The sequence below is a fragment of the Limibacter armeniacum genome, from assembly GCF_036880985.1.
Classification (GTDB): domain Bacteria; phylum Bacteroidota; class Bacteroidia; order Cytophagales; family Flammeovirgaceae; genus Limibacter; species Limibacter armeniacum.
The window spans coordinates 576714-1038086 of sequence record NZ_JBAJNO010000009.1 but is presented as its reverse complement, the minus strand read 5'-3'; the positions used below and the strand labels follow the sequence as shown (position 1 = coordinate 1038086).

The 461373-nt window shown below is 40.6% G+C and carries 368 protein-coding genes, 22 tRNA genes, 1 pseudogene and 1 riboswitch (2 of these 392 running past the window's edge); of the genes and pseudogenes, 231 read left to right on the top strand and 160 right to left on the bottom strand.

The genetic code is table 11. The annotated features are described in order from the left end of the window. Together ggt and V6R21_RS21975 are read left to right on the top strand one after the other, a co-directional pair. A protein-coding gene (gene ggt, locus V6R21_RS21980) for a gamma-glutamyltransferase (RefSeq protein WP_334245693.1) crosses the window boundary here: on the top strand, positions 1-1190 show its 3' portion. 520 nt of this gene lie to the left of the window's left edge; 1190 of the gene's 1710 nt are visible here — the last part of the coding sequence; its start codon lies beyond the left edge, outside the window; the stop codon is at positions 1188-1190. Positions 1191-1592: 402 nt separating this feature from the next. After that, positions 1593-1982, top strand: coding sequence for a VOC family protein (locus V6R21_RS21975; RefSeq protein ID WP_334245692.1), 390 nt, complete (start codon positions 1593-1595; stop codon positions 1980-1982). A 248-nt stretch (positions 1983-2230) separates the two neighbouring features. On the opposite strand, the gene V6R21_RS21970 is transcribed toward V6R21_RS21975, so the two are convergent. The 3 genes from V6R21_RS21970 to V6R21_RS21960 all read right to left on the bottom strand — a co-directional run bounded on the left by V6R21_RS21970 (position 2231) and on the right by V6R21_RS21960 (position 6766). Then, positions 2231-4915, bottom strand: coding sequence for a T9SS type A sorting domain-containing protein (locus tag V6R21_RS21970; RefSeq protein WP_334245691.1), 2685 nt, complete (start codon positions 4913-4915; stop codon positions 2231-2233). 294 nt (positions 4916-5209) lie between these two features. Then, positions 5210-5734 carry a helix-turn-helix domain-containing protein gene (locus tag V6R21_RS32430; protein WP_408613045.1) on the bottom strand — a complete coding sequence of 175 codons (525 nt, stop codon included), beginning with the start codon at positions 5732-5734 and terminating at the stop codon, positions 5210-5212. A 519-nt stretch (positions 5735-6253) separates the two neighbouring features. Continuing rightward, the gene (locus tag V6R21_RS21960) at positions 6254-6766 is read right to left on the bottom strand and encodes a hypothetical protein (protein ID WP_334245690.1); all 513 of its coding nucleotides are present in this window, start codon (positions 6764-6766) and stop codon (positions 6254-6256) included. A 465-nt stretch (positions 6767-7231) separates the two neighbouring features. Between V6R21_RS21960 and V6R21_RS21955 the strand changes: the two genes are divergently transcribed. Continuing rightward, positions 7232-8239 (top strand): alcohol dehydrogenase, encoded by a 1008-nt coding sequence (locus V6R21_RS21955; RefSeq protein WP_334245689.1) that lies wholly within the window; start codon positions 7232-7234, stop codon positions 8237-8239. Positions 8240-8287: 48 nt separating this feature from the next. Here V6R21_RS21955 and V6R21_RS21950 read toward each other — a convergent pair whose 3' ends face one another. Further along, the gene (locus tag V6R21_RS21950) at positions 8288-8854 is read right to left on the bottom strand and encodes a pentapeptide repeat-containing protein (RefSeq protein WP_334245688.1); all 567 of its coding nucleotides are present in this window, start codon (positions 8852-8854) and stop codon (positions 8288-8290) included. Positions 8855-9020: 166 nt separating this feature from the next. On the opposite strand from V6R21_RS21950, the gene V6R21_RS21945 reads away from it, so the two are divergent. Both V6R21_RS21945 and V6R21_RS21940 read left to right on the top strand, forming a co-directional pair. Next, positions 9021-9737: a Dph6-related ATP pyrophosphatase gene (locus V6R21_RS21945; RefSeq protein WP_334245687.1), complete on the top strand. Its 717-nt coding sequence runs from the start codon at positions 9021-9023 to the stop codon at positions 9735-9737. 84 nt (positions 9738-9821) lie between these two features. Continuing rightward, a complete protein-coding gene (locus V6R21_RS21940; RefSeq protein ID WP_334245686.1) occupies positions 9822-10655 on the top strand; it encodes an aldo/keto reductase in 834 nt (277 codons plus the stop codon). A gap of 115 nt (positions 10656-10770) precedes the next feature. Here the strand turns inward: V6R21_RS21940 and mltG are convergent, their stop codons facing one another. From mltG to rsmH, 4 genes are all read right to left on the bottom strand, one after another. Continuing rightward, positions 10771-11808 carry an endolytic transglycosylase MltG gene (gene mltG / locus V6R21_RS21935; RefSeq protein ID WP_334245685.1) on the bottom strand — a complete coding sequence of 346 codons (1038 nt, stop codon included), beginning with the start codon at positions 11806-11808 and terminating at the stop codon, positions 10771-10773. A 199-nt stretch (positions 11809-12007) separates the two neighbouring features. After that, complete coding sequence (locus tag V6R21_RS21930; protein ID WP_334245684.1) at positions 12008-14113, bottom strand: penicillin-binding protein; 2106 nt, start codon at positions 14111-14113, stop codon at positions 12008-12010. A gap of 57 nt (positions 14114-14170) precedes the next feature. Beyond that, complete coding sequence (locus tag V6R21_RS21925) at positions 14171-14542, bottom strand: FtsL-like putative cell division protein (protein WP_334245683.1); 372 nt, start codon at positions 14540-14542, stop codon at positions 14171-14173. An 89-nt stretch (positions 14543-14631) separates the two neighbouring features. Next, the gene (gene rsmH / locus V6R21_RS21920; protein ID WP_334245682.1) at positions 14632-15531 is read right to left on the bottom strand and encodes a 16S rRNA (cytosine(1402)-N(4))-methyltransferase RsmH; all 900 of its coding nucleotides are present in this window, start codon (positions 15529-15531) and stop codon (positions 14632-14634) included. Positions 15532-16187: 656 nt separating this feature from the next. Here rsmH and V6R21_RS21915 point away from each other — a divergent pair. The 5 genes from V6R21_RS21915 to V6R21_RS21895 all read left to right on the top strand — a co-directional run bounded on the left by V6R21_RS21915 (position 16188) and on the right by V6R21_RS21895 (position 21774). Continuing rightward, the gene (locus V6R21_RS21915; protein ID WP_334245681.1) at positions 16188-16883 is read left to right on the top strand and encodes a succinate dehydrogenase cytochrome b subunit; all 696 of its coding nucleotides are present in this window, start codon (positions 16188-16190) and stop codon (positions 16881-16883) included. A 51-nt stretch (positions 16884-16934) separates the two neighbouring features. Next, entirely contained in the window at positions 16935-18866 is a 1932-nt protein-coding gene (locus V6R21_RS21910) for a fumarate reductase/succinate dehydrogenase flavoprotein subunit (RefSeq protein WP_334245680.1), read from the top strand. Positions 18867-18898: 32 nt separating this feature from the next. Continuing rightward, positions 18899-19651, top strand: a complete 753-nt coding sequence (locus V6R21_RS21905) for a succinate dehydrogenase/fumarate reductase iron-sulfur subunit (RefSeq protein WP_334247593.1) — start codon at positions 18899-18901, stop codon at positions 19649-19651. A gap of 312 nt (positions 19652-19963) precedes the next feature. Then, entirely contained in the window at positions 19964-20722 is a 759-nt protein-coding gene (locus V6R21_RS21900; protein ID WP_334245679.1) for a metallophosphoesterase, read from the top strand. Positions 20723-20991: 269 nt separating this feature from the next. Then, positions 20992-21774 carry an EI24 domain-containing protein gene (locus tag V6R21_RS21895; RefSeq protein ID WP_334245678.1) on the top strand — a complete coding sequence of 261 codons (783 nt, stop codon included), beginning with the start codon at positions 20992-20994 and terminating at the stop codon, positions 21772-21774. A 79-nt stretch (positions 21775-21853) separates the two neighbouring features. Here the strand turns inward: V6R21_RS21895 and V6R21_RS21890 are convergent, their stop codons facing one another. The 3 genes from V6R21_RS21890 to V6R21_RS21880 all read right to left on the bottom strand — a co-directional run bounded on the left by V6R21_RS21890 (position 21854) and on the right by V6R21_RS21880 (position 25215). Further along, a complete protein-coding gene (locus tag V6R21_RS21890) occupies positions 21854-22480 on the bottom strand; it encodes an NAD(P)H-dependent oxidoreductase (RefSeq protein WP_334245677.1) in 627 nt (208 codons plus the stop codon). Positions 22481-23070: 590 nt separating this feature from the next. Continuing rightward, the gene (locus V6R21_RS21885) at positions 23071-23628 is read right to left on the bottom strand and encodes a hypothetical protein (protein WP_334245676.1); all 558 of its coding nucleotides are present in this window, start codon (positions 23626-23628) and stop codon (positions 23071-23073) included. A gap of 72 nt (positions 23629-23700) precedes the next feature. Continuing rightward, positions 23701-25215, bottom strand: a complete 1515-nt coding sequence (locus V6R21_RS21880) for a S8 family serine peptidase (RefSeq protein ID WP_334245675.1) — start codon at positions 25213-25215, stop codon at positions 23701-23703. A 313-nt stretch (positions 25216-25528) separates the two neighbouring features. Here V6R21_RS21880 and V6R21_RS21875 point away from each other — a divergent pair, with 313 nt between their 5' ends. Next, positions 25529-26821 carry an aminopeptidase P N-terminal domain-containing protein gene (locus tag V6R21_RS21875; RefSeq protein ID WP_334245674.1) on the top strand — a complete coding sequence of 431 codons (1293 nt, stop codon included), beginning with the start codon at positions 25529-25531 and terminating at the stop codon, positions 26819-26821. A gap of 158 nt (positions 26822-26979) precedes the next feature. Continuing rightward, positions 26980-27228 carry a hypothetical protein gene (locus V6R21_RS21870; RefSeq protein WP_334245673.1) on the top strand — a complete coding sequence of 83 codons (249 nt, stop codon included), beginning with the start codon at positions 26980-26982 and terminating at the stop codon, positions 27226-27228. Positions 27229-27751: 523 nt separating this feature from the next. Here the strand turns inward: V6R21_RS21870 and V6R21_RS21865 are convergent. Then, positions 27752-32503, bottom strand: coding sequence for a leucine-rich repeat domain-containing protein (locus V6R21_RS21865; protein ID WP_334245672.1), 4752 nt, complete (start codon positions 32501-32503; stop codon positions 27752-27754). Positions 32504-33012: 509 nt separating this feature from the next. Here V6R21_RS21865 and V6R21_RS21860 point away from each other — a divergent pair. Further along, positions 33013-33252, top strand: a complete 240-nt coding sequence (locus V6R21_RS21860; RefSeq protein ID WP_334245671.1) for a helix-turn-helix domain-containing protein — start codon at positions 33013-33015, stop codon at positions 33250-33252. Positions 33253-33390: 138 nt separating this feature from the next. On the opposite strand, the gene V6R21_RS32425 is transcribed toward V6R21_RS21860, so the two are convergent. From V6R21_RS32425 to V6R21_RS21850, 3 genes are all read right to left on the bottom strand, one after another. Next, entirely contained in the window at positions 33391-33552 is a 162-nt protein-coding gene (locus tag V6R21_RS32425) for a DCC1-like thiol-disulfide oxidoreductase family protein (protein ID WP_408613140.1), read from the bottom strand. A 25-nt stretch (positions 33553-33577) separates the two neighbouring features. Continuing rightward, positions 33578-36157 (bottom strand): carboxypeptidase-like regulatory domain-containing protein, encoded by a 2580-nt coding sequence (locus V6R21_RS21855; RefSeq protein ID WP_334245670.1) that lies wholly within the window; start codon positions 36155-36157, stop codon positions 33578-33580. 339 nt (positions 36158-36496) lie between these two features. Then, entirely contained in the window at positions 36497-37300 is an 804-nt protein-coding gene (locus tag V6R21_RS21850) for a GLPGLI family protein (RefSeq protein WP_334245669.1), read from the bottom strand. A gap of 751 nt (positions 37301-38051) precedes the next feature. On the opposite strand from V6R21_RS21850, the gene V6R21_RS21845 reads away from it, so the two are divergent. After that, the gene (locus V6R21_RS21845) at positions 38052-38180 is read left to right on the top strand and encodes a hypothetical protein (protein WP_334245668.1); all 129 of its coding nucleotides are present in this window, start codon (positions 38052-38054) and stop codon (positions 38178-38180) included. Positions 38181-38489: 309 nt separating this feature from the next. Here the strand turns inward: V6R21_RS21845 and V6R21_RS32420 are convergent, their stop codons facing one another. Continuing rightward, positions 38490-38552, bottom strand: a complete 63-nt coding sequence (locus V6R21_RS32420; protein WP_408613139.1) for a hypothetical protein — start codon at positions 38550-38552, stop codon at positions 38490-38492. A 420-nt stretch (positions 38553-38972) separates the two neighbouring features. On the opposite strand from V6R21_RS32420, the gene V6R21_RS21840 reads away from it, so the two are divergent. Beyond that, on the top strand, positions 38973-39593 hold the full coding sequence (locus V6R21_RS21840; protein WP_334245667.1) for a helix-turn-helix domain-containing protein: 621 nt from the start codon (positions 38973-38975) through the stop codon (positions 39591-39593). A gap of 609 nt (positions 39594-40202) precedes the next feature. Here the strand turns inward: V6R21_RS21840 and V6R21_RS21835 are convergent. After that, on the bottom strand, positions 40203-41459 hold the full coding sequence (locus V6R21_RS21835; protein WP_334245666.1) for a replication-associated recombination protein A: 1257 nt from the start codon (positions 41457-41459) through the stop codon (positions 40203-40205). Between the two features lie 367 nt (positions 41460-41826). Between V6R21_RS21835 and V6R21_RS21830 the strand changes: the two genes are divergently transcribed. Then, positions 41827-42291 (top strand): hypothetical protein, encoded by a 465-nt coding sequence (locus tag V6R21_RS21830; RefSeq protein ID WP_334245665.1) that lies wholly within the window; start codon positions 41827-41829, stop codon positions 42289-42291. Between the two features lie 66 nt (positions 42292-42357). Next, positions 42358-43017, top strand: coding sequence for an SDR family NAD(P)-dependent oxidoreductase (locus V6R21_RS21825; protein WP_334245664.1), 660 nt, complete (start codon positions 42358-42360; stop codon positions 43015-43017). An 85-nt stretch (positions 43018-43102) separates the two neighbouring features. Here the strand turns inward: V6R21_RS21825 and V6R21_RS21820 are convergent, their stop codons facing one another. From V6R21_RS21820 to V6R21_RS21805, 4 genes are all read right to left on the bottom strand, one after another. Beyond that, on the bottom strand, positions 43103-44488 hold the full coding sequence (locus V6R21_RS21820) for a SpoVR family protein (protein ID WP_334245663.1): 1386 nt from the start codon (positions 44486-44488) through the stop codon (positions 43103-43105). A gap of 47 nt (positions 44489-44535) precedes the next feature. Beyond that, positions 44536-45699: a YeaH/YhbH family protein gene (locus V6R21_RS21815; RefSeq protein WP_334245662.1), complete on the bottom strand. Its 1164-nt coding sequence runs from the start codon at positions 45697-45699 to the stop codon at positions 44536-44538. 88 nt (positions 45700-45787) lie between these two features. Next, positions 45788-47716 carry a hypothetical protein gene (locus V6R21_RS21810; RefSeq protein WP_334245661.1) on the bottom strand — a complete coding sequence of 643 codons (1929 nt, stop codon included), beginning with the start codon at positions 47714-47716 and terminating at the stop codon, positions 45788-45790. 717 nt (positions 47717-48433) lie between these two features. Beyond that, positions 48434-49465: a LacI family DNA-binding transcriptional regulator gene (locus tag V6R21_RS21805; protein ID WP_334245660.1), complete on the bottom strand. Its 1032-nt coding sequence runs from the start codon at positions 49463-49465 to the stop codon at positions 48434-48436. Positions 49466-50097: 632 nt separating this feature from the next. On the opposite strand from V6R21_RS21805, the gene V6R21_RS21800 reads away from it, so the two are divergent. The 6 genes from V6R21_RS21800 (at position 50098) to V6R21_RS21775 (ending at position 61667) form a co-directional block, all read left to right on the top strand. Next, positions 50098-53181 carry a SusC/RagA family TonB-linked outer membrane protein gene (locus V6R21_RS21800; protein WP_334245659.1) on the top strand — a complete coding sequence of 1028 codons (3084 nt, stop codon included), beginning with the start codon at positions 50098-50100 and terminating at the stop codon, positions 53179-53181. Positions 53182-53211: 30 nt separating this feature from the next. Then, positions 53212-54615: a RagB/SusD family nutrient uptake outer membrane protein gene (locus tag V6R21_RS21795; protein ID WP_334245658.1), complete on the top strand. Its 1404-nt coding sequence runs from the start codon at positions 53212-53214 to the stop codon at positions 54613-54615. 29 nt (positions 54616-54644) lie between these two features. Then, complete coding sequence (locus V6R21_RS21790) at positions 54645-55136, top strand: DUF5004 domain-containing protein (RefSeq protein WP_334245657.1); 492 nt, start codon at positions 54645-54647, stop codon at positions 55134-55136. A gap of 65 nt (positions 55137-55201) precedes the next feature. Then, positions 55202-56380, top strand: coding sequence for a hypothetical protein (locus V6R21_RS21785; RefSeq protein ID WP_334245656.1), 1179 nt, complete (start codon positions 55202-55204; stop codon positions 56378-56380). 57 nt (positions 56381-56437) lie between these two features. Then, positions 56438-58039 carry a SusF/SusE family outer membrane protein gene (locus V6R21_RS21780; RefSeq protein WP_334245655.1) on the top strand — a complete coding sequence of 534 codons (1602 nt, stop codon included), beginning with the start codon at positions 56438-56440 and terminating at the stop codon, positions 58037-58039. 103 nt (positions 58040-58142) lie between these two features. Continuing rightward, positions 58143-61667, top strand: coding sequence for a DUF4961 domain-containing protein (locus tag V6R21_RS21775; RefSeq protein WP_334245654.1), 3525 nt, complete (start codon positions 58143-58145; stop codon positions 61665-61667). A gap of 81 nt (positions 61668-61748) precedes the next feature. On the opposite strand, the gene V6R21_RS21770 is transcribed toward V6R21_RS21775, so the two are convergent. Next, positions 61749-63101 (bottom strand): RagB/SusD family nutrient uptake outer membrane protein, encoded by a 1353-nt coding sequence (locus V6R21_RS21770; RefSeq protein ID WP_334245653.1) that lies wholly within the window; start codon positions 63099-63101, stop codon positions 61749-61751. 37 nt (positions 63102-63138) lie between these two features. Continuing rightward, positions 63139-66138 carry a SusC/RagA family TonB-linked outer membrane protein gene (locus V6R21_RS21765; RefSeq protein ID WP_334245652.1) on the bottom strand — a complete coding sequence of 1000 codons (3000 nt, stop codon included), beginning with the start codon at positions 66136-66138 and terminating at the stop codon, positions 63139-63141. Positions 66139-67028: 890 nt separating this feature from the next. Between V6R21_RS21765 and V6R21_RS21760 the strand changes: the two genes are divergently transcribed. The 6 genes from V6R21_RS21760 (at position 67029) to V6R21_RS21735 (ending at position 82068) form a co-directional block, all read left to right on the top strand. Then, positions 67029-70700, top strand: a complete 3672-nt coding sequence (locus V6R21_RS21760) for a DUF4961 domain-containing protein (protein ID WP_334245651.1) — start codon at positions 67029-67031, stop codon at positions 70698-70700. 449 nt (positions 70701-71149) lie between these two features. Next, positions 71150-74182 carry a SusC/RagA family TonB-linked outer membrane protein gene (locus tag V6R21_RS21755; RefSeq protein WP_334245650.1) on the top strand — a complete coding sequence of 1011 codons (3033 nt, stop codon included), beginning with the start codon at positions 71150-71152 and terminating at the stop codon, positions 74180-74182. 11 nt (positions 74183-74193) lie between these two features. Further along, positions 74194-75822 carry a RagB/SusD family nutrient uptake outer membrane protein gene (locus tag V6R21_RS21750; protein WP_334245649.1) on the top strand — a complete coding sequence of 543 codons (1629 nt, stop codon included), beginning with the start codon at positions 74194-74196 and terminating at the stop codon, positions 75820-75822. 86 nt (positions 75823-75908) lie between these two features. Beyond that, positions 75909-76934, top strand: a complete 1026-nt coding sequence (locus V6R21_RS21745; RefSeq protein WP_334245648.1) for a SusE domain-containing protein — start codon at positions 75909-75911, stop codon at positions 76932-76934. 207 nt (positions 76935-77141) lie between these two features. Beyond that, complete coding sequence (locus V6R21_RS21740) at positions 77142-79817, top strand: alpha-L-rhamnosidase-related protein (protein ID WP_334245647.1); 2676 nt, start codon at positions 77142-77144, stop codon at positions 79815-79817. Positions 79818-80019: 202 nt separating this feature from the next. Continuing rightward, a complete protein-coding gene (locus tag V6R21_RS21735) occupies positions 80020-82068 on the top strand; it encodes a M13 family metallopeptidase (RefSeq protein WP_334245646.1) in 2049 nt (682 codons plus the stop codon). 114 nt (positions 82069-82182) lie between these two features. On the opposite strand, the gene V6R21_RS21730 is transcribed toward V6R21_RS21735, so the two are convergent. Then, positions 82183-82599 carry a hypothetical protein gene (locus V6R21_RS21730; protein WP_334245645.1) on the bottom strand — a complete coding sequence of 139 codons (417 nt, stop codon included), beginning with the start codon at positions 82597-82599 and terminating at the stop codon, positions 82183-82185. Between the two features lie 418 nt (positions 82600-83017). On the opposite strand from V6R21_RS21730, the gene V6R21_RS21725 reads away from it, so the two are divergent. Both V6R21_RS21725 and V6R21_RS21720 read left to right on the top strand, forming a co-directional pair. Beyond that, positions 83018-84157 (top strand): THUMP domain-containing class I SAM-dependent RNA methyltransferase, encoded by a 1140-nt coding sequence (locus V6R21_RS21725; RefSeq protein WP_334245644.1) that lies wholly within the window; start codon positions 83018-83020, stop codon positions 84155-84157. A gap of 100 nt (positions 84158-84257) precedes the next feature. Beyond that, positions 84258-84779 (top strand): NUDIX hydrolase, encoded by a 522-nt coding sequence (locus V6R21_RS21720; RefSeq protein ID WP_334245643.1) that lies wholly within the window; start codon positions 84258-84260, stop codon positions 84777-84779. A 65-nt stretch (positions 84780-84844) separates the two neighbouring features. Here the strand turns inward: V6R21_RS21720 and V6R21_RS21715 are convergent, their stop codons facing one another. The 3 genes from V6R21_RS21715 to V6R21_RS21705 all read right to left on the bottom strand — a co-directional run bounded on the left by V6R21_RS21715 (position 84845) and on the right by V6R21_RS21705 (position 88249). Further along, positions 84845-85354, bottom strand: a complete 510-nt coding sequence (locus V6R21_RS21715; RefSeq protein WP_334245642.1) for an inorganic diphosphatase — start codon at positions 85352-85354, stop codon at positions 84845-84847. 428 nt (positions 85355-85782) lie between these two features. Beyond that, positions 85783-86874: an ABC transporter permease gene (locus V6R21_RS21710; protein ID WP_334247592.1), complete on the bottom strand. Its 1092-nt coding sequence runs from the start codon at positions 86872-86874 to the stop codon at positions 85783-85785. A 271-nt stretch (positions 86875-87145) separates the two neighbouring features. After that, a complete protein-coding gene (locus V6R21_RS21705; RefSeq protein WP_334245641.1) occupies positions 87146-88249 on the bottom strand; it encodes a DUF3616 domain-containing protein in 1104 nt (367 codons plus the stop codon). 216 nt (positions 88250-88465) lie between these two features. Here V6R21_RS21705 and V6R21_RS21700 point away from each other — a divergent pair, with 216 nt between their 5' ends. Both V6R21_RS21700 and V6R21_RS21695 read left to right on the top strand, forming a co-directional pair. Next, positions 88466-88891 (top strand): Holliday junction resolvase-like protein, encoded by a 426-nt coding sequence (locus V6R21_RS21700; RefSeq protein ID WP_334245640.1) that lies wholly within the window; start codon positions 88466-88468, stop codon positions 88889-88891. 8 nt (positions 88892-88899) lie between these two features. After that, positions 88900-89292: a hypothetical protein gene (locus V6R21_RS21695; RefSeq protein WP_334245639.1), complete on the top strand. Its 393-nt coding sequence runs from the start codon at positions 88900-88902 to the stop codon at positions 89290-89292. 28 nt (positions 89293-89320) lie between these two features. Here the strand turns inward: V6R21_RS21695 and V6R21_RS21690 are convergent, their stop codons facing one another. The 3 genes from V6R21_RS21690 to nadA form a co-directional block, all read right to left on the bottom strand. Beyond that, positions 89321-90649, bottom strand: a complete 1329-nt coding sequence (locus V6R21_RS21690; RefSeq protein ID WP_334245638.1) for a 1-acyl-sn-glycerol-3-phosphate acyltransferase — start codon at positions 90647-90649, stop codon at positions 89321-89323. A 222-nt stretch (positions 90650-90871) separates the two neighbouring features. Then, positions 90872-92455, bottom strand: coding sequence for an L-aspartate oxidase (nadB, locus tag V6R21_RS21685; RefSeq protein WP_334245637.1), 1584 nt, complete (start codon positions 92453-92455; stop codon positions 90872-90874). A gap of 83 nt (positions 92456-92538) precedes the next feature. Beyond that, a complete protein-coding gene (gene nadA, locus V6R21_RS21680) occupies positions 92539-93528 on the bottom strand; it encodes a quinolinate synthase NadA (RefSeq protein ID WP_334245636.1) in 990 nt (329 codons plus the stop codon). A 278-nt stretch (positions 93529-93806) separates the two neighbouring features. On the opposite strand from nadA, the gene V6R21_RS21675 reads away from it, so the two are divergent. Continuing rightward, positions 93807-94808 carry a glycosyltransferase family 2 protein gene (locus tag V6R21_RS21675; RefSeq protein WP_334245635.1) on the top strand — a complete coding sequence of 334 codons (1002 nt, stop codon included), beginning with the start codon at positions 93807-93809 and terminating at the stop codon, positions 94806-94808. Between the two features lie 53 nt (positions 94809-94861). Further along, complete coding sequence (locus tag V6R21_RS21670) at positions 94862-95362, top strand: hypothetical protein (RefSeq protein ID WP_334245634.1); 501 nt, start codon at positions 94862-94864, stop codon at positions 95360-95362. 392 nt (positions 95363-95754) lie between these two features. Here the strand turns inward: V6R21_RS21670 and V6R21_RS21665 are convergent, their stop codons facing one another. Further along, positions 95755-95952, bottom strand: a complete 198-nt coding sequence (locus V6R21_RS21665; RefSeq protein WP_334245633.1) for a cold-shock protein — start codon at positions 95950-95952, stop codon at positions 95755-95757. Positions 95953-96645: 693 nt separating this feature from the next. Between V6R21_RS21665 and V6R21_RS21660 the strand changes: the two genes are divergently transcribed. The 5 genes from V6R21_RS21660 (at position 96646) to V6R21_RS21640 (ending at position 102289) form a co-directional block, all read left to right on the top strand. Then, entirely contained in the window at positions 96646-97911 is a 1266-nt protein-coding gene (locus V6R21_RS21660; protein ID WP_334245632.1) for a serine hydrolase domain-containing protein, read from the top strand. A 117-nt stretch (positions 97912-98028) separates the two neighbouring features. Then, entirely contained in the window at positions 98029-99042 is a 1014-nt protein-coding gene (locus V6R21_RS21655; RefSeq protein ID WP_334245631.1) for a dipeptide epimerase, read from the top strand. Between the two features lie 61 nt (positions 99043-99103). Then, positions 99104-100291 carry a C40 family peptidase gene (locus V6R21_RS21650; protein ID WP_334245630.1) on the top strand — a complete coding sequence of 396 codons (1188 nt, stop codon included), beginning with the start codon at positions 99104-99106 and terminating at the stop codon, positions 100289-100291. 158 nt (positions 100292-100449) lie between these two features. Then, positions 100450-101316, top strand: coding sequence for an oxygenase MpaB family protein (locus V6R21_RS21645; protein WP_334245629.1), 867 nt, complete (start codon positions 100450-100452; stop codon positions 101314-101316). 151 nt (positions 101317-101467) lie between these two features. Beyond that, complete coding sequence (locus V6R21_RS21640; RefSeq protein WP_334245628.1) at positions 101468-102289, top strand: mechanosensitive ion channel family protein; 822 nt, start codon at positions 101468-101470, stop codon at positions 102287-102289. A gap of 476 nt (positions 102290-102765) precedes the next feature. On the opposite strand, the gene V6R21_RS21635 is transcribed toward V6R21_RS21640, so the two are convergent. Together V6R21_RS21635 and V6R21_RS21630 are read right to left on the bottom strand one after the other, a co-directional pair. Then, positions 102766-103518 (bottom strand): ABC transporter ATP-binding protein, encoded by a 753-nt coding sequence (locus V6R21_RS21635; RefSeq protein ID WP_334245627.1) that lies wholly within the window; start codon positions 103516-103518, stop codon positions 102766-102768. 19 nt (positions 103519-103537) lie between these two features. Beyond that, complete coding sequence (locus V6R21_RS21630; protein WP_334245626.1) at positions 103538-104266, bottom strand: MlaE family ABC transporter permease; 729 nt, start codon at positions 104264-104266, stop codon at positions 103538-103540. A gap of 153 nt (positions 104267-104419) precedes the next feature. On the opposite strand from V6R21_RS21630, the gene V6R21_RS21625 reads away from it, so the two are divergent. Further along, positions 104420-105115, top strand: coding sequence for an SDR family oxidoreductase (locus V6R21_RS21625; protein ID WP_334245625.1), 696 nt, complete (start codon positions 104420-104422; stop codon positions 105113-105115). Between the two features lie 57 nt (positions 105116-105172). Here V6R21_RS21625 and thiC read toward each other — a convergent pair whose 3' ends face one another. Next, positions 105173-107038: a phosphomethylpyrimidine synthase ThiC gene (gene thiC / locus V6R21_RS21620; protein ID WP_334245624.1), complete on the bottom strand. Its 1866-nt coding sequence runs from the start codon at positions 107036-107038 to the stop codon at positions 105173-105175. Between the two features lie 158 nt (positions 107039-107196). Continuing rightward, positions 107197-107302, bottom strand: a riboswitch (TPP riboswitch). 417 nt (positions 107303-107719) lie between these two features. Between thiC and V6R21_RS21615 the strand changes: the two genes are divergently transcribed. Next, positions 107720-109351, top strand: a complete 1632-nt coding sequence (locus tag V6R21_RS21615; RefSeq protein WP_334245623.1) for a CAP domain-containing protein — start codon at positions 107720-107722, stop codon at positions 109349-109351. Between the two features lie 133 nt (positions 109352-109484). Then, a complete protein-coding gene (locus V6R21_RS21610) occupies positions 109485-109832 on the top strand; it encodes a hypothetical protein (protein WP_334245622.1) in 348 nt (115 codons plus the stop codon). Between the two features lie 97 nt (positions 109833-109929). On the opposite strand, the gene V6R21_RS21605 is transcribed toward V6R21_RS21610, so the two are convergent. Next, positions 109930-110367: a PaaI family thioesterase gene (locus V6R21_RS21605; RefSeq protein ID WP_334245621.1), complete on the bottom strand. Its 438-nt coding sequence runs from the start codon at positions 110365-110367 to the stop codon at positions 109930-109932. Positions 110368-110496: 129 nt separating this feature from the next. Here V6R21_RS21605 and V6R21_RS21600 point away from each other — a divergent pair, with 129 nt between their 5' ends. The 5 genes from V6R21_RS21600 to V6R21_RS21580 all read left to right on the top strand — a co-directional run bounded on the left by V6R21_RS21600 (position 110497) and on the right by V6R21_RS21580 (position 117258). Beyond that, a complete protein-coding gene (locus tag V6R21_RS21600; RefSeq protein WP_334245620.1) occupies positions 110497-111261 on the top strand; it encodes a sterol desaturase family protein in 765 nt (254 codons plus the stop codon). 94 nt (positions 111262-111355) lie between these two features. Continuing rightward, a complete protein-coding gene (locus V6R21_RS21595) occupies positions 111356-111778 on the top strand; it encodes a hypothetical protein (RefSeq protein WP_334245619.1) in 423 nt (140 codons plus the stop codon). A 127-nt stretch (positions 111779-111905) separates the two neighbouring features. Continuing rightward, a complete protein-coding gene (recD2, locus tag V6R21_RS21590) occupies positions 111906-114425 on the top strand; it encodes an SF1B family DNA helicase RecD2 (RefSeq protein ID WP_334245618.1) in 2520 nt (839 codons plus the stop codon). A gap of 420 nt (positions 114426-114845) precedes the next feature. Then, positions 114846-116054, top strand: a complete 1209-nt coding sequence (locus V6R21_RS21585; protein ID WP_334245617.1) for an alpha/beta hydrolase family protein — start codon at positions 114846-114848, stop codon at positions 116052-116054. A gap of 832 nt (positions 116055-116886) precedes the next feature. Continuing rightward, complete coding sequence (locus V6R21_RS21580) at positions 116887-117258, top strand: hypothetical protein (RefSeq protein WP_334245616.1); 372 nt, start codon at positions 116887-116889, stop codon at positions 117256-117258. A gap of 183 nt (positions 117259-117441) precedes the next feature. On the opposite strand, the gene purB is transcribed toward V6R21_RS21580, so the two are convergent. Continuing rightward, positions 117442-118785 (bottom strand): adenylosuccinate lyase, encoded by a 1344-nt coding sequence (gene purB / locus V6R21_RS21575; RefSeq protein ID WP_334245615.1) that lies wholly within the window; start codon positions 118783-118785, stop codon positions 117442-117444. Positions 118786-118918: 133 nt separating this feature from the next. Next, on the bottom strand, positions 118919-120013 hold the full coding sequence (locus tag V6R21_RS21570) for a leucine-rich repeat domain-containing protein (protein WP_334245614.1): 1095 nt from the start codon (positions 120011-120013) through the stop codon (positions 118919-118921). A 568-nt stretch (positions 120014-120581) separates the two neighbouring features. On the opposite strand from V6R21_RS21570, the gene sufC reads away from it, so the two are divergent. Beyond that, a complete protein-coding gene (gene sufC / locus V6R21_RS21565; protein WP_334245613.1) occupies positions 120582-121346 on the top strand; it encodes a Fe-S cluster assembly ATPase SufC in 765 nt (254 codons plus the stop codon). Between the two features lie 76 nt (positions 121347-121422). Further along, complete coding sequence (sufD, locus tag V6R21_RS21560) at positions 121423-122736, top strand: Fe-S cluster assembly protein SufD (RefSeq protein WP_334245612.1); 1314 nt, start codon at positions 121423-121425, stop codon at positions 122734-122736. Between the two features lie 39 nt (positions 122737-122775). On the opposite strand, the gene idi is transcribed toward sufD, so the two are convergent. Beyond that, positions 122776-123315 carry an isopentenyl-diphosphate Delta-isomerase gene (gene idi / locus V6R21_RS21555; RefSeq protein WP_334245611.1) on the bottom strand — a complete coding sequence of 180 codons (540 nt, stop codon included), beginning with the start codon at positions 123313-123315 and terminating at the stop codon, positions 122776-122778. 122 nt (positions 123316-123437) lie between these two features. Between idi and V6R21_RS21550 the strand changes: the two genes are divergently transcribed. From V6R21_RS21550 to V6R21_RS21510, 9 genes are all read left to right on the top strand, one after another. Further along, positions 123438-123692, top strand: a complete 255-nt coding sequence (locus V6R21_RS21550) for an autorepressor SdpR family transcription factor (protein WP_334245610.1) — start codon at positions 123438-123440, stop codon at positions 123690-123692. A 34-nt stretch (positions 123693-123726) separates the two neighbouring features. Further along, positions 123727-124374 carry an SdpI family protein gene (locus V6R21_RS21545; protein ID WP_334245609.1) on the top strand — a complete coding sequence of 216 codons (648 nt, stop codon included), beginning with the start codon at positions 123727-123729 and terminating at the stop codon, positions 124372-124374. Between the two features lie 102 nt (positions 124375-124476). Further along, positions 124477-125055 (top strand): TetR/AcrR family transcriptional regulator, encoded by a 579-nt coding sequence (locus V6R21_RS21540; protein WP_334245608.1) that lies wholly within the window; start codon positions 124477-124479, stop codon positions 125053-125055. 31 nt (positions 125056-125086) lie between these two features. Then, positions 125087-125833, top strand: coding sequence for an outer membrane lipoprotein-sorting protein (locus V6R21_RS21535; protein WP_334245607.1), 747 nt, complete (start codon positions 125087-125089; stop codon positions 125831-125833). 10 nt (positions 125834-125843) lie between these two features. Next, positions 125844-127067: an ABC transporter permease gene (locus V6R21_RS21530; RefSeq protein ID WP_334245606.1), complete on the top strand. Its 1224-nt coding sequence runs from the start codon at positions 125844-125846 to the stop codon at positions 127065-127067. A gap of 15 nt (positions 127068-127082) precedes the next feature. Continuing rightward, entirely contained in the window at positions 127083-128312 is a 1230-nt protein-coding gene (locus V6R21_RS21525) for an ABC transporter permease (protein WP_334245605.1), read from the top strand. A gap of 98 nt (positions 128313-128410) precedes the next feature. After that, the gene (locus tag V6R21_RS21520; protein WP_334245604.1) at positions 128411-129100 is read left to right on the top strand and encodes an ABC transporter ATP-binding protein; all 690 of its coding nucleotides are present in this window, start codon (positions 128411-128413) and stop codon (positions 129098-129100) included. Positions 129101-129158: 58 nt separating this feature from the next. Further along, positions 129159-130322: a hypothetical protein gene (locus tag V6R21_RS21515; protein ID WP_334245603.1), complete on the top strand. Its 1164-nt coding sequence runs from the start codon at positions 129159-129161 to the stop codon at positions 130320-130322. Between the two features lie 433 nt (positions 130323-130755). Beyond that, positions 130756-132633: a sensor histidine kinase gene (locus tag V6R21_RS21510; RefSeq protein WP_334245602.1), complete on the top strand. Its 1878-nt coding sequence runs from the start codon at positions 130756-130758 to the stop codon at positions 132631-132633. Between the two features lie 48 nt (positions 132634-132681). Here the strand turns inward: V6R21_RS21510 and V6R21_RS21505 are convergent, their stop codons facing one another. From V6R21_RS21505 to apaG, 6 genes are all read right to left on the bottom strand, one after another. Beyond that, a complete protein-coding gene (locus V6R21_RS21505) occupies positions 132682-133365 on the bottom strand; it encodes a metal-dependent hydrolase (protein WP_334245601.1) in 684 nt (227 codons plus the stop codon). A gap of 35 nt (positions 133366-133400) precedes the next feature. After that, the gene (locus tag V6R21_RS21500) at positions 133401-135362 is read right to left on the bottom strand and encodes a tetratricopeptide repeat-containing sensor histidine kinase (RefSeq protein WP_334245600.1); all 1962 of its coding nucleotides are present in this window, start codon (positions 135360-135362) and stop codon (positions 133401-133403) included. 72 nt (positions 135363-135434) lie between these two features. Further along, the gene (locus tag V6R21_RS21495; protein WP_334245599.1) at positions 135435-136619 is read right to left on the bottom strand and encodes a class 1 isoprenoid biosynthesis enzyme; all 1185 of its coding nucleotides are present in this window, start codon (positions 136617-136619) and stop codon (positions 135435-135437) included. Between the two features lie 201 nt (positions 136620-136820). Continuing rightward, positions 136821-137477 (bottom strand): response regulator transcription factor, encoded by a 657-nt coding sequence (locus V6R21_RS21490; protein ID WP_334245598.1) that lies wholly within the window; start codon positions 137475-137477, stop codon positions 136821-136823. Beyond that, positions 137464-138531, bottom strand: coding sequence for a sensor histidine kinase (locus V6R21_RS21485; protein WP_334245597.1), 1068 nt, complete (start codon positions 138529-138531; stop codon positions 137464-137466). The genes V6R21_RS21490 and V6R21_RS21485 overlap by 14 nt, the downstream gene beginning before the upstream one ends. 438 nt (positions 138532-138969) lie before the next feature. Further along, complete coding sequence (gene apaG, locus V6R21_RS21480; RefSeq protein ID WP_334245596.1) at positions 138970-139356, bottom strand: Co2+/Mg2+ efflux protein ApaG; 387 nt, start codon at positions 139354-139356, stop codon at positions 138970-138972. 282 nt (positions 139357-139638) lie between these two features. Between apaG and V6R21_RS21475 the strand changes: the two genes are divergently transcribed. The 8 genes from V6R21_RS21475 to V6R21_RS21440 all read left to right on the top strand — a co-directional run bounded on the left by V6R21_RS21475 (position 139639) and on the right by V6R21_RS21440 (position 150647). Then, a complete protein-coding gene (locus V6R21_RS21475) occupies positions 139639-140133 on the top strand; it encodes a MarR family winged helix-turn-helix transcriptional regulator (protein ID WP_334245595.1) in 495 nt (164 codons plus the stop codon). Between the two features lie 62 nt (positions 140134-140195). Then, the gene (hutH, locus tag V6R21_RS21470) at positions 140196-141764 is read left to right on the top strand and encodes a histidine ammonia-lyase (RefSeq protein ID WP_334245594.1); all 1569 of its coding nucleotides are present in this window, start codon (positions 140196-140198) and stop codon (positions 141762-141764) included. Beyond that, positions 141730-143412, top strand: a complete 1683-nt coding sequence (gene hutU / locus V6R21_RS21465; protein WP_334245593.1) for a urocanate hydratase — start codon at positions 141730-141732, stop codon at positions 143410-143412. Before hutH ends, hutU begins: the two co-directional genes overlap by 35 nt. A gap of 77 nt (positions 143413-143489) precedes the next feature. Then, positions 143490-144713, top strand: a complete 1224-nt coding sequence (gene hutI / locus V6R21_RS21460; RefSeq protein ID WP_334245592.1) for an imidazolonepropionase — start codon at positions 143490-143492, stop codon at positions 144711-144713. A gap of 656 nt (positions 144714-145369) precedes the next feature. Beyond that, positions 145370-146515 (top strand): hypothetical protein, encoded by a 1146-nt coding sequence (locus V6R21_RS21455; RefSeq protein WP_334245591.1) that lies wholly within the window; start codon positions 145370-145372, stop codon positions 146513-146515. A 526-nt stretch (positions 146516-147041) separates the two neighbouring features. Then, positions 147042-148064, top strand: coding sequence for an RluA family pseudouridine synthase (locus V6R21_RS21450; RefSeq protein ID WP_334247591.1), 1023 nt, complete (start codon positions 147042-147044; stop codon positions 148062-148064). A gap of 392 nt (positions 148065-148456) precedes the next feature. After that, a complete protein-coding gene (eno, locus tag V6R21_RS21445) occupies positions 148457-149761 on the top strand; it encodes a phosphopyruvate hydratase (RefSeq protein ID WP_334245590.1) in 1305 nt (434 codons plus the stop codon). 301 nt (positions 149762-150062) lie between these two features. Then, positions 150063-150647 (top strand): TetR/AcrR family transcriptional regulator, encoded by a 585-nt coding sequence (locus V6R21_RS21440; RefSeq protein ID WP_334245589.1) that lies wholly within the window; start codon positions 150063-150065, stop codon positions 150645-150647. Positions 150648-150734: 87 nt separating this feature from the next. Here the strand turns inward: V6R21_RS21440 and V6R21_RS21435 are convergent, their stop codons facing one another. The 4 genes from V6R21_RS21435 to V6R21_RS21420 are packed head-to-tail and all read right to left on the bottom strand — an operon-like array spanning position 150735 to position 156285. Further along, positions 150735-151955 carry a hypothetical protein gene (locus tag V6R21_RS21435; RefSeq protein ID WP_334245588.1) on the bottom strand — a complete coding sequence of 407 codons (1221 nt, stop codon included), beginning with the start codon at positions 151953-151955 and terminating at the stop codon, positions 150735-150737. 39 nt (positions 151956-151994) lie between these two features. Further along, positions 151995-152909 (bottom strand): porin family protein, encoded by a 915-nt coding sequence (locus V6R21_RS21430; RefSeq protein WP_334245587.1) that lies wholly within the window; start codon positions 152907-152909, stop codon positions 151995-151997. 37 nt (positions 152910-152946) lie between these two features. After that, positions 152947-154602: a DUF1501 domain-containing protein gene (locus V6R21_RS21425; RefSeq protein WP_334245586.1), complete on the bottom strand. Its 1656-nt coding sequence runs from the start codon at positions 154600-154602 to the stop codon at positions 152947-152949. A 48-nt stretch (positions 154603-154650) separates the two neighbouring features. After that, the gene (locus V6R21_RS21420; RefSeq protein WP_334245585.1) at positions 154651-156285 is read right to left on the bottom strand and encodes a DUF1800 domain-containing protein; all 1635 of its coding nucleotides are present in this window, start codon (positions 156283-156285) and stop codon (positions 154651-154653) included. 395 nt (positions 156286-156680) lie between these two features. On the opposite strand from V6R21_RS21420, the gene V6R21_RS21415 reads away from it, so the two are divergent. The 14 genes from V6R21_RS21415 (at position 156681) to V6R21_RS21350 (ending at position 179269) form a co-directional block, all read left to right on the top strand. Next, on the top strand, positions 156681-158156 hold the full coding sequence (locus V6R21_RS21415; RefSeq protein WP_334245584.1) for a TolC family protein: 1476 nt from the start codon (positions 156681-156683) through the stop codon (positions 158154-158156). A 50-nt stretch (positions 158157-158206) separates the two neighbouring features. Beyond that, positions 158207-159166, top strand: coding sequence for an HlyD family secretion protein (locus tag V6R21_RS21410; protein WP_334245583.1), 960 nt, complete (start codon positions 158207-158209; stop codon positions 159164-159166). A 35-nt stretch (positions 159167-159201) separates the two neighbouring features. Beyond that, entirely contained in the window at positions 159202-160398 is a 1197-nt protein-coding gene (locus tag V6R21_RS21405; protein WP_334245582.1) for an ABC transporter permease, read from the top strand. Positions 160399-160950: 552 nt separating this feature from the next. Then, complete coding sequence (locus V6R21_RS21400) at positions 160951-162489, top strand: hypothetical protein (protein WP_334245581.1); 1539 nt, start codon at positions 160951-160953, stop codon at positions 162487-162489. 459 nt (positions 162490-162948) lie between these two features. Further along, on the top strand, positions 162949-166395 hold the full coding sequence (locus tag V6R21_RS21395; protein WP_334245580.1) for a hypothetical protein: 3447 nt from the start codon (positions 162949-162951) through the stop codon (positions 166393-166395). A 181-nt stretch (positions 166396-166576) separates the two neighbouring features. Beyond that, a complete protein-coding gene (locus V6R21_RS21390) occupies positions 166577-166990 on the top strand; it encodes a hypothetical protein (protein ID WP_334245579.1) in 414 nt (137 codons plus the stop codon). 295 nt (positions 166991-167285) lie between these two features. After that, positions 167286-167726 carry a hypothetical protein gene (locus V6R21_RS21385; RefSeq protein WP_334245578.1) on the top strand — a complete coding sequence of 147 codons (441 nt, stop codon included), beginning with the start codon at positions 167286-167288 and terminating at the stop codon, positions 167724-167726. Between the two features lie 147 nt (positions 167727-167873). Beyond that, on the top strand, positions 167874-168269 hold the full coding sequence (locus V6R21_RS21380) for a hypothetical protein (protein WP_334245577.1): 396 nt from the start codon (positions 167874-167876) through the stop codon (positions 168267-168269). Positions 168270-168396: 127 nt separating this feature from the next. Further along, positions 168397-170952, top strand: coding sequence for a DUF4132 domain-containing protein (locus tag V6R21_RS21375; protein WP_334245576.1), 2556 nt, complete (start codon positions 168397-168399; stop codon positions 170950-170952). Positions 170953-171177: 225 nt separating this feature from the next. Next, complete coding sequence (locus V6R21_RS21370; protein WP_334245575.1) at positions 171178-171570, top strand: hypothetical protein; 393 nt, start codon at positions 171178-171180, stop codon at positions 171568-171570. A gap of 38 nt (positions 171571-171608) precedes the next feature. Continuing rightward, on the top strand, positions 171609-174218 hold the full coding sequence (locus V6R21_RS21365; protein ID WP_334245574.1) for a DUF4132 domain-containing protein: 2610 nt from the start codon (positions 171609-171611) through the stop codon (positions 174216-174218). Positions 174219-174566: 348 nt separating this feature from the next. Next, entirely contained in the window at positions 174567-177173 is a 2607-nt protein-coding gene (locus V6R21_RS21360) for a DUF4132 domain-containing protein (protein WP_334245573.1), read from the top strand. Between the two features lie 146 nt (positions 177174-177319). Then, the gene (locus V6R21_RS21355) at positions 177320-177874 is read left to right on the top strand and encodes an SLATT domain-containing protein (protein WP_334245571.1); all 555 of its coding nucleotides are present in this window, start codon (positions 177320-177322) and stop codon (positions 177872-177874) included. A gap of 411 nt (positions 177875-178285) precedes the next feature. Continuing rightward, complete coding sequence (locus tag V6R21_RS21350; RefSeq protein ID WP_334245570.1) at positions 178286-179269, top strand: TIGR02452 family protein; 984 nt, start codon at positions 178286-178288, stop codon at positions 179267-179269. On the opposite strand, the gene V6R21_RS21345 is transcribed toward V6R21_RS21350, so the two are convergent. Continuing rightward, positions 179266-180528: a Y-family DNA polymerase gene (locus V6R21_RS21345; protein ID WP_334245569.1), complete on the bottom strand. Its 1263-nt coding sequence runs from the start codon at positions 180526-180528 to the stop codon at positions 179266-179268. The two genes, V6R21_RS21350 and V6R21_RS21345, sit on opposite strands and share 4 nt — an antisense overlap. A gap of 696 nt (positions 180529-181224) precedes the next feature. Here V6R21_RS21345 and V6R21_RS21340 point away from each other — a divergent pair. Then, positions 181225-182031 (top strand): acyl-[acyl-carrier-protein] thioesterase, encoded by an 807-nt coding sequence (locus V6R21_RS21340; protein ID WP_334245568.1) that lies wholly within the window; start codon positions 181225-181227, stop codon positions 182029-182031. A gap of 78 nt (positions 182032-182109) precedes the next feature. Here V6R21_RS21340 and V6R21_RS21335 read toward each other — a convergent pair whose 3' ends face one another. The 4 genes from V6R21_RS21335 to V6R21_RS21320 all read right to left on the bottom strand — a co-directional run bounded on the left by V6R21_RS21335 (position 182110) and on the right by V6R21_RS21320 (position 186329). Next, positions 182110-182613, bottom strand: a complete 504-nt coding sequence (locus tag V6R21_RS21335; protein WP_334245567.1) for a hypothetical protein — start codon at positions 182611-182613, stop codon at positions 182110-182112. A gap of 167 nt (positions 182614-182780) precedes the next feature. Further along, positions 182781-184205: a DUF4919 domain-containing protein gene (locus V6R21_RS21330; RefSeq protein ID WP_334245566.1), complete on the bottom strand. Its 1425-nt coding sequence runs from the start codon at positions 184203-184205 to the stop codon at positions 182781-182783. Between the two features lie 230 nt (positions 184206-184435). Then, on the bottom strand, positions 184436-185164 hold the full coding sequence (locus tag V6R21_RS21325; RefSeq protein WP_334245565.1) for a YqjF family protein: 729 nt from the start codon (positions 185162-185164) through the stop codon (positions 184436-184438). 46 nt (positions 185165-185210) lie between these two features. Beyond that, positions 185211-186329 carry a TRAP transporter substrate-binding protein gene (locus tag V6R21_RS21320; protein ID WP_334245564.1) on the bottom strand — a complete coding sequence of 373 codons (1119 nt, stop codon included), beginning with the start codon at positions 186327-186329 and terminating at the stop codon, positions 185211-185213. A gap of 96 nt (positions 186330-186425) precedes the next feature. Between V6R21_RS21320 and hemW the strand changes: the two genes are divergently transcribed. Then, complete coding sequence (gene hemW / locus V6R21_RS21315; RefSeq protein WP_334245563.1) at positions 186426-187550, top strand: radical SAM family heme chaperone HemW; 1125 nt, start codon at positions 186426-186428, stop codon at positions 187548-187550. 77 nt (positions 187551-187627) lie between these two features. Here the strand turns inward: hemW and V6R21_RS21310 are convergent, their stop codons facing one another. From V6R21_RS21310 to V6R21_RS21300, 3 genes are all read right to left on the bottom strand, one after another. Further along, positions 187628-188125 (bottom strand): gliding motility lipoprotein GldH, encoded by a 498-nt coding sequence (locus V6R21_RS21310; RefSeq protein WP_334245562.1) that lies wholly within the window; start codon positions 188123-188125, stop codon positions 187628-187630. A gap of 67 nt (positions 188126-188192) precedes the next feature. After that, entirely contained in the window at positions 188193-189587 is a 1395-nt protein-coding gene (locus V6R21_RS21305; RefSeq protein ID WP_334245561.1) for a PSP1 domain-containing protein, read from the bottom strand. Positions 189588-189907: 320 nt separating this feature from the next. Continuing rightward, the gene (locus V6R21_RS21300; RefSeq protein WP_334245560.1) at positions 189908-190219 is read right to left on the bottom strand and encodes a DnaJ family domain-containing protein; all 312 of its coding nucleotides are present in this window, start codon (positions 190217-190219) and stop codon (positions 189908-189910) included. A gap of 231 nt (positions 190220-190450) precedes the next feature. Here V6R21_RS21300 and V6R21_RS21295 point away from each other — a divergent pair, with 231 nt between their 5' ends. The 3 genes from V6R21_RS21295 (at position 190451) to V6R21_RS21285 (ending at position 196605) form a co-directional block, all read left to right on the top strand. Next, the gene (locus tag V6R21_RS21295) at positions 190451-190723 is read left to right on the top strand and encodes a hypothetical protein (protein WP_334245559.1); all 273 of its coding nucleotides are present in this window, start codon (positions 190451-190453) and stop codon (positions 190721-190723) included. 287 nt (positions 190724-191010) lie between these two features. Continuing rightward, on the top strand, positions 191011-195279 hold the full coding sequence (locus V6R21_RS21290; RefSeq protein WP_334245558.1) for a CHAT domain-containing tetratricopeptide repeat protein: 4269 nt from the start codon (positions 191011-191013) through the stop codon (positions 195277-195279). Positions 195280-195474: 195 nt separating this feature from the next. Beyond that, complete coding sequence (locus tag V6R21_RS21285; protein ID WP_334245557.1) at positions 195475-196605, top strand: lysylphosphatidylglycerol synthase transmembrane domain-containing protein; 1131 nt, start codon at positions 195475-195477, stop codon at positions 196603-196605. A gap of 86 nt (positions 196606-196691) precedes the next feature. Here V6R21_RS21285 and V6R21_RS21280 read toward each other — a convergent pair whose 3' ends face one another. Then, a complete protein-coding gene (locus V6R21_RS21280; protein ID WP_334245556.1) occupies positions 196692-198212 on the bottom strand; it encodes an NFACT RNA binding domain-containing protein in 1521 nt (506 codons plus the stop codon). A 181-nt stretch (positions 198213-198393) separates the two neighbouring features. Further along, entirely contained in the window at positions 198394-199374 is a 981-nt protein-coding gene (locus V6R21_RS21275) for a zinc dependent phospholipase C family protein (RefSeq protein WP_334245555.1), read from the bottom strand. A gap of 306 nt (positions 199375-199680) precedes the next feature. On the opposite strand from V6R21_RS21275, the gene V6R21_RS21270 reads away from it, so the two are divergent. The 8 genes from V6R21_RS21270 (at position 199681) to lysS (ending at position 209478) form a co-directional block, all read left to right on the top strand. Next, positions 199681-200196, top strand: coding sequence for an RNA polymerase sigma factor (locus tag V6R21_RS21270; protein ID WP_334245554.1), 516 nt, complete (start codon positions 199681-199683; stop codon positions 200194-200196). Positions 200197-200383: 187 nt separating this feature from the next. Next, the gene (locus V6R21_RS21265) at positions 200384-201868 is read left to right on the top strand and encodes a phytoene desaturase family protein (RefSeq protein WP_334245553.1); all 1485 of its coding nucleotides are present in this window, start codon (positions 200384-200386) and stop codon (positions 201866-201868) included. Between the two features lie 44 nt (positions 201869-201912). Next, complete coding sequence (locus V6R21_RS21260; RefSeq protein WP_334245552.1) at positions 201913-202749, top strand: phytoene/squalene synthase family protein; 837 nt, start codon at positions 201913-201915, stop codon at positions 202747-202749. A gap of 86 nt (positions 202750-202835) precedes the next feature. Beyond that, positions 202836-204083: a 3-deoxy-D-manno-octulosonic acid transferase gene (locus tag V6R21_RS21255; RefSeq protein ID WP_334245551.1), complete on the top strand. Its 1248-nt coding sequence runs from the start codon at positions 202836-202838 to the stop codon at positions 204081-204083. A 184-nt stretch (positions 204084-204267) separates the two neighbouring features. After that, on the top strand, positions 204268-205215 hold the full coding sequence (gene rsgA, locus V6R21_RS21250) for a ribosome small subunit-dependent GTPase A (protein WP_334245550.1): 948 nt from the start codon (positions 204268-204270) through the stop codon (positions 205213-205215). 341 nt (positions 205216-205556) lie between these two features. Then, positions 205557-205844, top strand: coding sequence for a KTSC domain-containing protein (locus V6R21_RS21245; RefSeq protein WP_334245549.1), 288 nt, complete (start codon positions 205557-205559; stop codon positions 205842-205844). Between the two features lie 154 nt (positions 205845-205998). Then, positions 205999-207336 (top strand): dihydroorotase, encoded by a 1338-nt coding sequence (locus V6R21_RS21240; protein ID WP_334245548.1) that lies wholly within the window; start codon positions 205999-206001, stop codon positions 207334-207336. Positions 207337-207714: 378 nt separating this feature from the next. Then, positions 207715-209478, top strand: coding sequence for a lysine--tRNA ligase (gene lysS, locus V6R21_RS21235; RefSeq protein ID WP_334245547.1), 1764 nt, complete (start codon positions 207715-207717; stop codon positions 209476-209478). Between the two features lie 71 nt (positions 209479-209549). On the opposite strand, the gene V6R21_RS21230 is transcribed toward lysS, so the two are convergent. Beyond that, a complete protein-coding gene (locus V6R21_RS21230) occupies positions 209550-212798 on the bottom strand; it encodes a ligand-binding sensor domain-containing protein (protein WP_334245546.1) in 3249 nt (1082 codons plus the stop codon). 411 nt (positions 212799-213209) lie between these two features. On the opposite strand from V6R21_RS21230, the gene V6R21_RS21225 reads away from it, so the two are divergent. From V6R21_RS21225 to V6R21_RS21215, 3 genes are all read left to right on the top strand, one after another. Further along, complete coding sequence (locus V6R21_RS21225) at positions 213210-213782, top strand: plasmid pRiA4b ORF-3 family protein (RefSeq protein ID WP_334245545.1); 573 nt, start codon at positions 213210-213212, stop codon at positions 213780-213782. Between the two features lie 114 nt (positions 213783-213896). Further along, positions 213897-214616: an SDR family oxidoreductase gene (locus V6R21_RS21220; RefSeq protein WP_334245544.1), complete on the top strand. Its 720-nt coding sequence runs from the start codon at positions 213897-213899 to the stop codon at positions 214614-214616. Between the two features lie 149 nt (positions 214617-214765). Continuing rightward, a complete protein-coding gene (locus V6R21_RS21215) occupies positions 214766-215926 on the top strand; it encodes a cation:proton antiporter (RefSeq protein WP_334245543.1) in 1161 nt (386 codons plus the stop codon). A gap of 88 nt (positions 215927-216014) precedes the next feature. Here V6R21_RS21215 and V6R21_RS21210 read toward each other — a convergent pair whose 3' ends face one another. The 4 genes from V6R21_RS21210 to V6R21_RS21195 form a co-directional block, all read right to left on the bottom strand. Beyond that, entirely contained in the window at positions 216015-216605 is a 591-nt protein-coding gene (locus V6R21_RS21210; protein WP_334245542.1) for a DUF2179 domain-containing protein, read from the bottom strand. 172 nt (positions 216606-216777) lie between these two features. Beyond that, positions 216778-217668 carry a Ppx/GppA phosphatase family protein gene (locus V6R21_RS21205; RefSeq protein ID WP_334245541.1) on the bottom strand — a complete coding sequence of 297 codons (891 nt, stop codon included), beginning with the start codon at positions 217666-217668 and terminating at the stop codon, positions 216778-216780. 133 nt (positions 217669-217801) lie between these two features. Further along, positions 217802-218710: an alpha/beta fold hydrolase gene (locus V6R21_RS21200; protein WP_334245540.1), complete on the bottom strand. Its 909-nt coding sequence runs from the start codon at positions 218708-218710 to the stop codon at positions 217802-217804. Between the two features lie 335 nt (positions 218711-219045). Then, positions 219046-220089, bottom strand: a complete 1044-nt coding sequence (locus V6R21_RS21195) for an aldose epimerase family protein (protein ID WP_334245539.1) — start codon at positions 220087-220089, stop codon at positions 219046-219048. Between the two features lie 646 nt (positions 220090-220735). On the opposite strand from V6R21_RS21195, the gene V6R21_RS21190 reads away from it, so the two are divergent. After that, the gene (locus V6R21_RS21190) at positions 220736-221449 is read left to right on the top strand and encodes a SanA/YdcF family protein (protein ID WP_334245538.1); all 714 of its coding nucleotides are present in this window, start codon (positions 220736-220738) and stop codon (positions 221447-221449) included. Between the two features lie 51 nt (positions 221450-221500). Here V6R21_RS21190 and V6R21_RS21185 read toward each other — a convergent pair whose 3' ends face one another. The 3 genes from V6R21_RS21185 to V6R21_RS21175 all read right to left on the bottom strand — a co-directional run bounded on the left by V6R21_RS21185 (position 221501) and on the right by V6R21_RS21175 (position 224261). Then, complete coding sequence (locus V6R21_RS21185; protein ID WP_334245537.1) at positions 221501-222115, bottom strand: hypothetical protein; 615 nt, start codon at positions 222113-222115, stop codon at positions 221501-221503. Between the two features lie 168 nt (positions 222116-222283). Next, the gene (gene groL, locus V6R21_RS21180) at positions 222284-223915 is read right to left on the bottom strand and encodes a chaperonin GroEL (protein WP_334245536.1); all 1632 of its coding nucleotides are present in this window, start codon (positions 223913-223915) and stop codon (positions 222284-222286) included. 67 nt (positions 223916-223982) lie between these two features. Then, positions 223983-224261, bottom strand: coding sequence for a co-chaperone GroES (locus V6R21_RS21175; RefSeq protein WP_334245535.1), 279 nt, complete (start codon positions 224259-224261; stop codon positions 223983-223985). Between the two features lie 452 nt (positions 224262-224713). Between V6R21_RS21175 and V6R21_RS21170 the strand changes: the two genes are divergently transcribed. Continuing rightward, on the top strand, positions 224714-225052 hold the full coding sequence (locus V6R21_RS21170) for a hypothetical protein (protein WP_334245534.1): 339 nt from the start codon (positions 224714-224716) through the stop codon (positions 225050-225052). Between the two features lie 59 nt (positions 225053-225111). Here the strand turns inward: V6R21_RS21170 and V6R21_RS21165 are convergent, their stop codons facing one another. Next, positions 225112-227328, bottom strand: a complete 2217-nt coding sequence (locus tag V6R21_RS21165; protein WP_334245533.1) for a sodium-translocating pyrophosphatase — start codon at positions 227326-227328, stop codon at positions 225112-225114. Between the two features lie 431 nt (positions 227329-227759). Here V6R21_RS21165 and V6R21_RS21160 point away from each other — a divergent pair, with 431 nt between their 5' ends. Then, positions 227760-228956: a hypothetical protein gene (locus tag V6R21_RS21160; RefSeq protein ID WP_334245532.1), complete on the top strand. Its 1197-nt coding sequence runs from the start codon at positions 227760-227762 to the stop codon at positions 228954-228956. A 116-nt stretch (positions 228957-229072) separates the two neighbouring features. After that, the gene (locus V6R21_RS21155; protein ID WP_334245531.1) at positions 229073-229195 is read left to right on the top strand and encodes a 30S ribosomal protein THX; all 123 of its coding nucleotides are present in this window, start codon (positions 229073-229075) and stop codon (positions 229193-229195) included. Positions 229196-229239: 44 nt separating this feature from the next. Here V6R21_RS21155 and meaB read toward each other — a convergent pair whose 3' ends face one another. From meaB to V6R21_RS21140, 3 genes are all read right to left on the bottom strand, one after another. Beyond that, positions 229240-230238 (bottom strand): methylmalonyl Co-A mutase-associated GTPase MeaB, encoded by a 999-nt coding sequence (gene meaB / locus V6R21_RS21150; protein ID WP_334245530.1) that lies wholly within the window; start codon positions 230236-230238, stop codon positions 229240-229242. A gap of 113 nt (positions 230239-230351) precedes the next feature. Further along, positions 230352-231413, bottom strand: coding sequence for a bestrophin family protein (locus V6R21_RS21145; protein WP_334245529.1), 1062 nt, complete (start codon positions 231411-231413; stop codon positions 230352-230354). Positions 231414-231416: 3 nt separating this feature from the next. After that, positions 231417-232001 (bottom strand): NAD(P)H-dependent oxidoreductase, encoded by a 585-nt coding sequence (locus V6R21_RS21140; RefSeq protein WP_334245528.1) that lies wholly within the window; start codon positions 231999-232001, stop codon positions 231417-231419. Between the two features lie 138 nt (positions 232002-232139). Here V6R21_RS21140 and V6R21_RS21135 point away from each other — a divergent pair, with 138 nt between their 5' ends. The 5 genes from V6R21_RS21135 to scpA all read left to right on the top strand — a co-directional run bounded on the left by V6R21_RS21135 (position 232140) and on the right by scpA (position 238111). After that, positions 232140-232988: a LysR family transcriptional regulator gene (locus V6R21_RS21135; RefSeq protein ID WP_334245527.1), complete on the top strand. Its 849-nt coding sequence runs from the start codon at positions 232140-232142 to the stop codon at positions 232986-232988. A gap of 12 nt (positions 232989-233000) precedes the next feature. After that, positions 233001-233423 carry a GNAT family N-acetyltransferase gene (locus V6R21_RS21130; RefSeq protein ID WP_334245526.1) on the top strand — a complete coding sequence of 141 codons (423 nt, stop codon included), beginning with the start codon at positions 233001-233003 and terminating at the stop codon, positions 233421-233423. 185 nt (positions 233424-233608) lie between these two features. Continuing rightward, positions 233609-233911, top strand: coding sequence for a VOC family protein (locus tag V6R21_RS21125; RefSeq protein WP_334245525.1), 303 nt, complete (start codon positions 233609-233611; stop codon positions 233909-233911). Between the two features lie 207 nt (positions 233912-234118). Continuing rightward, on the top strand, positions 234119-235951 hold the full coding sequence (locus V6R21_RS21120) for a methylmalonyl-CoA mutase family protein (RefSeq protein WP_334245524.1): 1833 nt from the start codon (positions 234119-234121) through the stop codon (positions 235949-235951). 18 nt (positions 235952-235969) lie between these two features. Then, positions 235970-238111 (top strand): methylmalonyl-CoA mutase, encoded by a 2142-nt coding sequence (scpA, locus tag V6R21_RS21115; protein ID WP_334245523.1) that lies wholly within the window; start codon positions 235970-235972, stop codon positions 238109-238111. A gap of 582 nt (positions 238112-238693) precedes the next feature. Here scpA and V6R21_RS21110 read toward each other — a convergent pair. Continuing rightward, on the bottom strand, positions 238694-239389 hold the full coding sequence (locus tag V6R21_RS21110) for a dehydroquinate synthase/iron-containing alcohol dehydrogenase family protein (RefSeq protein ID WP_334245522.1): 696 nt from the start codon (positions 239387-239389) through the stop codon (positions 238694-238696). Between the two features lie 232 nt (positions 239390-239621). On the opposite strand from V6R21_RS21110, the gene V6R21_RS21105 reads away from it, so the two are divergent. Continuing rightward, positions 239622-240227, top strand: a complete 606-nt coding sequence (locus tag V6R21_RS21105; RefSeq protein ID WP_334245521.1) for a DUF4126 domain-containing protein — start codon at positions 239622-239624, stop codon at positions 240225-240227. A gap of 49 nt (positions 240228-240276) precedes the next feature. On the opposite strand, the gene V6R21_RS21100 is transcribed toward V6R21_RS21105, so the two are convergent. After that, entirely contained in the window at positions 240277-242652 is a 2376-nt protein-coding gene (locus V6R21_RS21100; protein ID WP_334245520.1) for a hypothetical protein, read from the bottom strand. A 229-nt stretch (positions 242653-242881) separates the two neighbouring features. Here V6R21_RS21100 and V6R21_RS21095 point away from each other — a divergent pair, with 229 nt between their 5' ends. From V6R21_RS21095 to V6R21_RS21070, 6 genes are all read left to right on the top strand, one after another. Next, positions 242882-243283, top strand: coding sequence for a hypothetical protein (locus tag V6R21_RS21095; RefSeq protein WP_334245519.1), 402 nt, complete (start codon positions 242882-242884; stop codon positions 243281-243283). Between the two features lie 449 nt (positions 243284-243732). Beyond that, positions 243733-245139, top strand: coding sequence for a T9SS type A sorting domain-containing protein (locus V6R21_RS21090; RefSeq protein ID WP_334245518.1), 1407 nt, complete (start codon positions 243733-243735; stop codon positions 245137-245139). Positions 245140-245660: 521 nt separating this feature from the next. Then, positions 245661-246809, top strand: coding sequence for a CapA family protein (locus tag V6R21_RS21085; RefSeq protein WP_334245517.1), 1149 nt, complete (start codon positions 245661-245663; stop codon positions 246807-246809). A 56-nt stretch (positions 246810-246865) separates the two neighbouring features. Next, positions 246866-248401, top strand: a complete 1536-nt coding sequence (locus tag V6R21_RS21080; protein WP_334245516.1) for a sodium-dependent transporter — start codon at positions 246866-246868, stop codon at positions 248399-248401. 52 nt (positions 248402-248453) lie between these two features. After that, a complete protein-coding gene (gene ispE / locus V6R21_RS21075) occupies positions 248454-249260 on the top strand; it encodes a 4-(cytidine 5'-diphospho)-2-C-methyl-D-erythritol kinase (RefSeq protein WP_334245515.1) in 807 nt (268 codons plus the stop codon). 205 nt (positions 249261-249465) lie between these two features. Next, positions 249466-250344 (top strand): prohibitin family protein, encoded by an 879-nt coding sequence (locus V6R21_RS21070; RefSeq protein WP_334245514.1) that lies wholly within the window; start codon positions 249466-249468, stop codon positions 250342-250344. A gap of 61 nt (positions 250345-250405) precedes the next feature. On the opposite strand, the gene V6R21_RS21065 is transcribed toward V6R21_RS21070, so the two are convergent. Beyond that, entirely contained in the window at positions 250406-250858 is a 453-nt protein-coding gene (locus V6R21_RS21065) for a hypothetical protein (RefSeq protein WP_334245513.1), read from the bottom strand. A 353-nt stretch (positions 250859-251211) separates the two neighbouring features. Here V6R21_RS21065 and V6R21_RS21060 point away from each other — a divergent pair. The 10 genes from V6R21_RS21060 to V6R21_RS21015 all read left to right on the top strand — a co-directional run bounded on the left by V6R21_RS21060 (position 251212) and on the right by V6R21_RS21015 (position 252315). Next, a tRNA-Asp gene (locus V6R21_RS21060) sits at positions 251212-251288 on the top strand. A gap of 36 nt (positions 251289-251324) precedes the next feature. Beyond that, positions 251325-251401 (top strand) — tRNA-Asp (locus tag V6R21_RS21055). Between the two features lie 38 nt (positions 251402-251439). Next, positions 251440-251516: transfer RNA gene (locus V6R21_RS21050), tRNA-Asp, on the top strand. Between the two features lie 38 nt (positions 251517-251554). After that, positions 251555-251631 (top strand) — tRNA-Asp (locus V6R21_RS21045). Positions 251632-251669: 38 nt separating this feature from the next. Further along, positions 251670-251746: transfer RNA gene (locus V6R21_RS21040), tRNA-Asp, on the top strand. A 36-nt stretch (positions 251747-251782) separates the two neighbouring features. Continuing rightward, a tRNA-Asp gene (locus V6R21_RS21035) sits at positions 251783-251859 on the top strand. A gap of 38 nt (positions 251860-251897) precedes the next feature. Next, positions 251898-251974: transfer RNA gene (locus tag V6R21_RS21030), tRNA-Asp, on the top strand. 36 nt (positions 251975-252010) lie between these two features. Beyond that, positions 252011-252087: transfer RNA gene (locus V6R21_RS21025), tRNA-Asp, on the top strand. A 38-nt stretch (positions 252088-252125) separates the two neighbouring features. Then, positions 252126-252202, top strand: a tRNA-Asp gene (locus V6R21_RS21020). A gap of 36 nt (positions 252203-252238) precedes the next feature. Further along, a tRNA-Asp gene (locus V6R21_RS21015) sits at positions 252239-252315 on the top strand. Between the two features lie 94 nt (positions 252316-252409). On the opposite strand, the gene V6R21_RS21010 is transcribed toward V6R21_RS21015, so the two are convergent. Together V6R21_RS21010 and V6R21_RS21005 are read right to left on the bottom strand one after the other, a co-directional pair. After that, entirely contained in the window at positions 252410-252667 is a 258-nt protein-coding gene (locus V6R21_RS21010; protein WP_334245512.1) for a hypothetical protein, read from the bottom strand. A gap of 431 nt (positions 252668-253098) precedes the next feature. After that, positions 253099-253479 (bottom strand): DUF1987 domain-containing protein, encoded by a 381-nt coding sequence (locus V6R21_RS21005; RefSeq protein WP_334245511.1) that lies wholly within the window; start codon positions 253477-253479, stop codon positions 253099-253101. 206 nt (positions 253480-253685) lie between these two features. Here V6R21_RS21005 and V6R21_RS21000 point away from each other — a divergent pair, with 206 nt between their 5' ends. After that, positions 253686-254537 (top strand): mechanosensitive ion channel family protein, encoded by an 852-nt coding sequence (locus V6R21_RS21000; protein ID WP_334245510.1) that lies wholly within the window; start codon positions 253686-253688, stop codon positions 254535-254537. A 43-nt stretch (positions 254538-254580) separates the two neighbouring features. Here V6R21_RS21000 and V6R21_RS20995 read toward each other — a convergent pair whose 3' ends face one another. Together V6R21_RS20995 and V6R21_RS20990 are read right to left on the bottom strand one after the other, a co-directional pair. Next, positions 254581-255420: an alpha/beta hydrolase gene (locus V6R21_RS20995; protein ID WP_334245509.1), complete on the bottom strand. Its 840-nt coding sequence runs from the start codon at positions 255418-255420 to the stop codon at positions 254581-254583. A gap of 103 nt (positions 255421-255523) precedes the next feature. Next, positions 255524-255847, bottom strand: coding sequence for a DUF3467 domain-containing protein (locus V6R21_RS20990; RefSeq protein WP_334245508.1), 324 nt, complete (start codon positions 255845-255847; stop codon positions 255524-255526). Between the two features lie 397 nt (positions 255848-256244). Between V6R21_RS20990 and V6R21_RS20985 the strand changes: the two genes are divergently transcribed. Continuing rightward, on the top strand, positions 256245-258980 hold the full coding sequence (locus tag V6R21_RS20985; protein WP_334245507.1) for a family 14 glycosylhydrolase: 2736 nt from the start codon (positions 256245-256247) through the stop codon (positions 258978-258980). Positions 258981-259093: 113 nt separating this feature from the next. On the opposite strand, the gene V6R21_RS20980 is transcribed toward V6R21_RS20985, so the two are convergent. The 5 genes from V6R21_RS20980 to V6R21_RS20960 all read right to left on the bottom strand — a co-directional run bounded on the left by V6R21_RS20980 (position 259094) and on the right by V6R21_RS20960 (position 259689). Next, a tRNA-Pro gene (locus V6R21_RS20980) sits at positions 259094-259168 on the bottom strand. Positions 259169-259200: 32 nt separating this feature from the next. After that, positions 259201-259274: transfer RNA gene (locus V6R21_RS20975), tRNA-Arg, on the bottom strand. Positions 259275-259345: 71 nt separating this feature from the next. After that, positions 259346-259420, bottom strand: a tRNA-Pro gene (locus tag V6R21_RS20970). Between the two features lie 36 nt (positions 259421-259456). Next, positions 259457-259530: transfer RNA gene (locus V6R21_RS20965), tRNA-Arg, on the bottom strand. Between the two features lie 84 nt (positions 259531-259614). Continuing rightward, a tRNA-Pro gene (locus V6R21_RS20960) sits at positions 259615-259689 on the bottom strand. A 394-nt stretch (positions 259690-260083) separates the two neighbouring features. Between V6R21_RS20960 and V6R21_RS20955 the strand changes: the two genes are divergently transcribed. Both V6R21_RS20955 and V6R21_RS20950 read left to right on the top strand, forming a co-directional pair. After that, complete coding sequence (locus V6R21_RS20955; RefSeq protein ID WP_334245506.1) at positions 260084-262699, top strand: DNA gyrase/topoisomerase IV subunit A; 2616 nt, start codon at positions 260084-260086, stop codon at positions 262697-262699. 74 nt (positions 262700-262773) lie between these two features. Then, positions 262774-263784, top strand: a complete 1011-nt coding sequence (locus tag V6R21_RS20950; RefSeq protein ID WP_334245505.1) for a hypothetical protein — start codon at positions 262774-262776, stop codon at positions 263782-263784. A 10-nt stretch (positions 263785-263794) separates the two neighbouring features. Here the strand turns inward: V6R21_RS20950 and V6R21_RS20945 are convergent, their stop codons facing one another. Together V6R21_RS20945 and V6R21_RS20940 are read right to left on the bottom strand one after the other, a co-directional pair. Beyond that, a complete protein-coding gene (locus V6R21_RS20945; RefSeq protein WP_334245504.1) occupies positions 263795-264982 on the bottom strand; it encodes a BamA/TamA family outer membrane protein in 1188 nt (395 codons plus the stop codon). A gap of 63 nt (positions 264983-265045) precedes the next feature. Next, on the bottom strand, positions 265046-265951 hold the full coding sequence (locus V6R21_RS20940; RefSeq protein WP_334245503.1) for an ROK family protein: 906 nt from the start codon (positions 265949-265951) through the stop codon (positions 265046-265048). Between the two features lie 238 nt (positions 265952-266189). Between V6R21_RS20940 and V6R21_RS20935 the strand changes: the two genes are divergently transcribed. Next, positions 266190-267275 (top strand): DnaJ domain-containing protein, encoded by a 1086-nt coding sequence (locus V6R21_RS20935; RefSeq protein ID WP_334245502.1) that lies wholly within the window; start codon positions 266190-266192, stop codon positions 267273-267275. A gap of 71 nt (positions 267276-267346) precedes the next feature. Here V6R21_RS20935 and V6R21_RS20930 read toward each other — a convergent pair whose 3' ends face one another. After that, the gene (locus tag V6R21_RS20930) at positions 267347-269536 is read right to left on the bottom strand and encodes a glutamine synthetase III family protein (RefSeq protein ID WP_334245501.1); all 2190 of its coding nucleotides are present in this window, start codon (positions 269534-269536) and stop codon (positions 267347-267349) included. 564 nt (positions 269537-270100) lie between these two features. On the opposite strand from V6R21_RS20930, the gene V6R21_RS20925 reads away from it, so the two are divergent. After that, positions 270101-273253 carry a hypothetical protein gene (locus V6R21_RS20925; RefSeq protein WP_334245500.1) on the top strand — a complete coding sequence of 1051 codons (3153 nt, stop codon included), beginning with the start codon at positions 270101-270103 and terminating at the stop codon, positions 273251-273253. A 134-nt stretch (positions 273254-273387) separates the two neighbouring features. Here the strand turns inward: V6R21_RS20925 and V6R21_RS20920 are convergent. From V6R21_RS20920 to V6R21_RS20895, 6 genes are all read right to left on the bottom strand, one after another. After that, positions 273388-273461, bottom strand: a tRNA-Met gene (locus tag V6R21_RS20920). A 36-nt stretch (positions 273462-273497) separates the two neighbouring features. Further along, a tRNA-Met gene (locus tag V6R21_RS20915) sits at positions 273498-273571 on the bottom strand. A gap of 38 nt (positions 273572-273609) precedes the next feature. Further along, a tRNA-Met gene (locus V6R21_RS20910) sits at positions 273610-273683 on the bottom strand. 38 nt (positions 273684-273721) lie between these two features. Continuing rightward, positions 273722-273795, bottom strand: a tRNA-Met gene (locus V6R21_RS20905). A 50-nt stretch (positions 273796-273845) separates the two neighbouring features. Continuing rightward, positions 273846-273919 (bottom strand) — tRNA-Met (locus V6R21_RS20900). A 43-nt stretch (positions 273920-273962) separates the two neighbouring features. Continuing rightward, positions 273963-274036, bottom strand: a tRNA-Met gene (locus V6R21_RS20895). A gap of 366 nt (positions 274037-274402) precedes the next feature. Here V6R21_RS20895 and V6R21_RS20890 point away from each other — a divergent pair. After that, a complete protein-coding gene (locus tag V6R21_RS20890; RefSeq protein ID WP_334245499.1) occupies positions 274403-274798 on the top strand; it encodes an START-like domain-containing protein in 396 nt (131 codons plus the stop codon). Between the two features lie 276 nt (positions 274799-275074). Continuing rightward, positions 275075-276424, top strand: coding sequence for a magnesium transporter (gene mgtE / locus V6R21_RS20885; RefSeq protein ID WP_334245498.1), 1350 nt, complete (start codon positions 275075-275077; stop codon positions 276422-276424). Here the strand turns inward: mgtE and V6R21_RS20880 are convergent. The 4 genes from V6R21_RS20880 to tsaD all read right to left on the bottom strand — a co-directional run bounded on the left by V6R21_RS20880 (position 276360) and on the right by tsaD (position 280666). Further along, positions 276360-277535: an NAD(P)/FAD-dependent oxidoreductase gene (locus tag V6R21_RS20880; protein ID WP_334245497.1), complete on the bottom strand. Its 1176-nt coding sequence runs from the start codon at positions 277533-277535 to the stop codon at positions 276360-276362. The two genes, mgtE and V6R21_RS20880, sit on opposite strands and share 65 nt — an antisense overlap. Before the next feature lie 16 nt (positions 277536-277551). Further along, a complete protein-coding gene (gene lgt / locus V6R21_RS20875; protein ID WP_334245496.1) occupies positions 277552-278367 on the bottom strand; it encodes a prolipoprotein diacylglyceryl transferase in 816 nt (271 codons plus the stop codon). 450 nt (positions 278368-278817) lie between these two features. Further along, a complete protein-coding gene (locus V6R21_RS20870; RefSeq protein WP_334245495.1) occupies positions 278818-279381 on the bottom strand; it encodes a hypothetical protein in 564 nt (187 codons plus the stop codon). A gap of 265 nt (positions 279382-279646) precedes the next feature. Beyond that, positions 279647-280666 carry a tRNA (adenosine(37)-N6)-threonylcarbamoyltransferase complex transferase subunit TsaD gene (gene tsaD, locus V6R21_RS20865; protein ID WP_334245494.1) on the bottom strand — a complete coding sequence of 340 codons (1020 nt, stop codon included), beginning with the start codon at positions 280664-280666 and terminating at the stop codon, positions 279647-279649. Between the two features lie 282 nt (positions 280667-280948). On the opposite strand from tsaD, the gene V6R21_RS20860 reads away from it, so the two are divergent. Both V6R21_RS20860 and hemF read left to right on the top strand, forming a co-directional pair. After that, positions 280949-285673, top strand: coding sequence for a translocation/assembly module TamB domain-containing protein (locus tag V6R21_RS20860; protein WP_334245493.1), 4725 nt, complete (start codon positions 280949-280951; stop codon positions 285671-285673). 35 nt (positions 285674-285708) lie between these two features. Next, positions 285709-286614, top strand: coding sequence for an oxygen-dependent coproporphyrinogen oxidase (gene hemF / locus V6R21_RS20855; protein WP_334245492.1), 906 nt, complete (start codon positions 285709-285711; stop codon positions 286612-286614). An 84-nt stretch (positions 286615-286698) separates the two neighbouring features. Here the strand turns inward: hemF and V6R21_RS20850 are convergent, their stop codons facing one another. The 6 genes from V6R21_RS20850 to V6R21_RS20825 form a co-directional block, all read right to left on the bottom strand. Next, a complete protein-coding gene (locus V6R21_RS20850) occupies positions 286699-289074 on the bottom strand; it encodes an amylo-alpha-1,6-glucosidase (protein WP_334245491.1) in 2376 nt (791 codons plus the stop codon). Positions 289075-289277: 203 nt separating this feature from the next. Further along, positions 289278-290210 (bottom strand): 5-oxoprolinase subunit C family protein, encoded by a 933-nt coding sequence (locus V6R21_RS20845; protein WP_334245490.1) that lies wholly within the window; start codon positions 290208-290210, stop codon positions 289278-289280. A 71-nt stretch (positions 290211-290281) separates the two neighbouring features. After that, a complete protein-coding gene (pxpB, locus tag V6R21_RS20840) occupies positions 290282-290977 on the bottom strand; it encodes a 5-oxoprolinase subunit PxpB (protein WP_334245489.1) in 696 nt (231 codons plus the stop codon). Then, positions 290974-291705, bottom strand: a complete 732-nt coding sequence (locus V6R21_RS20835) for a 5-oxoprolinase subunit PxpA (protein WP_334245488.1) — start codon at positions 291703-291705, stop codon at positions 290974-290976. The genes pxpB and V6R21_RS20835 overlap by 4 nt, the downstream gene beginning before the upstream one ends. Positions 291706-291881: 176 nt before the next feature. Continuing rightward, the gene (locus V6R21_RS20830) at positions 291882-293258 is read right to left on the bottom strand and encodes a peptide MFS transporter (protein ID WP_334245487.1); all 1377 of its coding nucleotides are present in this window, start codon (positions 293256-293258) and stop codon (positions 291882-291884) included. A 318-nt stretch (positions 293259-293576) separates the two neighbouring features. Beyond that, entirely contained in the window at positions 293577-295058 is a 1482-nt protein-coding gene (locus tag V6R21_RS20825; protein ID WP_334245486.1) for a peptide MFS transporter, read from the bottom strand. 439 nt (positions 295059-295497) lie between these two features. On the opposite strand from V6R21_RS20825, the gene floA reads away from it, so the two are divergent. After that, on the top strand, positions 295498-296508 hold the full coding sequence (gene floA / locus V6R21_RS20820; protein WP_334245485.1) for a flotillin-like protein FloA: 1011 nt from the start codon (positions 295498-295500) through the stop codon (positions 296506-296508). A 91-nt stretch (positions 296509-296599) separates the two neighbouring features. Here the strand turns inward: floA and V6R21_RS20815 are convergent, their stop codons facing one another. Next, positions 296600-297805, bottom strand: a complete 1206-nt coding sequence (locus V6R21_RS20815) for a glycoside hydrolase family 3 N-terminal domain-containing protein (RefSeq protein ID WP_334245484.1) — start codon at positions 297803-297805, stop codon at positions 296600-296602. A 96-nt stretch (positions 297806-297901) separates the two neighbouring features. Beyond that, positions 297902-298963, bottom strand: a complete 1062-nt coding sequence (hisC, locus tag V6R21_RS20810) for a histidinol-phosphate transaminase (protein WP_334245483.1) — start codon at positions 298961-298963, stop codon at positions 297902-297904. 250 nt (positions 298964-299213) lie between these two features. Between hisC and V6R21_RS20805 the strand changes: the two genes are divergently transcribed. After that, on the top strand, positions 299214-302138 hold the full coding sequence (locus tag V6R21_RS20805) for a PAS domain-containing sensor histidine kinase (RefSeq protein ID WP_334245482.1): 2925 nt from the start codon (positions 299214-299216) through the stop codon (positions 302136-302138). Here the strand turns inward: V6R21_RS20805 and V6R21_RS20800 are convergent. The 3 genes from V6R21_RS20800 to V6R21_RS20790 are packed head-to-tail and all read right to left on the bottom strand — an operon-like array spanning position 302135 to position 305580. Next, positions 302135-303337 carry a sodium ion-translocating decarboxylase subunit beta gene (locus tag V6R21_RS20800; RefSeq protein ID WP_334245481.1) on the bottom strand — a complete coding sequence of 401 codons (1203 nt, stop codon included), beginning with the start codon at positions 303335-303337 and terminating at the stop codon, positions 302135-302137. The genes V6R21_RS20805 and V6R21_RS20800 overlap by 4 nt on opposite strands. A gap of 44 nt (positions 303338-303381) precedes the next feature. Continuing rightward, entirely contained in the window at positions 303382-305265 is a 1884-nt protein-coding gene (locus tag V6R21_RS20795; RefSeq protein WP_334245480.1) for a biotin/lipoyl-containing protein, read from the bottom strand. Positions 305266-305304: 39 nt separating this feature from the next. After that, positions 305305-305580 (bottom strand): OadG family protein, encoded by a 276-nt coding sequence (locus V6R21_RS20790; RefSeq protein WP_334245479.1) that lies wholly within the window; start codon positions 305578-305580, stop codon positions 305305-305307. A 163-nt stretch (positions 305581-305743) separates the two neighbouring features. Here V6R21_RS20790 and V6R21_RS20785 point away from each other — a divergent pair, with 163 nt between their 5' ends. Further along, on the top strand, positions 305744-306484 hold the full coding sequence (locus V6R21_RS20785) for an SDR family oxidoreductase (protein WP_334245478.1): 741 nt from the start codon (positions 305744-305746) through the stop codon (positions 306482-306484). 23 nt (positions 306485-306507) lie between these two features. Further along, the gene (locus V6R21_RS20780; protein ID WP_334245477.1) at positions 306508-306867 is read left to right on the top strand and encodes an ester cyclase; all 360 of its coding nucleotides are present in this window, start codon (positions 306508-306510) and stop codon (positions 306865-306867) included. Positions 306868-306922: 55 nt separating this feature from the next. Here the strand turns inward: V6R21_RS20780 and V6R21_RS20775 are convergent, their stop codons facing one another. The 4 genes from V6R21_RS20775 to V6R21_RS20760 all read right to left on the bottom strand — a co-directional run bounded on the left by V6R21_RS20775 (position 306923) and on the right by V6R21_RS20760 (position 311998). Beyond that, positions 306923-307633 carry a DUF1707 SHOCT-like domain-containing protein gene (locus V6R21_RS20775; protein WP_334245476.1) on the bottom strand — a complete coding sequence of 237 codons (711 nt, stop codon included), beginning with the start codon at positions 307631-307633 and terminating at the stop codon, positions 306923-306925. A 235-nt stretch (positions 307634-307868) separates the two neighbouring features. Then, positions 307869-308858 carry a DUF4249 domain-containing protein gene (locus V6R21_RS20770; protein ID WP_334245475.1) on the bottom strand — a complete coding sequence of 330 codons (990 nt, stop codon included), beginning with the start codon at positions 308856-308858 and terminating at the stop codon, positions 307869-307871. A 60-nt stretch (positions 308859-308918) separates the two neighbouring features. Continuing rightward, positions 308919-311324 (bottom strand): TonB-dependent receptor, encoded by a 2406-nt coding sequence (locus V6R21_RS20765; protein ID WP_334245474.1) that lies wholly within the window; start codon positions 311322-311324, stop codon positions 308919-308921. 212 nt (positions 311325-311536) lie between these two features. Beyond that, positions 311537-311998 (bottom strand): nucleoside deaminase, encoded by a 462-nt coding sequence (locus tag V6R21_RS20760; protein ID WP_334245473.1) that lies wholly within the window; start codon positions 311996-311998, stop codon positions 311537-311539. 185 nt (positions 311999-312183) lie between these two features. Between V6R21_RS20760 and V6R21_RS20755 the strand changes: the two genes are divergently transcribed. After that, positions 312184-312654, top strand: a complete 471-nt coding sequence (locus V6R21_RS20755; protein WP_334245472.1) for a hypothetical protein — start codon at positions 312184-312186, stop codon at positions 312652-312654. A 94-nt stretch (positions 312655-312748) separates the two neighbouring features. After that, complete coding sequence (locus tag V6R21_RS20750; RefSeq protein ID WP_334245471.1) at positions 312749-313504, top strand: TerC family protein; 756 nt, start codon at positions 312749-312751, stop codon at positions 313502-313504. A 422-nt stretch (positions 313505-313926) separates the two neighbouring features. Here V6R21_RS20750 and gyrB read toward each other — a convergent pair whose 3' ends face one another. Both gyrB and V6R21_RS20740 read right to left on the bottom strand, forming a co-directional pair. Beyond that, entirely contained in the window at positions 313927-315873 is a 1947-nt protein-coding gene (gene gyrB / locus V6R21_RS20745) for a DNA topoisomerase (ATP-hydrolyzing) subunit B (protein WP_334245470.1), read from the bottom strand. A 305-nt stretch (positions 315874-316178) separates the two neighbouring features. Continuing rightward, positions 316179-317456, bottom strand: coding sequence for a tetratricopeptide repeat protein (locus V6R21_RS20740; protein WP_334245469.1), 1278 nt, complete (start codon positions 317454-317456; stop codon positions 316179-316181). 557 nt (positions 317457-318013) lie between these two features. On the opposite strand from V6R21_RS20740, the gene V6R21_RS20735 reads away from it, so the two are divergent. Then, positions 318014-318307 carry a hypothetical protein gene (locus V6R21_RS20735; RefSeq protein ID WP_334245468.1) on the top strand — a complete coding sequence of 98 codons (294 nt, stop codon included), beginning with the start codon at positions 318014-318016 and terminating at the stop codon, positions 318305-318307. Between the two features lie 201 nt (positions 318308-318508). Beyond that, the gene (locus tag V6R21_RS20730) at positions 318509-319042 is read left to right on the top strand and encodes a hypothetical protein (protein ID WP_334245467.1); all 534 of its coding nucleotides are present in this window, start codon (positions 318509-318511) and stop codon (positions 319040-319042) included. Positions 319043-319089: 47 nt separating this feature from the next. Here the strand turns inward: V6R21_RS20730 and V6R21_RS20725 are convergent, their stop codons facing one another. Next, the gene (locus V6R21_RS20725) at positions 319090-319608 is read right to left on the bottom strand and encodes an FKBP-type peptidyl-prolyl cis-trans isomerase (protein ID WP_334245466.1); all 519 of its coding nucleotides are present in this window, start codon (positions 319606-319608) and stop codon (positions 319090-319092) included. A 125-nt stretch (positions 319609-319733) separates the two neighbouring features. Then, positions 319734-321185, bottom strand: coding sequence for a Fe-S cluster assembly protein SufB (gene sufB / locus V6R21_RS20720; RefSeq protein ID WP_334245465.1), 1452 nt, complete (start codon positions 321183-321185; stop codon positions 319734-319736). Between the two features lie 704 nt (positions 321186-321889). Between sufB and rocF the strand changes: the two genes are divergently transcribed. From rocF to V6R21_RS20670, 10 genes are all read left to right on the top strand, one after another. Beyond that, positions 321890-322864 (top strand): arginase, encoded by a 975-nt coding sequence (gene rocF / locus V6R21_RS20715; RefSeq protein ID WP_334245464.1) that lies wholly within the window; start codon positions 321890-321892, stop codon positions 322862-322864. A 380-nt stretch (positions 322865-323244) separates the two neighbouring features. Then, positions 323245-323925 (top strand): PAQR family membrane homeostasis protein TrhA, encoded by a 681-nt coding sequence (gene trhA / locus V6R21_RS20710; RefSeq protein ID WP_334245463.1) that lies wholly within the window; start codon positions 323245-323247, stop codon positions 323923-323925. Positions 323926-324193: 268 nt separating this feature from the next. Beyond that, the gene (locus V6R21_RS20705) at positions 324194-325462 is read left to right on the top strand and encodes a DUF819 family protein (RefSeq protein ID WP_334245462.1); all 1269 of its coding nucleotides are present in this window, start codon (positions 324194-324196) and stop codon (positions 325460-325462) included. A 690-nt stretch (positions 325463-326152) separates the two neighbouring features. Continuing rightward, positions 326153-327046, top strand: a complete 894-nt coding sequence (gene ilvE, locus V6R21_RS20700; RefSeq protein ID WP_334245461.1) for a branched-chain-amino-acid transaminase — start codon at positions 326153-326155, stop codon at positions 327044-327046. Between the two features lie 92 nt (positions 327047-327138). Beyond that, entirely contained in the window at positions 327139-328818 is a 1680-nt protein-coding gene (gene ilvD / locus V6R21_RS20695) for a dihydroxy-acid dehydratase (protein WP_334245460.1), read from the top strand. 46 nt (positions 328819-328864) lie between these two features. Further along, positions 328865-330601: a biosynthetic-type acetolactate synthase large subunit gene (gene ilvB, locus V6R21_RS20690; RefSeq protein ID WP_334247590.1), complete on the top strand. Its 1737-nt coding sequence runs from the start codon at positions 328865-328867 to the stop codon at positions 330599-330601. Positions 330602-330652: 51 nt separating this feature from the next. Then, positions 330653-331186 carry an acetolactate synthase small subunit gene (gene ilvN, locus V6R21_RS20685; RefSeq protein ID WP_334245459.1) on the top strand — a complete coding sequence of 178 codons (534 nt, stop codon included), beginning with the start codon at positions 330653-330655 and terminating at the stop codon, positions 331184-331186. 109 nt (positions 331187-331295) lie between these two features. Then, positions 331296-332342, top strand: a complete 1047-nt coding sequence (ilvC, locus tag V6R21_RS20680) for a ketol-acid reductoisomerase (protein WP_334245458.1) — start codon at positions 331296-331298, stop codon at positions 332340-332342. 189 nt (positions 332343-332531) lie between these two features. Then, on the top strand, positions 332532-333806 hold the full coding sequence (gene ilvA, locus V6R21_RS20675) for a threonine ammonia-lyase IlvA (protein ID WP_334245457.1): 1275 nt from the start codon (positions 332532-332534) through the stop codon (positions 333804-333806). A gap of 54 nt (positions 333807-333860) precedes the next feature. Next, a complete protein-coding gene (locus V6R21_RS20670) occupies positions 333861-334370 on the top strand; it encodes a hypothetical protein (RefSeq protein ID WP_334245456.1) in 510 nt (169 codons plus the stop codon). 75 nt (positions 334371-334445) lie between these two features. Here V6R21_RS20670 and V6R21_RS20665 read toward each other — a convergent pair whose 3' ends face one another. The 6 genes from V6R21_RS20665 to V6R21_RS20640 form a co-directional block, all read right to left on the bottom strand. After that, complete coding sequence (locus V6R21_RS20665; RefSeq protein ID WP_334245455.1) at positions 334446-335090, bottom strand: carbonic anhydrase; 645 nt, start codon at positions 335088-335090, stop codon at positions 334446-334448. A gap of 143 nt (positions 335091-335233) precedes the next feature. Then, positions 335234-336886 carry a SulP family inorganic anion transporter gene (locus V6R21_RS20660; RefSeq protein WP_334245454.1) on the bottom strand — a complete coding sequence of 551 codons (1653 nt, stop codon included), beginning with the start codon at positions 336884-336886 and terminating at the stop codon, positions 335234-335236. Positions 336887-337074: 188 nt separating this feature from the next. Continuing rightward, positions 337075-337338, bottom strand: a complete 264-nt coding sequence (locus tag V6R21_RS20655) for a hypothetical protein (RefSeq protein ID WP_334245453.1) — start codon at positions 337336-337338, stop codon at positions 337075-337077. A gap of 392 nt (positions 337339-337730) precedes the next feature. Further along, positions 337731-339314: a polyamine aminopropyltransferase gene (locus tag V6R21_RS20650; RefSeq protein ID WP_334245452.1), complete on the bottom strand. Its 1584-nt coding sequence runs from the start codon at positions 339312-339314 to the stop codon at positions 337731-337733. Between the two features lie 51 nt (positions 339315-339365). Next, the gene (locus tag V6R21_RS20645) at positions 339366-339881 is read right to left on the bottom strand and encodes a DUF2480 family protein (RefSeq protein ID WP_408613039.1); all 516 of its coding nucleotides are present in this window, start codon (positions 339879-339881) and stop codon (positions 339366-339368) included. Between the two features lie 165 nt (positions 339882-340046). Continuing rightward, the gene (locus V6R21_RS20640) at positions 340047-340916 is read right to left on the bottom strand and encodes a hypothetical protein (RefSeq protein WP_334245451.1); all 870 of its coding nucleotides are present in this window, start codon (positions 340914-340916) and stop codon (positions 340047-340049) included. A 455-nt stretch (positions 340917-341371) separates the two neighbouring features. Here V6R21_RS20640 and V6R21_RS20635 point away from each other — a divergent pair, with 455 nt between their 5' ends. The 4 genes from V6R21_RS20635 to V6R21_RS20620 are packed head-to-tail and all read left to right on the top strand — an operon-like array spanning position 341372 to position 343559. Next, the gene (locus V6R21_RS20635; protein WP_334245450.1) at positions 341372-342046 is read left to right on the top strand and encodes a heme exporter protein CcmB; all 675 of its coding nucleotides are present in this window, start codon (positions 341372-341374) and stop codon (positions 342044-342046) included. A 38-nt stretch (positions 342047-342084) separates the two neighbouring features. After that, a complete protein-coding gene (locus tag V6R21_RS20630) occupies positions 342085-342774 on the top strand; it encodes a cytochrome c biogenesis protein (RefSeq protein ID WP_334245449.1) in 690 nt (229 codons plus the stop codon). A 57-nt stretch (positions 342775-342831) separates the two neighbouring features. Continuing rightward, entirely contained in the window at positions 342832-343092 is a 261-nt protein-coding gene (locus tag V6R21_RS20625; protein ID WP_334245448.1) for a CcmD family protein, read from the top strand. Between the two features lie 50 nt (positions 343093-343142). Continuing rightward, positions 343143-343559: a cytochrome c maturation protein CcmE domain-containing protein gene (locus V6R21_RS20620; RefSeq protein WP_334245447.1), complete on the top strand. Its 417-nt coding sequence runs from the start codon at positions 343143-343145 to the stop codon at positions 343557-343559. Between the two features lie 54 nt (positions 343560-343613). On the opposite strand, the gene V6R21_RS20615 is transcribed toward V6R21_RS20620, so the two are convergent. From V6R21_RS20615 to V6R21_RS20585, 7 genes are all read right to left on the bottom strand, one after another. Then, positions 343614-344222, bottom strand: a complete 609-nt coding sequence (locus tag V6R21_RS20615) for a hypothetical protein (RefSeq protein ID WP_334245446.1) — start codon at positions 344220-344222, stop codon at positions 343614-343616. A gap of 58 nt (positions 344223-344280) precedes the next feature. Further along, complete coding sequence (locus V6R21_RS20610) at positions 344281-345246, bottom strand: Smr/MutS family protein (RefSeq protein WP_334245445.1); 966 nt, start codon at positions 345244-345246, stop codon at positions 344281-344283. Between the two features lie 37 nt (positions 345247-345283). After that, the gene (locus V6R21_RS20605; RefSeq protein ID WP_334245444.1) at positions 345284-345988 is read right to left on the bottom strand and encodes a hypothetical protein; all 705 of its coding nucleotides are present in this window, start codon (positions 345986-345988) and stop codon (positions 345284-345286) included. Positions 345989-346044: 56 nt separating this feature from the next. Further along, a complete protein-coding gene (locus tag V6R21_RS20600; RefSeq protein ID WP_334245443.1) occupies positions 346045-346644 on the bottom strand; it encodes a ribonuclease HII in 600 nt (199 codons plus the stop codon). Between the two features lie 179 nt (positions 346645-346823). Then, a complete protein-coding gene (locus V6R21_RS20595; protein ID WP_334245442.1) occupies positions 346824-347321 on the bottom strand; it encodes an acetyl-CoA carboxylase biotin carboxyl carrier protein subunit in 498 nt (165 codons plus the stop codon). A 57-nt stretch (positions 347322-347378) separates the two neighbouring features. Beyond that, positions 347379-348476, bottom strand: coding sequence for a LysM peptidoglycan-binding domain-containing protein (locus V6R21_RS20590; protein WP_334245441.1), 1098 nt, complete (start codon positions 348474-348476; stop codon positions 347379-347381). Between the two features lie 111 nt (positions 348477-348587). After that, a complete protein-coding gene (locus V6R21_RS20585; RefSeq protein WP_334245440.1) occupies positions 348588-349367 on the bottom strand; it encodes a DUF4905 domain-containing protein in 780 nt (259 codons plus the stop codon). A gap of 372 nt (positions 349368-349739) precedes the next feature. Here V6R21_RS20585 and V6R21_RS20580 point away from each other — a divergent pair, with 372 nt between their 5' ends. The 3 genes from V6R21_RS20580 to V6R21_RS20570 all read left to right on the top strand — a co-directional run bounded on the left by V6R21_RS20580 (position 349740) and on the right by V6R21_RS20570 (position 352920). Further along, a complete protein-coding gene (locus V6R21_RS20580; RefSeq protein ID WP_334245439.1) occupies positions 349740-350099 on the top strand; it encodes a CoA-binding protein in 360 nt (119 codons plus the stop codon). A 23-nt stretch (positions 350100-350122) separates the two neighbouring features. Next, on the top strand, positions 350123-351025 hold the full coding sequence (locus V6R21_RS20575; RefSeq protein ID WP_334245438.1) for a histone deacetylase family protein: 903 nt from the start codon (positions 350123-350125) through the stop codon (positions 351023-351025). A 200-nt stretch (positions 351026-351225) separates the two neighbouring features. Then, entirely contained in the window at positions 351226-352920 is a 1695-nt protein-coding gene (locus V6R21_RS20570; protein ID WP_334245437.1) for a Na/Pi cotransporter family protein, read from the top strand. A gap of 341 nt (positions 352921-353261) precedes the next feature. Here the strand turns inward: V6R21_RS20570 and V6R21_RS20565 are convergent, their stop codons facing one another. Continuing rightward, positions 353262-354398 carry a hypothetical protein gene (locus tag V6R21_RS20565; RefSeq protein WP_334245436.1) on the bottom strand — a complete coding sequence of 379 codons (1137 nt, stop codon included), beginning with the start codon at positions 354396-354398 and terminating at the stop codon, positions 353262-353264. 455 nt (positions 354399-354853) lie between these two features. Here V6R21_RS20565 and V6R21_RS20560 point away from each other — a divergent pair, with 455 nt between their 5' ends. Next, complete coding sequence (locus V6R21_RS20560) at positions 354854-355807, top strand: acetyl-CoA carboxylase carboxyltransferase subunit alpha (RefSeq protein ID WP_334245435.1); 954 nt, start codon at positions 354854-354856, stop codon at positions 355805-355807. 60 nt (positions 355808-355867) lie between these two features. Here the strand turns inward: V6R21_RS20560 and V6R21_RS20555 are convergent, their stop codons facing one another. Continuing rightward, positions 355868-356494, bottom strand: coding sequence for an AlbA family DNA-binding domain-containing protein (locus tag V6R21_RS20555; protein ID WP_334245434.1), 627 nt, complete (start codon positions 356492-356494; stop codon positions 355868-355870). A gap of 460 nt (positions 356495-356954) precedes the next feature. On the opposite strand from V6R21_RS20555, the gene V6R21_RS20550 reads away from it, so the two are divergent. From V6R21_RS20550 to V6R21_RS20535, 4 genes are all read left to right on the top strand, one after another. Then, positions 356955-359192 (top strand): S46 family peptidase, encoded by a 2238-nt coding sequence (locus V6R21_RS20550; protein ID WP_334245433.1) that lies wholly within the window; start codon positions 356955-356957, stop codon positions 359190-359192. Positions 359193-359483: 291 nt separating this feature from the next. Next, a complete protein-coding gene (locus tag V6R21_RS20545) occupies positions 359484-360083 on the top strand; it encodes a hypothetical protein (protein ID WP_334245432.1) in 600 nt (199 codons plus the stop codon). 193 nt (positions 360084-360276) lie between these two features. Continuing rightward, positions 360277-360969 carry a hypothetical protein gene (locus V6R21_RS20540; protein WP_334245431.1) on the top strand — a complete coding sequence of 231 codons (693 nt, stop codon included), beginning with the start codon at positions 360277-360279 and terminating at the stop codon, positions 360967-360969. A 134-nt stretch (positions 360970-361103) separates the two neighbouring features. Next, positions 361104-364661 carry a caspase family protein gene (locus tag V6R21_RS20535; protein ID WP_334245430.1) on the top strand — a complete coding sequence of 1186 codons (3558 nt, stop codon included), beginning with the start codon at positions 361104-361106 and terminating at the stop codon, positions 364659-364661. 88 nt (positions 364662-364749) lie between these two features. On the opposite strand, the gene carB is transcribed toward V6R21_RS20535, so the two are convergent. Further along, positions 364750-367566 (bottom strand): carbamoyl-phosphate synthase large subunit, encoded by a 2817-nt coding sequence (gene carB, locus V6R21_RS20530; RefSeq protein WP_334245429.1) that lies wholly within the window; start codon positions 367564-367566, stop codon positions 364750-364752. Positions 367567-367861: 295 nt separating this feature from the next. After that, the gene (locus V6R21_RS20525; protein WP_334245428.1) at positions 367862-369610 is read right to left on the bottom strand and encodes an alanine/glycine:cation symporter family protein; all 1749 of its coding nucleotides are present in this window, start codon (positions 369608-369610) and stop codon (positions 367862-367864) included. A gap of 483 nt (positions 369611-370093) precedes the next feature. Here V6R21_RS20525 and V6R21_RS20520 point away from each other — a divergent pair, with 483 nt between their 5' ends. From V6R21_RS20520 to V6R21_RS20510, 3 genes are all read left to right on the top strand, one after another. Further along, the gene (locus V6R21_RS20520) at positions 370094-371590 is read left to right on the top strand and encodes a PP2C family protein-serine/threonine phosphatase (RefSeq protein WP_334245427.1); all 1497 of its coding nucleotides are present in this window, start codon (positions 370094-370096) and stop codon (positions 371588-371590) included. A gap of 42 nt (positions 371591-371632) precedes the next feature. Next, entirely contained in the window at positions 371633-373420 is a 1788-nt protein-coding gene (locus tag V6R21_RS20515) for a 4Fe-4S binding protein (RefSeq protein WP_334245426.1), read from the top strand. A gap of 137 nt (positions 373421-373557) precedes the next feature. After that, positions 373558-374073, top strand: coding sequence for a hypothetical protein (locus V6R21_RS20510; RefSeq protein ID WP_334245425.1), 516 nt, complete (start codon positions 373558-373560; stop codon positions 374071-374073). Between the two features lie 29 nt (positions 374074-374102). Here the strand turns inward: V6R21_RS20510 and V6R21_RS20505 are convergent, their stop codons facing one another. Further along, complete coding sequence (locus V6R21_RS20505; protein WP_334245424.1) at positions 374103-374570, bottom strand: GNAT family N-acetyltransferase; 468 nt, start codon at positions 374568-374570, stop codon at positions 374103-374105. Between the two features lie 220 nt (positions 374571-374790). Between V6R21_RS20505 and V6R21_RS20500 the strand changes: the two genes are divergently transcribed. Next, a complete protein-coding gene (locus tag V6R21_RS20500; RefSeq protein WP_334245423.1) occupies positions 374791-378636 on the top strand; it encodes a T9SS type A sorting domain-containing protein in 3846 nt (1281 codons plus the stop codon). Positions 378637-378698: 62 nt separating this feature from the next. Here the strand turns inward: V6R21_RS20500 and V6R21_RS20495 are convergent, their stop codons facing one another. Both V6R21_RS20495 and V6R21_RS20490 read right to left on the bottom strand, forming a co-directional pair. Further along, positions 378699-381128: an ABC transporter permease gene (locus V6R21_RS20495; RefSeq protein ID WP_334245422.1), complete on the bottom strand. Its 2430-nt coding sequence runs from the start codon at positions 381126-381128 to the stop codon at positions 378699-378701. Positions 381129-381158: 30 nt separating this feature from the next. Next, positions 381159-381848, bottom strand: a complete 690-nt coding sequence (locus V6R21_RS20490) for an ABC transporter ATP-binding protein (RefSeq protein ID WP_334245421.1) — start codon at positions 381846-381848, stop codon at positions 381159-381161. A 445-nt stretch (positions 381849-382293) separates the two neighbouring features. On the opposite strand from V6R21_RS20490, the gene V6R21_RS20485 reads away from it, so the two are divergent. Further along, positions 382294-383253 carry an NAD-dependent epimerase/dehydratase family protein gene (locus tag V6R21_RS20485; RefSeq protein ID WP_334245420.1) on the top strand — a complete coding sequence of 320 codons (960 nt, stop codon included), beginning with the start codon at positions 382294-382296 and terminating at the stop codon, positions 383251-383253. A 474-nt stretch (positions 383254-383727) separates the two neighbouring features. Here the strand turns inward: V6R21_RS20485 and V6R21_RS20480 are convergent, their stop codons facing one another. Next, entirely contained in the window at positions 383728-385152 is a 1425-nt protein-coding gene (locus tag V6R21_RS20480) for a PP2C family protein-serine/threonine phosphatase (protein ID WP_334245419.1), read from the bottom strand. Between the two features lie 516 nt (positions 385153-385668). Between V6R21_RS20480 and V6R21_RS20475 the strand changes: the two are divergent. Further along, positions 385669-386699 (top strand): annotated as a pseudogene (locus tag V6R21_RS20475) (aldo/keto reductase). Positions 386700-386850: 151 nt separating this feature from the next. Here V6R21_RS20475 and V6R21_RS20465 read toward each other — a convergent pair. Next, on the bottom strand, positions 386851-387471 hold the full coding sequence (locus tag V6R21_RS20465) for a M15 family metallopeptidase (protein ID WP_334245416.1): 621 nt from the start codon (positions 387469-387471) through the stop codon (positions 386851-386853). 69 nt (positions 387472-387540) lie between these two features. Beyond that, on the bottom strand, positions 387541-390021 hold the full coding sequence (locus V6R21_RS20460) for an AsmA-like C-terminal region-containing protein (RefSeq protein ID WP_334245415.1): 2481 nt from the start codon (positions 390019-390021) through the stop codon (positions 387541-387543). A 281-nt stretch (positions 390022-390302) separates the two neighbouring features. On the opposite strand from V6R21_RS20460, the gene V6R21_RS20455 reads away from it, so the two are divergent. The 5 genes from V6R21_RS20455 to V6R21_RS20435 all read left to right on the top strand — a co-directional run bounded on the left by V6R21_RS20455 (position 390303) and on the right by V6R21_RS20435 (position 396342). Beyond that, positions 390303-391346, top strand: a complete 1044-nt coding sequence (locus V6R21_RS20455; RefSeq protein WP_334245414.1) for a site-specific integrase — start codon at positions 390303-390305, stop codon at positions 391344-391346. Between the two features lie 170 nt (positions 391347-391516). After that, positions 391517-392629 carry a hypothetical protein gene (locus tag V6R21_RS20450; protein ID WP_334245413.1) on the top strand — a complete coding sequence of 371 codons (1113 nt, stop codon included), beginning with the start codon at positions 391517-391519 and terminating at the stop codon, positions 392627-392629. Positions 392630-393101: 472 nt separating this feature from the next. Then, positions 393102-394892 (top strand): hypothetical protein, encoded by a 1791-nt coding sequence (locus V6R21_RS20445; RefSeq protein ID WP_334245412.1) that lies wholly within the window; start codon positions 393102-393104, stop codon positions 394890-394892. Positions 394893-394894: 2 nt separating this feature from the next. After that, the gene (locus tag V6R21_RS20440; protein WP_334245411.1) at positions 394895-395269 is read left to right on the top strand and encodes a hypothetical protein; all 375 of its coding nucleotides are present in this window, start codon (positions 394895-394897) and stop codon (positions 395267-395269) included. Continuing rightward, entirely contained in the window at positions 395266-396342 is a 1077-nt protein-coding gene (locus tag V6R21_RS20435) for a hypothetical protein (RefSeq protein ID WP_334245410.1), read from the top strand. The genes V6R21_RS20440 and V6R21_RS20435 overlap by 4 nt, the downstream gene beginning before the upstream one ends. 599 nt (positions 396343-396941) lie before the next feature. Here V6R21_RS20435 and V6R21_RS20430 read toward each other — a convergent pair. The 3 genes from V6R21_RS20430 to V6R21_RS20420 all read right to left on the bottom strand — a co-directional run bounded on the left by V6R21_RS20430 (position 396942) and on the right by V6R21_RS20420 (position 399648). Beyond that, on the bottom strand, positions 396942-398201 hold the full coding sequence (locus V6R21_RS20430; protein WP_334245409.1) for a hypothetical protein: 1260 nt from the start codon (positions 398199-398201) through the stop codon (positions 396942-396944). Further along, the gene (locus V6R21_RS20425; protein ID WP_334245408.1) at positions 398194-398637 is read right to left on the bottom strand and encodes a hypothetical protein; all 444 of its coding nucleotides are present in this window, start codon (positions 398635-398637) and stop codon (positions 398194-398196) included. Before V6R21_RS20425 ends, V6R21_RS20430 begins: the two co-directional genes overlap by 8 nt. A gap of 321 nt (positions 398638-398958) precedes the next feature. After that, positions 398959-399648, bottom strand: coding sequence for a hypothetical protein (locus V6R21_RS20420; protein WP_334245407.1), 690 nt, complete (start codon positions 399646-399648; stop codon positions 398959-398961). 121 nt (positions 399649-399769) lie between these two features. Here V6R21_RS20420 and V6R21_RS20415 point away from each other — a divergent pair, with 121 nt between their 5' ends. The 15 genes from V6R21_RS20415 to V6R21_RS20345 all read left to right on the top strand — a co-directional run bounded on the left by V6R21_RS20415 (position 399770) and on the right by V6R21_RS20345 (position 409802). Then, a complete protein-coding gene (locus tag V6R21_RS20415) occupies positions 399770-399973 on the top strand; it encodes a hypothetical protein (protein ID WP_334245406.1) in 204 nt (67 codons plus the stop codon). After that, positions 399970-400230, top strand: coding sequence for a helix-turn-helix domain-containing protein (locus tag V6R21_RS20410; RefSeq protein WP_334245405.1), 261 nt, complete (start codon positions 399970-399972; stop codon positions 400228-400230). The genes V6R21_RS20415 and V6R21_RS20410 overlap by 4 nt, the downstream gene beginning before the upstream one ends. A gap of 19 nt (positions 400231-400249) precedes the next feature. Continuing rightward, the gene (locus tag V6R21_RS20405; RefSeq protein ID WP_334245404.1) at positions 400250-400525 is read left to right on the top strand and encodes a hypothetical protein; all 276 of its coding nucleotides are present in this window, start codon (positions 400250-400252) and stop codon (positions 400523-400525) included. Between the two features lie 25 nt (positions 400526-400550). Then, the gene (locus V6R21_RS20400; protein WP_334245403.1) at positions 400551-401207 is read left to right on the top strand and encodes a hypothetical protein; all 657 of its coding nucleotides are present in this window, start codon (positions 400551-400553) and stop codon (positions 401205-401207) included. Next, complete coding sequence (locus tag V6R21_RS20395; protein ID WP_334245402.1) at positions 401204-402139, top strand: PD-(D/E)XK nuclease-like domain-containing protein; 936 nt, start codon at positions 401204-401206, stop codon at positions 402137-402139. Before V6R21_RS20400 ends, V6R21_RS20395 begins: the two co-directional genes overlap by 4 nt. Positions 402140-402171: 32 nt before the next feature. Beyond that, positions 402172-402612, top strand: coding sequence for a hypothetical protein (locus tag V6R21_RS20390; RefSeq protein WP_334245401.1), 441 nt, complete (start codon positions 402172-402174; stop codon positions 402610-402612). Between the two features lie 3 nt (positions 402613-402615). Further along, the gene (locus V6R21_RS20385; protein WP_334245400.1) at positions 402616-403332 is read left to right on the top strand and encodes a hypothetical protein; all 717 of its coding nucleotides are present in this window, start codon (positions 402616-402618) and stop codon (positions 403330-403332) included. 39 nt (positions 403333-403371) lie between these two features. Then, the gene (locus tag V6R21_RS20380; RefSeq protein ID WP_334245399.1) at positions 403372-403605 is read left to right on the top strand and encodes a hypothetical protein; all 234 of its coding nucleotides are present in this window, start codon (positions 403372-403374) and stop codon (positions 403603-403605) included. Between the two features lie 74 nt (positions 403606-403679). Continuing rightward, a complete protein-coding gene (locus V6R21_RS20375) occupies positions 403680-404621 on the top strand; it encodes a helix-turn-helix domain-containing protein (protein ID WP_334245398.1) in 942 nt (313 codons plus the stop codon). Then, the gene (locus tag V6R21_RS20370; protein ID WP_334245397.1) at positions 404614-405198 is read left to right on the top strand and encodes a P-loop NTPase family protein; all 585 of its coding nucleotides are present in this window, start codon (positions 404614-404616) and stop codon (positions 405196-405198) included. The genes V6R21_RS20375 and V6R21_RS20370 overlap by 8 nt, the downstream gene beginning before the upstream one ends. A 12-nt stretch (positions 405199-405210) precedes the next feature. Then, positions 405211-405477 carry a hypothetical protein gene (locus tag V6R21_RS20365; protein ID WP_334245396.1) on the top strand — a complete coding sequence of 89 codons (267 nt, stop codon included), beginning with the start codon at positions 405211-405213 and terminating at the stop codon, positions 405475-405477. Between the two features lie 19 nt (positions 405478-405496). Then, positions 405497-406243 (top strand): antA/AntB antirepressor family protein, encoded by a 747-nt coding sequence (locus tag V6R21_RS20360; RefSeq protein WP_334245395.1) that lies wholly within the window; start codon positions 405497-405499, stop codon positions 406241-406243. A gap of 2 nt (positions 406244-406245) precedes the next feature. Beyond that, positions 406246-406458, top strand: a complete 213-nt coding sequence (locus V6R21_RS20355; RefSeq protein WP_334245394.1) for a hypothetical protein — start codon at positions 406246-406248, stop codon at positions 406456-406458. Further along, the gene (locus V6R21_RS20350) at positions 406451-406675 is read left to right on the top strand and encodes a hypothetical protein (RefSeq protein WP_334245393.1); all 225 of its coding nucleotides are present in this window, start codon (positions 406451-406453) and stop codon (positions 406673-406675) included. The genes V6R21_RS20355 and V6R21_RS20350 overlap by 8 nt, the downstream gene beginning before the upstream one ends. Positions 406676-407036: 361 nt before the next feature. Further along, positions 407037-409802, top strand: a complete 2766-nt coding sequence (locus V6R21_RS20345; RefSeq protein ID WP_334245392.1) for an ATP-binding protein — start codon at positions 407037-407039, stop codon at positions 409800-409802. A gap of 99 nt (positions 409803-409901) precedes the next feature. Here V6R21_RS20345 and V6R21_RS20340 read toward each other — a convergent pair whose 3' ends face one another. The 3 genes from V6R21_RS20340 to V6R21_RS20330 all read right to left on the bottom strand — a co-directional run bounded on the left by V6R21_RS20340 (position 409902) and on the right by V6R21_RS20330 (position 410988). Further along, positions 409902-410138 carry a hypothetical protein gene (locus V6R21_RS20340; RefSeq protein ID WP_334245391.1) on the bottom strand — a complete coding sequence of 79 codons (237 nt, stop codon included), beginning with the start codon at positions 410136-410138 and terminating at the stop codon, positions 409902-409904. 18 nt (positions 410139-410156) lie between these two features. Continuing rightward, entirely contained in the window at positions 410157-410564 is a 408-nt protein-coding gene (locus V6R21_RS20335) for a DUF5675 family protein (RefSeq protein ID WP_334245390.1), read from the bottom strand. Positions 410565-410742: 178 nt separating this feature from the next. Further along, a complete protein-coding gene (locus V6R21_RS20330) occupies positions 410743-410988 on the bottom strand; it encodes a hypothetical protein (protein ID WP_334243786.1) in 246 nt (81 codons plus the stop codon). 65 nt (positions 410989-411053) lie between these two features. Here V6R21_RS20330 and V6R21_RS20325 point away from each other — a divergent pair, with 65 nt between their 5' ends. Continuing rightward, positions 411054-411293, top strand: a complete 240-nt coding sequence (locus V6R21_RS20325; RefSeq protein WP_334245389.1) for a hypothetical protein — start codon at positions 411054-411056, stop codon at positions 411291-411293. Here the strand turns inward: V6R21_RS20325 and V6R21_RS20320 are convergent. The 7 genes from V6R21_RS20320 to V6R21_RS20290 are packed head-to-tail and all read right to left on the bottom strand — an operon-like array spanning position 411275 to position 417458. Further along, positions 411275-411712 (bottom strand): hypothetical protein, encoded by a 438-nt coding sequence (locus tag V6R21_RS20320; RefSeq protein ID WP_334245388.1) that lies wholly within the window; start codon positions 411710-411712, stop codon positions 411275-411277. The two genes, V6R21_RS20325 and V6R21_RS20320, sit on opposite strands and share 19 nt — an antisense overlap. Then, positions 411709-412269 carry a phage virion morphogenesis protein gene (locus tag V6R21_RS20315; RefSeq protein ID WP_334245387.1) on the bottom strand — a complete coding sequence of 187 codons (561 nt, stop codon included), beginning with the start codon at positions 412267-412269 and terminating at the stop codon, positions 411709-411711. Before V6R21_RS20315 ends, V6R21_RS20320 begins: the two co-directional genes overlap by 4 nt. Continuing rightward, the gene (locus V6R21_RS20310) at positions 412266-412445 is read right to left on the bottom strand and encodes a hypothetical protein (RefSeq protein ID WP_334243790.1); all 180 of its coding nucleotides are present in this window, start codon (positions 412443-412445) and stop codon (positions 412266-412268) included. The genes V6R21_RS20315 and V6R21_RS20310 overlap by 4 nt, the downstream gene beginning before the upstream one ends. After that, entirely contained in the window at positions 412430-415114 is a 2685-nt protein-coding gene (locus V6R21_RS20305; RefSeq protein WP_334245386.1) for a phage portal protein family protein, read from the bottom strand. The genes V6R21_RS20310 and V6R21_RS20305 overlap by 16 nt, the downstream gene beginning before the upstream one ends. After that, positions 415114-415527 (bottom strand): phage protein Gp36 family protein, encoded by a 414-nt coding sequence (locus V6R21_RS20300; RefSeq protein ID WP_334245385.1) that lies wholly within the window; start codon positions 415525-415527, stop codon positions 415114-415116. The genes V6R21_RS20305 and V6R21_RS20300 overlap by 1 nt, the downstream gene beginning before the upstream one ends. Next, a complete protein-coding gene (locus tag V6R21_RS20295; RefSeq protein WP_334245384.1) occupies positions 415528-416952 on the bottom strand; it encodes a phage terminase large subunit in 1425 nt (474 codons plus the stop codon). Continuing rightward, entirely contained in the window at positions 416949-417458 is a 510-nt protein-coding gene (locus V6R21_RS20290; RefSeq protein ID WP_334245383.1) for a terminase small subunit, read from the bottom strand. Before V6R21_RS20290 ends, V6R21_RS20295 begins: the two co-directional genes overlap by 4 nt. Before the next feature lie 191 nt (positions 417459-417649). On the opposite strand from V6R21_RS20290, the gene V6R21_RS20285 reads away from it, so the two are divergent. From V6R21_RS20285 to V6R21_RS20095, 39 genes are all read left to right on the top strand, one after another. Further along, a complete protein-coding gene (locus V6R21_RS20285; protein WP_334245382.1) occupies positions 417650-418570 on the top strand; it encodes an HK97 family phage prohead protease in 921 nt (306 codons plus the stop codon). 91 nt (positions 418571-418661) lie between these two features. Then, positions 418662-419546: a hypothetical protein gene (locus tag V6R21_RS20280; protein ID WP_334245381.1), complete on the top strand. Its 885-nt coding sequence runs from the start codon at positions 418662-418664 to the stop codon at positions 419544-419546. 78 nt (positions 419547-419624) lie between these two features. Continuing rightward, positions 419625-419894, top strand: a complete 270-nt coding sequence (locus V6R21_RS20275; RefSeq protein WP_334245380.1) for a hypothetical protein — start codon at positions 419625-419627, stop codon at positions 419892-419894. Beyond that, positions 419894-420469 carry a hypothetical protein gene (locus tag V6R21_RS20270; protein ID WP_334245379.1) on the top strand — a complete coding sequence of 192 codons (576 nt, stop codon included), beginning with the start codon at positions 419894-419896 and terminating at the stop codon, positions 420467-420469. The genes V6R21_RS20275 and V6R21_RS20270 overlap by 1 nt, the downstream gene beginning before the upstream one ends. A gap of 111 nt (positions 420470-420580) precedes the next feature. Next, positions 420581-423235, top strand: coding sequence for a phage tail tape measure protein (locus tag V6R21_RS20265; protein WP_334245378.1), 2655 nt, complete (start codon positions 420581-420583; stop codon positions 423233-423235). After that, complete coding sequence (locus V6R21_RS20260) at positions 423169-425145, top strand: hypothetical protein (RefSeq protein ID WP_334245377.1); 1977 nt, start codon at positions 423169-423171, stop codon at positions 425143-425145. Before V6R21_RS20265 ends, V6R21_RS20260 begins: the two co-directional genes overlap by 67 nt. Further along, the gene (locus tag V6R21_RS20255; RefSeq protein ID WP_334245376.1) at positions 425142-425936 is read left to right on the top strand and encodes a hypothetical protein; all 795 of its coding nucleotides are present in this window, start codon (positions 425142-425144) and stop codon (positions 425934-425936) included. Before V6R21_RS20260 ends, V6R21_RS20255 begins: the two co-directional genes overlap by 4 nt. Positions 425937-425954: 18 nt before the next feature. Further along, positions 425955-426803 carry a fibronectin type III domain-containing protein gene (locus V6R21_RS20250; protein ID WP_334245375.1) on the top strand — a complete coding sequence of 283 codons (849 nt, stop codon included), beginning with the start codon at positions 425955-425957 and terminating at the stop codon, positions 426801-426803. 79 nt (positions 426804-426882) lie between these two features. Beyond that, the gene (locus V6R21_RS20245) at positions 426883-429897 is read left to right on the top strand and encodes a hypothetical protein (protein ID WP_334245374.1); all 3015 of its coding nucleotides are present in this window, start codon (positions 426883-426885) and stop codon (positions 429895-429897) included. Between the two features lie 445 nt (positions 429898-430342). Beyond that, positions 430343-430416 (top strand) — tRNA-Ile (locus V6R21_RS20240). Positions 430417-430614: 198 nt separating this feature from the next. After that, entirely contained in the window at positions 430615-431814 is a 1200-nt protein-coding gene (locus V6R21_RS20235) for a site-specific integrase (RefSeq protein WP_334245373.1), read from the top strand. Positions 431815-432136: 322 nt separating this feature from the next. After that, positions 432137-432709, top strand: a complete 573-nt coding sequence (locus tag V6R21_RS20230) for a hypothetical protein (RefSeq protein ID WP_334245372.1) — start codon at positions 432137-432139, stop codon at positions 432707-432709. Positions 432710-432893: 184 nt separating this feature from the next. Next, entirely contained in the window at positions 432894-433316 is a 423-nt protein-coding gene (locus tag V6R21_RS20225; RefSeq protein WP_334245371.1) for a hypothetical protein, read from the top strand. Beyond that, on the top strand, positions 433313-433558 hold the full coding sequence (locus tag V6R21_RS20220; protein WP_334245370.1) for a hypothetical protein: 246 nt from the start codon (positions 433313-433315) through the stop codon (positions 433556-433558). The genes V6R21_RS20225 and V6R21_RS20220 overlap by 4 nt, the downstream gene beginning before the upstream one ends. 22 nt (positions 433559-433580) lie before the next feature. Beyond that, positions 433581-434078, top strand: a complete 498-nt coding sequence (locus V6R21_RS20215) for a hypothetical protein (protein WP_334245369.1) — start codon at positions 433581-433583, stop codon at positions 434076-434078. A gap of 105 nt (positions 434079-434183) precedes the next feature. After that, positions 434184-434582: a hypothetical protein gene (locus tag V6R21_RS20210; protein WP_334245368.1), complete on the top strand. Its 399-nt coding sequence runs from the start codon at positions 434184-434186 to the stop codon at positions 434580-434582. Positions 434583-434585: 3 nt separating this feature from the next. Then, on the top strand, positions 434586-434825 hold the full coding sequence (locus V6R21_RS20205) for a hypothetical protein (RefSeq protein ID WP_334245367.1): 240 nt from the start codon (positions 434586-434588) through the stop codon (positions 434823-434825). Beyond that, the gene (locus V6R21_RS20200) at positions 434806-435372 is read left to right on the top strand and encodes a hypothetical protein (protein ID WP_334245366.1); all 567 of its coding nucleotides are present in this window, start codon (positions 434806-434808) and stop codon (positions 435370-435372) included. The genes V6R21_RS20205 and V6R21_RS20200 overlap by 20 nt, the downstream gene beginning before the upstream one ends. Before the next feature lie 107 nt (positions 435373-435479). After that, entirely contained in the window at positions 435480-435908 is a 429-nt protein-coding gene (locus tag V6R21_RS20195) for a P27 family phage terminase small subunit (RefSeq protein WP_334245365.1), read from the top strand. Next, complete coding sequence (locus tag V6R21_RS20190) at positions 435883-437565, top strand: terminase TerL endonuclease subunit (RefSeq protein WP_334245364.1); 1683 nt, start codon at positions 435883-435885, stop codon at positions 437563-437565. The genes V6R21_RS20195 and V6R21_RS20190 overlap by 26 nt, the downstream gene beginning before the upstream one ends. Continuing rightward, positions 437562-437990 (top strand): phage portal protein, encoded by a 429-nt coding sequence (locus tag V6R21_RS20185; RefSeq protein WP_334245363.1) that lies wholly within the window; start codon positions 437562-437564, stop codon positions 437988-437990. The genes V6R21_RS20190 and V6R21_RS20185 overlap by 4 nt, the downstream gene beginning before the upstream one ends. Then, positions 437968-438777, top strand: coding sequence for a phage portal protein (locus V6R21_RS20180; RefSeq protein WP_334245362.1), 810 nt, complete (start codon positions 437968-437970; stop codon positions 438775-438777). The genes V6R21_RS20185 and V6R21_RS20180 overlap by 23 nt, the downstream gene beginning before the upstream one ends. Beyond that, on the top strand, positions 438767-439390 hold the full coding sequence (locus V6R21_RS20175; RefSeq protein WP_334245361.1) for an HK97 family phage prohead protease: 624 nt from the start codon (positions 438767-438769) through the stop codon (positions 439388-439390). The genes V6R21_RS20180 and V6R21_RS20175 overlap by 11 nt, the downstream gene beginning before the upstream one ends. A 6-nt stretch (positions 439391-439396) precedes the next feature. Further along, positions 439397-440647 carry a phage major capsid protein gene (locus V6R21_RS20170; protein WP_334245360.1) on the top strand — a complete coding sequence of 417 codons (1251 nt, stop codon included), beginning with the start codon at positions 439397-439399 and terminating at the stop codon, positions 440645-440647. A gap of 71 nt (positions 440648-440718) precedes the next feature. After that, entirely contained in the window at positions 440719-441051 is a 333-nt protein-coding gene (locus V6R21_RS20165) for a head-tail connector protein (protein ID WP_334245359.1), read from the top strand. A gap of 1 nt (position 441052) precedes the next feature. Further along, complete coding sequence (locus V6R21_RS20160; protein ID WP_334245358.1) at positions 441053-441361, top strand: phage head completion protein; 309 nt, start codon at positions 441053-441055, stop codon at positions 441359-441361. A gap of 1 nt (position 441362) precedes the next feature. After that, positions 441363-441866, top strand: coding sequence for a hypothetical protein (locus V6R21_RS20155; protein ID WP_334245357.1), 504 nt, complete (start codon positions 441363-441365; stop codon positions 441864-441866). Then, the gene (locus tag V6R21_RS20150; RefSeq protein WP_334245356.1) at positions 441863-442273 is read left to right on the top strand and encodes a hypothetical protein; all 411 of its coding nucleotides are present in this window, start codon (positions 441863-441865) and stop codon (positions 442271-442273) included. The genes V6R21_RS20155 and V6R21_RS20150 overlap by 4 nt, the downstream gene beginning before the upstream one ends. A 2-nt stretch (positions 442274-442275) precedes the next feature. Further along, on the top strand, positions 442276-442767 hold the full coding sequence (locus tag V6R21_RS20145; RefSeq protein WP_334245355.1) for a hypothetical protein: 492 nt from the start codon (positions 442276-442278) through the stop codon (positions 442765-442767). A 4-nt stretch (positions 442768-442771) separates the two neighbouring features. Further along, complete coding sequence (locus V6R21_RS20140; protein WP_334245354.1) at positions 442772-443170, top strand: hypothetical protein; 399 nt, start codon at positions 442772-442774, stop codon at positions 443168-443170. A gap of 59 nt (positions 443171-443229) precedes the next feature. Continuing rightward, a complete protein-coding gene (locus V6R21_RS20135; RefSeq protein ID WP_334245353.1) occupies positions 443230-443517 on the top strand; it encodes a hypothetical protein in 288 nt (95 codons plus the stop codon). Beyond that, positions 443501-445984 (top strand): phage tail tape measure protein, encoded by a 2484-nt coding sequence (locus tag V6R21_RS20130; protein WP_334245352.1) that lies wholly within the window; start codon positions 443501-443503, stop codon positions 445982-445984. The genes V6R21_RS20135 and V6R21_RS20130 overlap by 17 nt, the downstream gene beginning before the upstream one ends. A 1-nt stretch (position 445985) precedes the next feature. Next, positions 445986-448025, top strand: a complete 2040-nt coding sequence (locus tag V6R21_RS20125; RefSeq protein ID WP_334245351.1) for a hypothetical protein — start codon at positions 445986-445988, stop codon at positions 448023-448025. After that, positions 448022-451642 carry a hypothetical protein gene (locus tag V6R21_RS20120; RefSeq protein WP_334245350.1) on the top strand — a complete coding sequence of 1207 codons (3621 nt, stop codon included), beginning with the start codon at positions 448022-448024 and terminating at the stop codon, positions 451640-451642. Before V6R21_RS20125 ends, V6R21_RS20120 begins: the two co-directional genes overlap by 4 nt. Positions 451643-451656: 14 nt before the next feature. Continuing rightward, a complete protein-coding gene (locus V6R21_RS20115) occupies positions 451657-452001 on the top strand; it encodes a hypothetical protein (RefSeq protein ID WP_334245349.1) in 345 nt (114 codons plus the stop codon). Positions 452002-452004: 3 nt separating this feature from the next. After that, positions 452005-452550, top strand: a complete 546-nt coding sequence (locus tag V6R21_RS20110; protein ID WP_334245348.1) for a hypothetical protein — start codon at positions 452005-452007, stop codon at positions 452548-452550. After that, complete coding sequence (locus V6R21_RS20105; RefSeq protein WP_334245347.1) at positions 452513-453016, top strand: hypothetical protein; 504 nt, start codon at positions 452513-452515, stop codon at positions 453014-453016. The genes V6R21_RS20110 and V6R21_RS20105 overlap by 38 nt, the downstream gene beginning before the upstream one ends. Then, the gene (locus tag V6R21_RS20100; protein ID WP_334245346.1) at positions 453013-453396 is read left to right on the top strand and encodes a hypothetical protein; all 384 of its coding nucleotides are present in this window, start codon (positions 453013-453015) and stop codon (positions 453394-453396) included. The genes V6R21_RS20105 and V6R21_RS20100 overlap by 4 nt, the downstream gene beginning before the upstream one ends. Then, positions 453378-453863 (top strand): CHAP domain-containing protein, encoded by a 486-nt coding sequence (locus tag V6R21_RS20095; protein ID WP_334245345.1) that lies wholly within the window; start codon positions 453378-453380, stop codon positions 453861-453863. Before V6R21_RS20100 ends, V6R21_RS20095 begins: the two co-directional genes overlap by 19 nt. Before the next feature lie 39 nt (positions 453864-453902). On the opposite strand, the gene V6R21_RS20090 is transcribed toward V6R21_RS20095, so the two are convergent. The 6 genes from V6R21_RS20090 to V6R21_RS20065 form a co-directional block, all read right to left on the bottom strand. Next, entirely contained in the window at positions 453903-454568 is a 666-nt protein-coding gene (locus tag V6R21_RS20090; protein ID WP_334245344.1) for an HIRAN domain-containing protein, read from the bottom strand. After that, positions 454565-455599 (bottom strand): HipA domain-containing protein, encoded by a 1035-nt coding sequence (locus V6R21_RS20085; protein ID WP_334245343.1) that lies wholly within the window; start codon positions 455597-455599, stop codon positions 454565-454567. Before V6R21_RS20085 ends, V6R21_RS20090 begins: the two co-directional genes overlap by 4 nt. Before the next feature lie 32 nt (positions 455600-455631). Further along, complete coding sequence (locus V6R21_RS20080) at positions 455632-455829, bottom strand: helix-turn-helix domain-containing protein (protein ID WP_334245342.1); 198 nt, start codon at positions 455827-455829, stop codon at positions 455632-455634. Positions 455830-455910: 81 nt separating this feature from the next. Further along, positions 455911-456417 (bottom strand): hypothetical protein, encoded by a 507-nt coding sequence (locus V6R21_RS20075; RefSeq protein ID WP_334245341.1) that lies wholly within the window; start codon positions 456415-456417, stop codon positions 455911-455913. 37 nt (positions 456418-456454) lie between these two features. Then, complete coding sequence (locus V6R21_RS20070) at positions 456455-456898, bottom strand: JAB domain-containing protein (RefSeq protein WP_334245340.1); 444 nt, start codon at positions 456896-456898, stop codon at positions 456455-456457. A 177-nt stretch (positions 456899-457075) separates the two neighbouring features. Next, a complete protein-coding gene (locus tag V6R21_RS20065; RefSeq protein WP_334245339.1) occupies positions 457076-457405 on the bottom strand; it encodes a hypothetical protein in 330 nt (109 codons plus the stop codon). A gap of 222 nt (positions 457406-457627) precedes the next feature. Here V6R21_RS20065 and V6R21_RS20060 point away from each other — a divergent pair, with 222 nt between their 5' ends. Together V6R21_RS20060 and V6R21_RS20055 are read left to right on the top strand one after the other, a co-directional pair. Next, positions 457628-458950, top strand: coding sequence for an ApeA N-terminal domain 1-containing protein (locus V6R21_RS20060; RefSeq protein ID WP_334245338.1), 1323 nt, complete (start codon positions 457628-457630; stop codon positions 458948-458950). Beyond that, entirely contained in the window at positions 458947-459744 is a 798-nt protein-coding gene (locus V6R21_RS20055; RefSeq protein ID WP_334245337.1) for a hypothetical protein, read from the top strand. Before V6R21_RS20060 ends, V6R21_RS20055 begins: the two co-directional genes overlap by 4 nt. Positions 459745-459781: 37 nt before the next feature. On the opposite strand, the gene V6R21_RS20050 is transcribed toward V6R21_RS20055, so the two are convergent. The 4 genes from V6R21_RS20050 to V6R21_RS20035 form a co-directional block, all read right to left on the bottom strand. Continuing rightward, the gene (locus V6R21_RS20050; protein WP_334245336.1) at positions 459782-460060 is read right to left on the bottom strand and encodes a hypothetical protein; all 279 of its coding nucleotides are present in this window, start codon (positions 460058-460060) and stop codon (positions 459782-459784) included. Between the two features lie 48 nt (positions 460061-460108). Continuing rightward, the gene (locus V6R21_RS20045; RefSeq protein ID WP_334245335.1) at positions 460109-460564 is read right to left on the bottom strand and encodes a hypothetical protein; all 456 of its coding nucleotides are present in this window, start codon (positions 460562-460564) and stop codon (positions 460109-460111) included. 21 nt (positions 460565-460585) lie between these two features. Further along, complete coding sequence (locus V6R21_RS20040) at positions 460586-461038, bottom strand: single-stranded DNA-binding protein (RefSeq protein ID WP_334245334.1); 453 nt, start codon at positions 461036-461038, stop codon at positions 460586-460588. Between the two features lie 100 nt (positions 461039-461138). After that, positions 461139-461373, bottom strand: partial view of a coiled-coil domain-containing protein gene (locus tag V6R21_RS20035; protein WP_334245333.1) — the end only. Its footprint extends 467 nt past the window's final position; the window shows 235 of its 702 coding nt (coding positions 468-702); its start codon lies beyond the right edge, outside the window; the stop codon is at positions 461139-461141.

Sequence of the window (461373 nt, the reverse complement as noted above, 5' to 3'; positions counted from 1 at the left end):
CTGAAACGGAGGCAAGCAGGCTGAACAAGTACCAGGAAGACTTCGATAAACAGAATACAGTGGCGCATGCCTTTACCAATCAGGAATGGCAAAAAGGAGACAGGCTAGTACAGAAAGAATTGGCAGCGACACTGAAACTGATTCGTGATCAGGGAAGGGATGGTTTTTATAAGGGCCTGACAGCTGATAAGATTGTAGCAGAGATGCAACGTGGTAACGGGATTATTACCAAAGAGGACTTGGCTTCCTATCAGGCACAATGGCGTACACCAGTCACTACAGATTATAAGCAGTATAAAATCATTTCGATGGCACCACCTTCAAGTGGAGGTGTCGTCCTGAGCCAGATGCTGAAAATGGTGGAGCCTTTCCCGTTGGCAGACTATGGATTACATACAGTTGAGTCGGTACATCTAATGGCGGAAGCAAGCAAGCGTGCTTATGCGGACAGAGCCAAGTATTTGGGTGACGCAGATTTTTTCCCTGTTCCGCAAGACTCCATTATGCAGGATGATTATTTGGCAGTTAAAATGGCAAGCTTCCATCCAGACAAAGCAACGCCTAGCGAAGAGATAGATGCAGAGAAGGTAGAATTGGTGAAGGAAAGTTTTGAGACAACCCACACCTCAGTGGTAGATGCAGCAGGGAATGCCGTATCAGTAACCACAACCCTCAATTCAAACTTTGGTAATAAAGTAGTAGTAGGAAATGCAGGCTTCTTCCTGAACAACGAGATGGATGACTTCAGTGCCAAACCGGGTGTGCCCAATCAGTTTGGGTTGGTAGGGGCAGAAGCAAATGCCATCCATCCTCAAAAGAGGATGCTCAGCTCTATGACTCCAACGATTATCGAAAAGGAAGGTAAGCTGTTTATGGTGATCGGGGCACCGGGAGGTTCTACCATTATCACAGCAGTCTATCAGGTATTTTTGAATGTAGCCGAATTTGGTTTACCTGTAGCGGAAGCCGTAAATGTAGGGCGCTTCCACCATCAGTGGTTGCCAGATGCCATAATGGTAGAGAAGGGAACTTTAGGTGAGCAGACTCTCGACTCCCTGAAAGCAATGGGACATACAATAACGGAGGTTGACCGGATGGCGGTAATTAAAGCCATTCAGGTTTTGGCAGATGGAAAACTCTCAGGAGCTGCTGACCCTCGTAATCCTGATGATGATGCAAGAGGATATTGATTTTGTTGAGTCTATCGTTTGGGGCAGTAAATGTTATCACAATCAATATTTACCGTATTTATAAACACTATTTTTTTCCCTGAGCGGAGTTGATGTTAATTAAGCAGATGTGTCATTGAAATCGGAAGTTTTAAACGCTACAACGGTTTATAGGTTCAACTCCTTTGGAGTTGGATAAATGGAATTACTTATACCGTAGGCTTTTGCCTACGGCTACTATTATTGAATCCCTTTGGGATTTTTTCTCTTACAGTAAACCCTGTTACCGAAGGAAACAAACCATATTAGCTCCGGATGGTAATCAGGATTTTACAGCATTCATTATATCATAATCCTGAAAGGGTTAGAATAGAGAATCTCTATTCCAATTCTTGCTTAAAGAATCTATAAATCGAATCAGTAATGAAAATAGAGCACTTAGCCATTTGGGTAAAAGATTTGGAGGGATGTCGAGCATTTTATGAGAAATATTTCGGAGCCAAGGCAGGGGAATTGTATGTCAACCCTAAAAAACAGTTCAAGTCCTACTTCCTTTCTTTTGAAGAAGGTGCCCGACTGGAGTTAATGGCAAAGCCGGACATTCCTGCTAACCTAAACGATGCTTTGGCTGAATATATAGGCATTATTCATTTTGCTATTTCAGTTGGGAGCAAGGAAAAAGTAGATCGGCTGACAGCACAACTGGAGTCGGATGGCTATCAGGTAGTAGGCGCACCGCGTACTACTGGAGATGGCTATTACGAAAGTGTGGTACTTGATCCTGAGCAGAACAGAATTGAGATTACAATATAAACTGTCAAAAAAAGCTAAAAGAAAAACCTTTTAATATGGAAGGAGTTTATATGAATGTCAACATTCCCGACTTAGTGTGATGAAATAACCGGCTTTTAAGTGCTTCAAGCCCTGTTACCAAGAGATTGGAACAGGGCTTTTTTTTATGCTTTAATTTAGAGTCAGGTTTTCAATGACCTATTGAAGTTTAGTGTCGTTTGTTTAGGTCTCCGAATATCAGTGGGTTGTAACACCCTGTGATTTGTATATTATTCAGCAATCCACTTGATAAAGTGAGCACCTTCTGCTGTCCAGATCTTGATCAAGTAGATACCTACAGGAAGTTGCTTTCGGCTCACAGGTATCCGATGTGTTCCTGATACAAAGAACTGACTATTGGTCTGTACCACTTTTGCCTGACTGGAGATTACCTGCCAAGATAGCTGTGTGCCTTTGGATAAGCTGACTTGCAAAGTAACACTCCCTTTGGAAGGATTTGGGTAAAGGAGCGGTTGCAGGAAATCCAGTTCGTCAAGCCCTCCAGTTACATAGTCGACAATAATGGTATTGCTAAAAGGACTCTCATTGCCCGATGCATCAACCGCTGTCACAGCAAAGTTGATATACCCCTTTATATTATTGGAATAGGAAAAGCTAGTGGAATTGTACTCACCTGCCAAGGTATAGTCTTGTGCTACAGCATTAGCAATAGGGGAGTAATACAGGCGGTAGGCAACCACTTCATCGTCACAGCCTTGAGCAATTTCAGTATTGGCAATAAAAGAAATAATATCCCCATCCCGAGTGGACTCAATCACAGGAGGGCAGGGAGGTACCGCTTCCAGTATGGTGTCGGCTATCACCAACGAGTGGTTGGGAAGCATAATAGGCTGTTGATTATAATTGCCCTGTATAGATAAGTAATAATTATATACCTGACCTTCTGCCAATGGCTGGTTGAGTGCACTGCCATTATCGAAGTAATGGTTGGAGATACTTCCTTTTACACTATCCATCAGGACAAAGCCATTATCCACTCCTTGCTGTTGTCGGTATATATAATGTGTCAGTGTGGTATCAGTAATGCTCCAAGGTACATCCATTTCCCAAAGCAGCTCAATGCCATCTTGAGCTGGAACGGACTTCAGATTTACCTGTGAGGCGGTAGGGGTGGTCAAAGCCAAGGTGCCATTGGCATATACCTCAACCCAGTAATGGGATAGCTGTTCTTCCGTATTGGATTGGTCTACAAATAGTGTGTCGTTTTCCTGTAGGTTGCTGGCAATTGCTGTCGGGTTTTGCTTGCCATTTAAACCTTCTCCACGGTATAAAGTATAGGTAATAGGTTTAGCCAAACTTCCATCATTTGTTTTTGTCCAAGTTACTTGCACCTTTCCATTTTCAGAAGCAGGCTCTAAGGTACTAACCTGTTGAATAATAGTATGGGGAGGAACAAAAGCAGAGGCAGGTTCAGAAGCGACACTGATTCCCCCTTTGGGTTTTTTAAAGGTGGCATAAATCCGGTAGCTGTACTCTGCGCTTTTGTAAGTAGTTAGGTCTGTATAAGTGGCTTGATTGGCATTGACCTCTGCTATCTTCTCGTAACCGCTACTCTCTGGAATCCCACCCTTGCATTGGTGATCAAATTGTACAGCGCCTTTTCTGCGGTAGATATGAATTTTATCAGCATTGGTTAAGTCATAGGCATTCCAATCGAGTTGAACGCTACCTGTAACCTGATCCGTCTTGGCTGTAAGTGCTTCAGGTGCTGGAGCCAGTACTTTTACTCGCCATGATTTTGTGCTTCCTAACTGCAATTGCCAGTTTTGTTCAAAATTGTTAAGGTAAGGATAGTCGAGTACCTGAAATGAAAATTGGTATGGTTGAGACCGGATATTCTCAATGTTTATCTGTGCATTGAAAATAGCGTTTTGTTGATGATAAACAGTAGTTTGTTGAACTTCCATTGTCGCTCCTCCAACAATTGGGTTAGCAACTAATGAGACATCAACAGCATCCAAAGAAGGGGTAAACGTACTAGAACAGTCTTGATTATTGTCTTTGCCTACTATCAACCCTTCCAATATTTGTCCTGCAACAATGCAAGTGTCATTAGGAATGGTGATTTCAGGTCGGATATTTAGATGGTCAGTAACAATAATTTGCATATCCATATTTACAGAACCAATCTTGACTCCTTCCCGCCATTCATCCACAAAGAAAGCAACATTGTATTCGCCTACTTCATTTGGTGTATCCCATACCAAGTCACCAATTATTGGGTCAATATAAAATTGTCCCTCGGAAGTACAGTCTTCTTGTTTACCTATCCAGTTTTCGCTAGCGTCATTCAGGAAACGGTAATTTTGGACAGGTAGGTCTTTTCCCTGTTTACATACTGTTAGTCTGTATGAAAGACTGTCACCATCGGTATCAAATGCACCAGGGTTATATCGATAGGTTTGATTTATCCTTGCTTTAATAGTAGGTGGAACCAATAATATTGGGGAAGAGTTTGTTTCAATTAGGTGATTTATTTCAAAAGTGGACTCTATATAAAAGGGAACATTTCCAGACTTATCCATATTTTTTATAAAGTTGTTTCGATTTCTTTCAAAATAGGATATGCCAAAACTCCCTTCATTGGTGAAGGTGTGTTCCACTTCATACTTTAAAACTTCAGTATGTCTGCTATCAATAAACCCTAATGATTGAGGCATCACGTAGGTAGGGTCAGATCCATCTCCAAAACTAATAAGCCCTTCACCAGCAGGGATTCCAGTGACATCTCTATATAAGGTGACACTTACTAGGTAAGTCAAATTAGTGCTGTTGTCTTTTTTGCTAGCAGTGAGATACCCGGCTCTAATATGGGTAGCAAAAGTATGGGCAGTTAAACATAATAAGAGTAGCATAAAGCCCAAAGTAGCTTTAATAAAATAGGTTGTAGACATAGTTAAGTTGGTTTTAGTATCCCTTCAAAAAATAACATCCAAAGGTAAGAAGATTTTGATTTTCTAAAGGCTTTTAGGAAGAGGTATATCTTGTATGACCTTTTGTCGAACTGAAGATAATTACGTGAGTAAGTGCAACAAGAATTTTGAATGTGTGATTGAAAGAAAAGAGTATCCTAATGATGCCGAATTTAAGGCAAAAGAATCACCGTTCGTGAAATACGGTGATGCCATAAGGGGGGCATAGCCTATCTTAGCGTAGATAATGGTGAAATAAAATGACGCTTGGCAGTTTTAGGCACGCAGAAATACACACGCTTGCTTTGAGGAGCGTATCTCTGGAGTGAATTTTTGAGGAAGGGAAGGAGAAAGGTGAAGCAAATCGCGCCACTTCTCTTTTAGCAGCTTGACACAATGGGCATGCCGAGTAGGCTGAATAGGTTTGTCGTATAGTGAATAGAGGCTTTTTTGACGGAGTCGGAATAAGTGGATCCTTTCTTGTTTTCTACGAAAATAATGGTCTTGCCAATCTGAATGCCACGCAATATAGCCTCTCCAGTAGGGTAGCTGATTTTTTCTTGGGTGAAGGTCGGGAATGGCAATCGCCCTGCGGCAGGATGCCTTTACAAAAAGTCTTCCCTGATAAAGTTGTTGTGCCTGAACAGGATGGTACTCTCCCTTGTATATATTTCGCTTGACCTCACGGCTTATCGTAGAACGATGTACCCCCAATTGTTTGGCAATGGCAGAGAAGGAGTGTCCGGCTTTTAACAGCAAGGCAATAGCAAAACGTTGGGACTGGCTGAGGTGGCGGTACATTTTTTAGGAGTGAAAATAATGGGTTTACATTAAAATAGGCAGAAAGCTGTGGATATCAAAAGATAAGCTACTCCTTCAATTCTAATGATTTGGTGTTTAATAATGTAACACCCAAAATGTAACGTGAACGATGGATTATGTCGCCCTTTCAGGGCTTAAAAAATAGTTTCCCATGACGATGGACTAAAAGTCCATCGCTGATATATATTGTCCCTTCGGGACTTTTGCCTTGAAAGGGTAAAATATAATAGCGATGGGTTTTACCGCGCGTGCAACAGCATCGAAACGGGCAACGAGATAACTCCGGTTATTTAGTACATCTTAATTAATCCATCTCCATAATTAATGCGAGTTAGAATTTCCCTAAATATTTAGCTCATTTATAGACATCTCTGATTTATGCTAAATCTTCCTGCTGAAATATATTTTAGCAGATGTGAGGTTTGGGCACAAAAAAGCCTTGATACATATGGGTGTGTCCCGTATCAAGGCAATCGAATTGGAGTAGGTAGCTAAAGTTTATGGAGCAACAAATGCTTGACCGTCAAAGGTCACTGTGCCGCTGCCCAGATTTCCTGTTACCACATAATCGTTGAGGTAGGTCAGGACGCCCTGCTTTACCTGTGCTACAATAGCCTCATTGGCTTTTAGTTCAGCATTGTCCCTGATAAAGTCCAAGCCACCAATGCTGCGAGTCAGCAATCTGTTTACCTCTCCAATTTTGTAGGTTACACCCATCAGTTCGTGCTCAAGGTCTTCCTTCTTTTGTGCATCCTGTTCAGTAGCAATGTCTTCTTGCAATGTTTCCTGTTGGTTCAGCAAAAGCTTTTTACGGTCTTCCAGCTCTTGTTTTCGCTTTAGGTCTTTGAGTTCCTGAATGTCCGATGCGTCAGCTTTTACGCTTAGTCCACGGATCCATAAGGATACATCATCTGCAAATTTCTGGGCTCCTGTGATGTTGGATGCAAACAGGCTGTAGTTTTCTGTTTTGAAAATCTCAGCTAGGCTGTATTCACTTGGGGCAATTGCCATAAGTTAGTTTTTTAAGGTTAAATAAATTGTTGTTACCTATAGTGGTTAGGATAGGTGTCGGTTTCCATATCCTATCCGAAATTATTTAGAAGTTAATAACTGTTGCTATCCAAGTACAGAGGCTTGTAAGAAAGGATACAAACTTTGCTTTTATCGCAGCTGGTCAGTAAAAGGATTTATCCCACAATCATCCCTGTTTTTTCTTTTCTCCTACTAAGGCATTACTTATTTTCACTAGACCTTCAATGCACTCAATATGAGTAGCCTCACTTTGCAATTAATCATTTCTTTTACCCATATCGCAGCTGGTCAGTAAAAGGATTTATCCCACAATCATCCCTGTTTTTTCTTTTCTCCTACTAAGGCATTACTTATTTTCACTAGACCTTCAATGCACTCAATATGAGTAGCCTCACTTTGCAATTAATCATTTCTTTTACCCAAATAAATAACCTCTAAACAATCATGAAAGCGATTCAAGTATCCAAAGCTGGTGGACCTTTTGAACTGGTAGACCGTGAAATTCCTAAACCCAAAGCTGGTGAAGTGCTGATTAAGGTACAGGCATGTGGCATCTGCCACAGTGATATGTTTGTCAAGGAAGGAGGGTTTCCTGGTCTGGAGTATCCTCGTATTCCCGGACATGAGGTAATCGGTACGGTCGAAAGTGTTGGAGAAGGTGTAAACCTATGGAAGAAAGGACAGCGAGTGGGTGTGGGTTGGCACGGCGGTCATTGCCATGAGTGTGAGCCATGCCGTAGTGGTGACTTTATCAATTGTCAGAATGGTAAGGTAACCGGAATTTCCTTTGATGGTGGGTATGCTGAGTATATGACTGCTCCTCAGGAGGCAGTTGCTTCAGTACCTGATGAACTGGATGCGATGGAAGCGGCACCTTTACTTTGTGCAGGGATTACCACCTTCAATGCCTTACGTAACTCAGGGGCAAAAGGAGGTGATGTAGTGGCTGTACAAGGAATTGGAGGCTTGGGGCATCTGGCTATTCAGTTTGCCCATAAGATGGGGTTCAAGACGGTGGCAATCTCCGGCAGCGACAGCAAAAAAGATTTGGCTAAGGATTTAGGGGCAGCTGTCTATATCAATGCTGGAAAGGAAAACCCTGCGGAGGTGTTACAGAAATTGGGAGGCGCTGCTGTAATCCTTGCGACAGCCCCTAATGGAAAATCCATCTCTCCTTTGGTAGACGGTTTGGGAATCAATGGTAAGATTGTGGTGGTAGGAGCTGGTATGGAACCGATGGAGATTTCTCCATTGCAACTGATTATGGGTAGGAAGTCTGTGGGTGGTTGGCCAAGCGGGCATGCCAAGGACTCTGAGGATACGCTGAACTTCAGTGCGCTCACAGGTGCCAAGGCAATGATTGAGACTTACCCTTTGGAGAAAGCAGAAGAAGCTTATAAGAAAATGCTCGAAAACAAGGCAAGGTTCCGTGTTGTTCTGAAGATAAGCTGATTTAGGGCAACAGAGAGACCAGCCGTGGTATCTCTGTTGCCTTATGTTTTAGTCTACCGAGATCTGATACTTTTCTAACAGCCCTTTCACGCCATCTAGCGAGAAACGGGCTTTTTTGATATTGTTTTGTTCAGGATCAATGCTGTAGTTGAGCGCATTCCTGAAGTCCGTCTCACTTAGGTTGGTATAGGAGAAGGTCGCCTTCTCAAAATCAGACCCATTGAAACTTGACCTTGTGAGTTCAGCGTCCGAAAAGTTAGTCTCTTGCAGCTTACAGTTGAGGAAGCGTGTCTTCTTGATCTTTAGCCTTTCGAAGTTGGAGTAGTTAAGATCGCATTCGGCAAAGGAAAAGGAGAGCAGAAAAGGATTACACACTGTAAAGTGTATGCCAATCATCTTGCAGCGGTTGAAGTTTACCTGGTTCAGGATGGTTTGTGTGAGTTTTACCATGCTGAGATTGCAGTCTTCAAACAGGCAGTCAATAAATGTAGCTTTGGAAAGATCCATTTCTGTCAGGTCACAGTTGCTGAATGTACAGTCTTCAAATTCGGACCCTGAGAATTCATGTTCTGGAAAATTAGCTGGTGTGAATTGTTCTTCAGTGTAACTATGCATGTTTATGGGTGATTTCCGTTTGTTAGAATTGGAAAGATAATGAAAATGTAGAGGTAAACCCGAAGGGTCATTTTCAAAATATCTCACTTTATAGCAAAGATCATTTCTTAGCGTTTGTCAGTTTGTACCTTTACCTATCAACAAAAATCAAAGACAGGAAAATAATATGAAGGCGATATTTAACTGGAGCGGAGGCAAGGACTCATCTTTGGCACTGTACAAGACATTGCAAAGCAAGAAATACGAAGCGCTGATGATGCTCACTGCTATGAGTGAAGAATATGAACGTATTTCTATGCATGGTGTCAGGGGAAGCCTGCTCAGGCAACAGGTGGCGCAAATCGGACTGCCGCTGGCTACTTTGCAATTGCCTACAACATTGAGTATGGAAGAATACGACAAGCAGTTGGCGAAAAAAATGCAGGGCTTTAGGGACGATGGTTTTACCCACTCTGTCTTTGGTGATATCTTTTTGGAAGACCTCAGGCAGTACCGTGAAGACAAACTGGCACTGGTTGATATGAAAGGTGATTTCCCGCTCTGGAAAATCCCGACTGACAAGCTGATGGATGAGTTTCTGGACTTAGGCTTTAAAGCGGTGGTGGTTTGTATCAATGGCAGCAAGCTGGACAAATCTTTTGCAGGCAGGGTAATCGACCGTGATTTTGTGAAGGACTTGCCGAAGGATGTCGATGTATGTGGTGAAAATGGAGAATACCATTCGTTCGTATTTGATGGACCTATCTTCAATAATCCTATTCCTTATGAAATTGGGGAGACGGTACATAAGTCTTACAAAAAAGAAGAAGGAGACGAGATACATAAGGAGTGGCAGACGGAATTTTATTACACTGATATACTACCTGTTACAGAAACAGTGTAAACAGATCAAGGAGATATCTGTTAGCATGTAAGAACCGTAGGTCATAGCCACGTGATTATTGATAGATCATTAAAATTAAACCAAATGAAAGTCCATAACCTAAGAGGAACATTTACACTGCACAATGGTATTGAGATGCCTGCACTTGGTCTGGGAGTCTTTAAGGCGGAAGATGGAGAAGAGGTGATCCAATCTGTCAAGTGGGCATTGGAACATGGTTACAGAAGTATTGATACAGCATCCATTTACCAAAACGAAGAAGGGGTAGGGGAAGGAATGCGCCAAAGTGGTGTGAAACGTGAAGAAATTTTCCTGACTTCAAAAGTTTGGAATGCAGATCAGGGATACAATTCTACCTTGACCGCTTTTGATGAGAGTCTTGAGCGATTGGGGACAGATTACCTTGACCTTTATCTGGTACACTGGCCCGTAAAAGGAAAGTTTACGGAGACCTGGAGGGCTATGGAGTCACTTTACAAGGACGGAAGAATTCGTGCCATAGGGGTCAGTAACTTTCTAAGGCACCAATTGGAAGAGGTCATGGATAATGCCCAAGTGATACCAATGGTTAACCAGATCGAGTTCCATCCATACTTGCAGTCACCTAGGTTGGTCGAGTTTTGTGAGCATCACCGTATCCAGCTGGAAGCTTGGGCACCTCTGATGCAGGGGGCTGCTTTTGAGGTGAAAGAATTGGTGGCATTGGCTGACAAGTACAAGAAAACAGTGCCTCAGATCGTATTGAGATGGAACCTGCAGCGTGGTATTGTGACGATACCAAAATCGGTGAAAGAAGAAAGGATTATCAGTAATGCAGCCATATTTGACTTTGAACTTACAGAAGCGGATATGGAGCAGATCAATTTGTTGGATCGTGGCAGAAGAATTGGTCCTGATCCTGATAATTTTGATTTTTAGTCGCTAGAGACAAGCACATAGAAAAAAAGGCTTGGCCTACGGAGTTAACGTAGTGCCAAGCCTTTTTTGTTTTATATCTAATGTCTAGAGCATCTGGCTTCAGACATCAATTCTCTTACTTGTAAATCTTAGCCTTGCTAAGTGCTCTCTGGTAGCGGTTGGCATTGTTGATATGCTCACGGTGAGATTCAGCAAAGTTATGGTAACCTGAGAAATCCTCCTTGGCGCACATGTAGATATATTTGTGCTTCTCCATATTCAGTACTGCATCAATAGACTGGATATTGGCAATGTTGATTGGGCCAGGAGGCAATCCAGTGTGCTTGTAAGTATTGTAAGGTGAATCTACCTCAAGGTCTTTTGTCAGGATTCGTTTTTTAGTGAAATCTCCAAGAGCATAGACTACGGTAGGGTCAGATTGCAACAGCATGTTACGGTTCAGGCGGTTCATATACAGACCAGCTACTCTTGGCTTTTCGTCACCCTTGATTGTTTCTGCTTGTACAATAGATGCAAGCGTCGTAACCTGAAGTGGAGACAGGCCTAACTTTTCAGCCTTTGCTTTTCTGTCTTTTGTCCAGAACTGCTCGTACTCATACTTCATACGCTCCAACAGTCCGTTTACATCAGTGTTCCAATACAGCTCATAGGTGTTAGGGATAAACATACTTCTGACAGAAACTGTATCAAACCCTAGTTTTTGAACTACTTCAGGGTTGGTTACCGCTGCCATAAATGCTTCAGGTGTACATCTAATGTTTTTGGTAATTACTGGAGCTAGGTCTTCTAGCGTACGGGCATGACTGAAGGTCACTTTAACAGGTTGTTGCAAGCCAGAGCGTAAAACACTTACCGCTTCACGGTTGGTCATATCTCTTTTCAGCAGATAACGACCAGGCTTAACATTGTCATTGTAATGCATGAGCTTGCTGACAAAGCGAAATGAAACGATGTCGTTTACATATTCGTGCTTTACCAGTGAGTCGGTTACATCCTGAATGGTTGCGTTTTCAGGGATAAATAATATGCCTTCGTCCTGTGTCGTCATAATATTGGGGGTAAACATGGTTTGATACCCGTAAACAATCACAGTAATAGCCAAGGCAGAAATACCAATAAAAATATAGATCAGTCTTTTAAATCTTTTGTTCATTGTGTGTGCCAGTTTCTTTCTCTCTTGTAAGGGAGTAACCCAAACTTTTTTACAATTGTTGCAATAATAGGTCTACCTGTACGTAAATCCTTGCCAAAGTTTTTAAAAAAATCATAAAATCTCTTTCCCATACAATAAAATACCAAGCACCCAAAGTTCCGAGTGCTTGGTATTTCTGTTATAGTCAAGAATGTAAACCTTAATCCAGTTGCAGGTAAACACGGTTACCTTTTCCGATTCGTACGCCTGGAGCAATGGACTGCTGCTTGACACGCCCTTTGCCATTGGCTGTAACCACAAGACCTTTATTTTCGAGCAAGTACAATGCATCTCGAAGGCTCATACCTTTGACATCAGGCATGATCCCTTCACCTGTATAATTGTCTTCCCATCTGATAGTGTCTCCACTAACGCGTGTACGTACCCAATGTTTGGTGTTTTGGGCTTCTTGAGTCAGGTTAAAGGCTTCTGTAATCAGGGCAAGATCCTGATAGTTGCCTGCCTGAATATATGGCAATGACTCCGGCTGACGGGCATTGTACTGCAATGACTGTGTCATGGTGCGGGCAATAACCATATCCGATATTTTACGGAATACAGGAGCACAAACATCTCCACCGTAGTGAGCTGAACCACCCGGCTCATCAATAGCGACGAAACAAGTGTAACGAGGCTTGTCAGCAGGGAAGTACCCCACAAATGAGGTGTAGTAATTTTTGGTGTACTTACCGTTGATTACCTTTTGAGTAGTACCTGTTTTTCCTGCAATGCGATATTCGTCTGTATAGATGTTTTTGGCTGTACCACGTTCTACAACCCCTTCCATCATTTTTTGGATCAGTTGTAGTGTGCGGTCAGAACAAAGCTGTTTGTTCAGTGTCTTTGATTCAAACTCTTTGGTTGGTTTATGTCCTTCCAGAATTTTCTTCAAGATGATAGGCTCAATCATTTTACCCTTGTTGGCTACGCCATTAATAAACGTCAGCATTTGTAAAGGCGAAAGCTGAAGCTCATATCCAATCGACATCCAAGGCAGGGAGCAACCACTCCAGTTCGGGTCACCTGGTCTACCGATAAAAGGTTTTCCTTCGCCAGCCATCTGGAAGTTTAGAGGTTCCGTTAGCCTAAATCTGTCAAGGTATTTGATAAATTGGTCAGGATTGTCCTGAAAATACCTGAAGATCAGTTTTGAGATACCGATGTTGGATGATTTTTCAAATGCCTGTTGAACGGATAGCTTTCCGTAGCCGTAAGGAGAGGAGTCTCGCATGATACAGTCTTCATAGAACTCGTAACTGCCATCACCTGTACTGATTGAGTCAAAAAGGCTGATAGAGGATTCGGCTTCTTCCAGTAGCGCCATCATAGAGGCTACCTTAAAGGTAGAACCAGGTTCCACTTTTCCTTGTACGGCATAATTGAAGTCCTCAAGGTATTCGCCTGTACCGCTTCTGCCAAGGTTGACCATGGCTTTGATTTCACCCGTTTCTACTTCCATCAGAATCAAGCAACCATAGTTGGCCTGATTTTCCTTGAGTGTTTGCAACAATACGTTATTACAAAACTCTTGGTATTCTATATTGATGGTTGTCTGTAGATCCAATCCATTCTCGGATTGTAGTGGGTCGTCATCGTTGAGAGGTTTCCATCTGCCACCCGAAATTCTCTGGTAAAGTGCCTGACCATCTATTCCTGCCAGTTCAGCGTTGTATGTGATTTCCAGTCCACGACCTGTCTTTTGTCCTTCGTCATCTTGATGGAGGAAACCGATTGTTCTTCTGGCCAAGTCTTCAAAAGGTCTGAAACGTTTCTCTGTCTTTTCAAAAATCACCCCTCCGTCAATTCTACCTTCCCTGAAGATAGGCCAAGTAGAAATGATTTTTTTGTCTTGGTGCTTAATTAGCTTTCCACTTATAATCTTGTACTGACGCTTGTTGCTACGGGCTTCAGAGATAGTGCGTTTATATTCAGCTGCGCTTTTTTCTCTAAAGAAGTTGGCAAGCAATATACTGAGTGAGTCAATGCCTTGGTTGAATACACTGTCTTCAGCTACAGTAGGGTCAATTGCCAGCTTGTAGAAAGGGATGGAAGTAGCCAATAAGCTTCCGTCATCTGAAAGGATATTGCCTCGGGTGGCTTTTACTTTTCTGAACTGTAAACCACTCTCTTCGGCAATTTTACGCCACTTGTCTCCATTCACAAACTGAATGTCCACCATCTTGACGACGATGGCAGCAGCCACTACAATGACGCCCAAGAAGGCGATCCTTACCCGAGTTAATATGGAGTTTCTTATTCCAGCCAATGTCTCTTGTCAGTTTTAGTTTTAAAAATGATGGATGTTTAAATCAAGCCTTCTGGTTTATTGTTCAAGGTCGTCAACTTCAATGACAACAGGAGGTTTGTTGCTGTCTATCAGTCCCATCTTCTTGACCTTCTCAGCAATTTTTGAGCGCTTGCTGGCATTAATGAAGTCATACTTGAGTGTTTGGTAATCCACCCGCATCAGTTCTACTTCCTTTTGCATCTTGTTGATGCGGTGATGGAGCTTTTCGGCCCTGAAAGTATTGGCAATATAGATAATGCCCAAAAATGTGATGAAAATGAGGTAGGGCATGTACTTGAAGGCAGAGATATTATCTACACGTACACCCAAACCCATTTTTTCTACCATTTGGGTGAGTTTACTGACTTTCGGTTCCTTGGGTGGTTGCTTGTAGGTGTTTGTTTTCATGGTCCAAAAAGGGTCAAGTATAGTTTATTGCCAACTCCTGAAAAGGATTTGTAGCAGCAAAGGTTTTCGCTTCACTGCTACAGAATAGGTTATATTTTTTCCGCGATACGTAATTTGGCACTTCTAGCACGGCGGTTGGTTCCGATTTCTTCTTCCGTAGCGATCACCGGCTTGCCAGTAACAGGTTTTAGAGGGCGTATCAGGTTGCCATAGAAGTCTTTTTCTTGTTTGCCTTCAAAATTACCAGTCTTGATAAAGTTCTTGACAAGACGATCTTCCAGTGAATGGTAAGACATGACCACCAATCTGCCACTCGGACGTAGTACATCAGAAGCTTGTTGCAGCATTTCTTCCAATACCGTTAGCTCATCATTGACTTCAATCCTGATAGCCTGAAACAGCTGTGCAAAATATTTATTTTCCTTGCCACGTGGAGCGCAGTTGGATAGCACATTCATTAGGTCACCAGTTGTGTTGATATCCCTGTTGTTACGTTCTCTGACGATGGTTGCAGCTACCTTGCCAAAGTTTTTCAGTTCTCCATAGAGCTTGAAAATCTTGCGTAGTTGTGTTTCGTCATAATCGTTGATCACATCTTTGGCACTGATGCCTGTACCTTGATTCATTCGCATATCCAACTCAAAATCACCTCTGGTAGAGAAGCCTCTTTCCACCTTGTCAATTTGATGGGAAGAAATTCCTAAGTCTGCAAGAATGCCATCTACTTGTGGGTGACCGTGCAACTTAAGGTATCGCTTCAGGTTTCGGAAGTTGGAAGCCACAAAAATGAGATTCTCATCATTCATGGCATCTGCATTCAGTTTCGCATCCTGATCCTGATCAAAAGCAATCAGCTTGCCTGTAGTAAGTTTGTCCAAAATAGCTTTTGAGTGACCGCCTCCCCCAAAAGTGACATCCACATAAACTTTTTCTGGTGATATATTTAGTCCCTCCAGGCACTCCTGAAGCATAACTGGTACATGATACATAGTAACCGTGTTTGTATTAAGCTCTTGACTGTGGCAGGGCATTTCCCTGTTGCTTTTATTGAGCTTGTTGATGATTTCTTTTCTCCACTCCGAAACTGTCCAATGGACAGGACGGACCACACTTATCTATGCAAAGTTAAATTGATTCGCAAAATGGTCAAATAGTGAAGGGATCTTCATGCCAAAAGCAGGGCAAGTAATTACCATAAAACATCTAAAAATCACCTTTTTTTATGGTTAAGTGGTTGATTTGTAGGTGTTAATGATTTGAATAAAAAATGTGCAATTCTGAAACCTTTCTTTGGTACAAAAGATTATCCACGTAAACAATTATTAAGGTTATCACTTTTTTATGATTGATCTCGTGCCTTTAAACTAACGAACAGACCTACCAAAAATATGGCTTTTTGCATGGTGTGTGAACTCTACATTTATAAGGAAATAGAAGAATGTTGCTATATAAGAGTGCTTTATTGAGAGATGATTTAGTAAGTGTATTTTGGTTGATAAAGTACCAATGCTATTTAGAATAGTTCAAAATAAGTGATTTATGAGCAATATTATTGTATGATGCTAATTCCGGATATAATTTTGGGCCACAAAATTGAGATTGCTAATAATTTTTTTTAAAAACTTAAAACAACGCAAAAAACTGTATGAGTTGGCTAACAAGGACGCTAAGTAGTTCAGTCGGTAAAAAATTACTGATGGCTACGTCGGGAATCCTGCTGATCGTATTTTTGATCGGACATTTGGCGGGTAACTTACAGCTTCTGATGAATGATGGAGGAGAGGCTTTCAATAAGTATGCGCACTTCATGTCTACGAACGGTGGAGTGCAGATTACTGCTTGGGCATTTAAGCTGTTTTTCGCCGTCCATATCATTTGGGCAGTAATTCTGACAATCAACAACCGTAAGGCGAGAGGACCTCACGCGTATGCAAAGTCAAAGAACAGTGCTAGCTCGTGGGCATCTGCAAATATGGGTCTGCTTGGATCACTGATCTTTGTATTTCTGGTAATCCACCTGGCGCAGTTCTGGGGTAGAGTACACTATGGCTCAATGCCAGAAGTATCTTACGCAGGCTTCAATGGAGGTAGCCCAGTAAAAGACCTTTACTTGGTTGTAATGGAAGCATACCAAAGCCCAATGTGGGTGGCGCTGTATGTAATCTCTATGGCAGTATTGGCTTACCACCTGTGGCATGGCTTCGCTAGTGCTTTCCAAACGTTGGGTGTAAACAACAGCAAGTACACACCAATCGTGAAGCTGTTGGGTTACGGTTATTCAATCGTAGTTCCTGCACTTTTTGCCATCATCCCGGTGGTGATGATGGCAATGGGAAAATAATGACACAGAAAATAGGTGGTTAAAAGTATTGTCTCTAATTACAAATAAGATATGACGCTGAACTCAAAAATACCTGCAGGCCCATTGGCAGAAAAATGGGACAAGCACAAGTTTGAGACTAAGCTTGTGAACCCTGCAAACAAGAGAAAGTTTGACATTATTGTAGTAGGTACTGGTTTGGCTGGTGCTTCGGCAGCAGCTTCTCTGGCTGAACTTGGTTACAATGTAAAAGCTTTCTGCTTCCAGGATTCTCCACGCCGTGCCCACTCAATTGCGGCACAGGGTGGTATCAACGCTGCAAAAAACTATCAGAATGACGGTGACTCAGTATTCCGTCTTTTCTACGATACAATTAAAGGTGGTGACTACAGAGCACGTGAAGCAAACGTTTACCGTTTGGCTCAGGTATCTGTAAACATCATTGACCAATGTGTAGCGCAAGGTGTTCCTTTCGCTCGTGAGTATGGTGGACTTTTGGCAAACCGTTCATTCGGTGGTGCTCAGGTATCCCGTACGTTCTATGCAAGAGGTCAAACAGGGCAGCAGTTGCTGTTGGGTGCTTACTCGGCACTTTCAAGACAGGTAAGCACAGGTAAAGTAAAACTTTACTCAAGAACTGAGATGCTGGACGTTGTGAAAATCGACGGACATGCAAAAGGTATCATCACGCGTAACTTGGTTACAGGTGAGATCGAATCTCATGCAGGTCATGCTGTACTGCTTTGTACGGGTGGTTACGGTAACGTATTCTTCCTGTCAACCAACGCAATGGGCTCTAACGGTTCAGCTGCTTGGAGAGCATACAGAAGAGGTGCTTACTTCGCAAACCCTTGTTACGTTCAGATTCACCCTACTTGTATTCCTGTATCGGGTGATCACCAGTCGAAACTGACACTGATGTCAGAGTCACTTCGTAACGACGGTAGAGTTTGGGTACCAAAAGACGCTGCTAAGGCAAAAGGTCTTACAGCAAAAGAAGCGGCTAAGCTTCCTGAGTCAGAAAGAGATTACTACCTGGAAAGAAGATACCCTTCATTCGGTAACTTGGTACCTCGTGACGTGGCAGCACGTAACGCGAAGTACGTATGTGACGAAGGAAGAGGTGTCGGTTCAACTGGTTTGGCTGTATTCTTGGATTTTGCCGACGCTATCAAGCGTGACGGCAAAGAGACTATCTCTCAGAAATACGGTAACCTATTTGACATGTACATGCAGATCACGGATGATGATCCTTACAAGGTTCCGATGATGATCTATCCTGCGGTACACTACACGATGGGTGGTCTTTGGGTGGATTATAACCTGATGACGACTGTTCCTGGTCTGTTTGCTTTGGGTGAGGCTAACTTCTCCGATCACGGTGCTAACCGTTTGGGAGCTTCTGCATTGATGCAAGGTCTTGCTGACGGATACTTTGTGATTCCTTACACAATTGGTGACTACATCGCTTCATTGCCATTGGGTAAGAAAGTGGACGTAAGCGATCCTGCATTTAAGCAAACTGAGCAAGAAGTACAGGAGCGTATCAACAAGCTGTTGAGCATCAACGGTAACCGTACACCTGATGATCTGCACAAAGAACTTGGTAAGATCATGTGGGAGTACTGTGGTATGTCTCGTAATGCTGAAGGTCTTCAGAAAGCAAAAGGTCTTGTTCAAGAGCTGCGTAAGCAATTCTGGACAGATGTGAAAGTAATCGGTGCCAATGAAGAAATGAACATGACGCTTGAGAAAGCGCTTCGTGTGGCAGACTTTATGGAGCTGGCAGAGTTGATGATCGACGATGCTTACAACCGTAATGAGTCATGTGGTGGTCACTTCCGTGAAGAGTACCAAACTGAAGAAGGTGAGGCACTCCGTAACGATGATGATTACGCTTACGTGGCAGCTTGGGAATACACTGGTGATGACCAGCCTTCTAAGCTGAACAAAGAAGATCTCGTATTCGAGAACGTTAAACTGACTCAAAGAAGCTACAAATAATCTAGGAAGGAGGAATTATGTCTGAAAAATTGATGAACCTTACCCTGAAGATCTGGCGTCAGGCTAGCAACAACGCAAAGGGTAAATTCGAGGAATATAAAGTAGAAGGCATTTCTGAGCACATGTCTTTCTTGGAAATGTTGGACGTACTGAACGAGCAATTGCTCGAATCAGGTAAGGATCCTGTACATTTTGACCACGATTGCCGTGAAGGTATCTGTGGTATGTGCTCGCTGTATATCAACGGCAAGCCTCACGGACCTAAAGATGCGATTACGACATGTCAGTTGCATATGCGTTCGTTCAAGGATGGTGACATCATCGTAATTGAGCCTTGGAGAGCAGCAGCTTTCCCTGTGATCAAGGACGTGGCTGTTGACCGTTCTTCATTTGACCGCATCATGCAGGCAGGTGGTTACGTATCAGTGAATACAGGTGGTGTGCCAGATGCCAACGAGATTGCAATTGCTAAGCCGATCGCAGATGAGGCAATGGATGCAGCTCAGTGTATCGGTTGTGGTGCTTGTGTGGCTGCTTGTAAGAACGCATCAGCAATGCTGTTCACTTCAGCGAAAGTATCTCAATTGGCACTGCTTCCACAAGGTGAGGCTGAGCGTAAGAGACGTGCTTTGGCAATGATCGAGCAACACGACGAAGAAGGCTTCGGTGCATGTACCAACACTGGTGCTTGTGAGGCGGAATGTCCGAAGGAAATTTCGATCACGCACATTGCAAGACTGAACAGAGAATTCAGAAGAGCAGCCTTCTCAGGGTCAGAAGCTTAATTTTCCGTTAATAACGGAATCCTTAATAAATCCCTGTAGCCGAATGGTTGCAGGGATTTTTTTGTTGTTACCGTGCCAACATTGATATAATTGAAAAAAATATCAAAAAAATTATATATCTATTAGGAGATTGTTTACCTAGAATTAATTTCGCAATAATAAAATATTGAAAAAGATCTATTAAATAAGTTACGAATTGTAACAAAGCTGAAACTCAGTAAGAAGATCTTGTTTCAATCAGGAAACTAATGTTGAAGAAGTTGATCACAGACCTTCTTTTAAGACTTAGATCGAGCAAAAAAGTAACGTCATATGAATTGGTTTAGGAAAATGGGAAGAAAGCGCTTGGAGCAGATAACCAAATTCAATTACAAGCCAGCTATTTGGGTTCCAAAACCCGAAGAGGGACGGCGTTTTGTGGTTGGAGATATACACGGTTGCTCTAAGTCGTTCAAGCAACTTCTGAAAAGAATCGATCTCAATCATAACGATCAACTGTTTCTGTTGGGAGACCTGATCAATAAAGGTCCCAGAAGCAAAGGAGTGGTCAAGCATGTTGTGAAGTTGAGAGAAAAAGGCTTTCAGGTGTATTGTGTACGGGGTAATCATGAGGAAGCACTGATAAATGATATCATCCAGATGAATGGTAGCCTTTCATTTCGGTACAGTCATTTATTCAAACTGCTGGATAAAGACAAAAAGCTGAAGAGGCGTTACCTGAAGTTTTTCTATAGCATGCCTTACTATATAGAACTGGACGATTTCTTTTTGGTACATGCAGGCTTTAACTTGAATGCCTCCACGCCGCTCAGAGACTTCGAGTCTATGACGACGGTACGTAACCTTGAAAATAAAAGATATTTGACGCTGGACGCCTTAAAATCGAAACACGTGCTGGTAGGCCATACACCAACCTACATGGGCCATATTGAGGAGGCTGTAGCCTTACAGCGAAAGGTGATTCCATTGGATAATGGTTGTACGCTGGCAGGTAAAAAGATTTATTTCGGCAACCTGCTTTGTCTGGAAATAGACGGATGGAAACTCTATAAGCAGCCTTGTATTGATTGATAAGCTTTTGGATGGCATTCATAAAAAATCCCTCAAGGAATCCGAGTTCCTTGAGGGATTTGTCATTTAAGGGCAATAGTGACTAAAAACAAAAAACCTTACCGACAAAGTCAGTAAGGTTTCTATTCTTTAATAACCCAAAAACTATTTCTCATTGCTGCTTTCACTAACTTATACAGTTAACATTATCTTTACCCTACTATATTTTTTCTTAGAAATGTTATTTTTAATCTTATTATCATTTTTTAATAATATTTGATATTGAAATTATGACACAAATATCGGCCTTAGGAAGGGTTTTTAGGGAGTTTTTTATCGCTGTGAAGCAATATTTGACGGTTTTAGGGTTCATCGGAAAAAATCAGCTTTCAGGATATATTCTTAAAGCAGCCTTGATGGCATTCCTGACTTTTTCAATTATTCTGGTAGGGGCTGTTGTAGCAGGGAACGCATTACATGGTATGGTTGGAGAGATTGATGCAGTACATTTTGAGAATGAATTGCTGAATACCATTCTGTATTGGGTGACTTACTTGCTTATCATGTTGCCGTTGGTGTTTGTGACCTTATTGCTGTATAAGTCAGTATTTCAGGCGGTACTCGCACCGATGTTAGGAAAAGTGGTAGAGAAGGTACTTTCCGTTAAAACGGGAAGGGAAATCAAGCCGTCCATTAGTGTAGGGAATAGCCTGAAGGGATTTTGGAAGATCGCATTGCCCAATGTGTTTAAGGAGTTGCTGCTGCTAGGTGTTTTGTTTGTAGTAGGATGGGTGCCTTTGCTGACAATTGTGGCAGGCCCGCTGATGTTTGTTGTCTCAAGTTATTTCTTGGGAGCATCAAGTCTTGATTTGGTGAATGAAACGTTGGAAGTGGATTTTGAGGAACGAAAGAAAGAAGCAGGACGTCACTTCGGATATGTATTGGGAAATGGAGCGGGCTTTATGTTACTGTTTGCCATTCCGATACTAGGTACTTTTACAGCGCCTGTTATTTCTGTTATCACTGCTGCGATGGGTTATGACAAGCTCAATAGGGAGGACTCCTCAAACTAGACTGAAGATAAAAACAAAGCCCTCAACAAATGCTGTTGAGGGCTTTTTCAATATCTGCTAACTTAACTAAGTATAGTTCTTAGATCGTTACGATTGTGTCTTCCAAAGATTTTCTAACCTTCTTCATATGCTGGAAGCTGTCATCTTCAGCACGGATGCCGATAGGCAGTACCAATACAGAAGCCAGACCTTTTTCTTTCAGTCCCAAAATCTCATCATATTTTTCAGGAATGAAGCCTTCCATTGGGCAAGCATCTACGTCAAGCGTAGCACAAACAGTCAGTAAGTTACCCAATACGATATAAGCTTGCTTAGACATCCATAGTGCTTTGTCCTCAGCTGACAGGCTGTTGACAGTACCTAGCATTGTGTCCTTGAAACCTGCTACTGCATCAGCAGGAATGTTTCTTGTATTTACAATATTGTCAATATAAGCTTCAACGTGTGCAGGCGTCATATCTGACTGACGAGCAATTACCAGTAGGTGAGAAGCATCTTTGACTTGCATTTGTCCCCATGAGTGCTCCACCAGTTGTTCACGTACCGCAGGATCGTTTACAACTACGATGCTCCAAGGCTGTAGGCCGTAAGATGAGGCTGTCAGTGTTGCAGCTTCAAGGATTGTATCTACTTTATCTTGTGGAAGCTTTTCAGTGCTGAATTTCTTTGTAGCGTATCTCCAGTTAAGTTTTTCAATTACGTTCATGTCAGTTTGTCTTGTTGTGTGGTCTTCAAAAATACTCCATCACGGAAGCCTAAAGGGTAGTGATGTTGTGTTTGGTATGCAAATGTATAAAAATCCTAATACTTTACATGTAAACAATAACACTCATTGATTAAAAGTGTTTGAACATGCCCGAAAAAAAATCTCGTTCATCAAAGCTTCGTTGAGAATTCACATTCAGCTAATACCGTTATTCTGATCTGTACGTATTTTAGATATTGGATAACAACCCGCTATAAAGTGTGAGGAAAGTGGGCTCCTGTTACTAGTGTTACCCCAATCAATTATCAACTTTAAACAGAAAGGCCATGAAAAATAGAATGTATGTCCTGCTGGCGCTGTTAATTGTAAAAGTAGTATTGGTTACTATCTATATGTAACCATTAGCATCTCTTCCGACAGCCATTAAAACACAAAAAAGTTCAAACAAAAAAAGCAGGTCTAAAAGACCTGCTTTTTATTCTCCACAAATAACTATCTTTTACAGAATCGTTTAAGATTCAATGTTTTACTCTTTATACAAGTTCCTAACACTTTACCCTACCAAAGTCATCAAAAAAAAATGATATCAGTTAGGGAATTTGTGCAATCGAGCCTTCAATTGTGAAATTACTTGGAGATAGAAATATCACTTTTTTAAGACCTTCTACTTTATAAGAGTTTAAGTGTGACGCTTGGTCAAATGTCATAACAAGGTTCTTCTCGAAGGTAAAGAGCATATTGTCTTCCAAAAGCTTTATCCTTACCTCTTTCAGTTGGTCACCATCTCTGATAACATCAACTTGTTGAATTTCAAGATTCTTTTCAATAGCGGAATAAGTAGTTTTATTTGATGACTTTTCTACCTGATAACTTCCTCTTAGTACCGGCTTGTTCAGGTCGGTTTCCACAAAAAGGGTTAATTCTTTCTGCCAGTCAACTTGCTTAACCTGAGTAGTCTCATGTTGGCCATCCAGCCAAACTTCCTTATTGACCGTCGCTTTGTTGCTTTCAAGGTAATCGATCTGTGACTGTACCAGCTTTACAATGTCAAAGTAGTTGGTTTCCTGATAAGTAGTGCTTTCAGGATTGGTACAGCCTCCAGCTATAGCTGCGATAAATACCAAAAAATAAAAATGCAGATGCTTCATATATCTTCGTTGTTGAATGTTCAAGGGGCAAATGTCTTGAAATCCGTTGAAAATGCGAGGAGCAAAAGCAGCTTAATTCCAAATTATTTCAGTCACCTTTCCTGCTATATAGACAGTCGTCCGTTGTGCTTTTCTTGGTTTGTTGACTTTCATTTTCCCATCGTGTGTTCTTAAGGTTTCTTGCCTGAAGACGTTGGAAGATGACTTCTTGTGGAATAAGACTGCTGACACGTCTTCCATATTGCCCGTTTGTATCGTTACAGATTCACTTCCCTTTGAAACCTTGATTTCATTGTGATTGTTTGCTTCTTCACCATCCAAAAGTGATAAAGCCCTGCTCGCTTGCGGTACACCATAACCGACATAGTTGTTGCCGTAAGGGTAGAGCTGTGATGATTCTTCGATTACCCTGAATATTTCGGCAGCATCTGCTTCAGGCTTGTATTGCATCAGGCAGGCAGCAAACCCTGTGATAACTGGCGCTGAAAAGGAAGTGCCGAAAAGTGAGAAACAAGAGACATTTGGTTTGATATAAGGTAAGAAAGAAGGTCCTGTACTGCTGTAACCGGCTTTAAGTCCCATTTCATTTGTAGCACCTACTGACAATACATGTTGGGCATCCGCAGGGGCTGAAAGTACTTCCCAGCGTGGGTCATTACCCTCATTTCCAGCAGAAACAACGATGAGCATTCCTTTTTCCTTGGCTGCAATATCAGCCGCTTGGGTGATCATGGTAGTCTTGCCATCCATTTGCTTAGGCTTGTAATTCTCATTTGGGTCATCGAACCCAAGTGCATAACCCAATGACGTATTGACCAGCCTGACACCAAGGCTGTCCATCCATTCCAGTGCTTCTATCCAATAGTCTTCTTCTCCTCTGAATTCCTTGTCACCGTGATCGGTTCTTGCTAGGAAAAACTTGGCTTTATCAGCCAACCCATATCGCATCTTGCCTTGCTTTTTACCAGCAATCATGCGCATGACAGTAGTACCATGACCATCTGAAGAGGTCATTTTATCATTGAAAAATGCATCAGGATCAGCATCGTCTACCCAGTCCTTGTAACCTAGCACCCGACCTTCCTCGAATATATCTATCAGGTAATCATTTTCGGGGGCTTGCCAGAAACCAGCATCAATAATACCAATGGTAACACCTTCGCCATTCAAGTTGTGCTGCTCAAAAGCGGAAGCATCCATCTGCTCTAGGGCCGTTCCATACTGTATCTCACGAAAGAAATCGGCAGCCAAGGGCTGAAGTTTTATGCGACCGTCAACTGCCTGAATTTTCTCTACGAAAGGCAGGTGTTTGACTTCTTTGAGTTCTTCTTCGGTAAGGACAGCAGTTACAGCATTAAACCATTTTGATTTGCAGATGGGATCAATACCGATTTTGGTCAGGGATTGGGTGTAGTTTTGGTCAATAGGCAGATCACGCCAGTTTTCCATGCTTGGAGATGTCTTGGCAATTTCATCAGTGGTAACCGTGTTTTTGTCTGTAAAATAAATCCAATACTTGGTCTGACTAAATGCAGGGTTGGCTGCCATAAACAGTAAGCCTGCCAAAAGGTATACTAGATTTTTCATGTAATAGTGTTTTCCCTTGTCAAGGTTATTATATGTGTTGGTGTTATTAGAACAGTTTTCAAGCCAAAAAAAAGGTAGTGTGCCTGCTAATATATTCAAAGATGTAAAATGTTAACTTCTGAATGATGAAAGAAAATATGTTTACTTACCGGTTTATAGATTGTATTAATAAATTTACATTTAAATTGCTTTTAACAAGGCTATAAGTGAAAAATTCCTTTACAAGTACTAAAAATATCGCTTCAAGGAAAGATGCAGATTATTTTCTGTTATAACATTTAGAACTATTCATTGAAACAGTAGCAACACAAACATGAGGTACGACAAAATTGATCAGAGACTTTTTGTAGAAAACCGTGAAAGGTTTATCAAGAAACTGAAGCCAAATAGCATTGCTGTATTCAATTCATCGGATATCCAGCCAACTAATGCAGATGGTACCAGACCTTTCAAGCAGCATTCGGATATTTTGTATTTGAGTGGCATTGATCAGGAAGAAACAATTCTGTTGATCAACCCAGATGCAAAAGACAAAGCTCATAAGGAAGTGTTGTTTGTAAGGGAAACCAACGAAGAAATTGCGATTTGGGAAGGGGCCAAACTGACCAAAGAACAGGCAAGGGACATTTCAGGAATCCAGACGGTTTACTGGCTGTCAGAATTTGACAGGGTATTTACAGCATTAGTGTTTGAGGCAGAATACATTTACCTGAATACCAATGAACACCTGCGTGCCGATACAACTGTAGAAACAAGGGATGACCGATTTAGGGAACGTTGCATGAAGCAGTTTCCATTGCATAAGTATGAGCGTCTGTCTCCGATTATGCACCACCTGCGTGCTGTAAAATCACAGTTTGAGATTGACCTGCTTCAACAGGCTTGTGACATTACAGAGAAAGGCTTTAGAAGGCTTTTGGACTTTGTAAAGCCGGGTGTTTGGGAATATCAAGTAGAAGCTGAACTGGTACATGAGTTCCTTTACAACCGCTCAAAGGGTTTTGCCTATGAGCCAATTATCGCTTCCGGTTACAATGCATGTGTTTTGCACTATGTAGAAAACAACAAGGAATGTAAGGACGGTGACTTGTTGCTGATGGATGTGGGAGCTGAATATGCCAACTATGCAGCAGATATGACCCGTACCATTCCTGTAAGCGGACGTTTTACAGACCGCCAGAAGGCTGTGTACAATGCCGTGTTGCGAGTGATGAAAGGAGCAATGGATATGTTGGTGCCTGGTAATACGATTGATGAGTACCATAAGGAAGTAGGGGAGTTGATGACCAAGGAATTGCTGGACCTGAAACTGATCGACAAGACTGATGTTCAGAACCAGAACCCAGCTTGGCCAGCTTACAAGAAGTATTTTATGCACGGTACTTCTCACCACCTAGGACTGGATGTTCATGACTATGGTAATAAGTATATGAAGATGGAAGCAGGGATGGTGTTTACAGTAGAGCCTGGTATTTATATTCCTGGTGAAAGCATTGGTATCCGTCTGGAAAATGATGTGGTAGTACAGAAAGAGGGAAAAGTTGTTGACCTGATGGCTAATATCCCAATTGAAGCAGATGAGATTGAAGCGTTGATGAACAAGTAAGCGGAATATTAAGTGAATATGTCAATCTAGGAATTCTATGCAAAACTGTCAGATGTAAGGTAAATGGTATTGTGAAGTAGCGATCAAGTTAGGAGTTGGTAACTTTATATCAAGGTCATCAAGACTAGTTATTATTATAAACCTAATTCGCATAGCCAATGGCTACTTATAGACAAAAAAAGATCAGGTCTTTTGAAGACAGATTACTCTTGCTTCAAGACCGCATCAATTCCAATAAGGATATTGAACAGGATTTGCAAAGTATTCCAGTGACCAACCGTACTGTTCAGAAAGAGCTGGAAAAGATCAGAAAGGAAATTGCGGAAGACGAGATTGAAATTGTGGAGCTAACAGAACTGATCAATGACCTGAAAGATGCTGTAGATGATTCTACACCAGCGAATTAATTTGTATATGGAATCAAGCAATTAGCTATAAGAGAGTCGGACCGGCAATTACGTTGGTTCGGCTTTTTTGTTTTAGCCTTTCTTGATTTGAAGCGATCCTGTCTGAAGCGACTCTGTCTAGAGCGACCCTGTCTAGAGCGACCCTGTCTGAACCTTGATCTTAAGGATCAAAAGGATGGACAGGATTTTTCATGTAACAGAACCAGTGATTTTTTATAGTTTATATAACTGTTTGAATATCTCTAACTCTCTAGGTACTGGTTTTGGTAAATCCGGATTGGAAACGAAAAAACAAGATTATTTGACAAGCTGAAATCTACCTCTGTAGGGCAACAGTCCTGATAGGTTGAATACCTCAGAGATAAGGTTTTTAGTATCCCATTACCTAAATCCATACTAGAGTGGAATAGTCATCTATGCTATATTAAAATTCTCGTTTTTAAATATAAAAAACCGCTGAGCCTCTCGACCCAGCGGTTTATATTTTTCTCAATACTCAAGTCTAAAATATTCAGTCTCAAGTTTATTTCTTCACCACTTTTTTCACCGCAGTGCCCTCTGCTGTCGTGATGGAAATCAGGTAAATGCCTTGGCTGTATGTACCAAAGTCCACCGTCTGAACAAAGTTGCCAGACTGTTTACCGAATTCCTTGGCAAACATTACCTGTCCTACAGCATTGCGTACGGTGATGGAAACCGTAGTAGCGGCTTGCAGCTGAACACTTACGGTCGCCTTGTCACTTGTCGGGTTCGGGTAGATCACCGTTGCTTTTTCAAGCAGATCATCAGCAATGCTCAGGATTGTTTCGACCGTGATGGTATGGCTAGCCTCGGTAGCCTTGTAGCTGTCATTTCCTTCCGAGAAGAGACGCAGTGTTATATTTCCAATCGAATGAATGGTTAACTCATTGCCACTAAGAGAAGCATCACCTTCTGTTACCTCATACAATACAGGCAAACCTGCGTCAGTCAATAGGGTAGGCAGTGTGATGGTTTCGCCTGCCTTGGCTTCTGTAATCTCGATTGTCTCTGAAATATTGTCATCAGCTTTTAGCACTACGATTGTGTGTGTGGTTTCTGTTGCCATGTAGCTTTCGCTTCCTTCTGAGAAGAGACGTAGCACGATGTCTCCAACGCTGTTTACAGTCAGGGTATTTCCATCAAGTGAAGCATCTCCTTCCGTTACTTCATACGATACAGGCAAACCGGCATCAGTCGTTAGGGTAGGCAGTGTGATGGTTTCGCCTGCTTTGGCTTCTGTAATCTCGATTGTCTCTGAAATATTGTCATCAGCTTTTAGCACTACGATTGTGTGTGTGGTTTCTGTTGCCATGTAGCTTTCGCTTCCTTCTGAGAAGAGACGTAGGGTGATGTCTCCAACGCCGTTTACAGTCAGGGTATTTCCATCAAGTGAAGCATTTCCTTCCGTTACTTCATACGATACAGGCAAACCGGCATCAGTCGTTAGGGTCGGCAGTGTGATGGTTTCGCCTGCTTTGGCTTCTGTAATCTCGATTGTCTCTGAAATATTGTCATCAGCTTTTAGCACTACGATTGTGTGTGTGGTTTCTGTTGCCATGTAGCTTTCGCTTCCTTCTGAGAAGAGACGTAGCACGATGTCCCCAACGCCGTTTACAGTCAGGGTATTTCCATCAAGTGAAGCATCTCCTTCCGTTACTTCATACGATACAGGTAAATCGGCATCCGTCGTTAGGGTCGGCAGTGTGATAACTTCAAATATAATGGCTTCTGTTACTGAAATTGTTTCGGAGATATTATCTGTATTTTTAGCAACAGTAATGGTGTGAGAAGTCTCCGTCTCATAGTAGTTCTCGTTTCCATCCGAGAAGAGACGTAGGGTGATGTCTTCGATAGCATTTACGGTCAGCATATTTCTGTCAAGCGTGGCATTGCCAGCTGTCAGCTCGTAGTTTACTGCAACTCCTTTGTCAGTTGTTAGGGTCGGCAGTGTGATGGATTCACCTACGCTAGCTTCCGTTACTGAAATTGTTTCGGAGATATTGTCAGCCGCTTTAGCTACTGTAATAGTATGTGTGGTTTCGGCAGGAGTGTAATTTTGATCCCCTTCCGAGAAGAGACGTAGTGTAATGTCTCCAATTCCGTTTACAGTCAGTTGAGAGGTGTCAGATATGACTGCATTACCTGCTGTAACTTCAAAGAACACCTCAAACCCTTGGTTGGAGTAAGTGGCTGGTAGCGTCAGGACGTCATCTACTGTTGCGGTCTCAGGTAAAAAGATCGTGCTAATCGCATCGGTACGTTGTGCTACCGTGATAACAAATGTAGTGTCTGCCGCCAGGTTCCAATCCGTCTCCGGTACTGAGGCGGTAATGGTGGCTGTACCTGCATTATCTACTGTCGCAATGCTGCCACTGATACTGATCACCTCAACACTGTCTGATGTATAGGAAATATTGGCTTCAGCGTCTGTCGTAACTGCCAGGTTAAATGCATAGTCCCCATAAGTCTTGGTAATGTCAGGGGCATTGGAGAAGGTAGGTGCAAATTTCAGGATATTGAACGTTACGCTTGCTTCTCCTCCTAAGTATATCTCATTTTCTACTTGTTGTGCATTAATTGTTACTTGCCCAGCACCACTATATGATGGTACAATGCTAGTCCCTTCAAGCGAGATTAATTCAGCCCCCTCGGTTATTGTCAAAGTAACGTCTGCATCACTATTAGTGGTGACTTCTATTGAAGTGCCAGCCCCGTTTACAACGATGTCCGCTATACTTGAAATGGAAAGGTGGTTGGTTACTTTGCCTTCGGTCTGTTTCCATGCCAGAATGGGAGCCAACGTAGTGGTGTCATTGGCAATTGAGAGATCGATATATCTATTGGCTATCTCATCTCCGCCTAAATCAACTTCCTGATATGCTAGATGGTTTTTGAGTGCAAACTTAAACTCAAAACTTTCATAACTTAGAGGGACAGCAACCTGATAGGTATCATCAGCCTGTTTTTCCAGTATCAAAGTGGGCTTATCTTCTCCCCAGTCATTCAGGTCGCCCAGTAGGTATATTTTTTCATCAGAAGGGGTGTCTATAGGTATGTTTGGCACCTTCAATATCATCAACTTTCCTTTCATCAAGTAGTGATCCGTCCATAAGCTCATGTTTGCTACGTTGGGGTTGGTTACTTTGCAGTAAAACTCCCTGTTCATATTGTCAGCAATGGTAGCCGTGTAAGAGTGAGAGGTAGCACCTTCAATAGCAGTACCACTCTTATACCATTGGTAGTGATTGTCAACATGTGGTGTGTCAATGGTAACAGTCAGTGTAAAGGTTTCTGCCTCAAAACTGGAGGTCATAGGCAGATTGTCTTGTGAGTTGTAGTAGAATTGGTTGATCCCATTGTCAAGTAGCGGAATCAGTTGGGTAAAGGTGAGCTGGTTGTACTTCAGGTCCAGGTAAGTTAAGCTGGTAAGGTTATCAAATTCTGTTGGAATGCTTGAGAGCTGATTGTTAAACAGGAACAGGTATAGCAAACTCGTTAAGTTTCCGAATTCCGCTGGAACAGAGGTGATTTGGTTATTGTCCAAATACAGCGATTTCATATTGATCAGGTTGCCAAATTCTGCTGGAATGGTGGAGACTTGGTTATTGCTCAAATGCAGCGTTTTCAGGTTGGTCAGGTTGCCAATTTCTGTCGGAATGCTGTTTATTTGATTTAGGAACAAAAATAATTCAACCAAGTTCGTCAAGTTACCAATCTCAGGAGGAATGGTGGAGATCTGGTTGTTGTACAAATACAAGCGAGACAAGTTTGTCAGGTTGCCAATTTCTGCCGGGATGGAGGTGATTTGGTTGTAGTGCAAATATAGGTGAGCCAAGTTTGTCAAGTCACCAACCTCAGGAGGAATGGTGGAGATCTGGTTGCTGTACAAATGCAGGTAGGATAAGTTTGTCAGGTTGCCAATCTCCGCTGGGATGGTGTTGACCTGATTGTTGTACAAATACAAGTAGGATAAGTTTGTCAGGTTCCCGATTTCTGCTGGGATGGTAGTGATCTGGTTGTATTGCAAATACAGGTAGGATAAGTTTGTCAGGTTCCCGATTTCTGCCGGGATGGTAGAGATCTGGTTGTATTGCAAATACAGGCGAGACAAGCTTGTCAGGTTCCCGATTTCTGCCGGAATGGTAGTGATTTGGTTTTTGCTCAGGTCCAAGTGATTCAGATTAGGAATGTTGCTGATCTCCGCTGGGAAGGCAGTGATTAGGTTGTTGTTCATGTCCAAGGTTACCAATCTGGAGAGGTTCCCGATTTCCGCTGGTATGGCGGTGATTAGGTTGTTGTTCATGTCCAAGGTTGCTAATCTGGAGAGGTTCCCGATTTCTGCTGGGAAGGCAGTGATCTCGTTATTGTTACAAGCCAAGTATCCCAGTTTGGGGATATTGCCAATTTCCGCCGGGATCGTTCCCTTAAGGTTGTTTTTGTTTAGGTTTATACTTGTAACAGTCTCATAGGATGTGCCTGAAATAGGTTGGGTATATATCCCTTCCCAGTTTGAGATGTCGTCTTCAAACCAACCTTTGTTACTTGTCCAGCTGTCGCCACCTGTGGCTTCATAAAGTGCTTTGAGTGCCAAAAACTCTTCAGTCGGAATATTAAAGATATAGTCTTCATCTCCTGCTATGGTAGTCATTTGAAGGGCAGTAGCATAAGCACTTACGCCACTTGTGTCAGTATTGCGGACCCTTGCAAAATAGTTGGTAGCTGATGCCAACCCAGTTACTTGATAACTGTCTGTGCCAGCCGGCAGTGATACTTCCGCTACGATGTTGGAGAAGTTCCGGTCAGTGGCTATGTCAAGCTCTATGGGACGGCTTGAGGTATCTTCCCAAGATAGTGTAAAACGGTCGGTCATCACATTGGCAATAGCCAAGTCTGTTGGGGCATCAGGGTAGACGCATGAAGCCGTAGCTTGCCAGCCAGTAAGGTTGAGGGATGCGTTTGATGTAAACCTGAAAGTTAGGGCTCCTTCGGCATTTGTCGCACTGATGATGGTACCATAGCGTGTGTCAATGCCTGTTATCGTTTGGATGAGTGGGGCACTGGTATCTGTTCCGTCATACACATATAGGTAGTCCTTGTTATCTTGAATATCTATAGCAGGTACAGTGACCGAGATGATTTTGCCTGCTGTCTCTGGCAATAGGGTTTGGGTGATGTCAAGGTTGTCGCCATAGTTGCTGTCCCCTCCTGGATCTTTAAAAGTAACATCACAAACAGTTACTGTGCCTTCGCTCATAATAATTTCAGTTTGGGCATGGAGGGAGGGAAACCCTGTCAGTAACCAAACACAAACGAGAAATAGTATTGGTCTTGTCATTGTAATAAGTGAGATTTTAAAAATATGCTGCTTCATCCGTTGGCATTGTGTAAGGCTAAAAAAAAGTGATGTTTGACAGCTTTGGAGTATTTGTTAAAAAAATGCCTAGCCTGTTGTTGTGAGAAATAATAAACAAATATAATTATTTGCTGTGTTGCTGCAATTAATTTATTGTTAAACAGAGGGCTTGTACTGCTTGTTTAGTGCTTTTTTTAAAAAAAAGGTAGTATTGTTAATGCAATTCTATTTTTAGTTTTGGTGGAATTTGTGCTTTTGAAAGGTATGATTCTAAATAGTAAAGTAAATCATAAAATAAGCATTTTGTGACCTTTAGTGCCGTGTGGTAATCATCTGTTTATTTTGTTTTTTTACATTGATTGCGGTAAGTGATCTATGTTATGAGGTTGTTTTTGTTGTCATCAATACTTATGTCTCACCTTAATATCATAAAACGACAAAAAATATATGAAGGAGTTCGGATGGGTAAAAGCAATGCTGCTATTGCCCGTGAGCTAGGTGTGCACCACTCAACGGAGGGTAGAGAGATGAGGAGAAAGGGTGGCGATAAGGAGTTGTCTGATTTCCGTTTGGTACAACGTATTGCCACACAAAATCAACGCCTTGCTAGTAGGTTACTTAGAGGTTCGAAAGGTAAAGGGAGAACGTAAGGTACTTGTTGGGGGGTGGGCAAGGTGAAAGTTTTGGGGGAAGTCGGTCATAATTATTTAACGTGAATTATGGACTGTACCTCCCTTTTAGGACCGAAAATATCATTTGCATAACGGAGGACTAAAGAGTGTAATATACTATGGGATTATTTGGTTGAAAAGTTTCGAATTTGTTGTTGTACAATAGTTGGTTAGCGGTTTTTTCTTGAGAGGTGCAAAATAAAAGAGGTTATTGCTATCATGCTTAATGATATATTGTATCGTTGAATCGCAAAGGTTACAAACCCCATCAAATAAAATAATATGTTTTTTGATCCATTTTACTTTACAATTTTATTGAAGTATATAAAAGTAAATAACCCAAATTGTTATTCGTTGCAATTTGTGTCAACGTATTTCCGGACGAAATTGTATTGACATAATTGTAATTATTCAGTTTGAAAAGAGTAAGTAAAGATCGACCAACCAATGAGAATGATAATCTATCTGATAGATCATATTTATAGGAAAAATGGAGGTCTGGTACGTTGAATTCATCATTTTCAATACTATATTTTGTGAAAATAAAATTTACATCCCAGGTAGCCTTGGTTCCGTGACCTTTTACGGAAAAAGTATTGGTGATTACCGATTGCCTGTTGATCTCTTCATTATCTAACCAAAATTTCAAATGATTGTAATCCAGTTTATTTGACACATCCTTTATGAAAAAGTTTCGGGGTAAGAAACTTATTTTGAATGAAGGAACCCAAGCATCAGACTTGAAAGGGGTATTTACACTATTTACAGAGGTTGTATAATTGTTATGGGTATAATCCAAATTACCGCCTAATTGAAGGAGATGGTAGGATTTTCCGAGATAGAAACCTTTTTGGTAGCCAGAACTAAGGGAATGAGTCTCTTTTTTATCAAATACTTTATGGGAGTAGTAAAAAACATTATTAGAAATAGAATCAAGTACATTCTGTAAAAAATCCTGTTCACGAGTGTACCTATATATGATATGATTACTTTTGGATCGAGCAACGTTGTTATTAAACCAACTCAATGACGCCTCATCTCTTGTAGCATATTGGTTAACGAATTCCCTATTATTGATAACAATTTGGTTATAAGAACGCATCGTAGTATCGAATAGTACATTCAAATCATAAAAGCGGTAATCATGGCTGACACTCATACCCAAGGTGTTCTGTGTTTCAAAATTATAGGTAAGTGAATGATGCATCTTTAAAAGATTACTATACTTTGTTTTTTTAGTGTGAATAAATGTTGGTGTCGTTGAAAATGTATAATCCAGTTTATTTATACTTCCACTTAATGATAATGGAACATCCAAAATAGTGAGATCTCGCTCTAGGCTTGTAGTTGTTGGGGTTTCATTGTTAAATGTCAAATTGCCTTTTTCAAGGTTTTTAGAAAGGTGTAGACCCGTTTTAATAAATGTCTTTTTAAGTCTAAATTGCAGATTAGCGAGAGTGGAAAAAAGTTGTTTTGAAGTCAACTCTTCTTGAGAGAGATCTGAAAAATTTATGTCAGTAATAAGAGTACCAAAATCACGGGTGTTTCTCTCGTTGAAATAATCGACATTTAGGTCAAAAGCAATGTTATCACCCAATAGATGGGTAAGTTGCAATGCATTGGAGAATGTTAAGTTCTTTGGTCTATTTTTGTTTAATTCAGTAAAAGTAGTCACCTCAGGTATGTACAACGTGTTAAGACTTTTATTATACCCCTGTTGATCTATAGTCATTGCACTCAATACATTTTGTAATACGGTTTTCTTAGAAAGTATTCTGCTGTGATTTGCCGTAACTGAAATTAAATTTCCTTTATGGATGTTCTCCGTTTGCTTATTTTGTGTTAAAGTATCAGCTACAAATGTATTGTAATCTATTTTTCTTTCCGTTTGTATATTTCCATAATAGAACACTACACCTGTTTTACTATTGAGACCTTGCCAACGAGTAGTTAAATTGCTATTACTTACAAAGTCTTTAAAAGTATGTGTATCCTCCATGAACAATGGGCGTAATGTGTTTTTCAATGCTCCTGTAGCATATTTTAAAACTGATGGAGACACATCTTTTTGTCCTAATGCCTTTTCTCCCACATTATTAGTGTTTGTGGTTGCAAAAGCATTTAGCGTTTCAGAAAAAAAGAAACCTTTCCCTTTTACAGCAAATTTTTCATTATACCCACCCCCCGCATCTACCTGTGTTTTAATAACTCCCTTAAACTCTTCTTTTGTCTCTATGTTGATCACAGGGTCCTGAATGCGCTTGAAGTCTAAAGTGAACTTATCCTTATAATTATCGATAATCTGGACATTTTTCATTATCTCATAATTCAAATTGTCCAATGCCACTTTATTTTGGTTTATAAAAACTTCTTTTCCATTTATTAAAACTTTATTTATTTGTTTCCCTTGATATGAAATAGTGCCTTCTTCACCGATTATTACGCCTTCAGTTTTATCAAGCATTTCACGTAAAGTACTTTCTTTACTTAAATTCATATGTTCGGTGTCCAAGTCTAGTGTGTCCGTTACTTCTCGAACCTCAACTACCACTTCTTTAAGTTCTATGATACTTTCTTCTAAAGTAATTTCCACTGATTGCCCATTTAGTTGCAATGAGATTATTTTTTCTTCAAAACCAATGGAGGTAACATTAATGGTTATTGCTTGCAAAGCAGAAGGTATTTTTAAAGAAAATTCCCCCTGTGCATTACTGATATCATAGGTTATTGGTTTTGATGTATCATCTTTAGGATAAGCAATGATATTTGCAAAAGGGACAACATCACCTGAAACACTTTTTATATTACCTGAAACACTTTTCTCTTGTCCAAATAGATTAAAAGAGTAAAAAATAAGAACAATAATGCTATACTGTTTCCACATGTTTTGAGTTTTCTTTAAGGGTACTATATGCTGCAATATTCCATACAATCATTATAGCTGAAAAGGCATATAATTCCATTATAAAGGCAATACTAACATGCATTAAGATTATAGCAGTAAGAGTATATTTTCTTGAAACCAAAAAAGGATATAAAAAACCCAACATCACTGTGGCTATCCCTACAAAGGTTAAAATTAATGGTGTGGTAGAAAAAAAAATTATCTACAGAAACGATAGCTTTCCAAACAGGATTACCATTCCACCAACCAATATCCAATGCTTTTGCTACACCAGACAAACAGTATGCGATAGCTAAATGAATTTGTGACAGTGTGAAATCAATTATTTTCTTTATAAGGTTTCTTATGATTGTGCTTATAAAGTGATCTTGCCAAATCACCTTTCTTTAATAGTAATAAAGGTTCTTTGTCAAAGTGTTTCCCTCGTTCTTTCTCTCTTTCAAACTGTTCTAACTTTCTTGAATATAGTGCTTTGAAAGCTTCTCTATCTTCTGTGTACTCTATACTATGCAACTTTATAGTCCGAAAATAATCTTCAGCAAGCACTACTAATCCAGGCAATCCTTGATAAACTGAAGGGCCATTGGATATAGGGATGTCTTTAGTGTACCAAACAATTAGCATAGGGTAATTTTTAAATTTACCTTTTGCTTTTTTACAATTTAAACCATTTATTTTTTTTTCTTCATTAGTCAGTTCCCATTCTATATTCCCTACTTCCCCTTCCGAAAAGAACGTTTGATTCATAATCCATTCGTGTTTTAGTGTTTTTTGCAAAGGGGTTTTTAGCGTAAATAAAACAGTATCTGCCAAAGCCGCTCTCACCCTTGGGTTTTCCCATCCTAAAGGTCTTACCTGTACTGTAGAGTCCAATATATATACAGAAGAATGGTCTTCTAAATTAATATACAAACTATAATAGTCAGTAATGCCTTTCATAAAATCATAGGTAGAAGCTTTTGATGGGGTGGAAATCATTTGGTCTTCAGTCATTCTATATTGACTTATGGGAGAGCTAGTATATGTCACTTTTACTATTTCAACTTTTTTTGATTGTCCCCAAACGGTTATTGTTGTGCAAAGTAAAAAGAAAGAAATGAGAGATTTTACAAACTGTTTCATGAGTTTTATATATTTTTTCAATAATCAAAAGTTAAATAAATCTCACTTAATATAAAAAAATGAGAACAGAGGGTCTGAAATTCTAATTAATGCTTACTTAAAAACACCTGACGTTACTCCAATAGATGCACTTTCTGTCCAAGTGCTATCATACTTATTAAAAGTAGTTTGTGTTATCGTGTTTTAAGGTAATTAAAGATAGTGTCATAGTTTGAATTTAATTAGCTAAACAAAATAAGATCTTCTTAAAAGAATTTAACTAGTCAGCTTTTTAAATTGTCAAACTAAAATAAATAACTAATTGTTATAGCACTTTAATGTTAACATAATTCTAATTATAAAAAAACAAATGTCAATGTTATTTAATGATATTTAGAAATATGTAGAACTGAGGTGTTGTTATAAGCTTTAAAAATAGCTTTAAAAAAGTTTTTTTGTTTTTACATGTATCTATAAATGTAGGCTACTGGATGTGAGTTAAAAAAATAGTGAGAAAAGCGTATTTTTAAAGCGACCAAACTTGAAAAGATATGCTAAACTCACTATTGGATAAATTTAAGGGTAGATTTTCAAATACAGAAGCCATATGGTTAAAAATATTTTGCTGATTAATTATTTGATCTTGGATCAGGAAATAGTGAACCTGAACAAATTCAAAAAGAAGGTGTGAACCCATCTTTAGAAAAGGGGTGAATACGATTAGTCAAACGATTCGGAATATTGTATTATTCCTTGAGTATATAATCGATATATGACTACTAAGCAAGAAGCGACGATTTTGGAAGAAATATATCCATGTCCAGTAGTCTATCCTTTCACATATTATGATATCCTAAATGATGCTGTTATCCTGTTCAACCCTTTCAGGGTTATGAGATAATGAATGCTGTAAAATCCGGATTGCCATCCGGAACTAATATGGTTTTTTTCCTTCGGAAACAGGGTTTGAGGTGAGAGAAAAAAATCCAAAAGGGATTCAATAATAGTAGCCGTAGGCAAAAGCCTACGGTATAAGTAAATCCATTTATCCAACTCCAAAGGAGTTGAACCAATGAATCATTGAAGCGTTTAAAACTTTCGATTTCAATGATACATCTGCTTAATTCTCATTTTGTAAAATAAATAAACCGCTGAGCCTCTCGATCCAGCGGTTTATATTTTTTCCATACTCAAGCCTCAGACCTTAAGTTTATTTCTTCACCACTTTTTTTACAGCAGTGCCCTGCGCTGTAGTGATGGAAATCAGGTAAATTCCTTGGCAAACATTACCTGTCCTACAGCATTGCGTACGGTAATGGAAACCGTAGTAGCAGCTTGCAGCAGAACGCTTACTTTTCGTTCACACTAGCTTCCGTTACTGAAATTGTTTCGGAGATATTGTCAGCGCCTTTTAGAACTGTAATGATATGAGTAGCTTCTGCTGCCTTGTAATTCTCGTTACCTTCCGAGTAAAGACGCAGTGTTATGGCTTGCAGCTTTGAGAAATTGTTTTATTTCAAAATACTTAGTCTTAGCGTAGTTCAAAAATATTGAATAAAGATAACAGTAAAAACACTATTTACAATAGTATTGAATGTTCAACTTATTTTTTACACAGCACCTAACGTCCAAGTTTTTTTTCACCATCCTATTTTTTTATTCTGCCTTTCAACAAAAAATAAAATCAAACTCAATGTCTCATCTCAATTCTTCCCAACGCCAAAAAATTCAGGAAGGCATCCGTCAGGGTAAAAGCAATGCTGCTATTGCCCGTGAGCTAGGTGTGCACCGCTCAACGGTGGGTAGGGAGCTTAGGAGAAATGGTGGCGATAGGGAGTCGTATGATTTCCGTTTGGCACAACGTATTGCCACACAAACCCAGCGTCTTGCTAGTAGGTTACTTCGAAATCCAAAAGGTAAAGGAAGGAGACGTGGCAGTAGCTTGATGTTTCAGTGGGATAAAAATTTTGTGGGGAGCCGCTATTATTTTTTTGATCCGCGCCGAAGGTTTTTGCGAAAGCGGTACGATGAAAAAATTTCCAGATGGGGGGAGTTATGGAAAGGCAATGTCTGGAGATGGGATAAGACCGATAGGCGTTGGGGAAGAAGAAGGTGGCGCTACAGCAGCTTGATCGAGATGCAATCCATATTGGAAACTTACACAGTTGAAAAAAAATGTGAACAGGAGGTTAAAAGTGTGGGAGTGGAGGTGAAACAAGACTTTTCTTTCCCTTATATCGGGAGCAAGGAGACGTGTGTCTGGATGTTTCTAAATAGGGCGTCGGCTGTTCAATCGGATTGTAAAATTGCTTAAAGCAGGCAGTTTTAATTTTTTATTAGGTTGTGAAGTTGAAATTCAAAGTGCTTCCGAGATGTTATCGTTGAGGTGTGCTGTAAAAAAACAAAAAGCAATGCCCTGTTCAATCAAGAGTGTTGCTTTTTGTTTTAAGCCAGATTGCTGGGATTGAAATCGTTTTTGTGTCTTAGCTTAAAAGTATAAAAAGTTTAGACAGTTTTTTATTCTTGATAAGGTTGTCGCTGTAAGCTTTTGTTGGTTAGATGAATTGCCATAAAAGATGTCGCACCTAACGGAGCTGAGGTAAAGATGACAGATGAGGAATAGAGGATGTCTTTAATAAAATGGATTGATTAAGTTGTTCAAATTAATCGGTATTATATTGTTGCTCGTCTCGATGGGTTAATCGCGCGTGCAACGGCCATCGCTGGTGTGTTTAGCCATTCGGAGCCAGTGTATACTGCTGAATAAAAATCAATCTTCATAAATCCATCGCTAATATATAAAGCCCTTTCAGTACAAAAGTCCTGAAGGGACTGAGTATATCAGCGATGGACTATAGTCCTTCGTCATGCAAATGATTTTTTCAGCCCTAAAAGGGAGGTGTAACCCATAGTGCATGTTGACTTAGTATTTATATTTATTTCCCCACCACTGTTTCAATTGCTCTCTCATATGTTTTTCGCGTGCGTTGTCTCCAGGATTATAGAAAGGAGTTCCGCTAATTTCATTCGGCAAGTACTCCTGTGGAGCAAAGTTGCCAGGGTAACTGTGTGAGTACTTATAACCTTTGCCGTAGCCCTGTTCCCTCATTAATTTTGTTGGCGCATTGCGAAGGTGCATCGGAACGGGCAGGTTGCCAGTTTCTTTTACCAGTCTCATCGCTTCGTTGATGGCCATATAGGAGGCATTGCTTTTTGGTGAACAAGCCAGATAGGTAGTGGCTTGAGCCAAAATAATTCGAGCTTCAGGCATGCCGACTGTGTTTACGGAGGTAAAGCAGTTATTAGCAATGACCAAAGCTGTTGGGTTGGCGTTGCCTATATCTTCTGATGCAGAAATAATCAGCCTACGAGCAATAAACTTGACGTCTTCGCCTCCTTCCAGCATTCGGGCAAGCCAGTAGATCGCACCGTTCGGATCACTGCCCCTGATAGATTTGATAAATGCCGAGACGATATCGTAATGGGATTCGCCGCTCTTGTCGTATATCACCGTCTTCTGCTGTGCAACCTGCATCACTTTGTCGTTGGTGACCATGACTTCATCTCCTTCCGAATCAGCGATTAGGTCCAGCAGGTTTAACAGCTTTCGTGCATCTCCGCCTGAAATATTTAGCAGTGCTTCCGTTTCCTTTAGCTCAATCTGCTTTTTTTGGAGATGCGTGTCCTTGCCGATCGCTTGCTTTATCAGGTCAATGCAATCTTCCTTTGTCAAGGCTTTTAGTGTATAGACCTGACATCTTGAAAGTAGTGCGGAGTTGACCTCAAAAGAAGGGTTTTCTGTTGTTGCGCCAATCAACGTAATGATGCCCCGTTCTACAGCTCCAAGCAGAGCATCTTGCTGTGACTTATTGAAACGGTGAATCTCGTCGATAAACAATATGGTATTGTAAGTGTGCGCAGCTTGCTGGATTACCTCCCTTACCTCTTTTACGCCAGAACTGATCGCACTCAATGTTTTGAATGGCCTGTCCATTTCTTTGGCAAGAATTTGTGCCATCGTTGTTTTGCCTACGCCTGGAGGTCCCCAAAGTATCATGGAAGGAAGCCTTTTGCTGGCAACCATTCTTGTGATGACTCCATCCTTTCCAACAAGGTGTTTCTGACCAATAATGTCTTCTAATTGCTGAGGGCGTACCCTTTCTGAAAGAGGTTGTTTCATGGATTGATCGATCGCTTAAAGTGAATTTTCAGGGTAGCAAATGTAATGCTTTTCTATTGGAAAGTTATGTGTCGTAAAAAGAGCAGAGAAAAGGTTTCTAATTGGACTGTCAAAATACTGGATAGAATAATTTCAATTAAAAGTACAAATGATTTTTAATACGTAAATGAATTGAAACTTCCATTTGCTACTCTAGTGTTCATATTAAGATAAAACATTCACAGACTGTTGTTAGATGAGTTGGGCAGATGCGACTTCGTTGTTCAGGCTAGTCGCTTGTGCTGAAACCTTTTATTACTATATCTAAAATCTTATGCAAGTTTCTCCTCCTTTTGACCGGTTAGCAATTTTACCTCTTATCATAGTGATGATCCTTTTTATCCCATCCTGTTTGAGTGATGAAAATTCCAATGATGACCTGTCATTACTTGATAAGGAAAGCATTACGTTTAGAGGAGAAGATAATAGTCTCTACACAGGCAGTGTTTTCAACGCTTACTTTCCTGAGTCGGATGATGGTTATGATGTGATAGTCACAAGTGATAAACCAGGTCTTGCCCAAGGGAAAATAGAAAAAGATGGAAGAGTAAAAGCTACGATCACCATTGTAGACCTGCATAACAAACCAAATATGTTTGAAAAGTATGAGGGTGCCGTTGGTAGTCTTGATGGACTCCCGATGATTCCTAAAGGAAATAAAGGAACCGCAGTCTTGGTAGCCAATAGGTTTCAGGTGCAGGTGCGCTCAATAGATCCTGAGTTTACGGAGCCTTACCGAATGGCTTGGCTTAGAAAGTTTAATATTTCAAAGCTGAATGATCTGGCAGAGTGATACCGATCCATTTTAGAATGCCCTTCAAAACAGTTTAGTATAAGGATTTGATTTATTCAAAATAGGATGGAAACGAAAATAATTACCATTGTAGGAATGGGGCAGGGGATAGGACTTGGCATTGCAAGGAGGTTCGGCAAAGAAGGTTTTGTAGTAGTGATGGTCGCCCGAAATGAAGCGAAGCTGAAACTTTGTAAAGAAAGCCTAGAAGAAGAGGGGATCACGAGTCATTATTTTTTGGCAGATGCTACAAATGAAGCGTCCTTGCTGGAAGCGTTTGAGTTGATACATGCACAAGTAGGTTATGCTGAAATTCTGGTTTACAATGCTGCGGCATTGAAGATGGGAAATATCTTGCATGAGACTACAGATACTTTGGTAGATGATTTCAAGGTAAATGTCTGTGGAGCGCTGAGTGCGGTTAAGGTTGTGCTGCCTTATATGAGGGAGCGCAAAGAAGGTAAGATTTTTTTGACAGGTGGTGGGTTTGCCATTCAACCTTCCCATGAGTTTGGCTCCCTGTCATTGGGGAAAGCAGGGATTAGAAGTTTAAATGAACAGCTCTACAATGCGCTTCGTGATGAGGGAATACATGTCGCTTCTGTGACGGTATGTGGCATGGTCAATAAAAAAGACCCACGTTATAATCCAGATTCAATAGCTGAAAATTACTGGACACTTTATGGTCAGCAGAAAGGTGATTTTGAAAAGGAAATAATTTACTGATTGCATTTGAGCCCTCCGATTATAAAAAAAGCTCACAATAAGTCATTTTACTTATTGTGAGCTTTTCAACTTTAAAGTTTTAATTCTAATTCTCTTCTACGGTGAAATTTTCATCTCTATAAGTACACTTCACATCTCTTCCGTCAATAGTCGTATCCAATGTGACAGGGTTTCTGCTCCATAGGTTATAGACATGTTCCATAGTTTTACGAACATAGTTTAGTTCTAACTCTCTGTCATCATAACTATGGATCAGCTGGAGTGTGTTGGTACGAGAATTAATATCCTTAACCTTGATGCAAGGGATACCGTTCATGCCGATATTTTTAAGCAAAGTATCACGTACACTTTCCCATCCTTCTTCATCTGAAACCTCACTGACCGTAACCCTGCTTCCTTTTTGTTGGTATTCAAAAAGGTGGAGTTCCCTTGCCAAGTCTTCGGTCAAGAATCTTCTTAGGAATGAAACGTCTCTGTCAATTGTTCTGACATCGAAAATTTGTTGGTTGATATCATATTCAATTGTGTGACCGTCACTGCCTGCCAGTTTTGTGAAAATGCAGTAGCCAATATGGTAAGGGTTTAAGCCGCCAATATGAGGTCTGATGACCTGATTATGCGCACGGATAAAATCCATATGCATATTGGCAGGTAGGTTTAACCTATTCAGAATTGTGAAGTGCCAGAAACTAGCCCAACCCTCATTCATGATTTTGGTTTCCATCTGTGGCATAAAGTAAAGGGTTTCTTCCTTTACAATATTGAGCAAGTCTTTTTCCCAAGGTTCAAGCCTCTTATTGTTGTCCGCTATAAAGCCAAGAAGGTCTTCAGTAGGTTCAGGCATAAACTCCTGCTCATGTCTGAAGTCTTTGCTTTTCAGGTGAGACCAAGGGTCAGGAGAGCGGTTAAGGTTTCGGTAGTATTCATCTTTTTGTTCCTCTTCGGTTAAGCGTTTGACTCTGAGGTTCCGATCTGTGTGGAAACTAATAGAGTGTGCTGCATCCAGAATATTTTCGACACGTGAATATCCAATACTAGGCATCTCTACATATGACCGAACCCTTTCAGCATGACGCTTGAACATTTCCAGTGCGAATTCGGGTCTTGTATGAGAGAAGTTGATATTGTTTTTAAAGAAGTCATTGTGTCCGTACACGTGTGCCATGGTCAGCACCTGCATAGAAAGCGGGTTGTCGATCATCAGGTAAGCCAGACATGGGTTGGTATTGATGACCATTTCATAAGCCAAACCTCCTACACCGTGTTTGTACATCGTACGCTGCTTTTCAAATGATTTCCCAAAACTCCAATGCGGATACCTTGATGGCATACCTACATAGGACTGGTACCCGAGCATGTCGTGGTAATCGCAAACCTCAAATTCTTGAGGGAAGTAATCCAGTCCAAGTTTTTGGGCAAGCTCTTCAATCTTGTCATTCCATTTGTCAAGTTCAGAAATTGTCCAGTCCATATTATTGATAGTTGGTTGTTTGGGTTCTAAGTAATGTGAGAGATTTATTAATCCTCTAGCAGACTATTGCTATGGTCAAGGGTCAGGAATTTTTTAAGTGCAGGCCAGATGTTTTCCTTGTTTCTGATTTTTAGGCTGATAAAGTTCTCAGCCTCGATCTTCCTGAACTCATCAATCATACTAGACCATGAATAACTGGTGTTAGGCTTGATCTCACCATAACCGAACAGGTTACAAACTTCTGTCAGTTGTTTTGCATATTCGACAGCCGCGCGGTTATCACTGCTAAAGTTGTCTCCATCAGAGCAATGGAAAGCGTAGATGTTCCAGATAGCAGGATTATACCGCTGCTCAATTATTTCAAGCACTTTTTTGTATCCTGAAGAAATCATGGTACCTCCAGACTCCACCTTGTGGAAGAACTCGTTTTCTGTCACTTCCTTAGCCTCTGTATGGTGTGCTACAAACACAATTTCTGTATTGCGGTAACGGTTTTTTAAGAAGGAGTAAAGCAGGAAGTAGAAGCTTCTTGCCAAGTATTTCTTGATCTGATCCATTGAGGCACTAGTATCCATCAAGCAGAATACAACAGCATTGGAATGTTCTTGGATGTCCACAACTAGACGCTTGTACACAAGGTCATCATTATGGAAAGGAAAACTTTCACCCTCCTGAAGGTTGCTGCCTAAAATCTTTTTCCTTTTCAGGCGGTTTTTCATGGTCTTCCTTTTGGATAGACGGGCACGTACCCCTTTCTTCTGATAGCCAAGGTATTTACGGTATGTTTCGGCTTCAGTCTGAAAGTATTTTTTACGGTCAAGATCAGGAAGCTCCATGTCTTCAAACATCATGTTTACCGCTTCCTCAATTGTGATTTCTGTTTCGTAAATATCTTCACCGGGTCTGTTGCCAGCCTGTCCGACTCCCTGTCCGGGCTGTCCTCTTCCATCCTGAATTACCTGTCCTTTTTCTTCGTTGCCAGTTCCTTGTGCCGCTCCTTTACTGTTTTTGCCATATATAAAACGGTACTCTTTGATGCCTTTGATAGGTACCTTGATTACCTTGTTCTTATTTTTGCCAATTATGGCCTCCTCCGCAATTATATCAGCAATACCTTCCTTGATCTTCTTCTTCACAAGCTCCTTATGGCGTTGCCTGTCTGAAGCCGACCTGTCCCTTTTTTGACTGCTGAAATCTCTAAATATAGCCATGGATTATTTGGGTCTAATGGGTGTGTGAAGATGTAAGGCGAGGTATGCCAAGAAAGCGCTGCTTGTCTTGGCACCCAAAGCCTATACTTTAATCTTTCCACAAGTTGTTGGCGGCAAAGCTCAGAACTGCCTCACAGCTTTCTTCATTGTAGCCGCTAGAGATCATTTGCTTCACCATTGCATTGTATTTTTTCCTCTGTTCCGCATCTCTTGTTTTAGATTTCAGGATGATGCGTGTGATATCCTTCACTGAAGCCATCAATTTCTTCTCAATAGCTTCTTTCAAAGGTTCATAGCTGTTATAGTGCAATTCACCGTTTCTACGCAAAATGTGAGAAATATAGCTCATCACATCTTGACGGAAACCATCAGCAGCACTGCCAGTAATACCAATTTGCTCTTCAATAGAAGAAAGGAACTTTGTGTCTGGGTTCATTTCTTCCTTTTTGGAGTTGATTACTTTACGCTTGAGTACGTAAGCCTCAACATGATCCAGATAGTTGTGGAACAATGTCTCTGCCTGCTCTTCGTAGGCGTGGACAAAAGCTTTTGTAATATCTGTTTCAAGCATTTTCAGGAACTCTTTATATAGTATATCCTTCAGGATATGCATATAATGTTCTTTCAGGTCTTCTGGTAGTGGCTCTTCTTTCAGCTTGTTCTGAAGTGAATCAAGAATAGAAATCGGATGAATGGTATTGGTTTCACTATCAGAAAGCGCATTGTCCAGTGCTTTCATAATAAAACGGGTAGAGATACCACTCATACCTTCATCTGGATGCTCATCTTTCAGTTCTTGAACGTTGATGTGCTTGGTTTGACCTCTTTCAGTGACCTCATCGCCATTGTAAAGCTTCAATTTGGTAAGCAAGTCACATTTGGCAGTTGGCTTCAAGCGAGTCAGGATGGCAAACATCGAGGCAATCTCCAATGTATGCGGTGCTATATGGGCATTGAAGTCTGATCTGTTGATAATCTTCTGATAGATTTTGATCTCTTCTGAAAGCTCCAATACATAAGGGACCTCTATTTTTACAATACGGTCAAGGATTGCTTCATTGGTATGGTCTGCTTTGAATTTGTTCCACTCAGCTTCATTGGAGTGTGCTAGAATAACACCATCAAAATAGATCATGCCGTGTTTGCCTGGAGCAGGTATCCTTTTTTCCTGAGTGGCAGTCAGCATGACATGCAGGTACTCAATTTCATTCTTGAATACCTCAATAAATTCTACCAGACCTCTGTTTCCTGCATTGAATGCACCATTTAATGTCAAGGCTCTAGGGTCATCTTCAGAATATTTATCAAGTTTAGAGATGTCCTCTGAACCGATCAGCACTGAAGTGTCTTGGTTATTAGGGTCAACTGGCGGTACCATGCCAATCCCTTGTCTGTTTTTTACACTGAACCTAGAAGGAATGACATTGAATCTAGTGAAGTCTCCTTCAAATTCAACATCCAGTTTGTATTGACTGATAGGATCTAGTTCTCCTTCAATTTCAACACCTAAAAGCCTTTCCATTTCAGGTCTTAGCTGAGGAGGAATTGCACATAGCGGGTTTACTCGCATTGGAGATCCTTCCAGATAATAAATAGGGGAAGTACGTTCCAATCCGTTTTTCAGCTTTTCAATCAAGGAAGACTTACCGGCACCTACAGGACCTACAAGAAACAAAACCTGACGGCTTTCTTCCCCTTTCAAGGATGCTGAGTGAAAATAGCGAGCAAGCTTTTGTAGTACTTGTTCGATACCGAAGAATTCATGTCTGAAGAAGTTGTAGCTTTTGATTTTGGCATTGGCACCAAAAACCCTCCTTAACCTGACATCTTTCTCAGTATCCAGCAGTTCATAGCCTTCTCCTGTGATAGCCTTATACATGCGCTTGTGAGCCAAATCGGCCAAGCTTGGGTCTTTTTTTACCATCTCCAAGTACTCTAGGAAAGGAATAATTCTTTTCTCTTGCTCTTTGTTCTGATGGTACTGTTCTATTAATTTTTTGAATTCGCTCCTGCTCATGATGAATTAGTTTTGGGAATGAAATTTCTAACTAAGAATCGAAGCGTAGCTAGGATTATTCGAGTTAAGTAAATCTATAAATAGGTTGTTGAATGCTGTGTTGAGTAGTGTAGGGGAAATCGAGTTACATTTCTTTACACATAACAATTAGATACATAAGCTTGACTGTGCTGGTAGTACTTAAACTTACCATGGTGCAGCCTGCCTTATACTGAATGCCATAAGATAAATGAGAACCAAAGTGTACATGAAGGATGGATTTAACACCAAGGGGATGACATGTCACCGAATGTTACCAGTTATGACTGAATTTGGGTTGGAAAGCGAGTAACGATCATCTCCTAACGCTGTCAAGATTCCCGCTCTGTTGTCCATCATTAGATCATGGTGATATCTCCTGAAGTCCTGATTATTTGGTTTGTTGTTTTATTGGGTTTAACCAATATATATAACGAGTTACAGGCTTTTAATATAGAATTTTAAACCTTCCCACTTTCAGGGAAGTACCAATGCCGGAAACGGCTCTTAGTGTTTGATACTAAATAAATATAAAGTTAATCCTAAGAAACCGCCACTATTTGAGAGACTAATTTTGATTTGATATGTTAATATTGCTGTACTATTTCTGACTGTACAGTATAAACAATCAATAAGGAGAAGTGTTTTTAGAGGAATAGGAATAAAAAAAGGGACATGCTGAAATGTCCCTGAAACAGTTTATTTTTTTCTGAGAGAAGAATCTCTTACAACCAACTCTGACCGTATTGTACTGGTCATAGATGGAACCACTTCATCTTCATCAGCATTGATTTCTTTAAGTAGCTTTTCAGCAGCAATTCGTCCCATTTCATAGCCTGGTTGTGCTACTGATGAAAGTGCCGGATCCACAATTGAGGCAATTTGCCAATCACTAAAACCAACGACTGCAATGTCTTCAGGAATTCGGAGACCATGCTTTTTGGCAGCTTTCATAGCGCCAATAGCTGCTATGTCGTTATTAGCAAAGATGCCATCTATCTTGAGTCCACTTGCAAGCAGTTGGTTCACTTTGTCTTCACCGTCTTCCATTGTTCCGGCAGGACACTCTACAATCAAATTATCATCAGGAGCGATACCATTTTCTTTCAAAGCAGCCAAGTACCCATCTTTTCTGCTTTTACTCAGCGCTAATGTAGCAGGGCCAGCAAGGTGTACAACCTGTTTACAACCTTGTTCAATCAAATGTTGTGTGGCACTGAATGCTCCTCCAAAATCATCAGATATAACCTTGCTAACATCCATTTCGTCGCAAGCACGGTCAAAAAATACAATTGGCGTTCCTTTACGGTGTATTTTTTTAAGGTGTTCGAAGTCAGTAGTTTCTTTGGAGATTGACATCAGGATTCCATCTACACGGCTTGTCTGAAGGGCAAAAGCATCTTTCACTTCCTGGTCAAAATCTTCATTTGAAAGACAGATCATGACATTGTATCCTTCACGGTAAGCTACAGCCTGTATGCCACTAATCACATTAGCAAAAAAATGATGTACAATTTCAGGAACAATAACGCCAATAATATTCGAGCGGTTGTGTCTCAGACTTAAGGCAAGTGAATTTGGTTGAAAGTCCAGTTCATTGGCCAGCTGCATAACAGCCTTCTTCGTTTTTTCGCTAATATCTGGATGATCTTTAAGTGCTCTCGAGACGGTGGATTTGGAAATGCCGAGCTTGTCAGCAATGTCCTGCATCGTCAATTGTCCTTTCTTCATATTAGTATGCTTGTTACGACAATGATAGTTGTATAGCTGCCTGTTTATTCTTTGAGTAAATCTACGTTAAATCCTACAATAAATGAAGCAAATACAGTTCAGGTAGGGGTGAGGTTGTGAAAAATAATTGTACTATTCTAATAATTTTAATAAATGTGAAATTAACAAAATAAGTGTAAATGAAACGTTATGCAATCGGTTGAGTGTTGGCTTAAACGTAGATTTTTAGGGTGGTGAGTTCATTGTTGTAGTTATGTGTGTTTTTTGTACACTTATATATAAGGGGTTGCGTTTAATCTAGAAAATGACTTACTATGTATCATGAAAACGCATTAATTTATTCTTTTAATAGTTGATTTTTGTAATGAAATGTTGAATGGTCCTATTTATCCTTTTAGGATCTTTTGAAGGAAGTGTTTTAATGTTAGTTTTCAGTAATCAGTGTTGAATTTGCACTAATTTTATTGATGGAAATAAGGAGTGTGATTTGTATATATAACTAAACCAAGTTTTTGTGAAGGTGATTTTTACATAAGCCTTCTAACCCAAAATAGGAGAATACTTAACTGAAAATAGCGCTAATAGCTTTTTATATATCAACTTCAACTTGTTTATCTAACTACAATATGAGAATGAATAACTACTTCAAGCTGCATTGGCTTTCATTAGCCCTTGTACTGCTACTTACTCCCGTATTAGCCTGGGCTCAGGAACGGGTTGTCAGCGGGACAATATCTGATGAGGCAGGACAGCCGCTGCCTGGTGTATCAGTAAAGGTAAAAGGAACAACCAAAGGTGGTATTACAGATTTTGATGGAAAGTTTAAGCTGATGCTGGATGCCAATGATAATGTATTGGTGTTTAGTTATGTTGGTTATCTGTCAAAAGAAATCGAATTAGGAACCCAATCAACCATAAACCTTCAGTTAGAAATAGATGCTGAGCAATTGGAAGAGGTAGTGGTAATTGGTTATGGTGTACAGCGAAAGCGAGACATCGCAGGTTCAATTGCTAAAGTAGAGTCTGCAAAACTGACAGATACACCAACCCCATCATTTGAGCAGGCATTGCAAGGTAAAGCAGCTGGTGTTCAGATTATCCAAGGTTCGGGTATGGCTGGTTCAGGTTCTGTTGTCAGAATTCGTGGTGTGGCCTCAGTTTCTGCGGGAGGTGATCCACTTTATGTTGTTGATGGTGTGCCTATTACCCAAGACAATGGATCAAGAATCGGTTTTATGAATACAAACCCACTCTCCACTCTTAACCCAAATGATATTGAGTCGGTGGAAGTGCTGAAAGATGCAGGTTCTGCAGGTATTTATGGTTCAAGAGGTGCTAACGGTGTAATTCTAATTACAACAAAGCGTGGTAAGTCAGGAAAGCCCTCCATTAATTACAATGCAAGAGTAGGGGTAACATCTCCTACGATGATGCCTGAGTTTATGGATTCAGAAGATTGGATTCAAATGAGACAAGAAGCTTGGGAGAATGATGGCAATGTAGGACCTGTATGGTTGCCAGGTGGTTACTCAAGTGCACAGTCATCTGTAGATGAAAGAATTGTAGCTATTAATAAAGCAGCTGCTATCAATACTGATTGGATAGATCAGATGGTAAGAACCGGATTTAATCAAGAGCATAACCTGTCCATGACACAGGGTTCTGACAAATTCAAGTCTTATGTAGGTGTATCTTATAAGGATAGTAAATCATATATAGAGGGTAGTGGGTTTAATCGTTTGACAGGTCGTTTGAACCTTGATTATGCTCCATCTACTTTTTTTAAGGCTTCTCTTACATCATCATTCGGGCGTGGTTTGGTAAAGCTGGTTGCGGCTCCTTGGGATTATCAGTGGGGAGCTGGTCTAGGTGGTGCAATGTCTGGTGCGCTTCCAATTTATCCTATCAAAACAGAGAGTGGTGAATATTTTGTCAATGGAGGAAACCCAACTAGGGTAAATGACCTTTTGGATTGGAGAACTGAAGAGCTTCGCTCCATCAATAATGTGAACCTTACGCTAACGCCAATTAAGAACCTGACTGTTCAGGCTATGGGTGGTGTTGATTGGAGTAGACTCACTGAAGAGCGTTATAAGCCACAAGCTTTATTGGGTAATGTAAGCCATATGGGGGAAGCATTCCAAAGCCCTAAAACAATTTTGAATTATACAGGGACGCTTACAGCAACGTATAACCTGAATCTCAACGATAAGCATAACTTCACATTCCTTGTAGGTACTGAAACACAAAAAGCACTTACTCAAAGAGAAGGTTCTACAGCTACTGATGTTAATGGCGCTTACTATTCTAGCCCTGATAGAGGAGAGAATTTTGTCGAAACATCATTCACAGACCCAGATGATGAGTGGGCATTCTTCAGTTATTTTGGCCGTATCAATTATACCCTCAACAACCGTTACATTTTCCAAGCATTAGCTCGTTCTGATGCATCTTCTAAGTTTGGTGCAAACTATAGATGGGGCTTCTTCCCTTCAGCTTCAGCTGCTTGGATTGTATCAGAAGAAAACTTCCTGCAAAATAATGAAATCATCAGCTTACTGAAGTTAAGAACATCTTACGGTGTAACAGGTAATGCTAACATTGGCTCTTACAAACGTTTCGGTACTGTAAGTGTTGAAGGTGATGGAAGTTATGGTTATGGTGGATTTGGTAATGCTATTCATCCAGTAAGATTGGATAACCCTGATTTGAGATGGGAAACACTGAACAACTTTGATGCAGGTATTGAACTTAACTTCTTTGAAGACCGAATTCAAACAGAGGTTGCTTTCTATCACAAGCTGTCAAAGGATGTAATTATTGAAACAATTCCAGCGGGATCCAGTGGCCAAGGTGAGAACTTCCTTCAGAATATTGGTGAAATTCAAAACAAGGGATGGGAAATTAACTTGAATACAAGAAACCTAGTTGGAGAATTCAAGTGGAGTACAAACTTCAATATTGCCATCAACGAAAACGAAGTACTTGACCTAGGAGGACTTGCTCCAGACCAGATTGCTGGTGGTACTAACGATACAAGGGTAGAAGTAGGACAACCTGTTGGTTCTAACTTTTTGGTTAGGTATGCTGGGGTAGATCCTGCAGATGGTTTGCCTATCTGGATTGATAAAGACGGTAATGAAACCAAAACATTCTCACTGGATGATAGGGTGTTTGCAGGAGATGTATTACCTGATTTCACCGGTGGTTTGAGCAATACTTTTGAATATAAAGGGTTTGATCTGGATGTCCTGTTTACGTTCAGTAAAGGAGGTAATATTTACGGTAACTCAGATAAGAGACAAGGTACATTCTTGTCAGACTGGAACGTAAGAAAAGATGTTGGAGATTACTGGAGACAACCTGGAGATGATGCAAAATACCCTAAACCTACATTAGTCGGCTATCCTGGAGTGACAGATGCTTGGCAGTTTAACTCAACCATGTGGTTGTACGATGCTTCTTTCGCTAGACTGAGAAACATCACTTTAGGTTACAGATTCAAACCTACACAGTTAGCGGCATTGAGATTACAGTCAGCTAGAGTATATGTAACAGGAACTAACCTGTTGACATTTACAAAGTATCCTGGAGGTGACCCTGAGATTGCAAGGGACTTTGATAACCCAGCAGACCGTAACATGTCGTCAAACGTGACATTCCTGACAGCTCCTCAGGAAAAGTCAATCATGTTTGGACTTAACGTAACATTCTAAATTAAACGAACCGACTAAAACGGAATGAAAATGAATTTCAAAAGATATATCGTAGCAATGGCTTGTGCAGCAGTAGTGCTGTCGGGTTGTGATGACTACTTGGAATATACCCCAAATGGGAATGAGGTAATAACAGAGGATGCAATAGTGGATGAAGCATCTGTTGAAATGCTACTGAATGGTGCTTATAAAGAATTGGCAAGTGGCAACTTCTATGGAGGAAGAGTCCAGAATATTGCAGAACTGATGGGCGAGAATATCGATGGTTCGTCATTGACAGAAGGAGAGTTGGGTATATATACATTCCAAAGCAACATCTTTGATGACTATAAAAATCAGGTTTATGCTCAGCCATATACAGCAATAAGAAGAGCAAATCTAGTACTTGAGTATATGTCGCTAGTTAGCGAAGGTAAAAAGACCCAGTTCGAAGCGGAAGCGAGGTTCATTAGAGCAATATCACTTTTTGAGGTTTCAAGGTTGTTTGGTAAACCTTATGTTCAGTCCACTGCTGATTCAGATCTATCTGTTCCAATTAGGTTGGACTCTGATCCAAAATTAGCACCAGTTAGAGCAACTGCGACTGAGGTGTATGCTCAGGTAATAGGTGATCTGGAGTTTGCAGAAAGTAACTTACCAGAAGTAGTATCTCGTTTTGAAACGGACCGATATGCAAATAAGTGGTCAGCAAAAGCTTATTTGGCAAGGGTTTATTTCCAAATGAATATGTTTCAAGAGGCATTTGATTATGCCAATGATGTAATCAGCAATAGTGGCAAGTCATTGGATATGAGTGATACCTACTATATGGATCGTTTTACTGCTGAAGCATCAGTAGAAGAACTGTTCGGTCTTGTTAGTATGAGTGCTCAGAACAATAACGGAGGTGAATTAAGTGGGAAATATCGTTCTGATAAAAACCTGCCAGGGTTCAGAATTTCAACTAACCTCTATGACTTGGCTACAGCAGCTGAAACAGATAAGCGCGCAGCATTATACGATGATGTTACTTACCCAGGTTTTATCGTGCTGACTAAGTTCAATGAGAAGGATTATGTGCAAGTGCCACTTGTACATATGACCGAAATGTACCTAACAAGAGCAGAAGCAGCGGCAGAGTTGGGAGGAGATAAATTAGTGAATGCTCAACAAGATCTTCAAGTGATTTTGGACAGAGCTTATGGAGCTGCTGTAAAGACAGCGCCTACTGATCAAGATGAACTAATCAGTCAGGTAAGACAAGAAAGAAGGTTAGAGTTGGTCGCTGAAGGAGATAGAATCCATCAAGTAAAGAGAATTGGAGCAAAAGGTGAAACTTCCTATGTAAAAGGTGCACCATGGAACTGTCCAGGTATGCTGTTGCAATTCCCAAAATCAGAAATTGACTCAAACAGAGAAGGTTTCGTACCAAATGAGGAAGGTGGCTGTAACTAATCTGATAACCAAAAGAAATGACAATCACAATGAAAAAACTTTCAATATATCTGTTAGGGTTACTTCTGTTTATTGCTTGTACCCCTGACGAATTTGTAGCACTGGAAGAACCATTCACTACTCAAAGAATGGAGGGAATGGTAGGCACATGGACAGTAGAAGCTGTGACAATGACAGATCTTGGAATAAAAGATATCAATGACCCAGAAAGGGAGCAGGATCTGACATCATTATTGTCAACGGACAAGCTTGTTTTTGTATTCAATAGCGATGGGACTTTTGAAATAAAGTCAGCAGAGGGTGCTGAGGCTCCTAATTTTATAGGTCTTACAGGTGGTGAATGGTCATTCAATGAAGAAGAAGGTGACTATCCTACTATGGTTATCCTTACGCAGGATGGTAATCAAACTCTGAAATTGGCTTCAATGCCAAGACCAGGACATGACTTGGCAGTAGCATACGATAGGGTAGTAGGTGGTACTCCTATCTTGACGTATACTTACGAGTTGACTAGAAACTAAAACTGCTTAGAAGGACAGTTAAGATCGCTGTCCAAAAGGTTATTGACAAAAAAAGACTTTCAATAATGAAGAATATAAAATTAAGCCTGGTAGCCATCCTAATGCTTTTTGCAGGAGTGGCGATGGCACAAAAACCTGCTAATGCTTATGTAAGCCCAGCAGCTTTTACAATGGATGAGGAAGCTACTCTCTATGTAGACCTTACAGGTACAGCTGTTGAAAATTTAGCTGAAGATCTATTTATCTGGTCTTGGTCCAATGGTGACGCTGCTTATAATGGTCAGTGGGGTGGCTCAGATGACAGGATGAAATTGACACAAGTGGAAGGAGCTTTGTATATGATCAAGTTTGTAGCTTCTGAATGGTACCCAACAGGTTTGACAGACAATGCAATCAACTTCCTAGTCAAAAACAGAGATGGTTCAGCACAGACGGATAATATTGATGGAGACGATGCTATCAAAACATTTGATTTTTCAATTATGGAAAATGAAAAAGCAGTAATCTTTCCTGAGAAGTTTGATGCTTATACTCCAGTTTCGATTATCATCAATGTAAGAAATGCAGTGGCTGATGGTAAGCCAAATATTCCAGATGAAGGACCTGTTTACATTCACACAGGTGCTATTTTGGGTAAAGATGGATGGAAGTACACTGTTGATTATCAGGGTAACCCTGCTGCTGAGGCTTCTTCTTTAGAGAAAAGAGATGCGAGCATGGTAAAGGTGAATGATTCAGGTGTTTGGAAAAAGGACATTATCCCATTTGAATACTACGGTTTGTCGGAAGAAGATGCAGCGAGCTTTAAAGGTGTATCAATGGTAGCCAATAATGGTGCATGGGACAACGAGTTCAAAGACGGAGATACAGACTTTTTCTTGAGAACCAAAGAGGATGTTGTACTGAAGTCGTTTACAAAAGCCTTTCCTGTACAGTTTACAGAAAACGATGCGGTATTAATCTACTTTGATGTATTTGAAGAGTTTGGTGGAAAGACCCCTCTTGCTGTTGAAAGTCAGGTATATGTACAGTTCGTAGTAGATGGGACTGATTTTGAGATGCCAAAGGAAATGCAAGCATTATATGGAGGTAAGTACAGGTTGGCATTCATTCCATCTAAAGCGTTTGATACAGTACCATCTTCACTGGAATATTATTTCACAAATGAGAATAAGACTTCCACTGTGAGGGTAGTAACCGCTGACGGCATCGAGCAGAACTTCACGTTAGGTCTCGTAAAATAAAAACGGTTGTCTGGGGTTAAACCCCAGCTTTTCTGAAGTTTTTAAAGAAGAATCAACATGAAAAAATTATATAGCATCAGCAAAGCGGTAATGGCATTAGCAATACTGTTCTCTGCATGTGAATTCGAAACTCAACCGACTTTTACAGGTAACCCACTTGAAGAAGTAGTACCTGATACAGAGTCACCAATAGTTAATGAACTTGTTCTATCAAGTGACACAATTACTTATGGACAGGAAATGGTAATTGATATTGATCTTGCTGATAATGGCATGCTTAGTGAGGCGACGGTATCAGTTGTATCCCCACTGTCAGAAGTATTGTTGAAACAGGAAGAGCCAATTAATGCAACAGCTAAAAACCTTTCATATACAGTCAATGTCCCATTTGCTAAAAACTTGGATAATGGCAGTGGAAAAGTGTTGGTTTCAGTAGTGGATGCTGATGAAAATCATATTACACAGGAAGTAAAAGTTTTCTTCCAGCGCCCAGAAATTGCTTCTCTTTATATGCTTGTTGAAGGAGGGGATCCAATCGAGCTGATTCAGGATGAAGCAAATCCTAACTTGTGGGTTGTAGTACAGGAAATACCTGAAGGTACTCGCTTTATTGTGTCGACTACGATGGATGAAAGTGGACTAGTTTGGAGCAATAGTGCTGAGGGAACCGTATTAGGTAGTGGGGAGCAGTTTACAGTAGAAAAGTCAGGTAAATACACAGTTTCATTTGATACTTATTCATTTGAAATGGAACTATTAACGCCGTACCCACAAGAATTATACTTGGTAGGTGGATCAAGTGCTGCTGGTTGGGCACCTGAGAGTGCATTGCCATTTACTCAAGTTTCGGAAGGAGTTTTCAGTATTATTGCAGACCTCACAGTAAGTGGTGATGGCGTCAAGTTCTTACCAACTCTTGGTTCTTGGGATGGCGATTGGGGAATGAAGGAAGGTGAGCCTGGCTCATTAGTACAAGAAGGTGAAGCCAATGTTACAATTGAGAGTGATGGCAAATATCAAATTGCGGTTAACTTTGTAACAGAAACTTATGCTATCAAACCTGTTGTGACAAGTACTCTTCCTGATGAATTGTACTTGGTAGGAGGTTCAACTCCAGCTGATTGGAATGAGGGTAATGCATTGCCATTTACTAAAACTGATGAAGGTAAATTTAGAATTTTCACACCAATCACAGTAGATGGATTTGGCTTCAAGTTTTTACCAACGCTTGGCGCTTGGGATGGAGACTGGGGAATGCTTGATGGCGCTTCAGGTGTATTGGAGCAGGATGGAGAACAAAATGTGACTGTTGCAGAAGATGGCTTCTATATGATCGAAGTAAACTTTGTAGATAATATCTATACTGTAACACCTATGACTTTTGGTGTAATTGGTCATGCGACAGCTAATGGTTGGGATGCTGATCAAGATATGACACACGAAGGAGGGTTAAGCTTTGTATGGTCTGTTGATATTACATTGACTGATGGTCAAATCAAGTTCCGAGCAAATGATGATTGGGTACATGATTTTGGTGATGATGGTGCAGATGGATCATTGGATTACAAAGGTGCTAACATTGATGTTACAGTAGGAACCTATACTGTGAAAATGGATTTGACACCTGGTGCCATGACATATGAACTGACTGCTAAATAGTAGTATAAACGATAGAGTAATAAATTTGAGCGGAAGCGAAGTGATTTTCGCTTCCGCTTTTTCTATTCCACTTGTAATTATTACTGAACTAACAATTTAAACTATGATCTTGAAACAATTACGGATACTCTTATTCCTACTAGGGGTAAGTATTACAGCATTTGCTCAAACACCAAAGGTGTCGCTTGAACCAGCAAATGCGACAGTTTTGGATGAAGTAACCATTACTTTTGATGTGTCAGGGACTAACGTTGAGGGACTAAGTGATATTTATATTTGGGGATGGTCAAACGTAGGAGATTGGCAAACTAACGGGGGTAGTTGGACTACGTCAATGCTGAATGGCGCTAAGTTGGCACCTGTTGAAGGACAGTCAAACAAATATACTTTTAAACTTCCCTTAACTTTTACAGACAGAAATAATACTGAGAAAACAGCTAATAATCTTGCTGAGCTAATAGGAGTAGCACCTAACCAGATTGAAAGTGTGGGCTATCTATTGAGAAGTGATGACGGTAATACCAAGACTGGTGATGCATCAATTACATTTTCTGAACTCAGTTTAACTTTAGATGTTTCGGTAGCCCCTGCAAAGGAGGTTTATTCAATTGGAGAGTCCGTAAATATTACGGCAACAGCTTCCTCTGCTGCTGACCTGAGTATTTGGGTAAATGGCAGTGAAGTAAAGGCAGCTACAGCGGTTTCAGAGCTGTCTTATTCATATACAGCAACTGTTTCTGGATCAGTCGATGTTGTCGTGAAGGCAAATAGTGATGAGGTTTCTTTAGAAGAAACAGTATCATTTTATGTAAAGCCGGAAGTAGTACTGGCTCCACGTCCTGAAGGACTTCATTTGGGAGCTAACTACAATGAAAGCAATCCTACAAAAGTCACATTGGTATTGCAGGACCCCGCAAAGGAAAAAGAATTTGTCAATGTGATTGGAGAGTTTTCCGACTGGGTGTCAAGCGAAACTTACCTGATGAAAAAGTCAGAAGAGGCTGATGCCAACTATTTCTGGTTGGAGATGACAGTAGAGGCTGGAAAGGAATATATCTATCAATACCTGATCGATGGAAGTCTTAAGATTGCTGATCCATATACGGAAAAGGTATCTGATTTTGATGATAAATATATAGAGGAAACTAGATATCCTAACCTGATTGCATATCCTGAAAACAGCACTTCATACAGGGCATCAGTATTCCAAACAAACCAACCTGAGTATGTATGGAGCATTACAGATTTTCAGCGTCCGGCCAAAGAAAGTCTGGTGGTGTATGAAATGCATGTTAGAGACTTTACGGAAGAATCAACTTACGAAGCAGCAACTGATCGTTTAGACTATATCAAGGAACTGGGAGCCAATTGTATCCACCTGATGCCAGTAAATGAGTTTGAGGGCAATGATAGCTGGGGTTATAACCCTAACTTCTACTTTGCGCCTGATAAGTATTATGGTACCAAAGATGATTTGAAGGCATTTATTGACGCAGCACATGGAAAAGGGATTGCAGTGGTGATTGATATGGTATTGAACCACTCTTATAATTCAGCTCCACTGGTTAGAATGTACAATGAAGGGGATTATGGAAAGCCAACAGCAGCCAACCCTTGGTTCAATGTAGATTCTCCAAACCCTACTTATAGCTGGGGTGCTGACTTTAACCATGAAAGCCTATATACGCAGGCATTCATAGATTCAGTGAACACGTTCTGGCTAGAAGAATACAATATTGACGGTTACAGATTTGACTTTACAAAAGGTTTTACACAAACACCTGGAGAAGGTCATGGCAGGGACGATTCCCGTATTGCAATCTTGACAAGAATGGCTGGTGAAATATGGAACAATGCTGGACAGGAAGATGCTTATGTAATCTTTGAGCATTTAGCTGACAATAGTGAGGAACAGGTACTGGCAGCTGAAGGAATCTTGCTTTGGGGAAATATCAATCATGATTTCCGTACCAATGCCAAAGGAGGTAATGCTAACCTTGATTGGCAATATCATGGCACAAGAGGTATGACACAGCATGGTGTGTTGAGTTATATGGAAAGCCATGATGAAGAGCGAATGCTGTATGACGCACTGAACTTCGGTAAACAGACAAGTGAATACGACTTACAGGATAAGCAGACCGCAATTCAGCGAATGAAACTGAACACAGCTTTTTTCCTGCCAATACCAGGGCCAAAAATGATCTGGCAATTTGGAGAACTGGGATATGATGTATCCATCAATCAGACAGCGTTAGGAGGAGAGGTAAATGACGGTAATAGAACATCCCGTAAACCAGTACTGTGGTCGTATACCGAAGACGCTGACCGTGCGAGCCTTTATAAAGTGTATCAGGCATTGATTAGCCTAAGAAATGAAAAGGAGTTATACAGCCTTTCAGGCAGTGATGTCTCACTGTCAATAGGAGCTGATAAAGTAGTAAAAGAATACTCACTGACAAATGGCAGCTTTACTGTAAAGGTGATTGGTAATTTTGGAGTTACAGCCGAAAAGGTTGCCTATGATTATTCAGCAGATGGTAGTACTTGGTATAGCTATTTTGAAAATGGAAAAGAAGTTCCAGCTTCCAGTACTATGTTGATGGCTCCCGGAGCATTTATGGTATTGGTAAATGAGGCAGTGACTTATCCTGAAACAGGTCTAGTGGCTGTTGGCGGTGAGCAGATGACTGTAACGCCTGCTGAGTTTACACCATCTACAGAGATTACCGTAATTTTTGATCCAACCGTTGGTGGGGCAGAGCTTGCAGAGGCTGCTGAAGTGTATATGGTGGCTAGCTTGGTGATGGATGGAGCGGACAGTGAAACATTGGCCAATACAGTTGATAACAACACCAAGGGCAAAATGACCAAAACAGCAGATGGTTTATGGGAAATAACGCTTACACCTGCAACGTACTTTGGGCTGAGTGCAGAAGATCAACCTTTCAGGTTGGCTATCCAGTTCCGTAATGCAGATAGCAGTGTTTCAGTGACAGCAGCTGAAGGAAAACCATTCTTCAAGGATTTTCAGCAGTTCAGTGGTGACTTGTTTGTAGTAGGCTCAATGACTGAAGGAGGTTGGGATCCATTTAAAGCGGAGAAAATGGAGAATCAAGGCGATGGGATTTATACCATTACCTTGGAGCTTACCGGATCAGCAAGTGAAGGCTTTAAGTTTATTACAGCGGCTGATGATTGGGCAAATGTTACACAATATGGTTCTAAAGACAGCCAAGTTTTGGTTGAAGCTAACTATGAGGGAGATGACATAAAACTACCTTCAGGATTGACAGCAGGAACATATGAGGTAACTGCAAACTTGTCTGCTAAAACTGTCGCCTTTGAAAGAGAAGATCAGGTGACAGGCATTGAGGATAACTTAGGTGTTGGCAGTTTCAAAGTTGCTCCCAACCCATTTTCAGATTGGTTGGTAGTTACAGCAGAAGCGGTTCAGGGAACCGTCAATGTTGTACTGACAGACATGTCAGGGAAAGTAATTACAACTTATGAAGTGCAAGCAACGCAACCTGTAGAACTGAATACTTCCCAATTGAGAAGTGGAATGTATTTGATGCAAATCTTTTCGGAGAAAGGCAGGGAGGTGAAAAAACTTATTAAGCATTAATTGTTAGTTGATAAATAAGTAAATAAGGCACCGTCTCAAAGTTGAGCGGTGCCTTCTCCTTTTAATAGGAATTGCTAAATATTAATTGCCTCTATTTTCTTCAAAATTGATTTCATCAAAAGGAATAGGGAAGCTTTCATGTACGATATCTCCCGGACGGTCAATTGGTAGTTCATCAAGCATGTCATAGCGTCTCATATCTACCCATCTGTGACCTTCGTAGAATAAGGAATATCTACGTTGATTCAACATCTCCTCAATCAATGCATCCTGACTTAAAATAACCGATGGCTTAGCAACTAGTAACGGATTAAGTCCTGCTGCTTCTCGAATAATATCCAAAGCTTGTACTCCTTCTGCAAGGTTGCCTTCCTGAATATTAGCTTCAGCATATAATAAAATAAGTTCCTCATTTCGAATAATTGAGATTGGACTTTCAATGCTTGTATATACCGTAACATCATAAGGGCTGCTAAGATCTGCCTGCTCAGCAACTACATCCCTGATAGCAGTTTTCTCAGTTACTCTCGTATCACCAGCTTCAGCTTCTTCAACCCAATCTGGGTGCGCAACACGTATATCTCCTGAAGCATTTGGAGCGATGAATATAGGATTGATCCGATCACCGCCACCTTGCTGGAAAGCGTAGTAGGTGCCAGTCGTGAGGTCACCTTCTAAATCCATAAAAGACTCATCCAAGTAGCCTAGTGCGTCTCCATACAGCTCTCGGTATACCGCTACACGTGCTGCTAAGCCACGGTTGAATTGGCGGAATGTCGAGGCAGTTTCAAATCCTTCAAACCCATCAGACAATGGAAATGGAAGTTCCTCAACTGCATTGCTTAAGTGGGTATCACCACTATCAAGTAGACTGGCAATTCTGGTCAATGCATCATCTCTGGATACAAAAGGACCCAAATTGTTAGGGTCTTCTACATCGACCCTGATACCATTTTCATTTTGTAGGTTAAGCACCATCAAAAGTTGGTGAGCCTGTATGGTTCGAGCAAATCCCAAGTATGCTTGTTTTTCTTCTTCTGTAACTTGATTGGTATTATTGGTAGCCTCAATCAGGATATTGGCATTCTTGATTGTTTGGTATCGCTCAGTATATGGACGGGTAACGTAGAATGCATTGTTGTCCAGCATACCACCACCTTGTCCCAATAAATCTGATGTAAAGCGAGGGTCTGATCCTGAGAATCGGTAGTACTCCCTGCCTACAATACCTACATCATCGTAGAAATTATCAAGATCTGAACGCATATTTGAAACTGTGCCTGTTACAAGGTTATTGAGCTGTGAAGGTAAAGCCTCGCTCTGGAAGCTACCTAGACTTGGGCTATTAGGATCTACCTGATCGCCAATTTCACAACTGAGTGCAGCGACCATACAGATTCCCAAGCCTATTGTATGAATATATTTTTTCAACATAGTGATGACGTTTTTTTGATTGGAAATTTCTGACAGATCATATTCCTAACTGAACATGGAAGAAATACCTCCTTGATGATGGGAATGGAGCTACTTCTACACCTGTGGAGATACCATTATTACCAAAGTTAGATACCTCAGGGTCGTAGCTGTTGTAGTCTGTAAACATAACCAGGTTATAGCCTGATACACCTAAGCGTATATAATCCAACCACTCTCTTTGAAGCGGAATTTTATAGAAAAGTGAAATTTCTCTTAGCTTCAGGTAGCCTGCATCTTCTATAAATACCGTTGCATTGTCTCTATCAATAAATGCCTGAATACGCTCAGGACCATTTGCAATACCGTTTCCATTGTCATCATCATCAAAATCGTGAGTAGTACCCGCAAAGTCAGCCAACAGGTTTGTAAGGTTGATATTATCGCCTCCTTTTTTCCAGTGCCAAAGCATATTGAATTGGAAGTTCTTCAGGAAGGTCACCGTATTGTACCACGAAAGCTGGAAGTCAGGTTCAGCATCACCAATTTTCACATCACCATCAGAGCCTGGAACAGGTCCTACTATTTGAGTAGCTGAAGAGCCTTCTTCTACCCTGTAAATACCAAGGAAACTAGAGAATCCACCATTAGGGGCATCAAATGAAGGAACATCAAGGCTTAAGATTTTAGAACGGTTTCTCCAGAAGATAAAGCGGGTGTCCCAGGTAACATTTGTTTTTTGTAATGGAGCAGCTCCTAATGTGATTTCAACTCCTCTGTTACGCAGTTCACCTCCATTGATAAATTTATCTTCGAAACCAGATGACTGTGGTACATCAGCCTGAAGAATCAGGTCTTCCACTTTCTTGTTATACCAAGTCGCTTCCAGATATACTCTGTTATTGAGAATACCTAAATCAATCCCTGCCTCAAACTCTTTAGCCCTTTCAGGTTGGATATCTTCATTACCTTGAATTTCTGATATTAATGAACCCGCATTGGAAGAGATATTAGAGCCATTAAATATGGTAAAGGCAGGTTGTCGAAGTGTTACGGAGTTGGCAGAAGGTACACCACCAGCTTCACCGTAGGCTGCCCTTATCTTTACTTGATTGAAGAGGTCCTTGTCAAAGAAGTCAAAGTTGGCAACGTTTACCGCAGCAGAAGCTTTTGGGTAGAAGAATATCTCATCAGGGTCTCCGTTTAGAGAGGTCTTATCTAATCTTACACCAGCAGTCAGAATAACCCGATCCTTCCAGTTGACCTCTTCTTGAGCGAAGTAGCCTATGTCAGTCGTTTCAAGTATTCTGTCAAATACATTGATAGCTCCCGCTTGCTCCAGGTTTTTCTGTCCACCAATCAAGTCCGTAGCTGTGACAATATTTCTCATTTGGTCTACCTCAAACCTGTTGGCCCCTAATTGTGTGTTGAAATTAAAGGCACCATTGTCAGTAGTGAGGTTATGGAGCAAAGCTACCGTACCATTAAAGTTCGTATTAGAGTTATTTCCTCTAGCGAAGAAACCGTTGGTGGCAGTTAAACCTGACTGTTGCCACTGCAGTGTTTCTGGGAAGTAGGCTTTGGAATCGTGGTTGATAATATCAAGTCCTCCATACACAATGAACTTCAGTGAAGATCGCTTTCTGACTAATAGGTTGAAGTCTAAATTCAAGCCTATAATAAAACGGTCAGTTTGTTCTTCCACTTCTGAAAGATCCCTTGTTTGAAGGAAATTAGAGGACGCAAATGGGTTGTCCGGATAGACACCATTTTCATTTGGGAAAAGGTCTGCCCAAGGGTAAGTATTTACGAGTGAGATTCCGACCGAAACACCTGCATTATCATTGTTGGTGACCGTACGGTCAGCTTTAGTATTCAAGTAATTCAGGTTTAGCCCGATCTTGATGTCTTTATTAAAGTTGTGCTCAATATTGGCTCTCATGGACTTCCTTTCATACCCTGTGCCTTTGATAATACCTTCTTCATCTTGCCATAAGCCTGATAGGTAAAAGCGGGTATTTTCATTGCCTCCACTAAGAGAAAGGTGTGTTCTTAATAGCAAACCGGTTTCCCCATATAACTCTTCCTCATAGTCAACAAGTCTTCCATTGTCCAAGGCTTCTGTAAAAGCGTCAAGTTGAGAGGGAAGTTCAGCAGCAACATTTTCTTCAGTAAAAGTTCTGGTACCTAGCTTGTTTAGAATTGAGGTACCACCTACATCCTGAGAAAGTGTAATTTTGGTTTTACCTGGTTGTCCTCTCTTGGTTTTAATAATGATTACCCCTGCATTGGCTCGGGTACCATATATAGCAGAAGTGGAAGGTCCTTTGAGTACCTCGACACTTTCGATATCTTCAGGGTTGATATCAGCAATCCTGTTTGAAGGGTTATCTTGCGGACTGGTGATTTCGCCATCAGTATCAGCAATCGTGGCGCTGTTCGTACCAGCAGAGAAAGATGCATTGTTCATATATACACCATCCACTATATAAAGTGGTTCTGAAGTACCGTTGATGGTCGTAATACCTCTTAGCTTAATGGAAACCCCACCACCTGGCGCACCTGAGTTGGAGGTGATATTGATACCAGGCAGTTTTCCGTAAAGTGCTCCGTCCAAGGTTTGTGGTACGGTAGTACCCATCAGCTCAGCACCGGAGACTGTAGATACGGCATTCGCAAGGTTGGATCGTTTTACGCTACTGGCGAGTCCCGTGACGACAACCTCTTCCAAATTGGCAATGTCTTGTTCTAGTTCAATCTGAAGTGGTTGTGTTTCAGGTGTGACAGTAATCTCCTCTGGTAAGTAGCCAACAGAAGACAGAATCAAAGCTGCATCTTCTTCGCTAAGTTCTATTGAAAAATTACCGTCTACGTCAGTTACTGTACCTCTATTTTCATCCTTGACCTTAATACTTGCACCAATGATTGGCTCACCACTAGTCTTGTCGATGAGCTTTCCCTTCACAGTATACTTACCTCTAGTAGTTTGGCCGAACACCGTAGTGACGGCAAACATCAGAAGAAGTAACAGGAAGAAACTTCGTAGATGTGTTTTCATAGCGGTTAGAGTTTGGTGTTACAGATTCTTTATTGGCAAACTGAGAGGGGGGCATTCTTCATTGATGTAGCCCTGAGTTTGAGCTAGGGGTATGTCGAATGGTTACCTATTAACTAAATAGGTATATAGTACAGTGAAGAAAGCAGCCGCCTCAGTAAATAAGTCGTCTATAAGGTAGTATGATAGAATGGGGAAGGTAGGGGTAGGTAGGCAATTACAAAATTGAAATAACCCTTAAGGTCATTTAAGTTAACTTATTGTAATATAAGGTTTTTTGCCATAACTAACATTGCCCTGTTGAGCATGAAATGTTAAGAGTTGTGTATAGTATGGAAAGTAGGCAGGTATACATTTTTCGGTTAGGCCATTTTTTGTATATTGATTCGTGTAACAATGTAAATTGTATATAAAACCCGTTAGGTAATAAATTCACCTATTTTCAAGAAAAACACCCTAATATAACCTCGTCAGGAAGCAATGCTTTTTCCATGACAAACTTACATGACTCCTCAGAGAGAAAACTTATGCTTACTCGCTATGAAAAAACTAGCCCTTTTTTTCTTGATTTGGCTATTACTTATGTTCACACTTGCACAGCTATCCCATGCAAGTTCTTGGTTTCAATTGAATTCAGATACAGGAAATAATAATCAGGTCCAATTCAGCTTACCTGCTTTAATAGTCGAATGAATTGGCTTATTCTGTTATCTAGTATTTGATCCTTTCTATAATTATTTGAAGACGAATTTGTGTCATTATTCGCTTTGATTAGAAGAAAAAACACTTGTCTAAAATTGCACATCTCTGGTAATATGGCAGTTCATTCGCATACCTGTATTGCCTCATCCCAAACTCGATTTTGAATTAATACCTCAACTATCTATTTAGCTATGATAAAACACAGACTTTACATGTTCGTGTGGCTTTGCCTTTTGGCAGTAGTAGCCCGTTATGCGTATTCCAATACACCCAATAAAAAAGTGGAAGATGTCGCTTTGGGACTCAAGTTCGTGTCTCCTGGTGGATTGGGTTTTGTTGAAAAGGCCCAGTCAATATATTTTGAACTGTCTACTGAAACATCATCAACCATTACCCTGACAATTGGAGGGGAGGAAGTGAAGACGGTTGCCAATGCTACCCAGCTTACCTATACACATGTTGTCACAGAAGATGGAGGTTTTGTAAATGTAGTAGCTACTGCAACAGCTGGAGCTGATACAGAGTCCTTAACACTGACCTATCAGGTTATGCCAGCAGTTCAGACTGCCCAAAGACCGGCAGGTACTGTGCCTGGGGTTAATTATATAGGAGGAAATACGTCAAAGGCTGTTCTTGTATTGCATGATCCGGCGAAGGTAAAAGCATTTGCTTATGTAGTAGGAGACTTTACAGATTGGGAAGAGAAAAGTGCTTACCTGATGAAAAAGTCAGAAGAGGCAGATGGAAATTACTTTTGGTTAGAGTTGAATGGATTGCAGGCAGGGCAGGAGTATGCTTTTCAGTATTGGATTGACGGTGGTTTAAAGTTGGCAGATCCTTATGCAGAGAAGGTGCTTAATGAAGAGGATAGTGAGATAGCAACAACTGTATATCCAGACTTAAAGTTATATCCAGAAGGAAAGACAGAGGGAGCCGTAGCTGTTTTGGAGACTGGCGCAGCAGCTTATACATGGCAATCCAATGCGGTAACAATCTCTGATAATGAGGACTTGGTGATATATGAAATGCATATTCGAGATTTTACGTCAGAAGGAAGCTTTAAGGCCGCAATAAGCAGACTAGATTATCTCAAAGACCTAGGCGTTAATACAGTTTTGATTATGCCTGTTATGGAGTTTGAAGGAAACAGCAGTCAAGGCTATAACCCCTTGTTCTATTTTGCCCCAGATAAGTCATATGGAACAGCTGAAGACTTGAAAGCACTGATTGATGCAATTCATGGAAAAGGAATGGCTGTTGTATTGGATATTGTATTAAATCATACAATGGCTGAATCACCATTAGTAAAGTTGTATAGCTCTGCCTCAGGAGTGCCAACAGCGATAAACCCTTGGTACAATGGAAACCAACCCCATGTAGGTTTTACAAAAGGGTACGATTTGGACCATGCTAACCCATTGGCTCAGCAGTTTGTAGATAGGGTCAATGCTTATTGGCTTAATGAATTCAAGGTAGATGGGTTACGTTTCGACTTCTCAAATGGTTTTACGAACGTGGCTGGAAATGGCTGGCAGCCTGACGCTTCACGTGTACAGCTTATTGAGCGAATGGCTGATGAAATATGGAAGGTAAATCAGGAAGCATTGGTTGTGTTGGACCATGATACAGATTATGAGGAAAGAAAGACATTAGCAGCTTATGGATTGCTGGTTCAAGGAAATGAGAACCCAGTATTCAGGGAAACGTCCAAAGGAGGTTACGCAAATCTGGAGTTTCAGTATGCAGGCTTTTATGAATTTGAAAACCTGAACCTGATCAGCTTTATGGAAAGTCACGATCAGGAACGTCTGGCGTATGAAGCTTTATTTAAGGGAAGAATGAGAGGAGACTATAATATTACAGATATGTCGACAGCTTTCCAGCGACTGAAGCAGAGTGCTGCATTCTTTCTAATGACCCCTGGTCCTAAAATGCTTTGGCAGTTCGGTGAATTGGGTTATGATGTATCATTGATGCAAAATGAAGTGAATGGAGCTTTGAGTGAAGATAATATGGATGCGCCTAAGCCTGTTTTATGGAGTTATGCTGATGAGGCTGAGCGTAAAGAGCTTTATGAGTTGTACAAGACACTGCTGGCGTTAAGGGAGACATATAACTTGAATGCATTGATGAGTGAGAATGTCACAATGAAGATGGGAGGATCATTGCGTTTGAAAGAAATATTGTTGACAGGAGCTGATCTCAATGTGAAGATGATTGGCAACTTTGGCATGTCAGCAGCTAGAGTAGAGTATGACTTGACAGAAGTTGGAAATGCTTGGTTCGATTATTTTGCTGGAGGAAAAAATGTTCCTGTAAACGGCGCATTCATATTGGGACCTGGAGAGTTCAAGTTATTGGTGAGTAAGCCTATTACATTCCCTAAGCAAGGCATGATAAAAGAGGATAATACTACAGTGGCGGTATTCCCAACAGAGTTTGATGCCAATACAGTTATCAAGATATATTTTGATCCTGCCAAAGCCGGTTCAGCTCTTTCAGATGCAGAAGAGGTGCATATGGCATCTGGAATTGTTTTGGAAGGTCCTGAGAGCAGTAAGGTGGTAGATTTGGTCAATGATGACAATGAGAAGGGGAAGATGGTGAAACAACCTGATGGTTCTTGGCAAATAATCATTACACCAAGCGATTATTTTGATATAGGGGAAAATGAATTGCCTTACAGGATTGGGATGTATTTCCGAAATGCAGAAGGGACTGAAGAACAGAAATCACCTCTTGGAGAATATTACTATGCGAACTTTAAGCTTTTCCCTGAGCAGGTATGGTTGATAGGTTCAATGATGGATTGGAGTTTGACAAATGCACAAGAACTTCAGACCAATGGCAATGGAGAGTATTCTGTAATAATGGATTTACAGCCTGGTGATTCCTTTAAGTTTATTGACGCTTTAGATTATAGTGCTGGTACGGAATACGGCTCTGATAACAATGTAGACCTCAGGATTGCTGACGGTGAAGGAGGAGATATCTCCTTGCCTGAAGGAAAGCCTACCGGAACATATAAGGTAGTGGTGAACCTCAATGAGATGACAGTCTCGTTCCAAGACCCTCAAGTGTTAAGTACTGCCAAGAATATATTGTCCTATAATGTTGATGGTTTTGATGCCTTGATTGATCAAGGGGCTTCATCAATACGGTTGGTAATGCCTGACGGTACTGACCTGACAAATTTGGCGGCAGTAGTAAGGATCTCCACAAATGCGACGATTTCACCTGATCCTTCAGCAGCACGTGACTATACCTCTCCTGTGGTATATACCGTAACCGCAGAAGATGGAAGTACACAAGAATGGGTAGTGACTATTTCTGCAGGTAAGAGTACTGCCAATGACTTGCTATCATTCACGATGGCGGATGTTGCAGGTGCAATTGATGGAGAGGCTCACACCGTACAGTTGCTGTTACCTACAGGAAATGACATTAAGAGTCAGTCTGCAGTCTATGAGATATCTCAGTTTGCTACCATCACCCCAGACCCTGGAGTAGCTAGAGACTATTCTTCTCCTGTCGTCTTTACAGTAGTAGCAGAAGATGGTACATCACAAGAATGGACTGTTACAGTTCAGTCAGAGGCAAATGGATTGGATGGTAATGCCTTATCTGCGCAGGTGTTGATATATCCCAATCCGTTTGGTGAATCCTTTAATATGAAGACGGTCGGACTGAAAGGAGATATCAATGTCCGGATTTTTGACCTGACCGGAAGACTTGTATGGCAAACTATTGAAGAAGCTGGTTATCCTGTAGTGTTCAGTACCGCATCTTTCCATAGTGGAATGTATATGATGGAAATAGTAACAGAAGAAGGTAGAACACTTAAAAGAATTATTAAGCAGTAAGCTAAACCAAATATAGTATTTAGAGATCCAGAAAGCAGTTTGCTTTTTGGTAACCTGATGACAGTATAAGAAGTCCCTTCTCTCCATAAGAGAAGGGGCTTTTTTTGTTCTTTTAGAAAGGGCTTGTGAAAATAGTGTTGAGTTTATTGGATTGAAAATCAATGATTAAATAATGAAAAATGAACAAATGTAAGGATTTGTTGAATTTAACATATAAATGTTATACACAGTGTTATTAGATGGGTTAAATCTTGAAGATTTTGGTTAGAATATGTAAATTCATAAACATTTTTGAAAAGTGTGTATAACACTATTAATAAAGATGGAATGTAAGATTTGATAAATGAATTGCTTTCAACCTATAACGAGCGGCTTATACTTAGATTTCCTTACATAAGATTGTGTTAAAAATCTGATAACGAGAACAGAATAAAGTTACCCAAACAGCTATGAAGAAGAATTGCTACTTATTTCATTGCCTCGCAACAATGTTACTCGTGCTGATGATGCCCCTGATGGTATTGGCACAAGAACGGACTGTTAGTGGAGAGGTAGTAGATGAAAATGGACAGCCTTTACCAGGTGTCTCTATTCAGCTCAAGAATACCCAGTATGGTACCATTACAGATTTTGATGGTAAATATACACTTAACCTGCCCAGTGATGGTGTTTTGGTTTTTTCCTATGTAGGTTACTTGCCTAAGGAGGTCCAGATAGGGACTCAAACGAATATTAATATGCAGATGGAAGTGGATGCCGAACAGCTTGAAGAAGTGGTGGTGATTGGTTACGGTACTGCTAAGAAAGAAGATTTGACAGGTGCCGTTCAATCGGTTTCTACAGATGAGTTTAACAAAGGTGCTGTAGCATCCCCTCAAGAGCTTGTGAATGGTAAAATACCCGGCGTTCAGATTACGACAGCGGGTGGTGCACCAGGATCAGGAGCCATTATTCGTATCAGGGGTGGTTCATCGCTTACAGCTACCAATGACCCCCTAATCATTATCGATGGTGTGCCAATTGATAATGACAATGTAGCAGGTATGCGTAACCCTTTGAATACCATTAACCCAAATGATATTGAGACTTTTACAGTGCTAAAGGATGCCTCTTCGACAGCAATTTATGGTTCAAGGGCTTCCAATGGGGTTATTATCATCACCACCAAAAAAGGACGAGGTGACAAGATAACGGTAGATTACTCAGGTAATGTTTCTTTGGCAGTACCGACAAAAGATATAGATGTCTTGAATGGTACGGAGTACAGAGCCTTAATCAACGAACAATTTGCAAACGACCCCAATATAATTGGCTTGATGGGAGATGCCGATACTGATTGGCAGGATGAAATATTTAAGAAAGCTTGGGCAACGGAGCACAATGTAGCGGTGTCTGGTTCAATCAACCAAGGAGTATTGCCTTATAGGGTATCCATAGGTTATAACAATGCAGACGGTACCTTAAGACCAACTAACTTGGAGCGTTGGACTGGTAATATCAACCTTAATCCTCAACTGTTTGACAGTCACTTGAAAATCAACCTGTCGATTAAAGGGATGTATATTAAGAACCGGTTTGCAGATCAGGCGTCTATTGGTAATGCAATCAATATGGACCCTACACAACCTGTCAGAGATGAAGATGGTGAGTTGTTCTTTTGGGCAGATGCAGCAGGAAACCCCAATCCGATTGCTCCATTTAACCCTGTAGCCTACAGAACCTTCAAGGACGATAGATCAGAGGTTTGGCGTTCACTGGGTAATATTCAGTTGGATTACCGCTTCCACTTTTTACCTGCTCTTCGTGCTAACCTGAACCTTGGGTATGACTGGTCTGATTCAGATGGCGAAGTAGATAATCTGCCTGGAGCTTCTTATGATGCGGCAGCTTATGAAACGGGCTCATTCCAAGACTACTCACAGTATAAGAGAAACAAGCTGTTGGAATTCTACTTGGCTTATGAAAAAGAGTTCCCAGATATAGAGTCGAACTTGTCAGTGTTGGCAGGTTACTCTTGGCAGGAGTTTGATGTGTCTGATAGGTCTATGGAGGTTTTTGGAGACTCAGTACTGAATGACCAAGGAGTCTTAGAACCAAGAGTGCGAAGCCCTTTGGCAATTGATAAAACAAAGTACAGACTGGTATCTTTCTTTGGTCGATTGAATTATACATGGAAAAGCAAATACCTGTTAACTTTCACCTTGCGTAATGATGGTTCTTCACGCTTTGGAGACGATGAAAGATGGGGGTTGTTTCCATCTCTAGCTTTAGCTTGGAATATCAGTAATGAGCCATTCCTGAACGATTCTGAAAAAGTAAGTACACTGAAGCTTAGAGCAGGTTATGGTGTAACAGGACAGCAGGATATTGGGCAGGACTTTGGTTACCGAAGTGTATACACCAGAAGCCAGCCTACAGCCAATTATGTTTTATACAACAATGATGGAACTTTTGAGAAGGTTCAATTTGCTACACTGCGACCAGAAGAGTTTGACCCTAACTTGAAATGGGAAGAAACCACAACATGGAACGTTGGTATTGATTACGGTTTCTTCAACGATAGGGTGAATGGTTTGTTAGACTTCTATTACCGGAAAACTGATGACTTGCTTAACCAGATTCCTGTGGCTTCGGGTTCAAACCTGAGTAATGAGTTGATCACTAATGTGGGTAGTCTGGAAAACAAAGGTATCGAGTTCGCGCTGAATTATAATGCCATTCAAAATGAGGATTGGTTCTGGGAAATTGGAGTGAACTTCACTTATAACAAAAATGAGATCACAAAGCTGACCAATGTGGACGATCCAAATTACTTGGGCGTATTGACAGGTGATATTGCCGGAGGTACAGGTAACACAATACAGATACATAGTGTAGGACATCCAGCCTTCTCTTTCTTTGTATTTGAACAAGTATATGATGATGATGGCAAACCTGTTGAAGGAGTGTATGTGGACCGAAATAATGATGGCGCAATAAACGATGCAGATAAAAGACAATACAAGCAGCCTGCACCAAAAGCATTATTTGGTTTAACGACACGTCTTACATATAGAAGCTGGGACTTTAGTGCAACAGGACGTGCAAACTTTGGAAACTATGTTTACAACAATGTGGATTCGGAAGGTGCCTATCTTAATAAGTTACAGACTTCTGGTCAGTACTTGAGAAATGTGACCTCTGATATTTATGATACCCGTTTCCAAGCTCCACAATACTTCTCTGACTATTATGTACAAGATGCCTCTTTCTTCCGTCTGGATAATATCTCTTTAGGTTATAGCTTCGATAAGATTTTTGGAGAGACTTCTTATGCAAGGGTTTATGCAACTGTCAATAACCTGTTTGTCATTACGGATTATGATGGAATCGACCCAGAAGTTAACAACATTGATGAAGATGGTGTTTCTACTATAGGTATTGACAACAACTTTTATCCACGTCCGAGAACTTACTTGCTAGGCGTTAATCTATCATTCTAAACCCAGACACCATGAACAACAAACACATTAATATAATTTGGAAGGCCATTTTTCTGGTCTTGGTCATGTCGTTTTCGGCATGTGTAAATGATTTGGATATTGATCCAGTGGACCCTGATCAAAAAGCAGCAGAACAGGTATATGAAGATGAAGATGCTTTCTTGAGTGGGCTAATGAAAATATATGCAGGATTTGCAGTTTCAGGACAGGAAGGACCTGCAGGAAACGGAGACCTTGAAGGATTTGACGAAGGTAATAGCCAGTATTGGAGAGGTTTCTTTGTTTGTCAGGAACTGCCTACGGATGAAGCGGTAAATGGTTGGAATGATGGTAACCTGCCACGAATGAGTCAAGTGACTTGGACTTCTGCCAATGAGTTTATCCGTTCATTCTATTACAGGGCACTGTATCAGGTATCTGTCGCTAATGAGTATTTGAGACAAGCCAATAATGTAGTTCAAGAAGATTGGGAAAATGCCGATACATATATTGCAGAAGCACGTTTTCTGAGAGCATTTGCTTATTGGCATGCATTGGATCTTTTTGGAAACAGAATACCATTTACAACAGAAGAGACAGCTATAGGAGGAGATTTGCCTCTACCAGCAGGTGAAGATGAAAGAGGACCTGAGCTATTCAATTATCTTGAAAGTGAACTACTGGATATTGTTGGAGATGGTAATGCAGAGTCACCACAATTGGGAGACCCAAGAACACTTCAAATTGGTCGTGCAGACAAGGCTGCAGGTTGGATGCTTTTAGCAAAATTGTACTTGAATCATGCAGTTTATCTTGGAAGTGAAAATGCGACAATGTATGAGAGTGCGAGAACTTATTTAGATAAAGTGATTGATGAAGGCGGTTTTTCATTGATTACCACTGCCGCAGCAGGAGATGTTTATCATCCTTATGAATTTCTATTCCTTGCAGACAACTATAGAAGCAATGATGAGATTATCTTCTCAATAAACTTTGATGGATTGAATTCTCAATCTTTTGGAGGTACTACCTATATCGTCAATGCTTCTATTGGAGGTAGTATGATCCCTTCTGATTACGGTACCAACTCAGGTTGGGGTGGTAACAGAACTACTTCTGCATTGGTTGAGAAATTTAGTGCAGGTGATGCCCGAGCGTTGTTTTATACAGATGGTCAGACATTGGAGATACAGCAACAAGACCAGTTTACTCAAGGGTATGCGGTAATTAAGTTTAAAAATAAAACCCGTGAAGGTGTAGCTGGAGGAGGTGGAAACCAAGGTTTTTCAGATGTGAATGCTCCAGTTTTCCGATTAGCAGATGCTTACCTGATGGCAGCTGAAGTAGACTTGAGACTAGGAGAAGCCGTTTCAGGTGCTCACTTGGATTATCTCAACGAAATTCGGGATAGAGCAGGAGTGGCACCAGTTTCCAATGTAGACTTACAGTTTATTTTGGATGAGAGAGCAAGAGAGTTGTACTGGGAATGTCATAGAAGAACAGACTTAATCCGTTTTGGACAGTTTGTGTCCGGCTATGATTGGCCTTTAAAGGGTGGTGTATTGGAAGGGTCTGATGTTCCTGAGCGATATGACCTGATGCCAATTCCTACAACGGATATTACAGCCAATCCAAGGTTGATTCAGAACCCAGGCTATTAATATTATAACATAATGTAAAGCTTGAATTATATAAGGAAAACAGTAAGCGATTCTTATGGATCGCTTACTGATTTATTGGTGATAAGATGAAACATTTTATAAGCAAGCAATATTTGATGATGATCGCCTTGCTTTTTTTTGCCTGTAGTGATGATGATATAGTCAAACTCTCAAGTGAACCTACCGCACCTGCACTTAACACAATATTTGAAACGAGTTATCAACTTTCTGTAGAAAACGCGGATCAGATTTGGGAAACAGTTTCATGGGATGAGGCTGATTATAATGCAGGCTTTCCGGTTATCTATACTCTAGAGTTGTCTAATGATGGTTTTAGTACATCCACAGAATTGGCGGAGACAATCGCAGACAGTATAGACATAATGGTTAGTACCCTAAATAGTACACTACTTTCTATGGGCTTGTCAGGGGAGTTTGCTCATAACTTAGACCTAAGGGTTGTGTCAAGAGGAGATTTACCAAAAATAGATACACTCTATTCAACAACCGAAAGCTTTATTGTAGAGCCTTATTCTTTTAAGGTTCCTTATATGACATTATGGGTAATCGGGACTCATAATGGAACAGCGTTTAATGATAACGATGTCATTAAGTCTGTGAATGGAGATAATATATATGAAGGCTACCTGTACTTGGTAGACTCTTTTAAGATGACTCCTGCCCCTGTATTGGAATATGAATATGGTCAGGATCCAGATGGAATGATAGGTGCACTTATTAGTGATAATGAAGTAGCGATTCCTGTAAGTGAAGGAGCGGGATATTACCGATTGAATGTAGACTTAAATTCCTTGACGTATGAAATGTTGAAAACAGATTGGGTAATAGTAGGGACAGCAATAGGAGAGGATATTTCTATGGAGTTCAACAGGGAAGAAAGGGTTTGGAAAGCTGAAGGTGTAATGTTGACATCAGGAAGTTTTCAGTTTAGGGGAAATGATTCTGATAATTTGAGGTTTGGTGATAATCAGCCGGATAGCATTTTGGAAGCTGGCGGACAGGCTATTCCTGTTACAGAAGAAGGAAATTATACCGTGATCTTAAACTTGGATACAACACCTTTCTATCGCTATGAAATAATACGAAACTGATTGGGCATTTCCCCTTAAAACAAAAGTCAAGCTTTCAATTTTTTTAATTGGTAAGAAAAGGTCAAAAGACCATTCACACCATCAATTCTACAGTTTACACGTCAATTTTGTTACTCCTGCCTTAAGTCATTGCTTATTTGGTTTTGAAAAAAGATCTTGTAAATAGAATTATTCTAATAACACACTTCAACAAAATATTACTTCAACATGATTTCCTTCAAGCCCAAGGCACTTGTTTATCTCTCTGCCATTTTGCTTGCTGCTTGCGGTTCACAAACCAAAAACTCATCAGACGCTCTATTTAGTAGCGAAGCATTCTCTATCTATCCCAATAAGGTTACTCAGGGTGATTTCACTGCTTCTGCAAAGTCAGGTACAGAAATGGTCTCTAATTATATCAGTCCTACTGCTGAAGCGTATGACCGAAAAGTGGAGTTCAAGTTTAGCTTAAACCGTAAGGACAATGAATTGCCTTATGGAAAAAATCACAGTGTAATTATCATTCCTGAAGGCGGTAGTTATCAGACTCCTATTATCAAGTTTGGGAAACATCATGCTGATCAGAATAAGGTTTCAGAGGGAGATTACTTAGAAAAAAACACAAAAGTGACCTTCCGTTTGGACATGCGAGATGTCTTGAAAGCCTTTGAGGAAAAGGGTTACTATGAGGATAGTCAAGGAGATAAGGTGGCGAAGTCTGATTTTCAGGGAGTGTTTATCGCAGGTGGAAGTGCCCCTTTGAATTGGGATTTTGAAAACTTAAGCAATGAACTGAAAGATCCTGACGGTGATGGCATTTATGAGATTACTTTAGTCATGAATGCCGAAAATCCTGATGCCCATACTGACAGTAGTTGGAAGTTGGAAAACGATATCAGTGGATACCCGCAGTACAAAAGTGGAATGCCGTTGCAAGACGCTCTCTACAACCTGACTTTGGATGAGGTTATCAAATTATCTGAAGCAGACGGCACTTTCCGTACAGGTAAAAAGTGGGATGGTGTCTGGACCAGAGATGTAAGCTATGCGATTGTGTTGGGTATGGGAGCTGTAGAACCTCAAAGAAGTATCACCTCATTGCGTAAGAAAGTAAAGCGTAATCGTATTGTGCAAGATACAGGTTCAGGTGGGGCTTGGCCTGTTTCTACAGACCGAACCACTTGGTCATTGGCTGCTTGGGAACTTTACTGTATTACAGGTGATAAGCAATGGCTGAAAGAAGCTTTTGAAATAATCCGAAATACTGTAGAGGATGATTTCAAGAATGTAATGGCTAAAGATGGGCTAGTTAAGGGAGAAACCTCTTTTCTTGATTGGCGAAAGCAGGAATACCCTCGTTGGATGGATAATGTCGGCATTTCCCAAACAGAAGCATTAGGAACAAATGTGGTACATTATGCGACATGGAACATCCTCGCTAAAATGGCAAAAGAGTTGGGTGAGCCTGCGGATCAGTACAGAAAGGCAGCTGTAGATCTAAAACAAGCCATCAATAAGGAGCTGTGGCAAGAGGATAAAGGCTTTTATGCCATGTATAAATATGGGGGAAATTACATGATCACTTTGCCAAGAGCTGAAGCTTTGGGAGAAGCCTTGGCTGTGTTGTATGATGTGGCACCTCGGGATAAGCAAGCGGAAATTGTCAGTAATGTGCCCAATGTACCTTATGGAACACCATGTTTTTATCCGCAGATTGATGGCATCCGTCCATACCATAACAATGGGATTTGGCCATTTGTACAGTCATTCTATAATATGGCAGCTGCAAAGGTAGAAAATGGAAAAGCTTTGGAACATGGATTGGCAAGTGTTTATCGTGCTTCAGCACTCTTCTTAACCAATAAAGAGAATATGGTAGCAGAGGATGGCGATTTTGCTACAGAATTGAATTCGGATTATCAGTTGTGGAGTGTAGCCGGACATTTGGGAATGGTATATAAGGTGTTGTTTGGAATACACTACCACCCAGACAGAATTACATTTACGCCCGCAGTACCTAAAGCTTATGATGGTGCTAAAACACTAACCAATTTCAAATACAGAAATGCTGTTCTGAATATTTCGTTGAAGGGCTTTGGTTCTAAGATCAAGTCGTTTAGGCTGGATGGTAAAGAAGCCAAACCTGAGTTTCTGGCCAACCTTAGTGGAGAACATACTATTGATATTGAATTAGTCAATAATGACTTTTCTGCCGACAGCAAGTTTACTTTGGTTAAAAATAAGTTTGCGTTGACAACTCCTGAAGTAACATATGAAAATGGAATACTCAAATGGAAAGCCATTGAAGGAGCTGCCAGTTACCATGTTTTCAAAAATGGGGAAGAAGTAGAGCAAACTGAGAAAACAAGTCTTGAGGTAAAAGCATCAGGGACTTATGCTGAATATACAGTGGCAGCCAAAGATCAGGCAGGGTATTGGTCATTTATAGCTGAGCCTGTTAAGGTTTTCTTACCGTCAGTTCAACAGCTAATTGAAGCAGAATCAGTGGTGGTGCCAACCAAACGAAAAGTTACAGGATTTACGGGCAAGGGGGCTGTCGAAACCTCTAAAGAAGCGAATAAAAACCTTAGCTGGACAATCAATGCACCCAAAGCAGGTGAATACTTTATCGACTTTCGATATGCGAATGGCAGTGGAGCATGGAATACAGATAATATGTGTGCCCTTCGGACATTGGGGGTAAATGGAGAAGCAGTAGGAACAGTCGTAATGGCTCAGAGGGGGACAGATGAATGGTCAAGTTGGGCATATTCCAATGCTTGGGCTATAACATTGAAGAAAGGGAAGAATACAGTTTCTCTTAATTTTGAAGATTACAATGAAAATATGAATGTAGAAATTAACACTGCATTGGTAGATCATTTACGGGTCATTAAAAAGTAATTTCTTTCAACCAACTATCATATCAGAAAAGCGCAAAGTCATTAGGTTGACTTGCGCTTTTATTTTTTGATTTATTCTATTATCAAAGGATTCATTGTGAATAGGATATTCATAATTAAATATTATATTGGATTTTTACAATTTAACTTAGAAGCAATCGCTTAAAGTGTCAATTAAAATTTTTAGTTAAAACAGTTCAATTATGAAATCCAATTACGCAAAGGTACTTTCTGTCCTGTTTGCAGGAGCGGCAATCAGTGCCTGTAATACAGAGGCCCCTAAGCAAGAGGAAGCAAAAGTATTGACTTCAGGTCTTGTTCTAGAAAACATGGACACGACTGTAAGCCCTGGCGACAACTTTCAGATGTATGTAAATGGCTCTTGGCTTGACAAGACTGAAATTCCATCAGACAAGTCAAGCTATGGTGTATTCCAACAACTGAGAGATCAATCTCAGGAAGCTGTGAAAAACATCATTGAAGAAGCTGCCAAAAGTGAGAATGCAAAAGGCTCAGATGAGCAGAAGATTGGAGACCTGTACGCTTCTTACATGAATATGGAGAAGCGAAATGAGGTAGGTATTTCACCTGTTCAAGCAGAGTTTGCTAAAATCGATGCCATCAAAGATAAGAGTGAACTATCAGCTTACTTTGGGTACGCTAACAGAAAAGGCTTTTCTATGCCATTAGGTCTGTTTGTTTATTCTGACTTTAAGGACCCTAATGTTTACTCACTGTATGCTGGTCAGAGCGGATTGGGTCTGCCAGACCGTGAATATTATCTGGAGGACTCTCCAAAAATGGCTGAAATCCGTTCAGAATATGTAGCGCACATTGCCAAAATGTTTGAATTGGCGCAGCTACCTGCTGATGGGCAAACAGCCGAAGGTATCATGGAGCTGGAGACAGCATTGGCGAAAATACATTGGAAGAAAGAGGATACTAGAAATATGCAGAAACTGTATAACAAGTTCTCGATCGACTCATTGGATCAGCTGATGAGTGATGTGGATTTCAAGCAGTTCCTGGCAGAAGCAAAAGCAAAACCTGTAGAAGATATCATCGTAACAACTCCTTCAGCTGTAATTGGGGTGAGCGATGTAATCTCAAATACAGAGCTGGCAACTATTAAAAACTACCTGAAGTGGAAAGCTCTGAACGAGGTAGCTTCAAGATTGACATCTGAACTGGATGAGCAAAACTTTAACTTCTACTCTAAGACACTTAGTGGTGTTAAAGAGCAGAGACCAATGTGGAGAAGAGCTGTTAGTGCAGTAAACGGTTCATTGGGTGAAGTGATTGGTAGAGTATATGTGTCAAAGCATTTCTCTCCTGAGGCAAAAGAAAGAATGCTGGAACTGGTACAAAACCTGTTGGGTGCGTACGAGGCAAGTATCAATGACCTGGAATGGATGAGTGCAGAAACCAAGATGCAGGCATTGGACAAGTTGAAGAAATTCACTCCTAAAATCGGTTATCCTGACAAGTGGAAAGATTACTCTGCTTTGGAAATTGAACGTGACGACCTTTATGGTAACCTTCAGAGAGCAGGTCTTGTGGAGTATGACAAGGACATGGCGAAAATTGGTGAGAAAGTAGACAGAGCAGAGTGGGGCATGACACCTCAGACTGTGAATGCTTACTACAACCCAACAATGAACGAGATCGTATTCCCTGCGGCTATTCTTCAGCCTCCTTTCTTTGATATGAATGCTGATGATGCTGTTAACTATGGTGCAATTGGCGGTGTAATCGGTCATGAAATTGGTCACGGCTTTGACGATCAGGGTAGCACTTTTGATGGTGACGGTGTGCTGAGAAACTGGTGGACCGAACACGATATGGAAGAGTTTAAGAAGAGAACAGGTTCATTGGTGAGCCAGTACAACAGCTTTGAAGTAATGGATGACCTGCATGTAAACGGTGAATTCACTTTGGGTGAAAACATTGGTGACTTGGGTGGTTTGAGTATTGCCTTGAAAGCTTACCAAATGAGCTTGGGAGACAAAGAAGCACCAGTGATGGATGGCTTTACTGGTACGCAACGTGTATTTATGGGCTGGGCACAATGCTGGAAAGCCAAATACAGAGAAGAAGCACTGCGTACACAAGTAAAAACAGACCCACACTCACCTGCTTTGTTCCGTGTAAACGGTGTTGTAAGAAACATTCCTGAGTTCTATGAGGCATTTGCAATCAGTGAAGGAGATTCACTGTATTTGCCTGAGGGTGAAAGAGTGAAAATCTGGTAATTATTACCTCCTGATATAAAAATAAAGCGCAGTCCCTTTTAGTAGGAACTGCGCTTTTATTATGTGTTATTTCATGTGTGAGTCTCCGCCTTCAGATAAGTTAGTGGATGCTTGTCAGACTGAGCTTTTTGATTTTTTCTTAGAAAGAATGTCTTTCAATTCTTCATTGTCATGAGCAATCTTAACTCTCAATTCACTGCCGTTTTCACGGAAACGCATTTCAAAGTCCTCTTGAAGAAACGGAGCAAAATTACGGTTCGGGTCAATTAATATAAAATCGACAGTTTTTGAACTTCTAGGGTTGTTAGCCAAGTTCTTTACTGACCAATCTTCCCATCCATCCCAAAGGTATTCCAAATCGGTTCTGTCTGATACGTAGTGTTTCACTGGGTTTTCAGCGGCAAACCACATGCAGGCTTTCATGGTGCCTACAAATTCTTCTTCTCTTACAACCCCTTTCCAACGGTTGATTAAGGCATTTTTCTCAGGTAACCATTCTGTTACGCAGCTTGAATTTCTGAAAATGATCATAGTAGTCTGAGCAGTTTTAAGGTGATTATTGGTTCCTATTTCATAACAAATGAAGTGTATTAAAGTTCCTTGTTTTGGCACTTGCCTACACCCTACCAGATTGAACTTTTTCTTTCCATATGAAGGCATAACCAAATATGTACACGTGCATTTATGGTTAGAGAAATTTTATGGTTTCTCCTTACAATTCTTCGATAGCTGATCAGTAAGATTCCAAATAGATTTAAGCTGTTATTCGGAACCTGATAATTGAATTTACTAAATAATGAGAGCTGAATAGTTGACTTAATTCAACCTAATTCTGGTGATTTTAATCACTGATGTGAGAATTTCGCTGCATTTGAAATAAATTTGCAACAGCAATGCTTACGGCAGTTTTCCGTGGGTAGTATGTTGATGGAATAAATGATTAAAAAAATTGGATAAAGGATATTACGAGCTGACAGCCAAAACCTTCTTTGGATTGGAAGATTTGCTGGTCGAAGAGCTCAAAGAGATTGGCGCTAAGGACATTAAGAAAGGAAACCGTGTCGTGACTTTTAAAGGCAACGATGAGGTACTGTACAGGGCAAACCTGTGGCTTCGAACGGCATTGAAGATACTCAAACCTATTGCCAAGTTTAAGGCTAAAGATGAGGAGGAGTTGTACAGCCAGATTAAGAGAATTGGCTGGAGCAAGTACATGGACAATGACGGTACATTGGCAATCGATACCACTGTTCGCTCTGATGTATTTACACACTCCAAGTATGTGGCATTGAAAGCCAAGGATGCAATTGTGGACCAGTTTAGGGGCAGAACAGGTGTTCGCCCTTCTGTGGATGTAGAAAATCCTGACCTGAGACTGCATATTCATATGATGGGGATTGACTGTATCCTTTCATTGGACAGCTCAGGAGAGAGCCTTCACCGCCGAGGTTACCGTAAGCTGCAAAAGGAGGCGCCACTCAACGAGATACTGGCAGCTGGACTTATCAAGATGGCTGGCTGGCATGGGCAGTCCAATTTTGTAGATCCTATGTGTGGTTCTGGAACTTTGCCAATTGAGGCCGCCATGATTGCCATGAACATTGCTCCGGGTATGAAACGTACCTTTGGTTTCCAGAAGTGGAAAGACTATGATGTGGAGCTTTGGACAAGATTGCTTGGAGAAGCATTTATGAAACGAAAGCCTTTCAGCCATAAGATTTATGCTTCAGATATTTCAGAAGATGCGATATATGTAGCTGAGCAGAATACCAGAAGAGCAGGAGTGATGGATAAGGTCGTTTATGACGAATCAAGTATCTGGAACTGTAAGCGCCCTGAAGGGAATGGTACAATGATTATAAACCCTCCTTATGGAGAAAGAATTGGAGATAATGTCGAAGACCTCTATGAGCAGGTAGGGGATAAGCTGAAAAAGGATTTTGACGGTTTCGATGCTTGGATTATCAGTTCAAATAGAGAAGCACTGAAACATGTAGGTTTACGTCCTGCCAAAAAGCTGACTGTGTTCAATGGTGGTATGGAATGCCGCTATCAGCACTACGAAATGTATAAAGGCAGTAAAGACTGATTCTCATATTGTCAGAAAGGCACTACTTTAAAAAGGTAGTGCCTTTTTGGTGTAAATATTTTTTGCTTCAATTGGTCAAAACCATAAAAAGATTGTAAAAATGCACCCAAAACATCATTTCAAGTACTGTCCTAGCTGTAGCAAGCCGACTATTTTTTTTCAGAATTATGGCGCCTTCGAATGTGAAGAATGTCATTTTCAGCTTTTCATCAATGCTTCAGCAGCAGTAGCTGCCTTTATTCTAAATGAAGAAGGGGAGTTGTTAATGGCTAAACGCAAGCATGATCCTCAGGCAGGGACATTGGATTTGCCAGGAGGCTTTGTGGAGGTGATGGAGCCTGCCGAAGATGCCGTCAAAAGGGAAATTATGGAAGAGTTAAACCTAGAGGTTACGCATCTTGAATATTTTGGCTCATTTCCGAATGAATACCTTTATAAAGGGATGACTTATCATACACTGGATCTTGCTTTTGTCTGTAAAGTGAAAACATTTGAAGGGATGCAGGTAAATGATGATGTAGCAGATGCCATTTTTATTCGTCCTGAAAAAATAGACTTAAATGATATTGGGTTGGATTCAATCAGAAGAATGGTATTGCAGTACCAGAAGTCAATTAAGTAGCAATAAAAAAAGCATTGTAACTCATAAATAGTGTTACAATGCTTTTTTGTTATATCAAGATGAGATTAAGCCTCAACGCTGCTTGATTCAGCATAACGCTCTCTGTCAGCGATGATTTGTTGGATCGCAACTTTCTCATCAGCCCATCCCTGAATATCAACAGTCTTGCCTTTCTCCAAGTCTTTGTATACTCTGAAGAAGTGCTCGATCTCAGCTTTCAGGTGATCGTTGATCTCGTCAAGTTTAGTGTACTTGTTCCAGATAGGATCTGTAACAGGAACACAAAGCACTTTTGAATCCTGACCTTTTTCGTCAGCCATGTTCAAAACACCTACAGGTCTAACCTCAACTACACAACCAGGGAAGGTTGGGATTGAGAAAAGTACCAAAACGTCAGTAGGATCACCGTCCTCAGCCAAAGTATCAGGAATAAATCCGTAGTCAGCAGGGTAGTGCATAGATGAGAAGATCATGCGGTCAAATCTCATCATTTTCAAGTCTTTGTCGTACTCGTATTTATTGCGACTCCCTTTTGGAATTTCAATTAGTGCGTCAAAAGTTAGTTCTTTCTCCATCTTATTTCGTCAGTTTATAAAGAGAAGTGTAATTCAAAGAGCAGCGAATTTAGAAAAATCATTCTTCAAAGGGAACTTTTTTATCTAAATGGCTCTAATTTCTGGGTGATATTAAGAAAAATTCATGCCTACAAGGCTAATTCAGGACTTGATGAGGCATAAAAAAGGTACATCTCGTGATGATGTACCTTTTAATTTATCTAGGGTAGACTTTGTTTACTGTTCTAATTAAGGATGGCTTATGACTCTCTTGAAAACCATGGTTGCAAAAACCAAAAAAGTAAGGCACGGAATTAATGAGGCATAAAACTTCCAATGGTGAATTCCTGAATCTAATCCTACATTAAGGAATACGATGGCCATCCAAAAAAGCATTGCCAGAGTTAGGGTTAAAATAGTTAGGGGTTTCTTGTTTGTCATATGACAGATTAGTTAAACTTAATAGATTTGATAGGCTCTACTCCGGAAACAATGGATGTAGGAATAAATAGCGAAAGAGAGATCAAGGCAAACAACATAAGATTCAGAACCAGTACAGTCATCCAGTCAAAATAAACAGGGACATAACTGATATAGTAAGTCTCAGCTTCCAATGGAATTAGGTGGAAGTATTGCTGTAAAAATCCCAAACCAATAGCAACCAAGTTGCCAATCAGCAATCCTTTTAATGTCATACGGATACCATTGAATATAAATATGCGCTGTACCAGTCTGTTGTTACTTCCCATCGCCTTCAATGATCCAATCATTCGTGTACGCTCCATAATCAAAATCAGCATGATCGACACGATATTGAAAACTGCGACAAAGGTGATGATGACCAAAAACAGGATGACATTTTGGTGAAGCATCTTAAACCAGTCAAAAAAGTGCGCATAACGGTCTGTCACTTTTTCAAGGTAAAGGTGCATATCTACTTCCTCAAACAGGGACTCAGCAGTGTGGTCCAGTTGCTCGAAGTCATCTACATAAATTTCCAGACCTCCAACCAGTGAGTCGCCCCAGTTGTTGAGTTTTTGTACCATTCTGATATCACCTAAAGCAATGATATCGTCAAACTCTTCCAAACCTGTATTGTAAATACCTGATACCGTCAACCTTCTAGCCCTTGGAGGGTCCTGAATAAAGTACATGGTTACTTTGTCTCCGACAGACAGCTCCATTTTGTCAGCCATGCGTTTGCTGACTGCAATATCACGGCTGACTTTCTCATTATTGAGGTCAGGTAAGGTGCCTGCCACCAGACTTTTCCATATCAAGGTAGTGTCATACTCACTGCCAACACCCTTGATTAAGGCACCTGTCACTTCTGAATCCGTTTTTAGTAAGCCCCATTTGTGTGCGTAACGCTGAATATGCTGGATCTCAGAAATGGAATCTGCATCCTTATAGATATGTAAATCCTTATAGGCCATAGGATGTTCTTCCTGAGAGTTGTTCAAGGAGAATTTCTCCACCAGTAGGTGAGCAGAGTGCGTGAATATTTTTTCTTTGATAGCATCCCTAAATCCATAATAAATGGAGAAAGAAACAATCAGTGATGCAATACCGAGTGCGACACTGCCGATAGCGATCCGTACAATCAGGGACGAAAAACTGCCTTTTTCGTGATTACGGATTTTTTGCGATATAAAAAGTGAAAAATTTATGGCTGTATAATTTTTGTCTTTGTAAAGTTCAACTTTGCGAAACTACGGAACTAAAGTAGCAGACAAAAGGCAAAAGGCTTGAGATATAAGATTTTTTAGGTTCTTTTTAGAAATGCGAGGATTAAACATCTCTTTGCCACGACTATTTTACCCTTTTGAATACATCCGCCCAGACACTTCGCTTCTTGAATAACTTGTCTTTAGAAGGATTGTCATAGACGATCAGGTAATTACCCTCATTGGTGATGGCCATTCCTTCAGCCTTGTCTTTGCCATGCTCTTTATCATTGCCATGCACTATGTCGAAAAGCCGTTCAGGGTTTTGGGTCACAGTTACAGGTTTGTCTTTCAGTCCACCCTTGATACGCCAAGCCCCAATTGTTCCGTCAAGGTCCATTGTAGGACCTGCCAATATATATAGGTCACCACTTTTAGCATCGATGTTGATTTCACGAAACCCCATGCCAGCCATATTGACAAAATGTTTGTTGTAAGGCTTCTCCTTGCTGCTTCTGCCTTCCATTTGTAGCCAACCATCCCATTCATGCAACTTGAATTCAATGATCACTGCCCAGCCAGCCAGTACTGGTCCCCGAAGCCCAACAAATATCCGTTTGCCATATATGGCTAACCCTTCTATGTCAAACCCATTTTCCTTGCAAGGAATATTCATAAACGGACCTAGATGTGGGTCTGTACAAAGCAACTCCGTTAATATGGTACTGCTTTTTCCTCTCTCAAGCATTAAAGGCTTGAATTGTTTAACGGCTTTTTTGCCCTGCTTGACTTTCAGTTTTTTGACAGGTGTCCAGATTCCTTTTTTCTTATCGAATTGGCAGGGGATTTTCCCTAAAGAAAAACGGTTCTTGTCTACCTTTACCTTCGCCAGTTTTTTGCCACCAGCTTTATGGCCATCCTCTTCATCAGGGGTGCTTCGCTTCAGTGACATGCTTCCTGTAACCCAAAGAAAAGGAGCTTCCCATGCTAACCCTTCTATATCCATTTCTCCCTCTTTGCCATCAGGAAGGTCAAAAAACTCCTCAAGCTCAAATGTTTTATGCTTTTTATATTCGCCATCTTTCCAAACCAGTCGTTCAATCGCTGAACTTTCATCATATGCCAGAAACAATGTGTTGTCGCAAATGATACAAGTGGAGATTTCATTCCGAAGTTCATCAAGGTTGTCAATGCCTTTTTTGAATTTTAGCTTGATGCGTTCTATAGGCGCCCGATTCTTGTTTTTCATAAGTTGGGAGTTTGGTGAGAGTAGATGATGAGGTATTACCTGACAAGGTTAGCTTTAACTTACAAAAAGTCTTTTAAAACAGTATCAATTAATATGCTGCTCAGCCTAGATTGGTCATTTGGCATTTCCATTATCCTGTTTTTGATTTTTTAATAATTCAGAGAATTTTCATGATTTATCAATTACCTTCAATCCCCAAAACTTAAAACCAAGAAAATGCAAAACATCATTATCATTTTACTGTTAATTGTAATTGTGTATCTGATCATCTTACTCAACAAAAGGGGAAAAGCCTTGCAGGTTCGTAATAAGGATGATATTGATAGGGCAGTAAGAGCGAGTAAAGCTTCTACCATGGGAAAGTCAATGGAGCAGATTATTCCTTATTTTCCTGAGTTTGAGTACAACCCGAGTGATGTACGATTTTTAGGTTCTCCAATTGACTTGGTGGTATTTGATGGACTTAGTGAGGGAGATTTGAGAGAGGTGGTTTTTGTAGAGGTGAAAACAGGTAAAAGTGCCGCACTGCCAGCAAGAGAAAAACAGGTGCGTGACTGTATTTTGGCAGGTAATGTCAGGTGGGAAAAGCTGCATGCCAAGGTGGTAGAAGGAGAAACACAATTTTTGATTAGTAATCAGTAGAAAGCAATATGACCGTTAAAAATATCATTATAGCAGCCATTGTAGGATTGATGGCTTATTTTACTTGGACAACCTTTTCTCAACCGGGTGTTTCCGATCTTGAGGGGGACTTTAAGGAAGATGCATTCTTGAGAAATGAGAATAATACAGGGCCAGTGGTTCGGGTGTATGCCGTATCTGTTTCAGATACTTTATGGGCAGCAATGGAGCAGTATGGCAAAATGATGCCGCATAATAAGTATGGGAATACCAAGGTGTATTTCTTTGAAAAAGGGGAGGCTCCGAACGATTTAAAGTTGGAAGACGATAATTTTGATAGGGTGTATCAGGCATCCTGTTTGGCTCGATTTGAGAAGGATGCAATGGGAAAAGAGGTTTTTACTCGTTACCCGTTTAAATAGAAGGTATCAGAAAGAAAAAAAGCAACCTTTAAGAGGTTGCTTTTGCTTTATCCATGTCTTTGATTTTCTCCTGTAAGCTTTTTCCTGAAGCCTTGATCTGCTCAAAGAGCTTTTTCTTGGTACTTTTTAGCCAATGGAATTTTCCCCTGAAATACACATGTTCGTAAGTGTTACGCATTCTTGTAGCGATAAATGCTGTCAGAGGGAGGGATACTCCGTACACCAATGAAGTTTGCCAATCTGTAAAGTAAGCCATAGCGCCCATATAAGTGCCGTAGAAGATCGGTAACGTCAGGGCTGATGAAGCATATCTCATCATGCTGTAACTCTCAGGATCCTTATCAATTGAAGCTAACTTATGGGATAAAAAGAGTGACGGCATATGGTGTAAAGTTCCCCATAAGGCAAGAGGTGATGCCAATACCGCAGCTACCATATTGAAGTTGCTAACAGGGTAAGAGAAGTTATGAAGGTTTCTCTCCTTGACACCTCCTTTAGCCAAAGTGTTTCTATAGTGCTTATAGGATTCCTGCACTTCAGTCCATGCTGCTGGATCACTCTCTTTCAGTTCAGCCAATCGGTTTGCATAATCCTGCATATATAGGAATCGCTCAGATTGTGGAGTATCCATCAGTTGTTGTTCCTCAATCATTGTTAGGTCAGAGACATCCTGATCTTTGAAATGAGGAGTCAATTCCATCATACGGATGTGTATGTCCTTTGTCAGTTGATTGATCGTCACAACACTGTTTTCGTGGTATGAGGCAAAGTAATCTTTCAACATGATTGGCTCTCCATATTGTACCAACAGTTCACTACCATGTTTACTGAAATTGCCATAATGAATACCTGCCGGAACAATCTTGAGGTCAAGGTCGAAGTTGCCAGCTTCAGCGGTTTGAAATGCTAAACGGGCAAGTCCTTTCTTCAGTGGTCTAACTTTTCGTGATTGTACGGTGCTACCTTCAGGATGAATAACCAGTTTACGCTTTTTGAGTAAATGGTCTACCACTATCTCCGCAATGGCTTCGTTACGGTTCTGTACAGTCTTGAAGCCATCTCTTTGTCTGTAGATAGGTAAAATTTTAAATCCGTTCAGGATCTTGGCAAGGAACTTACTTTGAAAGATGTCAGCTCTTGCCATAAATACGGGTTGCCCTGGGAGCGTAAAAAGTATCGCCAACGGGTCCATCAAGTGGTTTGGGTGATTAGCAGCAAAGATAACAGGACCGTCTTTTGGAATATTTTCTTCTCCTGTAACGGTCACTTTTCGATAGTACAATTTGTTGTGGGCAGTCTGCAAATACAATTTCAAAAGGGCATAACCCACAGAATATTTTCCAATATTTTTATTCATAGTCTTTCCTAATGATAATAGGTCACGCTTTTTGGAACTTCAGTCCTTTTTTGAAAAGTGAGCGACAAAAATACAATTTGTTATCAGATTGTTTGTCAATACACTTCCTAAAAAAAGCAGTGTTGTTTGTAAAGTCACATCAAAAGAGAAGAGAGTGGTAAGTAGTAATCACTCCCTTTGTCATAGTATGATAATCAATAGTCCCCTGTTAGTATTGAGTCGTTAGCCTTCCTGCTCATTGCTGATGGAATAATGCAAACCAATGTTTTCGGTTCTTTCCATGGCAGCACTAATGATCAGGTATGTGATATTGATCAGGTTACGTAATTCACATAACTGAACCGACAGGGTGGTTTTTTTGTAAAGATCTTCTGTTTCCTCATAGATCAGGGCTGTACGTCTGAATGCTCTTTTCAATCGTTCATCTGATCGGACGATACCTACATAGTTACTCATTACAGCTCTTAAGTCTGAGCGGCTCTGAGAGATCAGTACCATCTCTTCCGCTACGGTAGTACCATCCTTGTTCCATGCAGGTATATTGTCTTGGAAAGCAACTCCTTTTACTTGCTCAAGGGCTGTCAGGTATGCCTCGTGTGCATAAACGGCCGCCTCCAGCAGGGAGTTGGATGCCAGTCTGTTAGCGCCATGTAGTCCTGTGTGGGTACATTCACCACAAGCCAATAGATGGTTGATGGAAGTTTGTGCTTTCTCATCCACAACAATACCGCCACAAAGGTAATGAGCGGCAGGAGCAACAGGAATCAGGTCTTTACTAATGTCTATACCAAGGCTGAGGCATTTGGCATAGATGGACGGGAAGTGTCCAAGCAATTCTTTCTTGTCAATATGCGTGGCATCAAGCCATATATGCTCATGACCGCTTTTCTTCATTTCAGAGTCAATAGCACGGGCTACAATGTCTCGAGGTGCCAATGAGCCACGTTCATCATACCTCTCCATAAAAGACTCATGCTTATGGTTGCGAAGTATGGCTCCGGCACCTCTCAATGCTTCTGTGATAAGGAATGCAGGTTCTTCACCTTGATGGTACAAGGCAGTAGGGTGAAACTGTACGAACTCCATTCCTTTGACATGTCCCTTGGCACGGTAAGTCATGGCAATGCCATCTCCTGTAGCTACCGCAGGGTTGGTGGTTGTACGATAAACCTGTCCAATACCACCTGTAGCAAGCAGTGTCACTTTGGCAAGGATTGTTTCTACCTCACCAGACTTTTCATTGAGTGCATATACCCCGTAGCAGTTGATGTTCTGATCGCGTCGGGTGACCTTTTCGCCCAAATGGTGTTGCGTAATCAGGTCTACAGCAAAGTAATGGTCATAGAGTGTGACGTTGTCGTAACGTTTTACCCTTTCGAGCAAAGCCCGCTGAATTTCTTTTCCTGTAATATCCTTGTAGTGTAGAATTCTGAAATCGGAGTGTCCACCTTCCTTGGCTAGGCTGTATTCACCTTTATCGTTCTTATCGAAATTGGTACCCCACTTGATCAATTCCTTAATCCTTTCGGGACCTTTTTCCACCACCAGTCTGACACTGTCCTCATTATTGATATAAGAACCTGCATTCAGCGTATCCTGTACATGCTTTTCATAGGAGTCTGAATCATTGATGACAGCCGCAATTCCCCCTTGAGCATATTGTGTATTACTCTCTTGAGGTTGGTCTTTGGTCAGAATACAGATGGTAGGCTGTTCAGGCTCATTCTCGTAATGTTCTGCCAGTTTGAGCGCATAACTCATTCCTGCAATGCCTGACCCGATTATCAGAAAGTCAACTTTTTTCATAGGATCACAAAGCGAAAAAAAGAAAAGGCAGAAGGTATTCAAGTCTTAAAAGACCGAATGCCTTCTGCATATTTGATGGCTACTTAAGACAGTTCAAACATTCTTTGGATTGAACCGATTGCCTTTAGACGGATATCCTCAGATACATGTACCTCAGGGTATTCGTATTTCAGACAGTTGTAGACCTTTTGCAGTGTATTCATTTTCATGAAATGACACTCACTGCAAGCACAAGTATTGTCCTCATTCGTTGGTGCAGGAATCAGCGTCTTGTGAGGTACTGCTTGCGCCATCTTGTGCAGGATACCTGCTTCTGTCGCTACAATGTACTCCTCATTGTCGTCTTCCTGTACATATTTCAGGAGTCCGGCTGTAGAACCTACATAAGAGGCAGTTTTCAGTACCGGCATCTCTGATTCAGGGTGAGCAATAATTTTGGCGTTCGGGTACTTTTTGTGAAGTTCCAACAGCCTGTCAACAGCAAAAGCTTCATGTACAATACAGGCTCCATCCCAAAGCAGCATGTCTCTACCTGTTTCTTTCATGATATACTTGCCAAGGTTTTTGTCTGGGGCAAAGATGATTTTTTCATCTTTAGGCAAGCTGTTGACAATCTTCAAGGCATTGGTAGAAGTGACTGTGATATCAGTATAAGCCTTCACTTCAGCCGAAGAGTTGATATAAGTAATGACCGTATGGTCAGGGTGTGCCTCCACAAACTCCCTGAATTTTTCTACCGGAGCAGATTCAGCCAGTGAACAGCCAGCCTTGAAGTCCGGCAGAATCACTTTTTTTTCAGGATTGATGATTTTGGCAGTTTCAGCCATAAAGTGTACACCTGCAAACAAGATAATGTCTGCATCGACCTCAGCAGCTTTTTGGGAGAGCGCAAGGCTGTCGCCAACAAAGTCTGCAAGGTCCTGTATTTCCGGAATCTGGTAGTAGTGCGCCAGGAAAACAGCATTTTTCTCTTTCTTCAGCCTGATGATTTCCTCTTTCAGGTCAATGCCGTTTGTAGGCGTGTCTACATAACCCAACTCGTCAGCGGATGCCTTGATTTCTTCTGTAAGCATAACCAGTTATTCGTCAGTGAATATGATTTTGAATTAACATGCGGGCAAATTTAAGAAATCTTTAATAATAAGCCCTGCTTATGAATAATACATTGTCTGAAGAGCTTTCTGTAATGCTAGAAAGCTCTGGTAGCATAACCTGAAAATTGCACATAATGTTAAGGAAGAGATTTTGTTAATTGAGTCAGAAAATGTACTATTGGATTTTTTTAAGAATTATTTAGATATAACGGAAAGTTTAAATTCCTGATAAATAGCATAACGTCTAAGCGAATCCTATGTGCAAAGTGTCGGTGGTATTGCCTTTTTACAATGCCGAATCAACCCTTGCAAGGGCTATTGAGAGTATTCAGAAACAGGAAATGAGCGATTTTGAGCTACTGCTGGTGGATAACAATTCATCAGATGACAGTAAAAAAGTTGCTCTGAGTTTTGTCTCAGATGATAGCCGTATTCAGTTGATGGAAGCAGCAGAACAAGGTGTGATGCATGCCTTTAACTGTGGGCTGGAAAAAGCACAAGGAAGATACATAGCACGGATGGATGCTGATGATGTAGCATTGCCAAACAGGTTGAAAAGCCAGGCTGATTGGTTGGATGACCATCCGGAAACAGGACTGGTTGCTGGACTTGTCCGTTATGAAGCCCATCGTAAAGGGACAAAAGGTTTTCAGAAGTATGTCAACTGGGTCAATTCATTGGTCAATTGGGAAGCGATTCAAACGAGTCTTTTTGTGGAGTCGCCAATTGTAAACCCAACAGTGATGGCTCGTAAAAGCCTGTTTGATGAATTGGGCAGTTATCGAGATGGAGACTTTCCTGAAGATTATGAACTGCTTCTTCGTTGGGCAGGTAAAGGAGTCAAGATGGAGAAGGTACCTGAAGAGGTGCTGATCTGGTATGATTCCGACACTCGCCTGACCAGAACAGATAGCCGCTATACGGATGATGCTTTTTACAGGGTCAAGGCTGCTTACTTGGCTAAATGGCTACGGGACAATAATCGGTATCATCCAAAGGTATGGGTATGGGGAGCAGGAAAGCGTTCTCGGAAACGGGTTGCCATGTTGGAAAACCATCAGGTAACTGTTGAGGGTTATATTGATATAGTACCCGAAAAGACGACACTTGCGGCGTGTATTTATTTTGAAGACTTACCTGACCCGGGAAATCTCTTTGTCGTCTCTTATGTAGGAAACAGAGGAATCAGGGATAAGATAAGGGCATTTCTGGTTGATAGAGGTTATCGGGAAGGTATAGACTTTATCCTTGCAGCCTGAACAACTGTATGTGAACAGCATTTTTTCATTGCTTGTAAATAGATCAATTAATTATGGGACTGGAACAAATTTTACTGATTGTCGGCGTCATAATCCTAGGATGGATTGTCATTAAGGCCGCCAAAATGATTCTGAAAGTTGGGGCAATTCTGCTTTTGGTAGCAGCCTTCTTCTTCTGGTATAAGATGATACCAGACAGTGGACTAGATGTATTCTTTAAGAAAGCGGAAAAACTTTCTGACCTGCAACGTCTGTGTGCCGAGAGTGAAGGCTTGAAAGAAGTGAAGTGTGATTGTATTGTGGAGCCGATCTACAATGACATGAGCCAAAGGCTGACAGGAGAACGACTTACAGAAGTTGAAGCAAATCCTGAACTGTTCAAAAAGGAGCTTAGAAAAAGTTTGCAGAATAGCCGACATGAGATCAAGGACTGTATCGCTAAGGAGAAAGGCCCTGAGATGGCAGACAAGATTGAAAAAGCCATTGATGGTGTACAGGACTTTGGAGAGAATGTCAAGAGCATAATAGACATGTTCAGTGACAGTAAAGAGTAATTGTATTAACAAAAAGCAGCTTTGAATGTATTTAGGGCTGCTTTTTGTTAATAAGCATAAAATTATAGTGCAATAAAGTAGGGGATAAGTACAGTTGAGTGTATTAGTAAGTGAACAAACAAACGAAACAGATTGAACTGAAAGAGCAATCAAACTTCATGCTCTCTCCTGTTTACCTAACAAACCTTTATTATCAAAAACATTATATCGTATCAAAAGTCATTATACAGCATTTAATAGACTAAACTGACAAACAAAGAAAAGTCCGACTCTTAGAGCCGGACTTTTTTATTGGTCAAATTTTTCTTGCTGATAACAGGAAAGTGTAAAACAAAAAAAAGCCTTACCAATATGGTAAGGCCCGAAAATTATCATTAAGCGTTTGCTAGATCTTAGTCTTCTGAGATTCTAACATTAACGGCGTTAAGTCCTTTTCTTCCTTCTTGAAGTTCAAAAACTACTCTGTCATCTTCTTTGATCTCGTCGATCAGACCTGACACGTGTACAAAGTATTCTTTGTTTGATTCTTCGTCTTTAATGAAGCCATAACCTTTCTCTTCATTAAAGAATTTAACAGTTCCCTTATTCATTGTATTAGTATTATTAATTTCGTCAAAGGTAACGGTTCTATTTAAATATCGAAGAGATTTTACATTTAATAACCATTAAATCTGAAGAAATTTTTCATTTACCCCCATTTAGGCCCTAAAATCAGGTATTTGAGCCATATTGAGGTGAGAAGATTAAACAAAGAAAATGTTTTTGTGTAACTGATTTGTTCTCAAGTCTTTGTTCTTCTAATGCTTCGGAGAGGTCTTTACCATTTTTGAATGGTAGGTTTTGTAATCTTTTAATTATCAGTGTTTTGATTTTTATCTGTATCTAAAAGACCTTTAGCCTGTACCAGAGGCAAAATTTTTTGATAGTTACTTCTAATCTTATTTCCCACTGCCTCTTTTCGCTTAATCCAGTTATCGTAATGAAGTACCCTTTACCTTTTCTGTCATTGTAGCAAGAACAATTTATTGTGTCCTTAATAAGGATGTTGATTATTAGGAGGTTAATTAGGATGTGTCAAAAGTAGACTCATGGAATATGGTATCGACTCACTGATTCCCGTGATTTGTTGTATTAATCCTTTATTAAGTAGAATAATGCAAAAAATTATTTTAAAATTGCTTTAAACATGTTTTGAAAATATGGGGAAGGTAAACGTAAGCAGCAGAAATAAACAGGTTTTAGCTACAGCATAAGCATTGAATGACCAAAACTATAAATCCAAAATGAAACACTATTACTTTTTGCTATTACTATCCTTCGGGACATTGTCCTGTCAAAAATCCCCACAACAACAGACTATGGGTGAATCTGTAAAAGAAGAAACATTGGAAGAAACCTTGAATGGGCTTCAGAAGCAATATGATATTTTGGGAATGAGTGCACTTGCCATCAAGGATGGGAAGGAAGTATTCAGTTACTATAATGGTATGGCAGATGTTGAACGTCAGCAGCCCGTAACTGCAAAAACAAAATACAGAGTTGCTTCCATTTCCAAATATGTGGTGACAACAGGCTTGATGAAACTGTATGAGGAAGGCAAGTTTGACCTTGATACAGATGTTAGCAAGTACTTGGGCTTTGAGTTGCGCAACCCAAAACATCCAGCAGAAGTGATCACAATCAAGCATATCCTGACACACTCTTCGGGGTTATCTGACAGCGATGCCTATTTTGATTTTCTAATGGATACATATAAGGAGCGCAACCCATCCATTGAAGAAGTATTTAAGAAAGAAGGTAAGTATTACAGCGACTCCACTTGGAGCGATAACAAGCCTGGTGTTCACTTCGAGTATTCCAATCTGGGCTTTGGGGTAATTGGTAACCTGATTGAAAAGCTGTCAGGTGAGCGTTTTGATATTTACTTGCGTGACCATATTCTGAGACCTTTGGAGATTTCGGGAAGTTTTAATGTGAATGACCTTCCTGATATCAATGAGTTGTCAGTATTGTACCGCCGTGAAGACCTTGACCCGAAAAAGAAATGGGAGCCACAAACGGATAACCATAAAGGGGAAAAGCCTAATGCGCGTGAAGATTTGAAAGATTATAAAGCAGGTTGGAATGGTGTAGCTTTTGGACCTCAAGGAAGCTTTAGGGCAAGTGCAGAGGAGTTGAGTAAAATCATGCAACTGCATATGAACAAAGGAACTTACAAAGGCAAAGAGATCCTGAAACCTGAAACGGTAGAGCTGATGAACTCGATTCATTTCAAGACAGATGGAGACAAGGTTTTTGAAATGGTAGGACTTTGTGCTCATATAGAAGACGAGCTGTTACCAGATTACCGTTTGTTTGGGCATACTGGGGATGCCTATGGTTTGCATAGCCTGATGTTCTTCAATAAGGAGCATAACTTTGGAATTGTATATATAGTCAACAGCTCTTTGGTGGCAGAAGGTAAAACCGGACTTTATACAGTAGAGGAGGACCTGACAAGAGCCATCTTTGAAAAACTGAAGCCTACATTGGTGGATGGAGATATGTAATCAGAACAAGTGAGGATTATATAAAACATACAATTGTATGGATAAATGGAACGGAGTCAAAATGGCTCCGTTTTTTTAAATAAGAGAGAAGCCTTAAAGTGAAATTTATAGGTGAGGATGAGAAAATTACATATGAAATCAGTGGATCTGCCACTGAAACATACTTTTAAGACAGCACACAGCCAGCGAGATGTTCAGCGCTCAATCATTGTGTCAATTGAGGAACGAGGACATATGGGATATGGAGAAGCTACGGTTAACACTTACTTTGGTGTAACAGAAACACAGATTCTACAAGGGATTGAGTCGGTACGTGCCATTGTGGAGTACTTTGAGTGGGGAACGCCCGAAGAGCTTCATGCTTTGCTTAGTGCGGAACTGAAAGGGAACACTTTTCCGTTATGTGCACTGGATGAGGCTGCTTATGACCTTTATGGGAAGCTGAATGGTCAGTCGACTTATCAATACTGGGGATTGAAACCTCACAATTTACCACTCTCCAATTATACTATAGGGATAGATACCATCGCCAATATGGTGGCAAAGATGGAAGAAATGCCTTGGCCTGTTTATAAAATCAAGCTAGGTACAAAAGAAGATATCGATATTGTCCGTGAGTTACGTAAGCATTCTGATGCAGACTTTCGTGTAGATGCCAATTGTGCTTGGGGAGTAGAGGAAACGGTCAAGAATGCAGCCGCATTTAGGGAAATGGGAGTTTCATTTGTGGAACAGCCTATGGAGCCAGAGAACTGGGAAGGGATGAAAAAGGTGTATGCACAATCTGTATTGCCTTTGGTAGCTGATGAATCTTGTATCAGGGAAGAAGATGTTGAGAAGTGTGTAGGACATTTTCATGGTATCAATATCAAGTTGACCAAATGTGGTGGTCCAACGGTAGCCCGTAGAATGATAGAGAAGGCAAGGCAACATGATATGAAGGTGATGGTAGGTTGTATGACAGAATCTTCTGTGGGAATCTCCGCAATAGCACAACTGTTGCCTATGTTGGATTATGTGGATATGGATGGGAGTATCCTGCTAAAGGAAGACCCCGCTGAAGGAGTTAGGTTGGATTTTGGCAAGGTGATTTACCCTGAGAGATACGGAAACGGTGCTCATTGGAAATAAACCAAATGAATGTAGAAGCTAAAACCAAAATACATTCTGAATAATATAAACAGATAGTAAGATGAAATTTTTAAAGTGGACTAGCAGTGTGGTATTGGCTGTTGCCTTGTATAGCTGTAATGGACAAGCGGAAGAGCGTCTTAAAAGCTTGGAAGAATTGACAGACCAAGTAATTAATGAGCATGTATCTGATAAGCGCTTGGCTGTTGCAGAACCTGTTTTGAAACTGGAGGAAGGAAAGTTGGTGCTGTTGGGTAAAACGGATATGCCAGAAGTAAAGGAGGCTGTATTGAAGGCACTTTCAGAAAAAGGTGAAGTGATTGACAGAATGGAGTTACTTCCTGAGGCAGAACTAGGAGATAATCATTTTGCTGTAGTCAATATCTCGGTTGCCAATATGCGGGTAAGGGGTAGTCACTCAGCTGGAATGGCCAAGCAGGCTACGATGGGAGAAGTCCTGAAAGTATTGGAAAAGGAGGGAAGTTGGTACCGTGTCCAGACAACAGACCATTATATTGGGTGGATCAGTAACGGTTCAATTGAGTTGGCTACAAGTGAGGCAAAACAAAGTTGGGATAGCAGGCCTAAAGTAATTTATACCAAACCTACTGGCTTTGTGTATGAAAATACTTTTGATAAGGAAAAGACGGTCTCTGATATTGTATATGGTAACTTGTTGGCACTGAAAGAAACACAGACACACCGATATAAAGTAGAATTCCCAGATGGCCGTGAAGGCTTCGTCCTGAAAAGTGAGGCAATGCCAATCGAGGAATGGAAACAGACAAGAGTACTTACACAAGAAAATCTGGTCAATACAGCCAAGACATATTTGGGGCTGCCATACAACTGGGGGGGGAATTCTTATAAAGGTGTAGACTGTAGCGGTTTTACTGGAGGAGTATACTTTGCTAATGGTTTGCTTCTACCAAGAGATGCATCGCAACAGGTACGTATTGGAGATGAGATTGATACTCTTAATAATTTTGCTAATCTTCAGGATGGAGACCTGCTGTTTTTCGGAAGAGGAGCAACGGATTCCACTACTGAGAAAGTGACACATGTAGGTATGTGGATAGGGAACCAATCGTTTATTCACTCTTCAGGACATGTAAGAATCAGCAGTGTAGACTCTACTGCTGAAAACTATGATGAGTATAACCTCAATAGGCTGTTGCATGTGAAAAGAGTTTTGGGTAGCAAAAACCTGAAAGAGACGATTGACTTAAAAATATCAAAAGCATTATAACCGATAGGTTGATCGAAAATATAGTAAAAAGCCGCCTCAAGCCTTTTGGGGTGGCTTTTTACTATTTAAGGAAAATAAATTCGTAGCTCAATGTGAAATTATGTAGATTAAACTGTATCTAATCAGGTAAGTAGCATTTTACTAAAGCAATTATATCAATGAAAAAACTTAGTCCTACCAAACTAATTGAGCAATTAGACCCTGTAAAAGACCATCAGAGAATTGTATTCTATTTAGGAACTCAGGTGTTTTGGTGGGACACTGAGAAGGCATTGGAATTTGCACTTTTCCGAACTTTTGCGGTACCGTCCATTTCAAAGTTATTGGAAGAGACCGGAGAGTTTCAGCAGCATCCGATGAAACGTTATGATGATACGGAACTGATTTTGGCTGAAATCTCAGAAAACGGCTATAACAGTGAGCGAGGAAAAAAAGCATTCAGGAGAATGAATGCTATGCATAATTATTACAATATCGGTAATGAGGATATGCTCTATGTCCTGAGTACCTTTATATTTGAGCCTATTAGATGGAATGCAAAGTATGGATGGAGACCATTGTCAGAAAAGGAAAAAATGGCTTCTTTCTATTTTTGGTGTGAGGTAGGCAGGCGCATGAACATCAAAGGTATGCCTGAGACGTATGACGCTTTTGAAGACTTCAATAGACGTTTTGAAGAGAAGCACTTTCGCTTTGAGTCTTCCAATCAGGTAATCGGAAATATTACAGTAAACCTGCTTTTGGGTTTTTATATGCCTAAGGTATTTTTTCCTTTAGGTAGGTATGTGGTGTATGCCATGATGGACAATCCGTTGCTTGATGCAATGAAGTTTCCCCATCCGCCTAAATGGCTGCGAAAAATGGTGGGAAAAGGGATGCAATTAAGGGCTGGCATATTGAGGATGTTGCCAAAACGGAAAACGCCGGTACTGACTACTACTCGTAAGCGACCAACCTATCCTGCTGGTTATGCTATTGAGTCACTAGGAACTTTTCCAAAGGGGAAATGTCCTATTCATGGGTAGGGATCATTTCTAGAATCAGCCTATCAATTTTACCTTCAGTTATTTAACATTTCATTGAAATGTTCTATCTTTTTAATAGGAAAAGCTAGAAACCCCTCCCGCTTGAACCTTTTTATATCAAAATACTTCAATCAATTAAATCAATTCCATAATGGGAGATAACCTTTATAACTACTCTGAAAAACTGAAGGACCTGATTTTTGAATATGGTCCAAAACTGGTGGCCGCCATTATTGTCCTGATTATTGGTCTTTGGGTTGTGAAAGCACTCACTGCCATGATTAAGCGACAACTGGATAAGCGAAACCTTGACCCAAGCCTGAAGCCTTTTCTGGGTGGCCTTTTCAATATGCTGATGAAGGTGCTGCTAGTCATTGCTGTATTAAGTACAATGGGTATCGAGATGACGTCCTTTGTTGCTATTTTAGGTGCAGCAGGCTTAGCAATTGGAATGGCGTTATCGGGAACCTTGCAGAACTTTGCAGGTGGTGTCATGATCTTGATATTCAAGCCTTTTAAGGTAGGGGATTTTGTGGAGGCTCAGGGATTTATGGGAGTGGTGAAAGAGATTCAGATTTTTGTGACAATCTTGAAGACAGGGGATAACAAAACGATCTATATTCCCAATGGACCGCTTTCTACAGGCACACTAACGAATTACTCTGTTGAGCCAAATCGACGGGTAGAGTGGACGTTTGGTATAGGATACGGTGATAATGTGGATAAAGCACAGGAGATTCTGAGAGGATTGATCGCTCAGGATGAGCGGATACACGAAACACCTGAGCCTTTTATAGCTGTTTCTGCATTGGCAGATAGCTCTGTAAACCTAGTGGTGAGGGTATGGACAAAGAGTGGAGACCTTTGGCCAGTGTTTTTTGATATGAACAAAAAAGTTTACAACGCATTTAATGAGCAGGGTATCAATATCCCATTCCCACAAATGGATGTACACGTTCATAATAATGCATAAAAAAGCTGAAAGAGGATGTTAGTCAAACCTGACAGATTCTTTCAGCTTCTTCAATATCTTATTACTTGATAGGGCAACTCTTACAGTGTTTGCCTTTCTTTTTGTATTTCTTACAGCACTTCTTTTTTCCTTCACAAGAACATTCGGCAGTATCAAAAGCCGTGTCCATATTAAGCATCTCCAGAAGTTGTTGGCTAGTTGTGTTGCAAAAGTTTCTTGTAACGTCCATGAGTATTAGAGATAATAAGCTAGTGTGTGTTCCTTGATTAGACTTAATCTAAATAAATCATGTCCCAAACGTACAATTTTTTATTTAAAAATGATCTAAATAAACGGGTAAATTTTATGTGTTTTCTTCCATTATTAACAAAATCATTGTTTTTGATATTCCTGCGGCAGGGGTGTTAACATTAAAAAACCCCTTGTTCTACAGATTAGAACAAGGGGTTTAGTGCTAAATGTTAGCTGAGAATTGATTAGTGCTCTTCCTTGAATTTTCTAACCAATTTATTGGAGAACAGGAACTTCTGAAGTTCTGGACAATCTGCATCCAGGATATTGTCATTGTTTCCTTCCCATAGCTTATGCCCTTCATGCATAAACATGATATATTCACCAATTTCCATTACAGAGTTCATATCGTGTGATACGACAATGGTTGTCAGGTTATATTCGTGCGTGATCTCATGGATCAGGTTATCAATCATCAGGGAAGTGTTGGGGTCGAGTCCTGAGTTTGGTTCATCACAGAAAAGGTATTGTGAGTTCATCACAATAGCACGGGCAATGCCGACACGTTTCTGCATACCACCACTGATCTCGGATGGCATTCTTTCCATTGCATGGTCAAGGCCAACACGTTTCAGGCAGGTATTTACTCTGTCCAACTTTTCATCCAAGGGCATTGTAGTCAGCATGTCTAGCGGAAAGCGGACATTCTCAGCTACCGTTTTGGAGTCAAACAAGGCTCCACCTTGGAAAAGCATCCCAATCTCACGGCGTATTTGCTTCTTGGTTTCCCGATCGGATTTGTAGAAATTTCTGCCATTGAATTCAACGGCTCCTTCATCAGGTTCTATTAGTCCAACAATGCATTTTAGCAACACACTTTTACCTGTACCACTGGCACCGATAATCATGTTGGTTCTACCTTGTTCAAAGGTTGCATTGATACCTTTCAGAATTTCTTTCCCGTTGAATGATTTCTTTATGTTTTTGATCTCAATCATAGCTCGATAATCTGGTTAGTTAGAGAAGTAGGTTGGCAAGCAACAAGTCAGCAAACAGAATCAGGATGCTGCTATTGTTGAAGGCTTTGGTTGAAGATTGTCCTACTTCCAATGCACCGCCTTTGGTATGGTATCCTTCAAATGCAGAAACCGAAGTAACAATAAACCCGAATACAAATGCCTTAATCAGGGCAAAAGGAACTGTGAAAGGGTCAAATTGCATTCTGAGACCATTAATGTAGTCTTCCAGTGTCATCAGCTTGGTCAGGATGATCAGAATGTAACCACCAGCAACACTTAAAGATGCTGAAAGAATGACAAGAGGAGGGAACATTACAATACCTGCAATAATCTTAGGTAGCACCAAGTACGAAGCTGAATTGATACCCATTACCTCCAAGGCATCAATCTGTTCTGAGATGCGCATGGTACCTAATTCACTGGCAATGTTGGAGCCTACTTTACCTGCCAAAATAATGGCAGTAACGGTTGGAGCAAACTCCAGTACGACCATTTCCCTTTCTGCAAAACCAACGATTGTGATAGGAATCAGTGGGTTGTCGAGTGCGTTAAGCATCTGAACCACGATCACCGCACCTACGAATAACGAGATAATAGATACGATAAAAATAGAGTTGTTTCCGACTTGGATACATTCATCCACAAATCTTTGCCAATAAACTTTGATGGGTTCCCTGTTGACAAACAGCTTTCCCATAAAGAGCATATATCTCCCTAAGGTTTTCATTCAAATTGGATTGTTTTTATTTTACCTTTGTTCAAACAACTGCATGAAATGCATGCAGTTTTGTATCTTTCCTATAACGCAACTCTCACAAAGATAGTAGAGTTTTCAAACACTGAAGTTTCACGGATAAAATTAACATAGAATATTTTTATTATGATTGTCGTAACCGGAGGTTCAAAAGGTATTGGTAAAGCCATCGTTCACAGATTTGCCAAAGAAGGACATAATATAGCGGTATGCTCCCGTTCACTTGATACCTTGATGGCACTGAAGAAAGAGGTGGAGGAAACTTATGGCGTTGAAGTATATGTACAATCCTCAGACCTGTCTGTAAAGGAAGATGCAAAAAAGTTTATAGAGTTTGTGCATCGTATTGGACAACCGGTTGACGTATTGGTTAACAATACGGGTGTTTTTATTCCCGGTTCCATTCATGAAGAAGAAGACAGTACTTTTGAGCTGATGATGCATACGAACCTTTTCAGTGCTTATTACATTACGAAAGGTTTTGTCAAGGAAATGATGGAAAGAAAGAAAGGTCATGTCTTCAATATTGCATCAGTGGCAAGCTTTATGGCTTATACCAATGGAGGTACATATGCAATTTCCAAACATGCCATGTTGGGAATGTCCCGTTGTTTGAGAGAAGAGATGAAACCGTATGATGTAAAGGTGACAACAGTAATGCCGGGTGCTACCCGTACGGCAAGCTGGGATGGGGTAGACCTTCCTGAAGAGCGTTTCAGTAAGTCAGAAGATATCGCAGATATTGTATTTGCTTCCTATATTCTTTCTGAAAGGTCAGTGGTAGAAGATATTGTGATACGTCCACAGTTAGGGGATATCTAAGAAATGCAATAAATCAAAACGGTAGTGTGCTATACACTACCGTTTTTTTATTTACACTCAGGAATAAATTTTCCCTCCTTGGTCAATAAACTCTTCGGACTTATCCTGCATTCCTTTTTCAATAGCCTCTTGCGTGTTGAGGTTATTTTGTTCTGCATAATCCCTTACCTCCTGCGTGATTTTCATCGAACAAAAGTGGGGACCACACATAGAACAGAAGTGAGCCAGTTTGGCACCTTCGGCAGGAAGTGTTTCATCATGGTATGATGCTGCTGTCGTTGGATCTAGTGACAGGTTGAACTGATCTCTCCAACGGAATTCAAAGCGTGCTTTGCTCAATGCATCATCACGGTACTGAGTTCCCGGATGTCCTTTGGCTAGGTCGGCAGCATGGGCAGCGATCTTATAAGTAATTACCCCAACTTTTACATCTTCTTTGTTAGGCAAACCTAGATGCTCTTTAGGAGTTACATAGCAAAGCATGGCAGTGCCGTACCAACCAATTTGGGCTGCGCCAATAGCTGAAGTGATATGGTCGTATCCTGGTGCTATATCGGTTGTCAAAGGACCTAACGTATAGAATGGCGCTTCAAAACAATCTGCCAATTGTTTGTCCATATTCTCTTTAATCATATGCATCGGTACGTGACCAGGACCTTCAATCATAACCTGAATGTCATGTTTCCATGCAATTTTGGTTAGTTCACCTAAGGTCTCAAGTTCTGCAAATTGGGCAGCATCATTGGCATCAGCGATTGACCCTGGACGTAAGCCATCACCTAAAGAGAATGCCACATCGTAAGCTTTCATGATCTCACAAATTTCCTCAAAGTGGGTATACAGGAAGTTCTCTTTATGGTGTGCCAAACACCACTTTGCCATGATGGAGCCACCACGTGATACAATGCCTGTAACTCTCTTGGCTGTCAGAGGAATGTAAGCCAGACGGACTCCTGCGTGGATGGTGAAATAATCTACACCTTGCTCAGCCTGCTCTATCAGTGTATCTCTGAACAGCTCCCAAGTCAGGTCTTCAGCTTTGCCGTTAACCTTTTCAAGTGCCTGATAGATAGGCACTGTTCCAACAGGAACGGAAGCATTTCGAATGACCCATTCCCTTGTCTCGTGGATATTTTTTCCTGTAGACAAATCCATAATAGTATCTGCGCCCCATCTAGTTGCCCAAACGGCCTTTTCAACTTCTTCCTCAATGCTTGAAGTCGTGACAGAGTTACCAATGTTTGCATTGATCTTGACCAAAAAGTTTCTGCCAATGATCATAGGCTCTGTTTCAGGGTGGTTGATATTGTTTGGAATAATGGCCCTTCCGGCAGCAATCTCGTTTCTGACAAACTCAGGGGTAATAGGTCCTCTTGGTGTAAATGCCCCAAAACTGTTTCCTTGATGTTGTTGGCTGATTTCCTTGATTTCTTCCAGACGCTGGTTTTCTCTGATGGCTACATATTCCATTTCAGGAGTAATAATGCCTTTTTTTGCATAATGCATTTGGGTTACGTTAACTCCTTGCTTGGCTCTTAGCGGTTTGGAAAGGTACTCAAACCTTAAACTGTCAAGAGAAGAATCATCCAAACGTTCTTTTCCGTAACGGGAAGAGATACCCTGTAATTCCTCCACATCTTCTCTGTCTGTGATCCATGCTTTACGTAACTTGTTCAGCCCTTTTCTTACATCTATGGAGATATTTGGGTCTGTGTAAGGGCCGCTTGTGTCGTATACTGTAACAGCAGGGTTGGGTTCGGTTTTTTTCTTTCCATTTGCTAAGAATGTCACAGAATCTTCCAAAGAAATCTCTCTCATGGCCACCTTGATGTCATGTATTGTGCCTTTTACATACACTTTTTTGGAAGCTGGGAATGGATCACGTGTAATCGTCTGAGAAGACGGGATACGATCTTTGCTCATTGTTTTTGGTTTTGGACTGTATGAGGGGCCAAAGTGTGGCATGAAGGAATAGCTTTTGCCAATAGCTACCGCAACCATACAAGTCGATGAAAAAAAGATAAACGATAAGCTTTAGAGGAATGAATAGACAGGAAGCCAGATATGGGATTTTCCATATCAGTACACTTCCAGCTTTTCCCTACGGCAGTACTAACTGCGTCAGGTTCAAAGGGTAAGTTCTCAGTTCCGACATCATGACGATGTGGAACACCCCTAAAGCGAGCTTAAGTTAACAGAATTTAGATGGAATACGAAAAAAGTACATGGAGGAACTGATATAGCTTATTGCTCTTCATGAGAGGACTACTGATCAGAAGTTATGATTGTTGTTTGAACTTCTTATTGATAATCAGAGGACTGTGTTTAATTATTTTATAATTCTGTTAACATTTTATTTGTTTGGTTAACAACATTGTGGCACAGACTTTGAAAAAGTGGAATCATGCAATCATTAAATAAATAAATCCAATATCTAGATCCTGTTTATTAATATTGCTTCATAACATTGAACATTAGATAGGTGGCTTCTAGCCATACTTAACTTAAATAATTACAATTATAACCAGCGTTTAACCCGTTGAGTAGCCAGCATTGATACCTAATTAAACTCAGCGTCGCTAAACAGCCAACAAACAAAATACAATGAAGAAAACTCTATTATCGATTTCGTGCGTTTGTGCCATGCTGATGGCATTCCCTTCGTGTTCAGAAAATGATGAAACAGAAAAAGGACCTTCAACAGAACTAACTACTCCAGAAGATGGATCAGAAGCTGATACAGGTGATGCCGTAACAGAAGAGGATGGTGTTGCTGGTGGCAGTGACAACAGTGGTTCTGAAACAGACAATGGTGGTTCTGATAATACATCATCAGGCGGAGATTCAAGTACAGACAACGGCGATTCGGGTGATAGTACCGGAACTGACAATGGAGGATCAGATTCTTCAGGAGGAGGTGATACTGGTACAGACAATGGCGGTTCTGATAATACTTCTGGAGGAGATTCAACAACTGTTAATGGTTCTTCAGGTGGTGATACAGATACTGATAACAATACAGACAACGGAGGTGACTCTTCAGGAGGTAGTACAGATAACGGTGGATCAACCGGAGGAAATAATGGCGGTTCTGATAATACAGAGACAGACAACGGTTCTACATCACAGGATTTGCAGGATAATGAATCTGTTGTAAATGGTATTCTGGAAAAAGTAAACTACTACAGAAACCAAGCTGGTCTTCACTCTTTGGTACTGGATGATATTGCCAATAAATATGCGAAAGAGCATAACCTGTATCAAATCTCTCAAGGAAAGATCAGCCATGACTATGCAAGTACTCGTGGAAGCGAGCTGATGTCAGAGCTGAATGGCAATGCTTTTGGTGAAAACGTAGCCTACCACAATTTCCCTTACGAAATTGACCATGCCGCTTATGTAATGGACAACCAATGGATGCAGAGTTCAGGGCACCGTGCCAATATCATGAACAGTAACTTTACGCATATTGGTATCTCTGCCATCAAGGATCCAGCTACTGGAAGGTATTACTTTGTACAGGTATTTGTTAGGGTAAGGGGCTTTGAAGTAACACCTCCTGACAATACTGAAGACAATACAGACGATACAACTGACTCTGGTGATAACACAAACACTGGAGACAATACTAATACAGGGTCTGGTGACAATACTGGTGATAACACGGACTCAGGAGATAACACTGATACTGGTGACAATACTGATACAGGGGAAGATAACACAGACGATACGACTGATTTTGGTGATAACACAAACACTGGAGGAAATACAGGTTCTGGTAATACAGGTGATAATACTGATACTGGCGACAATACATCTACTTCCGAAAACCAGTTGGCAGCAGTAGAGGCTGAAATCCTTCAAATTGTCAATGCACACAGAAAGTCGATTGGATTAGCTGCATTGTCCAGACACTCAGTAATTGACCGTTATGCATTGGAGCATACAGACTACCAGATTGAACAACGAGCGATCAGCCATGATAACTTCTCATCAAGAGCAGCATCACTACGTTCCGAAATTGGTGGATATTGGACTGCTGAAAACGTTGCCTATCATACCAACAGAGGTCTTTCTGATGAAGAAAGAGCGAAGTATGTAATGAACCAATGGTTAAACAGTTCAGGTCATAGAGCAAATATTGAAAGTAGTAATGCAACGCATATTGGAATTACTGCAAAGTATGACCCTTCTACAGGTCGTTACTACTTTACTCAGATTTTCCACAGGTTGTAATCAACTTGTTTATCCTATCTGATTCAGGCGGATGTCAGCTTTTATAGCAGGCATCCGCTTTTTCTATTTCAAGAAAATCTAGTAATATCGTATTTAGAAAGCAGAAAAAGACCAAAACCTTGATAGTGGAATTATGGATAGAGAAAGCGTATTGAAAGAACTGGCTTTAAACCTGAAAGCTGATAGGGTTGATGACAAAAGTATGACAGGGACACTTGATGGGGAAAGTGTGTTGTACTATGTGGCAGATGGACTGAGTATTGCTGAGATAGATGCTATAGTCAGTGGTGCATCAGTAAAGGCAATTCCTTTTTTCGGAGAAGGAGTAAACTCTGAGCTGACGGATCATTGTACCGAAAAATTGGGTTGTTACGGCTACTATACCGCTTATATGCAAGGAGATGACTTGTTCGTTTCGGCTGGTATACATTACAGCAATGCAGATTATTATGACTTTAGGACAGGCAAGCGCTACCAGTAATGGGCTTAGGATTCAAGTATTCCACCTTTTCTTAAATTAATGCAGAGACAGTTGGTAGTGTCTCTGCATTAATTGTTTATAGGAAAGTGAAAATTCCTTATTTGATCTCAATATGGCTTTTAATAAGGTTGCTGCTGGCTTTGGCTAGAAGCTTACCCTCATCGCTGAAAAGTTTCCCTTCGATATGTATGACATGTCTACCCTGACGGATAACTTTTGTACTTACAACAACTTTATCTCCTTCTTTTACAGAAGATAGGTAGTCTACATTTAAGTTAACAGTTGGATAAAAGTGTGTAATGTCCAAAGTATATGAAGTCAGACCGATAGCCTCATCCAGCATAGCACAGATAATGCCTCCATGCAGCATGCCAACAGGGTTAGTCATCTCTTTTTTTACAACATATTCCATAGCGATCTCACCTTGCTCAACCTTTTGCAATTTACCTTGCATCCAGTTTCCCAGCTGAGATGGGCCTTCAAAAAAATCTTTTCCGATTTGGTTGCGAAGAAAGTTCAATCTCTCTTGTGTCATGATAGTTTAGCTTTTTATATTCTGATAGAGAATCATCAAGGCGAATATAAAATATTTGAGCCTTTTACATGACTTCTTGTAAAAAGAAACCCTTGATCAACAGTTTTTGACCTTTTAAACCCAAAACAAATGGAAGAAATACTGGATCGAATGACAAGAGTAACTACCATGCTGTTTTCACGTTATCTGGTGATTTCAGGTGTGGCATTTCTGGTTTGGTATGTGATTTTCAAAAAGAAATGGAGCTTCAAGAAGATTCAAATGGCTTTTCCAAAAAGGAAAGACTATCAGCGTGAGTTGCTTTATTCTGTACTGACAGTACTGGTTTTTGCCATAATCGCAGCCATAAGTATGAGTCCGTGGGTAAAGCCTTATTCTATGCTTTATAAGGATTTGGAAGCTTATCCAATGTGGTATTATATACTTTCTTTCCCATTGGTAATCTTGATACACGACACCTATTTTTATTGGACTCACAGGTTTATGCATCACCCTCGGGTTTTTAAATGGGTTCATTTGGTGCATCACAGGTCAACCAATCCATCTCCTTGGGCTGCATATGCATTTCACCCACTCGAAAGTGTCTTGGAGGGAATGGCATTTTTTGTTATTTTTTTTACAGTTCCAGTCCATATATCGGTGATGTTAGTCTTTCTTTTATTTAACTTCCTTCATAATGTTTATGGACATTTAGGGTACGAACTGATGCCAAAAGCACTGAACAATACCAAAATCGGAAGGTTGGTCAATACTTCGGTTTACCATAACCTGCATCATAAATATTGTAAGGGCAACTATGGTTTGTACTTCACTTTTTGGGATAAATGGATGGGAACATACCACGAAAAAAACCTTGGAACGTTTGATGAAGTAAAGCTTAGAGTGAAACAGTAACACTACCAATAAAACTGCAGCAGAGGCTAGCATATGTTAAGGAGGAAGAATAACAACTAGCGAATACCTATACCTAATTTAACCTGATAAAACAATGAAAGTACGATTGGTTGAAACCCCGTATTTTATAGCAGTCCTAAACAAGAAGCTATGTATTGTCGAGATCTATTGGAAAGAGGAGACAAAAGGGTTTACGGATGAAGTTTACAAAGAGTCATTTTTTCAGCTGGCAGAGTTAATAACCCAACATGAAGTAGGAGCCATATATGTATTGGCTACATTCTTCGAATTTATCATTGGTGTAGATCTTCAGGAGTGGCACGATCAGGTCATTTTCCCTATGTTGGTTAAGGGAGGAGTGAAAAAAATAGCAATTGTAAACTGTTCCGAATTTGTGACTAAGCTTTCCATTGAGCAGATTTTTGAAACCTCAGACTCTCAACAATCATTTAGTACCAATTTCTTTAATAATGAAATTCAAGCAAGAATTTGGCTAATCGATAAGCAATGGGTGTAACCTTAAAGGGGTAACCTGACAGTTGCATTGTATTTTTTTATTATTTTTACTTATAAAGTTCAATAAAAAGTTCCTTTTAGCTTAGAAAAGGAACCATATTATTTTTTAAGTGCAATCTGACCCAAGTATGGAGAAGTTGGTAGGTATTATTCAGCGTGTCACGTTTCATAGTGAAGAGACAGGCTGGTCAGTTTTGAGGGTAAACCCTGTAGGGCGTCCAAATGAACAGGTAACTGTAACTGTGCATCAGGCAAAGGTCTTTGCAGGTGCTACAATGGAATTTGAGGGGGATTGGGTTACCCATCCGAAATATGGTGAGCAGTTTAAGGCTCATAAGCAACTTGAACGAAAGCCCGCTTCTGCTTCAGCGTTGGAAAAGTATTTAGGGTCAGGTTTGATATTTGGGGTAGGGCCTAAAACAGCTAAGAAAATCGTCAAATACTTTGGGCAAGATACACTTCATATTTTTGAGAGTGAGATTGAACGACTGACAGAGGTAAGTGGTATTGCACACGCCAAACTGGATCAGATAAAAGAAGCTTGGCAGGAACACCGCAAGATTAGGGATGTAATGATGTTCTTGCAGCAGTACGGTATCAGTACCTTGTTTGCGGTTAAGATATATCAGCAGTATGGGGATGAAGCCATTCAAGTTGTTTCTGACAATCCTTACAGGTTGTCAAAAGATATTTATGGGATAGGCTTTTTTTCCGCAGACAAGGTGGCTTTGAGTATGGGGTTCGCCAAAGATAGTGTAGAGCGGGTTTCCGCTGCTATAAAGCATGTATTGGCTGCAAGTCGTGAAGAGGGGCATTGCTATCTGACATTGGAACAAATTATCGAAAACGTAAATAGCTTGCTCAAAGATGATTTCACCATTCAGATTGCAGAGTTACTGATCAAACTTGAAAAGGACAATGAATTGCGGACTCGTTTGGATAACGCTGATGATACTGAGGTCAAGTGCTATTACTCCAAGTCACTTTATTATGATGAGGAAATAGTAGGAGTGAAAGTAAAGGAAATGGTAAGCCGAAAGGTCATTGCAGATGAGAATAGAATACGCAATTGGCTTCAACGCTTTAATACACAACAGGAATTCCCTTTAAGTGATGAGCAGTATGAAAGTGTTGTAGGAGTAGTACAACAGGCTTTTTCAATTTTGACCGGTGGGCCAGGCTGTGGCAAGACTACAACTACGAAGACGATTGTCAAGTTATTGTTGGCAATGGGTAAAGAGGTGCTTTTGGCAGCTCCAACAGGTAGAGCAGCTCAAAGGATGGGAGAAGTGATTGGACGTGAAGCTAAAACGATACATCGTTTACTGGAATGGAACCCATCAAAAGGCGCATTTACCAAGGACGAGGAAAATACACTCCATGCAGATTTCATCATAGTGGACGAGTGTTCTATGCTGGATATTTCATTGACAGCATCACTGTTGAAGGCGATACCTGCGAAAGCTCAGGTCTTAATGATAGGAGATGTAGATCAGTTACCTTCAGTTGGAGCAGGGAATGTGTTGAAAGACCTTATTGATAGTGGTACAGTTCCATGTTATGCACTGACTAAGGTGTTCAGGCAGGCACAGGAAAGTTTAATTATCTCGTATGCACATGCCATCAATAAAGGTGTGACACCCAAAGTGGAATCACCCATACATCAACCTACAGTTTGGGAAGATAAAATTGACTGTCTGTTTATAGACGCTGAGGAAGCTAGTGCAGAACAAACAAAGTTTATACGTAAGGTAAGCAAAGTGATGAAGGAGACTGCGGATTCTGGAGCTACTGCCATCTTACAAGAAGCTCCTGGCGCTTATAAAACAGTAGACGCTGAACGAGATTATTACCTTGAAGAAATTTCAGAAAAGGAACTTTCGGAAATAAAGGCTTTGGGGGCGAGGGCATACACTTTTACAATTCCTAAACACTTTGTCGAGGCAGATATCCAAGCACTTATCCGTTCAAAGCATGAAGCTGCGGCACTAAAAACTTTATTGGGTAAGATCCACCCATGGTCGTCTTTACATTATGGCTTTACAGCCTCTGATATGATGTTGCATTTATACGACCAGTCAATTCCTTCAAAATTGGGAACAGATAAGGAAATTCAAATTCTATCTCCCATGACAAGAGGTAGTTTGGGTACCAAGAACTTGAATATACAGATTCAGGCCACTCACAATCCACCAAGCGAAGGAAAAAGGCAATTACAAATTGGTGATAGAATCTTCAGGGAAGGTGATAGAGTCATTCAGCGAAGGAACAATTATGACTTGGAAGTGTTTAACGGTGACATCGGAAAAGTAATTGGCGTAGATACGCAGGATATGTCGGTTTTGGTAGAATTTGGAAAAGGAGATGAACACCGTCATGTGATGTATCAGAAAGATAGCCTAATAGAACTGGATTTGGCGTATGCCATTACTATTCATAAGTCACAGGGCAGTGAGTTTGATGTAGTAGTGATTCCAATCGTTACACAGCACTTTACCATGCTTTACCGTAACCTGATTTATACGGGCTTGACGAGGGCTAAAAAGATGGCAATTTTTGTAGGTACTCGGAAAGCACTCTCCTTGGCTGTCAGGAATATCGATAATAGAAAAAGACAAACTTTCTTGAAGAATTTACTATCAAAATAACAGCAAGCAGCTCTCTGAAGTCCAATCAAGCATAGTCTTTGTGTAAAGCATGTAATGAAAAAAAATATTTTCATTTGCTTTCAAACTAAAATAATGCTCAATTGAATAAAGTCTTACATACAGCTAACATATTGTATAAATACAATCTTCATACTTTTTAAATCTCATAAAGGGTTATTTTTTCCGTTCTATATACACTGTTTAAAAATTACTTACTGGAATATTCAGAATGGCGTTTAAACCTTACCTCTCTAAAACTTAAGGAGAGGAGTGTGTCTAAGATGGTGCTTCTAACATTGAAATGTATCAAGGGTACTGATACATAAAGTATAATCAGCTATGTTCTAAAATGGTAAATACCACTGTCAGTGGTTGTTGCCTGGTAAAATCAATTAAAATCGCTTGTAATTTCATTCAACTATGAAAACATCAATCCGCTTCTGGCTTGTACTGTTATTGTTCATGCCATTTATTCAGTCATGTTCCGATAGTGAAAGTGATCCTGATCCACAACCAGTTGTTGAAAATAAATATCTGGTAAACTTCGAAGAAAGTACTGCCTTATCTTTGTCCTTAGCACAATCGCTTGCTATTCAGGCAGGATACGGTGAGTTTGTCGATTTAGCTAAATACTCTGTGAAAGTATATGTGGTAAATTATAAAACCACTTATAAAGGAAAAGAAATTACAGCATCTGGACTGGTAACAGTACCTGAAACAGATGATGAAGTTCCATTGGCTTTTGTACACAGAGGTACAATTTTTAATAATGCAGATGCTCCAAGTAAAAATCCACTTTCAGCTTATGCTATTCTAGGTACAATGGGCTATATCGCTATGGCACCAGATTTGATCGGATTCGGAACCTCAAAAGATATTCTGCATCCATATTACAATTACGAATATACAGCAAAAGCTTCTACAGATATGATGATGGCTGTAGAAGAGATGATGAGAGAATTGGAAGTGAATTATACAAAACAGCTATATATCACAGGTTACTCTCAAGGTGGATATTCGACAGTTGCTACAATGAAATGGATTGAAACACATCCTGAAGATTTTGATATTGAGATCGCTAGGGTAGCAGCAGGTGCCGGAGGTTTTAATATTAAAGGAGTTATGCAAGATGTATTGCAGGAAGAAACGTATTCTTCTCCTGCTTATTTGGCATTTGTGGTACAGTCATATAATGAAACTCTTTGGGGAGGAAATAATACGAGCCAATACTTTAATACACCTTACGATGCGCAGATCTCTACACTGTTGAATGGTACTAGTGGGCAGTCTGATGTGAATGCAGCTTTACCAAAAGTAGTCAATGAGTTATTTACAGAATCATTTCTTACTGAGTTGGCTGTGGGAGCAGAGTCGGAATTTGTTACTGCTTTACAAGATAATAGTATTGACGATTGGGCCCCTAAGGCACCTTTAAAAATATACCATTGTAAAGCAGATGAGATCTTACCTTGGGAAAACTCAGAACAGACAGTTTTGAAGATGCAGGCAAATGGAGCAACGGATGTAAGCTTTGAGGTAACGGAGGGTGATTCTCATGCTACTGGAGGGAAATTTATGCTAATCAGTGCTGTATATTGGTTACAAGGTTTAGAAGAAGCAAATTATTAACTGTATAGAGTTTTTAAATATCCTCAAAAAGGTCACTGTCTTTTTAGAAAGGCAGTGACTTTTTTGTGTCTTGTTAGTTTGATAATTAGCGATAGGTACTGTGTTTTGAAAAGTACCCAATAATAGAAAAGGTCATTCACTTGAGATATAGGGACCATTAAAGCAATGTTGAGACTTCAAATGTATAGGCCTTGTCGTCACAAGGAAGATAGAAGCTTTGAAAGATTGCTGGCGTTGCTGTTTTTTATTTTGATGTATGGGATTTGTTATTTCATATAACTTGTTGAATAGTAGGTGGTTTTGTTGTGTGTAGAAGTGTTAGTCGTATGTGAAATGTTATGTAGATTATTTTTTGAGATTTTACAAAGTGAGATGTCTTGTGTCACTTAATTTAGTTTTTTAAATAATTTTTAGAAAATATTGACATAATCCGTTCTATTTCTTTGAGAATTTATTGTCATTCTTGAATTGTTAATGGTCTTATGGGATAAGTGAATAACATTTCACCCACATTAAAGTAGTGTGTTTGGTGTTGTGTAATTGTGAAATCATTAATTCAAAATGACTAGAGGACGAGCTTGATACATGTATAAGATGGAATAAGAAATGTAATCCACTAGAGGATAATTAGTTTCACTAAAAGTGTGCTCAGTACTGGCTAGTGAATTTCATTTTAATAAAAAAAAGTCGCTGATATAATTGCATTTAAAAAAATATAGATAAATTGTATATGAAGGGATTGCGGATAACACATAGAATATTGTTATTATCGCACTTCATTCAAATTTTCATTTATACATCAAATTGTTTTCTATTAAACCAATTAGCTAAAATGGTACAAGAGGAATTAAAAGAAACATTAAAAGGAATGAGTGTAGAGCAACTTGAAGAACACAAGGATGCTTTATCAAAGGCCATGGCACTCATGTCGAATGACGAAAAGTCAGCAATGAAAACTAAAATTAAAGCAATCAATGATATGATTGCTTCTAAGTGGATCTTTGCTGTTGACTACAGCGTAGTAGATAAAAACTGGGTAGACACACAGTGTGAGAAAAACTCTCTGGATCCTGTAAAAGACATTGCGAAGATTCTTAGTATGAATACGACACAATGGAAGAAGATGTATGAGGACGTAGACAAAGGAATCAGTACACCAAGACAGCAAACACTTTACTTTATGTTTAAGCTATTGGAAAGCTAATTTCTACTTTCCTGCAATCTACTGGTGATTGCTTATTTATAAGCAATTAACAAAGTATATAGAATCCCTCTTATCAGACATAAAACTGATTTGAGGGATTTTTAATTGAAAGCATAAATGTGAAAACAAAAAAAGCCGACAGTATTAAACTGTCGGCTTTTGGTTTTAAGGTCAGAATTTGAATCAGATACCTGTGTAGTTGTAAGGAGTAATCTGACGCAATTCTTCTTTTATTTCTTCCGAAACATCAAGCGTCTCAATAAAAGCTTTAATAGACTGCTCTGTGATTGCTTCGTTTGTACGAGTAAGCGCTTTCAGTGCTTCATAAGGCTTAGGATAGTTTTCTCTTCTAAGTACCGTCTGAATAGCTTCAGCAGTTACTGCCCAGTTATCTTCCAGGTCTTGTCTTACTTGTGACTCGTCCAGTTGAAGCTTATTCAAGCCTTTCATAAGTGACTGAAGGGCAATCACTGTGTGGCCTACAGGTACGCCTACGTTTCTTAGTACAGTAGAGTCTGTAAGGTCTCTCTGAAGCCTTGAAATAGGCAGTTTAGCTGATAGGTGCTCAAAGATCGCGTTGGCAATACCCAAGTTCCCTTCTGCATTCTCAAAATCAATTGGATTGACTTTGTGTGGCATGGCAGATGAACCAACTTCGTTCTTGTTGATCTTCTGCTTGAAATATTTCATAGATACATACTGCCAAATATCTCTTGACATATCGATCAGGATTGTATTGATGCGCTTGTATGCATCAAACATGGCAGCAAGGTTGTCGTAGTTCTCAATCTGTGTAGTATATTGTGAACGTTTTAGGTTCAGGATACCTTCCACAAAATGGTTACCGAATGCTCTCCAGTCTTGCTCAGGGTATGCTACTTTGTGAGCGTTGAAGTTACCTGTAGCACCGCCGAACTTAGCCGCGTAAGGAACTTCTTTCAATTGCTTGAATTGCTCTTGCAAGCGGTAAACAAATACTTTGATTTCTTTGCCAAGGCGAGTAGGAGAGGCAGGTTGTCCGTGAGTCAGTGCCAGCATTGGAATGTTTTTCCATTCTTCAGCAAGCGCATTCAGTTTGTTGATTACTTCTTCAATCATTGGGAATACGGTCATCACGTTACCGTTTTTCAATGAAAGAGGGATAGAAGTGTTATTGATGTCCTGAGAAGTCAGACCGAAGTGAATGAATTCTTTGTACTGTCCGATACCCAACTCATCAAATTTTTCTTTGATAAAGTATTCCACAGATTTTACATCGTGGTTGGTTACTTTTTCAAATTCCTTCACTTTCTGAGCGTCAGCTTCAGTAAAGTTTTCGTAAATGTCCTTCAGTTTCAAGTAGAGAGATTTGTCAAATCCTTCCAATTGTGGAAGCGGCAGCTCACACAATGCAATAAAGTATTCAACTTCTACCCAAACCCTGTAGCGGATCAGAGCATATTCAGAGTAGTATTCAGCCAGTTTGGCGGTTTTGCTTCTGTATCGGCCATCAATGGGCGATACGGCTGTCAGTTCATTCAACAACATTTCCCGAAAGTTTTTTTGATTTGCAGAAATGAAAAAAAGGTCTGACGTCTTGTGTCAGACCCTATTTTGCTGCAAAAATATAACTTTTGATTAATGGATGTTGTAAATGGGTGATTTTTTCCTTCCAACTGGTCTAGAAAAAATCAGTTTCGATATCAGGATGGCTGTCCTGATACGATTTGATTTCTTGTTTATCGATGTTTGAATCACGGAAATACAAAACAGTCAGGGAAGGAAGCTGCTCAATTGGTTTCAGTGATTTTACTTTAGACTCTGTGAAAATCAGAATACTAAGCTTTGGAAGATTCTTTAAAGCTGAAATGTCTTCAACAGGAGTGCCTGAGAATGTCAGTTCATAAAGTTGTTCCTTTCCTTGGAGTGGCCCAAGGTTTTCAATTCCAGTATTTGAAAGATAAAGTGTAGTCAGTGCATTGAGTTTAGCCAAAGAAGAAAGATCTTCAATTTTATTCTCACTGATATTTAAATACTGAAGGTACTTCATCTTTCTAATTGGAGAAAGGTCTGTTACAGCAGTTTTCTGAATATGAAGCTGTTCCATAGATTTTAGCTTCTTGATTGGGCTCAGGTCTGCTACCTTAGTGAATGAAAACTTTAGAACCTTCAGCTTTTTTAGTTTTGAGAAAGCTTCCAGAGATTCAATTTTAGTGTTTTCCAGCGATAAGACTTCCAGTTTGGAGAAATGATTAATTGATTCCCAATCAGTAAATGCTGTGTTTTCAAATAGGTCAATCAAAGTCAAATCACTAAGAGACTTAATCGGTGCCAAAGAATTGATACTTGTTCCTGACAGGTATAGTTCTTTCAATGTTGGAGATTGGACAAGAGGGGTCAGGTCTTTCACTTTGCTATATGAAAGCACTAGTTTTTTTATTGAATGACCTGCAATTGGCTCCAAGTCTTTTACATAAGTGTAAGAACAGTCAATTTCTTCAAGATTGGAAAGAGGGCGTAGCGGCTCTAGCGAGTTGATAAATCGCTCGTCTCCAAAATCATCAATGCCAGCGCAATTGATGGCTGTAAGTGTTTGTATAGAGTCAAGACCAGCTTCAGTCATGTCACCTTCCTGCCACATCAGTTGGTTTTTGAAACATTCTTTCCATTGCGAAGAAAGTCCGTTCCACCAGTCCATGCTTATCGTTTCCTGTGCAAGAAGTTGTTGAGAGCACAATAGTGCTATCAGTAGTAAGAATGTACCTTTTGTTCTCATTTCTATATAGATTATATCTTTTTAGCTTATTAAGGGACTCTATTTCTTATACGAAATACAGTTTTTTATAGTATTCAAGGCGACTTTTCATTTGCGAGACACGAATAGGTTACTAGTGTCCCTGTGTTTTGTTTAGGTAAGGGTGAAGGTTGTTTTACATGAGTTGATAATTGGTTTTGTTCTAAGAAAATTCTGTATTAAAGATAGCAAAATACTCTTTCCTTATTGAAAAATACAATACTGTGCCAATTTGCTAACGGTTGAACTTATTTTTATACAATTTATTGAGAGTATCGTCATGTGAATTTTGTTCTATAGTAGACATGAAAGGCTGTATAGTCGTGAATAAATGCAAACTGTACCTAGGCTATCGTACCCTTACAGGCAGAAAGCGAGAACAATCCTTTAATCTTCTTTCTATTTGAAAAAAATCTAAATAAATTTGCGGGTCGAAAAACAACCCACTGTGTTTGTGGGTTATTCGAATAGTTTATGGTAAGATTCTTAGAGGTTAGTTTCTAGAATTACCACCATTCTTATTAGAAATAATAAAACTTTCACATACAGAATGCTTAAGATAAATAACTTACAGGCGTCTATCGAGGACAAGGAGATTTTGAGAGGTATTAACCTTGAAGTAAAACCAGGAGAAGTACACGCAATCATGGGCCCTAACGGTTCAGGTAAAAGTACTCTGGCTTCTGTGCTAGCTGGCAGAGAGGAATACGAAGTAACTGGGGGCGATGTTGATTTCCTTGGTGAGGACCTTTTGGATATGGCACCTGAGGAAAGAGCACAGAATGGCTTGTTCCTGGCATTCCAGTACCCAGTGGAAATCCCAGGTGTGAGCAACACAAACTTCCTGAGAACTGCTGTTAATGAAGTAAGAAAAGCTAGAGGTGAAGAGCCTTACGATGCGGTAACTTTCCTGAAGGAAATGAAAGAGAAGATGAAGATTGTAAACATCGACCCTTCTCTGATGAACCGTTCATTGAACGAAGGTTTCTCTGGTGGTGAGAAGAAGAGAAATGAGATCTTCCACATGGCAATGCTTCAGCCTAAGCTGGCGATCCTTGATGAGACTGACTCAGGTCTTGACATTGATGCCCTTAAAGTGGTTGCGAACGGTGTAAACTCACTGAGAGACAAAGAAAGATCGTTTGTGGTAGTGACACACTATCAGCGTCTGCTTGACTATATCGTTCCTGATTTTGTTCACGTACTTTACAAAGGTCGTATCGTGAAGTCTGGTACGAAAGAATTGGCTCTTGAACTGGAAGAAAAAGGCTACGACTGGATTATCAAGGAAGTAGAAGAGCAAGAGTCTAAGTAAGCAGCAGACTGGATACGTGGTCGTTCGGATGGACCGTTCGGCGTAGAGCATCACTCGAATAAACTACTCAATAAGCATGAATAAAGTATATGCCGATGCAGCACTGAAAAGTGATGCACTTAAGCATTTTGAAATAACATCAGCGGAAGGGCAGTCACCTTTGCAAGCAGCTAGAAAGGCAGCTGCAGAAGTGTTGGCTTCTGTTGATTTCCCTTCTACTAAAGACGAGGAGTGGAAATATACCAACGTAAAGAAACTGGTATCAAAGGCGTTCAATTTTGACCTGCAAGGCACTGTCACAGAAGCACAGCTTGCTGAAGCACAGATTGAAGGTCTTGAAGCGAACAAGCTTGTATTTGTAAATGGTCAATACAACGAGGCGCTGTCAAATATTGTTGAGCAGGATAAGGTTGTAGTTAGCACATTGAGTGCAGCTGCTGAAAACAATGCTCAGCTGGTAGCAACTCACTTTGGCAAGTACGCAGTTCAGGAAGAGCAGCCTTTCACAGCGCTGAACACAGCTTTGGCTGCTGATGGGGTTTTTGTTCACGTACCAAGAAGTAAGGTGCTGGAGTTGCCTGTATTTATCCTGAATGTGGTAGATACAACAGCTGGCGATGTAATTGCACAACCTCGTAACCTGATTGTGGTGGAGGAAAATGCACAAGCTACGTTGATTGAAAACAGCATTACAATTGGTGAAAATACTGGCTTTGTAAATGCAGTAACTGAGATCGTAGTGGAGACACGTGCCGTTGTCGATCATTACAAGATTCAGACTGAAGGAGAAAATGCATTCCATGTATCGACTTCTCATACAAAGCAGGCTGACAATAGCAATTACAGCAATACGACAATCACTACAGGAGGTAAGATGATTCGCAATAACCTGAATATCGATTTGGGTGAGCACTGTGAAGCTTACATGAATGGTCTTTACTTCTTGGATGGTAAGTCACATGCAGATAATCATACTACTGTTGACCACCAAAAGCCTAACTCATACTCAAACGAGCTTTACAAGGGCTTGTTGGATGGGAATTCTACTGGTGTATTCAACGGTAAGATCTACGTGAGAGAAGGAGCGCAGAAAACAAATGCCTTCCAATCAAACAAAAACATTCTGCTTTCAGAGCATGCCAATGTGGACACTAAACCACAGCTGGAAATTTGGGCAGATGATGTGAGTTGTTCTCATGGCTGTACAGTTGGTGCTTTGGATGAAGATCCTTTGTTCTACCTGAGAGCTAGAGGTATATCAGAAGAGAAAGCGAGAGCTTTGCTGATGTTTGCCTTCGCTGGTGATGTACTTGAGAAAATCAAGGTGCCGGCACTGAAGAGCTACATTGAGAAGATTATTGCAGCACGTTTGAATTACGAGCTGATCTAATAAAAAAGCGGAAGACCTTAAAAATCTTCCGCTTTTATTTTATCCAAAAATCCGTCTTTTAAGGACAGTGTCTTCTTCTATCTTGCCAACAATAATCTTGAACCAACTGGTAAAAGTCTCAGGTTGGTCTGCTATTCTTGCTATAAGCTTATCCCACGTAACCCACTCATAGGTTTCGGCTTCAGATGGATTAGGCTTTGGCTCCTTGTCATAAGTTCCCCAAAGAACATGATCCAATTCATACTCAACCAATCCGTTGTTGAACTCGGTTCTGTAAATAAAATGATAAAGTAGCTCCAAGTCACAGGAAAACCCCATTTCTTCCTGAAGTCTTTGCTGAGCTGATACTACCATATTTTCCTCATCAGGTGACGGATGACTGCAACAGGTATTGGTCCATAAACCACCTGAATGATATTTGTCTTTGGCTCTTTTTTGTAGCAGCAATTGTTTTTGGCTGTTGAAAACCATCACAGAAAATGCCCTGTGAAGATCTCCATCCTTGTGTGCTTTCAGTTTTTCTTTGTAGCCAATCACTTCGTCCTGATCGTTGACCAGTATGACATTGATTTCCCCCATTTTACACTAAAGTGGTTAAGATAATTGTTCGTAGATATTGAAAAAATACCAAAAATATCTCTTTTAACTATAACTATAATGATTTAGTTTCGTAATTAGACAATTAGATAAACATCTAAATAATGAAAGATTTATTCAGGGCTTTAAATGATGAAACAAGAAGGGAAATTTTGGAACTGCTGAAGGAGCAAGATATGACGGCAGGAGAAATTGCTAATCACTTCCATATCAGCAAACCAAGTATCTCTCACCACCTTTCCCTGTTGAAGCAGGCTGGCTTGGTGGTTAACTACAGGAATGGTCAGTTTATCCATTACTCACTGAATATGACAGTGCTGGATGAGTTGATGAGCTGGTTGTTAGGCTTTAAAAAATAAAAATATTGTTGCTACATAAAACCCCAAGAATGACATGAAATCTGAATTAAAGAATGAGCTGCTATTGATAATGATAGCCATCTTCCCACTTTTGTATTTGTTGGGTGTATGGGAGTTAATTCCAGATAAAGTGCCTTTACATTGGAACCTTAGTGGAGAGGCTGATCGGTATGGTGACAGAATGGAACTTTTCTATTTGGTGATAGGACTACCAACATTTATTTATGTGTTGATGATGGTTGTCAGGAAGATTGACCCAAGGAAAAAGAACTATGAGATATTCAAGCTGACTTATGAGAAAATCCGCCTTCTGATGGGGTTGACTATGTCGGTAATTTGCTGTGTGATTATTTACGCTGCAATAGGAGAGAAAAGTCCTGCTGGAATTTTAAGTAAGGTCTTGTTTGTGATGATAGCACTTATGGGAAATTATATGGGCACTATTCGTCCTAACTTTTTTATTGGCATCAGAACGCCTTGGACGTTGGCAAGTGATACTGTTTGGAAGAAAACACACAGACTGGCTGGTAAATTATGGTTTTGGGCAGGGGTTTTAGGTTTAGGCATTAGCTTTTTATTGCCTCCAAATTATGCCATGCAGTTTTGTATAGTCGTCTTACTGGTGGTGGCTTTTATACCTGTGGGGTATTCCTATTATATTTTCAGAGAAGAAAAAGCTTAAGATTTTCAACCGTTCCGAAAGGGACGGTTATTTTTTTTCTTTTTTATTGACCGATTGGTCAATTGATTCGTATAATTGTATAAAACCAAGTAATTACAGGATATGCCGAAAACAAAAGAGCAGTTTGCAGAGATGAGAGAACAGACTAAAAAACGTCTGATGGAAGTAGGGTTGGAGCTGTTTGCTGAACAGGGTTTTTACAGTACGTCAATCAGTAAAATAGCCAAAGAGGCTGGAATGGCGAAAGGTGCCATGTATCACTACTTTGAGAGCAAGGATGAGCTTTTGAAGAGTATCATTGAAATGGGAATGGCTGAAATGGGAGAAATGATGGCAGTCTTGGAAATGCCAATGCCAGCCAAGGAAAAACTGGAGAAGGTGATCAGGATGACAGTAAAGATGGTGGAAGAGCAGCCAAGACTATGGAAGCTGTTGTCTTCACTGATGTTACAAACCCATCAGTCGCCATTGGTGACAGCATTGGTGAAGCCTATGGAGCAAAAGGGAACAGAACTCTTTGTTATTATGCTTTCCGAATTGGGAATAGAAAATCCGAAGGAAGAGGCTTATGTGTTGGCTGGGGCTATTGACGGTATCCTGTTTCACTACATTATGGCTTGGGAAAGGGGAAATCCTTATCCGATGGAATCGGTCCTGAACCAATTGATTTCAAGATATTGATCATATATAACCAATTAATGAGACAGTGAATATGAAAAAACAAAGCTTAATCATTTGCTTCCTTTTGTGTTTGAGTATTTCGTTACATGCTCAGGATGCCAAGGAAATTATCAGAAAATCCAATGACCTTCTGAATGGCAAGACCAGCAAAGTAACCATGACCATGAACATTGTCCGCCCTGAATGGAAACGCTCCATGACCATGAAAAGCTGGTCAAAGGGAACAGAGTACTTCTTGGTATTGGTTACGGCTCCTGCCAAAGATCGGGGGACAAGTTCATTAAAACGTGGTAATGAGCTTTGGAATTGGATGCCTTCCATTGAGCGGACCATCAAGGTTTCTCCTTCTATGATGTCACAGTCTTGGATGGGGTCTGACTTTACCAATGATGACCTATTGAATGCTTCCTCTATTGTGGATGACTATACGCATGATATTGTGGCTGAAGAAAAAGTGAACGGCTATGACTGCTGGAAAATTCAACTGACACCAAAGGAGGATGCAGCCGTGGTTTGGAGTAAGGTATTTATGTGGATCAGCAAGGAGGGCTACTGGCAGCTGAAATCCGAAAATTATGATGAGGATGATTATCTGGTCAATACCATGAATGCATATGATATCAAGCAGTTGGGTGATCGAAAAATTCCTTCAAGGATGGAGATGATTCCTGCTGATGAGGAAGGCAACAAGACAGTGCTGATTTATCAGGAGGCAGAGTTTGATACCCCAATTCCAGACAGCTTTTTCTCTATGCAAAACATGAAGCGTGTACGCTAAACCCAAAACCATGAACAAACATATTATCATACTGGCTTGGAGAAATATATGGCGCAGCAAGCGCAGAACCATTATTACAGCCATGTCCATATTTTTTGCAGTGCTGATGGCGGTACTGATGCGTTCCATGCAGTTGGGAAGTTATGATTTGATGATTGACAATGCTGTACACTTCTATTCTGGCTATATGCAGGTACATGATAGTGGCTATTGGGAGAATAAGTCGATCAACAGGTTACTGGAAGATACACCAGCGCTTAGGAACAAGATACAGTCAGCTGAAGGTGTAGAAAGCCTTTTTCCAAGATTGGAAACCTATGCACTTACGGCATCTATCGACAAGACTAGAGGAGCGATGGTAATGGGAATAGCGGCAGATGCAGAAAATGCTTTCAGTAACTTAAAGGAAAAGGTCAGCAAAGGTCAGTACCTGACGGATTCATCTAAGGGAGTCATGATTTCAAAAGGGCTTTCAGACTACTTGGAACTGGGACTTCAGGATACCATTGTACTGATCGGACAAGGATATCACGGAGTGAATGCGGCTGCCAAATATCCTATCTCAGGCATTATATCGCATCCTAATCCCCAAATGGACAAAGGGTTGATTTATATGCCTATCAGTTTAGCACAGCAGTTTGTAGGTGCGCCGAATATGGCAACTTCTTATGTATTGAATATTCATGACAGGGGAGAGATCAGTAAGATCAGGCAAGAACTGTCCGCATCATTGGGAGGTGAGTTTGAGGTAATGTCTTGGGATGATATGCAGCCAGAACTGGTACAGATGATTGAGTCTGATAGCAGCGGAGGTATCATTATGCTTTTTATTCTTTATACCGTTATCGCATTTGGCATTTTCGGAACCATCATGATGATGACACTGGAACGTAAACGGGAATTTGGTGTATTGGTGGCTGTCGGTATGTACAAAACCTCTTTGGGCATCTTGGTAGCATTGGAATCGTTGTTAATTGGTTTCTTGGGATTGGTTGCTGGGTTTCTCTTCAGTTTGCCACTCCTATGGTACTTGCATAACCACCCAATACCACTTTCAGGAGATACGGCAGAAGCCATGCTTAAAATGGGGGTAGAACCGATCTTACCCTTCTCTATGGATAATGGGATCTTTCTAATGCAGGCAATTATCGTGATAGCAATTATGCTGCTATGTCTGGCTTACCCACTTTTCAAGATAACCCTTATTAAACCCGCAGATGCCGTTAGGCTATAATTAAAACACATAACTATGTTTAAGAATACAGATATGCTGGCAAAACTCTCATGGCGGAATGTATGGCGTAATAAGCCAAGAAGCATTCTGATCATGTTTGGTATTGCCTTTGGAATAGCGGCAGGTGTTTTTGCGCTTGCCATGTCCAACGGAATTGTTCAGCAGCGGCTTCGGGAAGCCATTGAAACAGAAACTTCCCACATTCAGATTCATACGCCTGATTTTATAGAAGAACAACGTCTGAAGGCTTTTCTGCCTAATGAAAGTCAGGTGACAGGTGTATTGGAGAAAAACAAGGTGGAAGCATTCTCAGAGCGTACTGTCGTGTCAGGGATGTTGGCATCTGCCAATGGGAATGCCGGTGTGCAGATCAATGGTATAGTACCAGAGGATGAAGTAAAGGTGACCATTATCCACCAAAAGTTATTGGAAGGAGATTATTTCAAAAAACACAAAAAGAATTCTGTATTGATCAGTGCCGAAACAGCCCGAAAAATGAAGTTGAAGCTTCGCTCAAAGGTGGTGCTGACTATGCAGGATATCAATGGGGAATTGGTGGGAGGTGCTTTCAGGGTTGTTGGCATATTCAAGACGAATAATACGGCTTATGATAAGGGAAATGTATTTGTGCTGAGAAATGACCTTCAAAGATTGGTTGTATTGCCTGAAATTCATGAAGTAGCTATCAAGGTCAGCGATGTGGAGCAGGTGCCTATGCTTGTCTCACAACTGAAAGCGGAATTGCCAAGCCTGAAAGTACAGAGCTGGAAAGAAGTGCAACCCGAGCTGGCTTACTTCAGTGAATCAACGGTCCTCACCAACATGATTGTATTGGGAATCATTATGGTGGCTTTGGCATTCGGTATTCTAAATACCATGCTGATGGCGATTTTTGAGCGGGTGCAGGAGATTGGAGTATTGATGGCAGTGGGCATGGCGCGTTGGCGTATCTTCCTGATGATTGTCTTGGAGACTGTCTACTTGGGGATAGTAGGTGGTGTGGTTGGTAGTGTAGTCAGTTACTTGTTGGTCACTTTCTATAACCATAAGGGAATAGACCTTTCTCAGTTTTCACAAGGTTTCAACGCGATCGGTTTTGGCAGTATGGTGTATCCTGAAGTAGGAAATGATCTTTATATCGTCATAGGTTTCCTTGTTGTGATTACAGCATTGCTGGCATCAATTTACCCTGCACGAAAGGCATTGTCTTTAAAACCCAATGAAGCTATTCGAGGGCACGCCTAGTGGGGCACGCCTAGTGGGGCACGCCTAGTGGGACACGCCTAGTGGGGCTCACTTTATAAAGTGGAATCAATTCAACCATAACCTAAAAGTTTAATCAGATGATAAAAGTAACAGACTTATATAAAACCTATATGCAAGGTCAGGTACCTGTACATGCAGTAAATGGAGTAAATCTTGAGTTCAAGAAAGGAGAGTTTACAGCTATTGTAGGACCTTCAGGTTGTGGCAAGACAACATTGCTCAATATGTTGGGCGGAATTGACAGTCCAAGCTCAGGAAAGATCGAAGTGGATGGTATCAGCCTGACAGAATTACCTTCCAGTGAGTTGATTGCTTTCCGAAGAGATAATATTGGATTTGTGTTTCAGGATTATTCCTTGCTACCAGTCTTAACTGCCAAGGAAAATGTAGAGTTCGTGATGCAACTACAGGGCAGAAGTGATAAGGAATGCGAAGCTAGAGCTACCAGTCTGTTGCAGGAAGTTGGATTGGGAGAAAAACTGGATAGTCGACCATCCAAACTTTCTGGCGGACAGCAGCAGCGTGTGGCAGTGGCAAGGGCATTGGCGCCAAAACCGAAATTTGTATTGGCTGATGAACCAACGGCCAATCTGGATTCCAAATCGACAGCGGACTTGCTTGATATTATGGAAAGGCTGAACAAGGAAGAAGGTATCACCTTTATATTTTCTACTCATGACCAAAGAGTGATTGACAAGGCACATAGAATTGTCAAACTGGAAGACGGGAAAGTAGTGGAAGATATCAAGGCTATGTCAGTCCAATAAATCACTAACAGAAATAGACTGCAAGAGTCCCAAAGGGTTTGCTAAACAATTTGCTAAAATGCTGAAACGAACTTTTTTATGGATACTTCTTTTGTTTCCTGTTTCTGTACTGGCGCAGGAACAGGAGTTGGAAGAAGGTTTACCAAAAGTGTCATTTGGAGGTTACCTCAAGTATCTTCAGAATATTACATTTCAGGAGGTTCAGGAAGAGTGGACTACTGATAACTTAATCCATAACCGACTGAACTTTAAGTGGTATGCTACGGATGAATTGACAGCCGTAGTGGAAATGCGGAACCGTATATTTTATGGAGAAGGGGTCAAGGATATTCCGAATTATCAAATGTTGGTAACAGAAAATGACTATTGGCTTGATATGGATGCCACCTATCTTGTAGGTGAATCTGTATTTGCATACAGTATATTGGATAGGGCTTACCTTGATTGGACACATGGTACATGGCAGTTGAGAGTGGGTAGGCAACGGATCAATTGGGGTAAAACGATGGTCTGGAACCCTAATGATATCTTCAATACATACACTTTCTTTGATTTTGATTATGAAGAACGCCCTGGCGTAGATGGAATTTTAGTAAGAAAATATACAGGAATGCTTTCTTCTGTAGAGTTTGCAATTGCGCTCCAAGATTCGTTTGATGAGATGACAATGGCAGGGATGTACCGTTTCAACAAATGGGCTTATGATTTTCAGGTTTTGGCAGGTAAAATGAAAAAAGACTGGGTAATGGGAGCAGGATGGTCAGGGCAGATAGGTGGGGCTGGGTTTAAAGGAGAAGCGAGTTATTTTTATCCAATGAAAGACGCTGACAAGAACCCTGCACTTGTGGCATCCACGGGAGTGGATTATACTTTCCCAAACTCATTTTACATAGGTGGAGAAGTGATCCTGAATACCGATGGGGCAACGGATTTTTTGCCTGATTTTAGTTTGTTGGAACCACTGACGCCCCGTACACTTACTTTCAATAAGTGGTCTGTTTTTGCTCAAGTCAGTTATCCTTTAACACCTTTGGTCACCGTAAGCGGTAGTAGCATTTTTAACTTGAATGACAATTCCTTTTACTTGGGAGGTAGTACAGATATTTCTCTTACAGATAATCTATATTTACTTTTAGTAGTACAGTCTTTTGAAGGGGACGTCGGGAGTCAGTTTGGTGAAGCGGGGCTACTTTTGTTTTGGAGGTTAAAATGGAGCTTTTAGCAGGTGAATAAAGTTTGACAAATGCCCACTTTCTTACATCGAGATAGAAACGGGTTGTTAACTCATTTATTAGGGAAGTGATATTCGGTTAGGGACTTGTGTATATCTGTTTACTTTAGTGTTACCCCTTTTTAGGGGTGTGGGTTTTGGTACTATTTATATTTAATTATTTAAAACTTTTTAGAATTACTAATAACGGAGTGTAATGCATTAACAGTTAATGAGTTTTTTGAGCTATAGAATTACAATTTGACCCAATTCCTCACTTGAGGAAAAGCATTGAAAATAATACATACTTCAAACAAACACCTTAATCAATATATTTTAATAGCGTATTTGTAAAAAAACTTATTAAGACTGCCGAATCCGAAAGGTATCAGAAAAATAGGGGGAGATAAAAAGGGTTTGGCTGTTTGAAAGCTAAAATACCAATATGTATTTATTAAACACTTTAAACCCATTGGAAGCATTCACCCCTTCACATTCAACTCCAATCGAAAAAGCCGGACAGCTAGAGACCGAGTTAAAGCCCTTACTTGATGGGTTACACATACTTTTCCATTCTCAAGAAATTTTTCAATCCACAACTGGCTTATTGGCAGTGCTGAAAGCGGACGGTCAGCTTATTTTTAGACAAGGAGAAGCTTTGCTGAAAGATCAAGGGACAGCATTGTCAGCAACTGAGGCTTTTGGGCATATTCCTAGTTTGCTTGCCTGTATTTCTCTTGGATTAAAAGGAGAAGCATCATCTTGTACTGTGACAGAGGGGCGTGATTGTTATAAGGTTTGTTGTAAGCCGGTAATCAATGCAGTTGGGGATGTGGTATGGCTTTTTTTGATTGCTACGGAGGAAGAAATGGATAAGACTAAAGGTATGATTACTTCTAGTCAGCTTAACAAGGCAGTTGCAATCAGTCGTACAGCCATTGTAGATATTGATTTGTCTAACCATCGTGTTTCCATGAACAGTGAGGCTTATAAGTTATTTGAAGTTCCGAGAGGGAAAGTGGAATTGGGGACTTTAGGTAGTATGTTGTTACTTGATGATGTAGCGAGACTTTCTGATTATCTACTGAAGCTAGATGAGGAAGATTGTTTGGAGTTACATCATGCCATCTGTACTGCTAAGCAAAACAGAAAGTTCGTCCATTGTCGTTTGGAAGCCATCAAGGGGGAGGATGGTATAATGGAAAAAGTGTTTGCTGTATTTGTGGATGAGACACAGCAGGTAATGCAGCAATTGGTAGTGGAAGAGATGAATGATAAACTCCATCAGATCTTGGAGAGCATATCGGAAGCCTTTTTTACGGTAGATATGGAGGGGAATATTCAGTATATAAACCATGTAGCGGAAAGGGTATTTAGCAGAATGCGTAAAGACCTTATAGGGAAAGTTATTTGGGAGTGTTTTCCTGAGATGGTGAATACCACAATATATCAAAAGCTATTACAGGTTATCAAAACAAGGACTGGTGAAAAGTTTGATTTTTACTATCCTGAAATGAATAAATGGTATGACATAAGGATTTCCTTCTCAAGGGGTAGTATTACGATTATTCTCAATGATATAACCCATCATAAAATGGTGGCAGAATCACTGCATGAGATCAACAGATCAAAAGATAGGTTCTTTTCTATTATTGCGCATGACCTGAAATCACCATTCAATAGTATGGTTGGGATGGCTGAGGTTTTGGATTTGGACGAGCACCGTATGTCCAAGGAGGAGTTGACTTCCGTGTTGAGGTATTTTCTGAACTCTACCCGTAAAATGCACCGTTTGGTAGATAACCTTCTGAACTGGTCCAAGCTTCAGATGGAACATGAACGGTTGGTCTATAAACCTGTGGTGCTTTATGATGTCGCAACATTTGTTTTGGAAATTTATCAAGGGACTGCGAGTGAAAAAGAAATCCAGTTTTATAATGGTTTCGAAAAGGGGAAGAGTATTGTGGCTGATTTTGATGTAGTAGAAACCGTATTACGCAATTTAGTGTCAAATGCACTGAAGTTTACTAGAAAAGGAGGAAGGATTGAACTAGGAGTATGTGAATGTTTTGGAGGTGATTGTATTTATGTGAAAGACACAGGTGTGGGAATGAGTGATGATATTGTGCAAAAGCTCTTTAAACTGGGTGAAAAAGTCAGTTATGATGGCACCAATGGCGAAAATGGAACTGGATTAGGCCTGGCTATTTGTTATGACCTTATTCGGAAACATAAAGGCAAGATTTGGGTGGAAAGTAGAGAGGGAGTTGGTAGTACATTCTTCTTTTCACTGTCGGAAGAAAATACAGAAAACTTTTTTTAGAGAAAGTCAAAAAATGTCCCTTGATGCTAATGCCCAAGGGACATTTTTTTAATAAGATTTAGCTAAGCCGATTTGAGGAAGTGAAAGTGTAATGTCAGCGTCCTTGAAGTTTGAAATAGCAGCCTCAGTGTCAATGGAGATAGGAGGAAAGGTATTGTAATGTAGCCCTATCACCTTATCTGTTTTTACGAATTTTGCAGCTGTTATGGCATCCTGTACTCCCATTGTAAAGAAGTCACCAATAGGCAGCATTGCAATATCAATTTTGGCATAGTCCGGAATCAGTTGCATGTCCATAGTCAATGCCGTATCACCTGCAAAATAAAAGTTTCCTTCAGGAGTAGTCACTACAAAACCAACAGGATTACCTCCATATGAACCATCAGGAAGGCTGCTTGAGTGGACTGCATTTACCATCTTGATAGTGATTCCACTTTCAAGTGCTGCAATACCTCCTGTATTCATCCCCATTCCGTTTTTGATGCCTTTTTCAGTAAACCAAGACACTACTTCGAATACACCTACGACTTTAGCTCCTGTATTTTTAGCAATCAGCTCAACGTCTGCAACATGATCCTGATGCCCATGTGAAAGCAAGATGTAATCTGCAGGGACTTTGTTTACATCAATGTGTTTGGCTAATTCATTTGGCGTGATAAATGGGTCAAAAAGCAAATGTTTACCTGCTACTTCAACTCCTACACATGAATGACCATAATAAGTGATTTTCATAAAATCAGATATGTTTTTAGGTTAGTGAATAATATTTATAACACATCAAATGCAACCACGAACTTAGCACCATTGTTTGGTGTACTTTCACACCAAATACTGCCGTTCATGGCTTCAGTAAATTTTTTGGCGATGGACAAACCTAAACCTGTAGAATCTTCTCCTCCTGTTGGTCTTGCCGAGAGTTTTTGGTATTGACCGAAGAGTTTTTGCTGGTCAGCTTCAGAAAGCCCCGGTCCTTGATCTTGGACATAAACCTGAGCCTTCTCCATATTTAATTCAATGCCAATGGTAATGGTAGAGTTTTTAGGGGAGAACTTGATTGCGTTGCTGATCAGGTTTTCCATTACTTGCCTGAAGTAGTTTTTGTCTATCTCAACTTCTACAGGCTTAAGTGAAAGTTGTAATATAGAGGCTTTATTGGTAGCTCTTACTTCCATACCCGCCACAATTTCCTCTAACAACAAATCAATCTCACATTTTTGCATTTTGATATTCAAATGTCCCGAATCAATCGCTTTGATATCAAGAATTCTTCGAATCATGAAATCCATTCTTTTAAGCGAATGAGAGATGCTATTGATACAGATTTGCTGTTCCTCATTCAGTGCTTGATCTTCATCCTTCAGGAGTTCCGAGAGAGAAAGTGCACTGGTTAAAGGGTTTCGTAAGTCATGGGCTACAATTCCGATCAGATGGTTCTTATCTTCATTGAGCTTGCTCAACTGACTGTTTTTCTGTTGAATCGTAAGGCTTTGCTGCTCCAGAATATGATTTTGAGTCGAAATTTCTTCGTTGGTTTCCAATAAGAGTTTATTGACCTGCTTTTGTGTGTTTCTTTGCTTGTAGAAATAGAACATGAAAACAATGGTCAGGAGTAGGCAGCAGGCAACTGAAACAATCATGGTGTGCTGTCGAGCAAGTTTAGCTTTCTGATGCAGTTGTTGCTCTTTCAAAAGTTGGTTTTCTGCATCACGTTTTTCAACTGCTAGTTTTGAAGTAATTTCAGCTACCTGACGGACTCTTTCTCTATTGAAAATACTGTCTTTTTGTTCCTGATAAATTTGAGAAAACATTAAGGCTTTCTTGTAGTCCTTATTTTCTTCATAAAGGAATGATAGCAAACCACTAGTCCTCATCAAGATGTCTTTAGCACCAATTGTATTGGCTATCTTATAGGCTTCTTGGCTATAGTATAGAGCACTGTCAGGGTTGTTTAACCGATAAAGGGTTTCCGCAATCGATTCTTTTACAGATGCGAGTCCCCATTTTTCATTGGCTTTGACCATCAGGTTGTGTGCTTTTCTATAATACTCTAAGCCTTTTTCGATATCACCTTTCGCTGAGTAAACGATGGCTATATCGTTGTAACTATACCCGATGAGGTTTTTAGCTTTGAGTTGTTTTCTTAGGGCTAAGGCTTTGTCGTGGTAGTATAGAGCAGAGTCGTATTTTTGAAGAAAGAAGCAGAGGTTCGCCATATTTCCAAAAGCAAACGATTTGGCGTATTTGTTACCGCTAACGTCAAGTAGATGCAAGGCAGTTCTGTAGGCATTCTCCGCTTTTGGGATATCATTTTGCCTTTCATGGGTTTTGCCAATATTCTGCAAAGAACCCGCTATTCCTACAGTATCATTCAGCTGCTCAAAAATATGCTTGGACTCATGATAGTCCTGTAATGCTTCAGGGTAATCAGCTTTAAAGAAATAACAATTACCCCTGGTACGGTAAGCTCTAGCAATACCACCCTGGAAGCCAATTCGACTACTCTCTTTTAAGGCCTCATCAGCAATATGAAGTGCTGAATCAGGGTTGGAGGTACCATATGACTTGGCAATCTGAAGAAGTAGTTCGACTCTATTAGAGTCCTTCTCTGCATAATGAAGCTTCAAATACAGGCTGTCAATGGCAGGATTCCGTTGTGCCAATGTCAAAGCAGGTAAGAGTAGCGCCAAAAGAAGCAGTATACAGTTGTTTATTTTCTTTGCGTAATACATATGATTGATAAGCTGAAAAACTACCACCAAATGTTATTTTGTAGTTTGCTTTTTGGATAGGTAAACAAATTGTCACAAGTTACAATATTGCAAATAATATCTCATGGATTTTAGTAGGTTTTGAGGTTTTTCCATATCACAAATCAGTTGTTTTCTGCTGAATTTTTGAGGTATGAATTTGCCGTTATTTTTTCTTTGAAGTGTTTCAAACTGATCAAGGCAAACAAAGCACCTGCTGATTCCCAGTAGGAGCTTTCTGATAAATTGATGCTTATTTTTTACTGGATATGGAAGGCTATTCAACATTTGTACACATGTATCAAGTTGTGATGAGAATTCCTTGCGTATTTTTTGGATGTCGCAATTGCTAGTCATCAGTGTTTGAACACTTTCTTGCAGGTCTTTATATGTATCAAAAATGTCATTACCTAATTGCATCAATCCTCCTAAACTATAAATAGCTTCTCTCTCTTCAGGACTGAGTGGATGACCGAAGGCACTCCTATAAAAAAGTAAAGAATCCCCACCTTTCTTAAGTGTGATTTCAAGCAGTTCTTTTTCTGTTAAGTTCCAGTTATGTTGTTTTAAACTTTCTACTTGAGCTTGGTAGACTTTGTCTGCTGCCCAATGGAAGTAATTTATGTCAGGTACGGCATCCAACATTTGCTCTATTAAGGCATGACATAACTGATAGAAAGAACTACGCTTAGGAAGTAGGTTCAAGTTGTGTAAAGCCTTGTGGAATACAGCAGGATCTAAATGTGTATATCGATCAAAAAGGTCATCATAAATACCCGTAAGTGCTCCTTGGAGAGTGGTACACGCTCTTTCTGTAGGTGACATAGGGAAACCTCTCAGCGTACAGAATCCTTCTCCTACGATAGATGGCACACCAAAAGCATAATAGTGTAACATCTTCGTGATATCAGCTTCGTCAATACTTCCGTCATTACTAACCAAAAACGATTCAAGTTGAGGCTTCAAATGGGTGCGGATATATTGTTTTTGATTGCTGACATCATTAAGCAACCTTTTGAAGGTTATCAACAGCCAATAGTACTTACTAGGAGAGTGCATCCTTATTTGTCTGATTTTATAAAATTTTTCAGATGATAATGAATAATTATTGGAAGTGGAAATATAAGTAAACGGATATTTAGAGAATGTGGTTGGCGCTTTATCAGAGCCAAGAGGGGGAGGGAGATGAGAGTTTTGGATATAAAAAAAGGACAACTCCATAGGTGTTGCCCTTTCCATGCAATCTGTAACTGATGAACTACTCTGTGTGCTACTCGGCTTTTATTATAAATGTCTTTGCATCAGAGTGATTTCTTATTTTAAAAGTAGAGATGTTTTATATCATATACATTGGGGATTTGCCTATTTGGATTATTTAGGTATTTCGCCTATTTCAAAGTTTATGATTAATTGGACTTTGCCTGCATTTAGTAAGTCAACTCAAGTATTCTCATGAATACCCAAGCTTAAAGCATACTTGACAAGTCCTGCAATATTTTTTGAGCCTGTTTTTTCCAAAAGATTCCGTTTGTGGGCATCTACGGTTCTCATACTGATGAATAATGTGTCTGCTATTTCTTTATTGGAAAACTCATTGGTGATTAGCATAAGGACTTCTTTTTCTCGGGGAGTAAGAGGGATGTCTTTTGAAGTATTGGTTTGAGAGGCTCTTTTTTTGCCTATACTACTCATTATGGTGTGCGTAGCTGTATTACTGTAATAGATGTCACCATTCCGGACAGTATCTAAGGCAGATATAAGCTCCTTTTTTCCACAGTCCTTTAACAAGAATGCATGTGCACCAGCGTCCATCATTTGCTTAATGACTTGAGGCTCATTGAGCATGGTTAGTGCGATGACATTGATATGCTCATAATTATCAACAATTTGTTTGGTACAGGTAATGCCATCCATTTCTTCCATATTGATGTCAATAATGACAATATCTACCTGAACTTGTTTGAGTAAGCGTAAGGCTTCTTCTCCGCTCCCTGCCTCAATAACAACAACGTAGTTAGGGTCATCGTCAAAGTAAGAGCGGATTCCATCACGAATGACCTTATGGTCATCCACCAACATGATTCTAGTTTTTTCCATAGCTTGAGATAAGTTGTGGCTCATTAGGCGAGAGAGGAATCTGTATGATGATAGCAGTGCCTTTCTGGGAGGCACTTTCAATATCACAGATGCCACCTAACTGTCCTGTATACTGCTTGATGTTGGACAGGCCTATGCCCTGAGTTACTGGTGAGTTTGGGGTGGTTTGAAAACCTAGACCGTTATCTTCAATTGTTAGTGTAATGAGATTTTCAGCTTTATGGTTGATCAGCTGAATAGTTATTTGAGTGGCTTGGGCGTGTTTTAGACAATTATTTATGGACTCTTGGACGATATTGCAAATATTGTGGGTTAAAATATCGCTGAATACCATTCCTTCAATATTATGGTGAAAGGTGATTTCTCCATCAAATATATTCTCGGGGATTGCAGCAATTCTCTGTAATTCAGTTGCAAGTGGCAGCTGGTTTTCAGCTGTCAATTGGTGGGACAGTTCTCTGCATACATTAATGGAGTCCTTGATCAGTTGCTGACTCTTATAAAGTGCAGGAAGACTTTTTTCAGTAAGCTGGTCATTTTCTATTGTCAGTTTATCTAAGGCAATACTGATAGCTGTCAGGTATTGACCTAGATGGTCATGCAATTCCCTTCCAATTCTTTTCCTTTCCGATTCAATAGCACTTTCTGTCTGCTTTTCCGTGGCGTCACCTGCTTTGGATATAAGTAGTAAGGTGCCAAATACTTGTTTGGTATTGAGGCGATGGGCTTTCATTTCAAAGTTGATAAGTTCACCATTTCCATATAGGCAGTTAAACCTCATAGAGAATGCGGTATGATCTCCTTTCTTGAGCATGTGCAGAAAATACAATAACCTCTCGGATGATTCTTTCTCAATCACTTTTTTAAACTTACGAATAGGGGTATAACCTTGAACTTCAGGTTGTCCTATCATGGTGAATAGGTTACTGCTGAAAGCGATTTTTTCTGTAGTGAAATCGTATTCCCAATAGGCTGAGTGCGTATGAGTGGTAAGCAATTGGATTTTTTCAGCACTTAGTCTGGAAGGTATATTATGAATGGCGCGTGTATCCACAAGAACTTCAGGTCAAATGAGTCTAAGAATCAGGTAAAACTTGATTTTCCTACAGGGAATCTAACTGGTAGGATTAGGAAGTGAAAAGGATACGTTGGGCGGCGGAAAAAGTAAATAAGGGGTTATTGAAGAATTGATAGGCAACAGTAGTAGTTGGAGTAGCATAAGTCTTTTGGTGTTAAGTTAGGTATTGGACTGGTTTCAACTTTCAGTTATAGTAGAAACAAGTTCTTTGCGTGTAGAGTAAAGGTGACAGTACAGTATTTGACTGAAAATAATTTAGGAAAAAAGCTCAAAAAGTTAAAGTGGAAGATGAGTGTTAGGGTGTAAGTTGATGTTATAAGAATACACCCAATATTCTCCCTTATAGGTAATAAAAATTAGGATAGAAGTAGATTTTAGTTAGTGCTAGTAGATAAAAATAAAATAATTATAAGTTCAATTGAGACGATAGGGAGTTGAAAGTACAAATTCAGGTATTTCAACTTCAATATTTGAACCATCAAGTAGTCTTTCCATGATGTAAGAACCACTCATTTTTCCTATCTCAGTTTGGAGGTTACAACCCGAAACATATTGATGTTTCTCACCTGGTTCCAAGATTGGCTGTTTACCAACAACTCCATCACCTTCAATTTTTTCTCTAAACCCGAAGGCGTTGCAAACGTGCCACTTGCGGCTGATGAGTTGTACGGTGTAGTCACTCATGTTCTCAATCAATACTCTATAAGTAAAGACAAAGTGTGATTCTTTAACATCGGAATAATCTTCTTGAAAGTGTGTTTCTATACTTACCTTGATGCCATTTGTAATAGCTGTAGTCATTTTTTGATGTTGTAGTTGTTTGTGAATAATGTATAGTACGGAGTCGTGCTAAATTAGTATGACGATGACTGCCCCTTGGGTTTTTATTAATAGCTAATAAAGCTGTTTTTCGGTTATTGATTTCTTTGGTAACGATAGAGAGTCACATTATTATTATTAAAACACATAGAAAAAATGAAAAAAAACTGTTTAATAAAACAATCTGAAGAAATACTTAATAAATATAAGTGCTTATATATTTTTTTATTTAAATTGCATTTGAATCAATAACCTGGGACAAAGATGGACTTCTACAAAGAATTAGGTGCCTTAATATTTGGTAGCCGACTTAAAAGAATCAGTGACCGTTTTCTTTCTGATGTAAACAAGGTCTATACGCAATTGGAAATACCATTTGATGCAAGTTGGTTTCCTGTGTTCTACCTGTTGGATAAAGAAGAGCGAATCTCATTGATTGAGGTTTCAGACAAACTGGAGGTGAGTCACTCTGCTATCAGTCAATTAGTGACAAACCTAGAAAGGAAAAAACTGGTCAAGACAGAGAAAGACCCTGAAGATGGTAGGAAGAGACTGATTACGCTGACTAATGAAGGTCTTGAAGTGAAAAATAAGGCAAAGGCTGTATGGGATGCCTTACAAGGGGCAATGGGCGAATTGCTGATGGAAGGTACACACAGTCAACACTTGTTGAAAGGTTTTGATGAGTTGGAAAACAACTTGGACCAAAAAGATTTGAAAGAAAGAGTGCTGGAAAAAATCGGAGTGTCTTCCCAATAATGAATATCTCAAACGGAAGGGAAGATTTTGACCAGTGAAAAATATACTAACCTACTAAACACATGAACACACTTTTCAGATACGGTCACGACAGGCTAACTGTCGGGATTGCACTTGATATCGCAGCAGGTCGTACACAAGGTGTATTGTCAGATGAAGTACGCCAGAAAGTAAGTAAAAGCCATGCAGATGTAGCACAAATTGTAGCTAGCCAAAGAACTGTATATGGTGTAAATACAGGTTTTGGTCCTTTGTGTACAACCAAGATTTCAGAGGAGGATACCAAGACGCTTCAACATAAAATCCTGCAAAGCCACAGTGTAGGAATGGGAGATAATATTCCTGAAGAAGTCTCTAAGCTGATGATGATTACCAAAGTTCATGCTTTGGCTCAAGGCTTTTCAGGTATTGCTCTAGAGACCCTTGAGCGTATCATATGGCATATTGACAATGATGTAGTACCTGCTGTTCCTGAACAAGGATCTGTAGGTGCATCAGGAGACTTGGCGCCTTTGTCTCACCTTTTCCTTCCTTTGATTGGTATGGGAGAAGTCTTCGTAGACGGCAACCTCAAGCCAATGGCAGAAGTGATACAACAGCGAGGTTTGGCGCCTTTGGAACTAGGTCCTAAAGAAGGTTTGGCTTTGATCAATGGTACGCAGTTCATCTTGTCTTTTGCAGTGAAAGCTGTTGAGCGACTTCACAATGCTTTGGAAGCAGCTGACCTGATCGGTGCTATGTCATTGGAAGCAATGATGGGGTCTGCAAGGCCATTTGAAAAGGAACTGCACGAAATCAGACCTTATAAGGGAAATCAGCTGGTTGCACATAGGTTGGATACCTTGCTTAATGGATCTGAAATCTTGAATTCACACCTTAATTGTGATCGGGTACAGGATCCATATTCACTACGTTGTATGCCTCAGGTTCATGGAGCTTCTAGAAATGCTTGGTTGCACCTGAAGGAAATGACAGAGATCGAGCTGAATGCCGTAACAGATAATCCAATTATTCTGGATGCAGATAATACTATCAGTGGTGGTAACTTCCATGGTCAGCCAATGGCATTGCCATTAGATTATGCTACAATTGCGGCAGCAGAAGTCGGTAATATCTCAGACAGAAGGTCTTACCTGATTATTGAAGGACGTTACGGTTTGCCAAAACTGTTGATGAAAGATACGGGACTGAACTCAGGTATGATGATTCCTCAGTATACTTCAGCGGCATTGGTGACTGAAAACAAAACACTTTGTTTCCCTGCAAGTGCAGATAGTGTTCCGACTTCTCTAGGTCAGGAAGACCATGTATCGATGGGATCTGTAAGTGGAAGAAAAACCAATCAGGTGATTTCCAATCTTGAAAAAATATTAGCAGTTGAGTTGTTGAATGCTGCACAGGGACTTGATTTCCGCAGACCATTAAAGTCTACACCTGTGATTGAGGCTTGCCACAAATTTGTGAGGGAGTATGTACCATTCGCAGATGAGGACAGGATTTTTGCCAAAGACTTGTCAGCATTACAGCAAATCATCTCAAATAAATCATTAGTAACCACAGCTAACCGTATAGCTGAAGAAAACGGAATAAACTTCAATGGAGAACACAACGAACTATTCGGACTTTATTAAGGAGTTTGCGGCACACCCGCACTATAAGGCTCCTAGAGGAAATAAACTTCATGCTAAATCATGGCAGACTGAAGCTGCTCTACGTATGTTCCTGAATAACCTGGACGCGGAAGTAGCTGAAAACCCTGACGAACTGGTCGTGTATGGCGGTATCGGTCAGGCTGCAAGAAACCGTGAGTCTCTGGAAAAAATCATTCAAGTACTGCTGGAGCTTGATGAGAACCACTCTTTATTGGTACAGTCAGGTAAACCTGTTGGTGTGGTAAGAACACACCCTCAAGCACCAAGAGTAATGATTGCAAACTCTAACTTGGTACCTGCTTGGGCTGATTGGAAACACTTTGAAGAACTGAGAGAGCGAGGTCTGATGATGTACGGTCAGATGACTGCTGGCTCTTGGATATATATTGGAACACAAGGTATCCTGCAAGGTACTTACGAGACGTTTGTTTCTTGTGGTAACAAGCATTTTGATGGAGACTTGCGTCACAAGCTACTGGTAACAGGTGGTCTTGGTGGAATGGGTGGCGCTCAGCCACTAGCTGCAACATTGGCAGGAGCAACATTCCTTGGCGTGGATATTGACCCTACAAGAATCCAGAAACGTATTGATACGCGCTACATCGACAAGATGACTTACTCATATGAGGAAGCCATCCAATGGGTAATGGAAGCAAAGGAAAAAGGTGAAAACCTTTCTGTTGGTTTGGTAGGGGATATTGGAGATGTGCTGGAGCGCTTGATTCAGGATGGTATCACGCCAGATGTTCTGACTGACCAGACTTCTGCTCATGACCCACTGAATGGCTATGTTCCAAACGGTATGTCACTTGAAGAAGCACTTCAGTTGCGTAAAGACAACCCTGAACTTTACAAGGAGAAGTCTATCAAGAGTATGGCTCGCCACGTAGAGTTAATGCTGAAACTTCAGGAGAAAGGTGCTGTCACGTTTGATTATGGTAACAACCTTCGTGAATTTGCAAGACAGGGTGGTTGTGAAAATGCATTTAACTTCCCAGGTTTTACACCGGCATATATCCGTCCATTGTTCTGTGAAGGCAAAGGACCTTTCCGTTGGGTAGCACTTTCAGGTGATCCTGAAGATATCTATACAACAGATCAGGCACTGAAAGAAGCATTCCCTGAGAATGATCACCTGATCAAGTGGTTGGATGAGGCAAGAGAAAAAGTAGCTTTCCAAGGGTTGCCGTCCCGAATCTGTTGGTTGGGAATGGGTGAGCGTGAGAAAGCTGGCTTGATCTTCAATGACCTTGTAAGAACTGGAAAAGTGAAAGCACCTATCATTATCGGTCGTGACCATTTGGATTGTGGTTCAGTAGCGTCCCCTAACAGAGAGACTGAGTCAATGCTTGATGGCTCAGATGCTGTATCAGATTGGCCATTGCTGAACCTGATGTCGAATACGGCAGGTGGTGCTACTTGGGTATCATTCCACCATGGTGGAGGTGTAGGTATGGGATACTCTCAGCACGCAGGTCAGGTAATTCTAGCTGACGGTACTGATCGTGCAGATGAGTGTATCCGTCGTGTATTGTACAATGATCCAGCGATGGGCATTTTCCGTCATGCGGATGCAGGGTATGATAAGGCAAAAGAAGTTGGCGACAACTTTGGAATGTTGATTTAATTATAGGTTTAATAGATTCAGGGTATTGCCTGCCATATTTATATGGTGGGTAATACCCATTTATTTATAAAAATATTATGAAACTGATAGGACCATTTGCTCAGATTCTCACTTTGGCAAGTCTACCGGAAAAAGGTGCTATTGCTGATGAGGAATTGGATGTGCTGGAAAATGGGGGCGTAGTAGTAGCCAATGGCAAGGTTGTCACAGTGGGCGATTATGATACTTTGCTTTCAGAATATCCCAATATTGAAAAAGAAGTCATAGAGGAGGAGCAGGTTTTATTGCCAGGTTTTATTGACTGTCATACGCATATTTGTTGGGCTGGAAGCCGTGCACGAGATTATGCGATGCGAATTGCAGGAAAGCCATATCTTGAAATAGCTAAAGCTGGTGGTGGTATCTGGGATTCTGTAACCAAAACAAGAAATGCCTCATTGGAAGAGTTGGTTGAAAATACAGTTAACAGAGCGGAGAGACATTTGGCAGATGGTATCACTACGATTGAAGTGAAGAGTGGATATGCCTTGAGTCTTGAAGGTGAGCTGAAGATGTTGAAGGCAATCAAAGAGGCAAACCGTCAAGTAATCGCAGACTTGGTTGCTACATGCTTGGCTGCGCATATAAAACCTAAAGATTTTGAAGGTACTCAAGAAGAATACCTTAACCATATTCTAAATGACCTTTTACCTGAGGTTAAAAAGCAGGAGTTGGCAAACCGTGTAGATATCTTTATAGAAGAGACAGCATTTGGTGAAGACGAGTCCAAGGCCTATTTGCAGAAGGCAAAAGAAATGGGGTTTGAGATTACGGTACATGCAGACCAGTTTTCTACAGGTGGCAGTGCTGTAGCGAAGGAAGTAGGTGCATTGTCTGCCGAGCACCTCGAAAGCAGTACTGACAAGGAAATTGAGTTGATGGCCAATGCAGATATGGTGGCTGTAGCCTTGCCAGGAGCATCCTTGGGATTGGGAATGGCTTATACACCTGCTCGAAAATTATTGGATAAAGGAGCAAGTGTAGCAATTGCAAGCGACTGGAATCCAGGTTCAGCACCGATGGGAGATTTGCTGATGCAAGCTGCTGTATTGAGTGCCGCAGAAAAGTTGAGTACCGCTGAGGTATTTGCAGGGTTGACTTTCCGTGCTGCTAAAGCTTTGGGCGTATCAGACAGAGGAAGAATAATAGAAAACCAGTTGGCAGACTTACAAGCTTACCCTGTAAGTGATTTCCGTGAGATACTTTACCAGCAGGGGAGACTGAAGCCTGTAACTGTCTGGAAAAAAGGAATTCAGATATAAGAAGCTTTAAAAACTATAGAAACCACATCTTAACAGGGTGTGGTTTTTTTATTTCAATGCCAGATATAGCTAATGTACTTTATAGGGTTTCAGAAGACTGTATTGGTAGAAGAACTAAGGTAATTGTGGCAACATTACAGCTGAGAGATAAATCGAAAAAAGGCTTTTTCCTTACGTAAAATTTACAAATTGGTGTCAACGACCTATATTCAGATTAAGATTAATACATTATCAAATAACGAAACCAACCATCTAAGTAAAGACCTAACTCACTTTACTTAAAATTACTAACAAAAATCAACCATGTACTTTATACTGAAGAATCTGTTTTGAATCAATACCCACAGTTTTAGAACACGATCAGTATATAACATTGTTAGATTAACTCTCGATTCACTAACCTGAATTATTAACCCATTTATTACCACTATGAAAAGCCTAACTTTTAAAAAACACTCTCTCAAATTGTGTCCTGATCAATCCTATAAAACTGGTTTTAAACCAAAAGCCCCTCTTATTTGATCAGGCAACCTCCTCTTTATCATTTATGGTTTCTAATTGACCAGCAGCTCTGACAAGTTATTGGAGTTATTTTATGGTATTTGCGATTGAAGCCAGATTTCTATTCCAACCTGATTTATAAACTCATCTCCCGCATGAAAACACTTTACTCAGTTTTAATGTGTACCGCTTTGGTATGCTTGGTCAGTATTGCCAATGCTCAGAATGGTTTTATCAATATAAGTAGTGAAACAGTTTCCTCTCCAAAGAATGGTGTTTTTGGAAATGACTCCTTAGATGAATATATGCAGGGAAGTAGCAACTGGAGTGATTTAAACCAAGGGGGAGACGGGAAGTGGGATATTGCCGATCTATCAAGCAGTACCATTCCTTCAGAAGATATGGTATACCTTCAAGAGGTACTGGATACATGGGAAGGGGATGTTGTTTTTGTTGAAAACCCTTTGGTATTTAGTTCTTACCCTGTGTTGGGTTTTGAATTTGTTTATGAAGGCTCAGACCCCGTGTTGTTTATTCTGAATGACCAAATGAACATAGAGGATGGTAATGACATTTATTTGCCTGAAGGTTCTGCCATTTTGATATTATCTAGTGGAGAATTGGATGTTGAGTTCAGTATTTTTGGCTCAGGTATTCAGGCAGGTAGTGACAATTTACTTTACAGTGGCTTAATATCAGATCCTGCCCCAATAGGAGGGCCATTGCTTATCAATAAAGATGGAAATACTGTATTGCCAGTTGAGCTGATATATTTTTCAGCCAATGGAGTAAGTGAAGGTGTCCAACTTTCATGGGCTACAGCTTCAGAAGAAAATAATAGCCATTTTGAAATTGAAAGATCAACAGACGGTATTACCTACGAAAAGTTGGGAGAGGTCAAAGGGAGTGGGTATACGCAAATGAGGGTTGATTATGAGTTTATAGATAGTAATACACCTTCTGGAGATGTATTCTATAGACTGAAACAGGTAGATTATAATGGGCAGTATGAATATTTCCCTTTGGTATATCAAGATGTATCAACTACTAAATGGGAGATAGGTAATATCTCAAACCCTACTTCAGGAGGGTTTAACATAGAGTTGTTTACCCCTAAAGGTGATAGGTTTTACTTTAGGGTAATCGATCAGCAAGGGAGGATTTTATCTCAAAAAGAGGTTCAACTGTCAAGAGGGGCTACGGTGATTCAATTGGGAAATGATAAACCATATAAAGGATTTATAGTCATACAAGTGATTTCTGGTAACCAGAAACAAGTGCTGAAGCTTTTTCATAAATAGTACCAACACCATGATTATTTCTATATGTATAATTAAGAAGGGCAGCCGTTTGGCTGTCCTTTCTTTTTTACAACTTTTCTGTTGATTGATTGAATTATAAAGTGTTTTTCATAACGTTTCTGCATAACGAGTGCTGTGATAATGCTGAGAGTAGAAATAAGGATAATAATCTATATCTTTGTAATCGTTTGTGCTTGCTGTTTTGGCTATTCTATTAAGATGGAGTCAGCAGTAATAAATCAGCTTAGTAGAATTGATGAAATTCTAAAGCTGATATTAGCATTTAAATTGAACCAAGAATAATTTCAATACAAGGTCAGTAATCTGAATAATGACTCAATAGCAATTAATACCAACTGTTGAAGACTGACTACTATATTATTTTTCAGGTAACTGATAATTAACTGCTTACAACCTTATGGAAAACGGTAAGTTTGAAGACAAAAAGACCGAGGGGAATAGACCTGTTGCTGCCGATGACCAGTACGGAGGTGTCAGTGTAGATAAGTTCCAGAATGAGATTGACATGGATGGAGATATGCAGGACGGCGAAGAAGTAAAGTTCGACGAAATGCGTATCGATGTGGATATGGGACAGGCGCTGCTTCGCATTGACAAGTTTTTGGTAAATCGAATCCCAAATCTGTCTAGAAACAGAATTCAGGATGGAATCCGCGATGGAGATGTACTGGTAAATGGATTTCCAGTTAAACCTAATTATAAGGTTAGGGCTGGAGATGTTGTAATGGTAATAATGCCTCAGCAAAGAGGAGATACAGAAGTAGTACCTCAGAATATCCCTCTTAATGTTGTATATGAAGATGATGATTTGCTTGTGGTGAACAAGGAGCCGGGCATGGTCGTACACCCTGGGTTTAACAACTGGGATGGTACCTTGGTCAATGCATTGGTTTATCATTTTGGGCAGTTGCCAACTGCGTTCAATGCTGATGATAAGCCAGGGTTGGTTCACCGTATTGACAAAGACACTTCAGGGCTGCTGGTAGTTGCCAAGACTGAGCAGGCTATGAATCACTTGGCGAGACAGTTTTATGATCACTCAATTGAGCGTACCTACTATGCCTTGGTTTGGGGAGAGCCAGATGAGGAGCAAGGAACAGTCAAGAATTTTATAGGACGTAGTTTTTCGGATCGTCGTGTTAGTACAGTCCATGAAGAAGGAAACTATGGTAAGTTTGCTGTTACTCATTACAAGGTGCTGAAACGATTAAGATATGTATCGTTAGTGCAATGTAACCTTGAGACAGGACGTACGCACCAAATCCGTGTTCATATGAAGTACCTTGGGCATCCACTTTTTGGAGATGTGATGTATGGAGGTAACAGAATCCTTAAAGGGGTGAATACAGGTAAGTACAAGCAGTTTGTTGAAAATTGTTTTAGTATTTTACCAAGACAAGGACTTCACGCAAAGTCTTTAGGATTCGTCCATCCAAGAACAGGGAAATGGATGCAGTTTGATACCGAATTGCCAGAGGATTTGACAACTGTCTTGGAGAAGTGGGATAATTACCTGCAATACAATTAAGACACAAGGTGCATTTGCACTTTTCATATTTGAGCAGCTCTCTTTCATAAGGGAGCTGCTCTTATTTTTTAGGGTGAAATCCTCTTTTAAATTATGTAGAGATACAGTTGTATATAGCAGAGTAAATCGGGTGAAGTTGGTTGTGAAATTGAATTTTAACTATTTTTCACACTTATAGTTTCGCTTTGTTGACTGATTAAAGTGTTTTTTAACACTTATATTGTGGTTTGAAAATCAGGTCAATGCTGTGTTTGGTGGCATAACTACTCTTATAGCTTTCCATTTTGCTCCTAACGACATTAAGATATGCTGATATATATCATGTTTTTCTCTCATACTCAGCCCTATATTGTGTCGTATCTATTTTTATAACCAAATAATAGTTCTTACAAATGAGCTTTATCCAAAACATTCATGCAAGACAAATTCTTGACTCTAGAGGTAATCCTACTGTAGAAGTTGAGGTAATGACTGATAATGGTAAAATCGGCCGTGCTGCAGTACCTTCTGGTGCTTCAACTGGTGAGCACGAAGCAGTTGAGCTGAGAGACAAAGGCGATGCTTACTTGGGTAAAGCCGTTACTAAAGCGGTTGACAATGTAAATAGCATCATCGCTGAGGAGTTGATCGGTTACTCTGTATTCGAGCAGAACCTGATCGACGATATCATGATCAAGATTGACGGCACTGAAAATAAATCAAAGCTGGGTGCTAACGCCATTTTGGGTGTTTCACTGGCAGTAGCACATGCAGCAGCAGCAGAGTTGGGTCTTCCTCTTTACAGATACGTAGGTGGAGTTTCAGCAAACACGCTTCCTGTACCAATGATGAACATCATTAACGGTGGTTCTCACTCGGATGCTCCTATTGCTTTCCAAGAGTTTATGGTACAGCCTGTAAATGCACCAAACTTCACAAAAGCAATCCAAATGGGTTGTGAGGTATTCCATCACCTGAAAAAAGTAATCCACGATAGAGGCTTGAGCACTGCTGTAGGTGACGAAGGTGGTTTCGCTCCTGCATTTGATTCTACAGAGGATGCACTTGACAGTGTTCTTTTGGCTATCAGAAACGCTGGTTACGAGCCAGGTAAAGACATTACTATCGCGCTGGACTGTGCATCAGCTGAGTTCTACGTTGATGGTAAGTACGACTACACTAAATTCAACGATACTAAAGGTGGTGTGAAAACTCCAGCTGAGCAAGCTGAGTTCTTGGCACAGTTGGTAGACAAATACCCTATCACTTCAATCGAAGACGGTATGGATGAAAACGACTGGGAAGGTTGGAAAATCCTGACTGACAAAGTCGGTGACAAGTGCCAGTTGGTAGGTGATGACTTGTTTGTAACAAACGTGAAGCGTCTGTCTGAAGGTATCGAGAAAGGTATTGGTAACTCAATCCTGATTAAAGTAAACCAGATTGGTACACTTACGGAAACAATTGCAGCAGTAGATATGGCTCACAGAGCTGGTTATACTTCTGTAATGTCTCACAGATCAGGTGAAACTGAGGATACTACAATTGCAGACCTTGCAGTTGCTTTGAACTGTGGACAAATCAAGACAGGTTCAGCATCAAGATCTGACCGTATGGCTAAATACAACCAACTGCTTAGAATTGAGGAGTCTTTGGGCGAAGTAGCAAAATACCCGGGTTTCGCTGCTTTCAAGCAAAAATTTAGCTTCAACAAGTAATCTTCTCCTCTGAGAGGACAAAATAATATTAAAAGCCTGCCATTCCTTTAAAGCGAATGGTAGGCTTTTTTATATAGCGGGTGAATCGCTCGTTAGATGTCCGAATCAATAAAAATTGGTATGATTTTTATCTAACTTACAAGCTTTATACAAAAGGAACATAGTACAGTCCCGTGTAAAATCACATGGGGTTTTTTGTTTACTATTTTGTTAAAATGTTAATTTTTATAGATTTGTTCTAATCGAGTATTGCGTAATCATCGCCAAAACACATATTCACGTTGATTTTTGATTTTTTATTATGGCTAAAAGTATAGACGAAACAAAGTTAGAAAGAATTAAGCAGGCAACGATAGAAATGGTTGTAACCAAGGGATACGGAGGTGCTTCCGTTTCGTCTATCGCCAAAAGGGCACAGGTAGCAGACGGTTACCTATATAGACACTTTCCAAGTAAGCAGGCATTGGTGCAGTCACTTTATGCATCCCATATTGACGAATTCCGTCAACTGGTGTATGAAATGATGAATACCTACAATACGTTGGAAGAGATTCTGTTCAACTTCATTAATGCAATCTTTGAATTGACGAATGAAAATCCATCAAAAGCGATGTTCATCAATATGTTGATGAATGATTATACATTCTTGATGTCAAAGGATATGCGTTTGCGAATTCCTGAATCTTTTGAGAAGCTGTTGGATAAAGGAAAGGAGACAAAAGAAGTAGACGCTGGCATTTCAATAGAAGAGTTTACGGCAGTATTCCCTGCAATTCCAATTGAATATGCTTCGTCACGAGTAAAAAGAATCTTTTCAGATGAAAAGTTGACAAGTGATGATGCCCATAAAGTAACCACACTTTGTGTAAAGGCATTGAAGGGGTAATTCGAGTTTCTCTTCAGCCAAAAAAGCCTCAGAAGCAATTACGGACTTCTGAGACTTTTTCTATATAACAGTGTAGTGATATCAATCTTATTGAGAAGTAAGTTCTTCCAAATCCTCTTTACTCATTTTAATTAAGACAGGACTGTTGAACCTTCCCATTGCATAGGTAGAAGCCAAAATGCTAATGCCTCCATCTTCGGTAGTTGCGATGTCTTGTACATTGAAGTCATACCCTTCACCATAATATTGCTCCCCTAGTAAAGTTTGACTTTCCGGATCAAAGATGAGCAACTTGACTTGCTGACTATTGGTCGTGACTGCATAGCAGATAACATCTTTGCCTTGTAGTGTCGTCTTGCAGATAGCTACTTGGGAGTTGCTGATTTCTGGCAATCGACTTGTTTCTAGACTGGCAATACTGTTGTCTTGAACTGTTGCAATATTGATAGACGGACTAATGTTTGTTTCTAAGGGATCAAATACAGCAATAGCAAACTCATCGCCACTCACCTCGATTGCTGAGCGAATACCACTACTCAAACGGTTGCCAATTACGCTTCCTTTACGGACGCCATCAGCAGCGTTGACGAACATCAACGAAAATGAGAAGTTATAGAAACCATTGACGAGATACATACCATTAGCTTCTTCAACAAAAAATGGGAGTATATCAGTATTGCCTACCAACTGACTGAAAAGAGCGTCTTCTACATCTTCTTCAACAGACATATCTTCACTCCATACCTCTTGTCCATTTGCATTCATTTTCACAATCCTTGTGCTTCGGTTTGTTCGATTGTAGTGCTGAAGTACTATACCTCCATCAGTTGTCAATGTTGTTGCCAAAGGGTATTGGTAATCACTGAAATATTGGTTTGTGGTAAGGTCTCCAGATAGTAGGTCCACTGAAAGTATGTATGTGCCCAGTGATGCAGCATCCATACAGATAAAGTTTGCATCTGAACCATTAATCAAGATTTTACCTACGGGGTTTACATATTGTTGAGGAAGGAATTTCTCCCATTCCATTTCGCCTGATGCATTTGTTTTCAGTAAGTACCCACCATAAAAACTGGAAATGGTCTCATCAGGTGAACTGGAAGTACTTCTTGGAGACACACGGGCCAGTATCAGGTAGCCATTGTCAGCAGTCTGCGCATGCGCAATAGGGAAAACAGGGGTGTCTGTAGCTCTTTGAAATACTTTTAGAAAACGGTCTTCCGGCAGTGGAACTTCCTGCTCTTCGGTGCAGTTGCTGAATGAGATCACCAGCAATAGCAGCATGTAAAATATGTAATGGTATTTCATGTTAAATTCTTTTATCATATCACACATAATGTGTGCTGGTTATTTTCTCTTCTTTTTGCCTTTGTATGAATTCCTGTTGTAAACCTGTCCAATATGGTCAAGTGGGACAGCCATGCTGATTGAAACTTCAATGTTGCGCATGCTTAGGTCATCAGATATATCATAATAGCTAGAAACCAGCTCAAGGTTGTCGTATTTTCCATCAGGAGCTGTAATACCCATCATTGGCTGCTTGTAGTTAACCTCCAAAGACAGTCGTGTCGTGTAAAGGTCAAAACCAATACCTCCACCTGCTGTGTATCCCCAAAAGCTGTCATAGTATTGGTTGTCAATACCAAACTTCTTTTTCTCTTCTGTTACTGTTGTCAGTCCGCCTTCGGTAATGCTTTTATCACCTGTGATGGTTTTGTTCGCATTCAACAGCTTGCTGTAGTACATTCCACCTTGAACAAAAAACCTGAATGGGTATTTTGACAGTGAAAAATGTAGCAGCATTGGAGCCTCAAAGTAATTGAGAGAATGTTGATGCTTGTAGTTGGTTCTCACTGTCTCTAAACCGGATTCTGCAGGAAGCCATTTGTGAGACGTTTCATAACCATATCGGTAGTTGGCAAATGTTGGCTGTACAGAAATAGCCATAAACCTGACAGGGTAGTAGAAGAACTGCGCAGCCAAGTTTGGGCTGATGTTATTCGTTACTGTGGTATAAGCCTTTTCTTCCTCATTGTTTTGACCAACAGAAGACAGTACACTATGAAATCCATCCTGTTGTACCATAGTGGCATTCATGCCAACCTTAAAACCGATCATCCAATGGGAATCATCTAAAATTTTAGCGGAAATATTTGCTTCATCTGAGAGTCGCTTGCTCTTAAGATACCTTTGTGCAAATGTCTGATTAGACAAAATCATCAGTGTGCTACAAAGAATCCCTATCCATAGAATCCTTTTCATATATATTCTCTTTAAAAAATGAATCTCATTATTTTATTTATTTGGCAATGATTAGCCTTTTTGCTGCTTTCAGCAGACCTGCCTCTATTCTGTATATGTAAGTACCTGCCGGAACATTGTAAAGCGTAACAGGATATTGGTAAGTGCCGGGCTTTTGAACCTCATCTACAATTCGCTTGACCAATTGTCCATTCATATCATAGAGGTTGAGACTGACATGCATGTTTGCATTGATCCGATAACTGAAAATGGTTTTATTTCGAGCTGGATTCGGGTAGCAGTTGTCTAACCTGTATCGCTCATTGATGAAATCGTCCTTGATACTTGTAACAGTGGAACTACCTGCAATCAATGGGAGCTTTTTATCTGAAAAGTCTTCGAACCTTGTATCCTGAATAGCCTCAGGAGTTGCCCCCATCCAGTCTTCAAGAAGCGTGGTGAATACTTGACGGTAATCAATCTCATAGCGGATGTCTCCTCGATCGAGGTTTTTCAAGTCAGGAGTGTTACCAACCACACCTGGATGAACATTTTTGCCAAAGATCATCATTGGGGCTGCCTTCCCGTGGTCAGTGCCATAACTACCATTGGAAATTGCCCTTCTTCCAAATTCAGAGAAAGTGACCGTCAGGACTTTATCTTCAAGCCCTAAAGCTTTCAAATCATCCTGAAAAGCCCTTACGGCAGAAGTGATGTGATACAGCTTGGCTGCATGTCCTCCCATGGTCGCATCATAATCTTCAACCTGATTGGCATGGGTATCAAAACCGCCAATTTTAGCAAGGAAAATCTTGGTTTGAGCACCTCCACTTAAAAGCCTTGCAATCATTCGCAGCTGTGCTGAAAGCGGATTCCTTACATCTCCGTCTGGAGCACTTAGCGGATAACGCTCTGGATATACAGTACTACTGTTGCGTCCTTTATCAAACAGCTCTTTAAGTCTTCCTGCATATTGGTTGGACTTTTCTTCCAGGTCCATAATCCATTGCAGTTCATGTCCGTAGAATGTGTCCTTAACAGACTCTGGCGGGGCACCTCCTACATTGGTAATCAGATTGTAAAACTGTTCCGGATTGTTGATTGAGATAGAAACAGGTATACCTGAATCCCTATGGAAAGCTAAAGACATGTCGTTCCCGATTTCCAAGGCCAGTGGATCAGGGTTTTGTTCACTTGGATAACCTTCAGGGTAGGCAGGGTCATAGTGATTGAGGTATCGCCCAATCCATCCTGATCCGTAATGGTCATCATAGTCGCCACCCATAAACCAAATGTCACGGCTACGGAAGTGTGATCCGTTGATGTTTTCGTAGGCAACGTTCTGTACAACGGCAGCTTTGCCTTGGTCATAAAGCCATTTGAAATCCTGCATGTCAGGGTGAAGGCCAACCTGTTGCTCATCAGGTAAGAAACTGTCTAGCTGAATCATCTTGCGGTTCCCTGATTCAGGAATCGCTATATTGGCTCTTAAGTTATAGTATTCACTGTATTGATTGATTGGGATGATGGTATTCAGTCCATCGTTACCTCCATGAAGCTGTATAAGGACAATTACCCGATCATTGGTACTGTTAGCAGCAGCTCTTTGTAGTTCACTGTTGGCTGCAAATGCTTGCATCGGCAATCCATTCAATACAAAAGGTGCAGCTCCTGCCAAAGAGGACAGGTTTTTAATGAAGTTTCTTCTTTTCATGATACTGAAGATTGGTAAAGGAACATGTTGGTTTGATTAAAAAAGTGACTAGCAGAGTTGATACTCAGGCGATTGCAATAGTCCAATCAGCAGTGTCTCAAGCAGTGGTCTAACAGTTTCGTCATTGCCTGTAATCTGATAGGCTCTCCACTCATTTTCCCAGTCCATCAGTGAAAAATTGTCCAGCATCTTGCTGTACAGGAAGTAATTGAAGCGTTCGTCAGTGATGATCTCAGGGAGTAAGGTGTCCGTAAGGGTTTTGACAAGCAAGGTGGCATCACCCGGTTCACTGACATTGTTTACAATGAAAGCAACAGTATCCCACTCAAGTCCCAGTTTTGTGCCTTTGTCAAAAACAAGGTACTCACCAAACAGGTAGCGGTAAGCCAAGTAGTTTGGAGTAATCCAGTTTCGGTTATAGGCAGGGGCTTGATGATAAGAAGTGTACCCAGCCACCTCAAACGGCTCATAAAAGTTCATGCCTTGATCTCCGACCATTCCTAAAACATTCTCCATGATTTCGTAGAAACTGGCAGCATCTGTTTGTGGGTCAGGGAGCGTTATACCAAAATATTTCATTCCACCTAAAGCAATCTCTAAAGGTGACTTGATGATCGCTCCACGGCTATTGTCTTCAGCCAACGAATTATCAGTATCAAAGAAATGCTGACTGCTGAAGAGTTGTCTCAGAACAGGTTCCATCTCATAATTGTTGGCAATCATTGTATTGGCAAGTCCACTGATGATGGTGTTTTCTACTTCTTCAGAGATTTGATAGTAGACAAAGAACCTGTAGAGTTTTCGGCAGATATGCTTGGCTGTCGCTTCTTGAGCAAAGATCATTTCAATCAGTTGATCAAGTTCATCCAAGACTCCTTCTACAGTCGTTTTTCCATTTGTAACTTCAGGTGGAGCAATAATGGTATTGCCAAAAGCAGCACTGAATTTTTTATCCTCCTTAGCAAAATGTCTGATGGCTACTTGTCCGTCACTTGAATTGATTTTGCCTTGTTCAATATTGGAGTCAATATCAATGGATGCGCCAGTTTCGTCAAAATAAAAGCCGGACAAGACCTGAGCAGCTGCTCTTACATCCTGTTCTGTATAGTTGGTGTAATCACCATCACCTACCTGTTCACCTTTTCCAATGGTATATAGCTCAAGAAATTCTCTGGCAAAGTTTTCATTGGGACGGTTATCCTCATTGAGGTGAGCATCAAGGTGAAACATCATGGCATTATCAAGACAGATCTTCTTGGCAAGTTCCTTGAAGTTTCCCAAGGCATAGTACCTGAAAAGGGAAATCTGCCAATAAATCATCTTGCTGTAAGGAACCCTTGATTCGATGGTAGTGAAATGCGTATGATAGAAATACGCCATTTTCTCGGCTAAGGAGTGCCCATTGTTATGCATAAGGCCTAGCCACCAACTTTTAATATACCCTTTGCGGAGTCCCTCAGTCTCTCCGGCAGTCGGATCACTGACCCATGTACTGTTGGTATCTGGATCAATGGGAGGGAGCGTTTCAGTTGGTACTTGCATCAACAAGTCAAGCGCTTGCGATATGCTTAAGGGGGCAAATTCATCAATGGCTTGTTTGGTTACCCCAAACGTAAGCCTATTCAGTAAGTGCTTGGCACTTTTAGTGCCTAGTGTCCCACTAGTTGGATTCAAAGAAGACATCTGGTTATAGTTTTGAGCATCTTTCGATTCGCTCAGTAAAAAAAGTAATCTTAATTAAAGGTGAATCAGAAAAAGATATTCACCTATAATTGGTCATTTTCATAATGACTATTAATGCTGTACAAGTTGCTTCTTTTTGTCGTCATAAAATATGCCAAAAAAAGCCTATTTCTTAACAATTCTAACTAACCCGATAAAATTTAATACTAAATCTTGCATTTGAATATTTTTATCACATATATTTGTGAGTGAACGGTTATTCACTAAACGAGTGAATTCATAAACAACAGATTTTTATTCCTTTGACTCAAGACCAGCTTGAAAAAGGATTTTTTTGTAATCAATAAGTGAATGTTTATTCACTTAAAGGTTTTAGGTAAAGATTTAAAGAATTGATGAAAAGAAGGTCGCTATTATTACTGATACTGGGTTTGTATGCCACTTCGGTATGGGCACAAGATTCAGAAAGGCGGATTTTGGTTGAGAAGGCTTTGGTGAACAGCCATAAAGTTGCGATTCAGCAGCATAAAGTGGAGGAGGCAAAGCTGGACAAGGAAAAAGCTTGGTTGACTTATATGCCAAAGGTAGGAGTGACATCAGCTTATATCCGCTTAGGTAACGAACCTACGATTCATGCAGATATTTCAGATTATACAAAAGGAATTGGACAAGCAGCAGAAGGGCTAGGAAGTGGTTTCCAGCAGTACCTTCAGCAAACAGCTCAGGCAAATGCAGCCAATGGGGATTTGGCATTGGCAGGAGCACTCCAAAACCCAGGCACACAAGCACTATTGGGTGCAACGCAGCAATATTTGGGGCAGGCATTAAGCAGCATACCATCGGAGTTGACTTTGGCATTGGCTGAAAACAACCTGTGGTTTTACGATGTACATGCCGAAATGGTCATCTTTTCGGGTATGAAAGTGCCAACAATGGCGAAAGCTGCTCAGGAAAAAATGATGGCACAGAGTGCTTTGGTGGAGAGAGAGGAGCAAGTCGTGATTTTGGAAACACTCGATTACTATGACCGTATGGCGGTAGTTGAGCAATCAATCAAGGTACTTGACAAGTCTCAGGAAAGATTGGATAAACAGACAAAGTTTGCCAATAAAGCAATGGAAGCAGGTTTGGCTACAGATTTTGACCTAAATAAAATTCGAATTGCAGAACAGGAGCTGAAAGCAAAACGAATAGAGTTGAATGCAAGCAGAGAACTGTTGTTCTCAAAACTACAGCAGTTGACAGGAATGGAAAGGTCGGAGCTGGATAGCCTGAGTCCTGAACTCAATATTTGGTGGGTATCTGTAGAAGAAGCGAATACAGCGAATAGGGCAGAACTAAAAGCATTGGACCATTCGATTCAAGCATTACAACACAAGCATAAGGCAGAGGAGTTGGATATTCTACCTAAAGCAAAAGCTTTTGCTCACCTGATGCAAGGTGGTTCTGACAATATTGATATTGACCCAACGTGGTTTGTAGGGGTAGGAATGAAATGGGAAATATTTGACGGTCTTCAGCGTAACCGTGATGTGCAAAAATCTCAATTGGAAGTGGAGAGCATGGTGGAAAGGAGAAAGGAAGCAGAGGAGCTGATTGCACTGGATTACGAGAAAAAATATATGGAATGGCAGGTGGCTACACAGTTGGTTGAAGTAGCCAAGGAAAAAGCCAAGAATGCTGAGCAGGCGATGAAAATCAGGGTTCGTGAGCATGAGAACGGACTTGTAGGGATCAATGATCGCCTAGAAGCTAGCAGTGACTATGAGAAAGCTGAGCTTGATTACATTCAGGCCTTGCATCGTCAGCGCAAAGCAGCAGCAGACTTTTTGCAAGCAATGGGAACGCTTGATGTCACACATATTCAGTAATCATTACAACAGTTAACCAAAAGCTAGAAGAGATTAAAATCGCTATGAAAATGAGATATACAGCAGCTCTTGTCCTGATTGGTTTGGCGGCATGCAGTCAGCCCAAAACTACGATGGAAAATGTACTGAAAGGCAAGCTTAAACGTGAAGCACTTTCTGTAGCCTCAAAAGTACCGGGACGTATTGTTGAAATCAGAGTGAATGAAGGACAGAATGTGAAGGCGGGAGACACATTGGCCATCATCAGTGTTCCTGAAGCTGAAGCAAAGTTACATCAGGCACAAGGTGCAGTAGCTGCTGCAAAAGCACAATATGAAATGGCATTCAATGGTGCTACCAAAGAACAGTTGGAGCAAGTGAATGCCGCTTATACAGCAGCGAAAGAACAGTTTGAGTTAGCAAGGAAAAGCTATGAGCGTGTAAAGAAGATGCACGATGAAAAGCTGATTTCTGACCAGAAATACGATGAGGTTTACACCAAGTTCCAGATGGCTTCCAGCCAGTTGGAAGGTACAGCAGCCAAGAAGAAGGAAGTAGAAAGCGGCGCAAGATCAGAAAAGCAGCGTATGGCATTGGGACAGCTCAAACGTGCAGAAGGTGCTTTGGAAGAAGTAAATGTAGCTTTGAATGAGCGTTACCTGTTGGCGCCTGCTGATATGAGAATTGAGACAGTAGCTCAAAAAGCTGGGGAATTGGCATTGCCAGGTTACAATATCTTTGTTGGCTATGCACAAGACATTACTTACTTAAGGTTTACGGTACAGGAAGAAGAAGTACTGAAATACAAAGTGGGGGATGAGTTAGAGGCATACTCACCATTTGACGAAAAGGTGAAAGTAAAGGCTAAGATCTCAAGCATTAGAGAGCTGCCTGGGTATGCCAATCGTTCAAGTATGAACCCTGATTATAAACCAAGCCAGTCACTGTATGAGGTGAAACTGGTACCGGTGGACAGCAAAGCTGCAAGCGAGTTGCTGACCAATATCACAATGGTGATCAGCAAGGGATAAGCGGATTTTCAAACCATTTAACCAAGCTGAAAAAAATGAAAGAGATAAAAGCACTGGCTAAGCTGATTGTTCGGGAGTTTAAGTTGTTTAAAACCAACTCTGTAGCCGTAGCCATCTTTATAGGAGCACCATTGCTGTACGGACTGATTTTCGGATTTGTATACAATAATGCAAAAGTAAATAACGTACCTATCAGTGTACTTGATCTGGACGAAACACCATTGAGTCATACACTGATCGATATGCTTGAGGATAACGAATATGTGAGGGTTGAACATATCCGACATAACGAGTCAGAGATTCGAGAAGACCTCCTCAATAATATTGTAGCGGTTATATCCATACCGAAAGGTTTTGAGGGAGATATACAGCAGAAACGTCACCCCGAGATACAGGTTGATGTAAATGGTGCCAATATCGTAACTGCTAATTATGCTAATCTGGGTATTAGAACAGTGTTGGGAACGTTCAATGCTGGAATTGAAATAAAGTCATTGAACAAGAAAGGAATTCCTACAGCAATTGCGAAGGAACAGTTTGAGGCATTTAAGATCAATGTTAACCGGTATTTCAATACCAACTCCAACTACTTGCGCTTTATGTGGCCAGGTATGATGGGGACATTGATGCAGCAGGTATTTCTGTTGGTGATGGCTTTAAGTTTTGCAAGGGAATTTGAGACAGGAAGTTTCAGCTCACTGAAGCAAATCTCAGACAATCCATTCTCGGTGCTGACAGCAAAGTCACTACCATATTGGGTGATGGGTGTTTTGTTATGGGGTGCAATCCAATGGGGTTTTTTCCCATTGTTTAAAATGCCTGTAATACATGACCAATGGGCTTTGTTTGTGCTGGTAGCCATGTTTATGTTGGCATTGACCAACTTGGGAGTTTTGGTAAGCTGGGTAATTCCAGACCAACTGAGAGCCACAGAAATACTGATGGTAATAGCGACACCTAGTTTTGTCTTGAGCGGATTTACATGGCCCTTGAGTGAGATGCCAGTACCACTTCAAGCATTGGCACAGGCAATACCACTGACACATTTCCTGTCAGCATTTAGGAAAGTAATGTTTTATGGAAGTGGGGTAAATGAAATTATTCCTGAGCTTAACAATTTGGCAATTACCGCAGTTATTACAGGTGTTGTTTGCTTGATATTGGTAACGCTAAAACTGAGAAAGACATCAGAAAAAAATACAGAAGATATATCTGAAAAAGTTATTGCTTAAAAAATAGATGCTGGAAAAACTAGCATACTATGGCAAAAGAATAATCGCTAGACAGTTTTCCTAAAACTGTTATTCCGATTAGTTAGTTTAATAGGTTTCTGGAAAACCCCTTTAGTTATACTGAAGGGGTTTTTGTTTGTGCTTTTTTGAGTAAAGTGTAAACAAAGCATTTACTCTTTTTTTAGAGGTGTCGTGCTTGTTTTGTAGCGTGTAATTGGAGTGTTTAAACATCAAAATTTAAACATTGATCTATTTTACTTTTTAGGCTTTAGTATTACTCTTATAATATGTTATAGGCTTGTGTATTATATAGTTTAAGCTGAGTAATGACATTGGTTTGGTTGATTTATAGTCTTGTTTATCAGTTTCATTGAAAAAAAATGACATTGGTCAACTTAATTAGGGGATTTTCGTGAGTGTTCATTCATTTATTTGAGAATAATTTTACTTTTTACTGATATTATACTTGTGTAATGATGATGAATGATTTAGTAATTTACTTTTTAAAACTACATGTATCTCTTTGAGATATTACGAAAACCTGACACTAACATGCGAAACTTCCTGCTTAATGTTTTAACTATTACTACAGTAGTAGTAATGGGTGGATTTTTTTTAGTGTTTCCTTTAAACACTTATGCGCAAGATGGAACAATTGATGGATGTGATATCCATATTACTGGGAATTTTAATGGTACTTGGCCAGATGTTTCAGATGAAATTGCTCAACTTGAGGCAAATGGCTGTTCGGAAATTAATGTGATTTTAGATGGTACGATTGATTCCCCATCTGGAAATTTAATTTTTTTAGATATCTGGGATTTGAGGAATGATATGGTGCCAACAAATTTCGTGATCTCTGCAACAGGTACACTGGAAGTTAATAATTATGCTGGAATAGCCTTAAGTTATATTGCGGAGCTTGTGGTTGAGTACGATACCAATGGTTGTCCTAGAGTGGGAGTGGGTTTGGTGAATGATGCAAAACATTGGTTATTTGGGTCGATAGGGGCTTTTTTCTTTATTGAGAGCGAGTTGGAAAGCATTGATTGGAGTTTAGCTGCTATTGGAAGTTCTGATTATACAGCTTGGTCTAGTGAGTTTGATGATATAGCATGTGCTGGTGGTCGAAATAAAGAAGGTATTTCAATTCTAAAAAACTTTGCTGCAGAACGTTCAGGTTCTAGTTCTGTGAATTTTTCTTGGAATGCGACAGGTATCAATGATATTACAAATTTTAGTGTTGATGCAGTGGCTATTCATGGTACCAACAATATTGATATTTATGATCCAGATAATGGCAGTACTTATGATGTAATCACTACTAGTTTAAGTCTTAACCAAATAGCAGCTGGAGCCATTACTTTTACCGACAATAATATTGGAGATCCTGATACCAGATACTATATCATTTCTCTAACATTAATTGGAAATGGAGGAGCAAGTGTTGAAGCTGGCGGAGGAAGTGGTTGTGTACCATGTGAAGTTAGTATAGCCTCCGGTGAAGCTGTCTCAGGTATGGCATATGCTCCACTTCCTGTAGATTTAATCTTTTTCTCTACCAAGAACCAATCAGATGGTACACTACTTTATTGGGCAACAGCATTTGAGATCAGTAATAGCCATTTTGAAATAGAGCGGTCTTCGGATGGTAAAAACTATGAACGAATTGGTACTGTTCAAGGGTACGGATTTAGTGAGTCAAGAGTGGATTATGAATTTTTGGATGAAGCTCCTTTCCAAGGACTAACAACCTATTACCGTTTGAAGCAGGTGGACTACAACGGAAGGTTTGAATATTTTCCATTGATTGTAAGGGATCAGTCTGAGGGAGATTTTACGGTTCAGAATTTAAGTGGTAACCCAATAGCAACCAATAAGCTGAAACTGCAAGTTCACAGTCCTATAGCACAAAGCGTAATATTTAAGCTTGTAGGAATGAACGGTGTGGTCCATTATGCAGAAGAAAAGCAAGTGGATGTAGGTTCAACGTTGCTTACCATTGATATTGAAAAGGTAACCTCAGATATGCTAATCTTACAGGTCATTTCAAAAAGTAAACAAGAAACGTTGAAGTTAATGAAATACTAAACCTGTTTTAAAAGAAAGTCTCTCGTAAATGGGAGACTTTTTTTTGTGAAAACTTTTTGGTGTTGAGACATTGGTTTTGTTAGCTGTTGACAGTTATGGTGTTATCTTGAAATGGTGACTCAGGTGTAATGCTAGTCGTTTTTTTAGTAACAGATATTCACATTTTTTTCCTGAAGGCTTAGTCATTTCGTTAGTAAGTTTGTTGGCATATTAGTGGTGACCGAAATTCAAATCACTCGGTTTTGCACTTTTGCAACAAGAACTGAAACCATAATTAATGGAGGTGTTTTTTTATCTTTTGAGGGACTACTTTTTTATTAGTCTTTGGTATTCTAAAGCCTATGGTAAGCAATCATCTTTCCTGTAAGAAACCTATGTTTCTTAGCTTTTTGCCATCAATTGTACTACTTGTTTAGCTCCTCGATTATAAACTTTCACCCTTAATTTTTTTAATCTAAGATGAAGGAAAAATCTGATCTGATTGTAGTTGACTTACAGAGCAAAGACTCTTTGCAGCAAGCACTTGAAACATTTTTATCAAAATTAAGAAACTCAGCACTCAAGATAGGTTTTGATGTAGAGAACTTGGATTTTGAGGAAAAATATACTCCTCTATTTTATGCAGAAGAAAATGGTGAGCCTCGATATTTTGATTATGGCGATGTGGTCAACCCTGAAATGGTTGAAGCTGTTTTGGCAAATGGGGAAGGTGCATTTTCTTTTAAAAAATCACGGAAAGAGGTTTGGGTTAATGATCCCCGCTTTGCGGAAGCGGTTGTGTTTGTAGCAGCGTTGGAGCACCCTGAGTTAAAGCAATTAGTGGTGGAGATTGCAGAGGCGATTGTAGCATTTTCAATTGATAAAAATGATACAGATTCCCTGTGGATTGATGATTGCCACGTATTTGGTTTGGATATCATTTATACACTAGCCTTGTTTTATCCTGAGTACACTTACTTGATAGGACAATATATTACTCCTTACTGGGACTCTGAACATGCTGATTATGTTTTCAATTACCTGAAGGCTTTGAAGAAAAAGCAGGGATATGGCCAGCACATACTGAAGGCTATAGCCAACTCATATAATGATGAGCAGATCGAACGGGTAGCGAAGAATGACTATAATGGGGATTGTGAATTGCATGACCATTTTCAGGAAAACCCTGACGATTTTGTGTATTTCTGTGATGAGGTAGTGGAACATGTCCGTTTATTCCCTATTGAGAAGGAGGATGACGAAGGTAGGCATATTGTGGAACTGATCATGAGCAGCATTTTGCCATCCATGACTGAGGAAGAGATGGAAAAGGAGGTCTTTGTTCATAACACTTATGCGGGAACAATTTCACAACTGCGTAGCAAGGTCAACAGTGTCCTTGAAGGAGTTTCACCTTCAGCTTATTTTTTCCAGAAAAATGAAAAAAGTGCAATAGATGTTTGGGACGATTTAGTGGACCATGAAGAAGAGCAGGGTGGTGAATATGCTGTAAATAAGGATTTCCTTATTAATGGGTTTGATAATGGGGAGGAGATTTGGGCATATGTTCAGCATGGAGAAAACCCTGAAGTACTGGATACAATAGTACCAGCCGAACTACTGTCACTTGCTGAAGATAGAGGATTGAAAATCCTGCCACGCTTGAAATATATGGGCAGTGAGTTGGAGCCTATATTGCGCTACTACTTTGATGAATATAGTGATGATGATGACGATGAATACGTTGTTAATGCTATTGGTGGTAAAAGCTATAAACCATCTCCGAATAAGGAAATAGCATTGAGAGTTGTGGATGTATTCTTTCATTTGGGAGGGAAAGAGCTACTTGATGATGATACAATAGAAGCGATTGTAGATACCTATGAGCTGTGCAACATGGAGGACCTGCAAGAGCGATATAAGGTTGACAATAAAGAGGTGCTTGCGAAGAAGGTGGCATCTTTAATTTCATCGTTTTTTATAGAACACATGCCTCTCAATTCTTTGGACAGGATTTATCTGCTCTATAAGCAAGATCCTACTGTTTGGAAAGAGGTGTTGGACAATGCGAAAGAATATCATCGTGAGTATATGGATGAGAGTATGCTGGCTGTATTGCCAAAAGTAACCGACCGTTCTGTGGTATACGGTAGCCAATTGCTCTCCGTCGCTTATGTTTGCAATAAGGAGGGAGGACTTAGACCTGACGAAAACCTGCAGGTATTGGTGGATTTCTTTGCCAATCACTTTTGGGATACCTTGATGTATGAAATGTTGGAGTACTCACGCTATAGAGGGGCTAGTGAAGTCTCGGATGTAGAGGTGTTGGAAGCCAAGGTCAAAGCAGTAAAAGAATACTGTATCGGGAAGCAAGCAACACCACCCCCAAGAGAGATCATAATGAAATTGATGCAGGGAGGACCTGCTGCCTTGACAGAGGAAGAACTTCAAATATTTGAGGCTGCCAAGAAGCAGGCAGCACCAATGCCTTTGGAAGAGGTGGAGGCGATCTTGCAGGATCTTTTTGCTACTGAAGAAAACCATAAGGGAACTCCTTATGTTCACCTTTTCCGACGTTCTGAAAATATAGGGATGCTACTGGCTGCTGCTGCTTATGGAGCCAGAGGATTGCCTATGAGTTTTGAACCGTCACTAAAGAAGGTTTTCAACCTGTTGGTGTCTGTGGATCCAGTAAAAGCATTGGATTTGGTTTATAAGAATTTTCATAATGACCAGAAGTTAATCGATCCGATGAACCTGAATGATTTTATCGAGCTTATGGATAAACTTGGAGTTCCATTGAGTCAGGTAAAAGCTTGGGAGATTGTCTTTTTACAAAAGAAAATAGACCATTATACAGATCCAGAGCAGGCTGCCATTGATCGTTTGCATACATTGGAGGAAGCTTATGCCTATTATGATAAGATAGATGAGGATCAACCGGGTTTGTGGAAACGTCAGGAAGAAAAAGAAAAGGCAGCACTAAAAGGTGCTATCCAATATCTGGATATGAATCGAAGATTAAGGTTTATATCGGCAGCTAACAAGCTTAACTCAAGAAAGGAATTTGAGGATTTCATCCATCAAGAAAACGAGGAAAGGCTTCAAGAAGCACTAGACGATTTCTGTAAACGAATAATCAACTTTGAAAAACCCGGATGGGCTCGAAATGAGGAAGAAAACCTCTTGGCTCAGAAAGAAGTTGAGGAAGCTGCTGAGTGGATCAAAGATTACCTTTTCAATACTGGTGACTTTACAGAAATAGAAGAGAAGCTAATGCCTAAGCTCGTTGCTTATATTCCAAGTTCTCTGGATGCTCAGATCTGGGCATATGAGGATAAGGTGAAACATCGGGCCTTATATATGTTGGTGCGCTTTGGGCATATGAACCGAGTGTATGACTATTGGTCACATTGGGATGACCTGTCCAGAAGAATGGATAAGGATATCACTGCAGAGTTCTATAACCTGCTGATTGAAATTGGTGCAGGAGAATCCTATGCAATGCATTTTATCCTTAAAAACTATCAGGCAATCCATCAGAGCTGTGACTTTGAGGATAACAGCTTTGCACAACACTACCACAATATCTATTCGAAAGTCCACCTATTTGAGTTAATGGAAAGCTTGCCTGCCAATTTGGTCATATTTGGCATCAGGCAGATTCAGGATGATCTGTCCATGACACCGCAGTTACTGGAATTTTTCGGTCATCCGAAACGAAAAGTGAGAGACGAAGTACTTCCTGTACTGATTTACCGTTTGGAAGAAAGAGTCGAGCAGTTTAATGCAGCGTTTTTGGAATATGCAGATAAGGCTAAAGGGAAATCCAAAAATACTTATCAGGCATTTTTACAGGCAGTCCGTGAAAAGGAATCCTTGACAAAACATACCACCGTCTTTGATCAGTGGGAAGCAAGACTCTAGCAAAAGTAGTATATCTTAATTTTACTTATACAGTTCCGATTAGTGTAACCACCCTGCTATAGCAGGGTGGTTTTTTTTATTCATATGATAATAAGAGTCAGGGATATGGCTTGAATAAGTGATACTTTTTTGTGTAAATTCTTTAATGTTTAGACAATAAAACGCATTCAAGTGACTAATTATGAGGAAAAAGCTGCTTGATACATCTTTTCTGATGTGCTACTATTATCCATCATTAAGGTTACTGGAAGCCGAATGGAAACCAGAAACCCGTAGAATGAAGGATGCTGATTACAAAAAAACAATGCTGGGGTTTGTTGAAAATGTGACAGCGACAAAGCCTAGATTCATCTTGGTCAAAGCCACTGATTTTGTTTACGTGATTGATCCCGAAGTACAACAATGGGTAAATAATGAGGTGATTTCCGTATTGATCGATACAGGTGCAGAAAAGATGGCTTTTACCTTAAATCCGGACTTGATCACGCAACTGTCTATTGAGCAAACGATGGATAGCCCTTCGGCAAAAACTTACTTGCAAACACATTATTTTGTAGACGAGAAAAAGGCTCGCAAATGGTTGATGGAAGTGTAGAAGTGTAGTTTATATTTAGTCGTTATGTGTTATAAATGTTTCGAATGGGTGATAGAAAGATAAAGCGCCTTTTCCCCATGCGGGTTTATTTTTTATTACACTTCAGTAGGGAATAGAGACTATTTCATACAGTTGTACTATATATGCTTATTTACATCTGTGAATGAGGGTATGCAGTTTGGCTTTATAGAGGTGAAATGTTACTTTTTATTTGTATCAAAATGCCATATATAAAAGTCTATTAAGTAGTTTGTGCTCAGTTTGATTTCCTTGTTTTTTACCTAATGAATTAACTATGATGAAACAAGAATTATCTTCCAATGAATTTTTGAAAGATTTCTATGTGCCAGCATATAATATGGTGGAAGCATATTGGCAGAAAACATCAAATACATTGACAGATGAGTTATTCAAAGAATCTCTGAAAATGTACCTGAATGATATTCGTAAAGTGAAACCATCTTGTGTTTATGTACGAACAATTGACTTCTTCTTTACAGTTTCTCCAGAACTGCAGTCATGGGTTGATAATGAAATCATAGCTAAGATGGTACAGGTAGGAGTCAAAAAAGCGGCTTTTTCTGTCAGTAGTGAATTGGTTATCCAACTTTCTGTCGAGCAGATTTTTGATGAACCAATTGCGAGCATGAACCTTCTGACACACTTTTTTCCTACTGAAGAAGAGGCAAAAAGATGGCTTCTGAAAAAAGATATAGGAGTCCAGAAAGAAATATAAGAACCCAATATTGATCTTATCTGTTTTTAAACCTTTACCCAATAGCATGAGGGTAAAGGTTTTTTTATAAATCTATTTTACTCCACACTTCATTTACGGTCTCCTTTATTAGATTTGTCATATCAACATTCACTTAATAGTCCCAAAATGAAAACGATTACAATCAAAGACGAGACAGCAACAGGTAAGATTCTTCATGAATTAACTTTGCAAGTAGCCAATGAACTGATAACTGTAAAAGACATTATTGAGGCGAGAGTAAAGGCTGAAGTTGAGGAGTATAACCGAAAAGCACCTGAAAAATTTAATGGGCTGGTACAGCCTAGTGAGGTAGAACAGCGCTTGAACATTGACCGTAACAAGAGAAATTTTAAACCAGTGGACGCTGAAAAGCAACTATATATAGCGTTACAGGCATTTCAGCAGAATGGATTTTTTGTATTGGTAGATGATGTGCAGGCAGATGAGCTGGATGAGGAAGTATTGGTGACAGACCATACAAGTATCAGCTTTATCAAACTGACTCCTTTGGTAGGAGGATGATTTAGTGTTAACTACAGAGGCTTTTTTATTGCAAATTTTTTGAGTTTCTATCACAAAGAAAAAACTATCGGTAATACTGTCTATTGAACCAGATTTTTTTTGTCAAATAACTTATATCAACCGTGTTATGAATAATGCTATTGAAGCAACTAGCGTATCTCAAAGAACCATTGATTTAGTGAACCAATTAATCGATGAATATTTTGAACGTGACGATTATCGCTATATTAAGGACTTTTCTACCTACCAGCAGATCAAAAACGAAACAGATGAGATAAAGGCAGAAATTGTGTTTTATATGGTCAATCAATCACTGACCATACAAGCCTGTTTAGTAGAGGTAGATCTTAAAGTCAGACGAGAAAAGTTGAGGGAGCTTGTTGGGAAACAAGATCACCATAAAGGAGAGGCTGATTATTATTCCCGCCTTAATTGGTTTTCTCAAGGCTTTGTCGAGGTGCTTATGAAGGTTAAAATTGTGTTTAAACAATCGCAATGGATAACACTGATCAACCAGTTTAGGCAAGATGGCTTCAACTACTGGCCTTTGGGACATGCAGTAAAGCAACTTGGTCATATGATCAAGGAGGAAGGGCTTACACCTGAGTTGGAGGCATACCTGAGAGAAATGCTTACATGGAAAGAGCTGACAGAATATGGCTCTAATTGGAAGAAATTGAGAGTTAGGTTAGTTGATTTCTTGTCATCAGGTAAAGAAGAAGGAATAGAGCCTTTTGTCCTGTCTGAGAAAGAAGATTTTGGAAAAACCGTCAATCAGGTAGTGTCAGGATTGGAAGCGGATGAGAAAGAACTTTGGTATAAGCTTTTTATGCTTGCGGCGACCTCCAGTGGTGCAACCCCTTCAAAAAAGTTCTCCACAACAGCCAAAGAACTTGTAGGTCAGTTTAAACGCGACCGTTTCAGAAAGCAGATGCAGGAGTGGTTGACTTTTGTTTCGAATATGTCTACTACTAATATCTCGACAAATGAGTATTGGCCGCAATACATCATGTTGGATACTGAGAATGGAAAAGTCTTAAAAGGACTTGTATGGTCACTGGTTCAGTTTCATGATAGCAAGACCCTGAACCTGCTGGCAATTGTAGCAGAGAAGTGTTATAAGAAAATACCAGGCGTAGGTCCAGCCGCAGCAGGTGTAGGAAATGCAAGCCTTTATACACTGGCTAACAGCAGAGGTATAGAAGGCATTAGCCACCTGTCACGTTTGAGAGTACGTGTAAAGCAAAGCAATACCCAATCGCTGATTGATAAATATGTGACTGAAGCGGCGGCTAAGCTCAATATTTCAGAGGAGGAGATTGAGGATTTGTCAGTACCCACTTATGGTCTACAGAATTGGGTTAAAGAAGAAGCTTTTAAGGATTATACTTTAAGGGTAAGCATCGAAAAAGTGGGTAAAGTCTCCATGCAATGGGTCAAGCCTGATGGTGCGCTTCAGAAGTCTGTACCGGTTTTCGTCAAGCAGGACGAAAAACTGAAGGAGAAACTGAAGGTGCTGAAGGAAGACGTAAAGCAATTGCAAAATATGCTGTCTACGCAACGTGACCGCTTTGACAGTTTGTTTATACAGGAGAGGTCATGGTTGTATGAGAATTTTGAAAAATATTATCTCAATCATGCCCTGACAGGTTTTCTCACCCAAAAAATGATCTGGACTTTGGAGCATGGAGACCAATCGGTACAGGTCCTTTGGCTAGATGAGAAGTGGCAGGATGTGAATGGTATTGTAATAGATTGGGTGAACAATGAGACAAAAGTTTCACTGTGGCACCCAATACATGTGGATGCAGATACAGTCTTGGCTTGGAGAACACGATTGGAAGAGTTGAATTTACAGCAACCAATTAAGCAGGCATTTAGAGAGATTTATATTCTGACAGATGCGGAACGCAATACCAATACATATAGTAACCGTATGGCTGCCCATATTCTTAAGCAACATCAGCTGAATGCATTGGCAAGTGTAAGAGGGTGGAAATACAGCCTGATGGGATACTACGATGGCGGAAACGATGATGAGAGAGTTTTCATTGAATTGCCGAAGTGGGGATTGGTCGCTGAATTTTGGGTGAATGCCGTAGCAGTGGGCGATGCACACAATACGATAGGAATGTGGCTATATGTATCAACGGATCAATTACGCTTTAAAGATAAAGATGGAACTGTGGTGCCGTTGGCGGATATACCGACAGTTGTATTCTCAGAGGTGATGCGTGATGTTGACCTTTTTGTGGGGGTATGTAGTGTAGGAAATGACCCTGAATGGAGAGACAGTGGAGAGTTGCCTCAATACCATAACTATTGGTCATCTTATTCATTTGGTGATCTGACGGAGATAGCCAAGAACCGTAAGGGAGTGTTGGAGCGTTTGGTGCCAAGGCTTAAAATCAAGAGCGTAGCCAAAGTGGAGGATAAGTTCTTGCATGTAAAAGGCAAGATCAGAAACTACAAGATCCATATCGGTAGTGGTAATATCTTGATGGAGCCTAATGACCAGTACCTGTGTATTGTAGCAGCAAGGGGCAAAGAAGTGAATACAGGTAAAGTATTCCTGCCATTTGAAGGTGATACAGTACTGTCATTAATATTGAGCAAAGCCATGTTGTTGGCGGAAGATGATAAGATTAAAGATCCGACTATTGTTAGTCAATTGACAAAATAGCAGGATTGATAATATGAAGTTAGTACCCACTCTTTTTTATGGCAGAAGAGTGGGTATTTTCATTATTGGAAAATTACCTATTTCCATTCCCTTTGCCTTTTTGTTTATATTTGGTCAGAAAAGTATTTATAGACCGTTTTTTTGTAGTGATTTTTTTACACCATACCTCATTTACGGTCTGTCTCTCTAGATTAGTTTTATAATCAATCACTTAACAACCCTAATATGAAAACGATTACAATAAAAGATGAAACGGCAACAGGTAAGGTTCTTCATGAACTGACTTTGCAAATTGCAAAGGAATATGTAACCGTTAAAGACATTATTGAGGCGAGGGTAAAGACAGAAGTGGAAGGACATAACAGTAAACCTGAATATTATAAAAGATTAGTGTTGCCTACAGAAGTAGAGCAACGTTTGAACAGTGACCGGAGTAAGAGAATTTTCGAGCCTGTAGATGTCGAAAAGCAATTGTATGTAGCTTTGGAGGCATTTCAGCAAAATGGATTTTTTGTGCTGGTAGATGATGTACAGGCAGAAGATCTGGAGCAGGAGGTTTTGGTGACAGACCAAACAGTTATCAGTTTTATTAAACTTACGCCCCTGGTGGGAGGATGATAAACCAGATTTTTTCTAAAACATAAACCAACCATACCATGAGTAACCCTGTTGAAGTAACCAATATATCCCAAAAAGCTATAGACTTAGTAGACCAGCTCCTCAGTGAAAACTATGAGCATAGAAGAGGTGAGAGTTTTTTGTTCTCCGAGTCGCCTACCTATAAGAAAATAAAGAAAGAATCAGATGAGGTAAAAAGGGATATTGTTATCCATTTGGCGGATCAGCTGATTGCGATGAGGATATGTTTTTCAGACAAAGAGGAAGAAACCCAGAAACTGCTGCTAGAGACGTTTTTTGGACAGAAAGATAAGTTTAGAAATCACAGCTATTATTACATTCACCTCTACGATTATTATTATGACCTTATGAATGTCATGATGAAATCTAAAATTGCTTACAGTGTTGAGCAATGGAAAGCCTTGGTGTTAAAGTTTAAGTATTATGACAATAAGGTCGATACAGAAACACATGGTTTGGAAAGGTGGCCTATAGGGTATGCAATTAAGCAAATTGAAAGAACCATTAAGGAGGAAGGGCTTTCTGAGGAACTGTGTGAATTTCTGAAGGAAATGATAACATGGAGGGAGTTTGACGGTACTGATGGAGGATACCGTTGGGGGATGAATTTTACAAAATTAAAGCTGGAACTAATGGCATTGCTCTCAGATGAGGGTGATCAGGTAAAACCTTACCTACTCTCTGAAGAGGATGACTTTGGGAAGGCAGTAAATGAAACTGTGGCAGGCCTGTCAGAAGAGGAGAAAAGCCTTTGGTATACGCTTTTTATGCATGCCTCTACAGCAGATGGCGGTAAACCTTCCAAGAAGTTTGTGGAAACTGCTAAAGAACTGGTTGGGAAGTTTGAAGGGGATAGCTTCATGAAGCAGGTGCAGGAGTGGTTGACCGTCGTATCACGTATGCCTGTCACTGTAGAGACCACTAACCATGGCTGGCGGTACCATTCCTTTTTGAACGCTTATAATGTAACTGTGCTAAAAGGACTCATATGGTCCCTTGCTCTGTTTTATGACAGCAAAACCCTGAACTTACTTTCAGTTGTAGCAGAGAAGTGCCATAAAAAAATACCAGGTATTGGGCCTGTTGCTGCTAGTGTAGGAAATGCATGCCTTTATGTACTGGCAAGTAGTGAAGGAATGGAAGGTATCGGTTACCTGTCTCAATTGAGAGTCCGTGTTAAGCAGAACAATACAAGGACTTTGATAGGGAAGTACATGGCTGAAGCAGCCTTAAAACTCAATATATCAGAGGAAGAGATTGAGGACATGTCTGTACCGTCTTTTGGTTTGGAAAATGGAGTAAGGGAAGTCGCATTTGAGGATTATATCTTACAAGTGAGTATCGAAAAGGTAGGTAAGGTTGCTATGCAATGGATCAAGCCTGATGGAGCCCTTCAGAAGACTGTTCCTGCTTTTGTAAAGCAAGACGAGAAGCTGGCTGAGAAGCTGAAGGAACTTAAGGGTGAAGTGAAGCAGCTACAACATACGCTCTCAACCCAGCGTGACCGCTTGGATAGCATGTTTGTACAGGAAAGGGTATGGACCTATAAAAACTTTGAGAAGTATTACCTCAACCATGGCTTGACAGGTTTTATCGCCCAAAAGCTGATTTGGACGTTGCAGGTTGGAGACCAATCAGTGCAGGCGCTTTGGATAGACAACAAATGGCAGGATGTAAACGGTACTGAAGTGGATTGGGTAAATAGTGAAGCAGAGGTTTCACTTTGGTACCCTGTATATGCTGATGCAGATACAGTCTTGGCTTGGAGAACGAGGTTGGAGGAACTGAACTTACAGCAACCAATCAAGCAGGCATTCAGGGAAGTTTACCTGTTGACGGATGCAGAGCTTAATACCAATGTATACAGTAACCGTATGGCTGCCCATATCCTTAAGCAGCATCAGTTGAATGCCTTGGCAAGTGTAAGAGGGTGGAAATACTCTTTGCTTGGATATTATGATGATGGGCGACATGATGAGACCGTTTCAATTGAATTGCCAAAATGGGGCTTAAGAGCAGAGTTTTGGGTCAATGCCGTGGAATCGGACGATGCGTTCAATGATACTGGTATTTGGCTGTATGTATCCACAGATCAGGTGCGCTTTATCAATATGAAAGGGAAAATGAAAGTAGTGGAGCTGACAGATATTCCCCAAGTCGTATTCTCAGAAGTAATGCGTGATGTAGACCTTTTTGTGGGGGTAAGCAGTGTGGGGAATGACCCTGAGTGGAGAGATAATGGAGGATTGCCGCAATTCCGTGATTATTGGACGTCTTACTCATTCGGTGACTTGACAGAGATAGCCAAGAACCGAAAAGAAATACTGGAGCGTCTGATACCAAGACTCAAGATCAGGGATGTAGCCAAAGTGGAGAATAGGTTTCTGCGTGTAGAAGGCAAGATCAGAGATTATAAGATTCACATCGGTAGCAGCAATATTCTGATGGAGCCTAATGACCAATACCTGTGCATTGTGGCAGCAAGGGGGAAAGATGTAAATACAGATAAAGTGTTTCTGCCATTTGAAGGAGATAAAATGCTGTCATTAATATTGAGTAAGGCGATGTTGCTGGCAGAGGATGATAAGATCACAGACTCGACAATTGTTAGGCAATTGAAAAGGTAATAAGATTGACATCCATCCTAAGTGAAAGGGTGGATGCTTTTTTTGAGAATACAACTCACAGACTTAACAGAAGGCATGCTGTTATTTAAACCTGACAGGTATTAGGTGATTTTTTAGACCACATCTGATTTACGGTCTGCCTGTTTAGGTTTGTATTATGATCAATCCCTTCATGATTAGCATGAGCAACAGGGTGAGAGAAATGGGAAGGTATTAAATAAACAGCCTTTGCAATTATAAATAATAGAGAAATAGACTATTGAATAGCTTTATGAAATAACTCTCATCAATAGGTGAGCGGGTGATTTATGTGGCTTTCAAAGCGAATATATTAATAACAACCAGAATATGAAGACTATGATTGACACTGGAAATCTTTCTCAAACGGCTGTAAACCTAGTGATGACTATTTTAAGGGAGGCAGACAAAGAAGATGAACTTACTGCTTACAGGGAGGTGCCTTTTGCTATTTTACCTACATATGACTTGTTGAAAAAGGAGTCGGATGAGGTGAAAAGAGATGCGGTGCTGTTCGCCGCTGATCAGTTGATTCACGCCAGTGGTTACTATGAAGGATCTGACGATGAGAAAGTAAGAAGGAAAATAATCAAAGAGTATTATGGGGTGGGTAAGTATGGAAAGGTGGAAATCTATTATATCACTCAGTTCTTTGAAAGCTTTCTTCGGGCGATACTGCGTACCAAGATTACATATAGTGTAGAGCAGTGGATAGACTTGATGAATAAGTTCAAGTATCAGAATGGGAGTACTGATGTTCAATTCTATGGTTTTATGGGTTTTGCCCTTAAGCAAATTGAAAGAATGATTAAAGAAGAAGGATTCTCAGAGAAGCTTCGAGCATACCTTCAGGAAATGTTGACCTGGGAAGAGTTTAGTGACATCGCTGGTAGATATTCAATTCGTTGGGGAAGTGTTTTGTCAAAAGTTAAACTGAAATTATTAGATATACTGTCGCAAGGTGCAGATGGGGAATTAATCGTACAGCCTTTTAAACTAATAGAAGAGGACAATTTTGGAAAAACAGTCAATGCTACTGTAGCCGAATTACCTCAGGCAGAAAGAGACCTTTGGTTCTTATTTCTAAAACATACCGCAACAGCGAATGGAAGTAAACCTGCTCAAAAATACCTGAAAGCCTCCAAGGAATTGGTGGCTCAGTTTAAGGGAGATCGCTTCAGGAAGCAGATGCAGGAATGGATCGCTTTTGCATCAACCCTTGCGGATAAAGAAAAGGGAGAGCACGGCTGGAGTTATTACATTTTCTTGGAAGGAGAGAATAATACGATCCTGAAAGGGATGGTATGGTCACTGCTACAGTTCCATGATAGTAAAACCTTGAGTTCGTTGGCTGCATTGGCTGAAAGGTGTTACCGTAAAATACCAAGTGTTGGACCTGCTGCTGCCAGTGTTGGAAATGCTGCCGTCTATGTTTTGGGACATTCAAAAGGACTGGAAGGAATCAGCCACCTTTCACGATTGAAGCTTCGTGTAAAGCAAAATAACGTACAAAAGCTTATAGGGAAATATGTGCAGGAAGCAGCTGCCAAGCTCAATATTTCGGAGGAGGAAATTGAAGACTTATCGGTACCAACCTATGGTTTGGAGCAAGGAGTAAAGGAAGTAGCTTTCGAGGATTATACGCTAAAAGTAAGTATTGAGAAAGTAGGCAAGATCACCACACAATGGGTCAAGCCGGATGGTACTTTGCAGAAGTCAGATCCTGCATTTGTCAAGCAAAGTACCAAGTTAGCAACGAAGTTAAAACAGCTGAAAGCGGAAGTAAAGCAGATACAGAAGACCCTGTCCGCACAGCGTGACCGCATTGACCGTTCGTTTGTATTGGAAAGAGAACTGTCTTACGAAAATTTTGAGAAGTATTACCTGAATCATGGTTTGACGGGATTTGTAGCCCAAAAGCTGATTTGGACGATGCGTAAGGGAGAGCAGGAGGTACAAGCGCTTTGGCAGGGAGATCAGTGGCAGGATGTAACAGGAACTACATTAGCGTGGGTTGATAATGAAACAGTTGTTTCCCTTTGGCATCCAGTACATTCCGATACAGATACCGTATTGGCTTGGCGGGAAAGAATGGAAACGTTGAGCCTTCAGCAGCCAATCAAGCAGGCTTACAGGGAGATTTATCTACTTACGGAAGCCGAGTTGAATACACGTACTTACAGTAATCGTATGGCAGCTCACTTGCTCAAACAGCATCAATTGAATGCTTTGACAGCAATCCGAGGTTGGAACTATTCGCTGTTGGGGTCCTATGATGATGGGCGTGATGGTGAGATCGCTTATATTGACCTGTCTCGACGTGGCTTGAGGGCTGAATATTGGATCAATGAGTTAAGTGCAAGTGATTCATTTAATGAAGCAGGGATTTGGTTATATGTTTCTACAGATCAAGTGCGTTTTGTAGATACGAAAGGGGACGTGGTAGAACTGGTTGATGTTCCTAAAATTGTATTCTCGGAAGTGATGCGGGATGTAGACTTGTTTGTGGGAGTAGGTAGTGTGGGGAATGACCCTGAATGGAGAGACAATGGTGGCTTGTCACAATTCCGTGATTATTGGACCTCTTACTCATTTGGTGACTTGACGGAGGTTGCCAAGAACCGTAAGGAAATACTAGAGCGACTTGTGCCAAGACTTAAGATCAGGAATGTGGCAAAGATAGATGGTAAGTTCCTGAGGGTAGAAGGAAAAATCAGAACTTACAAGATCCATATTGGTAGTAGTAACATCCTGATGGAGCCAAATGACCAATACCTATGTATTGTGCCTTCAAGAGGTAAGGATGTAAATACCGATAAAGTATTCTTGCCATTCGAAGGAGACAGGGGACTGTCCTTGGTATTAAGTAAAGCTATGTTGTTGGCTGAGGATGATAAGATTACAGATCCGACAATTGTAAGCCAATTATCAAAATAGCTGGATTATTAGATATGGATGTTGTATCCGCTCTTTTTGAGGGCGGGTATTTTCTTTGAAAGACTTCAAAAATTTGCTGATACCTATTACCCACATGCTTATATTTGACCCGAATTTTCTCATTAGCTACAACTAACTTTTTCAATATGTCAGTAAACCTGGAAATACTACTCAAAGAACTTCAGTGCGATTCTCGTCTAAATAAGGATATGCACTTTAATGCAGCCCAACGGAAGCATAACTCCAATAAGTATATGGGTATTACCATTGTGTTGATCAATGTGATAATTGGCTCAAGCTTGATAGAATTATTGAGGGAAGAGGCTTTCAGGAAGGGATTGGTTTCTGTCATTTCTTTTGTGGCGGCAGCTATTGCGGCAATTCAGACCTTTTTTAATTTCTCAAAGGATATAGAAAACCACCGAAAGATCGGCAACCTTTATATTGAAATTGCCCGTGAGGCAGATAACCTGCTTTCCAAACTTTTGGATAATTATATCAGTGAGAAGGAGGGTAGAAATGGCTACGATGCTTTGTTGAAGAAGTACCATGCTGTAAACAAAGAAGGAGAAGCGGCTTTGCCATCCAAGTCGGATTATCAGGCTGCTTATAAGAAGAACAAGGAAGATAAGGAAGCTATTAGAAAACTGAAGTATGAACAGCGTCAACAGTTTGGTAGCGTTCAGGTAGAGAGGTCTTGATCTTTTCCTATAAAGGAGATAAAAGAGTTTGTCAGCGATATAAACCTGACAAACTCTTTTTTTGTACATCGCAATATTGATTTCAATTCAAGGTCAATTTTTAGATTAAAGATTAATTCAATTCATAACAAAGTATAAAATGAGTCGATGTGGTTTTACTTAAAATATAAAACAGGACTGTTGAAACTGTATAGAATTAAGTATAGCTAACTGAGCGGTATGCATATGCTAACAGGGTAAATTTACCTTTTCTATAAAAAATGGAAGAATTATTTGATTGAAAATGGGTTTATATAGGCTTTCTTTTATAAATTAATTCAAAGATTTACAGTCTGGAATCCAAATGTCATAACTACTTTTTCAGACATCTCAATTACTAACACAAAGACAAATACCCAAAAATAGTTTTAGATGATAGACAATCGTGTTAACCGTTTGCCACTTTCGTGGAATCCTGTGCGGTGGTTGAAAGATTTTGAGGAAGCAATCCGTAAAAATCATGGTTATAAGGAATTAAGAAGTCAGGTATTTGAGCATACCGTGAGAATTGTAAAGGACGGGCATTATACTACAAAGGAAAGTGAGGTGGAGATGGATACAGCACTTAAAGATAAGTTGACTGCTGATACTGTTTTTTATAACGAAACAGATGAGTTCCATCCATTGGATACCCAAAAAAATAAACATGATCTTAAGATCGAGGTGCTGAATGCAGACTGCCTTGATACGGTTCAAAACATGCTGGCAAAAGGATTCAATCCTGCCTTGCTCAATATGGCAAGCCGCCGGAACCCTGGAGGAGGAGTGCTGCAGGGAGCAGGTGCTCAAGAAGAAAATATCTTTAGAAGGAGTAATCTTTTTGTCTCTCTTTATCAGTTTATAGAGTATGCAGCTGTATATGGCGTAAGACCGCATCATCGGTTTAAGTATCCTATAAATCGAGCTTCAGGAGGCATTTATTCACCTGGAGTGACTGTTTTTCGCTCTTCAGAAGAAACGGGGTATGGATTGCTAGACACCCCTTATCAGGTGTCAGTGGTAACAGTGCCTGCCATTAACCGTCCAGCATTGATCAAACAAGGAAGTCATTATTTATTGCGTCCTGATTTTATCGCGCCAACCAAGCAAAAAATCCGCACAGTACTGCGTATCGCAGCCAAACATGGACACGATTCGTTGGTTTTGAGTGCATTCGGATGTGGTGCTTTTTGTAACCCACCTAAGCATATTGCCAGGCTTTTTCAGGAAGTTTTTGCAGAGGAAGAGTTTCAGGGAGTGTTTTCCCATATTGTTTTTGCCATTAGGGAAGACAAAAATACATTCCGCAAACACAATCCTGAAGGCAACCTGAAGCCATTTCAAGAGGTTTTTGAGGAGTTTCAGGCAGGTAGTTAGATGGTAGCAACTGGTACTTCCCATAAGTTGGTAGTATAGTTTGGAGAACGGTAAGCCTGTTTCATTTGGAAAGCAGGCTTTATGCCTTGTGTAGCAAGGTGGATACTACCCTTTCCCCATTTATGGTTCAATTTGTCAATGACTTGCATAAGAGTTTGCCGTTTGTCGTCTTCATCAATGGAGGAAGGTGGGAATAGGGGTAACTGTAGTTGCTTTTCAGGGACAAGGTTCGTTACAAGTACACCAGCTTTTCGGTAGTTATGTCTGGGCTTGATGACTTTGTCTAGTAACTCCAGTGCTTTTTTTGTAATAGTGACCGTGTCGTTGCTTGGCGTGTTCAAGACATCTGAAATATAGCCATAATAAGGATGCTGCTCCCGGAACGAGTCAGTCTGTACAAAAACGGTGATCTTATAGGCACAACTATGTTGCTTGCGGAGCTTTCGGCAGACATTGGCAGCAAATGAGCTGACAGCTTCTTGTACACCTACCCTTGTATTAATCGCCTTGCTGAATGTACGGGCTGTGCATATACCTTGTTTAGGGGTATATTGTTCCTCTAAAGACAGATGAGGTTCTCCTAGTAACTCTCGTTGTGTACGCAATCCCGTTACATGCATATTACGCTTGACCCATCCTGAAGGAAGGCTTATAAAGTCTTCAACAGAAGTGACGCCTATTTTTTGTAGTTGCTTGGTGTATTGTTTTCCAATTCCCCATATTTCATTGATAGACATAGGGTTAATTATTTTTCTAAAATCCTGATCGGGGTGGAAGATACAAACGCCATTCATGCCACTTTTTGTTTTTGCTGCATGGTTAGCCAGTTTGGCAAGTGTTTTTGTAGGAGCAACACCTACAGATACAGGGATATTGGTCCATTGTTGGACTGTGTGACGGAGAGTTTGGGCATACCCTTCTATATCATCGATTCCACTTAAATCTAAAAATGCCTCATCAATGCTGTAGATCTCCATGTGTGGAGAGAAATGTGCCAATGTCTCCATTACACGTGCTGAAAGGCTTCCATATAAACGAAAGTTAGCTGAGAATACAGCCACATTGTGGCGCTTAATCAAGTGCTTGATCTTGAAAAAAGGAATACCCATTGGAATACCAAGCGCTTTAGCTTCTTGACTTCGGGCAATGACGCAACCATCATTATTGGAAAGTACAATAACTGGACTATGTGTTAAGTCTGGTCTGAAAACCTTTTCACAGGAAGCATAGAAACTATTGCAATCAATGAGCGCAAACATCAGTAGAGATAGTTGTAATTGTTTGATTTATGTGGTGTTGAGAAGAAATACCTCGTACAGAGGACTTGTAACATCTTCAGTGCTATAATTTACAGAAAGGTAATGCAAAGCCATAAAAAAAGGCTCTTTCCATTACGGTAAGAGCCTTTTGTTGCTTTTTAGCTTAAAGCCGAAAATAAGGTGTCCATTTCCGACAATGGACTATATGAGTCAAAAAATTGGTTAAATCACTTTTAAATAATAATGTCGTTCAGCTGAAAAAGTAAATTGTAGTTTTTAGCTAAATCTTATAAGTCAAAGGTAGTGATATTTTGCATTATTGCAATATTATTTTTTTATGAATGGCTTTTAAATGTTGTTTTAAGGCTATTTCAAATGAATAAAATAATATAAAATTGTACTATTCTAAGTTATTTTAAATCAATGTTAAATATAAATATTCAAAGTAATAAGAATGAATTTGGTGTTTGGTATTGAAAATCAATTAGTTATGAGTGTGGGTGAACGATTTTTGAAAAAAAATCTCTTTTTAGGGAAAAAAAATGAATAAAAAGAGGAATTCAGTATCAAACTCTTAACAAATATTTGGGGTAATTCAGAAACCTAACTTGACTAAAAGAGAGTTTATAAGACATTGTTTTATTAATTAGCAAGCTATTTCATAATCGAATTTAACTTTACTAACAGACTTAGCGCATGATACAGGAAGGTGTTTGGAAGGAGAAACAGACGATCAAGTCTTTTCAGATGGGACCAAACTTTCAGATGAACATTTCTACTATTTCTGAACTGCTACAGGAAGCTGGAGGAAATCATTCTAATTTCAACGAGTTTGGAATCAAGGAAATGATTGCCACAGGTAGGATATGGGTTTTGAGTCGTCTCAAGGTAGAGGCTGAAAAACTGCCAGTTTGGGGAGATGAAGTAACTGTAGAAACTTGGGTGAAAAGTGCAGAGGGAGTAACGTCTTTGAGAGACTTTATTATCCGTAATACAGCAGGAGAGGTTATTCTGAGAGGTTCTTCGCTATGGTATGCGGTTGATATCAAGAAAAGAAGACCTACGTCGCTGGAAGATATGGCAAAAAAGGTAACAATACGTTCAGACCTTTCAGCTATTGACCGTGATAGTCTGGAAAAGTTACCCCTTCCAAAGCATGTTGACTATGTAGATGAGGTAAAAGTGAAGTATTCGGATCTTGATCCCGCATTGCATGCCAATAACGTGAAATACCTTTCATGGGCTTTGAACAGCTATCCGATTGCTTTTCACAAGGCGCATCAGTTTAAGGGGTTTGAAATCAACTTTTTGGCAGAAACATTATATGGTCAGTCACTGGAAGTGGAGACAGAAGAGAAGCAGGTAGCAAGTGATGTGTATATGACTACTGTTATCAAGCACAAGGATACAGGTAAACCAGGCTGTTTGATCAGAACTACATGGCAGCAAGTAGCAGAATATGAGCGACAAGCTGAGGAGGCAACCGCAGAAGCATTGCTGTAGTACAGGGCTTGAATCTGGTTAGAGATAGATACAACATAAAAAAGGCTGAACAGCAATTGACTGTTCAGCCTTTTTATTTTATTCTTCTGAGAAAGAGTAGAATGTCTCGTCTAATTCAACATCCCCTTCTCCTTCTTTGAATTTCTTGATAAACTCTTCGATGTCTTTTTCAGTGATTTCTGCTCTGTTCAGGCAAACGTCCAGTGCAACGCCATAAGCTTCTACATCATCTTCCAGATCGTAGAACTCCTGTACCTGATAATCTTCATCTTTAGCCAGCTCTTCCGCAATAGACTCCATCAAGTCTACATGCTCTCCCTCGATGGCGTTGAAATCTTTGTCTTTGTATTCAGGCTTTTTCTCAATAGCCATTTCAACCGCTTCTTCATAAATATTGGAGAAGAATTCCATCTCCAAAGTGTAGAAGAATGCGTCGAACAAGATTTCTTCACCGTCGATCTCAGTGACAAAAACTACGTTTTTCTGCATTTCGTCGTTTTCAGCATCCTGACGGTAGATAAATGAGCGGCCTTGTTTGCTCATTTCCGCTTTGACTTTTGCAATTTCTTCAGCCTTATTCATCAAAGTAAATTTGTATTTAATGTGTAAATATAACCTCGAGGTTCTGTAAAGACATGTCCGCTAGGCGGATGGATTTTAAAGCTGTCTTGCAGGCTCAGAAGTCTGAGCAAAGATAAAACTTACGGAGGTCTTCACAAGTTTTCAGGGGGTAGATTGTAAAGGTTCTGTTAGTCCTTTTTACGTTTGTTTCTTTTTTCCTTCTTTCCTTTTTCAAGTCCCCACTGATTGGCAAGTGAAGAGTAAGGCTGGTCAATGTTGAAATAGAACTTGCGGCTATCTCCAAACTGATCTTTGGCTTCCAGTAAATCGTAGCTGTGACCGTCTTTGAAATGAAGTGATTGGCTGGTGGAAGAATAGCCTAGCATTTTGAGTATATCGTATTCATCTCCAGGAGAGGTGACGATAAATGCATTTTCGAAAGAACTGCCTTCTCCTGTTGCCAGAATCGCATTGACAATGCCTTGATACTTTTTTATGTAGGAGTAAAATGCTTCTTCATTTTCCTGATGCAGGTAAGCGATAGCCAACATTTCATATATTCTGATGCCATTGAAAGGAGCTTTTTCTAACATCGTTTGTCCCAATTCAATAACCTGATCGTATTGTTCCTTTTCAAAAAGTTTATACAGCTCTTTATGTTCGAGACCATATGGGGCATATTCACCTTGCATGCTGAATCCTAGATAAAGCATAAAGTACTCATCAAGCCCGAAGTCACACTCTTTTTCCTCAAACCGCTCGATTAGTTTACTGTAATGGTACTTGTTGGAAACGTCAGCCGCATTTCGGGTTAAGGAGGCTAACGCATCGGTATTGATATGCTTGAACCTATATTCCGACATTTCTATATGTACCAGAAGGGCGGAGTCAGTAGAGGCAAATACTTCTGATTTTGCTCTTAGTACAAGGTTACCGATGTCGTCGGTCAATTTGTAGGATTGGTCAAATTCTCGGGCAGATGCTTCAAAAGTCCCGTTTCTGAAGTGTGCCAAACCTGTAATCAGGTAAAGGTCACTGTTGAGTGGATCAAGTGCTTTACCATTATTGGCCCATTCGATTGCCTCCTCAAAGTTTTGCTCATAGTAATTGATCCATGCTTGATAATAGTGAACCATCAGGTTTTCCATATCAAGGTTGTGGGCTTTGTCTAAATAGTAAAGGGCGGAGTCATTGTTGTTGAGCATATGTTGAATGACACCAATTCGGGCATAACCGTTGGGATCTTCTGGCTCCAGAACGGTATATGTTCGAAGGTGTTTAAGAGCCCTGTCATATTGTGCACCGATTTCATAGATTCCGCTTAGGTTAAAGTGGACATCGGAAAAATTGCTATCTATATTCAATGCGCTCAAATAGTCTGACTGTGCACTGTCTGGTTTGTTTAGCTCCCAATAGCAGTTGCCTCTTATCTTGTAAGCCTCTGCATTCGATTGGTCTTTTGCGATATATTTAGCTAGGTGAGGGATGGCTTCTGAGTATTGCTGTCTCTCATAAAGGTCCAGTGCTGCTGCAAACTCCGGAGCTTCATATTGGCTGAAAAGCGACATGGAATTGAATAGCAGCAAAAATAGAAGTGACGTCAGTTGTTTCATGTTGAAAGCTGAGTTTGGAGTCATGTTGATTTGGGTTGAGTACATGGCAGAGGTGGCTGCCTTGTTATAGCGAATAACAAATTCGGGGCATAAAGGATTTCCTATAGGAGCAGACTCTTATAGGAAAAGAAGGGACTCGATAACAAGAGGGCGCTATACGTTATTTAGCCTACTTTGTTTGTCGTAATTGCATATTAGAAAAAAAAATGCTGCTGAATTTTTAATAAAAGCTAAATGATAATACCACGGCGAACCAAAATTGGGGAGCCTTCAGCCATTAATACTGATACAGGTTCGCTGCTCATTGCTTCTCCAAATTCAGGTCCATAAAGTGCTGATGCGTTGCAGTGGATATCATATTGCTGTACTGGGTAGACATCCCATACAGGGTGTTCCACTGCATATTCAGAGGTCTGGTTAGCACCTGTTTTGGTGTAACCCCAATAGTGTTCTGTGATAAATTCCTCCTCACTTCCTTTTGCAATATTAACAGGTTGTAGTGCCGTTTGTACGTTGATGTGGTTCCATTCACCTTCAAACTTCCATCTGTAAGCAACGGATAAGTGATCCTCTTCTTCTCTCCATTCATGTTGCATTGGCATGGTAGCATACTTTTCATTGTAAAGTGTATTGGCAACTAACGTAATCGCAGCTTTAGGTACAATCTCTTTGATAAAGACAACACCTCGTTTCCATTCATTGCCAGCCTTATAACGGACATAAAACCTTAGATTGACTTCCTCAAAGTTGATATGCCAAGGAATTTTCACTCCCAGTACTTTGGTGTCGCAAAACATAAAACCTACAAGACTGACATAGCAGGTGCCGTTCCAAGTGTCCAGTTCTGTATTGGGAGGAAGGTAAGGCTGTAAAGAAGTGGGGTCAACAGCGTAGTTGGCCATGACCAGTTTACGCCATTCTGCAGATAAAAAAGTTTTTGGTTTGCTAACCTTGTTCATATCTATTTTAAGTAAAAACGCAAGGTGGTAAGCCTTGCGCAAATGGTTATAAGTATTCGGTCATGGCTTTGGAAGAAATATTTCCCCATGACTTTATTTCACCTTTGAATTTATTGAAGTTATCATAGACCTTTTTCGCAAAAGGGTCAGAGGTAGTCAAGCCTTGGAGGACGTCTTCTGTGTTCTTCTTTAGTGCTTTCATTACCTCTTCAGGGAATGCTCTCAATTCAACATCACTTTCTCTGAAGATCCTCTGAAGGTATTCGTTGTTTTTAGCCTCGAACTCAGATAAAATCAGGTTATTGTATTTGATGGCTACGGTTTTAACCATTTCCTGTAATTCACTAGGTAGTTCCTCTAGGGCTTTCTTGTTACAGATCAGTTCCAAGACAGATCCAGGCTCATGCCAACCGGGGTAGTAATAGTACTGTGCAATTTTATGAAAACCCATCAGGTAGTCATGGTAAGGGCCTATCCACTCGGTAGCGTCAATCACTCCCCGTTCCAGGTTAGTGTAAATCTCACCACCAGGTACTGTTACAGCAGAGCCTCCTGATTTGGCAATCACTTTTCCTCCTAGTCCAGGCATTCTCATTTTTAGACCTTGGATATCCTGAATGGAGTTGATTTCCTTATTGAACCATCCACCCATTTGTACCCCAGTGTTTCCACAAGGGAATGGTACGATACCAAGTGGTTCGTATAGTTCACGCCAAAGTTCCCAGCCGCCGCCGTAAAACAACCAAGCATTCATTTGTTCGGCAACCATTCCAAATGGAATACTGGTGAAGAAAACGGATGAAGGCATCTTACCTGCCCAATAGTAGGAAGCACTGTGTCCCATTTGAACAGCACCAAGCTGTACAGCATCAAAAACCTCTAAAGCAGGAACCAGTTCCCCAGCTCCATAGACTTGAATTTTTAACCTGCCGGAAGACAAGTGTTCCAACTCTTTAGCCATGTCTACGACGGCCGTGCCCAAAACAGGGAAGTTTGGAGGCCATACTGTGACACATCGCCATTTATAGGTTTTTGTTGAAGTTTGTATATTGACAGGTTTGTCGGAAGGGTTTTGGTTGCAGGAGGTCAGTGTAGCGCCTGCAGCGAATGACCCGGCAGCAGTAGCAATCTTCTTGATAAAGTTTCGTCTCTCTAACTTTGCCATTCTTTGTTAGTTTATTAAAGGGTGTTTGCTAACAAGGTAGTGAAAACAGTTGTACCTTTGTGTGTCGATTTTGCACTAAAATAAGAAAATAAAAATATGGCGGGTATATACATCCATATTCCTTTTTGTAAACAGGCTTGCCACTACTGTGATTTCCACTTCAGTACCAATATGCAACTGAAAACGGATATGGTAGAGGCAATCAGGAAGGAGTTGGAAATGCAGAAGGATTATGTTCAGGAACCGATTAGGACCCTTTATTTTGGAGGAGGAACCCCGTCTTTGCTTTCTGAAACGGAGCTTAATGCCATTATCGATACAGTCAATCAGTATTATGATACGTCAGGTGTCGAGGAGATAACATTGGAGGCCAATCCCGATGATTTGAAACCGCAGAAACTTAAGGAGCTCAGAAATGCAGGCATCAATAGATTGAGCATTGGTATTCAGTCGTTTCATGGGCCACACCTGAAGTTTATGAACCGCGCTCATAATGCGAAAGAAGCGGAGCAATGTGTGAAATTGGCACAGGATGCTGGTTTTGAGAATATGACAATCGACTTGATTTATGCCGTTCCTGCTGATGATCACAGTATATGGGAACGTGACCTCAATAAAGCTATCAGCTTGAATGTTCCACATATTTCATCTTATTGCTTGACTATTGAGGAGAAAACAGCCTTTGGTAATTGGGCAAAGAAAGGAAAAATTAAGCCAGCAGGAGAGGAGTTTGCCGCTGAGCAGTTCGAGATGTTGGTGAATGGATTGACAGGGGCAGGGTATGAACACTATGAAATATCCAATTTTGCAAAGCCAGGTTTGTACTCCAAGCATAATACGGCTTATTGGCAACAGCAACCATACATAGGTATTGGCCCTGGAGCTCACTCCTACAATGGAAACTCAAGGCAATACAATGTCAGTAATAACCCCAAGTATATTCATGCATTGAAAGAAGGAACACTTCCTTTTGAAAAGGAAGTGCTGTCTGTCGCTGATCAGGTAAATGAGTACATGATGGTGAGGCTTAGAACGATGTGGGGGTGTGACTTATCTTACTTGAAAGAGCGGTATAATGTAGATTTAAAGGCAGTCTTTGCAAAAGAACTGGCAGAGATGGAAAAATATGGTTGGCTGACAGTTCATCAGAATATGATGAAACTGACCGAAAAAGGAAAGCTGTTGGCGGATAAGATAGCAGGTGACTTGTTTATTGACTAGCCTGAAAAAGAAAAAACCTGTAAGGAAACGTGTTTAAGCGTTCTTACAGGTTTTTTATCTTTTAAGACTAAAATGGGTTAGTCATTGTATTCTACTCTGAAGCCAACACCATAAATACCGCTAAGCGTATCTAGGCGCATATCTTGCTTGAGCTTGAAGTAGTACTTACCAGGTTTGTCAAAATGAAAGTTTTCCAACAAAGGAATCTGATGAGTGTAGGTTACGCCAATGCCTGTTCCCTTAGGACTGGCTGTTTCACCAAATGGTTCTCCCGTTTTGGCGTCCATTAGCATAAACTCCATACTTGAATCGGACTTTATCACATTGCCTGTTGAGTCAGTAAGTTCATACCTCAAGAATATGTTATGGTATGGATAATCCAAAGAATTACGCAGGTTGTAATCAACATTGTAACCTTGCGAAGGGTCCAATATCTCAAAGTCAAAAACAGCTACTGAGTCAAAATACCAGTTGCCGTCATCATAATTGACATACTCTTCTTTTACTCTGTTTACGTCGCATGCTGCCAGCATCAGAATTGCTGCAGCAAAAAGCAGGAATTTCCTGATATACATTGCTTGTTCAGTTAGTCTTTATAAAAAGCGAGTACAAATCTGTTTTGTACTCGCCGATTTATCCATATTAAGCATCGTTACCACCGCTATTATTAGGTCTGTTGCCACCTCCAGGTCGTCTTTTGCGAGAACGACTCTTTCTTTTGGCTGAAGCTTCTTGTTGAGCTTTCTGCTTGGCTTTAGCAGCAAGTTTGGCAGCCTCTTGGATACGTTTGTCAGCAGCATTAGCATTCTTGCTGCTATCCTGTTGTTGTCCTTGTCCGCTGCCACTGGTTTTGCGGTTTCTACGTTTTCTGCGTTGCTGTTGTCTGTTTTCTGAAGAAGGTTCAGGTGTTGCAGAAGGCGTTGCTTTTTTTCTAGGAGGCCTGTTGGAACCACCCTCTCTGCGTTGCCTTTTGTTCTCCAGCTTTTCAATAGCCGATCCCAACTTGGTATTAGGAGCTTCAATGGCAGGAGCCTCTTCCTGAATGGTACTAGGCTTCTTGCCTTTGGCATTCATGTCCAGTACATCCTTTACACGTTGAGCAGGAACACTGTGCCAAGTTGTTTCACCTTCGTAGCTGAACCAAAGTACTTTCTTGAAGATGTCCACTTTTTGTAACTGAACTTCTCCTTTTGTGGTCAGAATAGGCTTCTCCACAATTGGAATGTCAACCAATGCATCAATATAAGTTTCTAACTCATAATTCAAACAACACTTTAGCCTGCCACATTGCCCAGATAGTTTGCTGGGGTTCAGAGACAAGTTCTGGTACCTGGCTGCAGCAGTTGAAACACTCTTGAAATCAGATAGCCAAGTAGAACAGCACAATTCACGTCCACAAGAACCAATGCCACCTAATCTACTCGCTTCCTGACGGAGACTGATCTGACGCATTTCCACACGAATCTTGAATTCGCTAGCCAAGATCTTGATCAGTTCTCTAAAATCGACACGATCGTCCGCAGAGTAGTAAAATGTAGCCTTTGAGTTGTCTGCCTGAAATTCTATATCAGACAGCTTCATCTTCAGGTTCAGTTCACGAATGATTTCCCTTGTACGGTACATGGTCGGCAACTCACGGTTTTTGACAAATACCATTTTCTCAAGGTCTTTGTCAGTTGCTTTACGCATGATACCGAGGATCTCGTCATTGTCCTCTACCTTTTTCTTCATCATTTGGAGTCGTACGATTTCGCCTTGAAGGGATACGTAACCAATATGATGACCATTTTGAGCATCGACTACTACAGGGTCTCCTGTAAACAGTTCTAGATATTTATCATTACGGTAGAAACCTTTTCTACCACCTTTGAATTTGACTTCCACTACGTTGAAGCGCTGCGTGCTGGGTAAGTCCATATCCCCTAACCAGTCGTAAGCGTTCAGTTTGAGGCAGCCGCCAGTCTTACAGGATCCGCCGCTTCCGCAACCTCCGCTAGTTACTCCACAAGCGCCCGTCGCACATGACCCACATGCCATATCTATATATATTTATAAGTTATCATTGGTAAATTCTTAGCCTGCTGTTAATTCTGTTCCAAAATTGAACAGGATTCGTGCCATATCTGACTGTTTACTGTCCAAGCAGTACTGGGAATTCTCCACAGCATCACTATCGAAATTACTTGTCAAATTACTCCTAACATTCATGAACTTTCAGTTAGGAAATACTTGGTAAAGTTAATCTGAAAAGTTGGATTCTGAAAATAGCATTTTTAGCAAAAAGAAACTCGTCAGCCAAAGAGACGGACGAGTCAAATGCAACTTTCAGCACCACTGAAAGTTAACTGTTAAAATCGTTATTTATTTCTTTCCATCAATACTGCCAGATGGTCCTGTTTCTGATAGAGTAGAAGGGTAAGTTTGTTGATTTCAGTATCATTCTGTTCCTGACGTATAGCATCTTTCAAGGCATTGATCTCTTTCATAAGTTGAACCTCTTCAGGAAGTGCGTTAGCATTACGAAGCAGATGCATGGATAACCTTCTTTCTTTGGGGTAACTGAAGTAAACTGAGTTGTCAACGGGTTTTCCCATTCCTTCCAATTGTTCAAAGCTGCCATTTCCTATGGCTTCTTTAATCTTGTTTTCGGCTAACCAGTTTAATAGCATAGAATTAAAAGTTAGTGGTTAATAGACTGCTCTAGCTATATTATTGTACGTTTTTTAGGAAGAGTTGTTAAGGTAAAATGGAAGAAAGAGGGTTGTTGTTTAAAATTCTAAATTCAATGAAATCCTTTCGGCATAAGTGGAAAGTATTGATCAGATTGTTTTAACTTATAGTTGATTCAATCAGCAGAATATCAATTGACCAACAATGTAGAACCCACGAACTTCACAGCTATGATGGATGTATTGTATTTTATGGGGGAGCATCCTGTGTTCTCCATTCTCATGACATTAATTTTAGGCAACTTTGCTTCTGATGCCGTAAGTAAACCCTTGACAAGTTATTGGAGACATAAAAAGGATTACTTGCAGGACAGGTTAAAAGTGTTGGAGAAAGAGGAGAAAATAAAGGAGCTGGAACTGAAAGTGATGGAGAGGAAAAATGAGTTATTGGATAATGAACTCAATCGTGACATAGAACGGGTGTTGCGTCAAAACAGAAAATAGAAATAATATTATTTATAAGGGTCCTTTCTGTAGCGAAAGGACTTTTTTGTATCGGAACTAAAAAAGATGACTTTGTCCAATCTTGTAACCACTTCAAAAATAGCTTATTGTGAGCTTTGTTTTAAAAGAGGCGTAAGTCGTTATTTGTATATCAAAGAAGAGTTTAACAATTTACACTACTAATTTTATCCTTCGAATTATACAATATCTGTAACAACGAATAAGCTGAGACCAAAACAGCCGTTAGAAGGGTATAAAAGCTGAGATTATTAAAACCAATTAGAGAAATGAACCACTGTTTGTTCACTGTAATACTTGCCTTCTTATTGCTATGTAACTGGAACGGCAACTTGAAAGCTCAAAGCCGAATAGATAAAGACCTTCGAATAGGTGAAATTTATTACCATGATGGGGAATATATAAAAGCATTAGAAAGGGGAACGTTGGCAGTGCAAGCTGCCGAAGGGCAACACCAGTTTTTTCAACATGCAAAGGCGCTTACCCACCTTGCCAGATATCAGGCAACCTTAGGGCACTTTGAAGAATGTCAGCAATCACTCAATCAGGCATTGGAGATTCTACAGGAACAGGATGCATCCATACTGACGCAGGCAAAAGCTTGGTTGGAAGCTGGGCGTATCTATTTGGCTTATTTTGATATCAATACAGCCGAACAGTATTTCTATCACGCAGGCCGAATGATGGATGAGTACAAGGCTTCAGAGGGTAGTGATAACCAGAAGTGGGACAGCTCATTGGATGAAGACTTGACAGAAGCCCGTATGGAAATAGCATTTTCAAGAGGTGAATACCAGAGTGCGGCACAATGGATAGAACGTTTACAGTCAATAAGAAAAGACAGAATAGTATCTGAGGACATCATATTTGATGAAGGAACGCAAAAATTCCAACAGGTTAAGCTGAAAAGGACTGACCGCAAAAGACGTCAGCAGGCATATGCCAAGGCGCTGACAATGAAGGGAAGACTTCAGAGATTGAAAGGTGATTATACCACTGCAAGCAAAGAACTGGCTGATGCTGAGGCTTGGATTCTGGATGTTCTGCATAAGAATGACCCAGCTTATGTCCTGAATCGTCACGAACAGACGCTGACAAAGCTGGACAGAGGTGTTGAACTGAAAGAAGGTCGTAAGATGATCGAGAAGAATATCTTTGCAGCAGAACGTTTGTTTGGGCCAGTTCATCAGGAGTTTATGAAGATACAGGCAGATATGATCCTGTACTACATCCGCTATGGTTATGGACAGAAAAGTGAGTTTCCGAGATGGGAGTTTCTACGAAATACGGAGCGTTACTTCGGAAGTGACAATATTTGGCATAGTAAGGGAGTGAGGCTAGATGCTGTTTACGATTATCAGCGTCAAAACTATGAACGTGCTGAGAAAGACCTGCTGGACGTATATTTTGATACAGTTTCAGTTCCTAAAAATAATGAGGAGCATTTGGCAATTGTAAAGCAGCTTTATACTGTAAACCTTGCTGAGAAAGACTTTACAATGGCTAATATCTACCTTAATCGTTGGGTTGCTGCAACAGCCTCGGTTTATGGAGAGGAGTCATTACCTTATTACAAAGCTAAAGTTGAAGAGGCTGCATATTTGGTTCGCTTCACCAATAATTTTGAGACAGCTGACTCACTGTATAACATTTACCTGAAAGGGAAGATAAAGCAGCAGCTCCACCCATCCCATTACGAATACCGGAAAATGTTGTCAGAACTGATTGCCTTCTATGAAATCAAGGGGCAATTTGATAGTGTGGCGGTATTGGCTGATGAAATGTTGGAGAGCTGTAAAATCAATTATGGTGAATCTCATTTCGGGTACTCTGAAGGTCTGGCAGAGATGGCACGAAGCGAAATGCAACAGGGGCATTACAAAGAAGCTTATGCATATGTAAACCAACTGGAGGAACTGCTTAAGACTACGGAAAACCCTAAGGGAGCGTATGATAATGCACACATTAAGGCATTGCAAACGGCTGCCAAGTACTATATCTTGATAGGTCTCTACAACGATGCCCGTGATAAGATTTATAGTGCACAAAGAATCAGTTATCGGCTGCCATTAACGGTGGAGGATGCTTCTTCTGCTGATGACCTTGTACAAATATTTCTGGAGACAGAAAGATTCAGGGAAACAGAAGAGATGACCAGGAAATCGGTTGAAACCAGAACGGAGAGATTTGGTGAAAATAACCGCTACCTGATTACGCCACTTAACCAGCAAGCAAGACTGCACTACCTGAAAGGTGAATATATGGAGGCAGACTCAACAGCAAGTAAGGCTTATGAGATAGCATATGCAGTATTTGGTGATAACTCCCTCCAAACAGCAGAGAGTTTAGAGATCAAGGCTGATGTACGTTCAGCTATGGGTGATTATGAAGGCTCAAAGAAATTACTGATGCAGCTGTTAGACTTCCTGACAAAGGTATATGGAGAAAACCATCTGGAAGTGGCAAATGTATATACAAGGCTGGCTATGGTGGGGATATATTCAGGCCATGATGCTAGTGAGGCGGAGAGCTTGTTGAGTAAGTCGGTAGATATCATTAAAGGGGAGTTAGGAACAGATAACCCAGCATATAATACAGCCTTAAAAAACCTGGCAATGGCGAGGGTTGAACAGGGACAGTACGATGAGGCGAGAGGGATGCTGAATACAGTAGCGCAGAATTGGGTGAAAAGATTGGGTTCAGAACTGAATACCAACTCAGGAGAAATACACTTGCTGTTGGGGGACCTTGAGATGAGAACAGGGAACTTCAAAGTGGCAGCTGACCATTACGGGAAAGCACGTACTACTTACAAGAAAGTATTTGACAAGTTTCACCCTCTATATGTAAAGGCTAGTGCCAGACAGGGACGAGCATTCTATTCGCAGAAAAGATACTGGAAAAGCCGATTGCGTACCGAGGAGGCTTTGGATAATTACTACAACTACATAGGTAAGTTTTTCCCTGCACTTAGTACCAATGAGAAAACCCGTTACTGGCATTTGATCAGGGGTGACTTTGAGTTTTATACAAACCTGGCATTCAAAACAGGTAGAAAAAAGTTAGAGAGACAGGTGTTTGCCAACATATTGTCTACGAAGTCATTGCTACTGAATTCTTCGATTAAGATCAGAAACAGGATTATGAGTAGTAATGATTCATTGCTGAAAGCCGATTACGAGCATTGGTTGCTCCAAAAGGAGGTGTTGACAAAAGTATTGGCTATGCCAGAGCAATACCGAAACGATCAGGGACTAGACCTAAAAGATTTGGAAGCGTCCATTGTAGAATTGGAAAAGAGCTTGAGTCAACGTTCCAAGTTGTTTGAGCAAGGAATGAATGAACAGCAAAAGGATTGGGTAAGTGTGAAGGAAGCCTTGAAAGAGGGAGAGGCAGCTGTAGAAATTGTCCGCTACAAACATTTTGACAAGGTGTTTACTGACTCGGTGGTGTATGCGGCAATGATCATCACACCAAAAACAAAAAAAGCACCTAAAGTAGTATTGCTGGAAAATGGCAATGAATTGGAGACTGATGGATTGGGATATTACAGAACCTGTATAGAGTTTGGTATTCCTGATCAACACTCTTATAAACGATTCTGGAAGCCGATTGAGGATGAGTTAAAAGGCTATTCGCATATATACCTGTCAGCAGACGGGGTGTATAGTCAGATTAATATTGAATCAATTCCAAGAAACTGGGAGACGCATGATTATGTTTTGGACAACAAGAACATAACCCTGTTGGGTAGTACACTTGATTTGTTGGATATGAATCAGCGTAAGAGGGGTTTCAACAAAAAAGAAGAAGTTGCGCTATTCGGAAATCCAGTTTACTACAGTGATCTTAAGGAAGATGAATACAACCAATATACAGCTAGGGTGATCACACAGCTGCCAGGTTCTGTAAAAGAAGTGGAAAAAATTGAAGAACTAATTTCTACTAAAAAGAATGTATCGTTTGCCCCTCACACCTACCTGTACCAGAATGCAACAGAAGGAGTAGTGAAAGAGCTGAGTAGTCCTGCTGTATTCCATATTGCCACTCATGGTTTCTTTTTGGAAGATGAGGAGCAAGAAGATGGAGGTCTGATGAGTGAACAGAAGGCTACAAACCCATTGTTACGTTCAGGATTATTGCTGACAAATGGCGGAGAGCTGTTGGAAAGCGAAAATGTATATCAGTTTAACAAGGCTGAGGGTGTGTTGACAGCTTATGAAGCGATGAACCTGAACTTTGATGAAACAGAATTGGTTGTGTTGAGTGCCTGCGAAACAGGACGTGGAGACAACAAAGTAGGGGAAGGGGTTTATGGCTTGCAGAGAGCTTTCTTGGTGGCAGGAGCTAAGGCTATTATAATGAGTTTGTTCGAAGTGTCAGATGAAGCTACTCAACAGTTAATGTTGTACTTCTATGAGAACTGGCTAGACAGAAAAATGGATAAGCGAGCGGCATTTATTGAAGCGAAAAAGCAATTGAGAAAAGATTTCCCTGATCCGAAATTCTGGGGGGCATTTGTGATGGTCGGAGTCTAAGCTGTAAAGAGTTTGTCACATTTTGATAAGACCTTGTTCATAAAACAATTGCATTTTTGTTAACAATAGGACTGCTCATTCAAGAACATATGAAATCTTCAATAAATGATAAAAGTCGGTTGCTAGTTGGGCGCTGATTGTTAATTTTGACATTTCTGAATGCAAATTTGAGTTCAGCAGAGGTGGAGCAATTGTATGAATAAAGAGAATCACAGCAACAGGCGTATGGATACCAAGTCCCAAGAGATGCTTAAGAGTTTGAGCCCCAAGAAGATTTTTCTTCCGATGGTTGTCGGGCTTGGCGCTATTATTTACTTGATGGCAACTGACGAAAAGATGGATTTTGACAAAGTCATAGAGGCTTTCAAAAATATCAATATTTGGTGGGTGGTTGCTGCATTTTTAGTTTTGTTTGTTCGTGATGCCGGATACATGTACCGTATCCGACACCTGACAAGTGAGGCACTTGACTGGAGTTCCAGCTTTTTTGTGATTCTTCTTTGGGAATTTGCATCAGCCATTACGCCTTCTGTAGTGGGAGGTACGGCAGTGGCTGTTTTTATCATCAATCAGGAGAAGGTGGCCTTTGGTAAGTCCCTTGCCTACGTAATGCTGACCGCTGTACTGGATAACCTGTTTTTCGTGTTGGCATCCTTTGCCGTAATATTTTTAGCCAAGGGGGATATCTTTCCAGATGATGCCAAAAGTCTGGTCATCATGGGTTATGAACTGAATCTTGAACAGATTTTCTTGGTGAGTGTAGGACTGATTGCTGTTTATACAGTGCTGATGTCATGGGGTTTGTTTTTCGGACCACATTCCTTTAAAAGGCTATTGGCTAAAATCACATCCAACAAGCTGTTGAGAAGATGGCGAAGAAGTGCGATCAGAAGTGGTAATGAGATGATTATAGCTTCAAAAGAGCTTAAAGGGCATACGGCAGGGTATTGGGTGAAAGCGATTGTATCTACCATCTTTATATGGTCTGCACGCTACCTGATGCTGAATTGTATTATCAATGCCTTCTTGCATGTCAACTTGTTTGATATGTCCTTTGATGAAGTTTATACACAGTTTTTGATCTTTGCTCGCCAGATTATCATGTGGATCGTGATGTTGATCTCTCCAACACCGGGAAGTTCGGGTACGGCAGAGTATTTCTTCGGAGAGTTTTTTGAGGAATTTTTGGGAGCAGGATTGGTATTGGCTGTAGCACTGCTATGGAGATTGTTCACCTATTATGCATATCTGGTAGTAGGTGTTTTTGTGATCCCAAGGTGGATTACAAGAATTTTTAAAAGAAGACAAACAGTAAAGACGAGATAATCGAATGGGATAAATTGTATAAAAAAACGGTACAGGCTTAGATATGATGGGCTGTACCGTTTTTTTATGCTTGATATTTTGAAAGCCTAGAACATTTCCGGCTCAATCATGATTACTTGTTCCTTATCTACTACAACCGCTCCAGCAGGGTCACCCTTACGTTTTCTGACAAACTTCTTAGGGGTATAGATCACGGGGCAGAGCGTGTCCGTTTTGCGTTGAGAGTAGTAGGCTGCCAGCGAAGCGGCTTTTTCAATTACAGGAACAGGGAAATTCCTGCCTGCCTGGTACTTGATAACGACATGTGAACCACTGACATCTCTGGCATGGAGCCATAGGTCATTTTTGTGGGCATACCGCTGTGTCAACAAGTCATTGTTGACCGCATTTCTTCCCACCCATATCTCATAGTTCATAAACTCAAACTTTCTGAATGGGAATATCTCTTGCTCCGCCTTAATGTTCTCAAGGTTGTTTGCCTTTAGGTATTTGCGTAGCTCTTTGACAATCTCAATAGGCTCAATTGCTTGAAGGTGTTTGCGGAATTGTGCCAATTCTTCTTCCTTCAGCTGGATGTTTTCCTGAATCTTTTCAATCTCAATTTTCTGATTCTTGGCTTTCCTGTAATAGTTCTCCGCATTCTTCTGAGGAGTTAATAACTCATTCAGCTTAATGGAGATCTCATTATCCTGATAGAAATCGTAGAGCTTTACTTTCTTTGATCTGGCAGGAATCTGATGGAGGTTGGCCATAATAATATTGGCAATCTCTTCATAACGGGCACCGTGCATCAGCTCCTCAAGCTTTTCCATATTCTTGAGAATGTAATTCTCAGCTTTCTCAATTCTTTTTGAAAGCTCTTTTTGTACAGGGCCTTTTTCCTGATAAATGAAGAATTCTCTCGAAAAGGAATAATAAAAGTCGTTGGCAGCCAACAAAGGATTGTCCAATTTCTTGATGATATCACCTTCTTTGAAAAGCAGTAGTTGCTTACTGCCATCTATGTCAGTCAGGTAGTAGGTAGGGTCGCTGATTTCTGAAATAAGCTCACTAAGCATTTCCCATTGTTTTTCAGCAGAAGCCTCTTCAAACCCTTTTGACTTCAGGTAGGTTAGCGCCTCTTTGCCCAGAGTGGGGTAGGTGCCACGTAGTCCTTTTTCTTTAAATGCATCAAATGATTGGTCAATTTCTCGATCTAGTTCTGAAACAATGAGATTGACATCATCTTTATGTCTTTTTTGGAAAAGCTCTGCGCTCTGACCGTTATAAGTCAGGATAATGTTGGAGCGGTTGCCAAACATCTTGAATACAAGTTGAAAGCCATTTTCCAGATCAATGCTGAAAGCCCTTTCATTTTCGTATTGTGTGACTCCCGTAACGGTTAAGCCTAAAGCTTCCTTGAACAGTTCAACACTATTCCTTTTACTTCGCTTGAAGTCTTGAGGAAAAGTAAGCAGGTTGAAGTTGGGAATCAGTGAGGCACGAATCCAGAACTCTTTAGCCTTATCACAAAAGCCCAAAACAAGCTCGTCTTTGCTTTGGCTAAAGCAAGTGGCAAGTTCAAGCCCAACAAGGTAGGGTTCTATAGCTTTAGAAAGCTGCCTCAAAAAGTAGTAGTTATTGAACATATCTTATGTGTCTCTATTAATTGACCGAAGTGCAAAGTTACCACGAGAATATCATCAGACCAAAAACTGCCTCTACTGTAACCTTTGCAGCAAGTATAATAATGGATTCAGGAGCTGGGTAGTTCCGCTTGTAAAAGGATATTAGGGAAAAGGGAGTCTCTTAGAAGTCATGAAAACGGGTTTTGATAGGTTGGGACAACGAGTCATTGGTGATAGGAAGGAAGTATATATCACTTGATAGAGAATCTAAGTTAGGTTGACCTGCATCTACCCAACAGGTGTACCAAAGGTTGGCAACCATTTGGATTGCATTTCTGAGTCTTCTTTCTACTTGCCCTTGTAGCAGTTGGTGGTACTTGTGTGTGAATTTTCGGGAATAGGTTCGAACCGTTTTTCCATTTCGTTCTTCATAGCTATACTTTTTGTCATCACCTATAAGTTGTGTAGCCTTTATTTCAAAAAGAAAAATGGAATCTAGGCACTGGTTGGATGATTGAATAATATTCCAAGTGGTTTGTAATGGTGCTTCTATATAATAGGCTGGTTTTAGTAGAAGGTCATAGGAAGTGGCATACAGTTCAGGAACCCTGCTTTCCCACAAACCATGAATGCCATATTGGTTAGTCAGTTGTCCATTGTAATTCGAGGTTGTGTGAAGTGGTACGTGTATATCCGCTATGTAGTGCCCCAACTCGGCAGAGTGTTTAAGTATGCCTTCCTCATCCCTATGGTAGAATGCATCAGTCAGCTTTTTGACAGTCCACTTGATATTCCAGGGAGCGATTCCATTTGCCATCAATGTGTCGACAGAATAAACCTCTTTAGCATCTGACCACTTTTTAGGAATTACCGTTAAGGCACTGTCTCCAAAAGCATCCAAATCAATAAAGTGTTTAGGAGCTTCTCCTCTTACCATATACCTACGTTCATCGGGCTTTACTGCCAATTCAGTGATATGGGCAATATGTTTTTTGTAGAACCCAAACATTTCAGGAGGAAGGATCCAAACGGCAGACCTATTAATCAGCTTATGAGCATAAAAGCCCCATACAGTAGTTCCTAGTAAAGAATTAGAGGCTATTATATAGATAGATATAATAAGTAGTGTTTGTTTAATGTGAATTCTGATTTTGTTTAACATTTCTCTTTCGGGTTATACAAATAGGTTAAATGCTGTTAAATACATGATGTTTAAACATCATATAGTTAAAACTTATTTTTATATAAATAAAATATATAATCTTATAATTTTAATTAGTTAACTAATTGATTATCACGTAATTAGTTATTGTATAGGTAAAGATAATACATACTGTAATGCTCTTTAAAGCGTGTTTTGACAATGTTGGTACATAATTGATGAATTAAACAGGTTTGTTATTTTGTTTAATGATTAGTAAATTTGCTTAAACAAAATCACTAAGTCCATCACAAAAACACTACAGTTATGACAGCCCTGGAATTTAGTTATGCACTTAATCAAATGTCCTCTTCGTTAAAGCCTTTTGCTTTGAAACTGACGAAAGATATGGAAGACGCAAATGATCTTCTTCAGGAAACGATGCTCAAGGCATATACGAACAGGGAGAAGTTTGCAGATGGTACAAACCTGAAGGCGTGGCTTTATACAATTATGAAGAACACCTTCATTACCAATTATCAGAGAATTGCAAGGAGAAACACCTTTATAGATACGACTGATAATTTGCACTACATTAACTCCACTGACAATATTATTCAGAATAAAGCTTATTCGGATTTTGCCATGGAGGATATGAATCATGCGATAGACGAGTTGGATGAGCCATATAAAGTGCCATTTATGATGCACTTCAGAGGCTTTAAGTATCACGAGATAGCAGATAGATTACGTATTCCAATCGGAACAGTGAAAAACAGAATTCACATAGCTCGAAAGGAGTTGAAGGATAAACTAAAAGTGTATGCGCCACAGAGTGCATAGACATAGATTAAACAGCATTTTAGCGAACCATCTATTACTTACCAAAACAGGTCAGTATGATGGTTCGCTTTTCGCATTTATGGTAAATAAAAGTTAATACTATCTTTTAAATTGATATATTAATATTTACTGTATTAAGTGATGAAATAAGAAAAAACGCATAAAACTATTTTTTAAGCTTTCAAATATGGAAAGGAAAAAAGCAATTGTAATTGGAGCAGGTTTTTCTGGCATAGCAGCAGCTACATCATTGGCAGTAGAAGGTTTTGATGTAACAGTTCTTGAGAAAAATAGTACACCCGGCGGACGTGCTCGCTATTTTGAGGAAGAGGGGCATGTATTTGATATGGGACCAAGCTGGTATTGGATGCCTGATGTATTTGATCGCTACTTTGAAAGGTTTGGAGCGAAAACGGCTGACTATTATGACCTGAAACGACTTGACCCTTCTTATTCGGTCTTTTTTGGACAACAAGACCGAATGGATATACCAGCAAAGCTGGAAGCCCTTTGCGAGTTGTTTGAATCATATGAGCAAGGTAGCGGAGCAAGGCTGAAAGAATTTTTGAAGCAGGCAGCTTACAAATATGAAGTAGGTATCAATGACCTTGTTTATAAGCCAGGTCGTTCTATTACTGAATTTATGAGTCCATCATTGCTGTTGGATATGCTGAGAATGGACATTTTCCAATCGTTCCATAAGCATATCAGAAAGTTCTTTTCCAATGAAAAGTTGTTGAAACTGATGGAGTTTCCTATTCTGTTTCTCGGCGCTACACCACAGAATACTCCAGCATTGTATAGTTTGATGAACTATGCTGATATAAGCCTTGGTACATGGTACCCAATGGGTGGAATGTTTAAGATTGTTGAAGGAATGGTTTCCTTGGCAAAAAAAAATGGAGTTAATTTTTTGTACGATCATGCTGTCTCCGGATACCAAATGGAAGGGAATCGTATTGTCTCTGTTCAAACTTCAAAAGGGAGTTATGATGCTGATATTGTGATAGGTGGAGCAGATTACCATCATATGGAGACCAAGTTGTTACCGAAGGAATTTCAGAGCTATAGTAAAGGATATTGGGACAGTAGGGTGATGGCTCCGTCATCATTACTTTTTTACCTAGGGTTAAACAAAAAGTTAGAGGGAGTGTCTCATCACATGCTCTTCTTCGATGAAGATTTTGGTAAGCATGCAGAGGAGATTTATGAAAAACCGCAATGGCCAACTAAGCCGTTGTTTTATGCAAGTGTTCCTTCTGTAACGGACCCTTCTGTGGCTCCCGAAGGTAAGGATACAATGTTTGTGCTGATTCCGACAGCTCCAGGGCTGGAAGATTCAGAAGAAGTAAGAGAAAAATATTTTGATGTCGTAATGGACAGGTTTGAACGCTTAACAGGTAATACTGTGCGGGATGCCATCACCATAAAAAGAACCTATGCACACCGTGATTTTGTGCAGGACTACAATGCTTTCAAAGGAAATGCATATGGTTTGGCTAATACGCTGAGACAGACGGCTATTCTGAAACCCAGCCTGAAAAGTAAGAAGGTTAGCAATCTTTACTACACAGGACAGCTGACAACTCCAGGGCCAGGCGTGCCTCCCTCCCTGATATCAGGACAAGTGGTGGCCAAAGAAGTTCAGAAAGCGTTCAATACGACCAAATAACCAACTGGCAGGATTCGGAAAGACTGTCTAAAAAATCCAAAAACATGAAAGAACTTTTTGACGCTACGTCTTTTGAGTGCAGTAAGCTTATCACCAAAGCATACAGTACTTCTTTTTCCTTAGGAATCCAGACATTGGATAAAAAGCTGCACGAACCCATCTATGCTATATATGGATTTGTTCGGTATGCAGATGAAATTGTGGATACTTTCCATGATTATGATAAGGCTACACTACTGAACCGATTTAGAGAAGATGCTTATAAGGCAATAGAAGAAGGGATCAGTATGAACCCTATTCTTCACTCCTTTCAGGCGGTGGTGAACCAGTATGATATTGACAGGGAACTGATTGATGCTTTCTTGTACAGTATGGAAATGGATTTGGACCATAATAAGTATGACGAACGCCATTATCATAAGTACATCTATGGTTCAGCTGAAGTGGTTGGGTTGATGTGTCTCAAGGTATTTTGTAATAAAGACCAAGCACAATACGATAAGTTGAAAGAAGCTGCTTGTGCATTAGGATCCGCTTTCCAGAAAGTGAACTTTTTGAGGGATATGAAAAGCGACTTTGAGGAAAGAGGAAGGGTGTACTTTCCTGGTGTAGATTTTACAAGGTTTACGAAGGAAGATAAAAGTCAAATTGAAAAGGATATTGAACAGGATTTTGAGAAAGCCTATCATGGAATTCTGAACCTTCCGTCAGAAGCGAGAAGTGGTGTTTACCTCGCATATATTTATTATGTCAAATTGTTTGATAAAATACGGAAGTGTTCAACTAAGGAGGTCAAGAATCAGCGTATCAGGGTTCCTGATTTTAGAAAAGCACTTTTACTGGTCAGTACTTATTTGAGATTTAAACTGAAAGTGATTTAAAATATAGCACTTTATAAAGAGTAATTATTACTTATTTGAAAGCAGGTCGCCTATCGCGTCCTGTTTTTTTTTAATATTGTGCCGTTATGGCAAAGATTGGATATAAACTGGGTATCGGGTTTTATAAGGTGGCACTGCAAGCGGCTGCACCATTTAATGAGAAAGCGGCTCTATTTCTGAAAGGAAGGAAGAACGTTTTTGAAGACCTTAAAAAAGCATTTGATGGGAATACTTCTCCTGTCGCTTGGTTTCACTGTGCTTCATTGGGGGAGTTTGAGCAGGGAAGACCAATTATAGAGGAATTTCGTAGGGAATACCCAACTTATAAAGTTTTGGTGACCTTCTTCTCACCAAGTGGGTATGAGGTGAGGAAAAATTACGATCAGGCAGATGTTGTTTGTTATTTGCCTCTTGATACTGCAGCAAATGCCAAAAAGTTGCTGGATATCGTAAATCCTGCAATTGCTTTTTTTGTGAAATATGAATTTTGGCATTATTACCTTGCAGAGCTTAAAAAAAGAAATATTCCAACACTTTCAGTTTCTGCAATCTTCAGACAGGGGCAAGCATTCTTTAAGCCTTATGGAGGCTTCTACCGTAATATTCTGAAAAATCTGACTCATATTTTCGTACAGGACCAAACGTCTGCTGACTTGCTGACAGGTATTGGGTTACGGAATGTGACAGTAGCTGGAGACTCCCGTTTTGATAGGGTGAAACAGGTTGTGGACAGCCGAAAGGACTTGCCTATTGCTCAAGCATTCAAGAATAATCAGAAAACACTAGTGATAGGGAGCAGCTGGCAGCCAGATATTGAGGTGATCAGCAAAGGACTGGAGAACATAGGCGAAGAGCTGAAAATCATTATAGCGCCTCATGAAATTGCAGATGCGAGCCTGACAAAGACTGAAGAAGCATTTTCAGGAAAGAAAATAATCCGTTATTCCAAGGCAAGTGTTGACACAGTGGCAACATATGATATCCTTTTGATAGATAATATAGGAATGTTGACATCCCTGTACCAGTATGGTGATTTTGCTTATGTAGGAGGTGCTTTCGGAAAGGGGTTGCACAATATTTTGGAGGCAGCGACGTACGGTATGCCTGTTATTTTTGGAAGCAAATATGCAAAGTTCAAAGAGGCAAGGGATCTTGTAGCTTTAAAAGGTGTTTTTTCAATAAATAATGTGCAAGAGTTTCATATGCAATTTGAAAAGCTATTTGAAAATGAAACGGAGCGACAAAAAGCAGGGGATATTTGTAAGCAATATGTCAAGGAAAATACCGGAGCAACAGCTGAAATATTGAATTTCTGTAAAAGGTTATTGAAATAAAATCATCAGATAAAAATGATATGCATTCTTACACATGTAGTAGATTGTATATTAATTAGATCTTTTAAGCATATTTGTAATTAATTTATCAACTCCATACGTGAATTGCTTGAAAAAGCACATATGGAAAATAATTGGTGTAAAATACCATCAATATCTTCTGAACAAATTTGGGCAGTATTAAATGAATGACAGACAGAGAAAAGGATTAGTGATACGCTCTACAGGGTCGTGGTATGAAATTCTGGATGAGCAAACTAATGAGGTCTTGAAGGGAAGGCTGAGAGGAAAGTTCAAGATACAAGGACTGAAAGTAACCAACCCGATTGCGGTAGGGGACTATGTCACCTATGAGCCTGAAAAAAATGTGGAAGAAGGGACGGTGGTAATCACCCAGATTCTGAAGCGTGAGAATTATATTCTGAGAAAGTCGACCCGTAAGAAATGGCATGGACACATCATTGCCGCCAATATTGATCAGGCAATGGTTGTAGCCACATTGGTGATGCCAAGGACTTCTTTGGGTTTTATTGATAGGTTTTTGGTTTCGGCGGAGTCATTCAGGATTCCGGCTATCATTCTGTTTAACAAGGAAGACCTGTTGACTGAGGAAGGAAAAGCATTACAGCAAGAACTGATGGATCTATATGAACCATTAGGATATAAATGCCTGTCTATTTCAGCACTTAACAGTGATAACCTCAATGAGTTGGAGCAAACGCTTAAAGGTAAAAAAACACTGATTGCAGGACATTCTGGTGTGGGGAAATCGACTCTGATAAACAGATTGATTCCAGACGTACATCAACAGACCAATGATATTTCAACCTATGCCAACAAGGGGAAGCATACGACTACATATGCGGAAATGTTCCTTGCAGATGAGGAGGGAACATTCCTGATTGATACTCCAGGTATTAAGGAGTTGGGAATCATGAATGTGGAGGAAAATGAGCTGGGACATTACTTTCCTGAGATTCGTGAAGCGATGACTGAATGCAAGTTCTATAATTGTTCACATACACATGAGCCAGACTGCCATGTGCTGGATAAAGTACGCAGTGGTGAGATTGCAGAATCTCGATATTTCAGTTACTTAAGTATTCTGGAAGATGAGGATAACAGGAGATAAAGGGTGAAAATGAATATTTTTTCACTTTTTTTGAGTAGGGATAAATCTAGATTGCTTGTTTCGATCGTATTTTCAAAATAAAATGCTATAATTGGTTATCTTTTTCAGGTGATGAGATTAATAATTATAAAATAGTACAACTTTTCTTTCATCTTACATACATATGAATTTTTTAAGTTGGTTTATCTCATTTTGTGTTTTTAATTCGTTACCTAAAAATAAAGTTTCTTTTTTTAAGGGATGCGACTGCTTCTAATTATTATAATTTCATCCCTAACCTTAGCACAAACTTCATACTGAGAATAGCATTTTATAAGTGCAAAAAACCTACTGTTATTAGCATGAAAGAAATACTGCAAGAGAAAGTGCAGACCCCTGAATCATCTTTGATTGAGTTTATGGTCTATGACTTCGATAGTGAAATTTTACAGGTAAAATATAAGAGAGGTAAAAGAAAGGGGCAGGTAAGGACATATAAGCGAATTTCTAACAAGGAATATGGATGGATCATGAAGTCCAGCTCAAAAGGTCGTGCCCTATTGACAGTTCTTACTCAGCACCGCAACGAGGAAGTTGGTGTAATGAGTTTCTTTAGAAGATTACTAGGAAGTAATGCTGATATATACTAGTAGTAACCCTAAAACATTGCAAAGACTTTAGATGAAGCCTGTTCTTGAATGCAAGGACAGGCTTTTTTTTGTACTTTCGCATCGACTTTACTCATCTGTGGTAATGATGAGGGTAAATTCAAGCAGCAAGCAGTTAATCAAAAATACCAAACATATGCTTTCGATACTTATCAAGAATGCTAACCTTGTCAATGAAGGGCAAGTAAAAAAAACAGATGTACTGGTTAGAGATGGTTTTATCAGTCAAATCGCTGAAAACATCCCAGAGGAGAGTGCAGAGAAGGTAATCGATGCAACAGGAAAGTACCTGATGCCAGGTATTATTGATGACCAAGTACACTTCCGTGAGCCAGGCTTGACTCATAAAGGAGAGATATATACAGAGGCAAAAGCAGCTGTGGCAGGTGGAGTCACTTCATTTATGGAGATGCCTAATACTAAGCCGCCAGCCATTACAGTAGAGGCTTTGGAGGCTAAATACAGTAGAGCTTCAGAGGTGTCATTGGCAAACTATTCGTTCTTTATGGGAACAACCAATGACAACTTGGATGAGGTTCTGAAAGTAGATCCTAAAAAGGTTTGTGGTGTTAAGATGTTTATGGGATCATCAACAGGAAATATGTTGGTTGACGATGAAGAAACACTTAACAATGTATTTTCAAATGTGAATATGCTAATAGCAACTCACTGCGAAGATGATGGAATGATTGCGGAGAACCTTGCCAAGTACAAGGAAAAGTATGGAGATGACATTCCTGTAAAATGCCACCCTGAAATCAGAAGTGCAGAAGCTTGTTATGCCTCTTCATCCAAAGCTGTCAGGCTTGCTAAAAAGCACAATGCAAGGTTACATATCCTGCATATCTCGACAGAGAAAGAATTGGAACTATTTGACAACTCTATTCCATTGGAAGAGAAGCGCATTACTTCAGAAGCTTGTGTACACCATATGTGGTTCTCAAAAGAGGATTATGATACAAAAGGTACGCACATCAAGTGGAACCCAGCGGTGAAAGAAAAGTCAGATGGGGAGGCAATCCTGCAAGCAGTATTGGACGACCGTATTGACGTGATCGCTACGGACCATGCTCCTCATACTTTGGAAGAAAAAGACAATCCTTATACGACAGCTCCTTCAGGAGGACCATTGGTGCAACATAGCCTTCAGGTAATGTTGGATTTCCATAAACAGGGGAAAATTTCCTTTGAAAAAATTGTGGAAAAAATGTGTCACAACCCTGCGATCATGTTTGAGGTAGAGAAGCGAGGTTTTGTAAGGGAAGGCTATTGGGCTGACCTTGTTTTGGTTGATCTTGATCAGCCTCAAACTGTGGAGAAATCGAATATCCTTTATAAATGTGAATGGTCTCCATTTGAAGGTCACACTTTCCCTGCTACAATAACGCACACAGTAGTGTCCGGACATCTGGCATATGAAGACGGAAAGTTTGACGAAAGCATCAAAGGTAAACGTTTGACTTTTGACCGTTAGTCACATTTGCTTGAAATAGCATGGAAAAGCGGTTGTTTGTATTCGTTACAGGCAATCGCTTTTTGCGTTATTGATAATCTCAAAAAGGTAAAATAAGAGGTGCATAGGAATGTAAATAGATGATAATTTTTATCGCTTTGAATAAAATATATCCAAACTGATCATTAGTTGGTTAAATAATGTAATGGAGCATTTAACCATTCAAGCATTCTTTGTAACTTAGCGCCTTGTTTGAAAAAAGGATTTTATATCAATATCCAAACAAATACAAAGAAGGTAAACTTATTCAGGTCAATTGGCATTTACTATCTTGGCTACGGCTGGGATATCTGGCCACAAGGGACCTGAAAAACTCAATACAAATTACTGTTTTATACAATGCAGATACTTAGCGAACAGGAAATCGTCAGAAGGGAGAAAAGACAACAACTGATGGATATGGGCATTGAGCCTTATCCGGCAGAGAAGTTTGACGTGACTACCACTGCGGATGACGTAACAGCAAATTTTGAAGGCAACGAATCTAATTTTGAGGCTGTCAGCATGGCAGGTCGTTTGATGAACGTCCGTCTGATGGGTAAAGCCGCATTTGCAGAATTGCAGGATTCGACAGGAAGGGTTCAAATTTACATCAATCGTGATGAACTTTGCCCTGATGAAGACAAGACGCTTTACAATACTGTTTTCAAAAAATTGCTGGACTTTGGTGACTACATCGGTATCAAAGGAAATGTCTTCAAGACTCAGGTAGGTGAAACTAGTGTGAACGTGACTGAACTGAAGGTACTTTCAAAGTCACTGAAACCTCTTCCAGTTGTGAAAACTGCTACTGACGAAGAAGGTAACGTAAAGACCTATGATGGCTTTGCAGACCCTGAGCTAAGATACCGTCAGCGTTATGTGGATATGGTAGTGAATAAAGGCGTGAAGGATGTGTTCCTGAAGCGTACTAAGATTATCAATACCATGCGTGAGATGTTTAATGAGCAAGGTTACCTTGAGGTTGAAACACCAATCCTTCAGCCGATTCCAGGTGGTGCTTCTGCAAGACCATTCATTACACACCACAATGCACTGAACACGCCATTGTATCTGCGTATCGCTAACGAACTTTACCTGAAAAGACTGATCGTTGGTGGTTTTGATGGTGTTTACGAGTTTGCAAAAGACTTCCGTAACGAAGGAATGGACCGTACACACAACCCTGAGTTTACCGTAATGGAAATCTACGTAGCTTACAAAGACTACAAGTGGATGATGGAATTTACGGAACAGATGTTGGAGCGTGTGGCATTGGCTGTACACGGAACGACAGAGGTGAAAGTTGGTGATAAGACAATCAACTTCAAGGCACCATTCAAGCGTGTAACGATGATCGATGCGATCAATGACTTTACAGGCATTGACATCACAGGCATGAGTGAGGACGAGCTTCGCAAGGTGTGTGATGAAGTAGGTGTTGCGCACGACCCTTCAATGGGTAAAGGTAAACTGATCGACGAAATCTTTGGTGAGAAGTGTGAAGGAAACTACATCCAGCCAACTTTCATTACAGATTATCCTGTTGAGATGTCTCCACTGTGTAAGCGTCACCGAGAAAACCCTGAACTGACAGAACGTTTTGAACTGATGGTGAATGGTAAAGAGATTGCCAATGCATACTCTGAGCTGAATGACCCAGTTGATCAGCGTGAGCGTTTCGAAGAACAATTGAAACTGTCAGAGAAAGGTGATGATGAGGCCATGTTTATTGATCAGGATTTCCTACGTGCATTGGAATACGGTATGCCTCCTACTTCAGGTATGGGTATTGGTATCGACCGTCTGACCATGTTGATGACAGATAATACATCAATTCAGGAAGTGTTGTTCTTCCCTCAAATGAAACCTGAGAAGTGGCCTGTAGCGGCTTCAGAGGCAGAATGGACTGAGATTGGAGTAGAGAAAGGGTTAGTTCCTGTAATGCACAAGATGGGCTGTTACCGAGTGGAAGACCTTGCTGAAAAGCAGGCAGGTAAATTCATGAACGATTTTATCGGTATGAAGAAAAAGCTGAAACTGAAGGATATCAAGAACCCATCAAGAGAAGAGTTTGAGGCTTGGATCGAGAAGGCAGTTGAGAGAACTTCTGCGGAAGCATAAGTATTCAAATATACATATAGACAAAGCCCGAAGTACATGATTGTATTTCGGGCTTTTCTTTTATCTGTAATTTACTTTTTCAATCTGAAACCAAGGACCATTACATCATCTACTTGTTCCTGTTTTCCCATCCATTTTTGAAGGATATTTTCAAGTCGGTTTTTTTGCTCATATAATGGTAAATGCGCAATACTCATCAGCAGGTTTCTAAATCGTTTACTCAAGAATTTGGTATTTCTTTCGCCACCAAATTGATCTTGATAACCGTCAGAGTATAGGAAGAAAGTTGTTGTGCCTTCCAGTGGAATAACATGCTTTTGGAAGCAGCCCTCTATAGTATGGGCATCTCCACCGATTGTTCTTCTTGAACCTCTTATAAACTCAAATGAAGCATGTTCATGTTGCCAGTAGCAAAGCCCCATTTTTGCCCCAGAAAACTCAATAACATTTTCTTGATGGTCAATAACACATAGTGAGATATCCATTCCATCAGAAGAGTGGTTGTCATGCTGCTTGAGCGTGCTCATTACGCCTTTATTCAGCTCATCCAAAATGATTTCACTATCCGTTATTTTACGATCCCTGATAATACTGTTCAGCAGGTTGCTACCAATGATGGACATAAAAGCCCCAGGAACACCATGTCCTGTACAGTCTACGGCAGCTACAATGGTTTTGTCTTTTACCTGTTCAATAAAGTAGAAGTCACCACTAACAACTGCTTTTGGTTTATACAAAATGAAGTGGTTGGGTAACAGGGCCTCAATATGTTGCTGAAGAGGCAAGGTAGACTTCTGTATTTGCTCTGCATAAGTAATACTTTGTATAATCTCATCCCGCTTGGCCTGAATCAGCTTATTGGAGTCCTGAAGTTTTTTATTGGCATTGAATAGCTTTCGTGTTTGCTCGAAAATCAAGTCCTCCAACTCCTTTTGTTTCTTTCTGTTGATATATACCCGAGTACGAACCAGTAGTATACATACTATAGTAGCTATGGTACCCACTAATAGGTAGAAGCCTGATTTTTGCCAATAAGGGGCTTCAATCGTAAAAGTGAATTTGGCAGGGTGAATACTCCAAATATTATCTGTATTGGCAGCCTTTACTTCAAAGGTATAGTCTCCTGGCTCTAACTGTGTATAAGTAGTGTTGTTGATAGCAGATGGAGGTGTCCAATCTTGATCTACTCCAGAAAGTTTCCAGCTATAAGTAACCTTGCCAGGTACTTTAAAGCTTAGTCCTTCAAATGCAAAAGAAACATGGTTTTGCGTATGAGATAGGGTTAGCTCCTGTGGCGTATTCGTCCACTTTGACTTCTGGATATTGTATTCGTCCTTCCAGTCCATTTGCTGGTGAAACAGCTTCACATCAGTAATGTAAACCTTAGGAGGTGTGGTATTGGTGTATTCCTTGTCAGGATTGAAGCGCATGACTCCATCAATGGTACCAAATAACAATTCTCCTTTTTGGTTAATTGTGGAAGATCGCCATCTGCTTTGGATACCCTTGTAGCCAGTATTTTTATCGTAATGTTTTATCCGTTTTATTGCGCCATTTTCATCCAGTATAATTTTATCAACACCTAAAGAAGTTCCTGCCCATATATTACCTCTCTTGTCTGTAAGGAGACTGAATACTTGATCTGAAGCAAGTCCTTCATTACTGTCTATCACTTTTACGTGGGTAGCTTCTTCAGCAGATATATCCAGTATATTGATACCACCACCTAATGTGGCTACCCATAACCTTCCTAGCTTGTCCTGAGTCGATTGTACTATCCTTGGGTGTGAAAAACCATCTTCCCAATGCATAGCTGTGGTTTTGCCTTCTGGATTTATTTTCCAAAGGCAGTTGCGTCCACTTACCCAAAGGTTGTTGTGATTATCTTTGTAGAAATTCCGCTCATAATTGACAGCCAAATTTGCATCATAACTTCGATACCAAGTTGTATCCTGCCCGTTGACGCATACAATTCCTTCTCCTGAAAAGGAGTACCACTCGTTCTCACCGTCGAGCAAAACATCTAGGCAGATATTTTTATTCTTGTTGATTCCGTCAAGCTTCTTTTCAGCATTGATATTCTTTACTTGTTTACCATTGTATCTCCAAGCTCCTGTTCTACAGGCTAGCAATAGGTTGCCTACACTGTCTTCTCGTATGCTGAAAATTGTTTTCAGCCCTTGGCTCATGGTGATTTTTTGGGCTAACTTTTTACCATCATAACAGTATAGCTCGCCATCCCAAGTACCAAACCACTCATTGCCTTTCTTGTCACAGTAGATACTATAAATATCGGTGTCATTGATTCCTGATCGCTGATCAAAGTAGGTAAACAAATCCCCTGAATATTTGACTAAGCCTTTAATGGTTGCTACCCAAAGATTTCCTTCATGGTCAAAACAGAAGTTGAAAAGCTCGTTACTAGGCAGACCATTTTTCTTTGTAATGAAATGAGAAAAAGAGCCATCCGAGATTTGTGCTAAACCTTTGGCCCAGCAGGATAGCCACATAGTACCATCAGGAGCATTTTCGGCTTGATAAACATAAGATTTCTCAAGTATTTCCCTGTTTTTAGGAGATAATACAACTTCTTGGAAACGGCCATCCCCTGCTGATAAAAATAATTGACCACTCTGACCAAAGTAAGGGAATAGCTCTCCAACTGTTCCGATCAGGAACTGGTGCCCCACCTTGGAGATTGAAGCTATGGCGCTATTCTTAAATTCCGGTAAATTGTGTAGGGAAGAAAGTCTTAAGCTGCCATCCTCAAAAAGCTCATATAATCCTTCTGGTGTAGGAAATGAGACAATAGCTCCTTCAGAATATGCAGCAGAAGGTGTAATCTTATGTTTACTCAGAAGTGCTTGCAAATAGGGATCTTCAGGTTGATAAACCTTTAGCGAGTCCCCTTCAATATATCCGATAAAGTTATGGACTGTAGCATAAGAGTTTAGCCACAACCTATTGGTCTTGTCAATGAAGAAGCGCTGTTCGTATTCATGAAGAAATGACTTGTCAGTATGGATTTTGTAAAATTCCTCACCATCATATCGAAATACACCATAGAGTGTTGTAATCCAGATGTTCTGATTATGATCCTCAATGATATTACAGGTTCTGATACTGGTTAGCCCATCTTTTTTGGTGAAAGTCTTGAATGAAGTGCCATTAAAGCGAGATAAGCCTCCTCCGTAAGTAGATGTCCAAATATATCCTCTGCTATCTTTAAGAACAGACGTCACTTCAGACTGAGGCAGCCCATTCTCAAGATCATAGATCTCAAGATTGTGTTGCTGTCCCAGAAGGGAAGGGGTGTTCATCCACAGAAGAAGTACAGTTAAAAAACTACAAAGGAAATATTTTCTCATTTCAGGTTAATATTCACATCAAGTCACTCCGTCACGATAATTTTGTATAATACAGTGAAAATATAGTAAAAAAGTAATTAATATGGTATAATATTTTGAGCTAAAAAAGAAGCGTTTTAAAAAGTAATGAATGTTACTAATTGTAAATGAGTTATTTGTGTAAAATAATGGCTTAATCTATTTTCTATAGGTTACATGGAGAATGTAAGCTTTGTTATTAAAAAATGCGTTTTCTAGAGTGGAGAAGAAAACTTTATCACTTGCAAAAGATTTTTGTTTGGTGACACCATATCCAAAGGATCAAGTTATATTTGTATAATAATAAAAGGAAAAGGATTATACCGCTTTCAAATTCAATGCTATATGTCTGGTAAAGTATACCAATTCAAGATGAATCTTGTAGAGGCAAAACCTCCAATTTGGCGTAGGTTTCAGGTTTATGCTGATATCACTTTTGAAGAACTACACTATATTATTCAAACAGTGATGGAGTGGGGAGACAATCATCTATGGGCATTTACAATACCTGGTGTCAAAGGAGTGATTACCCCTGATCTGGAAGAAGCAGAGTCGGATGATAAAGACCCGCAGGAAACTGTGTTAAGTGATTTGGTCAAGGAAGAGAAGGCGACTATAATGTACGAATATGACTTCGGCGATAGTTGGTTGCACGAACTGAAGCTTGAAAAAATCTTAGAGCCTGAGGATGGCAAGTTTTATCCAAATTGTGAGATGGGAATGGGTGCAGGCCCGTTAGAGAATGTTGGAGGAATTTGGGGGTATATGAGAGTTCTTGAAGCGTTGAAGAATCCAAAAGATGATGAGCACAAAGAAGTAAAACGCTGGTTCAAAGAAATGGAGATGGAAGATTACGATCCCAGTTATTTTGATGCCAGTGAAGTAAGTGCTTGGCTAAGGGAGCTTTATGAAGATTAACAGTGATGAACGGGCAAAGGAGACTTGCCCGTTTTTTTATTGATTTAAAAAAAATGAAAACCTGCTGAAGAGGTTTTAGTTGTTTAATAGAGACAAAATTTAAACCAAGAAAAAATGGAATCACTGAAAGGTAAAACAGCATTAGTAACAGGAGGTAGTAAAGGAATTGGTTATGGAATTGCTGTAGAACTGTTGAAAAATGGTGTACATGTAGCTATTACAAGCCGTACGCAGCAGGCAGCTGATGAAGCAGCTGAATCATTACGTAAAGTAAGTGATGCTGAAGTCTTAGCTTTTGAGGCAGATGTTAGAGATTTGGGTTCTCAGCAGCGTGTAGTGGATGCAATTGTAAAAGAGTGGGGGAAGCTAGATGCCGTAATCGCTAATGCAGGGCTTGGACACTTTGGTTCAATTGAAGACCTGACAGCAGAACAATGGCAGGAAACAATTGATACTAATTTGACAGGTGTATTTAACTCTACTAAAGCTTCATTGGAGGCGCTGAAACAGTCAAAAGGCTACCTGATCACCATCGCAAGTTTGGCAGGTACTAACTTCTTTGCTAACGGCTCAGCTTATAATGCCAGTAAGTTTGGTGTGGTAGGTTTTTCGCAAGCAGTAATGCTGGATGTGCGAAAGTATGGAATTAAGGTAACGACGATTATGCCAGGGTCAGTTACAAGTCACTTCAATGGTCATGAGCCAAATCCTGATGATGCATGGAAAATCCAACCTGAAGATTTGGGACAGATGACAGTCGACCTTCTGAAGATGAATCCTCGTACCTTGCCAAGTAAAATCGAAGTACGTCCAACGACTCCACCTAGCAAGTAATCAAATTTTAAATAGCGTGGATAAGGAGCAGATAAGTATTTCTTATCTGCTTTTTTTGTCTTTTCCCAAAAATGAAATCTATTTGAAATAAGATTTTTTAAATCCCTATATCAACTATATTCAAAAGGTAAAATTAATTCTAAAGGGAAATGTTGTTAACTGCTTTTGCACAAGAGGTGAACGTCCTGCTGGCAATCAGCACGGCTGTGATGCTGATGGGATTATTGCTTAAAAAACTGAAACAGCCATATATATTGGCTTATATTCTGTCAGGTGTGTTGTTAGGTCCTTATGGACTCCAGTTTGTGACAGACTATGAAATGACAGCTAAGATAGGGGATATCGGGTTGGTTATTCTGATGTTCTTTATTGGGATGGAAATATCGTTGCCAGATTTTTTGAAAAAATGGAAGATAGCCTTTTTCGGTACGGGTATGCAGGTGATTTTCAGTTTACTGACTGTTGCGGTAATAGGCTTTTTATTGGGGTGGAGTATGGGACGAATCATCCTGTTGGGTTTTATTATTTCTATCAGTAGCTCAGCGGTGGTAATTAAGCTAGTGGAGAACAGTGAGGGTAATTTAAAGGCTATCAGTGAAAGTGTTATCAGCATTTTATTGACACAAGATATCCTGATTGTTCCTATGATGATTATTCTGACACTACTCGGTGGTGAATCACTGGATAGGGATGAGATTATCAGGCAGGTAATTGGAGGGGGACTTGTGATAGGCTTATTGGTTTATATCCTGAGAAAGAAGATAATCAGGTTGCCATTTGAGAAATTATTGGAAAAAGACCATGAGTTGCAGGTATTTGCCGCATTGCTGATGTGTTTTGGATTTGCTTTGCTGACCTCACTTCTTGGGCTTTCGGCAAGTTTGGGAGCGTTGGCTTCAGGTATGCTGGTCAATGCTACTTCTTCATCAAGGTGGCTTCATGATAGTTTACACTCTTTCAGGATAATATTGGTTTCTATATTTTTTCTGTCAATTGGTATGTTGATAGATCTTAATTTCTTGGTGGAAAACTGGAAGGTTGTAGCAGGGTTGGTATTGCTTGTCTATTTGTCCAACCATGGCATCAATACATTGTCATTAAAGTTTTTGGGAAACAGTTGGAAAGAAAGCATTTACGGAGGTTCATTGCTGGCTCAGATTGGAGAGTTTAGTTTTGTTTTGGCTTCATTGGGGTATAACCATCATATTATATCCTCTTACTCCTATCAACTTACCATTGTGATTATCGCTATTACAATCTTTTTGAGTCCTGCGTGGGTATTGGTTACCAAGAAATTGGTTCAAATCTAGTAACTAGAATGTTGTTTGATAAATGAAAAAAGCACTTCATTGTTAGAAGTGCTTTGTTGTATATGGTTTATCACAGGCGGTTGAATCTTTATTCTGCACCAGTAAGTAGTGCCCCCGGAACGATCCTGTTTAATGCTGTAGCTTCACTTACTTTTTTTATAGATTCAATTGTATAGAATGCTTTCGGGTTAGTTTCCTGAATCAAGTGAGTAACGTCTGGAATCTGTCTTCTTTTCATAACCAGAAAAAGAATCTTGACATTTCCCTGTGACCCTGTCGCATCTACCTCAGTCATTCGGTAACCCTCATAACGAAGACGGTTAGCAACTGCATCGCCATCACGTTGTGTGATTACACGAAGAATTACATTACCAATAGCTAATTTTCCTTCAATGTGCATTCCAACCCAAATACCTGTTGCAAAGCCACCTGCATAAGCAAAGTAACTCAATATATTGTCGATATTTTGAAATATCTGACCAATGGCAACAAGCCAAATAAAGGCTTCAAAGAAACCCAATACAGTGGATAATCCACGACGATCGTTAAGCATAAATATGATCCGCAACGTATTGATAGATACATCAGAAATACGTGCCATAAAGATCATAAGTGGTAATACCACATAACCAAAGATTTCAGGGCTGATCCCTAAAAAGTCGGCAAAAGAACTCTGCATAGTTTCCAGTAAAAATCCTAGATAGAACGTGTTAAATTTTCGCCGCAAAAATAGAAAATAGTTGATGAAAATCAACCCTTTAAAATGAGAATTCTATTTTTTTAGTACTTGATTAAAAAGCGTTAATATTCAGTGGTTTAACACGGATTGACTTACCTGAAGGATCCCTTTTTTAATAACCCTCCATTTTAGCTTTCATATACTTGAGAATACCATCTTTCATTCCTACTCCGGGAACAATAATATCTTTCGCATTTACCATTTCCATACAATTGATATAGATCTCAGAAGCAGGTATAATCACGTCTGCCCTGTCCTTGTTCAGTTGGAGTTCTTTAATTCGCTCTTCGTAGGTAAACTCGCCAATATATTCCTGAAGCTCCTGAATATTGGTGATCGTGGTTGTTTTATCCACATTCTGTGATTGCGGACTCATGCTGAATAGCTTATTGATATTACCACCTGTACCGATAGCCTTAAAGTTACCTTTGAGGTCAATATCTTGCGCATGTACCCACATTTCCATGCTGCTGAATTTTTCAGCCCGTTCTTCTTCGGTGAGGTTTCCACTCCGGACGGAGCCTATCTTGAAGGATTTGCCTGCAATTTTCTCCCTGTTGTGATAAATGTTCAATTCTGTACTACCTCCTCCTACATCTATGTGAAGGGCATTGCCATCAGGGAGGTAGGGTTTGAGTGACATGTTGATGATTTCTGCCTCTAATGAGCCGTCAATGATGTCAATTTTCAAACCATGCTGGTAGTAGATTCGCTTGATAATTTGTTTGCCATTTTCAGCCTCTCTCATGGCCGAAGTTGCACAAGCCATATAGTCGTCAACTTCATAGATGTCCATCAGTGTAGTGAAAGCTTTCATCAGTTTGACAAACTTTTCTTCGGTGGCTCGGGTAATTTTACCAACTTTAAAAACATCTTGTCCGAGCCTGAGAGGAAAACGGATATATTCTACTCTTTTGTAGTCCTTGTCCCCATAGTTTTCATGGGCGTTGACTACTTGTAGTCGAATGGCATTGGAACCAATATCAATGGAAGCTAGTATCAAGTGCGGTAATAGTTTAGTTATTCAAGAAATCATCTAATAAGGTGTCAATTTTACACAATTTTAAGTGATTTTATCTATAAAATTAGTCTAAAATTGAGGCTTAAAACTAAAATAAATGACTTGTTAATAGCACTTATTGGTTGAATGTGCTGGAGACTTTCTTAGGCTTTGATGTGGGACGAACCTTGGTGGAAAGGTGTTTGGAGAGAAACTCAAGCAAGTCCTCGGCAGTTTCTTCAGGAATCTCCTCCATAGGGATGTGCCCAGCAAAATCGTAGATGACCAAATGGTTGTTAGGAATCAGGTGATGAAATTTATGGGCATTTTTGACAGGAATCCATTTGTCTTCTTTTCCCCAAATAATCAAGGTAGGGCATAAGATGTTTTTCAGAAAACGGGTGTTTTCGTGGAAGTTTTGGTTTACAAAGATATAAAAGGCTTCTGCGGAACCTTCCTTTGAAAAAAGGTCAAAGTAGCGGTCGACAAGCTCATTGGTTATCTTATTCTGGTTATAGAAAACTTCCTTTACGAAAGATTCCAACATGGAGCGATTGATGGCATATTTGATAATATGATGAATAAAAGGAGTGCGGGCCATTCTGAAGGGTAGTGGAATACTCTCTCTGTCTATAAACCCAGCAGGACTTATCAGGACTAATTGCTTGACTTTGGAGGGGCAGAGCAAGGCATATTCCCAAGCAATCCAGCCTCCTAGTGAGCTGCCAATCAAACAGCAAGTGTGGATGTTCATCCGACTCAGAAAAATATCGAGATATCGCATCAGGTTCTTGATGCTATAGTCTTGTGACTGAATCGCCCCAGTGAGCCCTAACCCAGGAAGATCAAACCTGTAGATTCGGAAAGTATCTTTCAGGATTTCAGTCCAGCTGTCAAAAGTATGGAGTGATGAAAACGAGCCATGGAGCATGACAAGCGGGTAGCCGTCTTCAGGTCCATCTATCTGATAATGGATAAGGTTTCCTTCGATTGTTAAGAACCGAGATGAATCATTGGTGTATTTCATTAAAAGTGCATGGCTCATGTTAGTATTGTTATATTTATTGAGGTAGTATAGCTGTGTTGTGTAAGTCTTGGATGTTTTTAGGATCACAAGCGAAATGGGTCTTCTACGTGCTGAATGAAGCCTTCACCAAATAGATTTTTTTAAGGTTAAGAGAGATATGCAGGTGAAGACCTGAAATGCATAACCTTGTTTTATTTATATAAAATAATAAATATTCATCAATGAATGAACATTTGTTGGTGAATATATAAGGAAGGATGGTTGACTGGAAATGGAATTTAACATAAAGCAAAACCCCGAAAGCCGGATCAGGACTTTCGGGGTCTATTTATATACTAGCTATCGTAGGTTGACTATTGATGGCCGAATTTATAGATAGTCGTCTGGCGGTAAGTTTCACCTGGCTTCAAGGTAGCAGAAGGGAATGTCGGTTGGTTGGGGCTATTTGGGAATTTTTGAGCCTCAAGACAAAAGGCATCACGATCATTCAAAATTTTGCCACCTTTTGCTTCACACCCACCGATCCAGTTGGCAGAGTACAATTGTACACCAGGTTCTGTGGTCAGTACTTCTAGCGTTCGTCCTGACTCTGGCTCAATTACTTTTGCCGCAAACCCCAATTCATCGGGTTGTTTGTCTATGATATAGTTATGGTCATAGCCATGTCCAAATTGGAGTTGTTGGAAGTCAACGTCAATTTCTTGTCCTAAAGGTTTACTTTTGGTAAAGTCCATTGGTGTACCTGCCACAGTAGCCAGTTCACCTGTTGGGATAGAGGTGTCGCCAGTGGGTGTATATTTGCTGGCATTTAGCTCAACTAGGTGGTTGAGGGCTGTGCCATCTCCTTTTAAGTTGAAGTAAGCATGGTTGGTCAGGTTGATAACCGTTACCTTATCTGTGGTGGCATGATAATCAATCTTGATTTCATTTTCTTCTGTCAGCGTATAGGTAACAGAAACCTGTAGTGTTCCTGGATATCCCTCATCGCCATCTGGGCTGATCATATTAAAGCGAACAGCATCATCCAAAGCTTCAGCATGCCATACATACTTATCAAAGCCCTTGATCCCTCCATGCAAATGATTAGGTCCGTTATTGATTGCAAACTCATATTCTTTTCCATCGATCTGACACTTACCATTGGCTATTCTATTGGCATAACGCCCGACAATTGAGCCAAAAAAAGGATGTTCTTTCAGTAAACCCTCTAAAGAGTCTTTCCCTACTAAAACATCTGTGAATTGTCCGTTTTTGTCTGCTGTAAATAAACTGATCCAGTGGGCTCCGAAATTGGTGAATTGCGCTTTAGTGCCTTGTTTGTTTTCTAAGGTGAATAGGTAAACGTCATGGTCATCTACCTTTCCCCAAAACTCTTTTTTAATTGAGACCTGTGCCATAGGTGATTTATTCTGAATTTAGATCGATTGAACTATCGTCAAATCTAGCGACAAGCTTCAAAATATACAATTTGAACACTTTATTTGTCCATAACGTTTAGAAATATAGCATGAAAAAAAGCCACTGCCCAAAGGACAATGGCTTAACAAGCATGAACAGGTTAATAAACAATAAAATTAACTGTTTGAGAAGGACATCCAAAGGGTAAGAAACCTTACCCAAGTGGATACCTGAAAGAGTTATAAATAACCCTTTCTAAAACCTAAGATAGGCTTGTGGAAATAATATTTTAGTCAGTATTTGCTTTATGATTGCTTATAAACTTATACTGTTTTGAAGGAGAAAAGGCGAAGGTTGTTGGTTTTCATTTAGTTAACAGATCTTATTAGTCTGTTTAGGTCTGTTAAAGTTGAGTTGTGTTATTGCCTAACTGATTCCAAAGGCTGTCCTTTGTAAAACAAATGTGTAATCGTATGCATTGTTTTTTGTGTGATTGGAATGTTTGCACAAATTTTGAATCTAGCTGTTAAGAACTGTTGACGTTACGTTCTTACCCAGAAGATTTTAACCGGCTATCAGTAACCAAGGAATGTTTGCCAAAAATGACAAGGTTACTGTTGTTTGAATTGAAGAAAAGAAGAGAAGATGCCCGCTGAATTATACAAGATCTGTAATGCTAGAAGAATGAGTGTGTTGAGAGATTATCTGGCAGAAAGGAGAAACCAAATATCCCAAATTTCAAAGATGGTGGTCTTGATTGCCATACTTATGGTTGGGGTTATTTTTGCCTGCGACACATTTATTTCCAATTACAGTAAGTCACTGACCTATGATAGTGTAACTGAGGTGCCTTCCAATAGGGTTGGGTTGATCTTGGGAACGAGTAAGTTTGTGAAGTCAGGTAAAAAGAACTTGTACTTTCACTATCGTATTGATGCAGCAGTCGAGCTATACAGGGCAGGGAAGATCAAGTATATCATTGTAAGTGGTGATAATAGCAGCAGGTATTATAACGAGCCTCGTGATATGAGAGCAGCCTTAATGAAGCGAGGGGTGCCGTCTGAAAGGATTATTATGGATTTTGCAGGTTTCAGGACTTTAGACTCAGTGGTAAGGGCTAAGGAAATATTTAATCAGCAGGAGATTACTATTATTTCCCAAAAATTCCAGAATGAGAGAGCAGTTTATATAGCCAAGCATAAAGGGATTAGTGCTGTTGCTTACAATGCTAAAAACGTAAGCTTTCGAAGCCACTTGCAAACTCATTTGAGAGAGTATTTGGCAAGGGTAAAAGTAATGTTGGATTTATATGTACTGAATGTGCAGCCTAAATACCTAGGGCGAAAAATCTATATATAACAGGAAATGAAACACTCCCATTAAGATCTTAATCTTAATGGGAGTGTGTTTTTATGCTGCTTTCAAAAGCTCGGTTTCCGATTCTTTTAGTTTTTTAATAGCGGGAAATCCTTTTGCAAAAAAGAAGATAAAGAAAACTTTCATCATTATTCCATTTGTTGGATTGTGATCATTTTCTATAGCTAACATAAACAAGCCAATAATGTCAAAAATAAATAGTCCAATGATTAATGCTAAGGCTATATATGATCTTTTCTTTACCCAAAAGCCAAGGCCTATCATGATTAAGCCGTAGATACATGAGAAAAAGTTGATCCCGAGTTGGTTTAAGATGGGAAAGTTCATGAACTCAGATATCAACCCTGCCACTACTGACAGACCACCAATAACAAAGGCCATTTTAGATACTTGATTTAACTGTTCAGCTGGATCAGTTGCGGAACCTTTGATTGGCTCTCCATTCACGAGTAGTTCTAAAGCGGGTTGATAATTACCTTTTAATTGGATTTTTAAGGTTCTATTAGCATCCAATTGGAATTCACCTCCTTCTTTTAAGGCTTTTTTATTATTCAACTTCCCAATTTCTTTGTCATTGAATTTAACAGTTGTGTTTTTCCAATTAAAGCCTGATGAAATATCTATTGTGTCTATTTTGGTATCATCCAAAAAAAATCGTTTAGAAGGCATAGTAGATTTAATGAGTTGAAAAATATTGTTGTTTAGTTTTACTACAAATGTAGTTATAAATCGGTTAATATAGGTATTCTTGAAAACAGAAGAGGGTTCCCGAAATCAGGAACCCTCTTTTTATATAAAGATGTCTAGCATCTAGAATTACATCATACCTGGCATGCCGCCGCCCATTGGAGGCATTGCTGGAGCACCACCTTCTTCTTTCTTCGAAGAAACTACACATTCTGTAGTCAGCAACAGAGAAGAGATAGATGAAGCATTTTCCAGTGCAAGACGAGTTACTTTAGTTGGGTCGATTACACCAGCCTCAACCAAGTCCTCGTACTTGTCAGTACGTGCGTTGTAACCGTAGTTACCTTCGTGAGCCAATACGTTGTGGATAACGATTGAAGGCTCAACACCAGCGTTCTCTAAGATAGTTCTCAGTGGCGCTTCGATTGCGTTTCTTACGATAGTAACACCGTGAGCTTGGTCGTCGTTCTCAGTTTCAATGTTGTCCAGAGAAGCAGAAGCTCTCAACAAAGCAACACCACCACCTGTTACGATACCTTCTTCAACTGCAGCTCTTGTAGCAGCCAAAGCATCATCAACACGGTCTTTCTTTTCTTTCATTTCTACTTCAGTAGCAGCACCGATGTAGATGATCGCAACACCACCAGCCAATTTAGCCAGACGCTCTTGCAGTTTTTCTTTGTCGTAGTCAGAAGTTGTGTTCTCGACCTGAACTCTGATCTCAGCAACACGAGCTTCTACTGCCGCTTTTTCACCGCTACCGTTTACAACAGTTGTGTTGTCTTTGTCGATGATCAGCTTTTCAGCAGTACCCAGCATGTTAAGGCTAGCATCTTCCAGCTTCATGCCAGTCTCTTCTGAGATTACAGAACCGCCAGTCAATACAGCGATGTCTTGCAACATTGCTTTTCTTCTGTCACCGAAACCAGGAGCTTTTACAGCTGCTACTTTCAGCGCACCACGGATTTTGTTTACTACCAATGTAGCCAATGCTTCAGAATCAACATCCTCAGCGATGATTACCAATGGCTTACCAGTTTGAGCTACTTGCTCCAATACAGGCAACAGTTCCTTCATTGTCGAGATCTTCTTGTCATAGATCAGGATGTAAGGAGACTCCATTTCAGCCTGCATTTTCTCTGTATTTGTTACGAAGTAAGGAGACAGGTAACCTCTGTCAAACTGCATACCTTCTACAGTTTTTACTTCAGTTTCTGTACCTTTTGCTTCTTCAACAGTGATAACGCCGTCTTTACCAACTTTTTCCATCGCTTCAGCAATCATGTTACCGATCTCAGCGTCGTTGTTTGCAGAGATAGAAGCAACCTGAGCGATTTCTTTATTAGAGTTGATTGTTTGAGATTGCTTTTTCAGCTCAGCAACCAAAGCAATTACTGCTTTGTCAATACCACGTTTAACGTCCATTGGGTTAGCACCCGCTGTAACGTACTTGATACCTGAGTGGAAAATCGCTTGTGCCAGTACTGTTGCAGTTGTAGTACCATCACCAGCTTGGTCAGCAGTTTTGGAAGCAACTTCCTTTACCAGCTGAGCACCCATGTTCTCAATTGGCTCTTCCAGTTCGATTTCTTTAGCTACAGAAACACCGTCTTTTGTTACGTGTGGCGCACCGAAAGACTTGTCCAAAATTACGTTTCTACCTTTTGGTCCTAGCGTTACTTTAACTGCATTAGCCAATGCGTCAACGCCTCTTTTCAGACCTTCTCTTGCGTCTGCATCAAAGAAAAGTTCTTTAGCCATTTTTATATGTGTTTTAGTGTTTAAATCAAAAATTGTTCGACTAGATAAATCAGTTATCTACTTGGTATTAGATGATAGCGAAGATGTCAGCCTCTCTCATGATCAGGAAGTCCTTGCCTTCAACGTTGAGCTCAGTACCCGCATATTTACCGTACAGTACAGTGTCACCTATTTTCACGGTCATTTCAACATCTTTAGTACCAGGACCAACAGCTACAACAGTTCCTTTCTGTGGTTTCTCCTTTGCGTTGTCAGGGATGATAATGCCTGATGCTGTAGTAGTTTCTGCTGCTGCAGGTTCAACCAGAACCCTGTCAGCAAGTGGTTTGATGTTTACTGTTGACATTTTATTTTACGATTTAACGTTGTTAATTTTTTGCGATAAATTTATCCTTTTCGCCTAACGATTTATCACTTCTTGTGCCAATTCCACTTTTAACTTGTATTTAGGTCAGAATCGTGAAAAGGACTGACAAATTTGCAGACTCTCTTGTCAGTGTGACAGCAGAGTATGACATACGCGATCTGTTGAAAGCAGAAAGGCTGACAGTTCTGTCATGAAATCCCTGATGCCTTTTTGTGCAATAAAAACAGAAGTCGAGGAAAAAGGGTTATGGGAATAATGAGAGAAGGATAAATGTTTTTATTTTGCAATATGGATCACTTTAAAATAGAGTGAGATCCGTTGTCGTTGACGCTATGAAGTATTATTGTTGATAACCTGATTGAACGGAAACCCATGCAGAAGCCTAATTAAGCTAAAACAACACAACCGTTTGGTCGAGAAAATAAAATCTTATGAACAAATTTACGCATAACCCCAAGTTGGAGGAAGCGATGCAACTCCATGCTTTTCTGTCGTCACAGAAACAGCAATTAACCAATCAGTTTTTTCAGGCGCTAAAGAGGGATTACAATATTGCACATGTGCCATCGCAGTTATCAAGGTGGTGGGAGTTGACATTTCCTGAGTTTCATGCAGAACTGGAAGCATTACAGGTCAGGAGAGGTTTGTGTGTATTGGAAGATTGGCGTGAGTTTTTCAGTTTGATGAGAGAAAAAGCTGTAAAACTTGAAGCCGATATCAGAGTAACAGAGGAAGATATCCAGAGACTTAAAAATACATTTCTTGCATAAGCGAAAGCCCTTCAGAAATATATATTTCTGAAGGGCTTTTTTCATGAAGGAAATCTTCCTTAGTTTACTTTCTTGAGTATTGGGGAAGGAGAGTTTGCCTTGTAGACTTTTTCTTGTTTAGGCTTCTCATTGATATGACTGGACTTGATGCTGATAAAGGGAGCAATTACTAGTGATACGATAGACATCAGCTTGATCAGGATATTCATGGATGGACCTGAAGTGTCTTTAAAAGGATCGCCAACAGTGTCTCCTGTTACAGATGCCTTATGAGCATCAGAGCCTTTAAAAGTCATTTTTCCTTCTATCAGGACCCCTTTTTCAAAAGACTTTTTGGCATTGTCCCAAGCTCCACCTGCATTGTTTTGGAACATCCCTAAAAGAACTCCAGAAACGGTTACACCTGCCAATAAACCGCCAAGCATTTCCGCTGAAGAAGTACTTTCAAAAACACCTTTAAACGCAAAGCCAAAGAAAACAGGGACTAGTAGCGCAATCAGACCGGGTAATATCATCTCCCGAATAGAAGCTTGTGTCGAAATCTCAACACACTTTCCGTATTCAGGTTTGGCTTTATACTCCATGATTCCGGGAATCTCACGAAACTGTCGCCTAACTTCTTGAACCATTGCCATTGCAGCACGACCTACAGCGGCTATGGCAAGTGAAGAGAAGATAAATGGAATCATGGCGCCCACAAACAAAGAGCTTAAGACGGGAGCTTTATACAGATCTATGGAATCAATGCCAGCTATACCAACATAGGCGGCAAAAAGTCCTAAGGCAGTCAATGCAGCAGAGGCAATGGCAAATCCTTTACCTGTCGCAGCAGTGGTGTTACCAACAGCATCCAGAACGTCCGTCTTTTTTCGGACATCTTCTGGTAGTCCTGACATTTCGGCAATACCACCAGCGTTATCTGCAATGGGACCGAAAGCATCAATGGCAAGTTGCATGGCAGTAGTTGCCATCATGCCAGCAGCAGAAATGGCAACACCATAAAGTCCTGCACAGCTATAAGCCGCTGTAATGCCACAGGCAAGCACCAAGGTTGGTACTGCGGTAGACTCCATGCCAACAGAAATTCCTCCAATGATATTGGTGGCATGTCCGGTGGAAGACTGCTGAATAATTGTGTTGACAGGACGTTTTCCCATGGAAGTGTAGAACTCCGTTAGGTAAGACATCAGTGCTCCAACTATTAGTCCTGTAATGATGGCGCCCAAAACGCCCATTGGTGTAAATGTTTGCCCTCTGAATGAAAGGGATTCCGGTAAAAGCCAGCCAACAAGGAAATAGGAAAAAATAGCGGTCAGTAAAATGGATGACCAGTTGCCCAAGTTAAGTGCCTTTTGGACATCCCCATCATCCGTTTTGATCCGAACAAAAGCTACTCCTGCGATGGAAAACAGTAAGCCGGTACTTGCGATAAACATGGGTAAGGCTACAGGACCAATTCCTCCAACAGGATCGCCATTAGAGACAATTTCACGACCTAACACCATTGAGCCTAAAATTGTGGCAACATAAGACCCAAAAAGGTCAGCGCCCATGCCGGCAACATCACCTACGTTATCCCCGACATTGTCAGCAATGGTTGCAGGGTTTCGGGGGTCATCTTCTGGTATTCCTGCTTCTACTTTGCCTACAAGGTCTGCACCTACGTCAGCTGCTTTTGTATAGATACCACCACCTACACGTGCAAATAATGCGATAGACTCAGCCCCCAAAGAAAAACCTGCCAATACTTCAACTACCCGTTCCATCTCAATTCCATTTACACCAGCACCTGTCTGTACAACATATAGGTAATAAAATAAAAGAAAGAGACTGCTCAACCCCAATACAGCAAGCCCTGCAACCCCCATTCCCATGACAGTGCCTCCTGAGAAAGAAACCATCAAGGCTTTGGACAGGCTCGAACGTGCTGCTTGAGTAGTACGTACATTGGCTTTGGTAGCGATCCTCATACCGATATACCCTGCTGTAGCAGAGAAAATGGCACCTATGATAAATGAGATGGCAATCAGTGGTGATGAGTTTTCTACTAATGTGCCTGAGTAAGCAAGGAGCGAAGCCGTTATGACAGCAAATATAGCCAGTACCCTCCACTCAGCTTTCAGGAAAGACATTGCACCGTCGGCAATATGTTGGGCTAGTTCCTGCATGTTCGGATCACCAGGGTCCTGTCTGGTTACCCATGAGGCTTTCATATAGGTATAAAGAAGCCCTACAACAGCCATTGCTGGAATAAGGAATAGTATAGAGTTGAGCATAGTATAGTGCAGTAATTGAAATATTCTGAATAAGCTTATAGCTTGATGAAGGTAATTGTGTTGTATACATTGTTTTAACATTAACCACAATTCACAATTTTAAATTCCTATAGCATGAGATTTGATGAGGTGTGTAAATATGTTGGTTGTGAGTGTGTTATAGGTGAAGTATTAAGTGTTGGATGGGTAGGTTGATCACGTTGTGTTTTTGACAACCTTCCTTTATATATGTTTTTGTAAAATCTGTATGTAAATTTAGCATACAGAGTATGAATATTTTGATATACTTTAACCTGACAGAGTCCCAATCACCTGAAAGAAGTATTTAATTCTTTATGAAGCTGATTAAATTTGTCAGACCCAATTGAGTGTGAGGAATAGTAAAAGTTGGGTTAAGAGAAAACAAACAGTAAATCCACGAAATCCCGAATATGATTCGATACAATTTTTTTGGTGTATCCTCTGGGAAGAACCCAAAAGTACAGCTGAAGACAGAACAGGAAACTGACCTTGATTTTCTGGCTTTGCTGACAGGACCTGTTACATCTGTCGCCAAGGAGGAAATCATTAGCTACTTGAAAGATGCAGAAGGTTTAGATAAGCCATTTGACGAATGTGCTGTCAAAGCCAATGTCTTGTCCAATAGGTTGTCAGAAAGTGTGGCTGCTTGGGTAAGAGGAGAGCAGCTGACGCTGTCTATATTAGGAGGATGGGATGTTTGGGTACTTCGAGGAAGAACAGAGCTGTTGAGAATTCATGTTGGAGAACAACTCAATGTGGCACACAATGTGTCTATCAAAAAAAACGTTGTCTTTTCCGAAGATGACGTGGTACTAATTGGGGATAAAAAGTTTTCCAGCCACTTGGAAGAAAGTATGTTGGTCAAGATTCTGGCAGACAGAGGGCTGACTGCTCAAGGGAAGTCTGACTTACTTTACAACCTTTCAGGTGTGAAAAAAGAAGAAGACCCCATGATGATTGTTGTGCTTGAGTCAGCAATGTTGCCGTCAAAAGGTCAGAAAATAGAATTAGAAAATACAATGCAGAAGGTACAGGAAGTAGCAGAACTAAAAGAAGATTACTCAAAAACATATCGAAACGAACGTCGGAATGCCATCTTGACTTTCAGTGTATTTGTTGCATTTACTGCTTTGGTACTGATGCTGCATAGAAACAATGAAGCCAAATGGGAAAGTAGGTTGGAAGAGAACAAAACCCTTTTTGACAGCTTGTCAAAAGATGTCACTTTGTTGAGTGATGAAGTGGAGGCTTTTAAGAAGTTGCAAGCAAAAGAGGTCGGTTCAATAAAGGCGACAGGGTTTGACCCTTATGATGGTCAACATTTCAGAATGTATGGGCTGTTAAGGGATAAAAAGCGAGTTTACACTCGAACCATGATCGCTGAAAAGTTCAACATTTATAACCCTGCGGCTATCGAATATAAGGATGCAATGGATGAGCGTTGGTTTATTGTGCCAGTAAAAGGGGTGCATTATGTAAAGAAGGGTGAAACAGCATTCAGTATCGGGAAGCTGTATTACAAAAACCCTAAAAACCATAAGCTAATTCAGGATTTTAACCCCAAGATCAACGCAGGAAGGTATATCTTCATTCCATTTGAACAATAGTCTACATAGCGTTTTTAGAATTTAAATATTGAAAATTGTTAATTTTTCGGTTCTTTATTTTGAATTAATCGTTAATTGATTATTATATCTTTTGTAATTTTTTATAAACTTTAAACATGACTTATACTATGGGAAAAGGAGATAGAAAATCTAAAAGAGGCAAAATAGCCAATGGTTCTTTTGGAGTAAGAAGAGCCAAGAAAGTAAAAAATGAACCCAAAAAAGAAAACAAGAAGTAGCAAGCAAAATCCCCTTGGTTATAAAGCCAAGGGGATTTTCTGTTTTATGATTTGAAGTATAGTTCTAAAAGCTGTTTGGCTGCTTTAATGGCAACCTGCTCACCATTCATCACATCTTGCTCCATCGTACTCATTTGTTTGTTTACGGCAGGGTGATGATAAAAGCGCTGTTCCAATTGCTGATGGATGGTCTCATGCATCCAATTCAAGTTCTGCTTTTGCCTTTTTCGATTAAAGAAGCCCTTTGTTTTCATATGGCTTTCATACTCAACAATGGTTTCCCATATTTTATCTAGCCCAGTTTTTTCAAGGGAAGAGCAGGTCAAAACTTTTGGATACCACTCAGTCTCAGAAGGAGGGAAGAGATGTAAAGCATTTTTATATTCTCTTTGTGCCATTTTGCTTTGCTTCAGGTTGTCACCGTCAGCTTTGGTGATGGCAATCGTGTCTGCCATTTCCATAATGCCTCTTTTGATACCTTGAAGCTCGTCTCCAGCACCTGCAAGCATCAGCAGGAGGAAGAAGTCCACCAAGCCATGTACTGTTGTTTCCGATTGCCCGACCCCTACAGTCTCAATAATGATCGCCTCAAAACCAGCAGCTTCGCAAAGTAACATACTCTCTCGGGTTTTCGCATTGACACCGCCCAATGCAGAGCCTGAAGCTGATGGGCGGATATAAGCCAAAGGGTCATGAGCCAGTTCTTCCATGCGGGTTTTGTCCCCCAGAATACTTCCTTTGGACAGTTGGCTGCTAGGATCAACTGTCAGTACAGCCACTTTTTTACCTATTGAAGTAAGCTGCTTGCCAAATGACTCTATAAAGGTACTTTTACCTACTCCAGGAACACCTGTGATACCAATCCGTAAGGAATTACCTGTTTGTGGAAGCACTTTCTCCAATACTGTTTCTGCCAGTTCATTGTCTTCGGGCAAAGCACTTTCTATTAGTGTAATTGCCCTGCTCAGGATAATCCTGTCACCAGCAAGTATCCCTTGTGCATATTCGTCTGCTGTCAGTCTTTTCCTTCTTCTTTGTTTCATTTATGTGTTAGTGTAATTTATAGGTTAGCTAAAAAAACGAATTCGTCAACCATATGGACTCCATTCAAAAATAGCCCCTTATTTATCACTATCATAGCTTTTGAAACGCAGTTTTACATCTGGACATTTTTGTTTTCAGGAAACTGTTTAGGAATGCTGCTTTTTTCTTCATCCAGCAGTTGGCGGAGGTCAATCTCAATTCCCCTTGAAATGGTGGAGATAGGGACGTCATTGGCAGTCCCTTCAAATGGGTTTTCTCCCACCACTCCGATTCTTTGCATGGTGTGAAAAACCCATGAAACGATGGTGCAGAAGGGGATTGCCAGCCATGTGAATACTTCGCTGATACGAGGGAAATTATCTGTCAGTGATGTAGCGATTTTTGAGAATTCAGGGACAATGCCGAATGGTAAAAGGATAATGAAAATCATTACAAAGATATACGAGAGCGTAGCGTATTGACGGGGATATGGGAAGTTTTTGATTCTTTCGGATTGCCCTTGAAAGGTGAGGAATTCCTGCAAAAGGTTTTCGAGTTCGAGAAATGAGAATTCCCAGATCAGCCCTTTTTCTTTGAGCTCCCTAAGATGATTGGATTGCAGGTAAAGAAGTGTAGTGGACTTATTGTTTTTGTCCATTGTGTAGCGAAGTTCCTCAGGACTGAGATAAGGGAAAAGGGCTTCTTCTATAGGTAAAACCTTTTCAGGAATGTGAATAGCATTGGACCATTCTCTGTTGGTGAAATGGTTATCAAAGGTTTCCCATTTTTTTCTCTGCCTCATGGCATATCTCAAAGTTGTCAGCCAAGCGATATGCCGATATACCAAGATGCGTTTTTGCTCTTTTAGTTCAGCTTCTGTTTCGGGTTCAGTGGCATACTCATTCGTGACCATGTCCTTGGTTTTCATTCCCCAAGTTCTGGAAGTGTTCACGATCCCTCCCCATACCTTGCGGGCTTCCCAGATTCTTCCGTAGGCAGCACTGTTTTGGAAACCCAGAATAAAAGCTACTGCTGTACCGACCAGTGCAATGGGTGTCCAAGGAACAGCAAGGAAGGTTAGTTCGAGTTCTTCATACAGGAAAACTGCCAGAAAGGAATAAGCAATGAAACCCGATGTTTCCCATCGGGTCCAGAGTGTCATATCTTTGACAGAGTATCTTACTTTGGTAAGCATGAATTAGACGTTTTGTTCAAGGTGCTCCCTGAATCGCTTGAAGTCGTTTTCAATGTCAGGGTTCTTCATAACATCAAAACAGGCAAAGGTTGGTAGTGGTTTCATCCCAAAGAACCTGAAGTTCATATGTTGAGGAAACAACAGGTTGTCTACTCCTTTACCTCCAAAAAGGTACTCATCTTCATTGTCGAATGCTTCACTTGGTGCATTGAATGTGACAGACATCATATATTTAGAATCAGTCAGCAATCCACCTGTACCATAATTCTTTTTGGGAGCTGCCTCACTTCTGCCATCACCGTTACAAAGTTGTCCAAACATGCCAGTGGTATAAACCTCGTCCATATATTTTTTGAAGCTCCAAGTAATACCCATCCAGTTAATTGGTGTCTGAAGGATTACAATGTCAGCCCAAAGGTGCTTTTCAACTTCTTCTTCCACATTGTACTCATCTTTCATATTGACTTCTTTGATCTCATACCCTTTTGTTGTGAGTACCTCTTTTGTGATATCCACTAGGGCAGCATTCAGTTTGCCTTCAGAAAATGGGTAGTATTGATGTCCATTGATGATTAATACCTTCTTCATGTCTCTATTATTAAATTGCATTGTAGATAATCGATTGTTGGTTGTTTATCAATCGTTTTTGTTGATGCAAATTAAAGTGGTATTTTTGTATCGTAAAAATAGAATAATTCAATAGGTTTAATCGTAATTTTAGATGGCATGAACCTTCAGTTTGTCAAATACTTCGTGGCGCTATCTGAGACAGGGAACTTTACTAAGGCAGCCCAGCAGGTACATGTTGTGCAGTCGACCTTCTCAACTGGGATTAAAAAGCTGGAAGAACAGCTGAATTGTCAACTTTTCTATCGGGATAATAAGCTTGTGCATTTAACAGAGGAAGGAAAGATCCTGTTACCTAAAGCCAAGCAATTGTTGGCAATCTGGGCATCTATGGAATCCACATTTTCAGTTGATGAGGCAAAGCCTTTTCATATTGGGATCAGTGATGAAGTGGACTTTCAGACGCTTGTGCCGTATTTTAAAACTTTTCAAGGGCTTTACCCGAACTGTCAGGTGCAGGTATTTGAGTTGCCTCAGAAAGAGCTGTATCAGCAGCTAAGGACACAGGAGGTAGAGGGCTTTTTCCAAAAAATGCCTCCTACAGATACAGAGCAATATGCCTATAAGCTTATTAGGCAGGATAAGTTGGCGTTGGCTGTTCCTGAAAACCACCATATGGCACAGAAAAGTAAAGTCTGCTTCAAGGAGCTTCAGGGTATTGACTTTATTGAGCGAAAAAGTTGCTCGCTGTATAATGAAGTGAAAAAGGCTTTTGATGATGAGGGGATTAATCCTAAAGTAGTTTTCAGTGCAAAAAGAGATGAGACAACAAAAGCATTGGTTGCATCAAGTATAGGAGTTTCACTGGTGCCTGATATTGGAGTGGACTACCCCGGTATCAGCTTTGTACCTATTTCTGACAGGAAATTTACTCGGAAAGTATTCTTTATCTGGAAAAAGAATGCAGACTCAGCTGTCCTGAAAAAGTTTTTGGATGTGAAAATTTAAACTTGAAAACCAATGGAGAAGCAAATTATTCTAAAGGAAATAGAGGCAAGTCAAACCTGGCAGATCAGGCACCAAGTAATGTGGCCTGATAAACCAATAGATTATGTAAAGCTTGATGAGGATAAAAAAGGGATGCATTTTGGTTTGGAGGTGGAAGGTAAGCTGGTTTCCATTGTGTCGCTTTTTGTAGAAAACGGGGAAGCACAATTCCGCAAGTTTGCCACTTTGGAGGAAGAGCAGGGGAAAGGTTATGGTTCAAAACTGTTGACGCATTTGATGGATGCTGTAGCTGAATTGGGTGTGACAAGGGTTTGGTGCAATGCAAGGGCAAATAAAACTACTTTTTACAATCGATTTGGTTTGAAAGAAACGAGAAACCAGTTCAGTAAAGGGGGATTGGATTATGTCATAATGGAAAAAAGGTTAATCCACTAGTAAGAAAGCCCTAAAAGCCTCAAAAATAAGTTAGATAATCTACATACCCTTTAATTCAATCTTAGGAAGTTTATATATTGGCGTTGAAAGTAAATCAGTATTGAAGGATGGTATCTGCTATTCACTTTATCTGGTATTACGATTACCGAATGCAAAATTTGCATAAACAACAACTACCAATAAACATGAACATTTCACATATCGAACACATTGGCATTGCTGTAAAGAACTTGGAAGAAAGTATCCGCTACTACGAAGAGGTGCTTGGATTGAAGTGCTATGCCATTGAGGAAGTGAAGGACCAGCAAGTGAAAACAGCTTTTTTTCAGGTTGGTCAGACCAAAATTGAACTACTCGAATCAACTTCAGACGACGGTCCTGTCGGTAAATTTATTGAGAAAAAAGGGGAAGGGATTCACCATTTGGCATTTGCAGTAAATGACATAGAAAAAAGCCTGAGGAAGCCCATGATAAAGGCGTCAGGCTGATAGATGAGCAACCCAGAAAAGGTGCTGAAGGGCTGCATATCGGTTTTTTGCACCCAAAATCAACCTTTGGGGTACTAACCGAATTCTGTGAAGACAAGCAGAAATAGCAAGCCAGTTGATGCAAGACATGTCTTGTCTCTATAAAATTATATCTAACCAATAACCAACCATATAAGGCAGTATTGCCTAAACAAACGTGCTTTCAATATGAAAGAAAAACTTTTTGATGAATTCTCATCCGTCTCAAAAGAAGAGTGGATAAGCAAGGCAGTGGCAGACCTGAAAGGGGAGGAGCAACTGGCAAGGCTTACGTGGGAAACAGAAAATGGCATTTCAGTAAAGCCATTTTATACGGAAGAAGATAAAATCAACTCACCTTATTTGGATCGTCTGAAAGAGGCATTTCCCAAACCCGCCTTTTACAATGAGGGAGCAAGGGAATGGGTGAATTATACCAAAATAAATATCTCAGGAATATCTCAGGCAAATGCAGATGCCTTGGAAGCGCTCGAAAGAGGTGCCGATGGTGTGATATTTAACCTGAATGGTCAGGATATAGAATTCAACTCCTTGTTGAAAGACATAGACCTGACGATTTGTTCAATTGCATTTGAGAATTGTGAAGCCCCATTGGTACTGTTGAAGGAATACCTATCCTACCTGAAAGATTCACAAGTGCCATTGGATCAGGTAAAAGGTTACCTGATGCAGGACCCAATTGCTAGATTGACCCTTACTGGACAGTGGGATGAAAGTGAACTGGGTGATATGGCAGAAGCCATTCGCTTGACGGCTGACTTGGCAGGTTTTAGAGTATTGGCAATCAGTAGTCAGCACTTTACGGATGCGGGTGCTAGCCATGTACAGGAGTTGGCATTGATGCTGAATAGCCTTACAGACTATATTGATCACCTGACAGACAAGGGACTTACAGCACAACATGTTTTTGAAAATGTAGCGGTTTTGATGGGAGTAGGTAGTGACTACTTTCAGGAGATGGCGAAGTTTAGGGCAGCAAGGGTATTACTGTTTGAGTTGATGGGAGCATATCAGGTGACATTGCCAATTCAGGATATTTTCCTGATGGGCGTATCATCTGTATGGTCAAAAACACTCTATGATCCTTATGTGAATATGCTTCGCAATGCCACTGAAAGTATGGCAGCCATCTTGGGTGGGGTCAATGCCTTGTATGTTGCGCCACATAATAGCTCTTTTGAAAAGGATTCTTCTTTCTCAAGAAGGATTGCCCTCAATATTTCTCACCTGCTCAAAGAGGAATCATATCTGGATAAGGTAGTAGATCCTGCGGCAGGGTCTTATTATTTGGATTACCTGACGCATACCTTAGCAGAGAAAGCCTTGACGCTTTTCAAGCAAACTGAAGAAGCGGGTGGGTTTATCAAAAGCTTTACAGCAGGCGAAATCCAGCAGCAGATTGCGGTAATCAGAAAGCAAAAAGAAACGCAGATCAAAAGACGAAAGCAGGTTTTGGTAGGAACCAACCGCTATCCAAATACAGGAGAAGTTATCACCTCAAACAAAGCACAATCAACAGAAGTGTCAGATGTAGCGTTTGAGTTGCTGAAGCCACAGCGGGCTGCTAGTTGTTTTGAGACGTTGAGATTGGAGACAGATCGCAATGTAGAAGCAGGAAAGAAAAGACCAAAAGTATTGCTGGCACTTTTTGGTAATGTCACCATGCGTAAAGCGAGGGCTGCATTTGCTGGAGAGTTTTTTGGTATTGCAGGTTTTGCAGTAGAAGAAAAGATGTTTGATTCGTCAGAACAGGCCGCCAAAGAAAGTATCACCTCCGATGCGGATATTGTAGTCATGTGTGCTGCCGATGAGGATTATGAGGCAGAGAGTGAGTCATTTATACAGCAACTGAAGCGTGAAGCTACAGATAAGCAGGTTGTAGTGGCAGGTTTTGCCGAGTCATTTGCGAGCAAGTTGGAAGAGGCAGGCGTGGATGAATTTGTCCATCTGAAATCCGATGCCATCTCAGTATTGTCAGACTTTCAGCGTAAACTTTTCTAACCTAGAACCGATTCAACTATGCGTCCCGATTTTTCAACACTATCAGCAGATAAATTCAGAATTCAGGAACTGGCAGAAAATGCAGACCTGAAACAGCTTAATACATGGCAAACTGCAGAAGGTATTGAAGTAAAGCCGACTTTCTCATCAGAGGATTTGAAAGAGGCGGAACACCTTCATTTTGCCGCAGGCTTGCCACCATACCTTAGAGGTCCTTACTCGACCATGTACGCTTCACGTCCTTGGACGATACGTCAGTATGCGGGTTTTTCGACAGCAGAAGAATCCAACGCTTTTTACAGACGAAATCTGGCGGCAGGGCAGAAAGGACTTTCTGTAGCCTTTGACTTGGCAACACACCGTGGATATGACTCAGATCATCCAAGGGTAGAAGGGGATGTCGGAAAGGCAGGCGTGGCCATCGATTCCATTTTGGATATGAAAATCCTGTTTGACCAGATTCCACTGGACAAGATGTCTGTGTCGATGACCATGAATGGTGCCGTGATTCCGATTATGGCTTTCTACATTGTGGCAGCGGAAGAACAGGGTGTTTCCAAAGAAAAACTGAGCGGAACTATCCAGAATGATATCCTGAAGGAATTTATGGTTCGTAATACCTATATCTATCCACCGAAACCTTCCATGAGGATTATCGGGGATATCTTCGCCTATACAGCGGAGCATATGCCGAAATTCAACTCCATTTCCATCTCAGGTTACCATATGCAAGAAGCAGGTGCTACAGCTGATATTGAGCTTGCCTATACCTTAGCAGATGGCTTGGAGTATATCCGTACAGGTCTGGAATCAGGACTGAAAATCGATGAGTTTGCACCCCGTCTTTCTTTCTTTTGGGGAATTGGCATGAACCATTTTATGGAAATTGCCAAGATGCGTGCAGGAAGGATGCTTTGGGCAAAACTGGTGAAACAGTTTGATCCGAAAAACCCGAAATCCATGGCACTGCGTACTCACTCACAAACTTCCGGTTGGAGTTTGAGTGAGCAGGATCCTTACAACAACGTAGCCCGTACCTGTGTGGAAGCATTGGCAGCTGCTTTGGGACATACCCAATCGTTGCATACCAATGCTTTGGATGAGGCAATCGCACTGCCGACAGACTTCTCGGCAAGAATTGCTCGTAATACCCAACTTTATTTACAGGATGAAACCAATGTCTGCAAGGTTGTAGACCCTTGGGCCGGTTCTTATTATGTGGAATACCTGACTGACCAGATTGCGCAGAAAGCGTGGAAACTGATTCAGGAGGTCGAAGAACTGGGCGGTATGGCAAAAGCCATAGAAACTGGTGTGCCAAAGATGCGGATTGAGGAAGCGGCAGCACGTAAGCAGGCAAGAATCGATTCAGGGAAAGATACCATTGTAGGGGTCAATAAATTCCAGACAGATGAAGTCCCTGACTTTGATGTACTGGAAGTGGACAACACTGCTGTAAGAAATGCGCAGCTAGAGCGACTAAGAAAACTGAAGGCAGACAGAAATCAGGAAGCGGTAATAGCTTCGCTAAAAGCCATAGAAGAAGCCGCCAAAACAGGCGAAGGAAACCTGTTGGCATTGGCAGTGGAAGCAGCCCGAAACAGAGCCACTTTGGGAGAAATATCAGATGCTATGGAAACTGCCTTCGGCAGGCACAAAGCTGTTATCCGATCAGTATCGGGAGTATATTCTCACGAAGCCAAGCAGGATAAGGAATTTACAGAAGCCAAAGCCTTGGCAGATGAGTTTGCCCAATTGGAAGGCAGACGCCCAAGGGTAATGATTGCCAAGATGGGACAGGACGGACATGATCGAGGAGCTAAGGTAGTGGCGACCAGTTTTGCAGACCTCGGTTTTGATGTGGATGTCAGCGCATTGTTCCAGACCCCACAGGAAATTGCCTTGCAGGCAGCGGAAAACGATGTCCATGCAGTTGGTGCTTCCAGTTTGGCAGCAGGGCACAAGACCCTTGTACCGCAGTTGATTGCAGAACTCAAGAAACTGGGTAGGGAAGATATTGTGGTATTTGCAGGTGGTGTCATCCCTCCGCAAGATTATGATTTCCTGTATAAGGCAGGCGTAGCAGAAATCTTTGGTCCGGGAACTAAGATTCCGGCAGCGGCGAAGAAAGTGTTGAAGCTGTTGATGGAGGAAGAATAGAAATAATAAAGGCTGAACTGTTAAAAGATTCAGCCTTTTCTATATCAACTGGATTAGATTTTTTTGTAAAAGGCTATGCTTCTTGAAAGCTCTAACACACTTTTCATAAACGGATATTCGTTTCACATTTTTATTTTGATAAAACTTTAGTAGTTAGATTGCTGTGAATGTTTAGTTTTTGCAGTAATTTAATCTGAGGTTAGAATGCTGTTGATGTCTAAATTTTAGAGTTCGATATTTTGCTGATTTTATTGGTATGGTTAAAAAAGTATTTATTTATATAATAAATTTTTTATTGATATTTTATTCAATTTCAAAGATGATCTTGTTTGTGGATGAAAATGAATTATTTGATTGGGTGTCTTATGTTGTAATTTTGTCGTGTGGTTTGATAGGTTTGTTTATTGAACTGTATGAAGTTAAGGGCTGATTTTTAAATATATTATAGCTTCTTTGTTTTCCTATTAGGGACAAGCTTATTGAGCGCTAGTAAAACAGTTCTTAGATCTATTTTTTGAAAATAAATACAACCTAAAAGTTATAGCATAAATGCTGTAAACTAACATGTACGTAGTTGTAAGTTTATTCTGTTTTTAGAAACCGTTCATATTCATTGGAAGTCATTACTGTTGATCTGTAAGGAACAATGGCGTTTGGATCTTCTTCATTGTACCTCTCAAGTATTTTATCGATGGAGTCCACTTTGGTTGAATTTGGTTCTACATCAGTGAAATAATATACTTGCCTTGTATTCCCATCAATTGCCAAATTACTCTTAGTTTCCTTGGTGTAGTAGTTAACATAGTTGGAAGTGCTTTCAACTCGTTCAAATATTCCATTGATTGAGGTTTCTTGATCTATGCCACATCCATATTCTGATAGCGAAAACTCTACTTTTTGAGGAAAGGAGATAGGTTCTGTTGCTGGAATACTAAATGTTATATCAGTTAAATAGCAATCAGGAGCGCCACAATCAAAGCTGTGGAGATCGAATGGTAACTCAAATACTATTTTATTTCCCTCTTGTCTGACAAGTCCACGAATGTAAAACTCCTGAAGGAAACCAGCTTTTAGGTTGTTGTTAGGTTTTGATTTGAGAAGCTGAAGCCTTAAAGAGTCTTGAAGTTCTTCAAATGTTAAACTGCTTTTAGCAACATCTATAGAGACTGTTTTGTCCTGCTCCACAATTTCTTCTTTTTGGTTGGTTGTCTGTTCTCTCATTTCCTGTTCAGAACATGATGTGATGAATAAGAGTGACAAGCCGATTAATTTATTCATAATTCAGGGGCACTTATCTGTAAACTTAGTTTTAATAATAAGGATGTTAAAATAAAGATAAAAGCGTAGTTTTTATTCTAATTGCTATTTTCATTGCCAAAGAATAAGGTTTTGCCAATTTCTTTTCTTTCTCATAAATCAAGAGAACTAATACAGTGAGTTTAATCATTATGGTAACAGCCTGATTTGTTTATTTTAGATTTTGATCCAATAAGTTAACTCATAGTATTTTATGGAAGTAAGTGACCTTTTATTCGGTATCATTACGGGAGTTGGTTTAAGTGCCGCCAGTGGCTTTCGGGTATTTCTCCCATTGTTGGCGGTGAGTGCAGCTGCCAATTTCAATATTATAGACTTGTCTGAGAGTTTTAGCTGGATGGATACCTGGTTGGCTTTTGGCTGTTTCTTGACTGCTTCTATTGTAGAGGTGCTGGTGTATTATATCCCAGCAGTAGATAACCTAGTAGATACTATAGCAGGACCTGCTGCAGTGGTGGCGGGTACTGTCTTGACAGCTTCCACACTTGGTGATATCAGTCCGTTTTTTAAGTGGACGCTGGCAATAATTGCTGGAGGTGGTGCGGCAGGTATTACACAGGCAGCCACAACTGTGGCAAGAGGAGCTTCCACTGCCATGACTGGCGGATTGGGGAATATTGGTGTTTCTACAATAGAAAATGGCTCTTCTACGGGAATGGCATTGGCAGCGATAGGGGCTGTATTTTCTCCCCCATTAATGATTGCCTTGGGGGTGATTACCTTTTTGGTCTTGGCAGGTGGTATTTGGCTAATTGTATGGGGAGTGAAAAAGATAAGAGGGCGAAAAAGTAACGTATGATTGATATGAAAAGAAAAAGGAGGGTTCAAAGCCCTCCTTTTTTATTGTGTTATCGTCTGCCTCGGAAGTTGCCACCTCCTCTGAAATTACCTGCTCCACCACTGCCTCGAAAGCCATTGTTGGATCTTTGAAAGTTATTGACCCTTTCCGTACTGCGGCTTCTTTGTTGTGCTTCCCGCTTTATATTGTTGAGGTTTTGGTTGTTTCCCGCAGATTGCCAATTGTTGCCAGATGACCTGCTTTTCCAATCTCCATTGTTTTCCCGCTTGAAAACATTACCCTGCTTATCGGTATAAACATTATTGGCTCTTTGTTTGGCATTGTTGAGTTGTGCCTTTTGTTCAGCAGACATATTCTTGGAGGCATTATTGACCTTGTCTCGAGCCTGTTGCTTTTGTTGGGGTGTTGCGTTTTCAATTTTATTTCTGGTATTGTTCGCTTTATTCTGAGCTTGCTGTTTCTGCTCAGGAGTCATATTGTCAACCTTGTTGCGGGCATTGTTGATTTGGTTTTTCTGATTTTGCGAAAGGTTATTTCGGTTCAGGTTTTTGTTGGATGATAAGTTGATGTCTTTTGTCTTAGCATCCTTTCTGAAGTTATAGAGGTTATTGGTCTGATTGTTATTGACGTTGATATTGACATTTTTGGAATTGTCAATATTGATTTGATTGCCCGAAATGCGATTGTTGGTCACTCTGTTGTAATTCGGTCTGCCACCATGAGAATAGTAACCACCACGGTAAGGAGGTCGGTATGGTGGTCTATAGACTGGAGGCCCCCACCATCCGCCAGGTCTGTGGTAATAGGAACTGCCTCCAAAGCTCATCCCAAAGGAGAACCATCCAGAGCTGAAACCGAAATTCATGCTCCATCCTGACCAAGGGTTGTAGTGCATGCCAAACCCCCATGTACATGGTCGTGGGTAATAGTAAGTGCCATACCAAGGACGGTAGTAGTATCCTGTTCCATAGACTACGGTAGGACCGTAAACGTACGTTCCAAGGTACCCAGGCGTATATCCCATATAGATATATTCAGGTGTTACATCGTAGACATAAACGTATTTGGTATTATAAGCCTGGTTTTCGGGCGGAATCTTTTCTACTTCTGAAGGACGCTCCGTAGATACCTTCCAAGGGCCTGTCGCTTTCTTGCTGACAAACCATACCCCATTTTCCACGCAGTAGTATTTTCCGTTTGCTTTCAGTACAGTACTGGATGTGTTGACCGCAACTTCCATACTGGTTCCATCTATTTTCTCAAATTTAGGAGAGCCATCATAAGTGACATTACAATCAGTGGAGTTTCTATCGACCTTTGCAGTCTGAGGAATCTGTGCGTCCAGTTTGGCTTCATTGGCGGCATCTGTTCCTGCTACGTTTGCCAAAACATTATCCTTGTCTGAACCTTCAGGGATTTTACTAAAGGACTCAGGTAATTGATCAGAAGAGATATAGTCCCAATTTCCTGTCTCGAGGCTACTGTTGCGATACCACCTTCCCGAAAGTAGCACATAGTATTGCTGGGAGTTGATATCCATAAAAATATCTTCTTTTGAGTTGGTCATGTAAAGCAATCCAGAACCTTCAACAGTCGCAAAGTCCGCTTCCCCTTCCGACTGAATCAGTTCGGCAGGAGTAGTCGTAATGATAATGGCAGGTGGAGAGGCGGCTTTTTCAGGTACATTTTCACTATTTTCCTTCTCTTGTTTCTTTATTTCCTTGTCTATTTTTGAGATGTCTTTTGGCAGCTTGGATACATATTGCCAATTGTCTTTTACTGAAGTTCCATTGTACCAATAACCACCTCCATATATATAAAACTTGTTGTCTGACTTACTTTTAATAATAAAGAATGGGGTATTGACCACCCTCTCTGTGTCAAGGTCTTTGTCTTCCTTGACAATCGGGTCTCCATCAATTGTAATCAATGTAGTTGGCTTTTTTGTATAAATGATATTGGGAGGACTTGTACTCAGGTTGTCAGAAGCATGCTTTCCCTGAGTCTCCAAGGTGGAAACAATTTCATCCAAGTGTATCTCAAGGTTCCATGAAGGGGCTTCCTTCTCCAGTAGCGCTACCAGTTTGTCCGTTTTACTTTGGTCTTCAATGCTCGGAAACTTGGCTTGCTTGATCTTGATAGACTCTAGTGTAGCAGTACGTGAGTCTGTATCAGTGAGGAGTTGGGCTTCTGCCCATATTGCCCCAAATGCGGGTTCACTGTTGGCAGTTTCTTTTACAGAGACAGCAGCTCGTGATGATAGGACATTACCCTCAAGGCTTTCGGGTTGTGGCTGGTAAATGGTCACAACTCCACCAGACTGGAGCGAAACCTCCTTGGGCCAATTTTGGCTAAATCCTAAGTGGGAAATAAATATCAGTGCAGTCAGTGTAAGTGCCAACCGTATAAGATTGAGAAGCTTCATATTGTCAAATTATTGGGTTAGTTGGATGCTTTGTTAAAGATCCTTGACATATAAACCTATTTGAAAGTAAGCTAGTTCTGAATGACGGTTTCTTATAAGGGAAGAGGTCGTAAATACGATGGTGTAAGGCGGGTGAAATGAAGAAAAATAAGGGGTGATCCAACCTCCAACTTGGAGTCAGTGTCTTTAGCATGTGATGAGCCTATTATTTAACTAACAGCAACCAGAAATGAAAAAAATTGATAAGTGGTTCTTGGTTTTTACGACCATGATGATGTTGGTCGCATTCATGACATCGTCTTGTTCAGAATCATCGGATGAATATTCAGGACCAACCAAAGATGTACACCTTACTGTCAAAACTGATAACATAGATAAAGACTCACTTTATGTGACAGGACAGCTACTCTTGCAAGGTAAACTACGCTTTGCAGTAATAAGACTCGACAACGAGCCTCTTTCTGTATTGGAAGCCGAGTCAGCTGAGCTAGCTTATGATATATATACACCCTACTGGTATGGCGCTACAAATGATGGGTTGGAAGCAATCCCCAGTGCTGTAATCGTAGGGGGAAATACTGATTCTCTTGCCATAATATTTAAGACAGTCACCAGTCAGCTATCTGATTGATGATGATTATACCGGCTCCTAATTTATTGTCATTCATTGATCAACAAGTGGTTGCCTTTTGGTAACCACTTTTTTTGGCTTACAAGGTTGAATGAAAGTTTTAGGATCTTAAAAAGTTGTATTTGACTCACAATTGTTAACCCTTATAACATTGCGTATTTGTATCTAAACCTTACATTTGTAATAGATCAAAGAGAATAAAACTTGCAAGTCTCAATATTCTACTTATCAGCGTTTTACTAATCCCATTTAGCTAAATCACACCTAGAAGCCTGTAATACCAAACATTAGACAAAATCTGCAACTTCCTATCTTAAAAATCAAGCTATCGTAATGGATCAGTGCTGTAAGGTGATATACGCTATTCCCTAAAATAATTTGATTACTTAATCTTTTACCCCGTTTTTTCGACAAACCCTACGTCGAAAACAACCTAACTTCAGCTACGAATGAAACCAACTTATCTACTACTCTTTGTTGTGTTCGTGCTATTTGGTAATAGCAGTTACGCACAATCGACAGATGAATGTGAAAGATCCCGTATCAGGGTCATCTATGACCTTTCCCATGAAAATGTAACAGGCGGCTATGATGGTGCTATAAACTTGCGCCCTTATGGTGGACTTTCCCCTTATTCTTGTGAATGGACTGGACCAAATGGCTTTACGTCTACCGATGAAGACCTGATGAATATTACAGCAGGAATCTATCGTGTCAAAATCAAGGACAGAAGAGGGTGTGAGTCAACGTACAGCTATGAAATTAGAACGACCAACACCGATAATGGTGGAGGCGGAACAGGAAATGATTGTGGCCGTATCAGGCTAATATTTAGAGTCACCAGCGAAACCGTTACAAATGCAAAGGACGGTGCAATTGATATAAGCCCTTATGGAGGGCAAGCTCCTTACAGTTGTGCATGGTCTGGGCCTGATGGTTATACAGCTAACACCGAAGACTTAAGTAACCTTAAAGGAGGTAAATACCAAGTTAGGGTAACAGACCGAAATGGTTGTGAAGGTTTTTTCACCTACAATGTGAGAACCGTCAAAGAAGAAGACGTTTGCAGAAACAGTTATGTAGAACTTGATGTAAGACGTATTACACACGAGTCTTATGAAGGTGCTAAGGATGGCAAGATTGACATTCAACTGCTAAAAGGAAAGGCTCCGTTCTTCTATACCTGGACAGGACCTGATGGTTATAAAAGCTACAGTCAGGATCCGACAAGAATGAAAGGAGGGGAGTATAAACTGGTTATTCGTGATGCGAACAATTGTGAACATGAATTTATGTTTGAAATCCTGACTAAGGATGGAAGGAACTTGAAGCCATGTGATTCACAAAGGATATTGGCATACCCAATGATCATAAACCCTACTTATATAGGCGCATCTGATGGTTCGATATCTGTGGATGTGTTTGGTGGAAATGCGCCTTATGTTTATATCTGGACAGGACCTGATGGTTATACCTTCCTAGGAAAAGATGCAACAGGAATGAAAGCCGGTACTTATATACTGAGAGTATTTGACTTGAATGGTTGTCGTGCCTACTTCACTTACTATATGACAGACCCTCCAAGGACTCCAAATGCAAGAAGTGCCTATCAGGATGCAGCTAGAGAGATATCATTTTATCCTAACCCAACAGATGGTATCCTGAAATTACGTCTCCCTGATGGACAGGCAGCAGAAGTAGACATCTTCGATGCAAGCGGAAAGTCAGTTTTCCAGAAAAAGATTGAAGGTGGCTATGAGGTAGAGGTGAACCTTACAAATCAAGAAGCAGGGCTTTACCTGATCAGAACGGTCATAGATGGCAATGTGAAAACAAGTAAGTTTATCCTTAGATAATAGATAAAAGAAATTTGTCTGATAGGTTGTTTACATATAGCGTTAAGAATGTGCCGTCTTTTAGGCGGCATAATCTTCTTTCTCGCTCCAAACAACCAAGACCAACTTCGTGAACTATACTTATGTGTGCTGAAATAAGGCCCAAGACATTTTGTCAAGGGCCTTTTTGATTTTATATAATTACTGAAGCGAATCACATCAGGGGGTGTACGATTATTCTTTATATTTACCTGATTTGGATTTTTTAATGAATCAAATAAGCTGTTTTTGAACAGGTGGTGTTATCCTTATTAAGGCTGAACAAGTGAAATAGGTGAGTATAAGCGGGAGCAGTATTACAATGCTGTTGTTTATTATTAGCAATTGCAATTTGGCATTTCACGTCATGCGTCTCAATTTGATAGCAATTCCATTATCTGACGGTTTCAAACTATTGAATGTTGCAAGACTTTTGTACATTCAACCGTTTTTTTTGTGGAAAACTAAGATCAAAACAGCCTATACAATAAAATTACACACAGATGAAGTCATTAAAACTAATGGTCTTATTGGTGTTTGCTGCTTCTGTGACAGCATTCGCACAGTGGCCAACTCCTGAACTCAAGAAAATAACACCTCAACCATTGCCGAGGAATCATCAGTTCAAGGAGTTTACAAAAGACACCCTGAGCATTGTAGGTGTGGGAGATATCATGATGGGAACCATATACCCTGAATCAGGAATGCACTTGCCTGAGGATCCTTTCAATATATTGGATAAGGTTTCCTATCACTTGAAGGATGCGGACCTGACTTTTGGAAATTTGGAAGGCTCGTTCTCCAACTTTCAGGTAGATGGGGAAATGAAACAGTGTCAGGACTCGACAAAATGTTATGCTTTCAGGATGCCTGAGAGTTATGGACAGATATTGGTCAACAATGGTTTTGATGTCGTAAGTGTATCCAACAACCATGTCAGTGATTTTGGTAAAACAGGCAGGACGCGTTGTATGATGACATTGGACAGAATTGGGATGGAGTATGCAGGACTGTTGGAGAAGCAATACGCGATCTTTGAGAAAGATGGTGTCCGCTACGGTTTTGCAGCGTTTTCACCAAACAATGGTACTGTCAGAATTAATGACTATAAAAAGGCGGTTGAAATAGTGAAAGCGTTGGAGCGCTCAACAGATATTGTGATTGTATCTTTCCATGGTGGTGCTGAGGGACCTAAGCACAGACATGTACCTGGCAAAATTGAAAAATTTTATGGTGAGAATAGAGGCAATGTGTCTCAGTTTGCTCACCTGATGATTGATAATGGAGCAGACATTGTTTTTGGACACGGACCTCATGTGACACGGGCTGTAGAACTTTATAAAGATCGCTTTGTGGCATATAGTATGGGGAACTTCTGCACTTATCACCGTTTTAACCTGACAGGGCATGCAGGCGTTGCGCCTCTTGTTAGGTTGAATGTCAGAAAGGATGGAAGCTTTGTTGATGGGACCTTGGTGCCAATCAAACAAATCGGGGAAGGTATTCCTGTGGTTGATCCACGCAAAACAGCAATTAGAGAAGTGAAGGAGTTGACGTCAGCGGATTTTCCAAAGACGGACTTATATATTGATGTGAATTCTGGAAGAATGGTTCGCAAATCTGAAAAAGACATTGCGAAACAAAGTAGATAAACTAATCATATTGGCAGGTGACTGACAGGTTACCTGCCTTTCTATTTTCTGTAACTATGACTAAGACGACTCATAACGAACAATTCAGTAGCAGGTGGGGGCTGATTCTAGCCTCTTTAGGAATGGCAATTGGAGCAGGAAACCTTTGGCGTTTTCCTAGGATTGCAGGACAGTACGGAGGAACTTTCCTTATTCTTTGGACACTATTTCTCTTTGTATGGTCTATTCCGATTTTGATGACAGAATTTTCCATTGGTAAAAGATTCAAGAAAGGTGTGATAGCTTCCTTTGCAGGAGCTGTCGGCAAAAACTTTACTTGGATGGGTGTGTTTATCGCCCTATGTACCTTGGGAATTACTTTTTACTATTCTGTAGTTACTGCGTGGGGAATGCGTTATTTGGGGATGTCTCTGTCGTTCCTGTTTTCTCAGGAGTCATTGGGCAGTGAGCTAGCTCAAAATCCTTCATATCTTAAATCATTTTGGGAGCAAATATCCAATGGAAATATACTGACTCTAGTACTCCATGCTTTGGCTGTCGGTATTGGAATATTGGTGTTATTCCGTGGAATTCAAAAAGGTTTGGAGCAGGTCAATAAGTTCCTGATACCTTCTCTTTTTATTCTAATGTTGGTGGTAGCAGCTGTGGCGCTCAATACTGAGAATGGAGTGAAAGGGTTGTATTATATGTTCTCAGTGGATATGTCCCTTTTCAGGGATCCGCAGGTCTGGATTGAAGCATTGTCACAGTCTGCATGGTCAACAGGTGCAGGATGGGGATTGATGCTTACGATTTCTTCTTATTCAAGGGATAAGGAAGATGTGACCATGAATATCTTTATCAGTGGAGTTGGTAACAATGTAGCATCAATGGTTGCAGGTATTGCAATTCTACCTTCTGTGTTTGCAGTGGCAGGCAATGAGCAGGAAGCCATCAGCTTTTTACAAAGTGGAAATCAGGCATTGACATTTACGGTAATACCTCAGCTCTACACGAAGATAGCAGGAGGTAATATACTGTCAGTTGTATTCTTCCTTGCATTCACATTGGCAGCCTTCAGTTCACTGCTGACAATGCTGGAATTGTTTATCAGGTTAGTGACAGATATGGGCTTGACGAGAAAATCAGCCACCGTGGTTACAGGTGTTGCTTGCCTAATCTTTGGATTCCCTTCAGCTTGGTCTTTGGATTTCTTTTCCAATCAGGATTGGGTATGGGGTATCGGTCTGATCGTCTCTGGACTCTTTATCATTTTTGTGGCATTTAAGAATGATATTTTCACTTACAAGGAGCGCTTTATTGATAAGGACTCAGACTTTAAGGTTCCAAATGTGTACTACATCTTTACTTTAGTGTTGAATATTCCTCTTGGCGCATTGCTAATCTGGTGGTGGATGTCTAGAGGTTACAGTGAGTCACCTTGGTTCACGGAAGACGGCACTTGGAATATGATGGACGTCTACTCTAATGCCACCATTATTACCCAATGGGGACTTGTCCTGCTTTTGGGAATTATATTGAATGGTTGGTTATATAAATATTTAATGGGAAACGGTAAGCCAAAAGGCACTGCCGTATTGCAGAACGATTAATTAAATTGAGAATCCGTCCCTGTTTTGGAGACGGATTCAGTTTTATAAGACAATGATTGTATTTCCGAACGCAAAGATAAACTTAGGGCTTAATATCATAGAGAAGCGATCAGATGGGTTTCATAATATTGAATCCTGTTTCTATCCAGTAGGATGGGCTGATGCCTTGGAAATTATTCCTGCTGAAGCGTTTTCTTTTACTTCTTCAGGTATTGATATTCCAGGAGACCCAGCTTCTAATTTGTGTGTAAGAGCTTATGAGCTACTGAAAGCAGATTTTGACTTGCCGCCTGTAAAAATTCACCTGCATAAAGTCGTTCCAATTGGTGCGGGAATGGGGGGCGGTTCTTCTGACTGTGCTTTTACCTTCAAACTTTTGAATGAGCTGTTTGAGTTGGGCTTGACTTCTGTCCAAATGCAGGAATATGCAGCAAAACTAGGTAGCGATTGCCCATTTTTTATAGATAACAAGCCTGTATGGGTCACAGGGCGAGGAGAAGTGTTTGAAGCAATAAACCTTGATTTGTCAGGTAAATATATTGTTTTGGCTTATCCTAATTTGCATGTTTCAACAGGAGAGGCTTACGCTGGTATTACACCTCAAATACCTCAGCTGAATGCCAAGCAGGTACTAGAAAATGAGCCTTATGACCTTTGGAAAGATAAGCTCAAGAATGACTTTGAGGATAGTATTCTTGTTAAGTATAAGCAAGTAGCTGATTTGAAAGAATACTTTTACCTGAAAGGGGCGTTTTATGCGAGCATGACGGGGTCTGGTTCTGCCGTATTTGGAATTTTTGAAGAAGACCCTAATGTTTACTTGGGTGAAGGTATCACAAGTTGGCAGGGAGTGTTGTAAAAAGCCTTCGTATTATATCAAAAAGCGCTGTATTCTTGATTTCAGGAGAGTACAGCGCTTTTCTATTTTTCAGCAGTGAGTAGGGTGTTGTAGTGCATTGTTATTAATAGTCGAGAAAAACCTTTAAAAGTGAATTACCGTTCGATAACCTTACATCAGTAATGAATCACTTTCATTGCTACATTGTTTACCAAACCCTTAGACTATGAACAAGATACAATCTCCTGGCGATTTCAGTATGAGTAAGCCTTATAGGCGGAAACTCAGAAATATTGTAGTAGGGTCAGTATTGACAATGGTTGGGTTACTTGTCCTAAATCCGTTTGTCGTAGTTGATTCAGGATTTGTAGGGGTCAAGACAAATTTTGGAGCTGTTCAGAATGAAATCCTTCCTGAAGGAATGCATATGGTCGTTCCGTTTCGAACAAAGGTGATTCCTATCAATGTACGTGTCCAAAAAGTAGAAGCAGATGCCGCAGCATCATCCAAGGATTTGCAGAATGTGACTTCAAGAGTAGCGTTGAACTATTTTCTATCAAAAGATAAGGCAAATACGGTCTTTCAGGAATTAGGAAAGGATTATCAGCAGACGATAATTGAACCGACTATTCAGGAGTCAATCAAGTCAGTAACAGCGATGTTTACGGCGGAGGAGTTGATTACAAAACGACCTGATGTAAAGGAAGCAGTGTACAAAGTGATCAAGAAGCGACTTGAAATCAACAATATCATGGTGACGGATTTTTCCATTATTGATTTCAATTTTTCAGAGGAGTTTAACCGTGCCATTGAGGCAAAGCAGATTGCAGAACAAAGGGCTTTAACAGCCAAGAATGATTTGAATAGGATCAAGACCGAAGCGGAACAAGTCAAAGCCAAAGCAGAAGGTGAAGCAAATGCTAAACTTGCGATGGCAAAAGCCGAAGCCGAAGCGCAGCGTATGCTATCCCAGTCGATTACGGAGAAGGTGTTGAAATTAAGGAGTATTGAAAAATGGGATGGTGTAATGCCTGTTTCTATAGGTGAGGGAACAGGGGCTTATTTGGATATGGTTGGCATGATCAATAGTAAGAGCAAAAAATAAAATATATTAAGTTGACTATATAATGTTTGAAGGGTGTATTGGGGTTTCCTGTACACCCTTTTTACGTACTATGAGGGGCTTGTTGAATACTGATGGTTGGGTGTGTAAGTTGGGTGTCACTTCGCATAAATACAGTCACATTGAACTTCCAGCTTTCTTTTAACTGGTATACCATTTCTTCCTTAGAAACCTCTTTCAGGAAAAGCTCACGGGTATTGCCCGAAGTAATGTCTATCAAAGTGATTTTTTTATTCTTGCTGTCAAATGTCCAACTTCCTGTAGATTTTTTCCCATCTTCTACAAGCATATATTCATGATTGGAAGATAATTTTAGCCGGTCATTTACCTCATGTTGTTCTGCTGGGTAGGGGATGCCAAGAATTGTGCATTTCTGATACTCCCAAGTTTTGCCGATTACTTTTCCCAATAAGTTGGATTCAGCGTTCTGTCTTGTTGGTATGTTGGAGACAAAAAGCATTAGAGATAGAAGCATCGATAGCAATGAGAGTTTCATTTTGTGAATTGTTTTGGGAGTTGATCTGAGCAATTGTACTAGCAAAGATAAATTTTACTGTCAATCATTGTATATAAGATGCTACTTAATTGAAAAAGGTTGCATCATTTTTTACTGAATCGTAAATTTTTTTTCACATCTCGTTGCCACATTATTTTGCGTAAAGCAGGAGTTGTTTGTTATGCTGAGGAAAAAAAATAGAAAAAATATTTGCTTGACCTGAATTTGATAATCAGTAAATTAGCCGTTTTGGGCTTTTCAAGTCTTGATTTTTTACATGAACAGAGTTGCAAATAACGATTGTACCGTGCATCTTTGCATCGCTTTTCACGGTAAAGGCACTGACAATATCAGGAGCGGTAGTTCAGTTGGTTAGAATACCTGCCTGTCACGCAGGGGGTCGCGGGTTCGAGTCCCGTCCGTTCCGCCAACAAGACAGTCTGAAAGTCTTAAAAGATCAGAAACTGGAGCGGTAGTTCAGTTGGTTAGAATACCTGCCTGTCACGCAGGGGGTCGCGGGTTCGAGTCCCGTCCGTTCCGCCAACAAGACGGTCTGAAAGTCTTCCAAAAGATCAGAAACTGGAGCGGTAGTTCAGTTGGTTAGAATACCTGCCTGTCACGCAGGGGGTCGCGGGTTCGAGTCCCGTCCGTTCCGCCAACAAGACGGTCTGAAAGTCTTCCAAAAGATCAGAAACTGGAGCGGTAGTTCAGTTGGTTAGAATACCTGCCTGTCACGCAGGGGGTCGCGGGTTCGAGTCCCGTCCGTTCCGCCAACAAGACGGTCTGAAAGTCTTCCAAAAGATCAGAAACTGGAGCGGTAGTTCAGTTGGTTAGAATACCTGCCTGTCACGCAGGGGGTCGCGGGTTCGAGTCCCGTCCGTTCCGCCAACAAGACGATCTGAAAGTCTTAAAAGATCAGAAACTGGAGCGGTAGTTCAGTTGGTTAGAATACCTGCCTGTCACGCAGGGGGTCGCGGGTTCGAGTCCCGTCCGTTCCGCCAACAAGACGATCTGAAAGTCTTCCAAAAGATCAGAAACTGGAGCGGTAGTTCAGTTGGTTAGAATACCTGCCTGTCACGCAGGGGGTCGCGGGTTCGAGTCCCGTCCGTTCCGCCAACAAGACGGTCTGAAAGTCTTAAAAGATCAGAAACTGGAGCGGTAGTTCAGTTGGTTAGAATACCTGCCTGTCACGCAGGGGGTCGCGGGTTCGAGTCCCGTCCGTTCCGCCAACAAGACGGTCTGAAAGTCTTCCAAAAGATCAGAAACTGGAGCGGTAGTTCAGTTGGTTAGAATACCTGCCTGTCACGCAGGGGGTCGCGGGTTCGAGTCCCGTCCGTTCCGCCAACAAGACGGTCTGAAAGTCTTAAAAGATCAGAAACTGGAGCGGTAGTTCAGTTGGTTAGAATACCTGCCTGTCACGCAGGGGGTCGCGGGTTCGAGTCCCGTCCGTTCCGCCAACAAAAAAAGCCTTGAAGATTCTATATCTTCAAGGCTTTTTTGTTTTAAATCCTTTTCTGTAGTAGTGGTTTTAGCTAATGGCCAGTTAGTGCATTACCTAAGGCTGTAAGCACCTTGTGTCTGTATTGTCGTATTTGATTTTTGCTGTCCTGCGTATTGGCTTATTTTATCACTTCCAAGATTGTATACCATTACATCCACAAGTAGCAGTGCAGTAATAAGTGCGCCGCTTATAACATACCCTCTAATAGGAGGCATGTACTGAAGGAATGATCTGTATACTCTTATGATAATGGCAGTGCTGCTCAATAGCAGGTAAATGATGAGAATTGAATGATAAATCCAGAACATTGTTTTTGTTTGAATAAATGAAAGCTATGTATTCGACTAGGTTAAAGGGTAATCCTTGCCTTAAATGTACACCAAAAGGGTGTTGTGGTATAAGACGTATAAGGTTTGTAGGTTGTTAATAAAATTGCAATTCAAACCTTACGATGTCTCAATAACTTGAAGAATGTTGTTGTTATTATGCAAAAGAAAGAAAATTTATATGAAATAAATAAGTGTTAATTGAAAAATTATTAGACAATTTCGATGAAAACACTTGAAATAAAGAGGAATAAGGTCTGTCAAGAGCCCGATGTGTGGAAAAAGGTTGTTGTGACTTGAAACCTGACATGTATTAGCTTTTGGGAGAAAAAGAAAAGTCATCATGAACGCAATGTCCATGATGACTTTTCTTTTGATGTGTTGTGCCTTGTTGAATTGGGTGAGTTTACCTACTAATAAGGGATAAGCGTGATGTTTTCCCATTCAGAGTCAAACTTGTAGTCCTCTCCAGTTTCCATCATATCCTCATCGTTGATTGGATAATACCAGTTGACAATAGCCTTCCCTTCTCCTGAAATGTCATATTCATACAGCATCTCAATAATGTGGTAAAAACACTTTGAAGAGGCTGTATTGAAGTATGTCATCTTAAAGTTGAGCGTAACTTCCCGATTAGGAGTGGAAAGGTACTCTCTAAGCCATTTAAAGACCGGCTGGAAAAACTCTGTAGTGTATTCGTGATAAGATTGTCCAGAAATAGATAAAATGTCTGAGTCAGTATTAAAGTCGATTAGTGGGATAAACTCTTTTTGTTCGATCAGCAATGCTTCCATATAAAACTCTAGGTTTTGGGTTATTCAAAAAAAGGGGTCAACAGAAATCAGCTATGCGCTGACTAAAGATAGCAGAATCATATGTTCATTTCTAAATTGAACATTTATCTGAAATATAGTGATAAAATAATTGTATAATTAGATAATTGTAAGACATTTTTTAATCTTGTTGAGATGTAAGGCATCAATAATAACTTTCTTTAACTATGAATTTGTCGCTTCAGGAGTTTCTGAACTACCCATTATTTGAATTTCAGGGAAAATCCTTTACCCCATTTCAGTTAGTTATTATAGCGCTGTTAGTTGTATTTTTCAAATTTGTGGGGAGAATTGTTTATGGTAGAGTTGAACGCTTTATGCATATGCAATCTGGTATTGACATTCGAAGAGCAGGGAACTTATTGCAGGTAATGAAGTACCTCTCTTATGTGGTGTTGGTCATATTGGTGCTGCAAATCCTAGACCTCGATGTAAGTCTATTTCTGGCAGGTTCGGCAGCCTTGTTGGTAGGTGTTGGGTTAGGGTTGCAACAGGTGTTTTATGATTTGGCAGCAGGACTATTTATTCTTTTTGAAGGTCAGGTGAATAATGGGGATGTTGTTGAGATAGATGGACTTGTAGGTAGGGTGCAGAAGATAGGTTTCAGAACATCATTGGTAGTGACAAAGGATGAGATTGTAATCATTATTCCTAACTCAAAATTTATTACTGACAATGTCGTGAACTGGTCAGAAGGAAATAACTCTACCCGATTTAAGATCAAAGTAGGGGTGGCGTACGGATCAGATCTCAAGTTGGTAAGAGATACGTTGTTGCAGTGTGCTTATGAGCATAAGTCTGTTACAAAGCATTTGGAGCCTGTAGTGATCTTTTCTGACTTTGGAAATTCTTCCTTGGATTTTGAGCTGTATTTCTGGTCAGAGGATGTTTGGAGAATGGAAGTGATCAGTAGTGAGTTAAGGTTTCGGATCGATGAATTGTTTAGGGAAAGGGGAGTTGTAGTGCCATTCCCACAGCAGGATTTACATATAGTAAGCAGTTCAGTGCCTTTGAGCTGATCGAAAAAAATGGACAGTACCTTAAGTGCTGTCCATTTTTATATTAATTGAGGTGTAGTTGTATAAACTGAAGTTCTTCTTCCAAGACTTTGTCTTTAACCATTTCATTGTGTAGCTCATGGCGCATACCGTTCCAGCTTTTGTATGTGACAAGGTCAGAAGGAGCATTTCTGATAAACTCTTCACTTGCTTTGTGAGAAGTGATATTGTCAGCGTTGCCATGCATAAGCAATAGTGGGTGTTTTAATAGGTTTGCATTAAGTAGCGCCCATTGTCCAGCGTCATTGACTCCTGAGAAAAGCATTGAACTGATTTTTCCATGAACAAGTGGGTCATCCTGGTATTTTCTGCCAACGGTTAGGTCAGAGGAAAGGTCTTCAGGAACCAACTTGGTTGGAAGGGTGAAGGATGGGAGTAAGTTACCAATCACTTTTCCGACCATGACCACAGGCTTGGCTGGTGTATTGGTCAATCGTAACCAAGGACTCGTAACAATGACAGCTTTTACAATGGATGGACGTTCACGAAGGGTGTAGACAGTTACCAGATTTCCGCCCATGCTATGTCCATATAGGATAATAGGAATACCTTCAAACTTACTGTGAACCAGTGCTAGGAATTCAGTGATGTTTTCCATTAGGGAGTCATAGCTCGGTACGACACCCCGTTTGCCTCCTGATTTGCCATGACCACGTAGGTCGTATCCGATAAAACCGTACCCATGTGTGTTGAAGAATTTTGCAACATGTTCATAACGACCAATGTGTTCGCCAAATCCATGTACCATACAGATAATGGCTTTCGGTTGTTGGTTGTCAGGCATCCATCCCTTGCCTTCCAATACAACTTTGTCTTTGGTTTCCCAACTGAAATTGAAATCCATAGGTTGTGTGTTTATTGATATAAAAAAAGCGTCAACCCTGAGATGTGGTATACCTCAGATATTGACGCTTTGTAATGGTTATGATTTCATGAGATAAACCGGATTAAGCTTCACCCATTGTACCTCCGAATCCCATTGGGAATTTTGGGGCATCTTCTGTTCTTTTAATCGGTCCAAAACTTTGCTCATATTTCTGAAGGTTGTCCTGTAAGGCATGCATCAGCCTTTTAGCGTGTTCAGGAGTCAGGATGACTCTTGATTTTACTTTCGCTTTTGGAACACCTGGCATCATTCTGATAAAATCCAGCACAAACTCACTGTTGGAGTGGGCAATCATCGCCAGATTAGCATAAACCCCTTCCGCTACATCTTCCGTTAGTTCTATATTGATTTGGTTTTCAGGTAATTTTTTTTCCTCGTTCTCCATCTGTTTTTGAATTTATGTTGGTCAGCAATTAGATATGGCTAAATAAATGATAAATACCCAAAAAAAGAAATGGATATGGGCAGATAGCAGGTAGTGTAAACTTACTATTCTACAATACTAGTAAGGATACTGATCAAAGAAAGGTGTGAAACCGATTAAGGTAAAATCCTGTTTTAGACAAATTATACAATTGAATCAGATAGAGCGTTTGAATTTCAAACGGTTGCAGAAAAATAATATGGGGGATAATGAGAAATACCACTCCAAATGTGTGCAGACTTGTTCCTTAAAGCGTATTTTGACCGCACCTGGAGGTAGGTGTTAACTGTAACTTACTTCATATTAATGTGTGTGTGAAGTGACTTTTGTGAGTCACTACTATAAATAAAATACTATTATGCTTACGGGCCTGAAAACATCTAACAGACTGGTCGAAGTAACAGCTCCACTCAGCGTTAACCTTTCCAATTTGCAGGAGAGAAGTGAGCAAGAGTGGAAGCAGTTTGAACAGTGGGTGAAAGAAATGAAGCAACTGGGAGTGCAAGACGTTGTCGTGCCGATCTTCTGGGGGCGTGTGAATGAGGAAGACAGGAGAGACTTTGACTGGTCTTACTGTCTGAGAGTAAAAAGAATTTTGGAGTCTCACAGGATGGGTTTTGTCCCTGAGTTGTGTTTCCATTTTATATATGCATCCCAACTGAATCAGGTTCAGACACTGCCTGAATGGCTGTGGGGAGAACTGCTGATTACACAGAGTAAGGTGGAGAAGATATCTGACCTGAAGTATGTCAGTGAGACAGGTGAGAAATCTTCGGAGTATGTTTCACTTTGGTCAGATGAATATGTTGTTCCATTGTATCAGGAGTTTATACATGAGTTTCTGAAGCTGTTCCAGTACAATAAGGAAGACCTGAGGAAAATTATCATCAGTATGGGGCCAAGTGGTGAGCTCCGTTATCCTTCATTTGATTTGCATGACTGGGGTGGCTACCCGAACAGAGGTACCTTGCAGTGTTATTCAAGACTGGCAAAGAAGTCATTTGTACAGTATGTAATGGATAAGTACGGAGCAATTGAAGCCGTGAACGAAGCTTGGGACCGTATTATGAATAACTTTGGTCAGGTAGAGCTTCCGGACCGAAATTATGACATCTTCAAGGATAAGGCATATATCAATACCCAATATGGTCGGGATGTTGTCAATTGGTACCATAGCTGCTTGGTGGAGCATGGTAACAGGATGCTAACGGCATCATTCAAGGAGCTTGATAACCTTTTCTTTAATCATGCGAAGGTAGGTTTTAGAATAGCTGGTGTGCATTGGAAAATCAGTGACCCTGTGGAGCCGCGAGTAGCTGAGATCACTTCTGGGATTATTGATACACATGAAAAGCTAAGCTATTATGATCAAGGGGAGTATGTGACTGCTTTAGAGAAGATTGTACCTGAGGAGTATAGAGATCGAACGGTACTTCACTTCACTTGTGTAGAAAAAGAGAACAAGGATCATAAAGGTTACAGTAGAGGAGGGGACTTGTCAGGTTGGATAGCCGATGCAGCCAATAAGCTTGGAATTGGTCTTGTGGCAGAAAATGGCGTGTCGGATGCTCTTTATCATAACAGGTCTTGGGATCAGATGGAGAAGATGCTTTTCAGGGAAGTGCCATTTCATGGAGTCAACTTGAAGAGTATTCAGACATTGATGGAGGAAAACCCTATCGGAAGACAGCGGTTGACCCGTATGGTAGAAGGTCTGAAAAATGACTTGTCAACGGTTCCTAAGCGGAAAAGGGTATTCCGTGTGATGGGACCTTTGCATGTGAAAGCTACTTCGCATAGGAAACTACTGGAGGATGAGCAATGGTTTGAGTTTGATAGGCAACTGAAACTGATCAAAGAAACAGGTGTAACAGCCGTTTCAATTGATGTTTGGTGGGGACTGGTGCAGGCAAATGGAGAAAATAGTTACGATTGGAGGTACTATGACACCATTGTGAGGAAAATTCGCTCCAATGGCTTGAACTGGGTGCCAATACTTTCATTCCATCAAGCAGGCGGTAATGTAAATGATGACTTTTTGCAATTGATTCCGCTATGGGTTTGGGGGAAATTAATGGAGTACCCAGAAATTAAGTGTATCAGTGACTTACAGTATGTTTCAGAAACTGGAGATGCCAGTATAGAATATGTGTCCCTTTGGGCTGACAGGTTTGTGATGCCTTATTACCGCAAGTTTATGGAGGCTTTCAGGGATCACTACAGTGAGTTTGCTGATATGACAGAAGAAGTTAATGTCAGCTTAGGACCTGCAGGGGAATTACGTTACCCATCTTATAATGCCCATGACTGGGGAGATTATCCTAACCGGGGTACTTTGCAGTGCTACTCAAGGTTGGCTAAAGAAAGCTTTAGGAAATGGGTAGTGGATTATTATCAGGATATTGAAAGTGTTAATAAGGCTTGGGGTACGCATATTAAGGATGAAGAGGAAATTCATTTGCCAGCAGATGTTGATGCCTTCTTTACTAGTAAAGATTACATCCATACTGTTTATGGCAGAAATGTAATCGAATGGTATAACCGTTCTTTGGTGAAGCACGGTCGTAGAGTATTGCAGCAAGCATTAGATGTTTTTGGAACATCAGAGTATAGGGAGACGCCTATTGGATTCAAGATTCCAGGTATACATTGGAATATCAGTGATCCAGAAATGCCAAGAAGCTCTGAGATTACGGCAGGTTTGATTGCTTCCCATGAAAACCTAAGCGCCAAAAACCACGGAGAGTACAAGGAGTTTTTGGGTAAGATCGTTACACCAGATATAAAAGACAGGTTAGAACTTCATTTTACTTGTCTGGAAAAGTACAATATGGATTATAAAGGTTATTCAAGAGCTGAAGATTTGGTGATTTGGATGGCTGAAGCGGCCTATGTACTAGGAGTGGAAGTAATGGGAGAGAATGCAACCCCTCATGAATTGTTGATCAAAGAAGGGTGGGAGCAAGTAGAGAGAGCCTTGACGAGAGAGAAATCCTATAAAGGGTTGACTGTTTTGAGGATGCAGGATCTGATGTCTGCACCCGAATATGGCTTGGCAAGCTTTAAGGAGTTGATACAGAAGTTGTCCTATTAATACTTATGGAAGTCGGTTCGAGTTGTTCGGGCCGACTTTTTTTAATTAAAAAGATAAAGTATGGACATAAAAAAAAGCTGTCTCAAATAATTGAGACAGCTTTTACTGTTTCGTCGGGGCGGCAGGATTCGAACCTGCGACCCCCTGCTCCCAAAGCAGGTGCGCTAACCGGGCTGCGCTACGCCCCGAACGGTTTGGGCCACGGCTGACCCAAACAAGGTGATCCGGCCAGGACTCGAACCTGGAACCTTCTGCTTAGAAGGCAGAAGCTCTATCCAGTTGAGCTACCGGACCAAGCTTTTACCGAGTCAGATTGTCGAAACTTTGATAAGTGGTTCTTAAATCTAACATCATTCAATTGTTCGTCGGGGCGGCAGGATTCGAACCTGCGACCCCCTGCTCCCAAAGCAGGTGCGCTAACCGGGCTGCGCTACGCCCCGAACAATTATTTGGTGTAATTGCCAAACTGATGATAGTGATCCGGCCAGGACTCGAACCTGGAACCTTCTGCTTAGAAGGCAGAAGCTCTATCCAGTTGAGCTACCGGACCAAGCTTTTTAGATCTTAGATCGAGATATCCAATTTTACTTTTCAATCTCTGAACCGACTTTTCTAAAGTCTCTAATTCTGTTCGTCGGGGCGGCAGGATTCGAACCTGCGACCCCCTGCTCCCAAAGCAGGTGCGCTAACCGGGCTGCGCTACGCCCCGAACATTTTTTGCGTTTTTAAAGTTGGCAAGATTATTGCTAAAAGCCTCTTTTTTGAAACGCTTTGCAAAGGTAAGGCGTTTTTTTATTTCTCCAAATATTAGGATTAAAAAAAATAGTACTTTGAGTGTTAATGAGTGTAAAAAATCAATATTGTTTAAAAAATGATCTGTAAATGTTTATAAAAAAGACATTTTTGAATATTGCATAGATCGATAAGTACAATTACACCTTTTTTTGATTAAATTTGTGGCGTATTTACGAAAATGAGTGTGAATGTTTATATTTAAGGCATTTTGAACGGAAATATGATTTTTCGTAGAAATGCCTAAGAATTTTTTTACTTGATTTTCAGGTAGATCATATTGAATCATAGCATTTAAAATATAGATAGCCGTGGAAAACGAACTAAACAAACAAGAAGACCACAACGATGAATCTCACATCGAACATGGAGGCAGCCAAACGCTGCACGTGTCCGGTATGTATGAGAACTGGTTTTTGGATTATGCTTCTTATGTAATTCTAGAACGTGCGGTACCTGCGCTGGAAGATGGTTTCAAGCCTGTGCAACGTAGGATCATGCATGCAATGAAGGAGCTGGATGACGGTCGTTTCAATAAGGTGGCAAACATTATTGGTAGTACAATGCAGTTTCACCCTCATGGTGATGCAGCCATTGGAGATGCTATAGTGAACCTTGGTCAGAAAGACCTCCTGATTGATACACAAGGTAACTGGGGTGATGTTAGGACTGGTGATAGTGCTGCAGCGCCACGTTACATTGAGGCAAGACTTTCAAAACTGGCATTGGATGTTGTCTTCAACCCAAAAACAACTGAATGGCAGCTTTCTTATGACGGTCGTAAGAGGGAGCCTATTAATTTGCCTGTGAAATTCCCTTTATTGTTGGCTCAGGGTGTAGAAGGTATTGCCGTTGGTTTGGCGACCAAAATTATGCCTCACAACTTTGTGGAGTTGATAAAGGGTTCTATTGATATACTGAAAGGTAAGGAAGTAAGCCTCTATCCAGATTTTCCTACTGGTGGACAGGCAGACTTCTCTAACTATAATGGAGGTCTGAAAGGTGGTAAAATCCGTGTGAGAGCAAGGATTGAGGTACATGATAATAAAACACTCCTGGTCAAGGAAATCCCGTACGCTACTACCACGACCAGCCTTATTGATTCGATCATTAAAGCCAATGACCAAGGCAAGATCAAGATCAAGAAGGTTATTGACAATACAGCCGAACATGTAGAGGTAGAGGTACAACTAGGTACAGGACAGTCTCCTGATGTTGCGATTGCGGCATTGTATGCCTTTACAGACTGTGAAGTTTCTATTTCTCCAAACGCTTGTGTCATTATTGATGAGCGTCCACACTTTATGTCGGTTAACGATATTCTTAAGGTTAATACCAATAATACGATTAACCTGCTGAAGAGAGAGTTGGAGATTCAGCGTGCTGAATTGCTTGAAAAAATCCTTTTCTCATCATTGGAGAAAATCTTTATCGAAAATAGAATCTACCGCAAGATTGAGGAATGTGAAACGTGGGAAGCGGTAATTCAAACAATTGATAAAGGACTTGAGCCATATAAGCCAGACTTCTACCGTGAGATAACAGAGGAAGATATCGTCAGACTTACAGAGATCAAGATCAAACGTATCTCAAAATTTGACTCCTTCAAGGCTGATGAGGTGATGAAAGGACTTCAGGATCAGTTGGAGGAAGTTGAGCATCATTTGGCGAATATGATTGAATATGCGATCTCTTACTTCAAGGACCTATTGAAGAAATACGGCAAGGGAAGAGAGCGTAACACAGAAATTGCAAACTTCGATACAATTCAGGCTGCTAAAGTGGCAGCAAACAATGCTAAACTGTATGTTGACCGTAAGGAAGGCTTTATCGGTTATGCCCTCAAGAAAGATGAAAGCGTAGAAGAAGTGATGGAGTGTTCTGATATTGATGATATCATTGTATTCCGTCGTGACGGTAAATATATGGTCACCAAGATTGCTGAAAAGCTGTTTGTGGGTAAAGACATTATTCATGCGGAAGTTTATGTAAAAGGAGACGAGCGCAAGATTTACAACTGTGTTTATCTGGATGGTAAATCAGGTGTATCACGCGTGAAACGTTTCCAAGTACTGAGTTTTACCAGAGACCGTGAGTATGATGTAACAAAAGGTGATAAAGGCAGTAAAGTGCTTTATTTCTCAGCCAACCCTAACGGTGAGGCAGAAATTGTAGGAGTATCACTTTCACCTAACAGCAAGGCCAAAATAAAGTCATTTGAATATGATTTTGCTGAACTTGAAATCAAGGGGCGTACATCACAAGGAAATATCCTGACCAAGTATCCTGTAAGAAGAGTGACACTGGTACAGGAAGGTGTGTCTACCTTGCCAGCTGTAGACCTTTGGTTTGATGAGTCTGTAGGCATCTTGAATAAGGATGGTAACGGTAAGTACCTTGGTAAATTCAAGGACGAAGACAAGATTATCGTTATTTTTGATACTGGTGAGTACGAGTTGACCAACTTTGAGTTGACCAATCGCTATGATACGAGACGTATCGTGGTGTTGGAGAAATTCAGACCAAACAAGGTAATCACAGCTGTACATTATGATACAAACAACCGTGCGTATTATGTGAAGCGATTCCTGATCGAAACAACGACCATGAACAAACGCTTCAAGTTCATTACAGATTACCCTGCTTCTCGTTTGCTGATGGCAACACTTCAGGAGAACCCTGTGGTAGACATCAGTTACAAAGAAGGTCGTAAGAAGAGTAAAACGACTGAGGAACTGAAAGACTATACAGATGTAATGGGCTGGAAGGCGCTCGGTAAAAAGCTTCCTTATGATACTTCTGTAGAGGCAGAGCTTACATCAGAAGATGATCCGGTGACTGAAGAGCAGGAAAAAGCAGACGCAGCCAAGAAGAAGGATGATGATGTGAATGATAATGTAAAAACCAATCAGCTTGGTATTTTCTAAATACTGGCTGAATGATTGAAATACAGAGAAGCACTCCAACATAATTTGGAGTGCTTTTTTAATTAAAAAATGATATGCTCAAGACTACCGATAAGTTGATCAAGTATCTTTCACAGGATGGTGAGAAAAATACTCAAGTAGTTGCTACTTATGTGAATGCAATTTTGATGTGTGGATCAAAAGAGGATGCAGAAGCCCTTCTGGATTATTTTGTCTCATCCAAATATGAGTTTTACAGCGAGTATTTGATTGGTGTTTTTGAAAAGTGGGGAGATGAATCTTTTGCCCCGAAAATATTTGACACACACCTGAAAAACATATCTTTTGAGGATAGTGAATTACCTGAGTTGGAGCTGATGGAGTTGCTTGGGAAATTGAAATTTGAGCCTATCAAGCCTTATTTAGTGCATTTTGCATTAAATAATGTAGGAGATCATTATACCAAAAGAAGTGCAGCATTAGGTTTGTTGAATTTTGATTGTTTTGAAATTGAAGAATTAATCCTTGCAAAAATTAAGGAAACCTATCAAAAGAATCTGTTTCCTGAGTTTACACCAGCTTTGGTTTGTAAGTTAAAGGATCAAGTTGAAGTGCTTGAAAATTTGTATGAGTCAGGAAGTGAGTATTGTTCTACTGATTGTAATGCAGGAATTATTTTAGGTTTTTCATTATGTGGCAAAAAAGGGGAGGGATATTTTAAGGAAGTGCTTTTTGATCGTAATTGGGAAGCAGATGCAGGGGCAACAGGTACGGTTCACTCTACTTATAAGGGGACTATTAATTTGAACATCTCACTTATTGCTCTTTTGACTGAAATAATAAATGAACCAGAACCTAACAGACAAAAGCAAGGAGTCTCTGTGTTGCTGTCACTGTTGGAGTTAAGAATCAATGATTATTCAGGTAAAAGTATTGATACGGTAGAAGACCTGTATAATGCAATGTTTACTTGGCAGGAGGATAGTGACGAGAACCTGATTAATATAGCCAGAACATATGAATTGGAAGATGAAGCCTATAAGTTGGAAAGGTTATTTGAAATGAAAATGATGGAGGATGTACTAATGACTGAACTAAGAGGTTAAAGTCCGGTATTTAAAAAGCTTCATTGAAGGAGAAGTAAAGGGCATTGGACTTGACTCCCAAGCCAAAGTCAATACGAAGGTTCATTCTTGGTTGGACCTCGAGTCTGTAACCTACTCCAATATTGGGGAGCCATTTACCTCTTAAGTTGTAAAACTCCTGACCAACGGCTCCAAGTCCAGTCCACGCTGCAAAACCGGACCGACTTTCGAGTTTTCCTTGTTTGTTGGGCGTTTTTCGCTGAAACATATGTCTGTATTCGAGTAAGCCAAAAAGCATTGATTCATCTCTGTATCGCCCCCAATAATACCCTCTTAAGTCAAATGGAGAGCCTAGCTGCGCAAGCTCTGTCCAAGGGGCTTTACTGAAGGTAGTCTTTGCTTTTACCTGCCAAGCCAATACCCTTCTGAGTGGACTGACTTTCTTGTATTGTCGATAGTCAATTTCTAGTACCTGAAAATGATTTTCACCTCCTAGTAATCCTCCATAGATAATAAAACTGACATCCAGTAGCATACCTTTATAGGCGTTGACTGCCAAATCCCGGCTGTCAAACTGGAAAACACCTCCAATGCCTGAGTTTCTTATTTCAGTGCCATCCCTTAGGATAAAAGGGTCATCTTCCATTAAAGGGTTGAGATCAGAAGCCTCTGTTTTATTTAGGTCAACTGCAACCCCAACAAAGTAATTGGTTTTGTATTGGTATATGATTTTGTCATAAAAGCGCCACCATAACCTGTGATAGCCTGTTGTGTTACGGTCTTGCTCCCTGTTTCTGCCGTTGCTGTACCCAACACCCCAATAGTTGTCAGGCATGTCCTTTATCCAGAATTCTCCTACTTGTCTTACTTTATCACCTTTACTGTAGAGGTTAGCCCTCACACTTAACTGGAAAGATCCATTACTACTGATTCCAACTGAAAATGGGATGGAAGAACGAGTGAGTAAAGGGTTTTTCTTGTCGTTGGTAAAGGTGAAAAGGCCACCCGCAGAAAATAGGAACTTCATCTCAGGGGTGTAGGAAGGTGCAATGAAAGGAGTGAATTTCGACTTTCCCATTTCAATCTCTGCAATACGAAGGGAGTCAATATTTTTCCAAACAGATTTTTCAGGAGGTTGCTTGACTTTCTGAGAGAGACAGATAATCGGTAAGTACAAGCATAGCAGTGAAAAAATGAACCTGTAAGCTAAGTGATTCATAGGCAATTGGAGGTGTACCTAATTGGGGACTTAGAAAATAATAGCTGGTTGAAAGTTGATATTTTATTGGAAACAGAGTGAGGCTGCCCCTATAATACCTGCCTTGTTGGCAAGTGTTGCTAGTTTGATGTCAAGGTGGTCTGTGTAATAAGGTGTTAGGTATTGGTGAATGGTTTTGTTCATGGATTCTTCAAGGTGATCATAAGCTTCAGCTACACCGCCACCAATCAGGATGGTTTTGATATCCAATATTCTGACACATGACACGATTAACTCACCAAGGTACTTACCATACATCTGATAAACTTCAAGTGCTAATGGGTCTCCTTCTTCCGCTGCTGCTGCAATGACTTTTGAACTTAAGTCATCATCATCCACTATTACACTTTTGTAGCCACTTTTGAGTTTTTCACGGACGAAGCCAATCATGCCTTTTTTTCCAATATTTTCCTCAATGGTTTTTCCATTACTGGCCACGATATGTCCGATTTCCATTCCGTTGCCATCACCCCCCTTAAAGATTTTCTTATTGATGATTGCACCGCCACCAACACCAGTTCCTAAAGTGATAAACATAAAAGTCGGAGGAAGTTTCGCTTTTCCGAAGTAGAATTCACCAAGGGCAGCGGCATTTGCATCATTTTCTAGGTGAAAATTAACCTTAGGGATTTTCTTTTCCAGTTCTCGTAGTAGTTTAGCGCCTCTTAGAGTTGGGATATTAGGGACTTCCAACACTGTTGAGCGGTCTTCAGAGATGGTGCCGGGTAGACCAATACCAACTTCTCTAATATCATTGGAAGACTTATCCAGTCTTTTTTTAACCAATGCGACGAAGTTTTCGACAAATGCACCATTAAGGCCTACTTCAGCGGAGGGGTACTTTTTCTTTTTCAGAATCTCTCCATCAGAGGTTACTTCCCCAAACTTGACATTGGTGCCACCCACGTCAATGCCCATGAAATATTTCATAATCTTTCAGTTTATTGGATTAATTTTATATTGGAAAGTGCTTTTATCGAAACCATATTCATTCATATGGCTTGCTGTCAATGGCATAAGCTATAAAATATCACAGAATAAAGGAATGATTTATGTGTTTCATTATTATAAATGAAAGATGTTCAATTCTCACCTTAATTGGATTAATTTATTCTCACAAGGTATGGGTGTACGTCACTTAGCTTTTACTAAAATATAAAGAGAGGCATTGGAATCATTTTACGATATATTAGGTGTCAGTATTGATGCAGATGAGCAGCAGATAAAATTGGCTTACAGAGCTAAGGCAAAGCAGTACCATCCGGATAGGAATAAAGGGCATCAGGCTGAAGAACGCTTTAAGCAGATCAATGAGGCTTACCGTGTATTGTCGAATAAAAACCTTCGAAGTTATTATGATGCAGGTTTTGCCTCGCTTGTGCAGCAATATACCCAACAGCCTAGCCCTACCCCTGAGCATAAAGGTCGTTATCAGCCAGGAGACTATTCCCATTTGTTTGCAGAGGAGCGAAGGAAACAGAAGGAGGCAGACCGTTTTACTCCCAAAAAGATTGTGCTGTTTATCGCAGGGTATGGGTTGCTGGCAGCTGTTTTATTATTTTTTGGAGGTGTGATGGATAGTTTCACTGCACAAAAGCACTATGAAGAAGCATCTTTGATCATTAAGGGTGGAGATTATATGAAGGGCTATACTTTACTTAAGCAAGCTCTAGAGAAAGATGAAGAACATGCGGATGCCAACTGGCTAATAGGGCAAGTGATTATGGAAAAATTGCATAGACCTGATCGGGCTTTGGTCTATTTCAGAAGGGCAAGGGCATTCGCCGATGATGACAATGATTCTTTGAGGTATATCTTAGGTTATGCGCAAGCAGCCGAGGCCTCATCAAACTTTAATGAAGCGGTTACTGCTTATCAGCAATACTTGGATATAGGAAATACGAATGATGGTGAAATCCTGTCAAGTATGGCGAAAATCAACGTTTATGAACTTGGTAAGGGAAGTGAGGCAGAAGTGATTTACAGGAAACTAATTGACATGGATAGCCTTTCGGCTGAAGTATATACAGGGTTGGGCGTTGCCTTGCAACAACAGGCTAAATATGAAGACTCTTACCAATACTTGATACAGGCAGCTGCATTACAGCAAGTTTACCCTATTAATGATTACTATTTAGGGATGCATATGTTGAGGTATGAACATGATACCTTGAGAGCTTGTAATTATTGGTTCAGGGCAGCTCAGTCAGGTTTTAAGAAGGCAGAAGATACAATTTCAACATATTGCCAGTAATACAAATAAAGGCACTATCAGGTAAGTTTAATCCCCGATAGTGCCTTTTATTATGGTTGATAGTTCTATGCTTATCTTAAGAATAGCATTTCTCTGAATTTCAGCATTGGCCAAATCTCATCGTCTACCATTGTCTCAAGCTTGTCACAGTGCCATCTAAGCTCGTCAAAGAACTTAGTCTTGATGTCCTCATCATAAGCAACTGCTTTTTCACGAGAATCCTCAATAGCATTGATACGTTTGCGTTCTTGCGTCATTTCGTGTGACAGGCGCTTGATCTCACTTATGTGCTTAGAGATTGCTCTAATAGTAGTAACCACTTCCTGTGTCTCATCGTCGAGACCAATTTCTTTCAGGCCTTTTACATTTTGAATCAGGTGGTTTTGGTACATAATTGCCGTAGGAACGATGTGGTTCTTGGCAATGTCAGCCATTATGCGAGACTCTATCTGCAATGTAAGGACGTAGTTTTCAAGCATCACCTCATGGCGGGCATGAAGTTCAGACTCAGTCATGATGTCCATTTTCTTGTAAAGCGTCACGGCTTTTTTGGAAACCATGGCATCCAAAGCTTTAGGCGTTGACTTTACGTTTGGCAAGCCACGTTTCTTAGCTTCTTTTACCCATTCTTCGCTGTAACCATTTCCTTCGAACAGGATGTTTTTTGAAGAAGAAATATACTCTCTCAATACATTGATGATCGCAACTTCTTTCTTGACATCTTTTTCGATTTGTTTGTCAACCGCAATCTTGAATTCTTCAAGCTGTCTAGCAACAATAGTATTCAGGACAGTCATCGGTGCAGCGTTGTTTGAAGAAGAACCTACTGCTCTGAACTCAAACTTGTTACCAGTGAATGCAAATGGAGATGTTCTGTTTCTGTCTGTATTGTCCAGTAAGATTGGAGGAATCTTGTCAATGCCAAGTTTCATGTAAACATTATCTCCTTTGTCAACTTTTACATCACCATTGTGTTCCAGTTCGTTAAGGATGGCTGTCAGTTGAGAACCAATAAAGGCAGAGATAATTGCAGGAGGAGCTTCGTTAGCGCCAAGTCTATGGTCGTTGCCTGCCGATGCGATACTTGCTCTTAGCAGGTCAGAGTAATCATGTACAGCTTTCAGTGTGTTGACAAAGAACGTAAGGAATTGAAGGTTTTCCTTAGCTTTAGTGCTAGGTGAAAGCAGGTTTTTTCCTGTATTTGTAGAAAGTGACCAGTTGTTGTGCTTACCCGAACCGTTCAATTCCGCAAATGGCTTTTCGTGGAACAGTACAGTGAAGTTGTGGAACTGAGCTACTTTTTCCATCACGTCCATCAATAGGGCGTTGTGGTCATTGGCTACATTTACTTCCTCAAACACTGGTGCTACCTCAAACTGGCTAGGAGCAACCTCGTTATGGCGAGTAGTGATAGGAATACCCAATTTGTAAGCTTCAATTTCAAGGTCTTGCAGGTAACGCTGAACCCTTAAAGGAATAGAACCAAAGTAATGGTCATCAAGTTGCTGTCCTTTAGGTGGTTTTCTGCCAAATAAAGCTCTACCACTTAGCATAAGGTCAGGACGGGCTTGTGCCATCGCTTTGTCAACAAGGAAAAACTCTTGCTCACAGCCAAGTGTTGCAATTACTTTCGTTACGTTCTTATCAAAGTATTGGCATACCTCAGTGGCTGCACGGTCTACTCTCTCAAGTGCTTTCAGGAGAGGAGCCTTGTTGTCAAGTGCTTCGCCAGTGTATGAAACGAATATGGTCGGAACACAAAGGGTCTTGCTTTTACCACTTTCAATCAGAAAAGCAGGTGAAGTAGGGTCCCAAGCGGTATATCCTCTGGCTTCAAATGTTTGTCTTAACCCTCCACTAGGGAATGAAGATGCGTCTGGCTCTTGTCTTACAAGCGCACTGCCTTTGAACTTCTCCATTGGGGTACCATCAGCTGCTAACTCAAAAAAGGCATCGTGCTTTTCAGCTGTTGAGCCTGTTAGTGGCTGGAACCAGTGCGTGTAATGAGTTGCCCCCTTGCTGATAGCCCATGTTTTCATGGCTGAGGCTACAGCATCTGCTACATATTCATTGATTTTCTCACCTTTTTCTATGGCGTTTGTGAGACTGTCTAGAACATCAGATGAAAGCATCTGCTTCATCATGCGAGTGTCAAAAGTGTTGACTCCGAAGTATTCGGATACTTTTGACGAAGGAGGGGTTACATCATGTGGCTTGCGTTGTGAAACCAATTCAAGTGCTTTGAATCTTTGTGTTGCCATACTGGAATTGTTAGAATATAAAATTATAGCTCTATCTATGAAGTCAAAGTTAAAATGAATAGTGATATTTTGCCATTTATGGGTTGAAACATGCCCCTATTTTCAGGATTAACTGAGAAATATCATCTTATTGGGATTTAACATATGGTAAAGAGAAGAAAAGCGGCGGTTTTTGATAGGGAAGTGAGCGTGTATATCAACTTTATAAATTAAAACCCTATGATATACTGCTTTAGGTAAGGTTTTCGTTAAAATTTATTAAGAAAATTCAACTATTTGTAGAAGATATCCAAAATATATTGAATCTTTAAAGAATACAATTTCCTTGATATTCTACTCAATATCTGTAAATAAAAGGCGTTAGTAGGAATGAACCTAAGAGTGCTTTAACAGACTTTTTGAAGAGAAAATTACCTAAATGGTTGGAAAACAATAGGTAAGTTTTAGAGGAGTAGTTGGTGATTAAGATTGAAGACTAACTTTTTCAGTTAAAGTCAGAGCATGAATCTGTTTTTTTGAAGCCTTTATCAATAGCAGGCTAAAAACTTTCAGCATATAACTATTATGAGAATTCGATTCATAATTCTTTTTCTTCTGATGACTTGGCAAGCTTCTGCTCAAACAGCGCAGGAAGGCTTGACTGGTGCGATTTCTGTAGAGAGGGGCGCCAGAATATTCAATCATCCAGAAGGGAAAGTAGACATCCAAATCAGAGCGAATGGAGCAACCCATATGAAAGTGAGTAGAGATGAAAGCTTTCGTGGTGTTGTGTGGGAACCTTTTTCATCAGAAAAAAGAAGCTTTCCATTGGTCGGTAGAGGCGAAGGCGATGGGGTGAAATTTGTCTATGTCATGTTTAAGGATGGAAGAGGAAATGTTTCCTCTGTTATCTCTTATGACATTGAACTGGACAGAACACCACCGCAAAACCCATCCGTTATGATCAATGGAGGTATGCCTTATACTAATAATAAGGGTAGGGTAGTAAGCTTGATGCTTGGTGCTGAAGATGCTTCTTATATGAAAATATCGGGCAGGCCGGACTTTCATGGTGCTGCATGGGCTCCTTATAATGAAACCATCAATAATTATAGGTTGATCGGTATTGAAGGGAAAAAGGAGGTCTTTGTTCAGTATAAAGACGCTGCTGGTAACGTTTCTGAGACGGTGACTGCTTCTATCATATTGGATTTTACGCCACCACTTGAGACAAGTGTTAAGATCAATAATGGAGAAAAGTTTGCCAAGGACAATCAGGTGAAACTTCAACTGCATGCTAAAGGGGCTACCCAAATGCAGATCAGAGGTGGAGAAGGTTGGGTTGCTTACCAAGAAGAAGTTGAATGGTTGTTGCCAAGTTCAGACGGTGAGAAAGTGGTTTTCGCACGTTTTATGGATGAGGCGGGTAACGTTTCTGGTGTTGCTAGAGCAAGTATCTTTATTGATAAAACACCTCCTCAGTTTGGTAAGGTGATTATCAACAAAGGAAAGCGCTATATAGAAAGTAATACAAAGCAGCCTATTCAGCTGTTTGTTCAGGGAGCCACAGAAATGATGGTTTCCAATAATGAAAGCTTCTCGGGAGCGGATTGGCAACCTTACCGTCAGATAGTCCCAACATGGACTTTTACTGAAGGTGATGGTGAGAAAACGGTTTATGTGAAATTTAGGGATCAGGCAGGGAATGAGTCTGAAGTATATTTTGCTTCAGTTAAACTGGACTCAACACCTCCAAGTAGCCCTGGTGTTAAAATCGTATCTGAGAATGCCGTTTATGATGAAGAAAATAAGATTGCTATCCTGAAAGATGAAGGGAAAGTGGTTGACTTGGAGCTTCATGTAGAGGATGCACTTTTCATGATGATCTCAAATGTGAGCTCATTCTACGGTGCAACTTGGCAGCCATATAGACCTAAAGTATCTGACTGGCACCTTGATGAGTCGGACAGTGATGGTAGACGTTCTGTTTATGTGAAGTACATGGACCGTGCCCGTAACGTTTCTGAGACTGTAAGAGATCAGGTGATTGTAGATAATGAGCCGCCAATTGACTGTAAGGTAGTGATTGATAATCAAGCGCCATTTGCAACTGATAAAGAAAAGAATGTTGGCTTGAGCTTGTTTGCCCGTCATGCAGACTTTGTGATGATCAGTAATGACCCTACTTTCAATGGTGCTGAATGGAAACCATACAGTGAGTTTGCCAAGTGGCAACTTGAGGGAGATGATGGACTTAAGACAGTATTTGTCAAGTATAAGGATATAGCAGGAAATGAATCTCAGCCTGTTTCTGACAATATTATGTTGGACAGAGAGCCTCCTCAGAATATCTCAATTCTGATTAACAAAGGTGCTGAAGTGACCAATAACCCTGACAAAGCTGTTCAGGTGAAAGTGACGGCAAAAGATGCGGTCAAAATGAAAATTGGTCATACGCCTGATATGAGTAAATATCCTTGGAGAGGTTACAATCCATATAATATAGGATGGAAACTTGCAGGTGGAGATGGTGTAAGAAGTGTATATGCTTTCTTCCAAGATGAGGCAGGCAATATTTCTAAGGTTGTTGGTGACAGTATTTTGCTTGATACAAAACCACCATATGAAGGAACAATCGCTATCAACGAAAATAGCAAGTTGAGTAATTCCAATAAGGTAATTCTAGAACTTGCAGCAGTGAATGCTAAAGAGATGCAGCTTTCAAGAAGCCATAACTTTACAGAAGCTGAATGGATACCATTCAAACCTACAATGGAGTATATGTTAGGTGGAGGTGATGGAGTTAAAATGATTTTTGTTCGATACAGAGATGCTGTTGGTAACGTTTCCAAACCAGTATATGCAAAAATTGGTGTCGATACATCAGCTCCTGAAGGTGGTTATGTTTACATCAACAAGAGAGATGATAAGTATTGTACTGATGTAGATGGTAAAGTGACGCTGAGAATAACTGCTAGAGGAGCAACCAAAATGATGTTGAGCAACAGCAATTCATTTGAAAATGCTGAATGGCAAAAGTATCAGGATGTTGTTTACGATTACTATCTGGATGCTGAAGAAGATGGCAAGAAGGTAGTTTATTACAAGTTCAGTGATGACGCAGGTAACGAAACTACTCCAGGTCAAACTAGTTCGATTATTCTGGATCGTCAGGAGCCAGTTAGAGAATCTATCGTAATCAATAATGGTGAGGAATTCACAAGTGAGAAATCAGGTGAAGTAGTGCTGACCATTTCGGCAGAAGGAGCAAAAGATATGGTTGTTTCAAACGACCGTTACTTCCGTACAAATGTTAAATGGGAGCCTTATGGTGAAGAGAAAAAGTGGAGAATTGTAGCGTCAAGGGATGGAGCTAAATATGTTTATGTGAAGTTCAGGGATGATGCAGGAAATGAGTCAGCAATTGCTGAAGCGAAAATTATCCTAGATACAACACCTCCAATACCACAGTTTGTGAAAATCAATGATGGGGCAACTGCTGTTGATAACAACCGTGTAACCTTGAGTATTCAAGCAAGAGGCGATGTAGATATGATGCAGGTCTCTAACTCTCCAACATTTGATGATGGAGCATTGTGGCAGCCATACAACCCTGTGCTGAGCTGGGATTTGCCTCCAGGGCCGGGACTTAAGAGAGTGTATGTCCGCTTTAAGGATAAAGCTCAAAATGAATCTGGTTACAAATGGGCTGAAACTACCTTGTATGAGGGGAAATAAGGCAAACCGATAAAAATAAAAAGAGGGTCAATTCTGTATTGAATTGACCCTCTTTTGTTTTATTAATGGTGAGTGGAATTTTATGGCAAAAAAAAGTCCTCAATTACACATGGTAATTGAGGACTTTTAAGTAGTAGCGAGGACGGGAGTTGAACCCGTGACCTCAGGGTTATGAATCCTGCGCTCTAACCAACTGAGCTACCTCGCCAGAGAATGTTCTGTATTGAATAGTAAAAATGAATAGTAGCGAGGACGGGAGTTGAACCCGTGACCTCAGGGTTATGAATCCTGCGCTCTAACCAACTGAGCTACCTCGCCAGAGAGTGTTTCTGTACAGAATAGTGAAAATAAAATAGTAGCGAGGACGGGAGTTGAACCCGTGACCTCAGGGTTATGAATCCTGCGCTCTAACCAACTGAGCTACCTCGCCAGAGAATGATTCTGTACAGAATAGTGAAAATAAAATAGTAGCGAGGACGGGAGTTGAACCCGTGACCTCAGGGTTATGAATCCTGCGCTCTAACCAACTGAGCTACCTCGCCAAATTATGATCACTTATACTATTCAAAAGAACGATTTCGATATCGGTTTGTAGCGAGGACGGGAGTTGAACCCGTGACCTCCGGGTTATGAATCCGACGCTCTAACCAACTGAGCTACCTCGCCAAAGAAGTTTTCTGTTAAAGAAAAAAGCCGATACCGTATGTTGTAGCGAGGACGGGAGTTGAACCCGTGACCTCAGGGTTATGAATCCTGCGCTCTAACCAACTGAGCTACCTCGCCGAATCGGTGTGCAAATATGAGGGGTTATCTGCAAATATGCAAGTTGGAAATAGGGAAAAAACTATGAAAAGTGATAATATTCCTTTGTAGAATTGATGTATTTAATTGAGCTAGAATGAATAATCACGTGTAATTTTTTTTAAAATTCTTTTGAAAAAAAATGAAAAGAGGGGCTTTTCTTTCCATTTAAGGTGGTAGCGGTTTAAGTAAGCAAAGAAAAATATAGGATTATCTAAGGCTTTCGTGCTTGTTATACTTTGTATTAATTCTTGGTATTGTTCGTTTGATCGAAAATTGTAAATTGAACACAGCCTGAAGGAAGAGAACGCGGTGTTGGACGGTATGAATTACTTTATCAAAAATTCTATGGCTAAGTATAAATACACAACAGAATTTGAGGTGAATGCCTCTGTCAATATGTTATATCCATACTTTTCAACAGCTACCGGTTTGAAGGAGTGGTTTGCTGATGATGTGAATATGGAATCAGAAAAGAAATTTGTTTTTGAATGGCAAGGGGAGCTGAAACCTGCAAGAATGGTAATCAAGCGCACCAACCAGCATGTCAAGTTTCAATTTGATCCCGTAAATGAGGCAGACGAACATGATCTGGCGTATGTAGAGTTTAAGATGGATTATAATGAACTTACCCAATCTACCTTTATAAAGGTCATAGATTATTCAGAAATGGATGATGAGATTGAGCTTGATGAGATGTGGGGGCAGTTTTTTGATGATTTGAAGAAACAAGTAGGAGCTTAACCCAATTTGTCGTCATATTTGACTCGAAAGCGCTCAAATAATAGATTTTTTGTGGATTGATCGCAGGAAATCTATGCTATTTTCTGTTATCTATATTAAAAAAACTAGATTTGTAGTATAACCCTGACAAAATTTGTCAGGGTTTTCCAATTTGTTTCATTTGGTATTTATCACATACGCATTTCGTATTGTCTGGATAAAACATGGAATGGCAGATTGGGAAGAGGCGTCTAGCTTCTGGATTTTATTCTAACGACACTTTGAAAATAGCTGAGTATGTCATTTGAGCACACCAGAAAATACTACAAACAAATTGAGTCAGCCATCAGAAATGAAGACAGAGACTTTATAGTAAAGGAGCTGTCTGAGATGCACTATGCCGATATTACAGAGATGCTGTATTATTTGAATACAGAAGACTGTAGGTATATTCTCGATTCGTTAAGTCCTAGGGTTGGTGCAGATGTACTTAGTGAGCTGGAAGAAGATATTCGTGTTGAGTTCCTCAAAAGCTTCTCTTCTAAAGAGCTTCTCCGCTATATTGATTATGTTGATTCCGATGATGCCGTAGATATCCTGAATGAGCAGCCTGTAAAGGTAAGGGAAGAGGTGCTTTCCCATATGCAAGACAAGGAGAAGGCAAACAACATCTTGGAGCTTCTTCATTATGATGAAGATTGTGCTGGTGGTCTGATGGCAAAAGAGCTGATCAAGGCTAATGTCAACTGGACCGTACTGCAGTGTATTGAAGAAATACGTAGGCAGGCAACCAAAGTAGATAAGATTTATACTGTATATGTTGTCGATGATCATGATGTACTGTTAGGACGTGTCTCATTGAAAAGAATCATTCTGGCAAAAGATGAGGCCAAGATCAAAGACATTTATGTACCTGAGATCGCCATGGTCAATACTTTTCAGGCTGAGGAAGAGGTTGCGGAACTGATGCAGAAGTATGACCTTGAAGTCATTCCTGTAGTGAATGTACAAGGTAAGTTACAAGGTCGTATTACCATTGACGATATTGTCGACGTAATCACGGAGCAGGCAGAAATAGATCAGCAGGCAATGGCTGGTATCTCTGAGAGCGTAGAGCCCAATGATAGTGTCATTACCATGTCTCGTGCGAGATTGCCTTGGTTGATTGTAGGAATGTTCGGCGGTTTGTTGGGAGCCAAGTTTATTGGCATCTTTGAAAACGAGTTAACGCTTGTTCCGGCAATGGCCTTCTTTATACCATTGATTACAGCAACTGGCGGTAACGTAGGTATCCAGTCTTCAACCATTGTTGTACAGTCTATGGCTAGTAGTCCATCTGTACAGGAAACAATGGCAGAGCGTTTTTTTAAAGTGCTTTTAGTCGCTATTGTTAACGGATTGGTGATTGCAGGCTTAGTTTTTGTATTTAATTACTTTTTGGGAGATAGCTCATTGGCATTTGTTGTGTCAGCTGCGCTGTTCAGTGTCGTGATGCTCGCTTCTTTTATGGGAACAATTACTCCTATTGTTCTAGATAGGTTTGGAATTAACCCTGCCTTGGCTTCAGGGCCTTTTATTACCACTACAAATGACCTTCTTGGCTTGGCTGTCTATTTTTCTGTTGCAAAGGTGCTTTTGCATATGTAATAGGCTTTCCATGTGTGAGACTGACAAGCCACTTACTTACCGTAGGTAAATGCTTTAATATATTGACGGTATGGTTTGTCAGTTTCTTGGAACCAAATAGCTTTTGTAATTGTCTGCCTGCATTAAGTCTGAAGGCAAAAGCCTGCTGCCATTTTTGTTGGTAAGCATTTTCTAATTGTTCCCTATTTACCTTCTCACCCTTCTTGAAATAAATACCAATCAAGTCAGTCAATATGATGGCAGAGTGGATGGCCATAGCCATGCCGTTGCCACAGAGTGGTGTGATTAAGCCCGCTGAGTCACCAGCCATCATCACATGTTGCTCAATACAGGATTTGGCAGAAAAAGAGATTTCATTGATGACGATGGGTTTTTCGAATAGAAACTCAGATTCCTCAAAGATCTGTCTGATGTGTGGGTTCTCAAAAAGCACTTCTTGTTCCATTTTTTCAATAGAGCCAAACTTTTTTAGGTTTTGTCTGCTTGATAGGTAACACAAATTGGTTTTCCCTTCTTCAACTTTGGAAATGCCACAATACCCATCCTTGAAGTTGTGAAGTGCTATTTGGTTGGTAGGAATGGGGTTTTTGATATGGTATTTGATGCCTATGTATGGGGATTTACTTTGTATAAACGGCCTTTTCATTTGCTTGTCCAGCAGAGAGCGTTTCCCAAATGCACCAATCAGTAATGGAGCCTGAAAAGATTCTCCTTTAGTGGTATTTACTGTGAAAAAACTACCATCAAAATCAAAGTGATGGACTTTTGTGTTTTGAAGAACTGTCGTACCTGCTTGCTTGGACTTTTCAAAAAGGTACTGATCAATTGTAAACCTGCTGATGCCAAATCCTCCCAAACCAAGGGGCATATGAAACTGGTTCCCATTAGGACTTGACACAGTTAGTTCATTGATTTGAGGAAGTTCAATATTGGGCAAAAGCTGATGCATCTCCATAAAGTCCTTGACTTCATTGGAAATGTATTCGCCACAAACTCGATGTAGGGGGTAGGATTGTTTTTCAATCAATAACACGTTGTACCCCCAAAAAGAAAGGCGGAAGCTGCTGATTAATCCCGCAAGCCCTCCGCCTATAATGATGATATCGTACATGTAGATACTAGATTATCTATCCGATCTTTGTCTTTTCTTGTTCTACAGTATCACCCTTGTTTGATTTGAATAGCAGGTAAAGGCCAGCCAGTACTAAAGGAATACTAAGCAGTTGCCCCATTCTCAAGTCAACACCTTCCATGAAACCAGCTTGATGAACTTTGAACATCTCCCATATAATTCTGGAGCCAAAGACCATTATCAGAAATACGCCAAACAATCTGCCATGAGCCAACGATGTGCCGAACTTCTTGTACATCCCCCAAAGGATAGCGAAAGTGGCAAAGTAAGTCAGCGATTCATAAAGCTGTACTGGGTGGCGAGGAGTGTTGTCCCCAAGTCTTTCGAAGATAAAAGCCCAAGGTACATCAGTAGGGATACCTACAATCTCAGAGTTCATCAGGTTACCCAATCGGATAAAGGCACCGCCTAGGGCCACCATAATCACGACTCTATCCACAACCCAAAGGAAATGGTAATTGAACTTTCTGGAGTACATCCACAAACCAATCAGAATACCTATCGCTGCACCGTGACTTGCTAATCCACCTTTCCATACCATTAGGATTTCAACAGGGTGAGCCAAGTAATAGTCAGGGTCATAGAAAAGGCAGTGTCCTAGTCTTGCACCAAGAACAGTGGCGATCAACACATATATTGTCAGGGAATCAACACCTGATTCCGGTTTTCCTTCCTGTTTGTAAATTTTGGTCATCAATGACTGACCAATAAAAAATCCTAGGGCAAAAAGAAGGCCGTACCATCTAACCTCAATTGGTTTGGAAATGATCTCAGGCTTCACTGCCCATTCGATGAATGCTAGAATATCCATATCAAGAAATAATTGGAATTTTTGGAGTTAAATACTCCCTTATAATTTATCAAAATGATTTTCAAAAACGGCAATAAATATGCAATAAAGCAAATATAGGAACAGTACAAAAAATTAGACTAGGATTACAATTAAAATATCGACAGTTCATCAAAAAGTAATAAGCATAAAAAAAACCCTTGACTAAAAGGCAAAGGTTTTCCGGTACTTGTTTTACGTGATGTGACCAAAATCAATAATTCATTTCCATACTTATCAGACTAAGGAAATCATCTGTGTGAAATCCTTTTCCTGATTACAAAGTAGTGGATAATTCACTATGAATGCAAGGGTTTGAGCTAAAAATAATACCTCTTATTCTAAGAAAATTATCATTTTACAATAAGTGAATAAACACTTCTGTAAAATAATATTGTGACTTTGATTTTTAAGTCGATTGATTATTCTGTTTTATAATTCTTCGTAAAGGTCTTTGTCAGTAAGTTGGTAGCAAAGTGTACCATTTTCAGTCACATCAAGTTCAAAAATGCCTTTTTGGTAAAGTTCTTCCAGTCGAACTTTGGCTTCATCAGCACTAATATTGGCTTTGAAGCAGAGTGATGCGGGAGTGACTCGGCCATGTTGTTCTACCGCTATTCGAATCACTTCAGCATCAGGAATGCTGTGTAAAGCCCTTTTGTAGGCATAAAAAGTAGAGTTGACGTCATAAAGAGCACTTTTAACAATATCACTCAATGCATAAACCGTTTCAAAACGGTCATTGTATTCAATGGATAGAATACGTTGGGAGAGCATTGCAGACAGTTTGTATTTGGCGTCTTCACGGCTAAGTCCTGTACTGGACACGAAGTCCTCAATCCCAATTTGTCCGTTGTGCTGCCTGATAATGTCAATGACCTCAGTGTTGGATATTTTCTTTAGAGCATTGGCATACCGTTTACTGGATTGCTCCATCAGAAAGAAGCCAAGACTTCCGGCTACTACAATTGTGAAGACTATAATAATTACCGCCATTGCTTAACATGGTTAGGGTTGGAAAAGCGCGACAAGAGAAATCAGTTCGTGATTCATCAGTATTCAAGGCGTATGGCCAAGAGTACACATATAAATTATTTAATTTTATTACGTTTTTCAACGGAAGATGGGTTTAAATCATAAAGGTTATGATAAATCAAATGGTTCAGATGGTAGGCGATATCAGATAGAAAATTTTTGAATGGAGTAGACATAAAAAAGCGTGTAAGTGAGAACTTACACGCTTCTTCTGTTTGTTGATGAACTACTGATTGATTCCTTCGAACTTCAATCTTGGGTTTGAAGTTACCGTTAGGTCTTCAAATTCTCCTTTCAAATACTTGTAGTGGGCAGTGATGGCAATCATGGCAGCATTGTCCGTACAGTATTCAAATTTCGGAATATACACATTCCATCCTTTCTCTTTTCCCATCTCCTGTAGGGTCTTGCGAAGCCCTGAATTGGCAGAAACACCACCTGCAATAGCAATCTCACTGATCTTGTATTGCTTTGTTGCTTTCTTGAGCTTCTTGAGCAAAATTCGGATCAGGGTATGTTGGATGCTGGCACAAATATCAGGTAAGTTGTTTTTGATAAAGTCAGGGTCTTTTTGTACTTCTTTTCTTAAAAAGTTCAGAAATGCTGTTTTAATGCCACTGAAAGAGAAGTTAAGCCCTGTCGTACTGACATCCGGAAACTCATAAGCCAATGGATTGCCTTCTTGAGCATATTTGTCAATCAAAGGTCCTCCTGGATATGGTAAACCTATAATTTTAGCCGTTTTATCAAATGCTTCGCCTACTGCATCATCCTGTGTTTCTCCAACAACTTCCATGGTCAAGTGGTCATGAACTACAACCAATTGTGTATGTCCTCCACTGACAGTAAGGCATAGGAATGGAAACTTAGGGTGTGGCTCATCAATAAAATGGGCAAGAATGTGTGCTTGCATATGGTTGATGCCAATCAGTGGAATCCCAAGGGACTGTGCCATTGACTTAGCAAATGAGCTACCTACAAGTAAGGCTCCCAAAAGCCCTGGACCTTTTGTAAACGCAATGGCGTCCAGATCCTGCTTTTTGATACCAGCCTGTTTTAGTGCTTGGTCAATAACAGGAACAATATGCTTCTGGTGTGCCCTTGATGCTAATTCGGGCACTACACCGCCATATTGCTCGTGTACTGATTGTGTGGCAACGATATTACTGATGACCTTTCCGCCTTGTACAACGGCTGCTGAGGTTTCATCACAAGAAGACTCTATAGCGAGAATCGTTTGATTCATTTTTAAATATTCTTTTCAGGAAAAAGAAACCTTTAAGTTTGTCTGTCGTTATTGTTGTGCGCTAGCAACACATATCCGCTTGATTTTGAATGTACAAAAGACAAGGTAGATAACATTTCTAGATCTTTCATGAGGAAATCATGAACTTGAAGCGCAATAATTCACAGATCGTGGTTAAAAATGTTTAATTTTGTTGTCATTTCGTCCAAGGTACATTGTCTTGTGGGAAATGAATACAAATAAATGGAAAGCCCAAAACCGCTTTCACCTTCAGATTGCTGAATGAGGACAAAATTAAGAAATATCAAAATAACGCGTAAGGAAATTCTGGGAGGAATTGTGAGAACACTCAGTAAACTGGGGGTGTTGCTCGTGTTTTTTTGGTTGCTCTTTTACCTTATGATTCAGTACCCCGCAGTACAGACCCGCCTCGTACAATATGCTTCCAATCGTTTGACAGAGATGACAGGCTTCCCAACGACAGTTGAAGGGGTGTCTATCAATTGGTTTGACCTTATCGCATTGGATGGTGTGAAAATCATGGATACGAAAGGTGTTCCGCTGATTGATGTAGGTGAGCTAAAGGTGGACTGTGAGTACAAACTGCTGGTGCAGAATGATGGAGATATTCACTTGGATAAAGTATGGCTAAAGGATGTATCGGTGATTATGGTACAGGACTCTACCACTAACCTGTCCAATATGGATGAATGGATCGATGCATTAAGTGGTAAGCCTGATTCAGTAAATAGCTCAGGTAAATCAGGGACATTTTCCATCGGGAAGGCATATGTGGAGCAAGGACACTATGAATTACATTTTCCTGAAAAAGCTCCTGCTGACAAAATGCAGTTTGATCAGTACCATATGGTATTTGATCAATTGTATGGAGAGGTGACCAATTTCAGGGTAGTGGGTGATACCATTGCTTTGGATGTTAGAGACCTGAGAGGGTATGAACTCAGCAGCGAGGTGAAGATCCATGAACTGGATACAGACTTTTATATCTGCAAAACGGGAATGTCCTTTGGTGACCTCTTTCTGAAACTGGGGCGATCTTCTACACTGAAAGTAAAAGACCAGTTAGATTTCAAATACGATAGCTATAAATCATTCTCATCATTTTTTGACAGTGTCAGTATGACTGCAACACTGGATAGGTCTGATTTTGTAACGGACGACCTTGTTCGTTTTTTGCCATTTCTTCATTCCTATAATGACCGCTACAAAATATCGGGTCGATTTGATGGAACAATTAGTGACTTTGAGTTTATCAATGCGGACATCTCTTTTGGTGACAGTTCTCGGGTAGTCGGAGACCTTTCATTTGGCGGTTTTCCAGAATTAGATTCAACTGATATGAAGTTGCGTCTGGAAGCAGGAACATACTACTTGCCAAAAGATATTTATCAGTATGCGCCTACGAGCAGTCATGAAACAATTGGGTTGCTCGGTTCGACAGCAATTGCAGATGCTGACTTCAAAGGTTACCTGAGTGATTTCACATTGAAAGGCATTTTTGATACATCTCTTGGAAGGCTAGAGCCTAACATGTATGTCAATATGAATAAAGAGGTGTACAAGGGTTTGATGTCTATGAATAGGTTTGACTTGGGGACTTTCTTTGATCAGAAGGAAGTAATCAAGGATGTAGATGGTTATGTCAGGTTTGATGGGGTTGGCTACAGTCTGAAGAAGCTGCGATTGAACTCAAGAGCAGAGATAGAAAGGATTAATCTTAAGGGATATGACTACAAGCATATTTCAGTACCAAAGTTTATTTATAATAATAAGCAGTTTGATGTATATGCGACTGTTCAGGATCCAAACCTTAACCTGACCTTTGAATCTCTCACAGATTTTGAAAAGGATAAGTTCAATACAATGATTGAGCTGGATGCACCTGATTTGAAAGTGCTCCACTTAATGGATTCAACATTAGGTATTAAGTCCCATATAATTGCAGATTTTGATGGTACCCAATGGGGTTCCTTGGATGGAACGGTACGGATGGTAGACTCCAAGTTATTCAGGAAAGGGTACGAGGTGCTGATTGATGAATTTGATATATCTACCGATCATAATAAAGAAACCGGAGACAGGAATGTCTTGTTTGATTCAGACTTTGCCACGTTTAAGGCATCAGGGCAATACGAACTGAATACAGTAATCAGCGATCTTTATAAGCTTATAAACCAATTGTTGGAGAATGCGAGGGCAGATACTGAAAAAGTAGATATGGTGCTAGACCTACATAAGGAGCTAACAGATATCGAACAATACAACATGTCCTTTGAGCTGAAGAACAAGGACCTGAACAAGCTTATCCACCTATTTGATTCTACATTGCTCTTGTCAAGAAATCTGGAAGCCAGAGGGGGATTCCATACCGGAAAACTTGACTACCTGAACCTAGAAATTGATGCAGATTCCTTGCAGTGGGGAGACTACCAGTTTTTGGGTAACTATGTAGGAATGGCCGTTGCGAAGGAAAAAGGGAAAAGGAATGTTGATTTTCAGATGGATGCCAAATCTGATAAGCAGGATTTTGAAGGGGTAAAGCTAGCCAACCTAACTATGACTTCCTCCAATATAGATTCCCTCTTCAATATGGATGCCGTTATTGAGCATCCTTCTTCAGGAGACCGTTTGGAGTTTCTTTCAGAACTTATTTTCTATAAGGACAGCATGGTTCTGGACTTTCCTGAGTCAAAGTTCAGGTTGATGGATAACAATTGGAGTAATGATTTTGGACGGAAAAACCGTATCATTTTAGGCTACAATGGTGAGGTTAAGATTGATGATTTAGGGTTTGAAAGTGGAGAAAAATACCTTTATGCCAATGGTTTTATTTCTGAAGATTATCAGAAAAAGCTGAAGCTGAATATTCATAAGTTTGACTTAGGGATTTTGGAAAGGGTATTGGGATATTCTTTTAGGGGACAGCTAAATATCAATGCTGAATTTGAGGATTTGTATCAACACCCACGGATGCTGGGAGAGGTCAGTGTCGATGATGTATATGTAGATGACTACTTTGTCGGAAACCTAAAAGGTGATTCTGAGTGGGATGGTATTAACAAACGATTTTCAGTTGAGGCCTCTTTGACCCGAAATGAGCGAAAAGTACTGAAGCTGTCAGGTAGTTATGAGCCTACAGCACCAAAGGATCGCATGTTGGATATGACAATGATTCTGGATGGTGCAGACCTGAAAATTGCAGAATCCTTTTCTAAGGATGTAGTATCAAATCTGGAAGGGACACTGATCGGTCTTGTAAACATCAAGGGTAGTTTGGAAGATCCAATATTATGGGGAGATGCCTATATCGCCAATGGTAGTTTCTTACTTAACTATACCAAAGTTCGTTACCATTTCAGTGATAAAATCTATATCAGGTCAAATGGGATTTATGGAAAGAACTTGAGGCTTATAGATAATTATGACAACTATTGCTATGTCAATGGAGGTGTTTACTACAAGGACTTTGACAATTTCAGGCTTGATATCAATGCCCGAATGCAAAACTTCCAAGGCTTAAACACTACTGAGAAAGACAATGGTGAATTCTATGGAAATGTATTCGGTACCGGAACAGTGAAACTGGCTGGTAGTTTTGATGATATGTCTTTGAGCATTTCAGGTAAGACGGAAAAGAATACAAAGATATTTATCCCACTTAGTGATGATGGGGTAGTAGAAGACCAGTCATATATTCGTTACTATGACTCAAATAAAATATCAGAAGACAAGACAGTGGTTGATATCAGTAACAGCAGGGCTACGGATTCATTCTCCCTCAAGTTGGATATGGATATTGAGTTGACCCAAGAAGCTTATTGTGAACTGATATTTGATAAAAAATCAGGAGATATCATTCGTGGTAATGGAGTAGGGAAGTTACAAATGAGTATGACCCCTCAAGGAGACCTTACCATGTTTGGCAAAGTGGAAATCCTGAAAGGTGCCTACAACTTTACAATGAGAATGGCGGACTTCAATTTGTTGGATAAGCGATTCAGTATTGAGCCTAACTCATCTATTACATGGGCAGGGGATCCATATGGTGCTGAACTGAACATTACTGCAGCATATGAACAGAAAGTATCCTTGTCTCCGATTATAACAGATGCAGATAGTATTATTTTAAATGCGCCTGAGGTAAAGAGGAGGTATCCTGTAAATGTATTGCTGGATATGTCCGGAAAAATCTCAAGACCACAACTTGATTTTGATATAGAGATTCAGGATTATCCTAATACCATTGTGACGTCGCAAGGTACCATTCCAATGGATAGTTATGTGCAGGCATATAGGCAGAGGCTCCAAAATGACGAACAAGAATTGAACAGACAGGTTTTCAGCTTGATTGTAATGAAGCGTTTGGCTCCTGAGAATAATTTCGGAGGATTTACAACGTCGGCAGGTAATAGTGTGAGTGAACTCTTGTCCAATCAGCTTAGCTACATGTTGTCTCAGGTGGATGAAAACTTTGAGATTGACCTAGATCTGAATGGATTGGATGAAGAGGCATGGAAAGCACTTCAACTCAGATTTACCTATACTTTCTTGCAGGGTAGGGTCAGGATTTCAAGAGACGGTGGTTTTACAAACAGTAAAAATGAAACGGATGCCGCAAGTATATTGGGAGACTGGACTGTGGAAGTAGCTTTGACTCCTCAAGGTAACTTCAGGGCTAAGTTTTACCAGCGTCATAATGAGCAAATCTACTCAGGATTGGAAGGTAATACCACAACAGGTGCGAGTATTCTGCATACAAAGAGTTTCAATACCTTATCTGATATATTCGGGAAGAATAAGAAGAAGAAAAAAGAAGAGAATGAGCTGAAGGAGAAGATCAAGGAGCTGGAGAGAAAAGAGAAAGCCAAGCGGAAGGCTGATCGGAAGACAAATGATGAGACGGTACCCCCTTTAGAAGAGCAGAAGGAAGAAAATAAGCAAGAGGAAAAGGAGACAGTACCTGTTACCAAAAACCAAGAAAAATAAACGGAACAAAAACCGAATAATACGATAATATTCAAATGACTGACAGACATACAATAGAGAACTGGCTCAGAGGCTTGCAGGATAGGATTTGCCAATCACTGGAAGACGCTGACGGAAAAGGAAAGTTTCAGGAAGATCATTGGGAAAGACCTGGCGGCGGCGGTGGTCGTACCAGAATTTTCAAGGATGGAAATATCATCGAAAAAGGTGGTGTAAACTTTTCTGCTGTGTGGGGAGAGGCTCCTGCAAATCTGGTAAAAGCACTGGAGGTAGAAGGAAATGAGTTTTTGGCTACAGGTGTCTCGATTGTTATGCATCCCAATAATCCACATGTGCCGATTATCCATATGAATGTCCGTTACTTTGAAATGGACAATGGAACTTATTGGTTTGGTGGAGGTATTGACCTTACCCCTCACTTTGTGATTAAGGAAGACGCTAAATGGTTTCATGAACAGCTAAAAGCTGTATGTGATAAACACGATGCTTCATTCTATCCACGCTTCAAAAAGTGGGCTGACGATTACTTCTACATTCGTCACAGGGAAGAAACAAGAGGCGTAGGCGGAATTTTCTTTGACAGGATTTCGGATAAACAGGAATCATTGAATAAGGAACAGTTATGGGCATTTGTTCAGGATGTGGGAGATGCTTTTGCGCGTATCTATACCCATTTTATGAAGAAATATCATGAGATGCCTGTTACGGAGGACGAAAAGGAGTGGCAACGTCTTCGAAGAGGAAGGTATGTCGAATTTAACCTTGTATGGGATAGAGGTACTAAGTTTGGTTTGGATACCAACGGAAGAACAGAATCTATTCTGATGAGTTTACCTCCATTGGCATCTTGGGAATATGCACATACACCACAGCCAGGAAGCAGGGAAGCTGAAACTCTTAGTCTGTTGAAAAAAGGCATTGACTGGGTGAATATAGACTAGTCAATCCACTTATTGTGGGTTAAAAAGCAAAAGACCTTCAGGGACATTGGGATTCCTGAAGGTCTTCTGTTTTTATATGCTTACCTACTTTTCCATTCTTTCCTTTCGAAGTACTCCCTTACCTGACAGTGCTTTGGATTGAGGGTTCAACGGTAATGGCTCAGCAAATTTTATATCCTTGAAGAACTCATTGATATTTTGCTGACGCGACAACTCTTTTTTATCAGGGCCAACTTTTGTCAATTGGTCTGTAGAGTTATCTTCATTGATTGTTTCAATATTCATAAAACCATCTCCATTGGTGGTAACTTTCAATGCTTGCCCTTCTTTCAGTATTACTTCTGTTGGGGCGTAATTAAGCATTTCAAGCTTAATGGTAGGCGTAATGCCATTGAAATGATAGAAATATGTGGTTTTTGCTTCTTCCTTCAATACTTCCCCTTTCAGAGTACCATCAAAAACTTTTACCTGATATTTTAATTGAGTAAGCTCTGTTGGAACTCGTGGAGCCAAGGTGATTTTGTTTTCAATGGCATTGGGTCTAATGCCAAGAAAGTATTGGTACCAGACTCTCAGGTGCTCAGAGTTGGACCATGCTTGCAGGAATGTACCTGTGAGTTTGGGCAGTATTTTTCCTTCCCTAGGCAGGGCATCAGCGTTTTCGGCAATACTTCCAACGCCATCTCGGGTAAGGGCATCCCTGTTCATGTTTTTGAATAACTCAAATGCCATATCCTGTTGTCCCAGTTCGATCATGCGTTGCATGGCAATACCATTGTTCCATTGCCATATTGTACCGTTGTGGTAGGCTGCATCTTTGTGATAAAACTCAGGGTTTTCATGGTAAGGGTGAAAATCTTCATGTTTTTGATCAAGCGAGGCTACTCCCCAAGGGAATACCAGATTCTCCCAAGCTGTCTTTGTGATTTCCATCTTGGTTTCATCACGTTTTACGAGTTTCAGGGCAAAAAGCTGGTTAGGGCGGATACTGAAATCTTTTTTATTATCCTTGTTGATTCTGTCAGCCATATAGTGATGCTGCTTGTCAAAGAAGTCTTTTTCAAAGTTTTTCTGGAGCTTGTCTGCCAATGCCGTCCATTCCTTTTGGTCTTCTTTTTCCCCCATCACTTTAGCGAAATATGCTCCAGCTCTCAATTGGTCATACCATAGGGCTTGAATGTCATTGGCACGATTTCCTCTTGGTGACCAAGGAATTTTATTGTCAATCTTGGCATCCATCCAAGTATCAGCATCCTCATGTGTGAGGTAGCCTTTTTGGTCTACCCAATAGTGAATTGGACCTTCAATAGATCTTTTTACAGCAGGGTATAGTTCTTCAATGAGGGTGGTGTCTCCTGAGTATTTAATGTAATCCAGTAATTCAATCACAAAGCGAGGTGTCCCGTCTGTTGTATTGTAAATGATGTCATCAGGTCTTGCACGGTTCGGAACTCTGCCATAGTATTTAGACCCTTCATCCTTATTTTGGAATTTGGCAAAAGAGAGTAATATTTCTCTTGCCACATTAAACTGTCCAGTAACAAGTGTTGCACCAGGAACTGCGATAAACAAATCTCTACCCCAGTAGTCATTGAACCAAGGTAAGCCAGCATAAATACCTGTTCCCATTTGTTTTGTAATCAGCTGATCCATGGTTAGACTGATCCATTTGACAGCCTTATCCAAAGAATCACTGCTGCTTTGGAGATAGGTATTGTCCGTAATCAGTTTCTCCATACGGGCAACCCTTTCATCAAACCACTTGTCAGCATTGTTTCTTGTTGCTTCAATCAGCTTTTCGGCATTTTCTTTAGTGTCACCAAAAGCAATGATAAAGCCGTTTGATTGGTCTGCTTTGTCTTGTATGGTGCCATCTTCCAGTACCTTAATATTGGAAGCTTTTAGGGTAGATACTGCTACGGTTTTACCAACAGCTTTGCCCAGTTCATACAGGGCGTATCCTTTATCTTGTTCTTTGAATTTGATTTGCTGACCAAACAGTTTGAGACTGATGTGTTCTCCTTGAATATTGTCCAGTTTAATAAAGAGGACAGGCTTCATATCAAACATACGGAAAGTCTCAGTGGCATTTTTGTATTCTCTGACTGCCTGATGTGGGTATATTGTAACATTGGCATTTTGACGGTCAACTGGAGCCCCATCTATCTTTAATTCGTAGTCTTTGAAAAGTTGTTGAGTAGCGATATTCCAACCATAAAATGTAGCTCTACCATCAGTTTCCTTATTATCCTGATGATGGGTGCGGGCGTAATAGTAACCGGATTTTTTATCTGTATAAGAAAATTCCCTGTTTTGGTCTGTGGGTACCTGTATACCCAGTTCTGATAAAACTTCGCTGTTTGTTGTTTGCTTACTTTCAGTTTGCTGTTCTGATTTTTGATCACAACCCACAAGGCTGAACAACCAAAGCGTCATAAACAGATAAATACCTCTTTTCATATTGGTTCAATAGATAATTTGATCAAAGTGATTTTCAAGACCCAAGATAGGGTGTCAGTCTTGCTAACAGTCTATTTTGGTTAAGGTAAAGTTATGGTATAAAAATAGAATTTATCTGTGATGTATGTCAGCTTTCAGGAATACTGAGGTGAAGTGAGTAAATCGGAATTTGAATTGGATTATCTTAGGAAAAAGCTGTAGTGCTAACAGGGAAATACCTTATACGTCTGAAGCTTCAATTCTTGTACACTAATCAGTGCTTGCGCCATAGGAACGGAGATTTTCTTGAAGCGAATGGCATCACCGGGTTTAAGCTGTGCTACAAATGGTAAATCCACTTGGCAAATGGTGCCAAGGCGTGCATATCCACCTGTAGTTTGACTGTCTGCCATGGTAATGATTGGGTTGCCATTTCCAGGAACCTGTATTGTCCCACTCACTATACCCGAAGAAATAATATCAGCCTGATGAAGGTGTGTCAGCGTAGCGCCTTCTAGCCTATAGCCCATTCTATTACTTTCTGTACTGACTTTATATTCATTGCTGTAAAACTTTTGAGTGGTTTCTGAAGTCAATTGGTGATGTTCTGGACCTGTTATGATACGGGCTGTAAATATTTGGGCGTAATGGGGAATTAACTCAATTGGAACAACTCTCTGCTCAATGGGTGCATTTGCTTGGAAAGCAATAGTGTCGCCTTTTTCAAGTGGACGACCATTGAGCCCTCCAAACTTGCCATAAGCATATGTGGAACAGCTATCCATCACTTCAGGAATCTCCAATTTATCTGAAATAGCTAGGTAGGTTCTGTATCCTTTTACCAACTTGCCAAAAGAAAGTATATCTCCAGCTGCCACTGGTATCGATGTGTACATGCTAATAGGATGGTTATTCAGTCTTGGGGAAATGTCTGCCCCAGTAAGAGCAATGGTTGTGGGCGCATGAAAATGTAATGTTGGACCTGTGAGTGTGATTTCAAGTACCGGAGCGTTTGGAGGGGCTTGTACAAGCCATCTAACAAGTCTGTAGGCATAGGTGTCCATCACGCCTGAAGCAGGAACGCCTAGTTTTTGGTAACCGAGTCTACCACTGTCTTGTATTGTGGTATAAAGTCCAGGTTTGATTACTTCAATCATATGCTATAAAAAAGTCTGTTGACTAAGTTAAAGGTTGGAAATGCACCTTATTACTTATGAATGTGAGTATCTTATTTGATCATCGTGGCAGTTTGTATCTCCTCAAATTCTTCAACAGTAATGCTTTTGAATTTAATCAAATCACCCTGTTTGGCTAAAGTGTGAGGATTGGAGAAAGGAGAAAAAATAGCAATAGGTGTTCTTCCAATTATCTGCCAGCCGGCAGGGCTTTCCATCGGGTAAATACCTGTTTGGTTTCCTGCAATCCCGACTGATCCCTGATACACTTTCTGCCTTGGTTGTTGTTTTCTTGGACAGGTTATCTTTTCATTTAAACCTCCCAAATACATAAAGCCAGGCATAAAACCCAGCATATATACTTTATAAGTACCTGAAGTATGTATTTGGATCACCTCTTCAACAGAAAGACGGTTAAGGGAAGCCACTTCCTGTAAGTCCATTCCAAATCGGTAATCATAGCAAACAGGTATTTCAATTGTGTTTGAAGAGGAGGAGGTGTTTTCATCCAAGCATTCCGTAGGGAGGTAATCCAATGCCGAATCATAACTGACGTACATGGGGTTATAGATGATGGTAACCGAATTGTATGAAGGAATCAGCTCGATGATACCATCAATAGGTAAAAGCTTCTCAAATGTGTTGCAAAAGCAAATTACCTGTTGGTTGATTTCTTCAGAAATTTGGTCTCCAAAACTGATTAGTAAAGCAGCATCTCCAATCGGCATGCAAGTATAGTGGAATTTCATACAGTTGATTGGTTTAACTTTTCCCTTAATTGGATTACAAATGCCAAAGTATTTGCATTGTCTCCATGTACACAAACTGTATCTGCTGATAATGGGATTTCAGTCCCTTCAATGCTCGTGACGGTTTGTTGGTTGGCAATCTGTAATACTTGTTTCATGGCTTGAGACGTGTCGTGAATGACAGCACCTTCCTGAGAGCGAGGTACTAATAGTCCATTGGTAAGGTAACGCCTGTCAGCAAAGGCTTCTCTGAAAAACGGGATGCCAACGTCTTTGGCAGCTTTTTCCATTTGGGAGGATGCTTGTCCCACGAAAATAAGGTTACTTCCTGCACTTCTAATCGAGATAGCAATTTGTTTGGCAAGTTCAAAGTCTTTTGCTGCAGCATTGTAGAGTGCGCCATGTGGCTTTACATGGTGCAATTGTCCACCAAGAGCTTCTGTCATCGCTTTTAAGGCTCCGATCTGATAGAGCAAGATACTGTTGATTTCTTCATGGTCAAGCTCCATATGCCTACGCCCAAAGCCTGCAAGGTCAGGATAGCCAGGGTGTGCCCCAATTTTGACATCATGTTGCAGGGCGAGGTCTATCGTTTTTCTCATAATCATGGGGTCACCTGCATGAAAGCCACAAGCTATATTACAAGAATCAATATAGCGTATGACTTCACTGTCATTGCCAATGGTGTATTGACCAAAACTCTCTCCCAAATCACAGTTAATATCCATGTATTTCAAAAAGTTGTAGAATGAATCATTTCCATACAATTTAGCAAAATATCGTTGCTCCTAATGATAAAACAAATGAGGAGGGTTATCAGCTTAATGTAGGATATGAAAAAAGAAATCCCCCTTGTCGAAAACAGATCGATAAGGGGGATTTCTTTGCCTTAAAATATATAAGCTTAGACAGCTTCAGCTGCTTTAGGCGCTTTGAGTGCATCTCTTTCTTTGTCTTCAGCACCGTGCGTTAGAGCCTTCAGCTTCTTGAAGAAAAAGAGTAGGATCAAGCCAAATGCAATTGCAAATATGGCGATACCTGTAAATACTTGCTCCTCACCGGCACCGCTTACAGCGTGCTCACCAATAACACCAGCCAGTTTGTTACCTAAACCTGTTGCTGCAAAGTAAACACCCATCATAATTGATGCATATTTTACTGGAGCCAGTTTTGTAATGAATGAAAGCGCTGTAGGTGATACACAAAGTTCACCAATTGTATGGAACAGGTAAGCTAGAACTAGCCAAATCATGCTAGAACCAATAATGTTACCTGAAGCATCAACTTGTACTTCAGCAGCAGCAGCAGTCATAAACAGGAAGCCTGCACCCATGATCATTGTACCAATTGCCATTTTCAGCAATGTAGAAGTTTCTTTACCAGCTTTCAGTCTCCATGCCCAGAAGCCTGCCACAGCAGAGCCGAATAGGATAATGAAGATCGCATTTACAGACTGGAATACACCCGCAGGGATTGTATAGTCAAACATTGGAAGGTAACGATCCGTCTTGCTCTGTGCATATAGGTTCATCAGACCACCAGCTTGCTCAAAAGCTCCCCAGAAAACAATTACAATTAGGAATGAAAGCAACAGTACAACAACTCTGTCTTGTTCAATCTTAGTTAGCGGACGGTTAGCAACCTCTTTGTCAACAGATGTTGAAGAGTTGATATAATCACCAATACCTACAAGGTGCTTCTGACCTAGCATGTAAACAACCTGACCCAAAAGCATACCGATACCAGCAAGACCAAATCCATAGTGCCACCCGTATTCAGCAGCTACTACAGGTACTATCAGTGATGAAAGTGCAGCACCAAGGTTGATACCGATGTAGAAAATTGTAAAACCTTTATCTCTGTTTGGGTCGCCTTCTTTGTAAAGACCACCTACCATAGTGGAAATGTTTGGTTTTAGACAGCCAACACCAAGTACGATCAATGCCAGTGCTGTAAAGAATGCCCACTCTTGTGGGATAGCCATGATACCGTGTCCTGCCACAAGCAATAGTCCACCGAGCATAACAGCTTTTTTCTGTCCAAGAAGTTTATCTGCAAGAATACCACCAGGGATGGACATCAGGTAAACCATCATTGTATAGTTACCATAAAGTGCCAAAGCATCTGCTTTTTCCCAGCCTAAGCCACCATCAGCAACATTTGCAACTACAAATAGTACAAGTAGTGCACGCATGCCATAGTAACTGAATCTCTCCCACATTTCTGTGAAAAACAGAATGTAAAGCCCTTTCGGGTGTGAAAATGTTCCTTTCGTCTCCATGTTATAAGGTTTGAATTATCCTGTATTGTTTAATATGATCAGTCAGATTGGTAATAATATAATTTGAACACAAAATGTAAATATTTCGATAATGATTAATTAAAGGAAATTTTTATGAACTTTTTTGAAAATTTTTAATCTTAAATAAGGTTTTTAAATCATATTTTCTTATAGATGATATCCAGAATAATCCACCTAAAATACATGCCTGACTTTCGGTTATTTTTGGAGTTAAATCGAGGGTAGAGTTATAAAAAAGAAAGCGGAAAAGGACATCGCCCTTTTCCGCTTTTATATTATACAAGCAAAAATTAGGTATTAGTGAATACCTCTCATCATTTTGCTTAGTAATGGAGATATCAATAATAAGAGTACACCACCTGTAACAGATGTCATAGTCAGGAACAGGAACAATGGTGTGTCAGGTAAGTAATTGTGAAGTAGAGACTCTAGAATACCTGCCATGTATTGAGCCAAGGCAATTGAACCAAACCAAAGTCCCATCATTACTGCTGTAATCTTAGTAGGGGACAGTTTGGTAATCATTGACAGCCCGATTGGTGATAAGCAAAGCTCGCCCATGGTATGGAACAGATAAACAGTTACTAGCCACAGTGGACTTACCAAGTTGCCATCTACAGCTCTTGAATCAGCAATGTTCATGACAAAGAAACCAACCCCAAGCAGAATTAAACCAAAAGCGAACTTAACAGGTGTAGAAGGATTGAACTTGGTTTTTGCCAGATTTTGCCAAAGCATATCAAAAGCAGGAGCCAATGCCAGAATAAATACAGGATTGATGGATTGGAAGTAAGTTGTAGGAATTTCCCAGTTAAGGAATCCGATTACTCTATCTGTTCTGCCATCTGCGAAAAGGTTAAAGGTACCTCCAGCTTGCTCAAAACCTGCCCAGAAGAAGATGTTGAAGAATGCCAGAATAAATATTACACCAACACGGCTCCACTCATCGCCACCTTTTGTATTGTTGGCAATAATAAAGACAAGGGCAATAACACCAAGTACAGCACCAATCATCTTAATATAGCCTGTTACTTCTTCGCCTAGAGATGACCACAATATAATTACGCCATAAGTAACTGCAGCTGTAGCAGCAGCCCAGATCAGGATATGTGACCAGTCTTTGGTTGTCAAACTGAACTGTCTGTCGCCAGAGCTAGGAGGGAAGCCAAGGTTACCAAGTGACTTGCTGTTGAATAGGAAGATAATCAGACCTGCCACCATACCAATACCGGCAGCACCAAATCCCCATCCCCATGAGATTTTTTCACCAAGTGTACCACAAACCAATGGAGAGAATAAGGCACCTAGGTTAATACCCATATAGAAAATGGTAAAACCACCATCTTTTCTTGGGTCATTTTGTTCGTAAAGCGCACCTACAATTGTGGAAATATTGGGTTTGAAAAATCCATTACCAACAATTAGTAAGCCCAGACCAACATTCAGTAAAGCTTCACCAGAAGCTATGGCAAATAGACCTAATGCCATCAATAAGCCACCAACAATAATGGCTTTGCGTTGTCCTAGTATTTTATCGGCGATGGCACCACCTGCCAATGGAGTCAAGTAAACCAAACCTGTAAAGATAGCATAGATTTCCAGAGCCCCAGCTCTATCTAGTCCTACTGCGCTTACAAGATAAAGCACCAAAAGTGCTCGCATACCGTAGTAGGCAAAGCGCTCCCACATCTCCGTAAAGAAGAGTGTAAAAAGCCCCCTTGGGTGACCAAAAAGCTCTCCGGAAGGTATTTTCTTTTCAAAAGTTGATACGTTGCTCATGTGAAAGAATTTTATTTAAAAAGACCGGTAATGTAAATGTGTTTCAATAAACTTGTCCAGTTTGTGGAGTGGTTAATGTTGTGGGGTGAAGCAAATTAGGGGATGAAATATCTCATTTTAGCGTGAGATATAGTGGTTTTCCCTGCTTTATCCCTTCGCAAATATGCTAAAAACAAGCTTAATAATTAGATAAAATCGCTCAGAAAAGTAAAAGTGAAATATTGTGTTATGTGAATGGTAATATTCCTATAATGGATTTATTTACACTTATAACCTGATTCTCAATTAGTATTGAATGTTATGAGTTTGGATTTTTGTGATATGATAATTGTCATGGATCAGAAATAGTTCTTAAAATATTTCAATTCCGATGGACGAAGAGTTATATTTGGTACAAGTCAAATAGTCAAATTGATATAACTAAATTTTTTGTTGTAGTATGAACTTACCAATGCTTTTAATCCTGATGGCCGTAGTCATCGTAGGTTTTTTCATATTTATTTACTTTGTGCCTGTCAACCTTTGGATTACGGCTCAGTTTTCAAATGTGAGAATCAGCTTGGCACAGCTGGTATTTATGCGAATTCGTAAAGTACCGCCAAGAGTAATAGTTGACTCTATGATCACTGCTACAAAAGCAGGTCTGAGGGTGACTACTTCTGAGTTGGAGACTCACTACCTTGCTGGTGGACATGTACCGTCTGTGATTAAAGCATTGATTTCGGCAGACAAAGCCAATATTGATCTTGAATTCAAGCAGGCAGCCGCTATTGACCTTGCAGGTCGTGATGTATTTGAAGCGGTTCAGATCTCAGTAAACCCTCAAGTGATCAATACGCCAAATGTAGCTGCGGTAGCGCAAGATGGTATCCAGTTGGTAGCTAGAGCAAGAGTAACCGTACGTGCGAATATTGCACAGTTGGTGGGTGGTGCAGGTGAAGAAACTATTCTGGCAAGGGTAGGAGAAGGTATTGTAACTTCTATTGGTTCTTCTCGCTCACATAAGGCAGTTCTTGAAAACCCTGATATGATCTCGCGTCTTGTATTGGAGAAAGGGTTGGATGCAGGTACTGCATTTGAGATTCTTTCTATTGACATTGCAGACATTGATGTAGGAAGCAATATTGGTGCAAAACTGCAAATTGATCAAGCGAATGCGGACCTGAAAATTGCAGAGGCTAAAGCAGAGGAACGTAGAGCGATGGCGGTAGCAATCGAGCAAGAGATGAAGGCTAAAGCCCAGTCAGCACGTGCTAAAGTAATTGAAGCTGAAGCCGAAGTACCTTTGGCGATGGCAGAAGCATTCAGAAGTGGAAACCTTGGTATCATGGATTATTATAAGATGCGTAATATGCAGTCTGATACTACAATGCGTGATGCGATTGCTGACGCTAGCCGTGATGAGGTAGTACACAAGCGCTCTGATGAGGAAGAGGAAGAGGACAGATAGTAGTAAATGAACGTTTCTGTATATCATAAAAAAGCACTTTGGAACCGATTTCCAAAGTGCTTTTTCTTTTAGAGCAAACCTTTTGATAAGGTTACTTGCTGTAAGCTAATTTTATAGGTGCAGGGAGAGTAGGTTTTCCGATAGGTACTATCTTCAGTTCAGTGTCAACCTTTTTGTAAAGTGCAGGTTTGACAATACCCAAGCATATTTTCATTCTGATAACTTTTTTGACAGACTCATATACTTGAGCCTTGAATGCCGCATTGGTTTCCATCTTTTGGAGAATATCCTGATGCAGTTGAGCTTCACTTGCGGGCATTAATACCATATCAATTCCTGCTTCTACAGCTTTCAGTGCAGCATTTGGGATTTGTTTTAATGCTCCCATCGTCATGGCATCAGTTACGACAAGCCCCTTAAACTGCATTTGCTGTTTTAGTAGATCTGTAACAATCAATCTGGAGCAACTGGATGGCATACCATCTGTATCAAAGTCAGGGTTGTTTTGTACCGCAATATGTCCTACCATGATTGAAGTGACTTCCTCCTTGATCATATAGGCGAAAACAGGTAATTCAGGCATTTCCCCATCAATGTAGACAAGTTTTTTGTGGCTGTCTCCTTTTACATTTCCATGTCCGGGAAAGTGTTTAGCCGTTGCAATGATATTGTTTTCCTGAGTGGCGTGTGCAAAAGCAACAGCAAGTGGTGCAACGGAATTGGCATTGTTGCCAAAACTCCTATTGCCAATGATATCTTCATTTTTGCTGAAATCACAGATTGGCGCAAAGTTCTGTTGAATACCAATCTTGTTTAGCTCATTACTGATTGCTACGGCTGTCTTTACTGATTGTGTGGCTGAAGTAAGGGTATTGGTCTTGGGGAAGCTAGGCAGGCCACTGATTTTTCTGTTGATCAGGCTTGGTTCTGCATCTGCACTAAAGAGTAGTGGAAGTCCACCATTTCGAACACTTTGCTGATCAAAAGATTTGGCTAGGTTGGTTAGCTCATTTTTTTCTCCACTCAAAAGTAGGATACCTCCCAGTCCGTTTTGTGCTAAAAGATTGTCCAACTTTGATTTTGGGTAGCCACTTTTGCCTCCGACACTAATGATCATTTGTCCGGCACGTTGCCAGTCTGATAGGTTGGCAAAAACAGTTTCGACTTCTTTATCAAGTTGTTGGTTTTGACTGTAAAAGTCTCTTAGGCTCCATGCAGGAGAGGTCTGTGCAATTGTGTGGCTTGTAAGTGTGCAAATACAAGCCAGTGAAGTAATGATAGTGTGAATTAATCGCATATAGCGTCTAATCTTGATTTGAGTGAATACTGATAAATAACCCAGCTGATATAGAAAAGAAAAGTCTGCTGGCTGAAGACCAGCCAGCAACTTTATTTATGCCATTGTTTTGTTACATATTTTGACCAATGCATCAAGAAATGTATCATTTTCAGCAGTTGTACCTATTGTAATTCTTAGACAACTGTCACAAAGTGTTACGGATGAGCGGTTTCTGACAATGATTTTATCTTTAATCAAAGCATCATATACAGCGTTTGCTTCATCAATCTTAACCAGAATAAAGTTGGCATCAGAAGGGTAAATATGCTTTACGGAACCTAGTGCAGACAGTTTTTCGGATACCCTTTTTCTTTCTGCTAAAAGCTCCTTAACCATTTCCTCCTTTTCACTGACATTGGCCAAAGCTTTGAGCGCATGTTCCTGAGTCAGTTGGTTGATGTTGTATGGAGGCTTTATCTTGTTAAGCACCTGAATGATTTCTTCAGAGGCAAAAGCCATACCGAGTCTTAAACCTGCAAGACCCCATGCTTTTGAAAATGTTTGAAGGATAATCAGGTTCTGGAAATCGGCTAACCTATTTGTCCAGCTTGTTTCAGATGAGAAGTCGATGTAGGCTTCATCCACTACTACAAGTCCATCAAAATTCTTCAGCAAAAACTCAATGTCAGCTTGGTGCAGGGAGTTTCCTGTTGGGTTATTTGGAGAGCAGACAAAAATAATTTTGGTATTGCTGTCTGTTGCCTCAAGAATTTTTTCAGGTTGAAGTTGGTAGTCTGAAGTCAAAGGTACCTTTCTGATTTCGGTCGTATTAATCTCAGCACTTACAGCGTACATTCCATAAGTGGGAGGCATAATAATAACATTGTCCTTTAGAGGAATGCAGAAAGCACGATAAAGCAGGTCAATGGCTTCGTCACTACCGTTACCCAAGAAAATCTGAGAGGGAGCGACACCTTTGATATTGCTCAAAGCTTGTTTAACTTCCTGTTGGTAAGGATCAGGATAACGGTTAAAGTTACCACCAGCAACGGATCCAATTGGATTCTCATTGGCGTCCAAAAATATACCTTCAGTTCCAGTGTACTCATCTCTGGCAGAAGAGTATGGAGTAAGGTTTGCTATATGAGGTCTAAGTATTTTTTTTATTTCAAACATAGGTATTCATGTCTCTTTTTATTGCAAAAAATATATTTTGAACTTAATTGCTCTAATAATGTCTCCAATCCTGAATTTGTTTTGGCAACTTAACAAATTTTGAGGATCAGTTGAATGTCTCCAGTGCTTCAATAACAATCTTTTACCTGTTTAATCTCAACTGTAGTCATTAGCCTTTCAAGGCAAATAACCCTAACCCATCAATCGAGGCAGAGATGCTGCAAAAAGCCTGTCAGATATGTTAAGAAGAATGCTAGAGAACTTAATAAAAGAACCTAAACCTACTATCAGAAGCTTAGTTGTTTTTGCTTTTACCTGCTTTTGCTGTTGTACCCTGTTTGTAACACTGCTTGCCAGAAAGTTTCATCAGGAATTTCAGACCCAAATGTATGCGGCCAGCCTGATAGGAGACCAGCTGTACCTTTCTCAAAGTATCGTCAACAGTATTTTACAGCAACACCATCTGGAAAAAGGACATGGCCTTAGGATTGAAGGCCCTTCTGTTCAGATGGACGATTTTGTCTTACTGGCAGACAAACAGCAGGAATTGCACAATATAAGTAATGATTACGAAGCTTTAGACTTTAACCTTGCAAAGATAGAACTGAAATACAACCGCTTCGCATTGGAACTGAAAGATTGTTTCGAGAGGTGGGAAACAGGTATCAGTGAAGCTAAACTTACGCAGCTCCTAAAAGTAAGAAACCAGTATGAGGATGAGTTAGGGTTGTTTCAGTCAAGGCTTTCCACAGGGATGAGGGAAAATTTGGAAGTAAACAAGGTTCGTTATCTGGTATTCGGTGGTTTTATGTTTGCCTTTATTGTGTTTTTCATCCTATTCATAGGCAGTTTTGATTTACAGCTGCTTAACATTTCCTCTAGAGAGTTAAAGCACATTTTTTTGGCGGCAAGTACTTCCAATAGGGGAGTGGTCATTATGGATGAAAATGGGAAGGTGACTTGGTGTAATCAGACATTTATCAGGCAGACAGGTTATACATTGCAGGAGTTGAAGCAAGTCAGCGTTGATAAAAGTTTAAATAGCTTGGGCATCTTAAAACAGATGTGGAAGCTGATAGTACAACAAGAGATTACGACAATTGAATTTAGGGATGAACATAAAAATGGTGACGACCTTTGGATAAGGCTTTACATGAACCCCTTTCTTGTAAAGAATGGAAGGACTTCTAGGTATGTAGGTTTGACAACGGATGTAACTATAGAGAAACAGGCTCAGGAGCAGTTGGCTGAAAGTGAGTTGCTAAAGGATGTGATACTGAAGGTAATTCCGGATCATGTTTTTCTGAATGATAAAGATGGGCGGTTTGTGGCTTTTGCAACCAGTAATGAGGATGAACTTTTTACAAAGCCTGATTTTTTTATGGGAAAAAAAATTGAGGAAGTATTACCACATCCATTAGCCGAAATTATCTATCAAAAAGTGTTACAAACCCTCAAAAGTAAAGGTGAAGAAATCTTTGAGTACGAGTTGCCAAACAAAGGCGAAGTCCAGTATTTTGAGGCAAGAATGAAAGCTGTGGATGATGAAAGGGTAGTCACCATTATTCGGGAAATATCTGACAGAAGGAAGGCGGAAGAGCTGAATGAGTTTAAGACAAGACTGCTGGAGAAGGAAGTGAAAAAAGGGAAGAAACAGCTTCAGCATGTAGAAGAACGCTTTTCAAGGCTTTTTGAAGCATCCTCAGATGGATTGCTATTCCTCAAGGAAGGTGTTGTGACAGATTGTAACTCAGCTGCTCAGGTACTTTTTGAGTTAAGTTCTTTGGACCAAATCTATGGTAAAAGCCTTTCCTGTTTCTCAAGTGAAATTACTTTGAATGGTTTGCATGCATCTGAATTGTTGGGCAGGGCAGAATCAATGTGCCTTAGCTATGGGAAAACAAATTTTGAGTGGAAGTTCAAGACCCTGAATGGAATTAGTTTTGATGCGGATGTATCACTTAACAGAATGCTTATAGGAGAAGATGGATATGTGTTGGTAACAATCAGGGATATTTCCATTAGGAAGAAAGCTGACTTGGCGCTCAGAAAGAGTCAGGAAATGTATCAGTTGCTATCCGAAAATACCAGCGACTTGATTGGATTGCATCATGCAGGGGATGGAACTTTCAGTTATGTTTCAGCTGCTTGTGCACAAATGCTCGGATATGCTCAGCACGAGATGCAAAATAAGTCACTGTTTGAGTTTGTGTCAATGGATGAGTTGACGATTGTGAAGGAGTATTTCAGGATGTTTACTATGAATGAGACTGTAGAGGAGAATATTCAGTACAAGATGAAACGGAAAAACGGACAGTTTATATGGGTGGAGACGGTACTGAACAATATTACAGAGAAAGACGATGAAGTTGGTAAAATACTGTCAGCGACACGTGATATAACAGTCAGGAAGCATGCTGAGATGGAAATCATTCAAACATTAAAGAAAGAAAAAGAACTGAATGACTTGAGGTCAAGGTTTGTAACAATGGCATCCCATGAGTTTAGGACGCCGATTACAACGATGAAAACCAGTATTCAGCTTATTGAAATATATACTCGGAAAATGCCAGCGCAGGATAGAGAGAAGCTTCATAAACATTGCTCTAGGGCATTGTACGGAGCTGATAGGCTTGTTGAGTTACTGGACGATATTTTGTTGTTGGGCAAAGCGGAAGCGCCTTTGTCCAGTTTCAGTCCTGTAGCAATGGATGTAGTGGAGTTTGTCAGTCAGCAAATAGATAATTTCTTTCCAATGCAGGAAGGGGAGGAGATTAAGATTAGTGTTCAAGGTGTGAAGAAAGAAGCTGATACTGACCCTGATATTCTCAAACATATCCTGACAAACCTTGTAGGAAACGCATTGAAGTATTCAGAAGAAGGGAGTTCAAATCCAGAAGTGAAAATTAAGTTTGGAGAAGGAGATAATTGGGTGTTGGAAGTAAAGGATTATGGAATTGGTATTCCAATTGAAGAGCAGAACAAACTATTCAGTGCGTTTTACAGAGCGTCAAATGTGGGAGATATCCAAGGTACAGGTCTAGGACTGATGATTGTAAAGGAATTGGTGAAAATGCATAGAGGCAGCCTTACCTTTAAAAGCAGTGTCGGTGAAGGAACTACTTTTTGGGTTCAGCTACCTCTAAAATCACCAAAGCGCGATCTTGATCATTAGTTTAAAAATGAAATAAGCACACCTGCCGCTACAGCAGATCCGATTACTCCAGCAATATTGCTAGCCATGGCATATTGCAGAATGTGGTTCTGGCTGTCGTGTTTGAGCGCCAAATCATTGGCAACCCTTGATGCCATTGGAACCGCACTCAGTCCTGTTGCTCCACACAATGGGTTGATTTTTTTCTTTGAAAAAACATTATAGATTTTTGCCGCATAAATTCCTCCCGCCACAGAAAGTGAAAAGGCGACAAACCCACCAAGCAAAATCAACAGGGTTTTGGTTTGCAGAAATGAATGTGCATCCATTGTTGCACCAATACATAGACCTAGAAATACAGTTGCCGAATTCATGATAATACTAGATGCGGCATCTGAAAGCCTTGAAGTGGCATTGCCTATCTCCTTGACAAGATTACCGAACAACAAAGCACCTAAAAGTGGTACGGATGTCGGAACAAGTACCCCAACCAATATGAAAAGCATGATAGGAAACATAATCTTAACAGCTCGCAGGTTTTTGATCTCTCTTGAAGGAAAGCGCTTGTCCTGCTGTTTCATATTGATCTTAAAGTCCTTTTTATTCATGGTCAGGTTGGCTATCAAAGGAATGATGACAGGAACCAAAGCCATATAGGAATATGCTGCTATGGCGATAGGACCTAAAAGTTCTGGCGCCAATAAAATGGTGGTGTAGATAGCCGTAGGTCCATCAGCTCCTCCGATAATAGCCAATGCTCCTGCTTCTTTTGGTGTAAAACCAATGGCTACCGCAGCAATTAATACCGTAAATATGCCAATCTGAGCTGCTCCCCCGAAGAATGCCAGTCGCAGGTTTCGTAGCATAGGACCAAAATCTGTCAGAGCACCTACCCCCATAAAAATCAAAGGAGGTAGTAAACCTGTCTTGATGAGTGAGTAGTAGAGCATATTGATAATGCCATGCTCTTTGGCAATCTCGACAATGGACATATGGGTGATTTCAGGGTGTTCGCTTGCCTGAAGCACATTCATGCCTGCACCGGGAACATTTGCCCAAAGCACGCCAAAACCGATTGGAATCAGCAAGAGTGGCTCAAAGTTCTTGGCAATACCCAGATAGAGTAGCACTCCACCGATCAGCAGCATCAGCAGGGATCCGGGAGATGCCGCAAACCCGCTGATGGCTGTCATTTCATATAGCTTCTCAAAAATATTCATAAAGCGTGCAAAGTAAATGGTGAAGAAATCCTGTTTAGAATTGGTTAGCCTAATACGACCAATGTTTCATCCTCATCTACTTCATCTCCATCTTGATGGCAGATATCCAGTACTTTCCCTGCCTGATCTGCTGTAATAGCATTATAGACTTTCATGGATTCTATATAGCCGATTACATCTCCTTCGTTGATCTTGTCGCCAACTTTTACACCTTTTTCAGTATTGGATTTGGTTAGGAAAAATTTACCCTCTAAAGGAGCTACCACACCATGCCCGTTTTCAGGTTCCACTGATGGAGGCTCAGGGGAAGCTTCTATCTCTTGAGATTCCTTTTGTGCTATTGTGCTGCCGTTGCCATAATCTATTTCAACTTCAAAGGTTTCTCCATCCACCGTGATGCGCATATTTTTTGGAGAAGGAGTAACTGCTGTTGGTGTATCAGTGGCAGGGGCGGTTTCCGTAGCTTTAGGTTGCTTTTTCTCTGCCAGATCTTGTTCGAATTTCAATTTAGCTTCTCCTGACTTGTATGCTCTATATTGAGTAGGGTGCATAGCCAATTCAAACAGCTCTTCTTCATCCTCTCCTAGACTCCAGCCATTTTCGGCTATTTCCTTGCGGTATTGTTCTAGTTCAGGTCCGTAAAGCGCTTGTGGGTCTCCAGTGTAGAGTTCCTTCCCTAGTGCAGCGGCTTTGTCCTTTAACTCTGGAGCTAATTCACCTGGTAACTTCCCTGCCTTTCCAAGTAACATATCCCATGTGTTGTCATCAATAAGGGACCAGCGGTCTTTGCCTTTTGCCATTTGAATAACATTCATCAGGGCTGTATTTTTTACATATTGAGAATAAGGCGTTACTAATGGTGGATAGCCCATCATAGGCCAGATGTATTTTACCTCATCGAAAAGCCTGATCAATAATTCATCTTGCGTAATGGTTGGTTTGTTGTGTTTTGATAGCCATTTATTCAAGCTCTCCAAGTTGTTGGCAAGGTCAGCCATCAATGAGCCCATCATCCCACCGGGAAGCCCTGGACCGATCAAAAGAGAGTTCATAAACCGGTTTTTCGGGTTGATGTAATAGCCCAGAAAATCATCAATAAACTCCTGAGTCAGTCTACGAACCTCCATATAGGCATTCATATTAATGTCAGGTACATGGAAGCCAGCATCTCTCAACATTTCATGAGCAGTTAAAAGGTCAACATGACCTGTACCCCAAGAGAGTGGCTCCATTCCGACATCAATGATTTCGGCTCCAGCCCTTGCTACTTCAAGAATAGATGCAGGCGCAAAACCAGGTCCTGAGTGAGCATGGTATTGAACCAGAATATCTGGGTGAGCCTGTTTGATGTTTTTAACCAACTTGCCTAGTGAGTCAGGTCTTCCGATACCCGCCATGTCTTTGATACAGATTTCATCTGCTCCTTTTGCAATCAGTTCTTCAGCGAGGTTGGTGTAATATTCAACAGTATGTATAGGAGAAACCGTGATGGACAGTGCTGCCTGTGCAATCATGCCACCTTCCTTAGCGAAGCGGATTGATCTTTCAAGGTTTCGAATATCATTCAAGCCACAGAATGAACGTGCGATATCAGTTCCTTGCTTTTTCTTGACACTGAACATCATTTTGCGTAATTCTTCTGAGCATGGGTTCATCCGTATCCCGTTTAGTGAGCGTTCCAGCATATGAGTCTGGATACCGACCTCATTGAATGGTGCTGTCCATTGTCGAACGGCCTTGTTGGGATTCTCGCCAAACAATAGGTTGATCTGCTCGAAACCACCACCGTTGGTTTCAACTCTACTGAAACAACCCATGTCAATAATTGGGTTGGCCACTTTGGTCAGTTGGTCAACACGAGGAACATACTTTCCTGATGATTGCCACATGTCCCTATAAACCAGAGAGAATTTTATTTCCTTGCCCATAACGAATTGGTCTTTGTTTTTTAATTTTTTGAAAGCTGATTATGAAATTTTTCGAATACATCGAACACTACCTTTACCTCCTGTTGCCAGTTCTACTGCAACTACTAAGGCTGCCAACTTTTTATGATCCAAGTTGGTAGTAGTGGCGGTATTGAGTAGTGGTGGCGATTCAGTTTGGTGAGCTAGTTCTTGGGATTGTTTATTAGTAAAGAAAATCAGTAGCTTACCACCTATAACCACAATCGTCAGTATTACAAAAACGGTAGACATTCCAACCGCCATAAGCATTAATCCTGTTTCTATGTTTGTTTCCATATTGAAAGCTTTATATGGTAACAACTCGGGAAAGCGAGTTGGTTTAAATCCTGAATACTTATCCGAAAGGTAGGAGAGCTATGTTTGTTAAATGGTGAAAACTGTCATCGAATAAGTTGATTTTTGACACTTATATAGGTTTGATTTTGAAATTTTAGTCAACATGCAAATAAAAGGCAGTAAAATTCTGATTACAGGAGGTAGTTCAGGGGTAGGGAAAGCTACCGCGACTTTACTTAGGTCATTAGATGCCGATGTGATGATTGTAGGAAAGGATAAAGACAAATTGGAAAAAGTGGGTAATGCGATTGGGGCAATTTCGGTTGCGGCTGATATCAGTGAACAGGAAAGCATTGACCGTATTTTTGAAGTCATAAAACACCAATGGGATGGTAAGTTAAATTGCTTGGTTAATAATGCAGCTGTGGGGGAGTTCTGTAAGCTTGAGGAGGTTACTTTGGAAGCTTTTGAACGTGTATTTAGGGTAAATGTTTTTGGAACGGCGATGATTACCCAAAAGGCAGTTGAGATCTTTAGGAAGCAACAATCTGGGAACATAATTACGATTGGAGGCTCGGCGGCTGTAGACGGTTTTCCGACCGGAACTGTATATGCAGCTTCTAAGGCTGCCGTTCGGAATATGACACAGACTTGGCGAAAGGAATTGAGAGGTTCTAATATTAGGGTGACCCTGATAAACCCTTCTGAAATGACCACAGGGTTTCCTAGTCCTCAAGACAGTAATTATCCTCCACAAGGAGTGAAAAATAGACCGGAACGTCCTTCTGAGCCAACTAAGTTAAGAGGTGAGGAAGTAGCTCATCTAATTAGGAGTATACTGGAAGTCGATGATAGGGGTTTTGTGCCTGAGCTTAACCTTTGGGCGACAAATCCATCAAACTAGATCTTAGGGTAAAGAAATAGCTTATGAAGCCAAAAGATGTATTAAGAAAGTGGGTTGAGTTTTTCAACAGAGCAGATGTAGACGGGTTAGTTACACTATACCATGAAGGTGCAATCAATCATCAGGTTGCAAACATGCCCATCCATGGGAGGGTTGCGATTAAGGAAATGTTTGAGCGTGAGTTTGCAGCAGCCGAAATGACTTGTATTGTCGAAAATATCTTTGAAGATGGGGATTGGGCAATAATGGAGTGGAAAGACCCTTTAGGACTGAGAGGCTGTGGATTTTTTCAGATTGTTGAAGGGAAAATCATACTGCAGAGAGGATATTGGGATAAGTTATCTTTTTTGAGACAGCATAACTTACCGATACCTAAGAAATAAACAACCCCATCCTGATGTATAGCAGCATGGGGTTACCCTATTAAGGAAGTTCGTGTCAATGAAAGTTGACCTGAACATTTCCCAAGAAAGTCGTTCCTTTGATCAATAAACGGAAGTTTTCAATTGGTTTACGTTCTGAACTGTTGGACGTACCAGTTTTTAGAAGCTTTTTGTACCATTTATTACCTTTGTCAGACTCTCGGTATTGGCCAAGTGCCGTACTCATTTCTTTTTTGATGGCTGTGCCATAAGGAACATGGATTACTACTTCTCCCAGAATATTGTCCATATCCAGAATCAGGATCTTGTCTTTGAAATCCTCATTTCTCAAATCAAGTCGAGTAGTGCCAAGCCTTGATTCCACTTTAACAAAAAGCATGGTTACCTCCGTAGCAAGATTGCGAAAGCTGACATTATTTTCTCCTAATGTGGTCACTACCTTTACAACTTCTCCACGGTTTTGTGAAATGTCCGTTTTCAGTTCGCCCATTATGGTCGATATTTTGTTGGGTGGCAAGTTCTGAAACTTGGGAAGCTGCTGAGATGAAGCGTTTACATTATTTGTTTTGGCCTGAAAAGGCTGCAGATGCGATGGGAAATCATGCAGAATTTTTGAAAGGTCTTCTACAGATTTAGCTTCATAAGCCATTTGCAGTCTGTTTTCATAATCTGTCTCTTCTAGCTCGTGCTGCGTGAATGCATCCTGTAATGCTTGTATAACTTGCTCTCTTTTTTTAGGAAGACCAAATGTTGTTTTTTGTAGCATGATAGTGATTTGTTGACACCAGTTATTTGATTGAAGTTGAAATATTGTAAGTAAAATCAGCTGATGCAAATTTTTGAATAAAATCAGGAGATTATGTCCTTACATATTCTTCTTTATCGATAAAAGTCAACATAAAGTTGGGTGCGAGAGGGGGATTAGTGTTCTTTTTTATAAAAAAGAACCACCCTTAAAATATTAAAGGTGGTTACTGATGTTAATTAGTCACAATAAATGCTTAGTTGTTGTCTTTATATGGAGGCTCTTCGTTGATTTTGATGCCATAGCTTTTAATAGCCGATCCAGAGAAGTAGCCAATTGCTTTTCCTTCTGATTGTTCATTTATAGCGATGATATTGGTAGGCAGGTTTACTACAGGAGTAGCGAACAAGCCACCGTTTTGCATCTGTTCTTTTGCCATACTCATAAAGCCAAAAGCGCCATCTGTAAGGGAATGAATCTCAACATAAATTGAATCACCAACCTCATAAAGTGGAAGCTCATCAATCTCATCTGCATCCAGATTTGGATTGATTCCTGTCCTTACAGGTGGAATAAATGCCACTCCATCTGCATTCTCATCATTATTTGTTCCTGGTATAATGTCATGTACCAAGTTCATTTCACTTACCTTGTTTAGGAATTTACCGTTTTTCCAAGTTTTAACCCAATAGTAATCATTTTTTCCTTTTAGGTCATACGCCCATAGTTCTGCCACTATAGTTTCAACAGGGTAGAACAGGCTTTCCTCTTCCTTGTAAACCTGAATTGAATCTATAGTAGGTACACGTTCGATAGAAGTGAACGCTTCGTATGCTTCACCATTTGGCATACTGATACTCAATTTGTATTGTTCCTGATAGAAACCACCACTAGTCTCATCATTGATATCCTCACGAAGTCTGATTTGAAGCGTATCATCAGCTGATGTAGGCATCCATGTATAGACACCATTCTCATTTGTATCCGTAAAGGTAATAACTTTACCTTCATTCAGTAGATCTTCTACCGTAACAGAAGCACCAGTTGCAGGTAATGCTTGGCTGGTAGAGAAGTAAGGTTTGCTATAAGTCAGTTTAATCTCCTGTTCTCTAAACCTGTTGTTGATAAAGGCGTCTACTACAAGCTGCGTCTCGCCAGGAGTTACGTCAATTTCTACAACATCTTCACAGCTGATAACTGATATAGCCGCTAGTCCTATCAGTAGTGCTTTGATATATTTTTTCATGTTGATCAACATTTCTATGATTGCTTAACAGTATGGAATATTGAATTACTTAGCTTCCTATCAGAATTTGAAGTTGTAAGACACTGATGGAATCACAGAGCCTATGATAGAAAGCTGTGTAGCCTGATTGTCTGTCACGCCATAAGGCATCCTGTCAGAGTTTGGGTTGAACGAGATGGAGAATGGGTTACGACGGTTATACACATTGTACAAGGAGAATACCCAGTAGCTCTCATAATTTTTCCATCTATGATTCTTTTTGGATGGTGTTAACGTTGCCGAGAGATCCAGTCTATGGTAAGCAGGTATTCTATAGTTATTTCTTGAATCATCAGGGTTATGAGGTGGTGAGTAACCTTGGATCTCATATGTATTGGTAGGGAACGAAGCTGGCGTGCCCGATACATATGTGAAACTTCCTGAGAAAGACCATTTTTCGTTGAGATCATAGAAAGAAACCAATCTTACATTGTGTGTTTGGTCAAATCGGGCATTATACCATTCATTGTTGTTAATGTCATCTGTCAACCTTTCAGTCTTGGAAAGTGTATAACTTGTCCAGCCGTGGAATTTGCCTTTGGTCTTTTTTACATAGAATTCAGCACCATAAGCTCTACCTTTAGATTCCAATAAGTCACCTTCTATATATTCATTCAGCAAAAGGTCAGCATCTACTACATAGTCTACCAGTTGGCTCATGTCTTTGTAGTACACCTCTACTGAGGTCTCATACATATTGTTTTTCAGGTTTTTGAAAATACCTAAGGCTACCTGATCAGCAATCTCTGGCTTGACATTTTTTGTACTTGGGTACCAGATGTCCAGTGGAGAGGAGGCTGATGTATTTGAGATCAGGTGTATGTACTGCGCTGTACGGTTATAGCTTGCCTTGATAGAACTGCTTTCGTTTAGCTGAAATTTAGCTGAGAATCTTGGTTCTAGATTCCAGTAGGTTTTGACAGATTCCCATTGTTCATAGGACTGTGCAGAAGAAGCAATAGGCTCTCTTCCATATCCAGGCTTTTCAGGTGCTGCAAACTCATAAGTGGTGGTTTCTCCTAGGTATGAAAAAGTAGAAAGCCTTAAGCCGTACTGAAGGGAAATGGATTTGTTGATATTTTGTTCATTTCCAATATAAGCGGCACTCTCTACACCATACATTTCAGGAAGGATATAGGGAGGGATTTCGTTATTAGCTACTACTGTTTGCGTTTCTCCAGGACTGAACTTATAGAGTATACTATTGGCTCCAAATGTCAAGGTATTATTGGTGTTAGCGTAAAGCGTAAATTCTGGCTTTACACTGTAAGTTTGGATATTTGCTTTCCAGTTAAAGGAGTCATCATCATTTCCAAAACTTAACTTGTAGTCATAATTACTATAAAAAGCTGTTGTGTTGAAAAATAGCTTTTCATTGAAAAGGTGGTTCCAGCGAGCACTCACTGTACTGTTTCCCCAGTTGAAACCAAATAAGTCAGCAGCTTCGAATACATCTCTTCCTAGGTAAGCGGAAAGGAATACCTTATTTTTTTCATTGATATTCCAGTTTACTTTACCTGTAACGTCATAAAAATTGAATACAGAGTTTTTGAGATCGTCACTTAGGAATGGCTGTGCAAGGATGTCAGCATAAGAACGTCTACCTGCAATAATAAAAGATGCCTTGTTTTCGACAATTGGCGCTTCAAGAGTCAGTCGGCTGAATATTAATCCAACACCACCCTGTCCTGAAAATTGGTTGTCATTTCCCTCCTTCATTCTGACATCAAGAATGGATGACAAGCGACCTCCATATTGAGATGGAATTCCTCCTTTAATAAGTTTCACATCCTTTACGGCATCAGGATTGAATACGGAGAAGAAGCCAAACAGGTGAGAAGAGTTGTAAACAGGGGCTTCATCCAGCAGTACCAAGTTCTGACCAACACCGCCACCTCTTACATTAAAGCCTGAGGCGCCTTCACCTACTGTACTTACGCCAGGTAGTAGTTGTATACTCTTGATAATATCTACCTCGCCCAACAAGGCAGGCATCTTTTGGATGGTCTTAATGTTGAGTTTTTCAACACTCATTTCAACATTGGCGATATTGGCATCTTCACGTTCGCCTGTTACTACAACTTCATCAAGTTGTTCGTCTGCTGCATTAAGCCTGACATCTACACTTTGGTTGCTTTGGCTTAGGTCTATTTGCTGTTCAGTAGAAGTATAACCAACATAACTAAATGTTAGCGTGTACTTGCCCGGTTCGACAGTGATTGAGTAGAATCCATAGGGGTTGGTAATGGCACCAGCCTTCAGTTCTTTTATGTAGACACTCACCCCTATAAGAGACTCTCCCGTAGCATCATCTTTGATGTAGCCGCTTACTGTAGTCTTTTTTTGGGCGTGCAATGGTAATGATAACAGTAATATACAAGGGATAAATATGCTACTGAATAATCTTAAAAAATGGTTTTTAGTCATGTCCAATGGTTTAAAGCGATTTGGTTTAGGATGCAAACTTACTTTAGAGTTGACAGTTTTAATAACCTTCAAGTCATAGAGTGGTTAAATAATCTTTACTTTTTTGCATGGTAAAGATTGCCTTATTAAAAAATCGCTCAAACCAGAACATGATCAACCCGAGTTTTTAAGGAGTGAATTCGTCATAATAGTCGACCAATCACATGAGAATTTTATGCTTGTTCTTTCCATACCTTAAAGACTTTTTGTGCCTGATCCCTTTCTAACTGTATAAAGTCAATTTTCCTTTTCTCCATAGGTTTTTCCAGTTCTCGGTAAATCTCCGCATCATCAAAGCCAATTGCCTCCGCATCATTTTGGGTGTTGGCATAATATACTGTTTGTATGCCTGCCCAATAGATGGCTCCAAGACACATAGGGCAGGGCTCACAAGAGGTATAGATTACACAGCCGGTTAGGTCAAATGTGGATAGCTGTTGGCAGGCATTTCTGATGGCAACAATTTCGGCATGGGCAGTAGGATCGTTTTTTGAGGTTACATGGTTACAACCTTCTCCCACAATTTTATCGTCTTTGACAATGACTGAACCGAAAGGGTAACCTAAATTGTTCTTTAAGCCGTGCATGGAGAGTTCAATAGCCCGCTGTATGAAATTTATATGGTCTTTTTTCATGATAATTCTTGAAATAAATTAAATGATTCTAAAAATATTTAAATATTTGTGTCAAAGATTAATGGAAGATTGTATATAATATAACTGACCATTAATGAATTAACAGAAAAAAGCGAATTGGCTTTTTATCCACAAATATGTATGAGGAAACTTATTCTCGTACAAATGACAACTATAGAGTGATAATGATAACAAAACTTACAACTAGAGTCTTTGTATTGTTGAGTTTGGCCTTAACAATGTTCGCTTGTGACTTTGCACAAGATGACGCTGACTTGGGGCCATCTGAAGATGATCTGATATACACAGATCATTCGGTTTCTATTCAGGATGAATATTCTTTATCCAGATTTACAACTGAACAATTGGTAGACCGTGCTGAAGAATGGATTGAAACCTATACAGATGGGCAGGTTACCAAATACTTTTACACTGACACACCTACAGAACAAGGAGGGGTAGAAGGTTGGATTACTTTATTAGGGCTAGACTATAAAATAGAGATATCAGTGACAGAGTCTCAAGTGACGTTTGTAGCCATATTCAACATACCAACAACAGAGGGTTACCTGTTACCAGAGATTGTCAGAGAAAATTTGTTTGAGCTTGAAAATGATTTTGAGCGCTTCATAAATGAAGAAGCTACAGTTTCGTAAGCAGAGTCCAACCTTAATCAGGGTTGGACATTTTATATAATAGGACTTTTTGCATATCTTCCCACCAATTTTTTAATAATTCAACCTATATAACATGGAAATGCTATTTACAGTCGAAGGTATGATCAGCCTTCTGACTTTGACGATTCTGGAGATTATTCTTGGTATCGATAATATTATCTTTATCTCTATAGTCAGCAGTAAGTTGCCAGAGCATCAGCAAGACAGAGCCCGTACAATCGGTATCTTGATGGCTTTGCTGGTAAGAATTGCGCTGCTGTTCGGTATCACTTGGCTGATTTCATTAAAAGAACCATTGCTGACCATCAATTTCTTGGAGAACTTCCATATTGATCCAAACTTCAGTGGTAGAGATTTGATTCTATTAGCTGGTGGATTGTTCCTGCTGACGAAGAGTGTTTCAGAAATTCACCACAAGGTAGAAGGTGATGAACATGAAACGGCTGTTAAAAAAGTGACATCACTCATGAAAAGCATTATTCAGATTGTACTGATTGATGTGGTTTTCTCTTTTGATTCCATCCTTACAGCTGTAGGCCTTGTGGATGAAATCCTGATCATGATTGTGGCTGTAGTTATTTCACTTGGAATCATGTTGGTATTCTCAAAGAAAATCGCCGATTTTATCAACCGTCATCCTTCAATTCAGCTTTTAGCACTTTCATTCCTTGTATTGATTGGCTTCCTGTTGGTGATCGAAGGGTTTGGTGAAGAAGTGCCGAAAGGATACGTTTACTTTGCCATGGCGTTTGCGTTCTCTGTAGAATTACTGAACATGAGAATGGAAAAGAAGGTCAATGAAGTAGAGAAAAAAGAAGTGAATAGTTAAGCAAACTATTACATAATGATTAATGCTAAAAAAGCATCCTTTCAATGAGATGAAAGGATGCTTTTTTGTTTTTGTACCATCGACTTTAAATTAAAAAAAAACAACTTCTACAAGAAGCTGTTTTTCTACTGTGTGTACTAAAGCTATTTGACTTTGAGAGTGAAATTTGTGTGGAATCTCTACTCTCTCAATCAATTTTAGAGAGAAAGCAATTTGCTTTACCTTCTCCCTTTATGACAAAACAAATGTATACTTGACTTTTCTATACACCAATTCTTCAGGGGATTATTTAACTGCTTGATACCCAAATTACCCGATTATTAGGATAGGTGCATCACTGTTTTCAGGGAGTAATTGAGGCGAAAAAAAAAGCGCCATCCCAATTAAGGAATGACGCTTCTATATTTTAAAGTGCCTGTTGCTTATGCATCAATGTTTGCATAACGGGCATTCTTCTCAATAAAGTCACGACGAGGAGCAACTTCATCACCCATCAGCATAGAGAATAGGTGGTCAGCTTCAGCTGCCGACTCAATGTCTACACGCTTCAGGTTTCTGAATTCAGGATCCATTGTTGTAGTCCAAAGTTGCTCAGGGTTCATCTCACCAAGACCCTTGTAACGTTGGATATGTACTTTGGATTCATCACCTGCTCCCAGCTCATGAACAGCTTCTCTTCTTTGACGTTCTGTCCAGCAGTAACGCTCTTGTTTACCTTTTCTGATCAGGTAAAGTGGCGGCTGTGCAATATACAGGTAGCCATTCTCGATCAGTGGTTTCAGGTAACGGAAGAACAGTGTCAAAATCAGTGTACGAATGTGGCTACCATCCACATCGGCATCGGTCATGATGATGATTTTGTGATAACGCAACTTTGTAAGGTTTAGCGCTTTCTCATCGTCTTCAGTACCGAAAGATACACCTAGAGCCGTGATGATATTCTTGATCTCATCATTGTCGTAGATCTTGTGCTCCTGAGCTTTCTCAACGTTAAGGATTTTACCTTTCAGTGGAAGAATAGCCTGGAAGTTACGGTCACGACCTTGCTTAGCAGAACCACCTGCTGAGTCACCCTCCACTAGGTACAGTTCACATACGCCAGGATCTTTTTCTGAACAGTCAGCCAGTTTACCCGGAAGACCTGAGCCGCCCATAACGCTCTTACGTTGGACCATCTCTCTTGCTCTACGAGCAGCGTGACGAGCCTGGGCAGCTGTGATCACCTTTTGGATGATCGTCTTAGCCTCTTTTGGATGCTCTTCAAGGTAAGTATGCAGTACGTCAGCTACGCAAGTGTCTACAACACCCATTACCTCAGAGTTACCAAGTTTGGTCTTGGTTTGTCCTTCAAACTGTGGTTCAGGAACTTTTACTGAGATAATTGCAGTCAGACCCTCACGGAAGTCATCACCTGAGATATCTACCTTTACTTTGTCAAGCATGCCAGACTTGTCTGCATAACTTTTCAGTGTACGAGTCAAGGCTCTTCTGAAACCTGCTACGTGTGTACCTCCTTCGTGCGTGTTGATATTGTTCACGTAAGAGAATACATGCTCAGAGTAAGAAGTATTGTAAGTTAACGCCACCTGAACAGCAACATTATCCCTTGTGCCTTCCATATAGGTAGGAGAAGGAAGTAGTGAAGTTCTAGTGTCGTCCAAGTATTTTACATATTCTACAAGACCACCTTCAGAGAAAAATTCATCAGAAAGGTAAGTGCCATCCTCGTCGTCTTTAACACGCAAGTCAGTCAGCTTGATGCGGATACCTGCATTCAGGTATGCAAGCTCACGAAGTCTTGTGGAAACAGTTTCAAAGTTGTATTCACTAACAGTGAAGATAGAGTCATCAGGCATGAAATGTACTGTTGTACCTGAACGATCTGTCTCACCGATTACTTTTACATCATAAAGCGGTACACCGATTTCATATTCCTGCTGGAATACTTGTCCTTGACGGTGAACAGTCACTGTAGTGTGTTTTGACAGGGCGTTTACACAGGAAACACCAACACCATGAAGACCACCTGATACTTTGTAAGTATCTTTGTCAAACTTACCACCAGCGTGAAGAACGGTCATTACCACCTCCAAAGCAGATTTTTTCTGTTTTGGGTGAATGTCGGTTGGGATACCTCTACCGTTATCGGATACTGATATAGAGTTGTCTTCGTTAATTGTTACTTCGATTGTATCGCAGTAACCCGCCATAGCCTCATCAATGGAGTTGTCTACAACCTCCCAAATCAAGTGGTGAAGACCTTTTACCCCAACATCACCGATATACATGGCAGGGCGCTTTCTTACTGCCGCCAATCCTTCCAGTACCTGGATATTACCAGCTGAATAATTGTCTTTGTTTCCTTCCATATTTTCGTTTATTTCTCACCTCTCCGAAGAGAGTATTTATTGTAGCCAAGTTGAAGTACAAACAAAATGTACTAAGCTTAGTGCTGATGACTTCTAACCAATAATGATGGGTAGAAGAAACCAATTAAAAACACCATGAATATGTGTATTTGAAACGCAATCCGAAGGTGTTTTTCAATGAATTATTCAAAATCGAATAACCTCACGAAAATACAATTTTTTAATGGCTTTTTCAACTTGAATACCCTATTCAAACAGATTGATTTGAATTAATCTGTTAATGCCAAACAGTGTGTTCGTGCTATTCACTTGGCTAGCTGTCTTATACGGATCTTGGCTTGGTAATCAAGGCTGCTTTTGTACTCGTGTTCATCAAATTCAAGTACTTGATGGTAATACTTTACAGCCTTGGAATTGTTTCCACTTTGCTGCATCAGAATGCCCATCTGTAAGCATGAGTTGGCAGCAAAGTATCGTGGTATTCGTGCACCAGACTCTACTGTTTTCTGGTAAAAATAAAGAGCTTGTTGTGCTTTGTGAATCTTATGGTAAATCCGAGCTTTTCGATATAGGTATTCTACTCTGTCTTCATCAGAGGTAAGGCTGTCCAGTGGTATTTTTTCCAGTACAGATAGTGCCTGTGTGTATTCTCCACCATCAGTGAGGATACGGGCTAGTGTAATGTCCTTATTAGGGAGTTTTTTGTATTCACTGAACCTGAGTGCATATCGGTCAGCAGCAGCCAATGTACTACCTTCTGACTGAGCAGCTTTTAAGTATTTATTGTCGGGATGTCCAGTAAACCAATAGCAAAGAAACAGTTTGAAGTTAGAGTCTTTGATGTAGTCTTTCCCTTGGTTGATATCCAGAAAGTGCTGAAGTTGAATCGCAGCGGGTTTGAATTTGCCATTGCAGAGTAACAGGTTTCCTTTTAAGTAAGGAAGGTAGTCAAACCAGGTATTTTTGCTTTCTAGCTTTTGAACACATTTCAACCCAAATTGGCTGTCACTATGCTTAAGGGCTATCCATGCTCCTGCCAAATGAGTGATCAGGTTGTCAGGTCTTGCGGCTATTTGCTTTTTGATAGAAGAAAGGGCTGCTTCTCCCTCATTTAGAAGGTAAGCTTGAATCAAGGCTGTAGCTAATTGTGCTTCTTCAGACAATAAGTCAGAAGAGTCGGCAATCCCATAGAGATATAGCAGTGATTCCTCCGAAGGGGAAATGCCCAAAAGTTTTGTGATCCAATGCAGGTTTTCGGGGATAGCCTTGAGGGTTAAAGCCAGTATTCCCATGGTCTTCTTGCTTGGGGTGAAGTCGGGATGTTGTTCAAGGTTGTAGGCGGTATATCTGTAGGCTTTTCTGAAGTCTAAGAAAGCATTGATACTCTCTCCATAACGTGCTTTTACAAAAGCCCATTGTAGGTGTATCTCTGCGGTGGCAAACGTTTTGTACGGGGATGAAGGAAGCTTATCTAGCTTGTTGAGTCTCTCGTTTAGTTTTGACAAACTTTCTTCATAGGTGTCTTTATCAGAGTTGAGTAGGATAGGGGTGATCTCTGCAAGGTTTTCAAGGTAGAGGTGCAAAGGGTGTAATTGGTTTTGCTGATGTGGGATAGCCTGTTTTATTCCTTTAAAGTTTAAGGAAATGAAATCCTGGTAAAAAGGGGTGAAGTCTTGTAGTTCTGTTGGTTTTAAATTGTACTGTAAGGTGTTTTGACACAGTCCATTAAAAGGATGTGATTGGAAAAGTATCGTGATGATAATGAAAATAGTATAGCGACAATACTGCATTCTCTTTTGTTTCGGTGCTGGTTCGTGTTTGCTAAAGATATGTCTTATCACATGTAATCTGACTATATTTGAAAATTGGCCTTGAATCTCACTTTTGTACTAAGTATAGAATAAAGTAGGGAGATTATTCTCGTTAGGCGCAAATTTAAATATCATAACGTTGGGTTTGATGCCTAAAGTCTAAAGGAATGCTTCATAAGAAAAAAAATAGGGGGCTATGAAATTAAATATTAACATTCAGTTGTTAAGTTTTGAAAAAAGCTTGAACTTTTATAGGAGATATTGCATTTAGACATAGTGAAGGTTGATTAAATCAAATTTGTTATCAATAAAATATAAATATACTAGCTATGCAATTTATGGTTGAGGCTGAAATGCCAGAAGTCTTTTCTGATGAAATCCTGGATATGATCCCGAATGAAATCACTCGTATGAATGATTTGATGAGTGATAATGTCGTAAGCAGCTATACGCTGTCTGGTGATCGTAAGAGGCTTTGGGTAACTTTGGATGTGGAGAATGAGGAGAAAGCCAGAGAGGTAATGGATGGCTTTTCATTGGCTGATCATATGCATTATGAGATCTATGAATTGGCTTTCCTTGAGACTGCTCCAATGCGCATGCCTGCGTTCTCCTTGAATTAAGAAATCAAAAAATATTATGGAATATATCGCCATAGCAGGGACTGTTATGGCTTTTTTTGTGTTCAAACGTTGAATTATTGGGGCAGACGGAAAATGTTTTGGTTAAGGTATTTTAGGCTTCCAATCTTTTAGGTAATTTATTAGATAGTACGATCTACTCATTCTAACCCTCTTTCAATATTGGTACAAGCTCCTTTTATATTGAACTTATGGAAGCATCACTTAGCTTTTCTGAAAAAGCAAGTGAATGATTTTGCTTTGACAGGTAACTTACCTCTGCTGGAAGAAAATATGCTTGTAGTGGGGCATGCTCAGACTGATATTTACATAGGTGAACTTTCAGTCGGGGACATTGTCGGAGAGGTTCGTACATACTTGAAAGATAAATGCCAGTTGGAGGAAGAAGCGTATAAGGATTGGCTTTATGGGGAAGGGCATGATTACAGAATGGTACAGCTGTCGGACGATTCTGTATGGACTTTGCGTTTGGGAGCAGAACAGGGGTTGTTTATTCACCTGCACCCTGCACGGGATGTGCCAAGTTCAGTTAGGGTTAAGGCAATAACCCTTAAAACAGCTATTCTAACGCTTGTGATGGCTTTGAAAGAAGATAAAGACCCATATGATGTTGACTTGATCAACTCTGTAAGACGTACATTTCTACAAGCTCCTCCGGTACAAAAACTGAGGGAGGGTAGGGGATTGGAGAAAATATTGTCCATACTGGTCAAGTGAAAAAAAGCATTGCTTCCCATAGAAAGAAAGCAATGCTTTTAGTTTTATTAGTGACAATGACCGTCAGGTCCATGTACATGTTTGTGGTCAATCTCTTCTTTTGTCGCTTCTCTAAGGTCAGCGATTTTTCCCTGATAGTGTAAGTCATATCCTGCTAATGGGTGGTTGAAGTCCATTTGTACACGATCCTCTTCCACTTCCATGACTTCCGCAATATGCTGCTGTCCCAAATCATCCATCATTGGAATCAGTGAGCCTTTTTGCAGTTGGGAGCGGTCAAACTTTTCATCTCCCTCAAAAGCACTCATAGGTATAAAGATGATTTTCTCTTCATCGTAATTACCAAAAGCCTCTTCGAATGACAGGTGAATATCAAACTCATCACCTTTTGCCTTGCCAACGATCTTCTCTTCAAAGTTAGGTAAGACATAGCCTGTCGCATACAATACGGTCAGTGGGTCATTCTCATCTTTCTCTTCAAATAGGTATTCGATATTGTCACCATTGTCAACGTACATTTTGTAATGTAAGGTCACGACACATGGTTTTTGAGCTTCTATCTTCATCGTGTTGCTTTTAGCGTGAATATTATTCAGACCTGTTATCTGATAAAAACATGAATAGAGATATAAAAAAATCCCGCCTTATTGAAAAAGGCGGGATTTGTATATTTCTGAATATTGATTGCTGATTAACCAACTGAACCTTCCAAGCTAAGCGCAAGAAGCTTTTGAGCCTCAACAGCAAACTCCATTGGAAGTTTGTTCAGTACTTCTTTACAGTAACCGTTAACGATTAGGGCAACAGCTTGCTCTGTATCGATACCACGTTGGTTACAGTAGAAGATTTGATCTTCACCAATTTTGGAAGTAGTAGCCTCGTGCTCTACCTGACCCGTTTTGTTGCCAACTTCAATGTAAGGGAAAGTGTGAGCTCCACAAGTGTCTCCCATAAGCAGTGAGTCACATTGAGAGAAGTTACGAGCGTTTTCAGCTTGTTTCATCACTTTTACCAAACCACGGTAGCTGTTTTGAGATTTACCAGCAGAAACACCTTTAGAAACGATTCTAGATTTAGTGTTCTTGCCAATGTGGATCATCTTAGTACCTGTGTCAGCTTGCTGCATCTTGTTGGTAACAGCTACTGAGTAGAATTCACCAATAGAATTGTCACCTTTCAGGATACAAGAAGGGTATTTCCAAGTTACAGAAGAACCAGTCTCTACCTGAGTCCAAGAAAGTTTGGCATTGTCGCCGTAGCAAATACCACGCTTCGTAACGAAGTTGTAAATACCACCTTTACCTTCATCATCACCAGGGTACCAGTTCTGAACTGTAGAATATTTTACTTCAGCGTCCTTGTTAACAAAGATTTCTACTACAGCTGCGTGCAATTGGTTTTCGTCACGTTGAGGAGCTGTACAACCTTCAAGGTATGAAACGTAAGAACCTTCTTCAGCTACAATCAGTGTTCTTTCGAACTGACCAGTATTGGCAGCGTTTATACGGAAGTATGTTGATAGTTCCATCGGGCATCTTACACCTTTTGGGATGTAACAGAATGAACCGTCAGAGAATACAGCTGAGTTCAATGCCGAGAAGAAGTTGTCATTTACAGGAACAACAGATCCAAGGTATTGCTTCACCAATTCTGGATGGTCTTTAACTGCTTCACTGAAAGAACAGAAGATGATACCCAGCTCACCAAGCTTGTCCTTAAAGGTCGTGGCTACTGAGATTGAGTCAAAAACTGCATCAACGGCAACACCTGTCAGTCTTTTCTGCTCTTCAAGAGAGATACCCAGTTTCTTGAAAGTCTCAAGAAGCTCAGGATCCACTTCGTCCAAAGACTTTGGCTTTATCTTTTGTTTAGGCGCAGAATAATAGATAATGTCTTGGTAATCTATATTCTCAAAGTATACGTTCGCCCAATCAGGACACTCCATCTGTTGCCATCTCTCGAAAGCCTTCAGTCTCCACTCCAACAGCCATTCCGGTTCCTCTTTCTTCGCAGAAATGAAACGGATGGTGTCCTCGTTCAGACCTTTAGGAGCAGATTCAGTTTCGATGTTGACTGTCCAGCCGTGTTCGTATTCTTTTGAAGTGAATTCCTCTAAGATTTGTGTATCTTTATCTGCGCTCATTATTATCTATTTCGTTAAGTTCAATGCCCAAATATAAGAATTTATACTTCTTATTTAGGATTAATCTAAATTGCAACCGCAAAACTATAACAATTTTTTCTCTTTAATGTTCAAAAGTGCATTTTTTTTCGACTGCGTGTACTTTTATTAAGAAGCACGTTATCTCAACATACACTACAAGCTAATCCTCCAATTTGTTTTGAATTATTTTGAATATTCTCTTCTGCAATACTACAAAAGAGATGGGAGCTTTTGTAACGTTTTGGTTGTTTGTATATTTCTTTAATGTTAAAATTTGAACATATAAAATAATAAAAGTTTAGTTTTTAACTAAAAGTGTTGACTTTCCCCATTTTTGTAGTGATTTTTGTCACATCAACATCTGTAATCTCAATTATGGTGACTACTGAAATGAACAACTTTCTTTCTAAGAGGCTATTCAAGCCGTCACATCTTCTTGCCTTCTCATAAGGTGCCAAACTGTAATGCTCATCTCAGATGAGTGAGACCATTCTATTATCCTGTTCAGGAATAACTCTAATTCAGCAAACGTATTTTGATTCCTTTTTTGGGAATACTTACTGCTGAGATAAATAATTGTAACAAGTACATTTTATAAGGGTATTGACAGTCTTGCGATTAGGCAGGAAGGAAGAACTATAACCAAAATTACTTACCCGCAAAACAAAAACACACTCGTAACGATGAATGATGTAAGACTAGTAACCGTAAGATCTGAAATCGCAGCAGGAACAAGAGGCGCAGCATTGGGGATTGATGCTATGATTGTTGCTTCATTGGACAATAAGTCCACTTTTTTTGCTGAACACGAATCTGTCAATGTAGAGGACGCTAACGCTGTTCTTTTCAAGAAGAACAAGTTTCCGAATGCAAAATATATCAACAAGGTTCATGAAGTGCTTGAGCGCGTTTGTGAAACCACTTCTTCCGTAATGGAAAGCGATTATTTCCCTGTTGTATTGGCAGGAGACCATTCGACGGCAGCAGGTACTATCTGTGGTGTTAAGAAAGCAAATCCAGACAAGCGACTTGGCGTAATTTGGATTGACGCCCATGCAGACCTTCACTCTCCATATACTACACCATCAGGCAATATGCATGGAATGCCTTTGGCAATGGTAAGCAATGAGGATAATATGGAAAGCAAAGTGAATGACCCTGACACTGAAACAACTGCTTACTGGGATGCTATTAAGAATGTTGGGACAAGAGGGCCAAAGATTGAAGCTTCTGATATTGTCTTTATATCCGTAAGGGATACAGAAGGGCCTGAAAATGTCTTGATGAGAAAGCATGGTATCCGAAACTTCAAAACGGAAGAGGTAAGAGAAAAAGGTACTAAGCAGATTGCAGCTGAAGCGTTGGAGCAATTGTCTCACTGTGATATTATTTATGTTTCATTTGATGTAGATAGTATGGACTCCCGTATATCAAAAGGAACTGGAACTCCAGTAGAGAATGGGCTTACAGTAGAAGAGGCATTGGAACTGAATAAGTTGTTGGTAGCTGATAAGCGCGTTTGTGCTTGGGAGATTGTAGAAGTGAACCCGACACTTGACCGTGAAAATACAATGGCAGAAAATGCTTTTAGAATTCTTTCAGAAACCGTGAATGTTATTGAGAAGCGTCTCGGAAAAAACAACATGGTAACAGTCTGAGGTTAATTGTCCTATATATACCTGCGGTGTCCTTTGCTCTGGTGACACCGCAGTTTTTATTTTTTCTAGTTGACCCCTCCTTTCGCCACTTGGCATCTCAACCCTTCATTTGAAAAATTAATAGTACTTAATCAGTGGATTTATGGTACTGTATTGCTATTGATTGATAGTCATTTGAATATCATGTTAATTTATAGTTAAGGCATCGCTATTATGTGAGTGCTTGGGAACTTGTCTTTTCCGTCAAAGGTAGTCTGCTGCTTGTCCTTAATTATGTGGACTTGTAAATACAAACAGGTTTAACTACAGCATCATTTCTATAAAATCCACCCTTTAAAACCTCCTCTTTTTATCGTTTTTCCACCTTGCATTTCATAGATATGAACACCTCCTCTAGAAGTTATACAAAAACAGTTGATTTAAGTGATAATGAAATTGTCAGACTTAGGACTGCTATTGAAGAGCGAGCAAACAGCTTGACACATGCGTTTGCTGCTTTATTAAGTGTAGTGGGGCTGATTGTCATGCTCGGTAAAGTGGACCAAACCAATGTTGCAGCTGTTACAAGTGTTTGGTTGTATGGTAGCAGCATGATCTTCGTGTTTACAGCTTCAGCATTTTTACATGCCTATTATGATCATAAGTTGACGAACTTACTTGATACACTAGATCATGCAGGTATAAACTTGTTAATAGCTGGGACTTATTCTCCTTTTCTGTTGTTGGGAGTTGGAGAAAAGACAGGATGGAGTTTTTTCTGGGTGATATGGGGTATCGCTATCGGAGGTGTACTTTGGAGAATGTGTATGGGGGAAAGAGTACGTTGGGTTTCACTCGGTATCTACATTCTGATGGGGTGGTTGTGGGTGTTAGAGTTAGATGCTCTTTCTGATGCATTACAGGATGGTTCTTACTATCTGATGTTGGCAGTGTGTTTATATATGATGGGTATGGTCTTTTATCTTTGGGAAAGGTTGCCTTTTAATCATACGGTTTGGCATGTGTTTGCAATGGTAGGGACATTTATGACTTATTATGTGATCTATAATTATATTCTTTGAAGTAGCTTAAGCAGATATACTTTAAGAGTCTGTAACCCCTTCCGAAAACCAGTTTTTCAGAAGGGGTTCTGTATGTATTTGTAAATCAGTTGTTTTAATGACTTGTGTTTGTTCTTATTCATATTTGTTTTTTGATTCTACCAAGATGTTTTCATATGTTAGCCTCTTGTATGAGATTTTGGCTGAAATGAGTAGGTCAATAAGTGAGGAGTCAAGTGAACAATTGATCCACAAACTGGAGAAGGAATAAACGGGAAACTAACAGAAAATGAATCAGAACTTTCTATTGTCAGCGGGCTCTCCGCTAATCACCAATGATGCAGTAGTGTTTGGACTGCTGATGACTGCGCTTGCTTTTGTGTTCTATACGGCAAGCAGTAATCATAAATTTTGGAAGATGTTTTACACAGTAGTGCCTGCACTGCTGATGTGTTACCTTATACCATCCTTACTGAATTCTGCTGGAATTATTTCAGAAGAGAAGTCTAACCTATATGGAATGGCTAAGAACTACCTTCTGCCTGCAAGTTTGGCTTTGATGACACTTAGTGTTGACATGAAAGCAATCATGCGATTGGGAGGCAAGAGTTTGGTCATGTTCTTTACAGCTACTGTAGGTATCGTGATTGGTGGACCAATTGCCATCATGCTCATTTCAGCTGTGTCTCCTGAGACTGTTGCTGGTGCAGGGCCAGCGGAGGTTTGGAGAGGCTTGGCTACTTTGGCAGGTAGCTGGATTGGTGGTGGAGCCAATCAGGCAGCTATGCTGGAGATTTACCAATATGACCAGAACCTTTATTCAGGGATGGTAGCGGTAGATATTATTGTAGCTAATATTTGGATGGCTATTGTGCTTTTTGGTGTAGGTAAGTCAGCCAAAATAGATAAATGGCTGAATGCTGATGCTTCATCAATTAAGGAGCTGCAACAAAAAGTGGAAGCTTATCAGAATAGTATCAACAAGATTCCATCACTGAAGGATATGATCTTGATCGGAGGGGTAGCTTTTGGTGCTGTAGGTGTCTCTCACCTGTTCTCAGATATAATGACAGGTTTTATAAGTGCCAATTACCCTTCATTGAATGATTCAATATTGGGAAGTGGTTTCTTCTGGGTTGTGGTAATTTCTACTACAATAGGCTTGATGCTTTCATTTACGAAGGCGAGAGACCTTGAAGGTGCTGGTGCTTCTAAATTGGGTAGCGTATTTATATACATACTGGTTGCGACAATCGGTATGAAGATGGATGTGACCAAAACGTTAGACAACCCAGGGTTGTTGGCTATTGGTTTGGTATGGATGTCCGTTCACGTTGGATTGCTGATATTGGTAGCGAAAATTATTAGAGCGCCGTTCTTCTTCTTGGCAGTAGGAAGCCAAGCGAATGTAGGAGGTGCCGCTTCAGCGCCTATAGTAGCTTCAGCTTTCCATTCATCATTAGCACCGGTTGGAGTTTTGTTGGCAGTGTTAGGGTATGCCTTGGGAACTTATGGTGCTATATTCTGTGCAGAACTGATGCAGATTGTATCACCTTAAATAAAGAAGTTTACCTATAAATGGTTTTACAGCTTCTGTAAGCCTTAAAAAAAGTCAGTGCCTGAAACAAGGGTGCTGACTTTTTTTGTGTCCAAATGGGAGCGTTTTTACCCTATTTTACGAGTGTGTGAGTCCATATTCAAATGAAATATGGTGTAAGGTCTTAAAAGGTATTTTACTCTTTTGGATGAAGAACTTTTAACGAATGTAAAGTTCTGTAAAAGTCGATTTTTAAAGTATTTTTTATGTGGAATAATATTTCGGTAATTGAAAATTCTTAAAATTATCACCCTTTATTTATCTAAATACTTGCATTCTCTTCCGAAGCAGAATTAAGTCTATATTTTTTACTTAAAAAGTTCATTTATGTTTGTTTTTTCTGAAATACTTGCTTTATATTTGTTTCAAACGAAATAAAAAAGTGTTGAAAAAAGTGCAAAATATCGCCCTAGTCATTATTGATATTCTCATCGTCGTCCTACACAGATGGCAGTGAGCAGGGTATATATTGCTATTTATCAGCATACCGGCCATTGTCACCCGAAAAAGATATGACGATGGCCGTTTTTTTATACCAGTGTGAGTCTATGTGAAAATATGGTGTTTTAAAATTTAGGTGTTCACAGCTATGAAATCGAGACTTCACTGGTGATTAACTCAAGAATCACAATACCAAACACACACAATGCGATGAAGTATTTCGATGAAGAAACGGTGGTTTTCCATAACGGAAAATTCATTAAAGCAAAAGATGCAGGCACAGACTTGTATAGTCAGTCTTTACACTACGGCAATAGTGTTTTTGATGCGATGAGAGCTTATGATACTGCTTTGGGGGCACATGTGTTTAAGGCACATCAGCACTATAAGCGTTTCAAGGAGTCAGCAGAGCGTATGTGCCTGACACTACCTTATTCTGTTGAGGAACTGGTGAGTATTACGTATGCACTTTTGGAAGAGAATAACTTTTCTGATGCATATATCCGCCCAATGGTATATGCTGGTGCTAATCTTGAACTTACCCCAACTGAACAATCTGGGCTGTTTATAGCTGCTTGGAAATGGGATAAGTACCTAGGAAAAGATCTTTTGGATGTGACAGTATCATCATACTCTCGTCCTAGTCCTAAGTCATGTCATGTGGAGTCCAAAATAGCAGGAAACTATGCTTCTGCTACAGTGGCACTGGCTGAAGCAAAACGTAATGGTTTTGACGATGCTTTGATGTTGGACGTAGACGGTAATGTAGCTGAAGGTACTGGTGCTAACTTCTTCTTCGAAATTGGAAATCGCCTGTTCACACCTCAGTGTGGTCATATTTTCCCTGGTATTACGAGACAAACCGTATTGGAAATCAGTCAAAGTCTGGGCATTGAAGTGGTTGAGGGTAAGTTCAGACCTGCTGACCTGAATAGAGTAGACGGAGCCTTCTTTGCAGGTACTGCCGCACAGATTACAGGAATCCGCTCTATCAATGGCAATCCAATGCGCAAGAAATGGGAGAATACTATTGGCTATACCATTTTCGAAAAGTATGGTCATATCGTAACTCAAAATGAATATGACGGCTACTCGATTATCTGAGAAGTCGCTTTTTAATAAATTATTGTAATTGCTGAGCAAGTTCGGGCTTGGTGTGGTCCGTATTGCCAACTTTTTTTTAATCACTGCTCTGTATGTCGGATATGAATAAACATAGCCGCACGGTTACGCAAGATCCAACGCAACCGGCGGCCCAGGCCATGCTATACGCAATTGGCTTAAGTGAAGATGATTTAAAAAAACCTCAGGTAGGAATTGTGAGTACTGGATTCGAAGGAAATCCATGTAACATGCACCTTAATGACCTGTCGACTTATGTGAAGAAAGGAACTGCCAAAGCTGATCTGATTGGGCTTATTTTTAATACCATCGGAGTGAGTGACGGCATGACCAATGGTACGACAGGAATGAATTACTCTCTCCCTTCTCGTGACATTATTGCAGACTCTATTGAAGCGGTTGTTTCAGGTCAGTTTTATGATGGATTAGTATCCGTTGTGGGATGTGATAAAAACATGCCTGGTGCCATGATAGCGATGTGTCGTCTGAACCGCCCTGCTATTCTGGTATATGGAGGTACAATTGCATCTGGTTGCTACAAGAAGAAAAAACTGAACATAGTGTCAGCATTTGAAGCACTGGGTGAAAAGTTTGCAGGCAAGATCTCTGATGAAGACTATAAAGGTATTATTCAGAACTCATGTCCAGGTGCGGGAGCTTGTGGCGGTATGTACACAGCCAATACAATGGCTTCTGCCATAGAAGCATTGGGACTTAGTTTGCCATACAGTGCATCAAATCCGGCAGTAGGTGATGATAAGCAAAAAGAATGCGAGGCGGCTGGAGAAGCAATGCATAACCTACTCAAGATGGACCTTAAGCCTAAGGACATCCTTACCAAAAAATCTTTTGAAAATGCTTTGACAGTGATTATGGCACTTGGTGGTTCTACCAATGCCGTATTGCACATGCTGGCCATTGCTAAAGCGGCTGATATCGAACTGTCATTGGAAGACTTCCAGCGAATCAGTGACCAGACACCATTCCTTGCTGACTTGAAGCCAAGTGGTAAGTACCTGATGGAAGATGTACATGCCATTGGTGGTACTCCTGCTGTAATGAAACAGCTGTTGGCTGATGGCCTGTTGCATGGTGACTGTATGACTGTGACGGGTAAAACATTGGCTGAGAACTTGGCTGATGTGGAGTCTCTAGCTGAAGGACAGGACTTGCTGAGACCATTGAGTGAGCCAATCAAACCTTCAGGGCATATCCAGATTCTTTATGGAAATATCGCTAAAGAAGGCTCTGTTGCTAAAATCACAGGAAAAGAGGGAGAACGATTTGAAGGTGATGCAAAGGTCTATGACGATGAATTTGCAGCCATGAAAGGTATTCAGAGTGGTGAAGTGAAGGCAGGGCAAGTGATTGTGATCCGTTACTCTGGTCCAAAAGGAGGTCCTGGTATGCCAGAAATGCTGAAACCGACATCAGCAATTATGGGTGCTGGATTAGGTAAAGAAGTAGCACTGATTACAGACGGCCGTTTCTCAGGAGGTACTCATGGTTTTGTGGTAGGGCATATTACACCTGAAGCACAAGAAGGCGGCAACATTGCCCTGATTAAGGATGGCGATAAGATCATTATTGATGCAGTCAATAACACAATTGATGTAGCTGTCAGTGATGAGGAACTTGATGAGAGAAGAAAAGAATGGAATGCACCGCCGCTGAAATTCAGTAGGGGGGTACTATATAAATATATCAAAACCGTTTCGTCTGCCTCAGAGGGATGCGTGACGGATGAATTTTAGTCATTTATAATCAACTAAACATTCAAAACATTATCCTATGGCTACTATGACCAACACTTTGTCAGGCAAAAGCCAAGGCAACGAGGTTCCGACCAAAAAGAAAGTGACTGGGGCAGAAGCGGTAGTGTTATCACTGCTTGAAGAAGGAGTAGATATACTGTTTGGCTATCCGGGTGGTGCCATCATGCCTGTGTATGATGAGCTTTATAAATATCAGGACCAACTGAAACATGTATTGGTGCGCCATGAACAAGGTGCTGTACATGCGGCACAAGGTTTTGCTAGAGTCACCAATGATGTAGGGGTCTGTATCGCTACTTCAGGTCCGGGAGCTACAAACCTAATTACCGGTATTGCTGATGCCATGATTGATTCAACTCCATTGGTATGTATCACTGGACAGGTGGCAAAACACCTATTGGGTACGGATGCATTTCAGGAAACGGACGTGGTGGGGATTTCAATGCCTGTAACCAAATGGAACTATCAGGTGACAAAAGCATCTGAAATTCCAGAGGCAATCGCCAAAGCATTTTACTTGGCTAAAAGCGGAAGACCAGGTCCTGTTCTAATTGATATTACAAAGAATGCTCAGTTTGAAGAGTTTGACTTTGAATATAAGAAATGTGAGAAAGTACGTAGCTACAAGCCAGTAGAACCTGCTGAAGAGTCAACACTGGAAGAAGCTGCCAAATTGATCAATGAGGCAAAGAAACCATACATTCTGGTTGGTCAAGGTGTAATCCTGTCCGAAGCTCAAAAAGAGTTTATAGAATTTGTGGAGAAGACAGGTGCTCCTGTAGCCAGCACATTGTTGGGCCTTTCAGCCGTCTCTGCTGACCATCCACAGTATGTGGGATATTTGGGGATGCATGGTAATTATGGACCCAATGTCAAAACCAATGAATGTGATGTCCTGATTGCCATCGGGATGCGCTTCGATGACCGTGTTACCGGAGACCTCAGCAGATATGCAAAGCAGGCAAAAGTGATTCACTTTGAAATTGATCCGGCTGAGATTGATAAGAATGTGAAGACAGATGTTGCGGTTATCGCAGATGCCAAGGAAGCATTGACACGTTTGTTGCCAAAGTTGGAAAATCGTACACACGATGCTTGGCTTGAAGAATTCAGGGCATGTGATCGACTTGAGGAGGAGAAGGTTCATGTAAATGACTTTGCTCCGGATACGAAGAAGCCAAAAATGGCGGAAGTTGTGAAAATGCTCTCAGAAATGACTGAAGGCAAAGCAGTAATCGTAACAGACGTTGGTCAGCATCAGATGGTAACTACCCGTTACTATGAATTCCGTCAGTCGGTGAGTAATGTCACTTCTGGAGGTTTGGGTACTATGGGCTTTGCCTTGCCAGCTGCGATTGGTGCCAAGTTCGGCAAAAGAGATCGCGAAGTCGTGATGATTGCCGGAGACGGTGGTTTTCAGATGACACTTCAGGAACTGGGTACTATCATGCAGGAGAAGTTGCCTGTAAAGATTCTGATTCTTAACAACAGTTTCTTGGGTATGGTAAGGCAGTGGCAGCAAATGTTTTTTGAAAGACGCTACTCCTTCACTGAAATGGATAACCCTGATTTTGTGAAGCTTGCCGGTGCTTTTGATATAGAAGCCATGAGAGTGAGTGACAGGGAGTCTCTGCACGATGGATTGACAGCGATGCTGAACTCAGAAGAGTCATTCCTGCTTGAGGTGGTAGTAGAGAAGGAAACGAACGTATTCCCGATGATACCAACAGGTGAATCTGTTTCCAATGTAAGACTTGAGTAGGTCAGGTCGAACCACGGTAAAAGCAAACTTCAATGATGAACCCTTTGAATGATGGAAAAGAAAAGATTCACCCTTTCAATATTCACTGAGAATACAGTCGGATTGCTGACAAGGATTACACTGATCTTTACTCGGCGAAAAATCAATATAGAAAGCCTGACAACGTCAGCATCTGAAATTGACAATGTACACCGCTTCACAGTGGTATTTAATAGCTCGCACGAAAATGCTATTAAGGTGCTCAAGCAGATTGAGAAGCAAGTGGATGTAATCAAGTGCTTCTGTTATGAGGATCAGGATATCATTTTCCAGGAAATAGCCTTGTACAAAGTGTCTATTCACAACCTGCACGAGGGCAATGAGGTGGAGAACATCGTTCGTAAAAGCCATGCTCGCATTTTGGCTGCTCAACCTGATTTCCTAGTGATTGAAAAGACGGGCCATGAGTATGAGACCCATGAGCTTTACGAGCAGTTGAAACCGTTCGGCCTGATGCAATTTGCCCGTTCTGGAAGAATTGCATTGGCAAAAGAAAGACAGGAAGTAAGTGCTATGCTGAGGGATTTGGCAGAAAATAGTATCTAATGTAACCACTTATAAGAGTCTGACGGGTGCAGCCATGTGCTGTGCCCCTGTTAGGCACTCAAAAACATTCGAACATTCATATTTTAAATTTTTCAAAACTAACAGAATTATGGCTAAGATTAATTTCGGCGGAACAGTTGAGGAAGTAATCATGAGAGAAGAGTTCCCATTGTCCAAAGCACAGGAAGTACTGAAAGAAGAAACAGTAGCAGTTATTGGTTATGGTGTACAGGGCCCAGGTCAGGCACTGAACATGAAAGAAAATGGCGTCAATGTAATCGTTGGTCAGCGTCAGAATTCAGCTTCTTGGGACAAGGCAGTAGCGGATGGTTTTGTACCAGGTGAAACACTTTTCCCTATCGAGGAAGCTGTACAGAAAGGTACAATTATCTGTTACCTGCTGTCAGATGCAGCACAGATTGCAGTTTGGCCTCAAATCAAGCCTTACCTGACTGCTGGTAAAGCATTGTATTTCTCTCACGGTTTTGGTGTGACTTACAAGGACAGAACGAACATCATTCCTCCTGCAGATATTGACGTAATTCTGGTAGCGCCTAAAGGTTCAGGTACTTCATTGAGAAGACTGTTCCTGGAAGGTAGAGGTCTGAACTCTTCTTATGCAATCCACCAGGATGCTACAGGTAGAGCGAAAGATAGAACAATTGCTTTGGGTATCGCAGTAGGTTCTGGTTACCTGTTCGAAACAACTTTCGAAAAAGAAGTTTACTCTGACTTGACAGGTGAAAGAGGTTCTTTGATGGGTGCCATCCAAGGTTTGTTTGAAGCTCAGTACTCAGTATTGCGTGAAAAAGGACACACTCCTTCTGAAGCATTCAACGAGACTGTAGAGGAACTGACTCAGTCACTGATGCCATTGGTAGCTGAAAACGGTATGGACTGGATGTATGCAAACTGCTCAACTACAGCTCAAAGAGGTGCACTTGACTGGAAAGACAAGTTCAGAGATGCAGTTCGTCCTGTAGTGGAAGACCTGTACGAGTCTGTAGCAACTGGTGAAGAAGCACAACGTTCAATCGACACTAACTCTCAGCCTGATTACCGTATTAAGTTGGAAGCTGAGCTGGAAGAGTTGAGAAGTTCTGAAATGTGGCAAGCAGGAGCAGCTGTACGTCAGCTGAGACCTGAAAATAAATAATAATAGGCGAGAGGAATACGGAACAAGACTGTTTCGCTAGACTCAAAGCCTTTTTCAAAATACATCTACCATAGGTGTATTGTCCTACACAGTAATGGTGTTGTGTTTGGTAAGACTGCCTCCCTTGACGGGGAGGTAGTTTTTTATACCTATAGGTAGGTGTAGATACAGATTTAATTTCCTTTCAATATGAATACATTGATTGACCCTGAAAATACCACTGTATTGCCTACGGTAGAAGATGTTGTAAGGGCGCAAATGCGTTTAAGGGATGTAGTGACGAAAACGCCATTGCTCCATAACTTTAATCTTTCTCAACAGTACGATTCTGAGATTTTCCTGAAGAGGGAAGATTTGCAGGTTGTTCGTTCTTATAAGATTAGAGGTGCTTATAACAAGATTTCTTCTCTAGGAGAAGAACGTTCCAAAGGTGTGGTATGTGCGAGTGCAGGTAATCATGCGCAAGGAGTAGCGTATGCTTGTCAGCGAATGGGGATTAAGGGAGTGATTTTTATGCCAAGTCCGACGCCTTCTCAGAAGGTGAAACAAGTCAGGATGTTTGGCAAAGATCAGGTAGAGGTGGTGTTGAAAGGAGATACTTTTGATGATGCCTATTATGCTGCCATGGAATATTGTAAAGCCAATGATAGCGTATTTATTCACCCATTTGATGATCCAAAAGTAATAGAAGGACAGGGAACTGTCGGGATGGAAATACTGGAAGAAACCAGTCAGCCCATTGATTATTTGTTTGTGCCGATCGGTGGAGGTGGCCTGTCGGCGGGAGTAGGAAGCTATTTTAAGCAAATCAGTCCTGCTACCAAGATTATAGGAGTAGAGCCTGCAGGTGCTGCAGGAATGAAAGCTTCGCTTGAAAAAGGGGAGGTTGTAACGCTTCCCAAGATTGATAAATTCGTGGATGGCGCTGCTGTACAGCGAGTAGGGGAGAAGACATTTGAGATTTGTCGCCAAGTATTGGACGATGTAATCAGTGTACCTGAAGGTAAAGTTTGTTCCACTATTCTGAAGCTTTACAATGAGGAAGCAATTGTTGTGGAGCCGGCAGGAGCACTGACAATTTCCGCATTGGACTATTACAAAGACCAGATTAAAGGCAAGCGTGTTGTGTGTGTGGTAAGTGGCAGTAACAATGATATTGTCAGAATGGAGGAGATCAAGGAGCGTTCCTTGCTTTTTGAAGGACTGAAATTCTACTTTATTATCCGTTTTCCACAGCGTGCGGGTGCATTGAGAGACTTTTTGGTTAATGTATTAGGGCCAAAGGATGATATCGTTCATTTTGAATATACCAAGAAGATTAACCGTGAGAAAGGTCCAGCTTTGGTTGGATTGGAGGTTGAGTCTCCTGAAGATTTCAATAAGCTGACTGAACGGATGAGTGAAAAAAACATTCAATATGAACTCTTAAATGAGCGTTTTGATTTATTCAACTTCCTGATTTAGTGATTGAAACATTATAGTTGAAAATGGGATTTACTTGATAAAGCAATTTCATATATGGAAATTGATTACAGTAAGTTCCACCAAATACTTTCAGCTATGGCAATACCTAATCTTTCTCTGATAAATGCGATAAGAAGTGCTGCTGATGCGATTGAACAGGCAGTGCATTACCAATGGGGACATATGGGAATGTGTAATTGTGGGCACCTAGCTCAAGAACTTACACACTTGAGTAAGTCCGAAATCCATGAATATGCCTTAAGGGCAAGAGAGGGTGATTGGGCGGATCAGGTTGCTGCATTTTGTCCAACAAGTAAACTTCCAATGGACCTGCTGATTAGTACTATGCTTGATGCTGGTTTGACTCGGGAAGATTTACACCATTTGGAGCGATTGTCAGATCCTGCGGTTATTCAGCAGTTTCCAGTAGAGGAAAGAAATCTTGTTTATAATCGGAAAGAAGATGTTGTAAGATATATGAGCGTTTGGGCAGACATGCTTGAGCAAATAATGTTAAAGGAAATTGCTTTGCCCATATTATCTCACCAAGTAACTGTACAATGAATTTGTTACAGAATTATCCAAAAAAAGGCAGTCCCTGAACGAGACTGCCTTTCATTTTTTGTGAAGACTAAAGTCTTACTTCTTTTCAGGTACCAAATTGTAGATAGCCTGAATGTCTTTCAATCTTTCCTCAAAATTGATATCAAGGTCTTTCAGTAATCCATTGTTTAAGTCAAATACCCATCCTGCAACGATTGGGAATTTGCCCTGTGTATATTTCACTTGTACTTCAGGAGTTTTAATGATATTGATACACTGCTCAATTACGTTCAACTCTACTAGGCGATTGTAACGGTCATGTGTGTTTTCAATTGCATTCAGTTCGTCCTTGTGCAAGCGGTATACGTCACGGATATTACGCAACCAAGGGTTCAGGATTCCCAAGTCCTGCGGTTCCATAGCAGCTTTTACACCACCACAGTTATAGTGACCACATACGATGATATATTTCACGTTTAGGTGGTTGACAGCATAGTTGATTACAGACATTACATTAAGGTCTGTATTTACAACCATGTTAGCGATGTTTCTGTGAACGAAAACGTCGCCCGGTTCCAGTCCCATAATCTCGTTGGCAGGGACACGGCTGTCAGAACAGCCAATAAACAGATAGTCAGGGTTTTGCTCTTTGGCAATTTTAGCAAAGAAGTCCTTGTCTTTGTTTGTTTTGGACTCAACCCATTTGCGGTTATTCTCAAATAATTCTTCGTACGAAGCCATGTTAGTATAATTTTCAGTTTTGACTTTTATTTATAGAACGCATAAATACTTCCGTCACATAATCAAAGATACTAATGAGTGTTCAAGCTCAATATAAAATTCTCAAAAAATGTAACGATTTTTGAAAAGAGCACGATTTAGTGTTAAGCCCTTCCTTCACTCATATTAGGGAGCTTTAGTTGCTCATCTGAAGCATCCTTATCCTCATGGTTGTTGTTGATGACCATATGCTGAGGAACATTCAACCCTTTAATGCCTTTGATTTTCAGGGTGATGTTATGCAGGTCAGCATGTGCTGCAAAGTCCTCAATGATCTCCTTGACGTCGTGGTCAATAATAACAGACTCTGTACCGTCTATAGTAACCTCACTTTTCTTAGGAAGGTTTTCCAGCATCATGGAAATACTTGCCTTGTTTAAGAAAGTAACCTCTTGGGATAGTTTGATCGTGAATTTTTCACCTTCCTGATGTTTTTCCTTTTTGTAGTAGTAAGGGATCTTATAGTTGTTGATCAGAATATTGAAGATTGCAACTACTAGACCGATACCAATACCAGTTAGCATATCAGTAAATACCAACCCTAGTACTGTAGCTACAAATGGAATGAATTGCGACAAGCCATTGCGGAACATTGTTTTGAAAAGTGCAGGCTTGGCAAGTTTATAACCGATCACCAATAGAATGGCTGCAAGGCTGGCTAGAGGAACTTTGTTCAAGATTGCTGGAATCAGGGCAACGCAAAGCAGCAACAATATACCATGTATTAAGGACGCCAACTTGGTTTTACCACCTGTCATTACGTTGGTAGATGACCTTACGATTACTTGAGTGACAGGTATACCACCCACTAGTCCACTGGCGATGTTACCGAAACCTTGTGCTCTCAACTCTTGGTTGGTTGGAGTCACTCGTTTGTATGGGTCCAGCTTGTCAGTAGCTTCTGCTGATAACAGTGATTCAAGGCTTGCTACAACTGCAATGGTAGCTGCTGTAATATAAATTTCCTTGTTGGTGATTTGAGAGAAATCAGGGAATACAAAGAATGACAAGAACTCTGAAAAGCTTTCTGATACGGGCAAGCTTACCAAGTGTGTGTTGGTTGGTTCGTTAGCCAATGCCCATTCCGGATAGTATAACTTATAAAGCTCATTGAGTCCAACCCCTAGGAATACAACCAACAGAGGAGCTGGAACCATGCTCAGTGATTTGATTTTCTTGATGAACTTGCTTTCCCACATGATCATAATGGCCAGTGAGATGATTGTAATGACGACTGCTCCTATGCTGTGGTATTGAAATGCATAGATGATCTCCTCAAATGTATTATGACCGTCAGCCTGAATAAACTCAAGTTCTCCTTCCCAAGAGCGGTCATACCCTAAAGCATGGGGAATTTGTTTCAAGAAAATAATCACACCTATACCTGCCAGCATACCTTTAATTACGGCTGAAGGAAAGTAGTGAGCAACAATACCAGCTTTGGCGTACCCCGCAATTACCTGAAGGATACCAGCGATTACAACAGCCAAAAGAAATGGTTCGTAGCCCAGTTTTCCGATAGCGTCAGCCACGATTACAGCCAAACCAGCTGCAGGACCACTGACACCCAGTGCCGAGCCACTAAATGTTGTTACAATAATACCACCCGCAATACCGGCAATAATACCTGAATAAAGAGGTGCTCCTGATGCTAGGGCGATACCCAAACACAATGGAAGAGCTACCAGGAATACTACAATACCTGATATAAAGTCATTTTTCCATGTGTTTGAAAATGAAAAATTATCTGAAGTCATGTTGAGATAAATTTTAGCTTAGATAAAACTCAAGTAGCTATGTTCAACCATTTCAATGCTTCCACAAAGGTGTAATGCTTGAAAAGTTGGATACACAGTACTCGCCTCACTTCATCTGATGAAGGAGAGTTAAAAAATTTGATAACCACAACCTATACTAGTGGCTACGCTTGATTAAGTTAAAATGATTAGCTCAACTGTTCTGGTGGGGGGCAGTGGACTTCATAGACCACATCCTGATCGGAGTTGCTTTGATGGTAAAATTGAACCTTTAGCATCTTGGCAATATTGGAAAGGAGAAATTGTGAATTAGTAAGAATAAAAAGCTCATCCTGTTCTTTGTCTATCTCTTTTTCTCCTTCAGCTTTTTTTGCTTCATTTTCTGATTCTTCTTCACAAAGCTCTTTGATAGCTTTGCACTTGTCAGAAAGGTCATCATTGTAGTAATCCATAATATAACCTAATGAACTGCTTCCCACAAAAATGTAGAGAAACACAGTAAGCATAATACTACTGATGCTCTTTAGGGTTATATGTTTAATAGATTTGCGCACAATAAGAAATATCCTCAGGAAGAAAGTGAACAATAAAAAATGGACAAATTTTCTTCCTTATTCACTTGGTATATCATATCCAAGTGAGAATCATTGTTTTTTATTCAGTTCTACAAATATGATAGAAAATGCTGTAAAAAACGCAATATTTTGTTGTGTTTTTATCATTTTCAAATATTTGTAACTCCTAAATAACGGCTGTTGTGTACCTTTTGATTATTCCATTTCAGAAACGTTACTATTTACTCTTGAAAAGGAACATCTTGATACACAACAGCCACAATAAATTGTTAATATAAGTCCCAGTTGCCTTTTCGGTAATACCTTGGAAGGACTGGGTTGTGAATTGTGTTGACTTCAATTTCTGTGGAGTCAACCTCAATCAGGGGCTTGCCAAATGAAGTGATAAGTGACATGGCATCATGGTCAAGCCACCTGGTTGGAATATCTTCAAATGTCATGTTTTGCAAAGCAGGCTTCAGGTCTTCTTTCGGGATTGATTTAGCTCCCAATACCCATCCCCATTCACCTAAAGTCAGGACTTGGTTGTGCAGTTTGATGGTATTGAATCCAGCCGCAGACAAAGTCTTGTCAATACACATAAATGCTTTAGTGGCATAATATGGGCTACCCGCCTGAATAATCATCACACCGTTTGGTCTAAGGTGCTTGTAACACTGCTTGTACATTTCAAATGAAAACAGTCTGCCAAGTTCGATAGATTTAGGGTCAGGGAAGTCAACCATCATCACATCAAAAAACTCATTGGTATCCTCCATGTAATTGAAGGCATCTGTATTGATGATTTTTACCCTTGGGTCGTTTAGCGAATTTTTATTCATATCGGTGAAGATCGAGTGTGTTTTACCCAATTCTGTAACCACAGGGTCAAGATCCACCAAGGTGATACTTTTGACAGAAGGGTATTTGAGGATTTCACGAGCCAAACAACCGTCACCACCACCCAGAATCAAAATGTTTTGAGGATTCTTGTGTAGCTTCATTACAGAGTGTGCCATAGGCTCATGGTACATCCATTCGTCAAAAGAGCTTAGTTGTTGGTTACCGTTAATGTAAAACCAGTGGAAGTCTTTCCATTGTGTAACTACAAGTCTTTGATAAGCTGTCTGTTTTTGGAGAACGACTTTGTCTTTATAGCGTTTCTGTTCTCCATAGTTGATCAGGCTTTTAGCAAATACACCTCCAATTACTATCAGGGCAAATACAAAGACTCCAGCTCCTTTAAGTCTAATAGAATAACGTGGGCTAACAATGTCTTTCAGTCTGAAAAACAATAAAATGGCAACTAAGAAATTGACACCACCTAATACAAATGGCGTATAGGTAAGCCCCAGGTATGGTAAACCAACGAATGCAAAGAACAATCCTCCCAATAAGCTACCAAAATAATCCTGCTCCATTACAGCGGAGATGTTTACTCTTAGCGTTTCGAACTCTTCGTTAAGTCTGGTCACCAAAGGGATTTCCAAACCAATCAGAAGGCCAATAATGATACTGACTGAGTAGATCAATACCCCTTCAAAAGGGATTGAGAATATGGCTAGGGAATCGTTGAAACTGGCATAAGCTGCTGCTCCGTAGGCAACCATTGAAGAGAATGATACCAAGATGGAGAGTGTGAACTCAATGACGATAAACTTCTCTAGCAGATGATGTTCAAGGTGTTTACTGATGCGGCTACCCAACCCCATGGCAAAAAGCATGGAGGAAAGAATCAATGTCCATTGGAGAACAGAGTTTCCTAAAAAGTAGGTGGCAAGCGTAGATAGAATATATTCTGCTACAATACCTGAGAGTCCTGTGGCAAAAAGAGCCAGCTTCAGTGTATTTGATTTAGTGAAAAATTTCAGCACGGCAAGAATGTTTGTTTAGTAATTGCTGATATGTTTAAAAAGTAGGTTTGCTTACACTTTTTGTTTTGGACGCTTATAAATAGGTACAGTACTGCAAGGCTCCCCGTACATAATGGTCTTGGCTACAGGTCTCAACAGCCTGCTGATTTCAACATAGGCATATGTAGGCACGTCCACATTACTACAGCCTTTGACAACAACTGGCTTGTCTCTGAATTGCTCTAGATCTACTTTGGAAAGTGCTTCTCTATAAAGGGCATTTTCAAGGTCTGATAAGCTGCCAAAAACAACAAGGTGCGCAAAAGGCTCCAGTTTTACAGACAGTAGCATGTATGCCCAAGTAGGGACAATAGCATCTGCAGAACAGGTAATGGCAACATTCTTACCCTCATAGGTGCTCCAATCTTGTTCCTTTACGAAATCCCTGAAATCCTTTTCCCTTAGGATTAGACCTTGAAACAACACATCCTTGATATCAAGTACAACACGTTCTCCTTGATGGTAATAGTCTTCAAGGTCAAAAGAGATCAAAGGGCTATTGGCTACTCTGTTTATTATTTCATCCATAATATTTATTCGCTTTAAACTGATGCAAAGTTACTTTTTCAATGAAACAAGCAAAGGTTGCTTCAGGTTTTGTAGCTGCGATTAAAACAAAAATGGTTGAATAATCAAGTGGACTATTCAACCATTTCTCAAAAACTATATTTTAAGACGTGAAGGAGCACACAGCTACCATTCCTCTATTTCTTCATCCCGTTCTTCTCTGATAGGTTTATCGATCCTGATTTTATCATCCTCAGAAGCACCGTTGCCGTCTCCTTTTTTCTTTCCAAAGAGACGTTTGAAGAAACCTTTCTTTTCTTCTACAGGCTGTATCTCCTCTTCTTCCACCAATGTACTGTCACTTTGGGACGTTTCGTCTGTCAGCATATTTGTACTGTCCTTGGCTATCTGATAGGTTTTAGGCTTCCAGAACTGCCACCATTTGCGCTGTACCATTACAGAGTCAGGAGATGTGGCTGCTAACTCGCCATCCACATTGGTGCTATCGTTGGCGGCATTGTTGTCTTCCTGTAAATGTCCAAACAGTAAGTCATAAAAATGCTGATCATATCTGGATGGAGGTGTCTTCTGCTCCTCTGCGTCATCAAAACCGCCGCCTTCTTCAATCTCAGCACCTACAATTACAGTATCTGAATTTATATTGTTGGCATTACTGAGATCCGCTTCGCTAAGTATTGGGTTTTCTTCTTCAATAAGTTCAACCTCTTTTAGTTTTTCCAGCGAAGGTCGCTGTGGAATCGAGTAAATAATATTGGGGTAATTACTGAATCTTCTTTTCTTTTCGGTACCCAGCTTTTTGCTTAAAAAGGTACCTCGTTCGGACAGTAACCCATTCCACTCTTTACTTCTTGATGCTATTAAGGGAGTTTCCTTTGGCATTGAATCCAGCTCAAAGTACATGAAATGTACCCTGCTGTCTTCGGTAGAAACCAAAAAAGCGCTCTGATAGGCAGGACAAACATAAGGTTTGCAACCTGTCAGTAGCGTTCCTGAGCAAAAGCATACGATAAATGTATATCTAAGTAAAATGCTCATTAAGTAGTGATTTTTGAAAGCACTTGATCTTTAAGAGTGGTAGATGTACGCCAAAGAGTATTAGTTTTTCGTGAAAAAAGGCAGAAAATCAGACTGCGCTACAACTAAATACAAGATACAAGATACAGTATTATATTATTCGTTGAACAAATAGAACTAAACATCCAAATTTTGTGCAATTTGCATCCTTAATAAGGAATATACAAATCGTTTTGTGCTTAGAGAAATCCAAGAAGCACTAACAAGCGACACACGCGTATTTTTCAATGAAAATCAATTTAAGAAATGAGAAAAATACTGTACGTTATTTTCATATAACTAATATTAACATAAACGAAAATTGAGTTATATGTTGTACAACGCCAATAAATCTATATTCTAATTCTTATATAACTGTTTGTGCCCACTCTCAATTGTACTTCTTTCAGTTTTTTCTGTATTTTTGCGACCAAAATATGGCAAGACTATCAAAAGAAATATTGGCACTGGTCAGAAAAGAGTTTGTTCTGGAGTGGAGAGAGCGTTCAGCTTTCAACGGTATTTTGCTTTATACCTTCAGTACGATCTTTGTCTGTTACCTCAGTTTTAACCAGCGGAGAGTAGAGTTGAACCCGGTTACGTGGAATACCTTGTTTTGGATTATTCAGCTTTTTGCTGCGATTCATGGTATCTCCAAGAGTTTCTCACAGGAGAGAGGCGGGCGTTTCTATTTCTATTATTCCCTCGTTAGTCCTCAAGCAATAATCCTATCCAAGATTATATACAATACTATCCTGATGTCACTGATATCTATGGTAGGATTCCTGATTTATACTTTTGTGATGGGCAGCCCAGTCATTGACTTGCCGTTGTTCATTCTGAACCTGTTGCTGGGTGCGGTAGGATTTGCCTCTACACTGACAATGGTATCCGGTATTTCCTCCAAGTCGACCAACAGCAGTACACTAATGGCCGTGTTGGGGTTTCCAGTCATCCTTCCCATGATCCTTATGCTTATCAAGGTATCCAAAAATGCCATGGACGGATTGGCCCGAAACTTAAGTTATGACGAGGTTTTGACTATTTTTGCCATTGATGTGATTGTGGTAACAGTTTCATATATACTGTTTCCGTATCTTTGGCGAAGCTGATAAACAAGCAGAATTATCATTACTATAAATAATAAGCCATGAAAAATAATTGGTGGAAAGTCCTGACCGTATTCTTGCTGTTTTATACAGTAGTTGGCGGTCTGATGCTGGAAGTACCCAGACTGGATATCCTCAATGAGACAGTTCGTAACCTTTATTTCCATGTCCCAATGTGGTTTGGAATGGTGTTACTCTTACTCACCTCTGTAGTCTATTCGGTAAAATACCTGAACAGTTCAAATTGGGAGCATGATGTAGCTGCTTCTGAGTATGCCAGTACAGGAGTGCTGTTTGGTGTACTTGGCCTGATCACAGGTATGATTTGGGCAAAATTCACTTGGGGGTCTTATTGGAGTGGTGATCCGAAGCAGAATATGTCTGCCATTGGTATGATGATGTACTTTGCTTACTTCCTGTTGAGAGGTGCATTTAACGATGAGCAGCAGCGTGCACGTATCAGTTCTATTTACAATATTTTTGCTTTTGTCATCTTTATTGTGCTGATATTTGTATTGCCAAGGCTTACTGACTCATTGCACCCTGGTAATGGCGGAAACCCAGGTTTCAATGCCTATGATATGGATTCGCAACTGAGATTGGTATTCTATCCTGCAGTAATTGGCTGGACATTGCTTGGTGTATGGATGTCATCTGTAAGGGTGAGATTGCGTAAGGCGATTCATAAGCTGGAGGAAAAAGAAGATGCTATGCAATTGGGCAATGCCTGAACTTAAAATATTTGAGGAAAGTTAATTGGACACAAGTCCTTCAAAATATCTAGTGAAATGAAAAAACTCGTTTATGCCTTTATGCTTGCTGTAATGCTGGCTTTTACAGGAATGGATGCAGCTTTGGCTCAAGAAAAGCAACAGATTACCGAAGCGGATTATACCAATGAAAAGGTAGAGATGGCTGATGTGATGCGTGAAAATGGTAAGATCTACATTGTAGTGGCTGTATTGGCTACTGTGCTTGGAGGTATGATCTATTACCTTGTATCGATTGACCGAAAGGTGAGTAAGATCGAGAAAATGTATCAAGACTGAATCAATTATTTCAGAACCTCCTTTGGTTCAACTTCAATTTATAATCCAATATGAAAAAGACACATATTATCGGGCTTGTTGTAATTGCCGCTATGATCGGTATTGTTGTTTCAACTGCTGGAGATGCTAGCCAATACGTTAGCTTTCAGGAAGCTTTTGCTTTAGCTAGTGATGGCAATGATTCAAAAGTACACGTGGTTGGTGAGCTGACTAAAAATGAAACACATGAAGTTGTGGGTATTCAGTACAACCCAAGCCTAGATCCTAACTACTTGGCTTTTAACCTGGTTGATAATAATAATGAGGTGCATAAAGTGGTTTGTTATAACCCTCCTGCATCAATGAAAGATTTTGAGAAATCAGAGAAAGTGGTGGTTATAGGTAGAGCATCCAAGCAAGGAGGTGAGTTTGTGGCTTCTGAAATCCTGATGAAGTGTCCTTCTAAATATGAAGAGACTAAACTGTAGTGTCAGGTACTCTGATATATAAAAACGCCCTGTAATGAATACAGGGCGTTTTTATTAATGACTTTTTCTGCTTTTGTAATGCCACGCTAGAAAAAAGGCTCCTAACACGAATAGTCCAATACAGATATAGTTCATTAGTTGGTTGCCTTCCTGTAAGAACAGCAGATAGGTGTCTTCGGGGCCTGTGAAGCTGTATAACACTTCTACAGTTAAAGGTGACTCATTCTTTACTTTGCCTAGAATATTGATCTGAGTGCCATTTGTAATCCCTTTTAGCTGTACAGGTTTGTCACTACTGGTTTTTTCCTCAAGCAAGATATGTGTTACCTCAGGTCCTCTATAAGGCACTTCTTCAAAAAGCAATGTGACACTGTCTCCATATGCGTTTAGTTTGACAGGCTGTAAGTATTGCTCTACAGATTTGAAACCATTGTACTTGCCAAATCCAGTGAAGTGGTCTTTGCTACCAATAACAAGTGTTTCTTTGAGAGGCTTATTGTCATTACTGACTTCACCATGAAGAAAGATGGTAGAACCTTCTTTCATTCCTTCTGTTACGGCGGCTATTTCAGCCATATTGTGCTCTTTTAGAAGTTTTGGTTTTCCAATGCCATACAAAAAAGTGGCAAGCAGCACTAAAAAAATTCCTATACCAAGTTTCATAGTTCAAAGTTAAACCCTCACCTGAAGAGGAGAGGGTTTGGGATTTAGTTTAAGTCTATCAGATTAGTTTGACATAGGTTGCACCGTAGCCAAACTTCTCCTTTTTAGCATCTTTATAGTACTCCACATGGTGGTTTTTGGAAAGTCGTTTCTGGATTTCCAGTTTCAGTTTTCCTGAACCGATCCCATGTATAAAAGTGATTTCATCCATTCCGTTGGCGATGGCGGCTTCCAGTTCCTTTTCAAAGTGAAGGATTTGCAAGCTGATCAGGTTACTGCCCATTTCAGGGTCCAAGCCTAAAGCTTCTGCGTGTAAATCAACCTCATTTTTAGGTTTTGCAGGCATTTCAACAGCTCCTTTACCTTCAGATGATTTGTTCTCCATTAAACCACTTTTCAGTTGATCTGGGTCAATCTTGTCTAGATCTTCCACATCTAGTTGGAACAGGTAACCGTCAACTGCCAGCATAGGAATTTCCTTCTTGCTTTTCATGAAAGACTCAGCTCTAAAGCGTAGTTTTCTTACTAATGGCTCCCTTGGGATGCTCAAACCAGCTTTGAAGAACAGTGCTTGGAAAATCAGTGATGGCCAGCTTTCAAACTGGTCAAGATTCATCTGGTGAATTCTTGTGTGGGTTCTTGCATTAAGACCACCAACGTAAATACCGTGGTATCCTTTTTTACTTTCTTCACCCAACAATACTGGTATGGTTAAGTCAGTGTTATTGATCAAGTGTAAGTCCAGAATCTTGTCATTGACGTGAGTAAATGCCAAGAACAAGCCTTTTTCAGAGTAAACAGGTATCTTAATCTCTTTTGCACTGCCTTTTTTCTCTGTAACTACTTGGTCATCGCCTCCAAAGTTTCTTGCTTCTTCTTTTGAAACGATTACCAATTCGGATTTCATGAAGGGGATTCTGAAACCGTCTTCGATTTCAACCTCAACTTCTCTTTCTGTAATGAAACGTACTACAATACCTTCTTCACTTCCACTTACGCTTCTTACTTTATCTCCAATATTCATCTTCTGTAAATCTCTATTTTAAAAACCTGTCTAATGTTTATTCCAATATCGCTTTGTAGAGCAGTACTACATTATTTTCAATCACTACAAGACTAGTGTCAGATATGTTAGCGATGATCAATGCGTTATTTTCCTGAGTGATGGTATCAGTCAGCAATATGATTGTACTGTTTCCAACAATATCCCAGCGGCCTGTCAATTCGGAGTCAAGGCCGTTGTCACAAAGGTTGGCTCCAGCACTTTCTACAAAAGTAAAATTACTGTAAAATATTTTTGTGTTATCCAGTAAGCAATCGTTGTCCTCGAAGTTTTCATTGACTTTCCAAAGCTTACCTTCAGGTGTAGCCAAAAGGCTGGAAAGACTTTGGCTGATAATCACAATCTCCTCATTCCTGAAACCAATCTCTGTTTCTACTACAAATGTTTCATTTTTGCCATCCTGATTATTGCTGCTGCCATTATTGACAGAAAAGAAATAATTTCCTCCCTCAAGTTGCAGGAATACAGCAAAACCATCCTCATCAGTAAACTTGGTTGAAAGCGGATTGGTTTGATTCTGGTAATCTTCAAAGCTTGAATAAAGTGTCACAACAGCCTCAGTTACTTTATTAGCATCTTCATCCAATACTTGAATGTAAAGGTCTCCATTGGGTTGAGGAGGCGAACAGTGATTGAAAGCAAGTGATAGTATCAACACCATTAAAACAAGATAACCTTTGCGGTAATATGTATTGGAGGTCATGGCTGCGGCTATTTTAGGTCAACAATCAGTTGACGTTACTTGATTTGTCTTTTTTGTCAGAACGGTAAGCTGGTTTGCTCAGGCAAAAGCTTAAAAGAGTTGCGATGAAAAGGAGTTGATCCATGTACTCTTATTGCATCTCTATGTGCCTTGGTCGGGTAACCAGCATTTTTCTCCCAGCCATAGTGGGGATAGGTTTTAGCCAAATTGGTCATCAATTCATCACGGTAGGTTTTAGCCAAGACAGAAGCCGCAGCTATGCTCGCATATTTACCGTCTCCCTTGATGATACACTCGTGTGTAATTCCCTGATAAGGGTTAAACCTATTGCCATCAATCAGTAGAAGCTCTGGCTTTATTTCCATTTGGTCAATACAACGATGCATTGCCAGAAATGAAGCATTGAGAATGTTGATTTTGTCAATTTCCTGATGAGAAACTTCAGCTACAAAATAAGCCAAGGCATCCTTTTCAATAACACCTCTTAGCAGTTCCCTTTTTTTGGCGCTAAGCTTTTTTGAATCATTGAGCATCTCATTCTGATACCCATCAGGCAGGATAACACCAGCTGCTACTACCGGGCCTGCTAGGCACCCTCTGCCAGCTTCATCTAACCCACACTCAATTTTTCCAGATCCAAAAGAAGATAAAAGCATTCAGTATTTTGATTTAATATAACTCTAAAAATATTATTGACAGCTTCTATGAAGAAGTGGTGTATGCAAACAAAGATAGGGGAAGAGGGAGTGTATTTGAAGGATTTTTGTCATAAATAATTGCACGGACAGAAGCTCGTATTGTGAGTGTTCTGTCCGTACAATGTTTATCTGATTGATTATTCAAATGTGATCAGTAACTGATTTTTCTCCACATTTTCACCAGTTTTGGCTTTGATCGACTTGATAACACCTTCTCGAGGAGATTTAATGACATTTTCCATTTTCATGGCTTCTAGTATCAAAAGGGTGTCACCTTCATTTACTTGTTGTCCTTCCTCTGTTTGAATAGCCAGAATAAGTCCTGGCATTGGAGCTTTCAGATCTTTAACCAGTGTGGCTGCTTGCGTGTCCATTCCCAGTTTTTCGAGTAACTTATCCAACTCACTTTGCGCTTTTAACTCAAACCTCTTTCCATTTACCTTCAGCGTAAACTGTTTAGTGGTGTAGTTGGCTTCAATTACTTCAATCTGATAATTTTTATTGTTACTGATAACACTGAAGCTGCCGGCGCGAAGTTGTTTGATATCCAGGTTGGCTTTATTGCCATTGATCTGTAAGTTCTCTTTGTCCTGCTCGACTTTATACGTTCTGTCGTTTGTTGTAATCTCGGTCATAATAAAAAGTTGTGTTGTGTCTGGTTAGTGATAAAGTATTCAGATACTCCGTTGATATTATTTATTGTATTCTGTTTTAATATTGAATTCTTGTCCGCTCAAACCTAATGATTCACAAACAGGTTTAGAAAGTTTGATAATCACCCCATTGGTTCGTTCATGCTCAGGTAAAGCACCAACCACTCTGACCGCTGTATACTTACCATTTGTTGGGTTGATAACCTTGATAAATGAACCTACAGTTTCAGGTTTATAGAGTGCAATAGCCTTTGACATCGGACTGTTGGGAATTTCAACAACCAATCCTTTTCCACTCTCGGCATGAGGAATAAGAATGCCATTTTCTTTGGCTTCTGTAGCGTTCAAGTCTGCAACCGTCTTGTTGTACACATCAGGATTGGCTGTTTGTTGATGGGCGGTATTTGCATCATTAGGCAAAGCCGCCTGTTGGTAAATATTGTTGCCCTGTAATGACTCATAACCAACTATCAGTACCTGCGTAGGAAATATCTTGGCATTTGGAGCCATTTGGTTCCATGCTCTAAGCTGCTCTTCACTGATTTTGAACTTTCGAAGAATGTCATCCAATTGCTCATTGTAAGTAACCACATGCTTTATTGGAGCGTCAACTGCTTGAGCTGTTTCGGTTTTCTGAGTACTAGCCGAAGTAGATTTAATGATTAGACGTTGTCCTGGCAATACAATGTCTGTTGTAAGATTATTGGAGGTTTTCAGTTCCTCAGGAGAAATATTATACTGCTTTGAAATCTGGTAGAAGTTTTCTCCTTCTTTTACGACATGGTATTGTTGTTCCTTGCCATTTGCAGGCTTGTCTGTATTAGTAGGTTCAGCTGTTTTTCTGTACATACTTCCTATCAATACAGTAGGCTGTTGAGCTGTTTTAGGAGCTGGAATTGTCAGGCACTCACCAATCCTTATATAGGAGTCGACTTTGTTGTTAGCTTCCATCAAATCCTTTAGCGAGATTTTATACAGTCTCGAAATGGAAGAGAGTGTTTCGCCTTGTTCCACTTGATGCGTTCGTACCTCTTGAGCATCATGCTTAGTTGCTTGTGCGTTAGCCCCAAAAGCAAATGTGAAGAATAGCAAGAAACTAAGAAGGGTCTTTATGATTGAATTTAAATCTGCCATCATAAGTTAATTGGTTCGTTTTTATCTAGGTTGTATTCCTGATCGTGGAATATTAAGCATATTGTGAACTGTTTACAACCATTGCGCCATATCAATATGAATTTCTTACCTAATTTATATTCCTTTTAACGGTAAGCAAATAAGCTTTTGTTTGTTTTTGATATAAATCAGATGATTGTCAATAGTAATAAACGGTGATGAGGCTACTTCTTTGGTTGCTTCGTCCAGTGTATCTTGATACAGTAACTCACCATTCAGACTGAAAACCATAAGGCGCAACCTGACAGCTTCTTCAGTTCTTTCACTGAATGCCAAAACCAAGCAATTATCTAGCTCATGATACCAGACTGCCTGATATGGCGCTGCTTGAGCCTTTTGGAGTAGAAACCTTTCTAGTGTTTGGAAGTGTTCATTGTCCTGCTGGTAACAGGTTGGCTCTTCGGGCATATATTGCTGAGTAGGGGACAAGGTTTCAGGTTGATCAGTAAGTTCTTTTCCTGTTTGAAAGTCAAGTACCTTTTGTTCTGAATTAGACCTGACAACAACCCCATTGCTGGTGGGATATTCAAAAGCATAGCCTTCTTTTGTCCATAATGGCTGACCTGTATTCAAAGAATATGCGGAAGTGCTTTTGATTGTTGGTAGCTGGGACTCTTCATCATATTCATATAGAAAAAGAGTGTCTCTGATAGCAGCTGCCGCACCTACCCACCAGGTTTCTTCAGGTTGCATACCCTCCCATAATATCGAGGCTTCATTTAGTTTCAATGCTGTATAACTGACTTCCCTATTAGTCTCATTTCTTAGTTCAGCCACAAGAATATCCGAATGCTTGTCGTAAAGCAGTTGCCAGATCAGACTGTCAGGTTGCTGGTACTGAATTGTAGGTGACATATTAATATGGTTATACTGAGACAGGTCTCTGTATTGGTTTCAAATTGCAAATGTTATAGTTAGACTGTCAAAAATAGAAAATGTTTTAGAGAGCAGTAGATAATGGGGCTACTTTGAATATTTTCAAACATAAACAGCAGAAAAACACCTTTCAAGATATTTGGAAGAAGGAGAGGTGTCTCCACGATCCTATTGATGCACTGTGAAATATTCAAATAATCATTGGGGATCTGATTCAGCGGGCATTCAAACAACTTTTGAGCCTATTAGTTTCCATATAGGAAGAATTTCCATGCCCTATTGTAAGGCTGTAAGACTTGTTTATTTTTGCGATCGGCTAGCAAAGCCAGAATAACTATTGAAGGACAGAATATGAAGAAGACACTAATTCTGGGTGCGACTCCAAACCCTGAAAGATATGCTTACCGAGCTGCTCATAAGCTGACAGAGCATGGCCATGAAATTGTGCCTGTTGGTATCAAAAAGGGAGAGGTTGCTGGTCAACAAATCCTCAATGAGATGGGGACTCACGATGATGTTCATACTGTGACTTTATACGTGGGACCGCAGCATCAGCCTGAATGGTATGATTACATTTTAGGGTTAAATCCTGAAAGAATCATTTTCAATCCAGGTACAGAAAATCCTGAACTGGAGCAAAGGGCACAAGCGCAAGGGGTTGAAGTAGTAGAAGGGTGTACACTGGTTATGTTGTCAGTGGGAACCTACTAATGTTTGGCTAAAATCGAAGACTTGTGCTGAAGATAGCCTATTCACCTGTATATGTCCACGAACTGCCAGAAGGGCACCGCTTTCCTATGCTGAAGTATGAGTTGCTGGTAGAGCAGCTAATGTATGAAGGCATTATTACTGAAAAGCACCTTTTTGAGCCTCACCCTGTGGACGAACGCTATATTCTTGAGACACACGATGCCATATACTGGGATCGATTGAAAAAACTTTCCTTAGATAGGAAAGAGGTACGTCGTATTGGTTTTCCTCTTTCTGATGAACTGGTTCATAGGGAAATGGTCATCAATCAGGGATCCATTATGTGTGCAGAGTTTGCAATGGAATATGGTGTGGCAATGAATATTGCAGGTGGAACGCATCATGCTTTTGCTGATTGTGGTGAAGGATTTTGTCTACTGAATGATATAGCCATGGCTGCGAATTACCTGATCAATCACAGAGGAATCAACCAAGTGTTGGTTGTGGACTTGGATGTGCACCAAGGTAATGGTACTGCCAGTATTTTTCAGGGGAATGACAAGGTGTACACATTCAGCATGCACGGCGCCCATAATTTTCCATTACGTAAGGAAATGTCTGACCTGGACATAGGCTTGCCTGATGGGACAACAGACCAACCTTATCTTGATTTACTGGCGCATCACCTCAATGAATTATTGGATACTCAGAAACCTGAAATCGTATTTTTTCAGTCTGGAGTCGATGTGTTGCATACGGATAAGTTAGGAAGGTTGGCGATGACAATTCAGGGATGTAAGGAACGTGATAGGTTGGTACTTGAAGCTTGTCACAAAAGAGGGATTCCTGTTTGTGTAAGTATGGGTGGAGGTTATTCAGCACAGATACGTGATATCGTCAATGCACATGCCAATACTTTCAAATTGGCAGAAAGTATTTATGCTTAGTGTGACTGAATATTCATGTATAATTGTTAACAATATGTTAATAATTTTTAGTCTATTAGAAATATCTATGAAATAGTGGGTTATTTGTAGCTTCGATAAATATTGACTGTACAATACCACTATAAAATTGTACTAAACCAACAAAAACAAATTTCAAAATCAGAGTATCCTCTCAAAGGGTCTCATTCTGAATGTTAAGCATGGAATTCGGATTATTTGAAGTATTAAAATTGGTAGGCTCACTGGGCTTCTTCATCTATGGCATGAAGATTATGAGTGAAGGCATCCAAAACGTGGCAGGAGACAAGATGAAACAGATTCTGGCTGCGATGACCTCCAATAAGTGGGCTGGCGTTTTTACTGGATTTTTAATTACCACTATCATCCAGTCATCTTCAGCTACTACCGTAATGCTTGTGAGCTTTGTGAATGCCTCCCTGCTCACACTTGAGCAGTCGATTGGTGTTATCATGGGTGCAAACATCGGTACTACTGTAACGGCTTGGATCATTTCCATTCTTGGTTTTAAGGTGAAAATGTCAAAACTGGCGCTTCCAATCATTGCTTTTGGTTTGCCAATGATGTTTTTCTCTAACAAGAAAACTAAGCAATGGGGGGAAGTATTAGTAGGGTTTGCCCTTCTTTTCATGGGACTTGCAGCCTTGAAAGATTCAGTTCCGACGCTTTCTGCGGACCAGCTTGTTTTCTTGGAGCAGCTGACGGATTACGGTATTCTTTCGACAATGCTATTTGTCATGATCGGTACGCTGATCACGGTTGTAGTGCAGTCATCAAGTGCGGCAATGGCACTTACATTAGTGCTTTGTAACCAAGGTATCATTCCATTTGAAGTGGCAGCAGCCATGGTTTTGGGTGAGAACATTGGTACTACCATTACGGCAAACTTGGCCTCGCTAGTAGGTAATACTGCCGCTAAAAGAGCTTCACGTGCACACTTTATCTTCAACGTATTTGGTGTGCTATGGATGATCGCAGTGTTCCCTTGGTTCCTGAGAGGAATTGAATACTTTATGCTGAACTATACAGACTACGGTTCACCGTTTGTTAATACAGGTTCTGTAGCCATTGGTCTTTCAATCTTCCACACTTCATTCAACCTGATCAACGTAATGTTGATGATCAACTTGGTGAAGGTGATCAGAAATGTGGTAATCAAGATGGTGCCAGAAAAAGAAGGAGAGGATGACAAGTTTAAGTTGGTTTACATCAATACAGGTGAATTACTGACTACTGAAGCTGCACTAACTCAAGTGAAGAAAGAAATGGTTCGTTTGGGTGAGCAGATCACTGATATGTCTGGAAAGGCTAAGAAGATGTTGATGCTGAATGAAGAGCAGAAGCCTGAAAGAAAAATGCTGATTGAAAAGATCAGAAAAATTGAGGATGATCTGGATGAAGTAGAAGTAGAGGTATCTGATTACCTGCTTAAAATCTCTGAGTCTGGTAGTGTGTCTGAAATTGCAGCTCTTGAAATCCGTAGCTTGATGCGTATTTCGCATGACCTTGAGCGAATCTCTGATATTTATAAGAGTATGAGCTTTGTGGTGGAAAAACGCTATGGTGAAAAAATCTGGTTGACTCCTGAGCAACAGTCTGAGTTGTCAGAGTACTTCAGCCTGATTGACGAAGTACTTGAGCTGATGAACAAGAACTTGGCTGGTGAGTATGGAAAGGCTGACCTTGATGAGGCTAAGAAGCTTGAAAAGCGTGTTAACAAGAAGCGTAAAGAACTTCGTAAAGTGAATATGTCTCGTACTACTGATAAGGACGATCTGGTTCACCTGTTAGCTTATAATGACCTGATTTCCTCTATTGAGCGAGTAGGTGATCATATGCTGAATGTTTCTGAAGGCGTAGCTGGTGTAGTGGATTAATTCCTATATATCAGATAATATAAATTCAAAAGCTCCTGTGTTCATTTGAGAATGCAGGAGCTTTTTCTTTTTAAGAGATATTTGTCTTTTAGTCTGCATATTAGACTTTATCATGATTAGCATATTACTATTAAGGTCGATGACTGAACAACGTCGATGTTCCAATAAATAACACTTTCAACTCTTATTAGGGAGTCTCAAGAAGTTATTAACTCATCATTTTATAGAATCAAGTTCTAGCTTAGAGACCCCCTGTTTAAGTCTTGCGTATATTAAAAGATAAAGCCCCACAGGAAATCATAATTCCTGTGGGGCTTTTATTTTATGAAGAATAGGTAGTCTTATTTGCCAGCAATGATTTGCCATAGCTCAGTTCTTACGTTTTCATTGATGGCTATAGCGAGTATCATAGAAATAACAAGTCCAAACAGTGCTTTCAATAAGTCCTTTCGCATCATACGAAAGCTTTTCATTAGCGACATTTTCCGTTTGGAAGCTCTCTTTTTGCTAAAGCTGATGGCAATTTCCCGTCCTGCCAATAAACCGATAAATACCCATGTGGTACTCATTGGAATATTGCTTAGCCCTTTGAAATAAAATAACAGGATCGCATATACAAAATCTACTAAGGTTGCAGCTCTTATATCTGTTACCCCAGATTTTTCTGTTACAATATGTTGTATACGGTCACCTCTTAGATAAAACAGCAATCCTAAGCCTAGAAAGATAAATCCTGCAAACCCTAAGAACTGCTCTGTGCTCAGTTGTCTTGGGAGATACACTGCAATGTTAGCGGCGTCCTGTTGTATCCATGAAAACCAGAGTAATCCACTGGTAATCCACTGGATAGGAAGCCAATAGCTTGACGGTTTTCCTTTAACTAGTTTTGAAACGGTTTTGCTTACCAGAAACCAAACAACGATGGCAACAATAAATGCGACACCATAACCCATTAAACTTTTGGTGACAACACTTCCAATTGCTTTGCTACTGGATGTAAAAGAGTTGAGGATTAGAAAAGTTGTAGAAACGGGCATCTTCATCCTTGTAAGGATTAGCAGAATCAAAGGAGCTGCCAACTGAAGGAATGAAAAAGAAGTAGGAGCATTTTCAAAGCCTTTTGAAGCCAATCTGCCGGAACTGACATCCCCATTGTTGATCAGCCAGCTTTGCAATACGGCAGCTAAAAAGATGCCACCGATATAAAGCCATAAAACCCACCATTTGCGTGTAGCATTGGAAGCGATAAATGTCCCAATCGTTTGAATGCTGTCATTGGCAATAGCCGAATAGCCTGCCAGTCCGAAACCTACCCACATTGCCACCTCTGGATATGGAGTCACTAACGCACAAATCAGCGAAAGTGTGAAAATCAGGACGATAAAAAGTCCATCTCCTCTTGTAAGTTCAAAGATGGAATAGGTTGCTCTCTCGAGTTTCGCTGTTGTTACCTTCTGTTCCAATTTTTTTCTGGCCATGTGATTTGTCCAAGATATATTTTTGCACTATCAAGGTCACAGAAGTATTCGCTCTTGTATTCTTAAATTTGTCTAAAAAATTACCTGTGACCCTAACAATTGTGCAATTAAAGTATTTTCCTATAAGCGAATGTGAATGTAATATTAAATCCTTAACTGAAAGAAAAGGAGGTTGTTTTTGTTCGAAAAAGCAATATGTTCACTTTTTACTATTATCTTTTTAAAAAAGAAGTGTTCATTCACTTTTAGGGAAACTTAGAATAATAAAAATTGAGTCGGCAAAAATCACATTATTGTAGTTTTTTTGACCGATTTATTAGTATGTTTGTCGGGTGAATCAAGCTAACAGGCTCGATTTTGGTTGTCTGTAAGCGCGTGCTTGTATGACAATTTTTTATTTAAAATCATAAAGTCTGAATCTGACAAGGCTGATAGCAAACAGGAACTGAATATATATGGATACACTGTTAGATTTCGAAAAACCAATCGCAGAACTTGAAAACAAGTTAGCGGACATGAAACAATTGGCAACCGACAACCACGTAGATGTCGAAGAGGCCATTGTTGAGTTGGAGAAGAAGATTAAACACCTTAAAGAGAATACTTTTAAGAACCTGACCAGATGGCAAAGGGTACAACTTTCTCGCCACCCGGACAGACCATATACACTGGATTATATCTATGCCATCACCGATGATTTTATTGAGATTCACGGTGACCGTGCTTATGCAGATGACAAAGCTATGGTTGGTGGTTTCGGTACAATTGGTGATGAAACATTTATGATCATCGGTCAGCAGAAAGGACGTAATACCAAGCAGCGTCAGGAGCGTAACTTTGGTATGGCGAACCCTGAGGGTTACCGTAAAGCACTTCGCTTGATGAAAATGGCGGAGAAGTTTGGTAAACCAATTGTTACCTTGATTGATACTCCAGGTGCATTCCCAGGTCTTGAGGCTGAAGAAAGGGGACAGGCAGAGGCAATTGCCCGCAACCTGAAGGAAATGTTTATGTTGAAAGTGCCAGTTATCTGTATCGTGATTGGTGAAGGTGCATCAGGTGGTGCATTGGGTATCGCAATTGGTGATACAGTAATGATGCTGGAAAACACTTGGTATTCTGTGATTTCTCCTGAATCATGTTCTTCAATTCTTTGGAGAAGCTGGGAATACAAGGAGCAGGCAGCAGAAGCACTGAGACTTACAGCTACAGATATGAAAGGCTTCGGTCTGGTAGACCGTATCATTGAAGAGCCACTGGGTGGTGCACACACTGACCCTGTTACCATTTCCAATACGCTGAAAGCAGTAATTCTGGAAGAAACCAAGAAATTGCAAGAGCTCTCAAATGAAGAGCGTATCAGCAAAAGAATTGACAAATACGGATCAATGGGCGTTGTAAACGGCTAATAATCCATTGAGTTATAAAGAAAAACCTCCATATGCATGCATATGGAGGTTTTTCTGTTTTCAGGCTAAAGTGTAAAAGATATCTTTTTCAAAATCATGAAGCCTGATAATGCCTTCTTTTGTCAGGTCAATCAGGTTGCGTTTTGCCCTTCTTTCTGAAACGTTTACAAGGCGGGCATAGCCTTTTGAGGTGATTTTTTCGTATTTGTGCAGGTAATCAAGCAGCGATTCCTCATGGTTGGTGAGCCTTCTTCTCTCTTGTTCATCCTGCTGTTCTGCCAATTGGATGGTCATCCTGCTGGCAAGTACACTCATATCATTCATTCTAGAATAAGCATTCCATTCTTCTTTTTGACTTAATGAGAAATGCGGTTTTTGAGTGCTGTTGGGTACATGGGCAGCGAGCACAGTCTTGCCCTCTTCAGTTTCTACTTTTTCATAAGTTAGTTCAATTGGAGGATCACAGTAAAAAGTCGAAGCCTCGTTTAACAAATAAATTTCCTCTTCCGGATCCACACCTGTAATGTACTTGTCATCCTGAACGCCAATCAAAAGTATTCCGCCATCAGTATTGGCAAATGAGACGATAGTCTTGGCGATCTTGTACACGTTGGAAACGGTCTTTTTGAAGTCAAGCGTTTGCGACTCTCCTTCGGCAATCAGTTTTTTCAGATCTGAGAGTTCCACTGCTGTAAGCCCAAAGGGTATTTCGTGAAAAGATCAGTTGCTTAGCCGGCTGCAATGTGACTATGTAAAGAACTGGCAGCCCTATGTCTAGCATAATCTGACTATTCATTTTGAAATAAACAAGTCATCGTAGATGGCTAATGCATTATTTTAATAACTATCGTAAGGGCATTTGAGTTGGGAGCAAATATGAAATAATCGTTAAAAAGATCTTGACTGGAATTCGGTTTTAATATGAAAAGGGACAAATGAAGGGTGTTGTAGGTTGGTTAGGGAGAATTGTTTTTAATAATGTAAGGATTTGTAAATCAGTAGTTAATTCTAGCCTTTGACGATTGGTGAGTAGAATGCATTCTTAACAATCCAATTTTTCTTAATTTGGGCTTCAAAATAAGTAGATGGGCAGTCGCAATAGCCCTGATTTTTCCCTAATCATATATTTCAAAAAATTTCAAAAAACATGAAAAAAGTTTTCATTACAGCTTTAGCGATGCTGTTTATGCATCCGGTGCTTTGGGCTCATGAAGGCATGTGGCTGCCTTCACTGATCAAGAAGCTGAATGAGCAGGACATGAAAGAGAGTGGTTTTAAGCTGACTGCTGAGGATATTTATTCCGTTAACAAGTCAAGCATGAAAGATGCTGTAGTGCTTTTTGGCAGGGGGTGTACAGGAGAAATAGTCTCTGATCAGGGCTTGATCCTGACAAACCATCACTGTGGTTATGGACAAATTCAGGCTCACAGTACAGTTGAAAATGATTACTTGACAGATGGTTTTGTTGCTAAGGAAATGGGTGATGAGTTGCCTAACCCTAATTTGGAGGTGAGTTTCATTGTCCGTATTGAGGATGTATCAGCTAAGGTATTGGCTGGCGTAACAGACGAGATGTCTGAAGAGCAACGTGAAGGAATGATCAAGTCAAACAGTGATGCAGTGGCTGCTTCTGCTACGCAAGGCACTCACTATGATGCGATCATCAAGCCGTTTTTCTATGGCAACGAATACTACATGTTCGTAATGGAAACATTTAAGGATGTAAGATTGGTATTTGCGCCGCCATCATCTATCGGTAAGTTCGGTGGTGATACAGATAACTGGGTATGGCCACGTCATACAGGTGACTTTTCAGTTTTCAGGGTTTATGCAGGTAAAGACAACAAGCCAGCAGCCTATTCTCCAGACAATGTGCCTTTCAAGCCAAGACACCATTTCCCAATTTCATTGAATGGTGTTCAAGCTGAGGATTTCACAATGGTATATGGTTTCCCTGGTAGTACACAGCAGTATATTCCTTCTTACGGTGTTGAATATGTAACAGAAGTATCCAACCCAGTAAAGATAGGCATGAGAGATAAGAGCCTTGGCATTATCAAGGACGCAATGGAAAGTGATGATGCCGTGCGTATCAAGTACTCGGCAAAGCAAGCAAGAATTGCCAATGCATGGAAAAAGTGGATCGGAGAGAGCAAAGGTCTTGACCGTTTGCAAGCTGTTGAGGTGAAGCAAAATCAGGAGGAAGCATTCAAAAACAAGGCTCAGGGAACAGAATATGCAGGACTGTTGGATGAGTTCAAAGAAGATTATAACGCAGTTTCTCAATATCATTTGGCAAGGGACCTTTTTGTAGAGTACTTCTATTATGGTCCTGAGATATTACGTTTTGCTGATAGGTTTGACAAGTTGCCTACTCTGGCAGATAGTGAAGATATCAATGCCATTGTTAAGGAAGTAGAAGGGCTTTCAGGCGTTTCCAAAGGTTATTTTAAGGATTACGATACAGAAACAGACCGAAAGATCTTTGAAGCCCTTTCAGCTATGTATGCTGATGCGATAGATGAGGCATTTTTACCGGAGTCGTTGAAAGCGGCTAAAGCCTCGGGCAATTTTGCAAAACTGACAGAGACAATGTACAGCAAGTCTGTATTTGCTACTCAGGAAAAAGTGAATGGGTTGCTTTTAAAGGCTCTTGATGCGGCTGAAAAAGTAAAAGCAAACCCTGAGGATGAGAAAGCACAGCAGTCTTTGAGAAAAGCAGTTGCTGCTGTAGGTAAGAAAGTGAAGTCAGACCCTGCTTTCAAGCTGTCAAAAGAAATAACAGCAACTTACAACGATAAAATCAGGTCGGAATATGGGGAACTTTCTGCCAAGATTGACAAGAACATGCGAAAGTATGTAAAAGGACTTCAGACGTTTTTCCCTAACAAGAAATACTGGTCAGATGCAAACCTGACTTTGCGTGTTACTTATGGAAAAGTAGAAGGCTCGGAGCCACAGGATGGTATTGAGTACTTGCCATACACTACTTTGAAGGGGGTGATTGAGAAGCGTAGAACAGATGTACCTAAAACGCATGAGTTCTATGTTCCTGAAAAGTTGGTGAAGCTTTATGAAACTAAGGATTATGGTATCTATGGTCAGGGTGATGAGTTGGTAGTGTGTTTTACTGGTTCCAACCATACTACTGGCGGCAACTCAGGAAGCCCAGTTATCAATGCGGAAGGGCAGTTGATCGGTATCAACTTCGACCGTACATGGGAAAGCACGATGTCTGATATCATGTTTGACCCAGAGAAGTGCCGTAACATCGTAGTAGATGTGAGGTATGTACTTTTTGTAATTGACAAGTTTGGCGGTGCAAAAAGACTGGTTGATGAGATGACATTGGTAAAAGCAGAAGAACCTGTTGAAGTAGAGTAATACTTTACAAAGTTTCAATGTAAAAGGCCTGTATACCAGTGGGTATGCAGGCCTTTTTTATTTGATTGGTTTTGATTTGAAATCCAATTTTAAATAGGTGTCTTGTAATCAGTATGAGGCTTGTGTAGAAAAGTATAATGGAGATGTTTTTCAGTACTTTATCTAGATATTATTTAGAATGTTTTAATACGTCTGTTAATAAGATTATTTGTATTTGTTTCTGTCCTATTCATTGTAGTCATTATAGAAAATAACAAACCAATCCTACCATATTACTTTACAAGACTAACTATGAATAAATTTTTTTTGCTGCTGCTTGCCTCTCTTTTTGCTTCAGTTTTTGTTAATGCTCAAGACAAAAAGCATGAGCTTTCCTTAAGTACAGGAATCCTTACGACAAGTCAGATTTTGGATACCTATCCTAACCTGATGTCTAAAATCGAAACAGATAACCCTTATCTCAGGGAGAATGCAACATTGCGTGGCAACCTGAACCTGACATATCGGTATACTGTCAACGAAAAATGGACCTTGAACTTGGCTTCAAGCTATGACCATAGTAGTGCAGAGGTACATGTAGGAGGAAGTAAAGTAGGAGAGTCGAAAAGGCATATGGTCACTTTGGCTCCAGAAGTGAGCTATTATTACTTGAGACATGAAAAGTTTCAGATGTATTCCGGCTTAGGTTTGGGGTATACATATGGCTTTGGAGAGATGATACCTGACCCGGGAAACAAGATGATGTTAGAGTATGTAGATGAAAAAATCGGTCATATCAACTTTCAGTTGAATGCCATAGGGCTAAGGTATGGAAAGCGGATAGCAGGGTTTACAGAAGTGGGCTTTGGGTACAAGGGAGTTGCCAATATAGGTATGTCTTATCAGTTCTAGAAATATATAACTTATCATTTATGTTAAAGCCACTTCAATAGGAGAGGCTTTTTCTGTTAAAAAAATCGTGTTGTGTTAATTGTTATCATAATGCGTGTTAAATGATTTGTATTCAGTTAGTTAATGTATTTATTTGTAACTATAGTAATTTAATATTGCAGTTAATAAAGGGACGGGATTAATCATTCAGAATATGGAAAAGCCAATTTGGTGGGATTTCCTGAAGCACTTGCTTTTGATAGGAGGCTTGGTGCTATTTCTGCTAGCTTGTGATGAGAAAGCTGAAGATGTAGTGCCTCTAGGCGCTGAACAGGTATTGCAGGTGGAGTTTCAGGAACAGCCTGCGATGACATACATTCGTGCATCTTTTTTTGATGCTGATACTGGTGGTTTCCTTCAACTTGCGGATGATGCTACTATTTTGGCAATGGGAGAAGAGATGAACTATTCCAAAGATGACTACTTCAATTACCATAAGTCATTTGAAGGAGTAAGCCATGCGGTTGACTTTGACCTTAACCGTCCTGACGGCTTCCATTATGAAAAAATCTTTTCATTGGAACAGGTACAGAAGCTGAGTCTTCCAGAGAATTTTAATAGCATTTCTTTAGCTGATGGGTTTGAGTTGAAGTGGGAAGGCAAACCTGTTGGGGAAGGAGAACGTGTAAGATTGATACTTAAGACGCCTAATGGTGAACTATTGAGTGTAGAAACACCATTTTCGGGAGAGCAAAGCCTGATCGTAAGACCTGACCTATTGAGCAATGTCGAAATAGGTGATGCGGAGGTGTTGCTGGAACGTATTAAGTCCGAGCAGGAAGGAAAGACAGCAAGAATTGATTTGGTTTACTCTACAGGATTCTTACCAGTAGAGATCAAGGAATAAATAGAGATTAAGATAAATGAGCTTAAAAGGGCTTTACTCAATTAGGGTGAAGCCTTTTTATTTTATATGATTTCCATATTTAGTCATATATAATTAAACTGCCTGCCAATAGCTAAAAACTAAATACCCTAATCATGATGAGATTCTCATTTATTGGCATAACACTTTTGTGCTCCTTGCTTTCGTGTTTTGTGTTTGGTCAGGAACCTAACATTGTACTGCAAACTAATATTTCTTCGGGTATTGAATCAATGGTCAGGAGTCAAAATGGAGCCTATTATTTGATTCAGGAGGGGAGTGTTCAAAAAGACTTTGCGCTGTATGACCAAGCTTCTAATATTTTACTGGGTAAAGTACATGTAGACCACGGCAGTAATCAGATATCCAATGCAGTTTCCTTATTTGATTCAGGGATCTTTTGGGTAGCCTCAACTAGAGATATTGTGGCATATAATCCAATAGATAGTAGTGCGGATACCGTTTTTAACCTTCTGGAGTATCCTGAATACATTTATACTTTTCAAGTGTTGCCTTGGGATCAAGACAAAGTGGTGATAGCTACAAAGATTTATCCTGAGCATGTACAAATGCTTTATGAGACATCTGACATGGGGCGTTTATTCATCTTTGACCGAAAGTTAGGTACAATCACCAAAAGTGTAGACTTGGATTATGAGGTAACAGCTTTAGAGGTTAATGCAGACAGAAACGAGTTGTTGTTAGGTAATAATAAGGGAGCTGTCTACCGGTTTGATACATCTTTAAATGTCTTGGGTGACTTTGCGCTATTTGACAAGCCTGTATTTTACCTGAAATGTTTTTCAAATGATCGGTTTTTGGTTATTCCGTCCTCTCAGGAAGATTACAGCTTCGGTATTGGTGAAGGAAAGTTGCGTTTTGGTCAAGTAGTTTCTGGAACACAAATTAAGGAAGTCCAATTACCTGTAGATAAGCCTAAAGAGCAGGAGAACGGCTTTATGACTTACAATCCTAGTAATGTAGTGAAGTCGGTGGCGTTTGACGGGGAAAGCTTTTATGTAAACTATGGTTATAGAAAGGTAATCAAGATCAGTACGACAGATTTTGAGCTGAAAAGCTTAAACATGGATGCGTATGAGTCTGTCTCATCTATTTTACTGAATCAGGATAAGTCAGGGCTGGTTTTTTCACATGGAAGGTTGGGTATGATCAATATCGAGACAGACCTTTCTTTATATGACTTAAAAAAGGATAAGGTGTCCTTTCAGTTTCCAAAATATGCCAATCTGAGTCAGGAAAATGCAATGTCACATAAGGTACAGCATCACGTTTTTCATGATGTTGATGGTAATGTGATCTTGATTAGGCAGTTAGCTCCAAAGAATGCTTTTTTAAGCAATGAAACCCTCTTGTTATATGCTTCCAATAGACTGTTGCCAAAAACCTTGAAACTGGAAAGAATGGCGGTCTATTTAAATGAAGGTTGTAGTAAAGCTGTTTTTATTCAGGAGAACTTTGGCAGAAAAAGGTTTAAGGTGGCATCCTTTGAGTCGTCCAAAATTATGAATGATTCTACGCAATTGGATTTTGCTCAACTGGATGAACAAAATTTTCTTTCAGATATAAGGCTCTACACGCTACCTGACAATAATATTTCTGAAATATACCGTACTGAGCAAAGTCCTGACAATGATCACTTGGTCTTTTATGTAAGGTTTGACAATGATAGGTATGGCATTGTGAGTTACAAGCTTTCAAATGGTACTTATAGTGTGTTGGCTAAGGAAGAGTTGGCTTTGGGTACTGATATAGCTATTTCATCAAGTGGCAAGTTTGTGTCTTTTGCATCAGGAGGGCTGACCAAGAAAGTTAAAATCCATGTATTTGACCTGCAAACCAATAAGACAGTCTATCAGAAAACTTTAAATAGTACAACTTCAGGTGGAGTGAAGTTTCAAAAAGGAACAGATACATTGTTCTATTACGAGTACTTTGATGAGCGTGAAAAGAAGGGTGAAAGCAGGTTGGTGAGCGTTAGTGATCTGGAAAGAAAACCCAAGCTGGAAGAAGTGAAAAAAATAGGCTATATCGCAGATTTTTGCATCCGAGAAGGTGCTAACCTGTTAGCTTTTGATAGTTATGACCATTTTGGATTGATGGACTTGGTAAGTGGGGAAGTGATAAAAGATATTGAGGTGGCTTCCGGTGTTGAACATATGAGCTACCACCCTTCAATCGATGCTTATCAGTTTGACAATGAAAATGAGTTTTACCTTATAAAGTCAAATGGAGAGACATTACATTACCTCTTTTATGAAGGAAATAAGCAACTAGCAATACTTAATAACAGGTATTACATGGCTGAGAAGACTTTGATGCCCAATTTAGGGTTTGAGTATGGTCGTAAAGGTGTGCAGTATCATGACTTTGACCTGTATTATAACAGACCTGACCTGCTATTGGCTTTTATGGGCAACAAGAACAGGGAATATCAGCAGGTTGTTGAAAAAGCTATATCGAAGCGTTTTGCAAGATTGACAGGTTCTTCAATAGTTAGGTCCTTTGATGTAGAAAAAAAGAAACCTACTGTGAAACTGCTAAATAAGCATGAGCTTCCTGAGAAGACTACGCAACGTGCGTTGGACATACACCTGAAAACAGCCTCTGAGAATGGACCTGTGGAACGAGTACATATCAAAGTGAATGGTGTCCCTGTTTTTGGTTTAGAAGGGTGGCAAATTACACCTACAGAGTCTGGGGAGGTGATGATTCCCATCGAACTTTCTCAAGGAAGAAATATGGTTCACCTTTCAGTTGAAGATAGAGATGGTTTAAGGTCTCCTCAGCAGGTTTTTACTACATTTCTTGATGATGATTGCACTTCAAAGACATATTTGATTACAGTGGCTGTCAGTACGTTTAAAGAGGAAGGTTATGATCTGACTTATCCAGTGAAAGATGCGAGGGATGTCATCCATCAGTTTAAGATGAGTATACCAGATACATTGCTCACCGTGGATTCACTATTTAATGACAGCTTAACGCCAGAAAGTTTGGAGCAACTGAAAATGAAACTAACTAAAACTCATGTAGATGACAAAGTGATCCTGTTTGTGGCAGGGCATGGGTTATTGGATGATGAGTTGGATTTTTGGTATGCGACTCAAGAGATGGATTTTGAAGATCCTGCTAAAAAAGGAATTGCTTACACAGCGTTTGAACAATTGCTTTCCGCTATCCCAGCAAGGCAAAAGCTGATGCTGATCGATGCTTGTCACAGTGGTGAGGTAGATAAGACGTCTATAAAAAAGCAGACAGAAGGTATAAGTACAGACCAAGGTGTGGTTAGGGCTGACGTATCTTCCCGTGGACTTTCCAATAAGCGGCAGCAATCAAAAGTGGGAAGCAAAAACAGTTTTGCCTTGATGCAGGCGCTTTTCGTCAATTTGAAGAATCAAACTGGTATACAAATTATTTCGGCAGCAGCTGGTGATAGTTATGCTTTGGAGTCAGACCAATGGCAAAACGGCTTGTTTACCTACTGTATGTTGAACGGAATGCGGGATGGAAAAGCAGATCTTAATCAAGATGGTAAGCTTTACCTTTCAGAGCTTAAAAGCTTTATGGATAAGGAAGTCTTCAGACTTTCAAATGGTGCACAGCAGACGACTGCTAGGGGAGAGAACCTGTTATATGACTTTCTAATTGATTGATTGTATTGCGAATAAAAAGAGAAGCCCAACTTAAGTAATTGACTTAGTTGGGCTTCTTTATTTTTACTGTATTGAGTTTGCTAAGAGATTAGCGGCTCAGGTACAGGTTTCTTTCAGAGTAAATGTTCTGGAAGAACTCGTCTCTCAAGCTATCGATGAAGTAGATGCCCTCACCTGTAGATTTCATCTCAGGACCCAATTCCTTGTTTACGTTAGGGAATTTCTCGAATGAGAATACTGGAATCTTGATTGCGTAACCTTCTTTCACAGGTTTGAAGTCGAAGTCAGTCACCTTATTCTCACCCAACATCACCTTCGTAGCGTAATTCACGTAAGGCTCTTGGTAAGCTTTACTGATGAATGGTACAGTACGAGATGCTCTAGGGTTCGCTTCGATGATGTAAACTTTGTCATCCTTGATCGCAAACTGGATGTTGATCAGACCTTTAGTCTCCAGTGCAATAGCGATTTTCTTTGTGTACTCCTCAATCTGCTCGATTACCAAGTCACCTAGGTTGTAAGGAGGCAGTACTGCGTAAGAGTCACCAGAGTGGATACCTGCAGGCTCGATGTGCTGCATGATACCTAGGATGTACACGTTTTCACCGTCACAGATTGCGTCTGCTTCAGCTTCGATAGCGCCATCCAAGAAGTGGTCAAGAAGTACTTTGTTGCCTGGGATCTCTCTCAGTGTGTCAACAATGTGGTCTTCCAGCTCTTTCTCGTTGATGACAATCTTCATTTTCTGACCACCCAATACGTAAGAAGGTCTTACCAACATCGGGAAGCCGATTTCCTCACAGATTTCCAGTGCTTCGTCAGCTGTCTGAGCTGTTGCGAACTCTGGGTAAGGAATATTGTTGTCACGCAACAGTGAAGAGAATGAACCACGGTCTTCAGCAAGGTCAAGCGCTTTGAAGCTTGTACCGATGATCTTGATACCGTAACGGTCCAGTTTCTCTGCCAGTTTCAAGGCAGTCTGTCCACCCAACTGAACGATAACACCTTCCGGTTTCTCGTGTAGGATGATTTCGTAGATGTGCTCCCAGAATACTGGCTCGAAGTACAGCTTGTCAGAGATATCGAAGTCAGTTGAAACCGTCTCAGGGTTACAGTTGATCATGATCGTCTCATAGCCACACTCTTTAGCAGCCAATACGCCGTGTACACAGCAGTAGTCAAACTCGATACCTTGACCGATACGGTTAGGACCAGCACCTAGTACCACGATTTTCTTCTTGTCAGATGGTTCTGACTCGTTTTCGTCGTCGAATGCTGAGTAGTAGTAAGGTGTTTTAGCCTCAAACTCGGCAGCACAAGTATCAACCAGCTTCCAGCTACGCTTGATACCAAGCTCGTGGTAACGGCGGTTGAATACTTCGCTTTCCAGTTTGCCCAAAAGGTGTGCGATCTGACGGTCAGCAAAGCCCATTTCTTTGGCTTGCATCATCAGCTCCTTAGGCAGCGTTTCCAGCGAATATTTTTGAATTTCCTTCTCAATCAGGACAATGTCCAGAACTTGGTGAAGGAACCATTTGTCAATCTTAGTAAGGTTGCGAACAGTCTTTAGGGCGATACCCAGTTTCAGCGCATCATAGATACGGAAAAGTCTGTCATCACTAGGGTTCTCTAAGCGGCGAAGAATTTCCTCACGGTCTGTCATTTCCTTACCGTCAGCACCTAATCCGTTACGCTTGATTTCCAGTGACTGGCAAGCTTTCTGAAGTGCTTCCTGAAAGTTACGTCCGATACCCATTACCTCCCCTACAGATTTCATCTGCAGACCAAGCTTAGTGTCAGAGCCTTTGAACTTGTCAAAGTTCCAACGAGGGATCTTAACGATTACGTAGTCCAGTGCAGGCTCGAAGAATGCTGAAGTAGTACCTGTAATAGCATTCTGAAGCTCGTCAAGGTTGTATCCGATAGCTAGCTTTGCTGCGATTTTAGCAATTGGGTAACCAGTTGCTTTCGAAGCCAAAGCGGATGAGCGTGATACACGAGGGTTGATTTCGATACCTACGATGCTGTCATCCTCAGGGTTTACTGCAAACTGTACGTTACATCCACCTGCAAACTGACCGATACCATTCATCATCTTGATGGCAAGGTCACGCATGTGTTGGTAAACAGTGTCAGGCAGTGTCTGAGCTGGAGCAACAGTGATAGAGTCACCTGTGTGAACACCCATTGGGTCAAAGTTCTCGATAGAACAGATGATGATCACGTTACCAGCGTTGTCACGCAGTAGCTCCAGTTCATACTCTTTCCATCCTAGGATACTTTGCTCTACCAGTACTTCGTGTACAGGGGAGAAGTGAAGACCTCTAGTCAGTGCTTTGTCAAATTCCTCTTCACTGTGGACAAAACCACCACCTGAACCACCCAGTGTAAATGAAGGGCGGATAACTAGTGGGAAACCAATCTCCTGTGCGATTTCCTTTCCTTCTAGGAATGACTTGGCTGTACGTCCCTTACACACGTTCACATCAAGCTCGATCATCTTGTTACGGAAGAGCTCGCGGTCTTCTGTAGTTTGGATGGCGTCAATGTCAACACCGATGATCTCTACACCATATTCCTCCCAGATACCAGCTTCCTGGCATTTGATCGCAAGGTTAAGCGCAGTCTGACCACCCATCGTAGGCAGTACGGCGTCAATCTTGTGTTTTTCCAGAATTTCAATGATGGATTTCTTTTCGAGGGGCTTGAGGTAAATGTTGTCGGCAGTGACAGAATCTGTCATGATGGTCGCAGGATTGGAGTTAATCAGGGTAACTTCAATACCTTCTTCTCGTAGAGAGCGGGCTGCTTGCGAACCTGAATAGTCGAATTCACAGGCTTGTCCGATCACAATCGGGCCACTCCCGATAATCAGTACAGAGTTGATGTGTTTTTTCCTTGGCATTCTTATAATTGTTAGCTGTTCTGCATTTCTTATCGGGATGCAAAGGTATAGAAAGTGAGGTGATTTTTAATGGAAAATTGAATAAAAATGTAATTTTTTTAGAAATGAACTAAAATTTGGAGGGCTAAAATCAATCAAATCAAGCGAATGTGTAGTGTTGTGAGATTTAAATTATGATATAGGCTATTCTTGCTACAATTTATGTAATTATGGGCTAAATGTACCATTAGGCATAAAAAAAGACCTGCCTTTTAACAGACAGGTCTTTCGAAATATGATTTATGAGTGAAGCTACTTATACAGTTTCACTTTTTTTTGGCGCAATTTCTTTTTTGTCACCCCATTCGTCATTGAAATCTTTCCAATATTGGTTAACTGTATTTTTCATATCCTTTCGAAGTAGGATAATTCCCAACAGGTTTGGAATAGTCATCAATGCAATGGCAATACCCGCCAAGGTCCAGATAATTGTAGTGTCAGCAAATGAAGCAAAGAAGAAACCTGCTACATACACAACTCTGTATGGGATAACAGATTTAGAGCCCAACAAGAATGTCATGGCCCTGTCACCATAGTAAGACCATGAGATGGCTGTAGAGAAGGCGAAAAGCAATAGTCCAATTGAAATGATATACTGTCCGTACTCTCCAAAGAAACTTCTTGTAAACGCTTCGGCTGTAAGTGGAGCACTGTGGACTAGCGACTTACCATAGATGCTGATATCACTTCCAGTATCAACTTTACCGTTTGTAACAGTCAAGCTACCTGAGTATGGTGTCTCGGTTGCAGTTGGATCAGTTGCGTCAGCGGCTTTCAGTACACGAACGTCTTCAGCGATAGAGCGAGCGTGCAATAATGTCAGTGTATTAGTGATTTTGCCCTCCACTACATTCAGCTGACCTGAGAACATAGGAACATTCTCTTTACCTGAAAGGTGGCTGTAAAGTGCATCTTTGTCTTCCTGATTGTTTTCATCATATACATATGTCAGTACTTCAAGGTCAGTGTTCTGGAATTTGTTATCCAGTTTCTCCTGCCATACACCTGATGAAAGCAAGGTAAGACCTGTAATAGTACAAATGATAATAGTATCAATAAATGGTTCCAGAATAGCTACCATACCTTCAGATACTGGCTCATGAGCCTTAGCCGATGCGTGGGCAATTGGGGCAGAACCTTGACCAGCTTCGTTGGAAAACAAACCTCTGTTTACACCACGGTTGAAGGCAAAAGAGAAACCAGCACCTAAGAAACCACCAACAGCAGCAGTTCCTGTAAATACATCTACGAAGATAGCTGAAAGGGAAGGAAGGATGTTTTCAGCATTATAGAAGATCACTGCAAGTGCACCGATCAGGTAGATCAATGCCATACCAGGTACCAACTTTTCTGTAACCTTAGCAATCCTGTGGATGCCACCAATAATCACAAAGCCTAATACAACAGATAATACAGCACCAGTAATCATATGGTCAATGCCGAAAGTGGCATACATAGAGTGTGAAATACTGTTGATCTGAGGCATGTTTCCTGTACCGAATGAAGACAGTACTGTTGCAATAGCGAAAAGAATAGCCATCCATTTCAGGTTGATTCTCTTACCAAAGACAGTTGCTTTAGCATTCTTCATGTAGTACATCGGACCACCAGCCATTGTGCCATCTTCTGACTTCTCACGGTACTTGTGAGATAGCGTTACCTCAACAAACTTGGTAGTCATACCCAAGAATGCTGTCATAATCATCCAGAATAGTGCAGCAGGACCACCTAAGTGGATCGCAAGTGCAACACCTGCAATATTACCTGTTCCGACAGTTCCTGACAGTGCTGTTGCCAATGCCTGAAAGTGAGAAGTATCCCCTTCGTCTCCGTCTTTGTCAAACTTTCCTCTCACAATTTGGAGGGCATGCCCGAAGAAACGGATTTGTGGAAACTTCAGGTAAATCGTGAAAAATAGGCCTGTACCTAACAGGAGGTAAACAAACCAGTCAGATCCGCCAATATAACTGTCTATCAGCGCAAGTAAGTCGTTCAGTTGTTGCATGTTATAATGTTATGTTTTAATACAAAAAGTAGCGGTAGTGTTATTATACTCTTTTTGATCACTAGGATTAGCAAACATTGAATAACTCGCAAATTACAGAAAATGCAGAAGAAATTCAATCCATTCTTAGAATGATTCAATATTATAAGTTTTTAATCGTTGATAAATACTTCTAAAGAAAAATGAATAAATGATTGGCTAATAGAGGGATGTAAGAACAACATTCATAGGTATGCCCAACGGCATATTTGCTTCTAAAAATGTAGGGAATGAAAGGTGGAATATCTTAAGTGTTAATGCCTCTGAATGGATAATTATCATTATTTTATCCTAAATACACTTGAACTGCATGAAAAACCAAGTTGAGATAGACACTTAGCTTATTGAAGCAAGTACTTGATTTTTCATCAGGTTTGTCATTTATAGGACACTACCCTCCATTGAAGGTACTTACCTTTACCTATTATTACTTAAAGCTGATCTATGACCAAGACAATTTCCACTAAAGTACTAGGCCGCCGAATCATGATTGCAGTGTTTTTGGGGTTATTGCTACTAACGAGCTATTTTACATACAAAAATTACCTGACAAGGATTAATACATCAGAACAGCAATTGCTTTCACGACTTGAAAGTATTGCGTGGTTAGCTGCTTACAAGTTAGATGGTAACCTGCACAGTTCGGTCTCAAGTACATTTAAGCAAAAGGATGATATCAGGGAGACTGCTCAAAATGGAGCATATAAGCATTTGCACGAACAACTGAAGTACATTAAAGAATCAAACCATTTGACCACTGCGATCTATACCTTGGTCAAGGCTGGAGATCATTTTGAATTTATAGTTACTTCATCAGAAGACCCTGCATTTAGGCATTCCTATAAGGAGTTTCCTGAAATTTTACTGAAAGATTATGACAATGGAGGGCAGATCAGTAAATATTCTTCTGAGAATGGAACATGGATCTCAGCCTTTGCGCCATTGAAGAATAGTAGGGGTGAAACGGTTGCTGTAGTTGAAGTTGATGAACGCTTTGATGCGTTTATGGAAAGTGCACTACACCTTCTGATTGAGGAGATACTGGTCTCTTTAGCAAGCATGTTGGTGATTTGGATGGTATTGTACTACTTTCTTCGAAAACTCATAATTGAGGATGAGAAAAATAAGGAAGAACTGCTAAGTTATTATGGAATAGTGGAGTCGAAAAACAAATCTATTCTGAACAGTATCAATTATGCAGAACGTATTCAACGCTCCCTAGTAACAGATGAGTTAAGCTTGAAACGTATCTTTCCTGAAAGCTATTTGTTTTATAAGAGTAAAGACAGGGTCAGTGGTGATTTTCCTTGGGTATATAGTATTCCGGGTACAAGTGAGGTGTTGATGGCGGCAGTGGATTGTACAGGACATGGCGTGCCAGGAGCATTGCTGTCGATCATAGGACATTTTTTATTGAATGATATTGTCAGGACTCAAAAACTCTTTGAGCCTCACTTGATTTTGGAGACACTTCACCGTAATGTGGTAAAAGCATTGCATCAAGAAGATGCAGGAAAGATGTCAAATGATGGAATGGATATCGCTTTACTGAAGGTAGACATTGTTAATAGAACATATGCTTTTGCAGGCGCTAACCGACCGCTTTTTGTGATTTCTGATGGCAAAGTTCAGCAATTGAAAGGTACAAGGATACCTGTTGGAGGTATTCAGTATGAGAAGCGGAAAAAGATCAGCTATGAATTGGTGGAAGGAGTCTGCAAGCATGGTGATTCTCTGCATATATTCTCAGATGGGTTTCAGGACCAGATTGGTGAACAGACAGGTAGAAGGTTTATGACCAAAAGGCTTCAGGCATCTTTTGAGCAGATGAATGGTAAGCCATTAGATCAATATGGAAATGCATTGGAATCACTTTTTGAAGAGTGGAAAGGAAGTGCCCCACAACTTGATGATGTACTGATGATAGGTGTCAAGCTCTGATCAGATGAGTTTGAACCCTAAACTTAAATGATATTCTGTGATATGAGGTCTTTAGTTGAAAAAGCAGGATTAGGAATATTTTTGGCTGGTTTTGCTGTTTTTCTAGCAAGCTTTTTTCTGGTGGATTTTCAGTTGACTGAAGCTGGAATAGAACAGCAGTTAGGTGATAAAGGAAGAGAAAGCTTGTTGAAAAGTGTAGCCGCTCCAATACTTGAAAAGCGTTTTGGGAGTAGTTTCTCCTTTTCCCAAGAATTAGAAAAAACTATTCATCAAGCTAATGCGCAAATTTTAAAGGATTTTGGAATTTCAGAAACTGAAAAGGAGAAGATCGTTCTTTCACAAGGAACGCCATTTCCAGTCGAATTTTCTATTGAGAAAGCAATATCCGCTTTGGAGGAAGGAGAACAGGCTGTTTTTAAATCATCTCAATTGAGGGCATATGGCGGTTGGATGGATGGCCGTAGTTACAATTCAAAAGAGCAACTGCTAAATGACCTCAATCAGAATATACTGAACATTAATCAGGGAATTGTTAGGGATAAAGGCTTCGATGAGTATCGTACTAAAAGCCTAAAGTATAGCTTAGCTAAGGAAGCCACTGTAGGAACTGTTAAGGATCATCCAGTGCTTTTCCTTCTTTTTACTTATGGTTTGGCTATAGTTGGTGCCTTACTTTATTTCTATGCAAGATCTCAAACAACAGAGGGTATCTCTAATGATCGGATTCATTTCAGTAGCATGATGCATAGAGGATGGATTGGAGTCTTGACAGGAACATTCCTGATTGGTTTTTACATTATACTATACTTCTTCCCACAACATATGACTGCTTGGGTAACGATGGTTGACCCGATCAGTTTTTTCCTGAAAGGAAGTGAAGCAGGCTATTTTTTCCTCTATGGTTGGCTGTATACTTTATGCGTATTGGTCATGGGGATTAGGATGATGGTTAAGTGGCGGCACAGTAATTACCATTTAGTTCGGACCTTGTCTGTAATGTTTTTCCAGACAGCTTTTGCGTTTCTGATTCCAGAAATATTGGTCAGGTTGAATCAACCTTACTTTGATTTCAAGAATATATGGCCGCTAGATTATGACTTCTTCTTTGAGTATGAATTAGACAAACTGATTGAAAGTGGGGCTTTAGGTATGTTTATGCTGGTATGGGGGATTGCACTAATTGTGATAGCAGTTCCTGTTTTGGTGTACTTCTTCGGTAAAAGGTGGTACTGTTCGTGGGTTTGTGGTTGTGGTGGATTGGCAGAAACATTAGGAGATCCATACCGACAGCTGTCAGATAAATCATTGAAAGCATGGAAAGTGGAGAGGTGGCTGATACATAGTGTACTGGTTTTTGCTGTAATCATGACCATTGGCGTATTGTATACATACTTTACCAGTAGCAGTCAATTTTTGGGAATCAGCACCTATGACATTCGCTCTTGGTATGGCTTTTTGATAGGGTCTGTATTTGCCGGAGTAGTGGGTACAGGTTTTTACCCCTTGATGGGAAACCGTGTATGGTGTCGTTTTGGTTGTCCATTGGCAGCATATTTAGGGTTGGTACAGCGTTTTAAGTCGAGGTTTCGGATTACAACAAATGGAGGACAATGTATCTCTTGCGGAAACTGTTCAACATACTGTGAGATGGGAATTGATGTGAGATGGTATGCCCAACGAGGGCAGAATATTGTACGGGCTTCGTGTGTTGGGTGTGGAATATGTGCTTCTGTTTGTCCAAGAGGGGTTTTAAAACTAGAAAATAGTGATGAGGAAACACGTTTTAATGAGCCGATATTGATTGGAAATAAAGATGTTACAATCAAGTGAAAATGATTTTCCTATAAAGTAAAGCCTCAAATACATAATGTGTTTGAGGCTTTTTATATGGTTTGGTGTGAATTAATTCGATTCATCTTCCCTTATGTAAATAATATCAGTTTGATCTGTTCAAATAATATTTAGATATGCTAGGAAGAAAGATGATAATAGGCTTGATAGGCTTCTTGTTTTTTGGTTTACAGGAGTATGTTGTGGGGCAGACAACTAGGGGAGGAAAAGGAATGACGTATATGGCAACAACGTACAGCAGGCTTGAGGTACAGGCATCATGGATTGACGATAATCTTGAACTTTCACCTACTCAGGAACAGGAATTACAAGAACATAATGAAGACTTGGTACAACAGATTGAGGAAATAAAAGAAATGGATGTATCTTGGGAGGATCAGTTAGATGAAGTTGAAAAGCTTTCAAAACATCGGAAACAGTCAATGAAAAAGATACTTTCAAAAGAACAGTATCGAAAGATGCAGGCAAAAGTTAAACAGGAACAGTTAGATTACAAACGTATGATCGCTGACAAAAAGGAAGAAATGGTCAAACAAGGTGTTAAGAAAAAAGATCTTAAAGAGAAGTTGATGACCAATAATCAAGGTAGGTTAAGGGATGAAGCGATCAATTCAACGCTAGGACTTTTCTGAGAAAGCAGAGAGATTTCTGAAATCATTTCCTATGTCAATTCTAACTCAAAAGCTTGATCACATCTACTTGCCAAATGTGTGGGTTGTATTTCCTTAAAACCAAACTTTTTGTAAAGTCCAATTGCTTCTTTTAGCACAGAAGCTGTTTCTAGTTGGACTTTTTTGAAATGACGTTTTTTGGCTTCATCCAATAGTATTTGTAACATTTTTTGTCCCAATCCCATTTTTCGAGCTTCTGGGAGTAAATACATTTTTCTTACTTCACAGATGTCTTCAGAAATGGCAAATAACCCAAAAGTGCCCACTACTTTACAGTCAAGGTTTCTGATTATACCAAAATATCCGTTGTTATTCAGATAAAAAGCTGGAATGTCTAAAAGGTCTTGATCAGTCGAATTGAAGTCAGGCTTTAAATTGTATTCTAATAAGACTGTAGTCACCACATGACAAATGGCTTGGGTATCAGCAGCTGTTGCTTTTTCAATAAGAAAGTCCATACCTGTATTATGTTATGTTTTATGCCGATTTCATTTCAGCTTTAGGGATTCCTTCAAATTAACAAAAGATGTCGCATAGCAATAAATAACATTGTGAAGACACTAGCGTAAGAGCTATACATGTTGAAACATCAGTACTGAATACCATGAAATAGCTTTTATGGCTCTCCTCTTATACCTAATTCATTTTTTTGATATCAATCACAATCAACAGCAGGCTATGAAGAAAATTACACTACTGATTTATTCCATTGTTTTGGTACCATTAGTCGTGAATGGTCAAAACATTCATACTGTGAAAGTATATACGGATTTGCCAAGTGAAGATTTGGTGGCAACAGGTCTTGTATATGATAGAACTTCAAAAAACTTGTTGTTTGTCAATAACAGTTATGATGGTGATTTATATAGGTTGGAAGTTGGAGGAACTCCAAAACTGATCGTAGACAACTGGGCAAAAAAAGCCTCAGGAAAGTATGATTATAAGGAATCAGAAGTGACAATGGTGGATGGTGTGTTGTACAGTGTAGGCAACCATACAGGTTATGGTAAAATGATACGTTGCGATCAGTCGGGGGTATCTGAAACTATTTTGACATATAGTGAAATTGGTAATTATATAGGTGATGGCGTTGGTATGGCTGCTGATGAAGACAACCAGTATGTTTTCTTTACGGAAGGGGAATATGCCATTGACAAGTTATTTAGGTATGATATCAAGCAAAATCAAGTAGACCATATTGCGACTATTCCAAGGGCAATTGCAGAAGGTTTGACTTACTCCAAAATCTACAATAAACTGTACCTAATGCTTTATGCGAAAGGGCTGTATGAAGTCGATCTGAATGGTACACCAACGATTAGTCAACTGTATGAGTTCAATATACCAAACAGCAACTCAAAAATTGCAGTAGACCCAATGGGGGAGGCTGTATACCTTGCTGTCAACTCATCTTTGTATGAGTTTTCTTTGTTGGAAGACAAAGTTTCAGTTTTGACAGATGCACTTCAACTTGAGAATTCAGGAGGATTAGCATTTGCACCGTCATCAGAAAATGACAGTACTTTCAGCCTTTATATTGGGGGAGAGGGAATGATATATGAAGTGGATAATTTTAAACCATACAATCAGGTTCCGGAGCTTAATTGCGAAGCAACAACAATAAACTTGTCTGAAGATGGTACTGTAGAGATAGATGCAAGCCAGTTGAACCTTAATATTTTTGATGATTTGAAAGTTATGGATACAAAACTTTCAAAAACATTTTTTGACTGTAATGATATCGGTACACACCAAATAGAAGTAGTAACGACTGATGTTTTGGGGTTGTCATCGTCGTGTATATGTACTGTGACAATTCAAGATAACACATCACCAACCATTATAGAGGTTCCTTCTGACCAAGACCTAGATAGGTCAAGTACTGATTCTTTAGCCACATTCTCTTTTGTAAGACCATTAGCCTCAGATAATTGTAGTATAGCAGAATATAGAATTGAAGTGGATAATAATGCAATCCTTATTGAAGATGGTGATGAAGTGATTCTGAAATGTAGTGTTGGGAATACATCGGTTTCATTTTCGGCAAAAGATCAGGTAGGAAATACAACAGTAGAGAGTTTTGTTGTTTCGGTTGCAAATCAGGCTCCGGTTGCTATTTGTAAAGATATCACTATTCCGCTAAATGAAAATGGGGTCGCACTGGTGACTGCTGAAATGGTAGATGGAGGAAGTAGTGATGATTTAGGTGTTGAATCAATGGAAGTCGATATAGAGCAGTTTGATTGTACACAGCTAGGGGAGCAAGCCGTCACTTTGACTGTCTCAGATGCAGCTGGCTTAAAAACGTCATGTCAGGCTAAGGTAACAATTGTTGATAATGCAGGCCCTACGTTTGACCATCTACCTGAAGACGTTGTGTTGCCTAGGACAGTAGGTGTGGAAAAAGTAGCGTATATGTTTTCACTGCCTGAAACAAATGACAACTGTAGTATTAGCAATATGGAAGTCTTTTCAGATAATGGAACTGAACTTACTATCGAGGAAGGTACTGTAAAAGGTTATTTCTCTGTTGGGGTTACTAAAATTGTTACTAAGGCGTTTGACAATACAGGAAACAAAAGTGAAAGCGATGTATTTATCACTGTAGAAAACAATGAGCCTACTGTAGTTTGTCAAAGCCAAACCGTTTTCCTTAATGAATCAGGAGAAGCAACCGTTACCGCCGAAATGGTAGATGGAGGGAGTAAAGATGATGTTGGAATTGTTTCAATGGAAGTTTCAAAGGGAGTGTTCAGTTGTGATGACTTGGGTACTAATATCGTTGTGTTATCAGTGACAGATACTGATGGAGCAGAAGCAAAATGTGAAACCATAATCAGTGTTGAGGATACGATTCCCCCAAGAATATTGAATGTTCCTGGAGATATGAGTCTGCAGCGAAATAAAAGTGCAGTTGTAGTCTATAAGTTTGATTTACCAACATTTGAGGATAACTGTAGTATTGCAGGTTACTCCATTTCAGCATCAAATGATACAAAGCTAAAAGAAATTGGAGGACAAGTGTTGGGTGAGTTTGATGCAACGGAAACAGTGATTGATTTTGTGGTGACAGACTTAGCTGGTAATTCAGTGCAATACAGTTTTAAGGTGTCAATAGAAAATCAGCCACCTATAGCCATATGTCAGGATATTACAGTTGAGCTTGATCAGGAAGGTATTGCGACCATTACACCAGAAATGATAAATGGAGGGAGTTCTGACGATATTGGAATTAGTTTGCTTGAGTGCAGTAAAATTAACTTTAACTGCGATGATATAGGAGTAACGCTCGTAAAACTTAAAGTGACTGATACTGATGGAGCAGAAGCAACTTGTAAGGCAAGGGTTAATATCGTGGACAACTTATCTCCTTATACGGATTTTGCTAGTGAGAATATTATAGTTAAGACTAGTGAAGGAAAGCACTTTGCTCAAGTCTCTTTCCAAAAACCAAATGTTATTGATAACTGTGGGGTAGCGTCAATCTCTTATGAAACAGACACAGGTGTTGAGCTAAATGATCAAGGAAGTGTGATGAGTGGTAATTTTCCTGAAGGAAGTACAGTCGTAAGCTTTGAAGCGTTAGATTTCTCAGGTAATGTATTGACACAATCGTTTGAAGTAAAAGTCGAGTCCACAGGCAAGTTGGACTTGGTATTTGGAGGAGGGTTGAATTGTGAAGCTGACTTACCAGAGGATATGGCTTATATGGTAGACTATTCTGAAATTCCATTTCAATTATTCAGAGTGAATGGAAAAAGGGATTACAGTTTTGTGATTGGAATTATAGCAGGAATGCGGAAGGATGGAAAGCCAGGCGTTTGGGAAGTACACGACAATTGTTCAATAAAGCCTTTAAGAGAAGGAGCTTTTAGAAACAATAGTGAATTGCCTAACCATGCTCATTCATTTGTAAAGTACAAACACGGTTGGAGACTTGAAGTGATTGGAATAGACCCTGATAATCCTTTCAAGATATTGGGAAATGCTATTAATGATGAAGGGTATAAGGTGGCAGGTGGCCAATGTAAAGCTGTAAGGGCCGATAATATTCCAGCAGGAACGGTAGTACCTATTTCTTGGGAACTTTCTAGAAGAAATTTCTATGGCAGAGTGAGAGGGTGTATGTTGGAGTATGGATGTGACTTGGTTAAGTACAATTGTTCTAATGGTTATACCATAGGTTGTGTAGGGAGTAATGTCAGACTTGCAGAAAACGATCAAGTTGAGAAAACAGTAGAAACATCAGATATACTGAAGAGTTCATTTGGAGAATCTATTGAAGTATATCCAAATCCTGCTTCCGACACATTTAGGGTAGATGGAAAATGGAAAGGAAGTAAAGAGGCTGTAAGTTTAGTTTTATATGATATGGCAGGAATGGGGCACCGAATCAGTTATTACCGTTGGATAGGAAATAGTTTGGAAGTAGACATTTCAAGGTTGGGACTTAGTACTGGAATGTATTTACTCCAGTTGTCAGATGGTGAACAAACTCATCAAATGAAGTTGGGTTTGAGATAATAAGAAAGGGCATTGAAACTCATTTTCAATGCCCTTTCTTATTATTAATATAGCATCTTAAGTTACCCTTCACTACCAAGATCTCTAATCGGATTACGGATACCAGCCTTAATAGTATAATAACTTACTGTTAGAATTGTAGTGAGATATGCAATCAGCGCACTGGTAATAAAAGTGCTAATTCCAATGTCAACGTTGAAAGGGAATTGTTTTAGCCAATTGTTCAGAATAAAGTATGTAACAGGCCATGCCAGTAAAATAGCGACACTGACTAGTGCGAAAAATTCTTTGGAAAGTAGGATCATGATTTCCAAATCAGAGGCACCCATTGCTTTTCTGATTGCTACTTCTTTCTTCCTGTGATTCATGATAAAGAAGGACATGCCAAACAGACCAAGGCAAGCAATAAAGATTCCGACTAAAGAGAAGAAGAATGAAACTTTAGCGAGTCGCATTTCTTTGAAATAATGCATATTAATCTTATCCCGCAGATAGAAGTAATTCATTTCTCTGTATGGTGCAGCCAGACTCCAAACCTTTTTGATCTTTTTGATCGCTTCTTTGTCAAACTGAAAACCATCTTTCAATTTGATCGCCATGTAGTTTGTGTTGAATGCTCTTGATTCAGGTTTTCTATCCACGAAAATAACCATAGGGCCAGGTTTGTTGTGAAGAGACCTGAAGTTAAAGTTTTCTACTACGCCAATGATTTTTTCATTTCCCCACAAAGTATGGAATGCATGTCCTAAAGCCTGTTTAGGTGAGTCGTACCCCAGGTATTCGGTCATGGCGGTATTGATCATGATTTCTTTACCACCAGCACTATCTTCTTCACTGAAGTTGCGCCCTGATACTAGTTTGATATTAAATGTTTTCAGGAAATCGTCCCTTACAGTCAGGGTAGGAACAAGAATGGATGAAAGGTCGCTGTTCGATTCACTTGGAATAAAAGAGCGTGTTTGGTGAGATGCACCAATTACTTGGTCCATAGCTGTAACGGAACTAACTTCTTCCAGTTCAAGGAGATTTTTTTTCAACTCTTTGTATGAGCCGTCCTCTTTCATTTCCCCTAGTGGAACTACAATAATTTTCTTGCTTTCAAAACCTAATGGGGCAGTCATTAGGAAGTGTAGTTGTTTCCAGCTCACAAATGAACTCATCAGCAGGAATACAGAGATAGTGAATAGGAATATAACTGTCAGTTTTCTGAATAGACGACTGCTTTGTCCCCACTTTTCATTGTTGGAAAGCATCTCGGCAGGGTGAAACTTCACAAGGTAATAGGCAGGGTAAATGCTTGAGAGCAGTCCTACCAAAATACCAGACCCAAAAACACTAGCGATAACTACTACTTTGTTGACTTCATACAGGTTCATCTGTTTATCTCCAAAAAAGCTGAGTGCAGGAAGCAGAAGTTCAACAAAGATCAGAGCAAAGAACATGGAAATAAAGCTGATCAGAACCGCTTCAGTTAGGAACTGGTCAACAAGCTCTTGACGGTCAGCGCCAATGGCTTTTCGAATCCCGACTTCTCTTACTCTGGTCGAGTACCTCGCTGTAGATAGGTTTGTAAAGTTGATACCAGCAAGTAAAAGTATGAGTAGGGCAATTCCTGAAAATATATAGATGTAAGCTATGTCTCCATTCTGAGATATTTCATAGTCAAGGTCAGAGGAAAGGTGGATTTCCCTCAATGGTTGCAAGTAGACGTATACATAATCCCTAATTGGGTCCGGATACTTTTCTTCTATGATTGAGGTGAAATAATATTCAAGTTCTTCAGGGGCTTTGTCTTTTTTGAGTACAATATAGGTCCAACAAGGGTTCCAGCTCCAACTTTTCTGAAGGTGATGCTTATACTTAGGGTAGTTGGTTGTAATTGTGCTAAATGATAGCAAAAAGTCAAAGTCCAAATGAGATGGAGAATGGTTGCCAGAGACAACTCCTGTCACAACTGCTTGATAGATACCGTCAACTGTAATTGTTTTCCCTATGGGATCAGCATTGTCAAAGTATTTTTTTGCGGCATACTCTGAAATGACAACTTGGTTGGGCTTTGAAAGAACTGAGTCAGGATCTCCAGCCTTTAATGGGAAATCAAACACATCAAAGAAAGAACGGTCAGCAAAGAATACATTTGGCTCAGTTTGATACTGCTCCTCATATTCTACTGTGTGTGAGGTAGTCTGCATATTGAATATGCGAACAACGGACTCTACATAATCTCCATATTCCTCCAAGAGTGTTTCTCCAAAAGCATACGGCATGCTGGCAGAATGTTCTCCCATCCCGTCTTTATCAATCAGCTCAACGACTCTGTAAATACGGTCCTGCTTTTGGTTGAAAAGGTCATAGCTCAACTCATACCTTACAATCAGAAATAGCAAGGTGAAAAATGCAATACCTACAGAAAGACCCAAGATGTTTACCAGTGAATAAACCTTGTGCTTGGACAAGTTCCGTAGTGCTATGATCAAGTAACTCCTCAGCATATCTATACGCTCTTCCTCTTTTTACTTTTATTATTGGTTTTTCATCAGGTTTTCTGTCACAATTTGTCCATCAAAAAGATGGATGACCCTGTTGCTGTAATCAGATGCAGCATTTGAGTGTGTCACCATGACTATTGACGTTCCTAACTCATTGAGCTGAACAAGCATTTCCATCACTTCCCTGCCTCGGGTAGAGTCTAGGTTACCTGTAGGCTCATCTGCCAGAATCAGTTTGGGTCTGGTAACGACAGCCCTTGCAACTGCAACACGCTGTTGTTGACCCCCGGAAATTTGGGCAGGAAAGAAATCACGCTTATGTGCTATTTGAAGTCGCTCCATAATACGGTCAACACGTCTTTTCCTTTCAGAAGGAGAAATACGCTGATATAATAGTGGTAGCTCAATATTTTCAAATACAGTCAATTCATCTATGAGGTTGAAATTCTGAAATACAAAGCCAATATGTTCCCGTCTGAGTTGGGCTCTTTTTCTTGAACTAGCCTTTGAAACTTCTTTGCCCATAAAATAAATTTCACCCGAGCTGGGGGTATCCAAAAGCCCTAACAGGTTGAGCAAAGTAGATTTCCCACATCCAGAGGGACCCATAATACTTACAAACTCACCTTCATCAATACTGAAATTGATGTGGTTGAGTGCCAAAGTATCTACGTCGAAGTTTGTATATGATTTACACAATTCCACTGTGCGGATAAGTGCCATAAGCTTGCTTGAGGTAATTAAAATACTGGTTTACCCCGACCTTTTTAATTGAAAAATTATCTAACAAGTTATTTAAATTATTCAAGATTAATACCTGTTTGTTGTAATGCATTGTGAAACAATGGTTTGTGTGGTTTTTAGGGGTGGGGAGTGAAAAATGATTTGTACGAAAATGGACATTTTTACCGAAAAATGTACAAAGATATCTAAATGGAGGGTTTTGTTTAATTGGTTGTTTGTCAATTTTTTAATAAAAATTATTTATATATTTATGGACTTATTTTTACTTTGCATCCTTTAAAACGTACCTGTAAGGGGATTTATTTGTAAAATATACGTTTATAATGTTTCCTTTTCTTGAAGGAAAAAGATAATTTTGCAGCGTTTTAATACAACAAGAGTAGATCAGTATTAGAGTAGACCAAGTATAATTCAGAACTTGACAATGAACAAAGAGGGAAAAATCCTTGTGATTGGTGCTTGTGGCCAGCTTGGCACCGAACTGGTAGAAGAGCTGAGAAAAAGAAATGGTGTTGAGAACGTAATCGCTTCAGACATTGCTGATGTTACACCAGCATTGGAAGGAGGACCATTCTTAAAGCTTGATGTGCTTAATGCAGACCAGGTGAACAAGACTATTGAAGATAATGGGATCGTAGAGGTATTCCATTTGGCTGCTATCCTTTCAGCTAAAGGAGAGACAATGCCACTGAAGGCATGGGATATCAACATGAATGGCTTGATGAACATTCTTGAGGCTGCCCGTACCTACAAGCTGAAAGTTTTTTGGCCAAGCTCAATTGCAGTTTTTGGTCTGAATACACCAAAAGATTTGACACCGCAAGACACTGTAATGCAGCCAAACACAGTTTACGGTATGAGTAAACTGGCAGGTGAGCTTTGGTGCCAGTATTATTTTGAGAAATATGGTGTTGATGTGCGCAGTATCAGATACCCAGGTCTAATCGGATGGAAATCTCTTCCAGGTGGAGGTACAACAGACTATGCGGTTGATATCTTCCACAAAGCATTGGCAGGGGATAAGTTTGAGTGTTTCCTTTCAGAAAAGACTGGACTTCCAATGATGTATATGCCAGATGCTGTTCGTGGTACATTGGAGTTAATGGATGCTGATGCTGAAAGGCTGACAGTTCGTACTTCTTATAACCTGAGTGGTATGAGTTTTACACCAGAAGGAATTTTTGCTGAACTGAAAAAACATTTCCCTGAGTTTGAAATCGAGTACAAGCCAGACTTCAGACAGGCAATTGCAGATTCTTGGCCTTCTAGTATTGATGATGCACAAGCATCTAAAGACTGGGATTGGCAACCTGAATATGATTTGTCGAAAATGTCAGAGGACATTATCACCAATCTAAAAAAAATCTCTTTTCAGGAGGCTTAAGCCATAACCTGTAGTGATTGCTCAATAGCAAGATATAAATATAAACCTCCAGTAAAGTCAAGTTACTTTGCTGGAGGTTTTTTTGTACAAATCAATGACGTTATAGCAGTCATTGAAAATAGAATAGCATAAAATTTCACTTTAAGGGTAGACAAAGAGTAGACAACCAAGCAAAGTACTTCTTATTTATCTTGAAGTATTCTACTTTTGGAACATCAAAAAGATGAGAATACAGAGGTGCTATGCATCGTCTATATCGAGTTGGATAAAATTATAGACTGAGATAGTTATAAACATTGAATAACCTTGTTTGAAAAAATTTAAGTCTAAAAATTCATCATCTTAAACCCTTTTCCTTTTAGGAATAGGGTTTTTCTATTTTAAGAGTAGGGATGAAATAAACGCGCCTTCTTAAAGGAAATGAATCCTTTAAGAAGGCGCTTATTTATGCTTTGGATTTGAGTGAAATCAAGTTTATGCCAAGTCGGCTCTGAAACCAACAATAAGGACATCATCCACTTGGAGTTGTCCGCCTTTCCAGTCCAGAAAAGTATTGACGATTTCAAATTCCTGATCTTCCATATCCTTTTCACAGTTTTCAGAAATCAGCTCCCTCAGGTTTTTGGATAGAAACTTTTTGTTTCGAGGTCCTCCAAACTGATCCTGAAAGCCGTCAGAATAGATGTAGCAACAGGTAGGGGCTTCTACTGAAATGGTATGTTCTTCATAGTTGATATGTCCCCGTGGATTGCTACCTATACTTCGTTTAGACCCTCTTATCAGGTAACTCTCTCCATTTTGGATATAATACAGCGGCATCTTTGCTCCTGCAAAGGTGAGTGTTTTGGCGTCTGAGTCAAGGGCGCAGATCGCCACTTCCATTCCATCATTGGTAGATGACTTACCTTCTTGCTTGAGCGTGGTTTTAACCTTTTGATCCAACAGTTCCAGTATCTCGGCAGGGGAAGTAGTATTTTGAATATTGACAATGTGGTCAAGAAATACATGCCCTAGTACTGACATAAATGCACCGGGTACCCCATGTCCTGTGCAGTCTGCCACAACCATTATCTTGAGGTTATCCTCCAATTGGGTAAACCAATAGAAGTCACCACTGACGATATCTTTTGGCTGAAAGAAAACAAAGCTTTCAGGAAAAAGGTCATGTATATCATCCTCGGATGGCAACAGCGTATGCTGTATTCTTTTGGCATACCTGATGCTCTCTGTAATGGAATCAAACGCTCGGTTGATTTTATGTTTCTGAGAAACGAGCAGTTGCTGTTGCTGTTCTAGCCGTTGGCGTTTGATGATTGCCATCCTGTGAGCTGCCTGATAATTGTATTTGAGCACCAAAACAGCGATTGATGTAGTTAGCATGCACAACAAGAATACAGTCAGTTGTGTCATGATAAACGGAGAGGAGTTGTCATGGACAAATATCCACTCATGTTTCAGGTGACTGATTAAGTGCAGTACAATGGTAATACTGAAAAAGGTGGCCAACCAGAAGTGAAGCCTTTCCTTTCTGACTGTCGCAATAATCAGGGGAACAGCCATAAGCTGTACATAAGGCATTGTACCAACATGTCCACGTGAAATAACAAAGTGGACAGAAATGCTGAAGATTAGGTAGGCGATAAAGGGTGTTTCTAGTGATTTGTAAACTTTCTTAAAGACTGCAAACAGGAAAATAGAGGTGAAAACTAATACATCAGTTAATGATAGGTAAAGGATTAATACATGCTGATAGTTTTTAAAGAAAGACGGAATTACGCCTCCAGCTATAGCAACACAGGCACCAGTAAGACTTGAGAATTTAAAGATCTTAAATTCAAGTTGGTTAACCGATTGATCGTGCCCCTCAATCAGGTGATTGTCAGGTTGATTCAATGTCATAATAATTAGAAGGTAGAAAGCGTAGTTGACTGTTTGATATATTGATAAACAAATATTGAGCAGGATTATATCAACACTTATACTTTTTTTTGGGTTGTAACTATTGAATTATGCCATCAATTATTTGTTGAGTACAATATTTTTGATGATCTGTAAAAATTATGCAGGGTGTAGCATTGAAAAATGATATACTAAAAAATATAAAAAACTTCTCGAGTGAAGAAGCCTGTTTTGATCTATTTGCAAAAACAAAAACGTTCACCTATACGATGTTGTAGGTAAATGTTCGGGATTCATTACCTGCCTATAGTATAATTTCCCTTTCATATTAATGCTTGTTTTCCTTACAAGAAAGTGCGTGACATGGCGTACAATCAGAGATGGAGATAACGAAAAACTTTTGGTTGGAACTGATCAAACTGTTCTGACGCTTATTATTGAAAGAATATAACCTTGCGATCAGGTTATATCAAGCCTTTACCAATAGATAATCTTCTACCAAAACCCGAATTTCCTATGAAAGAAGTAATGAGATACAAGCTTTTTGGCAAAAGTGGACTTAAGGTCTCCGAACTTTGTCTAGGTGCTATGACTTTTGGTACTGAGTGGGGGACAGGAGCTGATAAAGAAGAGTCACGAAAAATCTTTGATGCGTTTGTAGATAGAGGGGGGAATTTTATAGATACAGCCAATTTTTATACCCATGGTACGAGTGAGTCGTTTTTGGGTGAGTTTATGGGAAATGATAGGGACCGGTTTGTTTTGGCTACAAAGTACACCCTGACAGAAGACCCTTACCATCCTAACGGATCAGGTAACTCACGCAAGAATATGTTTAATACCGTAAATGCCTCTTTGAAAAGGTTGAATACAGATTATCTGGATATACTGTGGGTGCATATGTGGGACTTTACCACCCCTGTTGAGGAAGTGATGAGGGGATTGGATGACTTAGTTCGTATGGGAAAGGTTCATTATATAGGTATCTCCGATACTCCGGCCTGGATTGCGACCAAAGCCAATATGTTGGCCATGTTCAGAGGTTGGACACCTTTTATTGGGTTGCAGGTAGAGTACAGTCTTATCCAAAGGGAGGTGGAACGAGACTTGCTTCCTATGGCAGAAGACTTTGGTATGTCAGTAACACCTTGGTCTCCACTTGGCGCAGGACTGCTGACAGGAAAGTATAATAAGGGAATTGATGAGGAAGGACGACTGACAGAACAAAGTGTAAAATACAATGACCGAAATATCACGGTAGCCAAGGAAGTCGTGGATATTGCAATGGAACTGGAAAAACACCTGCACAGGTAGCCTTGAATTGGTTGAGACAAAAAGGACCAAATGTAATTCCAATTATTGGAGCGAGAAAAGCCTCACAAGTCGAGGATTCTATGGGGTGTATCGGTTGGCAGTTGAGTGAGGAACATATGAAGCTACTGGATGAGATCAGTGAGATTCCTTTAGGTTTTCCTCATGAGTTTCTTAAAACAGAAAATGTCAATAACTACGCATTTGGAGGTTGGCGTGATAAGTTGGATTTGTGATGCGTAAAGAGAAGTAATACTCAAGATTAGTGTTTGTAAGCCATAAATATATCAGCGAGCAAAATGTCGGTTTGATATATTTATGGCTTGTTTTTTTTATGTATGAAAGTTCTTAGATCAAATAGGGTATTCAACTTCAGTCCTCTTTAATTTAGTTACAATCTAAAGGTGTATTGGCGGGGACATACTTGTTAGGACTGTTAAAGTTGTAATGCCACCATTCAGAGGAAATAGGTCTGAAACCAACACTTTCTAATGTGTTTTTTAGTAATAATCGGTTTTCAATAACTTCGTAGGGTAATTTGTTGTAATCATGGTGAGCTGCTTCACCAAAAAAGTCAAAGTCAGTCCCCATCTCTACTGACGTACCATCCAGCTTTTCAATTGTCAGGTCAACGGCAAGCCCACGGTTATGGATAGAACCACTCTTATATGGGTTGGCAACATAAGTGGCATTGGGATATATTTCCCACATCTTTTTTTGAATGTCCAGTGGTCTGTAGCAATCAAATAACTTGATACGGTAACCTTTCTCCCTAAATAACTCATTAGCCTTGATCAATGCATCGGCGGCTTCTTTGCGCAATAGGCATTTCGGACAATCATACACCTGTTCTTTTAGGAAGTTGTTTTCAGTAGCATAACGCATATCGTATGCAAAGGCGTTACTCAGTTCAGACAAGTCCACAAAAGTAGTGTCAGATACTTCTTGTGCGGAAGCATTCAGTAAAAAAGGAAAAAGCAGTAGTGTCAGTAGCAATTGTTTCATCATGAAAAAGTAATAAGATAAAAAAGGCAAGCAACTTTTCGGTTGCTTGCCTGTAAATTAGTAGAATATCAATTATTTCTTTTTGAAAAGGTTGTTGAGCAATTTCTTGCCTTCTTCTTTAGCCTCCTCAACTTTTTTCTCGTCAATTTTGCCGTCCTTGGCATCTTTTACCAGTGAGTTTACAGCCTCTTTTGCTTTCTCCTCAACCTCTTTTTTCATTTCCTCATTGACAACAGGTTTTACTTCAGGTTTGTCGTAAGAACCACCCACCTTGAAAGTCATATTGCTGACATACTTGGCAAAAGAAGTATTGCTGGCATCCATTTTTACGGTATAGTCAAGGTTGCCATCCAGACTGTTTGAACCACCTACATTTGTCTTGATTCCTGCCATTTTAAAATCAAATGGATCGACTTTCAATTTACCGTCCTTGATAGTGAAATGTGCTGCAACATCCTCAATTTTTGGATCTTTTAGCTCCTTGATATTAGCAAGGTTACTGATTTGGTTCAAAGAAGATACTCCTTGCAGGGCTGCTTTCTGAACTTTCAGTTTACCATCACCGAAAAGTGTAGCCAAGTCAGGTGTCATATCAGGCTTGATCTTACCGTTGGTGCTCATACCCAAAGAGAAGTCACCATTGATGTTTTTGGCAATCGGAGCAAAGCTTTGTACTGTAGACAGGTTTTTGTAAGCTTCAGAGAAAGCTACATTTACTACATCGAAGTTAAAGTCAAATTTAGGGTCTTTCGGGTTTTGCGTATTGTAAGAACCGGAAGTAACCACTTTACCCCCCAATGTGTTGAAGCCTAACTTATCCATACGAACAATACCATCCTTTACAGTCAGTTTGCCTTTCATATTGTCCATAGGTAGGTCTGAGAAAAGCACTTTCTTGATCTCAGCATCGAATGTCAGGTCAAGGTTTTTAGGGACTTCCACAACAGCTACTTCTTCAGAAGCAGGAGCTTCTTCTGTTGGTGTTTCTTCAGTCTCTTCCTCTTCGCTCATCCATTCGTTAAGGTCCAAAACATTTGATTTCAATGTCAGGCCACCTTTCAAGGTTTCGTCACGAAGTGCGTATCCCATATAGTTGCTCAGCTTACCTTTCAGGTCCATATCACTTTTACCCAATGTACCCTGATAGTTAGCCAATGTAACACTCTCAGGAGAAAGCGTCATATTTGCTGATGCAATCGTAACACCTTGAGGAAGATCATTAGATTTGAAACTGAATTTCTCAATATCCATCTTACCATTTGCTTTCAGCATTTTGTTTTGCTCATCAGAAACACGTCCTGTTACAGCAATGTCAGCTGAAATGACACCACTCATCTCAGTGCTGTCCATTGGATAGATTTTTTCAACAGCATCGAGATCCAGTTTACCATTCAGTTTCAGGTCATATGCATCAAGCTCAAGGAATCTGAGTTTACCACGAATTGGGTTGTCAGCCATTTTAAGGCTAAAGTCTTTTACATCAACTAATGTGTTTTCTGGAACACCATCAGGATTTGCAACCAGCATATCTACATGCACTTGCTCCACTGCCGAAGGAAGGTCAGGATATTGGAACATACCGTTGTTTACCTGTAGTACTAGATTGAAGGCAGGCATTTTCTCTTCAGTATACATACCTTTCAGTTTAGCCTCAAACTTTACTTCACCTTCAGATTTCAGGTCCTTGAAGTCTTGCTGGTACATACCAGGCACAATTGAGAGTAAGCTCTTGAAAGTGTTGTCAGGAGAGAAGAAACGCAAGTCCATATCAAAGCCAGCTTCAGGCATAGAAAGCCATCCTTCAGCACTGGTAACAAATTCATTTACCTTAAGCGCATTGTCCTTGAAGGTAAATTTCATATTGTCAAGGTCCATGTTCATCGTTATGTCAGCATCAACCACAGCATCATTCATATACTGAACACCATCGAAATTGACACCTAGCTTATATATCTTGGTGTTGGTTACCATATCGAAGATATTTTTGGCAAAGTCACCACTACCTTCATGGTTTAGTCCATCGATATCAGCTCTAACAGGAATGCTCTGGTCATCATAGATCAGTTTACCATCCTTGATTTCCCAACGATTGATCGTAATGGCAGGACCTTCTCCTGAGGTTTCCTCCTTAGTAGGAGCAGCATCTTCAGAAGCTTTCACAATATCATAATTGGCTTTACCTTCTTTAGTCACTTTTACATTGACATAAGGTTCGTAAAGACCAACTTCATTGATTGTAATCTTGTCACCGGAAATCACGCTACCGATATCCATGCTAAAAGCAAAATGCTTTACAAATAACAACGTGTCTCCTTCGAAATCACCCTTGCCTGAAATGGCAAAATCTTCCACATCTGCGCTTAGGTCAGGGAAGCTTCTGAAGAGGGATAGTGACAGCTTATCAGGGCTGAAATGTACTTTAGCATCTATATTTTTGTCTATTTCCTTCTGAATGATAGCAGCGATATCGTCTTTAAAGATAAAAGGAACCGCCACAGCTGCCAGTAGTACTAAGCTGAGCAGTACCCCAACGGTCAACAATACTTTTTTCATAATAACTCTTGGTTTATCAAAGATTTTTGTGTCGATGGTGGAGGATTTCCACCGATATTTCATAATCCTTACAGCAATATACACAAAGCAGGGTTGGAAAGTTGGACTTAAACAGTTTTTAATATGCTGATACACCCCGTATAGGGCTATAATGTGCCGTTAGCCGTGTTTTGCTTTCATTTTGTCTTACGCTATATTGGGGGTTTATAGGCGTTTTTCGCAAGGGACGTCCCTGAAATGTCCCCAATTTTTTTAGCACCTAACCAATAAATTGACATACGATGAGTGTGAAATTGAGAGAGAAGAAACTTACAGATGGCAGGTCCCACCTGTACCTGGACATCAGCCGTGACGGCTACCGGAAAAAGGATTATCTCAAGCTATATGTGTTCGACAACCCTAAGGACAGTGAGGAGCGCAGACACAACAAACAGGCAAGGGAACTGGCAAGGCAGTACGCCCTTGACAGGGAAAGACAGCTGGTGCAGATGCAGCGGGGAGGACTGTCTGCCTCATCGATGACCTTAGAGCAGGTCTTCGAACTACACATGCAAGGGATAAAGAAGGAAGGATCAAGATCCAACTACCTCTACATGTTTCAAAGGGCGATCTCACTGGGGCTTGACAGCATGAGTATAAACACCATTACTCGCCATCATAGTGAACTGCTGATGAATGAGCTGCAAAAGACCTTGGGGCCAAGTACGGCCAACGAGCGCTTTGTCAAGTTTTCGGCTGTCATGAATTTTGCAGTCAAGCAAGGTTTTATCACTTCCAATCCTGCTATCCATATCAAAAAAGCAAAGGTGGCTGAGAAGGATATCAGCTATTTGGAGGAAAAGGAAATCAGGACGGTGGCAGCAGCGGCAGTGGAAGGGGTAACAATGGAAGTCAAGCGTGCCTTTCTCTTCAGTTGCTACACAGGGCTGAGGGTGAGTGATATCTTGCAGCTCGACTGGTCGCATATTCAGGGAGATAGACTTTCAATGGTCCAGAAGAAGACCACAGACAGGGTATACATCCCCTTGAATGAGACAGCCCTGAGACTTGCAGGTGATAGGAATGGGGAAAAGGTATTTTCTCTTTCAGGGATCAACATTGATTATCACATCAAACAACTGGCTATAAAAGCAGGGCTAGAGAAGAAAATTAGCTTTCATGTTGCCCGTCATACTTTCGCAACTTGGTTAATTACCCGGGGTGTTGATATCTATACTGTCCAACAACTGATGGGACATAAAAATATCAACTCAACCATGAGGTATGCGAAAGTGATTAGTGAGAAGAAAAGGCAGAGTGTTGAGAGGTTGCCAGATATATTTTAGGGGAAATATAAGTGTATTGATAACATAAGAATGCTAATGGAATTTTTAAGAAGAGTACTAGGTTGTATATCTATAAGTGAAAGAATTATATATGTGTGGTTTTTATTTTTTATAAATATTGGAGACTTTATTTTATCTAAAGTTATTTCTAATTATTATAGTTTAAATAAATGCTTAGCTACTTAAAAATAACCTTATTTGTTCTGTTGGTAGGTTTTGTGTCTGCACTTTCATTTTACCTTAAAGGTTTCGTTGGTGCACTAATTTTTATAATAACTTATTACCCTCTTAATGGAGTAGGTTTATGGGTTACATCTGATGTTGAAATTAATGATTATGTAAAAGGTAAATCAGTATTTGGGTTAATGCTATACATTTTTTCAATAATACACTTACCTATATATATAAGTGATTTAGCTCTTAACTTTTCATATAACACAGATTACTCTATTCTTTTAAGTGTTAAGTTGTTATGTTTAGGTTTAACTATTGTGTTGTTTTTTTTAATTAATACAAGATTAGGTTTGACAAGAAGAACAGGGGATTGGGTTGTGTTTTTGGAGGTTACTTTAATATACTGGTTTCTAGTTTTTATATTGGTTTCTGATGAGGTGTTTTTTAAAATAGCCTTTTATTTAACCATCCTAATGGATGTTTTCTTTTTGTGGCTTTATATGGTTTTTACTGGTAAGGCAGGGATGGCAGGTGCGAGTTTTGATCCGAAATCAAAAATATTAAATAGATTAAAAGATGTTAGGGTTGAATTTCTGTATTTTAACCCACCAAATAAAATGAAGGTTGGGAGAAACTATAGATTAGTTGCTAAGGTAGGAGAAACTCAAGAACTTATTGAAAAAATAGAAATTGAATCTGATAATGCATCTAAAGATTTTATTGAGCCAGTTTTGATTGCTAAAAAAACATCAGTTAGTCTTAAAGGTGAGGGTTTTGAAATATCTAATTTATATGATATTGATGTGATGCTTACTTTGTCGGGACTAGTTCATGTATGGGAGTGGGATGTTAAACCTGTTAAAAAGGGAGAGTTGGAATTAAGGTTGCATTTTATTCTTCAAATAGATTATAATGGGAAAACTGAAATGCTTGAAGTTCCATATGTGTCAAGATTAGTGGAAGTAAAAGAAAATGTACCTTATCGTATTTGTTCGTTTATTTTAATTCATTGGAAATGGGTTTTGAGTCTAATTTTTGGTTCTGGAGTGCTGTTTTCTGTAATAAAAAATATCAAGTTTATTCTTGATTTATTTAAAGTTACTAATTAAGATAGGTTATTTGATAATAAGGAAGGTTTGATGTCTTTGAATTTTTAATTCATTAATTATGTGGTGTTAATAATGATTTGTTTTTTCGCTTTATATTTGAATTATTTTCGGTAGTGAAGTGTGTTGAGAGTTCTTGATTTTTAAGAGTAAAATACTGAAGTGGTTTAAATGTGATGTGAATTATGTTTTTCCTAGGTGAGTCCAAAGTTGATTTGTTTTTTTTGTTTTAATTTTTTTGGGGTGTTTTCATATCATCAAATGATGAAAATGGAATTGTTGCTTTTGCATCTTTTAATGTTTAGTTGAAGTGATGTTGTGAAATGCTTTATAATGCCTGGTGTTTATTTGTTTAATAATGAGTTGTTGCTATATTATAAGAGTGAATTCGGGATAAGCGATAGTGTTGTGTGGTTTGTGATGATATTTACTGCTGCTGATAATGTGTTTTCTTCTTTTTTATAATAACCCAAATATGAAAAGATTATTTTTATTTCTCCTCTTCCTTTCTGTTTTTAAAATTTCTTTCGCGCAAATAACAATTGTAACCTTTGATACAAAAACTGAAAGGTTTGTGGATGGAGATGTTGAGAAAATTAAATTTGATGAACCATTTCAAATAAAGATCTCAGATCCAGAATTTATCTCAATTATAACCAAATATGGCATTCATAATCATAGCCATAAGGCAGAGGGGGGAATAGATGGCGATAAGGCAGAGGGGAAAGACGGAGAAGAAGAAAAAGTAATATACCAATACAAAAAAAGTAAACATTATAGATTTTTCCCTCCAGAACAGTTAGTTGATAATCAATCAATGATTCAACTTCCAGAAGTGTTTTCAAATATAGATGATTTTAGAATAACTGTTGATCCTCCTCTTCATCCAAACGAACTGTATGATATTGTTTTTATAGCTAAAAAGAAGTTAAAGTTAGATGATGCAGTAATAACTAATCTTCGAACGGATATTACTGATAGAATTGAAGAAACTTTTCATTACACTAAAGATGCAATAAGTAAAGCTGAAATAAAAACCATGTATCAAGATGTTAGTTCTTTAATTGTGAAAGCAACAAATTCAAATTCTTTATTTAATAAAGATGGGGAGAGAGTTGATTTAAACAATCCATTCAATAATACTAATGTAACAATGCATTATGATAAACTAGTTAAAGTTCAACTTAATTTAAATGAATTAACAGATAAAATATGTGGTAAGAAAGGTGGGGGAGTAGACGAAACAACGCCAGGGTATGCTTATCAATACTATGATATTATGAAGAAACATATTAATAAGGATGAGCTACTTGCAAGCATTAAAGAAATCTTGAGTGATGAATATTTTAAAGATTTCTTAAATGCTCCTGTTAATTCAGTTATTGATCCTGATTTAAAAAATGAACACATAATAACTATAATTAAAAGAGATTTAGAAACCACTTCAGTTGATTTATCGGAATATGTTAATAGTGATATATGTGCTTGTGAAATATTAAATGAAAATATTCATCAATTGTTAGCTGGTCAGGGTAAAATAACTGGTAATATTGTTCTGCCATCGATAAACTATGATCTTGTTGGAGGGCAAATTTTACTTTCATTGCTTCTTAATTTGAAAAGTCTAGAAGATGTGAATGGGGAAGGAGTATTTCAAAAATCTCAAGATCTTGATAAACTTATTAATGTTGTTAAGTGTTGGGTTATTGATGTTGATAAATTTAATAAGTTACAGGGAAAGCGAAAAACAATTAAAGAGAGTTTTCCTGATATTCTTGATGGTGTATATACAAATTGGTATTCAACCACTAATATTAGCTTATACGCCCCTGTTGATACACAAGAAACTCCTTATGTGGGGGTGGATTTTGGGTTTGTTGTAGCTCCAGATATTTCAACTACCTTCGCTTTTGAAGGAATTAACTTCCATTTAAGGCCTGTTAATCGAAATGCTAAATTCTCTTACCTTAAAGGAATTGATTGGTGGCTTAAACGCACTAGTTTTACTATAGGGATGGCCCAACGAATCAATACTACTAACGATCGGTTTGATAAATTAACAAGTATAGGTTCACCACTTATTGGTGTAGGGTTTCGGATAAACAGAATGATTAGAGTTGGGGCTGTGTCTTTATTTTATAAAGAGAAAAATGAAAACCCAGTCATTGAAGATGTCAATACCAAGAATACTTGGGCAATTACAATGTCTCTAGATACTGAACTTCGAAATTTAGGTTCATTCTTTGTTAAGCTTTTAAATTTTTAATAATGTCAGTAGTTATTTTAAATAGCCCAGATGTGAGTTTTGAAAATGTTACAGACCAAGATTTTACATTTGTTAGTGATCAACTCACTGTTGAAATTGAGGTTCAAACTCCAAATGATTCAGCATGTCAATATAGACTTAAAATTATAATAACAGATATGTCTCCAGATATTTACTTAAATGAAAGTGGGGGTAGGTCTATATATTTAGATGTTGATGAAGAATTGATGAATGTTGACTTTCAGTTTTATTCTGATTTAACTGACCCTACAATTGTACCTTTTTTAGTTATGCGTGTTTCCTTGATAGAATATGATGTAGAGGGGAACTTTATTCGTGTTATATCTTGGACTCAAGGAGAATTTAAAATAATATGAAGTCTTATACTTTAATAATACTCTTTTTGAGCATTGTTGCATCTTGTGATGGGATTGAGGATGAAGTATTCAATCAAGATGATATTATTTCCATACAACTGTTAAATGTAGATGGTGATTCTTTAAGAGGAGAGATAACAGGTAATGGAGAATCTATCATCAAAGTTATTGCTACTATTCCCGCTAATGCTGATGAACAATTTAGGACTGTTAAGTTTAAAACTTCAGCAGGTACTTTTACTGGCATAACAGCAGATGCAAGTATTCAACAAGTAAATGTTGAGGGAATTGCAGAAGCCAATCTTAGAGTGCCACTTACTAATAATGACCTAACCATCTATGTTTCTGCAGAAATAGGTAGTGGAGGTGAGTTGTATGTTGCAGACACTGAGTTTAATGTAAAAAAAATAGACCAAGTCATATCTGTAGAGTTGTTGAGTTTAGATGGTTCAACAATAGTTTCAAATATTCCAGCAGATGGTGAAACACTGGTGTTAGTTAAATCAAGTCTTTTAGTAAATACTACTACTTTAAATCAAATAACCTTAGAAACAACACATGGAAATTTCATTGGAGCACCAGGAGAAAAAACTATGACTCCTGATGCAGATGGTGTTGTTTCTACCCAATTTAAAATGCCAAATACAGTTGATCCTATTACAATAAAGGCTAGTACAGGAAGTGACCCCATTTATATCAGTGAGCTTACATTTCAACCTATCAGAAGCTACCCAAAGTATATTTTTATTGAACCAGAAAAGCTTACAATGAACTTAAAAGAGTCGAATGCCATAAAAGTATTTCTCAGGCGAGATATTGGTGAAGTGACTCAAGGATTACCTGTTGCTTTTAAAGCTTTTCAGATATTAAATGATGCCAATGTGATTTCAGTAGGAAGGTTTACAGGAGTACAAAACTCTAAGTCAGACGCTGAAGGAAATGTCTCCGTTACTTTTCACGCAGATACTGGAGATATTAATACGGCATCAAACATTATTATTCTTGTAGAAACGCTAACTGGAGAAGGCTTAGATACATTAAGAAACAGTATAGAGATAAATGTTATTAATTAATGTGAAAGCGGTTCTCTTTGATGCGTTTTGTTCTAACCCGCCTAAACTACTTGATATGAATACAATAAGACATTTACTAATTAGTGCTTAAGATAATAGCATGTTGTAAGTTGTCTTTATCTCTATATTTTTTAATAAAATGATGTATTAGAGCCTATCAAATTGTAGGGTTGGCTTTTTTATTTCAATGTTAAAAAAATAAACAATTCATGTTTTTGTCTACCTAGTAATAGATTTTATGAGGTTTTTATCTTGTTTTGTCGAATTTAAAACATGAAAATGTTTAAAATATTGACATTTTGTATAGCTGTTTGTACATTGCTAATGTTTAATTGATTAACCATTATTATTTTTTCCTCCTATTGCAATGAGTATAAACCTAGATAAGATAGATCAGCAGTTTCATGACCTGCTGGCTACTCCCAGCTTTGATGCTAAGTCTCCTAAATCAAAACAGAATGCCTTTGTAAGTTATTGTGAGAGAAAACGTAAGCAAGAGCAGAAAGATCACATAAAAAAAGTTTGAGTTGAATTATTAACCAAAAAAAGCCCGCCACTTCTATGTGCCGGGCTTCAGTATTACATACAAAATTTAATCATTAATTATTTACTACAATCTCTTTGAGCTTACCATTAACTCTTTTACCAATCCCTCTTATATCAATAGTCGAATCAGAATGAAGGCTTTCTGTAAATTGAGTATTTGTATATGAGTCAAGACCTTTAACTATAAGCTTAACATTCTTGATGATTTGACCATCAATTATGGCAATAGCATTCCCTATGCCTGTCTTAGTATTGAACTTGTAAACTTGGATTCTATATAGGTTAAGGAATTCATCAACATCCTCTTCCACTGGAGCCTTAAGTTTGGATAACTTGTTTTTTATAGCTAAAATACTTTCTTCTTCAATGTGGGCTATTTCACTTTCATTTCCTTCTTTAGAATAATTAATAAAGTCAATAACTGTATACCCTTCATCAAACTCTATCTCTACTAAAGAATCAAGTGACCTATCTATGACCCCTGTCAAGATATTGTTCAAATCATCTTCCTCATACTTTATATGCTGACTAAGATATAGAGTTTGTAAATCCTCTTTGAGAGATTCGTAACTAGCAGTAGAAATACGACCAGTACTCAACTGTAAATCATCTTCATTCTGAAAATCATGAAGTATGTAAGTGTATAATTTATTAAGGAATAACTCTATCGATTCTGTGCTAATTGGATGAATAGTTATTTGGGGAGAATTATTCAGGTCTACTCTAAAATTCAATTTAAAACTACCAGTCATAGGAGGTTCTACATACACTTTTCCTTGAAGATTAAAATCTTTTAGAATTTGCATTGGCTCTCTTAGCATATTAGCAAATTGAGTATTAACCATGTTTAAGGCCTCAGGTGTTGCTTTATGACTATCACTTAATTCTGTTCCATTTAAGCTTGCTGAATATGATAATGAAGGCTCTCTAATAAACTCAGGACAATAAGAGTCTTCAAGAGGATGAAAGTCAAAAGGAATATTATCTAAAGACACAACTGCATGACGAATAATCTCTTCCCCATAATTCAAATCGACAACGAAAAAACTTTCATTACTCCTCATTATTGAGAGAACACTCAGTCTGCCTTGTAAAAACTGATGGTATTGGTCATCAGTAACAATCATGTAAAAGTATCTAATATACTCTTCATCATCATCTTCAAATGAAATAACTGATAATACCCTGTTACCAAAATTATTGAACCCAGTATAAATGAGGTCATTTTCCCCATCAGAGAAAAGTACAGTTCTCTCATTCTTGAAGCTGATAAGGCCTTTCAGAAAGGACTTATTTTTAGGAAGCTCAAACATCTGACAGAGGAATTATATTTATTACATCAATATTACAGTGTAAACTAAAGTTATCACTTTTGTAAAAGTCAACATGGTAAGGATTATTATTCGATGGCGTATGTTTTACTTTACCTGCTTGTCCTCTAAGTTGAATATCGGCAACATGATTTTTATACTTAGGAGCAACTTTAAACAATTGTTTGTAAGTATTTAGTACTGTTTCACGTGCTAAATCGGTATTGACAATTGAAAGGGATTTACTCATATAGGAACATTTAGATTCACATGAGTCTTTTTTGGGCTTTTTTCCTTTTTCCCAATGGGAAGTGAAATCTTTATCTCTGATGGAATCTTTACTAATAACAAAGCAAAAAGTAGACTGATTATCTTCATTTGCTCCATTTAAACAGTCACATTCAGTTTTTGATTTCAGGTTGTTAAAGGTTATTGACATACTTGAAAAAAATTACGTAAAAAATCAAAGTAGTGAGCATACTCCACGAACTATTTACTAGATTGGAGAATCTTCCTTATTATAGAATACTTAAGTTAATTAGGATTTAAAATACTATACTAAATATTCCAAAACTTCTCTCTTTCCAGCCACATTGTAGCAGTTTTTCTCATAGGTTTAGGGTTTTAGTTATTGATTGAATAAAAAATTACGATATATAAAAAGTTAGGTTTCCCTGTTCTTTTTCTAATGTATGTAAGTGCAGATGCTATTTTGTAGATACATTATACGGGCAAGCATCTAAAAAGTGTATTCAAAGAATTAATTCTTTCCTTTCAGTAATCCAATAATCATATCCTTGTCCTCAAGTGATTTTTCCAGACGGTTTTTGTCTTCCTCAAGGTGTTTCACTCTAGCCTGAAGTTGCATGATTTCGGTTTCCTGCTCCTTGATTGTATCCTTGAGATCCATCATGTCAAACTCCATCTCAGTGATTCGCTTTTCCTTGTCAAGACAGTCTTCACAGTAATCACCTACCTTTTTAGGTTCTATTGACAGACCGGATCTTACCATCTCTCCTTTATTCGTAGTAAGCCATTCCGGGCTATAGTTTGGGAATGCCTCCAGTATTGGCTTCAAAAAATCAGATGGCAGGTACTTATCTCCTGCATTGATAGCGTCCTTTATTTGCTGAGCATCCTTACCAATTTTTTGAGCAAAGACTACGATAGAAAGGTTCTCATTTGTTAATAATATACTTAAGCTTTCAATGTGAATAGGTTTTTCTTTGATATCCTGGTTCTTCAGCATACTGCCTTCGCCAAGGAGTAGCCATGATGGATTTAATTGTGGGTAATTTTCTACAATGCTTATTATCCATTTAGCTTGTATATCAGTTCCATTCTTAATTGCTTTACTAATTACGCTATTTCCACAGCCAATTATCTTCTCAAAAGCTCTTATACTAATGCCCTCATAGTCAATGAGTTCCTTTATTCTCTCAGATATCATAGAAAAATATTGCAGAAAAATACCCACAATAATTTGCAGTTGAAGGTAATTTGCTACACATTTGTAATGAAGTAAGCGCAATACAAGCGCATGAAGTAAAACGGTAAACGAATGTAAAACTATGGCTGTAATTATCAAAGAAAAACCTGACACGAGGCTTAACCTGACAGTAGCTAGAAGTTTCCATGAAATGGTCAAGGAAAAGGCTAAGGCAAGAAACCTTACAATGACCGATTACATCTATGAATTGGTTGTGACGGATAATCGTCCGCCAAGGTGTTCTAAGCTATCAACATTACAAACCCCCGAAACATCCCAATCATGATCATAGATAATAAGTGTTTGACAGCAGGGCAGCTGGCAGATGCGCTAGGAGTGAAGCGCAACCACATTTACCAGCTGAGATATAGAAAAGTCATTCCTTGCTACAAGTCCTACAGCAACTCAACCCGCTATGACCTTGAGGAAGTCAAGGTAGCGTTGCATAACTACTACAGAAAAGAGCGTGTAATGTGCATCTCTGAGATGAGAGCAGAGGCGGAGTTCAATAACCGTAAACGTTCGCAGAGATCAATCGCATAACAATGTAAATATCCACTTTATGGTAGTCACAACCGTCAAACTGACCGCAAGCATTTGCGGATCAGAATGGGACCTTATTGCCGATTGTGTAATAGAGCTAGGGGAACCTGAGGTAAGCTATTACCCTGACGGCTCAGGACATCCCGGATGTGGTCCCGATATAACAATTGAGATGCTGAAAGGTCGCCCGGTGTGGCTACCTGAGGGCATGATGATGAACATCACAGGTCTAGCTCAAAGGTGTGGCACACTGGAAGAGTTGGAACATACAATCCTTGAGGAATATCTAGACTAAGCTGAAATACTAAACCCAACTACTGATGGACTACTACGAAGAAAAAGATAACAGGGCATTACGCATGTTTTCTGTCATCCCGCTTATGCTGGTGTTGGCAGGCATCGCATACTATTTACTATTCACATTCACAGATTTAATCTTTTTAGATATGGAAGAGCAAAACAGAACCCCAGAACAGAAGAACGAGCTGCAAGAAATTAGAGGTGCTGCCAATCAGGTAGCCGCCACCAAGATCAACTTGGATAATCAGGTAAAGGCAGACCTGACCAATGCAGATGATGTACTGCAAGCCATGCAAGACGCCGAGGCTGCACCACTCAATATGTCGGGTGATGTTTGGAACCCAACGCTTATGAATGAGTCCAGACGCCTGATGTTTATGGGCCATGACTTCTGCACCTTCGAGTCCAAATACGGAAACAAGGATGTACTGACACTTCCCTATGTACAGTTTGCGGAAGCCTATGTGGACAGCACACAGAAGACCCAGATCAGAATTGTTTCCACAGCAAGGGCAAGCATTGTCAACTTCTTTCTGCAATACAACAAGAAGGCGAATACCATCACTGGCTACAGGCAACCCCAAAAGTCCGCATGGCTTGTGACCTATCAAGGCGTCATAGTCAAGGGCGACAAGAATATCCACAACTACAGCATTAACCCACTTGTAATCAAATGACACAAAAACAAGACTATTACAGCATCAAAGACAGGGTGAGCAATAGCTCCCTGTCTTACCTGAAGCAAAGCCCGATGCACTTCAAGGCGTTTCTTGATGGCGATCTGGACAAGGATACTAACCCTATGAACTTTGGCAGATACCTGCATGAGAAAGTGCTGGAGCCCCATAAGGTGGACAAGCGTTGGGCAGTAAAGCAGGATGGCAGAACAAAGGTTGGCAAGGCAGCCAATACCGAAGCCTTGGAAGCTGGCTTGCAGCTGATCAGTCAGGATGAAGCCGACAAGGCTAAGGATATGGCTGAGTCACTCAACAAATGCGATACACTGGATTACCACCTCAACTTCTTTAGAAAAAACACGCTACTGGAGCATGAAATCTTCTTTGAGATGGAAGGTGTACCCTGCAAGTCCAAGCTGGATATGGTGGTAAAGGGAAAGTTTGTGCTGGACCTCAAGACCGCTGTCAGTGCCAAGCCTGAAGAGTTCAAGCGCAAAGCCACCTTCGCCTATGACTATGACCGTCAGGCGGCATTTTACAAGGCTGCTGCTGAAGCTGCAGGACTGTGGGAAGAGGGAATGAAATTCTACTTCCTAGCAGTGGAGAAAGAGCCGCCTTATGCCTGGTCATTGATTGAGGTGGATGATACCATCCTCAAGAGAGGCGAGCGAAAGTACAAGGAGCTGCTGGAGCTTTACAAGGAATGCAAAGCAAAGAATGAGTGGCCCGGTTACGGTGCTAGTCTGTGGGAAGACGAGACTGAAAGAGAAATGACGTTTGAGGCTACTCCCGTAAGCGCTGCGGATATTTCTATGAGTGAGATGATGCAGATGTTAGGCATGCCTCAAAAATCGAATAACGTAGCATATACGAAGCCCCGTTATCGTCTATCCAAAAAGATGGGTGAATGGGTAGCTACTCATATCAACTAAAATCAATTTTTCACATAAACCACTCAGTACACATGAGTTTCAAAAACAACTACTTCGAGGGTGCCGATAAGCTGACACCCTCAGAGAAGAAGGAGATGCTGAACAGCTACAATGTGGGCATTATTGATGACCACGAGTATGTCAAGGCATTTGACGAGTCCCAAATCGATGAGCTGGAAGAAAAGCTTATTGAACTGAACAAGGAGCTGGTCAAAGTGGAGGACAAGCTCAAGGGTATGTCAGCCCCATTGAGGGCTGTCATTAAGGAAGCCAAGGAGTCTATCAAGGATATCACCAAGAAGCTGACTGTAGGCGGTGAACTGGTTCGCACTACATGTTACCTGATCCCAAATTATGAGGAAGAGGTAATGGGGCTTTACGACTCGGAGGGTTTCCTGATAACAGCCCGCCCATTGACTCCTCGTGAGAGACAACTGCATATCAATTCACCTAAACACTTTAAACTCAACTAAGAAATGGAACAAGAAACTTTGCATCTGAAACTGGAGAACACTGGCAACGAGGTAATCATCAGGCATGGGGTAGCACTGCCGCTGAAAGAACCTAAAACTGTAGTAATAACTGGATCCATCTATGCGCCACAACAATGGATGGAAAGCCAAAAGGAACTGCTCAATAAAGATGAGTGTCACCTGAAAATTGATAGGCTGAATGCCGCAATCACACTGGTAACCAATCATCACAACGCTTACCACGATACGGTAAAAGGGGAGTTGAAACGTGCTGAAATACTGGATGCATTTGGCATCAACACTGGTAAAGTCTACACAGATAAGGAGCTGGCCAAGTTCTTCCGTAAGACTCGCTTCTACTTTGTAAGCCAGGAGGAAGCCAACAAGACAATCAGGTCGTTGGAGCAGTTCAAGGCACGTATTGAGTCTGACATTGAGAATGAGCAGGACAAGCGAGGTAATGCCCGCCTACTTTTTGAGCGTCGAGTGCAATCAGATGTGCCAGAAATGATCACACTGAGATTGCCGGTATTCCAAGGTCTGGAAGCTGAAGAACTGTCTGTAATGATTTGTGCCGAATGTACCAGCCACAGTGTAGAGTTCAGTCTGGAATCCATGGACCTGTATCAGAAGGAGGAGGAACGCAAGGATGAGATCTTTGATGCAATCGTGGAGGAATTCGATAATGAGTTCAAGTGTGCCATCATTTCCCTCTCATAGAACACAGATAAACCTATTCGTTAGCAGCAATTCAAAAAGATGAACTACCAACTGATCGCAAACAGACCTGTTAGCTGTGAGATGATCAAGAGGCACGAAGATATCGAGATGTTCATGATAGAAGTTGAGGGGATGAAAACGCAATATGACATACACGAAAGCGGAAAGCCTCACAAGACATTCGCATGCTACGAGACAGCGCTATGCCACTTCAGGCAAATGGTACTATCCAGACTGAATAGACAGGTTGAGATAGGATATGCAAAGAACTAATAAAAAGGGCAGCCTCTATTTGCAATCTGTAGGCTGCCCTCAATAAGAATCTCACTCCAAATATAGTAACTGATATGTGTGTGAACAAGGTTCCTAAGCACGGAGGATTTACAAAGTTAATAAATCCTTTTCTACAGAATCCAAACCTTTCCTTAAAGGCTAAAGGTCTTTTGGCACAATGCAAGTCTTTTCCTGAAGACTGGAAATTCAACACAAAAGGTATAGCCAAGTATTGTAAGGAGGGTGTAACCTCTGTCGGCAACACACTTGCTGAACTTGAAAAGCATGGGTATGCCAAAAGAGTAAAAGTTAGGGATGACCACGGTAGGTTTAGTGACTACAGCTGGGAGTTTGCTGACCAGCCAGTTTTTAAACCAGAATCAGGTTATCCAGTAACGGATTATCCACTCACGGAAAACCCAAGAGTGGAAAAACCAGTAATGGATAATCCACTCACGGAAAACCTGACACTAATAAAGAAGATATATACAAAGAAGATATATACAAATAGAGAGAGAGAAGAGCGCGTGTGCGAGGAGGTGGATTTTTCAAATGAGCACAAAACACCTTCGCCTTCTGACGAAAACTATCAACCTGAAGAGACAACCCCCCAGTTGCGCAGCACCCCCCTTCGTAATGCCAACTACTCTGTGGATGGCAAGGCAGTGGATGATATCATCGGCTACTACAAAGAGAACTACGTCCCAGTGTTCAACAGACTAAAAGACAGATGTGGTGGTGAGATCAGACGGGATAAGATACTAGCAGCCTATGCTAAAAGCAGAGATGGTAAGAGCTACAACAACGATGAACACCTCCGATGTGATGTGAATCTTTTCATTGAAAACTTCGATGATAATAAATATGAAACAGCTAAGAGATCTAACAGCAGCCGAAATGCAGAGAGCAAAGGTAATGCATACCAAACAGAAGCAGAGTACTGGAGCAAGCGAGACAGGCAGCAAGACACAGCAAAGCCAAGAGGTATCAGGGCTATTAACGGCTCAAATGACTGAAGAGCAACAAAGGCAGTATGCACGGAATTGCTGGTGGAATATGTGCCTTGAGGCTGAAAAGCTATACGGGCAGCTGGATGACTGGACAAAAGAGCTCTATGGCATGATGACCGCTTACTGTCTTGGTTATAGCTTTTTGTGCAAACAATACAACATAGATCCCAGTAAAGGGTTGCTGCTGTCAGGCGCGCCAGGTATCGGCAAGACCAGTGTCATGAAACACTTTAGGCAAAGGTTTCCAGATTTCAACGCTAAGCTCTACTACTGCCATGATATCCGGATTGAGGCTATGTCCAATGACAGCTTCACGGAAGGTTACCGGAAAAAGCAACATATGATCTTTGATGATTTTGGCTTGGAAGGAGAAGTAAAGCGGTATGGTAACACGATCGCCCCAATGAATGACATCATCTATTTCCGACATCGGATGTTCAAGGATAACGGCTTTAAAAGCCATTTTACCACAAATCTTCCCATGAAAGAGATCAGGGACCGGTATGATTTCAGGATGGTCGATCGCTTAAAAGAGATGGTAAGTATTGTGCCATTGGATCGAGAAGAATCTTACAGGAAATAACCAACAAAACCGATGATCACACACAAGATCGAAATACAGGAAAAAGACCTCTTTGTCAAAAGGACCTTCTGGAACAATGAGATCAGAGGCAGAACCTACTACTACGTGGTGGCAATTGACAAGGAGCTGGTGACCTGCCGCAATACCGTCACAGGACTGAGCCGTGAGTTTTTCCGGGATAACCTAGAAAGGCAAAAGAATGGGCTCAAGCGGGTAGGAGGAAAGAAGCTCACAGAAATCCTTTTAGGTCACTGGGAAGAAGCAGTGGCAAATGTTTAAATCTTCAACCAAGAATACAATGCATCAACTGATAACTATATCTCAAGACCACAATGGACAGCAGGTGGTCAGTGCAAGAGAGTTGCATACAAAACTGCGAGTAGGGAAACGCTTCACTACATGGATGGAGCTAAGAATTGATAAGTATGGATTTATTGAAGGGGAAGACTTTGAAAAACTTGCTTCCCAAAATGGGGAAGCAAGTTGGGGTGGTCATAACAAGGTGGATTACGCCATCACCCTGTCAATGGCAAAGGAGCTTTGCATGGTGGAGAATAATGAATTAGGTCGGCAGTACAGACGCTACCTGATCAAGATGGAGAAAGTAGCCTTACAGCAAATCAATACTTCATTACCCAACTTCAATGACCCAGTTGCAGCGGCAAGGGCTTGGGCTGACCAGATGGAGGAAAGGAAAAAGGTAGAACAAGAAGTAATGGTCTTGATGCCAAAAGCACGAGCATGGGAACGCTTCTGTGATCACAACGGGCTACTGAATACCGAACAGATCAGTAAGTATTTCGGTTTCTCCTCAGCCATAAAGATGAACCGTGACCTTGTAGACCGAAAGATTATCAAGCGAGATCCCGCAGGGAACAACACTTGGTTACTGACAGCCAGGTACTCACCTGCAAGCCTCGGCTTTGAGATTGCCCGACTGACTTGGGGAGAGCATGGAGGTAAAGACCGTGGGCATCTGAAGTGGACAAAGCGAGGTGTTCAATTTCTTGATTCGATTTACAACGGCCAAAAACAACTTTTCTAATCATGGACAGACAAGAGAACAGAGAAATGCTGAGAGACTTCACTACATATGAATTAATTCTTTTAGATCAGATAATGTCAGAGGCAATTACTACAGGTCTTTTAAGTACACAGAATGCCCAAGGTAAGCAGGAGCCGGATGTAGGGGAACTGTTCCTGAAAGTCAGAAACGCAAGGAGTAGGAGAGAAGATGAACTGAGTGAAGAAGGTGCGTAAGGCTGATACCTCAACACTCCTGACAGACCTTGTCTTGGCTGAAATGCTAGAGGTAGTCAACCTAGCTACAGGTGAGGTCAACACAGGAACATGGAAACACTTCAGAAACGCTTATATCAAAAACAACTGGAACCTGTATTATGCCTTTGTCATGCTTATGATCGAGCGGAAGAATACAGGATGTATTAGGTTTCAGGAAAAGATCTATCAGAAATAAAAAATTCAAGATTGAGGAGAACTTACTTACCTATTCGAAATACCCGATTGAATTGTATTACAACTCTCAGCTAGAAACAGAGCAGAAGTGAAAGTGGAATCGAAAAAGTAGGGGTCAAAGTGTTGATTTACAGGTCGTGTAGGTAAAAGTCGACTCCTGGATATGCAGGATGGAAGGAGGAGGGAAGTAAATTAAGATTTTAATCTTGTAAGCTTTTTTATTAGATAGGAATCTTCTTAACTCTTTATAACTAACCTTAAAATAGTGTTATTTCAATAAAAAGTTGTGTGGAATTGACTATGGTTATATTTTGGGAGGATAGAGCTAAAACTAACTCCAATAATAAACTAAACATATAAAAATGGATCAGCAAGACTTAAGAATGAAAGCAGCCATGATCGTTTATGCATTAGAAAAAGCCTTAGGCGAATATGTGTTGCAAAATGAGGAGCTGGAGGAAGATATTTCAATAGGGAATAAAAATGAAGTAATATCAAGAGAAAAAACAAAAGGAAATAACATCAGTAATGATGATCTATCCATAATAATAGAATCTAGTTACTTAAATGAGGTTTTTAATTTTGCTATAGATGTTACTAAAGGTACTGTTTTTCATGCTTATATGAAGTCTTTGAAAGAATATTCTTCGTTGATGAAAATATTCGATATTAGAAATGCTGTTAGTCACCCTAATCGACCATTTCCTGATTGTTACTGGTATCGTGCGGCAACTATTGCGAGTGACCCCTTAATTGAAAAACTTAAACTAACTAGAGTTAGAAAGGCCTTAATTTCTGCTGAAGCAGGGAATATAACTTCTCCACCAGATGAATGGTTAAATAGCGTAAAATGGGCTATACCTAATTCTCTTCCCAATTCTTTTGATCATGAGATTACAGGATTGTTAGGTAGAGATAAAGAATTCAAAGATCTTAATAATGTCTTGTCAAAAGCAAGAAATAATCTCATTGCTGTTGTTGCTCCAGGTGGTGTAGGTAAGACAGCTCTAATATTACAATATCTAAAAGACTTAACTCTAAGTCCGGAATGGAGTGGTAAGATTGAGGCTGTAGTATTTTGCACATTAAAGAATGAAAGATTAACAGCTGATGGTGTTGAAAAAATAGAAGCTATAAATGGAATTGAGCAAATTAAGGAATCAATATTAAATGACCTTAAAGAGATTTATAGTGGTGAGGAACTTACATCCTTTGATGATGCTTTAAATAAATTAGAAGAAAGAAGGATATTAATATGTATCGATAATCTTGAGACCTTATTAATGCATTCTCAAGAAAAATTTATAGAATTTAACCAATCACTTCCTTTACTGTGGAGAGTCATAGTTACTAGTAGAATATCTATTGACTCGGCAACTACGGTGTCTTTAGAGCCTTTAGATAAAAAGCATGCAGTTAATTTAGGTAGGAATTATTTTAGAAAAAGAGGTGTTAATAATTTCAATCACGAAGATCTAGAAAGAATAGCTGAAGCTGCAAATAATAACCCTCTTGCTATTAGATTAACAATTGATTTATATATTAAGGGTATTGATATTACACTGTCAATTGATAAATCTCAAAAAAATATTGCTTTATTTTCGTATACAAACTTAATTGAGTCTCTTAGAAAAGAGTCTATTGCTATATTAGAGGCAATATATGCTACAGGAGATTCTACAAAGTCTGAATTAATTGAGTTTTTAGATTTTACTAATGAAGAAATTACAGAATCAATAAATGAATTATCTAAAACAAGCTTAATTATTCGCTCTGTCAGTGACTATGGAAACGACAACTATAAGCTTAGTGATTCTGTTAGGGATTTATTATTAGTTAATCCTAAGAATATTGAAGTTAGAACGTTGATAACTAATAACCTAAAAAGAAGGAAAGTAAAGGTACTAGAGCAAAAGTATAGAGATCAAAAGTTAGGTTTAACAGAGTTTGATGAGTCGTTTGTTGAAAGTGATACAGAAGAAGCGATATATGCATTAATTGCGGACTTAAATAAATACACGCAATCAAACATTAAAAGATCTCACGATAATTTAGTGGATATCAAAAAAAGGTTTGTTGACTTGCTGAATTATTATCCAAATAATTTTCAATTACACTTCCATTATTCTAGAGTCTTGAAAGAGTTTCGAGATAGTAATGAAATAAGGTATTTGAATAGGGCAAAGGAGTTGAAAGGAGATAATCCAAGAATTAGTTTGGCAATTGCCTTGTATTATTTCTATAATAAAGACTATCATACAGCAGAGTTTGAGTTTTCAAACTTAATTGATAAAAGATATAATGACCCCAATTTATCAAATGAAAATTACAGTTTTAGTGTAACAAAATGTTATTTACAAAGCTTATTACACCAAGGGAAGTATGATGAAATAATGGCTTTTACAGAAGGTTGGGAAGAAAATGCAAATTGGTACTTGCAATATGGAATACATCGAGCATCTTCTTTAAAAAGATCTGTTGAATTAGAGGTTGAATATTCTAAAAATATCCAAAGCACAGTTAAGACTATTCGAGCATCGATGGAGATTTTTAACAAAATCTTCAATAAAGAAGGTTATGATTCATCTGTGTGTGCGGAAGCTTACAAGTTGATTAGATTATTTGAGTCGATATTAAATTATAAAGACAAATATCCTAAAGATTTTTTATTGGAATGTGTTTCTTTTATAGCAAGCCGTTTTTCAGAAATGGTTATACGACTTAAGGAGGTTGATATTGACTCACATAATATACAGGTTCTATTAAAGAAATTTTATAATCTAGATATTGAAAATAACCCTCTACATGTGGTTAAATGGTATGATCCCAAGCCAAAAAATGTTTACGACCAAGAACATATAAAAGAGTTAGTTTTATTAGATTATACAATAGTGGATGTATATCATATTCCTGAAGATGATAATGAGAGCTTTCCTAATTTTATTTTTGCGAAGGATAAGTCTGGAGATCAATATTATTTAAATGTTAGGAATTTTGAAGGAGGTTGGTATAGATGGGTTTACTTTGAGAAAGGTACTAAATTAGCAATCAAGTTTATAGAAAGTAAAAAAGGGTATAATCAAGCTCATACTGCAATAGAAATTATTGAAGTTGAGAAAGTTGAGTAACTTAAAAGCATATTTATCACAAATACTTTTGTATGTTATTGTATCTTAATTATTCATACAAGAGTATTTGTGATAAGCATTATCAACTAAATTAAAGTATTAGTCAGTCCTTTTTTTCTCCAGCATCTTCTCAAACATGCTTTGTATCTGTTTATCCTTCTCCTGATTTCGCTTATCAAGTCTAATTACTGCAAGAATAAGGGCTGTATCCAACGTCAACTTCCCCACAAAAGCGGTTAATCCTTCAAACTCTGCTACTGGCACTTGCAATAAATCCATATTGGCGAATAGTGGCACAGATAGTAGCATCATCTTACTTACGATTGTGTTATTCATAGCTGTTCACTTTTACGATCAGATAATTTGCAGTTGCCACTCCTGCTCACCAATACTGTCCCATAGTGTTTTGCAGGTTTTAGTGGAGTTGGTTACGTCTTTCCTGCCATCTCGGTTAATATCTACATGCTTATCACCCAGCAGCACACAGCCTTGGATATGGGTGTAGTAGTTGCCCGGATGGATCAGGATAAAGGTGCGTCCAGGTACTCCCGTGATTTCAAAGTGCCAGCCTCGTTTCTCTGTTTTTCGTGGAGTTACTGTGTAAGTGCCCCTTGGAATACAGCTGATGTTTCTTTGGTTGCTCTTGTCTGACAGCTCCAGTGTGCAGGCTTCCATCAGTTGGTTAATGCCATTGTAAACATGTAGACGGCCAAGTGTCTGTACACCGTCATCTTGCAAGCGTGTAAGTATCCCTTTGATCATTTTGTATAATTGCTTAGTCGTTTGAAAGAATTTAAAAATAAAAAAAGCTATATTTAGGAAGGACATAACGATTAAACATATACGCTATGAGTCGTGGAAAATTCATAGGTAAAAACTCATTTTTATTGATAGGGACAACACCTTCTGCACTTTGTAGTAAGGTGTTTTTTTTGCTCTATTAGCTACCAATCAGCAGCTGGTATTGCTCAGGTGTGATCTTGCCCAATACCAATGCAATGGCAGCCAGAGCGGTGACTACAGTTGTAATCAGCTGTACCCAGTCCGTCTGACCTTCCTTGGTCAAGCCTTTGGAGCTTCGTACAACATCAGGAACTACAACAGATAGGAGCGGTAACCCACCCATTACACCGTTGCCAAATGAGATCAGCGCTTTGCCGAACTTCGTCTCTTTAAATGGTTTCATCATAAAACTGTTTAAACGATTAAGAAAATATATTAACTTTATGGTACACTAAAATGACTTTTTTAATGAGCAATTCTGTCCGTAAAAACAATACCCTTCGCCGTTATGAGCGTATCTGTCAGTTTATCAACAGCAAGTATCAGGAGCGTGCCGATCGGTACCGCCATTTGCGTACCCATATCAATATCCGCTACGATGATATCCTGCAGGATGCTGCTGTGGAGTTTGACCTTTCATTCAATACCATTTACAAGATTTACCGTAACAGGCCTGAAGGTGGCTATCTTCAGCAACAAACTGCATAGGTTACCCTGTATCTGGATTGTATGGTTCTGACCTTTCCAACTTGCCTTATGTCTGAATCACCAATCCTCTCTAACATCATTCCTGAGTGGGATAGGATCTTCCACAGCTCGTCTGAAAGGTCATCCACATCAAAGCCATCCTCATGGAGGAAAGTGTTGCCCTCAAGGCGATCCATATACGAGTACTTATATTCGTCATGTGAGATATGGAATATCACCTCGGCTTTGGCTTTCTGTCCGCAACTGCTTTGGTTCTCGTACCCTGTATCAGCAAACTGCACTGCAATCCATGGGAAGGATGCCGTATTCTCATCGGTGTCCTCCTCAAATTGCCGCTTGTATCGGGACACCCTTTTGATGGCGGGCATGCCTGTGATAATGGTCTCTGCCAGTGTCTTGAATAATTGTTTTCTGCTCATCTGAATACTGCGCTGATACGGTTGATATAATGCTGTCTCATTTCCCTGAGCAATTCCTCAGACTTTCCGATAAACTGCCGCTGTGGTATCTTGATCGGGTGTGGCTTGGTAAATCCCGAAGCATTGGCAGCATTGACCTTTCGCATCCAAGCCAATCTTGTATCACCTTTTTTGTCTGTCAATATCTTGTAAGGGGTTCCACCGGGATGGGAAATGGTATCTCCCTCATTATGGGCCTTGGCATAGCGGCGGTCTGTACCAATGGTAAAGCTATCTATTCCCACTTTCAATATCCTGACAGAACGGCGGAGGTCACCCGACTGAACCAATAGACCACGGCTTTTGCTTCTGACCTTCTCCCTTGAAGAGCCGGATTTAAATAGGCGTGAACGCTGCCCATCATTTTTCCTTTCAGGCCATGGCTTACCATCCCATGCTTCCTTCTTGAAGGCATCACGGGTATAGTCCAAGGCTATCTCTGCCAGTTCTTCGGGCAATCGCCTGAGTACGTTTGCCAGATTGGAGCGAAGCTTATCAATTTTGTTTTTGTGACTCATGCAATTGTGTCAATGTCTGGATCAGTATCCTGCTTAGGTTTGCTACCATCCAGAATAAACTCGATTTCCAAATCGGAAAGATTAGTGGTGTGCTTTAGCCACAGCTTTTCCTCTTCCCTTGTCAGTTGCTCGTTTTTCTCAACCTTGGCCCTGATTTTTTCTAGTTTCTTATCCATCCTTTTGCTTTTAGTAGTTTGGTGATTTCTTTCGCTATAGGAGCAAAGTCCTCTTCGCTCCACTGGTATGGGATTGTTTTCTCCGCCTGCACCCTGACCATATCAAGGAAGCGTTGCTCCCCACTTACCTGGGCAATATACTGGCTGTAAGCCCTTGCCCAAATTTCGTCTTTACTGATCAGGTATCGAAGGTGTTTACGCATATTCCCATAAATAGGCTCACCATTCAACACCCCACTGTTGAGCGACTCCTTCAGTGACTTGATGGCTTTACTGTCATCAACAGCCGTAAAGAAATCTTTCATCAGGTTTCCAGTCCTGTTGCCAGTCTCAAACCTGTTTTTACTTCCCAATGCCTGATAGTCCAGAAAGTGCCCGATCTCATGCCAGATGGTCAGTTCCTTGTGGTCACCTGTGGTATTGATCTTTATCTCTATTGGTGTTCCGTTGATGTAGTGACGGAAATAACCATAGGCATTCATGCGACTGGTTCCCTTGAATGGTATCTGATCCAGCACCCCATCACCATGGATGCTGTCCAGTACCCGAAGGGCTTCCTTGTATTCCTTGTTGATGTTTCGGCTTACACTTGAGAATGCAGAAGAAACAGGCGTGCCTGCCGGTTTAGATGAAGGTGTATCCTTGGCAGCAAGTTGCTTGCCTTTCTTCTTTATTTCCCCAGCTTCCTTTGCCGGTACATTGGAATAGTATGGATGATTGTCAGGGAATACCACACCATCTTTTGCGGGGTTGAATCGGAACATTGTTTGATTGTTCGTTGCGAGCTCTCCAGCCTTCATGGCATTCGCAGAGTTGGAAAGTGTTCCGGCACGTTCCTTCATCACCTTTCTTACATCACATCGGCAAGCCCATCCGTTTGGTGGGAAGTACTTGCCCCAGAATGGGTCATCCATTTCCAATGTGATATTATCCAGCCTGGCATGCTGTGGCCTTACCCTTCCGTCTCCAACAGTCTCATACCTCAGTACATGGGTGTCCTTGTCCTTGTAGAACTGCATCCACTTGCTTGACATTCGGCTGGTAGCTACAGCATTGTTGTACTCGGCACGAAGGTAATTCTTGTTGTACTGACCGTGGACAGCCTCCACCGCATCACGGAAGACGTTGAATGGGCGTTTCTCTCCAGTGTCAGGATCCATCAGCATACCGCTGACTTCCTTCAACTGGTGATAGGTCTTGAATCCGGAAAACACAAAAACATTCTCTTTCAGGCTTTCCAGCATCCTGAAGTCCGGACTGTTGTACTCCACTGAGTCAAGGCTTTTGCCATACCCTTCCTGCACCCCTTCCCAAAGCAATCCAGCTGTTCGGGAAACCATTGCTTGGGGAAATGGGATATCAGCCCCGGCATAGATCAGCCTTGCAATACTGAGCAGGTCAGAAAGTAACTTGTCTGTTTCTTCTGACAGGTCAAAGGTTTCAACAGCATTCGCATCCATTCCCCCCAGTGCCATGTGCAGCTGAGGGGCTACCGAAAAAAAACGCATATCCTCTTTCTTGCCTTCCTGCGTTTTCTCCTTCTGGTCTTCAGCCTCCCTTTCCTGTTCAGGTCTTTTTTCCTCATCCAGCAAGGCCGAGAACACAAAGCGTAAACCCTTGAAGTTATAAGGTCCTTGCCTTTCGGTCAGGAAAGGCAGTACCCTGTCCGTGATCTCAAATGAGAGGTTGCGCATCCTTTCCATCTTGTAGGCACTGCTGGTGTTCTCATGTACCTTGGCTTCTGCATATCCGCTTCCGGCTTGGCTTGAGCTGGTGCCAGTTTGTCCAGAAATGCCCCATGAGATTTCCTCATTGCAGGCCTCACGGATATTCATGTAAATCTCATGCGGCTTGGAGCGGGAGTCGTAGACCAGGTCGACCTCGTCATCAACATCAATGGTCAGGACCTTATTGCTTCCTGAATTGGCCACCTTGTCAATGAATTTATTCTCCTCCTCATCATCCGCACCATCCAGCTTGCCAACTGTCCAAGGCATGGCAAACTGCTCACTGTGCTGTGCCATATCTCGCCTTGCGTTTAGTTTCCAGATTGATTCACGGGCAATGTTCTCCAGCAGTCCAAGGTTATCCACTTCCCCAAACTCAAGCACATTCAGGCTGAATGGTTCCTCCCGGTAAGGTATCCCAAAAGTTGGGTTGTTTGGGTCAAACAGCACCAGCCCTGTCTGGGGATTGACTGACCAGCGTGGTGCAGCTTTCACCTTTTGGACCTCCCCATTGTCCTGCCAGAAGAAGTCAAGCACTGTCACGCCCCAGAACTCTGTGCGGAGAATCTCCCGCATGGCAGAAAAGAACCAGGCGTTCTTCAGCTGGTTGGTCTTTTTCTTGTTGACATTGCCCTTCTCATCCACCAGTACAAAAGGCTCTTCCAATATCTTGGCAACCGTGGTGCGCAACTCAGCTGAAACCTTATTGTCCTTGACGGTTTGAAGGTAGAGTTTGTACAGTTCCGACCGGTTGAAATAAGGTGGCTGGTTGGCGATATTGATGGCATCTTCCAGCTTCTGCACTTCCATGTTTGCCCTGTATTCACGGGGCGAGGAATAGACGTGTTTCCTTTTCTTCTGCTCTTCAGTCGGGTGTCCTGATGTGGGTTGCTTGGATTGTTTCGCTCTTCCCAAAAAGCCTTTTATGGTATCGAGTATCATTAGTGACTGCGTTTAGTGTTTGCCGTTAACTTGAACCGTGTGCGGGGCGTTTCCATGTCTTCCTCCAATGCCCTTGGCAGCATAAGCCCGATCTTGCCCTCTGCCACTTTTTCCAGATATGCGAGGGTGTTGTTGTAGTCGTAAAGGATATCCTCAGGCATTATTGGCGCTTTCTTGTGAAGTCGGTACAGCACGATATTGATGCAGTGTTCCATGATGTCGGGGTCACGGTCTGTACCGGTTGCCGAGAAGATGGCATCCACATCAAACTTCTGGTGGATGTAGTTCTTCACCTTGGCAATGGCAGCCGTCTCTGCCATGTCCAACACCAATGGATCCTCATCAATAAGGTGCTGCAGGTTGACACCCTTGATCAGGTGCCTATAGTCGCTTTCTGTCAGGAATGTGGCCATCTATCGTCCTTTTCTGTACTTGTTGTATTCGGTCTCAAAGTAGCGGCACAGGAAATAGTCCATGGAGTCCGAACAGTGCCCGTATTTCTCATACCTGACCCCTGTGGTGGAATCGGTCACCATTTCCTTGAATTTCTTGCCGTCCGGTGCCTGCTTGACGTATTTCACATCATCAATGGATTTCTTGCAGTGGTCTGCTATCACCACCTCAATGCCTTCGTATTCCTCAAAGAATATCCTGTTGATAAACTCCCCCCTCATCACCACCGAAGGGTTGGCTTTCGGTACCCTGACCTGAGGGCTGTACTGTTTCAGGTCCCGCTTCAGTACCCTGTAAAGGTTGTAGCCCTTTTCCAGCTTGGCATCTGATTTCCGGCTGGTCGAATCCCCATAAAGGAACATGCCTGCCTGATGGTTCTTGTACTTGGACTTGATGTCCATCACCACATGGGCAAAGCTGTTATTGGGAGACTCAGGGCATATCTCATCAATCTGCCAAGCCCTTTTACCTTCCGCCTGCCATACCGTACAGGTAGGATGCGGGTTCACGTTCTCATCAAAGGAGAGGTGAAGTGGCAATTCTGGATTGTAATCAACCTTCCCAGTGTGAAGGTTTGGCCTGAAATGGCGGTAGAATTCCGCTCCAGTATCTAGCTTACCCCAGTCGCCCAAGGCATAGATATTATAGTAGTTGCGGTCAAATTTCTTGTCCCGCTCAAAGTCCTTTACCGTGTGCTCGTCATAGAAACCATGCTCCCCATCAGGATGCCCCACCACCCAGTAGTTGTCCAGGTAAGTGGTCTTGATCAGCATCATGTCCCCGTCAACATTGATACGCTTGAAGCTCTCCTCAGAAAGCTCGCTGTACTCAATCCCTTCTATGTGTTTGGGTTGTTCAATCCACTGCTCGTTATCCAGCACATGTTTCTTGATCCAGTGGCCTTCATCAATCGGGTTCCATAGGCCAACAATCTGCTGACCGGGCATTCCCCTCAGACGTTTTCTGGTCTGCTTGAAATCCTCATAATCAAACTGGGTCATCTCTTCAAGCAGCACCCTCTTGAAGGAGGAAATCCCCTTGATCTTTTCCGAGTCATCCAAGCCTCGGAAACGAATCAGCCCATTGCTTTTGCTCTCAATCTGTCTCCGGATAATCCTATAAAGCGGGTCCAGTTCCCAGTCACTGATGACCTTCTTGAAGTCGGCATAGATTGAGTCGTCAATGTCGGTACTGAACTTCCTGACCACCATTGTGCGGTTGCCCTCAGCCAATGCCTCCACCACCACCCGCTGCACCATACTGTAGGTCTTGGCCGCAGAGGAACCGCCATAGATGAAAACAAACCTGATGGACGGGTCCTTGAACGCAGCATCGATATGCCAGTAGAGTGGATTGAATAAGTGCCTGTCAAAGTTTACCGTCATTTATAGTTTACCGTTATCTCCCCATCATTGATTGAAATCTCCTGCTTGTCCGGCTCATTGAAGCCCAATTGCTTGTTAAGCATCTCCAGTGCCTTGAGCTTGTTGTACATCTCGTAATTGACCTCCTCAATCAAGTGGAGACCATCCTTGTCAAACTTATTGTTAACCCTGATAGCAGAAATGGCAGCCTTCTCATCTTCAGTAAGGTCTTCCCAGTCCTTCAATTCCCGCCAGTCCTTCCGCAGGTTGGCTGGAGAGGCAAAAGCAATCTTCTTCAGCTCCAGTGCCACCTTCAAGGCAGAGAGTCCAGCCTGTTTGGCAATGTCTGTCCTAAGCTCGTTGAGCACTTCCTGTATTTCAGGTTTTTTCAGGTTCTCATTGCCCATGCTGTAGGCTGTGCGCTCACTATATCCCGCTGCGATTGCTGCACGGGTGGCGTTCCAGTCAATGATGTACTCCTCACAAAACCTGCGTTGCTTGTCGGAGAGCGTCTTCTTCTTAGCCATAGTTTCGATACCTGATAAAACCTGAATTATTGTCTCTGCCCAAAACTCAGCATTTATCATTGGCTATGCGAAGTGAGTTTTCCTAATCGCTCAAATATTTAACCAATAGCTCATTATTTGATCAATTAGGGAAACACGGTTTGCACCCCCTTCACGGTTTCGGTTGATTTGTTTTCAAAAGAATCTGCTGTATGGAAAAGAAAAGATTCAGGATAGCTGACTCGGGCCTCAACAGGAAGAAAGGACGTGTGATGGTCAGTGGAATTAAGCTGGAAAACTTCAATGAGAATCCGGTCATGCTCTTCAACCACAAGCGTGGTGAAGTGATCGGCTACTGGGAGGATATCACCAAGGAAAACGATGAGATGTATGGCTCCCCGGTCTTTGCCAGCACACCTGAGGCTCAGAGAATCAAGCAGCTGGTGGATGATGGGGCGATCAGGGCGGTAAGTATGGGAATTGATCCTATTGAGTTGTCCGATGACCCTAAAGACATCCTGCCAGGACAGCAGTTCATGTCCATCATGCACAGTGAGCTGATGGAGATTTCATTCACAGACATTCCCGCCTATGCCAGTGCCGTAAGGGTTTACTCGGCAGACGGTGGTGAGCAGGATATTCCAAAACTTAATCCCAATAAAATGGACATCTCAAAATTCAATACCGCATTGGGGCTTGCCGAGAATGCAAGCGAAGCCGATGCCCTTGCTGCCATTGAAGCGCTGACAGCGGACAAGAGCAAGGATACCCTTTCAGCCATTGCTACCAAGTTCAGCCTTGAACAGGTCAGTGAGGAAAGCATCAGCTCCCTGCTGATGGGTGCAGCCGGTTCAGCAGCCGAAGAGTTTGCCGTTTCCCTTGGCTTGGAGAAAACAGCCACTGAGGAAGAGGTAAATGCAAAGATTGAAACCTTCAAGGCACTTGAAAGCAAGAACACAGAACTGGAGCAGAAGCTACAGGGCTACAATGCCCAGGTAACCTCCTTGCTGGAGAAAAGCCAGCAGTACAATGCCGAGAAGGCAAAGGAGACAACAGAGCAGAAAGAGGAAGGTCCTAAGACGCTCACCTACTCTGACAAGCTTCTTAAAAGAGTCATGCAATTCACAAACTAAGTAAGATATGGCGATCACGATCAACAATACGAATTATGCAGGCGAGGCGCTGATGAATTTCCTCACGCTCGCCACCACGTCCTTCTCCACAATGGAAAAAGGATTGATGGCGGTACAGGGTGGCATCAAGAAAGAGCTTGAAATCCCGACCCTGAAAGTGGAAGGTTTTATCCAGGCACATCAGGAAACCCCTACCCATTCAGGGGCAATTGATGTGGATGCCCGCAAGCTGACCCCAAAGGACTTTATGGGTTATCTGGAGTTTAACCCACGCAAGTTTGAAAGCCACTGGATGGCGGTGCAGATGAATCCCAAGCTTTTGGATGCCGAACTTCCTGTAACAGCGGAGTCAGCCATCATCCAGAAGATCATTGAGGAGAACAAGGCTTATATGGACCTGGCTATCTGGCAAGGAAAGTATGATGCTTTGGCCGTTACCGATGCCATCACCAATGGTCTGGCTCCGGGAGCCAACAACCTGATCTTTATGGATGGCTTCCTTACCAAGATGCTGGCAGATGCAAAGGTGACCAAGATCGCCACACCGGTGGTGCTTGATGAGACAAACATCTTCAGCAAGTTTGACGCGGTGAAAAAGGCCAGAAGGACTGCCCTGAAAAGCAACCGAAGAGGCTGTTACCTGGTCAACCCAAACACTGCCGAAATCTATGAGAATGCACAGCAGGCACAAGGGTATAAAGGTGCCAACGTGACCGATGCAGGCAAGATGACCTATGGTGGAAAGCCAGTCGAGGTGCTTGACGGCTTGCCGGATGACACCATCCTATTCACGCCATGCGGCAACACCCTTGGTTCCAACCTGTGGCTGGGTGTCAATGACATCGATGAGGAAACCTACCTGAAGCTGATGCAGTTGCAGGCCAACTCAGAGCTGTGGTTCATCAAGATGCTTTTCAAGATCGATGTCAACTACGCATTTGGTGAAGATGCGGTGCTTTACACCACCTTCTCCTGATCTGTGGATTTTCTAGGCAAACAGTGGGGAGGGTGATAGCTCCCCGCATTTTTATCACCCCAAACCCATACAAGTAAAATGGCTACATCAAGTAAAACACAGACGGCAGCAAAAGCCGAAGAACTGAACGAGCAGGAACCTGCTGCAGCAGTGAAAAGACCGACGGAGAAACAGGTGAAAGAAGCCCTGACAGAAGAGCAGAAAGAGCAGGTGGAAGCCCTTACCGAGAAGGGCATCAAGAAACTCTTCTTCTCCCTGAAAGAGAATAAGGTGGAATGGTATGCAAGCGAGGCACACGCCAAGCAGGCAACCAAAGGTGCTTATGTTGGACTCAGCACCCAACTGTAATGAAACTTCACCCACAGACTAGGAAAAAGGTCCTGCTGGTGGAGGGTGTCACGGTGGAAGGTCAGGAAGTGTATCGCTTTGCCGATGCGGCAGACCTGCCCGAGACAAGGCGGATGTTCTTTTCGGACTTCTACCGTGACATGCAGAATGGGCTGAACCCAGAGGAACTTTCCAATTACATGGATGCCATTGTACAGGCGGCAAGTGTGCATGACTTTGGCAAGGTGGTGCAGCTCTCCCAGATGGTCAAGGACATCTCCCTAAACTGCCGAAGCACGGACAGCCTTTACCGGATGGCATCGCTGTTCTATTTCACACTGGAGGAAGATATCTCGGATTACGACTTCACCATTGCCGAAGAGAAGATCAAGGCATTCAAGCAGGTGCCGGCATCCGATTTTTTTTTGCCACACCTCTTAAAGCACTTGGACATGTATCAGAGTTCATCGCTGGAAGTTATCCAGCGTTCTTTGAAAGTGTCGGAGGCGAAGGCGATAACCTACAGGGAGTTGTACCTCCGTCTGACAGGTGGGCGGGAACCTGGTACCGCCATGAGGAAAAACTCTTCCGGATGACCGGAGGGGACCAGACCAGAATCAGGGAAATCAAGCTGATGAGTGCCGAAAGGTACTGGCACTACATGCAGCTGACAAGGGATGCACAGGAAGAAAAGAAACGATAGTTAGGTGGCAGTAAAGGAAACATTCAATCTCGAATTTGCGGAGTACAAGCAGTTCCTGAAAGTCCTTGAGGATGTCAGTCAGGAACTGGGTGTGGTACAGAAAGACCTCGATCAGGTCAAGCAGAACGCCAAGCAATCCGGGCAGGAAGCCAAGAACAGCTTTTCAGGAATCAAGGGTTCCGGTGATGAGCTGCTGGGCAACCTTGGTCAGGTGGGTGGCAAGATGCTTGACCTGAAAGGCGCTGCCCTGCAGTTCGGGAAAGTGAACATGTTTGCCGCTGCCGTGACTGGAGCTGTATTGCTTGGCCGTGAACTCCAGCAGCTGGCAAGCCAGTACAAGGCACTTGGCAAGGATGTACAGTTCTTCACTGGTGCACAGGGCAGTGAGCTGATCAAGCAAACGGCTCAGGTCAAGGCATTGTCTGACACCTACGGCAAGGACTTCAAGGAAACGCTACGCTCTGTCAATGCACAGGCTAAAAACTTCAAGGTATCCTTTGAGGAGGCTTTTGTATCAGTCAGGCGTGGTTTTGAAAATGGGGCTGATGTGACAGATGAATTCCTGCAACGAATTGAAGAGTATGCACCTCAGTTTGCCAATGCAGGATTTGCACTCAATGACCTGATCAGCATTGCCCAGACCGAGGCACAGGAAGGCGTTTGGGATGATAAGCTGCTGGATTCCGTGAAGGAAATCCAGCTCTCACTCCTTGAGTTGACCGATGTGCAGCAAAAGGCTTTGGCTCCTTTGGGGCAGGACTTCACAGACAGGCTTTTTGCTGGGCTTCGTTCGGGTACCATCTCCGTGAAGGAAGCGATGGCCCTGCTCAACAAGCAAATCAAGGAAACCAACCTGTCAGTAGACCAGTTGCAGACCCTAACAGCTGATATTGGCAAAGGTGCGACTGAAGATATTGGTGGACTGGTTCGGGTACTGGATCTGGTGGAACAGTCCAGCAAGAATGCCAATGAGCAGATGGGTTACACCACTGACGAGACAAAAGACTTGACAGATGCTACCATCGACTTGGAAACTGCCACTGCTGAGCTTGCCAAGGAATTGGGCTTTTTGGATGACTGGGCCAAAGCCACAGAAACCATGTGGACAAATTTCAAGACATGGGGAGTGGAGGCATTCACGGAGCTGATCAAGCAGGCAAAACGTTGGAGACTGGTCACTTTTGGCGATGCTGAAGACAAGGAAAGGCTCAAGCAAATGGAGTTGCAGGATCGGAAGGAGCAACTGGAGAAGCTGACCTATCTGGAATTGCAGGAGCAGAAGAAGTTAGCAGACCAAAAAGCGGATATCCAGTATAAGCGTGGAGACAGGAAAATGGAGGAGCGGTTCCGGAAAGAAGCGGAAGAGTATGCAGCCGAGATCGAGAAGCGAAAGAAAGCAAGTGATGACTACTATGCGGCAGAAGCAGACAGGAAACTAAGGGATGATGCAGCCAAGAAGAAAAAGTATGAGGAAGAATTAGCCAAGATACAGGCTGAAAGAGCTAAAAAAGCCGCTGAAGATACCGCCAAAGCCAAAGCTGGTGCAGACAAGAAAGCCGCCGAGGAGGAAAAGAAGCGATTGAAAGAATACCAGAACGCAGTGCAGGAGGCACAACTGGAATACTACGGGCAGGAACTGGAAGCCAAGCGGGCATACCTGAATGGGGAGATTGAACTGGAAGAACTGCAAAATGAAATCATTGCCGGCATCAGGCTTTCAAGGGCTGAAAGGCTGGCAGAGATCGCAGAGGAATACGGGCAATCGGACGGAAGCGAAAGGCTGGACACGATGGAGGCAGAGCTGGAACTGACCGAGGCACAGCTGGAAACAGACGAAAGGCGTGCAGAACTGAAAGAGGAATACAACAAGCTGCTGGAGGAGGAAAAGGAACTGATGGAAGAGATCAACGGCTCCCACGAGGATGCTGTGGATGGGTTCCTGCAGGCAGGTGATGCACTGGCTCAGATGTTTGAGAACGGTGAGGAAGTGGCCCGTGCGTTCGGGGCAATGCAGCAGGCGTTTTCCGCCTTTATCCAGATCAAGGAAGCCTTTGACCAAAGGGAACTGCTGATGTCACAGCTGAAGGAAGTGCAGAAAAAGAAGGAGGCTGCTGCTTCCACCGCTGCGGCAAGTGCCAAGGCGGCAGAGGGTGCAGCAGAGCAGGCAAAGCTTCCGTTTCCGGGCAATATCGTGGCAATTGCCTCAACTGCTGCCACCATCCTTTCGGTACTGGCAAGCTTGAGAGGATTTAACGATGGCGGTTTCACTGGATCCAATGCCCTTTTCACGGACAACTACGGCCATGGCGTGGTAGGCACGGTTCACAAGGATGAGTTTGTCTTCACCTCTGAGAAGACCCGCAAGCTGCTACCTGCCTTTGAGGCTATCCATACCGGAAAGGTCAGCGATGAGGCAGTGATGTCACTGGTGACAGGGGAAGAAGCCGCCCGGAACAGGCTACAGGAATATATGGTAGCCGTCAGCAGCGGAAACACCAATGTCACGATTGACAACAGGGACACCGCCAAGGCAATAGAGAAAGGGTTCCAGAACCTTCCTTCCATGCTGGTACTGCCGGACAGGGACAGGATGTGGACAGCACTTTCCTACAAGAACAGCAGGCAGGTAAAGATGAACGCCAAACACAGGTTGACATGATGGATTTTACACTGACATATGACGGGGTAACCCAAACCGTGGAAGACCCTCGTGGCTGGGATGAGCTGGTGATCTCCCTTGAAAGGGACAAGAGCACCCATGGCGTTTTCTACTCCTTTCTGGAAACGGAATTGGGCTTTATCGGTCAGGGCAGGAAGTTTTTACGCAATGCCCTGAACTTGGAAGGAATCGATGCCCAGGTGATGCTGGAGATCAAAGAAGATGGCTCCATACTCTATGACGGACTGGTGGACTTTTCCACCTACACGGATGACGGGACCTTCTTTGAGGTCAGCATAGAGGAAAGCTCTTTCCGCCAGATGCTGAAGGCTAGGTTCAAGGACAAGGTTCAGGTACCGGACAGCTACCAGTCAGCCATTGAGCTTCACAGCCGGGTGCTGGAACTGGAAACCGTCTTTGAGGCAACTACCTGGATACAGATCAGTGGAGGGGAAGCCCCGCACCTGGACTTGGCCAAGGTCAAGGATGAAATGCTGCTCTATTCCCCAGTGAAGTATGACCCGCTTGGGAGCGATGAGTATACAGCCCCTTCCTTGAGGTGCCAGGAAACAGAGCAGGAAGGGTACTGGAAAATAACGGTGGAGTTCTACAAGGTCCGCCATGATGCGGAAGGCTATATCAACTTCCATATCCTGGACTTTGACGGGGGTTCTTCCAATGACAATCAGGACTTCAATATCTATACCTATGACGAGCCGGGCACAACAGATATCCTTGTGCCCTATATCAGGTGGGAACTGGACAGCGTCTACATCAAGAAGAACTGGAATATCATTGTTTCCACCGGTTCCCTGACCTCCTTCCAGCTGGCAAGGATCACCGTCAGGCATTCCTATCCGGTGGAAAGCAGTGTCAACCGTTTCTTTCAGATCGGGGATGCCATGAAGGGGGTTTGCGAGCAGATCTTTGGGCAGGCAGGAATGTTCACCTCCGAGGCACTGGGCACAGGAGGGGATTTTCAGTGGTACGGGCTGATGTCGGGGTTTATGGTCCGCAATTTCCCTGCAGTGGACAAGCCTTTCCAAACCTCACTCAAGGAACTGTTTGAGGGTGCCAGCGCCATTTTCTGCCTTGGGTTGGGTATCGACAATGGCAAGGTGGTGGTGGAAAGGATGCGCCACTTCTATGACAAGTACACCACAGCCCTGACACTGGACTATGTAAGCATAAAGGAAGAGGTGGCAGAGGAACGCTACTGGAACAATGTGAAAGTCGGTTACCAGAAATACTATGAGGAGGATGAGCCCAATGCCAATGACCCTATCTGTGGGGAGCTGGAGTATACCACCCAGCTGCTGGCCATAGAAAATGAACTGGACATCAGGAGCAAGTTTCTGGCAGACCAGTACATGCTGGAGGTGACCAGAAGGAAGCGGTATGAGAATGAGGACACCAGCCCATACAAGCACGACAAGGAAACCTTTATTGTCCACTACTACAAGGGCGAAGATGATGGCTTTTACTCAGTGGCAGGCCATCCGGATGGAAGGCTGGTGGACAAGGTGCTTTCACCTGAAACGCTCTACAACTTCAGCATTATCCCATGGGAAAACCTGAGAAGGTGGCTGGACTTTATCAAGTCAGCATACCTGAACCGAAGCAAGAACATCAGGCTGATTTCCCATGAGGGCAATATCGAGATGCGGGAAGACCTGCTGGTCAAGACCAAGACAGACCAGCCGATGTCCCCATACAATGCAATCTTCCAGCCGGTACGCTATACGGTGGAAAGCCCGATGAACCGGAGCCAGCTCTCACAGGTGGTGGCAGGCAAGTACGGGGTGGTCAGGTTTTCTGAAAGCAACCAGGATCACAAGGAGGGCTTTATCGAGAAGGTGAAGTTTGATGCAGGAAAAGGAATGGCGACCCTACAACTGATTGGTCTATGAAAATATTCAAGGGAAATGCATTGAGGTTCAGGACACGGGACAGCGGCGAAAAGCTGTATGTGGAGGAGGCGCAGTACGATGTGCTGCATGCCTGGTACGAACAGCCTTGGATGCAGGGAAAGGATGTGTTTATCGCAGCGGGCTTTTTCCCTGAATCCGAGACGGAAAACTTCTATGCCTATCTGGTGGACAGTGACTATACGGTACTGGAGGGTAAAGCGCTTTCTGCCGGCGTGGACTACAGCCTTTTCACCAAGGGGGATTACCTCACCATCAACGAGGAAGGAAGGGTGGTGATCACCAAGGACAGTTACTCGGTGGGGGCAACAGCTTCCGGCTGGGTGGCGGAAAGCGAACCCATCACCTTCTCGGAGCCCGACCTGCTGGAGGTGACCTATTACAATGACCCGATTCCATCGAATCCCTACAGCGTGATGCCGTACTACTTTGACAATTCTGCCAACCAGTTCCAGAGCAGGATTTACATGCCCGCTAGGCTTGTCAATGCGGATATGGGAGAGGAAACGGAAAGCTACACCGACAGCAAGGGCAACCTGCTGAACGTGAAAACCGGCACATGGAACCAGCTTACCCTGCAGACAAGACCCATGCCGGCATGGATGCACGACAAGCTGCAGATAGCCATGATGCACAATGTCTTTGTGATTGACGGGGTGCAGTATGTCAGGCAAGGCAGCTACAGCCGCAAGCATGAGGATGACAACTATTCGCTGTTCACCGCTGAGGTCGAGCTCAGGGTGGCAGACAGTTACCTGGAAATAAAGTATTAACCATAAACCTTTTAATAAATGGCAATTATCACAAAATACACCTCCTCTTCCGGCTTTGTGGGAGCCAATCAGGCATGCGGTCTGTCCCACGGAAAGATTGCATTCCTGGTGGTGGTTCAAGGGGATGCCAAGGCGTGGGACATGGCGGATGCCGCACTGTGGAAGACTAAGATGGAGGATGGCACGATCAAGACCATCTTCAAGTGCCGTGGCAATCTGGCGGCTGGTTCCACCTCCACAAAGCAGGCATCAGGCACAAGGTCTGACCAGAACACGGGAACGGCTTTCTCCCATCCGGTCATCATTGACAACTATGAGAATGCCATGGGGATCCTGAACCAGATCTGCCAGCCATGCGCCAACTACGGGGCCATACTGGTATTCAAGGACTATACCGCTGCCGTGATCCTGGACAACACCGATGAGCAGAACTTCCTGCCGGTGCGCTACGATTTCAACGGCCAGTCGGAAGGTTCCGAAACATCGACAAGGGAGGCATCAGGCACGGTGAACTGGACAGCCCTGCACAAGGAGTTCTACACCAAGGTACCTTCAGAGGTATTCCTGAGCCCTGCAGCTCCTTCAGGCTTGGTATCCGCCAATGAGGATGCAGACAGTTTTGATTTGACCTTTGATGCTGTGGCTGGAGCAACCCAGTACCGATTGGATGTGGCCACTGACCTGGCATTCACCAGCAAGGTCGTAGGTTTTGATGACAAGGTCATCACCTCTTCGGGAAGCGTAACCGAAACCACCACGGTGGATGGCCTTGCCGCTTCCACCAGCTACTTTGTCAGGGTGAGGGCAGTGAACGGGGCAGGCACCTCTGCCAACTCGAAAATCATTCAGGTATTGACCACTGCCTAACCAGCTATGATGTAGCCTGTAAGCCGTCTCGCCTCCTGGCAGGCGGCTTTTTTTTCTTTGCCAAAACAAGAGAGAAACCATGCCTAAGATTATACAAGGAAAACCGCAGAGTGCCCAGCATGACGGAAAGTGTGAGGCGCTCAGGGCCAAGATTACCCATATTGCCATTGTCAGTCCCAGTGCCATCCTGCGGGATCCGATCGAGCCGGAAAACATGTACCTCGACCGGGAATCCACCGATGTGCTGGAGATCATGGAGGTGGCGGGAGAGCTGACCAGCAACCCCTTTGAGATCGGGAAAAAGATTGCCTATGGGGAGTTTGTCTGTGAGTTCTCGCTCAATCTTGAAGCTGACTACACCAACCTGATCAACTACCTGAACTATACCCGTGAGCAGTTCAGTGCCGTATTCGTGACGCAGGACAAGACCGCCTACTATTTTGGGGAGGAAACTGCCTACCAGCCCATGAACTTCAAGCTCAGGAAAGCCATCCCAAGGGGCAATGCGGAACTGGGGGAAATCCTTGGCACCATCACCTGTAATGCCTTTTCCTGCTCCATCCAGAAAGGGGTGAAACTGGCAAGCTTCAATGTCACCACACCTGACCTGATTGTCAAGGCACAGTATCCGGAAAACCTTGTGGTGGAGGGAGGTAACAACCTTTTGGTGCAGAAAGGGGAACTGACCTATATCTATGCCATGGATGGCAAGAGTGCCATCACTGCCTTGCGCTTCAGTGAAGCCTTGGTGGAAGGGAATGTACTTTTGGATGACAGCTGGACAGGCCTTCAGGCAGTGGAGCTGAAGAACGGCAGTGACCTGAACCTGACACTGGGCAGCTTTATCCGGAAAGCGGGATTTACCCTTGATATGACCAATGCCATCCTGACAAAGGATAAGCTGCTTTCGGTTTTGCAGCAGCTGGATCTGCGGGGAGAGGATCTGACCTTTACGGGACGTACCTTTAAGATTGGGGTCATTATTCCGGACTCAACAGACAGCAGCGATACACAGGAAGGTTTTCCATTGATACCTGGTCAGGAGCCTGACCAGGCATGTATTGACCTGATGACCAAATTGGGTGGGCCAAACTTTGATGGTAACGGTGAGGGTTGGACCATCACAACGGCTACTTACCTATTGGGTATAGTCTATATGAAGGGTGGCATGTATGATATGCGGAACTGCTTTTCCCAAAACTCAGGGGAAGGGCTGATCATCACCAAGGGGCAGTACAATTCCTATCAGTTCAATATTACGAACAGGAGCAACTGGGTAGGTCTGGACGGTACAAGGCTGGAGTTTTACCATACGGAGCCTGCTGCCATTGTCAGGCTTAATATGCGCAAGCTTAGGATGACAGTTGCGCCACAGTTTACACAGGTGGTTTTCGACAGCTCCATGCGGGTAATACTCAGGGACACTGACCTTAGCATCCTGGACATGATTACACAGATTGAGCAGGGTGACGTGACAACAGGGACTGTGGTGCTGGACTTTATGGCGCTTTCACAAGGGATTGACGACAATGTCACGGAAGCAACGGAGCAGTTCTATGATGATACCGGCATTGAGATCATGCACCCCAAGTTTGAGGAGGTTTTCACGGACAATGGAGGGAATGACTGGGTGAATGGGGGTTCGATCTGGCAGAGCATCCATGAGGCCATCACGGATATCGTTTCCTGCTTTATTCCAAACGGGAATGCAAACCAAGGCTCAAACAGTTGGCAGGAAGCCGCCGACAAGTACAAGGGGCAAGACACTTGCACCCTGGACATGAGGGATGAGATCAACAACCTGGTAGAGCCTTTCAGGTGGGCACGCTATGTTTATTGTGATGCCAGCCCGACCAACAAGATGTACCATTATACCCGCAAGCTCACGGATGTAACCGTGTTCAGGGGAAATGATGCGATAACGCAGGGCATCACCCCAGAGCCGTTAGTGGTGCCAAAATTTGGCACGCTGGACTTTATGAGGGCATCGATCAGGGGATACAAGCCGCCCAACAACCAAATGACCATTGACTTTGGGAATGTGGACCATGTGGAGGAGCTGTGGCTGATGCCTTTCTCCATGATCAGTGATGCTGCTGCCAGGGTGAACATCATCAACCTGAAGTCCCTGAAATACTTTGAGCCTTGGGCACAGATGTACTTCAGCCCCTTCTGGAATGATGCAGGCTTTGACAAGTCCTCGCTGGTGGAGTTCAGGCGTGGCGCATATGGAAACTCGATTATCGATTCAGGGTATCAGGGACTGGTGTTTGATAACTTCCCAAACCTTGAAGTACTGCACCTCAACAGGTATCTGGAATACTATTTCAGGGCCTCCAACCTGCCAAGCCTCAGGGAGCTGGTCACCCCTAAGAGAATGGACCAGAACGGTTTTAACGGGTTGCAGGGAAATACGGACTTCATTGTGGATATGGCCTCGATCAACAAGGATAACCTGGAGGTGTTCAATGCTTCCGGAAACATGCCCACCAGTATTGACCTGTCAGGCAATACCTCACTGAAAGAGTTGGGACTGGATTTGTGTGATACCGAAACGGTACTCTACAATACCGATTCACTGGAGCGGCTTATCCTGAACCAGGACGATAGGCGGATGTTTGGCAGCCTGCCTGTACAGCTGAACAGTGTTGTGCCGAACCTGATCAACTTCCCGTCCCCTTCAATGAATTACATCGCTTTGACTTCCTATGAGCAGGATAATTCAACGACGGTATATGCTGACTCTGTTGGTTACTGGGAGGACCTGCTGAACATGGCCTTTTCAGCCAATGCAGACAAGAACACGGTAAAGGATGTTGTCTTGAGTGTTGGGTCTGGGGGGTACTTTATTAGTGATGGGGCAGCTTTTATCAACAATGTGAAGGTTGCTTGTGAAAGGGATTGGATTTCTGCAAATGTGCATGGGGTTGACATGACATCAGTAAGCCCTAACCAGTATTCAAATACGCTCTACATAAGAGGGGATGTGTTCTATGTGGATAACTACCCGCAGTCTCCAAGGTACAAGAAATACAGCATGAGCGATCTAAGTTTTATCTCCAATGCTTCCAATACGAATATGTCCAACAGGTAATAGAAAAGCCTCCCATCACCGGGAGGTTTTTTTATGTCATGTGTTTTTCATAGAAACATAGATGTATGCAAATAACACTGTTGTTGAGTAGGGAAGAACCAAAGGGTTATGAAGTTCGGTTTATTGGGTAGGACGTCTTGTACTGTATGATATTAAGAAAGGGGATATTCAGTGTAATGTTAATGAACGTCCCTTTAATGTCCCTGATAAAACTAGAAACACTTAAAATGGTATTGTAATCGCATGTTTTAATAGGGTCTGAATAATTGGACTTAAACAGTTTTTAATACAATTGGCTAACGAGGGGAGAATCTGTTGAAAATTTTTTCCACTGTATTTCAAGAAATTAGCGATAAAGTGCATTTTTTGCTGCAAAAACGTATTGTATTAAAGATTTAACCTGCTACATTTGCATTGCAATCAAACGGAAAACACGCCGCTTGACGGTCCTATAGCTCAGTTGGTTAGAGCATCTGACTCATAATCAGAGGGTCACTGGTTCGAGCCCAGTTGGGACCACAATATTTTAGAATAGACGTTTAATCAACGTTTTAGAGCATTTAGAAGCACCACTTGAAATTACTCATGTGGTGCTTTTTGCATTTAACTGATTTTTTTTCAGTTGATTTACCTCCGAGGCCACCCTTAAGGGCGCACTTTTTTTCGAGGGCGCACCACATTTTTTAAACAATTTTTTGCTAACAAAACAATCAAAAGATGCCCAATCTATTTAAATCTAGGTTTGTATTCAGAGCCAGTAAATCCAATAATGGTTTTGGAACACTATTTATTCGTGTAACGGTCAATGGTCAGAGGGCTGCCAGCAAGCCCAGTACTGGAGTTAAAGTGCTTAAAGAAAATTGGGACTCAACCAGTCAGAGAATTATCAAAGGGAAAAAGAAGGAGGAGGTTAATAACTTACTGTCTTCTATTGAAAACAGGCTGTTTAGAATAATGACAAGACTAAATGACCAGGGGAAGTTTACAGCAGATGAGGTTTTGCAGGAGTACCATTTGGACTATAAAGAGATCGTGTTTGAAGATGTGATTGAGAATTTTATGACCTATAAAGCTAAAAGGGTTAAGCTTGTAACACTTCAGACACTACAAAAAAGATGGAACTCACTTAAAACAATAATGGGAAAGGATATTAAGCGGCTTTTCAATGAAATTGATGAAGCTTACTTAATGAGAGTATATGAAAACCTGATGGATAAAGGAGACTCCCATAATTATGTGTGTAGAATAATTGAATTAGTAAAAGCTGCGTATAAATATGCTGTACGGGAAAAAGTAATTCGGTATAGCCCTGCCGAAAACCTTGAACTAAAGCGAATTGAAAATAAGAATATCAAGTATCTGACTATTGAGGAGTTATATTTAATCATAAACCATGAATACCTTTCTCCAACTACTCAAGAAGCGGCAGATTTCTTTTTATTTCAGTGCTTTACCGGATTTCATTACAATGAGGTATTGAACTTTGACTATGACAAAGATGTGATTTGGGACAGTGAAGTAGGAGAAATGATCTTTATGGAACGAAGGAAGACGGAGTTTTATAATCCAATGCCAGCCCGTTTGCCTTTACTTGCTGAAGCAAAAAAGATTCTTGAAAAATATGATTATAATCTTCCTATACCATCTAATCAGTATTATAATAAATCCTTGAAAGAAGTTGCTTATTTGGCAGGGATTAGAAAGCCAATTTCAACAAAATGGGCAAGATCTACATTTGCAACCTTATTTGCTGAACTAGATATACCAATAGAGACATTAAAAGAGGCTTTGGGTCATGGGTCAATTCGTATTACAGAAAAGTATTATGTGACAGTGCAGAATCAAAAAATTATGAGAGATATAAACCAAGGAGCCCAAAGGCTAAGGAATAGATTTTCAAAAGTGGCAGGGCATTAATTATTAATAATCTTTATAGTAAATATTATATAAATATATAATTAATTAAAGGGCAGTTTCGAGGGGCTTTTTCTCTTAACTGCCTTTTTTTTAGTTTTTTAGGTTAGAAAATGTTGTGATGCTTTATGTTGATAACTTTTTCAGGTGTTGATAAGTAGGGTGATTTCTGTTGGTAAGTGGCTCCACTTAGAAAATGATGCCTTGTGTCTCAAGAATGAAAAATGGTTCGACTTAGCAAATGTTTCATATTGAATTTATTATTTTGAAAACCTTATTAGATACTTTTTCTAAGTCAATTTTTTTGTAAAACCTAAAATAATTTATGATGAAAAAAACGATCTCATTTTTTCTGTTATTGGTCACTTTTTTAATGTTTAGTTGTTCTGAAAGTGAAACAGAGCCAACAAGCAACATTAACTCTCAAAACAAAGACATTCGATCTCAAATCTTTAACACTAATTGGCCTAATACAACTCCAGATAAAGCGAATAGTATTGTCAATTTTTCAGCTGAAAAGATATATGATAACATATGGATTTATGAAGATGAAGAAAAAAGGTATGCAGGGGAAATTGGCATTGGAGACTATGGAACCTTGGATGATTTTTCATATTGGGAATGGTTTAACCCATCAGAGTTGTCAGAGTTGAATGAAGCTTATCAACTTTTTGTAGAGTTGTATTTGAATCCTAATGAAAAAAAATTAGGAACCAGTTACATTATACAACTTGGTGATGAGGTTATTTCCAATGTAAATACTGAATCAGTGATGGGGGAAATTATGTTAGGTAAGAGTCTAAAATATGAATGGGATAAGGGTGAGTATTATTATTTGTTATTCTTAGATGAAGAAAATGGAAATATAGAGTATTCATTTGTTTACCGTAGAAAGTAAACTTTGTAGAAATATAGAAAAACCCCGTCTGGATGCCAGACGGGGTTTTTTAATTAACCTAATTTATTAACCCATTATCAATCAAAACCTTTATATCATTTTGTTACTATGATTGTCGATTGTTTGCTAAATTTACAAACAATGAATAAATTATCAACAGGTTAAGGACAAAAAGTATAATTTTTTGAGAGATTATAAATATTTCATTGGTATTGATCCGGGAACAGATACTGGACTTGCCGTTTGGAATGCAAGCTCCAAATCTTTTGAGAAGATCGAAACAAAGTCAATTCATCAGGCTTTTGAATTGGTGTTGGAATATAAAGGCAGGGATGTGTTTGTAATTGTTGAGGATGCTTCAAAAAGAAAGTGGTTTGGTGATAATGCAGAGGAAAAGAAACTGGGGGCAGGGTCGATTAAAAGGGACTGTTCAATATGGAGGGATTTTTTAAGTGACAAGGGGATTGACAGCCTTTTTGTTCATCCAATGAGAGGAGGTACCAAGATTGATGCAAAAAGGTTCAAGGCTATAACAGGATGGGGCAAACGTTCAAGCCACCACGCTAGGGATGCAGCCATGTTGGTTTATGACCGCAAAAGAATATGAGTAAACATCCGCTTCTAAATAATCCACATGTGGAAAAGCTTATTGAAAACATGGATGCAGATGTATTGCCTGTTTCTCTTGATAAGCTTATTCCAAATAAGGAATACAACTACCCGAAAGTACATCTACGTTTGGTCCAGCTTGGAGAAACCGAGTTGGACTTTGCTGAATTTGCCAAACTTGCTTCCAAGTTTGGATACAGTTTTACGCCTGACCTTTACAAGATTTGGAGGACAGAATAAACTAAACTACAAACACCTTCCTATGAATGAGTACAGACTTGTCTATTACCAGCAACCGGAAAGAATGCCGGACCTTGAGTTTGATCCTTTTTCGCTTCGTAAACATTTTGATGTTTATGCGGAGGAGTTTTATGAAATGTTTAACCAAGAAATTATTCATCAGCGTGCGGGCGTGGTACTTGACCATGAGGTGGATATTATGGAGCGGCTGAATACATGGGAAGCATCAGAAGTGTGGGGCAGGGTACTGAGCATGAGTGAGGGGGAATGGATTTGTTTTACCTCTCACTACTTGAAGAAAGAGAAAGAAGCGATAGAGTTTGAGCCTGACCAGGCGCTGCTATTGGCTAGGGTTGAGTTTTTGATTGGGAAAGATAATTACCAGTTCTTATCTGACTGTTGCCGGAAAAGTAGTAGGGAGGTAGCGAGAAAGTATGGTATGGATGCCAGTAATGTCAGGAGAAAGAAAAGCTCACTTATGCGAAAGGTTGGAGAGTATAAGAACGTGCTTCAGGGTTAAGATATGCAATGATTATTTGGTTTTAGTTTTTAGCTATTTGTTAAAGGTGCATCACTTTTTTGATGCACTTTTTTTATAGGTAAAAACCAAACATTCATAATACATATGAAAATCAAACTGACACTTGAAAAAGTATTGGCACTGTCTCAGGCTTTGAATCAACTCAAGCATAAGGGAAGCATCTTTCATGTAAAGGTTTACTTCAGGCTTGCCCAGCTAAAGACCAAAGTGGATGAGGTGGTCAAGAGCTTTGACGAATCAAAGGAAAATCTGCTACGCAAGTATGCTGAGTTGGATGAGAATGGAGAAGTGGTTACATCCAATGGAAACGTACCAGTCTTCAAGACAAAGAAGGATGAAGCTGCAGTGGAGAAGGAATTCAAGGAGCTGAGAGAAACGACTCAAGAGTTTACATTTGAAAAGATCAAGCTTTCTGATTTTGGAGATAAAGAGGTTGACTTTTCCATTATTGATGGGCTGCTGCCAATCATAGATCAGGATTAAGTTATGCATGAGTTTTTTAAACAGTTCTTTACAGCTGATTCCCTGAAAGGTTTTGTGATTGAAAGAAGAGTTGTGTCTGTTAGCCGTGGTAAAAAGAACTTACTCGGAAGGTGTAAGTCAATCAAGGTAGACACTCATGAGTTGGTGTTCAGGTCATGGCTGGGTAAAGGTCGTGAGCAAACAGCCTTGATGATATTTGTGGTCAGCACAATGATTAATATGCATGGCAAGAAGACTCCCTAAGCGTAAGCAAAAGCCAACCATCAGGCAGAAGATCAACAGGAGGAAAGCGGATCAGGAATATAGGGAGCGACATTACAGCCAAGTAAGGGAGAAGGAGAAGGTTAGGGAGAAGACACGCAAGCCATCCAAAGCATGGCTACAGGCTCAGGAGTTCTATATCACCAACCAGTGGCGCAATGCAAGACAGCTGATCATAGAGAATGATAGGTTCCTGTGTCTTGTATGCTTATCGAGAGGTGAGCTGGTGGAAGCGGGTGAGGTTCACCACATCATAACAGTGTATGATTGTTTCAAGTCTGGTGAGCTATCGTTACTTATTGATCACACCAACCTGATCAGTCTATCGATTGCAAGCCATGAACAGGTGCATGAACTCTACAGGATCAACAGCAGGGCAAAACAAAAGGTACAATCCTTTCTGGTGGATTTAGCTACAGAAATGCGTCAGTTTTTATTAGAAAATGAGCTCACGATAACAAACCTTCATCTGGCTGCCAAGATAGGTGAGTCAGTCAGGCAGAAACACAAAATATACCCCCCTAGGTGATTTTTTGGCTATATGAGAGGGAAACCCCCCTCGTAATACGTGAGGAAAAGCGCATTCAAACGAGGTGATTTTGCTGGGGTCGCTTGGGGGTAAACTAAAATTAGCCTATGAAAGCACTTAAAGATGAACTTGAGGGACTGGGTTTACAGATCTACAATGCGCTGATTCGGCTACTCAAAAAGGAGAAGATTTACAAGGCTTCCGACTCTTTGAATTGCTACCTGATAGCAGACTCGATGGATAAGTTTGTAAGAGCTAATAATGAGCTCAGAGATTCCGTGTTGAAAACTTCAACTAGTAGAGAAGGACATGAGCGAATTTATAAGCATCCAGCTTTTGAAGTCAGGTCAACCTGTTTGAAGGAGATCCTTGATACACTCAAGTCACTGGGGTTGGACAAGGCCCAGCAGGAGAAGTTTATGACAGCCATGGAACAGGAAGTGAAGGAATACGAGCCTAAGACAGGTGCAGAGAAATTCCTAGTTCACAAGATGTCAAGAAGGGATAAGAATGGAAAGGTTAAAAAGATATCTTGATTATATCGAGGATCCGGATAATGAGCTGGTAGGCAACCATACAAGGTTAGCAGCAAAGCGGTTCCGGATTATGGAAACCCTTTTTGAATTCAGGAGGGAAGGAGTTGAGGACTTTATCTTTTTTGCCGAGGAGTGCTGTGGTTTTCAGCTCATGCCGTTTCAGGTTTTTCTGGCTGCCATCATTTTTGGTTTCTACCATGTGGGAACCAATAACAGGGTGGTGAAAGAGTTTATTCTTTTCGGATCCAGAAAGATTGGAAAGACGGCTATCATTTCCCTGATCAACCTTTTCATTGAACAGTCAACAGACCTTGAGGATGTAGAATTATATACTTGTGCAACAAAGCGTGAACAGGCCCAGATTCTGGTACGCTCCATCAACAAGGTTGTGCAAAGGTATGATCCGGATGAAGAGATTCTGGAAGCCAACAAGAATGATATCAAGAATAAGCATTCGCTTTCATTCATTCGGGCGATGGCCAATAACTCCATGAAGTCCGATGGTCTGGAACCACTGGTGGCCACCTTTGACGAGATTTCAGCTTATGAGAATTACGATATGGTGGGGGTGTTGGAATCAGGGATGGTTACCACATTTGCTACAGGACAATCACTTATACTGAAGCTGACAACAGCAAACTTCAACATCGAGTACCCATTTCATGCGGAGCTGGAGAGGTACAGGCTTATGCTGCAAGGGAAACTGGAGGAGGAAGAAGGGGAAGAGGATGATTACAGTACCTTTCCACTCCTGTATGAGATGGATGATCCGGACATGTGGGAAAGTCCCCAAGGTTGGGCACAGGCTTGCCCAGCACTGGATATTCATCCTGTCAATGATGACTTTTCACTGGCTCCTATCAATTTCTATTACCGAAGGCTGGCCAAGGCCAAGAAAAGCGGACTGGACAAACTGGACTTCAAGGTTAAGAACTGTAACCTTTTCACCCGTGACAATACCACATCATTTGTAGAGCTGGAGTACTGGGATGAATGCAAGCGACTGTTTGAGGAGGATATGTTTTATGACCGTAAATGTATTATGGGCTTTGACCTTTCCTCTACCAGTGACTTGACTTCTATCAACCTGTTCTACTTGCCAACAGATGAAGACCCTTTTTTCAGAACAAAGGTATTTGCCTTTACCACCCAGAAATACTTTGAGGAACACCGAGGGACACTTCAGAAGTTTTTGGATGATGGTGAGCTGATCATTATGGGAGAAAGAACCATCAATGAATTGAAGCTCCTTGACTTCATAGAGGAACTGATCAATGATAACCTGATTGTTTCACTTAGTTATGACCGATGGGGAGCCAAATTGCTGATCAAGAAAATCATTGACCGTGTTGGTGATCTGGTGGACATTGTGGAGGAATACAAGCAAACCTCACAACACCTTACTGCCCCAATCAAATACCTTAAAAAACTGATCCTTGACGGTTCCATTGCTCAGGATGGTAATGGACTGATGCGCTGGTGCATGGGTAACGTGAATCTGGAAGTATATGACTCAGGGAATGTCCGGATGAGTAAAACCAAGTCCTCCGGAAAGATTGACCCTGTGATTGCACTCGTGAATGCGGTGGGTAGGTACATAGACCTTGAAGAACTGGAAGGAAACCTTATTGATGAAGATTCAATGCTAGTGATATGATAGAAGTACAAGTCGGTACAGATGAAGAAGTACTAAACGAAACCACGCTACCCAAACAGGATATCTACAACCGGTTAGCTATCAGTGCAGTGTTCAATGCCATCTGGCTTTACTCACAGAGCATTGCCATGATGAAAAAGACAGTAAAGCGGGAAGGGGTGGAGCTTCCGAAAACACACTATACACGAAAGCTCCTTTTTGAGCCCGCACCTGTTTACAGCCGCTTTGATTTCTGGGCAGGGGTCATTACCAACCTTTTCAGTGAAGGTGAAGCATTCGCTTATATCCACCGGACTGATACAGGGATTCCTTTCAGTTATGAGATATGCCGTTTGGGTCACTTTGATGTGTTTGAGAACGGAACAATAGAATATGACCTGATCAGTACCTGGGAAAGGGAAAATGAGAAGAAGTCAGTCCTATAAGGAAGTGCTTCATTTCAAGTTGCCTGTTTCTTTTGAAGGGTTACAGGGGCTTTCGCCCAATATCTGCAAGCAGGGTTCAGATGCCATCTACCATGCACTGAACCATGTGAAAAATGCTTTCCGAAATGGCTTGAAACGTCCTTCTGTATTGATGGTTCAGGATAAGCTGAACCAGCGAAAGGGGGAAGGAACAAGTACCTCATTTGAAACCAAAGTAAGGAACCTTGATAAGGATGAATGGAGTGCATTGGTGTTACAGTCTGGATTGGATGTTAAGGAGATCGGTTCCACACTGAAAGATGCGGAAGCAGTCGCCATAATCAATGCATTGGTGGATGAGATCGCAAGGGCATTCAATATTCCTTCCTCATTGCTGAAGTCGATCAACAGATCATCCTACAAGTCACTTGAAGAACACACACAGGAGTTTATCACTTTCTCATTGTTGCCAATTGTGGTAATGCTGGAAGCAGAACTGGAGCGGAAAGCAGCAAGCTATGAGGAAATAGGAACCCTCGATTATGTATTCAATATGGATGACTTGAACCGAGGGAATATTTCAGCAAGGATGCAGAAGTATGAAACCATGTTCCATACGGCAGCTATTTCACCGGATGAGATCAGGAGGGAAGAAAACATGCAGCCGAAAGGTGAGCCATGGAGTGACGATTACTATATGAGGCGTGATGTGGCACCAGTTAAGCAACTGAATGATCTTGTCAACTCACAGATACAGGAAGCAATCAGTAAAAACAAGAATTCTAATACAGAGACAAATGAAGATTGAAAACGCTGAATACAGGAGTATTGAGGCAGCGGTTTCGGTGGAACTGAAGGAAGAGTCTAAGCACATTGTAGGCAGGGGAATCACTTTCAACGAGTGGAGTAATGTGATGTACGACAAAGAAAGTGTGGGTAATCACCTTTTCAGGGAAATGATATTGCCTGAAGCAGTATCAGATGAATTGCTTCGAGGTGATATCAAGTCATTCGCCTACCATGAGCGTTCTGGATCCCATTTGCTGGGGCGAACATCCTCAGGAACCATGACCGTGAGTAAAAGACAAGACGGTGTATACTATGCTGTCCAGACACCGGAGACCAATATTGGCAGGGATGCCTATGCACAGGCAGAGCGGGGAGACCTTAAAGGGAGTAGCTTTATTTTCCTGACCGATTACAAGGATCGTAACAAGGTGGAAATTGACTATTCCAAAACACCAGTGGAAGTCAAGATCAGAAAGATTGACCGAATTATCAGTATGGATCCGGTGGTGGATCCTGCTTATAGCCGTTCGGAGGTATCCGCAAGGAGCATATCTGTTATTGAACAGTATTCACAGGAGCTCAAGCGCAAAGACGATTACATCAAGAAACTAGAGGAGTATAAAACAATTTAATCAACAATGGCAAAAACAGTAAAAGAACTTAAGGCAGCCTACAATAAGAAGGTGGAACAGATGCGTTCCCTTCAAACTCAGATCACAGATAGCGGTGTAACAGATGAACTTGAGACTCAGGTGAACGAGCTGACCAGAGAAGCTGATGACCTGAAAAAGGAAATTGAAAAGACTGAAGAGCTTCAGGAAAAGTTACGTTCAGTTCAGGCTTTACGTTTGGATCCGGATGAGAAAAACCGCAGTCAGGGGCAAGAAGGTAAAGACTCGGAAGGAAGAGAGTTACAGCGTATGGCCCGCAACTTCAATGTAGGTAAAATTATTACCAGAGCTGCAAACTTGAAGGTATTGGATGGAGTAGAGAAAGAATACTCAGATCACTATGCCAGACATATCCAGCTCAATGAAAAAGATTATTTCATTCCAGCTGCACTGAAACGTGATCTCTCAGGAGTAGATGCTACCAGTGGTGGTGACTGGGGTGCAAATGTATACCCTGAAATCATTGCAGGTCTTTATCCGGCAACTATTCTGGACAGGTTGGGAATTACTCGTATCATCAACCCAAAAGGGGCTGTAGTGCTTAGAAAGGTTGCAAACCCTGCTACAGGTGCAAGTAAGAAAGGTAAAACGGAATCACTTGACAGTGCAGGGATGACTACCAGCAAGATTACCATTTCACCTTCACGTATCGGTCACTATGAAACATATACAGATGAGATGGTGGCAGAAGCAGAAACCAATGCTTCGATTGCAGCATTGATTTCTTCAGAGCTTTCAAGAGGACTATCCGTAAAGGTGGAGCTAAATGGAATCACAAAGGTGTTAGCTGAAGCTGTTAACGGAGCTATTTCAGCTAATCTTGAATGGAAAGACTTGTTGGAGCTGATGAATGCCATCAAGAAAAACAACCTGATGCCGAATGCCTTTGTAGGTGGACTGGATGCGGATACCTATCTGGCATCTAAAGTAAGGTCAGATGGTGCTGCAGACACAAAGGAATTCCTGTTGAAGGATGACGGTAATATCAGACGTTACCCGTTTGTGGAATCCAATAACTTGGGAGCTGGTAATGATGCAGCGTTGATTGGTGGTGACTGGTCAAGGCTGGTAGAGGTAAACTGGGGACGTGTGATCAGGGTCAACCCTTATTCACTGGATACTGAAGGGGAAACCCGTATCACCATGGCTGAGATTGTGGAGCATGGCGTTACCCATACGGCAGCATTCAAGAAAATCCCGAACGTTCAGCCAGTCTAATCATAGCTGAACCTGATTTCAATACAAACACTCCGTAAGTTGTTGCGGAGTGTTTTTTATACCTATCAATAATGAACTGGAATGATGAGACTTACCATGGGGTGACGCTTGTTAAGCTGAAAGGTTTTCTCAAGATCTTCCATGACAACGATGACAGTACCCTGTCCTTTATGACACTGGCAGCAGTGCAGTACGTGAAAGAGTATCTGGGAGATGAGGATGTGGCCTACATTGAGGAAACATATACCACCACGATTCCAGAGGTTTTACAGGTTGCTGTATGTGGATTGGTGAAGTACTGGTACGATGAATACTACTTGAGTAGTGCCGATACTGACTATTCTGACATTCCAAAACATGTCACTGGCCTGATAGACATGTATGCAGTAAAAAGGGTGTACTGATATGATTATACTGAACGAATACCTTGAATACCTTAATGCGGTTGAGATAGTAGACAAGTACAAGACAAGGAAAGTAACCTATGAATCAAAAGGAATCAGGCCTTGCAAATCATTTTTCAAGGGTGGAAGGGAGATGGTATCAGCCCGAAAGCTGCAAAACAATGCAGCGGTTGAGTTTTCGGTAAGGTTTGAGCCAAGCACCTTCAAACTCAATGGCAGGGTAATGTTTGAAGGGATAACCTATGAGATCATCAACATCCGCAGAATTGGCAGAAACAAGTACCTGCAACTTGACTGCAAAATAATCTGATATGGAAAGAGTAAGAAGAGTTCAGGAGCGTGACAGCCTTCTTTCTTTTGATGCTACTGAACTTTGGAAAGCCAATGAGCTGCTGAAACAGTTTGACCCGATCACAGGAAAGGAAAAGCTGTTGGGTATTGCCTTCAAGAAGAAGATGCGCCCATGGGTCAGTGTCATGAAGCAGCGGGCAGGGAGAATATTTAATGTCCGTTCTGGTAACCTTCAGCGCTCGATTGCAGCCACCTATGATCTCAAGCCCAAAAAGGTAACGATGCGGGTTGGAGCCTTGGCAGGTGGCAGGTACAAAGGGTATGTAGCCCACATACTGGATGGAGGAACAACCAACCGTACCCGAAGTACAGGGGCAGAAACAGGAAAGGTGGAGGAATCAGGGTTGGTTTCCTTTTTCAGTCCTTATCTGGAAAAGGATGCTACCGAAGGCGTAATGGCTGAATATGAAAAGCTGATTCACTCTGATGTTGAGGTACTGAAACGCAAGCTGAAAATACGATGAACACACTGATCAATGAAGACTTTCCGGCACACCTTGAATCCATCCAGACAGTATTGGATGTAGTGGGCACTGAGAATATACATCAGGTAATGGCCATACCCGATGAACAGGGCAGGGTTCCACTTCCCTGTATCGAGTTTTCCATTCAAACAGGGAATGTACAACGCTCCATTAGCGGGGATATCCTGCAAATGGACCATAACATAACCATTATCCTATCATCAGAAAATTATGTGGACACCCTGACAGTCTATGATGCACTGGTAGAGGAGCTGGATCAGGGAGAGGCCGAAAATGCAGAAGGGGGAACCTATTGCTATGAGTTCCTTGGTCAGGATCCGGATTATGATCTGGAGTCAAGGGCTTTTTACAGAGTAATCAATTTTAGAGTTACAGAGAAATACTAGAGATGCAAGTAATCAAACCAAAGAAAGGGAATGACCTAGGTGTGTTCTACGAAGTGTGGGACGGCACTACAGCGCCTGATGGTTCCGGTATCACGTTTCTTGGTACAATGCAGGAATTCCAGTTTGAGGAATCGGCAGACGAGAACGTGTATGACCTGTTGGGCAGTGAGTCCGGAGACTGGGAACAGTCAAGCTCAGGCAAGAAGCGTTGGACAGGCTCCATGAATGGTCTTGTAACCAAGTGGGCTTCCGATTCAATTGTGAAGACCATGCACGACATTTTTGCAGCGGGCGACTATGTGGATATCTATGTGGCAGAAGTGAACAGGACAGCTACACCAGCACCGGACATGAGCGCAGGTAAGCTGTATTTCAAGGGTACATGCTGGATTCCTTCCAACTCACTGCCAATTCAGGCAGGGGCAGACATGACCCTTAGCGTATCGCTGAAGGGAACAGGAGAACCAACATTGGACGTAGGACCAGAAGCTTAATATCATGGTAGGTACAGAATTTATTAAGGTCACTGAAAAGCTCACACTACCATTCCGTATGGAACACAGGGCTATCAAAAACTTTCAGGTAGCCTTTATCAAAAAGAAGGTTGATCCGCTTTACAGTGAAGAGTATCTGATGTACCTCGGTATCCAGTCAGGAGCAGAAAGGGAAGGAACCGAAAGCCTTCCCTTTACTGATTTTAGATCTTTCCTTGACTGGCTGGATGAGGACTTGGAATACTACATGAATATCACGGAGCATCTGGCCAAAAAAAAAATAGTGCAGAAAGCAATGATGCTGGTGATGGGGATCAACCCGAGGGAGGTGAAGAAGAATCAGAAAAAGTTGGAGCAACTGATCAGGAAGACCCATTCGGGCTCTCAGAACTCTACGGAGTAGCAAGGGGGGTACTGGGCTGGTCTGATCAGGATTTCTGGAACTCAACATCATATGAGCTGATGGTCAGCTACAGGAAACACTGTGAATTCCATGCTGACCGAAAGGATGACCTGTGGGAAATAGGGCGCTTCCTGGGCGTGGTCCAGATCAATATGTGGAGCAAGAAAAAATACAAGCCTGAAGAGCTGGTAAAACTGAAACGGGACGAGAAGAAACGCAAGATGACAGCGGCACAGGAGAAGAAGTATGTGCATGGACAGCGTGAATATATAGAGAACAATCTGGATAGTCTGGAAGCATTTGGAAAACAATTAGCATTGGCGGCAAATAATGGCAAGGGACAATAAGAGGGTCAAGGTTGGACTGGTGCTGGAAGGGAAGTCAGAAGGCTTCAAGAAATCCATTCAGCAGGCAGAGCGGGACATGAACCGCTTTATGGATGGGGTAAGGGATGGCACGGTCACAACCAATGAACTGACCAAATCACAGCGGGCACTGAAGACACTGTTGAGAAACAGCAAGATTGGCAGTGATGACTACAACAATGCACAGAAAGCCCTTTCGCAAGTGCAGGGAAAGCTGCGTGAGGAAAACCTGAAACTGAGGGACAGCTTTTCAGCAGGAGGAAAAGGGGCAGGAATTTCAGGAGCCTTGACCAAGGCTTCAGCGGCAGGGTTGGCATTGGTTGGAACATACCAGTCATTGGCTACCATCAGTGACCGTCTGGTGGATATCTACGGTGGGTATGAGGCCGAGATGAATAAGGTGATAGCTATCACAGGGGCCACAAAGGAAGAGACGATGGCGCTGGAGGATATTACCCAGCGCATGGGAGCCACTACCGTAAAGTCAGCAGGGGAGGCAACACAGGCAGTCGGATACCTATCCATGGCAGGGCTTAACGCCCAGCAGTCCATGAAGGCATTGCCGTCTACCTTGCAACTGTCCTTGGCTGGCTTCCTTGGCCTTGCCGATGCCGCCAATATTTCCACCAACATCATGAAAGCGATGGGCTTGGAGGTGGAAGACCTTTCCCGTATCAATGATATTCTGGCTCAGACTTCCAGAAGTGCCAATACCAATGTGACAAAGCTGGGAGAAGGGTTCAAGAATGTTGGACCTGTTGCCAAGTCCCTGAATGTTACCACGGAAGAGGTGGCGACCTATCTGGGCATTATGGGGGACAAGGGTATTGAAGCAGCAGAGGCGGGAACTGGTTTGAAATCCATTATGACTTCCCTGATTGCACCAACCAGCAAGGTGAATGCAGAACTGAAGAGCCAAGGTATTTTCATTGATGGCAATACCATCAGGCAGGAAGGGCTTATCAATACCTTGCGAAAACTAAGGGGTGTCAATGAAAAGACACTGATAGAGTTGGTAGGAAAGGAACAGTACACCAAACTGCTTGCGGTTTTGGATGACGCTGATACCGGTTATGAAAAACTGTTTGACCGTATCCAGAACAGTAAGGGGGTAGCGGAACAGATGGCCAACATCATGCAGAAAGGTTTGAAGGATGCGACACTTTCATTCAATTCAGCAATCGAGGCCCTATGGATCAATCTGGGGGAATCAGGTTTGGGTTCAGCATTGGAAAGAGTGGTAAGGCAGACCACTGAACTTGTCAATGTGATGAATGATGCCTTGGATCCTATCTCAAGGATCAACCGTGAACTCGATGAGCTGGCCAAGAAACAGGACCTTACAGATGTTGACAAGCAGTACAAGCAGATACTTTTACAGGAAAAGCTGAATGAGCTGATTGAAAAGCGGAACAGCCTGATTGATAAGGCAGGGCTTATTGAACAGCAAAAGGAGTTTCCACAAAAGCAGATCCAGACCAATACGAAGGCGCTGGAGACAGAAGAGTTTGGGTTGCTCGGTAGTGAAAAGGAATCCATTGAAACCATCAAGGAGTCAGAGAAGGCACTTGCAGAACTCAACTATCAGCAGCAGCAAATCAATGAGGAAGTAGCTGTATATGAAAAGCAGATAACGGACATTCAGAATGCTTTGCTTGCGCTTCCGGAACAGAAAACAATCGTGGTGGAAACAGTCACTTCCACTTCATCAGATGCCACAGGTTCTTCCAGTGCTTCAGGTTTTGATTATGACGGTGATATCATCAGTGATGAGATTACACCAGAAGATGGGATATTCGACAGTTTTCTGGAACAGCTGGAGGAGGTTGAAAGGAGACAGAAAGAGGTAAGCAAGCAGCGGCAGGAACTTTGGGCACTTGACAAGGAGCTGCACAACCAGTTTACAAAAGAGTTTGCTGCCAATATGGATCAGCAGATAGCCAAGCAGTTGGAACTTGCCGATATACACAGGGAAGAAAGTGAGCTTCAGTTTGAGAAAAAGGAAGCCATGAAAGCCTATTCAAAAGCTTTTGCTGATTCAACGGCTGATAACATTGCAAGGATGGATTCCTTTGACGATGCATTGCGGGCAAGCGCCAATGATGCGCTGTCCATGGCAAAGTCAAAGGCATTGGCTTACATATTTGAAAAAGTCATGGAGGTCGTGCCATTCCCTTATAACCTGATAGCGGCACCTGTAGCGGTGGCAGGTGGTTCAGCCTTGTTTGATGCCGTGATTCCAAAGTTTGCCGATGGTGGTATTGTATCAGGAAGAACCCTTGCGGAAGTGGGTGAATATGCAGGAGCCCGATATGACCCAGAAGTGATTGCGCCACTGTCAAAACTTCAAGGCATGTTGGGCGGTGGTGTTGGAGAGGTAGAGTTTAAGATCAGGGATGATGAGTTGGTTGGGTTTTTAAGAAATCATCAAATATCAAAAGACTTATAGGATGGGAATATACATGACAGGTGGCTTCAAGTCAGTGAAGGGGCGGCAATATACCGTCAACATAGACAAGGCAGGGTATTCAGGCACACCATTGCCCATGTATTTTGCCCGTAACAATATTACCATCAACAGGAGATCTGACAATGTGCTGGATCCATTCAGCGCAAGGAACGGTACCTTAACCCTGTTTGGTGATCCAAGGGACTATATAGGGGTTTTTGATGGTGTAAGGGAACTGGAGGTAAAGATTGAAATCATTTGTGATGGAGAGGTGGTGTTCAAGGGTTTTGTTTCCCCTTCTGAGTTGTCAGCAGCCCTGAACAAGGGAGAGAAGGTGAAAGGACAGGTATTTTCCATCAAGATCACAGATGGCCTTAACCAGTTGAAGAACGTGCCCTATACACACTATCAGGCAGACACTAGGACTAAGCAGCCGTTTTTAAGGTTTATCGCCAATGCGCTTAGGAAAATCAACTATGACTATGATGATATTGTGGTCAGGTCAGAGGTTGATCTGGAAGTTCCCTTGGCTTTCCCTCAGAAGTTTTTGAATCCTGTACTGGATGAGGATGAAGGGAAGTTCAAGGAAGTGAGTTGCTATGATGTGATAGCAGCCTGCTTGGAGCCGGAAGGTTGCAAGCTGCATAGGAGCGGAAGTGACTTTTATATTCTTCAGTCAAGCAAGCTGCACAGCACGGTAACGGCAAAGCGCTATACCTTTGGTGGCAATCTCTTGAATACTGAAACCCTAAACCCAATACCCTATACCTTGGAAAAGGTGGAGGATGGTTCGGGCAACTTCAAGATCAAGAAATCATCAAAGCTTTTTAAGCTAAAGTATTCTCCGGATGCACCTGATGGCATGGTGACTATGCAGTGTTTCTCAGATTACAATGCCACTGAAAACAGGGTAGACCTTCAGCAGAAACCCACTTCAACAGGCAGGGTGAGACACGATAAGATCAGGGATTCTGAAAGGGTGTTCAAGTATGAACTAGGTACTGCATTGGATCAGGCTTCAGGCGGGTTTTATGGTAACTTCAGTGACCGTGATGTGCAGAGTGAAACCATAGTAGGTAGTGCACCCGTTAAGCCTGATGAGCAGTACCTGAAGGTCTACCTGCCTGATACCTTAAGGGTGCGTGACAGCTACAACACAGACAATATTGAACTGAAGATCACTGTTGACTTTCAGATTAACCTCACAAACAGGCCTGATAAAAGAGTGTTTGACAGCGAGGCACTACTGATACCTGTAGATACCTATATTTTTATAAAGCCCTATGCCCCAACTACGTTTTTGGATAACTGGTTATCCATCACGGATAACAAGAGCCTTCAGATGGTTAAGCTTTCTGAGCAACTGCCTTCCGGTAACAGGTACCTGTACAAGAAAGAGTGCTTATTGTTTCCGCTGAGTGCCTCAGACAAGGAAACAGAATCATCGAGTCTAATCCAGAAGTCTGAAACCATTTCCCTCTATTACAGGTGTACCAGTCCACAGGGGGCAGGGAAAGCTGAAAGCTATATCACATTGCAGTTTGGTTTGCCAGTTGATTCCTATATGGATTATGATGGTGGGAAATCCCGCTACTGGTGGTCCAGCTACTCAGATATAAGTCATGTCAGTATCACTTCCATAGAGATGAAGGTGAATGATGGGGCATCCAAAACCCTTTCAAAGTTTGAACTGGATGGCAAGATTACAGACGGTGACTGGTTTGAGAAACGGGACTCCATTACCTCATTGCTTGGTTACTCCGGTTTTGATGGAGACGTGGGAGGAGTGAATGAAAAAATCATCAGTGGCTATGATATCCTGGAGGCCAAGCTGGTCAATGAGATCAGCCAAAGGTCAGAGGACCGTTACCATGCCACCGCAAGAATCAACGATGTTGATATTTCCCCACTTCATAAGGTATTGGTATCAGAGTTTCCTGAAAAGAATTTTGTATTGCTCACTTCAAGGCTGGATGCAAAAAGTGATGAGCTGGAAATAGAATTGGCTGAAGTATTTCAAAACTACTTAACAGTATCATGAGTATTTCAATAACAAAAAGGTTGCTCCCTTCAGTGGGAGCTGGTGGCGGCAGCTCTGTACTGTATATCAATAATGATGAATCTGGGGCAGGGAGTCCGATAGGTGATGACTTGTATGCAAGACTGGACGCAGATAACCTTTCACTGGTGAACAAGGATGGTTGGAAGTCAGCACTCGGTTATGTGGAAACGGCAGATATTGATAATCGTTATCTGAAAATTGAAAGTAACCTTTCTGACTTGGCAGACAAGTCAGTTGCCAGAACCAACCTTGAGGTTTTTTCCAAGACGGAAACAGATAGCCGCTACCTGCAACTGACAGGTGGAACCATTACAGGTGACTTATCAGTTCAAGGTCTTTTTACTCAAAATATATCCAGTGGCGGTAAGTATATAAATGGCTTGGCTACCGCTCGTAATTATTCATCATTCAATTGTTTTTACATTCTTATTGATACTGGTCAAGCTTGGGGTAACATAATGCAGTCCTTGACACTTGAACTGTACAATTACTCAAGTAATGATTCAGCTAAGTTGCATATCTCAGGGTATGCGTATAGTGGTTCGGGGAATGGTGGGTATTGGCTATCAAAAGGATTTACACAAATTGGAGGAAGGGTAAGGTATCAGTATAAGGTTGGGGAGCTGGCCAATGGAAACACAGGGTTGGTGATTTACACACAGTCCCTTGCTTACATGGCGGCTAAACTTGACGGCCTTATCAATACAGATAGCCTCAATGGTACTTATGCTATTTCATTTCATGTGGATGAGCCAGTTTTAACAGGAGATGTCAAAGGCTATTTTGATGCAGACTGGTATGGGAAAGGTTTTGCGACGGGTGGAGATGGTACTATTGATGGGAAACTGTCATTCGGCGATATAGAACTCTCTCAGGTGGAAAACCTAGGTACTTACCTGAATATCTATGACAAAGGCTCAGGAAAGAACCTTTCGATTGGAGCGGGCATTTCAACTTATGCCAGGTACTCAACAGATAGTACTTATGGGCACTTGTTTAGTCAGGATGTGACAATTGATGGGACTGTAAAGTCTTATTCCTCTATTGTGTCAGAGGGGTTTGAGTTGAGCCGAAGCGGAAACTCAAGAATTGGAAAACTAAATATCACTACCACTGTTGGTTCTGAGTCTTTTGCATCAGGGTTTGCGGGAAATGGATGGAGGATTGATACAGATACCAATACTGCCACATTTGACAATCTTGTAGTTCGTAGATCCATGAGGGTGTATGAATTAGAGATCAACAAAATACGTGCATCCAACGGCTCATTGTGGGTCAGTGATGCTTGTGTCATTGAAAACATTGTTGTTGCCACCGCAAATACCACAGTGAGGGTTTACCCTGACAACCCTAACGCTATCCCTTTTGTGATTGGTGACATTGTCCGCATTCAGAATTTTTCAGGCAACAATATTCTTGCACATCAGGGTAGAGTGTATGCGTTTTCAGGTGATGGACTGTCATTCTATGTTAACTTTGTGGAGGCTGCCTACAACGAAGGTCTTGGCTATCCAAGTGATGTAACCAAGCTGAAAGGCATGACTATGGTAAGGGTTGATTCAACAGTGACCAATAGGAAAGGAGCTTTGTACTTGACATCTTCAGATACAGGTTCACCCTATCTGGATGTTGTAAATGGCTTTGCCACAAATGCACAACCAATAAAGGTTCGCTTAGGTAGATTAGATGGTATCACGTCATCAGTTTTCGGAACACTGAGTGGTTATGGCTTGTTCGCTGAGAATGCATACTTGGAAGGGACAGTGGTTGCAGGCAGTGGTAAAATTGCTTCATTCAATATTGACTCGTCAACTATTTGGAGCGGGAATAAGTACGGCAATGGAAATGGTGGAATCGAGATAAAGAACGATGGAGGCTCAAAGCGATTTATGGTTCATAAGGATCCATCAAATTACGCAATGTTGTATCAGTATGATTATGATGATACGTGGGGCTTAATTGGCAGAGTTAACAACAGTTCAATTTTCCAGCTTGGCTCAACCAACAAGGTGGCTGGATGGAACTTTGACTCATCAAAACTTTACAGTGGTAATCTTGAACTAGAATCAAGTGGTCAGATTCGACATACTTCTGATATTTGGAGGTTGAACAATGATGGTTCTGGACAGGTTGCAGGCGGTAAGATCTCGTGGGATATCAACGGAAAGTTGACACTAGACAGGGATTCACTTATTCAATTCTCCTCACCAAACCTGATGTACTTTGATTGGAGTACGCAAACTCTTGGAAATGCCCACAATGTAAGTGATAAGGTGGATTATTATAATAGTACTCGAAACTATATCACAAATAACCTTTCCTCAGAAGGATTTACAGATAGGGCCAGTGAGTGGACTTGGGTGGTTGATTCGGTGGACAGCTCATCTTGGAATGGCGGTTTTAAAAGTCAACCTGCATATGTAAAGCTGGATACATCTCAAAAGTATATGATTGCTTTTTGGGTAAATACTAAGCATGTTGGTAATAATACATCAGGAACATCCAACGTGTATTTTGGAATGCTTGGTGAAATCCAAACTACAAGTAGCTCCACAACAAATTTCTATTTCAATAATAGGGCTGCTTCTACCATTGATTCTGAGGGGTGGCAACTTTGGGTAGGTTATGTGCATCCATATGGAACGGTAGCTAGTTCAATGGTGGATGATGGTGGGATGTACCTGATGGATGGCACTAAACTAGGAGATTCTTCAAAGGGAGCATTTGCAGGTGCTAGCACCAGTTATGCCTTTAGGATAGCATTGTACCGCCAACAGACAGGAGGAAAGGCATTTTTTCAGTCACCAATGGTATTTAAGTGTGACGGCACGGAGCCAAGTATTCAAGACCTCTTAAAGGGAGCCGGAAACGTGAATGGTACTTACATAGATTCAAATGGAATCTACACGGGTACGCTAAACGCTTCACAAATCACTGCTGGACAAATCACCGCTGACAAGATCAATGCAAATGGGTTGAATGTAACCAATGGCACCTTTAATGGTACTCTTTCAGCTGTAACGGGAGTCAACCAGATTACCAACTTTAGGTTTGAGGCCAATGATATGATTAAGGCTTCAGGTTCCTTGGCTACATCAGCTACACTTATCAATGCGCTGGGTAGTGCGACATTTAGAGGTTCTGACGGAGAAGATACGGTCATTTCAGGCAGTCAGATAGATTGTAAAGACCTAAATGTACGGGGAACAACAGTTTTGAGTGCCACGGCTGCTAATACAATTACAGCAAATAAAATTACATGTAATGATTCGGCTAATGTTGGAACCTTAGCCACTGGGATTTCTACAACAAGCAGTAGTACAACAACAACTGTTTCGGTTGGTGTTACCTGGTACTTTTATACAGGGTCGAATACAAAGTCGTACTATATGACTAGTAGTGCCCAGATAGGTTCAATATTCTTTTTCTCGCGTGCTGGAAGTGGGAATATCAGGCTTTATCCACCTTCGGGACATACATTATACAGTGAAAGTAATTCCATTATTTCTTATCATGAAATAGGAGGGAGCTTTCAAGGAACACAAGGAGTAGTTAAAACAGCTTCAACCACATGGAGAATTGTGGTATTCTTCTAAAACTTATTATGATAATGATTAAACTGAAAATTAATAACGAATTATCAACCAGTACAGGCTTTAATACGGCAGAAGCTTACATTGAATGTAATGGGTATACAAAAGCACAAAGCCAAGTGACTGCCAATTTTTCGATATACAAATCACAGTCTGACAGGAACGCAGGGAATACTGCTATTACAATAAAAAATCTTCATCCTTATATCACCATTCAGGATAGTGAAATGGTTGTACAGTCAGGAGATGAAGGAAAGACAGTTACAGACCTGATTACTGGGCATATTCAGGCAGCAATTCTCAGTCGCTTTGAGGATGTAATTGGGGAAGGTGAAACACTGGACTATTTGGTAATAGAATAAGAGATGGCAGGGACAGCAAAGATTGATTGGGTAACGGTAGCCGTTACCTTTTTTTCATCCCTTTTGGTGGTAGTAGTTCCCGCTTTTACATGGGGCGTGAATCTCTCAGAAAGGATGGCAGTAGCGGAAAACCAAATCAAAAACCAGATCGAGCTGATTACAAAAGTGGCAGATGACTGGGATAAATCGGTAACGGCCTTGGAAAAGGCAATTGACAGGAAAGTGGATGAGCAACTGGTACGTCAGGAGCTGGCAGAGATGAAGGCAGATATAGGGGAGTTGAAACAGCTACTTAGGCGGTACAATCAAATGATCACATCAAGGAAATCCAAACAAACAAACTTTAGTAAATGCAATGGAACTAGTGCTATTATGGCGGTATCGCAAAGAGATTATAGCAGGTCTTTTGTTCGTGGTACTCGCACTGATATCAAGCCTGTATTACAGTTCGTGGCAGAAGAACAGGGAGCTGAAACAACAGGTAAGTTACTTGGCAGACGAAGACAGCCTTATGTCTGGCCAGTTGGAAGTATACAGGAACCACCTTGAAGAGGAAATCAAAAAGGGTGAAAGTTTGCAGTTAGAAAAAGCGGCTGCTGAATCTCTTCTGGAAACCTCAAAGATGGAATGGTTACGAAAGTTCTCAAGCCTTGAGAAACAATACAACAGTCTACAATCCGCTTACCGAGTCATGGCAGAGGTGAAAGCCACAGAACAGGCCATGGTGATTCATGACACCACTTATATTCCCCGAAACCATGTAGTGCCTTTTCAGGTAGACGGAAAGTTTGTGATATGGGAAAGCCAGTATGCTTGGGGACAACTTTTTGTACCAGATACAGGCAGGGTAACTGAGGTAACCTACTCTGTACATGTGCCACTGGATTTGGTCTTGTACCGGGAACGGAAGTGGTGGAAGTTCTGGAAAACAAAATACTATGCGGAAGCCCGGTCAGCGAACAAAAATGTGGAGGTGACGGGCTTAAATTCTATTACTATAACAAAGCGAAAATGAAAAAGCTGAAAAAGTATTTATTGAAACTGGCTAAGTTCCTAGGAACTTGGAATGAGCTGCTGACTATCCCATTTGGGTTGGTTTTGTTTTTTATGAGTCCATTGTTTTTACGGGCATTTGACCCGACAGCTGCAACCATTGATGCTGGTGTATTGCAAGTGATCATCTTTGGGCTTGTCAAGTACAGTATTGCCAGTGGTTTTGTATGGCTGGTATTTAAGATGCAATGGCCTGCGCTGTACAGGCGACTGGATAATTTAGGTGTGGAACAAACCGATGAAAGTAAATGCAAAAAAGAGATTTTTTTGAAAGACTTCTTGCCTGTTTTCTTATACTGCTTCTCGTTATTTGTTGTAATCTGGTGCATGGGCAGTCTGTAAGCTGTCGTGAAGTACTGGTAGAAACATATAGCTCACAGGTTGGTGTAAGAGAGGAAGGAGGAAACAACAAGGGAAAACAGGTAAGTGAGTACTTGGCCGTTACTGGCTTCTCTGATCCGGTAGCGTGGTGTGCTGCTTTTGTGGCATGGTGCCATGACCGGACGGGCGTTTATACAGTGCAGTCAGCTTGGTCACCTGCTTGGTTTCCTGAGAGTCGGACGATCTACAGCAGAACGGATAAGTTCAGCTTAACACCAAGGGCAGGGGATGTATTTGGAATCTATTATAACAGCAAGAAAAGAATAGCCCATGTAGGCTTTATAGATGCATGGAATCCTGATGATGATTACTGTATTACTGTTGAGGGGAATACCAATGGTGATGGCAGTAGGGAAGGTGATGGAGTTTACAGGAAAAGGAGACTAAAGCGGCAAATTTATAAGGTATCTAGGTGGGTGTTAGATTAAAGAAAGAAGCCTCTCAGATTGAGTTCTGAGAGGCTTTTTTTAACTTATATCAAGAAAAATTCTAACTATTTTATTAGCCTTAGCCTCAATAGCTTTTACCTTAATAATAGCTTTTCTATTGTGTTTTTCTTGTTTGTGGACAAATTTGTTATGAATTTGTTTTATATAGCCTAATTTCTTGCCTGTTGGGTTTAATACAGCAACAGCAAACCTATCATATGGATTATCTATTTCAAGCTTGTATTTTAATTTGTCACCAACTTTGATATCATTGAAACTAACATCATGATAAGATAGACCAGCTAAATCTGATACAATAGAGTATCTACTTTTTCTGAAATAAAAGTTTCCAAGAAACTCAAACTTATCAGTAGGTAACCATCCTTGGGTAAAAGCTAGTATTTCAAAATTATCTACATATTTTAGTTGAGTCTCAGATAGTCCCCAAAATGATAAAAACTTCATTCTATCAGGTCTGTCTTTTGAAATGATTCTTTGTGAGAATATAGGTAAGACATCTTCATATATTTTATTGAAATCTTCAAACTCTTTATAAGACTCAAATCCAAATTCTTTAGCTTCCTCTACCTTATCTTTATAATATTTAAACGTAGCACTTTGACCGTGTCTTTTTATTACTCCGACGATGAAGCGTCTTGATTTGACTCCAGAACGCCAGCTTAAAAATATTGTTTGTGCTTTCATCGTATGTTTAATATTTTATCCATTCTGTCAAAAATGATTCTTTTAATGAACTCTTTCCTTTTAGAAGTTAATTTAAATTGATAATGACTTTGAGGTACGATATTATCAATAGAGTTGATGATGTCAATAATTAAATTTTTATCATAGTTATTTCTAACTCTCTCTAAAATTGCTGTAACTTCTTCAGTGTATTCTTGATTTATTAGTTTGATTAAATCAAAGTGAGTTCTTTTTTGTTTATTCCATCTAATTTCACTCTTTCCCTTTTTAAGGTATTTTTCATATTTATCTATTCCTTCCTCACTAAGGAAATAATTAATTTTATCTTCATCATTTTCCCTTCCAAAACAACAACCACTATCGTATATAGGTGAGAATGTATTCTTAATGATATATTTTTTTGGTTTTACGATATGTCTTTCTTCTTCTTTTGAAGTTTTATTTATCAACTTTTTTATCCATGATTGTTGAGTTTCATGTGATGTGAATGGAAGGAGTAATTCAGTCCTTGTTTGTATCATTCCCCAATTTTCAGAGTGTCTATCACTGTTACTGATGATTGCATCAAATACAATAAGGTTAAGTAATTTATCCTTGAAAGAGTCCCATTCTTTAATATGCTCTATGCCTTCTTTGATAAACTGAAAATCATATACTGAATTGACATACTTTTTATCATCTACAATTTTTGGATCTATTGTAGCGAGTATATTTACTCCTTCAATCAATGATTCATCTATTGTGGAATCATTCATCTCTTGACTGATGCAACCTAAATGGTCTTTGTGCAGACCAATATTGTAGTCTAGAATATCAAACTCAAGTATTTGTCCAAGCTTACTTGCAATGATTTCAGCCCAAAACTCTGAACTGTAATCTCTACCTTCTCTTACTAGAGACTCTTTGTAGTAAAATCTAGTTCCGTTTGGATCTAAACAAACAAACTTTGCCCTAGAACCCTTTGTTTGGAAGTAGTCTTCAATAGTCCATTCTTGGTTAATATCAAAAAGTTGTACTGGATTGTAACGCATTAATTTATGTGAAAAATTGATTGAATATGTTATTAGTTGATAGCTTCTATATACTTAAAAAAATAGTAGAAAGCAGCTTTTCTAAGCTTACTTAGTTCCTTTTTACCTGAACAGTATGCACTTATATCTCCTCTTGAGTTGCCAAACTTCTCAGCAAACTGTTCCAACGTAAGGTTATGTTTCTTGATGTTTGTCTTGAGCCATTCTGGGGTTACGATCTCAAATTCCATTTTTTATTTTTTTATATAAAAGACCTCCACATTAGCAAAGATAATACTATGTTTGATAATATCAAACAATTAGCATTGATTTTACATATTTTCCATTCTATGTACTACATATTTTGCAGCACGTTTTAAAGCCCATCTCAGTTTTGAATCTTTGGCTTCTTCATGTTCTTTGATTACCAAAAAGTAATCCCTGCCTTTGTACTCAAAATCAACATATAAATCATTATCAGGCACTTCGATTGAGACAGCAGCCGTGAAAGTTGGTGGATGCACTCTTACAATTAGGTGTTCACCATTGCTGGCAGGGAAGAAAAGGTGAGTAGGTAAGTGCTCTTTTTCTTCTTCCTGTTCAATGCTGATAGCGTATTCAGGAATGATCTTTTGGAATAGGCCTGAAATCCTGTATTCAATTTCCTGTTCAGTGTGTCGCTGTTCTCCAGTTTGGCAATAACCAACAGAAAGGTGATCACCTTGTATAGCCTTGATGCGGATAGACAAACCAGCGCCCATTTTATTGAACTTGTAAGCGTCTTTTAGTTGCTTCTTTTGTGAGTCTGTAATATTCAGTTTTTCGGTTAGATCTTTCATAATAGTAAGAGGTTTAAGGAGCCGAAGCCCCTTTGTTTTACATCATGCCTTCGTCAGCAAAAGAATAGAATTTTTGTTCTGGTGTAATGATCAGGTGATCAAGAACAGAGATATCAAGCAGCTTACCGCCTTCCCTTAGCTTTCGGGTAATTTGAATGTCTGGTTGGCTAGGGGTAAGTGAGCAAGACGGGTGATTGTGTGCCACAATGATTCCGCTACTAAGCGTTTTCAGAGCAATTGAAAAAATCAGTTTGGCATCTATAGGAGTTGAAGACACACCACCCTTAAAAACTTCCATGATGCCTTTTACATGGTTGGCTCTGTTGAGGAGCATGAGATAAAATGATTCTCTCATTTCAATTTCATCATGGTTCCATGATTGCCAGAAGCAATTGAAAGCATCCTTTGAAGAGGAAATAATAGGAGTGTCTTTGACTTGGATTTGCTCTTTGAAAGAGACTTTGATCTCTGCAATTTTCATTCTGTTTTAGTGCCGTTTTTTAGTCTGGTTGCCGTCCAGATTTTGTGAGTTGTAAATCATTATTGATTACAGGTACAATATAATATTAAGTTTGATAATATCAAACAATTAAAAGAGGATTGATAAAAAAAATCCTCCTTTTTTAGGGGAGGATTTCTTTCCGTTTTGTTGGCCTGATTAGATGGGGAGATATTCTCCTGTCTCTAAGTGGTAGATGCCTATTTGCTTATGCTTTAGGCCCTGCCTTATCGCCTCCTCTCGGTCTTTGATCAGCATTACACTGTCAAAGTAGTATTGCTGATTCTCTTCATTCAGCCATCCTCCTATTAGCTTTTGATGTTTCTTGGCGTGCTCTAAGCAACTTTCCAACCCATCTTTACCGAAACTGTCTTGAGTTTCTTGGTAAGCTATCACCCAACCGCCTGTTGTTACAAGCTCTTTGGTTTCGATGTTGAAAGTGAACCCTAGTGGATTCTGAGAAGCGATTTTCAGGATTTCAAAAATCATTTTGATTCAGTGCAGTTTTTTCATCTGGTTGCCGTCCAGTTTGAAGTTCAAAATGTGAGGGCGTCTCCCTCATTGTTGATAGTATAAAGATAATACAATGTTTGATAATATCAAACACATTAAACGAAAATAGGTAAATATTTTCATGAAGAGATTAATTTAATTTTCTTAGGAAGGTACAATAAAGGTAATTCAATTTTTTACTCTAATTAAGACCTAAATATGTTGAAAGAAGAAAGCCGATTTTTTGGAAAACTGATACTAGGGGATAATAAGGTTGTCGATGGGGTATGGTTATACATCACAGATGATGTTATTTATTTGGAGGTTCCACTTAAAGTGTTGATCGATGATAGAATACCTTTAATAAAAGGGGCCTTTAACAATTTTGGGAATGTATCATTTTTTAACTGTTATTTAGGTGGAGGTGAAACAGGTGTAGGAGGGGGATATAGAAGAATTATTGTTGGATATATGCTTAAGGGAGGGATATATAATTCTTTGTCTGATTTGAGATTTAATTTACTGCAGTTTGAATCTCAAACACTTGTAAGTTGGATTAATGACTATGATACCCTATTTCCTTTCGACGATACAAATGTATCGGTTGAGTTTCCTAAGCAAAAAAATATATTAAATGTAGAGTATCAGGGGTTTGCGATATCTATAACTATAGGAAGGGATTCAAAATCATCCCCACATAGATATGTGTCAAATAAAAAATGCTTTATTTCTATACGTACAAATGAAGCTGTTCATTTAGATGATTTTCTTGATCTAAAATTAAAAATTGAAAACTTTATACTCTTTGTCACTAATAAAGATCCACATTTTAGTAAGTGTGTATTAATTGAAGAACAAAGGTCGTATGTGGAACTGATTAACGTGTCAGGTAATGTCAAAGAGAATAAGCTTCCACATAATATACGATTATCATATATTGATATAGAGTCAGATTTTAAGACTGTATTTTATAACTGGGTATCTAATGATGAAGTACGAACAGTTATAGATTTGATTCTTGAAAAATGTTACAATACTGAGTTATCTCCTCAAGGGTTTTTCTTGAATATGTGTGTAGCTATTGAGTGTTATCATGATAAATTTATAAAGAATGATACATCTGAGGATATAGCAGAAAGACTTGAAAAAAGAGAGATGATATCTCAATTAATTGATAATGAAGAGTTAAGAAGTTGGTTTCGCCAAAAGTCAAATTTCTGGACTAGACCAGATATGAGAGATAAGTTAATGGCTTTTGAGCAGGTGTTTAAAGTAATACATGGTGAAGTTTTTCCATATACAACTAAGAAATTAATTGATAAAATACTGAAAACTAGAAATACGATGGCTCATGATGGAGCATTTGATAAATACCTAAGCAGAATCGAATTAGTTATTTTAGGAAAAGTACTTGAGTATACTTTAAAGGTGGAACTTCTTAAGTTATTGGGAATTAATAAAAATGTTGTGGACTCTTTGATAGAAGAGTCTAGAAATAATGTAGAATCATTAGCTAAATGGAATGAATATAATGTGAAATGATTGAAAAAGAGATATTTGCATATTATGGAAGAGCAATATATATGGCTCAATGTGTAGAAAAAGAATTAATGAATCATCTAATTTTCCCTTATTTAGAGGTAGGGATAACTAAAACAAGAGTAGATGACTTAATACAAGAGAAATCAAAACTTACTGTAGGACAATTAAAGCGTGAGTTAAAAGATTTAGATTTAGATTCAGGATTAAAAGAAAGAGTTGATAAATTTCATGAAACTAGAGATTTCTTAGCACATTCATTTTGGTGGGAAAGGGCTGTGGAGTTTTATAGGCCAGATTTACAGCCTAAGTTGATAGTTGAATTAAATGAATACACTGAAGAGTTTGAGGCATTAAATGAAGAGTTATCAGGTCATTGGGAAGAAGTTCTGAAGAGATATAACTTAAATTTAGACGATATTATAGAGGAAACAATCTCTAATGGAAGAACAGAGCCATTTAATGAGGTTAGGAAAATGTCTAAAAATGAAACTATTATTGATTTATTTTCATATAGAATTAATAATGGTAAAGGTCTTATACCAGTTTTTCAATTAGAGGATTTATCTTATTGTACCTTATGTGATGTAGGATTAGTCCCAATCGATATTGAAAATGTAAAAGGGGAGAGAGTGGAGTTAGATATACTGAACGGTATATTTCCAATATACCAATTTCAGCCAAGGCCTAAAGTTGAATCTCCGTGGAATTATACATTAGATTTAAAAAAGAAGGGACTTAAACTTATAGTTACAAGAATAGGTAATGCAGAGCCTTTTAAATGGAGGATAGAGTGAAAGAATTACACCCTACATTAGGTAGGGTGTAATATTATTAATTGATTTTATGTCCAGTGATAAAGGTATAAGCCTGTTCAATAGTCATATCAAGTGCACTTTTAAGCAATTCAATTGGCAAGGAATTGATTCGGTTATGAACCTGATTAAATTGTGTTTCTGTCAGTTGGATGTAGAGTGGTTGAAGCTTCCTCTTTAGTTTACTTTCCAGTATATAACGTTTACAGATATCCGTCTTTTTACCTGCTGCTTTACTTAGGCTTGTACTGTAGTTTCTTCCTGCTTCTTTTAATTTCAATTGGGTGTTTCTATTCATTTTTTGGTTTGTTAAGTTGTTGCGTGTTAAAAAAGTGGGGGCTGCGCTTTACCCCCTTTCACCATCCATTTTTACCATTGGTTTATATGGGCGCAATTTATTTTTCCTTGGTGTATACCGCTTATTTGCATCATTCCAGAATATCCACCATTTGCCATTATATAGTTTTGGAGTTCCTTCTTTCCATCGGTCAAACCCTTGCATGTTGGTATGGCAGGATTCAATTTGATCTACCATTGTCCAGAAGTCAGTAAACTTTCCTTCCTGTTTCCACTTGTTCCGCTCCTGGCTAAATATGTGAGGCCTTGAAAGAAGCCGTAGTTCCAGTTTCATTTCTCCGTTCTGCTGCCAATACTGGTCAATTTGCTGGTGGAGTTCGGTTTCTGTATCTGCTTTCAGGTAGATGTTTCTATCACAAAATAGTTCTGCTCTCAGTTGTCTTCTTGCTGTTTCTGCTTCCCGTAAGAAGAAATTACGGTAAGGTCTTGGGTATCTTTTTTCCATTAATTCTGGTTTGTTAGTCTATTAAAATGGGAGATCGTCCGGATCATCACCTGTAATTTCTGCTGGTGCAGTGGGCAGGGCTTCCGATGTTGATTTTTTCATGGCCTCGTGTTCTGCTTCTGGCATTGGTGGATGTGCATCTCCTCTTGTATCGAGCATGAGCATTTCACGGCCAACTACTTCAGTTACGTATCTAGTGATACCGTCTTTCTCATAGGAGCGAGAGGTTAGCCTTCCTTCCACATAGATTTTGCTTCCTTTCTTCAGATACTGTTCAGCTACTTTAGCTAGGCCACGCCATAATACTATATTGTGCCACTCGGTCATTGATTGTTTGTTACCCTCTCTATCCAGATAGGATTCAGTTGTGGCGATAGGGAAGGTGGCTACAGATGACCCAATTTCAAGGTGCCTTACTTCTGGATCTTTACCGAGGTGTCCAATTAGTATTACTTTATTAACTCCATTTGCCATTATTATTGTAAAATGTAAGTTATATAAATAAACATTGGTAAAATAATAATCATTTATGGGTAAAAAAAGGGCAGGGCGGTATATTTCCCTGCCTTGTGATTTATGCTAAAACCAAGTCCTTATTCTCAATCTTTTTCGCTGACATGCGCTTTTTAGCACGGTCTAAGTTCTCACGTACAATTGTGTATTTTTCTTTGATTTCCTCACTGTTTAGCCTTTCGACCTTTAAGGTGTATTCCAAATCCTTGATATCTTTTGCAAGCTGGTCATTGTCTGTACCTGCTTCAGTCAAGCGTCTATTCAGCGTGTCATGAGACTTCTCAAGCGCTTCTACG

Coding starts and splice junctions, on each gene's coding strand:
- V6R21_RS21675 (WP_334245635.1), top strand. CDS start 93,807: ATGTGCAAAGTGTCGGTGGTATTGCCTTTTTACAATGCCGAATCAACC.
- V6R21_RS21775 (WP_334245654.1), top strand. CDS start 58,143: ATGATCTTGAAACAATTACGGATACTCTTATTCCTACTAGGGGTAAGT.
- V6R21_RS20250 (WP_334245375.1), top strand. CDS start 425,955: ATGGCAATTATCACAAAATACACCTCCTCTTCCGGCTTTGTGGGAGCC.
- ispE (WP_334245515.1), top strand. CDS start 248,454: ATGATTGTATTTCCGAACGCAAAGATAAACTTAGGGCTTAATATCATA.
- V6R21_RS21165 (WP_334245533.1), bottom strand. CDS start 227,328: ATGCTCAACTCTATACTATTCCTTATTCCAGCAATGGCTGTTGTAGGG.
- V6R21_RS21830 (WP_334245665.1), top strand. CDS start 41,827: ATGATCCTTTTTATCCCATCCTGTTTGAGTGATGAAAATTCCAATGAT.
- V6R21_RS21955 (WP_334245689.1), top strand. CDS start 7,232: ATGAAAGCGATTCAAGTATCCAAAGCTGGTGGACCTTTTGAACTGGTA.
- V6R21_RS20110 (WP_334245348.1), top strand. CDS start 452,005: ATGGCAGGGACAGCAAAGATTGATTGGGTAACGGTAGCCGTTACCTTT.
- V6R21_RS21355 (WP_334245571.1), top strand. CDS start 177,320: ATGTCAGTAAACCTGGAAATACTACTCAAAGAACTTCAGTGCGATTCT.
- V6R21_RS21810 (WP_334245661.1), bottom strand. CDS start 47,716: ATGAGCAGGAGCGAATTCAAAAAATTAATAGAACAGTACCATCAGAAC.
- V6R21_RS20930 (WP_334245501.1), bottom strand. CDS start 269,536: ATGGCAACACAAAGATTCAAAGCACTTGAATTGGTTTCACAACGCAAG.
- V6R21_RS21670 (WP_334245634.1), top strand. CDS start 94,862: ATGGGACTGGAACAAATTTTACTGATTGTCGGCGTCATAATCCTAGGA.
- V6R21_RS21640 (WP_334245628.1), top strand. CDS start 101,468: ATGGGAGATAACCTTTATAACTACTCTGAAAAACTGAAGGACCTGATT.
- V6R21_RS21365 (WP_334245574.1), top strand. CDS start 171,609: ATGAGTAACCCTGTTGAAGTAACCAATATATCCCAAAAAGCTATAGAC.
- V6R21_RS21210 (WP_334245542.1), bottom strand. CDS start 216,605: ATGCAGAGTTCTTTTGCCGACTTTTTAGGGATCAGCCCTGAAATCTTT.
- V6R21_RS21905 (WP_334247593.1), top strand. CDS start 18,899: ATGAACCTTACCCTGAAGATCTGGCGTCAGGCTAGCAACAACGCAAAG.
- V6R21_RS20775 (WP_334245476.1), bottom strand. CDS start 307,633: ATGCTACAAAAAACAACATTTGGTCTTCCTAAAAAAAGAGAGCAAGTT.
- V6R21_RS20080 (WP_334245342.1), bottom strand. CDS start 455,829: ATGGAATTTGAGATCGTAACCCCAGAATGGCTCAAGACAAACATCAAG.
- V6R21_RS20075 (WP_334245341.1), bottom strand. CDS start 456,417: ATGAAAGATCTAACCGAAAAACTGAATATTACAGACTCACAAAAGAAG.
- V6R21_RS20550 (WP_334245433.1), top strand. CDS start 356,955: ATGAAAAAAGTTTTCATTACAGCTTTAGCGATGCTGTTTATGCATCCG.
- V6R21_RS20255 (WP_334245376.1), top strand. CDS start 425,142: ATGAAAATATTCAAGGGAAATGCATTGAGGTTCAGGACACGGGACAGC.
- pxpB (WP_334245489.1), bottom strand. CDS start 290,977: ATGAAATTCCACTATACTTGCATGCCGATTGGAGATGCTGCTTTACTA.
- V6R21_RS21330 (WP_334245566.1), bottom strand. CDS start 184,205: ATGAAACAACTGACGTCACTTCTATTTTTGCTGCTATTCAATTCCATG.
- V6R21_RS20515 (WP_334245426.1), top strand. CDS start 371,633: ATGAGGTCTTTAGTTGAAAAAGCAGGATTAGGAATATTTTTGGCTGGT.
- V6R21_RS20140 (WP_334245354.1), top strand. CDS start 442,772: ATGGTAGGTACAGAATTTATTAAGGTCACTGAAAAGCTCACACTACCA.
- V6R21_RS21605 (WP_334245621.1), bottom strand. CDS start 110,367: ATGACACAAGAGAGATTGAACTTTCTTCGCAACCAAATCGGAAAAGAT.
- V6R21_RS20145 (WP_334245355.1), top strand. CDS start 442,276: ATGCAAGTAATCAAACCAAAGAAAGGGAATGACCTAGGTGTGTTCTAC.
- V6R21_RS21340 (WP_334245568.1), top strand. CDS start 181,225: ATGATACAGGAAGGTGTTTGGAAGGAGAAACAGACGATCAAGTCTTTT.
- purB (WP_334245615.1), bottom strand. CDS start 118,785: ATGTTGTTGAATGAACTGACAGCCGTATCGCCCATTGATGGCCGATAC.
- V6R21_RS20125 (WP_334245351.1), top strand. CDS start 445,986: ATGGGAATATACATGACAGGTGGCTTCAAGTCAGTGAAGGGGCGGCAA.
- V6R21_RS20655 (WP_334245453.1), bottom strand. CDS start 337,338: ATGGATTACTACAATGATGACCTTTCTGACAAGTGCAAAGCTATCAAA.
- V6R21_RS20345 (WP_334245392.1), top strand. CDS start 407,037: ATGGATCAGCAAGACTTAAGAATGAAAGCAGCCATGATCGTTTATGCA.
- sufC (WP_334245613.1), top strand. CDS start 120,582: ATGCTTAAGATAAATAACTTACAGGCGTCTATCGAGGACAAGGAGATT.
- hutH (WP_334245594.1), top strand. CDS start 140,196: ATGAACACACTTTTCAGATACGGTCACGACAGGCTAACTGTCGGGATT.
- V6R21_RS20600 (WP_334245443.1), bottom strand. CDS start 346,644: ATGCTTTTATCTTCTTTTGGATCTGGAAAAATTGAGTGTGGGTTAGAT.
- V6R21_RS21950 (WP_334245688.1), bottom strand. CDS start 8,854: ATGCATAGTTACACTGAAGAACAATTCACACCAGCTAATTTTCCAGAA.
- V6R21_RS20410 (WP_334245405.1), top strand. CDS start 399,970: ATGATCATAGATAATAAGTGTTTGACAGCAGGGCAGCTGGCAGATGCG.
- V6R21_RS20090 (WP_334245344.1), bottom strand. CDS start 454,568: ATGAAAGCACAAACAATATTTTTAAGCTGGCGTTCTGGAGTCAAATCA.
- V6R21_RS20610 (WP_334245445.1), bottom strand. CDS start 345,246: ATGAATATTGGAGATAAAGTAAGAAGCGTAAGTGGAAGTGAAGAAGGT.
- scpA (WP_334245523.1), top strand. CDS start 235,970: ATGCGTCCCGATTTTTCAACACTATCAGCAGATAAATTCAGAATTCAG.
- V6R21_RS21880 (WP_334245675.1), bottom strand. CDS start 25,215: ATGAAAAATCTAGTATACCTTTTGGCAGGCTTACTGTTTATGGCAGCC.
- V6R21_RS21500 (WP_334245600.1), bottom strand. CDS start 135,362: ATGTATTACGCAAAGAAAATAAACAACTGTATACTGCTTCTTTTGGCG.
- V6R21_RS21225 (WP_334245545.1), top strand. CDS start 213,210: ATGTCTGGTAAAGTATACCAATTCAAGATGAATCTTGTAGAGGCAAAA.
- V6R21_RS21660 (WP_334245632.1), top strand. CDS start 96,646: ATGAAACACTATTACTTTTTGCTATTACTATCCTTCGGGACATTGTCC.
- V6R21_RS20130 (WP_334245352.1), top strand. CDS start 443,501: ATGGCAAGGGACAATAAGAGGGTCAAGGTTGGACTGGTGCTGGAAGGG.
- V6R21_RS21595 (WP_334245619.1), top strand. CDS start 111,356: ATGAAAGTACGATTGGTTGAAACCCCGTATTTTATAGCAGTCCTAAAC.
- V6R21_RS20285 (WP_334245382.1), top strand. CDS start 417,650: ATGGAAAAGAAAAGATTCAGGATAGCTGACTCGGGCCTCAACAGGAAG.
- V6R21_RS21665 (WP_334245633.1), bottom strand. CDS start 95,952: ATGAATAAGGGAACTGTTAAATTCTTTAATGAAGAGAAAGGTTATGGC.
- V6R21_RS20405 (WP_334245404.1), top strand. CDS start 400,250: ATGGTAGTCACAACCGTCAAACTGACCGCAAGCATTTGCGGATCAGAA.
- V6R21_RS20390 (WP_334245401.1), top strand. CDS start 402,172: ATGAGTTTCAAAAACAACTACTTCGAGGGTGCCGATAAGCTGACACCC.
- V6R21_RS21865 (WP_334245672.1), bottom strand. CDS start 32,503: ATGAGCGAAGGCACAGTAACTGTTTGTGATGTTACTTTTAAAGATCCA.
- V6R21_RS21140 (WP_334245528.1), bottom strand. CDS start 232,001: ATGAAGAAGGTATTAATCATCAATGGACATCAATACTACCCATTTTCT.
- sufD (WP_334245612.1), top strand. CDS start 121,423: ATGAATAAAGTATATGCCGATGCAGCACTGAAAAGTGATGCACTTAAG.
- rocF (WP_334245464.1), top strand. CDS start 321,890: ATGAATGATGTAAGACTAGTAACCGTAAGATCTGAAATCGCAGCAGGA.
- V6R21_RS20415 (WP_334245406.1), top strand. CDS start 399,770: ATGGCTGTAATTATCAAAGAAAAACCTGACACGAGGCTTAACCTGACA.
- V6R21_RS20460 (WP_334245415.1), bottom strand. CDS start 390,021: ATGAAAAAAGTATTGTTGACCGTTGGGGTACTGCTCAGCTTAGTACTA.
- V6R21_RS21600 (WP_334245620.1), top strand. CDS start 110,497: ATGGAAGAAATACTGGATCGAATGACAAGAGTAACTACCATGCTGTTT.
- V6R21_RS20295 (WP_334245384.1), bottom strand. CDS start 416,952: ATGACGGTAAACTTTGACAGGCACTTATTCAATCCACTCTACTGGCAT.
- V6R21_RS20120 (WP_334245350.1), top strand. CDS start 448,022: ATGAGTATTTCAATAACAAAAAGGTTGCTCCCTTCAGTGGGAGCTGGT.
- V6R21_RS21625 (WP_334245625.1), top strand. CDS start 104,420: ATGATTGTCGTAACCGGAGGTTCAAAAGGTATTGGTAAAGCCATCGTT.
- V6R21_RS21815 (WP_334245662.1), bottom strand. CDS start 45,699: ATGGCTATATTTAGAGATTTCAGCAGTCAAAAAAGGGACAGGTCGGCT.
- V6R21_RS21070 (WP_334245514.1), top strand. CDS start 249,466: ATGAACAAGATACAATCTCCTGGCGATTTCAGTATGAGTAAGCCTTAT.
- trhA (WP_334245463.1), top strand. CDS start 323,245: ATGAACACCTCCTCTAGAAGTTATACAAAAACAGTTGATTTAAGTGAT.
- V6R21_RS20495 (WP_334245422.1), bottom strand. CDS start 381,128: ATGCTGAGGAGTTACTTGATCATAGCACTACGGAACTTGTCCAAGCAC.
- V6R21_RS20750 (WP_334245471.1), top strand. CDS start 312,749: ATGGAAATGCTATTTACAGTCGAAGGTATGATCAGCCTTCTGACTTTG.
- V6R21_RS21545 (WP_334245609.1), top strand. CDS start 123,727: ATGAAATCTGAATTAAAGAATGAGCTGCTATTGATAATGATAGCCATC.
- idi (WP_334245611.1), bottom strand. CDS start 123,315: ATGGGGGAAATCAATGTCATACTGGTCAACGATCAGGACGAAGTGATT.
- V6R21_RS20280 (WP_334245381.1), top strand. CDS start 418,662: ATGGAAAAAGGATTGATGGCGGTACAGGGTGGCATCAAGAAAGAGCTT.
- V6R21_RS20040 (WP_334245334.1), bottom strand. CDS start 461,038: ATGGCAAATGGAGTTAATAAAGTAATACTAATTGGACACCTCGGTAAA.
- V6R21_RS20595 (WP_334245442.1), bottom strand. CDS start 347,321: ATGACCGAGATTACAACAAACGACAGAACGTATAAAGTCGAGCAGGAC.
- V6R21_RS21805 (WP_334245660.1), bottom strand. CDS start 49,465: ATGAAGAAAGGACAATTGACGATGCAGGACATTGCTGACAAGCTCGGC.
- rsmH (WP_334245682.1), bottom strand. CDS start 15,531: ATGTATCATGTACCAGTTATGCTTCAGGAGTGCCTGGAGGGACTAAAT.
- lysS (WP_334245547.1), top strand. CDS start 207,715: ATGCAGATACTTAGCGAACAGGAAATCGTCAGAAGGGAGAAAAGACAA.
- V6R21_RS20560 (WP_334245435.1), top strand. CDS start 354,854: ATGGATACACTGTTAGATTTCGAAAAACCAATCGCAGAACTTGAAAAC.
- V6R21_RS21255 (WP_334245551.1), top strand. CDS start 202,836: ATGGCAAAGATTGGATATAAACTGGGTATCGGGTTTTATAAGGTGGCA.
- nadA (WP_334245636.1), bottom strand. CDS start 93,528: ATGCTTACAGAAGAAATCAAGGCATCCGCTGACGAGTTGGGTTATGTA.
- V6R21_RS20360 (WP_334245395.1), top strand. CDS start 405,497: ATGCATCAACTGATAACTATATCTCAAGACCACAATGGACAGCAGGTG.
- V6R21_RS20380 (WP_334245399.1), top strand. CDS start 403,372: ATGAACTACCAACTGATCGCAAACAGACCTGTTAGCTGTGAGATGATC.
- V6R21_RS21825 (WP_334245664.1), top strand. CDS start 42,358: ATGGAAACGAAAATAATTACCATTGTAGGAATGGGGCAGGGGATAGGA.
- hutU (WP_334245593.1), top strand. CDS start 141,730: ATGGAGAACACAACGAACTATTCGGACTTTATTAAGGAGTTTGCGGCA.
- V6R21_RS21570 (WP_334245614.1), bottom strand. CDS start 120,013: ATGAGAACAAAAGGTACATTCTTACTACTGATAGCACTATTGTGCTCT.
- V6R21_RS20940 (WP_334245503.1), bottom strand. CDS start 265,951: ATGAAATATTTCATGGGCATTGACGTGGGTGGCACCAATGTCAAGTTT.
- V6R21_RS20400 (WP_334245403.1), top strand. CDS start 400,551: ATGGACTACTACGAAGAAAAAGATAACAGGGCATTACGCATGTTTTCT.
- V6R21_RS21195 (WP_334245539.1), bottom strand. CDS start 220,089: ATGGCACAGGTCTCAATTAAAAAAGAGTTTTGGGGAAAGGTAGATGAC.
- V6R21_RS21240 (WP_334245548.1), top strand. CDS start 205,999: ATGCTTTCGATACTTATCAAGAATGCTAACCTTGTCAATGAAGGGCAA.
- V6R21_RS20890 (WP_334245499.1), top strand. CDS start 274,403: ATGGCTAAGTATAAATACACAACAGAATTTGAGGTGAATGCCTCTGTC.
- V6R21_RS21130 (WP_334245526.1), top strand. CDS start 233,001: ATGGAGAAGCAAATTATTCTAAAGGAAATAGAGGCAAGTCAAACCTGG.
- V6R21_RS21580 (WP_334245616.1), top strand. CDS start 116,887: ATGGTACAAGAGGAATTAAAAGAAACATTAAAAGGAATGAGTGTAGAG.
- V6R21_RS21080 (WP_334245516.1), top strand. CDS start 246,866: ATGACTAAGACGACTCATAACGAACAATTCAGTAGCAGGTGGGGGCTG.
- V6R21_RS21795 (WP_334245658.1), top strand. CDS start 53,212: ATGAATTTCAAAAGATATATCGTAGCAATGGCTTGTGCAGCAGTAGTG.
- V6R21_RS20615 (WP_334245446.1), bottom strand. CDS start 344,222: ATGAAACTTGGTATAGGAATTTTTTTAGTGCTGCTTGCCACTTTTTTG.
- V6R21_RS21415 (WP_334245584.1), top strand. CDS start 156,681: ATGAAAAGAAGGTCGCTATTATTACTGATACTGGGTTTGTATGCCACT.
- V6R21_RS21440 (WP_334245589.1), top strand. CDS start 150,063: ATGGCTAAAAGTATAGACGAAACAAAGTTAGAAAGAATTAAGCAGGCA.
- ilvD (WP_334245460.1), top strand. CDS start 327,139: ATGTCGGATATGAATAAACATAGCCGCACGGTTACGCAAGATCCAACG.
- V6R21_RS21350 (WP_334245570.1), top strand. CDS start 178,286: ATGATAGACAATCGTGTTAACCGTTTGCCACTTTCGTGGAATCCTGTG.
- V6R21_RS21630 (WP_334245626.1), bottom strand. CDS start 104,266: ATGAAAACCTTAGGGAGATATATGCTCTTTATGGGAAAGCTGTTTGTC.
- V6R21_RS20185 (WP_334245363.1), top strand. CDS start 437,562: ATGATAGAAGTACAAGTCGGTACAGATGAAGAAGTACTAAACGAAACC.
- V6R21_RS20275 (WP_334245380.1), top strand. CDS start 419,625: ATGGCTACATCAAGTAAAACACAGACGGCAGCAAAAGCCGAAGAACTG.
- V6R21_RS21800 (WP_334245659.1), top strand. CDS start 50,098: ATGAATAACTACTTCAAGCTGCATTGGCTTTCATTAGCCCTTGTACTG.
- V6R21_RS20795 (WP_334245480.1), bottom strand. CDS start 305,265: ATGGGCAAGGAAATAAAATTCTCTCTGGTTTATAGGGACATGTGGCAA.
- V6R21_RS21405 (WP_334245582.1), top strand. CDS start 159,202: ATGAAAGAGATAAAAGCACTGGCTAAGCTGATTGTTCGGGAGTTTAAG.
- V6R21_RS21530 (WP_334245606.1), top strand. CDS start 125,844: ATGAACAAACATATTATCATACTGGCTTGGAGAAATATATGGCGCAGC.
- V6R21_RS20500 (WP_334245423.1), top strand. CDS start 374,791: ATGAAGAAAATTACACTACTGATTTATTCCATTGTTTTGGTACCATTA.
- V6R21_RS21295 (WP_334245559.1), top strand. CDS start 190,451: ATGATGGATGTATTGTATTTTATGGGGGAGCATCCTGTGTTCTCCATT.
- V6R21_RS20780 (WP_334245477.1), top strand. CDS start 306,508: ATGAAGCCAAAAGATGTATTAAGAAAGTGGGTTGAGTTTTTCAACAGA.
- V6R21_RS20455 (WP_334245414.1), top strand. CDS start 390,303: ATGAGTGTGAAATTGAGAGAGAAGAAACTTACAGATGGCAGGTCCCAC.
- V6R21_RS20825 (WP_334245486.1), bottom strand. CDS start 295,058: ATGAGCAACGTATCAACTTTTGAAAAGAAAATACCTTCCGGAGAGCTT.
- gyrB (WP_334245470.1), bottom strand. CDS start 315,873: ATGGAAGGAAACAAAGACAATTATTCAGCTGGTAATATCCAGGTACTG.
- V6R21_RS21910 (WP_334245680.1), top strand. CDS start 16,935: ATGACGCTGAACTCAAAAATACCTGCAGGCCCATTGGCAGAAAAATGG.
- V6R21_RS21420 (WP_334245585.1), bottom strand. CDS start 156,285: ATGTCTTCTTTGAATCCAACTAGTGGGACACTAGGCACTAAAAGTGCC.
- V6R21_RS21085 (WP_334245517.1), top strand. CDS start 245,661: ATGAAGTCATTAAAACTAATGGTCTTATTGGTGTTTGCTGCTTCTGTG.
- V6R21_RS21525 (WP_334245605.1), top strand. CDS start 127,083: ATGTTTAAGAATACAGATATGCTGGCAAAACTCTCATGGCGGAATGTA.
- V6R21_RS20580 (WP_334245439.1), top strand. CDS start 349,740: ATGAAGAAGACACTAATTCTGGGTGCGACTCCAAACCCTGAAAGATAT.
- V6R21_RS20180 (WP_334245362.1), top strand. CDS start 437,968: ATGAGAAGAAGTCAGTCCTATAAGGAAGTGCTTCATTTCAAGTTGCCT.
- V6R21_RS20765 (WP_334245474.1), bottom strand. CDS start 311,324: ATGACTAAAAACCATTTTTTAAGATTATTCAGTAGCATATTTATCCCT.
- ilvN (WP_334245459.1), top strand. CDS start 330,653: ATGGAAAAGAAAAGATTCACCCTTTCAATATTCACTGAGAATACAGTC.
- V6R21_RS20435 (WP_334245410.1), top strand. CDS start 395,266: ATGAAGTCTTATACTTTAATAATACTCTTTTTGAGCATTGTTGCATCT.
- V6R21_RS21960 (WP_334245690.1), bottom strand. CDS start 6,766: ATGGCAATTGCCCCAAGTGAATACAGCCTAGCTGAGATTTTCAAAACA.
- V6R21_RS21275 (WP_334245555.1), bottom strand. CDS start 199,374: ATGTTAAACAAAATCAGAATTCACATTAAACAAACACTACTTATTATA.
- V6R21_RS20440 (WP_334245411.1), top strand. CDS start 394,895: ATGTCAGTAGTTATTTTAAATAGCCCAGATGTGAGTTTTGAAAATGTT.
- V6R21_RS21490 (WP_334245598.1), bottom strand. CDS start 137,477: ATGGAAAAAACTAGAATCATGTTGGTGGATGACCATAAGGTCATTCGT.
- V6R21_RS21305 (WP_334245561.1), bottom strand. CDS start 189,587: ATGGCATGTGGGTCATGTGCGACGGGCGCTTGTGGAGTAACTAGCGGA.
- V6R21_RS20800 (WP_334245481.1), bottom strand. CDS start 303,337: ATGAATATTTTTGAGAAGCTATATGAAATGACAGCCATCAGCGGGTTT.
- V6R21_RS21720 (WP_334245643.1), top strand. CDS start 84,258: ATGCACCCAAAACATCATTTCAAGTACTGTCCTAGCTGTAGCAAGCCG.
- V6R21_RS20525 (WP_334245428.1), bottom strand. CDS start 369,610: ATGCAACAACTGAACGACTTACTTGCGCTGATAGACAGTTATATTGGC.
- V6R21_RS21385 (WP_334245578.1), top strand. CDS start 167,286: ATGATGAAACAAGAATTATCTTCCAATGAATTTTTGAAAGATTTCTAT.
- V6R21_RS21215 (WP_334245543.1), top strand. CDS start 214,766: ATGTTGTTAACTGCTTTTGCACAAGAGGTGAACGTCCTGCTGGCAATC.
- V6R21_RS20760 (WP_334245473.1), bottom strand. CDS start 311,998: ATGAAAAAAGACCATATAAATTTCATACAGCGGGCTATTGAACTCTCC.
- V6R21_RS20950 (WP_334245505.1), top strand. CDS start 262,774: ATGCTCAAGACTACCGATAAGTTGATCAAGTATCTTTCACAGGATGGT.
- V6R21_RS20490 (WP_334245421.1), bottom strand. CDS start 381,848: ATGGCACTTATCCGCACAGTGGAATTGTGTAAATCATATACAAACTTC.
- V6R21_RS21105 (WP_334245521.1), top strand. CDS start 239,622: ATGGAAGTAAGTGACCTTTTATTCGGTATCATTACGGGAGTTGGTTTA.
- V6R21_RS21745 (WP_334245648.1), top strand. CDS start 75,909: ATGAAACATTTTATAAGCAAGCAATATTTGATGATGATCGCCTTGCTT.
- V6R21_RS21715 (WP_334245642.1), bottom strand. CDS start 85,354: ATGGAGAAAGAACTAACTTTTGACGCACTAATTGAAATTCCAAAAGGG.
- V6R21_RS21395 (WP_334245580.1), top strand. CDS start 162,949: ATGAAGGAAAAATCTGATCTGATTGTAGTTGACTTACAGAGCAAAGAC.
- V6R21_RS20320 (WP_334245388.1), bottom strand. CDS start 411,712: ATGAGCAGAAAACAATTATTCAAGACACTGGCAGAGACCATTATCACA.
- V6R21_RS21845 (WP_334245668.1), top strand. CDS start 38,052: ATGACTACTAAGCAAGAAGCGACGATTTTGGAAGAAATATATCCATGT.
- V6R21_RS21475 (WP_334245595.1), top strand. CDS start 139,639: ATGGACTTCTACAAAGAATTAGGTGCCTTAATATTTGGTAGCCGACTT.
- mgtE (WP_334245498.1), top strand. CDS start 275,075: ATGTCATTTGAGCACACCAGAAAATACTACAAACAAATTGAGTCAGCC.
- V6R21_RS21755 (WP_334245650.1), top strand. CDS start 71,150: ATGAAGAAGAATTGCTACTTATTTCATTGCCTCGCAACAATGTTACTC.
- V6R21_RS20565 (WP_334245436.1), bottom strand. CDS start 354,398: ATGGCCAGAAAAAAATTGGAACAGAAGGTAACAACAGCGAAACTCGAG.
- V6R21_RS21170 (WP_334245534.1), top strand. CDS start 224,714: ATGAACAAATTTACGCATAACCCCAAGTTGGAGGAAGCGATGCAACTC.
- floA (WP_334245485.1), top strand. CDS start 295,498: ATGAACTTACCAATGCTTTTAATCCTGATGGCCGTAGTCATCGTAGGT.
- V6R21_RS20850 (WP_334245491.1), bottom strand. CDS start 289,074: ATGAAAAGAGGTATTTATCTGTTTATGACGCTTTGGTTGTTCAGCCTT.
- V6R21_RS20230 (WP_334245372.1), top strand. CDS start 432,137: ATGATGAAAAAAACGATCTCATTTTTTCTGTTATTGGTCACTTTTTTA.
- V6R21_RS21260 (WP_334245552.1), top strand. CDS start 201,913: ATGAAAGAACTTTTTGACGCTACGTCTTTTGAGTGCAGTAAGCTTATC.
- V6R21_RS20485 (WP_334245420.1), top strand. CDS start 382,294: ATGAACAAAGAGGGAAAAATCCTTGTGATTGGTGCTTGTGGCCAGCTT.
- V6R21_RS21610 (WP_334245622.1), top strand. CDS start 109,485: ATGGATAGAGAAAGCGTATTGAAAGAACTGGCTTTAAACCTGAAAGCT.
- V6R21_RS20945 (WP_334245504.1), bottom strand. CDS start 264,982: ATGAATCACTTAGCTTACAGGTTCATTTTTTCACTGCTATGCTTGTAC.
- V6R21_RS21010 (WP_334245512.1), bottom strand. CDS start 252,667: ATGTTCTGGATTTATCATTCAATTCTCATCATTTACCTGCTATTGAGC.
- V6R21_RS20175 (WP_334245361.1), top strand. CDS start 438,767: ATGAAGATTGAAAACGCTGAATACAGGAGTATTGAGGCAGCGGTTTCG.
- V6R21_RS20335 (WP_334245390.1), bottom strand. CDS start 410,564: ATGATCAAAGGGATACTTACACGCTTGCAAGATGACGGTGTACAGACA.
- V6R21_RS20070 (WP_334245340.1), bottom strand. CDS start 456,898: ATGAAAATTGCAGAGATCAAAGTCTCTTTCAAAGAGCAAATCCAAGTC.
- V6R21_RS21535 (WP_334245607.1), top strand. CDS start 125,087: ATGAAAAAACAAAGCTTAATCATTTGCTTCCTTTTGTGTTTGAGTATT.
- V6R21_RS20235 (WP_334245373.1), top strand. CDS start 430,615: ATGCCCAATCTATTTAAATCTAGGTTTGTATTCAGAGCCAGTAAATCC.
- V6R21_RS20370 (WP_334245397.1), top strand. CDS start 404,614: ATGACTGAAGAGCAACAAAGGCAGTATGCACGGAATTGCTGGTGGAAT.
- V6R21_RS21750 (WP_334245649.1), top strand. CDS start 74,194: ATGAACAACAAACACATTAATATAATTTGGAAGGCCATTTTTCTGGTC.
- V6R21_RS21360 (WP_334245573.1), top strand. CDS start 174,567: ATGAAGACTATGATTGACACTGGAAATCTTTCTCAAACGGCTGTAAAC.
- V6R21_RS21095 (WP_334245519.1), top strand. CDS start 242,882: ATGAAAAAAATTGATAAGTGGTTCTTGGTTTTTACGACCATGATGATG.
- V6R21_RS20985 (WP_334245507.1), top strand. CDS start 256,245: ATGCTTACGGGCCTGAAAACATCTAACAGACTGGTCGAAGTAACAGCT.
- V6R21_RS20050 (WP_334245336.1), bottom strand. CDS start 460,060: ATGAATAGAAACACCCAATTGAAATTAAAAGAAGCAGGAAGAAACTAC.
- V6R21_RS20290 (WP_334245383.1), bottom strand. CDS start 417,458: ATGGCTAAGAAGAAGACGCTCTCCGACAAGCAACGCAGGTTTTGTGAG.
- V6R21_RS20660 (WP_334245454.1), bottom strand. CDS start 336,886: ATGACTTCAGATAATTTTTCATTTTCAAACACATGGAAAAATGACTTT.
- hutI (WP_334245592.1), top strand. CDS start 143,490: ATGAAACTGATAGGACCATTTGCTCAGATTCTCACTTTGGCAAGTCTA.
- V6R21_RS20445 (WP_334245412.1), top strand. CDS start 393,102: ATGAAAAGATTATTTTTATTTCTCCTCTTCCTTTCTGTTTTTAAAATT.
- V6R21_RS21495 (WP_334245599.1), bottom strand. CDS start 136,619: ATGGAAAGGGCAACACCTATGGAGTTGTCCTTTTTTTATATCCAAAAC.
- V6R21_RS20535 (WP_334245430.1), top strand. CDS start 361,104: ATGATGAGATTCTCATTTATTGGCATAACACTTTTGTGCTCCTTGCTT.
- V6R21_RS21550 (WP_334245610.1), top strand. CDS start 123,438: ATGAAAGATTTATTCAGGGCTTTAAATGATGAAACAAGAAGGGAAATT.
- ilvE (WP_334245461.1), top strand. CDS start 326,153: ATGAAGTATTTCGATGAAGAAACGGTGGTTTTCCATAACGGAAAATTC.
- V6R21_RS20065 (WP_334245339.1), bottom strand. CDS start 457,405: ATGATTTTTGAAATCCTGAAAATCGCTTCTCAGAATCCACTAGGGTTC.
- hemF (WP_334245492.1), top strand. CDS start 285,709: ATGACTGACAGACATACAATAGAGAACTGGCTCAGAGGCTTGCAGGAT.
- carB (WP_334245429.1), bottom strand. CDS start 367,566: ATGCCAAGGAAAAAACACATCAACTCTGTACTGATTATCGGGAGTGGC.
- nadB (WP_334245637.1), bottom strand. CDS start 92,455: ATGAAAAAAGTTGACTTTCTGATAATCGGGTCAGGCATTGCAGGAATG.
- V6R21_RS21145 (WP_334245529.1), bottom strand. CDS start 231,413: ATGCTTACCAAAGTAAGATACTCTGTCAAAGATATGACACTCTGGACC.
- V6R21_RS21765 (WP_334245652.1), bottom strand. CDS start 66,138: ATGAAAACACATCTACGAAGTTTCTTCCTGTTACTTCTTCTGATGTTT.
- V6R21_RS20520 (WP_334245427.1), top strand. CDS start 370,094: ATGACCAAGACAATTTCCACTAAAGTACTAGGCCGCCGAATCATGATT.
- V6R21_RS20330 (WP_334243786.1), bottom strand. CDS start 410,988: ATGAAACCATTTAAAGAGACGAAGTTCGGCAAAGCGCTGATCTCATTT.
- V6R21_RS20060 (WP_334245338.1), top strand. CDS start 457,628: ATGTTGAAAGAAGAAAGCCGATTTTTTGGAAAACTGATACTAGGGGAT.
- V6R21_RS21940 (WP_334245686.1), top strand. CDS start 9,822: ATGAAAGTCCATAACCTAAGAGGAACATTTACACTGCACAATGGTATT.
- V6R21_RS21645 (WP_334245629.1), top strand. CDS start 100,450: ATGAAAAAACTTAGTCCTACCAAACTAATTGAGCAATTAGACCCTGTA.
- V6R21_RS20755 (WP_334245472.1), top strand. CDS start 312,184: ATGATAACAAAACTTACAACTAGAGTCTTTGTATTGTTGAGTTTGGCC.
- V6R21_RS20545 (WP_334245432.1), top strand. CDS start 359,484: ATGAATAAATTTTTTTTGCTGCTGCTTGCCTCTCTTTTTGCTTCAGTT.
- V6R21_RS20325 (WP_334245389.1), top strand. CDS start 411,054: ATGAGCAATTCTGTCCGTAAAAACAATACCCTTCGCCGTTATGAGCGT.
- V6R21_RS21450 (WP_334247591.1), top strand. CDS start 147,042: ATGGATGGAGATATGCAGGACGGCGAAGAAGTAAAGTTCGACGAAATG.
- hisC (WP_334245483.1), bottom strand. CDS start 298,963: ATGTTTGAAATAAAAAAAATACTTAGACCTCATATAGCAAACCTTACT.
- V6R21_RS21700 (WP_334245640.1), top strand. CDS start 88,466: ATGCAAAACATCATTATCATTTTACTGTTAATTGTAATTGTGTATCTG.
- V6R21_RS20630 (WP_334245449.1), top strand. CDS start 342,085: ATGAAAAATAATTGGTGGAAAGTCCTGACCGTATTCTTGCTGTTTTAT.
- V6R21_RS21285 (WP_334245557.1), top strand. CDS start 195,475: ATGAATAAAGAGAATCACAGCAACAGGCGTATGGATACCAAGTCCCAA.
- V6R21_RS20830 (WP_334245487.1), bottom strand. CDS start 293,258: ATGGAGACGAAAGGAACATTTTCACACCCGAAAGGGCTTTACATTCTG.
- V6R21_RS21780 (WP_334245655.1), top strand. CDS start 56,438: ATGAAAAAATTATATAGCATCAGCAAAGCGGTAATGGCATTAGCAATA.
- V6R21_RS21505 (WP_334245601.1), bottom strand. CDS start 133,365: ATGAAAATCACTTATTATGGTCATTCATGTGTAGGAGTTGAAGTAGCA.
- V6R21_RS20315 (WP_334245387.1), bottom strand. CDS start 412,269: ATGAGTCACAAAAACAAAATTGATAAGCTTCGCTCCAATCTGGCAAAC.
- V6R21_RS20860 (WP_334245493.1), top strand. CDS start 280,949: ATGAGGACAAAATTAAGAAATATCAAAATAACGCGTAAGGAAATTCTG.
- V6R21_RS21885 (WP_334245676.1), bottom strand. CDS start 23,628: ATGAAGCATCTGCATTTTTATTTTTTGGTATTTATCGCAGCTATAGCT.
- V6R21_RS20310 (WP_334243790.1), bottom strand. CDS start 412,445: ATGGATAAGAAACTAGAAAAAATCAGGGCCAAGGTTGAGAAAAACGAG.
- V6R21_RS20540 (WP_334245431.1), top strand. CDS start 360,277: ATGGAAAAGCCAATTTGGTGGGATTTCCTGAAGCACTTGCTTTTGATA.
- V6R21_RS20785 (WP_334245478.1), top strand. CDS start 305,744: ATGCAAATAAAAGGCAGTAAAATTCTGATTACAGGAGGTAGTTCAGGG.
- V6R21_RS21135 (WP_334245527.1), top strand. CDS start 232,140: ATGAACCTTCAGTTTGTCAAATACTTCGTGGCGCTATCTGAGACAGGG.
- V6R21_RS21970 (WP_334245691.1), bottom strand. CDS start 4,915: ATGTCTACAACCTATTTTATTAAAGCTACTTTGGGCTTTATGCTACTC.
- V6R21_RS21300 (WP_334245560.1), bottom strand. CDS start 190,219: ATGCTATTAAACTGGTTAGCCGAAAACAAGATTAAAGAAGCCATAGGA.
- V6R21_RS21655 (WP_334245631.1), top strand. CDS start 98,029: ATGAGAAAATTACATATGAAATCAGTGGATCTGCCACTGAAACATACT.
- V6R21_RS20375 (WP_334245398.1), top strand. CDS start 403,680: ATGTGTGTGAACAAGGTTCCTAAGCACGGAGGATTTACAAAGTTAATA.
- V6R21_RS21770 (WP_334245653.1), bottom strand. CDS start 63,101: ATGTTGAAAAAATATATTCATACAATAGGCTTGGGAATCTGTATGGTC.
- lgt (WP_334245496.1), bottom strand. CDS start 278,367: ATGGATATTCTAGCATTCATCGAATGGGCAGTGAAGCCTGAGATCATT.
- V6R21_RS21125 (WP_334245525.1), top strand. CDS start 233,609: ATGAACATTTCACATATCGAACACATTGGCATTGCTGTAAAGAACTTG.
- V6R21_RS21820 (WP_334245663.1), bottom strand. CDS start 44,488: ATGGACTGGACAATTTCTGAACTTGACAAATGGAATGACAAGATTGAA.
- V6R21_RS20995 (WP_334245509.1), bottom strand. CDS start 255,420: ATGGATTTCAATTTCAGTTGGGAAACCAAAGACAAAGTTGTATTGGAA.
- meaB (WP_334245530.1), bottom strand. CDS start 230,238: ATGAAACAAAGAAGAAGGAAAAGACTGACAGCAGACGAATATGCACAA.
- V6R21_RS20585 (WP_334245440.1), bottom strand. CDS start 349,367: ATGTCACCTACAATTCAGTACCAGCAACCTGACAGTCTGATCTGGCAA.
- V6R21_RS20705 (WP_334245462.1), top strand. CDS start 324,194: ATGAATCAGAACTTTCTATTGTCAGCGGGCTCTCCGCTAATCACCAAT.
- V6R21_RS21455 (WP_334245591.1), top strand. CDS start 145,370: ATGAAAACACTTTACTCAGTTTTAATGTGTACCGCTTTGGTATGCTTG.
- V6R21_RS21705 (WP_334245641.1), bottom strand. CDS start 88,249: ATGAAAAACAAGAATCGGGCGCCTATAGAACGCATCAAGCTAAAATTC.
- V6R21_RS21000 (WP_334245510.1), top strand. CDS start 253,686: ATGAATTTGTCGCTTCAGGAGTTTCTGAACTACCCATTATTTGAATTT.
- tsaD (WP_334245494.1), bottom strand. CDS start 280,666: ATGAATCAAACGATTCTCGCTATAGAGTCTTCTTGTGATGAAACCTCA.
- recD2 (WP_334245618.1), top strand. CDS start 111,906: ATGGAGAAGTTGGTAGGTATTATTCAGCGTGTCACGTTTCATAGTGAA.
- V6R21_RS21190 (WP_334245538.1), top strand. CDS start 220,736: ATGCCCGCTGAATTATACAAGATCTGTAATGCTAGAAGAATGAGTGTG.
- V6R21_RS21120 (WP_334245524.1), top strand. CDS start 234,119: ATGAAAGAAAAACTTTTTGATGAATTCTCATCCGTCTCAAAAGAAGAG.
- eno (WP_334245590.1), top strand. CDS start 148,457: ATGAGCTTTATCCAAAACATTCATGCAAGACAAATTCTTGACTCTAGA.
- V6R21_RS20365 (WP_334245396.1), top strand. CDS start 405,211: ATGATCACACACAAGATCGAAATACAGGAAAAAGACCTCTTTGTCAAA.
- sufB (WP_334245465.1), bottom strand. CDS start 321,185: ATGAGCGCAGATAAAGATACACAAATCTTAGAGGAATTCACTTCAAAA.
- V6R21_RS21345 (WP_334245569.1), bottom strand. CDS start 180,528: ATGTTTGCGCTCATTGATTGCAATAGTTTCTATGCTTCCTGTGAAAAG.
- V6R21_RS20340 (WP_334245391.1), bottom strand. CDS start 410,138: ATGAATAACACAATCGTAAGTAAGATGATGCTACTATCTGTGCCACTA.
- V6R21_RS20305 (WP_334245386.1), bottom strand. CDS start 415,114: ATGATACTCGATACCATAAAAGGCTTTTTGGGAAGAGCGAAACAATCC.
- V6R21_RS20385 (WP_334245400.1), top strand. CDS start 402,616: ATGGAACAAGAAACTTTGCATCTGAAACTGGAGAACACTGGCAACGAG.
- V6R21_RS21635 (WP_334245627.1), bottom strand. CDS start 103,518: ATGATTGAGATCAAAAACATAAAGAAATCATTCAACGGGAAAGAAATT.
- mltG (WP_334245685.1), bottom strand. CDS start 11,808: ATGAACAAAAGATTTAAAAGACTGATCTATATTTTTATTGGTATTTCT.
- V6R21_RS21090 (WP_334245518.1), top strand. CDS start 243,733: ATGAAACCAACTTATCTACTACTCTTTGTTGTGTTCGTGCTATTTGGT.
- V6R21_RS20845 (WP_334245490.1), bottom strand. CDS start 290,210: ATGATTGAAGTAATCAAACCTGGACTTTATACCACAATACAAGACAGT.
- V6R21_RS20635 (WP_334245450.1), top strand. CDS start 341,372: ATGGCAAGACTATCAAAAGAAATATTGGCACTGGTCAGAAAAGAGTTT.
- V6R21_RS20625 (WP_334245448.1), top strand. CDS start 342,832: ATGAAAAAACTCGTTTATGCCTTTATGCTTGCTGTAATGCTGGCTTTT.
- V6R21_RS20300 (WP_334245385.1), bottom strand. CDS start 415,527: ATGGCCACATTCCTGACAGAAAGCGACTATAGGCACCTGATCAAGGGT.
- V6R21_RS21290 (WP_334245558.1), top strand. CDS start 191,011: ATGAACCACTGTTTGTTCACTGTAATACTTGCCTTCTTATTGCTATGT.
- V6R21_RS20670 (WP_334245456.1), top strand. CDS start 333,861: ATGGAAATTGATTACAGTAAGTTCCACCAAATACTTTCAGCTATGGCA.
- V6R21_RS21895 (WP_334245678.1), top strand. CDS start 20,992: ATGACACAAATATCGGCCTTAGGAAGGGTTTTTAGGGAGTTTTTTATC.
- V6R21_RS20160 (WP_334245358.1), top strand. CDS start 441,053: ATGATTATACTGAACGAATACCTTGAATACCTTAATGCGGTTGAGATA.
- V6R21_RS21370 (WP_334245575.1), top strand. CDS start 171,178: ATGAAAACGATTACAATAAAAGATGAAACGGCAACAGGTAAGGTTCTT.
- V6R21_RS21230 (WP_334245546.1), bottom strand. CDS start 212,798: ATGAACACCCCTTCCCTTCTGGGACAGCAACACAATCTTGAGATCTAT.
- V6R21_RS20055 (WP_334245337.1), top strand. CDS start 458,947: ATGATTGAAAAAGAGATATTTGCATATTATGGAAGAGCAATATATATG.
- V6R21_RS21735 (WP_334245646.1), top strand. CDS start 80,020: ATGAAATCCAATTACGCAAAGGTACTTTCTGTCCTGTTTGCAGGAGCG.
- V6R21_RS21945 (WP_334245687.1), top strand. CDS start 9,021: ATGAAGGCGATATTTAACTGGAGCGGAGGCAAGGACTCATCTTTGGCA.
- V6R21_RS20770 (WP_334245475.1), bottom strand. CDS start 308,858: ATGAAAAAATATATCAAAGCACTACTGATAGGACTAGCGGCTATATCA.
- V6R21_RS21175 (WP_334245535.1), bottom strand. CDS start 224,261: ATGTCAACAGTAAACATCAAACCACTTGCTGACAGGGTTCTGGTTGAA.
- V6R21_RS21835 (WP_334245666.1), bottom strand. CDS start 41,459: ATGAAACAACCTCTTTCAGAAAGGGTACGCCCTCAGCAATTAGAAGAC.
- V6R21_RS20870 (WP_334245495.1), bottom strand. CDS start 279,381: ATGGCGGTAATTATTATAGTCTTCACAATTGTAGTAGCCGGAAGTCTT.
- V6R21_RS21785 (WP_334245656.1), top strand. CDS start 55,202: ATGAAGAATATAAAATTAAGCCTGGTAGCCATCCTAATGCTTTTTGCA.
- V6R21_RS20420 (WP_334245407.1), bottom strand. CDS start 399,648: ATGATATCTGAGAGAATAAAGGAACTCATTGACTATGAGGGCATTAGT.
- V6R21_RS21435 (WP_334245588.1), bottom strand. CDS start 151,955: ATGAAATACCATTACATATTTTACATGCTGCTATTGCTGGTGATCTCA.
- V6R21_RS21695 (WP_334245639.1), top strand. CDS start 88,900: ATGACCGTTAAAAATATCATTATAGCAGCCATTGTAGGATTGATGGCT.
- V6R21_RS20450 (WP_334245413.1), top strand. CDS start 391,517: ATGCTTAGCTACTTAAAAATAACCTTATTTGTTCTGTTGGTAGGTTTT.
- V6R21_RS21430 (WP_334245587.1), bottom strand. CDS start 152,909: ATGAAAAGGATTCTATGGATAGGGATTCTTTGTAGCACACTGATGATT.
- V6R21_RS20425 (WP_334245408.1), bottom strand. CDS start 398,637: ATGTCAATAACCTTTAACAACCTGAAATCAAAAACTGAATGTGACTGT.
- V6R21_RS20085 (WP_334245343.1), bottom strand. CDS start 455,599: ATGCGTTACAATCCAGTACAACTTTTTGATATTAACCAAGAATGGACT.
- V6R21_RS21100 (WP_334245520.1), bottom strand. CDS start 242,652: ATGAAGCTTCTCAATCTTATACGGTTGGCACTTACACTGACTGCACTG.
- V6R21_RS20245 (WP_334245374.1), top strand. CDS start 426,883: ATGCCTAAGATTATACAAGGAAAACCGCAGAGTGCCCAGCATGACGGA.
- V6R21_RS20100 (WP_334245346.1), top strand. CDS start 453,013: ATGAAAAAGCTGAAAAAGTATTTATTGAAACTGGCTAAGTTCCTAGGA.
- V6R21_RS21890 (WP_334245677.1), bottom strand. CDS start 22,480: ATGAACGTAATTGAAAAACTTAACTGGAGATACGCTACAAAGAAATTC.
- V6R21_RS32430 (WP_408613045.1), bottom strand. CDS start 5,734: ATGTACCGCCACCTCAGCCAGTCCCAACGTTTTGCTATTGCCTTGCTG.
- V6R21_RS20395 (WP_334245402.1), top strand. CDS start 401,204: ATGACACAAAAACAAGACTATTACAGCATCAAAGACAGGGTGAGCAAT.
- V6R21_RS21265 (WP_334245553.1), top strand. CDS start 200,384: ATGGAAAGGAAAAAAGCAATTGTAATTGGAGCAGGTTTTTCTGGCATA.
- V6R21_RS20150 (WP_334245356.1), top strand. CDS start 441,863: ATGAACACACTGATCAATGAAGACTTTCCGGCACACCTTGAATCCATC.
- V6R21_RS21390 (WP_334245579.1), top strand. CDS start 166,577: ATGAGGAAAAAGCTGCTTGATACATCTTTTCTGATGTGCTACTATTAT.
- V6R21_RS20645 (WP_408613039.1), bottom strand. CDS start 339,881: ATGGATGAAATAATAAACAGAGTAGCCAATAGCCCTTTGATCTCTTTT.
- V6R21_RS21310 (WP_334245562.1), bottom strand. CDS start 188,125: ATGTATATCAGGAAATTCCTGCTTTTTGCTGCAGCAATTCTGATGCTG.
- V6R21_RS21650 (WP_334245630.1), top strand. CDS start 99,104: ATGAAATTTTTAAAGTGGACTAGCAGTGTGGTATTGGCTGTTGCCTTG.
- V6R21_RS21855 (WP_334245670.1), bottom strand. CDS start 36,157: ATGTGGAAACAGTATAGCATTATTGTTCTTATTTTTTACTCTTTTAAT.
- V6R21_RS21200 (WP_334245540.1), bottom strand. CDS start 218,710: ATGAGCCATGCACTTTTAATGAAATACACCAATGATTCATCTCGGTTC.
- V6R21_RS20200 (WP_334245366.1), top strand. CDS start 434,806: ATGGCAAGAAGACTCCCTAAGCGTAAGCAAAAGCCAACCATCAGGCAG.
- V6R21_RS20480 (WP_334245419.1), bottom strand. CDS start 385,152: ATGACATTGAATCAACCTGACAATCACCTGATTGAGGGGCACGATCAA.
- V6R21_RS21515 (WP_334245603.1), top strand. CDS start 129,159: ATGCTGAAACGAACTTTTTTATGGATACTTCTTTTGTTTCCTGTTTCT.
- V6R21_RS21730 (WP_334245645.1), bottom strand. CDS start 82,599: ATGATCATTTTCAGAAATTCAAGCTGCGTAACAGAATGGTTACCTGAG.
- V6R21_RS21400 (WP_334245581.1), top strand. CDS start 160,951: ATGCGAAACTTCCTGCTTAATGTTTTAACTATTACTACAGTAGTAGTA.
- V6R21_RS21245 (WP_334245549.1), top strand. CDS start 205,557: ATGAAAGAAATACTGCAAGAGAAAGTGCAGACCCCTGAATCATCTTTG.
- V6R21_RS21790 (WP_334245657.1), top strand. CDS start 54,645: ATGAAAAAACTTTCAATATATCTGTTAGGGTTACTTCTGTTTATTGCT.
- V6R21_RS21540 (WP_334245608.1), top strand. CDS start 124,477: ATGCCGAAAACAAAAGAGCAGTTTGCAGAGATGAGAGAACAGACTAAA.
- V6R21_RS21335 (WP_334245567.1), bottom strand. CDS start 182,613: ATGAATAAGGCTGAAGAAATTGCAAAAGTCAAAGCGGAAATGAGCAAA.
- V6R21_RS20215 (WP_334245369.1), top strand. CDS start 433,581: ATGAATGAGTACAGACTTGTCTATTACCAGCAACCGGAAAGAATGCCG.
- V6R21_RS21325 (WP_334245565.1), bottom strand. CDS start 185,164: ATGAACAAGGTTAGCAAACCAAAAACTTTTTTATCTGCAGAATGGCGT.
- V6R21_RS21155 (WP_334245531.1), top strand. CDS start 229,073: ATGACTTATACTATGGGAAAAGGAGATAGAAAATCTAAAAGAGGCAAA.
- V6R21_RS21615 (WP_334245623.1), top strand. CDS start 107,720: ATGAAGAAAACTCTATTATCGATTTCGTGCGTTTGTGCCATGCTGATG.
- V6R21_RS20220 (WP_334245370.1), top strand. CDS start 433,313: ATGAGTAAACATCCGCTTCTAAATAATCCACATGTGGAAAAGCTTATT.
- V6R21_RS20270 (WP_334245379.1), top strand. CDS start 419,894: ATGAAACTTCACCCACAGACTAGGAAAAAGGTCCTGCTGGTGGAGGGT.
- V6R21_RS21380 (WP_334245577.1), top strand. CDS start 167,874: ATGAAAACGATTACAATCAAAGACGAGACAGCAACAGGTAAGATTCTT.
- V6R21_RS20465 (WP_334245416.1), bottom strand. CDS start 387,471: ATGATGAAACAATTGCTACTGACACTACTGCTTTTTCCTTTTTTACTG.
- V6R21_RS20205 (WP_334245367.1), top strand. CDS start 434,586: ATGCATGAGTTTTTTAAACAGTTCTTTACAGCTGATTCCCTGAAAGGT.
- V6R21_RS20790 (WP_334245479.1), bottom strand. CDS start 305,580: ATGGAAACAAACATAGAAACAGGATTAATGCTTATGGCGGTTGGAATG.
- apaG (WP_334245596.1), bottom strand. CDS start 139,356: ATGACTACAGCTATTACAAATGGCATCAAGGTAAGTATAGAAACACAC.
- V6R21_RS21320 (WP_334245564.1), bottom strand. CDS start 186,329: ATGGCAAAGTTAGAGAGACGAAACTTTATCAAGAAGATTGCTACTGCT.
- V6R21_RS20880 (WP_334245497.1), bottom strand. CDS start 277,535: ATGTACGATATCATCATTATAGGCGGAGGGCTTGCGGGATTAATCAGC.
- V6R21_RS21110 (WP_334245522.1), bottom strand. CDS start 239,389: ATGAATAAATTAATCGGCTTGTCACTCTTATTCATCACATCATGTTCT.
- V6R21_RS21860 (WP_334245671.1), top strand. CDS start 33,013: ATGTCTCACCTTAATATCATAAAACGACAAAAAATATATGAAGGAGTT.
- V6R21_RS21065 (WP_334245513.1), bottom strand. CDS start 250,858: ATGAAACTCTCATTGCTATCGATGCTTCTATCTCTAATGCTTTTTGTC.
- V6R21_RS20925 (WP_334245500.1), top strand. CDS start 270,101: ATGAGAATTCGATTCATAATTCTTTTTCTTCTGATGACTTGGCAAGCT.
- V6R21_RS20510 (WP_334245425.1), top strand. CDS start 373,558: ATGCTAGGAAGAAAGATGATAATAGGCTTGATAGGCTTCTTGTTTTTT.
- V6R21_RS20640 (WP_334245451.1), bottom strand. CDS start 340,916: ATGAGCATTTTACTTAGATATACATTTATCGTATGCTTTTGCTCAGGA.
- V6R21_RS21875 (WP_334245674.1), top strand. CDS start 25,529: ATGAGGTACGACAAAATTGATCAGAGACTTTTTGTAGAAAACCGTGAA.
- ilvC (WP_334245458.1), top strand. CDS start 331,296: ATGGCTAAGATTAATTTCGGCGGAACAGTTGAGGAAGTAATCATGAGA.
- V6R21_RS20105 (WP_334245347.1), top strand. CDS start 452,513: ATGTCTGGCCAGTTGGAAGTATACAGGAACCACCTTGAAGAGGAAATC.
- V6R21_RS20155 (WP_334245357.1), top strand. CDS start 441,363: ATGGAAAGAGTAAGAAGAGTTCAGGAGCGTGACAGCCTTCTTTCTTTT.
- V6R21_RS21270 (WP_334245554.1), top strand. CDS start 199,681: ATGACAGCCCTGGAATTTAGTTATGCACTTAATCAAATGTCCTCTTCG.
- V6R21_RS21975 (WP_334245692.1), top strand. CDS start 1,593: ATGAAAATAGAGCACTTAGCCATTTGGGTAAAAGATTTGGAGGGATGT.
- V6R21_RS21915 (WP_334245681.1), top strand. CDS start 16,188: ATGAGTTGGCTAACAAGGACGCTAAGTAGTTCAGTCGGTAAAAAATTA.
- V6R21_RS21520 (WP_334245604.1), top strand. CDS start 128,411: ATGATAAAAGTAACAGACTTATATAAAACCTATATGCAAGGTCAGGTA.
- V6R21_RS21375 (WP_334245576.1), top strand. CDS start 168,397: ATGAATAATGCTATTGAAGCAACTAGCGTATCTCAAAGAACCATTGAT.
- V6R21_RS21925 (WP_334245683.1), bottom strand. CDS start 14,542: ATGAAAACAAACACCTACAAGCAACCACCCAAGGAACCGAAAGTCAGT.
- thiC (WP_334245624.1), bottom strand. CDS start 107,038: ATGAGCAAAGATCGTATCCCGTCTTCTCAGACGATTACACGTGATCCA.
- V6R21_RS21900 (WP_334245679.1), top strand. CDS start 19,964: ATGAATTGGTTTAGGAAAATGGGAAGAAAGCGCTTGGAGCAGATAACC.
- ilvA (WP_334245457.1), top strand. CDS start 332,532: ATGAATACATTGATTGACCCTGAAAATACCACTGTATTGCCTACGGTA.
- V6R21_RS21160 (WP_334245532.1), top strand. CDS start 227,760: ATGATTCGATACAATTTTTTTGGTGTATCCTCTGGGAAGAACCCAAAA.
- V6R21_RS20195 (WP_334245365.1), top strand. CDS start 435,480: ATGAAAGCACTTAAAGATGAACTTGAGGGACTGGGTTTACAGATCTAC.
- V6R21_RS20570 (WP_334245437.1), top strand. CDS start 351,226: ATGGAATTCGGATTATTTGAAGTATTAAAATTGGTAGGCTCACTGGGC.
- V6R21_RS20210 (WP_334245368.1), top strand. CDS start 434,184: ATGAAAATCAAACTGACACTTGAAAAAGTATTGGCACTGTCTCAGGCT.
- V6R21_RS20135 (WP_334245353.1), top strand. CDS start 443,230: ATGGTCAGCTACAGGAAACACTGTGAATTCCATGCTGACCGAAAGGAT.
- V6R21_RS20170 (WP_334245360.1), top strand. CDS start 439,397: ATGGCAAAAACAGTAAAAGAACTTAAGGCAGCCTACAATAAGAAGGTG.
- V6R21_RS20605 (WP_334245444.1), bottom strand. CDS start 345,988: ATGACCTCCAATACATATTACCGCAAAGGTTATCTTGTTTTAATGGTG.
- V6R21_RS21220 (WP_334245544.1), top strand. CDS start 213,897: ATGGAATCACTGAAAGGTAAAACAGCATTAGTAACAGGAGGTAGTAAA.
- V6R21_RS20990 (WP_334245508.1), bottom strand. CDS start 255,847: ATGGAGAACGAGGAAAAAAAATTACCTGAAAACCAAATCAATATAGAA.
- V6R21_RS21005 (WP_334245511.1), bottom strand. CDS start 253,479: ATGGAAGCATTGCTGATCGAACAAAAAGAGTTTATCCCACTAATCGAC.
- groL (WP_334245536.1), bottom strand. CDS start 223,915: ATGGCTAAAGAACTTTTCTTTGATGCAGACGCAAGAGAAGGTCTGAAA.
- V6R21_RS20835 (WP_334245488.1), bottom strand. CDS start 291,705: ATGGATATTAACTGTGATTTGGGAGAGAGTTTTGGTCAATACACCATT.
- V6R21_RS21760 (WP_334245651.1), top strand. CDS start 67,029: ATGATAAAACACAGACTTTACATGTTCGTGTGGCTTTGCCTTTTGGCA.
- V6R21_RS20190 (WP_334245364.1), top strand. CDS start 435,883: ATGGAAAGGTTAAAAAGATATCTTGATTATATCGAGGATCCGGATAAT.
- hemW (WP_334245563.1), top strand. CDS start 186,426: ATGGCGGGTATATACATCCATATTCCTTTTTGTAAACAGGCTTGCCAC.
- V6R21_RS20815 (WP_334245484.1), bottom strand. CDS start 297,805: ATGCGATTAATTCACACTATCATTACTTCACTGGCTTGTATTTGCACA.
- V6R21_RS20430 (WP_334245409.1), bottom strand. CDS start 398,201: ATGTTTGAGCTTCCTAAAAATAAGTCCTTTCTGAAAGGCCTTATCAGC.
- ilvB (WP_334247590.1), top strand. CDS start 328,865: ATGACCAACACTTTGTCAGGCAAAAGCCAAGGCAACGAGGTTCCGACC.
- V6R21_RS20725 (WP_334245466.1), bottom strand. CDS start 319,608: ATGAAGATAGAAGCTCAAAAACCATGTGTCGTGACCTTACATTACAAA.
- V6R21_RS20505 (WP_334245424.1), bottom strand. CDS start 374,570: ATGGACTTTCTTATTGAAAAAGCAACAGCTGCTGATACCCAAGCCATT.
- V6R21_RS20165 (WP_334245359.1), top strand. CDS start 440,719: ATGAACTGGAATGATGAGACTTACCATGGGGTGACGCTTGTTAAGCTG.
- V6R21_RS21850 (WP_334245669.1), bottom strand. CDS start 37,300: ATGAAACAGTTTGTAAAATCTCTCATTTCTTTCTTTTTACTTTGCACA.
- V6R21_RS20115 (WP_334245349.1), top strand. CDS start 451,657: ATGATTAAACTGAAAATTAATAACGAATTATCAACCAGTACAGGCTTT.
- V6R21_RS21510 (WP_334245602.1), top strand. CDS start 130,756: ATGTATTTATTAAACACTTTAAACCCATTGGAAGCATTCACCCCTTCA.
- V6R21_RS21410 (WP_334245583.1), top strand. CDS start 158,207: ATGAGATATACAGCAGCTCTTGTCCTGATTGGTTTGGCGGCATGCAGT.
- V6R21_RS20620 (WP_334245447.1), top strand. CDS start 343,143: ATGAAAAAGACACATATTATCGGGCTTGTTGTAATTGCCGCTATGATC.
- V6R21_RS21425 (WP_334245586.1), bottom strand. CDS start 154,602: ATGAAAAGAAGAAACTTCATTAAAAACCTGTCCTCTTTGGCAGGAGCT.
- V6R21_RS21740 (WP_334245647.1), top strand. CDS start 77,142: ATGATTTCCTTCAAGCCCAAGGCACTTGTTTATCTCTCTGCCATTTTG.
- V6R21_RS20805 (WP_334245482.1), top strand. CDS start 299,214: ATGCTAGAGAACTTAATAAAAGAACCTAAACCTACTATCAGAAGCTTA.
- V6R21_RS21585 (WP_334245617.1), top strand. CDS start 114,846: ATGAAAACATCAATCCGCTTCTGGCTTGTACTGTTATTGTTCATGCCA.
- V6R21_RS20590 (WP_334245441.1), bottom strand. CDS start 348,476: ATGATGGCAGATTTAAATTCAATCATAAAGACCCTTCTTAGTTTCTTG.
- V6R21_RS20045 (WP_334245335.1), bottom strand. CDS start 460,564: ATGGAAAAAAGATACCCAAGACCTTACCGTAATTTCTTCTTACGGGAA.
- V6R21_RS21870 (WP_334245673.1), top strand. CDS start 26,980: ATGGCTACTTATAGACAAAAAAAGATCAGGTCTTTTGAAGACAGATTA.
- V6R21_RS20355 (WP_334245394.1), top strand. CDS start 406,246: ATGGACAGACAAGAGAACAGAGAAATGCTGAGAGACTTCACTACATAT.
- V6R21_RS20665 (WP_334245455.1), bottom strand. CDS start 335,090: ATGGCTTCGTACGAAGAATTATTTGAGAATAACCGCAAATGGGTTGAG.
- V6R21_RS21840 (WP_334245667.1), top strand. CDS start 38,973: ATGTCTCATCTCAATTCTTCCCAACGCCAAAAAATTCAGGAAGGCATC.
- V6R21_RS20735 (WP_334245468.1), top strand. CDS start 318,014: ATGCAATTTATGGTTGAGGCTGAAATGCCAGAAGTCTTTTCTGATGAA.
- rsgA (WP_334245550.1), top strand. CDS start 204,268: ATGAATGACAGACAGAGAAAAGGATTAGTGATACGCTCTACAGGGTCG.
- V6R21_RS21690 (WP_334245638.1), bottom strand. CDS start 90,649: ATGAATAAAAATATTGGAAAATATTCTGTGGGTTATGCCCTTTTGAAA.